The organism is Polyangiaceae bacterium (assembly GCA_020633235.1).
In the GTDB taxonomy this organism is placed as follows: Bacteria; Myxococcota_A; Polyangia; order Polyangiales; family Polyangiaceae; genus JACKEA01.
In genome coordinates this window covers 917,650-1,379,022 of record JACKEA010000002.1, presented here as the reverse complement: position 1 = coordinate 1,379,022, position 461,373 = coordinate 917,650, and the positions used below count along the sequence as shown (strand labels likewise).

Genomic DNA, 461,373 nt, shown 5'->3' with positions numbered 1-461,373 from the left:
ACGGAGTAGCCGCTGGTCTTCCAGTGCAGGTACGGGATCTTCACGATCTCGGAGTCCGTGAGCCCGGTGGCTGCCTTCAGCGTGTTGATCTGGTTTTGCACCTCGACCACCGCGCTGGCGCTCTCGCTCATCACGTTGGAGTCGGCCAGGACCTGATTGATGGTGGCCTGGGCCGATTGATTACCGGACCAGTACTTGCCCACGAACATCGACGTGTTGCCGTAGCCCTGGTTCTGGTACTGCACCAGCATGTCCTTGGCCATCTGAGCGTCGTTCACCAGCATGACCCACCCGCGCGGGGTGTTGGCCTTGATGAAGCTGATGGTCTCGTCCACGTGGCCCACCAGCAGCCAGGAGGTGTCGATGAACACCTGCGGCTGCACCGCCTGGGCGGTGAGCATGGCTTCGAAGGACTGGTCGGGATAGAAGCTCGAGGTGGAGCCGCGCATGATGCGCCCGAGCGGGTAGCTCTTCCCTGCGTAGGTGAACGGCGGGATCGTCTCCGTGTTGCCGAAGGAGTTCAGCGAGTCCGCGGAGTTCGGGTGGTTCGGGTCGTACTGTGTGACGCCCGCCTTGTCCTTGCCGCGGAAGTACGTGTACACGACCTTGCCGGCGCTCCGGAGCGTGTTGCTCGAGCCGTAGTTGGCCGAGCGAAAGTACACGCGAATCACGTGCATTTGGCCGCCGGTGGCGGGCATCGCCATCCAGCCGGTCTCGAAGTAGTCCTGGGTCCACTGGTCGCCCAGCCCGGTGGGCAGCTCGGTGTATTGGCTGCCGGAGCCGCTGCAGGCCGCGCTGAGATCCGAGCGGAACACCTGGGACGAAGTCGAGGAGAACGGCGTGACGTAGATGCTGGTCGCGTTCTGCACGTGGTGACTGAGCATCACCGGTGACATCCGCATCTTGACCTTGTCGCTGCCGCTGCCGCCGGCGGTCATGGTGACCTGCACGTCCAGGTAGCCGTTCCAGGAGGAGTCGCGCAGGATGTCCTTGCCCTCGATGGCGAACTCCACGCCGCTCTTGAGCTCCGCCGCCGTGAGGCTGGCGCCGTTGGCGATGGTCGAGAAAGAGGTGCCGGAGCCCTTGAACAGGCGCACCTTGCTCGCGGCGCTCGAGGGTAGCACCTCGATCTTGGCGGCCGCGTTGCTCGGGGCGGCGGGCCAGGGCACGAGCTTCAGACGGGCGAGATCCGCCAGATCGTCCGTGCCGTCGATCGTGGTGTTGGCGGCGTCGTTGCAGGCCGCCAGCGACGCATCACTGCCGGTCTTCGGGCACTTGTTCTGGTCGTCGTCGATGTTGGCCAGGAAGATCGCGCCGTACTGCGTGTTCCACAGGTCCTCGACGCTATCGTCGCTGCTGCCGGTCACGTCCACCGTGCCGTCACGATTGGAGTCTGCGCGCAGATCCAGCTGAGTGGTGCCGCCGCCGGTGCCACCCGTGCCGCCCGTGCCACCGGTACCGCCCGTGCCACCGGTACCGCCGGTTCCGCCCGTGCCGCCGGTTCCACCCGTGCCGCCGCATTGGCTGTTGAAGTCGCCGCAGCAGTCACCGAAGCCGGTGCACTGACCGTCGCAGTAACAAGGCGGGCTGCTACCCGGTACGGGTTGGGTGCTGCCACAGTAGCCGGCGCAGCTGGAGGTGCTGCCGCCCGTGCCGCCGGTGCCACCGATACCGCCGGTGCCACCGATACCGCCGGTGCCGCCGCCGGTCCCGCCGGTGCCGCCGCACTTGGAGTCGTAGTCGGGACAGCAGTTGCCCTGCTGCACGCACTGCGCGTTGCAGAAGCAAAAGAAGCCCGGAACGGGGTTGGGCAGATCGCAGAATCCTTCGCAGCTGGGGGAGCCGCCGGTTCCGCCGCCGGTTCCTCCAGTGGCGCCAACGCCTCCAGTGGCGCCAACACCGCCCGTGGCGCCAACGCCTCCGGCGTTGCCCGCGCCCCCGGCGTTGCCGAAGCCTCCGGCGTTGTCAACGTTGCCTGAGCCACCTTGAGCGCCGCTTCCGCCGTTTGGGCTACCGCTGCTCGAGCCGCAACCCATCGCCAGGAAGGCCGCCGTGATGACGCCTGTGGACCACGATAGTCTCATCGTCTTCTCCCAAGCCGTTCAGCTCCGCGGATCCGCCGCGGGCGAAGCTTCCGAAGCCTAACGGAAGGCGAAGTGGGGACACGCGATTTCTTGTGGGGAGAGGTACGAATTCCGGGGCTTCGTAACGGAATATTTCAATCAGGGAGCGATGAACGCTGCGGCCGTCCATCCGAGCTGCGCCAAGCTACCGGCTCCCGCCACCAGCACCACGAAACGCAGGCACGCGTTTCGCGCGCTCGCGTTGGCGTGCGGAACGAGGGGCACGGCGAGGCCGAGGGCGACGGCCGGAGCGAGGGCTGCCACTGCCGCGATCCAAGGCGCCTTGCCGGGAAGCGCCATGAAACCGAGCAGCAGCGCCGCGGCGGTGACGCCAATGGCCGTGATGCGCGCTGGGCGCTCTCCGAGGACGACGGCCAGCGTTCGCTTGCGCGCCTTGCGATCCGCCGGGGTGTCGGGCAGCGCCGTCGTGACGTTGCCGGCGTAGCCCAAGAGCGCGGTGGGCACGATGCTGGCCAGGTGCAGCGGAGCAAAGGTGCCCGCCTGGTAGTAGAAGGCCGTGAGTGGCAGCACGACGCCGACGCCCAGGGCTTGCAGCACTTCGCCGTTGCCGCGATAGGAAAGGCGGAACGGCGGGAAGCTGTAGGCCCACAAGATCCCAAGGGGCAGCGCCGCGAGAACCACGGCGAAGGGGAGCCGCTCGATGAAACCCGCCACGGCGCCGATGGCTCCGATCCCCAGCGCCATGAGCATCGCACCGTTGGCGAGCTGTCGCGGTGTGAGCTTGCCCTCCGGCACCACGCGAGAGCCCCCGCTGAAGACGTTGTAGGTCTTGTTGCCGAGATCCGCGCGCCAGTCCGCCGCGTCGTTGGCGAACACGATGAACAGATGCACGAAGAGGCCGTACACGTGCACCAGGGCGAACCGCTTCCAGGAGAAGGCGCCGGCCTGGGCGTAGGCGAGGGCTTGGCCGAAGAGCAGCGGAACCGCGATGTTCGCCTGCGCCGGCGGACGCGCGGCCTGGAGCCAGGCCTTCACCGGGGCGGGCATGCGTCAGCTGGGAGGCGGATCTGCGGGCTCTTGGGCGCAGTTGATGACGACGGGCCCTTGAGCAGCGTTGATCCGCGTGAGCGTCCAGGTGGAGCCCGTGAGGTCGAGGGGGATGGGCTTGGTCACATTTCCTCCCAGGTCCCCGCAGTAGAAGTTCCCCGCGCTGCACACGGAGCCCGTGAAGCTCTGGATCTCGACGGCGATGTCGGAGCCGCTGATGGGATTGGCAGCGCCCACGATGTCGATGGACGGCAAGTCGTCGTCGAACGTGCCGTCCGACGCCACGGCGATCGGAGGCAATGTGATGGGGCTACCAACGGGCGTGGTGCGGTCCTTGGCGTCCAGAGCCTGCAGCGTCCAGAGCATCTGCGCGGGAGCCGTCGTCGCGGTGACGTGGAACAGGAACGGCGACTTGGGCTGAATGCTGGCCGAAATCACCAGCAGGAAGTCCGCCGACAGGGTGGCTTGGACGTCGGCGCACGCGGCGCCGCCCGTCCCGCCGGCGGCCGAGCCTCCGGTTCCGCCGGCAGCTACGCCGCCGCTGCCAGCGGCCCCAAACCCGCCGAACCCGCCGCCGCTGCCTGCGAAGGAGGCTTCGCTGCCGCCGTCCAGCCCACCGCCACCGCTGGCGTTTCCCCCGCAGGCCGCGAGCACGAACACGACCCCGAGGGACGGCCGCAGGGTCATGTCGGCGGAGGGCCCGCGGGCTTCTTCGCGCAGTTGATGGTGGGCTCGGGATACACACCCGGGCTCGTGAGCTTGGTCAGCGTCCAGTTGGAGTTCTTCAGATCGAGAGGGATGGGCTTGGTGACGGCCGCGTCGAGCAGTCCGCAATAGAAGCCATCGAGATTGCAGACGGTGCCACGCAGGCTGGAGATGTCAGCGGTGATGTTGGAGCCGGAGATCGGGTTCGCCTGCCCCGTGACATCCAGCGGATCCGGGTTCACGTCGAAGCTTCCATCGGCTCCGATTTTCATCGTCGGTAGCTCGATGGAGGGGGGTATCTCCGTCGAGCGGTCCTTGGCGTCCAAGGGCGTGAGCGTCCAGTTCATCTCCAAGCCGTCCGCGCCGTCCGCCGTCGTCACCTTGGTGGCGAACAAGAGTGGTGCTTCCGGCTTCACGCTGGCCGATAGCGAGAAGACATAGTCGCCGTCGAGCTCTCCGGCGGCGGGCACCACGCAGGGACCAGCGTCCCCCGTGCCGCTGTCTTCCACCACCTGGACCTTGCAGTTGTCCGACTCCTCGCATCGCGTCACGAAGTCGTCGTAGGCGCCGCCTGGGTCGGCGCAGGAAGCGAAGACCACCGAGGACAGCAGGGCGAGCGCGAAGAACGAGCGGAAAGTCGGCATGTTTCGTATCCCGATTATGAAGGATTGACCCCTCGCGGCAATGGCCCCTCCGGGGGGCGCTCCCGCCGGCCGCGCACCCCACAGTCATATGCCCGTGGCTTTTTCACCGTCAAGTGACTAGAACGGAAGGGGTCATGAGGTCGAAAAGACTGGGCCTTGTCGGGGGAGCTCTGCTCTTGGCTGCCATGCTCGCGCCGCGGACGGCCTCCGCGTCGGGCTACTCGGTAGCGCGCTTTGGTGGCGAGCACGGGCACCCCACGACGACGAATGCCACCGCCATCTACTACAACCCCGCCGGTATCGGGATGAGCGAGGGCATCCACGCCTTCGTGGACGTGTCCGCTGCGTGGCGGCGCGTGACCTGGGAGCACTCTGCGGCGCCCACGGACGACACCAGCGTGGATGGCGCCAACACCGGCCGCGCGAAGATGTTCAACGTGCTCGCGTCGCCCATGCTCGGCGTCACCGGTAAGTTCGGTGACTTCGCCGTGGGCGCCGGGTTCTCCACGCCCTTCGGCGGTCAGAGCACCTGGGACACCAACGACAAGTTCGACGGGGACACGGCGCACCCCGGTCCGGTGGACGGCATCCAGCGCTGGTACGCGATCTCGGGCAAGATCCAGTCGAGCTTCATCACGTTGGCCGCCGCCTACGAGTTCCCCGACGCTCACCTGAGTGTCGGTCTCTCCGGCAACCTGATCCTCTCCAAGATCGAAACGCTGCGGGCAAAGACGATCCTCTCGGACAACAACCCCAGCGCGAGCAGCGAGGGTCGATCCTACCTCGACGTGAGTGGTGTCGACTTCAGCATGGGCGCGGGCGTGATGTGGGAGGCCATGCCGGATCAGCTGTGGATTGGTGCTTCCTACCAGTCTCGGCCAAATTTCAGCGGCATGAAGCCGCTGGAGGGCACGCTCACGACTCGACTCCCCTTGGTGCCCGAGAGCGTGGCGGACGTGGAGCTGGACTCGGATCTGCCCGACGTCTACCGCCTCGGCTTCCGCTTTCGGCCGGAGCAGGACATCGAGCTGCGCTTGTTCGGGGACTACACGCGCTGGAGCGTGCTCAAGCGCCACTGCGTCTACCTCAAGGGCACGGGCTGCAACTTCGAGAACGAGGCGACCGGCAGGACGACCAACGAGGTCCAGATCAACCAGCCGCGCGACTGGAAGGACACCTTCGGCGTGCGCGCCGGAGCCAGCGTGTGGATGACGAAGGCCACCGAGGTCTACGCCGGCGCCGGCTTCAGCTCCAACGCGGTTCCCGAAGACACGCTCGAGCCGGCGCTGCCGGACTGGGACGGCGTGTCGCTCAGTGCGGGTGGCCGCTTCGAGATCGTGGACGACGTCCATCTGGACACCAGCTACACCCAGCTCATCTACTTTCCGCGGGACAACACCGGAAAGAGTGAGCTGCCCCAGCTCGAGGCGCTGAGCAAGGGCCCCGACACCGGCGGCGTGTACAAGCAGATGGTCGGCGTGCTCAACGTGAACGTCGACGTCGCGTTCTAGAGGCAGCACTACGCCCGCGCTCCCCAAGCTCCAGCTGTTTTCGGGCAAGGGCGGCGTGGGCAAGTCCACGCTGGTTGCGGCCGCCGCGCTGCAAGCCGCGAGCGTCGGCCAGCGCCCGTTGATCGTGGAGCTCGGCCATCGGGCGACGATGGCGGGCATTTTCGGCCGCGGGGACATCGGCTACGCGCCGGTGAGCGTGGGCAACGGCGTTTCGGCCTGCAACATCGAGCCCGGGCCCGCGCTGGAAGCCTACGCCAGCCGTCAGCTGCGCATGAAGGGGCTGTCGCGAGTGCTGACGCGCAGCGATGCCTTGCAGAGACTCCTGGACGCGGCGCCGGGCGTCGTGGAAGTGCTGACGCTCAACACGTTCCGCGAGCTGGCCCTCGGCGATCGTTTCGATCCCGTGCTGGTGGACCTGGACGCGACGGGGCACGCCTTGATGCTCTTGTCCCTGCCGCAAGTGCTGGACGAGCTCGTGGGTCCGGGCCGCTTCCGGCGTGCGCTCTTTTCCAGCGTGGATCTGTTGGAAGATCCGGCGTGGACGCGGCTGCACCTGGTGACCGTGCCAGAGCCGATGGTCGTGAACGAGACGCTGGAGCTCATCGACCGGCTCCGTAGCGAGCACGGAGTGCCGCTCGGTGCGTTGATCGTGAATCGAGTGCCCGCGCCGCCCCTGTCGGCCGCGACCGGCCGAGCGATTCCCGCCCTGAGCCGCTTTGCGGGCGCGGAGCGCGACGAAGGGCTGAGCGACGACATCGCGCTGGCGGAGCGACAGCTCCAGCTCCACGAAGTGACGATGGCGGAGATCCGTCGCGCGCGGACCCACGCCGGTCTGGGCGTGATCGAGCTTCCGCGCAGCCCCGACATCAGTCTGGAGGGGCTCACGGAGCTGGGAGCGCGGCTGTTCGAGCAGATGAGGGCGCTTTCGTGACCGCGCTGTCGGAGTCCACGTCCGGTGCGCGCTTGGTCGCGTGCGTGGGACCCGGAGGCGTCGGCAAGACCACGGTGGCGGCGGCCCTCGGAGTGGCGGCGGCGCGGCGAGGAGAGCGTGTGTTCGTGCTCACCATCGACCCGGCCAAGCGCTTGGCGGACGCCTTGGGCATCGGCCTCTCCGACAAGGCGGTGCGGGTGCCGCTGGAGGCGCCAGGGGAGCTCTACGCGGCGATGGTCGACACCAAGTCGAGCTACGACGCCCTCATTCGCCGCGTGGCCGCCAGCGAAGCGGACATCGAGCGCATTTTGGGCAACCCCGTGTACGACGCTTTCTCGCGAACGTTGGCGCGTTCCCACGCCTACGCCGCGGCGGAGCGCGTGTACCACGCCCTCGAGCACGACCACTACGACACCATCGTGCTCGACACACCGCCGCTCCGGAGCGCCCTCGACATCTTGGACGCCCCCGGTCGGCTGACGTCGTTCCTCGAGTCCGGCGTCGTGCGCGCCATGCTGGAGCCCAGCGCGGGGCCGCTCTCGCGGCTCTTGCCTTCTGGTGGTGCGGCGGTGCGGCGTTTGCTCTCCTTGGCGGCGAGCCAGCGGCTGACGGATCAGCTGGTCGGATTCTTCGCGGCCCTTTCGGATCTCGGTCCCGGATTTCTGGAGCGCGCCGAGCGCGTGCGGCAGCTCCTGACCAGCTCCGGAGCGGCCTTCGTTCTGGTGTGCTCACCCGCGCCCACGAGCTTGGACGACGCCGCCTACATGCGCGACGGCCTGGCGGAGCGCGACATTCCGCTCCGCGCCTGCGTGGTGAATCGCGCCTTCGTGGGGGAGCCGCGGGATCCTTCGCGCCCGCTGCGGGCGAGTGAGGTCCGCCTCGGCGAGGTACCGGAAGAGCTGGCGGAGGCCCGAGCGGAGCTCGCCCTCTTGCGCGCGCAGGTGGCAGCGCGCAATCGACAGGCCGAAGCGCGGATCCGCGACTTTGCCCACCAGCTATCGCGCACCACGCGTCTCTTCGTGCTGCCGGAGATGCTGAACGAGGTCGGCGACGTAGCCCATCTCGAGCGGCTTTCCACGATGCTCGAGCACGCCGAGCATCGTCGCGACCTGATCCACAGCTGACGGTTTCTTGGGGTTGGTCCGGCGCGAATCCCGTCGCGTTGATGCCTGAGGCTTGACAGCGCGTCTCCGCCTTGTCACATGCACTGCTCCCGTTTCAGCTGCGCCGACGTCCGGCGCGCGGACGAAACGAGGGTCGGAGCGATGGGCGCCGTCAGAGACTTCGTTGTTCGTCATTACAGGCATTTCAATGCCGCAATTTTGGTGGATGCTGCTCGCGCCTGGGAAAAGCATCTCGATAAGGGCGGCAAGATGTTTCTGACCATGGGCGGCGCGATGAGCACCGCCGAAATTGGTCTCGTGCTCGCCGAGTTGATCCGCCGCGACAAGGTTCACGGCCTGTGCGTCACCGGCGCCAACATCGAGGAGGACGTGTTCAATCTCGTCGCCCACGAGAGCTACAAGCGCGTCCCCAACTTTCGTGAGCTCACGCCGCGGGAAGACAAGGCCCTGCTCGAGCAGGGGCTGAACCGCGTGACGGACACCTGCATTCCGGAAGACGAGGCCATGCGCAAGATCGAGCACCACATGCTCGACCTGTGGAAGGCCGCGGAAGCCAAGGGCGAACGCCGCGCACCGTACGAGTATTTCTACCAGCTGCTTCGCAGCAAGGTGCTGGAGCCGGACTACGACATCGATCCGCGAGGCTCCTGGCTGCTCGCCGCTTCGGACAAGAACCTGCCCATCTACGTGCCCGGCTGGGAAGATTCCACGCTCGGCAACATGTTCACGGCGGCGGCGATGCAGAAGAAGCTCGGCGGCTTCGGTTGCATGAAGTTCGGCGCCGAGCAGATGGCCATGCTCATCGATTGGTACCGCGAAACGGACAAGAACCACCGCCTCGGCTTCTTTCAGATCGGCGGAGGTATCTCGGGGGATTACCCCATTTGCGTGGTGCCGCTGATTCGTCAGGACATGAAGCAGGACGTGCGAACCTGGGGCTATTTCTGCCAGATCAGCGAGGCCAAGACGAGCTACGGGTCCTATAGCGGCGCGCCGCCCAGCGAGAAGATCACCTGGGGCAAGCTGGACGTGGACACCCCGCGCTTCATGATCGAGTCGGACGCCACCATCGTGTTCCCGTTGATTGCGGCATTTTTACTCGACATGTGAGCGGCCGAGGCTCTGCTATCTTCGGCCATCGCTCTTCGCCGCCTCAATCTTGTCGGCTTTGCCCTGGTGCTCTGGGCGCAAGGCGCTCGCGCTGACGAGGCGCTGACCACGGCGACGTGGTCGCCGTCCGAGAGCTCCGTTCCTCCCGCGTCGGAGGCGCCGCCCGACAAGCCGCGGGACGCGGAGCTGGATCCCGCCCAGCGGGCGCTGGCCATCGCGGCCGCGGCGGGGCCCGGGGTCGTGGTGCACGGCTTGGGGCACAGCGCCGCGGGCAAGCCGAAGACGGCCCAGCGACTGCTTGCCGCCGAGGGCGTCGGTCTCGGGCTCATCGCCGCCAGCGGCGTGGGGCTCGCGCTCACTGGCGCGAGTCGTTACGTGGTGGCGCCCCTGGCGCTGACGGGCATCGCCGGCTTTGCCGTGTTCGGCACGTCGTGGCTCGCGGACGTGCACGGCGTAGCGACGGATCGCGAAGGTGCCGGCACGCCTCTGGATGCCGTGCCCGTCGTGGTCTCCGAAGCCGGGTATCGCTACGTGTACGACCCGCAGTTCCGCTATCGAAGCTTCCTCGTGGAGGGCGCGGACCTGCGTTTCGGTCGGCTGCGCGTGTCGCCCAGCGGCTGGTTCGCGCTGGACGACGACAACGCGCGCCTCCGGCTCGAAACGGCGTGGCGCCTGTCGGGCCCGACCCCGCACCGCCCCACGCCGGGGAGCGCCAGCTTCGTCGATCTGGAGGCGGCGGTGACGCACCATCGCTACGACAGCGACGGCTTTCGCCGCGCGACGGCCGAGGTGTCCGCGTTGGGGCGCTGGGACCTCCGGAACTTCGATCCCGCCCTGGCGGGCTCCTTTGCCGAGGTCGGTGCGGGCTTCGCGCTGTCTCGAGTGAGCTATCGCATCGACGGCATGCAGCTCGATCCGGAGCTCGAAGACCTGCTCTTGGCGCGTTTCGGCTTCGGCTTCTGGCTCGGGGATCCGACTCGGCGCGGCAGCGAGGTGCGCCTCTACTACGATCACCGCCACGACGACTACGCCGCCGGCCTCATCGTCACCGGGCTCGCCAGCGGCGTTGCCGGCCACTTTGGCGTGGACGCACGCACCTTCTTCGACGAGCGCTGGGGAATGCGTCTCGACGCCCAGGTCGGCGCCGCGTGGATCGCGGGCCTGTCGCTTCTGTACCGAGTGGGGAGCTCGCCATGAAACGTTTGCTGCTCTTCGTCATCCTTCTGAGCTTCGTGTCCTGCATCCGCCCTAGCGAGGAGCGCGCGGAGCGGGATCTCGACATCGGCAAGGCCAGTGCGGGCGGCGTCTCCTTCGAGGTGGCCGGCGGACTGGCTGCCGTGCGCTCCGCCAAGGCTGGGGAAATCGTGCTGTGGAACAGCGCGCCGGCGCTGCGCCTGGTCGCCACGGTGAAGACCGGGGGCAGCTGGGTGCTGCGGGTGCAGAACGCGCTGCCCGACCTCGAGCTCTCCGCCACCGCAAACGGCGCCGCCCTCGACGCCACGGTCCTCGACAGCCCGCTCGTCACCCGCAAGGCCTGGCGCATCGAGCTTCCGGCGAGCTCCACCGTGATCATCGATCTCGCGCCCCCGGACGCGAAGGATCTCTCGCCCTGGCGCTTCGCCGTGATGAGCGACGTGCAAGAAGCCATCGATCGAGTGGGCGACATCTACGCCAAGGTCAACGAGCAGAAAGACGTGCGCTATCTGGTGGGCGCGGGGGATCTCACCCAGCAAGGCGGCGACGATGAGCTCGAGCGCTTCCAGAACGAGCTCCGGGCGCTCCGTGTTCCGTACTACACCACGCTGGGCAATCACGAGCTCGGCCACTCTCCGACGCCGTATCAAGACTGGTTCGGCCGCGCGAGCTTCTCCTACGTGTACCGCGGCGTGCGCTTCTCGATGATCGACTCCGCCAGCGCAACCATCGACCCCATGGTGTACGACTGGCTCGACGGCTGGCTCGCCGCTGCCAAGGGTGGCGTGCACGTGGTGGCCATGCACGTGCCGCCGGTGGATCCCATCGGCGTGCGCAACGGCTCCTTTGCATCGCGCAACGAAGCCGCGAAGCTGCTCACCCGTCTGGCCGAGGGCAAGGTGGACCTCACGCTCTACGGCCACATTCACTCGTACTACGACTTCGACAACGCCGGGATCCCGGCCTACATCTCCGGCGGCGGCGGCGCGATCCCCGAGCGCTTCGACAAGATTGGACGCCACTTCTTGGTGGTGGACGTCGACCCCGAGCAGGGCATCCAAGACGTGAGCGTGGTCCGCGTCGACTGATGTCGGGGCGGCGCGGAAGCTCAGTGCTCCGTGCTCGGCTCCGAAAGCGCGAAGGACGCGATCTCGGCTTCGAACAGCTCGCCGCCGTCGAGCAGCATCTGGTAGCTGCCGTGCATGGATCCGAACGGCGTCTTCAGCGGGCAGCCGGAGGTGTACTCGAAGCTTTCGCCCGGACGCAGCACGGGCTGCTGCCCCACGACGCCGGGTCCCCGCACCTCCTCGATGTGACCGGTGGCGTCGGTGATCACCCAATGCCGCTGAAGCAGCTGCACCGTGCGGTCCCCTTCGTTGCCGATGGTGACGGTGTACAGGAAGAACCACTCGCGGCGTGAAGGCTCGGAGTGAGCCGGCGAGTACTCGGAGCTGACGTGGACGCGGACCCCGCGGGTCGTGGCTTCGGATTGGGGCACGGTCTACTCCTTAGAACAGGGACGCGCGCGAGGGAACCGGCGTTGCCCGCCGCTCGGTCTTGGCGCAAACTCCCCGCGATGTTGCGTGCTCTCGCATGGGGAATGGTCGCGGCGGTCGTCGTGCTCGCCGGCTGTAGCAGGGACGACGAAGGCGCGGAGGGTCGGAAAGGCGCCGCGGCGCAGGCGACCGAAGCGCCTCCACCCCCACGGGCCGGAGGGGTGAAGCTCCCCTTCAAGATCGCAACGAACAAGCTCGCGGGTCGCGGCCGCAAGATGGACGCCGGCCTGCGCGACGCCGCGACGGATCACTGAATCAAGCGGGCGGCGGCTCCCGCGCGGCCACCTTCGCCATCGCTTCGGCAAGCAGCCGGTGGCGCCAGCCGCCGAGAGTGGCGTTCACGGCGGCGTCGAAGCTCTCGTGCTCGAGCAGCGCGCGGCGGAGCTTCTTCAGCACGCGGCCGGGAAGCGCCAGCTCCGGAGCGACGGTGAGCGCGGTACAAACTTCCGCCCGTAGGAACGCGAGCCAGGCGTCGATGCGGATCTCCTCGAAGGTGGCATAGGGCGGTGGGTCGATGGGCACGAAGCGCGAGCCGTCGGCTTCGGCCGTGGCGCGCATCAAGCGGCCCACCAGACGCTCGCCTTGCTCCTGCGCCCAACGCCGTGGAACGCCCTTGATGCGCGCGAGGTCGGCGCCGCTCTCGGGCAAGCGCGCCGCGATGCTGAGCAGCGTCTTTTGCTCCGGCGCGAAGCGCCGCTCTCGGGGCGAAAGCTCGTTGTGCCACGTGATCAAGAAACGGAGCGCGGCTTGGCTGTGCACGTCCAATTGCCAGGCGTTCCGGAAGTCTTCCAGGGCGATGGGCTCCGGCGGATCGCTGGAAGGCCAAGTGAGATCCGCGCTCGCTTCCCGCACGATGTCGAGGCGACCGAGGCTCTCGAGCTTCCTTCTCAGCTCGGCGTGCATCTCGGGCAGGTGCTCGATGTCGGAGGCGGCATAGGCGAGCTGGGAATCCGGCAGCGGCCGCCGCTTCCAGTCGTCCGCCTGGTGCGCCTTGCCGCTGCGCAGGCCGAGCATGCGAAACTGCAGATAGGCGAGGGACACGCTGGGCTCCGCGCTGGTGAGACCCCAGGCCACCTGGGTGTCGAACAGTCGCGGCGGCGTCTCGAGCTTCAGGCGATCCACGAGCAGGGGTACGTCTTGCTGCCCCGCGTGCAGCACCCACTCCGCGTCGGCTTTGCCCAGGGCGCGGGTGAGGGGAGCAAGGTCCGACAGACGCAGGGCGTCGATCAAGTGGATGCTGCCGCCGCTCGAGAGCTGCATCACGCACAACGTGGTCCCCTCCCGTGTGGCCTCGAACTCGGTGTCCAGATAGAACGTGGAGCCTTCCTCCAGCTCTCGCACCACGCGGTCCAGCTCCGCTCGGCTGTCGATCAAATGCATCCGCCCAGCGTAGACCAGAACCGGGGCGCTACCGTGTAGGAGACGCGAGCTTTCCGTTTCGCGCCAGCGAAACGCAGGCTGCCGAGCTGGCTTTTGTTGGTTCGCCGCGGATCCCACGCGGCGCGTCACTCACGCCTCTTGACAGCGGAGCCGCTCCGAGCGACCGGATCGCGCGTGTCGGCGAGCTATTTCGACGTCGATGGGACGCTGATCAGCACCAACCTGGTGCATCCCACGCTGTTCTATCTCAAGAACCAGGGCACTCCGGTGCAGACGGCCCTGAGCATTGGTCGCGCCCTTCTGCGCGCGCCGGCCATGGGGTTGGCGGAAATGGCCGACCGCCGCACCTTCAACGAGCTTCTGTATGCGTCCTACGCGGGCATGAGCGAGGACCGGCTGGTGCTGCTCTCGGACGAGGTGTTCGATGACGTGATCCGGCCTGCGGTCTTTCCGTCCGCCAAAGAGCTGGTGCGCACGAACCTGGACCGCGGGCACACCGTGGTGCTCATTTCGGGCGCGTTGGATTTTCTGGTGCGGCGCTTGGCGGACCACCTGGGAGCCCAGGAGATCATCGCCAATCGCTTGGAGCTGAAAGCGGGCATCGCCACCGGGAAGCTGCTCAAGCCCGTGGTGGCGGGGCCCGAGAAGGCGCGCTTGATTCGAGAGCACGCCCGCGAAAACGGCCACGATCTCGACGAGTGCTACGCCTTCAGCGACAGCTACTCGGATCTTCCGATGCTCAGCGTGGTGGGCCACCCGGCCGCGGTCAATCCCGACCCGCGCCTGCGCCTGCTCGCCAAGGCCTATAGCTGGCCGAGCTTCGATCTCAGAGCCTCAGCATGACCCATCCGTGTCTCGTCACGTTGGAGCGCGACAGCGCTCCGCGAACCGTGTTCTCCGGCGACCGCCTGGTCGAGATCGATCTGCCCGTCGGCACGCGCTGCATCTATCCCAAGCCGCCGGTGATGCCGCTTCGGGATCCGGACGCCGCGATCCGCTACGCCATCAACCACCCCGAGGGCTCGGAGCCGCTGTACGCGAAGCTGCGCCCGGGGATGAAGGTCACCATCGCGGTGGACGACCTCAGCCTGCCGCTGCCGCCCATGCGCCGCCCGGACAACCGCGAGCGCGTGCTCACGGTGGTGCTCGAGATGCTGGCGGACCACGGCGTGGAAGACGTCGAGATCATCATCGCCACGGGCATTCACCGTCGCATGAAGGCTGCGGAAGTCCGCCACATGGTGGGGGATCGTATCTTCGACGCCTACTGGCCGGATCGCCTGTACAACCACGACGCGGAGGACCGCGATAACCTCGCCGTGATCGGCACCACGGACCAAGGCGAGGTCGTGGAGATGAACCGCCGCGCGGCCGAGAGCGATCTGATCGTGTACGTGAACACGACCTTCGTTCCCATGAACGGCGGGCACAAGTCGCTGATGTGCGGCCTCACCAGCTATCGGAGCCTGTCGCACCACCACAACCCGGAGACGATTCGGGCCTGCGACAGCTACATGGATCCGGAACGGAGCGAGCTGTCGTGTCGCCTCACCCGCATGGGGCGCGTGGCCAATGCCGCCCTCAACGTGTTCACGGTGGAGACCACGCTCAATAACCGCATGTTCGATCGCCCGCTCGAGTTCTTGGCCAAGAACGAGGACGACCTCGACGGCCGCGAGCGCTTGCTGCTCAAGGGCCTGGTGGCGTCCACCGCGCGGCTGCCCCAAGCGGCGCGCCAGGCCCTGTTCGACAAGTTTCCCGCGCCCTACGGCATGACCGGTGTGTGGGCCGGCGAAACCGAAGCCGTGCACGCGAAGACTCTGGAAAAGTGCTTCGACCAGTACGTGGTGCCGGTAGATGCGCAGGCCGACGTGCTGGTGCTGCCGATTCCGTACATCAGCCCCTACAACGTGCATGCGTTCCTCAATCCGCTGCTCGTGAGCGTGCTGGCCCAGGGCTACTTGTTCAACATGTACCGGGGCAAGCCGCTGTTGAAAAAGGGCGGTACCATCGTGCTCCTGCACCCGTGCTCGGACAAGTTCGACCACGAGCAGCACGCGCCCTACATCGACTTCGTGCACCGCCTATTGCCGGAAACGCGGGACGCGGTGGAGCTCCACAAGCGCTACGAGCGCAAGATGGCGAGCGACCCGGCGTTCATTCACATGTTCCGCACCGGGCACGCCTACCACCCGGCCCACCCGTTCTACATGTGGTACTGGGGCGAGAATGGGCGCCAGCACGCGGGCCGCGTGATCGTCGTCGGCGCCGACAACGAGTACATGCCGAAGCTCCTCGGCTGGGAAACAGCGCCCAGCATGGACGACGCGCTCTACCGCGCCCGCGCCGGAGAGGCCCGCACGCTGGACGTCACGCTGCTGCACGTCCCGCCCATCGTCATGGGCGAGATCCGCTGAATGAAGAGTATGTTGGTTCGCCGCGGAACCAAGCGGCTCCGCGCCGACCGCCAGAAATGGGCTGCACTGAGAGATTTCGTCGCCGCCTTGTCGAGTGCGCTACGGTTACGGTGATGCGGTCTACTCTGCTGCTGCTCTCCTTGCTGCTGGCTCAAGCCTGCCAACCGGCGCCCAGCAGTGGCCGTACCGGTGCTCCGCCCCAGGACGCCGCCGCGAGCTCGGACGCGGGAACGGACGGGCAAAGCGCGGCAACCACGCTCCGGGTGGCGACCTTCAACGTGCATCTCTTTTTCGACCCGACGTGTGACTCCGGCAGCTGCGGCCCGGGAGATTTCGAGCAGGCTCCTTCGCAGACGGCGTTCGATTCCCGCGCGGAGGCCATCGCAAACGCCATCCGCTCGCTCGACGCGGACGTGATCTCACTGCAGGAGCTCGAGACGCAGGTGTCCATGGAAGCGCTGTCGTCGCGCTTGAAGGATCTGTATCCGACGACGGTGTTCGTGGAGACCGGAGCGCCCGGGTCGATGGACGTGGCGGTGTTCGGCAAAGGAAAGCTGCTCGAAGCGCGCAAGCATCGGGACATGCCGCTCAAGCGGCCCGACGGCTCGTCGACGACCTTCTCCCGGGAGTTCTTGGAGGTGCATCAACAGATCGGCGGACGTCGCGTGATCGCTTTCGCGGCCCACTTCCGCTCCAAGAACAACGACGACCCCGGCCGCCGCCTGGCGGAGGCGCAGGCGGCGCACGACATCGTGGTCGCGTCGACCCAGGAGTTCCCGGACGCCGTCGTGGTGTTGGCCGGGGATCTCAACGACACGCCCGGCTCGCCGCCGATCAGCGCGCTGGAGAGCGGCAACGTGCTGCTCCGCGCGGCGAGCGATCTGCCCCTGGCGGAGCAGTACACCTACCAGTGGAACGGTCACGGCGAAGCCATCGACCACGTGTACCTCGCCACCTCCGCCCAAGGGGCCTACGTCCCGAGCAGCGCGAAGGTCGTGCACGACCCGAGCGGCTGGGGCCTGGCCGCGTCGGACCACGCTGCCGTCACTGCCGACTTCGCGCTCTCGCCCTGAGCCGTTTTCTTGTCGGTCCGCCGCGGAAACGAAGTTACCGCGCTGCCCCGACAAACCCATGCAACGGGAGCTACTGGAACGTGACCTCGACCAGCTGGGTGCCCACGAAGTCGAACTTCACCGACGCGCTCAGCTCGTCTCCCGACGGCGTGCCCCCGTAGGGGAGCTCACACGAGCCCGTGGCGTCCGGGACGCAGGGACAGATGCCGACGTCGAGACACACGAGCTCGGTCATCGCCGTGACACTCACGGCGTAGGTGCCCGGCGCCGCCGTCACGCGTTGGGAGCAGGTGGGCGGTGCGTACTGGGGCTCGTAGTAGCAGGCGTTGGGCATGTTCCGCAGCGGATAGTCGAAGGCAGCCCAGCCGGTGTCGAAGTGGCCGCCGGGCATGATCATGACGGTGCTCGGGAGCATGCAGGCGTCGGGGCACCAATCGCCTTGCTTCTGCAGCAGCTGACAGGTGTTGCCGCAGCCGCTGGCGGACAGCGCCACGGGGCCGCTCGGGCCTTCGAGGGAGAACAACTGAGCGGGACCGCAGCTGTTGCCGCCGCCGAGGTAGATCGGGGTGGAGCGCTTGTTGATCAGGCGGAAGGTGACGGTGTCGCCGGAGTTTTGATCTTCGTAGCCGTCGCAGCTCAGGCCTCCGGTGCCGGCCATGCCTCCCGTCGCTCCGGTGCCGCCGACGGCGCCGCTGCCACCGACGGCGCCGCTGCCACCGACGGCGCCGCTGCCGCCGACGGCGCCGCTGCCGCCCGTGCCTGCCGAGGCGCCGTTGCCGCCGGTGTTGCCGTCACTGGTGGCGGAGCCGCCGCAGGCGGCGACCAGAGCAGCGGAAGCGATGATGAGACCGGGGGCGAAGGCGGAGCGAGTCATGGCCCTTTCATCAGCAACCCGCGTGCCGGCTCTCCCGCGGGGAATTCCCGGCGTTTTCGCCCAAAGTGTGCCAACCCGGCGTGCCACTTCCGGACGGGCGCGTCGGGGCCGAAAACTTGGTCTCGGGGCCGCCGAGCCGCTATCCGCAGCAGACCATGGTGACGTTGACCTGCGCCGAGCTGAGCGCCTACCCCGGAAGCACCGACACCGAGCGAGAGCTCGCCCACCACGCGGAGCAGCGCCAGCGGCCCAAGCGCCTGGGGACCACGGCGCGGCCGCAGCGCATCGACCTGCGCCCCTTTCCCGGGCGGGACCGCGGCGAGCGGATCGCGAACTATCTCATCGCCCACGTGCCGCGGGCGGCCACCTGGTCCCCCGAGGCGCTGCGCGAGCTCGCTGGCAAGCTCGCGCAAGACGCCGACATCATCGAGTAGTCAGCGCTTCCGCTTGCGCGGAGCCGGGGCGTTCACGCCGGCGAAGGTGAGGCTCTTCTCGAGCTTCTTTTGACGGCGCTTCACCGCGTCTTGCAGCATCTGGTTCGCTTCGCGGAGCTTCTTGCCGAGACGAAGCCCGCGTTTCTTCATCTTCGGATCCGAGAGCAGCGCATAGGTGAGCCAGGGCACCGCGAGGGTGACGTCGGCGCGGCAGTACACGCTGCCCTTCTCCACGCTCTCGGCGCTGGTCTTGCCCCAGGTGTGGCCTTCTGCGGCGGTGGCGCCGGACAGCGCGCCGTTGTCGCTGACGTCCACGCAGATCTGGACGTCGATGTCGAAACCCGGCGTGGGCACGTCGAAGATCTGCGACAGCAAGGGTTCGCCCTGCAGCGTGTAGTTCTTGGGTACGCCCCCGCCGAACATCCACACGGCGAGCTTCTTGCCGAGCTTCTTTTCGGCGTAGTGCTGCACGGCTGCCATCTCGAACACGTCGGCGATGGGATCGATCTCGCACGAAAAAGCGTCGCCCAAGAGCGCCTTGAGCTTCACCACGTTCAGGAAGATCGAGCCGTCTTGCACGGCGCCCACGAAGATGGGCACGTCGTGGCGATAGGCGGTGGAGAGCAGCGAGGGTTCCGTGACGCCCAGGGCGTCTTCCAGCGCGGCCATTTCCTCGCCCAACAGCCGATGGAACTCCGGCGTGGTCATGCGCTTCTGGAACTTGGGCTTGGAAATGATGGCCGAGAACAGGCGATCGGAGTCGAGCAGCGCCTCTTCCGGAAACGCCAGGTCGTAGATGCGGATGATGCGCGCCTTGCGCATCGCCAGGTCCCCGGAGTTGGGGTCGATTTCGTGGACGGCGTGACCGATCACGCGGTGTGCGTCGTGGTACAGGTTCGCGCCGGTGGTCGTGATCACGTCGATGAGACCGCGCTCGATCAACGGAATGATGCTCGAGGCGTGCAGGCCCGCCGGAGTCATGGCGCCGGAAAGCGTGAGGAACGTAGCGGCGCCTTGCTCTACCGTCGCGCGCATGAGCTCGTAGGCGACGCGCAGGTTGCGACCGGCGTAGGCGGGGAACTTGTCGGCGATGATCTCCGCGGGGCGCTCGTTGCCACGGATCGCGGACGGATGGACGGTTCTCGAGCGCGCCAGCTTCTGGCGGACGGGATGAGTCATGGGCCGCGAGTATGGCGGGGTTTTCCGCGCCAGCGCTACCTCTGGGTGGAGGGATGCGGCGCTCGCAGGCGGGGCGCCTCCACCCACTCGTCCCACTCCGAGCCCCAGCCCAGGTAGTGGATCTTGGTGAGCCCGGCTCGGCTGTGCAGCACTTCTCCAGGCCACCAGCTGCCGTGCCACTCGACCTCGACCCGCTGGCCGCGGCTCGGGTTGTGCAGCGGAGGGCGGACGGCGGCGGAGCGAACGCGGCTCGGGGGCGCCCACTCGTCCCACTCGGGGCCCCAGCCCACGTAGTGGACGCGGGTCATCGTGCCCCGGGTGCGCACCACCACGGCCGGCCACCAGCTGCCCTGCCACTCCACCTCCACTCGCTGAGCGCGGGCGGGGGTCGACGTGGCGATGGGCGCGGGGCTCGCCTGAGCCACCGGGACCGCGAGACAAGGGGCGAGAGCGACCAGCCAGATCCATCCCTTCATGGAAGGGACAACGCCGGCCGCCCTCGGGAGCTTTCAGTTGGGGTTGGGTTTGGGCGTCTTGGCCGTGGACTTGGGCAGCTCGGGCTTCTTGATGAGGTCGCTGGGCACGTCCCCGGTGAGGGCGTTCAGGAAGGCGACGATGTCCTTCACCTGGGCCTCCTCGAGGCGCTTGCCGAGCTGGTGGTCGGCCATGATGGTGACCGCCTGCTCCAGCGTGGTGGCCGAGGCGTCGTGGAAGTAGGGGCCGGTCTTCGCGATGTTACGCAGGACGGGCACCTTGAACATCATCTTGTCGCTGTCGTTCTTGGTGACCTCGAAGCGGCCCTGGTCCTTCTGATTGGGCCAGGGCTTTACCAAACCGGCCTTCTGATACATCTGGCCGCCCACGTAGGGACCTGCGTGGCATGTGGTGCAGCCGGTGTCCATGAACAGCTTCGCACCGCGCTTCTCTTCGTCCGTGAGCGCGCTCGCGTCTCCGCCGATGAACTTGTCCCAGCGGGAAGGTGTGACCAGCTTGCGCTCGAAGGCACCGATGGCCTTGCCGAAGTTGTCGAAGCTCACCGCGGTCTTGTCGTCCGGGAATGCCTTCTTGAACGCGTCCACGTACTCCGGAATGGAATTGATGACCGCCAGCACGTCCTTGTCCGCGGGCATGGCCATCTCGACGGGGTTGGTCACGGGACCCTTGGCTTGTTCTTCCACGTCCGCGGCGCGGCCATCCCAGAACTGAACGAACTGACCCGCAGCGTTGTAGACCGTAGGCCCGTTGCGTCCGCCCTTTTGTCCCTTGTGGCCTTCGCTCACGGGCTTGCCGTCCACGCCGAACTTCTCCAGGTCGTGGCAGCTGTTGCAGGAGATGTCCTGGTTCTTGGAGAAGCGCGCGTCGTAGTAGAGCATGCGCCCGAGCTCCACTTTGGGCTCGGTGATCGGGTTCTTCTCGGACGTCATCTCCTTGGGCAGCGCGCCGAAGGCACTGACGTCACTGGGTGAGAGCTGTGCCGGTGCGGGGGCCGCGCTGGGCGCGGCGGCGGCCGATGTCGTTGCTGCCGGCTCCGGCTTCTTTTCTTCCTTGCAGGCCGCGAGCAGCGCGGCGCCGCATACGCTGAGAATGAGGAGGTTTTGGCGCGTCATGGGCGCCTTCTTAGCCATTTCTGACGCGAGCGTCGCACCGCGCATGACGGATGCCGGGGCGCTCAGACGCCGTGTCCGCGCGTGCGGACGCATGGCAAATGCGCCCACCGGGGTCACTGCGCTTGAGCAATGCTTCGAGCAGTGCGAAGACTCCGCCATGGCGTTGCCGCGGCTATCGACCCTCGCGCTCGTCGTGGCGCTCGCTGTCGGCTGCGAGCGGAGCGAGCCGAAGCCGAAGAGCCCGCCGCCCGAGCCGCCGCCCGCGCCCCTGGCGAGCGCGAGGCCCGCTGTGGACGCGGGCCCCGCCGATGCCGCCGGGGACGCGCCGCCGCCGGAGCTCGCCTTCGATCCCGCGGCCCTCGATGTCCTCGCCGCCGACGCGCGCGCGACGGACTCCGCCGCACTGGTCGTGATCCACGACGGTAAGGTGGTCCGCGACGAGTGGTATTCGCGGCGTAAAGACCCCATTCAGACGATGAGCATCACCAAGAGCGTGCTGTCTTTGACGGTGGGCTGTTTGGTGGACGAAAAGAAGCTCGCCGTGGATGACCCTGTCGGCCGCTTCTACCCCGAGTGGCACAAGGGCGAGCACCAGGGCATCACCGTACGCCACCTGCTGACCCACAGCTCCGGCATCGACGAAGGCAAGGGCACCGGCGTCATCTATCGTAGCAAGAGCTTCGTGGGGCTCACGCTGTCGTCCCCGCAGGTGAACCCGCCGGGGACGCATTTCGAGTACTCGAACCGCGGCGCCAACCTACTCGCAGGGGTGATCGCCAAGGCCGCGGGCGAGCCCACCGAGAAGGTCGTGGCCCGCTGCCTGCTGCGGCCGCTGGGAATTGAGAGCTACTGGTGGAGCAAGGACAAGACCGGCCAGGTGCACGGCTTGGCGGGGCTCCACCTTCTGCCTCGGGACCTGGCCAAGATCGGCGAGCTGGTGCTGGGCGAAGGCGAGGTCGACGGCCAGCGCGTGGTGAGCGCCGACTGGATCCGACGGAGCACCGCAGAGCTCGCGGCGGTGCAGCCCAAGAACCGGCGCCTGGGCATGATGTGGTGGCTCTTGCCGGAGTGGTCCAAGCGCACCCTGGACGAAGAGCTGTTCGAAGAATGGCGCGCCGGCGGCGTGGGGGAAGCGTTCATCGAAAAGGTGCGCCCGCTCTCCGGCAAGAGCTACGACAGCACCGTCGCGCTGGTGGCGGCGCTCCGCGAGCGCTTCGGCGACCCCACGCTGAAGGAGTGGAACGACACTCTCTACGAGCAGAAGCTGCCGGACGTGCACTGGTCCTTCGGGCCCATCGTCGGGGTCTACTCCGAGGGCACCTTGGGGCAGTTCGTGGTCGTGGTACCGCGGTACCGGCTGGTGGCGGTGCGCATGCGCCGCATGCCCAAGGACGCCAAGGACAAAGCCGTGGTGGAGAAGAACTTCCCGGACTTTCCCGCACGGGTGCTGGACCTGATGCGCCCGGTGAGGTGACGCAACGTTTGCGTCTCGGTCTGTCGCTCGCAGAACCGCCACTCCGACAGGAGTATCGAATCGCGCGCCGGCGCACGGACGGCATCGACATACGCATGAACCCGCCCGGCGGCGGCGCACCCGTTGTCGTCGCCTCGCGCCTCGAGTGGCAAGAGCGATCGGTCATGTCGGTTGCCGCTGGCGCCACCTCGCCGTCCATGCAGCTCGATCGGGAAGCCAAGCGGCGGCCCAGCGACGATTCTTCCCACCGGGCAGCTTGTCGGTTCGGCGCGGAATCAGCCGGCGCGCGCAGGCCGCCTATCGCGGAACGAGCAGCCCCAGTGCACGACGAAGCAGCTCTTCCAGCGAGAGGATGCGGGCTTCTCCAGCGAGCTTCTCCGTCGCCTTCTTGGCTTCGGCCTTTTTGAACCCTTGGCTCGTGAGGGCCAACAGGAGCTTGTCTTGCTTCTCCCGCGCCTCGGTGTCCTCAGCGTCTGAATGCCTTCGCTGACGAAGGCGAATCGATTTCGTTTCGAACGCGCGCCCATTGGGCGTACGTGCGTAGCGCAGGCGTTGTGCGAACGAGATCGGCGAAATGGGAGCGCGGAGCGTCCGAAAGCTCGTCAACTGAAATCGCATTCTCGGTGTCGAATTCTGTCGTCCGCTTCGCACTCGTCTCGCATCGTCACAGCTTCAGATCTTCGGACCGCTTGGCCCGCCCTCGAACGGCGCGCGGTCACGGCGGCGCATCCGTCCGTGGCTCTCGCCGGAGTGGCATCGGAGGTGGTCAACCCAGGTGAACAATGGGTCTAGGTGCGCGAGCTTGAGCTATGCTCTCTATCCGTGTCTCCCAAGGCGGAGTCTTTCGACGTGCGGGCGCCGGATGGCGTTCGCATTCGCGCGCACAAGGTGGGCAGCGGACCGCACCGTTGGCTGTTGGTGCCCGGGATGGGTACGCCGCTCTTGTGCTGGAAGCACATTTTCGAAGCCTTCGCCGATCGCATGACGATCGTGACCTGGGACCAGCGGGGCTGCTTCGACTCCGATTCGCCGCCGCGAGAGCGGCTGGCCTTCGAGTATCACGTGGAAGACGCGCTGGCGGTGCTCGATGGTCTCGGCTGGGACGAGCCCTTCGTCACCGGCAGCTGGAGCATGGGCGTGCAGGTGGGGCTCGAGCTCTTCGCGCGGCGCAAGCAGCAGGTAAAGGCGCTCACGCTGATCAACGGCGCCTACGAGCACGTGCTGTCCACGGCCTACGGCTCGAATGCGACCACGCCGCTCTTGAAGGCCGTGCTGCGCACCGGCGTGCGGGCATCTCCGCTGCTCATGCCGCTCACGCGGCGACTCTTGGCCAGCGGCGCGGTGGGGCGCTTCATGGATGTGACTCGGACGAGCACCGCCAACGCGGAGTTCGTGACGGCGGTCACGCGCGAGCTGGCCCGGGTGGATCTCGGTAACTACCTGGCCATCTTGCTGGCGCTGGACGAGCACTCCGCGGCGCCGGTGCTCTCGCACGTGAAAGTGCCCACGCTGATCACCGCGGGGGCAAAGGACGTGGCCACACCGCCCGGCGTGATGCAGCGCTTGCGAGAGCGCATCCCGCACGCGGAGTACGTGACCTTCGAGCGCGGCACCCACTACACGCCGCTCGAATACCCCGCGGAGCTGAACGCCGCGCTGGAGCGCTTCTTTGCCCGCGTGTTCGGCGCGGACTGGGTCGCGAGTGGGTAGGCCCTGGTTCGCAGTGCTGCTGCTCTTGGCCGGGTGCACGCGGGAGCCACCGCCGCGGGCGGCGTCACCGGCGCCGCCCGTGGTGGATGCCGGTGTGCGTGAGGTGCTGGACGCGGCGACGGAAGACGCGCACGCCGCGGACGCCGAAGCCGATGCCCACGACGCCGCGCCGCCACCGCCGGCCGTGTTTGCCACGCTGCCGGAGCCTGCGGGCACCTGGCTGCATCCGCCGGCCACCCCGACGCCCGGAGCGCCGCTGGTCGTGTTCCTGCACGGCATGTGCGCGCTACCCGAGTGGGAGTGCCCGGTGTTTCGCCCCGCCGCAGATGCCGCCTGGCTCCTGTGCCCGCCCGGCCCCACGCCCTGCCAGGGCGGCGGCGCGATGTGGACCGGCAGCGACACGCGCATCGAAGGGCAGATCGGCACGGCCATCGGCGGGCTTCCCGAGGGCGTCGACCTCGAGCGCCGCGCGCTCATCGGCTACTCCCTGGGTGCGCCGGCCGCGCTGCGCATGACGCTGCGCGAGCCTGGTCGCTGGCAGCGCTTGATGATCGTGAACGCGTCCGTTGTGCCCAGCGCCGCGCAGCTGACGCGCGCCGGGATCACCCGCATCGCGCTCGTTTCCGGCGGCCGCGATCGCACCACGGCCAAGCTCCAGGCCGGCGCCCGCACCCTCGCGCGCCAGGGCGTGGACGCGCGCTACTTCAGCATGGGCCCCGTGGGTCACTACTTCGACGCCGAGAGCAGCGAGCGCCTGCGCGAGTCCATCGAGTGGCTCCTCTCCGGACTCTGAGGGCGGTTTCCGCGGCGGACCAACACCCTCCTGCCCCAAGAGCATCCGCATGTCGGTTCGCCGCGGAACCACAGGTCATTGCTCAGGATTCGTCGAAAGTACGCAGATGTAAGTTGGTGTAAGACAAGGCCGCCTTAGCCTCTGAGCAACGAGGAGGCGCTCATGTCATCACGAAGCATTCTGGCCGCTGCGGTTCTGCTGGTTGCGTGCTCGAACGGCGCGGAGCCCATCACCGGATCGCCGGGCAAGGGCGCGGAGTCCAACCCGCCCGTCGATGGAAAGACCGACAGTGCTGCCGGAGTCATCGAGCACTCCACGCCCATCCAGGACCTGCACGAGGTGGGGCTGAGCTTCACGCAAGAGGTGAGGGGACATGCGTACACGTTCGAGCTGGGCAAGAGCGAGCACGTCGTGATCCACACGGATCTGTTCAGCGGCACCACGGGACCCGAGGTGGACACCGTGCTCTATCTGTTCAAGCAAGGCGACAACGGTTGGGGACACTACCTGCGTCGCAACGACGACGATCCGTCGCGCAAGGGGTCGCTGTGGTCGCGCATCGAGCAAGATCTGGAACCCGGCAAGTACCGAATCCTGGTGAAGGCCTTCAGCAAGTCCGCCCGGGGTGACTTCGGGCTGAACATGGGCTGCCAAGACGGCGTGTGCGAGTGGCCCAACGGTACCGGCGGTCCGGACGCAGAGGGAGTGGGAACACCAGATCCAGTGGGCACCGGCACCGTGAGCGTGAGCGTGCCGCTGTTGGACGAGGCCGACGAGCAGCCCTTGAGCCGTTTCAACGCCCAGCTGTCTGCTGCGGGCCTCCCGACGTTTCCGGACAGCATCGTCATCTCCAGCAAGAGCGGCAGCGCGCTTTTGAGCGAGCTCCACGATCTGGCGAAACAGGCGGCGCGCGCCGACGTGCTCGCCATCACCCAGGCTCAGCTGCTGCAGGCTGCGCCGCTGGGGCTATTGCTGGACTTCGGGCTGTGTCATGGCGGAGACGGCGCGGCGCTGCCGACGCTGCTCGGAAGCCTCGCGGACTCCGTGCTGTCGGACATGTTCTACGTGTACGGCTGGAAGGCGGAGAACCAGTCCGCGTACGACGTGTGGCACGAGCCGACCAAGAGCTCGCCGGTCTTCGACGAATGGAACGCCTCTCAGAACGGTGTGTTCTTGGTCTGGTTCGAGACCGAGACCGACGACATGTTCACGGGCACGATTCCGAAGTGCCAGTGAGTCAACGGCGTCTGCGGAGTAGGGCGGCGAGGGCTCCGAGGGCGAGCCACGCGAAGAGCGACAGCGAGCGGCTGCTGGTGGTGCGGCAGCCGCAGCCGCCGTCGTCCTCGCCCGCGGAGGGACGCGCGCCGCCCCCGCTCGCCCCTCCGCTACTGCCGCTGGCGCCAGCGCCGCCGTCGGTTCCGGGGCTGCCCGCCGAGCCGCCGTCGACGTTCGGCGCTGCGTGGGGTTCCACGGTGAGCTGCAGCGGGATGTCGCCCGCGCTTTCGAACCATGCGACGCCCTCTTCCACCATGTCGAGCTGCACGGTCTTCTTCTGACCGAGGTCGAGGGCGGGTAGCGGCACGTCGAGGGCGACGCTCTCCCCCGGGCCGACGTCCTTCGGCAGCTCCACGCGGATGGGATAGCCGCCGGATTGGCTGGGCAGCGTTCGCACCCGCGGCGGCGTGTCCGCGAGGTGAGCGCCCAGGCGGAATTTGCCGACTTTCCAGGTGTCCCAGCCGTCGTTCCGCACGCTGAGGGCGAGCGTGCTCGGCGCGCCGGGCTCGGGGCTCGGCACTGCCACGTTCAGATAGCTGGCGCGCTTTTCGATGGCGCCGCCGAGCTGTCGCTTCAAGAGATAGAAGAACGCATACGGATCCACGAAGCGCGCAGCGAGGGCAGCGTGATTGAGCACCACCTGGCGTGAGCCCGTGGTGAGCGCGGCGGTCGGCTTCAGCACCGTGCGGTAAGCGGAGAACTGGGGCGACGACGGCGGCGAGAGCTGGCCGGCGACGGAGCTCTCCACCGCGTTCGCGTCGTCGCCGCCGGCGCTGCCGAGGGTGAGCACGGGGGCGTGGTCCACCAGCGCCGGTAGCGATAGGCTCGTGGGGCCGATGAGCACGATGCCGTCGCCGGCGAAGGGCGTGACGGCAGAGAGGCCGGTGGCGTCGATCGAATCCAGCGGATTGAGCACCCAGGTGCTGGAGGCGTCGAGCACGCGCTGGGCCCGCATGCCGGCGTTCGCCCAGATCTCCCGGCGCTCCGCGTTCATCAGGCTGGGGTTGCCGTAGCCCGGGCCGCTGTCCGCGCCGATGAAGAAGTCGCGCGCCGTGCGCGTCGCGATCACGTGGCGGAAGAGCGGCGGGAAGCGCGAGGCCAGATGCCCGGAAAAATCCCAGGCGAAAGGCACCACGCCGCGCCCCGGGGCGTCCCACACCACGGGCGTGAAGGACGCCAGCCAAGAAGCGCCGTCGTAATCCCCCACGAACCAGAGCACGTAGTTGGCCGGCTCCACCGCTGCCGTCTCGGGGGCGCCCGCGTAGAAAGCGACGTCGTCTACGTCGAGGTTCGCGCCCTCGGTGCGCAGGTAGAGCTGGCCCCGAGTCGAGGTGTGGCCTGGGTTCTTCACGTTCAGCGTGGCGCGCACCTCGCTCCACGCAGTACCAGCGGTGAATTTGGTGACGACCTGCTCCGTGCTGCCGCCGAGGCCCCAGATCACGAGCTCGCCGTCCACCGGAGCGGCCGGCGCCCGCACGAAGGCGCGCAGGGTCACCCGCTGGCCGGGCGAAGCCGCCGGGCCGTCGCGGTAGATGTTGTCCGCGCTGTCGTCGCCGATGGCGGAAGTGTTGCACTCGAGATAGCGCAGGCCGGAGTGCGCCTTGGGAGGTCCTGGCGCGTCGTCGGTGTACACGACGTGATTGGTCGCGTGCAGCGTCCAGCCGGCGCTGCCGTCTTCGAAGCCGCCGTTCTGGGCCAGGCCGTGGAGGAAGCCCGCGCCGATCAGATCTTCCGCCGTGGGGCGGGGCTGCGGTGGGACCACCTCCGGCAGCGGTACGTGCTGGTGGAACGAGGCGTTGGCCAGCGTCGCCACGCCGGGAGCGTCGGCGTCGAGCCCCACGGCCCAGGGAGAAACGACCTGCACGCTCTTCCACTCTCCGGCCACGGGCTCGTGGCCCGCCGGCAGGCCTTGCAGCGTGGTGTACTTGAACTGCCAACCGAAGAAGCCGCGTACGGTGATCACGTCCGGCGGCGCCTGGTCCCGTGCGGCGGAGACGATCTCCTTCAAGATGGCCGGGTCGGTCCCCGGGGGCTGCCCAGGGGCGTCCGTCGCTGCCACGTCGCTCCAAGGCGACAGATCGAAGGGCATGCCGCGGCGGGCGACCAGGAAGTCGCGGTTCGTGATCTGCAGCTGGCTCGTGGGCTGCGGGTTGCCCTTGTAGTCGGTGGGGTTTTCCACCCAGAAGCCGTCGAGCATGAAGCCGAGCTCCAGCGGTTGCAGCTTGCCCGGCTTCAGGTAGTTCTCGAGCGCCCAAACGTACGCGTCGGCCTTGGCGCTCTGGGACGTTTGGCGATTGGTGCCGAAGACGCTTTCGCTGCCCTGGTTGTCGAGGAACACCGAACCGCCCGCGGGCGTGACCAGCGAGATCTTGGTGTCGAACTGGGCCGAGAGCTTTTGGTACCAGCTCTCTGGATCGCTGCTGTACGACACGACCAGCAAGTCGTCGGCACCCGCCGCGGCGAAGGCCGCGTTCACCGTCGCCGGGACCTTCGGGTCCCACACGGCGAGGCCGGAGATCAACGGTGTGTAGGCGGTGATGGCCGCGTCGAGATCCGAGAGCGGTTCCACGCTGCGGCCGTCCAAGATCCCGCCGCCGATGGCGGGATCCGAGAGCCGATCGAACCACAGCTTGTCGGTCTCGAGGCCGGCCTTCACGGCGCTGGTCACGTAGAAGAGATAGAGGTTCGGCGCGCTGCGGTTGGCGAGCCCTTGCAGGCAGGTGGCGACGGTGAGCTCGTCGTACACGGCCTGGCGTTCGCTCACGCTGCTGGGGGAGGCACCGAAGTCCTGGGTCAGATCCAGGGTCCGGACGGGCTCGGCGCTGGCCTGGAGCGAGAGCGTGAGGACGGCGGCGGCAAGGCGACGAGGCATCTTGCCAGCGACGTTATCAGCCGAGAACGCGGCGCGCGCGTAGCAGCTTCGCTTCCACGTCCACGCCGTGAGGGCAGGCGCGACGGGCCGCGGTGAGGTCCGCGCCTTCGAGGCGCCGCGCCTCCGCGGGGAGCGCACGGTACAGGGCGCGGGCCTCGGCCTTCTGGCCGTAGCTGTCGTGGTACATCAGGTAACGAAGCGCATCGCCGACCCGAAGGGCGGCACCCGCCGCCGCACCGCAGTGGTGATCGCACCCGTCACAGGCGTGCGGCCGCGTCGCTTCGGCGTAGCGGCGAAGCGCCTTGTGCTCCCCCAGGGTGAGGCTCTTCTTGTCCAGCGCGGCGGCGATGTTCTCCTTCACCTGCCGGATGTTCTCCATGTGGGAGACCGCGGCGCTGATGCGTTGGTCCGCCCACACGGCCTTGAGGGCGGCTTGGTACTTGTTGTACTTGCCCGTCTTCTCGAACTTGGCGATTGCGTCTTCCAGGCCGATCTCCGAGGCCTGCGTCTTCATCGCGATGAGCCCGACGTTCGCCTTGTGGGCTGCGTCGATGGCACGGTGGAGCTCCTTGTCGCCGTACTTGCGGAAGTTGTAGCGGAACATCACCGCGTCCACGAAGCTCCGCTTGCTGGCCGCGTGCAGCAGCTCCACCACGTTGCCGGCGTGACACGAAAAGCCGAAGAAGCGGATCTTTCCCTCCTTCTTCAAACGCTCCACGGTCTTGATGAGCGCCTTGTCGTCGAGGGGTCCGAGCTCGTCCAGGCCGTGCAAGAAGTACAGATCCACCTTGGAGCGACCGATGTTCTTCAGCGTGGCGTCGACGTCCTTGGCCAGGCCGTCCGCCGTCCAGTGGCCGGTCTTGCTGGTGATCCAGGTCTTGTCGAGCGCACCGAGGCGTTTGAGAGTTTCCGCGGCGCGCGGTTCGGAGCGACCCCCGGCGTACTTGCGCGCGGTGTCGATGTAGTCCACCCCGTGGCGCAGGGCGACGGAGATGCGCGGATCGAGCTTGGCCTTGAAACCGGCGCCGCCGCCGACGAGCAGGATCGGGATCTTCTGTCCGGTCTTTCCCAGCACCCGGCGTGGGACCTGCGGGTGGCTCTTCTTGGCAGCGGCGGCGCGGCGTTCGCCGAGCAGTGCTACCGCGGAAGCGGCGCCGCCGAGGGCCAGGACGTTGCGACGGGACAGATCGTGCTCAGCCATGCCCGAAGTCTAGCGATCCGGTGCGCGCGCGCCCCGAGGTTCCGCGGCGGACCGACAAACCAACAAATATACAAGGCATTACGTGGAGGCTGGGGCGAGCAGTTACGATGGGGCATGCCTGCGGATCCCGAATCCAACCGCGCCCCGAGCGGTACCCTGCGGCTGCCCCAGGGCGACGCCGAGCTGGCCCAGACCCTGGTCGCAGCCAGCGACTCCGAACCACGCGTGGTGGATCCCACACCCGCGTCTCTGGACGGCAGCCGTCGCTACTCGATGGATCGCCTGTTGGGCCAAGGTGGCATGGGCGAGGTGCGCCTGTGCTCCGATTCCTTCATCGGTCGCGAAGTCGCCATGAAGGTGATCAAGAAGGGGCACGGTTCCTTCACCGCCACTCGCGCGCGCTTCCTGCGTGAGGCGCGGGTGCAAGGGCAGCTCGAGCATCCGAGCGTGGTGCCCGTGTACGACATCGGCTTGGCCGAAGACGGCCAGACCTACTTCACGATGAAGCGCGTGAAGGGGCATACCATCGAGCAGATCCTCTCGGGGCTTCGCGCCGGAGACGAAGAGATCCGAGAAGAGTACACGCGGCGAAAGCTGCTCTCCGCCCTCGGCCGCGTTTGCCTGACGATAGCGTTTGCTCACAGCCGCGGCGTGGTGCACCGGGACTTGAAGCCCGCCAACGTGATGCTCGGGGACTTCGGCGAGGTGTACGTCTTGGACTGGGGCGTGGCGAAGATCCAAGGCGCAGCAGAGCTCGAGCTGGACCCGGATCCGGCCATCAGCGGAGAGACCGAAGCGCTGCCGAACACGGAGGTGGGCGCGCTGATCGGCACGCCGGGTTACATGGCGCCGGAGCAGGTGCGCGGAGAGGTGGATCACATCGGGCCGGCGGCGGACGTGTACGCGCTGGGCGCGATCTTGTTCGAGATCTTGGCGCTGGAACCGCTGCATCGCGGCGACACGCTGCAAGACCTGTTGGTGGACACGCTGGCCAGCAACGCCCGGTCGCCCCGGGAGCGGGCGCCGGAGCAGGACGTGGAGCCGGAGCTGGAGGAGATCGTTCGTCGTGCGGTGGCGCCGTGGCCGACGGATCGCTACCAGAGCGCTCGTGAGATGCACGACGCGATAGAGGCGTTTCTGGATGGCGAGCGCGACGCCGAGCAACGCAAGAAGGCGGCCACGCTGCACATCGACGAAGCCGAGCGCGCTCTTGCGGAAGCGGCCCGGGGGGAGCCGGATGCCGACGCCAAGCGCGCCCGGGCGATGCGGGAGATCACGCGTGCGCTGGCGCTGGACCCGAGCCACGACGCAGCGATGGGCCTGTTGATGCAGTGGGTGAGTGAAGCACCAACGGACTTGCCGCCCGACGCCGAAGCCGCGCTCAAGGAAGTGGAGCGACAGGACCGCGCTCGGAACGCGAAGCGCGCCGCCTTGGCCTACATGTGCTGGTACCTGTTGACGCCCATCGTGCTGTGGATGGGCATTCGCGACTGGACCCCGGTGCTTTTGTCCAACGTGGCCATTACTGCGGTGGTGATCTACTCGCTGTGGATGGGGAAGACCGGCCGTGCCGACCCGAGGTACATGCGCATAGGGCTGATGCTGAACTTCGTCGTGGTGGGCTTCGTGAGCATGATCTTGGGGCCGTTCGTGCTGTTGCCGGGCATGGCTTCGGCGAGCGCGAGCGTTGCGGCGGTGGGTATTCGGGCAAACCGAATGACACGCCGTTTCTTGATCCTGCTCAGCGTGCTCAGCGTCTTCGTGCCGGCGGGGCTTCAGCTCGTTGGCTGGTTGCCGGCGAGCTACGCGTTCGCCGACGGCCAGATGCGCATTCTGCCGGCGGCTACCTACTTGCCGGCCGTCCCCACCCTCACGTTCCTGGTCTCTGCCATCTTGCTACAGGTGGTCGTGACGCAGCTCTTGGTCGGCATCGGGGTCGAACGCTTGGTGCTGGCAGAGCGGCGGAACTTCGCTCAGGCCTGGCGCCTGCGGCACCTTCTGCCCGCGGACAGTGGGGCCTGAACGTTGCGCTTTGCGCTGCTTCTGATCGCCCTGCTCGCGTGCGCCGGGTGCGGCACGCCGGCCAGCGCGATCGAGCTCACCCACGCGGAGTATCGCTGGAGGGGCACCGGCGAATTCCACGCGCTCACACGCCTGGATCTGGAGCCGCCCGATCGCGACGGCGCGCAGATGCTGGAGGTCTGCTACCAAGTTCCTGCGCTCGATGTTTCCGACCCGGTTTTGGCTCAGCCGGGCGCATCCAGCATCGCTGGCGCGAGCGTGGACGGGAAGCAAGCCAACATTGCCGGCGGCATTCTGCCGCTGGGCGCGCCTCGGCAGGCTCATCGCGCCTGTATCGTCCATCGCGCGTGGTATCCCCTCGGCAGTCACGGGGCTGTCGTGGGTTCCGAGCTTCAGCTCGTGCGGTGGACCGAGCAGCGCGAGTTACCGCAATTTGCGCTGGGTTTGGTGTTCGCCGTGCTGGGCATCGCCTTGCTTGGCTCGTCGCTACGCACCGGCGCGGTGCGGTCCTACCGGTTCGTCGGAGCCTTTGCGCTGAGCCTGAGTTTGGTTTCGGTCTCTCAAGCACTGCTATTGCGATCGCTGATCTTGGAGAGCGGTTGGCGCTGGCTCACGGCAGCGGGGCTTGGTGCGGCTCCGGCAACCGCCGCGCTGTTCGTGCGCGACACCGTGGGCGACACCCGCAAGGGTTGGCTTCGTGTCGCTGCCGTGTCGACGCTCGCTTTTGCCGTTCTCTTGATCGTGTTGGACGCGGTTCGCGTCGTACCGGTGCAGCAAAGCTATCGGTTCGTCTACTTGTTCGTCTTACTCACGACGGTCGTCATCATTCCACATTTGATTGCCAAGGCGCGCGGCGGTGATCGAGCAGCCAAGGCGCTGCTGTACGGTCTGGGCGCCCTGGTCTTGATTTCCCTCCCCGACGTCGCAGTGGGACTGGATTTGACGACGCAAGCGGCGACGGGATTCACGAGCCTCGGCCTGCTCGTCTTCTTCCTGTTCATCGGCTACGCGGTGGAGCAGAGCTACCGCACGCAGCGCGCGCGGCTCGAGCAGACGGCGGGCACGTTGCGCCAGCAGGTCACCGAGCTCGAGGAGCGCGGGCAGGAGATCGAGACGCTCAACGAGGAGCTCCGCCACCAGCTCGAACGGCGCTCGCGGGAGCTTCAATCCGCGCTTTCCGGTGCAAGAAACGTCGGTACCTCCAGCGCGGCGCTGACCCGAGGCGCGGTCGTGGACGGTCGCTACCGAGTGGAGCGCCGTTTGGGGGCCGGCGCCATGGGCGCGGTGTACGATTGCGTGCGCCTCACGGACGAGCGCCACGTGGCCGTCAAGCTCATGACCGGCTTGCTTCGCCTCGAGCAGGCGCTTCGCTTCGCCCGCGAGGCGGAGATCGCCGCCAAGCTGCGACACGAGTGCCTCGTTCCGTTGGTGGACGTGGGCGTGGCGCCGGAGGGCTACCTGTACCTGGTGATGGAGCTCGTCGTCGGCAACACGCTGGAGGACGAGCGCGCCCGTTTCGGCGACGCCCGTTGGGGACTACCGATCCTCACCGACGTGGCCCGCGGTCTCGCTGCGCTTCACGAGGCCAAGATCGTCCACCGCGACCTCAAACCTTCCAATGTCTTGTTGGACCGCCGCGGAACCGCCGCGGTCCGGGCGCGCATCGCGGACTTCGGCATCGCGCGCCCGGACGAGTCCCCCGCGTTCGCGGACACGGCGCTGCCCGACGATCCGGCCCTGGCCCGGACCGAGCTCGGCGCGCTCACGCAGACCGGCGCCTTGGTCGGCACGCCGCTGTACATGCCGCCGGAAGCGGCGCGCGGCGAGTCGTCGCTGGCGTCCGACGTCTTCGCCCTGGGCGTCGTGATGCACGAGGTGCTGACCGGCGCCTACCCCTTCGCGGCGCCGCCGGTGTTCGCCGCGCGCGCCGGTGCGGAGGCGGCGATCCTCGTTTCCCCGGATCTCGCTCCGGAGCTTTCGACCCTGGTCGCCCAGATGCTCGACCCCAATCCCGCGGCTCGGCCCGCGGCGGAGGCCGTGCGGGCAGCCCTCGAGCGGGCGCAGCCTGTGGAAAAACTGGGGATTTCCGGGCCCCAGCCTTGACGCCCCGGCGGCCCCGGGGGAGCGAAATCGACCCCGTTTCATCATGACGCCCAATACGGTCAGTCAGGCCCCGCATCCTCGCGGTCCGCTCGACGTGTCTGCCCAGCTCGGCGGACGGCGTCTCGTGGTCATCGGAGGCACGGGATTCCTGGGCAAGGTCTTCTGGACCTTCCTGCTCTCCAAATACCCCGACGTGGGCCACCTGTATCTCGTGGTCCGCGAGCGCGACAAGCAGAACGCCCGCGAGCGCTTCTGGAACGAGATCGCCAAGAACGATTGCCTGAACGCACTGCGGGAAGAGCATGGCGAGCGGTTCGAGACGTTCCTCCGCGACAAGGTCACGCCCATCGGCGGTGACGTCGTGCATCCTTTCTGCGGCCTCGACGCTCCGCTGCGAGAAGATCTGCGCGGCACCATCGATGCCGTGGTGAACGCCTCCGGGGTAGTGGACTTCGACCCGCCCCTCGACGAAGCGCTGGAGGTCAACGCCTTCGGCGTCCAGAACCTGGTGGCGCTGGCCAAGGATCTCGGCAACGTCCCTCTGCTCCACACCAGCACCTGCTTCGTCGCGGGCAGTCGCACGGGCATCATCGAGGAGCTGGACCCTCGCGAGTTTCCCTTTCCCCGGGCGCACGAGCTGGAACAGATGCACTGGGAGCCGGACCGCGAGATCGCCGAGTGCCTCGACGTGGTGGAGCAGGCGCGCCACCGCTCGTCCGACGCGTTCCGCCAGAGCCGCTTCTTGGACCAAGCCAAGAAGAACCTCCTGGATCGCGGCGAGCCATCCAGCGGACCCACCCTGGAAAAAGAGGTGGAGCGCGTGAAGCGCAAGTTCGTGGAAGCTCAGCTCGCCGAGATGGGGATGGAGCGAGCGCAGTTCTGGGGCTTCCCGAACACGTACACGTACACCAAGGCGATCGGCGAGCAGATCGTCGCGAGCAGCGGCCTGGCCTTCACCATCGTGCGCCCGGCGATCGTGGAGTCTACGTCGTTCTACCCATTTCCGGGCTGGAACGAAGGGATCAACACCAGCGCGCCGCTGATCTACTCCCTGCGCGAGGGGCAGACGCAGATCCCGGGGTCCGACAACTTCCTGGACTTCATCCCCTGCGACATGGTCGCGGCGGGCATGACGCTCTCGCTGGCGGAGCTGCTCGAGGGCACCGCTCCGCCGGTCTACCAGTACGGTTCCAGCGACTCGAATCCGTGCACCATGCGGCGCTTCTTCGAGCTCTCCGGACTCTACAAGCGCAAGTACTACAAGCGCACTGGTCGCGGCGGCCCGGTGCTCAGCGCACTGCAGTCGCGCTTCGAAGGTGCGATGCTCGACAAGGACCAGTTCCGGCGCTTCGGTCCCAAGGCCATCTCCAAGGCGACGCGCACGGCGGCTAGCTTCATCGAGCGCGCCGCTCTGGGGCCCGCGGCGCCGCTGCTCTCACCAACGGCTCGCGTGCTGAGCGGCTTCGCCGAGCAACAGGACAAGATCGGCGACGTGCTCGGGGCCTTCGTGCCCTTCACGGCGGAGTACCACTACGTGTTCCGCTGCGACAACACGCGGGCGGCGTACGCGAGAGTGAACGGCGCGGACCGCGACAAGATCTGCTGGCAGCCGGAGCAGATCGACTGGCGGCAGTGGTTCTTGGAGGTTCACGTTCCCGCCCTCGAGAAGTGGGTGTTTCCCAAGATCGACGAGCGCATCCGCCGGCCGCGGAAGGCCCCCGAGCGGCACGAGACGCTGACCTCCATGCTCGGCGAAATGACCGAGCGCTACGATCTCGCCGTCGCTCTCCAGCGTACGGAAACCGAGGGTCTCTCGCGCATCACCTATCGCGAATGGCAGCGGCGTTCCCTGGCGTGTGCGGGGCGGCTGGCGGCGCTCGGCGTGGAACGCGGAGACCGCGTGATGCTCGCCGGCGCCAACCACCCCGCGTGGCCCATCGCCTTCTTCGGCATCCACCTGGCGGGCGCCACGGTCGTTCCGCTCGACGCCGGCATCGACGCCAGCGCCGCCGCGAACTTGGCGCGAGCGTCCGGCGCCAAGGTGTTCATCGCGGACGACAAGGTCCGCAAGCGAGTACGCCACGACGTAGACGCCGCCCGCGGCGGCGGGATCTCCTGGCTCGACCTGTGGGCGTCCGCGGAGAGCGGCGAGCCCATTCCCAAGGCGGTGGAGTCGCGACCCGACGACGTGGCCGCGCTGATCTACACCAGTGGCACCACGGGCACGCCCAAGGGCGTGATGCTCTCGCACGAGAACATCACCGCGCTGGTCGCCTCCCTGGCCCCGCTGTTCCCGCTCTCCAAGGGGGACCGGGTGCTCTCGGTGCTGCCGCTGCACCATACCTTCGAGCTCACCTGCGGCATGCTGTTGCCGCTCTCGCGGGGCGCGCGGGTGGTGTACCTGGACGAGCTCACCGCGGAACGACTGGAGGCGGGGCTCAAGAGCGGACGCATCACCGCGATGATCGGCGTGCCGGCGCTGTGGGAGATGCTGGAACGACGTATCACCGCGAAGGTCGCGGAGCGCGGCTCGCTGGCCTCGCACGTGTTCGACTTCGCCGTGGAGCTGAATCGCACGCTGGGCAAGAGCCTGGGCGTGGACGCCGGCAAGGTCCTGTTCGGGCCGGTGCACACGGGGCTGGGCGGCCATCTTCGCTACTTGGTGAGCGGTGGAGCCGCCTTGCCGGAGAAGACGCACCACCTCTTCAGCGGCATGGGCCTGCACCTGGCGGAAGGCTACGGCCTCACCGAGGCTGCGCCGGTGCTCACGGTGGCGGAGAGCGGCCCCAAGTCCAAGCCCGGTCACGTGGGCAAGCCGGTCCCCGGCGTGGAGATCCGGATCGACAATCCCAACTCCGAAGGCGTGGGCGAAGTGCTGGCGCGCGGTCCGAACGTGATGCTCGGCTACTCCGACGACGAAGAGACCACGCGCCGGGTGATCGACTCCGAGGGCTGGTTGCACACGGGCGACCTGGGCAAGCTCGACAAGAAGGGCAACCTGGTCATCGTCGGCCGCGAGAAAGACACCATCGTCACGTCCAGCGGCGAGAACGTGTATCCGGACGACGTCGAGGCACGCATTGGCAGCGTGGAACACGTCGTGGAGCTCGCGATCGTGGGCGCGTCCGACGGCCGCGGCGGGGAGCGCGTCGCGTGCGTGGCCGTCGTGGCCAAGGACGAGGGCGGGTCGCGCGGCGAGCGCCACGCACGAGCCAAGCGCGCGCTGGACCGCGCCCTTTCGAAGCTACCCGTCGTCCAGCGTCCTTCCGTCGTGACGTTGGTGGACGGCGAGCTGCCGCGCACCGCCACCCGCAAGGTGAAGCGCCGGGAGGTACAGCGACTGGTGGAGCGCGTCGCGCCGCTGTCCGAGAGGCCGCCCAGCATGGAAGCCACGGGCGAGCTGGATCGCGCCGCGCGGCAGGTGCGCGCCGCGGTGGGCGCCATCACCCGCAAGGATCCGAGCAAGCTGTCCCCCGGCATGTCCCTGCGCGGGGATCTCGGCTTCGACTCCCTCATGCTCTTGGAGCTGCTCGTGGCCCTCGAAGCCCAGGTGGGGGCGTCCCTGGACGCAGAGCGGCTCAGCAGCGCGGAAACGATTGAAGACGCCGAGGCCTTCTTGCGGGAGCTGTCCTCCGGGCGGCGCCCCTCGGCTTCTGCCAGCATCGAGCGAGAAGACGAGACGCCCTTCGAGATCCCGGACGAGCTCCGCGAAGCGGCGATGCACTGGCTGGGGCGAGCCCAGATGGGTTTCTACGACCGCGTGCTCAGCACCAAGGTCACGGGCCGAGCGTTCATCCCGTTCAACCGCAACACCCTCGTGGCCGCCAATCACGCGAGCCACCTGGACATGGGCCTCGTGAAGTACGCCCTCGGCAGCTACGGACAGGATCTGGTGTCGCTCGCAGCCCAGGACTACTTCTTCGAGGGCAACCGCTGGCGGAAGGCATACTTCGAGAACCTGACGAACCTGGTGCCGATGTCCCGCACCGGCTCCCTTCGCCAGAGCTTGCGCCAAGCCGGGGAGCTCTTGGAGCAGGGCAAGACCGTGCTGATCTTCCCCGAAGGCACTCGAAGCTCGGACGGCGAGGTTCAGGAGTTCAAGCCCGCGGTGGGGCACTTGGCGTTGCACTACGGCATCGACATCTTGCCGGTCTACCTGGGCGGCACTCATCGGGCGCTGCCCAAGGGCGCCAGCGTTCCGCGCCGGCGCGACGTGGCGGCGCGCATCGGACCACCACTAACGGTCTCGGATCTTCGTCGGCTGACGGCGGAAATGTCGCCGTCCGAGGCCTCCCGGGCCGTGAGCAGCTTGGTGCGGCGCGCGGTGCTGGCGCTGTCCCGCGGCGAGGTCCTGGACATTGCCCAGATGGGGTCGCTCGACGCAGCGCTGCCGCAAGTGGAGGACGAGGGGCTCGCGCCGGTGTTCTCGGAGCTGTCGCGGCGTTTCGTCGCGGGGGCCGTAGACGAGACGGTGACGTTCTACTTCTCCCTCGGGGAAAAGGAGCGTTGGACCGTGATGGTGGACGCGACCGAGTGCCAGGTGACTCGCGGCAAGGCCACGGCTAGCGCCGACTGCGTGTTGAAGACCACGCCGACGCTGTTCACCCGCATCGTGCGCGAGGCCTATACGCCGGACCCGGCGGAGTTCGTCTCCGGTGCGGTGAAGAGCAACAACATCGGGCTGTTGATGACCTTCCAGAAGGTATTTCAGCTGGACCGACCAAGCGCCGTGTTCGCGCCGGCCCGACAAACCCTCGATCGGGAGCTGGGCGGATGAGCGCCAACGGCAAGGCGAACGGCAACGGCCATGGCTCCAGCCACGGAGTCCCGCTCTCGCCCCCTCGGCGTTTCTGGCTGGGCGGCGCCACGGGGTTTCTGGGATCCCACTTGCTGCGGCTGCTTGGGGATCTCGGCCATCATGTGGTGGCCACGAGCAAGCGGGGCGGCGACGGAGTCTCCGCCGTGGACGTCCTGGATGCGGACGCCGTGGCCGAGTCGGCGCGGGGAATGGAAGGCGCCTTCCTGACGACGGGACGTGTCAGCCGCGATCCGAAGGACGCCGAAGCGCTCCATCGCATCAACGTGACGGGCGTGCGCACCGCCTTGACCGGACTACGGCGCGCCGGCGTTCGCCGGGTGGTGGTGGCGTCCACCAGCGGCACCATCGCCCTGGGCGAGGATCCGGACGAGATCTTCGATGAGCACTCGGACGCGCCCCTCGATCTCATCGCGCGATTCCCTTACTACCGCAGCAAGTACTACGGCGAACGGGAGGCGTTGGACGCCAACGCTCCGCCAGACTTCGAGGTGGTGGTGGTCAATCCCAGTCTGCTGCTCGGCCCCGGGGACTTGCGGGAGTCGTCCACGGGGGACGTCCGGAAGTTCCTGGAGCGGGACATCCCAGCGGTGCCGTCGGGAGGCATGGCGTTCGTCGATGCACGGGACGCCGCGTTGGGCATGTTGCTCGCGTTCGAGCGCGGCGAGGCGGGAGAGCGTTATCTCTTGAACGGCAAGAACCTCACGGTCCAGGCGTTCTTCCAGCGACTCGAGCGCATGACTGGTGTGCGCGCGCCGCGCTTGAAGCTGCCCGCCAATCGCGCCCTCGCCCTGGGGCTGAACGACGTCTTCTCGCGCGCGGTGCGTCGCATCGGTGGAGAGCCGAGCGTCGATCCCGTGAGCGTGGAAATGGCGCAGTACTACTGGTATTGCAGCAGTGAGAAGGCCGAACGCGAGCTCGGCTGGACGGCGCGGGATCCGGGCGAGACATTACGGGACACGGTCGAGGATCTGCTGGCGCGGGGCGCGGCGCATCCCCGGGCGGGGTCGTTGGAGGACTCGGCGCGTCGAGCGCTCGAAAGCCTGCGGGCCGCCGTTCGTCGCTGAGCCGTCGTCGAACTGTCACGTGCCCTTAACGCCGAGTCGGCGTAGCCTCGGTGCCGTCATGCTTCGACGCTTCGTTCTCGGGTTTTGCGCCCTAGCCCTGCTTTCCGCCTGCTCCTCCTCCAGCGACGACGAGCCCGCAGGCACCGTGCCATTGACGAACTGCGCTCCGGAAGAGGACACCCACGCGAACTCCCGGGCTGCTTGTGAGTTTTCCGCCGGTGCTCTGCCCAAGGAGACGCTGAGCTGCAAGACCCAGGGCAAGCGCCTGCCCTTCGAGCACGTGGTGCTCATCATGCAGGAGAACCGCTCCTTCGATCACTACTTCCAGAAACTGCCCGAGTATGGGCAGCCGGACGTGGACGTGGCGCCAGAGGGGACCACTCAGCCGGCGCCGGACGATTCCAGCGTGCCCTTCGTGCACAAGACGGACTACTGCTTTACTGACACGAACCACGAGTGGGGCGGCAGCCACGAATCGTGGAACGAAGGCGCCATGGACGGCTTCGCCAAGGCGAACGCGAAGACCGCAGATCCCACCGGCGCCCGGGCCATCGGCTACTACGACGACAAGGACATTCCGTTCTACTACCAGCTGGCCAACACCTTCGCGACGAGCGATCGCTACTTTTGCTCCGTGATGGGCCCCACCTGGCCGAACCGCATGTACTGGCTCGCGGCTACTTCCTTCGGCAAGACGGAGAACCAACCCATACTGGGACAGGTTCCGTCGCTCATGGGCGCGTTGAACGACGCCGGCGTGACGTGGAAAGAGTACCGCACGAACCTGGCGGCGTCGTCGTTGTTGGTGAACGTCGCGCTCGACAACAGCGACAAGATCGTCGAGATCTCGGACTTCGCCAAGGACGTCGCCGCCGGCACCCTGCCTCAGGTCTCCTGGGTGGAGTCGCTGTTCAGCAAGGGCGGCGCGGCGGAAGAGAGCGAGCACCCGCCGGGGGACATGCAGGTCGGCCAGAAGTGGGTCTACGACCAGATCAAGGTGATCATGGACAGCCCCTACTGGGACAAGACCGTCATCTTCATCACCTATGACGAGCACGGCGGGCTCTACGACCACGTGGCTCCGCCCAAGACCTGTGCTCCGGACGACACCGCTCCCTTGACCGGCGGCGAGCTCGGCGGCTTCGACCAGCTCGGCTTCCGCGTCCCGGTGTTCGTGATCTCGCCCTACACCAAGGCGCACTACGTGTCCCACGTCACCCACGACCACACCAGCATCGTGCGCTTCGTGGAGACGCTGTTCGAGCTTCCTGCAATGACCCGTCGCGACGCCAACGCCGACGCGATGCTCGACTTCTTCGACTTCGAGAACCCGCCCTTCATGGCCCCACCGGCGCTCGACGAACCGCCGGTGGATCAGGCCAAGCTCGACGCTTGCCTTTCGCAGTTTCCGAAGTAGCTCAGGTCCAGCTGCAGTCGAAGATGGCGCGATCGGGGCTGGACTCCGCCACGAAGACTTCCACGTTCGAGCCCCCGGAGCTCTCCAGCACCGCGCGGAATCCGGTGGCGTTCGCGCGGTGGACCAGGTTGGGCCACACCCCGCGCGGATGTGTGACGGTCAGGCGTGCGCTGTCGTCTTCGAGGCGCACGGAGAGCCCGATGCCTTTGTGGATCATTCCCCACGCGAGCCGTGCGCCTCTGAGCGCGAGACGCGGCGTCGCCACGGCGGTCATGGCTCGGTACAATCGTGATTGTGCCAAGCGCTGGTTGACGCGATACGTCCACATCAAGACGTCGTCGTCATCGAAGCCGCGCGCATCGGCGATGGCGTAGTGGGCGGCCACGCTCACGACTTCGGGCATCCACTGCGTGACAGGGGGTGGGGAGCCGAAAAGGCTCGCGAGTCGCTCGGGCAAGGCGTCCAGCTTCACTCTCGCACCCGGGTCGTCGAGGGCGCCGCGCAAGAGCGACGCCTTGACCCGACACTCAGGGAAGGAGTCGAGGCCCTGCGGCAGGCTGTCCAGGTAGGCGTGGAGCCGCGCGTACATCTGGAGCCAAGGCTACACCCGATCTCGGGTGGAGCGGCATCTCCGTGTTCAGCGAACCGGAGGGGTCGACCCGCGCCGCGACCCTACCGCGCGCAGAATGGCGTCTGCGCTGTGCATGGTGGACGTCGTCTGACGCTCGTCGGCCAGCGACCGGATGACGTCCACGTAGCTCTGGACCTTCGCGCTGCTGATGCCGTCCACGTTCGCCACCACCGCCCGGAGGCTCGTCGTCAGCGTCGCGCTCAGCGGCAGCCTCAGCGCCGTGAGCATCTCGAACACGTAGTCCACCCAGCGCCCCTGCTGGGTGGCGCTCGCGATCTTGAGCGCGTAGTCCAGAGCGCTCGCTCGCGTTTCCGGCGAGAGGGTGCCGCGAGCCTTGGCTTCGTCGAGCACCTTGGCCAGATGGACGCGCATCATACTCTCAGCGTCCGCAGCTCGACCCTCCGCCAGGGCCCGGTCCACGATCTGGCCGATGAGCTCGAAGGCGTCCGCCCGCCGCGTTCCGCTGGGCGCCTCGCTGTCGTAGGCTTCCGCCTCCGGAGATCGCTGCTGTACGGCCGCGACGGTTCGCGTTGGGCGGTCGCCGCGCGTCACCGCGCCGGGTCGGTTGGCGCGGCTCCCGCTCGCGTCTCCAAACACCACCTCCAGCTCTTCTCCGCCGATCGCGACGCGGTCGCCATGGGACAGAGCCTTGGCCCCCGAGATAGGATGCCCGTTTACGAAGACTCCGTTGGCGCTCCCGAGGTCTTCCACGCGCACGGATGACGCCGTGATGTGAATGCACGCGTGCTTGCGACTGACCTTGCTGGAGTGGAGCACGACGTCGCAAGATGGGCTCCGGCCGATGAACGTGTCACCCAGCCCGAGACGGATCTGTGCGGCGCCGACGCGAAGCCGCACTTCAATGGATTTCGGGTCACTCGCCACCACGGTGCCGCGCCGAGCATAGCACCGCCTCGTCCTCGGGGTTTTGTCGGTTCGGCGCGAGCCCCGTCAGGGCACGGTCCAGCCGGCTTTGCCGAGCGCGGCGAGCACTACCGCCGTGAGGTAGAAGGTCAGCCCCACGCCGACCAAGATCCCAGCGCGCTCCAGAGCTTTCTGCTGCACGTTTCGACGCGCGATGACTCGGGCCACGACTTCCCCTGGATGGGCTCCCAGATCCTCGCTGACCCAGCGGATCCGCCGCAGGGCGCGCAACGTGAGCACGATGGCAGCCAGCACCAGGAGCAATCCGATGACCATGCTCGATGCGGAAAGGGCGCCGGCGTTCACCATGTTGTGTCCGGAAAACCCGGTCACGCTGATGCACACGCCAGCGATCCCTAGATAGGTGTGGCCCTGTCCCCGGAGCACGGCGAGCTGGCCGGAGAGAAACGACAAGAGCTCTGGCCCTCGACCCTCGAACAGGCGCGCCAGGTTTTCGGCTTCCGGATCGCTCACGGACAGATGGTTCCGTCCAGGAGCTGACACTTGCCGCTCACGCACACCGCCGGGTCCTGACAGTAGGGTCCGGTGTTCGCGTTGCAGCTCGCGCCGTCCACGGCAATCGCCATGCATACGCCCTGGGATTGCCCCGACGGGATCACGCACTTCGCGCCGGACTTGCACACGCTGGAGGACGTGCAGTTCTGGCCCGGGAGGCCCGACGAGCCCGCCGTGCACTTGCCGCCACTGCAGTAGAAGTTCTTGAACGTGTTGCAGCTCAAAGGCTCGCTGCCGTTGCAGCTGGCATTGGTCTCGCCCAGGCTCGGTTGCTTGCACTTGCCGCCGTAGCAGACCAGTTCCGCTTTGCAGTCGCGCTCGGACGAGCAGCTGGCGCCGGCTCCCTGCCGAAGCTGACAGGAACCGACCACGCAGTGAAGCTCCGGCGTGCAGTCGATGCTGTTGCTGCAGTTCTGTCCGATGCTGCCCTTGGGTTTGCACAGCTGCTGATCGCAGTACAGACCCGGTGCGCAACCCGTGGTGGAGCTGCATTGCTCATTCACGTCCGCCACCGTGGTGCAGGCGCCGCACAGGTTGCCTCCCTTCTGGCACACCAGGCTGTCGCACTGGTCGTCGACGTAGCAGCCGCTTCCGCCGATCTTGGAGCCGGCCACACCGCACAGGGAATCTATGGTGAGCGTCGCGGTGGCTTCTCCGGAATAGAACAGCGCGCAGGACGACTGCGCCAAAATGTTCGCTGCCGCCGCGTACAGCCGAGGTTCGACGTTGCTTCCGGGTGCAATGATGTGCTGTAGGCAGCTCAGGTAGACGCGATCACGACACGTGGCCTCGGAGTCGTAGCCGGCCTTGTCGAGCAACGCGGGCGCGCACACCGAGAGCGTGGCGCAGTAGGACTGGGCGTAGTACGTGCAAGCCTTGTCGCTGGTGATGGTGCCGAAGGCGCCACAGCTGGTGCTGCCGTTGGCGCCATAGCCACCAGTGCCATTGCCGCCAGAGCCGGAACCGTTGCCGGAGCCGCCGATGCCGCCCGAGCCGGAACCGTTGCCGGAGCCGCCGATGCCGCCCGAGCCGGAACCGTTGCCGGAACCGCCGATGCCGCCCGAGCCAGAGCCGTTTCCGGTGCCGCCGGAGCCGGAGCCGTTTCCGGAGCCGCCGAAGCCTGAGCCATTCCCGGACCCCGCGCTCGCGCCGGTGCCCGTGCCGTTGGCAGAGCCCCCGTTCGCGCCGGTGCCCGTGCCGTTGGCGGAGCCCCCGCTCCCAGGGCCGCCCGGACGCGGGGGCCCATCGCCGCCGCTCCCCACGCAGGCCACTGCCAGGAACGCGGCGGCCAAAGCCAGATTTGCCGAGCTCTTCCGTGTCACCCGCGGATCTTCCCACAAAACGGGCCAACTCGGCAGGGTAACCCCTTGGCGCCGCGGCTCGTAGGCCTAGGTACAATGATGATGCCGGCAAAAGTCGCAGCTACCCTCGCGATATTGCTGCTGGCCTTCGCGGCCTGCGGACGGCGGGGCAGCGAGGCCGTACACCCCCCGCCCGAACGGAAAACGGACAGAACGACGACCATGGACGCCCACAAGTACGACAAGCCCAATGACGCGGAGCTGCACGCCCGCCTGACCCGCATGCAGTACGAGGTGACCCAGCGGGATGCCACCGAGCCTCCGTTCCAGAACGAGTTCTGGAACGACCACCGGGAAGGCCTGTACGTGGACGTGGTGACCGGCGAGCCGCTCTTCAGCTCCCGTGACAAGTTCGACTCCGGTACCGGTTGGCCGTCCTTCACCCGACCAGTGGAAGACGCTCGCGTCGTGGAGAAAACCGACTCCAGCCATGGGATGGTTCGCCGCGAGGTTCGCTCCCGCGCCGGGGACTCGCACCTGGGCCATGTGTTCGACGACGGCCCTGGTCCGGACCGACAGCGCTACTGCATCAACTCAGCGTCCCTTCGCTTCGTTCCGGTGGAGAAGCTCGAAGCCGAAGGCTACGGACAATATCGGTCGCTGTTCGAGGGTTCTGCGAAACCCGCGGCCAGTTCCAGCGACAACAGCTGTGCTCGCCCCGAGCCAGGCCAGGCACCGGGGTGCGAGACCACCCTGGAAACCGCGGTGCTGGCCGGCGGCTGCTTCTGGGGCATGGAAGACATCTTGCGCAAGGTCGACGGCGTCATCGACACCGAGGTGGGATACGCCGGGGGGAGCACCGCCGCCCCAACCTACGAGCAGGTCAAGACAGGCCGTACCGGTCATGCTGAGAGCATCCGGATCGTGTTCGACCCGAAGAGGCTCTCCTACGCGGATCTGCTCGAAAAGTGGTTCTTCCGCATGCACGACCCCACGACCAAGAATCGCCAGGGGAACGACGTGGGAAGCCAGTACAGATCTGCCATCTTCGTGACCTCGCCGGAACAGAAGAAGGTGGCCGAAGAGGTGAAGGCGCGAGTTCAAGCCAGCGGCAAGTGGAAGGGGCCGATCGCGACGGAGATCGTGGAGGCCGGTCCTTTCACCCCCGCGGAGGGCTACCACCAGGACTACTTGGAGAAGCACCCGGGAGGGTACACCTGCCACTTCCTCAGGGACTGAGCGCTCTGCTCGGGCGTCAGCGCTTGCGCCGAACGATGCCCGGGCGCGGCTCCCCGGAGACGGCGGTCGGCTCTTCGGTCTTTTCCTGCGGCTCGCTCTCGGCCGAGCGCTCTGCGGGCAAGTTGAGCTTTTCCCGAAGCAGATCCCCGAGGCTGCCCATGGAGCCGCCGCCCGCCGGCGACTGGGCGAAGTCGCGATAGTTCTGACGCTCCTGCACCCGGGAGACCCCGGTCATGCTGAAGCGTTGGCGACCGTTCGGGTCGCGCTCCAGAAGCACGACGTCGGCTTCCTTGCCCACTGGGAAGGCTCGCCGGTGGTCGGCGCCTGGTGGTAGCCCGAGCTCCCTGAGGGGCACCAGGCCGTCGCCCTTGGACGTGGTCACCAACACGCCACCGTTGACATGACCCGACACGCGGCCGGCCAGTACCTCGTCCTTGGCGGCGCGAGCCCGCTCCTCGGCAGCGATGCGCGCCTTCATGCTGAGGCGCAGCCGGAGGCCCTTGTCGGTCTTTTCCAGCGACACCACGCGGACCTCCACCGTGTCTCCCACGCTGACGACGTCCTCCGGACTCTCCACCCGCCGGTGGGCGAGCTCCGACACGTGCACGAACCCGTCCACGCCACCCACGTCCACGATCACACCGTGCTTCTGAGTGGCTCGCACGGTGCCCGTGAGATCCGCGCCGGGCACGAGCTGTCCGCTCATCGCTTCCGCCAGACGCTGGCGTTCGTCTTCCAACAGCGCGCGGCGAGAAACGACGACCGAACGCCCCCCGTCTTTGATCTCGATGACCTTGACCTCGATCTCTTGGCCTTCCCACACTCCGAGATCCGCGGCGTAGCCGATCTCCACCTGCGATGCCGGACAGAACGCGCGCACGCCGCCGATCTCGAGCTCGAGCCCGCCCTTCACGGCCTTGGTGACCTTGCCGCTTACTGGCACGCCGCCTTCGCGTGCTGCTTGCAGCTGCGTCAGGTCCAGGCTCGTGCCGCGTCCCATCGCCAGTGTGAGCACCGGACCTTCGCTGTTCGCGCTGACCACGGTCGCTCGCAGTGGGTCTCCGACTTTCACCGTGACGTTGCCCGAGCGATCCTCGAGCTCCGAGCGGTCGATGCGTGCATCACCTGGTGTGCCGATGTCCACGAAGATGGCGTCCGCTGCGATCTGGATGATCGTGCCCTCGACCACATCGCCGTTGTGCAGGCGCCGCGTTGCTCTGCTCGAGCCGCTCTTGACCGATGCCTCCATCAACGAGGCGAAGTCGTCTTTGCTCATGGGGCGCGAAGCATGCCATTGGTCCCGGCGGGAGCAAGAGCCAAGAAAGCGTCGACGATACGGGCGAATTCGAGGGCATTTCCTGTCGCCCCTTGCGCTGTGACCCCGATCCTGGCGCACGGATTGCGCAAGCGCGGCGGTCCCCTGCGGCGCATTGTCGCTGCCCAAGCTCCGGGTCATCGGACGCTGCGTCCGGCGCCTGCAAGAACTGCGGAATTGCTGCTCTGTCCACCGTTCCGGGTACGGAAGTTGCTGATTCGCTTGCATGGACGTCTCGCGGTTGCGTCAGCTCGCGCTCAGTGATTCCGGCTTCGTCTTCGATCCCGTGACGGGCCACACCTTCACCGTCAACGCCGCCGGATTGATCGTGCTCTCCGCGTTGAAGGAGGGGCAGAGCACCGACGCCATCGTCAAGCGCCTGCGCGACGAGATGGAAATGGACGGCAGCGAGGACGTGGCACGCGACGTGGACGACTTTCTCGCTCGTCTCGCCGAACAAGGGCTGGCAGGCTGATGTCCGGCATCAGCTGTGCGGTCGCCATCACCGGCATGAACGCGACGGACAATCCCGCGCCAGGTGTTGCCGTGGCGCGCTCGTTGCGCGCTGCGCCCGAGTTCGCCGGGCGCGTCATCGGGCTGGGCTACGACGCGCTGGATCCGGGCTTCTACTCCGAGGGACTGCTCGACGCCGCGGCGATCCTCCCGTTCCCGTCATCCGGTCGCGAGGCGGTGCTGAGTCGGATTCTGGAGGTCAAGGAGCGCTTCGGTCTGGACGTGCTGCTGCCCACCCTGGACTCCGAGCTCAGGGCCGTGGCGATGCTCGAGGAAGCCCTTCAAAAGAGCCAGATCGCAAGCCTCGTTCCGCGCATCGAGTCGGTGGACCAGGTGTCCAAGTCGCGGCTGCCGGAGCTGGGAAAGCGCGCCGGGTTCTTGGTTCCGGAGTCGGAGGCGGTGAGCAGCGCTGCGGCTCTTCCGCGCCTCGTGTCGCGCTTCGGCCTGCCCATCGTGATCAAGGGAGTCTTCTACGGCGCGACCATCGCCTACAGCGAAGCGGACGCCGTGCAAGCGTTCCACCATTTCGTCGCTTCCTGGGGTCTGCCAGTCGTGGTCCAGCGCTTCGTGAAGGGCGAGGAGTACAACGTTGCCGGGCTGGGAGACGGGAACGGGAACACCGTCGGAGCCGTTGCGATGCGCAAGATGGCCCTGACGGAGAAGGGGAAAGGTTGGGCCGGCGTCACCATCGACGACGCTCGCCTGCTCGACGTCACGGAGAAGGTCGTTGGCGCGTTGTCTTGGCGCGGCGGCCTCGAGGTGGAGCTGATCAAGGAGTCGGAGGGGGGCACCTTGTACGTCGCCGAGGTGAATCCTCGCTTTCCTGCCTGGGTCTACCTGGCGACGGCCGCGGGGCAGAACTTGCCGCTCGCGTGCGTGAAGCTCGCCATGGGCGAGCCCGTCGCGAAGATGTCCGGCTATCGCGTCGGCACGATGTTCGTGCGCATCTCGATGGACCAGATCGCGGAGCTTTCCCGCTTCGGGCACATCGCTTCCACTGGCATGGCCGAGCTCGGCCCGGAGGTCCCATGAAGCCGCGTTACGAGAGGCCGGTCATCGTCCGCCACGCGATGGGTGGCCGTAGCAAGTTCGGCGCCGTCACCACGCCGCGGGCGGTCACGGAGTTCGAAGGTGCTCGGGTGGCGGACCTGATGTCGACCTACGGCTCGCCGCTGTTCGTGTTCTCCGAGCGCATCCTGCAAGATCGCGTGCGGGAGCTGCGGGACCAGCTGGCGCGGCGCTTCCCCCAGTTCACCATCGCCTGGTCCTACAAGACGAACTACCTGGAGAGCGTGTGCCGCGTCTTCCATCGCGAAGGCGCCTGGGCCGAGGTGGTGTCCGGCCAAGAGATGGAGAAGGCCTTCCGGACCGGAGTCCCAGGCTCGCAGATCGTGTTCAACGGCCCATCCAAGACGGCGCGCGATCTGGAGCGGGCCTTCCAGGAAGGTGTCCACGTGAACATCGACCACCTGGACGAGCTCGCCCTCGCGGAACAGGTGGCGGCGCGTCTCGGCATCCAGCCGACCGTGGGCATCCGCGTCAATCTCGCCGAGCTGCCGGTCCCCAGCTGGGATCGCTTTGGCTTCAACGTGGAGAACGGCAGCGCCATGCAGGCCGTGCGCCGCATCGAGAGAGGGGCGCGCCTGGTGCTGGACTCCCTGCACTGTCACATCGGCACGTTCATTCTCGACCCAGATGCCTATCGCCTGGAGGCGCGCGCCCTGGGTCGCTTCGCCCGCGCCCTGGCGCGGGAGCACGGGGTCCGCATCCAGACGTTGGACTTCGGTGGCGGCTTCGCGTCCCACAACACCCTGCACCAGCAGTACCTGCCCGGTGAGGAAATCACGCCTTCTCTGGGGCAATACGTGGAGAAGCTCGCCGCGGGCCTCGAGGAAGGGCTCGACGGCGAGCCGGCGCCCCGCGTCGTGCTCGAGACCGGTCGCGCGCTGGTGGACGACGCCGCCGTGCTGCTCTCCACCGTGATCGGCTCCAAACGTCTGGTGGACGGCCGGCGCGCGGTGATCCTCGACGCGGGAGTGAACATCTTGCCCACGGCTTGGTGGTACCGGCACGACGTCCACCCCGCCCAGGATTCCCACGGCGTGGCCGAGCCTTCGGTCTTCTTTGGGCCGCTGTGCATGAACATCGACGTCGTCCGAGACGGAATCCTGTTCCCGCCCATGGAGTCGGGAGATCGCGTCGTGATTGGACACGTTGGCGCCTACAACGTCACGCAGTGGATGCAGTTCATCACGGAGCGACCGAACGTCGTCATGGTTTCCTCGCGAGGTGAGCACGGCTTGATCCGCAAAGCCGAAACCGTCGACACGCTGCTCGCCCAAGAAGTGGTGCCAGCGTGGCTCAGGAGCTGAGCCAAGAGAGCCGGATCACGGTGGCGCTGGAGCTTCTGCTCCGGCCCTACGCTCAGATCGTGTTCGCTCGCGGCGTGGGGCCGGGACTCTTGGTGTTCCTCGCCATCGCCACGGTGCCCCGGCTCGCGCTCGCTACCCTGGGTGCACTGGTCGTGGGTCACCTCACGGCCTGGGTGTTCGGTCTCGGTGCTCGCGTCGTGCGCGAAGGAACCGGCGCGACCACCGCCATCCTCTCGACCTTGGCGCTGGCCATCTTCGCTCCCGGGGGCGGGCACCCGCTGGTGTTGGTGTTCTTCGCGGCCGTGCTCGCGGTGCTGCTCAGTGCCTCCTTCGAAGCGGTGTTCTCCAGCGTGGCGCTACCCACCCACTCCTTGCCCTTCATCGCCAGCGCTTGGATCGTCCATCTCGGCGCGCGCAGCTTGCCGGCCTCGGACGCCATGCTGGAGCTCGCCGCTCCGGCGTCCTTCTTGCCGGCGTCCATACTGGCGCCTTCGTGGCTGGACGTTCCGGCGTCGCTCTTGTTCTTGAGCGGGGGACTGGCTGGCGCCTTGGTGCTGGCGGCCATCGCCTGGCACAGCCGCATATCTCTGCTGCTGGCGCTGATTGGCGGGCTGGTGGCGGCGCTGATGCGCCTGCTCCTGCGAGCGGACATGGAGCCCTCGCTGGTGGACGTGCTGGCGTCCTTCAACGCGGTGCTCACCGCCATGGCGCTGGGCGGCGTCTGGTTCGTGCCGCAGCCGGCGTCGCTCCTGCTCGCCGCCGTGGGCGCCGCCATCTCCTCGTTGCTCGCCTATGCCCTCGCGCCGGCGGCGGGCATTGCGTTCTTGCCGGTGCTGTCGCTGCCCTTCGTGGTGACCACACATTTGGTGCTCACGGCGTCGCGCCGCCGCGAGGCGGATACGCGACCGCGGTCCACCATCCCCATGGATCGACCAGAGGAAGCGCTGGCCAGTCATCTCATGCGCGTGCGCCGATTCGGCGACGTCGCGTGGTTGCCCTTCCGGCTGCCCTTCCGCGGAGAGTGGACCGTCACCCAAGGGTACGATGGTCAGTACACCCACAAGGGCTTGTGGCGACACGGTCTCGACTTCGAGGTGAAGAACAACGAGGGCAAGACCTTCGGTCGCGACGGCGCCACGCTGCGGGACTACCACTGCTACGGCTTGCCGGTGCTGGCGGCAGGCCTGGGCACCGTGGTGAGCGTGCACGACGGCATCGACGACAATCCCCCCGGCGAGGTCAACACCCACGACAACTGGGGCAACGCCATCGTGGTTGCGCACGGCGTGGGCCTGTATTCCCTCTACGCCCACCTGCAGCCTTCGAGCATCCGGGTACGCCCCGGGGAGGTGGTCACGCCGGGCACGGAGATCGCCCGCTGCGGCAACTCCGGTCGTTCTCCAGAGCCGCACCTGCACTTCCAGCTACAGCGCCTGCCGGAGCTCGGCAGTCCCACGATGCCGTCCGACTTCGGTGACGTCGTGAGCCACGGCGACGATGGCTTTTGCCTGAGCACCCGCGTGATCCCGCAAGAGGGGCAGCTCGTGCGTCCCGTGATGCGGGACGAAGCCTTGGCCCGCGTGCTGGCGTTCGTGCCCGGCTCCGCCTGGGAGCTGGTCGACGAGGGCGGACAACGGGAAGTCGCCCGGGTGGAGCTGGATCTCCTCGGTCGTCGCTTGCTTCGTTCCCGACATGCCGCGCTCACCATCGATCCCTACGACGGCGGCTTCGTGGTCGTGAACTTCGCCGGCCGCGCCAGCTCCATGCTGCGCTTCTTGCTCATCGCGCTGGCGCGCGTGCCCTTCGATCAGGCCGACGCGCTGTCTTGGGAGGAAGAGCTGCCAGGTCGCTTGCTGCTCTCCGGCTACCGGCGCGCCATCGCGGACTTCATGGCGGTCTTCGCCCCCAACGTGGGCAGCACGCGCGTCGCCTACACCTTCCGTCGCGAACCGGGCTCGGTGGTGATCGAAGGAAAGAGCCCGCGCTTTTCGAGCCGCGTCGACCTTTCCCTCGGGGACTCCGTTCACCGCGTCGAGGTGCGCTACGGACGCCATGAGGCAAAGTTTTCGCTGCGCCCCGCGGACGCCCACGCCGAGGAGGAGCCCGCGTGAGTGCGCCGCTGCTCATCGCGCTGGCCATGACGCTGGGCTTCAGCCTGCCGAGCGATCGCGAGGTCGACGCGAGAGCGGGGGCCTGGGACGCCTCCGTCCAAGCCGAAAACGACGGCAACGTGCAGCGCGCCCGGGAGATATTGGCTGCGGCGTGGAGCCCGGAGGCGGCCGGCTACGAGGTCACCGTGCGCCTCGCCTGGCTGTCCTTCCGGCTGGGAGATCTCGATGCGGCAGAGCGCCTCTACCAGCGCGCTCGGAGCATGGACGGGGCCGGCCCCGAGGCGACGCAGGGGCTGGCCGCGACGCACGCGCGGCGTGGATTCATCGAGCTCCATGCGGGGGACGTGGAAGCGGCTCGCGCGAGCTTCCGCGCCGCGCTGACCATCAATCCAAGATACTCGGAGGCCCGAAGGGGGCTGTCCCTGTGTCGGACCCATCCCTTCGATCTCGAATTTTGGATTGGGGGTTATTCCGTCGCGGAACCGCAGCGGACGACGGGCGCACTCGGCTTCGCCCACTTGCGTCTGCGCCCGTCGCAGCACCTTCGGCTGCGCGCGGCCTACCGTTTTCAAGGCTACTGGGTCGAGCAAAGCACGGACACGGGTCCCGGCTTCCAGGGCGGACGCTCGCAGACCAAGAGCGTGGGCGAGAATCGCCACGAGCTGTGGGCCGGCGGAGGCGTGGAGGCGACGTGGCTCGGCGTCGAAGCCTTGGGGCTGTGGATGCCGAGCACGGATCAGCCCACGCTGTTCGGACAAGCCGCGCGGCTTCGACTGGGTGAGCGCGTCGGCGTCAGCATGGAGCAGGCCGTGCTCGGCTTCCGAGGCGAGGCGGGGTATCAGCTGGCCCCAGCGGGCTACGCCTGGATGTCTCGAAGCGTTGCTGCCAACGCCGGAGCGCGCTTCACGCACGATGCCGCGGGCGGCGCCTGGGCGGCCGAGGCCGGGCTGTCGCTGTTCGCGGATCCCGCGGAGCTTTACCTGAGCGGCCGTGTGGGGCGGGCGCGCTGGCCCGTCGCGGTCACGATTCCGAGCGTGCTCGGCGTGGACGGCGACGTGCGCTACGGCGGCACGCTGACGCTGATGTTCGGCGTGTCCGAAGCGACCGCCCTTGGGATCAACGCCGAGGTGCACCGTCTCGAAACCGCGGACGGCGACACGACCTACTTCGGTGCCGCTCTGGGCTTGCGCCTGAGCCCACCCGTCGAATGAGCAAAGGAGAAGACCGATGACCGCCCGCCGCACCTTCGCATCCCTCGCGCTCATGGCGCTGGTCGTGCTCCTGCCCGCCGTCGCGCGATCCGACGCTTCGCAGGAGGTCCAAGACCTGTATCGGACGTCTTACCGCGAGGAGGCCAAGGGCAAGGCGACCGCCGCGCTCGACGCTATGAAGAAGATACAGACCAAGAGCGGCGCAACGTACTTCGTGTCCGCGCGCCAGGGCTGGCTCGCCTACCTCGCGGGGCGCTTCGGCGAATCCGAAGCGGCGTATCGAGCAGCCATCAAGAGCAAGCCGGACTCGATCGAGGCGCGGCTCGGGCTCACCTTGCCGCTCTTGGCACAGAAGAAGTGGCGCCCGCTCGAGAAGGCCTGTCGCGACGTGCTGAAGCTGGACGCACAGAACGCCGTGGCCCGCGCGCGCTTGGCGCATGCCTACTATTCCATCGGCAACTATCCGGACAGCGCGACGGTGTACCGCAAGCTGGTGCGCGACTACCCCGCGGAGCTCGATCATCAGACGGGGCTCGGTTGGGCGTTGGCCCGGATGGGGCGCGCCGGCGAGGCGAAAAAGATCTTCGCTGAGGTGTTGGCGGTCTCGCCGGACAACCCGAACGCGCGCCAAGGCATGGCGCTGCCGTAGCGCGATTTTGGAGGCTTCGAGCACGGCCCCGCGGCTCTGACCTTGCGGCCCGAAGGGCGGGGCTGCAGAGTCTCCACATGGTCGTCGTTCTGAGACGCGGTCTGGTCGCCGCCGGCGTGGGGCTCGCCCTCGCCGCGACCTCCGGCGTTGCACCGGCGGAGCCGGCAGAGCCCGCGGCGCTGCCCGCCTGCATCAAGGTGCGCGCGCGGGCGCAATATGGAGCCTATGGCTACGATCACATCGTCAGTATCCACGACGGCTGCGACAAGACCGCCGCGTGCGTGGTGAAGACGGACGTCAATCCGGATCCCCTGTCGGTGCGCGTGGCGCCGGGCAAGACGGAAGAGGTCGTCACCTTTCGCGGATCACCGTCGTACACCTTTCACGCGACGGTGCGCTGCGAGCTCGTGGACGAATGAGATTCGCCGCGTGCTTGATGCTGACGGCGTGCTCTTCGGCCTCCGCCGAAGAAGTCACGTGTCGTCCCCTGGGCGGCGAGCGTCAGCTGTGTGGCTCGACTTCGGTCACCGTTCCCGTGGTTTCCACGGACCAGACTCCGGTGGTGGAGGCCCGCGTGGGGGGCAAGCTGGTGCGTCTCCTGCTGGACACCGGCGCCGAGAAGACCACGCTGTCCTCCACGCTCCTCGGCGTACCGGATCAGGTGCTGATGAAGGCGCCGGAGATATGCATCGGGAAGCTGTGCCTGCGGCGAGAGGAGATCTACGCCTGGGATACTCGCTTCAGCTCACCGGACGCCGGCGCCACCAACGGCTTCGTGGGCATGAGCACGCTTCGGGATTTCGACCTCACGCTGGAGCACGGGCAAGCGGTCACCCTGGCCCACGGCTCGGCCCCCTGCGCCGGAACGGTGGTGGATCTGGGGCAGACGGACTATGGCTCCCCCACCGCCAGCATCACCGTGGGTCCGCTCGAGCAGAAGGACGTGGTGATCGACACCGGCTCCACCTTCTCGCTGTTGTCCCAGAGCACCGTCGCCGCCCTCGACCCCGCCGCCCTCGCGCCCAAGACGTCGGCGTCTCTGTGCACCGTGAATGGTTGCCAAGACGGCGTTGCGTTCACAGCGCCGCTCGCCCATTACTGCGTGGGTGCGGGGTGCGAGAGCGACGTGACCGTGAAGTTTCCGGTGTTCGACGCAGTGGGTACGAGCTTTCTCGCCCGCCGCAAGGTGAGCTTCGACTTCGCCGGAAACCAGCTCTGGTTCTGCGCCGACTGACCCCGCCCATGCCCAAACCCAAGCCCGAGCCCACCTTCACCGCAGCTCTCGAACGCGCCACGCTGTTCGCGATTCGTCACACCTGGAACGACCTGAATGGGACCTTCTTTCGCTGGCGCCTCGAGCACCCCGTGTTTCGCCTGAGCGACACCTCGGAGCGCTTGGGCGCGTGGGACTCCGAGCACCGGACGCTGGAGCTGTCCAAGCGCCTGCTCGTCGAGCACGGCTGGGGCGCCCTGGTGGAGGTGCTCAAGCACGAGATGGCTCACCAATTCGTGGACGAGGTGCTGAACTTGCGCGGTGAGCCGGCGCATGGCCCGGCGTTCCAGGAGGTCTGCAAGCGGCATGGCTTCGATGCGCGGGCTTCCGGCGCACCCCACGGTGTGGACCCGAGCTCCAGCGACGGCCGCGTCCTCGAGCGCATCACCAAGCTCCTGGCCTTGGCTCAGAGCTCCAACGTGCACGAGGCCCAGGCGGCCATGAGCGCGGCGCAGCGCCTGATGCTCAAGCACAACATCGACTCCATCGCTCACGGTCGCCGCGGCTCCTACACCTTTCGTCACCTGGGCGAGCCCAGCGGTCGCGTTGGCGAGGCCGCGCGCATCCTGGCGTTGATCTTGTCGGATCACTTCTTCGTAGAAGCCATCTGGGTGCCGGCGTTCCGGCCGCTCGAGGGCAAGCGCGGCAGCGTGCTGGAGGTGTGTGGCACGCTCGAGAACGTGGAGCTCGCGGAGTACGTGCACACGTTCCTGACGCAGACCTCGGAGCGCTTGTGGAAGGAGTACAAGCGCGACAACGGCATCAAGCGCAACACCGCTCGGCGCACCTACGTGGCCGGCGTGATGGCGGGCTTCCGGGACAAGCTCAAGAAGGAGCGCACGCGCAACCAGCAGGAAGGACTGGTATGGGTGGGGGATCCGGAGCTTTACGGCTATCTCCGCGCTCGCCACCCGCGGATGCGCACCACCCAGTTCGGCGGCGGAGCGCGCACGGACGAGTTTTCCCACGGGCGAGAGGCCGGACGAAACATCGTTCTCCACCGCGGAGTCCGCAAAGGTGCTAGCAAATTCGTGCATTTGTTGCCGGGGCGGCGCGATTCCTGACGCGGCTCGACGTCAGCTCGCGAGCCGAAGACAATGAGGGCCGAAGCCGTCCAACGTTAGTTCCGTGAGCGATACCTCCCCCGACCGCGCCTCCGAGGCGCACTCCCCGACCGATCCCGCCGAGGCCGCTTCTCCGGCCCCCAGCGGAGTGGTGCGGGGTGGCGCCGCCGCGGAGGAGGACGCCTCCGACAAGGAGGCGCTGGTCGGCACCGTGCTCGCCGAGCGCTACCGCGTGGAACGCTTGTTGGGTACCGGCGGCATGGGGGCGGTGTACCGCGCCGAGCACGTGCACATGCGCAAGGCCGTCGCGGTCAAGGTGCTCCACCGGGAGATGACATACTTGCCGGAGGTGGTGGCGCGGTTCGAACGGGAGGCCGTCGCTGCCGCGCGCATCGAGCACCCTCACGTGGCGGCGGCCACGGACTTCGGTCAGCTGGAAGATGGCGCGTTCTACCTGGTCCTCGAATTCGTGGAAGGCAAGAGCCTGCGCGATGCGATCAAGGAGCAGGGGCGGCTGCCGGTCCCGCTCGCGCTGCACGTCACCCGCCAGATTGCGGATGCGCTGTCCGCGGCCCACGCCTCGGACGTGGTGCATCGGGATCTCAAGCCCGACAACATCATGTTGATCGAGCGCGAAGGGGACGAAAACTACGTCAAGGTGCTGGATTTCGGCATCGCCAAAGTCAGCACCGGGGACGCCTCTCAGCAGCTCACGCAGCTGGGCAGCGTGTTCGGTACGCCCGAGTACATGTCGCCGGAGCAAGCGACGGGAACGCCCGTGGATTCTCGCGCGGACATCTACACGCTCGGCATCCTCGCTTATGAAATGCTCGGCGGTCACACTCCCTTCGACGACGACGACTTGGTGGTGGTGCTGACGCGGCAGATGACCATGGACCCGCCGCCGCTGCCCCCGGACGTGCCGGCGCCCGTGAGCGAGCTCGTGTTTCGCATGCTGGCGAAGGATCCGGACGCGCGCCCGCAAACGGCCGGCGACGTCGTCGCCTGGATCGACGGACTGTTCGGCAACCCGGCGGCGCTTTCGCCAACGCCGTCTCCCGCGAGCGTGGGCACGCCGTCTCCCGCGAGCGTGGATCGCGGCGTGCAGTTCAACGACACCGTGCTCAGCATGCAGCGCCCGCCGATGGTGGCGGAGGCCACCAGCCTGCCGGGCTCGGCCCTGCGCACCGCAAAGAGCCCCCTCGCTCCGTTGTTCGAGAAGGTGCCGGCCCTCGCCCGCACCGTGGATCTGGGCGGACAGCGCGTACCGATCTGGGGCATCGCTCTCGCGGGGCTCATTGCCGCAGCGGGAGCGTTCGTGCTCATCGTCGTCCTCGCCGTCGCCTCCCGCGGCGGCTCGACCCCGTCCCAAACGGCCAGCGGCGTGAAGGAGCCGGCGCCGGATCTCGCCCCGGTGATCAAGGCGGCGGAAACCGGCGATCGCCAAGCGTTGGCCCAGCTCCAAGCGCGACCGGAAACGGAGCGCACGGCTCGGGAATGGCGCGCCATCGGTCGTGGCCTGTCCGTCATCGGACACGTGGGCCCGAGCTTGAGCGCCTACGACAAGGCGCTGGGCCTGGATCCCGCCTTGGCCAAGGATCGCGGCATCGTGCGTGACGTGCGCAAGGCGGCGGAGACCAGTGCGCAGGCCGAGCGCGCGCTGGATCTCGCGGTGCAGGCTTTGGGCGCCACAGGTGCGGATCTGGTCTACGACGTGTACCTCGACACGCGGGGCAGCAAGGGCAACCCCGAGATCAACAAGCTGGCCAAGACTCGCTTGGAAGGCGGCGTGCTCCGCTCCAAGGCGTCCCCGGCGCTGCTGGTGGCGCTGGACCTGGCCAAGGCCAAGGGCTGCGGGGCGTACAAACCGATCCTGGAGCGCGCCGCCACCGACGCCGACGCGCGCTCCCTCAGCAAGCTGAAGAGCCTGTCGGCTCGCCGCGGCTGCGGGTTCTTGGGGCTCTCGGACTGCTTTTCGTGTCTCCGGGGGTCGGCGGATCTGTCCACCGCGATCAAGCACGCCGAGAGCACTCCCGCGCCGTCCTTCCCATGACCGGACCGGCAGGGCGGCTCTACACCATTGCCGTCACCGGGACGAACGGCAAGACCACCACGACGAGCATGGTGGACGCCATCGTCGCCCAATCGGGGGAGCCCTCGGCGCGCGTCACGACGTTGGGGTCATGGGTCGACGGCCGGCAAATCGCGAGCACCACGGACCTGGACGCGTTCTTCGGCGCCGTTGCCGCGGCCCTGGACGCAGGGGTGCGTACCCTCGCGTTGGAGGTCACGAGCAAGGCGCTGCGTGACGGCTTCGCCCGCCATTGGCCAGCGAACGTCGCGGTGTTCACCAACCTGACGCGCGATCACTTCGACTATCACGAGTCCCCCGAGCACTACCTGGCGGCCAAGGCGCAGCTGTTCACCTCGCTGCCGGCGGATGGCGTCGCCGTGCTCAATGCGAAGGACGCGGCGAGCGTTCTGCTCCTGGACGTGCTTCCGCCGGGGGTTCGGGTCGCGGGCTTCCGCGTCGGACCGACAAACTCGGGCTTCCCCGAAGAGAGCGTCGCCTTGGCCGCCGAGGAAGTGCAGGCCACGCCGGAAGGAACGCGGGTGAAGCTCGGGCCGTCGCCCCTGGCGGAGGCGCTCGGGGGCGAGCTGTCGATCGCGGCGCTCGGGCGCTTCAACGTGGAGAACGCGTTGGCGGCCGCGGTGGCAGCGGACGCTGCGGGTTATCCGGCGAGGGCGATCCGGGCAGGGCTGGCCGCGTTTGGGGGCGTGCCCGGTCGGCTGGAAGTGGTGTGGCGATCTCCGATGGTGCTGGTCGACTACGCCCACACCCCGGACGCTCTCGGCCAGGTGCTGAAGGCGGCGCGGGCGCTCGGCGGGGGGCGAGTGTGGGCGGTGTTTGGCTGCGGGGGTGACCGGGATCGCGGCAAGCGTCCGGAGATGGGGCGAGTCGCAGCGCGTCACGCCGATGGCCTGGTCTTGACCAGCGACAATCCCCGCGGCGAGGAGCCCGCGGCCATCGTGGAGGAGATCCGCTCGGGAATGGAGGAAGGTCCGGAGCGGGCCGAGCGTACGGTTCGTGTCGTGGTCGAGCTGGATCGAGAGCGCGCCATTCGACTCGCCATCCACGAAGCGGAGCGGGATGATATCGTGGTGATCTGCGGCAAGGGACACGAGCGACTGCAAGTGATCGGCGGGCGCTCCGTTGAGCTTTCGGACACGGGCATTGCGCTCTCTGCGTGCCGTGCTCGCTTCGAGGAGAAATCGAAATGAAGATCGATCGCGAGAAGTTCTTGGCCCTCGCCATCGGCGCTGCGTGCGCCACCGGCTGCTACGTGGAAAGCGGTCCTCCTCGCAGTCAGCAGCCCCCACCGCCGCCGCCTGGCCAGCAGCCCATGGCGCAGCCGGCCCCGGCGCCTGCTCCCGTCGCCGCTCAGCCGGCGCCGCCGCCCGGTGTCCAGCCGGCGCCTGGGCAGCCAGCCCCCGCGCCCGGTCAGCCCACGGCGCAGCCCGGTCAGTGGCCGGGATTTCCGGCGGGCTGGCAGCCGCCGGCGGGGTGGCAGCCGCCCCCCGGATTCCAGCCTCCCGCGGGTTGGGTGCCGCCCACCGGGGAAGCCGGCACTCCGGTGCCGCCGCCGACCGGCGAGCAGTGACGACCGCGAGGGCGTGGCACTAAGCTGCGCCCAATGACCGAGAACTTCGCAGACGCCATCAACGAATCGGCAGGGGGCTTCAACCGCGCCATGGGCCTTCGAGTCGTGCGCGCGAACCGCGACGAGGTGGTGGGAGAGTGGGTCGTGGGACCCGAGCACCACCAGCCCTACGGTATCGTCCATGGGGGTGTGTTCTCGGGGTTGATCGAGACCCTCTGCTCCGTGGGGGCTGCGCTCGACGCCATGCCGCGGGGTCAGAGCGTGGTGGGCATCGAGAATCACACTTCATTCTTGCGGGCGGTGCGAGAGGGCAAGCTCACCTGCACCGCCCTGCCGCTGCAGCGGGGGCGGCGGGCGCAGCTGTGGGAAGGGGCGGTCCGCGACGAGCAAGGGCGGCTGGTGGCCAGCGGCCGGGTGCGGCTGATGTGCCTGGAGGGAGGGGCTGCTTTGGCGGGAGAAACGGTGGGCGTGAAGCCGACTTGACCCGGTTCGTGGCGCGTGGGATACATCCGTCCATCCTGATGGCCGGATGAAATGTCCAGCGTCGACACCACCGTGAGCCTTCTGCACCTGTTCGGGGATGCCACCCGTATGCGGCTCCTCGCCCTGCTCGCGGACGAGGAGCAGACGGTGGCGGAGCTCACCGCCATCACCGAGCTGCCCCAGTCCCGCGTCTCCACGCACCTCGGCCGCCTGCGGGAGGCGGGCCTGCTTCGGGATCGAAGAATGGGTGCCTCCACGTTCTATGCCTTGAACGAAGCGGCGATGCCGGACGAGGCGCGCCGCGTTTGGCATCTGGTGCGCGCCGATTTGGACGACGCCGTGATCGACGCCGACCGCGCCCGGGCCGAGGAGCTTCGGCGTGCTCGCGATCAGGGCAACGGTTGGCCCGACACCATCGCTGGCCAGATGGAGCGGCACTACTCCCCCGGGCGCACCTGGGAAGCGACGGCTCGCGGCTTGCTCGGATTCCTGACTCTGGGAGAGGTGTTGGATCTGGGCTCGGGAGACGGCGCCATCGCGCAGCTCCTGGCGAGCCGCGCCCGCAGCATCACCTGCGTCGACAAGAGCGAGCGTCTGATCGAAGCGGCGCGCCGCCGCTTCGCGGGGGACGCCTCGGCGCGTTGCGTCCAGGCGGACATGCACGCGCTGCCCTTCGATCCTTCGAGCTTCGATCAGGTGCTGTGCTCCAACGCCCTGACCTACAGCGACCAGCCGGAGCGCGTGATCTCCGAGGCAGCGCGGGTGTTGCGACCGGGGGGCACCTTGGTGCTGATCACCCTGGCGGAGCACGCCCACGAGGCGGTGACCCGCGCCTACGGCCACGTTCGCCCCGGGTTTGCCCCGAAAGCACTGGAGCGTTGGCTGAAAGCCGCGGGGTTCTCCGTGCTGAGCTGCGGCGTCACCAGCCGCGAGCGGAAGAAGCCCTACTTCGAGGTCGTCACGGCCTTTGCCGACAAGAGCGGAAACGGAAACAAGAAATGACCGAGCGAAATGTCGAACAGCTGATCCGAACCACTGCGGCGCGACGCATCCTCGTGATCGACGGCGCCATGGGCACCGCGATCCAGGCGGAGAAGCTCGAGGAAGCCGACTTCCGCGGCAAGCGCTTTGCCAAGCACCAGAGCGAGCTCCGCGGCAACAACGACATCATCTCCCTCACCCGGCCGGACGTGGTGGAGAAGATCCACGACGCCTACTTCACCGCGGGCGCGGACATCGTGGAGACCAACACCTTCAGCAGCACGCGCATCGCCCAGGCGGACTACCATCTGGAAGACGCCGTCTACGACATGAACGTGGAGTCGGCGCGGCTGGCCAAGCGCGTGGCCGCGCGCTGGAGCGACAAGACGCCGGACAAGCCGCGGCTCGTGGCCGGCGCCATCGGACCCACGAACCGCATGCTCAGCATGTCCCCTCGGGTGGAGGATCCAGGCTACCGCGCCGTGACCTTCGACCAGATGCGCGACGCCTACGCTGAGCAGGTGCGCGGCCTGGTGGACGGCGGCGTGGATCTGATCCTGGCAGAGACGGTGATCGACACCTTGAACTTGAAGGCGTGCATCTACGCCATCGAGGACGTGTTCGAGGAAAAGGGCGTTCGCTTGCCGCTGATGCTCAGCGTGACCGTGACGGATCGCAGCGGGCGTACCCTCTCCGGGCAGACCCTGGATGCTTTCTGGACCAGCGTGGCGCATGCACGGCCGCTGTCCGTGGGTATCAACTGTGCGCTCGGCGCTCGCGAGATGCGTCCGTACATGGAGGAGCTCTCGCGTATCGCGCCGGTGCTCTCTTCCTGCTACCCGAACGCCGGTCTGCCCAACGCCTTCGGTGAGTACGACGAAATGCCGTCGGACACCGGTTCCCTGCTCGGAGAGTTCGCGCGGGATCAGCTGGTGAACATCGTGGGCGGCTGCTGCGGCACCACGCCGCCGCACATCCAAGCCATCGCCGAAGCCGTGCAGGGCGTCGAGCCCCGGCGCATCCCCGAGCCGAAGCAGGTCTCGCAGTTCGCGGGGCTCGAGACCCTGACCATCGACGACGACTCCAACTTCATCATGGTGGGCGAGCGCACGAACGTCACCGGCAGCCGGCGCTTCGCCAATCTGATCAAGGCTGGGGACTACACCACCGCCCTCGAGGTGGCCGTGCAGCAGGTGCGCAACGGCGCCAACGTGATCGACGTGAACATGGACGAGGCCATGCTCGATTCCGAGCAGGCGATGACCACGTTCATGAACCTGGTCGCCAGCGAGCCGGAAATCGCCAAGGTGCCCATCATGATCGACAGCTCCAAGTGGAGCGTGATCGAGGCGGGCCTCAAGTGCGTGCAGGGCAAGGGCATCGTCAATTCCATCAGCCTGAAGGAGGGCGAGGCCGACTTCCTGGAGAAGGCCAAGAAGGTGCGCCGCTACGGCGCCGGCGTGGTGGTCATGGGCTTCGACGAAGAAGGCCAAGCAGAGACCGCGGAGCGAAAGCTCGCCATCGCAAAGCGCGCCTACGGCCTGTTGACCGAGACCGCAGGCTTTGCGCCCACGGACATCATCTTCGATCCCAACATCTTCGCCGTGGCCACCGGCATCGAAGGGCACAATCGCTTCGGCATTGCGTTCATCGAAGCCGCCAAGCGCATCAAGGCCGAGTTGCCCGGAGCCAAGATCAGCGGCGGTGTCAGCAATCTGTCCTTCTCGTTCCGCGGCAACGACAAGGTGCGCGAGGCCTTCCACTCGGTGTTCCTGTACCACGCCATCAAGGCCGGGATGGACATGGGCATCGTCAACGCCGGTCAGCTCGTGGTGTACGAAGACATCGAAAAGGAGCTGCTCGAGCGCGTGGAGGACGTGCTCTTCGACCGTCGAGCGGACGCCACCGAGCGCATGGTGGAGCTGGCGGAGCGGGTGAAGGACAGCGGCAAGAAGGCCGAGGTGGATCTCTCCTGGCGCGAGGCCAGCGTCACGGAGCGCATCAAGCACGCGTTGGTCCACGGCATCGTGGATTTCATCGAGAAGGATGCCGAAGAGGCGCGAGTGGAGCTCGGGGCGCCCCTGTTGGTGATCGAAGGGCCGATGATGGCCGGCATGGCCGTGGTGGGCGACCTGTTCGGCGCCGGCAAGATGTTCTTGCCCCAGGTGGTGAAGAGCGCTCGCGTGATGAAAAAGGGCGTGGCCTACCTCGAGCCCTTCATGGAGGCCGAGAAGGAGGCCAGCGGTCAGAAGGGCAAAGCCAACGGCAAGGTCGTGATGGCCACCGTGAAGGGCGACGTGCACGACATTGGCAAGAACATCGTGGGCGTGGTGCTCGGCTGCAACAACTACGAGGTCGTCGATCTCGGCGTGATGGTGCCGATGGACAAGATCTTGCGCACCGCCGTGGAGCAAGATGCCGACATCGTGGGCCTCAGCGGGCTCATCACCCCCAGCCTCGACGAAATGGTGTTCGTGGCCAAGGAGATGGAGCGCCAAGGGATGAAGCTCCCGCTGCTCATCGGTGGTGCCACCACCAGCCGCCAGCACACCGCCGTGAAGATCGCTCCGGCGTACTCCGGCATCGTGGCTCACGTGCTCGATGCATCGCGCGCGGTGAACGTCGTCTCCTCCCTGCTCGACACGGAAGGCCGCAAGACCTTCGCGGAGAGCAACCTGGCCGAGCAGAAGAAGCTCCGCACCATCCACGCCAACAAACAGCGCACGCCGCTGGTCTCCTTGGAGCAGGCGCGGGGACGCCACGCGCGCATCGAGTGGCGCGCGGAGGACATCCAGAAGCCGGAGTTCGTGGGCACGCGCCTGGTGGAAGATCAGCCCCTCGGGGATCTGGTGGAGTACATCGACTGGACCTTCTTCTTCGCCGCCTGGGAGCTGCGCGGGAAGTTCCCGCGCATTCTGGAGCACCCGGAGTACGGCGCCGCGGCGCGGGACCTGTACGACAACGCCAAGACATTGCTCCGCCAGATCATCGACGACAAGCTGCTGCGGGCCAACGCCGTGTACGGCTTCTGGCCCGCGGCGTCCGAGGGTGACGACATCGTGTTGTTCTCCGACGAGAGCCAGAAGCAGGAGATCGCGCGCTTCAACATGCTGCGCCAGCAGGCGAAGCACGACGACGGACCCTGCCGCTCTTTGGCGGACTTCGTGGCGCCCGTGGGCTCGGGCCTGGTGGACTACGTTGGAGCCTTCGCGGTGACCGCGGGCCTGGGCGAGGTGGAGCTGTCGAAGAAGTTCGAAGCGGACAACGACGACTACGACTCCATCATGGTCAAGGCGTTGGCCGATCGCCTGGCGGAGGCCTTCGCCGAAGAGCTCCACCAGCGCGTGCGCCGCGAGTGGGGCTACGGCGCGGAAGAGCGCCTGAGCATGCAGCAAATCCTGCACGAAGATTTCCGCGGCATCCGCCCGGCCTTCGGCTATCCCGCGTGTCCGGATCACACGGAAAAGGAGAAGCTCTTCCGCCTGCTCCAGCCCGAGCGCGCCGGCATCACCTACACCGAGGGCTTCGCCATGATTCCGCCGGCCAGCGTCAGCGGCCTGTACCTGTCACACCCCAAGGCGCGTTACTTCAACGTGGGCCGCATCGGGCGGGACCAGGTGACGGACTACGCCAAGCGCAAGGGCATGAAGATGGAAGAGGCGGAGCGCTGGCTCGCGCCGAACCTGGGCTACGATCCAGAGGACGAGGGTCGCGTCAGCCAGGCGATCTTGACCGCAGAGGTGGAGCGCCTCCGAAGCCGCATCGCCGCTCGCTGATCGCTTTCATGTTGGTCCGGCGCGATTCCCGTCGCGCCCCGGACTCAGTTCCCGCCGCCCGCGCCGCTCTGTCCGCTGCCGGCGTCTGCCGGCGCGCCGTAGGCGCCGCTGAAGTTGCCGCTGCCGCCCTGGCCGGCCTGCCCGGCGTCGGGCGGACCGCCGTACACGCCGCCGCTGTTGCCCACGCCGGCGCCGCCGGCCATGCCCGCCATGCCACCACTGCCGGCCACGCCGCCGCTGCCCGCCGAGCCGCCGCTACCGGCTTGCCCCGCCGAGTTGCCACTGCCGCCGCTGCCACTGCTGTCGCTGCTGCCGCAGGACGTCGCCGCGAGGCCTGCCGCCAGGGTGGCGCTGAAGGTCCACAGGGCGGCGCGGTTCAAGCGACGATCCGGCATGCGCGGGGCAGGAGCGCTCGAGAGATCGAGCTCGGCGCTGCAAAAGGGACACGTCGTCTCGTCGGCTCGCACGTGGCAAGCGCACTGGGGACAGGGGACGAGGTGCTTCATTCAGAGGTTCCTTTCGCGTCTTCCACGATCAGATCGAAACGGCCGTAGTCGAAAGGCTCCCCGGGAGCCTCGCTGCGCTTCACGAGGCGTTCTCGTTTGCCCGCCCGCTGCATCATCAACGCTCGGTGATGACAGTAGGGATTATTACCCGCCTTGCCGAAGGTCGTAAAGCTCGTCCAAGTACAGCCGGCGCGGCACTCGTCGGCGTAGTAGCAGGTGCGACAGTATCCCCACAGATCTTCGACCGTGCGGTCCCGGGTATAACGCAGGGCCGTGGCGCGCTCCCACACGTCCAGGAGCGACGCGTCCCGCACGTTTCCGCCGGTCCAGTCTCGGGTAGGTAGCGACGGGCAGCCCTTGATGGCGCCGTCCGCTTCCACGGCGATCAAGTTGCGCCCCGCTCCACAAGAGCCGCCGTGCCCCCCCGGCATGGTTCCCTTGAGCGTCGACTCGAAGGGACCAAAGTAGCCGATGTTGTTTCCCGGCCAGAGCATCACCCCGAGCTCGTCCCCCCGTTGCTTGAGGCGACCGAGCATGGGGAACAGCTCGAGCAGATCGTAGGGCTGGAGCAACACCTCCGGCTCGTCCGCGGCGCGGCCCATGGGCACCGTGATCTGGATCTGCCAGGAGCTGGCGCCCGCCCCGGCGATGGTCTCGAGCACCTCCGGAAGCTCCGGCATGCTCAAGCGGTTGATCTGCGTGTTCGCCGACAGCCGCAGGCCGGCGTCCTGCAGGTGAGCGAGCGCCTCGACCGCAGCGCGATGAGAGCCCGGCACTCCGCGCAGGCGGTCGTGGGTGGCCTCCGCGCCGTCGATGGACACGCTCACGCGCTGCAGCCCGGCGTCCGCGGCGGCGCGGGCGCGCTCCGCCGTGATGCCGCGGCCTCCGGTGGTCATGGTCGCGATCATCCCGTGCTTGCGGATGGCCGCCACGATCTCGACCCAGTCCTCGCGCAGGTACGCCTCACCGCCGATGAGCGTGATCTCCTGCACGCCGAGCTCGGCGAGCTGACGCACGACGTCGAGACACTCCTCCGTCGAGAGCTCGTCCTGTCGCGCATGGCCCGCGCGGGAACCGCAGTGCCGACACGCGAGGTCGCAGGCCAGGGTGATCTCCCACACGCAGTAGATGGGCCGCCAGGCGCGATCGACGTCGCGAGCGGCGTCGGCCAAGGGCAAGCGACGGAGGCTCGGCGGCGACTGCGGCGCGACGGGCAGGCGCCGGAGCTTCTGCTCCATGAGCGCGGCGCGCTCCGGCGCGCTCAACGGATCGGGCCCCCGCTCGGACATGGCGTTACCGTAGCTCAGACGTGGAGGGCCGGCCGGCGAAACGCGCCGGGGCTCGCGCCGGACCAACAAAACCCGGAAATGGCTGTCAGGGTTTGTGCCACCTCCGGGAGTGACACCACGGCCGGAGCCCGGTGATCTTTGCTTCGAGATGCGGCACGTGGATTGCTGATGGCACGCGCATGAGACGGATCTTCCTGGTGGCGGCGGTGGTGCTGATGGCGGGCTGTGGCGGCTCGACGAACGATGGCGGCACGACGGACGCAGGCGTCGGGGGTACCGGAGGCAGCGGCGCCGGAGGCAGCGGCGGAGGGCAGGGCGCGACCGGCGGCAGCGGAGGCGCGACCGGCGGCAGCGGTGGCCAGGGAGCGACCGGGGGCCAAGCCGGCACCGGACCCGTGGCGGGCGAGTGCACCACGGATGCGGACTGCGCGCTCGGAAGCTCGTGCTGCGACTGCGTTGCCGGACCCAAGGGCAAGGTTCAGCTGCCGAGCTGCCAGATCCAAGAGTGCTTGGTGGACGAGTGCACGTCTCGGCAGATCGACCAAGCGCGCTGCATCGCGGGACAGTGCATTCTCGGCTACGACTGCGACGGGTCCAAGGTGTTCTGCAACGCGATTCCGCCCACGTGTCCCGCTGGGCAGCTGCCCCGGGTGGTGGGTGGCTGTTGGGGAGAGTGTGTGCCGATGACTCAGTGCGCGTCGGTGCCGGATTGCTTCTCGTGTCCTTCGGGGACGGCGTGCGTGGTGTACGACGCGCAGCTGTCGACTCACCACTGCGTGACGCCGGCCCAAGGCTGCGCGGCGGACTGCAGCTGTCTGGGCCAGACGCTGTGCACCGGGGGCTTCGACATCTGCGGCGAATTCGACGACGGATCCGCCATTCACTGCAGCTGCCCCGCCTGCTGACTTCTAGCGGCAGCACATGAGCGCGCGCATGTGCGCTCGAACAGCGGCTGCGACCGCGAGCGCCCGAGGACTACGCTTGTCGAGATGGAAGAGGTTCGGACGCTCATCGAGGGGCTGCCGACGCGCAAGGCGACCGTCCGCGACGAGAAGGCGCGCGGTGGACGCATCGCGGCGGTGTACCCCATCTTCTACAGCCGAGAGCTCTTGCGCGCCTTCGACGTGCTGCCCATGGAGGTGTGGGGGCCGCCGGGCACGGACACCACCTTGGGGGACGCGCACTTGCAGGCGTACACCTGCAGCATCGCCCGGGGCGGGCTCGCGTTCCTGCTCTCCGGCGGTCTCGACGACACGGATCTGGTGCTGGTGCCGCACGCCTGCGATTCGCTGCAGGGCCTCGGCAGCGTGCTCTCGGATTTCGTGGACGCGGGGCGTCCGGTGCTCACGCAGTACCTGCCCCGCGGGCCTCTCGGGCCGAGCATCGACTTCTTGGCAGCGGAGCTCGCGCGCCTCTACGAGCGGCTGGCGGAGATCACCGGCAGGCGCCCCGACGACGCGACGCTTCGCATCGCCATCGAACGCGAGGAACGCGCCGACGCTGCGCTCGCGGAGCTGCTCGCGGCGCGGCGCCGCTTCGACGTCGACGACCGCACGTTCTACCGACTGGTGCGCGCGCGCGAATACTTGCCGGCGGAAGACTTCAGCGGGCGCGTGAAGGACGCTCTCGCGGTGGCCCACGGCGAGCGCAAGGGCGTGGGCGTGGTGCTCTCGGGCATCGTGCCGGAGCCTTCGGAGATCCTCGACGCCATCAGCGGCGCGGGCGCCGTGGTGGTGGGGGACGACCTGGCCTGCTCCGGCCGCCGCAGCTATCCCGCGGGCTCGAGCCCGGATCCCTTCCGCCGCATGGCCCAGCGACTGATGGGCGCGGCGCCCGACTCCACCCGCGGCAGTGACGTCGACGAGCGCGTGCGTCACCTCACGGAGCTCGCCACTCGGAGCGGCGCCCGCGCGGTGCTGTTCCACGTGGTGAAGTTCTGCGAGCCGGAGCTGTTCTACCTGCCGCAGCTCCGCGCCGCCCTGGACCAGGCGGGCCTGCGCTCCATCGTGGTGGAGGCAGACGTCACCGAGGCGCTGCCCGCCCAAGCCGTGACGCGGGTGGAAGCCTTGCTGGAGAGCGTGCCATGAGCTTCGCGAACACCATGCGCTATCACGCGGGAGCCACCGTTGCCGGGCAGGCGGTTTTGCGCTGGCAGCGCCTGAAGCTCGAACGCCAGATGAAGAAGCCCGGCTTCTGGAAGCACGAGCACCTGGAGGCGCCGCTCGCGGTTTCGCCGCGGCTCAAGGAGCTGATCAGTCGTCACTACCTCAAGGGCCGCTACGTGAGCGGGCACCACAAGGTGGCGTGGGTCACCTCCGGTGCTCCCGTGGAGCTGTTCACCGCCCTCGGTTTCTTTCCGCTGTATCCCGAGAACCACGGCGCCGTGTGTGGCATTCGTCGCAAGGCCGAGGAGATCTCGATCGAAGCCGAGAACGCCGGCTACTCCCGGGACATCTGCTCCTACGCGCGCACGGACATCGGCGCCGTGCTCAGCGGCAAGACGCCGGTAGGGCGCTTGCCCCCGCCGGACCTGCTCGTGGCGTGCACCAACATCTGTCAGACGGTGCTGCTCTGGTACCGCGTGCTGGCCAAGCACTTCAACGTGCCCCTCGTCATCATCGACACGCCGTTCTTGTACGGCGAGGCCAACGCCCACGACGTGGCCTTCGTGGAAAAGCAGCTCGAGGCCGCGGTGGAGGTCGCCGAGCGTGTTGCCGGGCATTCGCTCTCGGAGAAGAAGCTCAAGGAGGTCACGCGCAAGAGCAAGCAGGCCACGGAGCTCTGGCGCCGGATCATCGAGATCGGCCAGTCGCGCCCGTCGCCCATCACGGCCTTCGACGAATTCATCCACATGGCGCCGATCGTGGAGATGCGCGGCGAGGACTTCACCGTGGAGTACTACGCGGCCCTGCTGGAGGAGCTCAGCAATCGCGCGCTGCGCGGCGTGGGCGCCCTCAAGCACGAGAAGAAGCGCCTGGTGTGGGACAACCTGCCGATCTGGCCGCGGGTGCGCTGGCTGGGGGAAATCCTGGCGGAACGCGGCGTGGCGATGGTCACCAGCACCTACACCAACGCCTGGGGCGAGCTCAGCGATCTGGTCGATCCGGAGCGGCCCCTCTCGAGTGCTGCGCGCGTGTACCTGTATCCGATCTTGAACCGTAGCAGCGGTCACAAGCTCAGCGTGATGAAGCGAATGGTGAAGGACTTCCAGGCGGACGGCGTGGTGCTGCACTCGGACCGCAGCTGCAAGCCGTACTCCATCGGCCAGATCGATCAGCGCGATCGCCTGGCCAAGGAGGCCGGCGTGCCGGCGCTGCTCCTGGAAGCGGACCACAACGACCCCCGCGCCTTCGGTGAGGAGCAGGCCAAGAGTCGCATCGACGCCTTCCTCGAGATGCTGGAGGTGTGAGATGGCCGAGGTCGTGGCCCTCGGTCTGGATGCGGGCTCCACCACCGTGAAGCTGGTCGGTGTGGGCGCGGACGGCTCCCTGGCTTGGAGCCGTCTGGCGCCCACCTATCCTCACTTGCGGCGCCAGACTTCCGAGATGCTCGAAGCCGCGAAGGCCGAGCTCGAGATCGGCGAGGTGCCGCTGGTGGCCACGGGCTACGGCCGCAATCTGGTGGACTCGGCCACGCGCAAGGTCACCGAGATCACCTGTCACGCGCGCGGGGTGTTCAAGCGCACGGGCCACGGCGGCACGCTGGTGGACATCGGCGGCCAAGACTCCAAGGTGATCGTGATCGGCAAGAGCGGGCAGGTGGAAAACTTCGCCATGAACGACAAGTGCGCCGCCGGTACCGGGCGCTTCTTGGAGGTCAGTGCGTCGCGCCTCGCCTTCTCCCTCGAGGACTTCAGCAAGGCCGCCTTGGATGCCAAGGGCGAGGTGTCCATCTCCAGCACCTGCACGGTGTTCGCGGAGTCCGAGATCATCGGCCTCATCGCGCAGGGCGGCGAGGTCGACGAGATCGTCCGCGGCTTGTTCCGCTCCTTGCTCCGGCGTATCAGCGCGTTGGCGCGCGGCGCCGGCATCGTTCCTCCGCTGATGCTCTCCGGCGGCGTGGCCAAGAGCGCCGCGGTGCATCGCTTGCTCTCGGAAGAGCTGGGCCAGGAGGTGGAAGTCCCTCCCGACCCGCAGCTCATGGGCGCCTACGGTGCCGCTCTGATCGCGCTCTCTGCATCTTGATGTTGGTTCGCCGCGGAACCACGCGCTCCGCGAGCTTCCGCGGCGTACCGACAAGCAATCCTCCGCAAGGAGTGCGAGGCAGAATGATCCAGGTGAGGTGTGCTGACACGCCTCAGAACAAGATCACGTCGGAGAGGTGCTCGCGGATCTTCTCCGGGCTCACGTCCGGGAGATCCTTGCTCACGGATGCGCTGACGAGCTTTCCGGTCTCGTCGGACATGGCGGTTCGCATGCGGCCGAGGAAGCGCGGCGGCGCCACCAGGACCAGCTGATCGAAGCGGTGATCGAGGCGCCCGCGCTCGAGCTCCGAGGCGACGTCACGGGCGAAATTGGCTGCGACGCGCTCCGTGGCGCTTTGCTCTCGCGTCATCCCGCGCTGGGCAGGAGCCGCGCTCTCGAACACCCGGCCGCCGCGGTCCGCATCGATTTCAGAGTTCTGAAGGCGCCCTTCGGGATGGTCGATCTCACGCACCACATTCAGCGCGCCGCCATACACCGGGCTCTCGATGATGCGCGCACCACTCTTGTGCGCGACGAGAATCCAAGTCGTCGTCATGCCCTTTGACGAAGCAACGGCCGTGCCGCCCACATGGACTCGCGCTTGCACGAACTCGGGGCATGCGTACCATTTCCGCCGTCATTGGTGGCGCCGTCGCGGCGACTGCGTTGAGCACGACGGCGGTGCTGCTCGTGCCTGCGCCCCGAGAGGAGTCGATTGGGGGCGCGTCCGCGACGAGCCCGACCCGAATCGCTCCGCTAGTGGCGCCGGAGCCGGCGGTACCGAAGCGAACCGTGTCGCGACCGTCGCCGCCGTCACCACCGCCCGAGCCACGCACCACTGCGCCAGCACCGAGCGCGGCACCGTTGCCCCCTCTGAGCGCCACCCTCGTGCCCGTCGTGGAGGCCTCGGCGCCTGCCAAGACTCCATCTGTCGAGCCGGCACCGAAGCCGGCAGCTTCAATTGTGGACCAGCGGGAAGCGCGCTTGCCCTGCGGTCCGGTGACCTGCCCGGCCGACATGTACTGCTGCAACGCAAGCTGCGGGATTTGTAGACCGCCTGGCCGTGCGTGCTCCGAGCGTGCTTGCGGCATGCCCATGTCGCTGTCCAGCGTCACGTGCGGTCCGGTGACCTGCAACACGGGGGAGGTATGTTGCGACCCCTACTGTGGCCGCTGTATCCAGCCGGGTCAGGCATGCGAGCCGAAGGAGTGCTTGAGCCCGGTGGTGATCCCCGAAAGCGAGATCTGCGGCATGACGACCTGCAACGTAGGCTTCGTCTGCTGCAACCCGAGCTGCGGCATCTGCGCCAAACCGGGCGAGGCGTGCAGCCACCAGGCTTGCTGAGCGCGCTCCCCGAGCCGGAGCCCGGGGAGCGCCGGCGCTCACACGTTCGCCTTGGCAGAGCTGATGCCTCCGAGAACGGAGGTCGGATCCCTCTCCAGGGCTAGATCGCCGAGGGACACGACACCGAGCACGCTTTGGTCCTCCATGACGGGAATGCGTCGAATGGCCTTCTTGCGCATGAGCTCGATGGCGTTGTCGACCAGGTCGTCGGGGCTCAACGTCGCGAGCTCCTTGCTGCAGACGTCGCCAGCAGCGGTGGCCACCGGGTCCAGCCCTTCCGCCACGGCTCGGACGACGATGTCCCGGTCCGTCAGCAGGCCGACGACCTCTTCGCCGTCCATGACCAACACGCAGCCGATGTTGGCGCTCTTCATCTTCTTTGCGGCGACGCTCAAGGTTTCCGTCGGCTTGACGCGTGTGGGCGTTCCGCGTGGCATGATGTCTCGGATCTTTTGCTTCATGGGGTCCTCCTCAGGCGCGCTGAACAAGCAAGCCGCACACCAACGCCGGGTATGAGTCCTGCAGGTGGGCGGGCGTGCAAGGAGGACGAATGAATCCGCTGAAGAAGCTCCGTGAACATGGCCAGAGCTACTGGCTCGACAATTTGACGCGCTCGATGCTGCAAGACGGGAGCTTGGAGCGCAGAGTGAAGCAGGAGGGCCTCCGAGGAATCACCTCCAATCCCAAGATCTTTCACGAAGCAATCCAGGGCAGCAGCGAGTACGACGACGCCATTCGAGCAGCGGCCCGCCGTGGACTCAGCCCGGAGCAAACTTACGAGGAGCTCGCCATCGATGACGTGCAGCGGGCTTGCGACGTTTTGCGGCCCGTGTTCGAGTCGTCTCGAGGCCAAGACGGGTACGTGAGCCTGGAGCTCTCGCCACACTTGGCGCGGGATGGCGAAGGGTCGACGCGGGAAGCGGTGAGGCTGCACCGCGCGGTGGGGCGAGACAACTGCCTCATCAAGATCCCAGGTACGAAGGAGGGGCTCCGCGCCATCGAAGAGAGCCTGTACCAAGGGGTGAACGTCAACATCACCCTGCTGTTCTCCGTACAGCGATACCGTGCAGTGGCGGAGGCGCACCTTCGAGCGCTCGAGCGGCGTGCCGAGGAAGGCAAGCCCGTAGACGACGTGGCTTCCGTCGCGAGCTTCTTCTTGAGCCGGATCGACGTCTTGGTGAACCGCCTGCTGTCCCAGCGACCGGGCCTGGAAGCAATCGAGGGCAAAGCGGCGGTCGCGAGTGCAAAACTGGCCTACGCCGATCTCCGCGAGCGTCTGGCGAGCGAACGGTGGCTGAGATTGGCGAAGCAAGGCGCTCGGCCGCAGCGTTTGTTGTGGGCCAGCACCAGCACCAAGACGCCCGGCGAAAGCGACGTGAAGTACGTCGAGCCGCTGATCGGACCCAACACTGTCAGCACCATGCCAGAGCGTACGATAGCGGCCTTCGCGGAGCACGGGGTCGTGCGCGAGACCGTCGAACGAGGTGTCGACGACGCTTTCCAGGTGATGAGCGAGCTCGCGCGCAGCGGCATCGTCATGGAAGAGGTCACGGCGCGCTTGGTGGACGAGGGCATCCAGAAGTTCATCGAGCCCTACGACGCTCTACTCGACCACCTTTCGGATCAGCTTCACGAGCTCGAGACGCGTGAACAGACGCACGACCTCGAGCGGATGGCTCAGAAGCTGCGAGCCGATGTCATCCGCATGACGACGCAGGCCGGCTCCGGGCACCCCACGTCCTGCATGTCGGCTGCGGAGCTGGTCGCCGCGCTGTTTTTTCGGCACATGCGCTGGGATCCCCACGAGCCTACCGCGCGAAACGTCGACCAGATGGTGCTGTCGAAGGGCCACGCCGCTCCGGTGCTGTGGGCGGCGCTTTCCGAGGCGTCTGCGATCGAAGACGACCTGAGCACGCTTCGGCAACTGGACAGCACGCTGGAAGGGCATCCGACGCCGCGTAATCCCTGGGTGCGCGTGGCCACGGGCTCGCTGGGGCAGGGACTCTCCGCCGCGAATGGGATCGCGCTGGCCAACAGGCTCGATGGTCTCGGAGGAGAGGTCTTCTGTCTGCTGGGGGACGGTGAGTGTTCGGAGGGTTCAGTCTGGGAAGCAGCGCAGTTCGCCTCACTCCACTCCCTGAGCGCGATCACGGCGATCGTGGACGACAATGCTCTGGGGCAAAGCGCTCCGACGCCGTATGGGCATCATACCGATGTCTTTCGGCGCCGGTTCGAGGCCTTCGGCTGGAACGCCATGGTCGTGGATGGGCACGACATGTCGGCAATTCTGGACGCCCTACACCGCGCGCGGCGGAGTGACACACCGACGGCCATCGTGGCACGAACGGTCAAGGGCCGAGGTGTCTCGTTTCTGGAAGGCAAGGACGGCTGGCATGGCAAGGCTCTCGACGAAGACCAGATGGCGCGCGCTCTCCGAGAGCTCGGCGACGTGAGCGTGGAGCTCCCCGTTCGAGCGCGTAGGGTCGGACCGGAGCCTTCGCCCGCGGGCGGCGACGCACGCGCGAGGATCGAGGTCTCCTACCAGCCCGGCGAGGAGGCAGCGACGCGCGACGGGTACGGAAGTGCGTTGGAGAAGCTCGGCGCTCAGTATCCCGAGCTGGTCGTTCTGGACGGCGACGTCAAGGGTTCCTGCCGGACGAAGGGATTTGCGGAACATTTCCCCGAGCGCTTCTTCGAAGGCTACATCGCCGAGCAGAACCTGGCCGGCGTGGCGCTCGGCCTCTCCTGCTGCGGGAAGATCGCGAACTTCGCGACCTTCGCTGCGTTCATGAGCCGCGCCTACGACTTCATTCGCATGGCGGGTCACAGCCGCGCCCGGCACTTGGTGTTCACCGGTAGTCATGCGGGTGTGTCCATCGGACAAGACGGCCCATCTCAGATGGGGCTGGAGGACATCGCCATGTTCCGCGCCATCGCAGGAAGCACGGTGCTGTACCCCAGCGACGCAGTGAGCGCCGAGAGACTGACTCAGGCTGCCCTCGGGGTTCCGGGAATCGTGTATCTCCGCACGACACGACCGAAGACCAAGGTTCTGTACTCCGGCGACGAGGAGTTCTCCGTTGGAGGTAGCAAGGTGCTGAGACAAAGCGACCGCGACGAGGTGACAATCGTGGCCGCTGGAATAACGGTGCACGAAGCCCTTGCGGCGCACGAGACGCTCCAGGCCCAGGGCATGAACGCCCGCGTGGTGGACGCATACAGTGTGAAGCCCATCGACGCCGAAACACTGCGATCCTGTGGGCGGAGCAGCGGCAAACTGCTGGTGGTCGAAGATCACTGGTACGAGGGCGGCCTCGGGGACGCGGTTGCCGCGGCCATCGAGATCCCGGTCGCGGTGCACCGCTTGGCGATCACCCAGGAGCCGCGTTCCGGCGCGAAGAGCGAGCTCTTGGACCGCTATGGGATCTCGCGTCGGGCCATCGTGGACATGGCGCTGTCGCTGCGGCGTTGACTCCCGGCGGACGGCCGCGGCGCCTTGTTCAGGGAGCACCGGCATGACCCGGCGCAAGCGGCGGGCCTTGTGCTCAGCCGGGCTTCTGCGCCTGGACCACGGCCTCGCGACCATCCATGAACAGATGGACCTGGGCGCTCATGCCCTCGTGCTCGAAGGCGCGAACGATTTCTTCCGGCTGCAGGAAGTGATTGCCCTGGACGTGCTCCGACAGATTCTGGAACGCGACGGGCCGGCGCCCAGGCGCGCGCAAGGCGCTCCGCTCGGCGGGCCAGGCGGGCTCCCAGATCACGGCGAACCCGCCCGGACGCAGGTGCTCCGAGAGGATCCGGAAGACGTTCTCTTTCTCGTCCCAGACGTGGTGCAGGGCGCGGTTCATCGCGATCAGGTCCACGGGTTCCTCCACGGTGAAGTGGTGGAGATCGCCGCTGTGGAAGTCGAGGCGTTCCGCCAGGCCCTCGGCTTGGGCGGCGCGGCGGGCCTGACGTATGTTCTCGTCGAAGCCGTCCAGGCCGATGCCGTGCAAATGCTCGTAGCGGCGCGCCAGATGACGCAAGTACCAGCCGTTGCCGCAGCCGAGGTCCACGGCCACGCCGTTCTTCTTGTCCACGGCGGCGAAGGCCGGAACCTGGGGCAAGATCGCGTCCAGCTGGGGGCCGAACTGCGCCTCGAGCATGGGGCCGAACCACGGAAGGATGGTTTCGCGCTCGCCGAGCACGCTTTCTCCAGGCCGTTCGCCACTCTTCATCAGCCCCGCGGCGCGCTCGGACATGTGCGCCCCGAGCACCGCTTGCACGGCGAAGGGCATCAGGGTGCCCTCGGTGCTCGGCAAGAAGGCGCGCCCGAGATCCGACAGCGCGAACACGCCGGGCGTCACCTCGTCGAGCAGCTCGAAGGCGTAGGCGGCGTCACACCAGCGAACGACATAGCCCGGGTCTTGCTGCGCCACCTTGGCGATATCCTGGGCACTCGCGCGATCCAGGCGCTCCAGCCCATCGAGGAGGCCTCCGACGATGCCGACGTAGGCCACGTTCAACGTGAGGGCACCTTGGGCCTGGACCAGCACCCGTTTCCTGAGCTCCGGATCGATCATGGGCGGGAGATAGCTCGACCCGCGGGCGAGCGCCATGCCGGTGTAGGATCCCGCCGTGACCTTGGTCGACGAAGTACGCGCGATCTTGGGCGACGGCACGTTGCCCAGCTTCCGGCTGGCGGGGGAGGACTTGATCGTACTGTCCCCGGATCGTCTGCGGCCTGCGGCGGAGGCCTACGAGCGGGAGCTCGCGGAGAGCATTCCCGTGTCCCTGCGTGGGGCGGTCGTTCGAGAGCAAGGCACAATCCTGAAACAGGCGCACGAGTTGGTCCGCCGCTACAACAGCGGCATCCACGAGCGTATCCAAGGCTACGTGGAGCTCGCGCGGCGTGTGGAGCTCGAGTACCCATGGCCCGTCGTTGCCATCTTGGGCATCTTGGAGGTGAAGCGAACCCTGTCCCGCGTCCATCTGTTCGGCTGGCTCGGCTTGAGCGCGGAGCGCCTGGGATATCGCGAGCTGACTCGCGCCGCGGAGCGCATGGACGACGTGTTGCGTCGCACGAACCGCGGCATCTTCGCCGATAGCGTGCCGACGGTGCTGTACGCGCTCCGCTGCCACGCGCTGTTGCAGGAGGGACGCCGCGAGCTGTGCACGGCGCTGCTGGCCGGGCCCGTGCCGGTATGGATGGACTCGGAATCACGCGCGCTGGCGTCGCTGCTGGTGGAAGGCTTGGCCATCGAAAACGAGGAACGTCGCTTCGCGGCTCTCGCCGCGCTCACGGTGCGCCACTTCGCTCGGGAGCAGGCGATCTTCTCCCACCACATGGGCGTGCGCCCCGGCGTGGCTCCGCGGAAGCCGCGCCCGTCCTTACTCGGCCGGCTGTTCGAGACGCGCTCGGTGCTGGCTCCGAAGATCGAGGGCGGTGCGCTGAAGCTGGCGCCCTTTCCGCTGCCGCCAGGCTTCGACCTGCGCGACCACGACGCGCGGGTGCGTGTGCTCGGCGACGCCTTCGTGCGCTCCGTGACGGGGAACCGCGCCGACTATCGCGCTGCGGCGGCGGGCGTGCTCGCGCGCTTTGGCTGAGGATCCCGCCGGATTTCGCGGCGTTTCCGCGGCCTGACCGCCATCATTTGAAAATGAAAGTCATTATCAAATGATGGTGGCATGACCCTCGTGAAAGCCCTACCGAACCTCCTCGCCGTGCTGCTCGTGCACTCCGTCGTTTGGGCGGAGCCCGTCCCGTACGGGTCCACGCACTGGGTGGGTGGGGAAGAAGACGTCGACGCCGAGCTGCTGCTTTCGGACCGGGGCGTCGGCCTGGGCGAACCTGTGGCGGAAGAGCGCCGTGCGCCGGACGCTCCGGATCTGACGACGGTGGAGCACACACTGGCGTTCGTGGCTGGCGCGTTCGAACGGGTCGGCGCGTTCGATGTCGGCGCGGAGCTACGAGAGGACAGCGATTTTGTCGAGGGGCGGCTGGTGTCCTCGAGCTGTGCGGCGGGGCCCTTCGTCACCTGGCATATCGGACGTTGGAGACTAGGCGCTCTGCTCATGCTCCCGCTCCACGACCTCCATCCCCAAGACCCGCCCCGCGAGCTTCCGTTCTCGACGGACGAGCCGGTGCGGCCGCTGCGACTACTGCTCGCCGCCGAGTTCTGAGCATGGTCCATGCATTCTCTGTCGACCGGAGGTACCAAGATGATCGACGAGAAGGCAGTATTTGCCGTGCTGGCAGGCCTGACCCTGACAGGGTGCCCCGAGGCGAGGCGCGATGGCACCGACGGTGCGCCACACGCCTCACCGTCTGTCTCGGCGGTGCCGGTGACGGCAACCCGCGAAGGAAACGCCAAGAAGGACGGGGGCAAAGGCAGCTGCGGGCCGGGAGCCTGTGGCTAACGTGATTGCGACGTCCCCCCCTCCGCATTAGGCATCGTGCCGAGGAGGTGAACGATGCGCGCCATCTGGATCACGCGGCACGGCGGACCCAACGTACTCGAGGTGAAGGAAACACCGGACCCCGTTCCGGCGGCGGGTGAAGCGCTGGTGCGGGTGGAGGCCGTGGGCTTGAACTTCGCCGAGGTGATGGCGCGGCAGGGGCTGTATCCGGACGCGCCCAAGCCTCCCTGTGTGGTGGGCTATGAAGGCGCGGGGGTGATTGAGAAGCTCGGCGCGGGCGTCAGTGGCGTGACCGAGGGACAGCGCGTGCTGTACCTCACGCGCTTCAACGGCCACCAGAGCAAGGTGGCGGTGTCTGCCTCGCAGGTGTTTCCGATCCCGGACGAGATGAGCTTCGAAGAAGCTGCGGCCATCCCGGTGAACTACCTCACCGCGTACCACATGCTGTTTCGCATCGCGCGGGTGCGGAAGGGCGAGCACGTCCTGGTGCACATGGCGGCGGGCGGCGTGGGCACGGCCGCGCTGCAGCTGTGCCGCACGGTGGAGGGCCTCGTGACCTACGGCACGGCGTCGGCGGGCAAGCACGACTACGCCCGAGAGCAGGGCTGTGATCACCCCATCGACTATCGAAATCTCGACTACGTCACCGAGATCCGCCGTCTCACCGAGGGGCGCGGCGTGGATCTGGTGCTCGATGCATTGGGGGGCGCGGACTGGAAGAAGGGCTATTCCCTGCTCAAGCCCGCCGGCATGCTGATCGCTTTCGGCCTCGCCAACGCCAACAGCGGCAGCGGCAAGCGCAACCTGTTCCGTGTGGTCGGCCAGATGGCGCAGATCCCCTGGTACTCCCCGATGAAGCTCATGAACGACAACCGTGCGGTGGCCGGCGTGAACATGGGGCACCTGTTCAGCGAGCTCGATATGCTCACGGAAGAAATGAAGGACCTGGTGGAGCTCTACCGCCAGGGAAAGATCCGGCCCCACGTGGGCAAGGTGTTTCCGTTCTCGGAAGCGGCAGCGGCGCACCAGGAGCTGGAGCAGGGCAAGAACGTCGGCAAGGTGGTGCTCACCCCCTGACTACGCGGCGCCGTCGTCGCTCCTCCACGTCCCAGCTCGCGAGCTCGCAGCGGATCGCGCCGTTGAAGAGGGCGATCCGCTCGGCGTGCCGCGGCACCGGTAGCCGCGCCTCGGCCGGAAGCAGCAACGAGACGCGGTGCCCGGGCGTCAGTCCGAACATGGCGTCGAAGATCTCACGCCACAAGAGCGCGTCCGTCTCCACGCGCTCGCCGTAGGGCGGATTGCTCACGATGGAACCCGGCGGCGTGGTGCTTCGTACGTCCTCCACTCGAGCCTGCGTGACGCGCAGCCGGGCCCGTGCCCTTCGAGCGTTGTCTCGCGTCTGCTGCACGGCCTTGGCGTCCACGTCGGAGGCCACGATCTCCGGCCCTTCGGACAGCTCTTCCGCTCGCGCGTGCTCGCGACTCTCGGCACACAGCGCGCGCCGCTCGGCGTCGTGATCGGCCCAGCGCTCGAAACCGAAGCGGTCTCGGGAGAGCCCTGGCGCGAGGCTACGGGCCCAGCCGTCGGCCTCGATGGCGAGGGTCCCGGAGCCGCACATCGGATCCGTGAACGGCGCCTTTCGGTTCCAGCCGCTGAGGCGCACGATGGCCGCCGCCAGCGTCTCTTTCAGCGGCGCCGGGGCTCCGGGAGCGCGCCAGCCTCGGCGGTGCAGCGGCTCCGCGACCAGATCCAGATACACGGTGGCGCGGTCCTTCGCGACGCGCACGAAGACCGCGACGTCCGGGTCGCGCTTGTCGACCGAGGGCCGGCTTCCGAAGCGCTCCCGGAGTTGATCCACGATGGCGTCTTTGGTGCGCTGGGCGATGAACATCGTGTGGCCCAGGGCGCTGTCCTTCGTGATGCTGGAGACGGCGAGGGTGCGCTCTGGGGAGAGCACGCTGGAAAAATCGAAGCTCCGCGTGCCTTCGTACAGGGCGTCGCCATCGGCGCAGTCGAACTCCGCGACGGGCATCAAGATGCGCACGGCGATGCGGCTCCACAGGCAGGCGCGGATCGCCTGCTCCCAGCCGCCCTCGAAGCGCACGCCGCCGCGGTCCGCGCGGACGCGGAACATGCGAAGCTCGTAGAGCTCGGCCTTCAGGGCCAGCTCGGTGCCGGCAGCGCATGTGGCGAAGAAGCGCAAACCCGGATCAGCTGTCGAGATACTTCTCGGGATGAGCCTGGAGGCGCGCCGCGCAGCCCGGGCAGCACACGGGGTAGCTGTGGCCGCCCACGTCCACCCGCACGGTGTCCGGTCGCACAACGAACACGCCGCCGCTCACCGGGCAGCGCGTGCGGTCGCCCACCTTGGCCTGCTCCGCCGGCACGAGCTCGGCGTTGCCCTTGGCCGTGGTCGCGCTGCAGCCGCAGGAGCCGCAGCCACCCTTGCAGGCGGTCTCGCCCTCGCAGGTGTCGCCGCAGCTGGTGGCGGAGGCGGCGACGGGCTCGTCCGCACACACCCCGGCGGCGGTGGGCGCCGCCTTCGAAGCCGTGGCCGACGTGCCCTCGGCGGCCGGAGTCGTCTTGTCCCCCGGGGACTGACATCCCGCGAGGAGCACCAAGAGCGGAAGGACGAATCGAGCAAGACGCGCCATGGCCGGTCCCGGAAAGTTAGTCCTCGCCCAAGCCCCTGGCAAACCCCCGGAAAAACGCTGCGAGAATCGCGTTACTGAGGCGGGAGCTTGGGCTCCGGGTGGTTCAACCCCCAGCCGAACTGGAACGCGCCGTAGATCGCGGTGCCGCTGTTGCGGTCCATCTCCTGGGTCGTGCCGATGGTGCACGAGCCGGAGAACTCGCACACCGCCGTGGACGTGCCGCCGAAGGCGCGCCCCACGTCGAACTCGAAGCCGAAGCGAGCGCCCTCGTCCGTCACCCACTCGAAGGGCAGGGACAGCCCCAAGAACGAGCCGTAATCGCTCACGTCGGAGCGCCATCCCGCGATGCCTGGCGAGAACACGAAGTTTCGTCGCGCAATGCCCGCAAACCCGAGGGAGGCGCCGTACAGGAACGACGGTGAATCGGAGGGCTCGGTCACGAAGCCGTCGGTCAGCACCCGGTCCGTGTACTCGCCGTCGTCGTTGGGTTCCGAGGTGAGCAGCAAGCCGCGCACGGTGACGCGCACGCGGCCGCCGAGGTACAGGCCCGCCTGCATCCCCACGTTGAAGAACTGCGAGAAGCGCTTGTCCCAGCCGACGCCGCCGACCAAGAGCTCGAAGAACGGCGATGCCTGCGCGGCGGCGTCATCCGGATAGCGCGGCCGTGGCCGCTCCGGCGCGTAGTACACGGGAGGTGGGTAGGCGTAGCCCGGCGGGTAGCCGTAACCTTGTTGTGGCGGATAGGGGGCATAGTACGGAGGCTGCGCCGGGTAGGGCGTTGCCTCGGCGGGCGTGGGAGGAGCGGGCGTCGGCGCCACCGCGCTCGGAGTCGGGGCGGGGACTGGTGAAGCGCTCGCGGCCGGCGCACTGGCGTCGGGCGGGGCGGGCGGCAACGCCGCGGAGCTTCCGCCGGGAGCAGCTTGTGCCAGCGCGAGCCCCGAAAGGCTCAGCCCCGCGATCGCCCCGACCCCGACCAGCTGCTTGTGCATCGCGCAACACGCTAGCACGCGGGGGTTTCCGGGCCGAAGACGTGACGGTGCTCCGGTGCTGGCGTACGATGACATCGTGCTGAGTCGACGACGTGGTCTGGGCCTGCTCGGATTCTTCACCGTTCTCGCGCTGTCCGGTCCTGCCTGGGGTCAGGAATCCGCCGACGAGCTGGCCCGGCGTCACTTCGATTCCGGCGTCGCGTACCTGCAAGAGAGCGACTACGACAACGCCCTCAAGGCGTTTCAAAAGGCCTACGACCTCTCCAAGCGGCCAGAGATCTTGCTCAACATCGCGACCGTTCACGAGCGCACGGCGAACCTGGACGCCGCGCTCGCGGCGCTGAACAAGTACCTGGAGCTCGAGCCCGACGGCGAGCACGTCGACACGGTGAAGCTTCGCATCGCGAACCTCGAGAAGCGCAAGGCCGCCGAGCAGCCCGCCGGTCCGGACAAGCCGCCCCCGGGGCCGCCGTCCGAAACCGGGGCGCCCGAGACGCCGCCCCCCGTTACTCCGCCGCCAACGGCGGATCGTGAAAAGCCGAATCGTCTGCCGGCGTACATCGCCCTCGGGGTCGGAGCCGCCGCGGCCGGCGGCGCCGTGGTGACGGGCATCATCGCCAAGAAGGAGTACGACGACGCGAACGACAGCTGCGGACCGAGCTGCAGCGACAGCCAGCTGTCCACCGGTCGCAGCATGGCGGTCGTCAGCACGGTGCTCACGGGGGTCGCCGTGGTGGGCGCCGGCCTCGGGGTGACGTTGTGGCTGACCGCGGATCACAAAGAGCCGGCCCAGGCGTCGGCCGCGCCGCGCCTCCGCTTCGGTGGAGGGCCGGGCTCCGCCGCCGCCAGCGCCTTGTGGAAGTTCTGATTCTTCGGGTGCCGAGGGGCCGCGAGGTTCCGCGCCTCCGCGACATCCTCATGAAAATGGCCTGAGCGGGTCGTTCGATCTTGTCGCGGCGGCGCGGAAACCGTGCGCCCGCTCAGCGCGTGACGGTCACGGCGCGCTCGCCCGGACCGAGCTTCACCCACAGCGTCCCGCCCGTCTCATCGGTGTACGAATAGCCCTCGGCGGCTGCGTCGAGATCCGCAGCTTCCGACAGCGGCTGGCCGTCTACCGTCACGCTGGCGGGCTTTGTCCCGAGGCCGATCACCTCGAACACCGTCCCCAGGGAAAACTCGGCGCCGCCCTTGGTCCCGAGGGAAATCTCCGAGCTGTCCGCTGCCTGCGTCAGCTCGGTGCCGTCGTAGAGCGCAAAGCTCGACGCTGCCCCCGGCGCGATCCGCACCCACAAGAGCCCCGGCGTGGTCGCGAAGGAGTCCACGTTCGCCGTATCCGTGGTGGGCGCCAAGGTGTCGATGGTCGGCCTCAGCATGGGAACGATGCCGCCGGCGCGCAGGAACAGCGGCAACGTGTCGAGGGGGGCGTCCACGGTGAGGGTCCCGGGGCCCTCGTGGGCGACGCCGGTCCAGTAGTCGACCCAGGTTCCGGGCGGCAGGGGTACCTCCCGCGAGGTCACGCCGCGCTCCACCACCGGTGCGACCAAGAGGTCGTCGCCGAACAGGTACACGTCGTTCGGATGAATGCCGAGCTCGGGGTAGGCGAGGCCGAGGGCACGCTGGATGGGACGCCCGTCTTCGGCGATGCGCTTGGCCAGCGTCCATTCGTAGGGGAACAGGCGCAGGTGGAGCCGAACGTACTTTCGGTACCAACCGAGCATCTCGTCGTCGAAGCCGTTCTCGGCGGTCGCTTCCCAGGCGACGTCGTTCGAGCTGGTGCCGATCTGCATCACGCTGCTGAGCGCGGTCTGCTCGAACCAGCGCGTGAACAGCTCCTTGTCCGGCGGTGAATGGCGATAGCCGCCGGTGTCGGAGCCGTAGAATGGATAGCCGGACGGGCCCAGGGACAGACCTGCGACGACGGACGCGGGTAGCCCGCCCACGGCGTTGTACTTGTCGGTTCCGGTGTCCACCGTCTCGCCGTGCTTGGCGAAGCTGGCGTCGAGATCTCCGGGCCAGATCACGCTGACGTGGGTCTGGTCGCCGTAGGTGCCGCCGCGGCAGAGCAAGAAGTTCTGCTCGTCCCCCAGAAGCTCGGAATAGGTCGAGTGGTAGAGCTTCTGGAACTGGCTGTGCATGGTGCGTTCGTCGCTGCCGTCGGAGAACTTCCACACGTTGCGCGCGCCGAACACTCCGGGAACGATGTCCTCGCCGTAGTCCAGCTTGAAGCCCTCCACGCCCATGTCGATGTACTTCTTGACCAGGCTCTTCCACCACGCCACGGCGTCCGGATTCGTGAAGTCGATGGGCGGGCCCCACTTGTTCAAGAGCAGGCCGCGCTCCGGTGGGTAGTAGCCCTTCTGCGTGGCTTCGTCGCGCAGGGCTTGGGTGGCGGGGTCCTTCTCGTCGAGATAGGGCGTGTGCCACAGGGCGGTGCGGAAGCCGAGGGCGTGCATCTTGTCGATCATCGCCTGCGCGTCGGGGAACTGCGTGGGGTTGAAATCGAAGGTGTTCACCGCCGTCGCGTAGGGACGATCGATCCAGTACGCGCTGGTCGCGAGGTCGAGCGCACGAATTTGCGCGAGGTCGTTCTCCACCTGGGCTTGGTCGTCGTTCTCGTCGCGCCACACCCAGGGCCCGAGGGCCCAGCGAGCGGGCAGCCGCGGATAGCCCGTGGCGTCGTAGTAGCGACGGGTGACGTCCAGGGGGTGCTCGGCGGCCAGCAGGTGGAAGCTCAGCCCCTCGCCGGAAGCGGCCCCGGTGCCGAAGGTGATCTCGGCGTGCTCGGCGTCGCCCTGGGCCACGTCGAAGGCGGCGGGGTAGGGGTTTTCGACGAACAATCCCCAACCGCGGGTGCCGACCAAGAGCGGAATGGGCACGTGGGCTTCGTTGTTCGTGCTCTCCAGCTCTCCGGTGGCTTCCAGTTGCATCGCGCGAACCTTGCCGCGGTGATTCACGTCGTCGAACACCTCACCGAGCCCGTAGAAGCCTTCGCTGCCGTCCACGCGAGGGCGCAGTCGCAGATAGGCGATGGCGTCTCCCTCCGCGGACGGAACGAAGCGCGCGCCGAAGCGCCCGTCGCCGTCCACGCTGAGCGAGAGCGTGGACGTGCGCCCGCCGGAGTGGGTGAGGGTGACGGTGACGCTGGTCGCGTCGCGGGCCGTCGGTCGGATCTTCTCGGCGGGCTGCCAGCTGAGGCCCGGCGGTTCGGTGGCCGTGGGGGCGCCGGTCACCAGCGGGTAGGGATCGTAGTTGGTCGCGTCGTCGATCTCGTCCACCCGTCCGAGAACGAAGGCGTCGGCGGGAAACGACAGCAGCACGTCGTCCCGTCGCAGCAGGTCGACGGCGTCCGCGCTCACGCGCACCGCGTAGTCGCCGGACTCGATGCGCACCGGCACCGGGCCGCCGGGCTCGGTTTCGTCGTCCGAGCAGCCCACGAGCAGGAGTGAGAGCGGAAGGCCCCAAGCCAAGAGAGAAAGGCGCGCCACGCCGGGAGTATACGGTCCGCGGGCCGACCCTCGGCGACAACTTGGCAGTTCGTGGTGCAGGTCTGCGAAGATCCCATGGCACAGCCCCGTGACTTCTCCCCGAGCAGCGTCTCCGCGCCGACGTGCGCGCCGACGAGGCGGCGACCAGCGCCTGCTTCTGGGGATTCGTGCGCTGTTTTGTGCGGTTTTCGTGGCCGCCTTGGCGCTCGACTGCCGCGTGCGGCGGGACGAGCCGGAAGGGCCCAGCGCCGAGAGCGTGATCGCCCCGGCCGCGTCCTTCGCGCACGGACTGCCGCGGCGCGTCGTTCCGGAAGCGGGCGTGGACGCCAGCGCGCCGTTGCCGGATGCCGGTGAGCCGCCCAAGGGCACGGCGGTGGTTGCCTTCGGAGGTCTCGATTCCGCGCCGGACCAACCCAAACCCGAACAAGGTGCGGTGCGGGTGGCCATGAACTTCCTCGCTCGGGGTGGCGCAGCGCTGGATGCCGCGGTGGAAGGCGCGCGCGTGCTGGAAGATTCTCCGCGGCGCAACGCTGGCACCGGCTCTGCGCTGCGTTTGGATGGAACCAGCATCGAGATGGACGCCGCAGTCATGGCTTCTGACGGGCGCGCCGGGGCAGTGGCGGCGATTTCGCGCGTCAAGAACCCGGTGCGGGTGGCGCGGCGGGTGGCGGACACTTCGTACCGCGTGCTGAGTGGTGACGGCGCTTACCGCTTTGCGGAGCTATCGGGGGAAAAGCCGTTTGATCCGATCCTGCCCGATAGCCACCAACGCTATCGCGCGCTGCTGCTCGGCATGCTTTCGCCGGATGGTGGCGTCGACGCAGGATTGCCGGCGGACTGGGAGCGCTGGGTCAACCCCGTCACGCTGGAGCGGCTGAAGAAGCGCGCGGGACCTGCCCTGGAGCGGGCGCCGCCGGGGGACGGCGGCACGGACGCGGCAGCGGAACCGGCGGAAGGCGGCAGCGATACCGTGGCGGTGCTGGTGCGCGGCGTGGACGGCGAGTTCGCCGGCGCGGTCAGCTCCGGAGGGCCGTGGCTCGCCCTGCCGGGGCGGGTGGGCGACGTGCCCGTGGCCGGCGCGGCGCTGTGGGTGGGGGAGCGTGGTGCCGTGGCGGCGACCGGTGATGGCGAGGCGATCACGCGAGCCGTGCTGGCAAAGGCAGTGTACGACCGCTTGGTGGCTCTGCGTTCGGCGAAGCTCGCCGTGCAGTGGGGGCAGAAGCAAGTGCCCGGTGTGGGGCTGGCCGTGATCGACGCGCGCAACATCGTGGTGGAGCCGGCGCAAGGCATGGCCTGGGCGGACATCGACGACGGTGAGCGGACCAGCGCCGAGGGAGGCAAGCCGTGAACGCCACCCTGGTCCTCGTTCTGGTGGTGATCTTCAGCTTCGCCATCGGCCACCTGCTGACGCGCTATGCGTCACGCTTCGTCACCCTCTCGGGCGCCGAATACATCCTGGTGGGCGTGCTGATCGGGCCTCACTTCCCGTGGAAGCTGCTGAGCGCGGCGACGGTGGATCGGCTCGCGCCCTTGTTCTCCTTGCTGCTCGGCCTGGTCGGCTTCGTGCTGGGGCTCCGGGGCAAGCGCGAGGCGCGGCGCATCGATGAGGGCGTGGCCGGCTTCTCGTCGGCGCTGCTCACGCTGATCGCCGTCTCCGGGGCGGTGCTCACGGCGCTGACTCTGATGTTTCCCGCAGACGCGGCCCAAGCGGACTTCGTCTACAACGCCGTGCTCCTGCGCACCCACGGGTACCTGGTGGAGGTGCACGTCGCCAGCACGCACCTGTGGGTGGCGCTCGGCGTGGGAGCGGCAGCGGCGGTCGCGTCGCCGCTCCTGATCGAGTCCACGCGGCGGCTCTCGGCTGCCGGTGGTCGCGTCAGCGATCTGCTCGAGGCGTCGGCGCGCGCCAGCCAGATCACGGCGGTGCTGGTGTCCGGCGTGGTGCTGGCGTCGGCCCGGGCGACGGACGCGGCCAGCCGCTACTCCATGACGGTGACCGAGTGGGTGATCGCCTCGGTGGCGGTGGGCGTGGTCAGCGGGCTCTTGTTCGGCCTGTTCATCGGCCGCGAGAGCGAGCCGGCCAAGATCTTCCTCGCCACCATCGGCCTGGTGACCTTCGCTTCCGGAGTGGGGGCCGCGCTGGGAATTTCTCCGCTGTTCGTGTGTCTGATGGCCGCGGTGACCGTGAGCCTCACCTCGAGTCATTGCGCGAAGGTGCAAGGAGAGCTCGACCGCCTGCAGCATCCGCTGTTCGTGTTGGTGATGATCTTCGCCGGCACGCTCTGGGATCCCGTGCGGGGCTGGGCCTGGCTGTTCCCGGCCCTCTACGTGCTGGTGCGTTTCGTCGGGCGGCGCATGGCCACCTGGCTCGCGGTGAAGCTGTTCTTGGAGGACAAGCTCGTCACCCGACGAGTGGGCAACGGGCTCTTGTCTCAAGGCACCCTGGCGGTGGCCATCGGAGTGAACTTCGCCCAGCGCTTCCCGAGCTTTTCGTCGTTGATCCTCACCACGGTGCTGGTGGGCACGCTGCTGTCGGACCTGTTCAGCGCGCGTGCCCTCCGGGCGCTGCTCGCCGATGCGGGAGAGCTCGGCCAGGAAGCGCCCAAGGTGGAAGAATCGTCGGAGGCCCCGGCATGAGGCGCCTGGCGGTCATCATCGGTCTCTTGGCCATGATGCTGGGACTGGACGCCTTGAAGGCGTCCACGTTGCCCGGCAAAAACCCGATGACGCTGGCCGCCATCGGCTTCGTGCTGCTGGCCGCCTTCACCGTGGCGGAGATCGGCAGCCTGCTGCGGCTGCCCAAGGTCACCGGCTACATCGTCAGCGGCGTGGTTCTCGGACCCTCCGTGGCCGACATCTTGTCGACGCAGGTGGTCACGGAGATGAAGATGTTCAACACCCTGGCCCTGGGCTTGATCGCCACGGGCGCGGGGCTCGAGCTGGATCTTCGTCAGATCGGCCGACTGTACAAGACGCTGGCCACCACCATCGTGAGCAAGGTGCTGATCGGCGCCGCGGTGGTCGGTGGCACGTTCTATCTGATCCAGACCACAACGGGCGTGCTTCCGCTCGACGGGCGTAGCCAGGTGCTGGCGGTGACGCTGGTGCTGGCGGCGCTGTCCGTGGGGACCTCGCCGGCCATCGCCTTGGCGGTGATGAACGAGACCCGCGCTCGCGGGCGCCTGATGGATCTGGTCTTGGGGCACGCGGTGCTCAAGGACCTGGTGGTGGTGGTGCTGCTGGCGGTGGCGGTGGCGGCCAGTCGCTCCCTCATTGGCCAAGCCGGCGGCGACGAGAACGTGATCCTGTTGGTCGCCGAGGAGCTCGGCAGCTCCATCTTGGCGGGATTGGTGCTCGGGGCGCTGCTCATCGCCTACATTCGCTTCGTCCACGCCGAGATGCTGCTGTTCGTGGCGGCCATGATCCTGGTCGTGTCCGAGGTCGGGCGCGCGCTGCACCTCGAGCTCTTGCTGGTGTTCATCACCGCGGGCTTCGTGGTGCGGAATTTCTCCAAGTACGAGCACGAGCTCATGGGTCCCGTGCAGATGGTCGCGCTCCCGGTGTTCGTGGTGTTCTTCACCAACGCCGGCGCGGGCATCGACCTCTCGGCCACCTGGCGCATCCTGCCCCTGGCGGCGGCGCTGTGTGCCGCGCGCGCCGTGGTGTACGTGATGGCATCGCGCATTGGTGGCCGTGTGGGGGGCGAGTCGGAGTACGTGCGCAAGAACGCGTGGCTCGGCTACCTACCGCAGGCCGGCGTCACGCTCGGGTTGGTCGGGCTGGCGGCGCAACAGCTGCCTTCCCTCGCGTCACAGATCACGAGCACCGGCATGGCCGTGGTGGCGCTGAACCTGTTGGTCGGCCCCATCACGCTGCGCCGTGCCCTCAAGGGCGCAGGCGAGGTGGCGGAAGAGGGCGCGGAGGAGCACAGCGCGCCGGCCGCTGTCGCCACCGAGCTGGCCCTCGCGGAGCCACCGCCGGAGGAGGCGGAACGCTTGGCGGAGCTGGCGGACCGTCTCGGGCAGCCGGAGCTGGCGGCGATCGTCGCCGAGCTGTACCAGAAGCTCTGGGCCCGGTCCGAGAGCATCGTGCGCGAGCCTCTCGAGAGCTGGCAGCAAACCCTGACGCAGACCCAGCACGAGCTACTGGCGGACGACGACTGGACCTTGCGTCTCGAAGCGTGGGCCATCGACGCACGCTCGGAGGACATGGAGCGGCGCGTGGAGCTCTCTCGGGCGCTGTTCGAGGCCTTGGCCGACGAAGTGCGCGCCTGCCCCGCGGTGGTGACGGTGCCGATGACGGCCGACGACCGGCGGGTGTACTCCGGTGATTCGTGGCGGGTGCGCTTGCGCAAGCGCGGCGCCACCCTCGCGCGCGTCTTCACCTTCGGCAAGAGCGGGCGGTTGCGCCGGGTGCCGGTGGGGCTCGTCGCGCGCCACGAGCTCGAACCGCGGGTCGCGCGGCTGGCCCTGGAGCTCCTCGGCGTCTGGTGCAGAACCCAGGCGCACGTCGTGGAAGAGCTCCGGAGGCTCGCGGAGAAGAAGCACGACCTCGAGACCACGCGTCGTACGGTGAGCGAAGAGCTCGACGCCGTGCACGATCGCTTCGAAGCGCAGGCCAAGACCCTGCTGCTCGACGGGCTCTCCACCATGGTGGACCCGCTTCGGCTGGCGGGCGGGCCGGCGCTGCCGCCGCGCAAGCTCCGGCTCTCGGCGGTGGAGCCGCAGGTGGCGGGCGCCCTGGCGGAGCTCGATGCGCGGGCCGAGGCTTGGGCGCACGTGCTGGAAGCGGATCGCGGCGCGCTCCTGCTCCAAGTGGAGCTGGCGCACATGGAGGCGCGGCTGTCGGCGTCGCTGGAGCAGACGGTGCTGGAGCCGGCGGCGCATGCGCTGGAGAACATCGAAGCCGTGGTGGATACCGTGCGCTTCAAGCTCGAGACCATCCGCGACACGCTGCCGCCCGAGCGCCCGCTCTCGGACGGGGAGCGCGGCGGCTTCGTCGATCGCTGCGCCCTGGCCTGCGACGAGGACCTGACACGCCAGCTCGAGCGCGGCGCGGCGCGGCTCCGCGCTGCGGCGAGCGCCCATTCCGTGGCTGTCGAGGCCCGTGCCGTGATCGAGCGATTGCCGGAGACTCTGGTGCTGGCTCGAGCGGATACGCCCGCGTTTCGCGCCGCCGAGCCGGATCACGTGCAGACGCGCCGCGTTCCCCTGCGCAGCGAAGCCTCGGAGCTGGTGATCCGCAGGCTGCTGCCGGGCATCGACGAGCAGGTACGCACCATCACCGAGATCGTCGCGGCTACCGCTGGGCGCATTCGCGAAGCCATAGACATCGCGCAGCATGCGCTGGAAGCGCACGGGAGCGAGGACGGCAGCGAAGAGCGCGAGATGACGAAGGACGCCTTCGACCGCGCCCTGAGCCGCCTGGCCGAGCACCTGCAAGCACTGGACGACGGCATCCAGAAGTCCAGCGAGGGCATTCGCACCCAAGCACGAACCGCCCTCGACGATCTGGCGCGACTGGGTGAGAGCGAGGAGAGCGCTCGCGCAGCGGCGGGTGGCCTGCTCTCGCGTTGGATCCAGCGCGCTCGACGAGCGACGGCGCCCGGAGCGGAGTGGCTGCACGCCGGGCTCGAGCGACTCTCCCGCATCGTGGACCGCGTGAGCGGTAGTCAGATCTCCCGGGACGTGCGTCGACGAGTGACGGAAGAGGCGTTCGATGCCGCCGACATTCGCGACTACGCCGAGCGCTGGCAGCGCACCGGCGAGCTGCCCAAGGACTATCAGAAGCTGTTCCTGCTGGAGCCGGTGCGAGAGCATCGCCTGTTCTCCGCTTACGAGGCCGAGCTCCGCTCGATTCTGGCTGCGGAACGCGACTGGCTCGGGGGTGCGGCTTCCTCGGCGCTCTTGGTGGGAAGCCACGGTTCGGGGCGCACCAGCATGCTCAACCTGTGCGAGCTGGAGCTGTCGGCGCCTCGCCTGCTGCGTCCCGAGCCCCTGGAGTGGCGGCGGGACGTGGGCATCGTGGAGGCGCTGTCCATCGAGCTCGGCGTTCGACCCCGCCGCAGCGCGCTGATTGCCGCGTTGTCCGAGACCAAGACCACGATCCTGCTCGACGACCTGGAACAGTGGTTTCCGGCCGACGTGAAGGGACTTCGGGAGCTGGAAGGGTTCTTGGATTTGGTCGTGGCGACGCGGAAGGTCGCGTTCTGGCTGGTGGCGGCGGAAGCGAGCACGCTGTCCTTGTTCGAGGAGTGCGTGAGCGTTCGCGAGTCCTTTGCCAAGGTGGTCTCTCTCGAGCCACTGGGCACCGAGGCCCTCGCCAGCGCCATCGAGCAGCGCCATCGTCTGAGCGGCCGAAAGGTGGTCTACCCCCGCACCGTAGCGAGCCGTGTGCTCGCTCGGCTTCAGCGCGCGGATGATCGCAGTTTGTATTTCAGCGTCCTGGCGCGGGTGAGCGATGGCAACTTGAGCCGAGCGTTCGCCATCTGGCTCAAGTCCATCGGCGTGGACACGACGGGCAACGTCGCCCCGGAGGTGCATCGCACCCTGAGCCTGACGTTGCCGTTCCTGGATCGCCTTCCGCCGCCGGTGGCCGCCATGCTGCTCGAGATGATGCGCTTTGGGCCGATGGAAGAAGCGGACCTGGCGAAGTCGCTGCAGCTCGGGCCCGCGGAAGCCCGCCGGCACCTGCATTTTCTCACGACGTCCGGGTTGGTCGAGCCGATTGGTACCGGCCGAGGCGAGGTGCGCATCGTGCGCGCCGTCCGGCCCCTGGTATTGCAGGGTCTTCGGTCCATGGGAGTGCGCTCGTGAAACGGAAGCTCATGGCTGCCTTTGCCCTGCTCTCCACGGGATGCAGCTCCGCGTTGCCCACGTTCCACCTGGACCACGGCCAGGAAGCGAAGAGCCACACCCTGGTGGAGCGACTGGCCATCGAGGCCCAGGGGCTGTCGGACATGTTCCGGCTCCGCGCGCTGATCGAGCTGGCCATCGTGGTGACGGTGGCGCTCTTGCTGGTGCGCGCCGTGAGCGTCGTGTTGAAGGTCGCGTGGCGTCTCGGCTTCGACGCCCGACGGCGTCTCGGTGGCATCGAGAACGCGTCCCGGGTGGTGCTCGCCGCAGTGGTGCTCTACCTGATAGCCCGACGTGTCGCGGCCGCCGCCCCGATCGTCTCCGCCTTCGCCTTCGTCGTGCTGCTCGCCTCGGCGTCCTGGGTGTTTTCGGGGCACATCCAGAACGCACTGGTGGGAGTGGGGCTCGTGCTGCGCCGGCGCATCCGGGGCGGAGATCGCATCCAGGTGGGCGGCCACGGAGGCATCGTCCAGCGCGTCGGCATCGCGCAAGTCGAGCTGCGCCAGCCCGATGGCGCCACGTCCTTCGTGCCCAATCGCCTGTTGAACGACGCCGTGGTCACGGTGGCACGAGTGAAGAACACGGTTCCCGTGCGGGTGCGCCTGCGGCTGGCGGGAGCCGTGACCGGTGACGTCCTGGAAGACGCGCGCCGGGTAGCGGTGCTGTCCCCCTACCGTGCACCGGGGTCGATGGTGGAGGTGACCGGCGAAGAGGACGACCACGCGGTCGCCGTGCAGATCCAGGTCTGGTCCGAGGCTGCGGGGCGCGAGGCACGGGCCCAGCTCGAGTCGTCCCTGCGCGCTGCCCTTGCGGACAAGAGCGAGGCGCGGAAGGCTGTCGCCTGATGGCACGCCGGCCTGAGCCCACCGACTCGCGTCCGTTGTGGCGCGTGGCCCTCACGGAGGTCGCCGGGGCCGCCATCTTGCTCGACGAGCAACTGCGCATCGTCGACGCCACGGACGAAGCCGCGAAGCTCGTCGGGTCCGAGCTGCCCGCGGGCGTGCGGGCAGCTCAGCTCCTGTGCGGCACGGGTCCGGAACGCCCCGTCGCGGAAGCCTTGGCGGAGGGACGGCCGGTGAGCGCCCACGTGCGACGACCGAGTCGCTCCGGTGGGGACCACGTGGTGCAGGTGAGAACGATTCCGCTTTCTCACGGCAAGGAGACCATCGGCTGGCTGTTGCTGCTGGACGAAGAAGAATGGGAGAGCGAGGGTCCGGATGCGCCCGTGAGCTTGCACGGGATCCTGACGCGGGACCCCGCGATGAAGCGTCTGCTCCGGGACGTGAAGAAAGTGGCGCGCTCCGACGCCAGCGTGCTGGTGCGGGGGGAAACGGGGGCCGGCAAGGAGCTCGTGGCCCGCGCGATCCATTTGGAGTCTCGTCGCACCAAGGGGCCGTTCCGAGCCATCAACTGCGCCGCCGTTCCGGCACCGCTGCTCGAGAGCGAGCTCTTTGGTCACGTGCGTGGTGCCTTCACCGGCGCGGTGCGCGACGCAGAAGGCCACGTGCGGCTGGCGCACGGCGGTACGCTGTTCCTCGACGAGATCGCCGAGCTGCCGCTCGAGCTGCAAGCCAAGCTGCTGCGAGTGCTCCAAGAACGAGTGGTGTTGCCGGTGGGCGCCCGCGAGGCGATCCCCGTGGACGTGCGCTTCGTGGCGGCTACCCATCGCTCACTCCGGCGGGAGGTCGACGCCGGGCGTTTCCGTGCGGACCTGATGTACCGTCTGCGCGTGGTGCCCGTGTTCCTTCCGCCGCTGCGGGATCGCAAGGTGGACATCGCCCTCTTGGCTCGGTACTTCGTGGACGAGCGCAACAAGACTTCGGAACGCAGCATCTCTCGCATCGCCCCGGGAGCCTGTGACGTATTGGAACGCTATGATTTTCCGGGCAACGTGCGCGAGCTGCAGAACGCCGTGGAGTACGCCTTCGTGATGGGGGAAGGCCCCATCCTGACGGAGACGGATCTTCCGCCGGAGATCCGGGGCGAAGAGCCCGGTGCCCACGCCAGTGTCAACGAGCCCACGCCCCCCGAAGAAGAGCTTCCGCCGGAGGCGCGGCGCATCTTGCGGGCGCTCGATCGCGCTGGTGGCAACAAGGAGCGTGCCGCCCGCATGCTCGGAATCAGCCGGGTGACCTTGTGGCGCAAGCTCAAGGGCTTCGGCCTCCTGGAGCAGGAATCATGAAGCTGGTGAAGGTCGCTGCCGCGACGCTCAACCAGACCCCGCTCGACTGGGAGCGCAACAAGAAGAACATCCTCGATGCCATCAGCGAGGCCCGTTCCGACGGCGTCGGCATCTTGTGTCTGCCGGAGCTGTGCATCACGGGCTACGGCTGCGAGGACATGTTCCTCTCGCCCGCGGTGCTGGGCATGGCGCTGGAGGTGCTCGGAGAGATCTTGCCCAGCACGGAGGGCATGGTGGTCAGCGTGGGGCTGCCCATTCGCCACGCAAAGGCCGTGTACAACACGTGCTGCTTGGTGGTCGACCGCCACGCCATCGGCTTCGTGGCCAAGCGCGCCCTCGCTGGCGACGGAATCCACTACGAGCCACGTTGGTTCAAGCCCTGGCCGCGGGGGCGCCGCTCCACCACTCGCGTTGGCGGTGCAGACTTGCCCATCGGGGACATCCACTTCGACGTGGGCGGTATCAAGATCGGCTTCGAGATTTGCGAGGACGCGTGGATCGCCGAGCGCCCCGGGGCGGAGCTGTCCTTGGATGCCGTGGACGTGATCTTGAATCCGAGCGCGAGCCACTTCGCTTTCGACAAGCGCGACGTCCGTCGACGCCTGGTGCTGGAGGGGTCCCGCGCCTTCGGTGTGAGCTACGTGTACGCGAATCTGGTGGGCAACGAGGCGGGGCGGGCCATCTACGACGGCGACGCGATCATCGCCAGCGGGGGCAAGGTCCTGGCCTCGGCTCCGCGCTTCTCCTTCGCGAGGCACGGGCTCATCACGGCGGTGGTGGACGTGGACGTCACGCGCAGCCGGCACGGTTGGCTGTCGAGCTACGAGCCCAACGTGGCGCCGGATCCCGCGGAGCGGATCAGCGTGGAGCACACCTATCCCGACGTGGAACCGGAGCTGCCGCCCGCCCAGGTCGCGGGCTGGGAGACCGGTGCCCACCTGAAAGAAGAGGAGTTCACCCGCGCTCTCGCCCTCGCACTCTTCGACTACCTACAAAAGAGCCATTCCCGGGGATTCGTGGTGTCCCTCAGTGGAGGTGCGGACTCGGCGGCCGTCGCCGTGCTCTCGGCCTTGATGGTGCGCCTGGCGGCGCAGGAGATCGGCATCGAGGGCATCCACGAGCGGCTTTCCCACATCCCCGGCATCAATGAGCTCACTACGGAGAAGCAGCTGATCGGAAGGCTGTTGACCACGGCGTACCAGGCGACTCGCAACAGCTCCGAAGTCACGCGCGACGCGGCCCGAGACGTGGCCGAGGGGGTCGGTGCGCGGCATCTGGAGCTGGACGTGGATCAGTTGGTCGAAGGCTACGTGGAGCTGGTGTCGCGGGCGCTGGGGCGCACGTTGGATTGGAGCCACGACGACATCGCGCTGCAGAACATCCAGGCGCGGGTGCGTGCGCCGAGCGTGTGGATGCTGGCGAACGTGGAGGGCGCGCTGCTGCTCTCGACCAGCAATCGGAGCGAAGCGGCGGTGGGCTACGCCACCATGGACGGCGACACTGCCGGTGGTCTGTCGCCGATAGCCGGCATCGACAAGGCCTTCTTGCGTCGCTGGCTCCGTTGGATGGAAGCGTCGGGGCCGGCGGGCCTCGGTCCCATCCCGGCCCTTTCGGCCGTCAACGTGCAGCAGCCAACGGCGGAGCTCCGGCCCAAGGCGGCCAAGCAGACGGACGAAGACGACCTCATGCCCTACGCCCTCTTGGACGCCATCGAGCGCGCGGCGATACGGGACAAACAGAGCCCCCGCGAGGTGTTTCGGCGCATGCGGGTGGAGCTGCCCGAGTACGACGCGGCACGGCTGGTGGTCTGGATCGAGCGCTTCTTCCGCTTGTGGAGCCGCAATCAGTGGAAGCGCGAGCGTTACGCGCCGAGCTTCCATCTGGACGAGGAGAACCTCGATCCGAAGACCTGGTGTCGGTTTCCGATCCTGTCGGGGGCGTTCGAGCGGGAGCTCGCCGAGCTTCGCGCCCACGTCAAGAAATGACGGCGCTCACCGCGGACGCCGTGACCCTCGGTTTTGACGGTAAGGACCTCGTGGTCCTGCTCGTGGAACGCGCGAACGACCCGTGTCGAGGACAGCTGGCGCTTCCGGGAGGGTTCATGGAGCCAGGCGAACGCTTGGAGCGGACTGCGCTCCGCGAGCTCGAGGAAGAGACCGGCGTGGTGGGCGAGCATGCGGAGCAGCTCGGAGTGTGGGACGCGCCGGATCGGGATCCGCGTGGGCGCACCATCAGCGTCGCGTTCTTGGTGATGGTTCGCCTGCAAGACGCCCAGCCGCGGGCGGCCAGCGACGCCGCCGCTGTCCGATGGCTGCCGGTTCGACGCGCCAAGCGCCTGGCGTTCGACCACGACGAGATGCTGCGCGCCGGCCTCGATCGAGTGACTGCGGAAGCGACCACCTCCCTCTTGGGCGCAGAGCTCTTGCCGCAGAAGTTCACCCTCTCCCAGCTGCAGGCGGTTCAGGAAGCCGCTCTGGGTGAGGCGCTGGATCGGCGGAATTTCCGGCGCCGTGCCCAGGCGACGGGCCTCCTGGTGCCAACGGGCGAGCGCCAGTCCGGGGTGGCCCACCGCTCCGCCGAGCTCTTTCGCTTCGACCGCCGGCGGCTGCGCTATCGGCCAAGTTTTCAGAGCGTGGTCCAGTAGTTGGCCGTCGGCGCCCGAGTCCGCTTCAATTTCGTGCCGTGCACGTACGTGACGTCAAATGGCCTGCGGCGCCGCGCCGCCCGAGCGAGAGCCGCTGGTCCGGTCGCCTGACGGGACTGGGCATCGGCGTGGTGGGAGGCGTCGTGGGCGGCGTGGTGGCGCTGGCCGGCTGGCTTGGAGAGCCAGCGGCGCACGCCTCGGAAGCGCGCGCCGCCCGCGACCTCCCTGCCGTGGAGGCGGTCACCGAGGCGCCGGCGGCAGAAATCGAAGCAGCGTCCGACAGCGACGAGGACTCCCCCGCGACCTGGTGGAAGCGTCCGACGCCGATGGACCCGGCGGATGCTGCTCGCCATCTGGGCAACGCCTGGGCGGACGTGCTCTCGGAGCGCGCCAGCGCCAAGGTCGTCGGGGTGCTGTGGGCGCAGTGGGCACTGGAGACGGGGCGGGGGCGGTGGATGGTCGACTACAACTTCGCCGGGCTGAAAGGTCGCGCGCCGGACGGCGGCAGCGCCTTGTGGTGGACCTGGGAGGAAACGGAAGAGGGCTCGCGTCGGGTGCGCAGTCGCTTTCGGGCGTACGCCACACCGGAAGCCGGTGCGCGGGATTACATCGACATGCTCCGGAGGCGCTACCCCGAGGCCGTGGACGCCGCGCGGCGGGGCGACGCTGCAGGCTTCATCCAAGCGCTCGACCGCCGCGGCTATTTCACGGAGGCGCCCAAGGCCTACGGTCGTGCCGTGCTCAGTCTGTCGCGAGAGTTCATGCGCGGAGAGCTGTCGTCCCGCTTCCCGGACGCCTGAAACGTCAGTCGAAGCGCTGGCAGATCTCGTACAGCGCTTCCACCGCGCTGCGGTCGCGAGCAAAGCGACAGCTTTCCTCGCGGCAGCGGGCGAAGTACTTGCCGGTCACGCGGGGCGCCTCGAGAGCCAGCCACAGCGGCGTGGCCGCTCCCTGTTCCGGCGTCTCGTGACCGCCGAAGCCAAGGGACAGCGACAAGGTGCTCCTGACGTCTCCTGGGTGGCAAGCGTTGATGGCGATGTTCGGAAGCCGTTCCGCCCACGCCGCGGTGAGCATGCGGTTCGCCTGCTTCGATTGTCGATAAGCGGTGTCGTTGTCGTAAGGGCGGCGCTCGAACATGAGATCGTCCAGCCGGAGGTCCCCCGCCCAGTAGCTGGCCACGTTCACGACGCGCGCGCGGGGGGACTCGGCCAGCACGTCCGCAAAGCGCGCGAGCATGCGCGTGTAGCCGAGGACGTTCACGGCGAACTGCCGCTCGAGCCCCTCTTCGGTCAGCTCCTTCTTGCGTGGCGCGATGGCGGCGTCGTTCACCAAGACGTCCAACGGGCCGCGCCAACGCTGCCGGAGGGCGGAGATGGAGGCTGCGCTTCCGAGCTCGACGTCCTCCACGGAGACGTCGCCGCCGATGCGCTCGGCAACGGCCCGGGCCGACTTCGGGCTGCGGGCGGCGAGCACGACGCGAAGCCCTCGCTGGGCCAGGCCGCGGGCGATGGCCTCACCGATCGCTCCGGTAGCGCCGGTCACCAATGCGGTTTCCATCCGCGTCATCTTCGCGCGCCGGTTCCAGGCGGTCCAGGCTCAGCCCCAGCCGGCCGAGACGTCGGCCCGCCTCCGCCCGGAAACGCTCGGGATCGTCGCCCGCCTCGGCAGCGGCCCGGGCGAGGGCGATGCGCGCCATGGTGCGAGTGTCGTCCTCGCTGGCACCCAGCAATCGGCCGATGCTCGATGGGTCGCCCTTGCGACGGACCGTGGCGCGTTGCCCCGCCGCTTCGACGATCAGAGCGCCACGCGACAGGCGCAGCACGCGCTCCAGGAGCGGAGCTCGGAGCGTGGCGCCGTTGGCGAGGGAGAATCCGCGCCCGGAGGGGCCGCGGCGCCCTGCGACGATCAGCCAGCTTCCGCGTCGCGGCAGCACCACGAAGCCCGAGAGCAGCGCGGCCACCGCAAGGGCGATCACGACGCCGAGCTCCACGAACCCCACGCTCAGCCCTCCTCGAAGGACGCGAGCTCGATCAACTCGAGGCCGTGGCTTTCGAGCTCCGGTGCGGCGGCGAGCTCCAGGGAGAGCGCGTCCCTCGCCGCGAGGTGCTCGAGGATCGTGGCTGAACGTCGGCGGATCTGGTCGCGATCCGCGCAATCCCGCGCAGCGCGCTCGATGGCCGCCTCGTCGTCGCGAACCCGAACGACGGCGCCCCAGGGGTCGTCTCCGCGTTGGAACAGCACCGGGACCGCCCCCAGATCGACCCGCGTGACCCGGTCGCCGGGTAGGCGCAAGACTCGGCCGCCGCGCAGGATCTCGAGGCGATGGCGTCGATACACGACCAATGCCTCGTCGGGCTCCACCACCGAAAGCTGCCGCCCGAGGAACGCGACGACGAGAACGATGGCGCCCCCCAAGAGCGCCGCGGCCTCACCCAGGGAGCTGCCGAGCCGAACCAAGACGACGGAGACCGTGGTGCACAGCACCAGGGTCGTGAGCAGGGCGAGCCAGAGTCCCCGCGGCTCTCGCTGGGCGCTCTCCAGCTGCCGGATCTCCGTCTTGGCGCGCTCGAGCTCCGCTTGGAGCTGCTCGTTCTGCTCTCTGAGGGCCTGTCGATCGTCGCGGTAGCTCATGCGACGAGACAGAGCTTACGTCAGGGCTCGGAAACCACCATCAGGTAGCGCTGCACTTTCTCGATCTGATCCGGCTTCATGTGCACCAGTGGGGTCATCTTGGCCATGATCCCCGGCCACTCCTTGGCGCTGTGTTGGCTGGGGCGCGGCAAGGTGTGGCAGCCGGAACAGCGCTCCACGAACAGCTCCCGGCCGGCGCGCAGATCTCGGGCCGTGGTGTCGGGCCAGCGCGCCTGGGCCCGGGCCACGTGGGCGCTCGTGGGCTCCGGGACCTGTCCGGTGCAGCTGGCGAGCACGGCGGCGGTGACGATGCAGGCGAGGAGCAGCGCTTTCATCGGCTACAGGTGGGACGAGAGCAACAGGCGGACTTGCACGCGCTCGTGGGCTTCGTCGTCGATGCCGCCCTTCTTGAAGTCCGTGATCTGCGGCAAGAACGTCAGCGTGGTCCACCAGGTTTCGGTGCTGTAGGAGATCACCGGTCCGGCGGACAGGACCGAGTGCTCGAGCTCGCCTTCCTCGATGACGTTCTCGTTCTGGATTTCGACGCCGGCCGAGAAGCTCGGATTCACGATGTAGCTGACGCCGGCGACCGGAGTGACGGCCAGCTCCGTCTCGGTCTCGTCCTTTTGGACTTTCCATTCCGATTCGCCGACGAGGTTCATGGCGATCAGCACGTCGCCCACGCGCTTGTCGAACAGGAGCTTCGCTTCCGCTTCGTATTCGCTGGGCGCAGCGGTCACCTCGCCGTACAGGCCGAAGCCGACGGCGTCTGCCACTGGATCCGACAGCTTGAGCTTCCACTCGTTGGACACGCCCTCGTACTCGAACTCCGACGCCCGCTGTCCGGTGTCGTCCTCTTCCGTGAGCCCGGTGAAGTTGATGTACAGGGAGGTCATCAAGTTCTTGGCCACGCCGACCTCCAGCTCCAAGCGATGATCGAAGCGGGAGTAGTAGCGCTCGCGGCCGGCGCGCCACGTGGTCCACACCTCGAGCTCACGAGCGCCGGGCGGAAGCACCGCGGTCTCGTAGGTGTAGGTGAAATGACGGTCGTTGGCCGCCGCTACGGCGGGCAGCGTGAGCACCGCAATGCCAAGGACGGCACCAAGGAGGGCTCTCGAGAAAGTCATGCCCCGTTCTTAATGAAAGTGACATTCACTTTCAAATGAGAATCGTCATGGGGGTGCCATTTTCCTCGGCACCCCAGGGTTTCAATCGAGATTTCCGAGCTTTGGGTCCAGACCCTGGCGCAGTCCGTCCCCCACCAGATTGAGCGCGACCACCACCAAGAGCAGGGCCGTCCCGGGGACCAGGGCAACGTGGGGCGCCGTCGCCATCAGATACCGCGACTGGCCGAGCAGGCCGCCCAGGTCGGCCGTGGGCGGTTGGGCGCCCAAGCCCAAGAAGCTGAGCCCGGCGGTCTCGACGATCATCCACCCGATGCTGGTGCTGGCGGCCACGGTGACTACGGGCATGACGTTCGGGAGCACGTGTCGCGACATGACGCGCAGGCTGGTGGCTCCCGTGGCGCGCGCCGCTGCCACGTACTCTTCCTGCACGATGCTCAGCGTCGCACCGCGAACCGTGCGCGCAAAGAACGGGATGTTGACGATGGCAATGGCCAGCGTGGCGTTGGTCAACCCGGGGCCCAGGGCGGCGACGATGGCGAGTGCCAGCAGCAAGTAGGGGAAGGCCATGAGCACGTCCACGCTGCGCATGATGGCCATGTCGGCGAGATGCCCCCGGTAGGCGGCGACGATCCCCGCGAGCGTGCCGAACACGGCGGCGACGCTCACTCCGGAGAGCGCAACCAAGAGCGACAGCCGTGTGCCGAACACGAGCCGGGCGAGGAGATCTCGACCGAGCTGATCGGTGCCCAGCAGGTGACCGGAGCTCAGCGGAGCAAGGAGGCGCGCGTCCAGGTTCGTCGTGGCGGGATCGCGCAGGGGCAACACCGGGGCGAGCACGCAGGCGAGCACCACGGCGGCCAGGAGCCCCGCACTGACGAGAACTTCGGGGCGCCGAAGGGTGCGCGTCAGGGCGCCCTTCATGCTCTCACCCTCGGATCCAGCGCGCGCTGCAAGAGGTCCGTGGATAGGTTCACCAGCACGTACGCCGCGGCCATTACCAGCACCGCGCCTTGGGCCAAGAACAGGTCCCGCTTCTCGATGGCGTTCACCAGCAGCAGCCCCAGACCGGGCCATTGGAACACCGTCTCCACGTACACGGCGCCGCCCAGCACGTAGCCCGCTTGCAGACCGATGACCGGGATCACCCGGGACAGCGCCACCAAGAACGCATGACGGTAGATGGCATCGGATTGTGACAGGCCCTTGGCTCGCGCCACGCGCACGAAGTCGGCATCGGTGACCTCGAGCATGGCGGTGCGGGTCATGCGCGCGATGACGCCGGCACACACCGCTCCCAGCGTGATGGCGGGCAGGGCAAGATGATGCGCCACGCGCAAGGGCGTCTTCGGCGTGCCGATGCCGCTCACCGGGAACCAGTGCAGCCACACGGCGAAGGCGAGCATGAGCGACATGCCGAGCCAGAACGCAGGGGTGCTGATCCCGACGAGGGAGACGACGCGCAGGGTGGTATCCGTCGGGCGCGCGTGGTTCCGCGCCGAAACGGCACCCATGAAAAGACCGAGCACGGTGCCAAACAGCAGCGCTGCGCCGCCCAAGAGCAGAGTCGGGCCCAGGCGTTCGAAGACGACGTCGACGACGGGACGATTGAGGGCATAGGAGCGGCCGAGGTCGCCGCTGAGCACGCCCGAGAGCCAGCTCAGATACTGCAGTGGCACCGGTCGATCGAGCCCCATGCTGCGGGACAGCGCCGCCACGCGCTCCTCGGTGGCGTAGGGGCCGAGCAAGGCGTGGGCGCTGTTGCCGGGGACCACCGCCATCAGCAGGAACACCACCACGCTGATGCCGAACAGCACGAACAGCAGCCCGAGCACGCGTTCGAGGAGATAGCGAGCCATGGCTCAGCGCGTGCTCGCGCCCCGCAGGCGCAGCCAAAAGGTGGGATCGAGCGCCAGCCCGAGGACGCGCTCGCGAAACACGACGTTCTGCTTCCAACTGGCGACGAACAGCCACGGCGCGTCGTCGTGGACCACGCGGTCGAGCTTTCGGTACAGGGCGCTACGCCGCGCGGGATCGCCTTCTCGGCGTGCGGCCTCCACCAGCTCGTCCACGCGCGGATTCCGGTAGTAGCCGGAGTTGAAGCCCTTGGGCGGCAGCGCGCCGGACCTGAGCGCGAGATACGGCAGCGTGTCCGGATCATTGGTCATCCAGGCCATGGCGGCCATGTCCACGTCGCTCCCGAGGCCGGGGTTGACCTCCTTCAGGTAGGCATTCCACTCCCAAGTGCGGATGCGCAGCACCAGCCCCACCTTGGCCAGATCCGCTTGGATGGCGGTGGCCATCAGCTCGGGCTCCAGCATGCCACTGCCACCTTTGGGGATCAGGCAGGAGAGCTCCGTTCCCGGCGCTACCCCGGCCGCCGCGAGCAGCGCCTTGGCGCGCTCGGGATCGTGCGGGTAGGGCCGAACTCCCGGGTCGTGGGCATCGCCGAAGGCGGCGGGGATCGCGCCGGGAGCGACGGTCGCGGTGCCTTCCAGCACCCGATCCACGATGCGCTGCTTGTCCACGGCGAGGTTCACGGCGCGGCGTGCGCGAGCGTCGTCGAAGGGCGCCTTCTTGGTGTTCAGGATCAGAAACCAGACGTGGGGACCGCCCTCGGACAGCACGCCATAGCCCGCGCGGTGTCGAAAGAACCCGAGGGCGTCGGCGGGCACTTCGGGCAGCACGTCGATGCCTCCCGCGCGTAGCTCCGCGATGCGCGTCATGGGGTCGACGATGGTGCGGAACTCCGCGCGCTCGAGCTTTGCCGGCGCCGCCCAGTAGTGGTCGTTGCGCTCCAGGGTCACTGCGCGATCTTGCGCCCAGCGCTCGATGGCGAAGGGTCCCGTGCCACACCCGTGGCGGCCGAACTGCTTGCCCCAGCGCTTCACGGCGGCTGGAGAGACCATGAAGCCGATGGGATAGGCGAGATTCGCCAGCAGTGGCGCAAACGGCTCGTTCAGCGACAGGCGAACGCGGTGCGCATCGAGCACCGTGACCTCGCGGATGGAGTCCAAGAAGAAGGCGAGGGGGAATGGCCCGGTGTCGTGGAAGGGATGGTGCTCGTCCAGCAAGCGCTCGAGGTTGAACTTCACGGCTTCGGCGTCGAAGGACGTTCCATCATGAAACCTGACGCCCCGGCGCAGACGAAACACCAGGGAGGTGCCGTCCTGGGACACGGTCCAGCTTTCCGCCAGTGCCGGCTCCACCCCCAGCGTTCCCGGCGCAAAGCGCACCAGGCCCTCGTACACGTTGGAGAGGATGCGGAAGTCTTCCAGCGACGTCGTGACGTGGGGGTCGAGGCTCTTCGGCTCCGCCGCCGTCGCCACGCGCACGAAACCCGCCGGAGACGCGCTCCGTGCCGGTGCCGCGACGACCACCAGTGCCAGCAGGGTGAGCCCCACCACCACCGCGCCGCCCAGCCAAAAGACCGGGTTCTTGCGCATGGGGCTCGTCAGCAAAGCGGATTGTCAGGCCGCTGTCGAGTCTTCAGGTCGGTGGCGTTATCTGAGTGGCGCAGCCGAGCAGGATCTCGATCTTCGCGTTCTTGTCGCTCTGCACCGTGGTGCAGGTGCTGGGGCACAGCGTGATCTTCGTCGGATTGGTGGCGCTATCGTAGTACCAACCGCCGGCGGCTCCGCACTCTGCGGCGCTACCGACCTGGCTGAAGGTTTCGCTGGTTCCGCCGCTCGTGAAATTGACGTTCACCTTGGCCGGGTCGATCGGCGTGCCGGATTGACTGCTCTTCGGAAGCACGAACTCACAGGAAACCTGGCTGCCCTGGATCGCCTTGAGGGCGGCCAAGAGGTCCGCCTGGGCGTTGCCGTTGCCGATGAAGAAGCCCTTGGTGGTGCCACCCGCCTGGGCGATCGCGTCCATGTCCGACTCGTTGGAGCCCTCCAACCCGACGGCGTAGGTGTAGACCTCGTCGCTGGCCAGCGCGTCGGAAGCGAGGGAGGCGATGTGGTTGATGTTCTCGTCGCAGCCGTTCGGCGCGCCGTCCGTCACCAACACCACGACGACCTTCTCGGCGGGATGCGCTTGAGCGTAGCTGGTTGCCCAAGACTCCGCGCCGCCGAGGGCCGCGTACATGGGAGTTCCGCCGCCGTTGCCGGGGGATTGGTTCTGGACGGCGCTCACGAGCTTCTGCTCCTGAGCGTCCGTCGGGGCCGGGTCCGCCGTCAGCGCACCGATGGGGACCAGCGGCTGGGCGCACGCCGAGACGGAGCACTGCTGGTTGGTGCAACCGCTGGCGGGCTGATCGTGCGGGAAGAATCGCAACGCCACGCGCAGCCCGGCGGTGCCGGGATCCTTGAAGAACGCGACCAGGGCGCCGCTGGCGGCGGTCCATTTGCCGCTCTGGTTCATGGACCCGGAGCGGTCGAACATGACCAGCATGTTCACCGGCGTCAGCGTGGCTTCGTCCTTCTCGACGGCGCAGGCCGCATCCGGATCGATGGTGCCTCCGCTGCCGCCGTTCGCGGCGCTGCCATCCAAATTGATGGAACCGCCGTTTCCGCCGGTGCCCCCGTTGCCTTTCCCGCCGGTACCATCGACCGTACTGCCCGAGTCGCTACCGCCGCAGCTGACCGCTGCCAGCAGCGACACGGAGAAAGCTACGCCCACACCGACCAACCGCTTGCTCATGGCTCACCTCGGCAGCTGAAAGACGAACGCACCTAGATGTTAGTGTCCCCGACCTGCCTTCAGCAGGCAAAGATCGCACTGGCCGTTCGGCCGACCCGAGAGTGAAAGGCACGAAAACATGGCAGACATCGCAGAGGTCGAACGAGTGATCGCCCAGCACCGGGCGCTCGAGCAGCTGCGGCACGAGATGGCCCATCGACTGGGGGACGACCCCGCGCACGACCTGTCCCACGCCCTGCGCGTGGCCGCCTGGACGCTGCGTCTCGCGCCCGAGGTTGCGCCCGTTCGGGCGATCGCCGCGGCGCTGTTGCACGACGGCGTGCCGGTGGAGAAGAGCTCGCCGGAGCGAGCGAAGGCCAGCGCCCACGCCGCCGATCTCGCACGCGAGCTGTTGCCGGCCCTCGGCTTCGACGCCGCGGCCATCGATGACATCGCCGTTGCGATACGCGATCACTCCTACAGCCGCGGCGCAGTCCCCGAGACGCCCCTCGGCCGTGGGCTGCAGGACGCCGATCGTCTCGAGGCGCTAGGGGCCCTGGGATTGATGCGTTGTATCAGCACCGGCTCGCGCATGAAGGCGCGCTACTTCCACGCAAACGATCCCTGGGCAGAGCGCCGGGAGCTCGATGACCGGGCTTTCTCCGTGGATCATTTCTTCACCAAGCTGCTCCGCTTGCCGAGCACCTTGTGCACTGTCGAGGGTCGCCGGGAAGCCGAGCATCGTGCTGCATTCCTGCGCACGTTTCTGACGGCGCTCGAGAGTGAGCTCGGCGTTCCGATGGCTGCTGCTCGCAGGTTGGAGTAGGGTCCATCTCGATGGACCTGGACGAAGCCTTGTCGCAGGCGATGACGGAGAACCAGCTGGATCCCGTCTACCGTGGGACCATCCGCACGTTGCTCGGTCGCAAGGACGACTTCTGGCGGCGTTGCTGCGGCAGTAACTGCGAGCCCTGTGCGACGACGCTGGCGCGCGTCGTCGATCGCGTGCGTCAGCTCACTGCCGACTGACGCTTTGCCAAAAGGCGTCGTCGAGCTCGGTGTCCAGCCCGTGCAGCTGGCTTCGGACGCTGGCGAGCTTCTTCCTCACGATCGCATCTCTTGCCGTCAGTTTCGCCAGGCGAGCGGGCTCCGCCATGGCAAAGGCGAACACCTCGGCCTTGTCCTCTTCCAGGGCGGAGCGAGCGTAGCCGGTCACGAAGCCGGGCCCGCCGCTGCCGAACACGGCCGTCTTGCCGTCCCGGGCGAAGCGCCCCCCGGAGCCGTACACGAACCAGTGATCGTTGAGCTTTTCCCAGGCCGGATCGCGACTGACCTGATCGTCGTCCGCGTAGTCCGCGAAGTGGAAGACCTCGTGGTGCACGAGACGTCGCAGAAAGGGCGTGGGGGCGCTCACGTCCAGGAGCAGCGTGCGGTGGAAGTTCGGTAGCGATGGGATCACGGCGCCGCCTTCCGTGAGCCCAGTGCACAGCAGCACGCGGGAGAAGCGACTTTTGCCCAGGAACGTCCGGGGATAGCGCTCGAGCTCCGTGACGAGCAGCAGCGACGCGCGTTCCAGATCCGCGCGGGCCGCGGGTTTCCCGGCGACCGTGCCGTTCGCCAGCGGCAGCGCGAAGTCGCGCTGGGCCGAGAGCAGCTCCACGCCGCGCGTCGCCGAGAGTCGTTTCCGCGCCGGACCGACATCCAGCGGAAGCCAGCCTTGCTCGAGCATCTCGTCGCGGGCTCTCTCGTCCGCTTCGTGGGCGAGGGCGGCCTGGGCGGACTTCTCGTCGACCATGTTCTCCGCTACCCAACCCACTATCGGCGTGAGCATCAGACCGAGGGCGACGGTCCAGGTCATGAACCCGGGAGCTCCGGAGCGAAAGCGCTCTCGGCGTCGACCGAGGTGGATCACGCGAAGTCGCACCCGTGGATGGTAACAGCGGTCCATCCGAGCAGGGGTTTTGGGGGATTTCCCCCGGTTTTTTGGGTCGAAACGCCAGCGCGTGGGACAACGCCACCATGGCCCGAGCAGCGTGGATGGTGCTTTCGATCTTGGCTCTGGGCTGCGCCCGAGAAGCCGTGCCGCCGGGGGCCCCGCGAATGCTGGTGGCCGCTCCGGGGTATGCGTGGCCGCCGACCACGTCGACGGGCAGGCCGCCGAGCGACACGTGGACCGTTGCCCGAGGTCCCGACAAGCCCCCGGCGGAGCTGCCCGCACCACGGTCCCAGGCGCGCGTCACGTTGCCGCTGCCCAAGCTGGCTCCCGCCACGCTTCCACCGGCGGGAGCGCAGTGCCTCGCTCGACTCACGGAGCTCGGGGTCGCCTACGAGAGCGTGGACCACTTGCGAGGAGTGAGCACCCCCGTGGTGGTGAAGAGTGACATCGGCGGACTGCATTTCGTCGCCGGAGCCGGCTTGCCCCTCGAGCTCGACTGTCGCTTCGCGGTGGCATTGGCCGAGGTCGCGCCCATCCTGACGCACCTGGGGGTCACGGCGCTGCGCTTCTCCGGCGCCTACGTGTACCGCCAGAGCCGCGTGGGCAAGCTCAGCCTGCATGCCAATGGTCTCGCCATCGACGTGCACGCAATGAAGGTGGCGAGCGGCTGGGTCGAGGTGAAGAAGGACTTTTCCCGAGGGCTCTCGGACGGCTGCGCCGTGGACGCCCCCGTGCTCAATCGCGTGGCCTGCGAGCTGAAGCGCACCGGGCGCTTCAAGGAGCTCTTGACCCCCGACTACAACGCGGACCATCACGACCACATCCATCTGGCCATCGCGCGCACAGGGGAAGAGCCGGATCTCAATTCAATCTGATGTCGGCGACGTCTTCTCCGAAGTGGCCCATGCGCTGAACCTTCACGCGATCGTTCGCGATGGAGTACACCAGGTCGTCCAGGAACAGGCTGCGCTTGACCTGTGATGTGGCGTTGGACCACCAGGTGCTGCAGTCCGCCCCCTGGGTTCCGTGATCGATGCCGCCGAGCCGCTTGAAGCCCTTGGCAACGCTCACGTCGTAGACCAACAGGCCGCCGAAGGTGAGCTCGTTGCCGTTCATCCCGTCTCCGCCGCCCTCGCAGATGGTCATGGGCACCGCGAGCAGGCCCTTGTCGGCGAGGTAGTTGAACGCCAGGTGGTTGGTGATGGCTTCCGAGCTCGAGCCGCGGGTTCCGATCTTCTCCTTGTGTAGGAGCTTGGGCTCGGTCGGGTTCTTCACGTCGAACAGCTGCAGGATCACGCCGTCGAAGTAGGCGAAGCTGTCGTGGTCTTCGGCGTCGAAGCCGATGGACAACAGGTGCTCCGGATCGATGCGGTGTAGATAGGTGGAAAACCCCGGGATCTTCAGCTCTCCTAGGATCTTGGGGCGCGCGGGGTCGTACAGGTCCATCACGAACAGCGGGTCCGTCTTCTTGAAGGTGACGACGTAGGCGCGGTCGCCATCGAAACGCACGGCGCGGATGTCCTCACCGGGGGCGATCTTGGGGATCGCGCCGACGCGTGCCAGGTTGCCGCCCTCGGCTTCGGCCAGAACGGACACCACGCTCTCGGCCTTGGGATCCGGTACGTGGCCCTTGGTGGTGGCGATGCGCAGGTAGCCGTACCACTCGTCCATGGAGAACTGATTGAGCACGTGACCGGGAACCACGCCGGAGCCCACGTAGCGCGTGTCCTCCGGCGCGCCGCCGATGCGAAACTTGTGGATCTCGCTGACCTCGTTCTCGGCGTCGTAGAAGGAGTACCAGCGGTCCGTGCGGCGGTGGCCCACGGAAAAGTAGAGCGCGTCCGTGGAAGCGAACACCGCGCCCGGGCGGCTCTGAATCGTCGCCGTGGTCGGCGTATCGCTCTTGGTGACGTCGAAGGACACCAGCGTGGTGAACGCCTCGCCGTCGCTGAACGCCGTGCGCAGGAGCCCGCGGCAGAGCTTCTGCTCGTTGCCGGACTCCTTCAGGGTCGGCAACCCGAAGTGCCGGGCGCGAATGCGCTTCTCGTTTTCGCGTTTCAGCGCCGCGAACTTGGCGCGCACGTACTTCTCCTGCGTGCCGCAGGTAGCGAGCCCGGATGGCCAGGTGGAATAGCTGGCGCGCGGAGTGTCGCCGTCGGCGACGACGGTGTGGACCGTGTGGCCAATCTTGCGCGCGGCGATCAGGGAGCCGGATAGCTCGATGCTACGCAGGAGCTTCGGCTTGGCGCGACTGGATATGTCGAATACGGAAATCTCGGTGGCGCTGCCGTCGCCCGCGAACTGGCAATCGTAGCCATAGGTGCAGCGCCGGGCGGGGGCCGCACTGGACGAAAAGACCACCGCACGATCGCCGTCGACGAACAGCTCCCGGGTGTGTCCGCGAAGGCGTGTGACGGACACGACGCGCGGCTTCATCGCTTCCACGATGCGCAGCGCGCCGTTCATGGCGAAGTACACCCAGCGCCCGTCGGTCTTGACGATGTCGGCTTCGTCCACGCCGGAGACCTGGTTGTTCGTGCGTGACACGGACCGAGCGCTCACGACCTTGTGGGATCCGTGGAGGCGCCCGAACCCGCCGCCCCCGGAGCCCACACCACTGAGCCCGAGGCTGCCGTAGCCGATGGCGGAGCCCACCTGTCCCCACTGGGCCCGCATCTTTGCTTCGTAGCGGTACTGCTCCCAGCAACCCGGTTGCTGCTTGCTCCAGCGCTGGAAGGACGCGTCCACGTCCTGCTTCATCTTGGCCACCAGCGCGTCCGTTCGCTTCTTCTCGATGATCTTCACGTCCTCGCAGCTGGACTCCACCAGCCGCGCCTCGGACAGCGTGGCCACCGATGGCTCTCCGAGCATCGGCGCGCTGACCTTGGGCGGCGGTGGGCGCTCCGCCACCGGCTTGGGCGTCGGGGGATTCACCTGCTTTTCCTGAGGCTTTGCCGGGCCGGCCGGCTTTTCCGTGGAGCTGATGCGAGGGGGCGCGCCGGGAGCGCAGCTCACCAGCACGGAGAGGGCGATAAGACCGAGGGCTCGCGCATTCACCCCCCCTCTGACCACACCGAGCCGAAAAGGTTCCTCATCCGAGCAGGCGGCCGATGGCGAAGGTGGCGGCTCCCGCCGCGCTTCCGATGGCGAGCATCCGCGCGCCGCCGTACAGCGCGCTCCTTCCCGTGAACAGGCTCAGCGCTGCGCCCACGGAGAACAACGCCAGCGCCGCCAGCGCGACCGCGGCGCCCAGGGCCACCCATCCCGAGGCGAGCGCGAACGGCATCAGGGGCAAGGCGGCGCCGATGGCGAACGCCGCGAAGGACGACTGCGCCGCACCGAGCGGCGATCCGAGGGAGCTCGGATCCAGCCCGAGCTCTTCTCTAGCCAAGGTGTCGAGAGCGCGCGCGGGATCTGCCGTGATGCGCTGGGCGAGCTCCCGAGCGTCGTCCTTCGGTAAGCCGCGGGCGGCGTAGATGAGGGCCAGCTCCTCGGCTTCCTCTTCCGGGTACTCCGCGAGCTCTTCGCGCTCGAGACCGATCTGGTACTCGTACAGCTCGCGCTGCGAGCGCACCGACACGTACTCTCCGGCCGCCATGCTGAAGGCGCCGGCCAGAAGCCCCGCCACTCCGGACAGCAGGATGACGTGGTTGCCGGCATTGGCTCCCGCCACCCCCAGGATCAACGCGGTGTTCGAGACCAGGCCGTCGTTCACGCCGAACACGGCTGCTCGCAGGTTGCCCCCGCCCACCATGGCATGGCGCTTCTCGCTGCCCACTACCTCCGAGGGCTTCTCGTGGCCGTGGTCGTAGGCCGAAAGACCGCGCACCTTCATGGCCGCCAGCGCCGGGCGCAGCGCCGGCACGCCGAAGCGTCGAACCAGCCGCGCGACCAGGCGAGCGCGTAGGCTCGGCGAGACCTCTGGAATCCGTGACAGGTGCGTCGCCCACACCTCCGCTTGCTCTTCGGCCGCGTCGGCCAGCTTGCGGAACAGCTCTTCCCGTGGCGTGCCGCGTTCCACCTCGGCCAGCACGCCGTACAAGAAGCTGGATTCCTTCTCCGACGCGTAGCCTTCGAGCGCCCGGTCCATGCCCGGGCAGTCTACTCAGTATTCGTCCGACTGTTCGGCGTCGTCGACGCTCACGTGCTCCGCACCGGCCGGAGACAAAAGACGCCGGCCCATCAGCAGCGCCGCCACCCCCGAGACGAAGGACCCCGCCAGGATGGCGAGCTTTGCCACACCCAGATGCCCCGCGTCGCCGAAGGCCAAGCCGGAGATGAAGATCGCCATGGTGAAGCCGATTCCGGCCGCCAAGCCCACGACGAAAATGCCTTTCAAGTCCACGCCACGGGGCAGCGCTGCGACGCCGAGCTTGGTGCCGAGCCAACAGGCTCCCAGCACGCCGATGGGCTTGCCCAGGAGCAGTCCCAAGAACACGCCCAGGGCGACGACGTTGGCCGAGGGATAGCCGAAATCCACGCCGTGGAGGTTCACGCCGGCGTTCGCCAAGGCGAACAGCGGCATGATCCCGAAGGCCACCCAGGGATGCAAAAGTGTGGTGAGGCGCGTGACCGGCGCCAGCGCCTCGCGCTGCGCGGTCTCGATGCGCGAGAGGGGAATGACGAGATCCGTCGCTGGCGCGTGCTCGCGCTCTCGGCGCGTGAAGTCCTCGATCGCGCGTCGTGCTACCGAAGAGAAACCACGCGCGCCATACCAAGGCCGAACCGGCGTGAGCAGGCCGACCACCACCCCCGCTACCGTCGGGTGGACGCCACTCTTGTACACGCCGTACCAGACCACGATCGCCGGAGGCACGTAGGCCAAGGCACGCCGCACGCCGAGGCGTCGCATGGCCACGATCAGCCCGATGCCGCCCACCGCGACCGCCAGGCTCAGCGCTTGGAAGCCCGTCGGGAAGAACACGGCGATCACCACGATGGCGCCGATGTCGTCCACGATCGCCAGAGCCAAGAGCAGCACTCTGAGCCCGGGTGCCACGCGCTTGCCGAGCAACGCGAAGATGCCCACGGCGAAGGCGATGTCGGTGGCCATCGGCGTGCCCCAGCCGCGGCTCACCGGCGTGCCGTGGGCGAACCCGGCGTAGATGATCGCCGGAGCGATCATGCCGCCCAGCGCCGCGATCACGGGCAGGGCCGCGCGACGCACCTCGCTCAGCTCTCCCTCGTGGATTTCGCGCCGGATCTCCATGCCGGCGACGAAGAAGAAGAGCACCATGAGGACGTCGTTGATCCAGAAATGCAGCGGGTGGGCGAACGACAGCGAGCCGAGCTGAAAGCCGATGGGCGTGTGCCACACGTGCTCGTAGCTCTGGTGCCAGGGGCCGTTGGCCCACACCAGCGCGCCGGCGGCCGCCAAGAGCAGCACCACGCCGCTGGCCGCTTCCACGTGGAGGAAGTGGCTCAGGGGGCGGCCCACGCGGCGCGCCATGCGGTGCGCCGAGGCCCAGGTGTCCGGGGGAACGCTGGGCGGCCCGCTGGGCCGGAAGGAGATGAGCTCGCCGATCGCCATTTGGATGGAAAGACCGGTCGCTACCCGAAACCCTTGAACGGATCTCCGAGATGGCCTCGCTTTGACGGCGGATCAGGGCATAACCTGCCCCCATGGCGAGCGACGAGCACCCGTTCATCCCGTACCGAACCGAACGGCTCGAGCCCGAGGAGATGCTGACGCGGGGCCAAGCGTTCTTCGCAGAAATGAACCAGCGGCGGAGCTGCCGCTTCTTCTCCGAGGAGCCCGTGCCGCGGGCGGCCATCGAGCTGGCGATCCAGGCGGCCTCCACCGCGCCCAGCGGCGCGCACCGCCAGCCTTGGCGTTTCGTGGCAATCAGTGATGCCAACACCAAGCGCCGCATTCGCATCGCCGCCGAGGAAGAGGAGCGGATCTCCTACGAAGGCGGCCGCATGCCGCCGGAGTGGCGCGAGGCGTTGGCTCCTCTGGGCACCGATTGGCACAAGCCGTATCTCGAGACCGTGCCGTGGCTCGTGGTGGTGTTCGAGGAGACCTTCGGCCAGCTTCCGGACGGCGCCCGCCGCAAGAACTACTACGTGAAGGAGAGCGTCGGCATCGCCTGCGGACTGTTCATCGCGGCACTGCACCGCATGGGGCTCGCCACGCTGACCCACACCCCGAGCCCCATGGGCTTCTTGTCCGAAATCCTGGGCCGGCCGGCGAACGAGAAGCCCTTCATCTTGTTTCCCGTGGGTTACCCAGCCGCGGACGCGAAGGTGCCGGATCTCCGGCGCAAGCAGCTGAGCGAGGTCGCCCTCTTCGTGTGACGATCGTCGCTACGACCAAGGCCGCCCGCGTGGTAGGAGCGAGGCATGAGCGCGACTCGAGTGGGCTCGGCGATGACGGCGTTTCCTCATTCGATCGACGTCAACGAGGACGTGGTCACCGCCCAGGTAATGATGGACGAGCACGACTGTCACCATCTTCCGGTCACCTCCGAAGGTGCCGTGGTGGGCGTGATCACGGATCGCGACATCCAGGTGGCCGCGGCCCTTGCCAGCGGGGAACCCCCGGCGACGCGCGTGCGCGAGGTGTGTCACATGCCTGCCTTCGTGGTCGATGCCGACGCGCCCCTGGGCCGCACCGTGGCCGAGATGGGTGAGCGTCGCATTTCCAGCGCGGTGGTCACCCGCGGCGGCGAGCTGGTCGGCATCCTCACCGCCACGGACGTGTGCCGGTTGTTCGCGCAAAAGCTCGGCGCTTAGAGCGGGTCTCAAAACCGGACCGAGCCGGACTTCTTCCCCCGAGGCTGTTGGTTCGGCGCGGAAACAGCTCGCGCGGGCCGGCGTCGGCGGCGAATGCTATAGGATGAGCGAGGTCATGACGAGCAGCGCACCTCGCCGCCACTACACGTTTGCAGACTCGACGTTGACGAGCTCTATACGGTGGCGGGGGTGAACGCGACGTGAGTGACGCTTCACTTCCTGCCTGTCCGTAGCGTGAAGTCCGAGGATCGCGCTCCCGGCACGGGAGCGCGGTGCCAGCCGCGTGCTGCTGCCATCGAAAGGGCACGTCGCAGCCCTTGCGCCCGGGAGTAGGGTAGTGATTGCAAGCGGTTGTGGCGCGGGCTGACTTTCTCGTCGCGCACCGATGAGTTCGTCCGCCGCCGGCGGTCTGACGCTTGACTCCAACCAAAGGAAAGCGATGACCATCTCCAAAGCGACTCCCTATCTGATCGTGGGCGGCCAGTCCGAGCGGGCGATTGCCCTGTACCAGGCCGCCTTCCGCGCCGAGGTGAAGAGCCTTCAGCGCTTCGGCGACGTGAATGGAAGCTGCCCGGAGGCACAGAAACAGCGCGTGATGCACGCCGAGCTGACTCTGGGCGGCGCCACGCTCATGTTGAGCGACGGCGATGGCGAGACGCCTTCACCCGGCGGTGTCGTGAGCATCGCTCTGAACCTCGACGATCCGGCGCAGGCCCACGAGAGCTTCGAGGTGCTGGCCAAGAGCGGCAAGACGATCCAGCCCTTGTTCGACGCGCCCTGGGGCGCGCTGTTCGGCGTGGTGGTGGACGAGCTCGGCGTGAGCTGGATGTTCAACTGCGCGAAGTCGTAGCGAGCCAGGATCGCAGGAACGGATCCCACGGCGCGGTCGTGCGCGCTTTCAGCGCCTTTGCCACCACCGTTCGCGAGTGAGGCATCAGCGCGGAGAGCGCGCGCCCCGCGCGGGCGGTGTGCGTGGGATGACGGGGTGGGTCGTCGAAGTCGCGGATGGCCGACACGGCCTCGCTCGCGGCGGCCTTGGGATCCGCTGACAGCTCGAGGACCTCCCAGCGGCTCAGCAGATCCACGGGGTCGCAGCTCGACAGGTCGTCGAGATCCAGGCTCTCCACCACGCGCGCAGCGGCAGGCGCGGGGAGGGATGCCAAGACTTCTCGCACCAGTGCGTCGGCGCCGGGGTAGAGCAGCACGCAGACTCGGTCCTCGAGCTCCGTCAGCTCTTCTTCCGAGGGCTTCTTGGGGTTCACGGCTTGGCACCAGAGCCACAGGCCCGTGGCGCCTTCGGGTCGCTCGGCGTCGGCGCGTTTCCGCGCCGCGGCCGCGACGCTCTTGTCCTTGGCGGTGGCCTTGGTGAGGGCGTGGTGAAGGATACGTTGATCGAAGCCGGGGCCGACCAGATCCCGCGGAGGGAAGCTGAGCGCTTCCGCCAGGGACAAGAGCGCCTTGGTCGACAGCCCCGCCACGGCCGCGACGAAGGCGCTCTCGGGCACCTCGCTGCGCACCACGCCGTGCGCCCACACGTACAGCGGCCAACGCACCTGCTTGCCGCGCACCACGCCCGGGAGGGCCTTGCGATAGGCGTCGGCGGGAGACTTCCCGAGGTAGCTCTCGGCAGCTCTGGCGAAGGATGACGTCATGCCATCCAACGGACTGATGGGCACGCCGCGTGCGATGACCGCTTCGTGGGGCGTAGAGGTGAAAGGATCCGTGTTGGCCAGCAGAGCGACGAACGCGCGTTGGGACTCGCTCAACCGCTCGGGTCGCGCGCCTCGCAGGGTGACGTCCTCCCGCGAGAACAGCGCTTCGGCGAGCAGCACCAGCGTGTCTTCGTCCACCGCCTGGGGAGCACGCGCGAGGAGTCGGGCCAAGCGGGCGTGGTCCGCGGCGGCAGAGCGCGCCAGGATGGCGAAGCAGAACGCGACCAGGCCGCTGCCTCGGAGCGCCTGGGGGAGCATACGCGTGTCCTTCTCCGGCGCCGCGAGCTTCTTCAGCTTTTCGAGCTGACCCATCAAGGTCGACCACGCTGCTGCGCCGTCTTCGTGGAGTAGTCGCGCGCTCGCCAGCAGCAGCGCGGCGGCGCCTTTCGGCTTTCCGACAAGGGCGCGGTCGTCCAGCGCCACACCCCAGTACCGGGCCTGCTTCACCAGCGCCAACGCCGCGAGGGCGGCGAGGGCGGGAACCGTATCTTCGAGGGCGGGGAGCAGGAGGGCGGCGGACTTCGGGGGCGCGAGGCACAAGACGCCCAGCGCCGCGCCGCGCACCGCGGGATCGCGATCCGAGAGCGCCGCCGCGACTTCCTTCGAGTGGGCCTCCACCGCGAGGTAGGCGAGGGTGTTCGTTTCTCCGACGCGATGCCAGCCGTCACCGTCGTGCACCGGCACGAGATGCGCCGCGCAGGCGGCGCCGGGCTCCGACGCGGCGAGCCAGGACAGAAGCTCCAAGAGCGCCAGACGATCCTCGCTGTTCGACCGACCGAGGCGCGCCGCAAGCTCCGGGATCACGAAGACCGCGGCTTCGCTGCGATCGCCGTCTTCGACGAGCAAGAGCGAAAGCTCCGAGAGCGCGGCCCGCCGTTTCTGTTTCGACGAGGACGAGAGCGCCGCGAGCAGCTCCGGGACGTCTTCGGCCGTGCCCAAAGTCGTCTCGAGCTTCGACCAATTCGGTTTCTTCGCCGCCATGGCGGCGAGTCGTAGCCGCGCCGCCCCGACAAACAAAAACAAATGTCAGTCGTGGACGATGAACGTGGTGGCCGGCTCTTCGCTGGGGCGCCAGCGCACGCCGTGCCAGCCCGGGGGTAGCTCCGGCTCGGTGAACTCGAACAGCCACTTGCCGTCGATGGGAGAGACGTTCACGCAGCCGGCGCTCATGCGGTTGCCCCAGTTGTCGTGCCAGTAGGCGCCGTGCAGCGCGTGGGGGCCGCTGAAGTTCTGCGTCCAGGGTACGTCGGAGTGGATGTACTCGTGGGGGGCGACCATGGTCGCGGTGGCGAACTTGCCGGTGATCTTGAAGCTGCCGGTGGGCGTGGAGGCGGTTTCCAGGGGTGTCTTGCCGCGCACGGGGGTGCCGCCGCGACCGGGGGAGATCATGGTGGCGTACACGGGCTTCGTGCCTTCGAAGGCGACCAGCCAGCCCTTCCACACGCTCGCCTCGATCCAGGTGCGACGGCCGGCGGGGGCGTCCTTGGTGTCGGCTCCTCCCACGGGAGCGCCCCAGGGCGTGGTGCTCGACGGCTCCGGCACGACGGCTTCTTTCTTCTTCACCCAGCGGCCGCCGTCGCGGGTCTCCAGGTAGGTTTCGCCGTCTTTGTCTTCGCTCTTGCCGGTGAGCTGCACGTAGCTCAGGCGCAGGAACTTGTCGCCCGCGGGCACGAAGCTGCCGTCGGCCTTGCGCTCGAATTTGTCGCGGTCTTCCCCGCGGAAGAACGCCAAGGGCAGCTGCACGCCCTTTCCGAGCTCCACCCCGTGGAAGGTGACCTTGGGGTAGACCATCACGCGATCTTTCGGCGCCCACATCATGTCTGCCGAGAGCAGCCAGTCGCGACCTTCGGCGTGAGTCTGAGCGATCCACGCCACGGTGGAGGTGGGCAGCAGGCGATTGCGGGGCTCGCGGGCGGTGCCCGGAAGCTCGCCGAGCTCGATGGGCGTGCTCGGGGCCGGTGTGAGATCCACGCCCTCGAGGGACGCATCCCGAGGCTTGCCTTCGAGGGCCGCCTGCACCTCTTTCATGTGGTCGACGAGATCCCACTCGCGGCGGCGCTGCTCCTCCGGCGTGGGGATCGTCTTGTAGCGGATGAGACCGCGGGACTCGCCGTAGTCATGGGGCCACGCGGTGTCGAGGCGTGGAGCGTACTTGGCGAGCACCTGGTACGCGGGGTCCTTGGGATCCAAGGTGGCACGCTCACCGTCGGCGCACACGTAGCCGCGGGGCTCGATGGCCACCCACTTGCTGCAGCCCGGGCCCACCACCGGCTCGGCCTGCTTGAGCTTCACCGAGGCGCCGGACCACAGATAGCCGATCCAGCCCTCGGAGCCAGGCTGTGGGTGTACCCAGGCGAAGCGGCTCTTCACGTACAGCCGCGGGCCGTCGTCCTTGGGTTTGTCGGGAGCCGCGGGAGCCACGCTGGCCACCGGGGCGGCGCTGGTTTCGGTGACCGGCGCTTCGGCGCTGGGCGCCGGCTTCGGCGCGGTGTTCTCCTTGCTGGCGCACGCCGGAAGAGCGGCGACGGCGAGGACGATCACACCTGAAACTGCGACCCGCACGGTCCCTTCCTCCTAAACCAGGGGAGAAAGCCGTGCAATGTTCGTCCATATTCAGCCCATGGCGAGCCCGCCCCAGAGCGAAGCCGAGCTTTTGTCCCGAGCCCGGGCCCTGGCCGGCGTGACCCTGGGCGAGCTCTCGACCCGACTGGGGCTGAGCGCGCCGCCAGATCTCCGGCGGGCCAAGGGCTTCGTGGGGCAAGTGGTGGAGGCGGCGCTGGGCGCGACGGCCGGGTCTCGGGCACAGCCGGACTTCGCGGAGATCGGCGTGGAGCTCAAGACCCTGCCGGTGGACCGTCGGGGGCGTCCCGCGGAGTCGACCTTCGTGTGCACCATCGACCTGGGCGAGGTGGGCGACGTGGAGTGGGAGCACTCCTGGGTGCGACGAAAATTGTCGCGCGTGCTGTGGGTCCCGGTGGAAGGAGAGCGCAGCATCCCTCCCGCAGAGCGCCACTTGGGGGAACCGCTCTTGTGGAGCCCGGACGCGGACGAAGAAGCCGCCCTGCGCTTCGATTGGGACGAGCTGTCGGGGCTCATCGGCCGCGGGGACGTGGAGAGCATCACCGGGCAGATGGGGCAAGTGATGCAAGTGCGCCCCAAGGCGGCCAACAGCCGCTCCCGCCGCCGGGGTTTCGATGCGGACGGCGCGCCCTTCGCGGCGCTGCCGCGCGGGTTCTACCTACGCGCGACCTTCACCGCCCGCATCCTCGAGAAGCACTACCGGCTGCCTACTTCTTCTTGATGCCGCCCTTGGGGCGGTCCTTGGGCACCAGGTCTTCGTTCTTCCAGTAGGTGTCGGCCTTCTTGCTCTCCTTGCCGGTGAAGCCGACGATCTCGAGCTCGCCTTCGATGGCCGCGGCGTCCTCCGGCACCACGTCTTTCGGGATGCACGAGAAGTTCAAGAACGCCTTCTCCCCGGCCTTCATCGGCCCGGCGAAGATGTCCCCGCCGCAGGTGAGGCTCTTCTGCTTCTTGTCGTCCACCGTGACCTCGAGCTGCTTGCCCTTCTTGTCGTAGAAGTAGACGACGATGCGTCCGTACATGATCTCGAGCTCGGAATTGTTGATCACGCGGAAGGTCGGACCCTTCTCGGCGATCTTGCCGTTCCAGGTCACCTCCATCATGCGCGACGTGCCCTTCGCCACGCACGGGTCGTCGAAGGTGCCCTTGCCCTCCGAATCCTTGGGGCAATCCCAGGACGGCTTCTTGGCTTCCGGCGGCTTGGGCTTGGGCGTGGGCGTGGGCGCCGGCGGTGGCGGCTTTTGAGCCGTGGCGGGCTTGTCGGTTTCCTTCGGCGGCTCGTCACACGCGGTGAGGGCGAGGGCGAGGGCGAGCGTGGGAATGCTGATGCGAGTGCTGAACATGGAGCCTCCGTCCGCGGTTTGCCGCGTCACGATAGCAAAAGCGCAGGGGAGATTTCCAACGCTGCTCCGGATTCGGGGTAAGGTTCGAACGTTGGCGAACATCGGGTATATCCAGGTCGTCCGGCACTGCAATCACTTCTGCGGGTTCTGCTCCAACCCCAGCACGCCGTACGTCCACACCTTCGAATCCATGAAGGTGCTGGTGGATGACTTCGTTCGCCGCGAGTACTTCGGCGTCATCTTGACGGGGGGGGAGCCCTCGCTGCATCCGGAGCTGCCGCGCATCACGGAGTACGCGCGGGAGCAGGGGCTCCACGTGCGGATGATCACCAACGGTTCGCGCATGGCGGACGACGCCTTCGCCAAGACCATGGCGGACGCGGGTCTCGAGCTGGTGCACGTGAGCGTGTACTCCGTGCGCCCGGAGGTGGAGGCCCAGCTGCGCGGGATGGAGGGCACGCTCGAGAGCGCCTTTGGCGCCATGGACGCGGCCCATTGCCATGGCATCGACGTCAACGTGAACTGCGTGATCAATCGACTGAACGCGGATCACCTGGACGAGAACATCCAGCACTACCTCACCCATCACCCGTACATTCGTCACTTCGTGTGGAACAACCTGGACCCATCCATGGGTCGGGCGGAGGTGAACCAGGCGGAATTCATCATGCGCCTCACGGACTTCGAGGCGTCGCTCCACCGCGCCCTCACGTTGCTGTACCGCTCCGGGCGCAGCTTCCGCGTGGAGCGCGTGCCGCTCTGCTACATGACGGAGTTTTCCTGGGCCAGCACGGAGACGCGGAAGATCATCAAGGGCGAGGAGCGCATCGTGCACTTCCTCGACCAGAAGCAGACGGTGCGGCAGACGAACTGGGAGCACATCTACTCCGAGGCGTGCAATCAGTGCTCGCTGCGCACCATCTGCGGTGGGCTCTTCGATCGCGGAGACGCCTTCGATCCGGCGGAGCTCTCGCCGGTGTTCGTGTCGCGGGACGCCATCGTCGACAAGGTGCTGCGGGATCCGACGGACCCGAGCATGGAGTTCAAGTCTGTGTCCGAATGGAAGGCGGACTTCGACGCGCGCTGTCGCGAGACGCTGGCGGGGGAGCACGAGCCGCGTCCGGAGCATCCGCCTCAGGTGGAGGGTGCGCCGGCCGTGGGGCTGGTCACGGAGCAGAGCATCAAGCGCTACGCCGCGCGCCGCGAGGCCGAAGGGCGCCGCGCCGACCGCTTGGGCATTCAGCTGGAACGCGACGAAGCCGGAAAGGGCTGAGACCCGCTAACAGCCCAACTTCGCTTCGAGTGCGTCAGCGCGCTTGGCCAGCGCCTCAATCCGCTCATCGCGTCTCGAGCTGGTCGAACCGCTTCAAGATTTCCTTCAGCCCGAACCAATAGTGGCAGATCCAGCGGCGACGGCCGAGTCGCTCCGCGCGCCCCGGTCGTGTATCGTGGTGCGCCATGGCGGAGGACGCCGCGAAGGAAGCGACCGACGAGCCACCGGAAGCCGCAGAGGCAGAGCCGCCGAGGGTGGACGCGACCGACGAGCCAGCGGTGGCACAAGCGGCCACGGCCGAGCCGCCGGACGCCGACGCTCCGAGCGAGCAAGCGCCCGCGGTCGTCGAGGCCGAGGACATCCGCCCGCCGCCGAGCGCCGCGCGTTCGAGCGTACCGCCGCCTGCCGCGCAGGAGCCGGATCGCTCGGCGGAGGCGTCCGCGACGCGCAAGTTCCTGGAGACGAACGCTTCGCCCGTCTTGTGGTGGCGGCGCGTGTATTCTTGGCTCTACGTCTGCCACCTGAAGGAAGACGCCGCCCACGGTGACGCCTTCTCGCCGGCCATCCTCACCGCCGCCAAGGCCCTCGGCTTTCGCCCGGTGGCAATTCTACGGGAAGGCGTGTTTCCGGGAATCACCAGTGCGGAGCAGTGGATCGGTCCCGACGGCTACGTGTGTCTGGAAGGCAACCGCGCTCTCAGGAAGGTCTTTCTCAGCACGTACTTCGAGGACGCCACCGCAGTGAGCACCTGGCCGCCGGGGATGGTGTCGGGTCGCGCCCGCACTGGCGGCAACAAGGTGACCTTGCGCGGCAGCGGCAACCTGGAGAAGGACTACGCCGAGCATCTAGCGACGGTGAAGGAGCTCGCGGCGCGGGACGGCAAGCGCCCGCTGCGCCGCGGTGATCCGTGGCTCATGAAGCGCGTCGCCGAGTTCTACGTGAGGCACGGCGTGGGCCCCGCCATCGTCGCGCTGTCGCTCGTGAACCTGGCGCTCTTGGTGGCAATGGTGGCACTCGTCGCCTGGTTCCTGCTCGCCTGAGTCATTGCCGCGGCTTCTTCGGTCGCGCCTTGGCGCTCCGGCGCGGGATCGCGCGTGCCTTGGCGACCGCGGTTTCGAAGCCCTTTTCGATCTCGTCGTCGCCAGCGAGCTCGGCGAGCTGCTGCACGTGGGCACGCACTCGCGCGACGTCAATGTCTGGATGCAGCGCCAGCAGCGCATGAATGTCGTCCAGATCCTTCGGTCGTGCCGCGATGGCCTTGAACACGACCAGCGCCTCCGGTGTTGCCATGGGCGCCTGGGTACGTCCGAATTTCGCTTCTGTACGGGCGTCCAACGCTTCCTTCTCGAACCCGGACCACGCGAGCGAGATATCCAGGTCGACGCCGCTCGGCGTGTGACGCACGAGGTTCCGTTCGGCAAAGCGCAGCGGGTCCTCGATACGCGAGACGATTCCGTGGTGCGCCAAGAGCGCGAGTAGGGCGCGCATCTCGACAGCGTCACCGCGGACGACGGCGTCGATGTCCGTCGTCAACCGGCGAACACCGCGGGCGATGACCGCAATCCCGCCAATCACCATCCACGGAGCAGCCGACGCGTGCAGTGCGCCGACGAGCGCCGACAGGGCGTCCTCGATGCGCCCCCGCGCGTTAGCGCGCCGCGCGGGCATGCCTCTGGATGCGCGCCCAGCGGCGGCGCACCTCTTGGACCGCGCGTTCGCTGACCTCGTCGCGTGGACCTGGCCAAAGATCCATCTCCGCGAGCGCGTCGAGCGCGTCGAGCGCCTCGGCGACGGCCTGCTCCGGCCGTGGGCCTTCGGCACGCGCCAGCTCGAGCTTGCGCGCCGCGGCCGCCTGCTGGCCGCGCCTCAGCTTCCGGATGTTCGCGCGCTCGTCCATGCCTCGCAGCATAACTCCCGCTCGCGAGGGGCACTCGAACGCGAGGCTCCCTTCCTTCGAGGGTTCCCCCAGAGATAGAAATACCCAATGATTTCTTGGGTGTTGGTCCGCCGCTGCCACACCCCTTTGCGAACCAGCCTACCAAGTGGTAGGTAAACGCCGAACGTCCGGTAGGTACCCATGCAAGCCATCGAGCCCAAGAGCGACATGCGTCGCGAGATCGTAAGCGCGGCCACACGGCTGTTTGCGGCTCAGGGCTACGACGGCACCGCGCTGCAAGAGATCGCGGACGCCGTCGGCATCAAGAAGCCGAGCTTGCTTTATCACTTCGCGAGCAAGGAAGCGCTGCGTCAGGCGGTGCTCGACGACGTGCTCGCGCGCTGGAACGACACGCTGCCCAAGGTGCTGCTCGCGGCCACCGCGGGGGAGGGACAGTTCGACGCGGTGACGGCGGAGATCGTCTCCTTCTTTTCGGAGGATCCGGATCGCGGGCGGCTACTGATTCGCGAGGCCCTCGATCGACCGGACGACATGCGCGAGCGCCTGAAGAAGCACGTGAAGCCGGTGGTCGTGAACTTGTCGCGCTATCTCGAGAGCGGGCAGGGGCGCGGCGACCTGTGGCCGGAGCTGGATCCCGAGGCGTACCTGTTCCAGGCCATCGTGCTGTTCGTGTGCGGGGTGACGCTGTCGGAGAGCTTCAGCCCGCTGATGCCGGCGAGCTCCGAGCGCGGCGCTCCGCAGAAGCGTCTGGAGCGGGAGCTCTTGCGCATGGCCAAGGCGGCGATGTTCACAGGCCAGGCTCGAAGCAGCGTGGTCTCGGGGGATGAAGTGTCGAGGGGGCTGTTCGGGGAAGCGACGAAAGACTGAGGTGACGAAAATGGCGAACTTCGTGAAGGACAACGAGGACCTGGGCTACTACCTGGACCGCGGGATCGACTGGGATTCCCTGCTCGAGATCAACGAGACCCGCTTTGGCGAAGGCGCCGCGTTCTCGGATCCGGAGGAAGCCAAGCAGGTCTACCGCGACATGCTGGAGATGATGGGGGAGTTCGCCGCGGACGAGGTAGCGCCCCACTCCCTGGCCATCGACGAAGTGGGCGTGCACCTGAAGGACGGCGAGGTGGTGCAGCCGGACGCGATGAACCACGTCATGGAGCGCATCCGCGAGCTCGAAATCCACGGCATGTGTCTGCCGCGGGAGCTGGGCGGTATGAACGCGCCGTTCTTGATGTACCTGATCAACACCGAGGTGCTGGCCCGGGCGGACGTGAGCGTGATGGCACACCATGGGTTTCACGGTGGCATGGCGCTGGCGATGCTGCTCTTGAGCATTCGCGAAGGCACCACCGAGATCGATCCCGAGACGCACGAGATTTCCAAGACGCGCTTCGCCGAGTACATCGAGGAGATCCGTCAGGGCAACGCCTGGGGGTGCATGGACATCACCGAGCCCGACGCCGGCAGCGACATGGCGGCGCTGAAGGCCGTGGGCGAGCAGGACGAAGACGGCAACTGGTTCGTGACGGGGCAGAAGATCTTCATCACCTCCGGACACGGCAAGTACCACTTCGTGATCGCCCGCACGGAGAAGGCCGGCGATCCGAACGATCCGATGGCGGGGCTCTCGGGCCTGTCCATGTTCCTGGTGCCCACCTACGAAGAAGACGCGGACGGCAATCGCAAGCGCATCGTCACCGTGGATCGGGTGGAAGAGAAGATGGGGCACCACGGCTCCGCCACCGCGGCGCTCACCTTCGATCGCGCTCCGGCGCACTTGGTGGGCCAGCGCGGCGAGGGCTTCAAGTACATGCTGGTGCTGATGAACAACGCTCGCCTGTCCGTCGGCTTCGAGAGCATCGGCCTGTGCGAGGCGGCCCATCGCATTGCCACGGCCTACGCAGCGGAGCGGCGCAGCATGGGCAAGCCCATCGAGCGTCACGAGATGATCGCGGACTACCTGGAAGAGATGCAGACGGACATCCAGGCGCTGCGGGCGATGGCCATGCACGGCGGCTTCCACGAGGAGATGGCACAGAAGCTGACGCTGCGGGGGCTCGCCTCGAACACCGGTGATCTGTCTCGCGATCGCGCCATCAGGCGGCACCAGGCGGAAGCACGGCGAGTGACTCCGCTCTTGAAGTACCTGGCCAGCGAGCGCGCCGTGGAAATGGGGCGCCGCGCGGTGCAGATCCTGGGTGGCGCCGGATACATGCGCGAGTACGGCGCGGAGAAGCTGGTGCGCGACGCGATGGTGATGCCCATCTACGAGGGCACCAGTCAGATCCAGGCGCTGATGGCGATGAAGGACACCCTGGGCGGCATCATGAAGAACCCCCGCGGCTTCGTGAAGCGCATGGCGCAGACGCGCTGGCGCTGGCTCTCGTCGCGGGATCCGCTGGAGCGCCGTGTGGCGCGCATCCAGATGCTGTCCCTCGGCGCGCAGCAGCACCTGCTCCGCCGCACGGCGGGCGCCAAGGTGCGCGGCCTGTCCGGCAAGCCGCTTTCCGAGTGGCCCACGGCGTTCTTCAAGAACTGGGATCCCAAGCGCGACTTCGCGGTGGCCATGCTGCACGCGGAGCGCCTCACGCAGCTCCTGGCCGACGAGCTGGTGTGCGAGATCTTGCTGGGCCAGGCGAAGAGGCATCCGGAACGCGCGGACGTGCTCGAGCGCTATCTGGAGCGCGCCGAGCCCCGCAGCCGCTACCTGTACGATTCGATCACGAGCACGGGTGGCCGACTCCTGTCGCGCCTCTCCGCCGCGGAGGACGAAGCCGAGCGCGCCGCGGGATAGCGGCGTCCGCGGCGCGACGGGGTTCGCGCCGGACCAACAATAGTCGAGCAAGGATCTGGCGGGGCGTGGGCAGCGTCGCCCAGCCGGCGAGATGGGCGTACCCTCGGGAGATGCCGTCCCCCTACGATCTCGGTCTCGAAAAGACGCCCGCCAACTTCGTCCCCCTCACGCCCATCGATTTTCTGGAGCGGGCAGCGGACGTGCATCCGGATCGCGTGGCGGTAATCCACGGATCGCTGCGCCGAACCTGGAGCGAGATGCGCGAGCGCTGCGTGCGGCTCGCGAGCGCGTTGGCGCGCCGAGGTGTGGGGCGCGGAGACACCGTTTCCGTGCTGCTGCCGAACGTGCCGGCGATGTGCGAGGTGCACTTTGGCGTGCCCATGAACGGCGCGGTGCTGAACACGCTGAACACGCGGCTGGACGCCGAGACCCTCGCCTTCATGCTGGGACACGCCGAGTCCAAGGTGCTGCTCGTGGATCCGGAGCTGGCGGAGCTCGGGCGCGCCGCGGTGGCCCAGCTGGGGCGCGAGATCTTGGTGGTGGACGTGGACGACCCGGAGTACTCGGGGCCCGGGTCGCGGGTGGGCAGCATAGAGTACGAGGCGCTCTTGGCGGAGGGCGATCCGAGCTTCGCGTGGCAGCGCCCCGAGGACGAGTGGGACGCGATCTGCTTGAACTACACCTCGGGAACGACCGGCAACCCCAAGGGCGTCGTGTACCACCACCGCGGTGCGTACCTGAACGCCATCTCGAACGCGCTGGATTGCGACGTGCAGCGGCACGCCGTGTACCTGTGGACGCTGCCCATGTTCCACTGCAACGGCTGGTGCTTTCCCTGGACCATCGCCGCGCGGGCGGGGGTGAACGTGTGCCTGCGCAAGGTGGAGGCCAAGGCCGTGTTCGACGCCATCCGCGAGCACCGGGTGACCCACTACTGCGGCGCGCCCATCGTGCAGACCACGCTGTTGAACGCTCCGGCCGAGCTGAAGCAGGGGATCCAGCACCGGGTGCACGCCATGGTGGCGGGAGCAGCGCCGCCGGCGGCGATGATCGAGGGCATGGCGGAGCTCGGCTTCGAGCTCACCCACGTGTATGGCCTGACCGAGACCTACGGACCCGCGGCCGTGTGTGAGGTGCACGAAGACTGGGCCGATCTCTCGATCGCCGAGCGCGCCCAGAAGAACGCGCGGCAGGGCGTGCGCTACCAGCTGCAGAGCGCTTTCACCGTGCTCGACCCGCGCACGATGGAGCCCGTGCCGGCGGACGGCGAGACCATGGGGGAGCTGATGTTCCGGGGGAACATCACGATGAAGGGGTACTTGAAGAACCCTTCTGCCACGACCGCGGCGTTCGCCGGGGGCTGGTTCCACAGCGGGGACCTGGGCGTGATGAACCCCGACGGCTACGTCAAGATCAAGGACCGCAGCAAGGACATCATCATCTCCGGCGGCGAGAACATCTCCAGCATCGAGGTGGAGGACGTCCTGTATCGGCACCCGGCGGTGCTGTCCGCGGCGGTGGTGGCCAAGCCCGACGAGCGCTGGGGCGAGTCGCCCTGCGCGTTCGTGGAGCTCCGGGCCGGCGCCAGCGCCACGGAGCAGGAGATCATCCAGCACTGCAAGGAGCACCTGGCGTCGTTCAAGGCACCGAAGGCCGTGGTGTTCGGAGAGCTGCCGCGCACCTCCACCGGCAAGGTGCAGAAGTACGAGCTCAGAAACCGCGTGGGCTCCAAGAAAGCCATCGACGTCTAGATCGCTAACGCTATAGAGTCCGGCCATGCATCAGGGGCAATTCGGCGGGCCGATTGGTCCATTCGTAGATCCAGCGACCCAGCAGCACGTCAGCGGCAAGCTGTGGGGCACGGTCACCTTCACCACCCAGGGGGATCCGGGTCAGGCCACGCAGTGGCTGCAGTCCGCGGTGATGAACGCCGCCAAGCAGGTGATCGAGCAGAAGCTCTCGACCAACCAGGTCGCGTTGCAAACGCTGCCCGGCAGCCTGCCGTACTACTCGGCGGAGATCATCCAGGCGTGCAGCCAGCAGGCGGCGCAGGTGGGGGCGCAGATCACGCAGCTGGAGCTCCAGGCGCAGCTGGACATGCCCGCCATGCCTCAGCCCATGGGGCAGATGCCTCCGCCTCCGCCCACGGCGGCGCAGGCCATCGGCGGAGCCTTCGCGCAGGAAGCGAAGGAGCGGCTGGATCCGAGCAACTACGAGGTGAAGGCGCGCTTCAACATCGGCGGTCTCAAGATCGACGCCAGCAGCAGCGAAGGCATCAACACCGACAAGCTCGGCCAGCAGCTCAAGGACAAGGCCAAGAGCAACCTGATCTGGTACGGCGCGGGCTGCGTGATCGTGGGCATCGTGCTGATCGGCCTGGCGGGCCTCGGCTGGTACATCTACAGCCAGGCGTCGGACTCCACCAGCGGCACCAAGGCGGCCACGGGCCCGGCAGAAACGGTGAGCTGGGACGGCAAGAGCATGTACAACTGCGGCGGAAGCAAGCACGTCAAGATCGAGGGCGTGACCGCGGACATCTCGAGCGGCATGGCCATCAACGCCGGCGGCGGCTGCCACGTGGAGCTCGTGAACGTGAACATCACGGCGCCCATCGCGCTGTCCGCCGGAGCCAACGCCGTGATCACCGTCACTGGCGGCAGCATCACCGGCAAGCAGTTCGCGGCCAAGGCGCTCGGGAACGCGAAGATCACGTTCTCCGGTACCAAGGTGACGGGCAAGACTCAGGCGCTCGGAGCGGGCGCCAAGATCACCGGGCCGTAGTCGTTCAGGGCGACAGGTCGCGGACTAGATCCGCGGCCTCGTCGCGATCGATGTCCAGCGTCTCGGCCGTCTCCAGAATCAGCTCGCGCTCGCTGGTGCGGATGATGCCGTCCGCCGCCGTCACCTGAATGGCGAGGGACAGGGCGACCTTGCGCGCCGCAGCGTCCGGCAATCGCTCCTTTACGGCGGCGAGCCGTGCGCTGCGACCCTCCGAGTCCAGATCCTTCTTCATGCGCTCGAGCAACGCGGCCATGTCCGCGCCGGCGATGCGCCCGTTGGTGAGGGACTCCACGCTCTTGCCGAAGTGCTCCTTCTCGATGTCGGAGAACTCGCCGTCGGCGGAGGCCGCCAGGTACATCATCTCCACCAGTGCCTCGAGCTTCGGGGCGGGCAGGTCGTGGGCTGCAGACATGTCGATGCCGCTCATGGGGCGGAAGGGTAGCCGCCGCTCGCGGTCTCGCCAAGCCTCAGCCGCGGAGCGCTTCCGGCAACGGCGCGACGATGGCCGCTCGGACCGCGTCCATCAGCTCCGCGCGGCGCTCCGGGCCGTAGGCGGGGGCGTCGATGGGCTTGCCGATCACCACGCTAACGTGATGGCTCTTTTTGACGCGCCAGTCGTGGGCCTGTAGCACGCGGCGGGTGCCCTCTATGGTCACGGGTAGGATGCGGGCCTCCGCGTCCTCCGCCATGTGGAAACCCCCTTTCTTGAAGGGACCCACGCGACCGGTCTCGCTGCGGGTGCCTTCCGGAGCGATCCAGATGTCCGTGCCGGCGTCGATGGCGCCCTTCGCGCCCTTCAGGGCGGCCACCGCGCGGTCGCGATTCTTGCGATCGACTTCGACGAAGCCGGCCGCGCGCATGGCGCTCGCGAAGACGGGGATCTTGAACAGCTCCGTCTTGGCCACCATGCGAATGCGCCGCCCGAGAGCCTGGAACAACACCGGAATGTCGTAGTGCGACTGGTGATTGCTCATCACCACGAAGGCTTCGTTGGCGAGCAGGTTCTCTCGGCCGCTCACCGATAGCGAGATGTCCGCGGCCTCCAGCAGCTTTCGCGACCACCAATCGAGCCGGGCGTCGTACACCTCCGTGGGGCGAGGACGATTGATGGCGCCTTCCAGAGCGGTGGGGAGCGATATCGTCGCCGTCAGCGCGATGTTCTCGAGCAGGATCGGGACCGACACGCCCCGGGAGCATATCAGATCAGCGGTCTCGGTCGCGCCGCGGCTCGAGGAACGGTGCGCGGGTGAGCTGGCGCACGAGCTCCGTGGCGTAGCTGCCACTCGGAAGGAAGAACGAAAGCTCTACGACATTGGCATCCAGCACGCGCGCTTCCAGGCCTTCGGGAAACACCAACAGATCCCGCCGCGTGCCGGGCGCATGCCGCGCGAGCCCCGAGAGCAGGTCGTCCGACAGCTCGAGCTCCCCGAGCACTGCCGCTTCCAGCTCCGCCGGGACTCCGCTCGGCTTCTTCATCTTGGGTCCGGGCATGGGACCGGTGAGGTGAATGTCCTTGCTGGTCAGACGCGGAAGCTCCCGCTCCGGCTCCTCCACCACGAACACGCTGTTCGACCCATCCAGGCGCACCACTTCTCCCACCAGCAGCGTCGAGAGCCCCAGGGCGCGGCGGCGCGTGAGGTAGCGGTTGAAGATCTCCGACTGGATCACGCTGGGGTAGAGCTTCTTGTGAAAGCGCGAGCCGCGACCCCGAGCGGCGTCTCCGGACCGGAGCCAGTGAAGGGCGCGGTCCAGGTTCTGCCCGGCGATGCCGAAGCGCTGGGCGCCGAAGTAGTTGGGCAGGCCCTGCTCGACGATGCGGGCCACGATGGCGGCGCAGGCGGCGTTCGCGTTGGCGTTTGCCTCGTGCAGGCGAATGCGAAAGCGATTACCGGAGAGCTGCCCGGTGCGGAGTTTCTTCTCGTTGCGGGTGCTCTCGACCACGCTGAGGCCTTCCGGCAGCTGCCAGCTCCCGGGGTCGCTCGCGCCCGGCGGCAAGCTCAGCCACTGCCGGGTCACGGCGTGCTTGTCCTTCATGCCGGCGCTGCCGACGTCTGGTGCTCGCACGCCGGCGGCGCGGGCCACGGCGTGCACGGCGTCTTGGGTGTTCAAGACGCGCTTCTCGATGCGCACGAAGAGGTGCTCGCCGCTCCCGCTGGGCTCGCGATCGAGCACTTCGTCCACCACGAAGTCCTCCGGCTCGGGTCCAATGCGGCCGCCTACCGCGGGGAGATCCGCGCAGGCGAGCTCCGGCTCTTGCGGCGTCATTTGGAGTGCTTGCCGACGACGGTGTCCAGAGCGCGGATGAGGTCGTCCCCCACGCGATCCGGCGGGCCGCTCAAATCCAGCTCCTCGATGCCCATGATCAGGAGCTCCGGATCCGACGACCGCACCGAGGGATCGTCCACGATGGTGTTCGACGTGCGGTCCACGGGCAGCGCGTGGTCCGCGCCGCCAGGGCAGTCCACCACCACGCAGGCGATGTTGTCCGGGCCACCGGCGGCGTTCGCCCGGGCGATGAGCTCGCGCACGGCGTCGTCTGGCGTGGCGGCGCTCTTCAGTGCGTCGGCGATGCCCTGGGACGACACCGGTCCGCTGAGCCCGTCGGAGCACAGCAGATAGCGGTCGCCAGCGACGACCGCCTTGGTCTGCACGCTGGCGTGGAGCGACTGGCCCATGCCCAGGGCGCGGGTCACGACGCTCTTGGGCAAGCGCGCCAAGACGGCGTCGTCGAGCTCCGGTCGCTTCTCGAGCACGTCCGAGGCGATGGAGTGATCCACCGTGAGCAGCTCCAGGTGGCCGCCCCGCAGCCGGTAGCAGCGGCTATCGCCCACGTGGGCGATGTGCACCAGAGGCTCTCGCTCCGAGAAGAGGGCGGCGACCAGCGTGGAGCCCATGCCTTTGGCGGACTGCGACACTCGGGCGATGGCGACGACGTCGCGATGCGCGCGGTGAAACGCCGCCGAGAGCGCCCGCGCTTCGGGATCGATGCCCAGACGATTGAGGGCGGCGGTGCTGGCCGGAGGCAGCTCGTCGGCGCTGGCGATGCCCGCCACCAGCGAGCGCACGGCGGACTCCGCCGCAACGTCCCCGGCGTCGTGGCCGCCGGCGCCGTCCGCCACGGCGTACAGGCCGAGGTCATCGCGGACGAGCACCACGTCCTCGTTCTCGCGCCGTCGGAGACCGGTGTCCGTAGCTCCCGCGGAGATGCGGTCGGAGGCGAGGGCCGTCGTCGGAGTGTGCACGAAATGCGGATTACCGCGGGCGTCGAGCCGCGTCCAGGGCTCGGTTCCGCGGCGGACCAACAAGGAAAACGATCATTTCATCACCCCTCCGGCGACCTCGAGGGCGCCGCGGAGACGCCGCTCGTGGCTTTGCGAAAAGCCGATCTGGTAGTCGATCAAGTACCCGCTCTTGCCGACCACGGCGACGGCGGGCACGGACTGGAATGGATCGTAGGCCAGCGCGAAACGGGGGAAGCGCTCGCCGCGCACCGTAGGGAAGGCCAGCGAGTGGCGGGCGACGTAGCCGGGAACGGCTCGCCAGGTGTCGGCTTCGTCCAGGGCCACGCCGATGACCGGGATCTCGGGATGGCCTTCGAGCACGTGGCGGACGACGGGGAGCTTCATCTCGCACACGCTGCACCACGTGGCGTAGAAGACGACCACGAAGGGACGCTTGCCGACGAGGGCGTCGGAGTCGAACACCGTGCCGTCCGTCGCGCGCACGTGGAACTCGGGCACCCGCTCTTCAGGGGACACCACGCGAAAGGGCTCGCGCGCGGGCTCGGGTTCAACGCTGGGTGCGGCGGTGGCGGGGGCCGGGGGCGCGGCCTCGCCGCAACCGCTGAGGAGCAGCACGAGAAGTGCCGCTCGCCTCACTGATACAGCTTCCCGAGCTTCACGACCTCGAAGGAATCCCCCGGCACGCCCTTGAGCTGACCGAGTTGGTCGTCGTCGAAGCTGGGATCCGAAGCGCCTGAGATGAACCAGTTGGAGCCGTTGTCCGCCACGAACATGCCGTACTTCTTGAGGGCCGTGAGCACCACCAGCGCGGGTCCGGAGTAGGGCGAAAGGTCGAAGCTCGCCTTCAGGCGCACGCGCATGCCCATGGGTGGCGCATTCGGATCCGTGTTGCTGCTGGCCAGGTGCGTGGCGGGGTGCACGTACGCGGCGCGGGTCTTGGAGACCGTGAAGCGGAGCGCGTGACGGATCACGCCCTGGGTCACGGCTTCGTCGTAGCGCACGAGGCCGGGGAAGATCGGCAGGCCCGCGGCGTCGGCGCTGGTCCAGCCGTCTGGCCGGAGCGCGTTGGACTTCAGATCGAACACGGCGCCGGAGCCCGCGGTCCAGCCCGGATTCTGGAAGTGCGAATCGAAGGTTTCGTAGAGCTTGCAGGCGTCCTTGTCGATCACCAACACGTGGCGATCCCCGTCTGCGTTGGGGCCGCCCTCGATGGGTGCGTCTGGAGGGATCGGGTACGGCCCCGGATCGCTCTCGTCGGCGTAGTCGAAGCTGACGTTCACCTTGGGTTGCGTGCCGTTCACCACCACGTAAGGAATGCCGTACTCCGGATTGGATCCGAAGTCGGGGTGCACCTTGCTGGCGCCGTTGGCGTTGATGTACGCGATGATGGCGTCCGAGTTGGGATCCACCGGGTCCGCGGAGACGTCCCGGTTCCACTCGTTGTCCGCCGGGAACACGGGGCAGCCCGCGATGGTGGGACCCGAGCCCGGCGCGCCGCCGCCGCTGCCACCGGTGTTGCCGGTTCCGCCGCTGCCGCCGGTTCCCGCGCCTCCGGCGCCGCCCGTGTTCGCGCTCTTGTTGCTGGAGTTCGAGCCGCAGGCCGCGAGAGCGAGGCCCAAAGTGACGACCGCGATGCCAAGCCCCTTCATGAGCGAAGCCTACCAGCCGAGGTAGAGGGCGGCGACGAAAACGACTTGGCTCACTAACAGCAGCACCGCGGTGTAGCCGATGATGTCCCGAGCGGATACACGGGTGATGCCGAGCAGAGGCAGCGCCCAAAAGGGCTGTAGCATGTTGGTCCACTGGTCGCCGTAGGCCAGGGCCATCACCAAACGTGCCGGCGCGACGCCGCTGTCCACCGCGGCCTTCATCAAGATGGGACCCTGCACCGCCCACTGACCGCCGCCGCTCGGGACGAACAAATTCACGAGCCCCGCGGCGTAGAAGGAGACCGCCGGCAGGGCGCCGGCGCCGACCTTGACGAAGGCTCCTGCGATGGCGCCCAGCAGGCCGGTGCCCGTCAGCACACCCATGATACCGGCGTAGAACGGGAACTGCAGGATGATACCCGCGGTGCCATTCGCGGCTTCGCCGATGGCGCGACCATAGGCCGCCGCGGAGCCGTGCAGCGCGAGGCCCAGGAACAGGAACAGGAAGTTGATGAGGTTCGGATCCAGGTTTCCGATACCCTGGCGCCGCACCACGAAGAACCACGCCGCGAAGCCGGCGATGGCAGTGAGGCCGGCCAGGATGCGGGAGCGATCCAGACGTTGGGCAGGGGAGCTTTCACCAGAGCTTTCCGCCGCTCCGTGGCTTTCGAGCTCGGGAGCGGCGCGGCGTTCGCGTTCGTCCCGGGGAAGCATGCGGATCAGGACCAGCGGCACGATCACCAGCAACGCCGCGTTGGCCAGCAGGTTGGGCCAAGCGCCGATGGTCTCCGACAGCGGCATGGCGACGATCTGCTTTGCCAGCTCGGGCCCGAGGATCTCGCCGAGGTCCTTGCTCAGGGTGACCTTCAACGGCGCGGAGCCGCTGAGGCCGCCGTGCCACACCATCAGCCCGCTGTAGCCCGCCGCGGCGAGCAACGGATAGTGCACCTTCACGCCGCGCTCGCGAGCGCGCTGGCCGACCTCGCGCGCGAGCAGCGCGCCACCGATGAGCCCGAGCCCCCAGTTGACCAGCGCCAAGCTCATCGCGCCCACTGCCACGATGGCGATTGCGCTGGCCGGCGTGGTCGCGCGGGCGGCGAGGGCGTCGAGCAGGCGGCGAAGGGGCGGGCTGGAGGCCAGCGCGTGACCCGTCACCAGGATCAGGCACATCTGCATGCCGAAGGCGAGCAGGTTCCAGAAACCCTTGCCTCCGCCCTTTCCATCCACCCATGCGATCAAGACGGAGTGGAAGTTTCCGCCAGTGAACCAGAGCGCCGCAGCGAAGCTCACGAAGGTGAGCAACAGCGCGAGCACGAACGGATCCGGGACGAAGCGTCGTGCACCCCGCGACAGCCAACTGCCGATCCGTTCCAGCATCCGCGCTCCACGGTAGATCAACTCGACGTGTAGGAGGATGTGCGCGCGCGATTTGATCGAGCGCAAGTCGGGAGAGCCGCTAAATTACCCGCGCTCGCTCGGTCCCCGCTTAGGAGAGGTGTGTCGATGAATCGTTGGTCTTGTGCGTTGGTGTTGATTCCCTTCTTGGTCGGCTGTGGCGGAAGCAGCGACGACAACGGCGCGAACACCGGAGGCGGCTCGTCGGGCGGTGCAGCCGGCGCGGGCACCGGAGGTGGCAGCAGCGGGGGAAGCGGAGGCACCAGCGGCGCCGCGGGCAGCGGCACCGGAGGCACGGGCGGTGGCGTCGGAGGTGGCGAGTCCTTCTCCGTCGACATCGGCCCCATCGACGTACCGTCCGGCTACGAGAACACCCAGTGCGTGGTGAAGCGCTTGCACAACCCGGCGAACTTCCGCGTGGGGCTGATCGAAAACGAGATCAGCAGCTCCAGCCACCACATGATCGTGTACCGCACGAACGACACGGAAGAGAAGCTCACGCCCTTCGACTGCTCTCCCTTCGTGGAGACGCTGGATCCCACGAAGGGCGCTCCGGTGATGATCACGCAGAAGTCGAAGGACGAGCTGAAGCTCCCGGAAGGCGTGGCCTTCACCCTGAACGAAAACCAGATGATTCGTCTGGAGCTGCACTACATCAACACCACGCCGGGCCCGGTTCAGGTGACGGCGTCGTCCAAGTTCACCTCGATCCCCGAGTCCGCCTTCAAGGACGAGGCGGACTTCCTGTTCATCGGCAACCCCGACATCAAGATCCCGGCGAACAGCAGCTGGACCCTGGGGCCCACGTTCTTCCCGCTGCCGAGCGAGTACGATGGCGTGAACTTCTTCGCCATCACCGGGCACGAGCATCACTTCGGCACCAACGTGAAGGTCTCCGCGGTCGCTTCCGAGAGCGACCCGGGCAGCGCGGTGTACGACGTTCCGGGTTGGCAATGGGACGAGCCGGAGACGGTGAAGCACGACCCCCCCTTCCAGGTCCCGAAGGGCGGCGGGTTCTCCTTCACCTGCGACTGGAAGAACACCAGCAACAAGCAGGTGTCTTTCGGCGAGAGCGCCAACGCGGAGATGTGCTTCTTCTGGGCGTACTACTACCCGAGCAAGGGCGCGAAGGTGTGCTTCCACTCGGATCAGGCGTCGTTCCCCATCAACGATTGCTGTCCGGGCGGCGCGCTGTGTAGTTTCCTGGGCAACTGAGTGTCCCGAGTACTGGCCGAGCTCGTCGAGCTCTTGGCTCTCGAACGCATCGAGCAGAACCTGTTCCGCGGTCAGAGCCAGGATCTCGGCTGGGGTAACGTCTTTGGCGGACAGGTGCTGGGTCAGGCCTTGTCCGCCGCCGAGCAGACCGTGGGGGATGCGCGCACGGTGCACTCGTTCCACAGCTACTTCCTGCGCACGGGCGATGCGAGTCGTCCCATCGTGTACGACGTGGACTGCATCCGCGACGGATCGAGCTTCACCACGCGTCGAGTGGTGGCCATCCAGGGCGGGCGCCCCATCTTCAGCATGGCCGCCTCCTTCCAGAAGCCGGAAGACGGCTTCGAGCATCAGGCGGACAAGCCCGCGGCTCCAGGCCCGGACGGGCTCCGTTCGGAGACGGAGCTGGCCCGGGCGGTGGTGGATCGCATCCCCGAGCCGCTGCGCGAGCGCGCGCTGGCGGAGCGACCCATCGAGGTGCGTCCGGTGGATCCACAGGATCCGCTGAACCCGGATCGCCGTCCGCCCCACCGTCAAATCTGGTATCGCGCGGTGGCGCGGCTGCCGGACGAGCCGCGCATTCACCAGTACCTGCTGGCGTATGCTTCGGACTTCAATTTCCTCGGCACCTCGATGCAGCCGCATGGCGTGAGCTGGCTCAGCCCCGGCATGCAGGTGGCGAGCCTCGATCACGCGATGTGGTTTCATCGCCCGTTTCGCTTCGACGAGTGGCTCTTGTACGTGGTCGACAGCCCTTCGGCGTCGTCGGCCCGGGGTTTGGCGCGCGGACAGTTCTTCACCCAAGACGGCACCTTGGTGGCCAGCACCATGCAAGAGGGCTTGATCCGCAAGTGGCCGACCTGAGCTACCCTCCGGGGTGGCCGTGTTGGACGTCGTCGTCATAGGAGGAGGCCCCGCCGGTGCTGCCACCGCCGCGGAGCTCGCGCGCCGGGGCCGGCGCGTGCGCGTGCTGGAACGCGAGCAATTCCCGCGCTTCCACGTGGGGGAGTCGCTGCTGCCCTGCTCGCTGCCCTTTTTCGAGCGACTGGGCGTGGTGGAAGAGCTCGATGCGCGCTTCGTGAAGAAGTACGGCGCAGAGTTCGTCACCCACGACGGCCAAGTGGAGCGTCGCTACTCCTTCGCCGAGGGCATGGTGCCGCACCCCGCCTCCGCGTGGCACGCGGAGCGCTCGGAGCTCGACGACGTTCTGCTCCGAGCCGCCGAGCGCGCCGGGGCGGAGATCGACCAGGGTTCGGACGTGCGGGCCGTGGAGACGTCCGCCGCGGGCGCCCGCCTGCGAGTCCGCAAGAACGGCGCGGAGCGTGAGCTCGCCGCGCGCTTCGTGGTGGACGCCAGCGGGCAGGGTGCGCTCCTCGGACGCCTGCGCAACATCCGCAAGATGGATCCGGTGCTGAAGAACGCAGCGGTGTTCGCCCACTTCGAAGGGGCCTTTCGCCACGAAGGGGAACGCGGCGGAGACGTGACCATCGTGGTCGATCCGGCCGGTTGGTGGTGGATGATCCCGCTCGCGAAGGGGCGGAGCAGCGTGGGCTTCGTCGGCCCCAAGCGCGCGTTCGTGGAGCACAAGGCGGACGCGGCGGGCTTCGCCGCTCGCATCGCCAAGACGCCGCTGCTCCGGGAGCGCTTGGCCGATGCGCGGAGAGTCGCTCCGGTGCGAAGCATCAGCGATTTCTCGTACTCGTGCCGGCCCGTGAGCGGTGACGGCTACCTGCTGGTAGGGGACGCGGCGGCGTTTCTCGATCCGGTGTTCTCCACCGGGATTCATCTGGGCTTGATGCACGGCTTCTCCGGGGCGGAGGCCATCGATCGCGCGCTCTCGAAGGGAGACGTGCGGCGCGCTCGCTTTCGAGGCTACGAGCGCTTCGTGGAATCCACTCTCGCCTCCTACCGGGCGATGGTGCGCGGCTTCTACACGCCGGAGCTGGTGGAGCTCTTGTTCTCTCCCAGCGACAGCCTCGATCTGCGGCGGGCGATCACCACGCTGCTCGCCGGCGCCGGCACGGATCAGCTCGCCATCGCCTGGCGCGTTCGGGTATTTCGGGCGCTGGCCCGGGCGAACAAGCACGTCCCCCTGGTGCCGCGGCTGCCGGGCTATCGAGAGGAACGAGCATGAACAAGGGCTATGCCGAGCACGTCGAGCGGGAGCTCCGCCGGATCTTCGCGGGCAAGAAGATCATCGTGGTCGGTGGACCGGTGGCGGGGCTCACGGCGCTCGCCCGTCAGCTGCGGAGCTTGGGGGCCGCTCGTCCCTTCGTGATCGGATCGAGCATGGGCCTCGGCACTCCGCCCACGAAAGAGGAGGCGGAGTGGTGCTCGCTCGAGCTGTCCGCCAAGAGCGTGAACGACTCCCTGCGCGGCTATGAGCGCCGCCTCCTGCATCCGCCGGACGAAGTGCGTGCGCGAGTGGACGCCTGGGATCCGGAGCGTCAGGCCATCGCCCTGGGCGCCATCATCCTCGGGGAAGTGGCGACCGTGTGTGGGCGTCCGCGTTTCGGCGCGCGGCCGCGAGACTGGATCGCGTTGGAGGACAAGACTCGCATCGACGAGGTGTGGGACGCCCTGGGCGTTGCCCGGGCGCCTTCGGAAATCGTGCGGCTCGACAAGGCGGCGCTGCTCGCTGCGGCGCGACGCCTGGACTCGGGGGCGGGCACGGTGTGGGCGGCGGATGCTCGTGACGGCGTTCACGGCGGCGCCGAAAAGCTCTACCACGTGCGCTCCGAGGCCGAGGCGGACGACGCCCTCGCGCTGCTGTCCGGCGAGGTGGATCGCGTGCGGGTGATGCCCTTCTTGAAGGGCGTGCCGTGCAGCATTCACGGCATCGTGACGCCGGAGGGCGTGGCGGTGTTCCGCCCCGTGGAGCTCGTCACGTTGCGGCGGCCGGACAGCGGTCGCTTCGTGTACGCCGGCGTAGCGACGTTCTGGGATCCCGAGCCTCGCGACCGCGAGGCCATGCGCGAGGTGGGGCGCGTCGTGGGTGCGGGCATCGCGGAGCGCATCGGTTTCCGCGGTGCCTTCACCGTGGATGGCGTGATGACCCGCGACGGCTTCATGCCCACGGAGCTCAACCCGCGCATCGGTGCGGGCATCGGCGTGCTCGGTCAGTCCATCGAGGCGGTTCCTCTCACGCTGCTCGCCATCGCGGCGCAAGCCGGCCAGGCTCTCGATTTCCGCACCGCGCTGCTCGAGGCAGAGGTGGTGGCCGCCGCGGACGCGTCACGCCGAGGCGGCGCCTGGTGCGTCGTACCGACGCCCCTCGAGGCGCGGCCGGAGCTGTTGCTCGCCGCCGAAGGCGACGGCTACCGCGTGGCCGGTCCGGACGACGAGGTCGTCGGTCGCATCAGCGTGGGCCCTTCGGACGTGGGCGGTTTCGTGCGCTTCACGCCGTCACCCGCCCACACGCCGGTGGGAAAACCGATCGCGCCGCGCGCCGTGTCCGCTTTCGGCCTCGCGGATCGCGAGCTCGGAACGGGCCTCGGGGAGCTACTTGTCGCCGTCGGGGCTGGGCCGCGGCAAGCGCCGTAGCCCTTCCCAGGAAAACTCTTCGGTGTACGGCGTGATCAGGGGCGACCCGGGGCGCAGGCTGAACCACGCCGTCGCCCGGCCCAAGCGCACCACGTAGATGCTCTGCGCCGGGTTCAGCGCTTGGCCCAACAGGGCCAGCTTCTGCCCCGAGGGCTTCTCGGCGATGTCGAGGACGATCATGGCGTGCCCCGGGGAGCCGAGGTGCACGAAGAAGTCGCCGGGCGCCACGTCCTTGGCATCGACCGGCGTCGCTTGCTGCGCGAGGGACGTGCTGTTGGCCCAGGTGAAGACGGCGTCGAGATAGCGGCGGAGCTCCGCGTGATCGGCCTCGGAGGCCTTGGCCTTCACGATCCACGCGACACCGCGGCCCTCTGCGACCAAGCGTTCTCCGCGGGCCCACCGCGAGAGCGGCATGTCGAGGCCCGTGGCGCCGCGATAGGACATGTTCCGCACGCCCTGGGACCAGAGCCACTCCGCGTGCAGGCGGATCGCGACGTCCGGGCTCTGTTGCAGATCGATCTTGCCGACGTCGATGGCCACCACCGCGGCGAGGTAGTCGTCGTTGCCGGGGTGGACGACGTCCCCCTTGTGGCTCGTCACCGGGGTGCCGGGTGCCGCCAGCGGCAGGTGTCGGAGCCAAGCTCCGAAGGAGTCCTCCGCGAGCTTCACCCGTTCGTAGCCCGGCGGCGTGGCGAAGCGCGACGCCAGCGTGTCCACCGCCTTGGGCAGCTCCAGGGAGTCATCCCCGAGCCAGGCATATTTGGCGGGATCCGGCTTCTCAGGCTCCGCTTTCACCTCGGGCTCGGGCGTCGGCGCCGAGCTCGCGGCCGGGGGTGGGGGCGGCGTTGCCGAGGGGGTTTCGCCCACGGGTTTGTCCCGTTTGCAGCCACCGAGCGCAAGCGCGAGCGCGGCCGTGGCGGCGACGAGTAGACGAGACGCCATCGAGTGCTTCGCATCTTAGTAGGCTTTGGCTCCCGATCGCGACTTCGGGGCAGGCCCGCTCCAAAGTGTTCGAAATTGCACGATTGTCGATTCGGCCTTTCGGGCAGCAGCGTTGCCGAATAAGCCGGTGGCATGAAGCGGCCTGTCGTCATCGGGGTGGCTGGAGGAACCGGCTCCGGCAAGACCACCGTGGTTCGCGAGATCATCTCCGCCTTGGGGCAGGATGCAGTGAGCGTGATCGAGCACGACTCCTACTACAAGGATCGCTCGCACCTCTCGCCGGACGAGCGTTCGTCGATCAATTACGATCACCCCGACGCTCTCGACACCAACTTGCTGGTGGAGCACGTGCGGCAGCTCATCGAGGGGCGCACGGTCGACGTTCCCGTCTACGACTTCACCACCCATACGCGGCGCACCGAGTGCAAGAAAGTCGAGCCGCGGCGCGCGTTGATCGTGGACGGCATCCTGATCTTGGCGGATCCCGAGCTCCGCCAGCTGATGGACATCCGCGTGTTCGTCGACACCGATCCGGATCTGCGCCTGCTGCGGCGCATCGAGCGCGACACCCGAGAGCGTGGACGGACGCTGGAGTCCGTGGCTTGGCAGTACCTCGACAGCACCCGCCCGATGCACCTCGAGTTCGTCGAGCCCAGCAAGCGTTGGGCCCACGTGATCATCCCGGAGGGCGGAATGAATCAGGTCGGCGTGGACATGCTGGTGACCAAGATCCGCGCCATCGTCGACGGCAGCTAGCCCTTCTTGTCGGGGCGCCGCGGAAACGGCGCGCCCCATTGACGCGAGGACGCGAGGTGCCCCAACGTCCCTCTGCCATGCTGCTCGCCCGGCGCCTTGCCGCCCAACAGATCTCCCACCAGGAGCACGCAGCGCCCGCAAAGTTGGTGGCTTGGCTCACCGCGGTTCAAGCTCAGGACTACGCCGCTGCCACGTGGGGGCTCGCGCTGCGTCTCGAGGGTAGTCCCGCGCACTCCGTGGTCGAGCGAGCGCTCGAAAAGCGCCGCGTGGTGCGCACCCACGCGCTGCGGGGAACGTGGCAGTTCGTAACGCCCAAAGACGCGCGCTGGATCACGCGCCTCGGTGCCGGGCGCATCGTTCAGCAGAGCGCGGCTCGCTATCGGCAGCTGGGCCTCACTCAGCGCGACTTCGATCGCAGCATGCGCATTGTCGCCCGTGCCCTCGAGCAGCGTGACTCGATGACTCGGAAAGAGCTCGAGGTCGCACTGGAACGCGGCGGCGTGTCCACGGCGGGTCAGCGACTCTCCCACCTGCTCCTGCGGGCGGAGCTGGAAGAGGTGATCTGCGGCGGCGCTCGCGTCGGCTCGCAGATCAGCTACTCGCTGTTCGATCGCGTAGCCCCGGCCAAGGAGTCCATGCCGACGGGCAGCGACGCCTGCGCAGTGCTCGCCGCTCGCTATTTCCGGAGCCGAGGCCCGGCGACGGCAGCGGACTTCGCTTGGTGGTCGGGCCTCACGCTGGGGCAAGCTCGCGCGGCTTCCGAGGCCGCCGCACCCCGGCTCGAACGCGACGTCGTCGCGGGCACGGTTCATTACTTCGGCGGCAGTGTGCGGCAAGGCCGCTCGTCCGGCGTATGGCTCCTGCCGGCGTTCGACGAGTGGCTCATCGCCTACAAGAACCGCGACGCCACCCTCGCCCCCGAGCATGCCAAGCGCGTCAACGCCGGGGGAGGAATGCTCGACCCGTGCATCGTGATCGGTGGGCGTGTCATGGGCACCTGGCGCCGGACTCTGTCGCGCGAGCGCGTCGCGATCGAGCTCCATTGGTTCACGCGCCCGAGCTCGCGGGACGCAGGCCGTGCTCATGCAGCGGCCGAACGCTACGCGGCGTCTTTGGGGCGGGTCCCCGAAATCAGCGAAACGGAGCTGGGAAAGGGCGGCAAACTCCCACCGCTCCGCTCCCGCTCAGCGCGAAAGCCTCCGGCGTAACCGTCAGCGCGGGATCACCAGCGAGCAGCGCTCATTGATGCACTTCAGGCTCTTGTCGCAGCAGTCAGCGTCCGTCGTGCACTTGTCGTACTCCTGCGAGCACTGATTCTCCTTCTTGCCGCAGCTGAGCTTCTGCGTCTGTGGATCCGCCTGGCAGAAGCCGCTGCAGCACTCGTCGCCGGTCTCGCAGTCGGAGCCATCGTTCTTGCAGGGGTCGACCACCCAGAAGCCCCGGGCGTTGCCGGCGAGCAGCTCCTGGCCCGGCAGGTAGAACGCGGGGTGGCTCGGGTCGGTGCCGGGCTTCGCGTTCAGATCGATGGCGGCGACCCACAGCTTCTTGGTGGTGGGCGTCTGCGTCAGGTCGTGATCGCGCGGATCGCTCCACCAAGGATCGATGGTGGCTACGTTGCCGTAGAGTCGGCGGCTGGTGAACACCACCCAGGCGTAGCCGCCGGAGGCGATGGGGCTGACGGTGGGCTCGTAGCCGAGCACGGAGTCGTCGCCGTGGTTCGCAGAGCCCGTCGGCAGGTAGCCCTTGCCGTTGGCCTGATCCAGGGAGTGCGCGGTGCCGGTCGCGAGATCGCTCCACCACAGCTCGCCCTTGGCGCCGTAGCGGGTGGCAAAGTACTCGTTGCTGGAGCTCGGTAGCTCCACCTGGAACACGAGTCCGTCCACCGTGGGCAGGAACGTGGGCCAACCGGGGGGATTGCTCGCCTCGTACACCTTCATGGCGCCGGACACGTTGCCGGTGGCCTTGTCGAAGTCCATCACCACCAGCTTCTTGCCGTCGCCGGCGCCCACTGTCGCGTCGCCAGGGCCGGCGTAGAAGTTGAACGCGAGCTTCTTGCCGTTTGGCGAAAAGGCGGGGAAGCCCGCCCGCGTCACGAAGCTCGCGAGGTTGGTGGCGAGGGCGGCGCCGGTCTGCATGTCGTACAGGCCGCTGCTGGCGCCGTTGGCGTTGCCGGGGAGCGGCACCGCGTTGCCGACGCCGATGCTGCCGTCGGGGTACAGGCCCACCCAGCCGAGCTGGGTGTCGGTGCTCGCCGGGTAGGGCGCTTCCGCGTAGCCGCCGTTGAGATCGTAGGACGAGCTCCGCTGGTAGTTGTCGCCGTGCTGCACCACCATGCGCGAGCCGTCCGCCGACACGCTGTGGCACACGCGACAGTCCGCGTGGCCGCCGGTCTTGCCCGCCACCAGCACGGGATCGGTGGCGCCGGGCTTGATGGCCAGGGTAGCGCCGCCGAACATGCCGTCGCCGCCGATGGCGCCCGAGTAGTTCTTGGCCAGCTTGGTGCCGTAGGACTGGTAGTACACCGTCCCCTTCAGGCGGCCGGCGGCGATGGTCCAGCTCTCGTTGATGGGGCCGTAGGCGACGCCGCCGGCGGCGACCACCACCGTGGCCGTGAGGGTGTCTCCCGCAGCCGAGAGCGTGGCGGCGTCCCACACGTCTTGAGGAATGGGATGGCGCACGAAGGGCGCGCCGGCCGGCAGCGGCTTCGGGCGACCGAAGAACCCTTTGTAATCGTAGTACTTGCCCTTGAGGTGGATGTAGACGCCGTCCGCCACGGCGCTCGGGCCCGCCTTCCACTGGAGCAGCGGCGACAACAGACCGAGCGGCCACACGGTGCTGTCGTAGGGGTACAGGAACGCGAGCTCGGCGTCGGCGGTGAGCGGACCCTCGAGCAGCGCGCGGAGCGCGGCATCGATGGCGCCACCTTCGCCCTCACCGCCCACTCCGCCTACTCCGCCCCCGGTGGTGCCGCCGTCGCTCTCGATGCCGCCGTTCTGTTCGGTCTCGATGTTCACCGTCACCGTGGTGGAGAGCTTCTCGGTACCCACGGTCGCTTCCACCGTGGCCTGTCCGCCGGCCTTGCCCGCCGCCGTGAAGAGCCCATTCTGATCGATGCTGCCGATCTCCGCGCGGTCGATCAGCCACTGGGCGCTCACCTGTCCGTTCGGGCCATCGACCTGGAACTGGACGGTGGGCAGGGCTTGGCCGCTCTTCACGGTGACCGTCGGGTTTTCCGGCGTGAGCTTCAGTGAGGTGAGGCCGTCGTTGCTCACGTCCACGATGGCGCCGCCGGTGCCGCTGCTGCCCGCCGTTGCCCCGCTTCCGTTGCCCCCCACTCCCGGTGGATTCGCCACGTCGGTACCGCTGCCGCCGCAGGCGCCGGCCACGCCGACTGCTGCAAGCACCACCGCCAAGAGCAAGCTGTATCGATCGCCGCGCATGGTCGGATTCTACCTCTGCGGCGCCGGCGCCGCAGCCGTAGCGGGGACCTGCGGCGTGAGCGCCACAGCCCGCCAACGGGATCTCGGGAAATGCCGACGGCACGGCAGTTGCTGAGCGCGGCGGCGTGCAACGTTGGATCTTCTTGGTCCTGGGCTTGGCGGCGTGCAGCTCTGGAGGCGGCAGCGGTGGTGGGACTTCCGATGCCGGAGGTTTCTCATCTGGGGGTTTTTCCGGCGCGGTAACCGGGGGTTTCGGGGGCGCGCTGGGCGGCGCGGGCGGCGCGGGAGCGGCGCCCGGCGGCGGCTTCGCGGGGAGCGGCGCGGAAGCGGGGAGCGGTGGCGCCCCCGCCGGCGGCGCCGCGGGCGCCGGCGGCAGTGGCGCCGGCGGCAGTGGCGCGGGCGCTGGCTGCGGCGCGCTCACCACGTGCCCCAAAGGCTGCGCGGATCTGGCGACGGACACCGAGAACTGCGGCAGCTGCGGCTACCTGTGCACCAGCTCCGTGAGCGGCGCCAAGGTGACGTGTCAGGGCGGGCAGTGCGGCGAGACCTGCTCCGACCCGAAGGCCACGCTGTGCGCGAGCCAAGGCGCCTGCTTCGATCTCGCGAACGATGCCGATCACTGCGGCAGCTGCAACAAGAAGTGCACGGCGCCGGCCGGCGGCAGCGTCGCCTGCGTCAACGGACAGTGCCAGAACGGCTGCCCCAGCGGCTACGTCCAGTGCGGCAGCAAGTGCGTCGACGCCAACACGGACAACGCCAACTGCGGCCAGTGCGGCAGCGTTTGCTCGTCGTCCTCGAGCTCCGTCAGCTGTCAGGGCGGGAAGTGCAGCTGCACCGGCGCGGACAGCGGCAAGACGCTGTGCAACGGCGTGTGCGTCGATACCGACAGCGACTGGAAGAACTGCGGCACCTGCGCCAAGGACTGCACTACCGCGGGCGGCGCACTGCCCTACGGCGCGAGCGTGGCGTGTGAAGCCGGCACTTGCGTCGCCCACGGCGACGTGAACCCCACTTGCTATTACCAGTCGTCGTGCCAGGGGAAGACCTGCGCCGACTTCTGCCAGAGCGGTGGCTACACCACGGTGGAGCCCAACACCAAAGGCTGCAACGGCGGCTTCGGCACGACCGTCGGCTGCTGCGGCTACTACAAGTACAGCGCCCTCGCGAGCGACTGCAAGATGGCGGTCTCCTGTACTGCGGCGGTGCCCAGCAGCACGACCTGTTCCGGCTACAACGCGACGATCGACACCGTCACCTGTCCCTGCAAGAAGACGTTTTGAGGCCCGCCATGAAGATGAAAACACTGATGTTCTCGACCCTCCTCGCCGTGGGCGGCTGCAGCGGCGGGGGCGGAAGCGGCGGCGGAGGCGGGATGGGCGCCAGCGGCGGCGGGGGCGGCTTCGGCAACTTCGGTGGAGGCAGCGGGACCGGTGGCGGCGCCACCGGCGGCGCTGGTGGCACCGCCAGCGGAGGGCAGGGCGGGCAGAGCGGCGGCGTAAGCGGCACCGGCGGCGGCGCGCCCAGCTGCGCCCCGGCGTGCCCGCGGCGTTCTCCGCTGCGCCGTCGCCGCTGTCGCTCCCCGCAGCGCGCTGCGGCGTGAGCTTCGACGCGCTCGGCAAGGCCAGCGGCGCCCTCGAGTACATGCTCTCGGATCTGACCGGCGACGGCGCGCCGGATCTGATCGTCACCCAAGACGACTGCGACCCGGACGTCGGCAGCACCCGCTGGGACGCGTACCCCGGTTCCGCCGCGGGGCTCGCTGCGGCGCCCACGTCACTTTCGCTGCCGGCGGCGCGCTGCGGCGTGAAGTTCGACAAGCCCGCGCGGAGCTCCGGGGCGCTGGAGTACGGTCTGCTCGACGCGACGGGAGACGGCTTTCCGGATCTGGTCGTGGTGCAGGACGACTGCGACGCGACCGTCGGCGCCACGCACTGGGACGTGTACGCCGGCAGTGCCGCCGGCTTCGCCGCGGCGCCCAGCGCGTACGCGCTGCCCGCAGGGCGTTGCGGCGTGATCTGGGACGAGCTGGGCAAGTCGAGCGGCGCCCTCGAGTACGTGCTCATGGACCTGACCGGCGATTCGCGCGTGGACCTGCTCGTCCACCAGGACGACTGCGACGCGAGCGTCGGCACTACGCGCTGGGACGTGTACGGCGGGAGCGCGAGCGGCTTTGCCGCGGCGCCCAGCGCGTACGCGCTGCCCGCCGCGCGCTGCGGCGTGAAGTTCGACGAGCCCGCGCGGAGCTCCGGCGCCCTCGAGTACGCGCTGCTGGACGTGGGCGGCGACGGCGCGCCGGATCTGGTCGTCGTGCAGGACGACTGCGACGGGACCATCGGCGCGTCGCACTGGGACGTGTACGGCGGGAGCGCGAGCGGCTTTGCCGCGGCGCCCAGCGCGTACGCGCTGCCCGCCGCGCGCTGCTCGGTGCCCTGGACGGCCCTGGGAAAGAGCAGCGGCGCGGTGCACTATTCGCTGTTGGACGTGAGCTGTGACGGCGCGCCGGATCTGGTCGTCAGCCAAGACGACTGCGACACTGCCGTCGGCCAGAGTCACTGGGACGTGTATCCCGGCTCCGCCGCCGGGCTCGCCGCCTCGCCCGCCGCCGTCTCCTTGCCGGCCGCGCGCTGCGGCGTGAGCTTTGACGCTTTGGGCAAGGCGAGCGGCGCCGTGCACTACGGCATGCTCTCCTGGCAAGCGACGGACCATCCGTCCCTGCTCGTCACGCGGGACACCTGCGACGCCACCGTGGGCGCCGCGCACTGGGATTACTACGTCGCACAGTAGGCGCGCGCCGGGGATCGCGCCGCCGCGACAAACATCAGAGGAGCTTCAACACCTGCTCGGGCGGTCGTCCGAGGGCGGCCTTCTTGCCGACCACCACCACCGGCCGCTCGAGTAGCACGGGGTAACTCGCGATGGCCTTGGCGACGGCGCGCTTGTCGCTCTTTGCCGACAGCCCCGAGGCGGCGAAGTCCTTCTCTTTCTTGCGCACCAGAGCCAGGGGCTCGATGCCCAGCATGTCGATGAGCTCGAGCACGCGCTTCTGGCTCGGTGGATCCTTCAGGTACTCCACGATCTCCGGCTCCACGCCGTTGTCCCGCAAGAGCGACAGAGTCTGTCGGCTCTTTTGGCAGCGCGGGTTGTGATAGATGACGACGTTCTTCATTTGGGTGCACACTTCCCGCCAGCGCAGTTGTCGCTGACGCAGTCGGCCTTCGCCTTGCAGCCGCGGCCGTCGGGACACTTCGGGCAGCTGCCGCCGCAGTCGCGGTCGCTCTCGTTGCCGTTCTTCACGCCGTCGGTGCAGCTTGGAGCGGCGCACTTGCCGGCACTGCACACTGCGCTCGAGCACTCGCTCGCCGCTTTGCAGCTCTCGCCGGCGGCCTTCAGGTCGCTGATCTCGTAGTCGTCGCTCACCGCCAAGGGACAACCCCAGGAGAGCGCCGAAAGAAGCAGCAGCGGAGCCCAGCGCCTCAAAACGTTCCCCTCAGGCCCACCTGCCCCGGACCCAGCAGCGGGACGAGGCGCGCGTCCTCCTCGGAGGGCGCGGTGAGCAGCAGCAGGGCGCCGGCCCCGATGCCGGCCAAGCCCACGCCGTAGCCGATGAAGGACGTGGTGCGTGCGGTGCGAAAGCTGTCCAAGTCGTTCTGCGCGGTGGGCGGACAGCTGGCGTCGCAGGCGCTGTCCAGGCTCGACTTCTTGTCCAGCATCACCACGCCGGCGGCCACGCCGGTGATGAGCCCGGCGCCGCCCACGCCCAGCGCCACGTAGCCCCAGGTGCGTTGCGCACTGCCCGGGTCCTCGGGCGCGCCGTTGGCGGTGAGCACTATGGCGCGCTCCTCTCCTTGATCCAGGACGACGATGCGTTTGCTCAGGGTCGTCTGATCTCGAAGCAGCGTCACCTCGTGCTTTCCGGGATCCACGGGCTGATGCACGCCGATCAGCGGCGCGGGTACGGCGCGGCCGTCCAGACGCACTTCCATCGTGCTTGGGTCGTGCGCGGGCACCCGGATGGTCAGCAGCGGGATGCGCGGACGGAGCTTCGCGAGCTCGCGATTCGCGTCGCGTACGGCGTCGCGAAAGGCTTCCGGAGCGTCGGCATCGATGGCCGTGCGGCGTGCTAGCTCGTAGCGTTCGGCGGCTTCCACCAAGCGCCCCAGGCCGGCGAGGGCCCGGGCGTCCATCAGCGCGATGGTGGGGGCCGGGAACAGGGCGTAGGCGCGATGCAGCAAGGCGTGGGCGCGACCGAGCTGGCCAGCGTCGAAGGCGGCGGCGCCGTCTTGCGCCAGCTGCCGCGCGGCGGCGCGCGTGCGGTCGTCCACCGGCGTGGCGTGGGCTGCCGCGGAGCCCAAGAGCAGCAAGATCGCGATGGACCTCCGAGCTTTTCTCACGCCCACGCGAAATTGGAGCTCAGAACCCGAAATCATAGCCCTTGCGATCCGCTGGTGACTTCTTACCAGAGGCGCGGGGCAAGGGGCGACCCAGCTTGGGCTTGAGGGTTTTCTGCGCTGCGGGTGCCGCTGCTTTGGGGGCCTCCGCACCGGAGTCCTCCACTGCATCGGCGCTGGCAGCCGTTGTTGCGGGCTCGGCGGGCGCCGCGAGGGGGGCGGCCGCCAACGTCGGAGCTTGGGGCGGAGCCGAGGGGGGCGCAGTTTCCGCCGGCGCACGGGTGCTGATGGCGATGGCGCCGGCGACGAGCAAGAGCACCGCGATGGCACCGGCGCCGACCAAGGTGCGTCGGCGGCCGCTCTTCTCTTGCAGCGGCGTCGCCAGGCTTCCGAGCTGCCCGGTGGTGTCGGATGACGGCGGCGGCAGGGTGGGCAGATTCTCCGAGGCGCTGGGGAGCTCTGCGCCGCGCAGGCTCGGCGCGGGCGCCTCGCCGCCGTCGAACCACGAGCGCAGCGACTTGCCGCTCACGTCTTCCGTCATCCCATGGTGGGACAGCCAACTGGCGAGGGACTCGCCCAGGGCGCGGACGGAGACCCAACGGTCCTCGCGATCTTTGGTCAGACCTCGCGACAGGATTGCCCACAGCTCCGCGTCGCCGGCGGCGAGCTCCGTCGTGGGTCGCGGCTCCTCGTGGCTGATGGCCCAGAGCAGCGCGTTGTAGTTGTCTTCGTCGAAAGGCACGCTGCCGGTCAGGAGCTCGTAGAGTACGACGCACAAGCTCCATACGTCGCTACGCTCGTCGACCTCCATCTCGCCCCGGGCCTGCTCCGGCGACATGTAGTCCGGGGTTCCGAGCACCACGCCCTGCAGCGTGAGCTTGCGGGAGGTCGCTTCCATGCGGGCGATGCCGAAGTCGAGCAGCTTGGGCTGAAGCCGGTCCGACTCCTCCACCGCCAAGAACACGTTCTCCGGCTTGACGTCGCGGTGCACGATGCCCTGGGCATGTGCCGCGCCCAGGGCGTCGGCGATGGGGAGCAGGGTCTGCACCGCGCGCAGCGCGGGGACTCGGGATTCCCGCGCCAGGACCGAGCGCAGGGTCTCGCCGTGGAGCAGCTCCATCACCACGAAGGGGTCGTCGAGGTCCGTCTTGCCGAAGTCGAACACGCGGCAAATGGCCGGGTGCCGGAGCTTGGCCGCCGCCCGCGCCTCTTGCAGCAGGCGCTCGGCGTGGACGGGGCTGGTGCCTGGAGCGTCCCCGTGGATCAGCTTCAATCCGACGTGGACGTCGAGCACGGTGTTGTGCGCCACCCACACCCGGCCGACACCACCGGCCCCCAACGGGCGCACCAGCCGGTACTTGCCGGCGATGATCTCACCGGATTGGTAGCGCTCGGCTCCCTCCTCCTGCGCGGGGTGTGGGGCTTCGTTCATCGACTAAACACCCTAATTTTCGCGTCAAATCCCCGCCGCGGCAAGGCCCCTCAATTGCGGCGTTTTCGCCGTTCCATGAGCACCGGCGGGGTGGGTGTGGGTGGGGTCGTGTCGGCGCTTTCCCGAGCCCGACCGAGGCCGTCGCCCAGTCGGCCCCAGAAGGTGCTGACCCCCAGCCAGATGGACAAGCCCCGGAGGTCGCGGAACATCTCGGGCACGTACGTGGGGGCCACCACCACTCCTTCGTGGGCTCTGCCCGCCAGCACCGCCACGTCGTCCAGGTGCACCTTGCCCACGAACAACCAGCGCACCAGATCCGCGCGTCCGGCGGCGATCGCTCGCCGCAAGAACTCGTAATTTTCCACGATGCCGCGGGTGTACACGATGTCCTTCGTGAACGGTGCGCCGCCGTCGAGCACACCCCCGCGGAACACGCGCTGGGTGTTCCAGAAGCACACGTCTTCCGCGTAGCCCTCGGTGCGGAACCACTCGAACACCTCGAGGAAGCTGGCGCCGTCTTCCGCCTTGTCCACCGCCAGTACGCGGTCGTTCAAGCGACGCGCCCGGGTGGGGTGGCTCTTCAAGGTGAGCACCTCGAGCAGTGCCGCGAGGCCTTCTTGGGCGGCGGCCGTGCGCGGCGGCCCCTTGGAAAGCCAGCGTGCGACCGGTTGGCGCTGGCCGTTCAGGCTGGTGGCCAGATGCGCCCAGCCCTCGTGGACCTCGAGCACGGCGATGTCGCGCTCGCTGAACAGCGCGCCTTGCCGGAGCTTCACGTAGTCGCTGCCCGCGGCGGCGTCCGCCACGATGCCGTCGTCCAACATCACGCGCACCACGCCGTCGCCGAAGTACGCGCTCAAGCGATCGTTCAACAACGTCACGGCGCGCTCCGCCGGGATGTCTCGGCGGGGGATGGGGCCCAGATCGTCGTCGTCCAGGTTGGTGAGCAGCTGATACATCTCGACGGCGAACTCGCGCACGCTGCGCTTACCGCCGGCCAGCGGATCCCGGGCGGATCCATACAGCTCGCGGCTCAGCTCGTAGAAGCGACGCGTGCCGCGGGCGGCGAGCATCTCGGCAACCCGGGCGTACTGTCGCGCGGTGGTGGCGAGCACGCCGGCAATGGCGTCGTCCTTACCCAAGTCACGCTCCACCTCGCGCACGATGGCCGCGAACTCTTCCGTCTTGTCTTGGGGATCGAAGCCGAGGGCCACCGCTTGGTAGTGCGCTTCGGTGACCTCCGGAAGCTCACGACAGCGCTGCGCGAAGAAGCGCTCCGCCACCTCCGGGGGCCACACCAACGTGTTGAGTATTCGGATCGGCCGCTGCGCATCCACGACGCGTTGTGCAAGGCTCGCGACCCGTTCCTTGTAGGACCGCCAGACCATGCGCCAGTATTGTCGGAAATCATGGGGTGGGAATGCACTTTTTGGGCGAGGGGCGCGGGTCCGCCCTTTCGGCTAGACTCCCGGCGCCGACCGGGGGGCGGCAGGGCAATCGAATCGCTTGGGAGCAACGATGAGAAACGTAAGAGTGTGGTGGGTGAGCGCCATCGCGCTGGTCGCAGTCGCAGGGTGCGGAAGCGACAGTAGCGGTGGCGGTGGTGGATCCGGCGGTTCGGGCAATCTGCCCACGCCGGTGATCGATCTGCGCGTCGACAACAACCGCAACGGTGTGATCGACCTGGACGACGCCACGGAGGACGAAGGCGAAGACACCTGGACCGCGACCAACGGCGCCATCTTCCTGGCGAACGTGGACGACGACTCCTATCGCTGCCCCAAGGGCGCAGAGACGGCGAGCCTGTCGGACGCGGAGCTGGCCAGCTGTTACGACGGTGCAGACGACATCGTGAACGGCGAGAGCGACCTCTTGGACATGGCGCGCATGGTGGTGAAGCCCTGGCCCGAGGCTCCGGACGACGCCAGCGCTCAGATCACGTTGCAGGACCCCGCCGCCAACTACGTGCGGGTGTTCAAGAACAACGGCGGCAATTGGGACGCCGTCGGCTTCCCGCTGGTGCTCACGCCGGCGGAGATCCGCGCCGGCGTGGAGCTCGCCATCGAGGGCAAGGACATCCTGCGGGACAAGGACGCCTGGGATGGCATGGCCCACTTCCAGTTGGACATGGACGCCGGGCGCGCGCCGGGCGGTGGCGACTACCAAGACGGGTCGGACAGCGTGGTGCTGCGCATCGCGCCGCTGCTCCTCTCGCACCACCTGCAGAAGCCGGTGCAGACCTACGTCACGGACGCCGGCCAGTTCTCCCCCGGGTCCACGGTGTTTCGTCAGGATCTGAAGGCCGCCACGGAAGCCGCGGGAGTGCCCGACGGCATGAGCGAGCACGCGGTGGGCGACCAGTGGACCCAGGACTGGATGGAGATCGGTTGGACCAGCATGCCGGCGCCGAACGGCGAGCAGCACACGATCGACGTCTTCATGCGGTCGGTCAACGTGGAGAGCGGAAAGAAGCTGCGCCAAGCCGGCCGTGAGGTGTACGCGGCGTTCCACGGGCAGGACACGGCAGGCCTGACGCCGTCTTACGACCCGAACCACGACGGCAGCATGGACTCGCTGAACTCCTACGGGAACACCGAGACCATCCCGCCCTACGAGTACAACGGCGAGAGCTACCCGATGGGACGCGTGTTCCGCGGTTCCGTCGCCTCGTTCCACCCGGATCCGCTGATGCAGAAGATGCTCGACGCGCAAGCGGTGCAGCCGATCCTCAACGTGGACACCTCCTGGCTGCTCGTGGGCCACGTGGACGAGACCATCAGCTTCGTGAAGATGGACAACGCCCGCGGCTGGGGCATGGCGGTCAACGATGCCGCCATGGCCAAGAAGATGCTCGAAGATCTGGTGAGCCAAGGGCAGGGCGGCGTGCTCATGTTCGAGGGCCAGAAGTGGTACACGGACACCGGCACGGAGCCGGCCCAGGTCACCGTCCAAGACGTGCTCAACGACACCGACGTGATGGGCGAGAGCGCCAAGGCGGTGGTGGAAGTGGACGGCCAGATGGACGTCTTCAAGAAGGAAGTGGGCATCACGGACGCCGACGTCATCCCCGTGCCCTTCCTGCACTGGACCGCCTACGGCTACTCCGTGGCGTACCAGCCGGGCACCGTGAACGGCATCTCCTTGGGCGACGCCCACTTCGGGGCGCCCAAGACCCACGGCCCCATCGTGAACGGCAAGGACCCCTTCGCCGAGCAGCTGGAAACCGAGTTCGGCAAGCACGGCATCACGATCGACTGGATCGAGGACTGGGACCTCTACCACCGCTTGGACGGTGAGGTTCACTGCGGCAGCAATACCAAGCGTGCGTTGCCCGAGAACGCCAAGTGGTGGGAGAGCGGACGATGAGAGCGGCACGAGTCTTTTTCGCAATCATGGCCTTGGGCCTGGCCGTTTGTGCGGCCGAGCCGGCGAAGGCGGCCGGACCCTCCGGCGTGGTGCTCACCGTCAAGCAGCTGGATCAGAAGACCCAGAAGGATCTGACCGCTCGCATCAAGAAGGCGCGCGCCGATAACCCCGTGGTGTTCCAGCGCGTCGCAAAGGTGGCCAGTCAGGTGCCGGAGCTCGACAAGCGCCGTCGCGGTCCCTTCGCCACCATCACCCTCTCCCTCAAGCGTCTGGGGCCGGATGCCCTGATGCCCATGCTGGAGATGTTGGCGGTGAAGGGCCCCGCCCGCGGCGACATGACCTCCACGGCGTGGACCACGCTGCGGGTCGGGCTGATCGAGGCCGTCGGCATCCAACGCGATGGCGTGGCCGAACCGGTGCTCACCAAGATCCTGGAGACCGACTCGGACTACTGGGTCGTGCGCGCCGCCGCCGAGGCCCTCGGGCGCATCGGTACGGATTCCGCCGCGGCAAAGCTGGTGTCCCTCGCGGAGAAGCCGAACCAGCGACGGATGGCGGTGCTCTCCGCCATCGGCAACGCCCGTCGTCCGGTCGTTGCCCAGGCGCTCTCGAAGATCGTCGCGTCCGCAACGGATCGTCGAACCACGCGGCTCACCATCCAGGCGCTGGGGGACGTGGGCAACACCTGGGCCTGGAAGACCCCGGCGCTCTCGAAGACCGGTGAAGGCGGCTCGGTCCGCTCCACCGCCGCCAAGGCGCTGATCGACACCTTCGTGCGCCTGTACGGCGACAAGGAGCTGCGCGTCGAGCTCCAGAAGTCGATCCTGCTGGTGGACGACCCTGCCACCCCCGGCCTGATCGAGGCGGCCAAGAGCGGCGCCTCGCCCGAGCTGGCGCAGGCCCTCGATGCCCTGCGGCAGAAGTTCGAGAAGAGCCCGCTGCACAAGTACTGACCCGGGCGGAAACTGGCGGACGCTCCGGAGCATCGGAGGGTCCGCCTTTTCTTTTTTGTCGGACCGGCGCGATTCCCGTCGCGCCGCGCCGGAGCGCGCGGCGCCGCGCGGCGGACGCGGTGGCGTCGTGGCGTGCCGGGATTCGCGCCGGACCAACAAACATCGGCCCACGATTGTGTGCGGCGGGCCCGTTTTTGTTGCTCCGATGCAATGCCGTCTGAATTACAGTCCGGCGCATGAGTGGGCGGGACTGGAACGCCGTGAGGTTCGAGCGTGACACGAGCGCGGATCACGTCGAGAGCTACTTCCTCAAGCTGAACGACCCGAAGGCGCGCCGCGCGTTGTGGCTCAAGGCCACCATCTTGTCCGGGCGTTTTCGCGACCCGGTGGCGGAAGGTTGGGCCATCGCGTTCGATCGCGAGAGCGGCCACGTCGCCGCCAAGGAGGTGATCCCGTACTCCGAGGCACGCTTCTCGGCGGACGCCCTCGACGTGCGCGTACGCGACGTGGAGCTTCGGCCGGGGTTCACTCGCGGGCGCCTCTCGGCGCGGGGCCACAGCCTCGAGTGGGAGCTCACCTTCGACGCCGGCGGACCGCCCCTCACGCTGCTCCCCAACGAGCGCATGTACCGCGGCAAGTTCCCGAGCTCCAAGCTGGTCACGCCCTTTCCCGACACGCGCTTTTCGGGGTTCTACAAGGTGGACGGCCGCGAAGTGCGGGTGGACGGCTGGCGCGGCATGCAGGGTCACAACTGGGGCAAGAAGCACGCGGAGCTGTACGGCTGGGGACACGTGAACCAGTGGGACGGCGGCGAGAACGTGATGCTCGAGGGCGTGACGGCACGGGTGAAGATGGGGCCGGTGTTGGTGCCCCCGCTCACCATCGTGTGCGTGTGGCACGAGGGGGCGCGCTACGAGTTCAACGCCGTCAAGAACCTGATGCAGAACAAGGGCTCGGTGGCGCAGCGCTCCTGGAAGTTCGAGGCGCAGACCCGCCGCGCGAAGGTGCGCGGCGAGCTGTCCGCCACCACGGACGACATGGTGGGGCTCTATTACGAGAACCCCGACGGGGACATGACCTACTGCTTGAACTCCAAGATCGCGCGGGCCTGGTTGCGCCTGGAGCCGGCCAGCGGCCCGCCGCTGGAGGTGACGAGCCGCGCTGCCGCCCTCGAAATCGGTACCAAGGACCCGAAGCATGGCGTCCGAATGCTGGCCTGAGGAGGTTTCGTGAAGAGCGTCACGCTCGAGATTACGGATCGCATCGCGACCATCACCCTGAATCGTCCCGAGCGTCTGAACGCCATCGATCAGCACATGCCGCGGGACATCCGCGCGGCGGTTGCCCAGGCCAACGACGACGACGACGTGCACGTCATCGTGGTGACCGGTGCCGGGCGTGCGTTCTCCGCCGGCTACGACCTGGTGGACTACGCACAGACGCCGGGGGCCAACGCCGGCGTGCAAGAGATGCCCTGGGACCCGATGGTCGACTTCAAGATGATGTACGACAACACGCAGTGCTTCGCGTCCTTGTGGCGAAGCTACAAGCCGACCATCGCGAAGGTGCGCGGCTTCGCCGTCGCCGGCGGCAGCGACATTGCCCTGTCGTGTGATCTCGTGGTGATGGCCGCGGACGCGAAGATCGGATACCCGCCGGCGCGGGTGTGGGGCTGCCCCACCACCGCGATGTGGGTGTACCGCGTGGGAGCGGAGCGCGCGAAGCGCATGCTGCTCACCGGGGATCTGATCGACGGGCGGGAAGCCAAGGACATGGGCCTGGTGATCGACGCCGTGCCCGAGGCGGAGCTCGACCTGCGCGTGTCGGAGCTGGCGAAGCGCATGGCTGCGGTGCCGCGGAACCAGCTGATGATGCACAAATTGATGATCAATCAGGCCTTCGACAACATGGGCTTCGCGGGGACGCAGACGTTGGCGACGCTTTTCGACGGCGTCGCGCGGCACTCCCCGGAGGGCATGTGGTTCAAGGAGCGAGCAGAAGCCGTGGGCTTCAAGCAAGCCGTGGCAGAGCGCGACGGCGGTGAGCCCATCGCGCCCGGGGTGAGCCGACGTGGGTGATCGGGGTGCCACGCTGGCGCGCGCGGCGGCCGCGGCGCTGTTGCTCGCGGCGTGCAAGAAGGAGAGTCCCCCCTCGGCCGCCAGCGCCGAGCCGGTGAAGGGGGAAGCGAAGCTTGCGCTGTCCGCCGTGGCGCCGCCGGAGATGAGCGCGAAGGCCCAGCGCGACGACGATTGCTGCATGGGCAAGAACTCCTGCAAGGGCAAGGGTGGCTGCGCCGTGCCCGAGTCCCACGCGTGCGCCGGACAGAACGAGTGCCGGGGTAAGGGCGGCTGCCGCGCTCACTGTCCGCGCTGAGGGCGCGTCCGAAAACCTCTGCGACTACGATCGCCGATCCTCTCGCTGCGGCGGGCGGCCTCGTCGCTCCGCTCCTCAACCTACTCCAGTAGGTCTCCGGTGCTCGCTCCTCGGGCGCCCGCCTCACTTCGGTCTCGACGCCCTCGCCACGCAGTTGTTTCCGGACGCGCCCTGAGCCGCAATGGTTGCTTCGGGATCCAGCGCGGAAGCGCGGCCAGCCGCCATCCAGGCGTAGCGGGCGAGCAGGGCGCCGGTGACGAACGCGATGGCTGCGAGCTCGCGGACGTTGGCGAAGCGGAGGGCGAGGGCGATGGGCCCGGTGAGCGCCCCCGCGCTGCGGATCATGAGGCCCGTGCGGCCGCTTCGGAGCGGGCGGTCCACCACGGCGTGGCCGGACACCTCGGTGAGCGCGAACACGATGGTTTCGACCAATGCGACGACCATGCCCACGGTGTGCAGTGCCGGCAGGGAATGGCCGAGGAGCTCGAGCAGTGCCGCGGCGGAGCCCAGGCTGGCCGCGCCGAAGTGCACCGGCAAGAGCGAGCGGTGGCGGTACCAGACAGGGATGGCCGTCGCTCCCAAGAGCACTCCCGTGTAGGTGGCCAGCACCGTGCCGGTCACCGCGCTGGTGAGCAGCAGGGCAAAGAGCAGGGCGGCCACGCCTTCTTTGGGCAGCCCGACGTCCACCGCGGCGAAGCGGAACAGCTCGAACACCATCAGCGAGCTGACGCACAGCGTGGAGTGCACGACCAGCGTCCAAGCGCCGACGCTCATGGCCGAGCGCCACTTGAAGACGCGCAGCATGTTGAGGAATCGCGACGGGCGGCCCAGATCCAAGATCAAGAGCACCGGTGAAATCAGCGCGCCGGCCACGGAAAGCCACAAGGCGGCGCGGGTGAACGCCAGGGGCGCGTTGCCGGCGAGGCTGCCGAGGGCCAGCGTCGCGCTCATTCCGCTGACGCCCCCCACGAAGAAGTACAGCGGAATTTCCCAGGTCCACACCGGCGGCTTCACCATCGGGCGTCCGTAGTAGCCGGACGGCTGCTGCGGACGCGGCGCGGCTGTGGCGGTCCGGCGAAGCTCGGACAGGCGGGCCTCGAAGTCGCTCATGACGTAAGCATGAAGGCGAGGGCGGAGAGCAACAGTGCGCCCAGGGCGGTGAAGATGGCGGCGGTCCAGGCCTTGGCCAGGTGCACCGTGGGAACGTCTGGGTGCGGAGGCAATCCGAGCTGCTCCGGCGGGCCCAGGGTGAGGAACAACGCATGGGTGCCGCCAACGCTGGTGTTCGCGGCGTCGTAGACGCGCACGTCTTCGAAGCCGCGTTCCGAGAGCGTCTGCACGCGTTCCTTTGCTCGCGTCCTGAGCTCATCGAGAGGGCCGAAGGAGATCGACTCCGTCGGGCAGGTCTTGGCGCAGGCGGGTGTCAGGCCGCTCAGCTGGCGGTCGTAACAGAACGTGCACTTGTGGGCGCCACCGCTGCCCGCTACCGGCCCCGTGCGGCGCTCCACCACGCCGAACGGACAGCTGACCACGCAGTAGCCGCAGCCGTTGCACACGTCGTCTTGTACCAACACGCTGCCCACCTCCGTGCGCACGATGGCGCCGGTGGGGCAGGACTCCAGGCAGCCGGAGTTTTCGCAGTGCTTGCACACGTCGGACAAGAACAGCCAGCCGAAGGGATCTTCGCCGTTTCCGGTCATCGTGCCGGCCACCTGGCTTCCGAGGCGTGCGGACATTTCCAGGAATTTCACGTGGCGCCAGGTGGAGGCGCCGAGCTGCCCGGTGTTGTCGTAGGAGTGCCCGCTGAAGACGTAGCCATCGTCGGGCAGCTGGTTGTGCTCCTTGCAGGCGACCTCGCAGGCCTTGCAGCCGATGCACAGCGTGGGATCGGTGAAGAAGCCGACGGTCGTGTGCTGCTCGACGTGCAGGTGACGGCGCTGGTTGTCGCTGTTTTCGCCGTCACCGATCACGCTGGCGGCTCCTTCGGGCGAGCGCTTCGGGCGAGCTTTTCCAGCCACGGGCCCATCTCCGCATCTGGCGGGCGCCGCCCCGGAAACACGGCGCAGCACAGCGCCTTGGATTCGTGGATGCTCACGTTGGGCTCGCCGGAAAGTGGGATCAGGTCGTTGGTCACGTCGCCCTGAACGTGGCCCGCGGTGCCCCAGTGGAACGGCATTGCCACCTGATGTACCACGCGACCGTCGAGGCTCAGGGGCCGAAGCCGCCGCGTGACCAGCGCCTTGGCTTCCACGCCGGCGCGGGGGGTGGCCACCGTGACCCAATCGCCGTTCTCCACGCCCACCTGGGCGGCGAGCTCCGGAGACATCTCGACGAACAGCTCCGGCTGGAGCTCTGCCAGGTGGCTCAAGAATCGGCTCATACCGCCCGCGGTGTGGTGCTCGGTCAGGCGGTAGGTGGTGAGCACGATCGGATAGCGGGGGTCCATCGGTGCCGCGATGGGATTGTCGCTTCGCGGGTGGCGCCGCACTGCGGGGTTCTGCTGCTGAGCGTAGAGCGCGTTCTCCACGGGAGTCTCCAGCGGCTCGTAGTGGGTGGGCAGTGGGCCGTCCGCGAGACCTTCGGGTACGAACAGATGCGCGAGGCCGTCCGCGTGCATCAAGAAGGGAGCGTCTCCCGGGTGCGCCGCCATGCCTTGGGCGTCCTTCGCCGGGCGATAGCCCGGCGGCTTCTGGGCGTCGAAGTCCGGCACGTCGAGGCCCGTCCAGCGCGCCGCTTCCGCGTCCCACCAGACCAGCTTCTTTTCTTCGCTCCAGGGCGCGCCGTCCGGGCGAGCGCTGGCCCGGTTGTAGAGGATGCGGCGATCCGCCGGCCACGCGAAGCCCCAGCCGTGGCCGTAGGCGTCCCGCGCCGAGCGGGAGTGCGCGCGATTCTCGCCGTCGGGGCCCAGCACCCCGGAGTAGATCCAGCAGCCCGACGCGGTGGCGCCGTCGGCAGACAGCTCCGAGAAGCTCCGGAGCTGGCGACCGTGGTGGCCGTCGGCATGGACGCTGCCTTCGCTGTCGCCGCTGTCCGTGCGCCAGCCGTTGATCTCCGCGAGCACCGCTTCGGGCAGCGGCTCGCCGTGCTCGTCCACCGGGTACCACCAATCCAGGGCTCGGAGCGGCTCGTCCTCGGGATCCGGCGAGGCCTCCGCCTTGGCCTGGAGTCGCAGCGCGAGTTGGTGGACGAACCACAGCTCGCTGCGCGCGTCTCCCGGCGGCTCCACCGCCTTGTCCCGGAACTGCAGCAGCCGCTGCGTGTTGGTGAAGGTACCGGACTTCTCCGCGTGGCCTGCGGCCGGGAGCAGGAAGACTTCCGTGGCTATGTCTTCGGTGTGGAGCTCGCCACGGCGCACCTCGGGGGAGTCACGCCAGAAGCTCGCGGTTTCGATCTCGACCAGGTCGCGCACCACCAGGAAGCGCAGCTTGGACAGGGCGCGGCGCTCGAGACGCGAGTGCTGTGCGCCCACTGCCGGGTTCTGGCCCATCACGAACAGCCCCTCCACTTGCCCGTCCGCCATCTCCAGGAAGAACGAGAAGTGGGAATGGTCTCGGGTGATCTTGGGCAGAAAGCCGAAGCCAAAGTCGTTTTCCGGCTGCGCGCGGCGGCCGTACAGGGCCTTCAAAAGGCTCACGGTGAAGGCGTCGCCCTGGTGCCAGAGCCCACCCCGGCTCGTAACGGCGGCGAGGTAGTCCCCGAGGCTCTCGTGCTGGCCGGCGCGGGGCATCGGCAGGTAGCCGGGCAAGAGGTCGTACAGCGTGGGGATGTCCGTGGAGCCCTGGATGGAGGCGTGACCTCGGAGCGCCAGGATCCCGCCACCCGGTCGCCCGATGTTGCCCAGCAAGAGCTGGAGGATCGCGGCGGTACGGATGACCTGCACGCCCTTCGAGTGCTGCGTCCAGCCCACCGCGTAGCAGATGGCAGCCGTCTTGTCGGGCCCCGAGGCATGGGTGAGGGCGTCGGCCAACTGCGAGAACAGCTCCGGGGAGACCCCGCACACGCGTTCCACCATCTCTGGCGTGTAGCGGGAGAAGTGGCGGCGGAGCACGTTCAGGACGCAGCGTTCGTGCTGGAGCGACGGATCTCGTTCGGGTCGCGCAGGGTCGTTCCCCGCGTAGCGCCAGCTCGAGGTGTCGTACTTCTTCTGCTCTGGATCCCAGCCGGAGAACAGGCCGTCCAAATCTTCCGTGTCTCGGAACTCCTCGCGCAAGATCACGGATGCGTTGGTGTACGCCACCACGTAGTCACGGAAGAACAGGTCGTTCTCGAGCACGTGCCGCACCAGTGCGCCCAGCAGCACGATGTCCGTTCCGGCGCGCAGCGGCAGCCACAGGTCCGAAAGCGCGCTGGTGCGCGAGTAGCGCGGATCCACGTGGATCACGGTGGCGCCCCTTTCCTTGGCCGCGACGACCCAGCGGAAGGCGACGGGGTGCGCTTCGGCCATGCTCGAGCCCTGGATCAGGATGCAATTCGAGCGCACCAGATCCTGCGGCGCGGTGGTGGCGCCACCTCGCCCGAAAGAGGTGCCCAGACCGGGCACCGTGCTCGAGTGTCATATTCGAGCTTGGTTCGAGACGCTCACCATGCCGAGACCGGCGGTGAACAGCTTCTTGATCAGGTAGTTCTCTTCGTTGTCCAGGGTGGCGCCGCCCAGGTGCGCGATGGCCGAGGTGTGTCCCACGTCCTTCCGGAACGTGCGTTTCCGCGCCTCCCAAACCAAATCTGCAATCCGATCCAACGCTTGGTCGAGCGGGATGGTGGACCAGGCCTTCGCGTGGGGAGCACGGTGGAGCACGCGCGTCACGCGCTCCGAGTGCGTCAGCAGCTGGTGGCTGGCGGCGCCTTTGGGGCAAAGCGTGCCCTGGTTGATGGGACTCTCGGGATCACCTTCGATGGCGAGCAAGCGACCCGCGGAGTGATAGACGAGCTGACCGCAACCCACGGCGCAGTAGGGGCAAACGGAGCGAGCGACCTTCGCATCGCGTGTCTTCGGGCGAAGGGCGCGGGTCTTCGCGCTCATCGCCTCCACGCCGGTGCCGTCGCCGCGCCCAAGGAGCTGCCCCAAGAGTGGCCAGCGCTCGTGCCATTTCATGGTCATGAGCGCCAGGCTAACAGAGGGCTGGGCGGGCCCCCAAAGGCCCGAGATGCCCGCCGCTATTTTGCTCGGGACAGCGCTGTCACTTGCAGGACAGCGACGTGGCCCAGAGCTCGTAGCCCTGGCCGCCCTTCACCAGATAGAAGGCGGACGCATGGTCGCCGCTGAAACCAACGGCGCCCTGGCCGGCTTCTTGGCCGCTCGGCGATAGCGTCATCGGCTCGCCCAGCGGCTTGAGGTCGTTGCTGAAGGTCTGCGCCCGCACCGTGCGCTGGCCCGAGGGCCCTTCGGTCCACTGGATCAGCCAACGCTTGCCGGGAAGACCGACGGCAACCGGCGAGATTGCCTCGCCGCCGGGGCCGCCGGACGGCAGCGCCATCTTCTGCGAAGCCTTCGGCAGCTCGCCGAGCTTGGCAGTGGCGATGCGCACGCCCCAGGGCGCGTCGTCCGTGGCGCGTGCGGCGAAGGTCACCAGCAAGCTCTCTTCGTTGGCGGCGACGGTGGGAGTGCCGACGCGCGGGCCTTCGGCCTCCACGGTGCCGAGGTCGGTCTTCTTGCTGCCATCGGGAGCAAGCCAGCCCACGTACACCTCGCCATCGCGACCGCCGCGGCGGAATGCTACCGCGTGGCCCACGTCCTTGACGCTGACGACGCGCGCTTCCGTCATCTTCTGATCCATGCCACCAGGCCAAACCGTGGTGGCCGAGCCGCCCACCGGCATGCTGCTGTAGCCGTTCGGGCCCATGCCGATCACGAAGGGCTTGTCCGCGTCCACCGTGTGGCCGACCTTGAGGGAGTCACCGTCGCGATCCACCGCGAAGCCGAGCTCGCCACCCTTGTGACTGGGCACCACGCCGACGACGTTGTTGCTGCCGGCGCGGCTGAATACTTCCTGATGATCCAGCGTGGAGGGATCGAGGGTGATGCCCGTCGCCGAGGTGGCCGAGCTGGCGAAGCCGACGGCGAGGGAGGTGCCGCCGGCTGCGTCCACGTACAGCGGGACCGACACCATCACGGAGGGGGCGATGCGAGTCGCCGCCTTGGAGATGGTGCACGCCGCCGTGCTGGCCGGCTCCGCTGCGGGCGCTTCCGTGGTCGGTGCTGCGCTGGCGGGGGCCTTCGCCGTCTTGGCGTCCGTCGAGCCGGACTCCCAGGGCTTGAAGTAGAACAGGCCGGCCCCGATGACGCCGATGCCGAGCACGGCGACGACGCCGAGGCCACCCAACACCAGACCCATGCTGCTCTTCTTCGGCGGCGGGGCGTAGCTGGGCGCGACGGCCGGCGGCGGAGCGCTGGGCGCGTACACCTGGGGCACCGCGTCGGCGGCGATCTCCGCGTCCACCTCGGCGCTCCAGGAGGGGAGCGGCTCGGCGGGGGCGCGTTCTTCGTTCAGCGGAGACGCTTGTACCGTCGTGGGTGCGTCGTTGTCCGGCTCCGATACGGGAATGATGGCGTCCTGCATCTCCGGGACGAGGGGATTTTCCTTCTGCGTCGGCAGCTCCGCCTCCGGAGCTGCGTTCACCGCCAGCACGGGCGCTGGGCGCGGAATGGGCTGCGGCTTCTTCTTGGCGACGGCAGCCTCGAGATCCGCGAGGGACGTCGACTTCTTTTCTGGCTCGTCCACGAACTCGATCTCGGCGGCGTCGAGCTCGCCGGTCGGTGGATCGTTTCGCGGGGAAGAGTCCACCGGCACGATGGGCTCGAGCTTCTTCTCTTCGACCTTCTCCGTGATCTTGGGAGCGGTCGGAGAGACCTCGACCCAGTTGGCGGATGGTGGCGCGGAATCCTCGAGCTTGGGCGCGCTCTTGGCGGCGCCATTGCTCGGCGCGGAGCCGACCGGCACGACCGGCGCACCGGTGAGCGAGCTGCCTGCGGGCCGCGGGGCGGCCGTGAGCGAGCTGCCCGCGGGACGGGGCGGTGCAGGGCGCGACGAGGGCGGGCGGCGGGGCGGAGGCGGCGCCTTGGACGCCGGAGGTTCCACAGGCTCCAGATCCGTCACCGACAGCTCGTCTTCCACCAGGAGCTGCGTTTGCGGCTTGTCGTTCTCGGGCGTGGACTGAACGGGCACGATGGGCTCCAGGGCGATGTTGTCGGCACGCGGAACCGGAGGCGGATGTGTGGCGTCCGGACTCATCTTCGGCATGACGGGAGACTGCCGCGCAGCCGGCGAGAGCGCGCCGGACAGCTCCGAGACCTGCGCCGCGCGAATCCACTCGGCCCAGCCTTGACGCCACACGAACGCCTTCGCCGGGATGTCCCCGCGACTGAGGGAGGAGACCAGCTCCTTGCGGTCCACCGTCTTCAGGGCGCCGTCGTTCGTCGCCCAGAACCAAAACTCGTTGACGTCTTCTGCCACCGACATCTCCCCTGCGGGTTCTCGGGTCGGCCCTGTAGCATCGTTCCACGCGGTGCGCGACGACCGGGGCTGGCTCTTTTCGGGCTGGGCGGCGGGACTATGAGGCGTGAATTGCATGGTGGCTCTCGGGCCTCCTACGCCGCGCCCAGGTGGGAGCTTCCCCCACAGCGATCCGGCCGCTAGGCCGGTGCCTTTTTCAGCGCGATCGAGGCCCGGCCGCCAGCTTCTTCGTAGTGCAGGGGAGACAGCTCGGGGAAGGCCTGGCGCAGCTCCCCTCGGGCCAGACGAAATCGACGCGAGGGGTGGGGCTCGGGCCAATCCACGGTGAAGGTGCTGATCACCAGCAGGCCGTCCGGGGCCAGCAGGCCCGGCAGACGGGGCCAGCAGCGTCGCTCCAGGAAGTCCACCATCAGCACCAGATCGAACACCGCGAGCGGCAACGGCTCGCTCAGGTCCACGACCCGCGTGACGACCGACAGACCGCGTGCTCGCGCGCGAGCGGCACACAGACCGAGGCCCACGGGGCTGACGTCCCAAGCCTCCACTTCGAGGCCGCGGTCGGCCAGCGCCAACGCGTGGCGCCCGCTGCCGCTCGCGAGATCGAGCGCTCGCCCCTGACGCTGACCCGCGGCGAGATCCATCACGACGGCGTTCGGCGGTCGCTCGTCGAAGCCTGCGCGCGCGTGCCGTGCATCCCAACGCTCGCGATCATGACTCATCGAAAGCGACTCCATGCCAGGTGCATCACCACGACCAGCACCGCCAGGGGAAGCACGGCGCGGGCGCCGAGCCACGCGCCATTGGCGAGGGACCGGAGTAGAGCGCCCTTGCACGCGCGATTGGCCGCGCCGCCGACGGCCACGGCCAGGAAGACCAGTGCAAACGGCGCGCGCAGGCGGCGCACACGGGGGCGCCGTCTGCCAGCTGGGTCCAGCATGCGTCGCACAGCGGCGCGCTGCACTGCCGGCAACGCGCCGCTGCGGCGAGCTCCGGATGCCAGCGACACCGCGGTGACGGGTCCGTCAGCGGCACTCCTGGACTCGTCGAGGCTCGTTCGTCGGAGAGCACGACAGCGTGCTGGCCTCGCACGCCGCGAGCCACTTGCCCTGTCCTCCGCAGTCCGGCGCCTTGCCTTGCCAGCCAACGTCCGCCCAGCACTTCGTGGGGATCCCGAGGGTGGTCACCGCCCGGCAGCCCTCGCTCACGACGTCGTCCTGCTTGGTGGAACGTCCGTCGCAGTCGTAGTCGAAGCTCTGGTCGCCGCGGTGCTGGGCGAAGTAGTTGCGCTGGCCGGGGTAGACCTCCGGGTTCTGGTCGTAGCAGTCGAGCCCATTCGCGACGTAGCCCGGGGGCTGGGCCGCCGCCCGCACGGCGGCTCGCCGGTCGCCGTACCCGTCGCGATCCAGGTCGCGGTACCAGAGCGGCTCGGCGCAGGGCAGCGAGCTGTCGTTGGCCATGTCCGTCAGCCGTCGATGCAGCGGCTGCATCAGATCCGCGATCAGCGCGTGAACGCTGGAGCCGTCGCCGGAGCTGGACAGGACCGTCTCCACGGTGCCGCGTGTCGCGCACAGCTGCGCGTTCGGCTTGGGCTTCGAGAGCTGGCGCGCGGCACCCTCGATGGCGTCCAGGGTCTCGATCAACGCGGTGCGCTCGTTGTCGGAGAAGGCGCCGTTGGTCACGTCCTTGCGCAGCTCGCCGGCGCGACCGGGAACGTCCGCCAAGGCTCGCCCGGCGAGAGTCCCGAGGCCGATTTCCCGTAGCCCCGTGAGCACGCGCCGCCGGGCCCGGGCGCGCGTCACTTTCTCGCAGGTCTTGGCGCGCTCGAAGGCCGGGCGCGCCGCCTCGAGCAGCGCCGCGACGTTCAGTTTCTCTTTGGCACGCAGCACCAAAACGCCGTCCTTGGAGCTCTTGTCGTCCAGTGCAAAGCGCGTGACACCGGCGGCCAGCGCGAAGCTCTTGGCCTTCTTCTCGTGGCTCTCCACGCGAATGACCGGCGCCGCGGCGAGCACCTTCGCGGTGTACAAGAGCTGGCCGTCGCTGTCGCCTTCGGCGCAAATGCTGGCGATGCAGCTCTCGAGGGACTGCTGCACGGGGGAGCCTTCGTCCGTGTCGCCATACTGCTGGCCCAAGATCTCCGCGACCGACGACAACACGCGGATCTCGGCGTCGTCCAAGGCGACGTCAATGCTCACCTGGGTGCCGGACTCCACGCTGCCCGACAGCTCTGGTGCCCAGGGTCCGAGAAAGCCGAGGTCGAGCTTGCCGCCAATCCCCGTCTTTTGCTCGGCGTGTAGCTCGAAGTGCAAGCTCGCCGCGGGACGCACGCTCATCCGGAGTCGGGACGCGGCGTCGGCGTTGCCTCCGAAACAAGCGTTCTCGAAATCGGAGCGCTCCGGGTTGTGCTCCGGTCCGAAGAAGCCCGTGAGCAGAAAGTTCGGAACCGGCAGACAGCGAAAGCCGTCCCCCGTCATCTTTCCGGTGGCGCTCTCGATGGCTTCACACCAGCTCGGCAGCTCCAGCTTGGGTTTGACGGCTGGCGGCTTCGGAGTCTCCGGCGGTGGCGCCGAGGTGCAACCGAGAGCGCACGAGAGCGCTGCGGGGATGAGAAGACGGGCGTGCATCCAGGGCGTCAGACGATGGTCCGGGCGGCGCGACGAGTCAAAGTCGCCGTGGCTTGCGTTGGGCGCTCGGAGCCCATACCGTGCTCCCCCCTCATTCCGAAAGGAGCATGCGATGTCCGATTCCGTCCGCGCCTCCCACATCCTTCTGATGTATGCCGGGTCGGCGCGATCCACGGCCACCCGCAGCAAGGACCAGGCCCTCGCGGAAATCCAGAAGCTCAAGACCGATATCGACGGCGGAGCGGATTTTGCCGACCTCGCTCGCCAGCACTCGGACTGCCCGTCCGGCAAGAGCGGCGGAGATCTGGGCAGCTTCGGTCGCGGCCAGATGGTGAAGGCTTTCGAAGACAGCGCCTTCGGAATGTCCGTGGGACAGACCAGCGGCGTGGTCGAGACCGACTTCGGCTACCACCTGATTCGACGCACGGGCTGAGCCCCATGTCCGAGGGGAAGCCGCCACTTCGGGTAGCGATCTCTCGGTCTGCCGCCGCGGGCAGCGGCACTGGCAACGCCGCGGCGCTGTCCATGGCGCGCCTCGATACCTTCTGCCGGGCGCTCGGTCGCAGCCTCGAGCGCCCGGTGCTGCCGGTGGGCGTCGACGACTACGAAAAGCTCGCCGCGGATTTCATCGCGGGTCAGGTGGAGCTGGCCTGGCTGCCGCCCGCGGTGGCGCTGACGGTGTTGTCCCGGGGAGGGGCACGCGCGGTGGCGTTGCCGGTGCGCAACGGCACCGCGCTGTTTCACTGCGCGCTCTTTGTTCGCGATGATTCCGCGGCGAACCAACCCAAGGATCTGAATCGGGCGCGAGCTGCCTGGGTCGATCCCCTCAGCACTTCGGGTTATCTGATCCCGCGCGCGGCCTTGCTGCGCCAGGGCATCGATCTCTCCGTGGCGCTCTCGGAACAGCGCTTCCTCGGCTCCCACGCGGCCGTGGTTCGCGCGGTGGTGTCGGGGGAGGCGGACGTGGGCGCCAGCTACGTGCACCGGGACGCGGGCGGCGTGCTCCGGCGCGCTGGGTGGGGTGACGCTCCGGTGCGCATCATCCTGGAGCACGGGCCGGTGCCGTCGGACTTGCTGGTGGCCTCGCGGAACGTGTCTCGGCGCACGGTGGTTCGCATCGGTGACGGTCTGGTCTCCCAGACGGACGTGTTCCTGCTGGGAGCTGCCCGAGAGCTACTCGAGGCCGAAGGCTTTCAGCTGGCGGAGCCGCGGCATTTCGACGCTCTCGAGGCGTTGAGCCCATTTCTGCGTTCCTGAACTCCTTCACCCCCCGCGAGCGTTGCGCTATTCGGCCAGCGCGCATCGGACAAGGAGAGCGCCATGCCCATCTGCAAAGGCTGCGGTGAAGAAGTCGACGAGCTGGTGACCATGAAGATCGATGGTCGCACCAAGAAGCTGTGCGAGGATTGCGCCGACGAGGCCCGCGAAGCTGCCGAGATCGCCGAAGAGAGCGAGTCCGTGGTGCAGGACATGATGGGCTTCAAGGGGCGGCGCTGAGACGCAGATGGATCTCGAGGTCGGGCAGCGAGTCGACCGCTTCGAGCTGACGGCCCCGTTGGGCGCCGGCGGCCAGGGCGCGGTCTGGAAGGCGAAGGATCCGCTCCATCCGGAGCGACCGCGCGCGCTCAAGCTCATCCCGCTGGGCCTGGCGCGGTCGGGGGATCTGGAGCGGGCGCGGCGCGAGGCCCGAGCTCTCGCGCGCCTCGACCATCCGTCTTTGGTGCCCTGCGATGCGTTGTTCGAAGATCTGAGAGCCGGCCTGCTGGGTCTGGTGATGGACTTCGTGGACGGCGCGTCGCTGCGCAAGGCCAACCACGATCCGCGCTTCGATTCGCGGCATCGCGCGCTCGCGCTCTGCCATGTGGCCAGCGCGCTCTCTTACCTGCACCAGAGCGGCGTGGTGCATCGCGACCTCAAGCTCGACAACGTGTTGGTCGCGGATTCCTTCTGGACCACGCCCGAAGAGCCCGGTGGGGTGAAGGTCGTGGACCTCGGCATCGCCGTCGTGGCGGAGACCCGGGAACGGCTCACCGCCGTGGGCAGCGTGGTGGGAACCGTTCCGTACCTGGCGCCGGAGCTGCTGGATCCCGGGAGCTTTCCCGGAGAAGCGACGGACCCCGCGGTGGACGTCTTCGCCTTCGGGGTGCTCGGCTGGCAGGTGATCAGCGGGGAGCACCCGACGGGGCTCGCCAGTACCTCGGGGCCGTACGAATTCGCCGAAGCGTATCGGGGCGTGCTCCGCACCGGCGCCGAGTTTCCGGCGAAGGCGTTTCCCGGGGAGTGGGGGCGGCTCTTGTCCGACGCCCTGCGTCTCACGTCGACCGAGCGCATCACCGACGGCGCCGAGCTCGAGCTGCGTTGCCGGCGGGCGGAGGAAGTGACGCCGTCCTCCGTGGCCGTGCCGGTGTCCTTGCGAGGGCCCGAGACGCAGGTGGCGAGCCCCAAGGCGATGATGGATCAAACGGCTCCGGTGGCGGTGCCCTCCGAGGCCGCCCCCGCGGCCACCGCCGCGCCGGCGCCCGAGCCGAAGCCGAAGCCCAAAGCGACGAAGCCCGTCGAGCCCGCGGAGGCTCCGGAGCCCGAGAAGAAGTCCGCCGGCGCGGGCTTGGCGTTGCTCACTTTGCTCGGCGTCGGTGTTGCTGCCGGGGCCGTTTGGTTCGTGTCCCAGCCGGAGCGGCGCCCGACGAAGGAGCTGCCGCCGCCGCTGCCGAGCGCGTCCGCGACCGAAGTGAGGACCACCGAGCCCGTGGTCTCGGCGGATGCGGAAGCCGACGCCGGGGACGCCGGCGCAGACGCGGGGGAGTCTTTGCCGAGCGGCTGCACGGCGCTGTGCGATTGCTGCCTTTCGGGGCGCGGCTGCGGGCCCGGCGCATGCACGGAGCTGCTGAGCCCCGACGAGGGCTTCCGACTCCGTCCTGCCGAGATCACGGACCGTGAGGGAAAGCGCATCGACTACGAGCTGGTGGAGGTGTGCCTGCGGGTGGCGGGGAGCGCGGACTACACCTGCCTGCCGCTGACCAAAGCGCCAGACGGCGGCGCGCCCTACGTGTACGCCGCGGTGAGCGATCTGCGAGATCCCGGCATCGCCGTACGCGTGCGCACACGGTTCGACGGCGGCATCTATTCGGACGTCGCCTGGAACTACGGCTTCAAGCTCGGATCGAACGCGTCGCGCGAGCTCTTGTGCAAGGGCCTCGTGATCGACAAGCTCGAAGGAAGCCTCGGCTCGGTGCGGCTGTTCCTCGACCCGGATGGCGACGACGCGGGCGTGCCCGCGCGCTGCGGTGTGGACGCGGGGCGCTGAGCCCGCGGGTTGACTTCCGCCACCGTCGACGGCAAGAGCCAGGGCATGAAAGAGCTGGTATCGCGCCTGGTCGCGCAAGCGGATCTGTCCGAGGAACAGGCCAACAAGGTGGCCGAGGTGGTCCGCGGCTTCCTGCAGGAGAAGCTGCCGGAGAGCATCCAGGGTCCGGTGATGGGCGCGCTGACCGGCGACAACGTGGACAGCGCTGCGGACGCCGTCAAAGGCGCTCTCGGCAAGCTGTTCTGAGCCTGAGCTCGGGTTAGCTCTCGCGCATCAGCGCCCGCGCGGATTCGACCCATCCGTCGCGCTCGATGCGGGACGGATGGATCCTGAGCGCGCGGGCGACTTCCTCGATGCGCGCCGGCGTCCAGGTGGCGATCTGCGACAGCTTGTCCACGCCCACCGCTTGGAGCTTGTCGGCGAACTTGGGACCGATGCCGCGGACGCGAGTCAGATCGTCCTTGTGGGTCGGCGTGGTCCAAGCGAGGGCGTCCTCGAGCTCGCTCTCGAGCGCGCTGATGCGTTTGCCGCGTCGCGCGAGCTCGGCTTCGAGCTCGGCGACGCGGGGGCCCCCCGCTTGCAGCTCGGCTACCTCGCGCTCCCGCTCTCGCAGCGCCGTGCGCAAGGCGGCGACCTCGATCTGCGTCGTCTCGAGCTCGCGCACGCGCGCGTCGAGGTGACGCAGCTGCTTGTTCAGCGCATCGCGCTCGGCCACCATCGCCGGAAGCTCCTTGAGCTGCGCGTCGCGCTCGGCGATGCGCTGATCGCGCTCACTGATGCGGGCGAAGAGCTGAGCGCGCTCCGTCTTCAGCTGACTGAGCTCCGCCAGCTTGCTGGCCAGCACGCGTTGGGTCTGCGCCAGCTCCGCCGCCATGGCGCCGGGGGTGAGCGGCGGTCGTACGCTGGGCGGCGGCGGCCGCACGCTGGGCGCCGGCGGCGGCCGCATGCTGGGCGGGGGTGGTCGCACCGTACCCGGCCGGCTGGGGGGCGGCGGTGGCCGGAGGCTGCTCGGCCGCGGCGGAGGCACGCTGGGCTGAGGTCGAACCGGCGGCGGCGGTGGCCGGAGGCTGCTCGGCCGCGGCACCGCCGGACGCGCTTCGTTCTCCTTCACCCGCGTGATCTCGAAATCGGAGTTTCTGAGATCCGGCTCCGTTCGGTCGTCGTTCTTCATGCCCCGACCCTGGAAGCATAGCCGAACTCGCGGGCCTCAGCGTGCGACCGTGAAGCCGACCCGCGCGCCGCCCTCAGTGCGATTTTCCGCGAAGGCGCGACCGCCGTGGGCCTCGGCGATGCGCCGCACCAGCGCGAGGCCCAGCCCCAGCGACGAGCCGTGCCCCCGCGCCCCCCGCACGAAGGATTCGAAGGCCGTGCTCAAGAGCTCGTCCGAAAAGCCGCTGCCGGCGTCCTCCACCGCGAAGGAGATGGCGCCATCGCTGGCTTCCACGATCAGTGCGGTGGCGCCGCCACCATGGGCCTTGGCGTTGTCGAGCAGGTTGGCCAGGGCGCGGGAAAGGAGCGTGGCATCGCCTTCGAACCGGGTGGTTCCGCGGCGGACCGACAAGATCTGCTCGGGAAGGTCGGCGCGTGACAGCGCTCGCTCGGCCAGATCCCGGGCATCGAGCTCGCTGCGGGTGAGGGCCTGAAAATCGAGGCGCGAGCTGGCGAGCAGCTCCCCCACCAGCGAATCCACCTCGGCGAGCTCCCGCTCGAGCTCGTCCAGAGAGGCGTCGTCGCTGCCCCGCTGGCGAATCAACTCCGAGAGTACCCTGAGCCGCGCCAGGGGCGAGCGGATCTCGTGAGAGACGGCGGCCAAGAGCTCGCGTTGATCCGTCATCTGGCGCTCGATGCGATCTGCCATGTCGTTGATGGCGTCCGCCAGCACCGCGAGCTCCCCGGCGCGCGCCGGGTGCACGCGGGCACGGCGTCGGAGATCTCCACTGCCGATGGCATTGGCCACGCGCACGAGCTCGCCGAGGGGCCACAAGATGCGTCGCGCCATGATTCCGGCGGCGGCCCACAGCGTACCGGCGAACACCAGCAGCACCACGATGACGGCGCCGGGACGGTGGCGCCGCGAAGCGGAGGTGCAAAGCTCGACGGTGCCCAAACGAGTGCCGTCCTTTTCGATGCGCAGCTCGGCGCTGGGGGAGTCGCAGGGCGGGCCGAAGTGCTCCAGCTGGGTGCGCGAGGCATCGCGCAGAGTGATGGACAGATCGAGATCGCGGGCGGCGTCGCGCGCCAGGCGCTGGCGCGCGGGAGCATCGCTCCAGACCTCGGTGAAGCGGTTTTCAGCGTAGGTTTTCAGCCGTTCGACGCCGTTTCGGTAGCTGGATGGGCCGGAGAAGAACAACGTCATCGTGGCGAAGGTCGCGCCGCCGGTCACGAAGATGGTGACGCCGAACCACACGAACAGACGGCGGTGGAGCCGCGCGCGAACGTAGTGACCCAGGCCGTGGGGGCGATGCCAGCGGCGCCGGTGTCTCATGAGTCCATCGCGTCGCGTGCGAAGACGTATCCGACGCCGCGCACGGTGCGGATCTTCTGCGGATCCCCGAGCTTCTTGCGCAGATGCGAGATGTGCACGTCCACGGTGCGGTCGTTCACCGTCACGTCGCCCCGGCCGGCCTCCTCCAAGAGCGCGGCGCGGGGCACCACGCGCCCGGCCCGGCGCAAGAGCGCGTGCAGGATGTCGAACTCGAGTCCCGTGAGCTCTACTTCGCTACCTTCCACGCGCACCGTGCGTGCCGCCACGTCGAGCTCCACGCCCTGGACCGAGAGCCGAGAAGCGCCCGCCTCGGGCTCGGTTCGCCGCAGCACGGCGCGCAGCCGTGCCAGGAGCTCCCGGGGCGAAAAGGGCTTCGGCACGTAGTCGTCGGCACCGAGCTCGAGACCCACGACGCGATCCGATTCGTCGCCGCGGGCCGTGAGCATCAGCACCGGGATGCGCTGATCCTTGCGGATCTTGCGCAGCGTCTCCAGGCCGTCGAGGCCCGGCATCATCACGTCCAAGAGCACCGCGTCGAAGCTGCCCTGGGCCAGGAGGTCGAGTCCTTCCTGGCCGCTCTTGGCGTGGCCGAGGCTGACGTCGTGCGGCGCGAGATACTCGGCGAGTAGCTCGAACAGCCGCACGTCGTCGTCGATCAGGAGCACCCTCAGGGCCATGGGTCAGCCGAACATATCAGTCGCTGCCCTTCTTGGCGCGCAGCGCGGCATCCACGCACACGTCGGCAACGTGACGTTCGAAGGCGGCCTTGCGGTCGAACCGGGAGCCGTAGCGGTGCCACATGGCGAGCCGGAAAAAGCCCGCGCCGAACCCGACGACCACCCCTAGGGACAGGAGCGCGATCACGATTCTGTGTCTCATGGCGTCCTCCTCACGGGGCAGTGCGATAGGCGTCGCCCCGCCAGCGTCGGGGGCCGCGTTCCAGGGTGTCGGCCAGGATCTCCCGCTGCCGGGAGTCGAGCACCTCGTGGATCTCGGTGAGATTGGCGGCGATGCTTCGGCGCAGGTCCGCCAAGGCTTCGTCGTTGCGGATCAGCGCGCTGGCCAGGGCATCGGGCTCGAGCACCTCGCCCCGAAGCTGCGACGCCACCTCGCTCCGGGTGCGTTCGAGCTCGCGCCGGAGCTCACGCCCTTGGCCGAGGACGTCGTCCACGGCAGAACGGATCACCTTCTCCTGGCCCGGCGTGGTGTCGAGTCGACGAAACAAGAAGCGGAGCCCGTGGCGAAAGCCTCGGCGTCGAAAGTGCCCTCGGTGTCGACCGTGGGACAGGGTGAACGCCAACCCCACCAGACAAGCGGTTCCGAACATGAATCCAAACATGGCGATGCGCCTCCTTCTGGCGGACAGCTTGGAGAGCGCGCGTTAAGCGAGAACGCGACAAAGCGTTAAGAATTGTTGAGTCGGCCCCTGGCACGTGGGGCAAAAGCCCGCCATAGTCCGCCCCCCGACTCATGCCTCCCGATCCCATTTCGCGACGCCGGACGTTCGCCATCATTTCCCACCCGGACGCCGGCAAGACCACTCTCACCGAGAAGCTCTTGTTGTTCGGCGGAGCCATTCAGCTCGCCGGGGCCGTCAAGGCGCGGGGTGAGCAGCGGCGCGCGCACTCCGACTGGATGAAGGTGGAGCGGGAGCGGGGAATCAGCGTGACCGTAAGCGCCATGACCTTCGATTATGGCGACTGCACCTTCAACCTGCTCGACACGCCGGGCCACCAGGACTTCAGCGAGGATACCTATCGCACGCTCACCGCGGTGGACTCCGCGGTGATGGTCATCGACGCGGCCAAGGGCATCGAAGCGCAAACGCTGAAGCTGTTCGAGGTGTGCCGCCTGCGGGACGTCCCCATCATCACCTTCGTGAACAAGCTGGACCGCGAGGGTCGGGATCCGTTCGATCTGATGAGCGAGATCGAGGACACGTTGGCCCTGGACGTGACGCCCGCTAGCTGGCCCATCGGCATGGGGCGGCGGTTCTTGGGCGCCTATGACCTGTTCCACGACCACCTGCTGCTGGTACAGAAGGGCAATCGCGCGGTGCCCGCGGATGCCGTGACCTGCCGCGGCGTGGACGATGAAAAGCTGGCCGAGATGCTGCCGGAGGACGCCCTCGCCACGCTGCGCGAAGAAGTGGAGATGGCGCGGGGCTTGTGCCCAAAGTTCGATCGGCAATCTTACCGCGAAGGTCACATGACGCCGGTGTTCTTCGGGAGCGCGCTCTCGAACTTCGGCGTGCGAGAGCTGCTCGACGGCCTGGTGGAGCACGCGCCGTCGCCGCGCCCTCAGCCGTCCGTGAGCCGCGTGGTGGATCCCACGGAAAAGCCGGTTACCGGCTTCGTGTTCAAGATCCAGGCAAACATGGATCCCAAGCATCGGGACCGGGTGGCGTTCCTGCGCCTGTGCTCCGGACACTTCAAGCGCGGGATGAAGCTCTCCCACGTGCGCACGGGCAAGACCATGAACGTGCACAACCCGATGCTGTTCTTGGCTCAAGACCGCGAGCTGGCCGACGAAGCGTTCCCCGGTGACATCATCGGCATCCCGAACCACGGCGCGCTGCGCATCGGGGACACCTTGACCGAGGGCGAGAGCCTGCGTTTCACCGGCATCCCGAGCTTCGCGCCGGAGCTCCTGCAGCGGGTGCGTCCGGACGACCCGCTCAAGGCCAAGCATCTCGGTCGCGCGCTGCAGCAAATTGCGGAAGAGGGCGCGGCTCGGGTGCTCAAGCCGCTCATCGGTTCCAACTGGATCGTAGGCGTGGTGGGCTCGCTGCAGTTCGACGTGCTCGCGGATCGCATTCGGACGGAATACGACGTGCCCGTGCACTTCGAGTCGGTGCAGCTGCATGCGGCGCGCTGGGTGGAAGGCGAGACGGACGAGCTGAAGCGCTTCGTGGAGCAGAACCGCGGCAGCGTGGCGGACGACCACACGGGCGCCCCGGTGTTCCTGGCGAGGAACTCCTGGCACCTGGAGACGACGCAGAAGGAGTGGCCGAAGCTGGTCTTCCTCAAGACGAAAGAGCAGCTCGACTGATCACTCGCTGGTGACGATGATCCCGGTGCCGATCAGCACGAACAGCGTGGCGACCAGCACCGTCACGATCAGGCCGATGATGATGGCGACGTTGCGGCGCCGGGTCGCTCGAAGCAGGAGCTCTTCCGGGTCGCCACCCCGGTTCATGTCGGCGATGGCGGCCAGGTCCGGCTCGCTGATCTGAGGCTGGGAGCCCGAGACGGGCGCGACGATCCGCGGGTTGGAGCCGCTCTGGGGGCCGGGCTGGACGATGCCGCTTTCGAGGACTTGGCGCACGTAGGGCGGAAGCTCGATGCGCTGACTCTCGGTGTCGGCCAGCCAACCGCGCTTCAGCGAGGCTCCGGTCACGTCTTCCGTCACCCCTTGATCCTGCAACCAGAGCGCCAGCTCTTCGCCGAGCTCCCGCATGGTCATCCAGCGCTCCTTCGGGTCCTTGACGAGACCGCGTTGGATCACGAAGGAGAGGTCGGTGTCGCTGGCGCCGAGGTCGGCGAGAGTCGGCGGCTCGTCTTCGATGATGGATCGCATCAAAGCGTTGTAGTTGTCGCCGTCGAAGGGTCGCCGCCCGGCGATGGTCTCGTACAGCACCACGCACAAGCTCCACAGATCCGTCTGTCCGGTGGTGGTCTTGCCGCGCGCTTGCTCCGGCGACATGTAATCCGGCGTCCCCACGACGGCGCCGTCCATGGTGAGCTTGCGGGGGTTGTTCACGATGCGCACGACGCCGAAGTCGAGCAGCTTTGGCAGCGTGGTGGTGACTTCGTCGTGGGCGAGGAAGATGTTTTCCGGTTTCACGTCGCGGTGCACGATGCCCTTGGCGTGGGCCGAGGCCAGCGCATGGGCGATGGGCAGCAACGTCTGCACCGCCAGCGTCGGCGGCAGCTTTCCCTTGCGGTCCAGGACCTGAGCCAGGTCCTCGCCCTCCAGGAGCTCCATGGCGATGAACGGATCGCCGCGATCCGTCTCGCCGTAGTCGAGCACGCGGATGATCGACGCATGGCCCAGGCGCGCGGCGGCTCTCGCTTCGTCCAACACGCGCTTGGCTGCCGCGCGAGAGGGCGCGCTGCCGTCGAGCTCCATGATCTTGACGGCGCAGTGCACGTCGAGCACGGAGTTGTGGGCGACCCAGATGGTGCCCATGCCGCCTTCGCCGCGCTTCTTGACGAGGACGTACTTTTGCTCGAGCACGTCGCCGGCCCGATAGCGACCCTCACCGACCGGTGATACTCCGGAGTCTGCGCTCTCGCTCACGGGTCGACCTTTGGTGGCATCGGCCGAGCTCATCGTTGTCTGTTGATCAGAAACCTGGCAAGTGTCGGCCCTGTGGCCGCGGGCTCATTCTGACCCAACTCATGCCAGAAGCCGAGCTTTTCGGGTGCCGGACTCCCGCGGATCTGAAGGTCTTTCTCCGGAGACACAAAGTTCGTTCAGCGGCCGAAGGCTGATATAAATACTTTGCCACCGCTCGGAGAAGGGCGAGGATTTTCGGTCATGCAGCCACCCCAGGCGCCGCTTGCCGGGCGCTACAGGTTCAAGAAGAGCGTTCCTGCGGGGTCGAAGGGCGTGGTGTGGCTGGCGGCGGATGCGAGCGGCAAGGCCGTGGTCATCTCGGCTTTGGCCAGCGCACGTGTGGCAGCTTTGCGCCCCGTGGTGGGCGTCAAACACGACCACCTGGCCGCATTGATCGAGATCGTGGAGGCACCGGACCCGAGGTCCGTGCCCGGTGGCAAGAAGGTCGCGGCCGTGGCCGTTGCCGAGCACGTGACCGGGGAAACGCTGCACCAACGCCTGAAATCCGGGCCTCTGGAGCTTCGTGACGCGGTGGAGACGTTCCAGCGGCTGGCCCGAGCGGTGTTCACGGTGCAGGGCGCGGGCGGCGCGCATGGTGCCATTTCGCCCCGGAGCATCGTGGTGAACCCAAGCGCCGGGCGCATCGCGCCGGTGCTCACGCAGCTGGTGGCACCCACCAGCGGGGCGTATTGCGCGCCGGAACGTCTCCAGGGGCGCGGGCCGAGTGCGGCGGACGACGTGTGGGCGCTGCATGCCGCCCTGTTCACGGCCATCACCTGCAGCCCCCCCTTCAAGGGCGAGACCAAAGATCAGCTCCTGCTCAGCATTGCCGGCGGGCGCCACCAGAAGCTCGACGCCCTCGGCATCAAGGACGACGGGCTCAACGAGCTGTTCGAAGGCGGGCTGATCCCGGATCTCGCGCGTCGGCGGTCGGGGCTCGAAGAGCTGATGGCGAAGCTCGATGCTTGGCTGTCGGCGAACACCGAGAGCGACTGGGAAGACGACGAAGCCACGTTGGTCGCCTCGCAGCGCGACTACGCGGACATGCTCGCCAGCACCGAGGGAGAGAAGCCCGAGCCGGTGCCGAGCATGCCCCCCGTGTCGGTGGAGGAAGAGGCCGGCGAGGACGAGAGCAATCCCTTCGACGACGAAGACGACGCGACCACGGTGATGGGGGCGCCGCCCATCGAGGACATCCGCGCGGCGCTGGCCCGGCCAGATCCAGAGCCGGAGCCGGCGGTCGCTCCGCGTCCCGCATTTCCGTCGGCCCCTGCAATTCCCCCGCCGCCGCCCGAGGTCGAGCCGCCGCCCATTCCGTCGGCCGCGAACCTCGCGCCACCACCCGCCGCGCCCGCGTCCAGCTCCTTGCCCGCCGGTGTGGAGGCCTATCCGCCGCTGGTGTCTTACCCACCTCCGGCGATGGGTCAGCCCACGCCGCCTCCGAGCCTCGACCTCGGGGACGACGAGATCAAGATCCGCAATGCCAATCGCGGACCGCTGATCGTGATCGGCGTGATCGTGGCGCTGGCCGTCATCGCCCTCGCTGTCGCGATGTACATGAACCACCGCGCCGCAGCAGCGGGCACGCTCACCTCCGAGATCGAAGCACCTCCGCACAGCGCGGCGCCGTCGGCGTCGGCGCCACCGCCCGTCTCCACGCCTTCGGCAACCGTCGCGGCCATCGCGCCACCGGTGGATCGCGGCAAGTGCGTCGCCGCGCAGTTCGAAGAAGGCAGCCTGGAGGGCAACGAGGGCTTCGACTTCTTGTGTGAGGACGAAGACTTTCGCGGCATCAGCTCCCAGCTCCGGCGGCGCTTGGTCGTGGCGGGGGCCGGCAAGGTCACGTTGGGCATGCGCGAGTGGTCCACCTTCGGCTGGTTCGAGCTGGCGGCCACCGCGGTGATTCGAGCGCGCTGCTGCGGGGCGGACGTTGCGGCGCTGCGCCTGCCCAAGACCGTGGGCAATTGCCCCGAGCTCGCTGAAGTGCTGTCCAAGGTCGCGCGCCAGCCGGTCGTCGAGAGCGAGGTGAAGGAGCGCGCGAAGGCTTTCGATTCCGCCGTGGTGTGTCTGTTCGCCAACGGCGTGCCGCGCCCCTACAACTATGCGGCGCGCCCCACCGGGCACGCGCGCCTGATGTTCGAAGGCTTCTTGAGCCGCGCCGCACGCCACGGCTGACGCCCCACGCGCGTCGGCGTATGGACGCGGCATGGAGCTTCCGGCCCGCGCTCGTCGCATCTACTGCAACCGCACGTTGAACCTCCGGTCGATCCGCGCCGTCGGCTTCGACATGGACTACACCCTGGTTCACTACCGCGTGGAAGAGTGGGAGCGGCGTGCCTACGAGCACGCCCGCGGGCATTTGCTGGAGCGGGGCTGGCCGGTGCAGAAGCTCGAGTTCGATCCCGAGTTCGCCATCCTCGGCCTGTGCCTGGATCTCGAGCTCGGCAACATCGTGAAGGCCAGCCGTTTCGGCTACGTGACGAACGCGTTTCACGGAACCCAGCGTCTTCCGTTCGATCAGCAACGCGAGCTCTACTCCCGAGTGCCGGTGGATCTGCACGAGTCGCGGTGGGTGTTCTTGAACACCCTGTTCTCGCTCTCGGAAGCCACGCTCTTCGCCCAGTGCGTGGACTTGCTGGATGCGGGCGAGCTGGGGAGCGCCCTGGGGCCGCGGGAGCTCTACAAGATCGTTCGCAGTGCAGTGGACGCGACCCACATGGAGGGAGCCCTCAAGGCGGAGATCGCCCGGGATCCAAAGCCGTTCGTGGAGCTGGACCCGGACCTGCCGCTGGCGCTCCTGGATCTCAAGACCTCGGGCAAGAAGCTGCTCTTGATCACGAACTCGGAGTGGTCCTTCACCCGGGCCATGATGAGCTACGCCATCGAGCCGTACTTGCCGCGCGGGACTTCCTGGCGCGATCTGTTCGAGCTGGTGGTGGTGTCCGCGCGCAAGCCGGACTTCTTCAAGGGCTCGAGCCCGCTGTTCGAGATCGTGAACGACGAAGGGCTGCTGAGTCCGGTGAACGGCGCTACCAAGAGCGGCGGCGCCTACCTGGGAGGCAACGTCCGCATCGTGGAGCGCGAGCTCGGCTTGTCCGCGGAGGACATCTTGTACGTCGGCGACCACCTCTACGCGGACGTGCACGTCACCAAGGACATGCTCCGCTGGCGTACCGCGCTGGTGCTTAGGGATCTGGAAGCGGAGCTGGCCGCCCTCGAGGGCTTCGCCGACAAACAGGCGGCGCTTTCGGAGCTGATGAGCAGCAAAGAGCGGCTCGAGCACGAGTACTCCAAGCTCCGGGTGGAGCTCATGCGCCACGAGGCGGGCTACGGCCACGGCACGCCGTCGCCGGAAGAGCTGCGTGCGGCGATGCACCGCGTGCGCGGCGAGCTGAACGAGCTGGACGAGCGCATCGCGCCGCTGGCGCAAGAGGCGGGGTCTCTCCAGAACGAGCGCTGGGGCCTGTTGATGCGTGCCGGCATCGACAAGAGCTACTTCGCGCGGCAGGTGGAGCGTTACGCGGACGTGTACACGTCGCGCGTCAGCAATCTGCTGGAGCTCACGCCGTTCGTGTATCTGCGTGCCCCGCGGGTGAGCTTGCCCCACGACGCGGGGCTCGACGCGAGCACGTGATCACGCCCCGCGGCGGTTTCGCCAGCGTCGGAGCAGCGTGGTGCCCAGCGCCAACGTCACGCTCAGCACCGTGAGCACCAGCACGTTGGCGGCCACGAAGTCTCGCACCTGGGACAGGGGCGTGGCGAAGGCTTCGCCGAACAGACGCACCAAGGTGATCGCCGTCAGGGTGCCGGCCACGTCGATGATCACGAACCATGCGGGGCGGATCTTCGCCGCTCCGGCCAGCACGCAGATCAAACCCATGGGCGCCACGAACAGCACGACGTAACCCGCTCGGGCGAACGCCTTTTCCAGCAGACGCACCATCTTGCCGGCGCCCCCGGCGCGCCGTTCGATCCACGCCACCGCATCGGACCCGTACCAGCGGCCGATGAGATAGTAGAACGGATCCGGCAGAAACAGCCGGATCAGCGCGATGCCGTAGAACCACTCTGTGGGCACGCTGGGGGACACCAACACCAGGTGGCGCATCACGGGGTTCAGCGCGACGAGCGCGAGGGGCGCCTTGACCAGCAGGGTGGGGGACAGGGCCGTCCCCGTGACCGTCATGATGGACGTGAGCGCGATGGGGCCGAGCGCCAGGCCCAAACGGCGCCGGCGCCGCTTGCTTTCTGCCGGCGAGGGCAGGCGCTGCTCGTCCATCCTCGGAGCTTAGTGAGGTTCCGCGGCGTACCAACAAAAAAGCCAGGTTGCTCTCGGCGCGGTATGCTTCGGGTGTGGAGCGGCGATCTCCTCGATTCACGGTTTGGCTTCCGGTTCGCGTGGACGAGCTGCAGGAAGGGGTGGCAGTGAGTCATGACGCGAGCGATCGCGGCATGATGTTGGTCACCGCCAGCCGTCTGGAGATCGGGGCGGAGGTGACCATCGTGCTCACGGTGCCGCCGGAGGGGGGAGAAGAGCGCCGGGTGCACGGGCATGTGGTGCGCGTGGAGCCGAACCTCGAGGATCCGCAAGGCATGTGGCCCCACCGGATGGCGGTGGAGTTCGATCACAAGGTGCCGGAAGTGGAGCGTGTCCTCGCTGCTCTCGAAGCCAAGGGCTTCGCCGAGCGCAAGCGCTAGCGGATTTCTTTTGTTGGCTCGCCGCGGAAACAGCGCGGTCAGCGCACGCGGAGCAGCACGCCACGCCCCTGCCACGGCGTGGTCCGTCCCTCGAACCACAGCTCGTTGCCCCGGAACTCGCCGTAGGCGTCGTAGGTGACGCCGGTGTCGTCCCAGGTGCGGATGCCGAGGCGATCTCGGTCGGCTTCCATCACCTGATAGCGGCGCGTGGTATCCACGCCCGCTCCGGTGGCGTGCATCCACTGGCCGTCGAAGGTGACCGTCATGCGGCCGAACTGCACCTGCAACAGCGACGCGAGCATGGGCTCGAGGGCGACGGACGGCTGGAAGCTCTGCAGCAACCAGTCGCCGGTGAGGCGTCGATTGGCGGCCTGGCGCGCGACCTGACCGGCGTCTTCGACCTGGCCACCGCGATCCTTGCATCCGGTGACGAGCACGAGGGAGAGGGCGAGGGCGGCGAACAACCAACGGCGGCGCGGCATCACGCACAGGATCGTAGTTACTGCCGCTACGATTGTCGAAGCGGGGATCTCGGCCCGTTGGCCGTGGTGCGAAACGCCGCAGTGGATTCGGATTTCGCATTTGCGGCGGCCGCACTAGGTTCTGGTTTCGATGAGAAAACCCCCGCTGATGCCCACCAAGCGCCACCGCGTGATTCCGTGTGCGGTGTTGATCGGGGGCAATGCCGAGCTGCGCGATGCATGCCGTACCGTGGTAGCGCGGGCCGCAGCCGCCCGCCTCGAGGCCTGCGGGGTCGAGGACGCGGCCACCACCGTGGCCAGCTGCCGGCCCTTTGCCTTGATCGTTCCGGACGTGGTGTACGGCTTCGATCCAGCGGAATTCGACGCCCTGGCCCGCGCCGTAGGGGCGAGCCTGGTGCAGATCCCTGCCGCGGGCATGAGCGCCGAGGGGGCCGACGCCCTGCTGGTCCCGCGTCTCAGAGCGGCTTTCGAGAAGAAGAAGACCTGACGCCCGAAACCACGGCATTTCTCGACAGCATGGAAGAGTGACGGCGCAGGGTTGGGGACCCCGCGCGGGGTGTGGGGCCGGCTTGTTTGCCATCCAGCTGAGTCGCCAAGCGCCAGCGTGTCACGAGTCAATGAAAACGCTGTAAGCTGGCGCGGCGCGAGGATGACGGGTCGGGAGCTCAGCCAGGGAGACGTGCTGGCCGGCAAGTATCGGCTGGTCTCACCACTCGGTCGTGGCGGAATGGGAACGGTGTGGCGCGCGGAGCACCTCACACTTCGCTCCCCCCTCGCCATCAAGCTGGTGGCGGGCCGCGCTGCCGAAAGCCAGGAGGCGCTTGGGCGCTTCTTGCGCGAAGCGCAGGCCGCGGCGGCGCTCCGAAGCCCTCACGTGGTGCAGATCATCGACTACGGCGTGGAGGGCTCGACGCCCTTCATCGCCATGGAGCTGCTCGAGGGCGAGAGTCTCGCGGATCGCTTGCGGAGGGTGGGGCGGCTCTCTCCCGAGGAAACTTCCCGTGTGGTGACGCACGTGGCGCGGGCGATTGCGCGGGCACACGAGGCGGGCGTGGTGCATCGAGACCTGAAGCCCGACAACGTCTTCCTGGTGGCCAACGCCGACGACGAGATCGCCAAGGTGCTGGACTTCGGCATCGCCAAGGTGGACGACACCACGAGCCAAGCGACCACGCCGGCGACCCGCACCGGCGCGGTGATGGGCACGCCCCACTACATGAGCCCCGAGCAGGCGCGAGGGAATCGAGCGGTGGATCATCGCTCGGACCTGTGGTCCCTGGGGGTGATCGCCTACGAGTGTCTCACCGGCCGGCGTCCTTTCGAGAGTGACGTGCTCGGCGACTTGCTCATCAAGATCTGCGCCGAAGAGGCGCCGGTGCCCTCCTCCGTGGTGCCGGTGCCCGCTGGCTTCGATGCCTGGTTCGCCCGGGCCACGGCCCGCGATCCGAATCAACGGTTCCAGTCCGCCCAGGAGATGTCCGAAGCCCTGCGAGGCGTTCTCGGGCAACCCACGCTGCAGACCTGGTCGCAGGCGCCGGTGGCAAGCGTGTCGCCGGTGGCGAGCACGTCGCTCCCGCCGGTGGTGGCCCCGAAGCCGCGGCGCTCTGCCGTGCCCCTGCTCGTGGCGGTCGTCGGAGCTTTCGGCGTGCTGTTCGCGGTGGTCGCGGCGGTGGGGCTTTGGCTCTGGTCCCAGAGCGAGGCCGAGCCCGAAGCCCAGGTGCCGGTGGCGGCGTCGAGCGCGCCCGTCGAAGCGGAAGCGCCGAGCGCCCCCCCGTCTCAAGCGGCGCCTGCCGCGGCCCAGAACGCCCACGGCACCGCGCCCAAGGCCACGGCCACGACGACCGCCAGCGGCGCAGTGCCCGAGAGTGCCCAGAAACAAATCGAAGACGCTCAAAAGCAAGTGGAGGCGGCGCAGAAGTCGGCGGACAAGGCGCGGTCCCAAGCCGAAGCGGCCAAGAAGAGCGCCGAGGCGCTCAAGGCGCTGGGTAAGTGAGCGAGGACGAGACCCTTCGCCAGAGCGAGCTCGGCGAGCTTGCGGGCCGCCCCATCGCGTCCGAGGTACAGCCGAACACGCACTACCTGCTGGAGCGGGTCATCGGTCGCGGAGGCTTTGCCATCGCGTGCCTCGCGCGACGGCGGAGCCCCGAGGGCGACGCGCCAGTGGTGCTCAAGGTGATCCGCCCGAGCCTGATGGCAGAGGCGCGCCGTCTCGCTGCCCGCGCTTTCAAGAAGGAGTCCGTGGCTCTCGGTCGTCTGAACGAGCAGGTGCCCCCGACGCCGTTCGTGGTGCGTTCGATGGACACCGGAAGCGTGACGGTGCGCGAGCAGGGGCAAGACGTGGAAGTGCCGTGGATCGCCCTGGAGTACGTCCACGGCGGTGTCGAGGGAGAAACGCTGGCGCGGCGCGTGCGCTACTCCGTGGAGCACACCGGCTACGCCTTCGACGCCGAGCGCGCGGCCGTGGCGCTCAGCCACCTGGTGGCCGGGCTCTCGGAGATCCACGCGGTGAGCGTCATCCACCGCGACTTGAAGCCCTCCAACGTGCTGTCCTGCGGCTTCGGTCGCTCGGAGATCTTCAAGATCTCCGACTTCGGCATCGCACGACCGGCGGGGGTGGCCTCCACCTTCGGAGACGTGACGTTGGGCACCGCCGGCTACGTGGCGCCCGAGCAGGTGCACCTGCGGGACGAGATTGGACCCTGGACGGACGTCTTCAGCCTGGCGGCCGTCACCTACTTCATGCTCACCGGCAAGAAGTACTTTCGCGTCGCTTCCGCCGTGGAGGGCGTGATGGCGGCCACGGGCAGCGAGCGGCCGACGCTCGTCGGCGAGCCCCACTTGGCGCCGGAGCTCGCTGCCAACCAGGTCGCTTGCCGCGCCATCGATGAAGCCCTCGAGCGAGCGACGCGGGCCGATCCGCGCCAGCGCACGGAGAGTGCGCGCGCGTTCGGCGCCCTGGTGCTGCCTTGGCTCTCGGAGCACCCCGGCAGTGGCAAGCCGAGCGACCGTCTGGTGACCAGCGTGGTGTCGTCGCCGCGGCAGGCGAGCCACGGTCGCGAGAGCTACGGCTGGACGGTGCGCTCGTTGCCCTCGAACGACTGGGTCGTGGCCTCGATCGACTTCGACGGAGACGGTCGCTCGCTGGCGCTCACTACCGCAGGGCCGCGCTTCTGGACCGGGTCGGCGTGGTCGGCGTCGCCCCTCGGCATCGAAGACCCCGTGCTGGTGCGGCGATTCGGACCCGGGCGTTGGTTGGTGTTCGACTCGGCGGCGCGGGCCTACGAGTTCCGCGCCGGGGGCTCGCGCCCGGCCCTTGCCGCCCCCGAAGGGGTGCGCTCCATCACCGCCTTCGATGGTGATCTCTCCGACGTGGGCGTCGCCGCCGGCGTGGACTTCGACGGTGGGGCCGTGGTGTTGGGGCTGTCGGCGCGCCGATGGATGAAGCCATTGCCGCTCGAAGAGGTCGCCAACGTCACCGCGGTGGCGCGCATCGCCGACGACGCTTGGCTGGTGGTCGGGCGTCGCAAGTCGGGAGGCTCCGTGGCGCGGGTGTTTCGCCCGCTGCGCTTCGAGCTCGAGCCGCTCGAGGCACCGGCGGACACGGTGCTGGTGGCGGCTGCTGGAGAGCCGGCGCGAAAGATCGCCCTGGCCGTGGGCGGCGGCGGGGCAGTGCTCACGGTGGAGGAGCGCCCGAGCGTGAGCTACCTGGCGCAGGAACCGCACCTCTCTTCCGTCGCCGTGGACGTGCATGGCACCCGCTGGCTGGGCAGCGCCGGGAAGATCTGGCTGGCGGTGGAGCGGGGCGCGCCGGTGGCGGCGTTCGACGAGGCCGGCTGGGCGTCGCCCTTCGTGGCGCTGTTTGCGGAAGTGGGCCGCGTGGTCGGCATCACCGCGGATGGCGGCGTGGTGGAGGGGCGCCACTCCGCGGATGCCCACCCGACCATCGTGGACGGCCCGCTGCGCCGGTTTTGAGTGATACTCGGGCATGCCCGACGACCTCACGGTTCCGATCCACTCGAACACCACCAGCGTGCGGGCCATCGTGCTGGAGGTCGTGAGCGGTCCGGACGCGGGAAGCGTGAGCGAGCCGAGCACGGACTCCGTGAGCGTGGGGACCGCGGAGGGCAACGACGTCGTGCTGCACGACCCGACGGTGTCGCGCTTTCACCTGCAGCTCAGCCGCAACGCCGGACGTATCGAGGTCGCGGACGTGGGCTCCACCAACGGCACGCGCATCGGCCCGGTGACGCTCTCGTCCACCTCCGTGAGCGTGGACGCCGGCAGCGTGGTGGAGGTCGGTTCCACGCGCCTCGTGGTGCGCGACGGCGGCCTCGTCACCTTGGAGGCCGGGGACGCGCAGGGCGACATTCGCGGCCGGAGCCCGCTGCTCCGACGTCTGCTCGCGTCCGTTCTGCGGGTGGCGAAGTCCGAGGTGCCGGTGCTGCTCGTGGGAGAGTCCGGCACCGGCAAAGAGCTGTTCGCTCGCGCCATCCACGATCAGAGCGCCCGCGCCGGCGAGCCCTTCGTCACGGTGGATTGCGCGGCCATCACTCCGTCTCTGTTTCAGAGCGAGCTGTTCGGTCACGAGCGCGGCGCCTTCACCGGCGCGGATCGCCAGCACGTCGGCGCCTTCGAGCGGGCGAGCGGCGGCACCGTGTTCCTGGACGAGGTGGGCGAGCTGGCCCCGGAGCAGCAGTCGGCCCTGCTCGGCGTGCTGGAACGCGGGGTCGTGCGCCGCGTGGGCGGCAGTAAGGACATCCCGGTGAAGGTGCGATTGGTGAGCGCCACGCACCGCGATCTACGTGCCTTCGTCAACGCCGGCAGCTTTCGGCTGGATCTGTTCTACCGCCTGGCGGTGGTGCTGCTCGCCGTGCCCGCGCTGCGCCAGCGAGCGGACGACATCCCGCTCTTGGTGGAGCACTTTCTGCGACAGGAAGGCTTCAGCGGTGCGGTGGCGGAGCTGTTTCCCGAGCCCGAGATGGAGCGGCTGATGCGCCACGGCTTTCCCGGCAACGTGCGTGAGCTCCGCAACGTGGTGCTGGGCACGCTGGCGCTCGGCAACCCTCCGGACGTGAGCTTGAACCCCGCGGGGGAGAGCTCCGCTCCCGGCGCCCAAGGGCTGTTCGACAGCGTGAGCACGTTGGCGTACCGTGAAGCCAAGCAGAAGGTCGCTGAGGAGTTCGAGCGACACTATTTGTCGGCGTTGCTCGAGCGCACCGGCGGCAACATGCGCCAAGCCGCCCGCGAGGCGCGCATGGATCGCTCGTACTTGATGGAGCTCGTGAAGCGCCACCACCTCAAGTGACGTTTTCTTGTTGGTCCGGCGCGATGCCCGTCAGCGGGGCGACGTCCCGACCACGCGGCAATCCACCGGCGCGAGCGCTTGGCAGCCGGGAGCATCCGGTTGGGGACGCCAGCTCGTGGTGCGGCACTCCTGTTCCACGACGCCCTTGTTGCCCACGGGGTCGGCGCTCTTGTCCTCCACCACCACGAACAGGCACGCGCCCTTTTCCGGAGCCACGAAGTAGTCGACGCGAACCGGGTCGCCCTCGCTGGTGGAGTACAAGTGCGTGCCGTGCGCGGGGCGGCACGCCTCCAGGGCATCGTGCAGGCACTCGTGGATGGGCTGCAGCGAGCAGCTCTCGTCGCCGCGCGGCCGCACGGCCTGGCCGCACTCCGTCACGGTGCCCAGGCGCTTTTGCCAGCGCGCCACCGCGGAGCTCGCCGCCTTCTCGGGAGTCTTCGGGGGAGGACCACCACACGCGACGAAGCCGACGACCGCCAGACCACCCACCATTGCCTGCCAGCGCTTCATGACGGAAGCATCGCACATCGGACCCCGGTGACTCCAGACGTGCGCCGCTAGTCGCCCGATGTGTGTATGTGTGCGACGTCGATCGAGTTGATGGCGCTCAGTCTTGGGCGTGGCGAGCCGTTATAGGATGCGTGACGGTGCGGACTTCCCAACCCCCCGGCCAATCCGGCAAACGGCAGGCGCGCGTCGCTGCCTTGTCGGAGGTGGCGACGATCTGCGCCCGAGCGCACAGCGTTCGGGAGCTGTCGCGACCCCTCGCGTCCGCCGCGCGCCGCGCGTTGGGCGCGCGTACGTTCGCGCTGGCGCTGCAGTCGACGGACGGGGAGCCGTGGGTCACCGTCAGCGGAGCGGATCAATACGGCTTGGGGATCTGGGCGACGCAGGCGTTGGTGCGCTGGTCCGAGGAGCTGTCCGAAGACTCGACGGCGACCGAGCGGCTGAACCAGGACGCGCCGCCTTCCGTGCTGGCGGCGCCGGTGATCGTGCGAAATCGTCTGCGGGGCGTGATCGCGGGGCGCGGATTCCGCGCGCGGGAGCCGCAAGACAAGGCGGAGCTGGTGCTGGCGACGGTGGCGCGCAGCTTGTCCATCGCGATCCGGGCGCTGGAGGCGGAGAGCGCCACGGCGGTGGCCGAACAGGGCGGCGCCGTGATCGCCGCGGTATTGGCGGCCAACGCGGAGAGCGCCGCTGACGTTCTGGAATCGCTGACCCACGCCCTCGCGGCTCACGTGGTGTTCTCCCAGCTGCGGCTCTCGCTGCTCGACGACAGCGGCGCTCGGAGCGAGCTTCCGGCCTCCGTGCGCCCGGGGGAGTCCGGGCCGCCGCCCAGCGGAGAGTGGCCGCGGGCCCACGAGGTAGCGCTCGTGTCCGATGGCGAGGAGGTCGGCGTGCTGCAGGTGCTCTCCGCCGGCCAGCCCAGCGCCGCGGAGCGTGCGCTCCTCGACGCACTGGCGCCTCGCCTGGCGGAAGTGCTTTCGGGGCTTCCGGTTCGGGCGGAGCGGCGGGACTCGGAACGCATTCGGGATCAGTTGATGCAGTCCGAGCGATTGGCGTCGGTGGGACAGTTGGCGCAAGGAGTCGCGCACGAGGTGAACAACCCCCTCAGCGTGATCATGAGCAACCTCTCACTGCTCCTGGAGCGCACCCGAGAGGGCGACGCACCCACGGACGAGGAGGTGGAAGACGTCTTGGGGGAGAGCATCGAAGGCGTTCGTCGCATCGCGTCCACCGTGGAGCACCTGAGGGACTTCGCACGGGGCGCACGGAGCGGGTCCGTCGACCTGGATCTGAACGACGTGGTGCGCGCTGCCGTCAGCATAGTGGACGGCCAAATCCGCTATCGAGCCCACCTGGACTTGGAGCTCGGAGAGCTTCCGGCGGTCCGGGGCGATCACGGCAAGCTGGTCCAGCTGGTGACCAATCTGCTGTTGAACGCGGCTCAGGCCTTCGACGAATCGCACCAGGAGCAGAACCGCATCCGCCTCCGAACCCGTGTCGAAGACGGCACCGTGCGCCTCGTCATTCGCGACAATGGAGCCGGCATTCCCGCTGCGCAGCTCGAGCGCATCTTCGAGCCGTTCTTCACCACCAAGAGCTCGCACTCCGCCACCGGTCTCGGGCTCGCCGTGAGCGCCGACATCGTGCGCCGCCACGGCGGCAAGATCACCGTCAAGAGCCGTGAGGGGCTGGGGAGTCGCTTCGACGTCGTGCTGCCCACGGCGCCGGTGGCGATCTCGTCGCGTCCGCTCACGGCGCCCGCGCAGCGCCCGCAGTTTCGGGCGCGCATCCTGCTGGTGGACGACGACGCCGCGGTCCTGCGTTCGCTCGGACGCGTGCTGTCGCGTCGCCACGACGTCGTCGCCGTGGATGGCGGCGCGGCTGCCCTCGCGCTGTTGCGGCGCGATAGTCACTTCGACGTGATCGTGTGCGACGTCATGATGCCGGACGTCGACGGCGTCGCCGTGTTCGACGCCCTGTCGGAGATCGCGCCGGAGCTTCGCCGCCGGACCATCTTCTGCACCGGCGGGGAATTCACGGCCCGCACCAAGAGCTTCTTGGCCGCCACGGATCGCACCGTGCTCATCAAGCCCGTGACGACGGAGGCGCTGACTTCGGCGATTGTGGACGTGCTGTCGCGGACGCAATCGATGCTGCCCAACACCGGCAACGATCCGTGACGGCGTTTCCGCGCCGTGACGACAAAGAAAACCCGAACGAGGGGGCTCAGTCTTCGATGCGAGAGCCGCCCCGGAGCTCGTAGCGCTGCAGCAAGCGGTACAAGTACATGCGGTCCATCTTGGCTCTGCGCGCCGCCTTGCTGACGTTGCCGCCGGACCAGTCCAAAAGAGCCTTGAGGTAGCGCTGCTCGAAGTCGCCGATCACGGTGTCCTTGGCGACCTTGAAGGGCACTTCCAGGTCGACGGCGGGGGCAGCGGCCGGCGAGTGGCGGCCCGGCTGGGGAGGCAGCACGGACTCGAGGGAGCGCGGCGTGGACGCGGGGGCGGCCTGCTCGAGGACCACGGTGCGCTCCACGTAGTTCCGGAGCTCGCGGACGTTGCCCGGCCAGTCGTGGGATTCCATGTCCGCGACCACGTCGGGCGTGAACAGGTGGCTGGCTTCTTCCGCGTTCAGCGACCGCAGGATCACCTGGATCAAGATGCCGAGATCCTCCAGCCGCTTGCGCAGGGGCGGCATGCGCACGGTGACGACGCCGAGGCGGAAGTACAGGTCCTCGCGGAAGCGCCCGCGGTTCACCTCCCGTTCGAGGCGGCGGTTGGTGGCGGCGATCACGCGCACGTCGATCTTGCGCGGCTCATTTTCGCCGGTGCGGCGTATTTCTCGGGCCTCCAACGCTCGTAGCAGCTTGGGCTGCATGTCCAGCGGCATCTCCCCGACCTCGTCGAGGAAGATGGTTCCGCCGTTGGCTGCCTCGAAGGCGCCCACGCGGTTCTTGTCGGCGCCCGTGAACGCTCCTCGGGTGTGGCCGAACAGCTCGCTCTCGATCAGGTTCGGCGAGATGGCCGAGCAATCCACGATGATGAAGGGCGCGTCGGCGCGCGGTCCCCGCCGAGCGATCTCGGTGGCCGCCAGCTCCTTGCCGGTGCCGCTCTCTCCCTCGATGAGCAAGGTGGAGTCGCTTTTTGCCACGCGGTCGAGCACGCCGAACAGCTGGCGCATGGCGACGGACTCGCCGTACAGCTCACCGAAGCTCGACCAGGTGGGCACCTCTTCCACGGCCTCGGAGCCGAGCTCGCGGACCCGCACCATGGAATCGCCAAGCGCCAGGCGGCAGGTCGGCCGCGGCAGGTCGGCGTCCCGCACGCGGAGGCCGTCGAGCAGCGTGCCGTTGAGCGAGCCGTTGTCTGCGAGCGACCAACCGGAGCCACCGCGGCTCAGGCGACAGTGAAACCGGCTGACCTTGGGGTCGTTGATCACGAGGTCGTTGCTCGGGTGACTGCCGAGGCGCAGCTCGTCCCCCTCGAGCACCACGCTGCGATCGCTCGCCTTGCCCGACTCCCGCTCGACCGCCAGCTCGAGGCGGGGGATGGCCACCGCGCGGGCGAGCTGCCGGACGGTGTGGAACTGAACGCCGCTCAGGGTCGGTCGGTCGCCCGCGTCGGTCATGAAGCGACAAGATTACGCGAGATTGGGCCCCCGCGCGGGGTGACCCTCGAAAGTGCTGCCTGTGGGCATCAACCCGCTGCTGCTGGGGAGCAGCAGATCGGACCCAGGCGAAACCCCGAACTCAACGATCTCGGAGAGTTACGCGAATGGAACGCGACTTGTATTGATTCCGCGGCGTGAAGGCGATGATCGCAGGTGTGGTTCTGGCGTTGGTGGGATGGACGAGCACGCCGTCCGCTTCCGAGACTGGCCCCTTGGCTCAGGCGGTGGCGGACGTGGCGCGGGCGGCGCACGTGGTCGTGGAAGAGATGCCCGAACCCGCTGCCGCCGTCGACGTGGCCCCGCTGCCCGAGGCCGTGGACGTCCGTGCCGGTCGCAAGGTGGTTCACATCCCTGCGGACTGCCGCACCGCCGACGGCAGCTACGATCTCGTGGTTCACTTCCACGGCGATCCCCGCGCCGTCGAGACCGCTTTCGACAACGCCGGCGTGAAGGCCGTGCTGGTCGTGGTGAATCTCGGCATCGGCTCCGGCCCCTACGAAAAGGCGTTCAGCCAGAAAGGCGCGCTCGACGCGCTGCTCGCGTCCGTCGACGAGATCGTGAAGAAGCAGTGCCCGATGCCGGAGCGCAAGCTCCACCGTCTGGCGCTGTCCAGCTGGAGCGCCGGCTACGGCGCCACCTATCACATCCTCTCTCACGAGGCCGAGGCGGCGCGCGTGGACAGCGTGCTCTTGGCCGACGGCCTCCACGCGGGCTTCGAGAGCAAGTACCACTCCAAGGTGAACGCGCTGCAGATGGCGCCCTTCGACGACTTCGCCAAGCGTGCGGTGGACGGCGAAAAGCTCATGGCCATCACGCACTCGTCGATCGTGACGCCCTACGCCAGCACCACCCAGACTGCGGCTCAGATCCTGGAGTTCACCGGCGTCGAGCAGAAGCAAGCCGACGAGTTCGGGCCCCGCGGAATGCACCTGATTTCCAAGGCGGATGCCGGCGGCCTCACCATCCGCGGCTTCTCCGGCAACGACACCGACGCGCACTGCGACCATCTCTACGCGCTGGGTGAGAACTTGCTCCGCCGGCTGACCGAGCGCTGGCGCTGAGCCGCGATGGACGTGATGATGCGGCGGTCATGCCCCGCATCCGCGTCGCTTCGCTGCAGTACTTCATCCGTCCGGTCGACACCTTCGAAGAGTTCGAGGCGCAAGTCACCGGGCTGGTCGACACCGCCCAGGACTACAAGTGCCGGCTGTTGGTGTTCCCGGAGTACTTCACGCTGCAGCTCTTGACGCTGAACGACCTGCGCATGCCAATCGATCAGCAGGTGCGCCACCTCGCCCGCTACGAAGAGCGCATCGTCGAGATGTTCCGCAAGCTGGCGAAGAAGAGCGGGCTGTACATCGTGGGCGGCTCCCTGCCGGCGGTAGACCCGCCGGATCTCGAGACCGTATACAACGAGTGCTACCTGTACGCGCCGGACGGGGACTACGAGGTGCAGGGCAAGCTGCACATGACGCGTTTCGAGCGGGAGGAGTGGTTCGTCTCACCGCACAAGCGCCTGCGAGTGTTCGACACGGACATCGGAAAGATGGCCATCACCATCTGCTACGACGTCGAGTTCCCGGAGCTCGCTCGGGCAGCGGCCCGGGAGGGCGCCTACATCTTGGTGGTGCCCAGCTGTACCGACGACCGCCAGGGCTATTTGCGCGTGCGCTACTGCGCACAGGCCCGCGCCATCGAGAACCAGATGTACGTGATGCACGCCTGCACCGTGGGCAGCCTGCCGATGCTGCCTGCCGTGAGCTTGAACTACGGGCAGGCCTCCATCCTGACCCCGAGCGACTTCGCCTTCGCGCGGGACGGCATTTTGGCGGAGGGGGTACCGAATCAGGAGAGCATGGTCATCGCCGAGCTGGACATGGACCTGATCCACGAGGCGCGAAACGCGGGCACGGTGCTGCCGCTGCGGGATAGCGCTACCACGGCGGAAGTGAGCTCCACCTTGGAGGTCGTGAAGCTGTGATTTGGCGCCTTCCGGGTGGGAGGCGCGCTATGCTCGGTGAAGCGAAAGCGAGGGAGGCATGACCGACGCGCTCCAGTTCCCCAAACCCGAGCCCACCGACACGGAAGACGTGGTGTGGGCGCTGGAAGCAGCCAGCAGCATGTGGGAACGGGGTGATGGCCGCGAGGCCGTCCGCTGGATCCGCCGCGCCGCGGAATCCGCGGGGGACGCCGGCAACGATCTTCGCGCCTTGGCGCTCGCTCGCGTGGCCGCGGATCTCGCGCAAGCTGCGAACATCCCGCCCTCCATTCCGCCGCCGGCACCGATGGAGCCGAAGTCGAACCCTCAGGCACCCATCCCGCCGATGGACGACAGCGACGGCCCCTCGGCCACGGACTACACCATTCCCGACGGCATGCCTGCAGTGCAGCCGCCGGAGCCTGAGCCTCCACCTCCGCCGCCTTCGTCGCCCGTGGCCGCGGGCTCTTCGCCGAGCGCAAGCCCGCACGCGTGGCGGCCGCGCCAGGCCATCCGCGTCGCGGTGGAGCCGTCGCCGGACGATCGCAATCTGCTGCTGGTGCGTCCGCTGGCGGAGGGCGAGACAGCGCCCGAGCATGCCCACGAGGCCATGCTGACGGCAATGGAGGCCGGCGCTCATCTACTCTCGAGGAAGCGCTGAGCCGACGCGTCCTTTCGCATGAGCGTGCTTGCTTTCGAGAGCGTCAGAAAGACGTACGGCACCAAAGTCGCCCTGCACGGCCTCTCCTTCGAGGTGAACCCCGGTGAGGTGTTCGGCTTGCTGGGGCCGAACGGAGCGGGCAAGACCACCGCGCTCCGCGTCTTGATGGACATCGTTCGGGCGGACTCCGGCAAGGTCACCCTGTTCGGGCAACGGCTGACGCGCGACGCGCTCGACCGCGTGGGCTATCTACCGGAAGAGCGGGGCCTGTACGCCAAGCAGAAGGTCGTCGACGTGATGGCCTACTTCGGTGCGCTCAAGGGACTGCGCGACATCGAGCAGCGGGCGCGAGCCCGGCTCTGGCTCGACAAGGTCGGGCTGCGCGACCACGAAACCAGCAGCGTGGAGCAGCTGAGCAAGGGAATGAGCCAGAAGGTGCAGATTGCCGCCACGCTCCAGACGGAGCCGGAGCTCTGCATCCTGGACGAGCCCTTTTCCGGTCTCGATCCGGTCAACAGCGCGCTGATCCGGAGCTTGATAGCCGAGGTCAAGGCATCCGGGCGCACCACCATCCTCTCCACCCACCAGATGAGCATGGTGGAGACGCTCTGCGATCGCGTGGCCATGCTCTCCTCCGGGCGTCTGGTGGAATACGGCTCCGTCAGCGACGTGCGTCACAAGCACTCGCTGCCCGAGGTGCGCCTCGAGCTCGACCAGCCCTTGCCGGAGCTGCCGGGAGTGGAGCGGGCCGTGAGCGAGGGAGCCACGAGCTACCGGCTGCTGCTCTCGGAGCACACGGACGCCCAGCAAGTGCTGGCGGAGCTGGTCAAGCGCAACGTGGGGGTGCGCCACTTCGAACGGGTGCTGGCGCCCATGGAGGACATCTTCATTCGCGTGGTGACGGAGCAGACTTCGTGATCCGCTGGCCCAAGGCACGCGCCGTCGCTCGCTTCGAGCTGCTCAGCACCATTCGGCGTACCGGATACCTGGTCATCACCTTGGGGATGCCGATCTTCGCCGTGATGTACGCGGCGCTGGCGCTGATACCGGGCTACTTGGTCAGTCGTCAGGCGCAGCACGAAAAGCATTACGGGTTGGTGGACGAAGCCCACGTGCTGGGCGTGAAGGCGGGGGAAGACCTGACCGCGGAGAAGGTGCGCTTCTCCGTGTTCGAGACGGATCCTGCAGCGCGGGCCGCGCTCTCGCGCCGGGAAATCAAGGGCTACTACGTGCTGTCGGCGGACTACGTGAAGAGCGGAGTGATTCGCGGCAACGGTCCTGCCAGCGCTTCCGGAGACCCTTGGGAAGTGCGCAGTGAGCTTTCCACCGTGCTGCGTCGGCATTTGCTGGCCGGAGCCCTCACCAACGACCTGCGCGCTCGGGTGGTGGATCCCATCAAGAAGCGGGAGACGTTTCGCATCCACGAAGATGGACGCTCAGAGAAGGAGCGGCGGGACGCGTTCCTGGGTCGGCTGGTGCTTCCCATCGGCTTCGTGCTCCTCTTGTTCTCGTCCATCTTGATGAGCGGCAGCTACCTGATCCAGGCCACGGCCACGGAGAAGGAGAACAAGGTCATCGAGGTGCTGCTTTCCTCCGCCACTGCGGACGAGATCATGACCGGCAAGCTCCTGGGCCTCGGCGGCGCGGGTCTGATCCAGGTGTTCACCTGGCTCACGATGACCCTGGGCGTACGCGTGGCCGTCGTCTCCCTGCTCACCCCGTTCGACGTACGCGTGCCTTGGCAAGCGCTGGCGCTGAGCCCGGTGCTGTTCCTCGCGGCCTACGCGTTCCTGGGCAGCTTGATGCTCGGCACCGGTTCCTTCGGAGGCAACGTGCGCGAGAGCCAACAGCTCGGCATGCTCTGGGGCTTGCTCGCCACGGTGCCTCTGATGTTCCTGCCCGTGATCCTCAACGAACCGCACAGCATTGCCGCGCGGGTGCTCACGTGGATCCCGTTTTCCGCCCCGGCCACGCTGGTGTTTCGCATGTCCCTCGATCCGACGGGTGTGCCCATGTGGGAGATCGTCGGTTCCATCGTGCTGCTGCTGTTGTCCACGGTGGTCGCCCTGCGCATCGCATCGCGACTCTTTCGCGTCGGGCTGCTTTCGACCGGGCCGCGCCCCCCACTGAGGGAAATTATCCGTCAAGCGCGCTCCGCGCCGTGACTGCCGGGAGGGCTCGCGGCGGACCGACATGCAGATGAACCCCACCTTGCTGGGCCCTACATGGGTTTGTTGGTCCGGCGCGATCCCCGTCAAATCTCGGTTCGACGATTGGCGGCCGAGGTCCAATCCGCCTTTTTGACAGCATCGGCGGCGACCCGGGGTTGCGGGTCACGATCGGCCAAAAACGCTGTTACTGTGGTGCCTCGCGCTCGTCGGCGCGATTCGACGACTCTTCTATGCTTCGCATCCCGCCGGAAGACGATCTGCTGCACACGCTCGAGGGGCGCAAGGTGCGCGCGCGCGCCCAGCCCGACGTGAGCTTTCGTATCGATCGCGCCATTGGTGCGGGCAGCTATGCGGTCGCGTTCTTCGCGCTTCGACGAGCGCCGGACGGAGAGTCTCCCGCGGTGCTCAAGTTCGTGCGTCCGGCGCTCATGCGTCGCAACGGCGAGATGGCGCTGCTCGCGGTGGAGAAGGAAACCGTCGCCCTCAGCCGGCTGAACGAGCGCGTGCCGCCCACGCCGTTCGTGGTGCGGCTGCTCGCCAACGACGCCATCGACATCGAGCAGGGCGGTCTCACCTTTCGCTTGCCGTGGCTGGCGCTCGAGTACGTCCATGGCGGAGCGGAGGGCACCACGCTGGAGGAGCGCATCGACTTCAGCGTGGAGCAGACGGGCTACGCCTTCGACATGGATCGCGCGGCGCTGGCCCTCACGTGCCTCGCCACGGGGCTGGAGGCGATCCACGAAGTCGGCGTGGTGCACCGGGATCTTTCGCCCCACAACGTGCTCTGCTGCGGCTTCGGCAACGGGGAAATCTTCAAGATCGCCGATTTCGGCATCGCGCGGCCGCAAGGGCAGGTGGGCACCTTCATCGGCTTGCCCGGGGGGACGCCTGGCTACACGGCGCCGGAGCAAGTGCGGCGCAGCGGCGAGCCAGCGGGGCCCGAGAGCGACATCTTCAGTCTCGCGGCGGTCACCTTCAAGCTGCTGACCGGCGAGGAAATGTTCCGAGCCAAGAGCACGGTGGACACCGCGCTCCTGGCTCACGAGAAGCCGCGGCGCAGCATCACCGAGTGCAAGGCGCTGTGCCCGGAGCTCGTGGAGCGACCGGCGGAGTGCGCGATCATCGATCGCATCTTGGCGCGGGGAACCGCCGCCGACCCGCGGCACCGGCCGCCTTCGGCCTGGGAGTTCGCCGCCGGCGTGCTGCGTGCGCTGAGGTCCGGCGCACGCCGCTCGCGGCCGCCGCGGCGGCGCTTGGAGAGCATCACGGACTACTCTGCCCCTCGGCGTTTCGGCTGGGGCTGGCACGTGCGCCACCAACCCGGGGACCAGCGGGTGCTCCGCAGCATCGCTTGGGACGGTGACGGTCGCTGCCTCGCGGCGGCGAGCCGCGGCTTGGCATTCTGGAACGGAACCGGGTGGGGCGAGGCGCCGGTACGGGGTTTTCCGCATCCCTATGGCGTGCGTTTCGCCGAGCGCGTGGGCGCAGGCCTGTATCTGGTGGGAGGGGACGGCGCCACCATCGCGCACTACTCGCCGGAGGGGTTCTCCAGCATTTTGCGGGCGGAGGACTCCGCCGTGTCCTTCACCCACGCGAGCGGCGAGCTCGAGGATCTCGCCGTGCTCGTCGGCGAGCGCGGCAGCGAAGCCCCGCTCTTGTTCGGTCTCGCGGCCCGGCGTTGGATGAAGCCCGCCTCGCTGTCGAAGGCCTCCAGCGTCACCGGCATCGCGCGTCTGGAGGACGAACGCTGGCTGATCAGCGGACGTTCGCGCGCGGGGGCCGGCTTTGCCGCGATCTACAGCCCACTCATGTTCGAAGTCGAGCGCCTCGCCGCGGACGACACCGAGTGTTACATGAGCTGCGCAGCGCAGCAGGATCTCGGGCTCGGCGTGGTGGTGGGCTCGTCGGGGCGGGTGCTCATCGTGCGCAACAAGGAGCTCGAGCACCTGGTGGTGCCCGGTGAGCCGGATCTCACCGCCGTGGCGGTGGACGTGACGGGGCGTACCTGGGCCGCCAGCGCCGGTGCCCTGTGGCTGCACGACACCGCCCAGGCCGACCCCTTCACGCTGGTGTGGAAGCAGGAGGAGTGGAACGTCCCCTTCGTGAGCATTTTCGCCGACGTGGGCCGCGTGATCGCCACCACCATCGACGGGGCGGTGGTCGAGGGGCGCTGGGAGCCGACCACGGGATAGCCTTTTTGCCCGTCCGCTGAAGCTTCGTCTAGGGTGGGGCTCGAGACCCGCGCACGTCCCCAAACGCGCGCCTTTTCTCGATGAAATCATGGAGTTACGGAACAGCCTGAGCCTCGCCGCGGCGCTTTGCCTGCTCGCCGCCTGCACCACGCCCCCGTCGCCGCAGCCCACCGCCAGCGGGGGCTCGAGCCCGAGCTACGAGCCGCCGGTGGCGAAGGTGGTACCCAAACCGCCCGCCAGCGTCGCCGCCAAGCCCGAGCCGGACAAGGCGCGGGAGGTCCCTCCGGAGCTCAGCCAGCCCTGGGGCTACGTGCTGCCTACGGACTACGGCGTCCGACGCGATGAGGGTGGGCGGGGCGCGTTCTTGGCGCCGCGTTACCACGGCAAGCACAACGGCGTGGATCTGCTCGCGCCCATCGGCACGCCCACCTTTGCGCCGTGCGAGGGCAAGGCCCGATCCGGCGTCAGCAAGAGCTTTGGCAAATGGGTGAAGGTGGTCTGCCCGGTACCCGACGAGCTCAGCGACGGCCACCAGATCTTCGCGAGCTTGTTCTACTGTCATTTGTCGAAGACCGAGGTCGGCTCGGACCTCGTCCGCGTGCGCCGTGGGCAGAAGGTCGGTGAAGTCGGTAAGACGGGCAACGCGAGCGGCAAGAGCATCGCGCCGCACCTGCACTTCGAGGTCATCTTGCAGGACAGCGAGAAGAAGGCGGTGGCCGAGCGCCACTCCGGGCGCGATCAGTCGGACACCAAAGCGGCGGATCGATTCCTGGACTCTCTCGACGAGCACTGCCTGCGCCCGAACTCCTTCGAGCGTCGAGGGGCCGACACCCGTCGGGCGCGGCGGGCGGATCCGTTCGTGGTGCTCTCCTGCCTGGGCCGTGAAAAGCCCGACTACGAGCGGGCGCCGGCGCCGCTTTCGACCTCGGGCGAGCGCTGGAGCGAGCTGTACTCGGCCAAGGCGTTCGACGTGGATCGCGGGCGGGACGCCCCCCTGTGACTCACTTCTGGTGAGCCCGGGCCTCGGCGACCAGGGTTTCCACCCGTTGCACGCTGCGGGCGCTGACGGAATCGGCGTTGCGTAGCAGGTTCGCCCAGGCCTCCAGACGGCTGGCATCCACGTTGCCGATGCGCCGGAGCGTGGTCCGGAGCTGACCCGCGAGGTCCTCGCCGCAGGGGAGGCGCAGGGCGCGCAGCAGATCGATGCAGTACTCGAACCAGCGCGGGTGAGACGTCTCCTCGGAGAGCTTCAGGGCGTAGCTCAGGCAGAACTCGCGGGCGTCCGCTTCCACAACGTGTCCCGCGCTCGCTTCCTGCAAGATGTCGAGCAGCGTGGTCTTGAGCATGTCCTCGGCATCTTTCAGCTTGCCGGTTTCGATGGCGCGGTCTGCGATGCTGCCGAGGATCTCGAGGGAGCGGCTTCGCTGCGTCGGCTCGGCGTCCGAGGGGGGCTCGGAGATCTTGCGGTCGGTGTCTTGCGGGCTGGAGGGGGGAACGCTGGTCAGCTCGTCCACGGTATCCGACCGGTGGCGTGCGCGGTGCGTATCACCGATGCATACCTCGAGCTCTTCCCCGGCGATGGTGATCCAATCGCCATCGAACAACGCCCGCTTCTGCACCACGCGCACACCGTTGACCAACAGGCCGTTCATGCTGCCCAGGTCTTCGATGAACACCACCGCGCCGTCGACGGAAACCCGCGCGTGGCGGCGCGAGACCCGCGGCTCCTCCAGCAGGATGTGGCACGAGCTGTCCCGGCCCACGAGATAGGTCCCCGTCGTCAAGAGCAGCTCGTGTCGGCGCCACCGCAGGCGCACGGGCGTCGGCGGGCTGGCCTGGGTATCGCTGCGTTCGCTCATCGGGACCGCTGGCACACCTTATCCCGGGCAGCGCTGGGAGCAAGGGCGGGAAAATTGACGCGGCAAGGCGGGACATTGCCCGTCCGCCCCCGCTTGATTGCTCCGCCGCTGGCGCGTAGAGGACGGAGCGCCCTTGTTTCGCGTGCACCGCAGCAACCGGATGGAGGAGTTGGTCCTGGCCCTGGCGGGCGTCGTGGCCCGGCCTCTCGCGTCCGCCTTCGAGCAGGAAGTCGTGCTCGTCCAGAGCAAGGGCATGCAGCGCTGGGTGGCGCTCGAGCTCGCTCGGCGCCACGGCATCTTCGCCAACGCGCGGTTCCCATTTCCCAGAACCTTCATCGACGAAGTGCTGGATGCCGTGCTCGGGACCGACCCGGCCACGCTGTCGCGGGAGCGCGCTGCCTGGGCACTCTCGGCGTTGATGCCGGAGCTGGTGTCCAGGGAGGAGCTCGCGCCCATCCGTCGCTACCTGGCGGACGACCCCCGGGGGGAAAAGCGGCGCGAGCTGTGCGAGCGCATCGCCTACGTGTTCGACCAATACGCGGTGTATCGGCCGGACTGGGTGCTCGAGTGGGACGCGGGGGTGGGCTCGGATTGGCAGGCCATCACCTGGCGTGCGCTCATGACCCACGTCAGCGACACCCACGTTGCCGAACGCGTGAAGCGCTTCGAGCGCGCGTGGTCGTCCGAGCTTCCGGCGGGGCTTCCTTCGCGCGTCAGCATCATCGGCGTCTCGTCGCTTCCCCCCGTGTACCTGCGCATCCTCAGCCGTCTTGCCGAGCATGCCGAGGTGCACCTGTTCCACCTGGATCCGTCGCAGGAGTTCTGGGGCGAGGTCCGTTCCCCGCGCGAGCTGTCCCGTGCGCGGGCCCGCCAGAAAGGGCGAGATGCAGAGCTGCACCTGGGGACGGACAACGCTCTGCTCGGCTCCCTGGGCAAGACGGGGCGGGATTTCCAGCAGGTCTTGGAGTCCACGGTCCAGTACGTCGACGAGACGGACGCTCGCTTCGTGCCCCCGGGGACGGACACCGCGCTGCACGTGCTGCAGTCCGACATCTTGACGTTGCGGGAGCGCGGCACCGGGACCACGCGCGCCCTCCCTCTCGATCCGGGCGACGCGTCCGTCGCGCTGGTGTCCTGCCACAGCCCCATGCGCGAGGTGGAGGTGCTGCGGGACCGCCTGCTCGGGCTGTTGAACGACGACGAAACACTGCAGCCGAGCGACATCGTCGTGATGGCCGTCGACATCGACGAATACGCTCCGTACATCGAGGCCGTGTTCGGCTCGGACCCCAAAGTGCCGGGCTTCTTGCCTCACCGCATTGCCGACCGCTCGGAGCGCGTACAGAGTCCCGTCGCCGAAGCCGTGCTCTCTCTCCTGCGTCTCTCCGGTGGGCGTTTCACCGCCAGTGAGGTGCTGGACATCTTGGAGCTCGAGCCCGTGCGCGCACGCTTCGGGATCTCCCCGGAGGAGCAGTCCGAGCTCGCTGGTCGCGTTCACGAGGTCGGCGTGCGTTGGGGGATGGATGCCGCCCACCGTGAGAGCTTCGGTCAACCCGCGCGAGAGGAGAACACCTGGCGCTTCGGCCTGTCCCGGCTGCTCGTGGGCTATGCGCTGCCCCTGGGCGAGCGGGCCACCTTCGAGGGCGTGCTGCCCTTCGATGACGTGGAGGGCGATCGCGCCGCGAGCACCGGACGCCTCGCGCGATTCGTGGAAACGCTGTTCGCGCTGGCGCAGGCGCTGGCGCGCCCGCGGCCGCTGGCCGAGTGGAAGACCGCCCTGTACGACGCCCTGGCGGAGCTCTCTTCGGACGACGACGCGTACAGCTACCCCCTGAAAGTCGTACGGGAAAAGATCGCGGAGCTCGCCGAGGAAGCCGAGAGCGTCGGCTTCTTCGAGCCCATCACCCGAGAGGTCGTGCTCGCGGTGCTGTCCGAGCGGCTCGCGAGCGAGCGCAGCAGCCATGACTTCTTGGCCGGCGGCATCACGTTCTGCGCCCTGCTGCCGATGCGCAGCGTGCCCTTCCGAGTAGTGTGCCTGCTCGGTCTCGGGGACGAAGCGTTTCCGAGAGTCGGTCGGCCTCCGAGCTTCGACAAGATGGCGCGAGAGCCGCGTGTCGGGGATCGCTCCCTGCGCGAGGACGATCGTCACTTGTTCTTGGAAGCGCTGCTCTCGGCTCGCGACCACCTGTACGTGAGCTGGGTGGGTCGCGCCATCCAGGACGATTCCGAGCGACCGCCCTCCGTGGTGGTGGGGGAGTTGCTCGACGTGATGGACCGCTCTTTCTACGTGGCGTCGGCGCGCCCGCAGCTCGAGTTATTCGCCAGCGCCGCAGTGGAGAAAACGAGCGCGCAGCTCGTGCTCCAACAACCGTTGGCGCCCTTCAGCGAGCGCTACTTCGACGGGAGCGACCCACGGCTGTTCTCCTTCGCCGGCGCCGAGGCCGACGCGGCGAGCATTCGCAGTCGGGAGCGACGGCGGCGTGAGCCACTGTTCGAGGCCCCTCTGGCGGCAGCAGAACCGCAGCCGGTGAGCGTCGACGACCTCGCGCGCTTCTTCGAGCTTCCGGTACGTCATCTGCTGGAAAACCGACTCAAGCTGCGCTTGCGGCGCCCGGTGCTGGCGCTGCAGGACCGGGAGCCCATGGATGTCTCGGCTCTCGAGCAGTTCGGCATCGGCAGCTTCATGTTGGACCGCTTGCTCGAGGGCAGTGACCCCGCGGCTGTCCTCGAGCTGCTCTCGGCGCGCGGCATCCTGCCCCTCGGCGCCGTGGGGCAGCATTGGTTCGAAGCTCTGCTTGCGGAGACCCGTACGCTCGTGCGCGAGATCGTTCGAGAGCGGGGCGACGGTCCGAGCGCGCCATGGCATGTCGAGCTGCCCGGCGTAGTCGGCAGCGTGGGCGAGCTGTTCCAGGGTGGGCAGGTTCGCCACACCTACTCCAGGCTCAGCGCCAAGCGCGTGCTTGCGCTTTGGGTCCGGCATCTCGTCCTCGCCGCAAGCGGTTTCTCCGGCACCAGCTCGTTGGTGAGCCGGTGCGACAAGAGCGGCGTTGCCGTCACCCGGCTCGCTCCCCTTCCTCGGGCCGACGCTGAGCAGCATCTCAAACACCTGCTCGATCTCTACGACTTGGGCGACCGCGGCCCCCTGCCGTTGTTCCCGGCCGCATCGGAGACGTACGTGCAATCGCTGGAGAGCCACAGCCACGAGGTGGCCCTCGGCCGGGCTCGGAAGAAGTTCAAAGGCTCCGACTACATCGGCGGCTCGGAGGCCACGGACGCCTACGTGGCGCGGGTCTTCGGCGACACCGACCCGCTGGCGGACGGCTATCGCCCCTTGGCCGGCTTTCCGACCTTCGTCGAAGCCTCACAGCAGGTGTTTGCGCCGCTGCTTCGCCATCGAACGCACGAGGTGACGCGGTGAAACCGCTGAACGTCCTCGAGATCCCGCTCCAGGGTCGGCGTCTGATCGAAGCCAGTGCCGGAACCGGCAAGACGTACACCATTACCACGCTGTTCTTGAGGCTGCTGCTGGAGCGCCATCTGCGCATCGACCAGATCTTGGTGGTGACGTTCACCCGCGCAGCGACTGCGGAGCTTCGCGCCCGGGTGCGGGCGCGCATTCGCGACGCGATCTTCGCCTTCGATGGCGGGGTCGCGGACGCTGAGATCCGCGCCCTCGTCGCCCGCAGCGAAGACCGCGCGCATGATCGCGCGCTGTTGTCACAGGCGCTCCACGGATTCGACGAAGCGGCCATCTTCACCATCCACGGGTTTTGCCAACGCGCCCTCTTGGATCACGCCTTCGAGAGTCAGACGCGCTTCGAGACCGAGCTGGTTTCGGACCAGACGCCGCTCCTGCTTCAGGTGGTGGAGGATTACTGGACCCGGGAGCTGTATCGAGCGACGCCCGCGCAGGTGGACTTCCTGCGCAGCCAGAAGGTGGGGCTTCCTGCCCTCGTCAGCCTGGCGCACGTCGCCATCGGTTGGCACGACGTTCCTTTCGAAACCAGCCTCCCGGCAGGCTCGACCGACGAACGCATGGCGCGCTTCTTGGCCGCTCGAGAGCAGGCCAAGGCGACCTGGTCACGGGCGCGAGGGGAGATCCTCGAGCTGCTCCGCTCCGAGGACCTCAGCCGAAATATCGTGCCACTGACCTCCATTTCGAAGTGGGCGAGCCAGCTCGACGGACTCTTGGCGCGAGCAGAGCCTTCCCTCGATGGCTGGTCCGAGCACGCGCAGCGCTTCACTCGGAGTGCCCTCGAAAAGGCGGTCAAGCAAGGCTGTCGCGCTCCGCGTCATCCGTTCTTCGAGCAGATGGAAGAGCTGGTGGAGGCCGAGGCGCGCGCGCGGCATTCGTTGGAAGCATGGCTGCTCGAATTCCAGCAGGGGCTCGTTCACTACGTGCGGAGCGAGCTCGACCGTCGGAAGGTCGATGCCGGCGTGCAATCCTTCGACGACCTCCTGACGCGGCTCGTCGTGGCACTGGGTGCTCCCGGCGGAGAAGCGCTGGCAGAAGGGATCCGAAGCCGATACCCCGCCGCGCTCATCGACGAGTTTCAAGATACGGACGGGACTCAATACGGGATTTTCTCCAGGGTTTGGTCCGGCGCGGAAACGACGCTGCTGCTCATCGGCGACCCCAAGCAGGCGATCTACGCGTTTCGCGGTGCAGACGTGTTCTCGTATCTGGCGGCCGCGAGGGACGCGGGTTCGGAGCGCTACACGCTCACTACGAGCTACCGATCCGACCCGGGCCTGGTGCGGGCCGTCAACGCGGTGTTCTCGCGGCCCGAGCGTCCCTTCGAGCTCCCAGGCATCGACTACCACCCGGTGCAGGCGCGGCCGGGCGCGAAGGACGAGCTCGCCTCCGAGCGAGCGCCGTTGGAGGTCGCCTTCGTTCGCCGTAAGGACGAGAGCAAGCGCATCCCCAAGGGGGATGCCGAAATGAGCGAGCGCGTCGCGAGCGACGTGTGCCAACTGCTGGAAGAAGCTCCGCCCATCGCGGGGCGAGCGTTGACTCCCGACAACATCGCCATCCTGACGCGCAGCAACAAGGAGGCCCAGGCCCTGCAGCGCGCGCTCGCCGAGCGTCAAGTTCCGAGCGTGCTCTTGGGCGACAAGAGCGTGCTGTCCACTCCGGAGGCCGAGGAGCTCACGTTCATCCTGCAGGCGCTGGCGCGGCCGACGAGCCAAGCGGCGCTCTCCGCGGCCCTCGTGACGGCGCCCTTCGGTGTGCGGGCGCTGGAGCTGCTCGCGATGGAGGAGGACGAAGCGGCGTGGGAGCTCCACGTGGAGCGTTTCTTGGCTTGGCACGCACGCTGGGAAAGCTCGGGCTTCTTGCTGGCATTTCGCAGCTTGCTCGCGGAGTCCGGGGCCACCCGGCGGCTCCTTGCCCTGGTGGATGGCGAACGCCGACTCACGAACTATCTGCACTTGAGCGAGCTCGTTCACCGAGCGGCGATAGAGCAGCACTTGGGTATCGCGGGAGTGCTGCGTTTCTGGGACGACGTCCGCTTCGACAGCGGTCGCTTCGACATGGCCCCCGACGCGCAGCAGATACGCCTGGAGCGGGACGACGCGGCGGTGAAGCTGACCACCATGCACAAGAGCAAGGGGCTCGAGTACGAGGTGGTGTACTGCCCGTACCTGTGGGACGGGGCGGCGCTAAAAGGTCGAGACCGCGACATCCTCCACTACCACGACCCGGACCGAGGCATGGTCTTGCGGCTCACGCACGAGCGGGGAAAGAGGCTGGAGGCCGACGAGCACTACCAGCTTGCCCATCGCGAGGCCTTCGCCGAAAGCCTTCGGCTCGCCTACGTGGCGCTCACGCGCGCCAAGCGCCACTGCGTTGCGGTGTTCGGTGCATTCAACGGAGCCGGGGATTCGCCGCTCGGTCACCTGCTGCTCGCCGGGGACGCGAGCGCCAGCCCGGCTCAGCTCGTGGAGCACGGGTCGGATGGGTCGCTCCTCGGCCGCATTCGCGAGCTCGGGGCGGCTTCCGACGGCGCCGTCGGCTGCCGAGAGCTTTCGCCCATCACGGACCGGCAGTATCGCAACCGAAGGTCGACGCCACGTGCGTTCGCGGCACGCGTACCCCAGCGGCTCTTCGATCTCGGCCACCGCAGCTCGAGCTTTTCGGCTCTCGTCGCGCGCAGTCACGACGAGCTCAGCGTGCTGGCGGAGGTGGGTCGCGACGTGGACGAGGGGACCGCGCAAGATCGCGCGGGGCAACTGGCCGAAGCGGCGACCCCAGTGCCGCTGGCGGCGTTTCCGCGGGGCGCGCGCCCCGGCGAGCTGTTGCACGCGATCTTCGAGCACTCGAACTTCGGAGATCCAGACTCGATTGCGGCCGTCAGTCGCGACAAGCTCGAGGCCTACGGCTATCCGCCAATGCCCGACCTGGCCGCGGCGCTGGAGGCGGTGATGCGCACGCCGCTCTCGGACGCGGGACCGCGCCTCGAGCAGATCCGGGTCGACCGTCGCCTCGACGAGCTGGAGTTTTCCTTACCGGTGCGGGAGCGGGGTCGGGAGCTGTCGGCCGCCCGGCTCGGGCGCGTGCTCACGGAGCACGGGCGTCCGCCCCTGCCAAAGGACACCGGCGCGCGCATCTCGCAGCTCGGGTTCGCGCCGCTTTCGGGGTTCCTGCGCGGATTCATCGACATGGTCTTCGAGTACGACGGGCGCTTCTGGCTGGTGGACTACAAGTCGAACCACCTCGGCGACCACCTCGACGACTACACGCCGGACCGGCTCTCGACGGCGATGGCGCATCACCACTATTTCTTGCAGTACCACCTGTACGTCGTGGCCCTTCATCGCTATCTGGCCACGCGTATCGCGGACTACGAGTACGACCGGCACTTCGGCGGCGTGTACTACCTGTTCCTGCGCGGCATGACCCCCGCATCCGGGCATCGCCGCGGCGTCTACTTCGATCGGCCGAGCGAAGCTCTGGTGCAGGCGCTGTCAAAGGAGCTGTCATGAGCACGCTCGATGGCCTTCGCGCCCGGGGCCTGTTCGCGCCGGTGGACGTGGAGCTTGCCCGCGTGCTCTCGCGCACCGTTGGCGAGGCGGATCCCAAGGTGCTGCTGGCCGCCGCCCTCGCCAGCCGTCAGGTGCGCGAGGGTCACGTCTGCGCCGACGTGCACGCCTTCGCCGGTGCCGCCATCGTGGATGCCGACGGCGTGCCTTTGGGTGGCGCGGAGTACCCGGACTTCGAAGAATGGACGTCGCTGCTGCGGGGCTCGAAGTTGGTCACGACGGCCACGGGGGAGCCGCGCCCGCTGCTGCTCACGGACGACGGCCGTTTGTATCTGTGGCGCTACTGGGATCACGAGCAGCGCGTCGCCGAGGCACTGCTCGAACGCGCGAAGCCCGCCCCGGTGGACGCCAAGCTGGGCTCGGCGCTCCGGCGTCTGTTCGGGCCGCCCGAGGGTCCGGACGCGCAGCGCGCCCTGTGCATGGTGGCTACCCTCGGGCACCTGGCGATCGTGTCCGGAGGCCCCGGAACCGGGAAGACGACTACCGTCGTCAAGCTGCTCGCGTTGCTCTCGGAGCTGGGGCTCAGCTCGGGGCGAACACGGCTCTTGGCGCCCACCGGCAAGGCGGCGCAGCGCCTGGGGGAGGCGATTCAGACCGGGCTCGCCCGCCTCGACGTCGAGGCCTCCATTCAGACCGAGGCGTCCACCATTCACCGAGCATTGGGGCCGACCCGGCTGGCCACGCGCTTTCGCCACGATCGCGACAATCCGCTCTCCGCCGACCTCGTCATCGTGGATGAATCGAGCATGGTCGACGTCGCGCTGATGCGCCGCCTGCTCGACGCCGTGCCGCCGAACGCACGCCTGATCCTGCTGGGAGACGAGCACCAATTGGCGAGCGTGGAAGCCGGAGCGGTGCTCGGGGACGTGTGCCGTGGCGCGGACCAGCGCGCCTACTCACCACGGCTCCGGGAGCGGGCCCGGGCCGTGTTCGAGGAGGACCTGCCCGTGGCGGACTCCGGGGACCAGCAGAGCCCAATGGGCGATTCAGTGGTGCGGCTGACCCGGAGCTACCGTTTCGACCCGGCGCGGGGGATCGGCGGCCTCGCCAGCGCGATCCGTGCGGGCGACGCGGAGCAAGCGCTCGCGCTCCTGGCGGAAGGGCGCGACGTACGCCTGTGCGCAGCTGGAAGCGCGGAGCTTTCCGAGCTGTGCGTTCGAGGCTATCGGCCGGCGCTGACGGCGGCCACCGCGGCAGACGCCCTCGGAGCATTCAACCGCTTCCGTGTGCTGTGCGCCCATCGCCGCGGGAAGGCCGGCGTCCAGCTGCAGAACCCTCGGATCGAACGAGCCCTGGCAGAAGCGGGGCTCCTCGCCCGGAGTGGCGCTCGGTTCTTTCCCCGCCGCCCGCTGCTCATCACCGAGAACGATCCCCGCTTGGGTCTGTACAACGGCGACATCGGAATCGTGGTGGAGCACGACGGAACTCTGCGCGCGGCCTTTCCCGGCGCGGAGGGAGTGCGTCTGCTGTCCCCCTCACGCCTTCCACCGCACGAAACCGTGTTCGCGATGAGCATCCACAAGAGCCAGGGCTCCGAATTCGACGAGGTCGCGGTGGTACTGCCGGGGCCGGCGTCGCCCCTGCTCACGCGGGAGCTGCTTTACACCGCCGTCACCCGCGCGCGCGAGCGGGTCGTCATCTTCGGGGATCCGGCCAGCGTGCGTGCCGCCATCGCGCGGCGGCTGCACCGTACCTCCGGGCTTGGCGCGCTGCTGTGGCCGTGAGCCCTCGATTCGGCTGGCCCGTGCTGTGCTCTCGTGAAAGGATGCGCCGCGGTGGAACCGGCTCGCGACGTCATTGCCATTCATGGCCTCGAGACCGAGTGCGTGGTGGGCGTGTATCCCCACGAGCGCGGCACGCCTCAGCCGTTGTGCATCGACGTGGAGCTGTCGGTGGACACCGAAGCCGCTGCCCGCAGTGAAAAGCTCTCCTACTCCATAGACTACGATGGCCTCGCCAGTCAGTTGGTGTTCCTGCTGCAGAGCTGCAGGTTTCGGCTCCTGGAAACGGCCGCCCACGCGCTGTGCGCGTATCTGCTGAGCCCCCCGGCGCCGGGTGAGCGCCGCGCGCAGGTCCGCGCCGTGCGCCTCAAGCTCACCAAGCCCGACGCCCTGGGGGGCCGGGCGGTGCCGTCGCTGACGGTGGAGCGCAAGGCCGGCTTCGTGGAGGTGGCCCAGAAGCAGGCGCCCTTCGGGACCGTAGACGTGATCAACGAAACGCGGGAGGCCGGGATCTATCGCCTCAATCTCGCCGCGGGGCGCCAAGCGCCGCTGTCCGTGAGGCCTCGGGCCGTGGGTGCCGCCATGGCTCTATCGGACGGGCTCAGCTGCGACGGCGAGCAGCTCACCGTGGGCAGCGTGTGCCGCACCACGGATGGCGAGCGTCACACCTATGAGAACCCGACGCCGCGCCAGCGGACGATCTTACTCGTGCACTGCCCCGAGCCTGCGCGTTTCGACTGGGAGTCCAAGCCTCGGCCGCGCGCACACGGACTGTAGGTCCATGTGCGTCCATGTCTTTCCATTCTGACCTCGAGTGCACGGAGGGTATTTCCATTCCCTCCATGTTCAGGCATTCAGTGGTCGTACGGAGGGGCCCGTGGCAAACGATCAGTTGGCAGTTTCCAGCATTCCATCCAGAGAGGGGCTTTCCCGCGAGCAGCGGCGGTCTCGGCGCAAGCGCGCGGTGCGAGCCCGCACCATCAGCGTCCAGCGCACCACCCGCCGGGAGCTCGAGGCCCTACGCCGCAAGAACCGTGACCAGGTTCCGGACTTGCCGAGGTCTCGCGAGGAGTGCGTGGACGGTCCCAGGCCCTGCCCCCACGTGGCTTGTCGTCACCACCTCTATCTCGACGTGTCGCCGAAGACGGGCGCTATCAAGCTCAACTTCCCCGATCTGGAAGTGTGGGAGCTGGAAGTCTCCTGCGCCCTGGACGTGGCGGACATGGGCGGCATCACGCTGGAGGACGTTGGCGTGATCATGAACCTCACTCGGGAGCGCATTCGCCAGCTCGAGCTGAAGGCGCTGGCGCGGCTAGAGGCATTGCGCGACATGTTGAGCCTGCGCGAGTTCGCGGAGTAGCTCGCCCTCGCACGACCCGCTATGCTGGCGCAATGAGCGTGCGCCTCGGGTCGTGGGTCGTGGTCTGCCTTCTGCTCCTCGTCGGCTGTGGGGAGAGCTCTCCAGAGGAGCCCAGCAAGAACCAGAACGCTGCCGCCTGTGCGGACCTCGTAGCGAGCTGCGTGGAAAACCAGCAGCAGTGCGTGGCGGACGCCTCCGGGGCTCACTGCGAGCCCTGCGCCGAGGGCCAGTACGCCAAGAACGACGGACAGTGCTCGCCCATCGTCGGCACCGCCATCAGTCACGACTTTCCGGACCACTCCACGCAGGCAGGGGAGGAGATCCTCGGTGAGTGTCGCAGCTGGACGCTGAACAACGACACGGAGCTGTGGGTCAACGCCGTGGAGCTGCTGCAAGACGAGGCCTCCCACCACTCCAACTGGACCTTCGTTCCGGACGATCAGTTCGATGGCCCCGACGGTCTGTGGAAGTGCAAGGACCGGAGCTACGACCAGCTCAAGGGGGCGCTCGCCGGTGGCGTCATCTATGCCCAATCCACGCAGGCCCAGCGCGAAGTGCAGAAGTTCCCGGATGGGGTCGTGGTGCGCATCCCGCCGCACTCCCGCATCATCAGTGACGTTCACGTGCTGAACACCACCAATGCCCCCATCACCGGCCACATCAAGATGACGCTGTACGCCATCGACCCAGCCGACGTGACGGTGAAGCTCGCTCCGTTCCACGTCTCCTACGACGGCCTGGACATCCCGCCGCACGCCACCAGCCGCTTCTCCGGCGAGTGCGAGCTGGCCTCGCAGTACCAGAGCATCACCAAGGCACCGATAAACGCCAAGGTGTACTACGTGTTGCCGCACACCCATGCGATGGGGAGCCGCTTCTTCCTCGACATCGTGGGTGGGCCGAGCGACGGCCAGACCATCATCGACGTACACGGCTTCAACGGTGAGGCGCGAGGACGTCGCTACGATCCGCCCATCGACCTGAGTGGCTCCACGGGGCTGGCCTTCGGCTGCGAGTTCGAGAATCAGCGGGACGTGAGCGTGGGCTGGGGCTTCGGCGACCAGGAGATGTGCGAGGCCCTCGGCTTCGCCGAGTCCGACATCGCCTTCGAGTCCCGGGTGTCGGAGGCGCTCCCCGATGGCGCAGATGGTACGACACAGACCTTCACCGGTGCCTGTGACACCATTGCCTTTCCTTGGAGCCAAGAAAAGGCCGGCGGAACGCAGTAGCAGCGCCGCTCTTGGCGGGGCCCCTCGGCCCGGTGATAGTATTCGGGTTTGTCGTGAACCGCCCTGGTCCGCCCCCCAAACCGCCGCGAAAACCGCGGGCGGTGCCGTCTTCGAGGCGGCCACGGCCTGTCGAGCCGCCCCAGCCTGCGCCCGGCCGCCAGAGCAACGCTGCTCTGGAGCCCGAGACCCTGCTGGAGGACTCCATCGTGACCAGCTCCACCCACGAGCGCATGAAAGCCGCTCGGCGTGACGATCGGGAGCCCACCAGCGACATCATTCCGCTGCTTTCCGTGCCCTTGCCCGGCAAGGAAGCCGACAAGTACATCGGCTGCACGATAGACGGCCGCTACGTCGTGCAGAGCGTGCTCGGCGAGGGCGGCATGGGGGTCGTCTACAAGTGCCGCCGCCGCGTGTTCGAGAAGACCGTGGCCGTGAAGATCTTGCGCTCGGATCTGGCGAAGAACCACGAGGTCACCGAGCGGTTCGCCACGGAGGCCAAGGCAGCCAGCAACATCGGCAACGCTCACATCGTGGACGTCTTCGATTTCGGCGAGCTGCCGGATGGCTCCACCTACTTCGCGATGGAGTACCTGGACGGTCCGACGCTTGCGGATCTGCTGGAGCACGACGGCACCGTGCCCGCCAGCCGCGTGGTGGAGATCGGCCGGCAGATGGCCGAGGGCCTCGCCGCCGCCCACGAGTCCAAGATCGTCCATCGCGATTTGAAGCCGGACAACGTCTTCGTCGTCGACAAAGACGGCCAGGACTTCGTCAAGATCGTGGACTTTGGCATCGCCAAGGTGGCGGGGCTGCAGAACAAGATCACGCGCGCCGGTGCCATCTTCGGCACGCCCCACTACATGGCTCCGGAGCAGTGCCGCGGCGCCGCCGTGGACGCGCGCACCGACATCTACTCCCTCGGCGTCATCCTGTACGAGCTGGTCACCGGGAGTGTTCCCTTCGACGCCGAGAACCCACTGACCATCCTTTCGCAGCACCTGCACGATGCGCCTGCTCCCCCGAGCAGCATCGATCGCCCCCCGGTCATGCCCGCCGGCCTCGAGAGCGTGATCCTCCGCTGTCTCGAGAAAGACCCCGACTTCCGCTACCAGAGCATGAGTGACGTCGCCACGGCCCTCGAGGCGATCGGTAGAGGCGAAGGCAGCGACGAAATCGACGTGCCCATCAGCGTCGCGCCGCCCTCCCACGAAGGTGCGGAGCTCGCCGCACCGGCGCCGATCTCCGAGATCCCGATCCCCCTGGTGGAGAGTCCGCCATCGTCGCGCCTGGCGCTGGACATCGACGCCGCCGTGCGGGACGCAGAGATCGAGAAGGAGTGGCGCCGCGCTCACGGGCGACGCCGCTGGCTGTGGGTGCTCTTGCTGTTGGTCCTCGCTGGCGGTGCGGTGGCCGGCTATACGCTGTTGCAGTCCCGTGTGTCCACGTTGCCGCTGGCGGTTCGGGTGGGCCGGCCGCTGGTGTTCACGGACTTCTTCGGCTCCAAAGACGAGGGCCAGGAGCAGAAGACGCGTGCTGTCGCTCTGGTCCTGTCGCCGATAGATGCTCACGTGTTCCAGGGCAAGAAGGACCTGGGCACCATGCCCATCACGCTGGATGTCCCCGAGAACGAGCCACTGAAAATCTCCGTTCGCCGCGCGGGGTACTGGCCGCGGAAGATCAAGGTCGATGGCAACAAGGAGAAGCTCCTGATTCGCTTGGCGCCGATCCCGGGCTCGGGCTTGGCCGCACCGGGCAAGGAGCGCACCGCCAAGGAGCTCGGTTTCGAAGAAGGATCCGAGCCGGCTGCGGAAACGGACGACACTTCTGCAGAAGACACGGCAGAGCCGGAACAGAGCAGCGAAGCTCCGCCGGCCAAGCCCGCGCCCACGGTCAAAGGCAAGGCGCTCCCCACCGCCACCGAAGACAAGCCTGCGGCCCCCGCGCCCAAGGCGCCGCCCTCCGACATCCCTTCCGGGATCTGACTCAGCGCCGCACGAAGGTACGCCGCTCGCGGCTCTTGGCCACGCCGGGGAAAGCCAGCGCGTGTCCGTGCATCACCACGTACACCCCTGGCGGCAGGAGTCGCGCCGCCAACAGAGCTTCCGTCACGTTCTGGGTCGCGTCCGTGTCGCGGAACTCGTAGGGGCGCATCGCCCCGGTGAGCACCACCGGCATGGTGAGCCTCTCAAGGGCGGTCACCAACAGCTCCCCAGTCTCGCTCAGGGTGTCCGTGCCGTGGATCACCACCACCGCGTCGTGGTCCTGCGCTGCGCTTTCGACCACTGCGGCGATCCTCTCCCGGTCCTCGGCCGTCATCTCCAGCGAGTCTTTGCTCATGGGGGCAATGTGGGTGACGGTCACCTCGGGTAGGCGTAGCCGCGAAAGGATCGCGTCCAGCACGGAGCGGGTGTTGCGCAATGAGCCGTCCGTCTCGTCGTAGGTCTTGTCGATGGTGCCGCCAGTCGTGACAATGGCGACGCGAAACGGGCCTTCGCGACGATTCATGGTGGAACGCTAGCAGAGTGGCCCGCGGAGCGGAGGTCGACGTGCATTGGGATGAGCTCTTGGGCAAGGTGGCGGCAACGATCGTGATCCTCGCCGTGACCGGCTGCGGAGACGACGAGACGGGCAAGCCGGCGTCCACGCCGCCCGCGCTCTCCTACCCCACGCTGGAGTGCGATCCATTGGATCCGAACTACTGCGGCTTCCCGTTTCCCAACAACGTCTTTACCCGCGCCGACGAAACCAGCAAGACGGGGAGGCGAGTGGAGCTGTCGAGCAACACCTTGCCCATTGCACAAAACGGAAACCACTCGGCGCCGGATCCGTTCAACACGCGGGATGGCTTCTCCCCGGGCAGCGCGATGCTCGTTCACTTCCCGGACCTCGTGGACACCGGCCTCCCCGGGCCGCTCGAGCCGGACGCCTCCCTCGCGGACGACTGCCCCACGGTGATCCTGGACGCGGAAACGGGAGAGCGCGTCGCGCACTTCGCCGAGATCGATCGCAGTCGAGACGACGACACCCAACGCAGCCTGATCCTTCGCCCTCACGTGCGCCTGAAGGACGCCCACCGCTACATCGTCGCGCTCCGGCGTCTCCAGACTGAAAACGGCCCCCTCGCGCCCAGCCCGGCGTTCCTCGCCCTGCGCGACGACCAGAGCTCCGACGAGCCGAGCGTGGCGGAGCGCCGCGGGCTGTACGCCGACATCTTCTCGCACCTCGAGAAGGCGGGGATCCAGCGCGCGGACCTTCAGTTGGCCTGGGATTTCACCACGGCGAGCCGCGAGAACACCACGGGTTGGCTGCTCGCCATGCGTGACGACTCGCTGGCTGCCGCCGGGGACACCGGTCCAGCCTACGTGATCGACAAAGTGGAGGACGACTGGAACACGGATCACATCCTCTACCGGGTCACCGGCCACTTCACGGTGCCGCTCTACCTCACGGATCCGAAGCCCGGCGGGCATCTCGTCTTCGACGCCAACGGTCGCCCCACGCCAAACGAGAGCCAGCCCACCCTGGAGGTGCCCTTCGAGCTCCTGATCCCCCAGAGCGCGAAGAACAAGCCCGCCAAGCTCCTGCAGTACGCCCACGGTCTGCTCGGCAGTCACACCCAGATCGAAGCCGGGAACTTCCGCAACTTCTGCGACCAGTACGGCTACGCCATCTTCGGTGTGGATCTCATCGGCATGAGCGAGGACGACTCCAGCTTCATCATCGAAGGACTGTCTTCCGGCAAGCTCGAGAACCTCGCCCCCATGTTCGAGCGCATGCACCAGGGCACGCTGAACAACCTCATGGCCATGCGCATGGTCATGAACGGACTTTCGAAGGACGCAACCCTCGGCAAGTACCTCGATCCGAGCGAGCGCTACTATCACGGCATCAGCCAAGGCGGGATCTTCGGCGGCGTGTACATGGCGCTCACCACGGACGTTCAGCGTGGCGTCCTCGGAGTGATGGGCCAGCCCTACGGCTTGCTCCTGAACCGCAGCGTGGACTTCGCGCCCTTCTTCGTGTTCATGGGCTTCAGCTTTCCGGACGCGCGCGATCAGCAAATGCTCCTGGATCTGGTGCAGATGGTCTGGGATCGCACCGAGCCCGACGGCTACTCGAAGTACATCGAGAACGACCCGCTGCCCGGCACGCCCAGCCACACCGTGCTCATGCGCGCCGCCGTGGGCGATCACCAAGTCACGAACCTGGGCGCCCACGTGATGGCGCGCGCCGTCGGCGCCAAGCACCTCACCAGCGGCCTGAACGACGTCTGGGGCCTCGACGCCGCCGCGGGTCCCTTCGAAGGTTCGGCCTTCGTGGAGTACGACTTTGGCTTGCCCCCCATGTGGCTGTGCGACAAGCCCTTCGACGCCTGCGGCGACCCCCACGGCAAGCTCCGCGATCTCCCCGAAGCCGACCAACAAATGGACCAGTTCCTGCGCACCGGCACCGCGCAGAACTTCTGTGCAGGCGGCAAGTGCAGCCACCCCGAGCTCTCCGGCTGCGATCCCCAGAAGCCCCCAGCCAACCCTTGCGAACAGTAACGCTTCCGCCCGCACCCCTTCGAACAGCGACGCCCCGCCCGCACCCCTTGCGAACAGCGACGCCCCGCCCGCACCCTCATCGCATGGGTGTTGGTCCGGCGCGAATCCCGTCCCGGACGCCACCAAGTCCGTCCCAAACGTTGCGGCCGCACCCACGTCCGCGTCCTCTGCGACGACGCTCTGCGTCGGAGCCAGCGACGGCGGCCGCAACGGATCCGGTGACGGCACCCGCAAGGGAGCTCTGCGTCCGAGTCAGTGACGGCGCCCGCGCCGGATCCGGTGACGGCCCCCGCGCCGGAGTCCGTCGCCCAATGTAGGGCAACTATTCGCTCAGATTCGTGATCATTCGCAGGGCATGGTCGACCATGTCTCCGGAATGATCACTCTGGTGAGCATTTTCCCGAGGCACTCCGAAGGGCGGTGCGGCGGGCAGCCGGCGTAGGCGATCCATGAGAGCCAGCTGACATGGTGACGAACGCGCTCGTCATTCTCGGTCTCGTCGGCATTCTGGCGGGTGGCGTTGCTGCGCGTGCCGTTCGGCTCCACATCCACCGAGCCAGCCTGCGCTGGTGGCGAGTCCAACGCGTCCCGATCCTGGTAGGCGCAATCTGCGCTGCGATTCTCTCGGGAGCGACCTACTCGATGAACGCCTCGACTCGCATAGTCGGCATCCCATTTCCCGCGGCGGCGTTCGAGAAGCACGGCGACGTTTGGATGGACTTCGTCGGTGCAATGACCCTCCCATTGCTCCTGGCCAACGCCGCATTCTTCCTGCTCATGCCGCAGATACCGGTTCTATTGTGGCTTCGTACCCGAGCGCGACGAGAAGCTCGCCAGAAGAACCTTCACACCTGAAGACAGATCTCCCGATTTCTGCGTGAGAATCATCACTCCTGGCGGCGTGCTATTTTCTCGCGGTGCGCGGTCCGTATCGCCAGCCTCCGCCCCGACGCTCGATGCTGACCGAGTTTTCTCACGCGGCACAGTGCACGCGTCGCGCCCACCACGTCGTGCTCGCGCTCGCTGCAACCCTCGGAGCGGCGTGTTTCGGCGCGCTCCCAGCGGTGGTCGTGGGCACGCTGGTGCTCGCGGCCTTCCTGGCTCCCCGTATCCAGTGGTCGGGCCAGCTCGAGCCGAAGCCGATCGACCGCGCTTTGCCTCAGAAAGATTCCAAGCTGCCCCGCGCTCGCGCCCGTACTCGTGACCTTCTCTTGCGTCTCCAGCAACAGCGCGTTCGGAGTCGTTCCGGCGTGTCTCGGACGGTCGAGTCCCCGACGCGCGTGACTCGCACGCAAACAACCTGCCGAAGGGCTTCGAGCACATCGTGGACGACGAGCCCGACTACGGCAGGGTTCCTGCATGGGCGGGTCGCGCCGTGCGACGCTGGGCAGCTCATCGTCTACTGTCGCAGTCCGGCCTTGGCCGCGTCCGGCCCCCAGCTCGACCAGTTTTTCACCGGCGTCCAGCAACTGCCCGTCCCCATCGAAGAAGTCGCGCTGGTCATCAGCGACAACGCCGACATCTACGGCACGCCCCGCGACCTGCTCGACCGTGCCGACTCCCTCGGCCAGTAGTGGAACAGCGCGCCAACCCAGACGCCACGAAGGAACCGGTCGCCCGCCATGTCCACTCCGCCGTTCGACCCTCGCGCTCGACTCCGATTCGGCGATGACCTCGTCCGCGAACATCGCTACGCCGAGGCGATCAGCGTCTACCAGACGGTTGCGTCGTACTACCTGGATCAGGTTTCGCCCTCCGAGCCGTCGCCGTGGCGAGGCAAGCCGTCGACATCGCCGACATCGATCCGAACGCGCTCCTCTCCGCTGCCCGGCCTGCCTTGCTCTTGCTCGTGGACGGCCATTGCGCGCTCGGTCTCGAAGGCGAGGCGCACCGCGTCGCAGCGCGGTTGCGTGAGCTCCAGTAGCTGTGGGGCAGCCGCTCGAGCGCAAACAGCCTTCGATGGACTGGTACGCCGCGACGCTCTCGCCGTTGGGCGAACAGTACTGGCCCGGCAGATCGAAGCCCTTCTGGTTTCTGTCGGTCCGCCGCGGAACCGCGATGCCGGCCGTCGCGGGTCAGCGCTCGGCCCTAACGCCAGTTCCGACTACGCTACCAGCGAGCACCACCCCGAGTGATGGCCATGGCGACCAAGTCGAAGAAGAAGACGGCGTCCAAGAAGACCGCGTCCAAGAAGACGGCGGCGAAGCGCGGGGCGAGGCCGAAGCTGCTGGCCGGTGGCAATCCGCAGATTGCGAAGGGTGACGGCGCGGCCCCCGTGCGCGCGTACATCGCCGCCATCCCCGGCTGGAAGCGCGGCGTGGGCGAGCGCATCGATCGCCTCGTCACGCGAGCGGTTCCCAAGGCGAAGAAGGCGGTGAAGTGGAACTCACCGTTCTATGGCGTCGAAGGGCAGGGGTGGTTCCTGAGCTTCCACTGCTTCACGAAGTACGTGAAGGTCACTTTCTTCAACGGAGCGTCTCTCAGCCCGCTGCCTCCGGGAAAGTCCAGCCAGGCGAAGGTGCGCTACCTGGACGTCCACGAAGACGACGCGCTCGACGAAAAGCTCGTGACGAGCTGGATCCGTCAGGCCGCCGCGCTGCCGGGATGGACGCCGTAGAGCGGTCGCCGCCATGGATTCGGCGCTTCAGCTCCGGCGCGAGCCCCGTCCTGGGAAGCTCCGCATCGGACTTGAACGCGGCACATGTCCGCGTGGGCCTGATGTGCGGCGATGGTGACGCGCAGGGCGAGCGCGAGGTACCGCGCTGCAGCGACACCAATGAAATGCGGGGGAAGGGGCGGGGTCAGTCGTTCTTGTGCAGGATGCGGTTCTTCGGATCCGGCTCTTTGGCGTCGGGGCCCAGGGTGGTGCCGCACATGGTCTTGCAGCGGATGTCCTTCGCGCCGCAGCTGCACTTGCCTTCCTTCTTGAGCTCGAGCTTCTGCTTCATCTCTTCTCGAGTGAAGCCAGCCAACCGCTCGACGCGATCGAAGTCCCACTTTTTCTCGCGCTCGTGAGGCGTGCGCGGATCGGTGACCTTGCCGTCGGGCTCGGCGCAGCAGCGGAAGCCCAGGAAGTAGTAATAGAAGCCCTCGTCGTGGGTGTAGATCTTGGGGCGGCACTGGTTGCGGACGCCCTCGTACCAGGGGCCGCCCGTGTGCACGCTGCTGTACTTGCCCTTCCAGTTGCTGGTGGGCTGCTCGTTGGCCACGACCTCGTCGTTGTTACCGGGCAAGTCATGGACGCCGAAATCGCTGACGCAGTCCTTTTGGCTGCCGCTGCGCTCGCCCTGCCACAGGCGCGCCAGCTCCTTGGGGTCGCGCTGGGCCACCTTCTTCATGTCCGGATGGTCCCAGGGGCGGTCGCCGTTGCACTTGTTGGGGTCCCGCTCGTAGCCGTAGGGGAACGGCTTCATCTCGGGGCCCTCACAGGCGAAGGTCCACTCCGACTCCGTGCACATGCGCTTGCCGACCGTCGCGCACTTGACCTGCGCTTGGTAGAAGTTGTTCATCACCTCCGGCCGCTCGCCCTTCTTGTTGGGCCAGGAGTAGGTGTCGATGCAGAAGCGCTTCTTCACACGCTTGCCGATGCAGGTGCTGTGCGGCTCGAACTTCTCGCACACCGTCTTCTTGTTCCACTTCGCGTACCAGCTCGCGTCGCACTTCTGCTCGACGCGGGTGCAGTAGTCGCCTTCCACCAGGATCATGCCTTCGGGGCAGGAGCTGGGCCCCTCGGCGGCGTCGCTTCCGGCGTCGGCGCTCGACACCGCGGGCGGAGCGGCGTCCGCTTCCGGCGTGGCGCCCGCGTCCGGCGCGAAGACCTGGGGCGGGGGCGCCGTGGGCGGCGGGGGAGTGGGCGCTTCGGGCTCGGCCGGCGGCGCAGCGCCGCAGGCGACGGCCAGGGCCAGCGGTACGGACAACAGGGCACGCATGGGCAGCGCTCTTACCACGACCCAATTGTGCCGGGCCACCCGGGTCCAAGCTGGCGGAGCGGGCGCCTGTTACGGCCGCGCATGCCGACATCTTCCCAGCGCGCGTGAAGCGACACGCGGCGTGGGCGGCGGCCCACGCGTGGGCCGGAAAAACACGCATAAACCGCTCACTTTGCCTTGGTCCAAAGCTTGCTGAAACGAAAAGAGAGACGGCGGTGTCACGAACTTCCGGGGCTTCGCGTTGTCGGAGACAGGTCGAGGAGGACAGGGAACATGAACAAGTCGAACATGGGTCGTGGGTTGGTCGCTGGTGTTGCTCTCCTGGGTGCGCTCGCCGCGCTGCCGGGAGAGGCGAGTGCATGTGGTGGCGAGTGGTACCCGGTGATGGAGGTCGATCATCGGCCGATGGGCATCGCCATGGCGGAGAAGCAACTGGAACAAGGCAAGACGCTCGACGCCGCGGCGACCGTCATTCGCGTGATGCCGCACATCAAGGGTCTGAAGGCAGAGCGCTCCACGCTGGTGGCCCGGGCGCAGCGGGTGCTCGCCGTGGCCACGGCGCGTCAGAACGGTGCGCTGCACGTCGGCGCGCAGGTTCCGGATTACGCTCAGGGCAGCTGGCTCGGTCGCACCGCCGACGCTCGCGCCAAGAACCTCGAGTGGTCCATCACGGCCCTCCGCAGCGTGGCCCAGACCAAGAAGGACGACCCGGCGGCCAGCACGGACCTGGCGGAAGCGCTGGCCAAGGTGGACTCGCACAAGGCCGAGGCCCGGGGCATCTTGGAAAAGCTCGCCAAGAAGGACTTGATCGCGTCCCCGGAGGGCTACGCCGTGCTCGCGGATCTGCGGCAAAAGGCCGGTGACGCGAAGGGCCAGAAGCTGGCGCTCCAGCGCTGCGCAGCGATGGCCACCTCTCAGAACGTGTGCCGAACCAGCGCCGATAGCTGAGTCATGAAACGCGCGCTCCCTGTCCTCGCGCTCCTCCTTTCGCTCTTCACCGTGGCGTGCTCCCAAAAGGAGCCGTCCGGTGGAGAGCGAACGGCGGCTCCGAGCGCGGCGCCCGAAAACGCCGAGCCCGCGCCGGAGGAGAAGCCTTACGTCTCCGGCAACGCGGAGCGGGGCAAGGAGCTGGTCAAGACCTACGAATGCAATCGCTGCCATGAGGGCACGGGCCTCGCCGCCGTGCCCATCGAGCTCGCGTGCTTCGGCTGCCATGTGGACATCGACGCCGGCAAGTTCAAGGGACCGCCGGACAAGATGGCCAAGTGGAAGAAGCACGTGCAGCACGTGATGGACGTGCCGTCGCTGGATGCCGCGGGGAAGCGCTTTCAAGAGCGTTGGCTCGCGGCGTTCTTGCAGAACCCCACGGATTTGCGGCCGCACCTCGCGCCCAGCATGCCGCGCATGAAGATGAGCGACACGGACGCGCGGGACATTGCGGCGTATCTGGCGCGCGACGCCGCGCCGGCACCGGCCGTGGACCTCGCCAAGGCGAACGCCGAAAATGGCCGCAAGCTGCTGGAAACCAAGGGCTGCGGCATGTGCCACGCGCTGAGCGGCGCGCCGGCGCTGCCCATGCAGCCCAACGCCGTCGGCCCTCGGGTGCAGCCCGCCGTGGCGCTGGCGCCGGATCTCGCTCACGTGCGCGAGCGCATCGCCGCGCCGGAGCTCGTGCGCTGGCTCATGAATCCGAAGAGCGTGAAGCCGAACACCTTGATGCCGAGCTTCGACCTCACTCTGGCGGAAGCCGCGGACATCGCCGCCTACCTGCTCACGGCCAAGCTCACGCCCGAAAAGCGCGCCGTGCCCGCGCGCCTGCCGCTGCTCACCCGGCCCGTGACCTTCGACGAGGTGAACGAGCGCGTGCTCAGCAAGACCTGCCGCCACTGTCACGGCAACCCGGACATCGCCGGGGGCGACGGCGGTCCCGGCAGCACCGGCGGCTTCGGCTTCCCCGCGCGCCACCTGGATCTCAGCACCTACACCGGCGTCGCTTCCGGCTGGGTCGGGGAAGACGGCGAGCGCCACAGCATCTTCTCCAACACCAAAGACGGCACGCCGCGCCTACTCGCCGCCCTCTACGCCCGCCAGGCGGAAGAAGCCGGCGTCATCGATCCCGACGTGCGCGGCATGCCCCTCGGAATGCCGGCATTGCCCAGCGAGGACATCCAGCTGCTCGCCACCTGGATCGCCCAGGGCCGCCACCGCTAGCGAGATCTTGTCGGTCCGCCGCGGAACCACGCGACAAACCCGATCCGGTAAATGTCTGATAATATTGCTGAAATTCAAGCGTGTTCCATTAAGCAAAGTCCAGTTGGTCTAATGCGAGGGTGCTGGAAATCGACCGTGACGCCATTGCCCAACGGCTGGCCCTCGACAACCCCTGGTGGCAGAGCGCGGAGGCCCCAGAGTCCCTGGCTGAGTGGCCGCGGAGGGCGTACTTCGCGCCGCTCAGCGAGCTGGTCCGACAGTCCGTTCAGCGCGCGATAGTTCTGCTGGGTGCCCGGCGGGTTGGCAAGACCACGCTGCTTCGCCAGCTCATCTACGACGGAATGCGAAAGGGCGACTTGGGCCCGGTGCTGTACGCGTCCGTGGACGCCCCCACCTACTCGGGTTTGCGGCTGGAGGATCTGCTCGGCCTCTTCGAAGAGCTCACGCCTCACGATCCGCGTGCACGCCGGCTCGTCGTGTTCGACGAGATACAGTATCTGCCGGACTGGGAGCGGCACCTCAAGGACCTCGTCGATACCCATCCGAACACGCGGTTCATCGCGAGCGGCTCCGCAGGCGCCGCCCTGAAGCGCAAGAGCGCGGAGTCGGGTGCGGGCCGGTTCACGGATTTCGAGCTTCCACCACTCACCTTCGCGGAGTTCTTGGACTTTGCGGGGGCGACGGGCGAAGTGCTGGACTCGGCGACGGTACCGACGCAGGTGCGAAACATCGCGCAGCTCAACGAGCACTTCGTGAGCTACGTCAACTTCGGCGGTTACCCGGAAGTCGTTCGAAACGCTGCGATTCGTTCCGACATGGAACGCTTCGTCCGCAACGACATCGTGCAGAAGGTCCTGTTGCAGGACCTGCCGACCCTCTACGGAATCACGAACATCCCGGAGCTGAATCGCCTCTTCACGACCCTTGCCTACAACTCCGGGCAGCTCATCAGTCTCGAGGCACTGGCCGGGAACGCTGGGATCGCCAAGGCAACGATCGCGCGCTACCTGGAGTACCTGGAGGCGGCGTTCTTGATCGTGCGAGTGCGACGCGTCGACGACTCGGCGCGCCGGCTGAAGCGTGAGCGCAACTTCAAGGTGTACTTGTGCAACCCCTCCATGCGCGCTGCCTTGTTCGGCCCGGTCACCAAAGATGAAGACGCGCTGGGCGCCCTCGCGGAGACGGCCCTGGTGACTCAGTATCTCCACGCCCCGCTGTTCAGTGATCTATGCTTCGCGCGTTGGAAGGACGGAGAAGTCGACATCGTTCGTGTAGACCCGACGCGGCAAGAGCCCCTGTGGGCGCTAGAGGTGAAGTGGTCGGACCGCGCGTGCAATTCGGAGAGTGATTGGGCACCGAGCCTCGAGTTTGCGAAGCGCAACGGACTCGATACCGTTTTCATGACCTCACTCACGATCTCGAGAACGAGCGAGCACGGTGGAATCAAACGGGTCGTGATTCCGCTGGCCAAGCTCGCGTACCAGATCGCGCAGCTCTCAGCGAACCAAGAGCTGCTCCGCAGCACGTTCGGCCTGCCCGAAGCTTGAGCCATCGCGCGAAGGGAAAAGCGTTCAGCACTTGCCGGATTCGACGCACTGGATGACGCAGTCGGCTTGCGGCTGGATGCAGGTCGCGGGGCAGGTCATTTGCGGCGAGGTGCAGGCGTCGCCGCACTCCCAGTGATCCGGCTCGCAGCCCTTGGCGCACTCGGTGCAGGTCGTCTTGCAGCGCTGAGCGCAGCCTTCGCACGTCTTCGCGCACTGCTTGATGCAGTCGCAGTCGTCGGCATCTGGGGGGACGCAGACACCGGTATCCACGTCGTTGCAGCGCTCCTGTGCCGTCGGTGAGTCGGGGTCCGTCGGGGCCGACGCGGACGCGCCAGGGCAGCAGCGCTTTCGGGCGCGGCGGCGGGCGCGGGTGCGGGCGCCAGGGGCCGCGCGCGGGCGCCGAGGCCGGCGCGGGCGGCGCGGCTTCCGGCGCCGGACCGGGCGCGCTCTTCGCGCAACCCACGACGGCGACGGCAGCGAGCAGCAGGGCGCGACGAGCGAGCACAGCGAGCATGCCGGCGATGGTGTCTCAGGTGCGCGAGGGTGTCGAGGGCGGCGCGCGACGTGCGTCCGCGACGGGCATCGCGCCGCACCAACAAAGGAATACGTCAGCCTCCGTCGGCGGCGTCCTTGCAGCAGCGGAAGCCCGCTTCGTAGCCGTAGTCGAACTCCTTGTGGAAGGTGACGGTAGGCCGACAGCGATTGCGCACCGGTCCCCACCAGCCACCCTTGAGGCCGCTGCGGTTCGGGTGCTTCTTGCCGGGCAGCTCCACCCACTCGTTCACGTTGCCGTTCATGTCCACCACGCCGGCCCAGGAGACGCAGGTGTTCACGGCACCGATGCGATGGCGCTGGTCGAGGCGATCCATCTCCGCCTTGCACCAATCCGTTTCCATGCACTTGTCGTAGGTGAGCATCTGCCGAGAGTGATCCGGCTGGTGATAGGGCTTGTCGATGTTGCACACCTTCGGGTCGCGATCGTACCCGTTCACCTGGGGCAACATCTCCGGGCCTTCGCACGCGAAGTTGAACTCGTCCTCCGTGCACAGGCGCTTGCCGATCTTGTCGCACATGTCTCGCGCCTGGAGCCAAGAGGTGAGCACGCGGGGCAGCTCGCCCACCTCGTTGGGGTACTCGAAGCGGTCGATGCAGAAGGAGAGGTGCTTGCGTTCCTTCACGAAGCAGCGCGAGGGCTTTTCGTAGTGCAGGCAGCGCTCGCTCACGTTCTTGTCCCCCTTGTGGGCGACGTATTCCGGATGGTGCTCGTCGCACTTCTCGATCACCACGGGGCAATACTCGCCTTCGACTCGGATCATGCCGTCCGGGCAGCCCTCGGTCTTGGCGGGGGGGAACGCGCTCTCCTTGCTGGCGTCCGGAGCGCCCGCGTCCGCTGGGGCACTCGCCACCGGCGCCGCAGCGCTTTCGGTGGGCGGGGGCACGGCGACGCTCGCGCTCTCGGCCGGGGTCGAAGCACTCTTCTTGTCGCAGCCCGCGGCAGCCATGACCAGCAGCGGCAGCACGACTCCGAGGTGACGAGGTCCGAGGGCCATGGGCTTGGGATATATCATCGCGAGAGTGATTGCGTCGTCCGCGAGCGGCTGTTAGCTCAGGTCTGGAAAGAAGCTCGGTCGCGTGGCCGAACCGTCGGCCGGCGCTGCCTCGCCATCCATCGGAGGTCCCATGGTCGACACCAGCATCAGCTTCATGCGCTCCCTGTGCATGGGCGTGATCGAAGAGCAGGTCATCTTCCCGTTCCCGCGGGTGCCGGAAGAGCACAAGGAGACGCTGCACGGGGTGATCGACTCCCTGAAGCAGCTGCTCGCTCCCCGTGAAGAAGATTTTCGCAAGTGGGATCGCGCCGGCGAGATGCCCAAGGACTTCGTGGAGGAGCTCAAGCAGTTCGGGCTCTTCGGCCTGGTGATCCCCGAGGAGTACGGGGGGCTCGGCTTCAAGAGCACGGCCTACGCGCGCACGCTGCAGGAGGTCGCCAAGTACGACGCTTCCGTGGCGGTGACCATCGGCGCCCACAGCTCCATCGGCATGCGCGGTCTGCTCTTGTTCGGGACCGACGAGCAAAAGCAGAAGTACCTGCCCAAGCTCGCCACGGGAGAGATGCTGGCGGCCTTCTGCCTCACGGAGCCCGGTGCCGGCTCGGACGCGGCAGCGCTCAAGACCCGTGCGGTGAAAGAGGGTGACGAGTGGGTGATCACCGGCAACAAGCTGTGGATCACCAACGGCGGCATGGCGGATTTCTTCACGGTGTTCGCCCGCACCGGAGAGGAAGAGGGCAAGACTCACCTCACGGCCTTCATCGTCACCAAGGACATGCCCGGCGTGAGCGTGGGTCCCCACGAGGACAAGATGGGCATTCGCGCCAGCTCCACCACCACGGTGCACTTGGACGGCGTCCGGGTTCCGAACGCCAACATGCTCGGTCCCGTGAACAAGGGCTTCAAGGTCGCCATGCAGATCTTGAACAACGGCCGCACGGGCCTCGGCGGCGGCAGCATCGGCGGCATGAAGAAGCTCATAGAGCTCTCCACCAAGTACGCCAACGAGCGGGAGACCTTCGGCAAGCCCATCCGCGACTACGGCATGATCAAGCTGAAGGTCGGGCAGATGGTGGTGGACTGCTACGCCACGGAGGCCGTGGTGGACATGGTCGCCATGCTCATCGACCAGGGCTACGAGGACTACGCCGTGGAGGCTGCCATCAGCAAGGTGTTCGCCTCCGAGGCGCTGTGGCACGCGACGGACGAGGCGCTACAGATCGCCGGCGGCAACGGCTACATGTGCGAGTACCCCTACGAGCGCATGATGCGCGACGCACGCATCAACCGCATCTTCGAGGGCACCAACGAGATCTTGCGACTGTTCATCGCGCTCACCGCCATGAACGACGTGGGCGGCCAGCTGAAGGAGCTTTCGTCCACCGTGCGTGGCATCTTCGACGACCCGATCAAGGGCTTTGGCGTGCTCAGCCAGTACGCCCTCAAGCACGCCACCCTGGCCACGGGTTTCCCCCGGGCCAAGAGCCGCTTTTCCTTGGTGGACCCGGCGCTCCGGGAGTCCGCCGCGGTGTTCGAAGACGCCACGCGACACCTGGCCGCCGCCGTGGACCGCATCTTGCGCAAACACGGCAAGAACATCATCGGCAAGCAGCTGGCGTCGCGCCGTCTCGCCAACATCATGATCGACCTGTTCGTGCTGGCCTGCGTCCTGAGCCGCGTGAACTCCGCGCTGGCGGAGAAGGGCATGGAAGGCGCCGCCCGGGAGGTGGACATCTTGAAGGTGTTCGCCAACCAGGCTCAGCGCCGCGTGAAGCACGCCTTCGCCCTGATTGACATCAACGACGACGAGCTGATCAAGGGCGTGGCGGACCACGCGTTCGAGAACGAACGCTTCGTGTGGGACAACATCTGACCCGAACCCGGGGCCACGCCGGCGCCGTGAACGGCTGGCGACGCATCGCGATCTCCGCCAGGAATTCAGCGGAGATCGCGTTGGCCCGATTCGTGTATTCACGGCCCCCGCCATGAACAAGCCCTCCCTGCTCCTGCCCGCCGTCTTTCTCGCCTTGCCTCTCGCCTGCGGAGGCAACTCCGACAGCGGCCTCACGGGATCCGGAGGCAGCGGCGGAGCCGCCGGGAGCTCGAGCGGTGGCGCGGCCGGCAGCGCCAGCGGCGGGGCCGCGGGCAGCGGTGGCGCGGCGGGCAGTGCCAGCGGCGGCATGGCCGGGAGCTCCAGCGGCGGTATGGCGGGCAGCTCGACCGGAGGCGCCGCCGGAGCCGGGGGCACCAGCTACACGCTGGACAACGTGTGTCAGACCGTCGCGCCCAAGATCTGCGCTTCGGAGCAGAGCTGCTGTCAATCGAGCGGCTTCGGCTTCAATCAAGCCCAGTGCGAGGCGTACGTGATTGGCGGCTGCCAGCTGGACGTGGCCGAGGTGAAGAACGACACGATGACGTTCGACCCGAGCAACATCGATGCGTGCCTCGCGGCTTACAAGACGGCTTTCGGCAAGTGCAGCCTTGGTGTGAACGACTACATCGAGCTGGTGAAGGCGCTCCACGTCTGCAAGACCTTCTCGGGGAAGGTGCCGCTCGGGGGCAGCTGCACGCGGGACTCGCAGTGCGCGCCGAGCTCGGAGCCGAACACCTTCATCAGCTGCGGCGAGACCAGCCAGAAATGCGAGAAGGCGTCGGTGCTGAGCCCGGGTGCCAACTGCGCGATAGGCGATGGCGTGAGCGCTTTCTGCGACAACGGCCTGTACTGTGACGTCTCCTTCGTCGGGCCGCCGCCGTACGCTGGTCAGTGCAAGACGGCCACCGCCGAGGGCCAGGGGTGCAACGCCCAAAAGGCGATCAACCTGGAGTGCGGGTTGGGCTTCTACTGCAACAAGAGCACCAAGCAGTGCACCAAGGCCAAGGTGGGCGGCGCCGCCTGCGTGGAGGACTCGGAGTGCTTGAGCTTCTCCTGTGCGGCCGGCCATTGTGTGGCCGTGGAGCCCATCGTGGACCAGGCGAGCTGCACCGGAACGCCCTGATCGCGCTGAATTTGCCCCAACCGGGAATGGACGGGCACTTGCCCAGCAGATGACGTAGGCTTACGCCCCGAGGGCTCGAAATGAGCCCGACGGTGAAGGCATGGCGAACGATCCGAGGAAGAACGCACCCGCACAGGATCCCGATGGGATCCCGATGAACAAGACCAAGCCCACGACGATCCTCGTCATCGTCGGGGCCGTGGCCCTCGTGGTGGGTGTCACCGCGTTCTCCATGAGTGGCGGCAAGAAGAAGAAGGCGGACGCGGAAGCAGCGGCGGCCGCGGCGGCCGCTGCCCCCACGGACACGATGACTCCGGAAGAGCGCAAGCTGCACCTGGAGATCACCCGCAAGAGCCTCGAGAAGTTCGAGCAGGTAAAGGCCGCCGAGGAACAGAAGAAGAAGCAGGAAGAGGAAGCCGCCAAGGCCAAGGCCGCAGAAGAAGAAGAGAAGGCCAAGATGGCGGCGGCCCCCGCGGGCGGCGGAGCACCGGTCAAGAAGAAGACCAGCGGCGCTGCCGCCAAGAAGACCGCGTCGGAGCTCGACAACCTGGGGTCCGACATCGCCGGCAAGCTCGGCGGCAAGTAGTTCGCTTCCTTTGTTGGTCCGGCGCGGTACCGTCCCCCTCTGCTGCCTGTCGCCCTCAGGTGTAGTCCGTTGCCCTCGACGCGTGGGCCCGGGGCTACGCCCAGACTCGGAAAATCGCGAGCAAATCCGCGCACTGTGAGGTGGCACGGCGCCTGCAATCACAGGGCAGCGATGCGTCCTCTCCTTGTCAGCCTGACTTTGGCGGTCTTCTTGCTGGTGGGCTTGTCGTCGAGCACGGCCCGGGCGGACCAACAGGCACGGAGCTTGAGCGGCACCACCGCGCTGCTGCTCTTGGACGGCTTCCGAAATCAGCAGGCGAGCACGGTTGCCACGACGGGACGCCCTGCCACGCCGCGTACCCACACGGACGGTGCAGAGCCCGGCAATGAGACACTGAGGCAGGCCGTGGAGCGGATGTGGTCTCAGGTGCGTGCGTACCGCCGGCCGGGTGGTGCGGAAGTCATTGTGCGCGGACGCTTTTGATCTCACCCGATTGCGACCTGCGGGACGCAGCACTAGCTTCGTAGTCGTGTCGAATACTCCGGTCACCGTAGACGACGCAGCAGAGGCCGCAGCACGCGCGTTTTCACCGGAGCCCGAGCCCAAGCGCGTGACACGTCAGTTTCGGGTGCGGCGCTTCGCCGGGCACGCCACGCACGTCGGTGAGCTCGAACACGTGCGCATCGCTCACCTGACGGACTTGCACGTCGGTCGCGTTACGCCGTTCGCCGTGCAGCAAGCGGCCGTACGCCTGACGAACCTGGAGCGACCGGATCTCGTCGTGCTCACCGGGGACTTCGTCTGCCACAGCCAGCTCTATCTCGACCAGCTGGTGGAGGTGGTGCAGGGCTTCGATGCGCCGGTGCTGTGCGTGCTTGGCAATCACGACTATTGGTCCGGCGCCGCCGAGGTACGGCGCGCCCTGCACCGCGCTGGCGCGGAGGTGCTCGACAACCGCCACACGATGATGGAGCTCCGCCATCAGCGGCTTCAGGTCGTCGGCCTGGACGACGCCTACACCGGGCATGCGTCCTATGAGGACGCCATCAAGGGACTCCGGCGGGATGTACCCGCCATCGCCCTGTCCCACATCGCCGAAGAGGCGGACGCGCTGTGGTACCACGGCATCCCGCTGGTGCTCTCCGGCCATACTCACGCTGGGCAGGTGACGCTCGCGCGCATGCACGAGCTGAGCATCGGTCGCATCGCGGGGCACCGCTATGTTCATGGCCTGTACGGCGCCCGCCAGAACGGCGCGACGCACCCCGGGGCCGTGTACGTGGGGGCGGGCATCGGCGCCAGCGTGATGCCCCTGCGCATCGGAGAGCGCGGGCGGCGCGAGATAGCGATTTTCGAGCTCGGCCACGAGCCCGGGTCTTTTGATGAGCCGCTGCCCGAGCAGCCGCCCCTGGCCGGCCGCAAGCCGAGCGCGAAAAAGCAGTATCAGCGCGCGGCCAAGGTGGTGCTGCGGGAACAGCGCCGCTCCCGGCGCACGCGCTGACGCGACGTCCGTCCGGGACGGGCATCGCGCCGCACCAACAAAAGCAGCGGTCTAGCGGCGGATCATGCCGGGGGGCAGCTGCCAGCTCTGCAAGATGTGAATGTAGTTCGCGCGCTCGTAGGTGCGCGGATCGGGGCAGCGCTCGAGGCTCATGTTCCCGCGCATCTCGTCGAGGGACGCGTACTCGTGCTCCTCGAAGAACTGCGAGAGCTCCTCGTGCATGCGGCGGAAGTGATCCGGACCGTTGTGGAGCACGGCGCTCACCACCTGCACCACGTGGGCGCCGGCCATCAATGCCTTGACCACGTCCAAGCCGCCGTGGGCGCCGCCGCTCAGGGCCAACGAGCCCTTGACCTTCCCCGAGAGGATGGCGAGCCAGCGCAGCCGGAGCAACAGCTCGGACGGCGTGGACAGCGCGAGACGATTGGCGATCTCGAGCTCTTCGACGTCGATGTCCGGCTGATAAAAGCGGTTGAAGAGCACGAAGCCGTCCACGCCCGCGGCGTCCAGGCGCTTGGCGAAGTGCGCGAGAGAGGTGTGGAAGGGCGACAGCTTGATGGCTACCGGCACCTTGGTGCTCTTCTTCACCTCGGTGACCATCTCCAAGATGCGCTGTTCGATCGCTTCCGCGCTTTCTTCGGGATCCGCGCCCAGCTGATAGACGTTGAGCTCGAGAGCATCCACTCCGGCCTGCTCGATCAGCTTCGCGTAGCGTAGCCACCCGCGGGGGCTCACGCCGTTCAGGGAGCCGATTACCGGGACGTCCACGCTGGATTTGATCTTCCGAATCTGATCCAGATACTCCTCGGGCCCGAGGGAGAACTCGTCCGGATCCGGCAGATAGCTCTGTGCTTCGGCGAAACCGCCGCCGCGCGTCTCGGTTGCGTGCGCGGCGAGCTGCTCGACGGTCAGCTGCTCCTCGAACAGCGATTTCATCACCACCGCGCTGGCGCCCGCTTCCACGGCGCGCTGGACCGCGTCCACGTGGTCCACCAGGGGAGATGCGCCAAGGATGAGGGGGCCCCGCAGGCGAAGCCCCAAATACGTCGTCGACAGGTCCACTCAGCCCTCCTTGGGTACGCTCAGGTGCGCCAGCTGTTCGTAGAGCGCCACGCGGCGGCTCGCATCGTGCTGCGCTTGTTCCATCAGATGAGCGAAGCGCTCACGGTCCATGCGTTCCACCATTCGGAAACGCGTTTCACCTCGCATGTACTCGGCCACCCGCGCCTTGGGGGCGCCGCTGTCGAGCTCGAGCGGTGCTTGTCCGCCATCGATGCGGCGAGGATCGAAGCGGTACAGCGGCCATACGCCGGAATCCACCGCTAGCTTTTGCTGCCGCGCGCCGTGCACCAGGTCGTAGCCGTGTGCGATGCAGTGGCTGTAGGCGATGATCAGCGACGGCCCACGGTAGGCTTCGGCGTCGGCGAAGGCGCGCAGCGTTTGAGCATCCTTGGCGCCGAACGCCACCCGCGCCACGTACACGTGGCCGTAGCTCATGGCCACCAGACCGAGGTCCTTCTTGGGAATGGACTTTCCGGCGCTGGCGAACTTGGCGGCGGCGCCCAGGGGCGTGGCCTTGGACTGCTGGCCGCCGGTGTTGGAGTACACCTCGGTGTCGAGCACCAGGATGTTCACGTCCAGAGTGGACGCCAGCACGTGATCCAGTCCGCCGAAGCCGATGTCGTAGGCCCAGCCGTCTCCGCCCACGATCCACACGCTCTTCTTCACCAGATAGTTGGCGATGCCGGTCAGATCCCGAGCGCGGGGATCGTCGACGCCCGCGAGGGCCTTGACCAGATCCGCCACGCGGCGGCGCTGCGCTTCGATGCCCGTGGAGCTGCTCTGATCTGCGCCGAGGATCTCTTCGATCAAACGAGCGTCGAGCGAGCCAGCGAGGGCGGACAACAGGTTTTGCGCCTTGGCCGCTTGAGCGTCGACCGCCAGGCGCATCCCGAAGCCGAACTCGGCGTTGTCCTCGAACAACGAGTTCGACCAGGCGGGGCCGCGGCCGTCGGCGTTGGTGCTGTACGGCGTGGTGGGCAGGTTGCCGCCGTAGATGCTGGAGCAGCCGGTGGCGTTGGCGATCAGCAAGCGATCACCGAACAGTTGCGTCATCAGCTTGATGTAGGGCGTTTCGCCGCAGCCGGCGCAGGCCCCGGAGTACTCGAACAGCGGTTCGAGCAGCTGTGCATGCTTGACGTCCAGGTGGACCTTCCCGCGATCGGCTTCCGGTAGCTTCAAGAAGAAGTCGTAGCGCTCCGCCTCTTGCTCACGGCGGGGTCGCTGCTCGACCATGTCGATGGCCTTGTGGCGCGGGTTCTTCTTGTCCTTTGCCGGGCACACGGCGACGCAAAGACCACAGCCGGTGCAGTCTTCCGGCGCCACCTGGATGGTGTAGCGTTCGCCCTTGAGCTCACCGGTCTTCCAGGTCGTCGACTGGAAGCCTTCCGGTGCGCCGGACAGGGCAGCCTCGGGGTACACCTTGGCCCGGATGGTGGCGTGGGGGCAGACCATCGCGCACTTGTTGCATTGAATGCAGAGATCCGGATCCCAGGCGGGGATCTCCGCCGCCAGGTTTCGCTTCTCCCACTTGCTGGTGCCGAGGGGCCAGGTTCCGTCCACCGGGAACGCGCTGACCGGAAGGAGATCGCCCTTGCCCTCCAAGATGACGCCGGTGACGCGTTGGACGAACTCCGGCGCACGAGGCGGAACCGCCGGCGGACGTGGGCTGCCGGTGACCTCCCGGGGCGGCTCGAAGCTCGAGAGCGCCGCCAGGGTGGCGTCCACGGCGGCCACGTTGCGCTCCACGATCTCGTCGCCCTTCTGGCCGTAGCTCTTGGCGATCGACTTCTTGACCAACTCGATCGAGGTGTCCTTGGGGAGCACTCCGGACAGGGCGAAGAAGCACACCTGCATCACGGTGTTGATGCGGCGGCCGAGGCCGGCGTCCCGCGCCAGGGCGCTCGCGTCGATCACCGAGCACTGGAGCTTCTTGTCGATGATCGTCTGTTGTACCTCCCGCGGCAGGTGAGCCCAGAGCTCGTCCTTGGGGTACGGGCTGTTCAGCAGGAACGTCGCGCCTTCGCGTGCGGTGGCGAGGACGTCGTAGCGCTCGAGCAGCTCGAACTGGTGACAGGCGACGAAATCCGAGTGCTGGATCAGATACGGCGAGTGTATCGGCTCCGGGCCGAAGCGGAGGTGTGACACGGTGACCGCGCCGGACTTCTTGGAGTCGTAGACGAAGTAGCCCTGAGCGTAGCGGTCCGTGTTCTCACCGATGATCTTGATGGAGCTCTTGTTGGCGCCGACGGTGCCGTCGGAGCCGAGGCCCCAGAACACGCCTTGGAACACGCCCTGGTGGTCCAGGTCGTCTTCCTCCCGCACGGACAAGGAGAGCCCGGTGACGTCGTCGACGATGCCCACGGTGAAGCGCCGCTTGGGCGAATCCTGCGTGAGCTCCGTGAGCACCGCGCGGACCATGGCCGGCGAGAACTCCTTGCTCGACAGGCCGTAGCGGCCGCCGATGACGCGTGGCATGGCGCGCCCGCTCTCCGCCAAGGTCGTCAGCACATCCAGGAACAGCGGCTCCCCGTGGGCGCCCGGCTCCTTGGTGCGATCGAGCACGGCGATGGAACGCGCGCTTTCGGGCAGCACTGCCAGGAGGTGCTTGGCAGAGAACGGACGGTACAGCCGCACGGCCACCATACCCACGCGTTCGCCCGCGTCCGCCGCGCGCTGAACGACCTCCCGGACCGTCTCGGCGCCCGAGCCCATGAGCACGATGACGCGCTCTGCCTCCGGATGCCCCGTGTAGTCGAAGGGCCGATAGCGTCGTCCCGTGAGGTCGGCGAAGCGGTCCATTGCGTCCGCCACGGCGTCCGGACACCGGTCGTAGAAGGGGTTGCAGGCTTCCCGTGCCTGGAAGAAGACGTCGGGGTTCTGTGCCGTTCCTCGCACCACTGGGCGATCCGGCGTGAGGGCGCGCTCGCGATGGGCGGCGATCGCGTCTTCGCTGAGCATCTTGTGCAGCGTCTCGTCGTCCAGCTCGAAGATGGTCGCCACCTCGTGGGAGGTGCGGAAGCCGTCGAAGAAGTGCAGGAACGGCACGCGGGTCATCAGCGTGGCGGCCTGGCCGATGGCCGCGAGGTCGTGAGCCTCCTGTACCGAACCGGAGCACAAGAGAGCCATGCCCGTGCCTCGGCAGGCCATCACGTCGGAGTGATCCCCGAAGATGGAGAGGGCGTGCGTGGCGATGGTGCGCGCCGCGACGTGCATGCACAGCGGCGTGAGCTCTCCCGCGATCTTGTACAGATTCGGGATCATCAGCAGCAGGCCCTGAGACGCCGTGAACGTCGTGGTGAGGGCGCCGGCCTGCAGCGATCCATGGACGGCGCCCGCGGCGCCGCCTTCGCTCTGCATCTCCATCACGCTCGGGATCTGGTTCCAGAGGTTGGGCTTGCCGCTCGCCGCCCAGGCGTCGGCCAGCTCTCCCATGGAGGACGCCGGGGTGATCGGGTAGATGGCCACGACCTCGTTGGTGCGGTACGCGACCGAGGCGACGGCCTCGTTGCCGTCGAGGGTTACACGGCGAAAATTCACTGCTCTATCCTTCGTCAGGTGCTGGCGCTGGAGCGCGCGGGAATCGTGAGTACGGGACAGGGGGCATGGCGCACCACGCGCTCTGCGACACTACCGAGCATGGCTCGCAACAGTCCACGGCGACCGTGTGTTCCCATCACGATCAGGTCGTAGCCGCCCTGTTCTGCGAGCATGGTGATGAGCTCGTCGGGACGTCCCACCTCGACGCGCGAGCCCAAGCTTCCGGAAGGGTGGCTCACCGTCGAGAGGAACTGCGCCATGCGACGCATTGCTTCTCGCCGCGCGATGTCTCCGATGGATCGCGGCCGGCCCACTCCCACCTCCTGCATCATCGTCTCGAGCGGGATCGTGGTCGACGGCTCCCAGACGTAGACGACATCCACGTGGCTACCGAGCTTGTCGGCGATGAGCAAGGCCGTTTCGAGCGCCGCCCGAGCGGTTTCGGAAAAGTCCGTGGGGACCAGAATGCGAGCGACAGCCATTGTCATTCGGCAGCCTGGGGAAGCAGACGGCCGAGCTCGGAGAGCAGCTGGTCGAAGGAAAATGGCTTCTCCAGCACCCGGGCGCTCTTCTGCCTCGTTTCCGCGCGAACGTGAGCCAGAGGCAGGGCCGTCAGGATCACGATGGGAAGCGCCGGGTGGGTCAGGGCCAGGCTCTTCACCAGATCGTCACCCGTGAGCCCCGCCATCTTGAGGTCGGTGAGGACGATGTCGGGGACCTCTCGGCCAATCAGGTCCAAGGCGTCGCTGGCGTTCGCACAGGCGACCACTGCAAACCCCGACTCCGTGAGGAGCTCGGCCAGCGCCTCGCGAGCGTTCGCCTCGTCCTCGATGAGCAGGACAAATCTGCCTCGGCTCCCGGATTCCATCTTCCCGTCGCGGCAGCTTGCACGGTCCGTGCCGCGACGCGGATCTTGGCTTTTCTCAGGATGGGTGACGCAGGGTGACGCTTGCCCTGCGCGTGTTCCCGGTGGGGACGAAGAATCTGCGCAGCTACCGCAGGGTCATCGGCCCGTGAACCAACGGAAGGTGCACCGTGAAGCAGGTTCGTCCGGGCCGGGACTCGAAACCGATGCTGCCACCGTGTTCCTCCACGATGCGGTGGACGATGGCCAGCCCGAGACCCGTGCCGGCTTCCTTGGTCGTGTAAAACGCGTCAAAAATGGGGGCGTCTTCCGGGATCCCGGGGCCTGTGTCCACGATTTCGATGGCGGCGCTGTCGTCGGTTTCCAGCCGGGTTCGTACGGTGAGGGTGCCGCTCCCACCCATCGCCTCCAGGGCGTTCCGCACCAGGTTCAGGAGCACCTGCCGCAGCCGCTCGGGATCGACCTCGACTGCTGCCGTCCGGGCATCCAGCTTGGCGACCAGCTCGACGCTGGCTTCCGTCACCTCTGGCCGCACCTGCTCGACCACCGACCCCATCAGATCGTCGAGCGAGGCGGGTTGGACGTCGAGGGGGCTCGGCCGGGCGAAGGCCAGGAAGTCCTTCACTAGTCGTTCCAAACGCTGGATCTCGTCCACCACGATGGCGACCACCCGGAGCAGGCTCTCTCCCGTAGCTTGGCCCTTCTCGATCCGGCGACGCAGCACCTGGAGCTGAAGCGTTGCGGAATTCAGGGGATTGCGGACCTCGTGAGCCAGGCCAGCGGCCAGCGTTCCCACGGCTGCCAGCCGCTCCGCACGCAACGTCCGGCGCAGCATGGCCCGTTCGTCCGTCACGTCGATGCCGATGGCGTAGATCATCTCCGACTGCCGGGCGCCCACGTGCGCCAGCTGCCAGCGGATCAAGTGTTGAGTTCCGTCTGCAGCCGCCAGACGCCGATCCCCACCGCTTCCCACGATGTCGAGTCCGGGACGGCCGACCATGGCTTCTCGCGATTGCCCGGTGATCTCCTCCAAGCGACGGTTCCAGAGCACGATGCGCCCGCCGGCATCCAGGGCCAGCACCAGAGCGGGGACCGCTTCCACCACCTCCCGATGGTGCAGCTCGGATTGCTCGAGCTCGTGGCGTAGGGTCTCGCGCTCTCGGATCAGCGCGACCTTGGCCAGGGCCCGCTCCACCGTGTGCATCAAGTCTTGGGGGCGGAAGGGCTTCACCACGTAGGCGAAGGCGCCGTGGCTCACCGCGGCGATCGCGCTCTCTACCGTGGCGTCCCCCGTGATGATGACGATTTCCATCCGCGGGCAGTGCTGTCGCATCTCCCGAACCAGGCTCAGACCGTCCGTGTCCGGAAGGCGCAGATCCAAGAGCGCCAGATCGAGGGACTGACCGAGCTCCTGGCAGCGGCTCCGCGCCAGCTCGCCGCTGTGGGCCAACAGGCAGTCCAGCTCGAACGCTTCGATCTCCTTCAAGATCGCGACGACATTCTCAGCTAGGTCGACGTTGTCGTCGACGACGAGGACTTTCGCCTCTTTCATCCGCTGGTTGCCGCCTGTCGGATCTGTTCGACCAGCTGCTGAACGTCGAAGGGCTTCTCGATGCACGGCAACCGGCCGCCGGTCTCCGCCCTTCGCGCCTCTTCGTCGAATGCCGTCATGAACAGGATCTTGATCCTGGGATCCCGCGCAGCGAGCCGCTCCGCCACGTCCACGCCGGAGGCGTCCGGAAGGCGAAGATCCACCAGCGCCAGCTGGGTCAAGGAGCGCTGATCCAGTGCTTCTCTCTCGGAGCCCGCGACGATCGCTTCGAAGCCGTGCGCAGCGAGGACCTCGGCGATGTTCTCCGCCAGCTCACGGTTGTCGTCGACAATCAAGATACGTGCGCCGGCGCGGCTGAACTCTGCCACCAGTCGAGAGAGCCGTTCTAGATCCACGGGCTTCGGCAGCACGTCCAACGCGCCATCTTTGAGGGCCTGGTTCACCGTGGCGTGGTCCATGTAGCCGCTCATCATCACGACCGGCCCCGCGAAACCTGTGGCGCGGAGCTCGTTCAGAAGCTCCACCCCGCCACGCCCTGGCAGGCGGTAGTCCGTGATGATGCCGTCGACGCGCTCGGCCGCGACGAGCTTCAACGCGTCTTCGGCCGAAGTGGCGATGGACGGCGCGTAGCCGAGCCCGTCCAAGATCTCTGCCAGGTTCTCGGCCAGATCTTCGTCATCCTCCACGAGCAAGACTCGGAGCGGCTCATCCACGGCTCCTAACCGTAGAGCCAGGCCGTGAGGACGGCAAGCGCTCTGGTTGGGGAGGCTCAGGCGTCAGCGGCAGGGTCGTTCCGCTCGGGAAACCAGAGCCGAAAGCTGGCGCCCCGGGGTGTGTCTTCGAGATCCATCTCTCCCCCGTGGGCGTCCACGATGCGCCGGCACAACGCCAGACCCAGACCGGTGCCCCGAGCCTTGGTGGTGAACAGCGCGTCGAAGATCCGGCGGCGGATGTCCGAAGGAATGCCAGGCCCGTCATCCCTGACGCGGAGCTCCGTTCCACCGCGATCTGCACGGGCGCTGATCCACACGCGAGCGCCGCCGGGTTGGGCCTGCACCGCGTTCGAGAGCAGGTTGGTCACCACGTGCACGAGATCGAACGGGTCCACGTGGGCCTCGAGAGCGTCAGGGACGTCGATCTCCACCTCGAGCTTGTTGGACGCCTCTGCCTCCTCCGACAGCTTCTCGAGGAAAGGTCGGAGGCGCAGGTGTTCCAGCGTGGGTGGCTTGTTGCGTGCGAGATCCAATAGGTTCGAGATCGTACGGGTGCAGTTCTTCACCTGCACGTCGATCTTGCCCAAGTGCTTGTCGAGGTGTTCGTCGCTGATTTCCGCACGCTTCATGCGTTGCCGCATCAAGAACAGCGAAGACTCGATGATGCCCAACGGGTTCCGCAGCTCGTGACCTATGCTTGCCGCCAACTGGCCAATGGTGGCCAACCGCTCTGCCGCTCGAGCCTTCTCTGTCAGATCCTCTCGATAGGTGTCGAGCATGATCACCAACTCCAGATCGAGGATGCGGTTGACGGCCTGCGCGGTGCGCACCCTCGCGTTCGGCTCCGCGAGCTGCTCGTGCACCACTTCGATGAGCCGCGACCGAATGCGGTTCATTGCGGTGAACATGAACTCTTGAGGTAGTCCGATCCGGACGTGGACCCGGCCGATCCGCGCGTGGCGCGCCAGGTAGTCCGCGTCGTAGTTGCCGGACAGCACGGACTCGAGCCAGCCGACGAGGGTCCCCTTCAGGCGCTCTATCTGCGGCCTACCGCCGGTGATGACCTGACGCGCCTCGGGGTGGGCCTCGATGGTGGCGTAGAAGTCGTCGATGATGGCGGTGAAGTGCGGCTTCGCCACGGGCTGAAATGCCCGGATCAGATTGGCCGTTTCTTCGTCGAAGGCAACGTACTGCTGCAAGCTGGCGAGCTTGGACGCCCCAATCTCCATGGGTGCAGCATGCCTCAGCGGTCGCCGCGACTGAAGTAGCTCAGCTGGATTCGGCGCGTTCCCGAACGGTGAGCACCGGACGACTGGAACGGCGCACGACCTTTTCCGCGACGCTCCCCAGGAGCAGGTGAGCCAGTCCGGTGCGGCCGTGGGTGCCCAGCGCGATCAAGTCGTAGCCTTCTCGGTCCGCCAGCTCCACGATGGTCTTGGCGGCGTCCCCTTGCTCCACGAAGGAGGTCCCGATGTTCACGCCCTCTTCCTTGGCGGCGCTGACGAAATCACGCATGGCATTTTCCGCGTGCTCTCTGGCCAGCTGAGACAGGGTCTGGCTGCTCCCTGCCACGCCCACCATTGCCTCCGGGGCGACGAACGCGGGCGCTTCCCACACGTGCAATAGATCGACGGACGCCCCGAAGCTCTTGGCGAGCTCCGCCGCACGATCGAGCGCCACGCGAGAGCACGTCGAGAAGTCGATGGGGACGAGGATCTTTCGCAGCTGATGCATGATGCTCTCCTACGTTCTGAGCACGGGTGCGTCGGCCCTCACGACGGCGGGCTCGAAGGTTGCGGCTTCCGGCACCGTGAGCACGGGGCAGATTGCTCGGCGCACGACGCCCTCGGCGACACTGCCGAGCAGCACCCGTTTGGCGCCGGTTCGTCCGTGAGTGCCCATCACGATCAGATCGTGACCGTCGCGCTCGGCCACCGTCAAGATGGTTGCGGTGGGATCTCCGTGCACGATCTCGGTGGGTATTCCCGCCGCGCGGTCTTTTGCCACGCGAGCCAAAAATGCGTCCAGCTCCGCGACGGCCTGCTCCTCGGCGATCTCCCACACCGGCCGCGGGCCCGCCGCGACCCAAACCAGCAGGCTGGGCTGAATGTAGTGTGGAACGTGGTAGGCGTGCAGTACGTCCACGGTGCCCCCCATCGTGTCCGCCAATTTCAGCGCCGTATTTAGCGCATGCGCTGAGCAGGAAGAGAGGTCGACGGGGCAGAGGATCTTCTTGGGTAGGGTCACGGAGGTTCTCCTGGGGTTCGGAGCAGCAACAAGCGTGCCGCTACTCCTTGGCCGGCTCCTTGAGACCCCTCTCACTGGCCAGCGGGACCAAGTAGCCTTCGCTGCGAGCCAACCAGCGAAGCACGTCCAGCGCCGACACGATGCCCACGACGCTGCCGTCGTTTCCGGATACCACGGGCACGCGGTGCACGCCTTCCTGCGCCATCAACGCGGCCGCCAGGCTCAACGGCGCGCTCTCGGGGAGTGCGTAGGCAAGGGGCATCATGATGTCCCGAACCCGCGCCTGCGCGACCTCCGCCAGGTGGAAGCCCCGGCCCAGGTCGATGTCCCATCCATGAACGCGGAACGTCCTCGACTCCACCTCTTCCGTTTGGCCGCGAACCGTCATCTCGCGCAGCAGGTCCGTCTTGCTCACCACGCCGATGGGCCGGCCTTGGTCGTCGACGACGGGCGCGCCGCTGATGCCGTGCTCGAGGAAAAGGCTGGTCAGGGCTTCCAACGTGGTGTCCGCGCTGACGCACAGAACGGCGGAAGTCATGACCTCCGTTACCGGCGTTGCGTCAGGAGGCGTCGTGGCTGGTGCAGGGGGGCGTGGTTCTTCTGCCGCGGGTATGGCTGCGAGGCTACAGACCAAGAACGTGTCGGTCTCCGTAGGATCCACGTGCAAGCCCTCGCAGCGGTCGCAGGTCATGCATTCCTCGACGGAGACCGACGCACCTTGCGCGGGACAGAACACCGACAGGGTGACGTCCGTCGCGTCATCGCTGGCGACCCTTCGAAGCTTGACGGCGAGGTGTTGTCTCTCGGAGCTCACGACTCACCTCCAGCGTTTCTCGCGCACGCCCTGCGTCGACACCCCCTGCCAACGCAGCCTTTGCGCAACGAGTTTTTTCATCGCGTGGCGGTGCTGCGGCAGAGAGTAGGGTGGTGGCGGCACGGCACTTGTTCCTGCAAGGCGCACACCAGCGGCATGCGGGTTGCACCGTCTTCGCTGCACAAGAGGAGCTCGTCCCATGGTCGTCAAGGAAGTCATGACATCCGAACCCGTCACCGCCGACGCAGGAGCAAAGATCAGCGACGTGATTTCCGCCCTGTTCGAGCTCGACGTTCGGCATCTGCCGGTCGTCGATGGAAGCGAGCTGATAGGGATCGTGAGCGATCGTGATCTGCGCGCGTTCATGGCGCCCGCGCTGATCGAGCTCGAGAATCCAGGAGCCATCGCCGCCAAGCTCAATCAGCCGGTATCCACCATCATGAACGGCGACGTGATCAGCGTGCATCCGGAAACGGACCTGTCAGAGCTGGTGGACTTGATGCTCGACCACAAAGTGGGTGCCGTCCCGGTTCTCGATCCCGACAGCGACGAGCTGGTGGGCATCGTCAGCTACATGGACGTGTTGCGCGCTGCCCAAGACGCTCTCTGAGCCGCCCAGTCGATTCCGCTTCGCGGTTCGTATCCCAGCACGTCCTTCGCGCGCCGGCCGTCGAGCACGGTGCCGAAGTGGAAGCGGCGGTAGTTCATGTCATAGCGAAATTCCATTCCCAGGGCCGAGGCGCGCACGCGATACAGGGGCGCGAGCAGCGCGCCGGGCAACGCCAGCGCCCAGCGCCCGGACAGCTCGATGGCGCGAGACAGGGGCAGCGTGTCGAGGCCGGCGATGTTGACCACGCCGATGGCGTCGGAGTCGATGGCGGCGATCTGCGCCGACACCGCGTCTTGGAGGCTCAGCAGGTTGAGCATCGGGTCGAAGCCCAGTGGGCGCAGACACACGCGAGACGACAGATAGTCGAACAGCTGGCTGCCGGAGTCCGGGGCCAACACTTCCGAGCAACGCAGAACCGCGATCTGAAGGCGACCGAGCCCCATGCGAGCGCACACCGTGAGGTCCGCCTCCACGCGATCTCGGACGCGTTGCGGACTGTCGGGGCTGAGGTCGAGCGGGTCGCGCTCCGAAACCAACACGGCTCGCGCGGGGTCGATACGGTACACGTCGGCGTGACTCACGAACACGAAGCGACGCACGCTGGGGTGACGCTCCAGCAGGTCCAGCAATGTGCGGGTGGACTCCACGTTGAGGGCGTGAACGTGCGGTCCGGTGTCGTGGGCGCTGCGATGATGCGCGCCGTGTAGCACCGAGCTGACCGCGAGGTTCCGCGCCGGACCAAAAACCAAATCTCGAATCTCGCGTTCCTTGGTGAGGTCTGCGCTCACGTAGCTGAGCCGCTGTCCGAGAGAGCGAAGCCGCAATGGCTCGCGCTCGAGCCCCACGGCGAGCACCCGCGCGTCGGCGTTACGTTCGAGGAGCGCTTCCGCGAGGGCCGAACCGAGAGGCGTGGTGGCGCCGGTGATGAGCGTGGTGGTCATGAAAACCACCCCCGCCGCTCGCGTAGCCCACGCTCCAGCAGCCGCGCTACCGCCGATTTCACTCGCTCTGCCCCGGCGCGAACGGTCTCGGGGTCGTCGGCGCCGCCCCGGCCCAAGCGCAGGGGCTCGCCGTAGTAGACGTGGACCTTGACCGGCAACGGAAGCGGCGTGGCCGGGATCGGCAGGAACGGCGCGCCGAAGCCATGGAACGAATCGATGCGCGCGATCTGAGGCCAGCACTCCTCCGCCCCCACGATGCCGACGGGAACGATTGGCGCGCCGTGCGCGAGGGCAAGCTCCACGTGTCCGACGCGCCAGTCCGAGAGCTGGTATCTGCGCGAGAAGCCCTTGCCGATCCCCGGAGTGCCTTCGGGGAACACCACCACCAGCTCACCCTGCTCCAGCAGGTATCGCACGTTGGCTCGAGCGCCACTGACCATCCCCGCGCGGGTCATCGCCGTTCCGAACCAGGGCATGAACGGAATGAACAGGTCGCCGATGACGCGCGGGATCCGCGGCGGTCGCGTGCGGTGAAACAGATCCACCGACAAGAGCGCGGCGTCGATCGGCAGCATGCCGCTGTGGTTGGCCGCCACGATGACGGCGCCCGTGGAGGGGACGTTTACGGCGTCGTGGCTCTGGACTCGAAAGTAGTACCTGTACAGGGGCCAGGCCGCTGCCATCGCCAGCTCGAAGGACGCCGGTTCGAGCCCCAAGGCGTCGTAGCCATGACCCGCATCCGGATACGCCGCGCGCTCGACCCGCGCGCGCTGCTCGGCGGGGGCCAGCAGGCGGCTGAGCGTGCGCTTGGCTCGGCGTGACAGCGGCACGGCTACCTCCGGGGCGGCAACATGAGCACCGAGCAGGTCGAGCGGTGCAGGATTCGCTCGCCCACGCCGCCCATGTATGCGCGGCGCAGTCCCCGGAGCTCCGCCCGCTCCAGGACCAGGAGATCTGCGCCGATCTCGACCGCCCGCCGCAACAGAAGCTCGCCCGAGGTCACGGTCATGAGCTCGAGGTCCGCGTCCCAGCGCCGGCACAAGTCGCGCGCGCTTTCGGAGTCTGCCTCGCTGGCGAGCACGCGGGTGATGCGGCCATCCGCGCGAGGACGACTCACCCACACGGCCTGCCGCGCGAAGCGGCTGATGGTGTCGACGGTGCCGCCCACGCGATGACCACTGACTCCCACGACGATCCATCCGCAGCCGATGGCGTCGGCGTGGTGCATCAGCGCCTCCGCGGCGCTGCCGAACAGAACCTGGCGGTCGACCACCGGCACCGAGAGCTCTGCGGCGATTTCATCCAAGCCGCGCTCCGCCTTGCCCCTGTCCGCGTCGTGGCCGTGGGCGGGGAGCACGTGCGCCAGATGCACGGGGAGGTCCAGGCTCGTGGCGAGCAGCTGGACGTGGGCGCGAGCCGCGCGGGCCGCGGGCGCGAAATCCGTGGCGAACAGCAGCGCGCCGGGCGCTTCCATGTGACGATCGAGTGCAAGGCCCGATCCATGGCTCCGAAGCGCCAAAACCGCGCAGCAGCCAGCGCAAACCTTGCGTCGAAGGCGAGGGATGCTGCAGGCTCCGGCTTGGCGCGAAACGTGAATCCGTGATCGCGAGAAAAGAGGGACCCATCATGTGGAGCAGGTACTCGATGGCGGTGGTGGCCGTTGCGCTTTCGACGGCGATGCTGGGCTGCGACAAGAAATCCAACGTGTGCCCCAACGGAGCCTCGGCGGAGTTCTCGGGCAATCACGGGCACGCGCTCACGATCCCCGCGGACGCCGTACAGCGCGGCATGGGGGGAACCTTTGCGGCGAAGGGCGACGCGACCCATGAGCACGTCGTGGTCCTGAAGGACGCCGACATGAAGAAGCTGGGCGAAGGGCAGACCGTCAAGACCCGGACCAGCAGCGCCAACGCTCACGTCCACGAGGTCGAGATCAAGTGTAACTGAGCAGCCGAAGTACGGCGCGGCCCGCCGTCTCGATGGCGGCCGCGACGTCTTCGTCGAGCTCGACGGATGGCGTCTTCGGGGGCGCTCCGATGCCGATGCCCACGACGCTGGCGTTGGGAAACGCCGCGCCTTGGAGGCGACGTCCCAACGCGAGCGCGTCGCTCAGGGAGATGCCATGGCTGCCCTGCGCCGGCGCGCGCATCGATTCGAGAGCTTCCGCGGCGAGAACGACAACCTGGCCCGGAGCAGGGGCCCCCACCACCGCGTCCACCACGATCAAGCGCTGGGCAGCTTCGAAAGCGAGGAGCTCGCTCGGCTCCCGCACGACATGCAGCGCGGTGCCCTGCGGCAGCGTTCGCTTGCGAAGCCAGTCGATGACTCGTGGGCCGACGCCGTCGTTTCCTGCGCTCCGTCGGCCGACGCCGATCACGAACGTGCTCACGGCTCCTCTTCCGTGAAGCGCAGGTCCAGGAAGTGCGTCGAGCAAGAGATGCAAGGGTCGTAGTTTCGCACCGTGCGCTCGGCGAGCTCGGTTGCCTCGCGCTTGGGCAGATCCACCAAGCGCTCGGCGATCGAAAGCAGATCCGCTTCGATGGTGGCCTGGTTCTGTGACGTGGGCGGAACGATCTTCGCGCTGGCGATGCTGCCGTCCTCGGCGAGACGATAGTGGTGGTAGAGGATGCCCCGGGGCGCCTCGGTGCAGGCGAAGCCTTCGCCGGCTCGCGGTCGGATCGACGGCGGGGCGTCCTGCACGCCTTGAAACGTGTCGATGATCTCGAGGGCTTCGTCCGCCGCCTGGATCACTTCGATGCCGCGCGCGAGGATGCTCTTGAAAGGGTTCTTGCAGGGGAGCGCGAGCCCCACGCGATCGACGGCGCCGCGCGCCGCCGGCCGCAGGTGGTCGGCGTTGAGGTTCAAGCGGGCGAGGGGGCCGCACAGGTAGCCCGCACGCTCCCGGAGCATGCAGTGCAGCGCGGTGGAGTGCGGGACCTGGCGCTCTTCGAAGTGGGCCTCGAAGTCCCGCGGCGTAATGTCGAGCCCGCGGCTGGAAACGACGCGGCCCTCGCTCATCGGGTAGTCGCGGTCGTGGCGCAGCGCCACCAGCTCGACGTCGTGCTCGAAGTCGGGGAAGTCGAAGTCGGCAATCCAATCGAGAGCGCTCAGCATCTGCTCGCGCGTGGCCTCGAGCTCCGGCGCCAAGGCTCTCAGCTCTTCACGCGTGGGGATGCGCCAGAAGCCGCCCACCCGCACGTTGATGGGATGGATCTCGCGACCTCCGAGCAGATTCACGATGGCATTTCCCGCCTTCTTCATGCGCAAGGCCGCGGCCACCTGCTCCGGAAACGCCTCCGACAGCTCCACCACGTCCGCGCGACCGAGAAAATCCGGCGCGTGGAGCATGAACATGTGGAGCACGTGACTTTCGATCCACTCGCCGGCGTAGAGCAAGCGCCGGAGGGCGCGGATCTCCGGCGAGATGTCCAGGCCGAGAGCGTCCTCCATCGCGTGGCACGCGCTCATCTGGTACGCCACGGGGCAAATCCCGCAGATGCGCGCCGTGATGTCGGGCGCCTCTTGATAGCCGCGCCCCACCAACAGCGCCTCGAAGAACCGCGGCGGCTCGAAGATGCGTAGCTCCGCACTCTGGGGTCGGCCACCGGAGAAGCGGATGGTGAGCGCGCCTTCGCCCTCCACTCGGGCCAGCGCATTGACCGTGATCGTCTTCTTCACGTCAGTCATCTCCACGGCGTGCAGCGCGGTGCGCGCCGGCGAAGGGTTCGGCGGCGACGTTGAAGGTTCCGAACCAGCGCGCCACGTCGCGCGGGCTCTGGCCCAAGCGAGTGAGCACCGGCACGAGCGCTCCCGGAGCGGCCTGCTCCTTGGGACCGAAGCAGCCGAAACAGCCGCGATCGTAGCGGGGGCACAGGGCGCCACATCCCGCGCGGGTGACCGGCCCCAGGCACGGCTCGCCCCGCGCGACCAGCACACAGCTGACGCCCCGCTGCTTGCACTCGAGGCACACGGCGTGATCGGGCACCACGGGGGAGAGCCCGCTGAGCAGCCGCGACAGCAGATCCAAGAGCTGCCGCTTGTCCACGGGGCAGCCGAAGAGCTGATGGTCCACCTTCACGTGCTCGGCCACGGGGCTGGACTCCGCGAGCGTCTCGATCCAATCCGGGCGTGCGTACACGATCCGCTGGTAGTCCTCGATCTGCGCGAAGTTCCGCAGGGCTTGAATGCCGCCCGCGGTGGCACACGCGCCGATGGTCACCAGCGTCTTGCTGCGCTTGCGGATCTGCTCCAACCGGCGTTTGTCGTGCGCCGTGGTGATGGAGCCTTCGATCAGGGTCACGTCCCAGCGACCCGGCAGCACCTTGCTGGACGCTTCCGGGAAGTAGGCGATGCGCACTGCGCCCGCCAGGGCCAAGAGCTCGTCCTCGAGATCCAGCAGGCTCAGCTGGCAACCATCGCAGGAAGCGAGCTTCACGACGGCGAGCTTGGGCTTGCTCTTGGCCATGTCACAGCTCCCGTCGAGTGAGCAGGGGCGCGATGCGCGAATGGCGGAACACGGGTCCGTCCTTGCACACGAACACCGGCCCGAGCTGGCAGTGCCCGCAGGTGCCGAGGCCGCACTTCATGTTGCGCTCCGCGGACACCCAGATGTCGGAGTCCCGCATGCCACGCTGCTCCAGCTCCCGCGCGGCGAAGCGCATCATCACCTCCGGGCCGCACAAAAAGGCGATGGCGTTTTCTGGATCGAAGCTCACGCGAGACAGGAGCTTGGTCACCACGCCGCTGCGGCCGCGGTAGTCCGCTTCCGCTCGGTCGACCGTCACGTCGAGCTCGACGTCCAAGCGCCCCCGCCAGCGGGCGAGCTCCTTTTCGTACAACAGATCCGCGGGCGTGCGCGCGCCATACAGGATCACCAAGTGGTCGAAGCGCTTGCGGTGCTTGAGCACGTGATAGACGACGGGACGGAGCGGCGCGAGCCCGATGCCGCCGGCTACCACCAGCACGTCCCGGCCGCGCGCTCGCTCCACCGGCCAAGACGTCCCGAACGGCCCGCGTACACCGATTTCGTCGCCCTTCTCCAGGGCTTGCATCGGCCGGGTGACGCTGCCCACCGCGCGGATGGTGTGCACCAGGTACATGGGACGCGCCGGATCCCCGCTGATGGACACCGGAACCTCCCCCGCGCCGTGCAGGTAGAGCATGTTGAACTGGCCGGGCAGGAAGAAGAATCCGCCGCGCTCGGCGGCATTCAGAGTGAGGGTGAAGGTGTCCGCCGTCTCCCGCACCACGCGCGAGATCCGAAGGGCTTCGGGCAGCATCGGGTCACGCGTCACTTGCCCTCCGCCGAATACACGTCCAGCTGCGCCAGCCTCGCGCGCATCAACCGCTCGTGCGCGGCTCCGAGCAACAGCCGCGTCATGGCCAGGCCGAAGGAGTGGTCCGCCTCGAGCTTGTTGCGCAGGCACACGCCGTCCACCGAGAACACCAGCGTGGAGGTGAGGGCCCGCGCATCCAGGTGCCACTTGTAGGGCGTGAGGGCCACGCTCCAGCCGAGCACGTCTCCCGGCTCCAGCGTTTCTATCTGGATGGGGCCACGGGTGGGGACGTTGATCTCCAGAGCCACGGAGCCGGAGCGCATCAAGATCAGCTGATTGGCCGGCTCGCCCTCACGAACCAGATAATCCCCCGGTGCGAAGCGCACGTTCTTGGTGCAGCCCGAGAGAAAGTGCACGTAGGCCGGGCTCAAATTCCTTACGAAGGGGTGCTCCGCCAAGCTCTTTTCGATGCTCTCGACGTTCATGGCAGTCGTCCTTGGCGCAAGGCGCTCGCCTCGCGGGTGATCTCGATGCCTGCGGGGCACCAGGTGATGCAGCGGCCACAGCCCACGCAGCCGGAGCGCCCGAACTGGTCCACCCAAGTCGCGAGCTTGTGAGTGAGCCACTGCCGATATCGGGACCGTGTGGAGCTCCGCACGCTACCGCCGTGGAGATGCGTGAACTCGTGGGTGAAGCACGAGTCGATCACGCGCCACCGCTCGGCGACGCTGCCGGTCACGTCAATGCTGTCTTTCACGTTGGTGCAGAAGCACGTGGGGCACACCGAGGTGCAGTTGGCGCACGCCAGGCAGCGCTCGGCCACTTCGTCCCAGTGGGCGTGGTCCAGGTTCGAGAGCAGCACGTCGTGCAGATCCTCCGTGCTCATGCGTCGCGACTGGGCGCGCGCGTTTTCCGTAACGGCTTCTTCGGCAACGGCGAGCTCCTCCGCGGAAGCGAGCGGCAATCCCAGGCGCTCGCACAGCTCGAGGCCGCGCTCGCTCTTCACCTCGACGACGTAACATCGATCGAGCTCGACCAGCGCCAGGTCGAAACCGCGGCTGGCTCGGGGCCCGGTGCCCATGGACGCGCAGAAGCAGGAGCCGGAGCTCACGGTGCAGCTGACGGCCACGACGAAGGCGCCTTCGCGCCGCGCGCGGTAGCGGGGGTCGGCCCCGAGGAGCACCTGATCCTGGATCTCGATTGCCGCCAGGTCGCAGGCGCGCACTCCGAACAGCGCCAGCTTCTCTGGGACGGGCTCCGCGTTGGTGAAATGGAGCTTGGAGTCACGCCGCTCGGCGCGCCACAGGAGCTCGCTCGGGGCCAGGAAGAAGCGCTTGAAGGAGTCTTGCCCCACGGTGTGTCCGAACGCCCCTCGAGCGCGTGACGTCAGCCGGTAGCGTCCGGGTTCCTGCTCGTCCCCCACTCCCCAGGGAAGCTCCTGGGTCGACTCGAGGTCGCCGAGCCGAACGGCGCCCTCTCGCGGGGTGGGGCCGATCACGCGAAAGCCGTCTCGGCGAAGCGCCATCAGTAGGCGTTCGAGATCCGCCTGGTCCATGCGACGCCGTGACGTGTTGGTCGGAGCCACCCGGCGGATCGAGGCAATCGGCGTACCACTGGGTGAGGGGTCCGCAGCGCGTGCCGTGGGCCGTGGGCTCCGCACCGCTTGCCGGTTGGCGCCGGGAATCCGCACTTCTTGCGAGCGCTGCGCGCTGAACGGCGCGCCTCCGTTGGAACGGGGATTGCTCCTTCCGGCAGCTGACACAAGGAGACAAATCATGGCTAGCGCAGAGGAAAAGCGAGACTTGAAAGCGCGCTTCGACGCCCAGCTGGACGACCTGCAGCAGATGCGCGACGAAATCCGCGTCAAGCTGCATTTGGCCGGGATGGACGCCAAGGACGTGTGGCGGGAAATGGAGCCCAAGCTGGAGAAGCTGGAGCGTGATGCCAGCGAGGAAGGCGAGAACATCGCGGACGCGACGCTGGCGCTCGCGAAGAACCTGAGCGAGGCTGTGCGGAAGTTCCGCGACCGCCTGTGAGGCGGAGGAGGAGTCGTCATGGCGAAGAGCGTTCACGAGATCATGAACCGCGAGCTGTTCAGCCTGCGGATGGATGACGACGCGGCCGATGCCCTGGGTTACATCTTGGCCCTGGGCATCACTGCCGCTCCCATCCTGGACGACCAGCAGCATCCGGTCGGCGTGGTTTCGTTTCGTGATCTCCTGCCGCACCGTGCAGGCGCCAAAGTCTCGGAACGCATGACGTCACCGGCGATCACCGTCACGGAGCACACCAGCATCGAGCAAGCGGCGACGTTGGTCGCGGAGCGCGGCGTGCACCGCGTGGTGGTGGTCGACGAACACGGCGCCGCCGTGGGAGTCGCCTCCACCATCGATCTCATCGCCGGGTTGCTCGGGCTGCCCGCGAAGCACCCGGACACCTTCCCGCACTACGACCGGAGTCGCGGTATCACCTGGACCGACGACACGTTGCTGGACATGGATCGGGTGAGCGCGGCGCCGGATGGCCCCGGGGTGTTGGTGCTGGTGGCCGGAGGCAAGCACAAGCCGGAGCGTCCGGTGTGGTGCGAGGCCTCCACCAACGTGCGCACGCGGCTCTTCGATCTGCTCTCGCGCCCGCAGGACGAGAACGCGGAGCTCGCTCGCGTCATGGAGCTGTACCACGGCGGCATTCGCTTCCGTGCCAGCGCCATTGCCTCGGCGGACGCGCGCAGCCGAGTGGCCGAGAGCGTGATGTCGGAGGTCCGGGCACTGCCGGCCCCGGCGGGCGCGGACTGAGAGCGGGCAATCGACGGGGATCGCGCCGCACCAACATCAACACGTTCAGGAAGCTGATTTTGTTGGTGCGGCGCGGACCACGTCCAGGAGCGACTCCACGGACGGCCGATCCGCCGGCCCTTTGCCGACGTGATGGATGCGCACGATCCCGTCGGGGTCGATCAGCACGTCACCACCCCGCTGGTTCACGTCTTCGTCGCTCTCTTTGAGCTTCTGGCCACGCCACATTTCCCGCGCGTACGCCAGCCAAGTGCTCGGCCCCCACACGTCCCAGAAGCTCGCCTTCAGCATGTCGTAGGCCTGGTACAGCGCGCGCTCCGGATCTTCGAGCAGGGGCCACACGAGGCCCGTCTCCTCCACGTAGGCGCGAGCCATGAAGTCGTTGGAGAAGGTGACGACGCACACGTCGACCCCGAGGGTCTCGAGCTCCGATTCCTGCTGTCGCAACTGCGACAGATGCCCTCGGCAGGGCAGTCAACCGAGGTGGCGGTGGAACACCAGGAGCAACCAACGACCCTGGAATTCTGCGAGGGTGTGGACGTTGCCGTTCGCGTCTTTGAGCTCGAAGGGGACGGCGGGCTCGTTGGTCTTCTTCATGGTGGATCTCAGGGGGCGAGGTCGCCGGGGCGGCGTTGGTTTTCGTTCGCGAGCAGCCACCCCCTGGGAACCAAGTCTTGAACGCTCTTTCCTGCGGCGTCGATCACGGCGTAGGCAGCGTCGTAGTCGGCATCCGTCGTCTTGGAGAACCCCGTGATGTCGGCGATGCTCGAGAGGGCGGCCTGGCCTGGCGGCGTGTTTGCCACGCGCTCGAGGGCGCGGGTCACGCGATCCCTGAGCGCGCTGGGCAGGCTCTTGCGGAAGAACACCGGCTCGTTGGGGATGCGCTCGGTGTGAGCGACGACTAGAAGCTTCGGGTCGTCGTGGGTGGCGCCTTCGTAGACGGCGGCAGCAGAAACCTTGCCGGAACGGAGCGCCGCCAAAGCTGCGGCGTGGCTGCCCGTGAACACCGGCGTGACCTTCACGCCGGCGTCGGCCAGGGCCTTGGCAGCGAGCACGTAGCCCGTGGTGGAGTAGTGATCCACGTAGGCGATCTTCTTGCCGGAGAGCCCTTCGAGCTCTCGAACGTCCGACGCGCGGGGCACCACGATCTCGCCGCGATGGCTGAGGACCTCGTGGCCGCGGGCGACGCGTAGGGCGGCTTGAACGCCGTATTGGCGCCGAGCAAAGAGGTATTCGAACAGCGTGAGCAGACCGGCGTCCGTGTTCGGGCTCCCGGCCATGCGCACCGCGTCTTCGCTGCTCGGGGCTACCCTCAGTTCCAGCGACAGGCCGGCTTGTCGAGCCAGAAGCCGTTCGAGCTTCTCGACGCTGGCGGGGTTCTGTCCGTGGCTGGGCGACAGCACCAGCACGAAGGGGTCGCTCTTTTCACCCACCTGCTTCCGGCGGCAGCTGGTGGTGGCGAAGGCGGTCGTTGCCGCGGCTGCCAGGAATCGACGACGGGTCCAGGTCACGGTTCGATCTCCCGCTCCACGGCGAGCATGGCGGCCAGCACCACGTGCTCGGCGTACGGTCTGCCCACCACCTGAACGCCGAGAGGCAGCCCGGCGCTACCGCGCTCGATGCGGGCGGCGACCCTGTCGAAGCGATCGGCGAGGATGGCGCGCTCGGTTTCGTCCGGCCGGACGCTGTCGACCGGAACCACCCCCGCAGGGAGGTTGAGCACGTTGTAGCGAGCGGTGTAGGCGGTGCCGATGGAGAAATCAGCGGCGGTGCCGTGGGGTACGGCCGGAGTCGGGAACGCCGGACACACCACGGCGTCCAGGCGCGCCGCGCGCCAGGCTTGCGCTTCCGCCTGGCGTAGGGCTTCTACCTTTGCCGCCAGCGAAAACAACTCGTCCACTGTCTTCTCTCCCAGGGCGGAGAGCAGATCCGAGAGGCGGTACTCGCCGGCGAGGCGCAGCGTCTGCACCAGGAGCTTGCGAACCGGCTCGGGCAACCTGGCCGTTCGCCGCAGGTTCGCCAGAGGCGGGATGGTGGGCTCGTCACCGAGCTTACGGGCCAGGGCCTTGCCACCGTCGCTGCTCAGCACCGAGAAAAAGGTCAGGATGACGTCGCGCGCGGCCGGGGGCGTGTACTCCACGACGTCGGCACCGGCGCGAGACAAAGCCTCTGCCGCCCTGCGGACTGCGCGGCGAACGCTGGCCGACGGCGTGAAGAAGCCGTCGTCCTCGTAGAATCCGATGCGAAGCTTGCCCACGTCCACGTTGCTCGGGTCCGGGGACGCGAGGGGCGGGACCCGGGGGTCGAGGGCGGCGTGATCGAGCGGCGAGATGGCGTTCCAATAGAAGACGAGATCCGACACGCTGCGCGCCAAGGGGCCGAGCTGCGAGCGCACCACCTCCTGGCCGGGCAGCGCGCCGTGGCTGCCAACGTTGGACCAGCGAAAGATCGTGGGCTTGAGACCGGTCACACCGCAGAACGCCGCGGGAACACGGATGGAGCCGCCGATGTCCGTGCCCAGGCCCAGCACGCTCATGTGGCTCGCGAGGGCCGCAGCTTCTCCGCCGCTGGAGCCACCGGGCGCGCGGCTCACGTCGTGCGGGTTGTTGGTGGTCCCCCACACGTTGTTCACGGTCTCGAAGGCCAATAGCGTCTGAGGCACGTTGGTCTTGCCCACGACGATGGCGCCAGCGCGCCGGAGCAAGTCCACTGCGACGGCGTCGTCCTCGCACGGGGGCACGACGGCACGCCGCAGGCCGAGCGTGACGTCCGTACCGCGGGTGGCGATGTTCTCCTTCACCGTGACGGGCAAGCCGAACAGCGGCCCGGGCGGCTCACCCTTCCGACGCGCGTGATCCAGAGCTTCCGCTTGGCGGAGCGCCTCTCCGTCGAAGCGATGCACGAAGGCGTGGAGCTCGCGATCTCGACGATCGATGTGGTCGAAGTACGCCGTGACGACCTCCACCGCCGACACCTCTCCGCGGGTCAGGCGGCGTGCGAGCTCGACGGCGGAAAGGTCGACCAACGTCACGGTCGGCACATAGCAAAGGCGGGGCCGGGGGTCAGCCGTTTGTGGCGGTTGACACGACGAACGTCATCTGCCCACCGCGTGCAGGAGCTTCACGCGCGCCACGTGAAAATCCACCCGCGCGTTGACCAAATCCAGGCGCGCCCGGATCAACGCGCTCTCGGCATCCGTCAGCTCGACGCTGGTGGCGCGCCCGTAGCGATACTGCTCGGCGCGAACGCGGTACGCCTCTTCCGCCGCGGCCAGGCCCCGCTCCGCCGTGCGGATCCCGATCTCGGCTTCCCGCAGCCCGCGGTAGGCGCCGAAGACCTCGCTGCGGAGAGCGTCGCGCAGACCCGCCTGTTGGGCGTGAACTTCGGCGCGCTTGGCCTCGAGGGCCGCGGCAGCGGCGCTGGTGGTGGCGGTGTCGTTCGGGGTCCAGCTGAGCTGCAGCCCGAGATCCCAAGATGCCTTCCACTCCTCGCTCTGCGGCACGTAGCGTGAGTTCGGATTCTGGTAGTAGGCGTTGCCAAAGGCGTCCAGGCGCGGGTAGCCGGCGCCGCGCGTCGCCTTCTTCTGCTCCGCGAGAGCGCGGGAGGTGATGGACAGCGCACGCAGCTCGGGCCGATTGGCATTCGCCTCGGAGAGCAGCGTGGCGAGATCGCCGGAAGGGCGCGCGGGCAGCGGTCCCAGGAGGTCTTCGCCGATGGCGTAGCGTTTGGCGCTGCCGTCGTGCATCGCGGTGCGCAGTCGATCTTCCGACACCAACGTGAAGGTCTTCGACTTCTCCAAAAGCAGCTCCGCCCGAGCGCGCTGTGCCTGTGCGTTCATGACGTCCGCCAAGGACGCGCGGTCCGCGTCGCGCAGCGCCTGGGCGGCCTTCACGTGCTCCTCAGTCTGCTCCAGCCCCTGCAGCGTCACCACCTGCTGGAGCTTGGCGCGCACCCAGTCGTAGTACAGGAGCTGACCATTGGTGCGCGCGTTGTCCCGGGCCGCCTGGGCGTTGAGCTCGGCGGCCTTTCGGGAGTGGCTCGCGGAAGCGTGGTTCTGCGCCGTGCGCAGCAGGTAGTCGCTCACCGGGACGGTGAGATTCGCCTGCAGCGAGTATTGGTTCAAAATCACCGGGAAAGAGAGCGCCGACCCCGGCACGCCGACCAACGGCGCACCGGGTGGCAGCGGTCCTTCGCCAGCGGGAGTGACGACCAGATTGGCGTTGTCCGGTCCCAGGCTGGGGGCGTCGATGGGCGACAGTCGCACGTAGCGTGCGGAGAGCGTGAGGCGCGGAGCGAACGCGATGAGGGCCTTGTCCACGTCCGCTGCGGCCGCGATCACCGCTGCGTTCTTGGCGCGAACGTCGGCGCTGCTCTTTTCCGCGCGGCGGCCCGCATCCTCCGCCGTCAGGCCCCCGCTCTGGGCCAGCTCCGCGCGCAGGCGCTTCTCGAAGGTCGAGACCTTGGGCTCTTGCGCCGCGGCCTGTTGCGCGATTGTGGCGGCGACCAGCAGCGCGGACAGGAAAAACGAACGGGACATGGGTTTCTCCTTCAAGAGGACTCGGGTTTGCGTTGCGTGCCGACGCCGTGCAGCAGGACGTGAGCGAGCTCGTGGGGGAGCTCTTGGCCGTCGGGGACTCCAGGAACGGGGAAGCTGCCCCCGGCGATGCGCCGAACGAGCTGAGGCGCGAGTCCAACCGCCATCACGCTCATGATCACGACGCCGGGATAGCGGGTCGGAGCGATGCTCCCCTCCGCCATGCCGTCCGCCACGGTCTGTGCCAGCAGCGCGAGATGGCCGCGCTTGAAGCGTTCGATGAGCGCTCCCAGACGATCCGTCGAGAGCAGGGCCTCGCGGATGACCAGCTTGAACGTATCGAGCTCCGCCTGGGACAGATTTCCTGCGCGTTGGTAGAGGCGCTCGATGCGCTTCTCGAAGGGCGCGTCCGGTTTCAGCACCGTGGCCAGATCCTCGAGTAGCTTCCCGTAGTGTTCCTCCACCACGGCCAGGAACAGCTCGTCCTTGGTCGGGAAGTAGTAGTAGATCATGCCGATACTGGTGTGCGCCGCCCGCGCGATCTTCCGCAGCGATGCACCTTCCACGCCGTCAGCCAGAAACTGGGTGCGGGCGGCCTCGAGGACTCGGGGGCGAATGTCGCTTCTGGGACGAGGCATCAGGTGAGCTTCTTGGTGAAGCGAATGGAGGCGAGCGTGATCAGCGCCACGAGGATCGCGGTCATCCACACGAGCTCCATCCGGAGGTCCGAGAACTGCGCTCCCCGCAGCGTCACGCCACGAACGATGCGCAAGAAATGGGTGAGGGGCAGGGCCTGAGACAGCCACTGAGCGGGCTTGGGCATTGCCTCGAAGGGGAACATGAAGCCGCTCAGCAGGATGTTCGGCAGCATGAAGAAGAACGACATCTGCATGGCCTGCTGCTGGGTCTTGGCAAGCGTGGAGAAGAACAGGCCCAGCGCCAGGTTCGCGGAGATGAACACGAACGCCAGTAGGTACAGGAGGCCAAGGGAGCCGATCAGCGGAACGTCGAACACCAGCTTGCCGGCCAGCAGGATGAGCGTCATCTGCAGGTAGCCGATGGCGATGTAGGGAAGAATTTTCCCTACGACCAGCTCCACACGCTTTACCGGGGAGACGATCAGCTGCTCCAAGGTCCCGCGTTCGCGTTCTCGGGCGATGGCCATGGCGGTGAGCATCACCATGGTCATGGTCAGGATCACGCCTACGAGGCCGGGCACGATGAACACCGCGGTCCGGAGGTCGGGGTTGTACCAAGTGTTGGGTTCGATGCGCAGCGGCTCGGCGACGGCACCGGCGCCGTTGCTCCGCAGCCGAGCGACCATCAGCTGAGCCGAGCGTGCCGCGACCAAGGACGAGGCAGTGTTCGTGGCGCTCGCAACGACCTGTGGGTCCGAACCGTCGACCACGAGCTGAACCGTGGTGGTGCGCCCGCTCACGATGTCGGAGTTGAACTTCGCCGGGATCACCAAGGCAACGCGGGCGCGGCCGGAGCGGAGAGCCGCTTCGATTTCGTCGTAGCTGTCGACCTGACCGGCGACGTCGTAGAAGCCCGTAGCGGTCAGGCTCTGGACCAAGTCCCGCGAGCGGGCGCTCTGGTCTTGGTCGTACACCGCGAGCTGCATGTGGCGCACGTCGGTATTGATCGCGTATCCGAACAGCAAGAGCTGCATCACCGGGAGCATCACCATCATGGCGAGGGTGAGCCGATCCCTTCGCAGCTGTAGCAGCTCCTTGCGAGCGATGACCCATGGGCGGAGGTTCATGCCGCGCTCCGAACGCCATCCTGCTCGTGGCGCACCATGCTCACGAAGGCGTCTTCCACCGTCACGCGGGCCGGGCGGATTTCCTCCAGGGATATCTCGGAGTCTGCCAACGCCCTTCGCACCAGCGCTTCCGGATCCGTCGTGCCCTTGACGGCGACGCGGAGCAGGTGACCATAGTGAGCGACCTCGTCCACCGCCGAGAGAGCCCGGAGCACGTCCGCCGCGTCCGTGGCGCGCTCCACGGACAGCTCCACCACTCGGAGATGGCGGCGCTCCACCACCTGCTCCGGCGTGCCCACGTCCAGCACCGAGCCGCGAAAGATGAACGCCAAGCGGTGGCAGCGTTCGGCTTCGTCCATGTAGTGCGTGGTCAGGAGCACCGTCGTGCCCGAGGCCGCGATGCGATGGATCTGCTCCCAGAACTCCCGGCGGCTCACCGGATCGACGCCCGCCGTGGGCTCGTCCAGGAACAGCAGCGGCGGCTCGTGGATGGTGGCGCTCGCCAGCGCCACTCGTTGCTTCCAGCCGCCCGAGAGCGTGCCGGCGAGCTGTCGACGCCGCTCGGCCAGGCCCGTGCTCTCGAGCACTTCTTCGATGCGTCCCCGCCGCCGGCGCAGGCTCACGCCGTAGATGCCGGCATAGAAGGCGAGGTTCTCCTGGACCGTCAGGTCCTCGTACAGCGAGAAGCGCTGGGTCATGTAGCCGATGCGCTCCTTGATGCGCTCGGCCTCCTTGGCGACGTCGAAGCCCACCACGGTGCCGCGACCGCCGCTGGGATCCAAGATGCCGCACAGCATCCGGATGGTGGTGCTCTTGCCGGCGCCGTTTGGGCCCAGTACGCCGAAGATCTCCCCGCGTCGGACCTCCAGGTTCAGATCGTGAACGGCCACGAGATTGCCGAAGCGCTTCTCGAGGTGTTCCGTGACGATGATCGACTCGGTCATGGCGAGCGCTCGATGCTCGCGAAGGCCGGAAGACCGGCGTGGAGCACGCGATGCGAGTCGTCGATGCGGATGCGCACGCGGACCACGAGGTTGTGACGCTCGCGCTCGCTGAACAGGTAGCGCGGCGTGAACTCCGTCTTCTCGCTGACGTGCTCGACCGTGCCGCGCAACGGCGCTTGCAGGCTGTCCACGCGGATGGTCGCCGGGGCGTTGACCTTCACGCCGCCGATGTCGTCGATGGGCACGAACACGTCCGCGTAGGGATGCGTGACGTCGCCGACGGTCAGAACGGGAGCTCCGGCCCCGACCACCTCGCCGGGATCCGCGTGCACGTCGAGGACGACGCCGCCCACGGGAGACTGCAAGCTGCTACGCGTGAGGCGTTCGTCCTCGAGCTTCACGGCGTGCTGCGCCGCGTTCGCCCGCGCCTCGGCGCTCTGGATCTCCTGCTTGCGGGCTCCTCGCGAGAGCGCCTTCACCCGCTGCTCGAGGGCTTCGCGCTCGGCGACTGCGGCATCGAGCTGGCTCTTCAGTGTGTCCACCGCGGAAGCGGTGCTCACGCCGCGGGACTCGAGCGAGCGCTCACGCGAGAGGTTCTTTCGCAGCAACTTCTCACGCGCTTCGGCACCCCGCACCTGAGCTCGGGCCGCGCGAATGTCTTCGGAGCGGGAGCCGGCCTTGAGCAACGAAACCTGGGACTTGCTGGCATCGGCGTCCGCCGCGCGAACCTCTCGTGCCACTTTCTCCAAGCTGTCGTCGAGCTCGGCGACCACCTGGCCCTGCTTCACCTCGTCACCCCGGGCGACCCGCATCGCATCCAGCCGACCGCCCATTTCGAACGCCAGGATCCGCTCGTCGAGCTCCACCACCCCCTGGAAGGACTCGCGCTCTGCTGCTTGGCCCTGCCCACAGCCGGCGACCAGCAGGAGGGCGGCGGCTGCCCTACATGCATTCTTTATCATGCGACTGATAATAATCTGCTTCGAGTGGGGCGCAAGCCCCCACTTGACCCTCGGCCCGGGCCTCGCATGCTGGCCGTCAGCCCGGGCTGGAAATGCGTACGAAGACCCCTCGACCCCGTCCTACCGCCGTCCAGCTCGCGGCCCGCCAGCGAGAGATCTCGGTTTCCGAGTTCTTCTTGAAAAACCGGCACCTACTGGGTTTCGACTCACCGGCCAAGGCCCTGCTCACCGCGGTGAAGGAGGGGGTCGACAACGCCTTGGACGCCTGCGAGGAAGCGGGCGTCCTGCCCGAGATCCGGGTCGAAATCGGTGTCGTTCGCTCCGGCGTGTACCGGGTTTCGGTGGAGGACAATGGTCCGGGCATCGTTCCGGACCAGATCGGCAGGATCTTCGGCAAGCTCCTGTACGGCTCGAAGTTCCACAAGCTGTCGCAATCCCGTGGCCAGCAGGGGATGGGCATCGCCGCGGCGGGCATGTACGCGCAGCTCACGACCGGGAAGCCGGCACGGATCGTCACTCGCACCGGTTCGCGCCGCCGCGCTTCGCAGGTGTTGGTGAGCATCGACACGAATCGCAATCGACCGGAGCTGCATGGCAAAAAGACGGTGGACTGGCGTGTGCCGCACGGAACGCGCGTGGAGCTCACGATGGAGGCGCAGCACCGGAGCGGCGCGCACTCGGTGGAGATGTATCTGAAGCTCACCGCCATCGCTAACCCCCACGTCACCTTGCACTACGTGGATCCCGACGAGAACGTGGTCACCTTCGAGCGCTCGTCCTCTCGGCTTCCTGCGCTGCCCGTCGAGATCAAGCCGCACCCCCACGGCGTGGAGCTCGGTCGCCTGATCGCGATGTTGCGGAACACCGAGCACAAGAGCTTGGGCAAGTTCCTCAAGGAGGAGTTCTCGCGGGTGGGTACCAAAACCGCTTCGGAGATCATCGAGCGCGCGGACCGGGGGCTCACGACGCGATCCTATTCGCGTCGCGTCGCCAAGAAGCAGGCGGGAGCGCTGTATCGAGCCATCCAGAAGACGAAGATCAGCGCGCCGACGTCGGACTGCGTGGTGCCCATCGGTGAGGAGCTGATGCTTCAGGGGCTCCGCAAGGAGGTGGAGGCGGAGCTCTACCTTGCGGTGTGTCGCCCCCCGGCCGTGTACCGCGGAAATCCTTTCGTGGTGGAGGTGGGGCTGGCTTACGGACGCCCGGGCGGTGGGCACGAGCTCGACGACTCCGGGCGCATCGTCAAGCTCCAGTCCCCCCGCGCCGGAGTCGAGGATCTGCTGTCTCACGCCGGTGAACCCGTCACGCTGCTCCGCTTCGCCAACCGCGTGCCGCTCTTGTTCCAACAAGGTGCCTGCGTGATGACCAAGGCGGTGGTGGACACCAACTGGCGGAGCTACGGCCTGAACCAGCCCAAGGGCTCCCTGCCTCAAGCCGCCATGGTGCTGATGCTGCACGTGGCGTCCGTATGGGTTCCCTTCACCTCCGAGTCCAAGGAGGCGGTGGCGGCGTATCCGGAGATCGAGCGCGAGATGTCTCTGGCGCTCCGGGAGTGCGGGCGCCGTCTCAGAACCCACGTCAAGAAGCAGCAGCGATTGGCTCGGGAGCTCGAGCGCCGGACTCATATCGAACGCTACCTGCCCCACGTGGGAATGGCGTTGCAGGAGATCCTCGACATCGACGACGTCCGGCGTGACGCCCTGGTCGAACGCCTGGATGAAACCCTCCACCACCAACGCAAGGTGTGATCCGTGGCACGAGAGAAGAAGGACCCGGGAGTCGAGCTCATCGAGCGCACCGCCAAGCGGGTATTGGAGCGAGCGGAGCACGGAGGTCTACCGGTCTTGGAGGTGCCGTCGCGCTCGCTCTCCAACGTGCGCTACGACCCGGACGTCGGCTTCTTCCAGATCGGTGACAAGCGCAAGAAGCGCACGCTGCGCGTCAACACCGCGCGAACCTTCGCTCAGACGCTGCGGCTCATGGCGCTGTCCAAGCGCATGATCGAAACCGACGACTTCGCGACCAAGCGCGAGGCGTACTACGTCAGCAAGAACTGGGGGGATTGCCGCTTCGGCGAGCAGACCGAGTCCGACGCCGTGATGGACGACGTGGAGGCGCTGGCGTCCCGGGAGGGCGTCTTCCGCGAGCAGCTCCGCTTCTACCCGGAGGAGCACGGCGGGTCCGTCGCGGGAAATCTGCTGATCCGCGAGCGCGATCCGGAGACCGGCGGCACCCTGACGGTGGACTGCTCGAGCCTCGGGAGCGGCGGGTACTCCGTGCCGCGTTCGGTGGAGCATCTGGAGCTCCGAACGAGCGCGAAGTTCGTGTTGGCCATCGAGACCGGCGGCATGTTCCAGCGCCTTGCGGGCCACCGCTTCTGGCGCAAGCACGACTGCATCCTGATCGAGCTGGCCGGCGTGCCGAGCCGCGCTACTCGCCGCTTCGTCCGCCGCCTGAGCGAAGAGAATGGCGTGCCGGTGTACTGCTTCGTGGACTGCGACCCCTACGGGATGGCGAACATCTACCGGACCCTGAAGGTGGGATCGGGCAACTCGGCCCACGTGAATCGATTCTTCGCGGTGCCCAAGGCTCGCTTTCTGGGGGTCACGCCGCAGGACATCCTCGACTTCGGCCTGGAAGACGCCACGCACCCGTTGCAGGCGGTGGACGTGAAGCGCGCGCAAGACGCCCTGTCGAACGATCCGTTCTTTCGAGCTCACCCCGAGTGGGTCGCGGCCTTCGAGCAAATGCTGGCGATGGGTGTGCGTGCGGAGCAGCAGGCGCTGGCAAAGTGGGGGCTGAACTACGTCATCGACGAGTACTTGCCCAAGAAGCTCGAGCGCGCGGCGGAGTTCTTGCCGTAGCTATTGCAGCGCGGGGTGCAGGGCGATGAGCCCCGCGATCTTCGTCAGATCGGGATCCGTGGCGGTCTGGGCGGCATCTTCGGCGCTGCTCCGGGCGGCCGCCAAGCGCACCGGATCCAGCGTCTTCAACGCTTCGGCGTACTGATACACGACCATCACCTTCTGGAGCGCGGTGTGGTCGGCGCTCTCGAGCTCCGCGAGGGACTTCTGGAGCGCTACGGTCTTGCGCTCGCCATCGGCCATGGAGGTGGCGCTCAGCGACACGTCCACCACGCTCGCGGCGTCCACCACGGTGGCGTCGCACGCGGCGATCTTGAAGGGGAACACCATGGTCTCCCCCGCCGCCAGGCTCTGGGGCTGGGCCTGATCGGTGCTCACGGTCTGTTCCGACTCCGGCGACACGATGCTGAAGTACCAGGGCAGCGTGAGGTTCAGCCGCACGTCGGTGTAGGCCGCGCGAAACAGCCCATCGACGCGGTCGCCGATCACGCGGGAGGCGTCTTCCGCATCGCCCACCCAGCTGTAGCTGCCATGGCCGTAGCGGGCGGCGGAGCGAAGCTCGCGCGTCGCGTCGGGGCTGCCGATACCGACCGTGTGGAGCAGCACCGCGGCGCTGGCTCGTTCACTGATGAAGGCGGTGTCCAAGCTCGTCGGGTCGCCGCTTCCGGGGCCGAGGAGAAAGACACGCCGAGTGGCATCTTCCGGTCCGGACGTGAAGGCCATGTCATAGGCTCGGGTCAGGCCCTCGTTCAGATCGCCGCCGGTGCTCAGCGAGAGGGCTCCAATATCGGTTGCGGGCTCGACGGAGGGGTCCGTCGTCAGCACGGCGAGGCTCTGGACCTTGGGTGACAGCGCGTCGAGCACCAGCTTCGCTCGCGCCGTCATGGTGTCGTCCCACTCCTTGGACGTGTCGAGCAGCGCGACGGCCACCAGCGGGGGCAGCGGTTCCGTCGAAGGAGCTGCGTGGACCATCGCCGCCAGCTCGAAAAAGCCCGGTACCAAGGAAGGGCGCAAGTCCACGCTCACGCTGAGCGGTTCGACCGTTGCGGGCAACGCGGGCGGGTAGAGATTCAGAAAGTCCTGAGTACGGACGGACAGCGGGCTCGGCGAGCGTCCGTCCGTGAGGCTCGCGCGCGCGCCAGTGGCGGACGCGGAGTCGTCGGAGTCGCTCACCACGGCGTCCACTACGCGCGCCACGGTGTCCAGGCCATCGCACGCGCCAGTGCTCAGCGGCTGACCGCGGTCCGGCTCTCCGTCGCTCTGGTCCATCGGCTGTCGGTCCGACTCCTCCGTAGCGTTGAACGCGCCGCCCCCGCCTCCGCCCGCCCCTCCGCCGACGGGCACACCGCCGCCGCCCGCGCCGGAGGCATCGTAGCTACCGCTGCTTTGGCTACAGCCCAGGAGCACGAGGCCGAAGATGACAAGAGTGGACTTCATCGCATCACCTCACTGGCACGCGCACTCACTCAGGTTCAGGGCGGACGCCACGCACAGCTCGTCCCACCCGAGGCAACAGCAGAATTCGTCGGATGCGCACACGGCGGCTGCGCACGGGTCGTTGTTCACGTCCAAGGGGCCACCCACGGAGCAGGCATCGTGACCCGTGTCCACCGGCTTGCAGCTCGGCGCGCAGGCGAAGCCGATGCACTTTCCACTGCAGCATTCGTCGTCCGTCGTGCAGGCGCCGTCGTGGCAATCGCAAGTGCCGTCGGGTTTGCACGTCTTGCTGCAGCACTGGCCGTCTTTGTCGCACTGGCTACCCGCATTGCCGCACTGAATGCCGCACGTGTGGCGAGTCGGGTCGCACACGAGCCCATCACAACACGCGATTTGAGAGCCCGGAGCGCAAGGTACATCCAGGGTCAGGCAGCTCGTGGGGGTGCAGTAGCTCTTCGTGCCGGAGGGCAGACACTGTACGTCCAAGGAGCCATCGCTGCAGCACGGTTGGATGTTGTCACAGGCCGCCCCCAATGGCGTGCATCCCTGGCCCATACAGATGCCGTTGTCGCAGTATTTGTTGCAGCAATCACCGTCCGCGCCGCAAGGGAAGCCGTCGTCTGCGCAGATCTCGGCGCATATGAACTGGTCGTTGCACACGCCCGAGCAGCACTCGGAGTTGTTTGTACAAGGTGCTTCCAGCTCCAAGCACGCCACGCCGCCGCAGTAGCCCTTCGCGCAGTCCTGATCGCAGCAGTCGTCATTCGTGTCGCATTTGACACCCTTGCTGCCGCAGCACTTGCCATCCTTGCAGTCGGCTTTCCCCTTCACGAATCCGCAGCAGTCCTCTTTCTGAATGCAATCCTCGGCATTGCCTTGACACAACGGACTCAGGTCCAAGCAGCGCCGCGCGTTCGAGCACTGGTTCAAGCACGCTAGATCCGAAAACTGCGCGAGCCACAAGGCCCGCGCGCCGGCATCTGCTTGGTCCAGGCTCACGTCCACGTGGGAGCGACAGCCCTCCAGCGGATCGCTGTAACAGCGGTCCAAGAGCCCGCACAGCGCGTCCGACGATTTCTCGTAGTCGTCGACGCCCAAGAGACCCGAGCAACCCAAGAATGCCGGGAGCGAAAGCAAGAAGAGAGTGAGGAGCCGCCCTAGGGTGTTCCGCCGCACTCTGAGAGCGTAGCTCAACCGCCGCTGCTCGCACACACTCCGGGGCCGAGGTCGCAGACGAGGCCAGCGCAGCACTCGGAGTCCTTGCCGCAGCTCTGCCCGTCCGAGCGACAGGTGGGCGGCGTGTGGTAGCACTCCTGCGCTCGCGCGCAGTTATCGCCGCATTTCTTGGCTACGAAGTTGTCGAGCCACTTGGAGCGCGTGCTGGCGCTGGCGCCGTCCAGGCGGCTCGATAGCTCCGCCTCGCAGGCGGCGGCGCCGCCGAAGTCGGAGGCGACGTCATCGCACACACAAATGAGCGAGATCACGTCTTGGCGCTCTTCGTCGGCGCCCACGAGGCCGGCACAGCCACACGCGAGCAGCGCGACGGCGAAGACGGAGCGCATCACAGCGAACCGGACACCGCGAAGCCGCCGCCCGCCGGCCCGAGCCACGGGCTGGCGACCACGCGGCGAGTGCTCGCGCGCTGATCCGACGACGGCGCCGTGAGTAGCAGCGTGGCTCCCACCGCCGTGAGCACCACGCCGCCGATGCCCACCCACTGACCGATGTTGGCGTAGCTCTTTGCGGTGTCCGCGTCGTCCACGCCTTGGGGGCTGCAGTAGTTGTTCACGCACGAGTCAGGCTCGTTCGCCGCGTTCTTCTTCACGATCGCCGCGATGCCGAAACCGGCGCCCGTCGCCAGCGCCGCGACGCCCACGCCGCCCACCACCCAGCCGATGGTCTTCTGCGAGCTCGAGGGGGGCGGCCGATCACGCGTGGGGCTCTCCACCGCGACGGTGCCGGGCTTCGGCGCCTGGGGCGCCGGATGCTTCGCGGCGATGGCGGAAAGGTCGAAGTCCACGGTGGAAGCCGCGCCTTCAGTCGCTTCCGCCTTCTTCTGCTCCAGTACGTCCTTGCCGCGGCGCACGCTCACGGTGTGCTCGCCGGGATCCACCGGCAGCGGCAGGTTGTAGGCGCCGGGCTCCACCTTGGTGTCGTCTCGATACACGTCCAACCCATCCACCGGGTCGTCGATCTTCACCGTCAACTTCGGCAGCCGGGACGTGAGCGCATCGCGCCGCTTGGTCGCGAACTCCACGCGATCGTCCCCCATACGCCGAGCCATCTCGATGGCCTCGCCCCACTCCGCCCAGGAGGTGGCGATGCGCCCCACGTGCTCGTGGCAATCTGCCAGGTTGAGGAGCGTGCCCAGCGTGCGATCCAGCTTGTAGCTCGCCAGGAACTTGGGACATGCCTCGTCGTAGTTGCCGTCCGCGGTGAGCTGCTTGGCTTCCACGAACAGCGCCTCTGCGGCGGCGGCGTTGTCTCCCGCCCGCGCGACGTTCGGGGCAGCGAGCACGAACAAGAAGAGAAGGGGAGCAAACTTTCGGAGCAGCATCAGTGTCTTCCACTCAACGGATCAGGCGCAGTAGTGGCGGATGGCTTTGGGGGAGCAGGGGGTTTTGACGGCGCGGAAACGACGGGCTTCGGCGCCACCTTCACGACGTGGACCGGCGCGGGCTTCGGTGCGGGCGCGCTTTCGGCGGGCGGCGCGCTGCTGCTGGCCGCCGGCGCGATCTCCGGCGCCGCGTCTGCGGCACTTTCCGCCGTTTTCGGCGGCGCGCTGCCGGCGGCAATGGGCGTCTCGTGCGAGGCGCTGGCCGCCGCGTTCGCGGCTCCGCCGCTGTCGGAGCTGCGAGCCAGGAGCACGACGGCACCCGCCGCCAGGGCGATGGCACCGACCGTCGCGGCCAGCACCACGGGGGATCGCGGCTTGCCGGGAGCGACCTGAGCCGTGAGGGTATCGGAGCCGATCGCGCTCGAGGCGGAAGGATCGGAGCTCGCCTGGGCGGTCGCGGCAAGCGCCGCGTCGCGGCGTGCGGCAGCCGCCATGTTGCGTTGAGATGAGACGGAGATGTCCGTCACCCCGACGGCGTTGGCGAGCTCGCTGACGGCCTCTCCTGCGGACGCGAAGCGCTCCTTCGGCTCCCGGGCGCAGCAGTGGGCAAACCATGCGTCGAAGGTGGGGCCCAAGTGGCTGCCGTGCTCGCTGGGGGTGGGCAGCGGTTCGTAGGCAATCTGCGCAATGAGGTGCGGCAGCGTCTGAGCGGTCCAGGGCTCGTTCCCGAGCAGCAGCTTGTGGGCGATGACACCCAACGCCCACACGTCGGTTTGCGGGGCGATCTGATCCGTCTGCCCCAGCGTCTGCTCCGGCGACATGTACAGGGGTGTACCGAACACCTCGCCCGTCGCCGTGCGGGACTCGATGCTGCCCGCGCCCTCGGTGAGCTTGGCGATGCCAAAGTCCAGGAGCTTCACCAGCGGGGTGCCGTCGTCCCGCTCCGTCAAGAACAGGTTTTCCGGCTTGATGTCGCGGTGAATGATGCCGATGGCGTGGGCTCGGTCGAGGGCGCGAGCGATCTGGCTCAGGTACACCAGCGCTTCCTTCGGTGGCAGCGAGCCGCGCCGGTCCAGCAACTGGTCGAAGCTCTCGCCGCGCAAGAGCTCCATCACCAGGAAGGGGGCGCCTCCGAGCTCCGGAGCGACGTCCGCGTCCGTGACCTTGACCACGTGATCGCTGTCGATGCGGGCCGGAGCGCGGGACTCGCGGCGAAAGCGCTCGAGCATCACGGTGTCCTTGGCCAGCTTGGCATCGAGGACCTTGAGGGCCAGGCGCTGACCCGTGACTTGGTGCTCCACCTCGTACACGGCGCCCATCCCACCTTGCCCCAGGCGCCGCTCGATTCGATAGCGGCTGGCGACGACGCGCCCGGTCTCGATGGTGTCCTTCTGCTCGGTCATGGGCGTAAGAAAGCTGCCGACACGTCCCAAAAAAGGCTATCACGCGCCCTCGGGGTGGGGCCAGCCAGCGCGCCGCAGCACGGCGAGCGCACGCGTGCGTTTCGCGGCGAAAATCATGCGCATCGTCCAAAGCCCCGCGGTGATTCTCGGGCGGTCTTCGTGAGGCGCCCACGTGTCCCTGTAAATATTCGAAATTGTTAGTATAATTGCGCGAGTTGGAAGCTGACATGGCTACGCTGGACGTGGCTCGTTGGAGCGCTCGCCTGGAGCGCTCGCCGACGACCTCGCGATTGCCGCGCGCGGCATCCGTTGCGGTGATCGTCGACGTGAACGCGACACCGAAGGTGTTGCTCGTCGAGCGCATGCGAAGACGCGGTGATCCATGGTCCGGTGATCTCGCGTGCCCCGGAGGCTTCGCCGACACGACGGATCGCGATGCCGTGTTCACCGCCATGCGCGAAGCGCGAGAGGAGGTCGGCGTCGAGCTCGAGCGCGACGCACGGTGGTTGGGGCGACTCCCATCGCGACGCGCGCTCCACTTGCGCTGGCCGCCGGCGTTCGTGATCGAGCCGCACGTGTTCGTCGTGCGAGCGCACGTGCCCGACGTTCACCCGCGGAGCGAAGTCACACGCGCGTTCTGGTGTGCGCTTTCCGACGTGACGAACCTCCCGCGCACTCACGTGGAGCGACGTGCGTTGGGCATCACGCTTCGCTTCGAAGCCGTTCCCCTCGACCCCGTTCCGCTGTGGGGCATCACGCTGCGCATCGTCGACGATCTCGTACGCGTGATGTGCATGTGACCGCTCCGAGCGTTGGGGGCTGATCTCGAGACGTGACCACCTTTCGGCGTGGACATGTGAGCGGAATCAAACTCGAAATCCGTTCGTGCTTTTCTCGCTGGCTCCGTCGACTATGCTGCCGACAATGGCTGCGCTTCCCCTTGCGCACCTCGTCTTTGCACTCGCTTTGGACAATGGACACCCGGGAAGGTCTCCCTACTCCCTGGAACCCGTCATCGAGTGTGGAACCGAGGCAAAAGCAGCAACCTGTGAGCTTCTGCCCGCGTGCTCCGAGCGCGCTCCGCAGTGCCGCCCACCCCGCTACTCCAAGCCTCGCCACGCCTGGGTGCGCATGGAGTCACGGGCCACGGCGGAGAAGCGTTTCGCCGGCATCGCTCGCTCCATCGCCCGCACCGCGGAGCGGCTCACCCGCTGTGATGGTGAAGGCGAAAACGCCTGCGAGCCCATCGAATGGAAGGGCACTCCGCGATCCCTGGCGCTGGCGGCGCTGACGGTCGCGCTCCACGAATCCGGCCTGCGCGAAGACGTGCAGTTCGGTCATCCGCCCCTCGGGCGCGGGCCTCAAGGCGAGGCGTGTCTGGTGCAGGTCGCGCTGGATCAGGCGCCCCTCAATGCCGCTTGGCTTTCGCCGGAAGAAAGGCAGCGGATTGCGGGCAGCGTGAAGCGTCGCGAGAAGTTCGCGAAGACGCTCTTGGGCGACGATCCCGCGGCGCTCGATCGCTGTTTCGAGGTCGGCATGCGCATGCTGGCGCGAGCGCGCGTGTCGTGCGGGGCTGCCGGCGTTCCCTGGGACTTCGGGATGTTCAGCATGTACGGTGGGGGCAAGAGCTGCAACGTGCCGCCCATCGGGCGAACGCGCTCACGCACGTTCCAGAAGCTGAACGCGACGGAGCCGAAGCTCGCCGAAGAGCTCGCCGAGCTCGTGGAATGAGCGGCGCGAGGTTCCGCGCCGCACCAACATCATCACGAACCTGATTTCGGAGTGTCGTCGTCTTCGTCTTCGACGGACGCTTCGTCTTCGACGGACGCTTCGTCTTCGACGGATGCTTCGTCTTCGACGGACGCTTCGTCTTCGACGGACGCTTCGTCTTCGACGGACGCTTCGCCTTCGCTTTCGGCAGGGGCTTCGCTTTCGGCGGACGCTTCGCCTTCGCTTTCGGCGGGCGCATCCCCGGCGGGAGCTGGGTCGACTTCGACCGCTGCCGTCGCCGCGGCGGGAAGCGCGGGGGCGAAGCCCAGCGCGCCGGCGAGCTCCCCCCGCTCGAACGCCATGCGTAGCGCGTCTTCGGCCAACAGCGCGAACAGCGCCGCGGTGATGCCCATGAACAGGATCATGGCGGCGAAGTGGAAGTGCAGGCCCAAGTCGCTCTCCCGCACGGTCCAATATTGCAGGGCGCAGATTATCAAAAATGACGCCCAAAGCCCGGTATCCCCGATGCTCAGGGGGCGGCGCTCCTCGCCATTGCGCGCGAGCTCCGTCCCGACCAGCGGCATCAAGAAGATGAAGTGGATGTAGTAGTTGGCGGGGTGGAACACCACCGGGATCAAGAGCAGCCCCAGCGCCGAGACCTGGAAGAACTTGCGGCGCCGCGCGGCGATGGCGATGAGCAAGATGTAGAAGGCGATACCGGCGATGTACAGCGGCGTGCGGCCGCGGAGGATCCGATTGTGTACGCCGTCCGGCCCGGCGATGAGCCCGCGCAGGCTGACGTGGTTCACGTGCGGATCGCGGTTGAGCAAGCTCACCTTGTGCAGCCACTCCGGCCACGCTTCGAAGCCGAGCACCAGCGAGCTTGCGGCGAACAACACCGCCACGGCGATGGTTGCGCCCACAGCCACGCGGATGAACGCCCGCTGCTCCCGCACGAAGTCTGCCCAACGCGGGAGCTTCTTCTCACGTTGATAGAAGCCGAAGCCCCACCACGCCACCGGGATCGCCAAGATGGCGAGGGACAGGGCGGGGAAGGCGCGAATCATGGCAGACAGCGCGAGCAGGGCGCCGGCCAGGGCCCAACGCTCCTTGCGCAGAGCGCACAAACCGAGGCCGAGATAGGCCATCCAGTCGTGGCGCAGCGTGGCGCCGGCCCAGTTGGTGCCGAACATGTAGAAGTCGTTGGCGCCGAACAGGACCATGCTCACCAGCATGGTGCGTATGCCGAAGGTTCGGCCTATGGCCAGGAACGCGATGAGCAGGAGTAAGGGGTCCAGCATCGCCGTGATGAACAGCGTGTGGTTGCTGGCGTGGGCGTGCATGAAGATGAAATGCGCGATGGTGATCCACACCGGCGTGGCGTTGCCTCCGTGGTCCGACATGCTGCCGAGGTAGTCCCCGACGCCCATGTTCTCCCGGAAGTAGCGCATGTCCGTCTTGAACTCCTCCCACCGTTCGGGGGAGAAGCGCTCCTTCACCTGCTCGATCTCGCCTTTGACGTCCGCCACCCGCGTCATGTGGTGGTTCTTCAGGTCGCGCAGCTGGACGTGGTCGAGAGAGTCGAGGGAAACGGAGGGATCGTCGTCCACGTAGGCGGCCACGCTGGCCTGATACAGCCCGTCGAAGCGCAGCTCCTTGAAGTACTTCGCTACCGGGAAGTACACGCGCATGTCGAAGTTGTGGACGAAGCTCGGCGTTCCGAGCTTGTGATCCACGTACTGCGGCCGCCCCAAGTTGAAGAACGAAGCCACTGCCAACGACGCGCACACGCTGAGCGTGGCGACGACGGCCGTGGTGCTCGCCAAGAACTTCCGCGGAGAGAAGCCTTCTCTCAACACGGCGATGGCGGCGACCAGCCCTACGGTGCCGCGCAGCATGGAGATCTCCCGCTGCCCCACCGGCCAGGCGTCTTGCAGGTGATGCGACAGCGACCAACCCGACCACAACGGGAGCAACGCCAGCGCTGCGGTCCACCACCAGGGGCTCTTGCGGTACGCGAAGCACACGAACAGCACCAGGGACAGGCCGAAGTTCAACATCACGTTGCGCAGGCCTTCGTCCGGCGGGATGCCCGGGCGCTCTCGGAGCGCGGGTGGGAACGCGGCGGGGCGCTCGGCGTACACGCCGATTTCGCTGATGGCGTAGGAGACGTCGCCCCCGCGCGCCGTCACTCGCAGGTAGCGGCCCGTTCCGTCGAGACGATCGTTCAAGCGCGGTTGCAGGCCGCGGCCGCCCACCGGTGAGGACTCCCACAACGTGTCGTAGTGCACGTCGTCCTTGGAGACGGACAGCGTGTAGGTGTCGTTGTTGTCGCCCATCAGGTAGGCGGCGTGGATGGTGCGGTCCTGCCCCAGGTCGTACACGACGAAGGCATCCGGGCTGCGGAACACGCTGGTGCGATCCGTCTTCCAGAAGTCGCCGCGAGTCGCCACTTCGCCATCGGTGAGCCGCTCCGGCCGGTGCACGCCGCTGGATCGGACGGGCTGGGCCCCGGCAATCAGGCTGTCGTCGCCGCCTGCTGCGAGGGCGAGCTGCGCCATCGCCACGAGCGCCGCGACCAGCACCAGGATCTGAAAGCCCCCTCGCCAACTAATGAGCTTCACGGTGCGGAAGGATGTTCGAGGCGCCCCGATCTGTCCACGGATCATTGGTAGTGGGCTCGGCATTCCTCCTCGCGCCCACGGACCACCCGTTTTCCGGCTAGCGGGCCGCGATGCTCGGTGACGACGGTGCTCTGATCCTCGTGGCCGTCCCGTTCGAAATACAGGATCACCCAGTCGTGGGTGGTTCCGAGCTCGTGGGCTCGCGCGGTGTTGGAGAAAAGCGCGGTGAAGCTCCAGCCGTCACGCTCCGCATGGAGGATCGGCAGCCAAGCTTCGTGGTCCGGGTTCAGGCGACGTGGCGCAATCTGGCGCAACTCGCCCGCGCGCGCGCGCCGCCGGTACTCGTCGTCCACCGACAGCAGCGCAGTGATGGACGGGCGCTCGACGTCCGTGGGCTGCACACGTCGGGCGAGCTTCCGCGCCGAGCGGCTGAGGCGTGCGGCGAGCAGCTCGCGCACCGCGCGGGTGCGCCGCGCACCGAACCCCGGCAGTCCTTCGAGACGCCCGTCGTGCGCCGCCACCTCGAGATCTTCCAGTGTTTCCAGGCCCAGTGCCGCGTGCAGGCGCCGGGCCAGCTCTTCGCCGATGCCCGGCACCGTGGTGAATAGATCTTCCGGCGATACTTCACCCCGCAGGCGATCCAACATCCCCAGGCGACCGCTGGACACGATCTCGGCGATGGCGGAGGAAAGACTCCTGCCAATCCTCGGCCAGCCCTCCAGGGCTTCGCGCCCATGCACCTCGACGACCTCGGCCGCGCTTTCTTTTCGGTCGCGCAGGGTAGCGGCAGCCTCGCGGTAGGCCCGCACACGATAGGGGTCGGCGTGCTGCACCGACAGCAGGTCCGCGACCTCTTCGAGCATCTCTGCCACCTTCGAGTTGCTCGGTGGCTGCATGAGCGGGCTCTACTTGCCGCGACTGGCGCGTGACTTGGGCGCGCTGGTCCGCCGCGTGGCGCGTCGCTTCAGTTGGCTGTCCGGCTTTTGCCGGTTGGCGCTGCTGCGCGTCGACTTGCGCGACGGATCTTTCTTCGAGTCTTCCAGGGCGAAGGCCGCCTTCTTCGCTGCCGCCTTGGAGCGGTTTCGCGCGGCGGAAGAGCCAGCACCCGCCTTCTTGTCGGAGGCGCTCACGCCGGGCTTCGAGGTGTCGGGCCCGGCCGCCTTCTTCTTCTTCTTGCTGGGAGCCTTGGGGTGGGGCCGGGTGGTGTCGCGCTTGTATTTCAGGGCTTTTCTCAGCATGGCGTGCGCACAGCTTAGCCTGGTTCCATGGTCGTGCGAACTGCACGATTCCAACAATTTTCTCGCCTTCGGGCGTGGCCCTTGGCGCGCGCTGTGCCTAGACTCCCGCCACCCATGAAACCCCGGACGCTGCTGTTCATCACGGTCTTCAACAGCATCCTGGGGCTGAGCGTGCTGTTTCCGGTGTTGCCTCCGCTGGGGCGGCACCTCGGCCTGACGGAGCTGCAGATCGGATCGCTGTCCACCAGCTACGCGCTGATGCAGTTTCTGGTCAGCCCGTTCTGGGGACGCCGCAGCGAGCGAGTCGGTCGCAAACCCATCCTGGTTACGGGGATCCTGGGATTTTCCCTGAGCTTTCTCGGGTTCGCGGTGGTGGCCCAGCTGGGCCTGTCGGGCGTGCTCGGGGTGTGGGGCGTGTACGGCTTGCTGCTGGCCGCCCGGATCTTCGGTGGCACGTTCTCGTCCGCAACCCTCCCCACGGCCCAAGCGTACATCGCCGACACCACCGGTCGCGAAGACCGCACCGCCGGCATGGCCCTCATCGGCGCAGCCTTCGGTCTCGGGATCGTGTTCGGTCCGGCCATCGGCGCGGGGCTCGCCACCATCAGCCTGCTGGCGCCGGTGTACTTCTCCGCTGCCTTTGCGCTGTTGAACGGCATCTTCGTGATGGCGCTGGTGCCCGAGCCCAAGCGCCACGTGGCCCAGGCCCCGCCAAAGCGCGCTTCTTCCGTCGCCACGCGCGTTTGGCCGCTGCTGTTCGTCGGTCTCGCCGTCAGCCTGGCGTCCGTCGCGATGGAGCAGACCATCGCCTTCTACTATCAAGATCGTTTGCAGCTCCTGCCGGAGCAGACGGCACGCACCGTCGGCATCGCGCTGGTGTGTTACGGCGTCGTCGCCGTATTCGTGCAGGGTTTTTTGGTGCGGCGCGCTGGCCTCGCGCCGCTCTCGCTGTTGCGATTCGGCGTGCCCATCGCCCTCGTCGGATTCGTATTCTTGGTGTTCGCGCACCAGTTCGCGACACTCACCGTCGCCTTGGCGATCCAGGGCTTCGGGCAAGGGCTCGCGTTACCGGGGGTGAGCGCGGCCCTGTCCTTGGCGGTGGCCGACAACGAGCAGGGCGCCGTCGCCGGCTTGAACAGCTCCGCTACCGCCCTCGGACGCATGCTCGGTCCCGTCGTCGGCACCAGCCTCTATCAGCTGCATCCGGAGTATCCCTACGGCTTCAGCGCGATCTTGCTGGTGCTCGTGATCGTGTTCCTGATCGCCTACCGCCAAGCGCCGGCGCTGCGGAATCAAACCACCGAAACGCAGTCCTGAGCCGAGATCTCAGCCGCCGCGCAAGAAGCGGATGGCGTCGGCGAGCTTGGAGTCCGGCATGCTGTGTCCGCCGTGCTTGCTGACGCCTACGCGGTGGCGCCAGCCGAGGCGCTTCAGGGCCTTGGCCAATCCCTCGGGATCGTGGTGCGCCTTGTCGCGCAGACCGTAACCCACGTAGATGGGCGGGCGGTGGGGGACGCCTTGGGCGGGGCCCACCAAGTACTTCGCTCCTGCGCCGCCGGCGAACACCGCGAAGCCATCGACGTCCTTCGTCTTGCCCAACAGCGCCAAGCTCGTCGCGTAGTAGGCGCCGTTGGAGAAGCCGATCACGAAGATCTTGGAGAACCCGTGGCCGGCATCCTTCTCGATCTGTTCCCGATCCGCCTTCCATTCGGCGCGCAGCTCCGTGCCCAGGGCGTTCTCCGCCTTCACGGACGTGGGCCAGGTCCACCAATCCCGCATGCCCTTGGGGCCGATGCCCTGGCGACCGCGCGGCATCAGCACGCTGAAACCGTTCTTCTTCGCGGCTCGCGCTATGGAGCGCTGCTGGGCCCACTGCCAGGTCGTGCCGTCCTTGATCACGCCGTGCAGGAAGATGACCAGTGTTTCCTTCGCGCGGTCGTCGCCCTCCGGAGAGAAGTAGCAGGCGCTGGAATCGAGCATCGTGAGCTCTTCGGCGCACCAGCGGACGGGCGCGGCGCCGGCGTCCTCTTGGGCGCGGGCCCCGGACGCGGCGCCGAGCACGGACACGGCGAGGAGAGCCCGAAAGCGCATGGCTTTCTGGGGTAGCCGGCTCGGGCGGCCTTCGCAACCTTTCGCTCGGCACGGCCCTTGCGAAAGCAGCCGACAACCCCTGCCAAAAGGTGAGCCATGCGCCCCATTTTCGAGCTCGAGTCTGTCAGCCACGCCCGCATCCACGAAGCCGTTGGCACACCTGGGCACACCTCCGAGGAGCCGGCTCCCGAGTCCGTAGGGCGGCAGGAGGCGGAGTTCTTCCGCGTTGGTGACGAAGGCGTCTACCAGGGCGGGCCCGCCGATCCGAGCTTCGAGCCGGAGCTCGAGGAGCCGGAGCCCCCGCGGCCCGTGGTGGTGCGCACGGCGGAGCAAGACGCTCGGCGCGCGCGCTTCGCGCGGCTCGTCGCCGCGTGCGTGGGCGCGATGGCGGCGCTGCTTGCGGTGGGCGTGGCGCGAAGCAGCGTCGCGACGGCATCGTCGCGCAGCGACGCGCCGGCAAAGGTCGTCGCGCACGCGGCCGCGCCGGCAGAGGACGTCGCGCCGGCGAAGGACGTCGCGCCGGCGAAGGTCGTCGCGCCGGCAGAGGACGTCGCGCCGGCAGAGGACGTCGCGCCGGCAGAGGACGTCGCGCCGGCAGAGGTCGTCGCGCCGGCAAAGGTCGTCGCGCCGGCAAAGGTCGCCGCGCCGGCAGAGGTCGTCGCAGTTCGGCGCCCGCGGGTCGTCGCGCCGCCCGCCGAGGCCGTCGAACCGCCGACCGCGCCGCCGCCCGTCTCCACGGGCAGCGTCCCTACGGCGTCGTTCGCGATCGTTCGCTGACGTGCGCCGCCAAGAATCCGGCCACCGCCGCCACGTCGAACGGCCATGCGTAGCGGAGCTCCACCGAGAGCTCCTCGCGCAGCTCCGCCAGCGCTTCGGGGATCTCGATCTCCGAGTGCGAGCCGCCCGGGGTGATCATGGTGGGCACCACCGTGACGTGACGCACGCCCTCGCTGACCAAGGCGCGCACGGCGTCATGGATACTGGGACTGCAAAATTCGTTGTAGGCGATCGCGAGACGACGTCCGTTTAGCAGGGGCTCGAGCTTCTGCGCGATGGCCAGGATCCCGGCGCGGTAGGGATCCGTGGCGTCGGTTCGCGGGAAATTCCGGATCTTTCGGTCGAGCTCCAGCTCTCGGGTGCCCGCCTCGGACGACCCCCGCGCGCGCCGCTCCGACTCCAGTCGCCGCAGCTCCGACAGCCAGCTCTTGGGAAGATCCTTCGGCACACCCCCATGCCCGACCAACAATACCGCGCGGTCCATACCCGAGGTGTTGGGGCAGCGGTCCGCCATGTCAACGATCGCCTTTGTCGATAGGGGATCGACAAAGGCGATCGAATTTGATCTAACGGGAGCCTCGTGCTGACGAGCTCCGAGGTGTCCCTAGAGAATTCCGTGCCGGTCGAGCCTCGACCGTGCCTTCGGCTGTTTGCCGAACGTCTCTCCTTCGAGGACGAAAACGGTCGATGGGGCGAGCGTCTGTCGGCCGTCATCTCCCTCAGGTTCCAGTACGGCAGACACCGCGTGCGGGTGGCGCACCTGGACGACGACCTCGAACCGTCGCCCTCGGTGACGCGCCACCTTGCCGCGGAGGCTCGCGCTCAGCAGCTCCTCGAGCGCTTCGGCGCGGTGGAGATCGAATGCGTGGACGGCTGCGTTGCCGCCCACGACTCCGAGGCCGACTACCTGGTGAACATCGACGACAACGTCCACGCCGTGTGCTCGTTCTCGGCGCACGCCGTCCGCGAGCTCACGGAGCTGGGATTCTCCGTCGAAATCGACGAAGCGTACCCCTACCGCGTGGTGGAAGCCGGTGCGGACTGGTACGCGAAGGTGGCGGAGGTCGAGGAAGAGACGGACTGGTTCTCCTTGGAGCTCGGCGTCGAGGTCAACGGTCGTCGAGTGGATCTGCTCCCGGCACTGGTGGAGCTGGTGGACGAGAGCCCGGACGGAAGCTCGCTGGCGTCCCTCGCGCGACACGCGGCGCGCTATCGCGCGCTGCCGGTGGGCGACGGCTACTTCGTCGCCATCCCCTGGCAGCGCTTGCGGCGAGTCCTATCGGTCCTCTCGGATCTGTACACGGAAGCTCGGCGAGACGATCTGCGATTTCACGCGGCTCGCGCCGGCGCCCTCGGCGAGCTGGACGAAGCCATGAAGGAGCAGGGCTTCGTGCTCAGCTGGGATGGCGGGCAGGACCTCGTGGAACGCGGCGCGGCGCTGTGCAGCGCCCCTTGCTGGACTCCGCCCCCGGCCGCCCTGCGTGCGGAGCTGCGACCGTATCAGCACGAGGGGCTGTCCTGGATGGCGCACCTGCGCGATCACGACGCCGCGGGCGTGCTGGCGGACGACATGGGCCTCGGCAAGACGCTGCAGACCATCGCGCTCTTCGCCAGCGAGAAAGAGGCGCGCCGGATGGACCTGCCGAGCCTCATCGTGATGCCCACGAGCCTGACCGGCAACTGGCGGCGAGAGCTCAAGAAGTTCGCGCCGCACCTGCGGGTGGTGGAGCTCCACGGCAAGAAACGCCACGCCGCCTACGCCGACCTGCCGCGAGCGGAGATCGCCATCACCAGCTATCCGGTGCTGGTTCGAGATCGACAAGCCTTTCTGGAGCAGCCGTTCCACTACCTGGTGCTCGACGAGGCGCAGGCCATCAAGAACCCGCGCAGCCAGGCCGCGCGCGCTATCCGTGAGCTATCCGCGCGCCACCGCCTGTGCCTCACCGGAACTCCGGTGGAGAACAACCTCGAAGAGCTGTGGTCGCTGTTCGACTTCTTGATGCCAGGGCTGCTCGGGAGCGCGAATCAGTTCCGCTCCAGCTTTCGTCTGCCCATCGAGCGGGACGGCAACGACGAACGGCTCGCGGCGCTCCAGCAGCGCGTGGCTCCGTACATCCTTCGGCGCCTGAAGGAGTCCGTCGCCAAGGAGCTGCCGCCCAAGACGGAGCTCGTGCGCTCCGTGGAGCTCAGCGGTGAGCAGCGCGATCTGTACGAGAGCATTCGCGTGGCCGCCCACGGCGAGGTCCGGCAGGCGATCCGCAAGAAGGGGTTTGCCGCTTCGAGCATCACGATCTTGGACGCGCTCACCAAGCTGCGGCAGGTTTGCTGCGATCCGCGGTTGGTGAAGGTAGATGCCGCGAGAGAGGTCACCGGCTCTGCCAAGCGGGAGCTGTTCTTCGAGCTCCTCGAGCGCCAGCTGGCGGAGGGTCGGAAGGTCCTGGTCTTTTCCCAGTTCGCCCGCATGCTCGCGATCCTGAGCGAAGGGCTCGCGGAGCGTGGCGTCGCCCACGTGACGCTCACCGGCGCTTCCCAAGATCGTCAATCGCTCGTGGACCGCTTCCAGGGCGGGGAAGTGGACGTGTTCCTGATCAGCCTGAAGGCCGGGGGGACGGGGCTGAACCTGACCCGTGCCGACACCGTCATCCACTACGATCCGTGGTGGAACGCCGCAGCCCAGATGCAGGCCACGGACCGCGCCTATCGCATCGGGCAAACGGCGCCGGTGTTCGTGCACAACCTGGTGGTCGCGGGCAGCGTGGAGGAGCGCATGCTCGGACTGCAGCGCAAGAAGCGACATCTGGCGGAGTCGCTGCTCAGCGGCGGCCCCAGCGTGGCACTTTCGCAGGGGGATCTGGACGACCTGTTCGCGCCGCTCTCCGACGACGACGGTTGATGACACTGTGGGAGTCGGCGGCGGCGCGCACGGCGGCGGCAACCGCGGCGGGCGCCCTTTCCCCCATCCAGACCCGAGTGGAGGAGCTCTGGGACGGTGGCATGCGCTTCTGCATCCGCGAGGTGAAGGCTTTGGCGCACAAGCCCCCGGCGCCGTCGGCTGCGGATCCCTTCTTGCCCTACGATCCGGCGTTGTTCGTGGCGGATGTGGGGCCGCGTCACGTGGTGCTGCTCAACAAGTACCCGGTGCTGCCGGACCACCTGCTCATCGTCACCCGCCAGTTCGAAGAACAGACCGCGCCGCTCACCGAAGACGACTTCGAGGTCGTCGCCGACGCGCTGGCCCCGGCCCCGGCGCTGGCGTTCTACAACTCCGGACGCCTCGCCGGAGCCAGCCAGCGCCACAAGCACCTGCAACTGGTCCGCTTGCCACTGCTGCCGGGGGCGGCGGAGGCGTCCTTCGAGGCGCTGCTCTCGTCGGCGTCCGAAGTCCCATTTCGACAGGCGCATCGCAATGTGGCCGGGAGGCATCTCGCGCCGCTGTACCGTGAGATGCTCGAGGAGCTGGACAGTCCGGAGGCGTACAACCTGCTCCTCACCGAGCGCACCATGATGCTCGTGCCACGCGTGGCGGAGCGCTTCGAAGGGATTTCCGTCAACGCTCTGGGGTTTGCGGGCGCCCTGTTGGTGAAAGACGAAGTGCAGCGAGACCGGCTCCTTCAGCACGGACCCATGGCCGCTCTGATCGCTACCGCGGGACCGGCTTGATTCCGCGCTCCAAGGCCAATTGCAGGGTGCGGGCGTGCTCCTCGACCCGAGTGAGGAAGCTCGCTCTCAGCTCGGCGTCGGCGATCTTCTCGGCGCGCGCCAGCAGCCGGTCGCGAGCCACGGCGAGCTCCCGTAGGGCCACCATCTCGTTGCCCGCGGCCAGGTTGATCTCCACGAAGGCGAGGCGCGCGTGGGCTTCGCCATCCTCCACGCTGCCGAGATTCAGGAGCAGCGCGTGGGATTCGCCGACGGTGGCGAGAGCTTCGTCCAAGCGCTCGAGATCGAGCTGGGCGCGTGCCAGGTGGGCGAGGGCGAGCACGCGATTGGGGCGGTCCGAAAGCTCCGCTGCGCGCCGCGCTGCGCGCTCCGCCTCCGCGGGCCGCTTCGCGCGCAAGAGCAGGTCCGCGAGATAGGTCTCGCTCACGCACTCGATCCAGCGGTCCTTCTGGGCGATGGCTCCGGCGATGCATTCGGTCTCCAGCAAGATGCCTCGGTCCAGTCGCCCCTGCAGCGCCACCGCGTAGCCGAGGTTGTGCTTGGCGACGAGCTCCACCGTGGCAAGACCGAGCCGCTCGGCGCCCGCGAGCGCGCGGACCAAGACATCCTCGGCCTCGGCGTAGCGACCCAAGGCGACGTTGGCGAAGCCGACGCTGGTGGCAAGGGTGAGCGCCGTGCGGTGGTCGCGCGCCTTCTCGAGCTCCTCCGCGGCCGCCTGGGACAGGCGCAAGTAGCTCGAGGTGTCGCCGCTCACCAGAGCCTGGTAGCCCCGAAGACGATGGATCCAGGCGCGGGTCGCGCCGCTCTCGCCCACGAAGGGCTCTGCCTTCTCGAGCTCTCTATGGATCGTTTCCCATAGCTCCGTGAGGCCGGCCCGAATGGCCGGAACGCCGAGGCGAGCGAGGAGCTCCGCGCGGGCGCCCGCGGTTTCCTCGCGTTGGTCGCCGGCGACGACGGCCACCAGCTCCGCCACGCGTTCATGGCGACCGAGACGTGACGCCACGCGCGCGACTTCCCCGGCCGCCGCGTACCAGCGCGGGGAAAGCTCGCTGAGCTCGGCCAACGCGGACTGCGCTTCGGCTTCCTGCTCCGTGAGCTCACCGCGCCATTGGTGCGCCGCCGCGGCGAGCAGGTGAGCCCGGCCCAGGCGTTCCCCCTTCAAGCCGAGCTCCCGCGCACGGGCGGCGTTGTCGAGGGTGGCGGAGAAATCGTTTCCCTCCAAGGCTTGCTCGGCGGCGCGCAGATAGAGCGGCGCCGCGCCTTCTGGATCGCCCCCCAGGCGCAGGTGCTCGGCGAGCACGAAGGCGTTTCGCTCACCGGCCTGCTCGAGCCAGCGAGCCGCCAGGCGGTGCCCGAGCATGCGATCGGCATCGGTGAGCATGGCGTAGGCGGCGTCGCGAATCAGCGCGTGGCGAAACACGAACTCCGTCTGTCCCCGGAAGCGGGATTCGCGACGAGAACTGACGAGCTCGTGCTCGCCCAGGAGCCTGAGCCACTCCGAGGCTTCTTGTGCCGTGCCGGCGACCAGCTCCGTTACCGCGCCGAGCCAAAATACCTGCCCAAAAATACTGGCGGCGCGCAGCAAGTGGCGAGCCTCCGGCGCCAGCGCGTCCACACGGGCCTGGGCCATGGCCAGCACCGTGGGCGGCAGCTCCTCGCGAGCCGGCGCTTCGGCAACGGTGCGGATGAGCTCCTCGAGAAAGAAGGCGTTGCCCATGGCGCGTTCCGTGAGCGCGCGCACCTCGGCCTCGCTGACACGTTCGCCGAGCAACGCCCGGACGAGCTCCGCGCTCGCGCGCTTGCCGAGCTCCCCCAAGGGCAGCTGGTGCAAGCCGCGCTCCGACCACAGGCTCGGGAACAGGTCCAATACGTCGGGGCGGGCCAGCGCGACCACGAACAGCGGCGCGTCGCGATGCAGGCGCAACGCCGCGTCCACGAAACGGATGGTCGCCCAATCGCCCCAGTGAAGGTCTTCGAGCACCACGATGAGCGGCCCACGCTCGCACACCGCGGCGAGCAAGTCCTCGAAGGCGGCGCGCATCTCGTCGCCGACCAACAATGGATCGTCGCGCCCCTGCAGCGTGTCGAGGTCGTCGCGCTCGAGCCCGAGCATCTGGGCCACGTTGAAGGTGATGCGCGCCACGTCCTCTTCCGGAACGAGGTCTGCGACGCGGCGCTCCACCTGGGCACGTTGATCCTTGGAGCTGATGGTCGTCTGCACGTCCAGGCCGTCCGCCAAGGCACTGGCCAAGAGCCCGAACGGCGCGCCAGCACGAGTGGGATCCCCGCGGCCCAGCCAGATGCTCGGAGGCGCTCTCCCCACTCGCTCGCTGATGCGGCGCAAGAGCTCGTAGCGCAAACGGGACTTGCCCACGCCGGCCACGCCGGTCACCAGCACCACCCGCGCTATGGGTTCCTCCACGCACTCGTCGTACAGATCCAGGAGCGTGCGGAGCTCGCGCTCGCGGCCCACGCAGGGCGAGGCGCGCCCCAAGAGCCGACGCATCGGCGTCACTTTCTGTCGTATGCCAACGAGCTGCATGGCGCCGGAGGTGGCGCGCGCAAGCTCGAAGTGCGCTTCCAGGAGCGCTGCGCTCGTCGCGTCCACCCACACGCCACCCCCCTCGTCCGCGAGCAGGCTCCGCGCGCGCTCGATCACATCGGGCTCGGGGCGTGATGACGCGGTGCCTTCGGCGATGCCGGTGACCATCGCCACCTTCGCGCTGGCGAACGCGGCATGCACGGCGAGGGCGGCACGAGCGCTCTGTTGCAGGAGATCCGTCGCGGTTCCGCGTGCCGTGAACGTCACGACCGAGGACCCGCCGTCGGTCTCGAACACCGACCCCGAGTACGGCGACACGATTGGACCGACCGCCGCCGCGCCGGCGCTTTCCACTACCAATGTGCAGGTGAAGCGCTGCTCGGCCAGCGTCAGGACTTGGCGCTCGGGGGCGCGGCTCTCGGGTGCCGCGGCGGTCGAAGCGGACAGCTCTCCCAGCGCGCGCGCCACCGTCTCTCCGTCCGCGGGCCGATCCGCCGGATCCCGACTGAGCATGCTGGCGATCAGCTCGTCGAGCTCTTCGGGAACGTCGCTGCGGAGCGAGCGCGCGCGGGGCGCCGTGCTGGTCAGCACCTCGGCGAGCAGCAGCTCCGTGGGTGCGTCTCCAAAGGGGTGCGCGCCCGTGGCGCAGCGGAACAGCACCACGCCCAGGGCCCAGACGTCGGCGCGGGCGTCGACGTCCTTTCCGGCGGTCACCTGCTCCGGCGCCATGTAACGAGGGCTTCCGACCATCATCCCGGTGCGGGTGAGATCGCTGGACAGCGCGCCGTGCCGCGCCACACCGAAGTCCAGCACCTTCAGCGCGGAGAGCTCGCCGTGCACCAGGAACAGGTTCGAGGGCTTGAGATCACGATGCACGATCCAACGCCGGTGTGCCGCACCGATCGCCGAGGCCGCGCGGCCGACCACCGCGATGGCGTCGGCGAGGGGAAGCTCCGAGCGCCGCAGGCGATCCGCCAGGCTCAGGCCCTCCAACCACTCCATGGCGAGATAGGGGCCCTCCTCGGACTCACCGTGGGCCACGTAGCGCACGATGCCGGGATGGTGCAGCTCCGCGAGCAAGCGGATCTCCCGCGCGAAGCGATGCGTCTCCGAGCCGGGGCGCAACACCTTGAGGGCCACACTGGCGTTGGTGCCGCGATCGCGCGCGCGATACACCACGCCCATGGCGCCGGCGCCCGCCAGCTCCTCCACCTCGAAGCGCCCGCCCACCACGTCCCCTCGCTTCACGGTCGACTCCTGCTGGCGGACACTGCCGAGAGTTTGCCACAGGCCCTGGCGCTTTACGACGTCGTCCCGCTCCGCAATGATGGGACGTGCTCGAACGCGTCACGGACTTGGATTGGTCGACTTGGCAGCCCGACGATCGCGCGACGCTACTGTTCGTCGTACACGCAGATCGAATTCTCTTGATCGAGAAGAAGCGCGGTCTCGGCGCCGGCAAGATCAACGGACCCGGCGGGCGCATCGAGCCCGGGGAGAGCCCCAGACAAGCAGCGGTCCGCGAGGTGCAGGAGGAGGTCGGCGTCACGCCGGAAGGGATCTCGGAATCCGGCGAGCTGAGCTTTCAGTTCCTGGATGGCTACGGGCTCCACGTGGTCGTGTTTCGTGCCGAAGGAGCCAGCGGTCAGGTGATCGAGACCGACGAGGCAGTGCCGCTGTGGACTCCCCTGGACGGCATTCCCTACCACCGCATGTGGGCTGACGATGTCTTGTGGCTGCCCATGATGCTCGAGCGACGCCGCTTCTCCGGCCGCTTCCTGTTCGACGGAGACCGACTGGTGGACCATCAGCTCTCCTCTGCCTGAATGGGGTTGTCGGTTCGCCGCGGGCACGCCATTGCACGTCCGTCGCGTCGACCGTACGCTCCGGCAAATGCCCACTCTCGACGTCCCCCTCTCCACGGTCATGACCCGCGACGTGGTCACGGTGCTGTCCACCGCCACGGTGGAACAAGCCGTGCGCGCCATGCTCGAGCAGAACGTGCTGGGGCTCGCGGTAGAAGACGCCGCCGGGTCCGTCGTGGGGGTGTTCTCCATGACGGACGCGCTGTGGGCCACCAGCACCTCGGAGCGGTCGGAGTCCGACGACAGCTTCTACGACGCGGCGGCGCTGCTCCGGATCGTGCGGGAGCCCAAGACGCTGGAGGCGAAGGAGCTGCCCGTGAGCCGCTTCATGAACCAGCGAGTCGTCTCGCTGGGCCCCGACGCGACGGTGGCGGAGGCGGCTCGCACCATGGCCGAACGTCGGATCCACCGGGTATTGGTGCTCGACGAGAAGAAGAAGCTCCTCGGTGTGGTCGCCGCGTTGGACGTGTGCCGCCACGTGACGTCCTGAAATTGGCGAGGGCGGGCGGGGTTTGCCACGATCTCGGCGCGTGAACGGAAAGCTCCACCTGCTGCTCATGGTCGTTCTCGTGGTCGGCTGTCGCGAACGGCGCGCCCCCGACCCCGCTCTGGTGGCCTCGTCGCCGAGCTCCGTCCCCGCGGCGCCGGCGGCGTCCGGGCCGACGCTCAGCGCCGTGACCACCGCGACCCCGAAGCCCGCGGCGTGTCCGGCAGACATGGCGCTGATCGATGGACGCTTCTGCATCGATCGCTGGGAGGCACGGGTGCGCGAAGCCGACGGCAGTGAGCACTCGCCGTTTCGCTCCGTAGGTCCCAAGAAGGTCGTGGCAGAAACCCGCGCCGGCGTGATCCCCCAAGCCTACATCTCGGAGAAGGAGGCCGACGCAGCCTGCCGCCGGGCGGGCCGTCGCTTGTGCACCACCAAGCAGTGGGTGACGGCGTGCATGGGGCAGGGGAAGGGTCGCCGGCAGTTTCCCTATGGGGCGGCGGAACGCCACGACGCCTGTAACACCCACCGGCCCATCCATCCGAGCTCCATCATCCACGGTGAGCGGCGCACGGACTCCGTCGCCCTCAACGACCCACGACTGAACCAGGTTCCGAACACCATCGCGAAGACCGGCGAGTTCGACCAGTGCGTCACGCCCGAGGGCGTGTACGACCTGCACGGCAACCTGCTGGAGTGGACGCGGGGAGAAAAGCCGCTGCTGATGGGCGGGCACTATCTCGACGGCGTGCAGCACGGCCCCGGGTGCACCTACGTGACCGACGCCCACGGCGCGGACTATCACGACTTCACCACCGGCTTCCGCTGCTGCATGCCCGCCGCAGCGGGCGCCCACGAGCCGGAGCCCGAGTCGGTGCCCGCAGTTCAGAGTGAGGGTGACCCGACCGGAATGCGCGGCTTCGAGCTGGCCACGGGGCGGTTGCCGGAGCTCACACCGCCGCCCTACGAGCCCGCTGATGCGGCCTGCCCCGCGGACATGGTGCTGGCGGAGGGCCTTCGCTGCTCGGTTCCCATCCAGCGCTGCAAACGCTGGCTGCCGCGCACGTCCGTCGGGGAGAAGATCGCCTGCGCTGAGTTCGCAGAACCCAGCGAATGCACGGGCTCGCGTCGATCGATGCGCTACTGCATCGATCGCTACGAGCTCACGCCGCCCGGCTACGGCCTGCCGCTGACCCACGTGAACTGGACCGAAGCCCAGAACCTGTGTCGTGCCATGGACAAGCGCCTGTGCATGGAAGACGAGTGGGAGTTCGCCTGTGAGGGACCGGATGCGCTGCCGTATCCCTACGGCTACGTGCGGGACGCCAAGCGCTGCAACCACGACTTCCCCGAAGAAGAGCTGGTCACCGGTCCGGACCAGTTCATCGACCACCGGGTGGCCAAGGACGCTCGGCCCGAGTGCACGAGCCCCTTTGGTGTGGTCAACATGGTGGGCAACGTGGACGAATGGACCACGCGCCCGAGCGGGGAGCCGGGGCACCGCGCGATCCTGCGGGGTGGATGGTGGCTCATCGGCCGGAACCGTTGCCGTGCCGCAACGTCCAACCACGGCGAGCGCTATGCCGGGATGCAGACGGGCGTCCGCTGCTGCAAGGCAGCTCGCGGCCAATGACATCCTGGCATCGAGCGCCACGTCTCCGTGTCGTGCTGTCTGACGCGATGAACACGCCGTCCTGACAACCCCTCGATTTTCCGCAGTTCCGCGTTGGCCCGGTGCTTGCTCTCCCTTCGCCCGCCCTCGATGGGCGCGAGTCGAAAGGAACGAAACCGTGGATCATCATTTTCCCGCGACGGCAGAGCTGATCGCGGTGCTCACGGCGCAAGGTTGGTTTCGCCAAGGGGAACGCTGGGTGGCTCCCAACGGCACCCTGTGGTTGACGCACTACACGCTCGAGGTGACCGACCCCGAGACGCTCCTCGCCGAGGTGGGTCGGCGCCTCACGCGGCGTCGTCGGCAGCACCGGAGCTTTCAAAGCAGCTACGACGCAGATTGCTCGCTGGAAGACGCCCAGGGGTTGGCCGAGGCGCTCTCTGCGGTCGTCGCGCGGCGCTGGAACGCGATTCCCATTGCCAGCTGAGGCGGGAGTGTACCCATCACTGACACTCATCATGCAGAGGGGTCTCGGCGCGCGCTAACTTTCTCGGCGTGACAGACCATTCTCCCCTCGAAACCCTGTCTCCGGCTCTTGCTCGCCGCGAGGCGCTGCTTTCCACCTGGCGCAGCCGGTACTTCTCCGCAGTTCCGGCAGGGACGCGCATCAACGCCGGGGAGTTCGACGAGATCTTCGGCAAGGAGCTGGACCGTCTCGCCAAGCCCGCTGCAGATCCCGACGCGCCGCCCACGACTCTACGGGAGACGGCGCAGACTCTCGCGGATCTCGGCGTGCCCTTGGCTCATCTGGTGATCGCCGGCTCCGCGTGGCGAGACGCCATCTGCGAGATCCTCGGCCCGTCGCTGGCGCCGGCCGTGGAAGCAGCGGTGGCGGAGCTCGACGCTCTGCGCGCCAAGACCTACGCCGAGGTGTACGCCGCGCGGGAGAGCTATGCCGCGTGTGCGCGACCGGTGGTCAACCTGCGCAAGAAGGAAGACGACGACGCCTTCGAGCTGATTGGCCAGAGCCCAGCGATGGAGCGACTGCGAGAACAGATCTCCGATGCGGGTCAAGCACGCGGCTCCCTCTTGATCCTGGGAGAGCCAGGCACCGGTAAGGAGCTGGTGGCTCGGGCCGTCCACGCCGGGTCGGGCCTCGAACGCTCTGCGTTTCTGCGCCTCACTCCGTCCGTGCTGTCCCCCCACGTCGTGGATTCCGAGCTATTCGGCCACGTAGGTCGCGATGGCGACAAGCGCTTTGCGGGGCTTCTCCGCTCCGCAGAGGGTGGCACCCTGTTCATCGACGAGGTCACCGCGCTGAGCCCCGAGGTTCAGGCCAAGCTCGTGCACGTGCTCCTGGAGGGCAAGATGCGTCCGGTAGGGGGAGCCGAAGACGAGCCGGTTCACGTGCGCGTCATCGCGTCGACCTCGCGGGATCTGGACGAGGCCGTGGCCGCCGGAGTGCTGCGCGGCGACCTTGCCTCCGCGCTCAAGATGCTGACCATCGAGGTACCGCCGCTTCGCGAGCGACGCAGTGACATTCCGCTCCTGTGCGAGCACTTCCTCACCACGTTCTGCCACCGGCGCTGCGGGTGCATCTTCGCCATCAGCGATCGCGCGATGCAGCTCTTGTTGTCAGCGGACTGGCCGGGCAACGACCGCGAGCTCCGCAGCGCCATCGAGCACGCGGTGTCCAACGGTGAGGGTGGCGTGGTGCGGGTCGAGGATCTTCCTGCCTACCTGTGGCATGGCCGCGGAGTGGAAGGCGAGGGCGTGCTCGACCGCTTGCCTACCCTCGCCGAGGCCGAGGAGCAGCTGATTCGAGCGACCCTCAAGCACTTCGAGGGCAACAAGCTGCGTGCCGCGAAGTCCCTGGGGATTTCGCGGCACAAGCTGTACGACCGCCTGCGGAAGCTCGGGCTCTGAGCTACTGGAAGGACTGGCCCGGGTTCTTGCCCCCCGGCGACGCCGGTCCGACGACCCAGGTGAACTCGCCGTAGCTCTTGCCAGTGCCCGTCAGGCTCAAGGACTGACCCGTCGGCGAGGTGCTGAGCTCCGAGACGCCGATGTCCGTCGAGGCCATGCCCATCGCCGGGCCGTTGGTTGGCGTGAAGCTGCCCTCGTAGCTGAGGAACGACTTCACCGCGCCGTGGGCGTCCACCAGGGCAACGGCGTCCGGTTCCCCGGCGCCGTCGTCCCCACCGTTTTGCATGTAGGGAACGGGAACCCAAAGCACGGCCGTGCCGGCGGAGCCCGGCAGCGGCTGCTCGAGCGTCACCGTCTTGTAGGCCCGGAGCTGTCCCGGCTTGCCGTTGTAGAGCACCAGCGAGTACCCCGTGAGATCCATCCCCGCCTTGCCGGCGAGCTCCACGCCCTCGTCGGTGTCGAGGCCGGTGTTGTCGTAGTGGATCTCGTTGATCCAGACCTCGTTGTCGGGCCCTCCCGAGCCCCCGCACACGAGATCCGTCGGCGCGCAGCTCTTGCCCACCAACGTGTTGCCCTCACGAACGTCGAAGCAGCTGTAGCCGGAGGGGCAGTCGTTGTTGGTTTCGCACTTGGTGGTGCACTTCGTGTTGCCACCGCCGAAATCGACGCACTTGTTGCCGTAGCCGCCGCACTCCGAGTGGCCAGAGCAGCTCTGGCACAGCTTGGACACGTCCGCGAACGGATTCACGCGCGGATTGTCGTCGATGCCGTGCACGCCGAAGATGGGCGTCATCCAATACTCCTGGTTCAGATTCCGCAGGAGCTCGCCGTACATCTGGGGTTGGAGTTGTCCGCCCTGGCTCTGGTTCACCACCGCGTTCACCAGCACCTTGGCAGTCCGGCCCTTGCCCGCGGCGTTCGAGAAGCTCGAAGTGGTGATCACGTCCAGATCGATGCGGCCCTGCTTGACGGGATTCTCGTACAGCGAGTCTGCCACCATGTACGTGTCGCAGCCGCTGGCGAGCACCACCTGATAGAAGTTCTCGGGGATGGAGAGGGACGGCAGCTCGGAGTCGTCCAGCTCGCCGGCCTCCGTCACGTTCCAGTTCGCCAGGGCAAAGCCGTACAGCGGCCCGGCGTGCCCTTCGTAGATGATGATCTGCCGATCGGCGAAGGCCTGGATCATGGCGGACTTCATCTGGCTCGCGAAAGCGACGCTGGACGGGTCCCCTTGACCTGGATGGACCAAGCGCACCGAGACCGGCACCTGTTGCCCGTTGACCTGGATCGTCTTGGTGAACTCGCCGGAGTCGATGCCGAGCGCGTCGTAGCTCTCCACCGGGCTCGCAAACCCGAGATCCTGAGTCAGCCAGCGATAAAGCTCCTTGGCCGTCTGCAGGTCGTAGCGGTCCGCGTAGTAGTCCCAGCCGACGAAGATGCCGATCCTGAGCTGTCCGCCGGCCTTCGCGAGCTGCTCCGGGGAAAACAGCTTGTTGTATTCCAGATAGGCGTCGTTGGACCGGGGGTAGGGCTTGATGTGGAGCTGGATGGTCTCCTTTGCTCCGGTGTAGGTCGCGGGGTCGTACTCGCTGTAAGGCGAGTGGCGATACCACTCGTTGCCCGTGTCGGTCTTCTTCAGCGTGGCGTTGTCGAGCACGGGGATCTCGAGGTCGAAGCAGCGCTCGTCGCCGCAAGGCGTGGTCGGGATCTTGTCCAGGAGATTGAGTGGACCCGACAGCTCACTGGTGAACTGGTAGTCGAACTTGCCGTCCTGATCCGGATCGGTGACTTCCAGCGCCTCGTAGCTGGCCGGCCGCGTCATGGCAGTGAAGCCACCCCACTCCTCGTTGGCCGCTTCATGCTTGTCGATCACGTACTGGTTCAAGAACCAGCCGATGGCGAAGTTCTTGAGACCGATGCTTTCGAGAGCGCAGTGCTTTTGGGGATCCGGAGAGCTGGCGTTCGCGCTCAGACAAGATGCTTCCACCTGGCCGAAGGTGGCCCCCGTCACGGTGTACTCTTGGCCTTTGGTGCTGAAGTAGTTGTCGGCCTTGCCAGGCGGAACGATCGTGCTGGTCTTCGGCGGAGCGTTCGAGCCCGAGTCGTCAGTGCTCGAGGAGCAGGCCATGGCGGTGAGCAGCGCGAGCGCGCTGGCGCGGAAAAGCAGCTTCTTCATCGGTCCTCCAAGGCGCGAACCGTAGCAAAAAGCAGGGCGCGCGCGTCCCTGCTACGTGCACGCTGGACCGAAAATTCCCCAGATTCAGGGTGCGCCCTTCGGGGACAACAGCTGATCGAGGATTCCAGCGCCGGAGTCGTCGCCCTTTTGCGGGGATAGGAAACGGAGCATCAGCTTCATGGCGGCTTCCATCTCCGGGCCCATTCGCTCGGCTGCTTCAGGACCCAAGATCCCCGCCAAGAGCTTCTTCACGTCCGGCCCCCCCAAGTCCTCGTCACCGTGACTCTCGTCCAGCCAGCGTCGAGCGAGGGCGGCCACGGGCTGGGCGTCTTTGCCCGTCGCCATCTCGTCCACCAACGCACGGGTGGGGGCTTCTTGAAAGCGGTGCTTCTTCACGTACGCCGACAGCACTCGAAAGAACTTCTCGTCTCCGACGGTCTTGCGAAGCTCGCTGAAGAAGAACGGTCCCTTGCCGTAGACCAGCCCCGCGTACGCGAGCTCAGACTCGAAGTCGTGGACGGGGCGATCGACGGCGGCGTCCTTCCCGCCCAGGAGGCGCATCATCTGATAGTTGGCGGCGACCTGCCGATCGGCTTCCAGCTTTGCGCGCTCCTTGCCGTAGCGATCCTCGAAGTAGAGCACGGCGCTGTACTGCGCCATGGACTCGTCCACGTACGGGTGCCGACGTGTGTCGCTGCCCACCAGCCCTGGCCAGTACTGGTGCGCCACCTCATGGGCAGTGACGAACTCGAGCATGTCGTCGGTGATGTCGCCCATTTGCGGCATGCCGCCGCCCAGAAGCTTGGTGAGCATGCCCAAGGGACCTTCCGACAGCGCCGGGCGGTACAGCATGTTCGCCACGGTGACGAGACCGCTGAACTCCACGCCGCCCGCGCCACCCACGAGCGGCGCTTCGACCACGTCCAGATCCGCGTAGGGATAGCGCCCGAAGCGCTTCTCGTAGACCGCCAGCGAGGCGGCCGCGGCGTCCAGCACCTTCTTGCCGCCGTGCTCGTCGCCGGCCAAATAGTGGGAGCGAACCGAAACGCCGCCGACCTTGCGGGTCGCGCTCTCGAAGCGACGGCTCGCGAGCAGCGCGAAGTCGCGCACGCGAGCGGCGACCACGTGCACCTCCCGCTCGGGGCCGGCGTCCCCCGTGGCGCTCACCGGCTTGGTCTCGGTGGTGATCCCGCTGCTCACGATGGTGACGTCCGGAGCGGCCGTCACCTTCAGCCGCACGTGGCTGATCCCTGCGGCGCCGAGATCGCCCATCGTGGACTTTTCGCCGCGCTCCCAGGAGCTCCCGGAGCGGCGGGCCAGCACGGCGTAGAAGTTCGCGAACGACGCCACGCCGCCGCTCTCCGCCAACAGGCCGTAGTCCCCGGCGCCCTTGCCACTGCCCATGCGCTCCATGGACTCGAGCCCTTGGGCCAAGAGCGTGGTTCGCGACGGTTCGATGGAAGACAGCGTGCCCGTCAGCGCAAGCCGGATCTTGATGCGTTTGCCGCGTTCCAAGGGCTTCTTCAGGGCCACCTGGATCACGCTCGGAGCGGGGGCCGAAACCGTGCATTCGTCGCCGTCGAGGCACTTGCCCGAGGCCAGCGCCACGAGCTGCTTGCCCGTGGCGTTGGCATACACGCGGAGCACGATCTCGCTCAGGGACGGCGCGACCGTGTTGGTGAAGTAGACGTCCTCGGTCAACGAGAACTTCTTCAGGTCGTGATCGAGCCCCAGATCGAGATCGTACAGAGTGAGGTCCGTGCTCTTCGTGGCGTCCGCGCGTTCCTCGGGGCGCAGGGATTCGACCAGGGGCGCCGCGTCGTACCAGGTCTTGGCCGGCGCAGACTCCGTGCGCTTGCACGAAGTAAGAGCCAGGATCAGCAGCACCAGCACGGCCGGAAATCGACGCATGGCGTTCAATGTACGGGCTCTCGCCGGCGGGTCAATCGTGGTGAGGGGCGCCGTGGCCTGCGCACGCGGGGCGCGCTTTGGGGCACGGCTGATCGACGATCTCGTTTCCGTAGGCAGGAGGCGGCGCCACGCTTCCGCCATCTTGGGCGACGAGCGTCGTGGGGCGTTCCCTTGCCGGCGGTGGTCGCGGCGGTGGCCGCGGATCCCCACAGCCAACGAGGCCGAGGCCGATCGCGCACAGCAGCCGTTTGCTCATCCGACCTCCGCCACCAGGAAATCACGCAGCAACGCCACGCGTTGGGGCAGATAGCGCGACGACGGATAGACCAGCGTCGCCGAGCCGCTCTTCACCGCATGGCGGGGGAACAAGCGCACCAGCTCGGTTTCGCCGTCGCGACACAAGAACGTGGGCATCAACCCGACGCCAGCGCCCGAGAGCAACATCTGCTGCAGGAATCCGAAGTCGTCCACGGACAATCGGCCTCGAACCGTGATCGCTTCGGTGCCTTTGGGTCCGAGCAGGTTCCAGCGGGTCTCGAACGCGTCGGGACGGAACAGAACGCAGTCGTGGTCGGCCAGTTGGGCGATGGTGCGGGGCGTGCCGTGCTCCTTCAGATACCGAGGCGACGCGAAGACGCCGAGCTCCATCGTCGCGAGGCGGCGCCCCATCAAGGACGAGTCCCGCTGCGGTCCGGCTCGAACCGCGAGGTCGAACCCTTCCTCCACCAGGTTGACGATGCGCGAGGTGAGCACCAGCTCGATGCGAACGTCCGGATGCGCTGCCTGAAACCGGGCGATGGGCTCTGCAAGCACCCAAGTGCCGTAGTCGACGGGCGCCGTCAGGCGCACGTCCCCCCGCACGCTCGCCTGCATGTCGCTCACGGCGGCGCCCGCTTCCAAGAGCCCGGTCAGTGCTCCGCGCACCTTCTCGTAGTAGGTAGCGCCGGCTTCCGTGAGCTGCACGCTGCGGGTGGTGCGTTGCAGCAGCCGAACGCCGAGGGCATCCTCGAGCTGGGACACGGAGCGACTGATGGACGATTTCGGTAGTCCGAGCGACCGCGCTGCCGCCGTGAAGGTGCCGGTCTCGACGACGCGAGCGAAGACCGCCACCTTGTTGAGGTCTACAGTTGTCACGGCGAGAACAATCCGTTTCCTATCCTGGGACTGGTACCGTTGCAACAACGACCAATAGTGTGGGCATCATGACGATCACGGTTCGACACGGGAGCGATCGCGGCCGCTCGGAGCTGCCCTGGCTCGACAGTCGCCACAGCTTCTCCTTCGCCGACTACTACGATCCGGCGCACATGGGTTTTCGGGCTCTGCGCGTCATCAACGACGATCGCGTGGCGCCTGCCAAGGGTTTCGGCACCCACCCGCATCGGGACATGGAGATCCTCTCCTACGTGCTCGAAGGCGAGCTGGCCCATCGCGACAGCATGGGCAACGGCTCCACCATCCGGCCGGGTGAGATCCAGCGCATGAGCGCCGGGTCTGGCGTTCTACACAGCGAGATGAACCCCTCGCCCGACACCACGGTGCGCTTCCTCCAGATCTGGATCGTTCCGGACAAGCGTGGTGGCGCGCCCGGCTACGAGCAGCGCCCGATGCCGCCGCGCGATGGCCGGCTCGCACTCGTCGCGTCGTCGGATGGTCGCGAAGGTTCGGTCAAGGTGCAGCAGGACGTGAGCCTCTACTCCACGGTGCTCGAGGCGGAGCAGAACCTCACGTGGCAACTGCCCCCTGGCCGCTTCGGCTGGATCCAGGTCGCCCGCGGCACGGTGCGCATCGGCGATCAGCTGCTCGAAGAAGGAGACGGCGCCCAGCTCGAAGGGGTCACGGGCGTCGATGTAAAAGCGACGGAGCGCGCCGAGCTCCTGCTCTTCGACCTGGCGTGAAAATGGACGAACGCCCCCGAGCCACCCGGGCTCGAGGGCGTCGCCGCGTCGCAAGTCGCGATCAGTTACAGGGCGATTGGCCCGTGGCGTGCGGACAGTGAAGGGACGGGTCGCCCTTCTCCGCGTTGCCCAGATGAGTCTCGACGCAGGCCTGCCGAGCCGCGTCGTAGCTGTTGTACTTGGCGATGCAGTCGGCCTTGTCGGCGTAGCGATCCGTGCCACCGAAGGTGCACACCGTCTCGTACTTGGTGCAGAACGCTTCCGCGGCGTTGCCCGAGCTGCCCGCCGCGCCAGCAGCACCCGCTGCGCCGCTGCTGCCCGCCATGCCACCGCCGCCGGCCGCGCCGGCCGTGCCGCCGCTACCCGCGGTGCCGCCGCCGCTACCCGCGGTGCCGCCGCCGCTGCCCGCGGTGCCGCCGCCGGTCCCGCCGGTCCCGCCACCGGTCCCGCCGGTGTTGCCGCCGCCGCTGCCCGAGGAGCCCCCGCTCCCGCTATCGTCATCGCTGCCGCAGGCCGTGGTCGCCGCCAGCCCCGCAGTCATCACACCCACTACAAGGAAACGAATAAGGTTACGCATGAACCCTCCTGTGAGGCGCAGCCTAGCATGATGCAGTGAGTCGTTCCGTATCGCATGGGAACATTCCTGGTTTGTCCAGGACAAACCAGGAACAAGCAGGGATCATGCGGGATTGGGGCGAGTAGCCTTAGGCTCCCTTCGATGAGTTGGTACCTGACGTGGCGCCTACTGCACCTCTTGGGCGCATTCGGCTTCATCGCCGCTCACGGCGCGACGGCCACGGTGACCTTCAAGCTCCGGTCCGAGCGGGACCCGATCCGCATCCGCACCATGCTCGACCTATCGCGGGCCACCCGAGGCTTCATGTACGCCTCCTTCCTGGTCATGGTGGGGGCCGGCACCGTGCTCGGGTTCCTGATGAACTGGTGGCATTCCTTGTGGCTGTGGACGTCCATCGCCCTGCTCACCGTCCTGTTCGTGGCCGCGTTCCCCCTCGCCCTTCCCTACTTCCGTGCGATCCGCAAGGCGGTGGACCAGGAGCCTCCGGATCCCGAACGTGTCGCAGCCTTGGTCCGCTCTCCGCGCGGGCTCGTGCTCGCCTGGGTGGAGACCTTGGGCATCGTCGCCATCATCTATCTGATGGTGAACAAGCCCTTCTGATTGTACGTCGCGCCCGGGCAGCGCACTCTCTCGTCATGAAGGGTTACGATGGTCGCGACGCGACGTTCGATGCGTTCGGTCGCCACGTGTCCGGGGGCAAGGTCGCGCTCTATCGCGAGCTCGGCGTGGACGTGGTCATGGGGAGTCGCTCGGGCGTGACGTTCCACGACGCCTTCTCGGAGCGGGTGTTCGTGAACTGTCATGTCAACGGTGGCGTCTTCAATCTGGGACATCGAAATCCACGGGTCGTCGCTGCCGTCCGCGCCGCCCTCGACGAGCTGGACATCGGCAACCACCACCTGGTGAGCGGCCTTCGCGCGCGCCTCGCCGAGCGCCTCGCCCACACCACTAACGGACACCTCTCCGGCGTCGTCTTCGCCGTGGGCGGCGGCGAAGCCACGGATCTCGCCATCAAGGTGGTGCGCGGCGTGACCGGGCGCGAGAAGATCGTGTCCGCCAGCGGCGGCTATCACGGCCACACCGGTCTCGCCCTGGCCGCGGGAGACGCGCAGTACCGCGACGCTTTCGGGCCCAACCTGCCCGGCTTCTTCCAGGTTCCCTTCGACGACCTCGAGGCCATCGATCGCGCCGTGGCGGACGACACCGCCGCCGTGCTGCTCGAACCCATCCCGGCCACGCTGGGCATGCCCATCCCCACGGAAGGCTACCTCTCCGGCGTGCGGCGCATCTGCAGCGAGCGGGGCGCCAAGCTCGTGCTCGACGAGGTGCAGACCGGCCTCGGTCGCACCGGCCGCTTCTGGGCCTACCAGCACGAAGGCGTGACTCCCGACGCGCTGCTCACCGGCAAGGGCCTCTCTGGAGGCGTCTATCCCATCGCCGCCACCTTGCTCACGCGCGAGCTCCACGCCTTCTTCGACGAGCGTCCCTTCATTCACGTGTCCACCTTCGGCGGTGCAGAGCTCGGCTGCGTCGCTGCCCTCACCGTGCTCGACATCGTGGAGGAGCGCGGCTTCCTCGAGCGCGTTCGCGACCTGGGCGACCGCTTTCGTCGCGGTCTTTCGGGCCTACCCTTCGAGCTGCGCCAGCGGGGCTTGATGATGGCCTTCAAGTTCCCGGTGGAGGGCGCCGGCATGATGGCGTCCAAGCTGCTCTACGACGCCGGCGTGTTCGCCACCTACGCCAACAACGACCGCTCCGTGCTCCAGTTCCTGCCTCCGCTCATCGTCTCCGACGCGGAGGCGGACGACCTGATCTCCCGGGTGCGGCGGGTTTTCGCCTCATGATGCTCCCCTCCGACCTGCTCGCGACGCTCGAGCACGACGTGGAGCACGCCCTCAGCACTGGGGACGAGAGTGCGCTGGAGATCTTGGGCTACGGCGAGATCTCCCCCGTGCTGGCGGTCACCACCAAGGAAGGCCGCTTTGCTGCCAAGCGCTTGCCGCTGTTCGGGGGCCGCGCTTCCTTCGAGCGCTACCGAGCCTGCTTTTTCGAGTATCTGGCCGCTCTCGACACGGCCCACACCCGCGTCGTCCCCACCGCCCTCCAAGACGTGACCGGCGCCGATGGCCGCATCGCGGCGTATTGCGTGCAACCGGGGCTCGACGCCGACGCCATCGGTCCCGCGGTCCTCGCTCGCGGCCAAGACGACCGCGCCCAGCGCATGATCGACGGGATCATCGACGCCATCGGTGCCACCGTCACGGCGCGCCTTGGGCTCGATGCACAGCTCTCCAACTGGGTGCTCGACGGCGACGCGCTCTCGTACCTGGACGTGACCACGCCGCTCTTGCGCGATGACGCCGGCAGCGAACGTCTCGATACCGAGCTGTTCCTCGCGTCACTGCCCTGGGCGCTCCGCGGAGCGGTGCGCCGCTTCCTGCTGCAGGGCATCCTCGACAAGTACTACGACGTTCGCGGCGTCACGCTGGACTTCGCCGCCAACCTGCTCAAGGAAAAGCTGGAAGGCTTTCTACCGCGGGTGCTCGCGCAAGCCGAGGCGCGCCTCGGCGTGAAGCTCAGTCTGGAAGAGGTGCGCCGCTACTACGCAGACGACGCCCGCACCTGGGCGCTCTTGCAACGGCTACGGCGTTGGGACCGGGCCTGGCAGCGCGGGGTGCGCCGCCGGCCCTATCCGTTCCTGCTTCCGGGCGACATCGATCGCTGACCGGATCTTCATTTTGCCGGTCCGCCGCGGAACCTCACTTTCGCGAGGTCCCGCGCCGTGTCGAACACAACGCTATCAGTTGGTGCCACCGTCGGCGCCGGCTGCTCCACCTGCGCCCGCCGTACCCGCTGCACCGGCTGCGCCTGCCGCTCCGGCTGCGCCTGCTGCTCCGCCAGCTCCACCGGCTCCACCAGTGCCGCCGCCGAGGCACACACCCAAGGTGCCGATCTGCGAGTCGAACGGGACGCACGTCTCGCCCGCAGCGCAATCAGTACCGGCGCAGCAGAAGCTCCGGCATGTCGTGGTTGTGCCGCTGCCCCCGGCTGCTCCGCCCGCGCCGCCTGCGCCCCCGGTCCCACTGCTGGAACAGTGGAGCTTCGGCTGGCACCACGGGCCGTTGGCGTTGTCGCAGTCGCCGCCCTTCGGCGTAGTATTGCCGTCCGGGAAGCACTGCAGCGCCGACTGACCCAGGTCGCAGGCCGCGCCACCCGCGGTATCGCAGCCCTCGTTCGTGACCGGGTTGCAGTTCACGGTGATGCCTCCTGTGACGCAACCCGCAGGCAGCGTAACGGTGCCGCCTCCACCGCCGCCGGTGCCGCCGCACACGGACGCGAAGTCGTCGCAGCAGTCGCCGAAGTTCTGGCACTGCGAGTCGCAGTAGCAGCCGGGATCGCCCACGGGATCTGCGCTGCCGCAATTGCCCTGGCAGCTCGCCGTGGCCGTCCCACCGCTGCCGCCGGCGCCTGTGCCGCCAGCGCCCGCGGCGCCGGTACCGGCCGCTGCGGCGAAGCCGCCGATACCGCCGTCGGTACCGCCGGTGCCACTCTTGCCGCCGTCATCGCTGCTGCACGCCGCGATGGCGCCCGCCACTCCGAGAATCAAGCCGATGCTCAAGGTCCACTTCATTGGGGTCTCCAGATTTTCACAAAGCACGGGCCGTAGCGCGATGGACCGCCGCCATCGCGCCGTCCCGAGTCCGATTCCAGATGGTCCCCTGAGGTCCGGGCGTCGTCAATCCGAAAGACTCGCCGCGGGTTCGAGCGTGGCGGGCGAGGTGACGTCCGGCAGGGCACGAACGCGCTGTCCGGAACGCCGATGGACTTCGTCCAGAAACCGTTCCACCGCTTCCACGACTCTCACGGTGCGCGGGGAGTAGAAGATGTCGAAGGCGTGCTGCGCCCCCGGAAGCTCTGCGTAGAGCACCGGCGCACGCGACACCTTCCGAAGCTCGGCGACGAAAGCGCGGGCATATTGTACGGGCGCGAGCGTGTCTCTATCCCCGTGGATCACGAAAAAAGGTGGGGCGTCGGGTCCCACCTGATCGATGGGGGACGCCGCCACGAAGGCTTCCCGGGCATCGGCGAGCTTCTTCTTCATCACCCAGGGCTCGAGCAGCAGCGTGAAGAACTCCTTCGGAAACAGCCCCAGGCGATCCACGAAGCAGTACACGCCGTAGAAGGGAATCGCAGCCTGAACCGAGGTGTCCGCGTCCTCGAAGCCCGGCTGGTACTGCGGGGCGTTCTGCGTCAGCGCCATCAACGCCGTCAGGTGGCCGCCCGCGGAGCCGCCGGTGACGACGACGAAGCTCGGATCCACGTCGTACTCGTCGGCATGCTCGCGGATCCACGCCAGTGCACGTTTGATGTCCACCAGCTGATCGGGAAATGTGGCGCGCGGGCTCAAGCGGTAGTCCACGTTGAAACCGACCCAGCCGTGGCTCGCCAAGTGATAGAGCAGCGGCAGCCCTTGCTCGCGCTTGGTGCCGAGCACCCAGGCGCCGCCGTGGATCTGCAGCACCGCGGGGCGCCGCCCTTTGCTTTCGCCCGGCAGGTACACGTCGAGCTTCAAGCGTTTGTTGCCGACGCGCCCGTACTCCACGTCGCGAACCCGCCGGACGCCGCGGCGTCCCATGGACAGCGGCAGCCACAGCTTGGTCCACGGCACCGGAGGCCAAGCTCCGGCGGCCACGAAACCGGAGAGGCTCTGCTCCACCACGTGCCGTGCGGAGCGGCCCCGCCGGAACAGCACCACCAGCGTTCCCCAGGACACCAGCGTGAGGGCGAGCCCCAGCCAGCCGGGCCAGTAGCGCAGCGCTCCGGCCCACGCGAACACCAACGTGGCGATCAGCTGCCAGGCGAAGTGATGCGCCACGGCCTCGCCCACGATCCACGACGACAAGAAGGCGGGGACGCGCAGCAGCCGGCCGCCTTTCAGAGGGCTCAGGGCGTTGAGCGTGAAGCCCGCCCCCGCCGCGCACACGGCGAGAAACAGCCACGAAATCCAGGCGTCCGACCAGCTTGGCACGACGCGTCAATGATGCGACCCGGCGTGCCATTGTAAAGGGGCAGCATGACGAGCCTCTCCCAGGGCAAGCTCCGGCGGGCCATCGAGGACGCCGGATACCTGCTGAGCCGCGGCTATCCTTCCCGTGCGGTGAGCGAGCTGGTGGCGGACCACCTCGAGCTGTCTGCGGACGAACGACAAGCGCTGGTGGCGCTCGCCGCAGTGCGCGCCAAAACCACCCATCACATCGCCCGCGAGCTCGAGTGGGAGGACATCGCCAAGCGCCCGCTGCGGGTGGATGCAGAGAGCGCCCTCGGTACCGTGAGCGCGGCCCTCACCGGCGCACCGCTGCTGTCGAGCCCTGCCGGCGTGGTGATCGATCCCAATTGGCGCCGCGGCAGCGCGCTGGACGAGCGCGCGTTTCAGCTGGTGGCCGACGCCGTGGAAGCCGCGCGCCCGTCCGTGGCCCGCTTCATGATCGACGCGAGCCATCCGCAAGCGGACACGCTCGGGGGCTGGGTTGCGAGTCGCTCCAGCAAGAAGCGTCCGATGGAGCTCAAGAAGCTCGGCAGCGTGGTCGAGCGGCTCCACGGTGCGGCGCAGCTGGTGAGCTCCGATCCCGTGCTGCTCGACGCGTGCGTCAGTTGGGTGAACGTGATCGCCCGCGCCGTTCGGGCCGCCGGAGGGGAGCCCGTCGCGCTGGAGTGAGCCTCAGCGCTCCACCCAGGCGACGGTGCCGGACAGCGGAACGTTCAGCGGCGCGGTTTCGCCCGTCGAAAGCAGCAGATTGGCGTCCTTGGAGCGCGCGCCCTCGCTGCGGCTCACGGTCACGTGCAGCACGCCGCCGTCGAAGGGGCGCCGGGTGCTGCCGCCGATCTCCACCACCCACGCCTGGAGCTTGTCGCTCAGCGCTTCGGCCACCGCGACGAAGCTCACCCGCTGCCCCACGGATAGCCCCGCCGGCAGCGCCGCCGCCGACAGCTCGGTTCGCGAGCCGTAGCGCGCCAAGGTGACGTGATCGCCGCGCCGAACGCCGAGTCGCGCCGCGGCATGCACCCGCGCCACGCTCTCGGCGTCCAGCTGGAGCTCGACAGAGTGGACGGTCAGAGCAGGATCCCGACGCCCAGCGAGATGTAGGGCCAGCCGATGCGCACCACGCCCCCAACGGTGCTGCCCTTGCCGAACAGGAAGCGCCCGCCGCCCCACAGCACGGGGTCCACGCCGGTGTCGGAGCTGTCGCAGTCGATGCACTGCGCGTTGTCGATGCTCCAGCGGTCGTGCTCGATCTGAAGACCCGCCTCGCCGAACACGCTCACGATGGGTGTCAGCCAGAAGTTCCACTGCACCACGATGGGGAAGTGGAATCGATCGATGGTGCAGTCCCAGGGGTAGTAGCGACCGGCGTAGAAGTAACGATTACAAGCGTTGCCGTCGTGGGCCCAGTCCAAGCCGAAGCCGATGCCCATGTTGTTGTTGATCTTGCTGACCGGGCCGTTGTCCAAGAACGGAATCGTCGCGCGCAGGCCGAGGCCCAGGGCGTCGTCGTCGTCCGGACCGGGGTGACCGCCCCAGTCCAGCACCAGGTGCGGCTCGAGCTCCACGTCGTAGCTGGGGTGCGCCCCCGGCTGCTTGATCTGCGCCTCCGCGTTGGCCGAGAGCACCATCACCGCTAGAGATAGAGCGAGGGAGGAGAGGACGAGGAACGAGGAGCGAGGGGATAGCATGAAAACCTCCTGATGATCCCATCGTAACCGGCCCCGTCCTGGAAAAGGCAACCAGCACTCCCGCCACAGCCGCCCTAACCGGCCATAATCAATGGATTTTCATGGGGATGTCGGCCCGCCGCGGAAGCCCTCGGCGCGTCCCTGCCGCGCTCGTGGAGACATTGCAGCGCCTCGGGCCCCGAAGTATCCGTACCGCGGGCCGATTCCCGCGCGACGGGAACCCGGCGCCTCCGCCCGTCACCCGAACGCCTTCACTCAAGGACGCTGAACACCATGCCGGACCTGCCCAAGACCGTATCCGACGTGATGACCAAGAAGGTCGTGACCATCGGTGAGAACGACACCCTCGAGAAGCTCGAAGAGGGGATGCAACGCTTTCACTTCCGACACCTACCAGTCGTCGAAGGCGGCAAGCTGGTCGGCCTGGTGTCGCATCGGGACCTGCTCCACGCCTTCAGCAGCTTCTTGTCCGCGTCGGCCAACGAGCGCGATGCAGTGATCCGCAAGCAGCCTGCGAAGAAGATCATGCGCGCCGACGTGGTCACCATCGGCCCCGACGACACGCTCCTGGATGCGGCCAAGCTCATGTGGGAGGCGAAGCTCGGCTGCCTGCCGGTGGTGGACAAGGACGAGAAGCTCGTCGGCATCCTGACCGAGGGAGACTTCGTGAAGATCATGATCAAGCTCCTGGGGGGCGCCGCGACGCCGCCTCCGGCGCCCAGTACCGTCGGGCACTGACGGGTATCGCGCCGCACCAACAATCACTGTCAGTTATCGATCCCGAAGCGCTTAGTTTCGGGAGCTTTGGCGGCCCGAGGGCGTACAGCGAGGGGCGAGGCGACGACGTGGGCGCCTCCGCTGGAGGTCGACGACGATGACGCGTGGCAATCCCTGGGTGCTCTCGGGCGCGGTGCTGGTGGTGGTGGGGTTCTGCATGGGCTGGGTGGGGCTGCGCGGCCTGGGCGGCGGGCTGTTCGTGGACGGCTGGGGCGTGCTCGGCTTCCTGCGCGAGCGAAGCTCCGCGTACTGGCTGTTGTACGCGCTGCCGGTGGGGGCCATCGCGGCCGGTGTGGCGGCGCTGTTCGACCGGCGCGCTGCGGCCACCCTGGCCCTGGTCGTGGGGCTCGGGCTGCTCGCGTGGAGCGCCTTCGAGGTCGCGCGCATCGGTGGAACACGACCTTCGCGGGACTGTGGCTCACCTGGGCGGGAGCACTGGTGCTCACCCTCGCCGGCCTCGGCACGCGGCGGCGCGCCTGAGCTACAAACAACCGTCGAGCGGATCGCCGCTGTTGGGGCACGCGCGCGGCGCCTTCTCCGCTGGCGGTGGCTTCGCGGGAACGACGCGTTGCCTCGGCGCGGGAGCGCGGATCGGCGCGGGAGCGGCTTCGTCCCGACGGCGCGTCCCTTCGGCGGGCTCGCCCTCGAGCTCCACGGTGCGCAGGGCGCGTCGCTCCTTCGCGGGCTCGGTCTTCGTTAGGCTCGGCTGCTCGCCCTGTCCCCGATCCGCGTGCACCCACGACACCATGGTCACGGCGCCGAGCACCACGATGATGCCCGTCGCGATCCACGCCCAACGGCTCCGCCCTCCACCAACTCGCGTCATGCGCTCGCGGTGCGCGAGCTCGAGCGCGATGATCTCCGCTTGGCGGCGCGCTTCCGCGTCCTGCCGCGCGTGCTCCACCTCCGCGGCGTGAACGGCGCGCGCTCGCGCTTCGCGTTCCAGTCGCTCCTTCGCCATCCGCACTCGCTCTTCCGCGTCCTGCACGTGATCCTCCCGATGAACCGAGCGCTGACCCGCTCGCGCCGGAAGCGGCAGCAGAGCGGCAGCGGCCGTCATCGGGATGGACCGCGGAGGGCGCGAGATCTTGGGCGCTCGGGACAGATCTTTTTCGTCTCACTGAAGGATTTTCCTCAGCTCTGCCCAGATGCGGCGTGTGTTCGAGTGTGAGCCGATGTAGTCTAGGTAACGCGGCCGATGCTCGGCCCAGGAGCTCCACCATGTCCCAGCCCTCAGCGCGCGGATGGCACCACGAAGAGGACACCGTCACCGTCCCCCTGGTGCGTCCACAGCGCTTCATGCTGCGGCAAGCCGCGCGCGCCCGCACGCTGCCCAGCATCGACGTGGAAGAAGCGACGGAGGACTGGGATCAGCGCACGAACGAGCTGCCGCGCAGGGGCGACACCGAGAGCATCACGCATCCCAAGCCGCCCCAGCGCTCGCTGCCGCCGGTGCCGCGTCCGCCCTCGGCGCCACCAGCGCGCTCCTTGCGCGGGCCTTCGGCTCCGCCCCCGCGTCCGGGTCGGCTGCCGCCGCTGAGCGCGCCGCCGCGTCCCGCCAGCGCACCGCCGCGTCCCGTGTCGAGCTTGCCGCCTCCGCCGGTGCTGCCGCCGCGGGCAAAGCTCTCGAGCTTGCCGCCGGTGCCCCGCGTGCCGGAGCCGTCGCGCGGTGCGCTGCCGCCGATCCCGGCCTTCGTGCGTTCGTCGGCGCCCGAGCCGGAGCTGCCGGAAGTGGAAGTGAACGAGCTCTTGCTCGTGGAGCAGACGGAATCGGTGGAGCCGATCCCGGCGCCCAGCGTCGTCGTCCACGACGAGCTCGTGAGCGATCCGCGGGCCCTCGAGCGCGCGCTGCCCACGGAGCCGGCGTCTCATCGGCACGAGGCCTTCGCGCCGGGCTGGGGGCCGCCGCCGGAAATCCCACCGGCGCGGCTGGAAATGCCGCTGGAGCCGGCCGAGTCGACGATGACGTCCACTCGGGATTGGCTGCTCGATGCCGTGCGCAACAGTCGGCGCGTGGCGCGGCGTCGCCCGTGGTTGGCGGTGCTCGCTGCGGTTCTCGCGGTCGGCATGGTGGCGTTGATCTTCTCCGCCCTCGTGAGCCGCGTGGCGGACGCCCGCTTGGCGGCGCGCACGCGCATGGTCACCGCGTCGGATCTGGCCGGCGCTCCGCTCGCCCAAGCCACGGTCTTCGTAGACGGCGTGGCGAAGTGCTCGGCGCTGCCCTGTGAGCTGGATCTGGAAGACGGCGCGCACTGGATCTCGCTGCGCGCGGACGGTTACCAATCGCCGCCGGTGCATCCCATCACCGCGGGGGACGGCTCGCCCCGCCACATCCACTTCCAGCTGCGCCACGAAGCCGCGCCCCTGCCGCCGCCTCCAGCCGTCACGCCCGCGCCGGCGCCCACGCCGGTGGCCGAGGTCGCAGCGCTGCCGTCGGCAGAGCCCGCGCCGCTGCCACCCGTCGCAGAAGAGCCCGCGCCGAAGCCCGTGGCAAAGCCCACGCCGCGGCCGGCCTACGTGTCCGTCGCGCGCGCGCGCCTGAACATCAACTCGATCCCCGTCTCCAACGTGGTGCTCGATGGCCGCCCCCTGGGCACCACGCCCAAGCTCGGCGTGGCCGTTGCTCCCGGCGCGCACACCATCGTGTTCATCAGCGGCAAGAAGCGCTTGGTGCGCGGCGCCATGGCCCGCGCCGGCAAGACCAGCGTCGTCTCCGCGCGCTTCTGATCAGCGTCGCTTCAGCGCCCGCATCAGCGGCAGCGAGACCAAAGACGCCAGCGCGAGCACGGCGAAGGCCGCGGGGTAGCCGGCGGCGTGGGTGATGCGCCCGCCGACCCAGCCGGACCAGGCCTCACAGCCGTTGGTGGCGCCCATGAAGGCGCTGAACTGCGTCGCCGCCAAGCGCTCGTCCGTCAGGCGCATCAAGAGGGCGTAGGAGCTGGCGGTGAGCAGGCCGATGCCGAGATACACCGCCGCCAACAGCACCAGCAGCGTGGTGCTGCCGGCGCCCGCCCGCGCCGCCAGGGCGAGGGCGCCCGCGGCGACGGCAACGGCCAACACCGCCGCGGCCGTGGTGCGCACGACGCCAAAGCGATCGGCGAGGCGCCCGCCGCCCAGGGAGCCCGCCGTCATGGCCACCACCGCTGGAAGGAACAACAGGGTGCCCACGCGCTCGGGGGTCTGACCGTGGTCGATGAGAAACGGCCCCGCCAGGGCGCCCACTCCTTCGAAGCCGGCCCCCACGGTGAGCGCGATGCCGAGGCCGAGCCAGGTCTCCCGCTGGCGGAGGGCGGCGAGCAGCTTCGGCAACACCGGCGCGAGCTCACGATGCCGGGCCGGCGCCCGCACCGTGAGCACCAGCGCGCCGAAGGCCAGGAGCCAGATCACGACGCCGGTCACCACCGTGGAAAAGGAGACGAAGCGCTGGGCGGCCAGCGCGCCGCCGCCGAACAGCGAGCGACCGAGCAACATGCCGGCTTGCATCCAGCCGTTGATCGACCCGCGCTCGGCCTCGGGAACGGTGGTGATGGCCAGGGCATCGATGGCCACGTCTTGCGTGGCGGCGCACAGGGCGTGGGCCACCAAGAGCGCCGTGAGCGGCCCCATGCTCGCCGCCAGATCCAGCTTCAGCAGGGGCAGGAGCGTCAGCGCCATGCACAGCTCCGCCCCGAAGATCCAACGCGAGAGCTGCCGCGGGCTCCGCGCGAAGCGATCGATCAAGGGTGCCCACAGGAACTTGAAGGTCCAGGGCAGCACCACCATGGCCGTGAGTGCGGTGATGGCCTCCACTGGCGCTCCGGCGGCGCGGAGCTTTGCCGGCAGCGCCCACCAGATGAAGCCGATGGGCGCGCCTTCGCACGCGTACAGCCCGAAGAACAGCGCGCGTCGGCGCCCAGGCGTGCTCAGTGCGGCACTCGGCCGCACCCCACCCCCTCGTACACCGCCGCGTTGTTGTTCTCGTGGCACTCCTTGGACAAACCCTGGGGGTCGACCTTCACGAACACGTCCACCACGGAGCCACCCAGATCCGCGTCGCAGCTCACGACGCTGCACTCACCGACGCCCAATGCAGTCGGAATCGGGGCGGTGCACAGCAGGGCACCGGTCTCCGAGTCCTTGAAGAAGCTCACCTCGGTTCCGCTGACCATGGGCAGCGTGCCGCGGTTGCACACGCGCGCCTCGATGGTGGCCACGGTACCGTTGCACTTCACCTGACCCACGTCGCCGCCGGCCGTGAGATCCGGCTCGCCCAGCGCTTCCAGTCCGCCTTGCACGTTTTGCCGGAAGTTGTTCAGGCTCGGGTCCTTCCAGTTGATGGCCACCTGCGAGGTCTTGGGCAGCTGTCCCAGATCCCCGACGTGGGTCACCGCGTAGGCGTGCTGGTTCCACACCGGTCGCGACGCGGCCCAGCGGTCTTGCTCGTCGCGCAAGATCACGATGCCGTGGTTCTGAGCGAACTGCGCGCTGGGGAACAGCGGGTCGGTGGCGGGGCAACCGAGGGTACCGGCGTAGTCGTTGACGGCCGACACGATCTCCGTGCGGTAGTCGCCGTCCACGTCCACGATCACGGGGTTTTCGTAGGTGGTTCCGCTGGAGCGGGCTGCGCTGTACAGGACCTTGCCGGTCTTGCCCTCGTAGATGCGCAAGAAGCACTCGTCGGCGTACACGGCCTCGGCGGAGCCGTTGGCGTCGAAGTCGAACACGCTGGAGCCGGTCACGTTGGAGCTGCCGTCCTGCGAAGGCTGCGTCCACAGCACGCCGTCGGTCTTCGTCTGGCCGTTGCAGTCCGCGGCCACGCCGCCGGCGAGACAGTCGAAGTCGAACACCGCGTATTGGGTACCGCCGGCGCTGGCGAACTCCCGCTTTCCGTCGCCGTCGAAGTCCGCGATGGTGGGTGGTCCGCCACTGCCACCTCCGGGGATGCTCACCGGGCCGAACACCACGGTGCCTTCCAGCGTCTGCACGCGGATCGTTCCGGCGCTCACCACGACGATCTCCGCGCGATCCTGACCGCCGAGGGTGGAGAGCGGGTAGTTGCCGAGATCCGCCACCGCCACCTGCCCGGCGGGGGTGCCTGCGCTCAGCTTGAAGTAGCTCTCCGCCACCCAGTCTCCCGCCGACCATTCGTAGATGCCGTTGCCGAGCACGAGCTCCATCTTTCCGTCTTCGTCCACGTCGGCGATCACCGGCACCACGCCCTTGTGGTAGGCCGGAAAGCCGAGGGAGCTGCTCAGCATGCAGCCGGTCTGGCCGTCGTACACGGTGGCGCCGTAGATGACCTCGGCTTTGCCGTCGTCGTTCAGGTCGTGAAGGCTCGGGCCGCTCCACTTGTCGCTGCCGCCGGTGGTGTCCGCGGACGTGGGGGGGCCGGCGGGCGTGGCGCAGGGCCCGGAGCGCCACATGCGCTCGAAGGCCTTGTTGGCGGCATTCCAGTGGAACGCGAGCACGCCGCCGCCGTGGGCCGCGGCCACGATTTCCGGCCGGCCATCCGCGTCGATGTCGCCCACCGCAACCGACGCCGGGCTCATGGTGGCGTCCGCGGCCGCAGGCATGGTGAACTGGTTCGAGCAATCGCTGCCGTCGATCACGCGCAGCACGCCGGGGTTGCCATAGCTGCCGGCGGTGGGGAAGGTGGTGAAAACGACGGACGGGTGCAGCGTCTTCGGGTCGTCGTCCAGATCGAAGTCGACCACCACCGGCGTGGACATCACGTGCACGTGATTGGGGTAGGGGTCCCCCGCCGGCGGCCCCGTCCAACGGCATTGCACCGCGGGCAGGATCTTGTCGATCTGAATGTCGACCTTGCAGGTGGCGTCGTTGGTCTTGCTCGGCGGCGTTTCGTACGGGATGCACACGCCGCCTTCGCAGTAGCTGTCGAACCAGCAGTCGTCGTTGGTGGTGCAGGGCGGCTGCTCCGGCGCGCAGACGGTGGACAGCGCACAGAACTCCTTCGAGCCGCAGCAGCTCCCCGCGCACTCCTTGCCGGGAGGACAGATGCCGCTGTCCGTGATGCCGCCCTCGATGCCGCCGGTGCCGCCGCCGCCGCCGGTGCCGCCGGTGCCCGCGTCCGTTCCCACGCACTTGCCGCCCTTGCACACTTCGCCCGCCGCGCACTTGCCGCAGTCGCCGGCGGTGTCCCCGCCGGAGCTGCCGCCACAGGCGACCGCCAAGAACAATCCCGAAATGAACAGCAACGCAGGAGCAAAGAAGCGACGCATCCTCGCAGATTACGGGAGCCGCCCTCGAAGCGCGAGGTCGAACTACCACCGAGCGCGATTGCCCTGCCGCGCGTCATCGGCTCCGTTCGAAGAGCGTACGGAGATTTCCACGCAACCGCATGCTCGAGGTGGTCGTGTAGGGAGAGTGAACCGCCAAGACGCCAAGCTCGCCAAGGATGCTGGGATGGCAGAACCCAGCGCGGAGATCGACCACTTGGCACGCCGCGTAATCGGCGCCGCGATCGAAGTACACCGCTGCCTTGGCCCTGGCTTCTTGGAGGCCGTTTACGAGGAGGCGCTGTGTGTGGAACTTGCACTGCACGGGATTCGGTTCGCGCGACAAGTGCCAGTTGGAGTGAAATACAAGGGCGAATTGGTGGGCGAAGCACGGCTCGATCTTCTCGTGGAAGACGAGCTCGTGGTCGAGCTCAAGGCGGTGGAGAGCATTGCGCCGATCCACTGGGCACAAGTGCTGTCCTACCTGAAGGCCACGCGACATCGTTTGGGTCTGCTCATCAACTTCAACGTCGACGTGCTTCAGCGTGGCATCAAACGCGTGGTTCGAAGTCGATGAGACTGGTTTCGAGCGGAGCAGGGTAGAGACAGAAGCCGTGTCTGTGAGTGGGGGCGATGCTTTCGCGACTGGCATCGGGGTTTGCAACCCCAATGTTCTGGTCTTGGCGAGCTTGGCGTCTTGGCGGTTGGATTCCTCTGGTCGTGGTTGGAAGTCGATGAGACTGGTTTCGAGCGGAGCAGGGTAGAGACAGAAGCCGTGTCTGTGAGTGGGGGCGATGCTTTTGCGACTGGCATCGGGTTTGCAACCCCAATGTTCTGGTCTTGGCGAGCTTGGCGTCTTGGCGGTTGGATTCCTCTGGTCGTGGTTGGAAGTCGATGAGACTGGTTTCGAGCGGAGCAGGGTAGAGACAGAAGCCGTGTCTGTGAGTGGGGGCGATGCTTTTGCGACTGGCATCGGGTTTGCAACCCCAATGTTCTGGTCTTGGCGAGCTTGGCGTCTTGGCGGTTGGATTCCTCTGGTCGTGGTTGGAAGTCGATGAGACTGGTTTCGAGCGGAGCAGGGTAGAGACAGAAGCCGTGTCTGTGAGTGGGGGCGATGCTTTTGCGACTGGCATCGGGTTTGCAACCCCAATGTTCTGGTCTTGGCGAGCTTGGCGTCTTGGCGGTTGGATTCCTCTGGTCCTGTCGCGACGTCCGCGCTCGTGGCGTTTTCTTGTCGGTGCAACGCGGAACCGCGCGGGCGCGACGGGATTCGCGCCGCAGCGACATCAATGAAAATCAGCCCAGGGCGCTGACGGTGGCGTCGCTCTGGCGGCTGGGCGCCTGGGCGCTGACCGCGGCGTGGATCTCTTCCAGGCCGGTGAGCACCTTCTTTCCGACGGGGGTCGGCTCGCCGAGCTTTCGCAAGGTGGAAAGGCCGTGCTCATTGGCCGAGAGCACCTCGGCGCGGCGGCGCGCGAAGGGCTCGCCGCGGGACAGCGGGTGATCCTGTTCCGCGAGCACCAGGTGCAGCGCGGCGACGGGAACGAAGGCGTGGACCGCGAGCAGCACGCCCCACAGCGGACGGAGATCCGGGCGTACCGGCGACGCGCTCCAGGCGCTGTCGCCATTTTGCAGCACGGGATCGAACCAGCGCAGCACGTTGAGCTTGCCGTGCTGGCTCTCGTGGACGATCGCTTCTGCCATCGTGAGCAGGGACGGATGCAGCGTGAGGTACACGATGCCCGGCGCCTCGCGGTAGGACGCCGACAGGTGGCGCTCGGCGTGGTAACCGACCGGCACGAAGCGCTGCACGCTCTCGCATAGCTCGCTCGAGAGGGCGGGGAGGGCCGTGGCGATGACGCCGAGGGCGTCGTCCAGGGTCTCGGTCCACTCTTGTCGCGGGCGACCGCCCAGGTCGATGGCGTTGCCGGACTTTTCCGGATGCTCCTCCATCATGCTCAGGGGATTGTCGTCGGCGAGGGCGAACAGGGGTCCGGACGCGAGGGGAAAGAGCTCGGGCTCAGCGTCGAGCTGGCTCACGTCGAGCAGGCGACCGTCGGCGGAACGGAGCTCCGCGCCGGACGCGTTCAGTAGCAATCCCTGGGCGGGGGGATCGAAGCGCGTCACGCGGTGGCGGCGCGCATCGAACAGGCGGCTGACGGGCGCGTCCCACAGAAACGAGTCTTCTGCTTTGCCCAGCGCCGCGAGCAGCGCGGGAACGGCATCTGCGAGGGCGACCTCGGGACGAACCAGACCGCTCCGGAGCGCGAGCAGCGGCGTGCGCACGTCCGCGTTGGCGAGGGCCGCGAGCAGCGCGTTCTTGTGCGTGCTCCGGGCGATCTGCGTGAGGAACGCCGCGAGGCGCGCGAGGGGTAGTCCGGGCGCGCGCACCGTGAGCAATGTTTCGAGCACCAGCAGCGACAGCTTCCGTTCGAGCTGGGCGACGCTGCGATCCCCATCCGCGGGAAGAGTCAGAAAGCCAGGCGGCAGCTCGGTGGTCACGGCGATGACAGAACTCTCGCACGAATCGCCGACGGCGCCCACGTGCGATACGATGATCGCGTGACCGGGCTCAACGTGCTGCGGGGGGAAGAGCACCACCGAACGAAGGGGCTCTTGCGGGTCACCATGGCGTGCAACGAGCGCTGCCCGTTCTGCAACGTGCCGGTGGAAGACTACGAGCGGCCGACGCCGCCGGAGGCGGAGCTGCTCCGGGAGCTGGACGCCTTCGTGGCGTCCGGCGAGCAGACCCTGACGCTCTCCGGGGGCGAGCCCACGCTGTACCGGAAGCGCCTGGCGAACGTGATTGCACGCGCGCGGAAGGGCGGCGTCCGCTTCGTGGAGCTGCAGACGAACGCGGTGCTGTTGGACGCGGGCTATGCCCGGGAGCTGGTGGACGCCGGGCTCACCTCGGCTTTCGTGTCGCTGCTCTCGGACGACCCGGCGCTGCATGATCGGCTCGCCGGTCTCGAGGGCGCCTTCCAGCGTTGCTTGTCGGGTATCGATGCTCTGCTGGACGTCGGCGTGAGCGTGACCCTCAACCCCGTGATCGCGCGCGTCACCGAGCGGCGCGTCGCGGGCTACGTGGATTTCGTGGCGGAGCGCTTGCCGCGAGTGAAGGTGATCTCGCTGTCCGCGGTGCAGCCGCACGGCCGTGCGCGGAAGGATCCCGAGCTGATGCCGGACTACGCGGCCCTCACCGAAGAGGTGCCCGAAGCGCTCCGACGCGCCGCCGCCCACGGTATCTTGGTGCTGAACCCGTACTGCGGGCTCCCGGCCTGCGTGGGGTGGGCGGCGGATCCGGAGCGCAGCGTGGAGGCCATCGAAGCCGCCGCGGCGCGTTCTTCGGGCGCGCGCCATCGCGCCCGCGGTCTCGACAACACCGGCAACAAGCGTCACGGTCCGCCCTGCCGCGAGTGCGCCCTCCGCCCCCGCTGTGGTGGAGCGTGGCACGAGTACTGGGACCACCGCGGCGGCAGCGGCCTGCGCGCGCCGCTCGTGCGAATCCCGCCCTTTGGCCAGGTCGCGAGCGCCGGGCAGCACGTGGTGGCGGCAAGAGATGGCCTCCGGCCGCAGCACTTTGCCGAGCTCGCGCGTGCTTCGCGCCCAACGGTGTGGGCGCTCACGTCGCGCCTGGCGCCGGGGGACGCCGAGCGTCTGGGCCGCTCGGGGTGCACGGATCTCGCGCTGTGGGCCGACGCCTTCGACGCCGACACGCTGCGCGAGCTTCATGCCATCGCGCGCGACAACGCCGAGTGCCCGTCGGAGCTCCGGCTGCGGGTGGCCGTGGGGCTGCCGCGCCTCGGGAGCTTCACCCGGGCCCACGCGCTCATCTCGGAGCTCGCGCGCGCCGGTGTGGATGAAGTGCACCTTCTGGTGAAACCGGACGAACGCCACCGCCGGTTCGCAGAGGCCGTGGAGCGAGAGCTGGGCATCCAGGTGCTGCTACCCAAAGTCTGAAGGAACGTCGGTTCGCCGCGAGCCGATTCGGAACCCTCGAAGGAGGGGAACCACCGGCAGCGTGAAGCGCGTTCGAAGCAGGGACGCGCCGCGCGGGCGGACGACCTTCGCCAGCCGTGTTACCTTGTTCTCGGCTTCATGACTCAAAGCCCCGACGCCGATTACATGCTGTGGCGCGAGCGCGTCGCGAACATCCCGAAGCACTGGGTGCGCGCGGTGACCGCGTGCAACAGCCGCTGCATCTTCTGCTTGGACTCGGACACGCCGCGCAACGTGTATCTGGACAAGGCGGACATCCAGCGGGAGATCGATCGCGGTCGGGACGAGCTCGGCGCCGTGAAGCTGATCCTCTCCGGCGGTGAGGCAACGCTGCATCCGGCCTTCGCGGAGCTGGTGAGCTACGCCAAGGGCCGGGGCTACGAGCGGGTGCAGACCGTCACCAACGGTTACCGGCTCGCGGACAAGGACTTCTTCGACAAGTGCATGGACGCGGGGCTCGGGGAGATCACCTTCAGCCTCCACGGGCACACGGCGGAGCTTCACGATCGCCTGACGCAGACGGAGGGCGCGTTCAAACGGCTGATCAAGGGCCTGGTCCGCTCCCTGCGGGATGGCCGGCCCATCGTGAACGTGGATGTCGTCATCAACAAGCAGAACGTCGCCGTGCTCGACAAGATCGTCGAACTTTGCATCAGCCTCGGCGTCACGGAGTTCGATCTACTGCACGTGATCCCGCAGGCGGCGGCCTTCGACCACCGGGACGAGCTGTTCTACGACGTGCGCGATCACCTGCCGGTGCTGCAGAAGGTGTTCCGGCTCAATCGGCATCCGCGCTTCGTGGTGTGGACCAACCGCTTCCCCGTCTCCTACCTGGAGGGCCTGGAAGATCTGATCCAGGACCCGCACAAGATGCTGGACGAGGTGAACGGCCGCCGCTTCCAGGTGCGCCGCTACCTGGACGAAGGCAAGGCGCTGGATTGCCGGCACGCCGAGCGTTGCCCGCACTGCTTCATCGAGCCGTTCTGCACCACCATGGACAGAACCATGGCCGCGCAGCACGCGGCGTCCTTCGAGGTGTACTGGGTGGGCGCGCCGCCGGCGGAGCCCCTGGCGGAGCTGCCCTTCGGCGCTACCCGCCTGGGCGTGGAAGTGGAGCGCTTCGCCGCCCTCGCGGCGGTGGAGCGTGGCGCCGCCACGGGCGTGTACGCGGTGGTCGCCTCCGCGGAGCCCATCCCCGAAGACCTGGGCGACGCGATCCTGGTCGCGCGGCGCGCGGAGCAGCTCGACGCTTGGCTCGGCCGCCCGCTGCCGCGCGGGGTAGACGTGGACATCGAGCTCAATCTGGCGACCGGGGATTGGCTCTTGGAGCATCGGGAGCTTGCGGCAAAGCTCCTCGATCGCATCCGCGTGCACCAACCCAGCCACGAGCACATGCAAGAGGCGCGGGATCAGGACGTGCGGGAGCCCCGCGCCTTCTTCAAGGTGCTCGATCTGCCGATCCGCGTGAGCGGGCTGCCGGCGTGCCTGACGCCCAAGGCGGAGTGGATCGAAGAGCGGGCCATCCTCGAAAAGGACCTGTTCGACGCCGAGAGCGGTCGTCTCGATATTCGCTCCCTGGCGCGCTACCACGTGCGCTCCCACTACCGCGCGAAGAGCGTGCGCTGCGCGGACTGCCGCGTGAACGATCGCTGCGAGGGCGCGCACATCAACATGGTGCGGGACCAGGGCCTCGCTCAGCTGACGCCCCTGGAGAGCGGCGAAGAAGCGGAGCGCGTGGCCGCGCGCCTCGAGCGAATCTTTCCGACCCCTCCGGCGCGGCTGGCCACGGCGCGGCCGCCAGAAGCCGCGTCGCCGAGCTTGCCGGGCTTCGCGCCTCCCGGAGAAGCGCCGCCGGATCCCCTCGCCGTGATCCAACGCGAGCGCGAAGCAAAGCGCCTCGCGCGGCGCCGCCCCCTGCCGCTGGTCAAAGACTGACGTTCACGCCGGGGCTCGCGCCGGACCAACAATATCAGCGGACGGAGGCGTGGATGATGAGGGCCTCCGGGTCTCCGTCGACGCTCACGTTGAAGGCGACGAGATCCGGAAACAGCATCACGCCGGGCTGCGGAAAACGTCCGCGCAGCGTGTCGAGGGCGCCGACAATCGCGGGATCCGGCGCCGAAAGCGCGGCAATGCGGCGATCCACCTCGTGCCAGGCGACGTCGGCGTCGCCCGGGAGCTCGGGCTCGGTCATCCACAGCAGCTTATGGCCGGCGAGCCTGCCGTCCGGGAGCAGACGTGTGGCGAGCATCGTGCTCAACGTGCCGCGTCGATGGCGGGGAAGGCTACTCCAGAGCGCGTCGAGCCCTGCGGGCAGCGCGGGTGGCGCGTCGCCGACGGCGTGGCGCAGGACGTCGTAGCACTTGGCAGAGTGCAGCTTGCCCGCGGCGAAATCCAACGCCACGGCGTTGGGCGCACCCAGCAGGGGCGGTGGAGTGGCGCCACCGAGACCGAGCACGTCAGCACGGATCTGCTCGCCGCGCGCGCACGCGCCCAGCTCCTCCAAGTACACGCTCACGCGTTCCGGCGACGCGTCCCCCGGACGCCACTTCACGCCCAGCGTGGTCTGCACTTCCCCGGCGGGGGAGATCGCGAACAGGCGCTCGAGCAACGCGGCGTGGATGCCGAGCTCTGAGCTTCGCGCGCGGAGCCGTGCGCGGAGCTCCACCGGCTCGCCCTTGTCGTTGATCGAGAAGCGAGCGCGTCGCGCAGCGCCGAGGGCGAAGGACACGTCCACCTTGAAGCGTCGCGCCCAACGCCGTGCCACGTCGAAATTCACCAGCTCCGCGATGGGCGCCGAGCCGCCGAAGCACGCGTCCGAGGCCTGGAAAAGAGCGTCGAGGGCGCGCCGCGGCACCGGTTTGGGCGGCAGCCAGCGCGCGCTGCCGCGTTGCTCCGGCGTGGCCGTCCGAAGCCAGGCCTGGACGCTCTGCGTGAGGATGTCCACGTCGAGCTCGCCGTCTGCTTCGATGCGCGCCGTGCACGCGCGGCGGCCGCTCTGCTCGCTGGGATCCGCAGCGGACAGCAGCGCTGCGCCGGACAGGACGCGCACGCGGCATTCGCCGCAGGACCCGTCGCCGCATTCGCCGCCAACGGGCGCGCCGACGGCGCGGGCCGCGTCGAGCAGAGTGGCACCTTGTGCTGCTCGCGACGTCAGATTCAAGCCGGCAAAGCGAACGATGGCCATGGCACGGGACAGATGACGATACACTCCTGGAATGGGTCGAGCCAGGGTCGCCGCCGTCGCCCTCGTGGCGTACGTGGTGATCGCGCTGATCGTCGGCGAGTGGTTCCCGTTCTCACGCTTCAGCATGTATTCGACGCTGGGGCGACGAACAGAGGGCGCGGTACCCGTGCTGCTGGCGGACGGCGTCGTTGCTCGCGCCAGCGATTTCGATCGCTACGTGGGCTTGGAAGCACAGGCGCTGGGTCCAGGCACGCGACCGTGCTCCATGAACTATCGGGTGGACGAGGACCGTCGCTGGATTGCCAGCCACTCGGGAACGACGCCCGGACCCGTGCGCATCGAGTACGGCTACGTCCCCGTGCGCATCTCCCAAGGGCGAGTGCTGCGTGGCCCGGTGGACGTCGTCGCACGGGGGCGCGCGTGGCCGCGATGAAGCGCGCCCGGGTAGCGCTCGCGATCGCCCTCGGCAGCGGCACGTTCGCGCTGGGGCACGATCTCTTGATGCAACCCGGACGTTCTTGGTCGCCCGCGATTGCGGTGGCGCTCCTGTGCGCGATGACGCTGGGAATCGTGGCGTTTGCGCTTGGTCGGGCTACCACCGCTGCGGCAGCGTTGGTGCTCGCGTTGGCGACGGCAGGGTCCGTCATCGATGCCCTTCGAATTGGAGGGAGCGGTGAGCACCACGCGAAGTACCTACCGTTCATCGCGCTCTCGGGTTGGCTGATCGCGACCCTCACGCGCCAGGGACCGCGGGCCTGGGACGCCGCGGCGGGGGCGGTAGGGGGTGCCTACGTCGTGAGCGGGATCTCGAAGCTCTCGGGCAGCGGCCTGGCCTTCGTGCAAAGTGGCGCGGTAGCGCTCCTGATCGCGGAGCGAGCGGACCCCGTCACCTGGCTGGGGCGCCTCCGGATGAGCTTGGCGGAGAGCCCCCCTGGGTGGCGGGAGTCGCGGTCGCGGCCCTCGTCATCGAGCTGTCCGGAGTCGTGATGATCTGGCCGCGGATGCGGCTGCCCTTTGCGGTCGCTGCGACGCTGCTCCACGGGGGCATCGCAATGGCTTTGGGCTACGTCTACTTCCCTTGGGTGCTCACGGTGTGGGCTGTGGTTGGGCGACGCTCAGAGGACATGTAGTCAAAGGTCCGTGTCTGCCCACATTGGTAGCAAAAACGCGGCTTTGCAGCGGTGGGGAGGGCGCGATATGCTGCATGCAGGAGGCGGTATGGAGCGACGCGACTTCATCCAAGGGCTGCTCGCGGGCAGCGTCACGGTACTGGCAGCGGGCAGTGCACAGGCTTCGCCCCTGTCACGACTGATGGAGAGCGGGAGCGTTGCACCTTTGCTCGAACCGCTGCAGGTGGGCGACCACGTAGGGCTCGCTTGGTCCGTTCGCGAATTGACGGACGTCAAATCCGGAGCCGCCGTGTTGGTGCTCGAGCACCAGTCCGGCCGCACAGCGCGGGTCCATTTGTGTCAGCGGCGGGGGGCGCCCGTTGGTGTGGCGCACAGCGGGACGCTCGACTTCATGGTGATGAACGACGCGAGCGGAGCCGATCCCACGGACGAGAGCTTGGCTCGGGTGCTGAGGGCGCTCGCGGAGCTCGCACGTCGCAACGAAGCTCAGGGTGCGATGGCGCCGGGCACGCTGCTTCCTCACGAAGCACGCCTCGCTCGATATCGCGATAGCGCCGCCCTGGCTTGAGCACGGCCCACCCGGGCCGAACCAAGAGAAACATGACCGAAACGACGAAGACCGACCCGGAAGCCGTGGATTTCACCTTCGAGCTTTCGGATCGGGAGATTTCCTTCGACCTGGACGAAGAGCTCTACGCGCTGGATGCCGTCTACGGCGCGGCCTATTTGTTCATCGACCGAGCGTACGTGTACCTGGCGCGGCCCGCTGACAAGAAGGTGCGGATCCGGCTTCGCACGAAGTCGAAGACGGCGACACCGGACGAGCTCGAGGAGCTTGCCGGGGAGTTCGCCAACGAGCTCTTGAACAGCCAGCTGCGCCTGCGCATCGGCCGGGCCACGGCCACCCTGCGGGAGCAGTACATGGCCAAGGCCTTCTTTGGCGAGCAACAGAGCTCGACCATCTCCGAGCTCTTGGCGGAGCTCGACGCGGAGGAGCTGGCGGAAGACCCGCTCGAGGTGGCGGTGCCCTGGGACAAGAAGGACGACGCTGCCGTGGAAGAAGGCAAGCAGGATGGCTGAAGCCCTGGTCTTCGCCCGTTCCTTGTACTCGCCGGATGCAGTGCGAGCCGCCGCCGAGGCGTTTTCGGATCTTGCAAAGTTGGACGTGACGGTCGGAGACGACGACATTCGCGTCGCCATCAGTGAGGTGGATCCGGACGTGACCGATGTGCTCGGGGACGAGCTCTCGAACTTCGCGCTGGCGGAAACGGTAGTGAGGTCGAGGCGCTGATGGGAGCGCGGACCCTGCACCTTCGCCGCCTGCCGCTGGTCGAAGACAAGGTGGCCTTCTTCCGCTACGGCGACGTGGCCGGCAAGAAGCTGGTGACGAACGACGCTGGCGCGTGGCACTTCTTGGAGCAGGATGCGTTCGCGGATCTGCTGGCGGGGCGCATCGCCGAGGGGCACCCGGAGTTCGAGGCACTGAAGTCCAAGGGCTTTCTGCGGGACGGCTTCGACGTTCAGCAGATCGCTGACGGCATTGCCCGCAAGAAGGGCTTTGTGGGGGTCGGCCCGCACCTGCACATCGTGATCACCACGCTTCGGTGCAACCAGTCGTGCAAGTACTGCCACGCCTCTCGCACCAGCATGGATCGGGTGGACACCGACATGTCGCTGGAGACGGCCAAGAAGGTCGTGGACCACGCGATGCAGACCACCTCGAACTACGTCAACTTCGAGTTTCAGGGCGGCGAGCCGACGGTCAACATGCCGGTGATCCGCTTCATCGTGGAGTACAGCCGGGAGAAGAACCGCTACGAGAACAAGCTCTTGGAGCATTCCTTGGTCACCAACATGACCTACATGACCGAGGAAAACGCCGAGTGGCTCATCGACAACGAAGTGCTCGTGTGCACCAGCCTGGATGGGCCGGAAGAGCTGCACAACTACAACCGCACCTGGCGCGCCGATCAGAACGCCTACCAGAACGTGCGGAAGTGGATCGACTACTTCAATCGCCGTTACGTGGAGAAGGGGCGCGACCCGCAGCTCTGGCACGTGGACGCGCTGATGACGACCTCGCGCAAGACCTTCGATCACTGGAAGGAAGTGGTGGATCTCTATCTCGAGCTCGGGATGCACACCATCTTCCTGCGCCCGCTGAACCCCTACGGCTTCGCCCTCGATACCTGGAAGCGTATTGGCTACACGGTCGACGAGTACCTGGAGTTCTACAAGAAGGCCCTCGACTACATCCTCGAGCTGAATCTCCAGGGCAAGGAGATCGTGGAAGGTACCGCGGCCACGTTCTTGACGAAGATGCTCACGGCAGACGACCCCAACTTCGTCGACATCCGCTCGCCCTGTGGTGCCGGCACCGGCCAGGTGGCGTACAACTTCGACGGGAAGATCTACACCTGCGACGAAGCGCGGATGACGGCCGCGATGGGCAACGAGATGTTCCAGATCGGCGAGGCGGGGGTCACCAGCTACCGGGAGGCCTACACGCACCCCACGGTGCGGGCCATGGCCGTCGCGTCGCTGCAGGACACCTTGCCGCACTGCGAAACGTGCTGGAACAAGCCCTTTTGCGGCGTTTGTCCCATGCACAACTATCAGATGAACGGCGATATCTTCGGCCAGCGTCCGAACTCGCCGAAGTGCAAGGAACATTATACAATTGCTTCGGTGCTCTTCGAGCGGCTCGCGGCCGACTCGGATGGCACCATCGAGAAGATCTTTCGTCGTTGGACCTTGACCCGACCGCGTGAGCAAGGGTCGAGCTGTGCCGTTTGAAGGGTGAGCTATGAAGGGGATCAAGAAGAAGCACGAGAGCAAGCTGCCCAAGATCGAACGGCGGCCCGCAGACTTCATGCAGGCTGACGAGCAGCGACAGGCAAGCGAGCCGCAGGGCGTCGGCGATCTTCTGGCGCGGGCGGATAGCCGCGTGAGCGGACTCGAGCGCGGGTTCAACGCCCATGCGTCCCATGCGTCCCATGGCTCCCACGGCTCGCATGGCTCCCACGGTTCGCATGGCTCCCACGGTTCGCATGGCTCCCACGGTTCCCACGGTTCCCACGGCTCGCATGGGCAGTGGTAAACCAGCTCATCGTAACCGTCACTCGGCGCTGCAACCTTCGCTGTAGCTACTGTCCAACCGCGAAGGATGGCTGGCCGTCGCTCACTCCGCCCGATGCAGCTCGGGCGGTTTCGCTGTTTTGTGAGCGTTTCGAGGGGGGTGATCTAAAGCTGTTCGGGGGGGAACCGCTGTTGGTTCCAGACGTGGTGCGCGCCGTATTTTCGGCCGCTCGAGACGAGCCGAAGATCCGCCGGGTGTACCTTTCCACCAATGGCCTGGGGCTGAACCAGGAGTGGCTCGACTTCCTGCGTCAGGAGCCGAAGGCGATCTTGACCCTGTCGATGGACGGCCGGCCTTCGGACCATCGTCGCCTGCGTCAGGCGCTGCCCGGGGTTCCCGACGCCTACGACCACTTGATGAGTCTCCGCGACGAGCTGGTGAGCATGCCGCGCACCGTGGTGACGCAGACCATCGCGCCCAGCACCGCTCGCTTTGCCGCGGAGAACTTCGAGCACCTGCTCTCTTTGGGGTTCTCTCGCTTCAACTTCTTGCCGGGCTACTACGTGCCTTGGCGAGAGGAACAGCTCGCGGCGCTTCGCACCGGCTTTTCCGACATCGCCAGTACCATCGTCGAGCGCTGGCGTGACGGTCGATTCCTGTACGTCCGCAATCTGTTCACCTGGGCGCCCACGCCGTTCTTCAACACCGGCATGATCGTGGACGCCGACGGCAGTATCCACCCGAGCAACCTCGGTCTCTCCGCCGGGCTTGCGGACACGCTGGAAGAAACGCGGGTGGGGAGCCTGGTCGCGCCGCCCACTCGCGCGGCGTTGGAAGCGAAAGCGCGCGAGGTGAACGCCTTGCTGGAGCGGCGCCTGGCGCCGGAGGTGTGGCGTTCCACGCTGTCCGCCGATCACGAGCTATCCCGCTTCTGCCGCGGCCTGTACGGCGACTTTCTCGACTACCGGCGTCGGAGGAACGCGGCATGACGCACCTGCCGGTCATCGCGGGGGAGCCCGAGGCCACGCCCTGGATCGGGCCTGCGGGGCGGCGCATGGAGCGCCTCGAGCTGCACCTCACGTACACCTGCCCCGAGCGCTGCGCGTTCTGCTCCGAAGAGCACCGCATGCAGAGCTACCGGAAGTACCCCGTCACCTGGGGTCGCGTGGCCACCGTGCTGCGCACCCACGCGAGCCGGGGCGTGAAGAACGTGCACCTCACCGGGGGCGAGCCCACCATCCACCCGAAGTTCGTGGAAACCTTGGCGCTGGCCAAGAAGCTCGGGATGCGAACGAGCGTGGGCACCATCGGTACCATGCTCTCGGACGAGGCCTTCGCCCGCCGCGCACTGCCCTACCTGGACGAAGCCCTGTTCTCGCTCCACGGCCCCAGCGCAAAGCTGCACGACGCCCTCGCCGGACGTGCTGGCAGCTTCGAGCAGGTGACGCGCGCCATCGAGCTGTCTCAGGCCATTCGCCCGGAGTTCGCGGCCTACGTGAACACCGTGGTCACCCAGGCCAACATCGACGCGTTGCCGGACACCGTCGCGCTGGCGGATCGGTTGGGCGCACGGTTGGTGGTGGTGAGCAACACCACGCCGGAGGGCAAGGGGCTCGACGCCTACGCCGCGCTGGCGGTGCCCCTCGAGAAGCTCGCCCAGGTGTTGCCCACGGTGCCCGCGCGGGCCGGGCGCGCCATCGTTCGCTTTTTCGGCGTGCCCATGTGCCTCTTGGGTGAGCACGCGATGCTCTCCAACGATCTTCACTGGGACCCCAGAGTCACCGTGGAGTGGCAGAGCGCCCCCGGCAAGGTCGTGTTCGACGGCATCTACTCCTGGGCGCCGGATCGCAAGCGCGTGCACACTGCGGAGTGCACCCGCTGCGAGCGCAAGGGCGTGTGCATGGGCGTGTTCGACCGCTACGCGGAGCTGTACTCGACTGAGGCCCTGTCACCCGTGGGGGTGGCCTCGTGAGCCAGGTCGAGAGCTCCGTTCGCGACGTGCGCAAGAACGTCGAGATCAACGTCGGCAAGACCTGCAACAACAAGTGCGTCTTCTGCCTGGACGGCATGCCCAGCAAGGAAGACAAACGCTTCATCGACTTCGACATCATGAAGGGGGAGCTCCGTCGCTGGCGCGAGGAGGGCCACCTGTCCGTCGGCTTCTTGGGCGGCGAGCCCACGGCGTACCCCAAGATCGTGGAGAGCATCGCCTTCGCGAAAGAGCTCGGCTACACGCGCATCGCCATCGCGACCAACGCGATGATGTTCCGCCGCGAAAAGTTCGTGGACCAGGTCGTGGAGGCCGGGCTCACCCGCGTGACGATCTCCATGCACGGCCACACCGGCCCCTTGGAAGACAAGCAGACCGGCGTCCCAGGCGGCTTCGAAAAGAAGTGCCAGGCCATCGAGAACCTCAAGAAGCGGAAGGCCGCCGGCGCCTTGAAAGACGGCCTCAGCATCAACGTGGTGCTGAACGGCTGGAACTACCGGGCGCTGCCCAAGATGATGCGCTTCTTCTACGAGGACATGGGCCTCGACGATCTACGAGTGAACTTCGTGCGGCCTGAGGGCTACGCCGAGGGCAGCTCGGACCTCACACCCACGCTCACTGCCGTGATCCCCGTGCTCATGAAAGCCGTGGTCCTGAACGAGTACCACTTCAAGAAGCATTTCAGCTTCGGCGGCGTGCCGCTGTGCATGCTCCCGCCGGAGCTGCTCGGCAGCCGCGCCCTGATGGAGCGCTACGTGGGCGACGTGTACCGTGACCTGTCCACGGATTGCTCCATCCGCAACGACGGCGGCGACGTGGGCGTGGCCCGGGTTGAAGCGGGTCGCTCCCGCTTCAACTGGCAGGATCGCAAACGCTTCGACCTGAAGGATCACCCGGCAGAGTGCGGCCGTTGCGCGCTGTTCGACGCCTGCGAGGGTGTGTGGCGCGGCTACCTGGACATCTACGGCCCCGGTGAGCTCTCCGCCCTGGGTATGGAGGCGGGCAAGCTCCGCCGCCGGACGCCCTTCACCCCGGCGCCCGCGCCGCTCACGACGACACCAAAGTCGGCGTTTCCCGTGCGCCTCACGGTGCTGTCCGAGCCGGCCGAGTAGCTCTCCGCATTTCTTTGTTGGTCCGGCGCGAGCCCCGTCGCGCCGCGCCGTCGCGCCGACAAAAAGAAAAGAGCGCCGCGCCCGGTGGGGGCACGGCGCTCCTTCGCGCGGGCTCAGTACTTGCCGTTCGAGAGCTGCAGCGAGTAGGCCGAGCAGGTGGGCGCGCCCACGTTGTAGATGCGTACGTAGAACGTGGACGTGTTGTTGTTGCAGAAGTTCCAGCTGGAAGAGGGATTGCTGGCCGGGTGGCAGTTGCCTTCGCCGCAGGGGGTAATCCCGCTGCAGCCCGTGCTGGTGCGGTTGAAGTCGGTCTTCCAGTCCGTGATGCTGCTCTCCGCGCTGGCAATCTGGATGCCGCCGCTGCCGGAGCAGCCACCGCGGTACACGTCCATGCGGTAGGTGTTGCCGGGGTTCGTCAAGAACCGCACGTCCATGTGGTACTCGTCGCCGTTCGTGTCGGTGTCGTCCGTGGCGTTGAAGGTGTACCAGATGTCACGTCCGGAGACCGGAGCGTTGCCGTTCACGGTGACGGTGGTCTGAGCGACGTCCGACAAGGTGCCGATGTTGATGGCGGAGCTGCACACCGAGCCGGTGTTGACTGGTGAAGGCTGCGCCTGGCACTCGCAGCCGTTGGAGAAGGTGCCGTCCAGGTCGTACCAGTTGGCGGCGCAGTTGTTGCCAACGCCGCAGCCCAGTCCGCCGTTGCACACCGCGCTGGTGGCGTGCGGAGGCGTGGGGCACAGGATGTTCACCGGTACTTCGGCCTGGTCGATGATGACGTTGCAGTTGTTGTCCTTGCCGTCGCACTTCTCGCTGTTGCCCGGATAGTTCTGCGGATCGTTGTCGTTGCAGTCCGCGCAGGAGAGGCTGCCGTCGCCATCGTTGTCGTTTTCCCCGCCGCTGGCCCAGGTGGCCGGGTTGCAGTCGTTGTCCTTGCCGTCGCATTTCTCGGTGTTGCCGGGGTACACCTGCGGGTCGTTGTCGTTGCAGTCGACGCAGGAGTACTTGCCGTCACCGTCGTTGTCGACCTCGCCACCGGGGTAGTCCGCTAGGCCGTTGCAGTTGTTGTCCTTGCCGTCGCACTTCTCGGTGTTGCCGGGGAAGTTCTGGCCGTCGTTGTCGTTGCAGTCGGCGCAAGACAGGCTGCCGTCGTTGTCAGCGTCGATCTCGTGCTTGGGATCCGCGTCGGCCACGCCGTTGCAGTTGTTGTCCTTGCCGTCGCACTTCTCGGTGTTGCCGGGGAAGTTCTGGCCGTCGTTGTCGTTGCAATCCACGCAGGAGAGGCTGCCGTCGTTGTCCTTGTCGGTCTCGCCTCCCGGGGCGTCCGCCAGGCCGTTGCAGTCGTTGTCCTTGCCGTCGCACTTCTCGGGATTACCCGGGTAGCGGTCCTTGTCGTTGTCGTCGCAATCTACGCAAGACAGGCTGCCGTCCGCGTCCCCGTCGATCTCGTGCTTGGGGTCGGCATCCGGAATACCGTTGCAGTTGTTGTCGACGCCGTCGCACTTCTCGGTGTTGCCCGGGTAGTTGTTCGGGTTGTTGTCGTCACAGTCGGCGCAGGAGTAGCTGCCGTCCCCGTCGGCGTCCGCTTCGCCGCCGGGGGCGTCGGCCACGCCGTTGCAGTCGTTGTCCTTGCCGTCGCACTTCTCGGTATTGCCGGGGAAGTTGTTCTTGTCGTTGTCGTCGCAGTCGGCACACGAGTAGCTGCCGTCCCCGTCCTTGTCGAACTCACCGCCGGCGGCATCCGCCTGGCCGTTGCAGTCGTTGTCCTGGCCGTCGCACTTCTCGGTGTTGCCGGGGAAGTTCTGTCCGTCGTTGTCGTCGCAGTCCTCGCAAGAGAAGCTGCCGTCCTTGTCGACGTCGTCCTCACCACCAGGGGCGTCGGCGGAGCCGTTGCAGTCGTTGTCCTTGCCGTCGCATATCTCCGTGGCGCCGGGGTAGGAGTCCTTGTCCTTGTCGTCGCAGTCCTGACACGCCGGGGAGCCGTCCTGATCCGCGTCCGTGAACCCGACGCTTCCGTCGCAGTTGTAGTCGTTGGGATCCGAGCAATCCGTCTCGGGGGCACCCGGGTGGAACTTGGGGTCGTCGTCGTTGCAGTCGAAGCCGTTCACCTGCTCCTCTGCGTAGCCCGTGGGCTGCGTGCAGCTCACCTTGGTGACGCCGGAGATGCCCCAGCCGTCCCCGTCTTTGTCCTCGTACCAGGTGATGGCGTCGGTGGCGTTGTCGTCGATGACGCCGTTGCAGTCGTTGTCCTTGCCGTCGCACACCTCTTCTTCGGGTGTGCAGGTGGAGCCGTCTCCGGCCGAGCCGTCGGTGTTGCCCCCGTCCGCGCCGCCGGTTCCGCCGATGCCTCCTCCTCCGCCAGTGGCGCCACCGCCGTCTTTCTTGGGGTTTGTCGTCGCGGCGTCACCACCGCTGGCAGAGCACGCAGGCCCCAGGACGAACAAGCCCAACACCAACAAGAGAAGTACACGGCCGCGAGAAATCATTGCGTGCCCCACGTCATCACCTCCGAGCCCGTGCCCAACGCGCTCCTTGTCCTATCTTAACATCGGTCATCTCCTTCGCGCGAGCAGCCCAGGCCAGATTCCGAAGGTAGTCAGCGCACTTACACCGCGGCTCTCGTGTGAGCTGGCCATCGAGGTGGTACGCTGAGACGGGAATGTCTTGGGGACGACCGCGCCTTGTTTGGCTTCTTCCATCTTTGATCCTGTCTTGCAGCAGCGCGGACCCACCTCCGGGCAGCGTCGCGACCGGAGGCACCGGAAATGGCGGTACGTCAGGTTCATCGGGAACCGGCGGGAGCTCCGGCACGGGTGGCGGCATCGATTTGGACGGAGGGCTGCCCAAGAAGTGTCCCGTTTGCAGTGACGACCTTCACTCCATCCTGAACTGCGATGGCAGCGTGAAGGAGATCTGTCTGGGGGCCAACGGCTGCAATCCCTCGACGACCAAGTGCGAGAACGCCTGCGCCGCGGCCGATGCCGCCAAGCGGTCCATCGGCTGCGAGTACTACGCGGTGTTCATGGACACTTTGAAGGACAACTCGTGCTTCGCCGCCTTCGTGGCCAACAACTGGAATACCGCTGCCAAGGTGAAGGTGGAGTGGGACGGACAAGAGATTCCCATCGACGGCTTCGCCTATCAGCCCATCGGCTTCGGTCCCTCGTTGACCTACGCACCGCTGGGCGCCGCGGGCATTCCGCCGGGCAAGGTGGCCATCCTTTTCTTGGCGGGGCCCGATGGCACACCGGCCAAGGACAACCCCATATGCCCCAAGCCTTCGGCGGTGCCGAACGGCGCGCTCCTGTTCAACAAGAGCGGGAAGGGGAAGGCGTTCCGCATCACCACCGACGTTCCCGTCGTCGCCTATCAGATCAACCCCTACGGCGGCGGCAACGCCGCGTTCACGGGGGCCTCACTGCTGATCCCCGCCAGCGCGTGGGACAAGGAGTACCTCGCGCTGAACGCGTACTCCACGGGACCGCAGGCGGCGAGTCTCAACATCGTGGCCAAGGAGCAGACCAACCTCACGATCCTTCCGAAGAAGAACATCGTTGGGGGCAACGGGCTTCCGCCTGGTAGCGCCAACAGTGACTACAACGTCACGCTGGAAGCCGGCGAGCACCTCCAGCTCACCCAACTCGATGTCTTGACCGGATCGCAGGTGAAGGCCGACAAGCCCGTGGGCTTCTTCGCGGGAGCGCGCTGCTCCTGGGTGCCCAACCAGATCGACTTCTGCGATCACCTCGAGCAGATGATCCCTCCCGTCAAGGCCCTGGGCCACGAGTACGCCGGCGTGAGCCACGAGCCCCGCAACGCCGAGCCCGCGCTTTGGCGCCTGATGGGCGTGGTGGACGACACGCATCTGACCTGGTCGAGCGACGTCGGCGGGCCGCCAGTCCTGCAAGCCGGGCAGGTGGTGGAGTTCACCACCCTGTATCCGTTCGTCGTCCACAGCCAGGACAAGAACCACCCGTTCTTGCTCATCGACTACATGACGGGCGGAAGCACGAACAACTTGAACGGCGTCGGAGATCCGGAAGCCGTGCTCAGCGTTCCCCCCGAGCAGTTCCTGAAGAGCTACCTGTTCTTCACCGACCCGACCTACCCCAGGACGAATCTCGTCGTCGTGCGGGCCAAGGAGGAGGGCACGTTTCGTGATGTGTTTCTCGACTGCGCGGGGAACTTGGGCGGCTGGAAGCCGCTCGCGGGCTACGAGTACACGCGGGTGGACCTGACCAAGGGCGATTTCCAGAGCGTGGGGGGCTGCTCCACCGGCGCCCACGAAATGCACAGCGAAGGCAAATTCGGCCTGTGGATTTGGGGGTGGGGAGGGCCTTTTACGTCGAGCTTCACGGACTACGTTTCCTACGGCTATCCCGGTGGTATGAACGTGCAGCCGATCAACGAAGTGGAGCTTCCGAAATGACGTGGAAACTCGCAGCCCCGCTCTTGGGGTTGCTCGTGCTCGCCGCGTGCGACAAGACCGAACCCCAGACCGACACCGCTCCGAGCGCGGAGCCCAAGCCGGAGCCCGTCGCGTCCGCGCCGGAGCCGGCGGCGTCCACGCCGGAACCGACCGCATCCGCCGAGCCGACGCCGAAGGACAGCGCCGCGCCGGAGGCGAAGAGCGCCGAGCCCGCCACCACGGCGAAGCCGGCCGCCACCGCCAAGGCCGCGGCAGCGACCACGACCGCGGCGCCCACCGCCAAGGCCGCACCCACGGCCAGCGCCGAGCCCGAGCGCAAGGTGAAGACGGTGGGGGGAACGTCTGCGTCGTCTGACAGCTTCGCAGTGTCCATCTCCGCGCCGAGCCCGGTGCGCGCAGGGCAGAGCGCCAACGCGTCCATCGTGCTGTCGGCCAAGGCGCCGTATCACTGCAACCCAAAGTATCCGTACAAGTTCGCGGTCGACGGCGGCTCCACCGTGCGCGGCATGTCCGTTTCGGAGAAATCCGCCAGCATGGCCGTGCCCTTCACGCCGGCGCAAAAGGGGAAGACGACCGTCAGCGGCACGCTGTCGTTCTCCGTGTGCACCGCCGACAAGTGCCTCATCGAAAAGCGCAAGCTCTCCGTCAGCGTGGACGCCGACTGACCACGCCGGCAAGCGCCCCGCGCCGGGTATCGCGCCGAACCAACAGGATCCCGAAAAATGTCGGGCTTCTTTTGTTGGACCGGCGCGGATCCCGTCGCGGACGCCGTCGCGTCCGAGGGCCGTCACTTCACGGATAGCTCGTTCTTCACGATGGTGGCGCCGCCCTCGTAGGCGCTGGTCGTCGCCGCATTGCGCTCACGCCACGTATCCACGGTACCGCTGAGCGTCGCTACACCCTGGTCCACTCGGACGTTGATGTCGCCGGAGTCGAGGAACGGGCTCCAGAACAGCTCGTTCGCGATGTTCGACTGGATGCTCGCGTCGGAGGTGCCGCTCTTGTCGGGGCGGAACGTCTTCCAGTCCACGAGCGGCGACAGCGGGTAGCTGTACTCCTGGAACACGAAGGCGACCTCGGACTTCACGTCGATCTGGTTCTTCACGTCCTTGATGCCCGCGATGGCCGACGCGGCGTCTTCGGCTTCCGCCTTCTCCGTGTAGGTGTTCACGGTGCCGTTCAGCGTGGCAACGCCATCTTTCACCGTGACGGGCAGCTCGAAGCCGCTGGTCAGCGGGTCGAACAGCAGCGCCGAGCGCACACGGTCCGCGAGGACCGCGTCCGTCGGCGGCTTGGTCATGCTCACCTGCAGGAGGTTCTTCACGCCGCGGACGCCGGTGGTGTCGTTGGCGAGCTGGGCGGCTGCGCGCTTGGCCTTCAGGCTGGTCACGTTGCCTTTCAGCGTCACCACGCCTCCGTCGACGGAGACGTCGATGTCGAAGGAGCTCACTCGAGGATCGATGAGGAGCGCGTCTTCGATGGCATTGTCGATCTCGCCGTCGGGCTCGTAGGTCGGACGGTTGGCACGCAGGTCGCTGCGCTTGGCCCACCACTCCACATCGACGTCGTCGTCCTTCACGTTCTTCACGCCGACGACCTTCCAGGCGTCGTTGCGAGCGTGGAGCTTCTCGGCCAGGCTGCCCACCACGCCGCTCAGGGTCACGACGCCGTCTTCGACGCTCTCCTGCAGCATGCCCTGATCGACCAGGGCGTCCCAGCGCAGGCGGGCCTGGACGTCGGCCAGCACTTCGCTGTCCGGACGCTGCTTGTCGTAGTTGACTTGGATCTGGTCATCCACGCGCTTCACACCGCGCACGCCTTCGGCGATGCGCTCGGCGAGCTTCTGCTCTGTCCACGAGTCGACCTTGCCCGTGAGCTTCACGACCTGGTCCTTCACGGTGACGTCGATTTCGTACGCTTCGGCGGCGGCGTCGAACATGAGCGCGTGCTCCACCTCGTTCTGGATGTCGGAGTCGGCGCGCTTCGGCGTCTTCACCTCGATGCGGTTCGAGATGCTGCGTACGCCCTTGACGGTGGACGCCAGCAGCTCCGCGCGCTTCTTGGTGATCAGATTGTCGGTGTGCCCGATGAGCTGCACCACGCCGTCCGTCGTCTTGATCACGACGTCGCCGTCGTGGATGGTTCCGTCGGCGAACAGCCGGCGTTCGACGGCCTGGGTGATGTCCGAGTCGGACAGCTTCTCGTGAGTCGTCGTGGTGTTGGTGGCGTTCTGGTCCGTGGCGGGAGTCGACGTGCCTGTGGTGTCGTTGGTGGACGTCGACTTCGTCTGGTCGCAGGCCGCGACGCTGGCGGAGACGAGCCCGACACCGAGGACACACGTGATCCACTTGGAGCGAAACATTGAGGCCTCCTTTCGAGTTCGTTCGGTTGTCTCGCTGGGACGCTTTCGCAACGCGCGTGCCAGGCAAAATTGCCGGTGTTTTGCGGCATTCGCGCTCGGCGCGCGGGGGGCGGCGCGGCGGTGGGCGCTGGCGTCCGTGTCAGTCCTGCCAATCGTAGCGTCGCGACACAGTGCTATTGTCTCGACGTGGCAGAGCGAAGTGCCGTGGTGATTGCCGTGCTCCTCGCGGGGCTCGCCGTTGGATGTTCGGACGGTGAGTCCGGGGACGGTGGTTTTGCGCCGGTCCAACAAAAACAGGATCTGTTTCAGGCGGTGGACCCGCGGATCGGGACCGGTGGCATCGGTTTCGGCGTCGGCTCTACCTACCCCGGCCCGGCGCTACCGTTCGCGATGATCCATCCGAGCCCGGACACGCGCACGGAGAAGGGCGTCACCAGCTTCTACCATTGCTCCGGGTACTACGCGGACGACACGATACTGCGCGCGTTCTCGCTGTTGCACTTCGAGGGCACCGGCGTGCCGGACTACGGCACCGTGGGGATCATGCCGACGCTGGGGATGAGCGCCGACAAGCGGGACGAGCCCGGACACATGCAAGCCTTCGACAAGGCGAGTGAGGAGACCAAGCTCGGCTACTACGGCGTGACGCTGGCGGACGGCATTCGCACGGAGATCACGTCTGCGGCGCGGGCGGCGCTGTTTCGCTTCACCTTCCCGGAGGGCAGCGACCCGGTGCTGCTCCTGGATCTGAACCACCGGCTCGAAGGCGACATTCCCGCGGCGGACGTGACCGTGGCGGGACAGGCCTTCGATGCCCACGTGGAGCACCACGGCTCGATGACCGGGCGCATCGGGGGCTATCACGTGTACGCGCGGGGTGAGCTCGACGTGGCGCCAACGGCCTTCGGCACCTTCGACGACGGCGGACTGCACGAGGGACAAGCTACGGTGAGTGGAACGCCCGTGGGCGCGTGGCTCGAATTCCCGAAGGGCACCGCGGAGGTGCGCCTCCGGGTGGCGGTCAGCTTCGTGGACGCCCAGGGCGCGAAGAAGAACCTGGACGCGGAAGCCCCGGATTTCGATTTCGATGCGATGCGGGCGGCCGCGGAGGACACCTGGAAGACGGCCCTCGGCAGGGTGGAGCTCTACGGAGCGAACGAGTACGACACGAAGGTGATGGCGACGGCGCTGTACCACGCGCTGCTGATGCCGACGTTGATGAGCGACGTTGATGGCCGCTACGTGGACGCCATGGGGCAAGTCGCCAGCGGCTCGGGGCGTCGCTACAACGACTTTTCGCTGTGGGACACCTACCGCACGCTGCACCCGTGGCTGCTGCTCACGGAGGACGATCACAACGCGGACTTCGCCGAGTCACTGGTGAGCATGGCGGCGGAAGGCGGCGCGGTTCCCGTGTGGGGCATCGCCCATGGGGACTCGCACACCATGATCGGCTCCCCCGGCGAGATCGTGCTCTCGGAGTCGGCGCAGAAGGGCGTGGTGTTCTCCGACGAAGGCGCCGCCTATCAACTCTCGCGGGTGGCGGCCTACGGCCCCTCCCCGGGGCCCGTGGGTGGGCGAGACGGAGATCTGCCGGACTACATTTCCCATGGCTTCGTGCCGAGCGACGTTTCGAACGGGAGCGTGTCCAAGACCCAGGAATACGCCGTGGCGGATGCGGCGCTGGCCAACTGGGCCCAGCGCCTGGGCATCGGCGCAGATGCCGACGAGCTCGGTCAGCGGGGCAAGAGCTATGCGGCGCTGTACGACTCGGGCATGGGCTTCTTCCGGCCCAAGAAGGCGGACGGCAGCTGGGACGCGATGAGCGACCCGACGGCGATGGACGACGCCTTCGTGGAGGGCAACGCCTGGCACTACTTGTGGATGGTGCCCCACGATCCCGAGGGCTTGGCGCAAACGCTGGGGGGAAAAGACGCTGCCCTGGATCGTCTGCGGGAGTTCTACCAAGCGTCCCTGGAAGACGTGCCCCTGGTGGGCGTGCGCAAGCACTACTGGCCCAGCAACGAGCCGGACATCAACGCACCGTGGCTGTTCGCTGCTTGGGGTGAGCCCGGTGAGGGCTACCGCATGATCGACTGGGTGGTGACGGAGCTGTACGGCGACGGCCCGGATGGCATTCCCGGCAACGACGACGGCGGCACCATGAGCGCGTGGCTCCTGTTTGCGGGAGCCGGCCTGTACCCGGTGAGCGGCACCGACCAGTACATCCTCGGTATGCCGCGCTACCAGAAAATGGTGCTGCGCCGGCCCGGCGGGGACCTCGAGATCCAGGCATCCCCGGCTCCCAAGCTGGGCCTGCACCCCAAGCGCGTGCTGCTCGACGGTGAGCCGGTGGAGGGGACCACGCTCCGCCACGCGGACCTCGCCGGCGCCCACGTGCTTCGCTTCGAGCTGGAAGCAGATTGAGCGTCGTTGCGCCCGTGTAGGTCCCCGTGGGACCATCGTTCCATGGGGCATCGGATCTGGATCGTCGCGCTCGGACTCTCGCTCTTCTCCTTCGGCTGCAGCTCGGATGACAGCGGCGGCTCCCCCGCCAGCGGTGGCATGGCGGGGGCTTCCGGCAGCAGCAGTGGCGGAAGCGGCGGCGCCGCCGGGTCCGGCGGTGGCAGCGGCGGCGCCACGGGGGGCGCTGGCGGAAGCGGCGGAGCGACGGGCGGCGCTGCGGGCGCCGCGGGCAGCGGAGGAAACCCCGGCGTGCCCGAGGTGCGCTTCGTGGGTCGCACGGACGACAGCGAGACCGGCGTCGTGAAGATGGCATGGTCGGGTAGCGGGATCCTGTTCCGCTTCGACGGCACCGAGGCGTCCGTCACCCTCGACGATCCCGCCGGCTTCTGGACCGTGCTCGTGGACGGCGCGGAGCAGCCGCGGTTGGAGACTCAGAAGGGCGAGCAGAAGTACGTCGTGGCCACCGGGCTCGCCGCGGGCGAGCACGAGGTGCGCATGTATCGACGGACGGAGGCTTCGTTCGGCGCCACGCGCTACCTCGGCGTCGATCTGGGCGGCGGCATGCTCTTGCCTCCGCCGCCGCCCGCGGCGCATCGCATCGAGGTGATCGGCGACTCCATCACCTGTGGTTACGGCAACGAGGGTGCGGACCAATACTGCAACTTCAGCGCCGACACTGAGAACCACTACATCACCTACGGCGCCATCGCCGCGCGCAACCTGAACGCGGAGGTGGTGACGGTGGCGTGGTCCGGCAAGGGCGTGATCTTCAACTACGGCACGGATACCAACGAGCCCATGCCGGAGCTGTACGAGCGCATCTTGCCTTACAGCAGCACGCCGGCCTGGGATTTCTCCAAGTGGCAGCCCGAGGTGGTCGTGATCAACCTGGGGACCAACGACTACAGCACCGGCGGGGATCCGACGGACAAGCAGTTCACCGACGCCTACGTGGCGTTCCTCGAGAACATCCGGCAGAAGAACCCGAACGCGCTCATTCTGGCGATGGTTCCCACGCTGCTGTCCGGAACGGACTTGAGCACCGCCCAGAAGAACGTGGAAGCGGCAGTCGCGGCGCGCAAGAGCGCCGGCGACTCGAACGTGTACAGCTACTTCATGTCCGTCACGATGGACGGCTGGGGTTGCGACTGGCATCCGAGTGCCAAGACCCACGCGGCCATGGGCGCGTCGCTCACTCAAGAGCTGAAGACGCGCCTCGGCTGGTAAGCACGCCTTCGCACGTCGAAGCTCATGAGTCTGGCGCGCACAGCGGGGGCGGGCGTGGCGTGGACCGGGGCCGGCCGCTTCGTGGCCAAGGCCGGCGGCTTCGTGGTCACGTTGGTTCTGGCGCGGCTGCTCACCCCGGCGGATTTCGGTCTGGTCGGCATGATCGCCGTAGTCACCGGGTTTCTTTCGGTGCTGGCGGATCTCGGATTTTCCGACGCCTTGGTCCAGCGCAAGGAAGTGGACGAGGGGCACTGGACCAGCGTGTTCTGGCTCAACGTCGCCACGGGCTTCGTGCTCGCCGGGGGCTTGGCCGCCCTGGCGCCGGCCATCGCCGCGTTCTTCCGTGAGCCGGCGCTCACGGCGCTGGTGCGGGTCATCGGGTTGGACTTCGCCATCTCGCCCTTCGCCGCAGTGCCCACGGCGCGACTCACGCGCGAGATGCGCTTTCGCACGCTGGCGGGCGTCGAAGCGATCTCGGTCATCGTGGCCAGTGGCGTGGCGCTCGGCATGGCCCTGGCGGGCTTCGGCGTTTGGGCGCTGGTCGCTCACGTCCTTGCGTCGAGCCTGACCAGCGTGCTGGTGCTGTGGAGCGTGTCGGGGTTTCGACCGCAAGGCGGCGTTCGTCAGAGCGCGCTCGGCGATCTGTGGCGCTTCAGCTCCAATCTCCTGGGCTACTCCACGCTCCACTATTGGACGCGGAAGTCCGACGATCTGCTGATCGGACGCGTGCTGGGGGCGACTCCCTTGGGCCTGTACGGCCGCGCCTACTCCACCATGACCATGCCGGTGTCCGACGTCGGCGCGGTGTTGGCCAGGGTGATGTTCCCCACGTTCTCCAAGATGCAGGGCGACGCGGAGGCCACCAAGAAGCTGTACCTACAGGTGCTGTCGCTGATCGCGATGGGTACGTTCCCGGTGATGCTCGCCCTCAGCGTGCTCGCGCCTCGTTTCATCGTGGTCTTGTATGGCGATCAGTGGGCGGGCGCCGCCACGGTGCTGAGCATTTTCTGTGTCACCGGGGCGTTCCAGGCGATCAGCACCACGGTGAGCTGGATCTACAAGTCGCAGGGACGCACCGACGTCATGATGCGTTGGGGGCTGGTGAGCGGTACGCTCACCGTCGGGGCGATCGGCGTGGGCATCTATCTCGGCAGCATCGAGAGCGTGGCGCTGTGTTACGCGATCATGAACGTGGTGGTGCTGGGCTACCCGGAGCTCGCGATCCCCGGCAAGCTCATCGGCCTCGCGCCCGTGGAGATCTTTCGCTCCGTACGCGGCGCCCTGGGCTGCTCCTTGGCTTCGACCGGCGTGATCTTCGGGCTGGGCTTCGTGCTGTCGCCCTACCTGAGCGGCGGCGCGGACGTGTTCGTGCGGCTGACCATCGGGGTGCTCGTGTACGTCACGCTGCTGCGCGTGTTCGGCGTCGAGAGCTACCAGCAGTTTCGGCGCATGGCGGAAGAGCGCTTGAACGCGTATCTGGCCGACGAACCGGAGGCGGAAGCCCCGGAAAAGTAGGCGTCCCGAGCCCGGGCTTTCGCGGGCGAGGCATTTTCGGCAGAGTGAGGCCCTATCCGAACTGGAGGGCTCATGGCCGACGACGACCGGGATGATCGCGAGCGCGAGGACCTGGACGAGGAAGAGGAAAAGGGGAAGGGGAAGGCTTCGAAACAGAAGGCCGACCCGCCAAAGGCCGCCTCGAAGAAGGACGACGACGAGGACGAATCCGACGACGAGGACGAATCCGACGACGAGGACGAATCCGACGACGAGGACGAATCCGACGACGAGGACGAATCCGACGACGACGAGGAAGAGTCCGACGACGAGGAAGAGTCCGACGACGAGGACGAATCCGACGACGAGGAAGAGTCCGACGACGAGGAAGAGTCCGACGACGACGAGGACGAATCCGACGACGAGGAAGAGTCCGACGACGAGGACGAATCCGACGACGAGGAAGAGTCCGACGACGAGGACGAATCCGACGACGACGAGGAAGAGTCCGACGAGCCCCCCAAGGCGAAGTCCAAGGCTTCGAAGGGGGATGACGAGCCCCCTGCCAAGCGCCGCCGCGCCGAGCCGGTGGAGGAAGAGAAGCCCGGCGGGTCCAACGGCCTGTGGATCGCGTTGCTGATCATCGCAGTGGGCGCCGCCTGGTGGTTCCTGCGAGACAAGGGCGGCGACGGCGAGACCGCGAAGGAGACGCCCCGGGCGGAGTCACCCGCGGCCGGGCCGCCGGCGGAGCACACGGCCACGCCGGAGACGCCCGAGCCCCAACCCACGGTCACGGCGGAGCAGCCGGCGGAGCCGGAGCCGAGCGCGCAGGCGGAGCCCGAGCCTTCAGCGAGTGCGGCGGCCGAGCCGGAAGCGCCGTCCGAGCCGGAGCCCAGCGCCGCGGCCGAGCCCGAGCCCGCACCCGCGGGCGGCAGCGGCGAGTTCGATCGCGCGTTGGCGCTCAAGGCGCTCGCCAAGCAAGCCGCTGCGGCGTCGCGCTGCCGCATGCGTGGTGAGAATCCGGGAACCGCCGAAGTGGCCGTGACCTTTGCGACCAGCGGCTCCGTCGAGAACGCCGTGGTCACGTCTGGACCCTACTTGGGCTCACCGACGGGCAAGTGCATCGTGAAGCGCCTGTCGGAAGCGACGATGCCCGCCTTCGGTGGACAGTCGCAGACGGTGATCACCAGTGTGACGGTTCACTGAGTTCGTCCGAGCCGTGCTCGCGCCGGCCCGACAAAACCAATGGAGATGGATAGCTCCGATTGACCCGGGGTGGCGCTGACTTCGAGGAAGTCCGCGCCCCCGGCGGGGAGCTGGCCGTCGGCCTGATCCACGGGCGTCACCTTGGGGCCCGTCATCGCCTGGCCGTGGAAGCTGGCGTAGAGGTTGGCACCGCGCTGGCGGGTGGTGACGGGATCGTCCTGCGTCGGCAGATAGGCGAAGCAGGGGTTTTGGGGCGCCACGCCGCCGGCGGCGTCGCGATTGCTCATCGCCAGAGTGGTCCAGAAGTCCGTTGCGAGCTCTTCCATCGAGGAGCCGCTCTTCTCCGGTAGCACGGTGGAAATACCTTCGGGCGCGTCGAGCACGGCGCGCAGGAAGGCGGGCCCGCCCTTGGAAGTGATGCTGCCGTCGGTCTCGGCGAAGTCCCCTCCGGCGCGATCGTAGAACCAGCGAACGAACAGGTACGAGCCGCCGCGCAGCACGCCGTCGTTGTTGAGGTCGTACTGCACGCCGTCCACCAGCGTCTGCCCCAGGGAGTACTGGTCGATGGCGTCGAGGCCCGCCTTGGTGACGTAGAAGTTGCCGGCTTGGTAGCCGATGACGTCCTGCGCGAAGGCGCCCACGCCCTCGATCATGTACGCGCTTTCGGCCCAGCCGCCGGTGCCCGCCTTCAACACCTTCCGGTTGAAGTGGATCATGTGGGAAAGCTCGTGGGCGAGGATTTCCTTGATCGCGCTTGGCGTGTTGTACGGCGGATCGATGGCGTTGGGGGGCGTGAGGTACAGGTACTCGCCCTGGTTGCTGCTGGCACAGCCGATGGCGCTCTTGAGATCGCAGTTGCTGAAGAACGCGACGGCGGTCTTGTTGGTCACCGGTGTGAACACCAACTGTACGTGGCCGTCGCCGTCTTCGTCGGACTCGATGCCGAAGACCTCGCGCTCCCGCGGCAAGATCGTGTTCTCGAAGTCGGTGAGGAACTCCTGCACCACTGCGGCATCGAGCACGGCGGGGTGCGCGGTGGTCACGTCGGCCCACACCACGGTGTGCTCGGCCACGGCAACGGCCTCCGCGGTGATGGTCTCCTTGCCCGACGGCGTCGGGATGTCGATGTCCCGTTGGGTACCGACGCTCGGCCCCGCGCCGGTGGGCGGTGTTTCCGTGGGGACCGGCGCGTTCATCCAGGCGTCGGGCGTGAGCGAGCAGCCGCTGGCGATGTGGGCGTTGGACTCGGCGCCGGCGTCGAACGACACCGTGTAGCTGCCGCCGGGGCCGTCCTTCGAGAGATCCGTGGAGGCGAGGATCAACACGAAGTGCTCGTCCCCGTTGGGCGTGGCCACGGTGATGGACGCCTGATCGCTCGCGACGGTGAGCTCGGCGACGTCGCCCGGAGCCAGGCTCAGGGGCCCGCTCGCGCCCGCACTGCCGCCGCTGCCGGAAGCGCCGCCACTGCCGGAAGCGCCGCCACTGGCGGGCGTGCCGCCGTCGTCGCCGCCGCCGCATCCGAAAAGCACAGTGCAGACAGTCAGTGCACAGAGTCCCCGAAGCTTCATGCGGGAGGCGTTACCAGAGCCCGGACAGCCGGGCAATGCGTGGTATCTTTCGAAGCTCCGTGCACCAACTATCTCGGCGGAATCTGTTGCTCGCGTCCGGCGCCCTCGCGCTCGGCTGCAAGAGCGAGGAGCGCAGCGTCCCGACGGAGCGCGCGGTCGACTTGATCGTTCCGGCGATGCAGACGCGTGACGGTGCCGGCGTTCGGCTCCGGCGCTCCCTCGGCTCTGGTGCCCTGGGCATGCTCGACCCGTTCTTGCTGCTCGACGAGATCCACTCGAGCGACCCTCGTGACTACCTCGCCGGATTCCCCACGCATCCGCACCGCGGTTTCGAGACCGTCACCTACATGCTGAACGGCGCGATGGTCCATCGTGACAGCATGGGGAACCACGGTCGCCTCGGTCCCGGCAGTGCGCAGTGGATGACGGCGGGCCATGGCATCGTCCATTCGGAGATGCCGAAAGAAGAGGGCGGGGAGCTGTGGGGCTTTCAGCTCTGGGTCAACCTGCCGGCGCGCCAGAAGATGCGCACGCCGCGTTACCAGGACATCGCGCCCGAGCGCATCCCCGAAGCGCAGCTCGGCAAGGCGCGGGTGCGCGTCGTGGCGGGGCGCTTCGGCAGCTCCGTGGGCCCGGTGCAGGGCATCGTGACGGAGCCTCAGATGCTGGACGTGAGCCTGGCGCCGGGGGGCAGCTTCCGTCACACGGTGGTCACCGACGACAATGCCTTCGTCTATGCGCTGTCCGGAAGCACGCGCTTGGGCGGGCGCGAGGTGAGCGCGGGGGAGCTAGCGGTGCTGGGCCGCGGCGACGTGATCGCTGCCCGGAGCGAGGCGGGCGGGCGCTTTCTGCTGCTCTCGGCGCGACCGATCCGCGAGCCGGTCGCGCGGCGCGGTCCGTTCGTGATGAACACCGAGGCGGAAATCGAGCGCGCCATTTCCGACTATCGCGCGGGTCGCTTGGTGTCCGGCTGAGGTGCCGGCCATCATCGATGGCGCGATGGGCGATTGCGCGGAGGCCGCGGCAGCGCTAGCACGGCGAATCTTCTTCGTGTGGAGTCCGTCATGAAGTCCGCCCTCCTTGCTCTCGTCGCCCTCGGTCTCGTATCGGCTTGCAGCTCGACCACCGGTTCCAACGGAGGTGGCGGAGGCATGGCGGGGTTCGGTGGCGACGCGGCGACGGGCGGCGGTGGCGGCGGGGGCATCACGATCGACGCCGGGGACGCCTCCGCCCCGGGCGCCCAGGTCGTATACGCCCACACGGACACCACGCTCTTCAGCCTGGATCCCAAGGCCACCACCCTGAGCCTCAAGCAGCTCGGGGATTTCGACTGCATCGGCGGCACCGGCATCGATACGTCGATGACGGACGTGGCCGTGGACAAGGACGGCAACCTGTGGGGCATCAGCGCGTCGGCGGTCATGCCCCTGGCGGTGGTGAACAAGTCCGTGCACTGCGGCACGCCCATCGTGCTGAGCAAGTCCGATTCGGTGCGCTTCTACGCGCTGACCTTCGCTCCCGTGGGTGTGCTCGATGCCAGCAAGGAAGTGCTGGTGGCAGGCAACACCGCCGGAGAGCTGTGGGCCATCGATTCCCAGGGTGGGCTCACGTTGCTCGGGAACTTCGGCACCGTGCCTTCGAACGACGGCAACGGTCACACCTTTCAGTATCCTGGAACGAAGTGGGAGCTCTCGGGGGACGTGGTGTTCCTGGCCAACGGCGGCAACCCCGTGGGCTTCGCTACGGTGCGGGACTGTCAGAATCCGCCGTCGGATCAGAACTGCAGCGACGACGATACGCTGATCGAGATCGACGTGCCCAAGCTGTCGACCAAGATCGGCGGAGCGGTGACCAAGGCCGTGCGCGGCAAGATCGTGAAGCGCGCGGGCTGCACGGACGACGTTGCCGGTAGCTACGACAACATGTACGGAATCGGCGCTTGGGGCGAGAAGGTGTACGGCTTCTCCCGAGCCGGCTACCTGGTGGACGTGGACTTGGTGGACGGCAGCGGCTGTCTGGTGAAGCAATACAACGGTGCGAAATTCAGTGGCGCCGGCGTCACCACCATCGCGCCGATCGTGCCCCCGCCTCCCAAGTGATCGACGTGATGCATCGCGTCAAGCTGGCTCGGCGGGCCAAGACGTGATCAGATGAATGGCCTGCCCGGGCCCCTGAAGTCGATGCGCGATCGAACAGCCACGGAGACCGCCTTCGAGCTCCCCGGCGCCTCCACGTCGAAGCCCGTCCCCGGTGTGGTGTGCGTGTACCGACGGGGCGAGCTCGTGCTCGACTCCTACCGTGCCGACGGCGCGTGCGTGGTGGGGCGTGACGATAGCGCCGACTTGGTCATCCCCGATGCGGGCATCTCGCGTCGCCACGCGTCCCTCGAGCCCGCCGGCGTCGCGCTTGCCGTGGTGGACCTCGATAGCCGTAACGGCACCTACGTCAACGGCCAGCGCCTGAGCTCCGGACGCACGCTCGCGCACTTCGGCTCCGTCGTGCGCTTGGGCAAGTCGCTCTTGGTAGTGGTGAGTGACGTCACACCGTTCGAGCGTCATCGCGAGGAGCGTGCGCAGGGCGAGCTCCTGGGCGGGCCTTCCCTGGACGACGTCCGCCTGCGCATCGACACCATCGCCGCCACCACGGCGCCCGTGCTCGCCATCGGCGAGACCGGCACCGGCAAGGAGCTCGTTGCCCGCGCGCTTCACGACAAGAGTGGTCGCCGCGGCGCGTTCGTTGCCCTCAACTGCGCCGCGGTCCCGCGGGAGCTCGTGGACTCGGAGCTGTTTGGACACGCACGCGGCTCATTTTCCGGCGCGTCGGGCGCCCGTCAGGGTCTGTTCCGCAGCGCGGACGGAGGCACGCTGTTCTTGGACGAGCTGGGCGAGCTGCCGGCCGCGGTGCAAGCGAAGCTCCTGCGTGTGCTCGAGACACAGGAGGTCCGCTCCGTGGGCGAGGATCGCCCGGTGCGCGTGGACGTGCGCATCGTGGCGGCCACCAATCGCGATCTCGACGACATGGTGGAGTCCGGCGAGTTCCGCGGAGATCTGCTGCATCGTATCGCAGCGCTCCGTATCACCTTGCCGGCGCTCCGAGAGCGCCTGGAAGACATCCCTCGCTTGTGTCGTCAGCTGTGCGGCTATCCGGTGGGGCTCGGCGCGCTGGAGCGTTTGTTGCTGCACACCTGGCCCGGCAACATCCGCGAGCTCAAGAACGTGCTCACCGCCGCGGCCGCGATGGCGCAGACGGCGGGCAGTGAAGAGATCGATCTGAACCACGTGCACTACGTGCTCGGGGGCGCCGCGCCGGAGGCCAGCTCCGAGGACGACGTGTTGAAGAACCGCGTGGCGCACGCACTGTCGGACGCCGGGGGCAACGTGCGGCAGGCCGCCAGCGCCCTGGGGATGAGCCGCTCGGTGCTGTACGAGACGTTGCGCCGACTGCGCATGGACCCCAAGAGCTTCCGCAGCCGGGGCTGACGACGTCCGGACGGCGTCCGCGGGGTGTCCGGAACCCGTCCGGGCGGTCACCGGGATTTGCGTACTTTTCCGTTGGATTTTGTTGGCACGGCGCGTGCTCCGTCCCGGGGCATGGGAGCTTCTGTCCGCGTCCTGCCCCCGCCCCCGGCCGAAGTCACCGAGTCCGTCGAGCTCTCCAGCTCGGCCTTGATCCCCATCGGACCACCGCCGCTGGAGGAGATGACGGCGTCCCTCGAGCTCGTCGCCCTGGGTGGAGACGAAGTGACGGCGTCGATCCAGACGCCCCTCGACGTCGCGCCGTTGGCGGAGGTGACGGAGTCCGTGGAGCTGATGCCCCTCGACGTGGCGCCGCGGTTGGCGGAGGTGACGGAGTCCGTGGAGCTTTTGCCCCTCGACGTACTACGCCGCGCCGAGGAAGTGACGGCGCAGATCAATCCGGGGCCGGCGCCCGCGCTGCCGTCCTTCGCGGCGCTGCCGCCCGTGCCGCGGCTGCCCTTCGCGTCCGCGCCGCGCGCGACGAGCTTGCCGTCGTTCCCGACGAGCTTGCCGTCGTTCCCGACGCCGCCCCGCGCGGTCGCGAGTTTGCCGCCAATCCCGACGCCGCCCCGCGCGGTCGCGAGTTTGCCGTCGTTCCCGACGCCGCCCCGCGCGGCTGCGAGCCTGCCGCCGATCCGGCGCCGCCCCACGCGGCTGCGAGCCTGCCGCCGATCCCGGCGCCGCCCCGCGCGCCGACCCTGGCGAGCCTGCCGCCGATCCCGGCGCCGCCGATGGCGCCGCCGGCCTCCGCGCGGCGAGCTCCCGTTGCGATCTCGACGCTGCCGCCTGCGCCGCGCCCCAGCATGCCCACCCTGCCGGGGCGACACAGCGCGCCGCCGGTCGAGGTGACGCGAGTGCTCCCGCTGGCCGAGGTCGGGGAACACGCGGGGCGTGGCATGCTGCGCGACTACCTGGGCGCGGTCGCCGCCATCGTCGTGGGCGCCGTGTTCGTCGTTGGCCTGGTGCGCTTCGCGTCCGACGGCGCGCCGCCCTCGACGCTCGTGATCGGCGCGCCGGAAATGGCCGCGGCGCCGGTTGCGCGCGCCATGGCGCTGGCGCAACCGGCCGACGCGCCCATCGCCGCTGTCGGAGCTGCCGGTGCTTCCGGCCCCGGAAGCACCGGCGGCGCCAGAAGCCCGCGCCGTTGCCGGTGCGCCCGCCGCACCGGCAACGGCGTGGGCCACCCTGAGCCTGAACTCGATCCCGATCTCGAAGGTCGTGCTCGACGGCCGGCCGCTGGGCTCCACGCCGAAGCTCTCGGTGCGCGTGAAGGCCGGCAATCACAGCGTCGTGTTCATCGGTCCCGGCGGTCGCGTGGCGCGCTCCGTGAGCGTGGCGAGCGGCGGTTCGAAGACCGTCGCGGTCCGCCTGCCTCGAGACTGACGTTCACACCGCGCGCACTTCGAAGACCATGTCTGCGGCGCGCAGGCGTTCCAGTAGGCGCTGGCCCATGGTGGCGGCCGGAGTGAGGAGACCGCCGGCTGCGTCGAGGGACGCGCCGTCCACGGCGAGACACAACGCGGACTCGCCAAGCATCTTCGCCGTCTCGCCGTAGCCCGGATCCCGCTTGCCTTCAACGCGACCGCGGAGCTCGAACGGCTTGCCTTGGGCGTCGTGTCCCTTGCCCACGAGGTGCACGATGAAGAAGCCGCGCTCGCGGGCCTCGCGGTCCGGACCTTCCCCGGGGGACGGGAGGCGACGCGCGAGGAGGTTCCGCGCCGGACCAACAGCAGCTGCAGCCAAGAACGCGGAAAGGCCGGCAGCCATGCCGCTGGCCCGCAGCGCGCCGCGGGGCCCGGCTCCGAAGGCTGCGACCTCGGAGTAGCGGAAGTCCTTGCCGTAGCGGTAGTCGAGGAGCGCGTTGCTCCGCCGGACCACCCGCGTGTTGATGGCAGCCATCACGAAGGGTCCCGTCCACTCGCCCAGATCCGGGTCGAAACGAACGCCCTTCTGGTCCGAGCGGTCCGGCCCGCGGCGTTCGCCCTCGGGATTGAGGGCGTAGGGGTTGCCGATGGCGGAGAGCACGCTGCGGTCACGCTTGGCTTCGTCCACCAGGTTGAAGATGCTCTGGATGGTGCCGCCGCTGGCGCTCCCGCGGCTTCTGCCGGCGAAGAACTTGATCTCGCTACACGGCGCGCCGTGCTCCGCGAGAGCGTGCTCTTGCAGCATGAAGGTGCCCACGTCCGACGGGATGGAGTCGAAGCCGCAGCAGGGGACGATGCGCGCGCCCGTGCGCTGCGCTTCTTCGTGGTGCGCGTCGATCATGCGGCGGATCCACTGCGTCTCTCCGGCCAGGTCGCAGTAGTCGGTGCCGTGCTCCACGCAGGCGGCGACCAGCGGTCCGCCGTAGCGCGCGTAGGGGCCGACGGTGGAGCAGATCACGCTGGCCTCGGCGGCCAGCTTCGACAGCGCCGTCGCGTCGTGGCTGTCCCCCAGACGGATCGGAAGCTCCGCCGCCCGAGGATCGATCTTGGCGAGATCGTCTCTGACCCGTCGCAGCTTGTCTTCGCTGCGGCCGGCGAGGGCCCAGCGCAGGTCCCCGCCCCGGGTGGCCTCCAGCAGGTACTCCGCGACGAGCTGGCCGGTGAAACCCGTTGCGCCCCAGAGGATCACGTCCAGCGGACGAGAGCGATCGCGCACGCGGAGACGGGAGCTGCCGTTTTCGGACATGGCCGCGAGCTTAGAGCATTTACCGCGATTGTCAGCGCATTGCGACCGAGGCGATGCAGCACTAGGTTTCCGCGCGATGCAGAAGCTGGTCAAAGGCATCCACTCCTTCCAACACGGTTTCTTCGCTTCCCATCGCCAGTTGTTCGAGCAGCTCGCCACCGCTGGCCAGAAGCCGGAAACGCTGTTCATCACCTGTTCGGATTCGCGCGTCGTGCCCAACCTGATCACGAACGCAGCTCCTGGTGAGCTGTTCATGGTGCGCAACGTGGGCAACGTGGTTCCCAAGGCGGAGCTGCCGGGCGGTACGGCGGCGGCCATCGAGTACGCGGTGGAGGTGCTCGGGGTGGAGAACGTGATCGTGTGCGGTCACACGCAGTGCGGGGCCATGCAAGCGTTGCTGAATCCGGAGCAGATGGAGAACCTGCCCTTCGTCAAGCGCTGGCTCTCGCAGACGGGCTCGGTGCGGACCATCATTCAAGAGAAGTACGGCCACCTGAGCCCGGAGGCGCGGCTGACGGCGGCCACCCAGGAGAACGTCCTCGCGTCCCTCGAGAATCTCCGGGCGCTCCCGTTCGTGAACGACAAGCTGACTCAGGGCAAGCTGCTGCTCTCCGGCTGGGTGTTCCACATCGCCCGCGGAGAGGTGTACGACTACGACGCAGAGGCCGGCGAGTTCACGCTGCTCGGTAGCTGAGCGCTCAGTACGGCGGCAACAGCCGGCGCAGGATGAGCCCGTACACCAGGGCGAGGAACACCGCGTTTCGTCCCAGGATTGCCAGCGTCGGCAGCGTCGGGGGCGCCTCGCCCCGGGCCAGCGCGCGCGCCAACCGGTCCATCCAGGCCACGCTCCGCGGCCATTCGCGCAGTCCGTCGAGCCACTCGCCCTCCACTGCGCTTCGACCCCCATGGGCACCCACGAGGCCGCCCACGATCGCGGCGGTGGTGTCGGTGTCGCCGCCCAGAGAGACGACCTCGGTGAGCGCCGCGCGGAGATCTCGTGGGTTTCTGGCCCAGCAGCCGAGGGCGACGGGCACCGTGTGATCGACGAATCCGGACACGCCGCGCTGGCATTCGAACGCCGCAGCGAGGCCCTGCGGGGAGTCGATGTGTGCCGCGGCGCGCCGGAGGAGGTCGCCCATGCGATCCTCCGATGACGCCGCCACTTCGAGGAGTCGGGCTCCAGGGTCCAACGTGAGCGGAGCGCGATGGGCGGCGAGGGCGATGGCCAGGGCACCGCTCTCGGCGCGGGGATCGGTGTGAGTGACGCGGGTCGACGCGCGAACCAGGGCGCGGAGCTGGACGTCGTCACGCGCATACACGCCGAGCAGGGGCGCACGCAGCCGCTGCACCCGGCGTCGCGACATGCCTTCGTAGGGAAGCCCGAGGGCGTCACCTACGGCGGTTCCGAGCAGCACACCCGCCAGCCTCGATTCACGGGAGGGTTCCATCCCCGCCCGCTCAGCAATGGTCGTGCCTCGGGCCTCGCGCGAGGAATTGGGCCCTGCGGCGTCGCGACAGCGTCAGGCTGGCGGAGGACGCCGCGGGCCGTGTCAGTGTGACAGCGAGCTCACTCGGAGTCGGCTTCGAGCTGGTTCAACAGCTCCTCGGCGCGATCCCCGTCGATGTCCAAGGCCCCGGCGAGCTCGTTGATGAGGTCGTTCTCCTCGTCCTTGATCTCGCTGTCGGCGAAGGCGATGGCGGAGGCGAGCGAGAACGCCGCTTCGCTCAGCGCCGGATCTTCCTTCAGGGTCGGGGCAATGGCAGCAATGCGCTTGTCGATGCCCTGCTTGACGAGCTCGTCGCACTTCTCGAACAGCTTCTGAATGTGGTGTGTTCGGACGGAACCATCCGTGAGCCCACGCACGGCGCCACGCAACACCTCGCGCTCGCTGTCCGCGACCTCGCCATCCACCACGACCATCAGATACATGGCCTCGAACAACGCCTCGAAGCGCGCCTTGCCATCGGGATCTCCCGCAAACGGATCGTCATCTGCGGCCACGCGCATGAAATGCACACTGGGCGGCTGACCGACATCCAGGAGGTGATCACGAATGCGCTGAAGGGTCTTCGGCTGGAGCTGAATCATGGTTCTTCTATCGTATGGCCTGGCCCAAGAAGCAATTGTTCCCCGCGAAAACCGTGTGGATTCACTGCTTCACGAGGGCGCCACCGGCGAAGCTCACGCCGGCGGCGCGCTCGCCATCGGAGCCGACGACTCCGCTTCGATAGCTCACGAAGCTGATGGGCGTCTCCGCCGCCTGAGTGAGCTTCAGAGTGACGGTGGCGACCACGGCGTCGTCTGCGACCAGGCCTTTGGCGCTGCCCCGCTCGCTGACCACGGCGACCAGAAGACCGGGGGTCTTCTCCGAGGCCATGGCGATGGGAGCGGGGCTGCCCCACAGCGCGCCGGGCTCCAAGCTCGCCAGCTGCGCGACGGCAGGGTCGTAGCTCAGGCGAAAGGCGACGCCGTAGACGTCGCTCACACCCTTCGCCACGACCTCCAACACCAGCTCGCCGTCCGTCAGGGATTTTTCGCGCAGCGTGACGCTCGCGCCGCTCGGGGCGGCGTCTGCGACGAAGACGATGCTCGACGGCTTGGGCGTGCTGCCGCCTCCCCCGTCCGAGGAAGAGCAGCCCAGCAGCAGGAGCAAGGAGACCAGAGTCACCGCGAAGCGTGTCATCAGCCGGCTCCTTTCACGGTGCCGAACAGATCCGTCACGGCGGACAGATCCGATTCGTCGATGGTGCCGTCGTCGTTGGCGTCGGATCGAGGATCGAAATCGAGGTCCAGGGCCCAGACGCCTTCGCCGCCCGGCTGGCTCGGCTGAGCGACCTTGCCCAGCTGGCGTGCGCAGTGGATCACGTCGAAACCGTCCACCTCGCCATCGAAGTCCTGGTCGCCCGGCTGAGCGGAGCGGCTCCACACGAAGCCGTCGTGGAGGGGATTGGGGCGAACGCGGAGCACCGGCTCGGTGACGTCGAGCTCGACCGGCGTGCTGCCCTCGAAGGTGACCAGCATCTCTTTCACCTCGCCGGTGCGAAGCGTGACCTGGAGCCGCAGGCTGAGCGTTTGGCCGTCGATGCCCTCCGTCGTCACCACCGGCTTCTCTCCTTCAGCCTGGGTGAAGGAGAAGCGGGGTTCCACTGCCGTGCCGTCCCACACGTACTGCGAGAAGACCTTCGACAGATCCTGACCGCTGGTGGTCTGGATCACGTTCAAGAAGTCGGCGGTGTCACAGAACTGCTGGCTGCAGGTCTTTGCCCAGCTCCGAAGCGTCGTCTTGAACACGTCGTCGCCCACGAGCACCCGCAAGTGCTCGAGCATCGCGGACGAGCGGATGTACGCCCACAGCGTGTTCTGGATGCTGTCCTGCGGGATGCTGGAGGGGTTCTGGACCACCAGCGGCAGGCTTGGGTCGCCCAGGTAGTGGACCGTGAGCCAGTGTTCTCGATATCGCCGAGCGAGATACTCTTCGCGGCTGCCCACGGTGTTGAGGTGCTCCGCCGAGTAGTCGATCTGGCTCAGCGTCGCGAGGCCCTCCACCAGCCAGCGGGTGTTGCGAATGTCGGAAGGGGAAACCAGCACGCCCCACCACTGGTGGGCGTTCTCGTGGGCCAGGGTTTCCTCGAAGTAGGCATCGCTCGGGCCCGCGTAGTCCTCACTCAGCAGGGTGAGACCGTAGCCGGCGGTTCCGCGGAAGATGTCGAGCCAGCCGAGGGGGAGCTTGAACACCTTCAGCTCTTGATAGGGCAACGCTTGGCCCGCTTGATCGTCGAGGAAGGGCAGGATGTCGGTCATCCAGCCGGCCATGTCGGTTGCGTATTTCGGGCTGCTGGAGACGGCGTACACGTCGGACTTCGGGCTCGCCCCGCTCACCGTAACGGTAGAGAGCTGTCCGAACATCACCACGTTGCCGCCGTAGCTCGGGTAACCCGGGATCTTCCACACCGTCGTGGATTCGCCATTCGCTTGCGACGTGCCCGAGAGGTCCCCGCTGGCCACGACGTCCGTTCCCGTGGGTACGCTGATGGTCAGGGTGCGGCTGGCGCCCCAGGCGTTGTAGCCTCCGATGCCGTCCTGATCGATGACGCTGGGGATGGCGGCGTTCTCGAGCAAGAAGCCAAGGGGCGCCCCCATCTTGCAGCCCTGGTTCTTGCACGCGAGCGTTCCAGAGTAGTCCGCACTGATGACCAGCGACTCGCCGCTGCCGACGGTCGGAGTGATGCCGAGGGTCGCGTAGTCGTAGCCTTGCGTCGGGGTGTTCTGGACCGTCACGCTCTTGCCAGAGGCCGTGGCCGTGCTCACGGAGAGCCCGGAGTCGAGCAGCAACGCAATCTGGGAGGTGGTCCCCAAGGACGAAAGCTCCACCTCTACGTGGCCGTCGACCACGCCGGTGTCCGGAGCCAGGTGAAGCGTCGTGTCGATGCGTGTGATCTTGGTGCTGGCAAAGGGCGGCGCCGAAACGGGCTTCGGCAACAGCGGGGACTTCGGCAAGGAGCGATGCGCGACCAGAGTCTCGAAGCGTGGGATGGGGGTGGCCCAACCGTTCACGGCGCCGAGCAGGAGCGCGAGGGCGAGCCCGAGGCTCGTTCGATTCCGCATGGCGCGGAGCGTAGCGCGTCAGGCGGCGCGTTTGGAGGGCGGGACTTCGTCCCGGGGCAGTGCGACCGGCAAGGCGCGAATCGTGGGGGCGAGCAGGCGCCGGGCCACGATCAGGGCGTGGACCGCGCCGAACAAGCTGGCCACGGCGACCAACCCCACGCCTGCCAATAGTGCGGGAAGCCCCCAGCCGGCGAGGCCGAGCCAACCGGAGAGCGCGATGCTGACGGCCACGACTACGACGCGTTCCGCGCGCCGCGCGTACAGCGGTGGCAGCACCGCGCCCAGGGCCTCCGCGCGGGCGCGGATGTAGCTGACGGTGAACCCGCCGACCATCGCCAAGGCCGGTACCAACGCCAGGGTGGGCCGCTCGGTATGGGTGACCAACACGACGATTCCGGTGAGCGGCGCGGCGTCGGCAACTCGGTCCACGACGGAGTCGAGCAGCGCGCCACCCCGACTGCTACTGCGGGTCGCCCGAGCCACGATGCCGTCGAGGGCGTCGAACAGACCGCTGACGACGATGGCCGACAGCGCCATCCAAGGAGCGCCCAGCGCGATGGCCACTCCCGATGCCACCGCCAGAAGCAGCGACAGCACCGTGAGCTGGTTGGCCGTGACGCCCAGCTCACCGAGCCAGCGGCCGAACACGAGCAGCGTTCGGTACAGGACGCTCGCCAGCTCGAAGCGAGCCCAGACGGTCCCGCGCAGCCGTTCGGTGGTCACGCGATCGTCTTCCAAAGCTCTCATTTTCCGCCCCCCCGTACGCCGTGAAGAAAGTAGCCGACGACGCGCTTCGCTTGCGTCGCCGCGTCTACCTGTTGCTCCCGCGCCCAGCGCTTGAACAGGGAATGCGAGATGCCCACCAAGATCATCGCCGCTTCTTCGTGCGACACGCCGCCGAGCTCCCCGGGCTCCGCGTTTTGCTCGAGCCATCCCTCGAACGCTCGCGACAGCGCGGCTTCGTTGGCCATGTGACTCGCAGCCGCGCGCCGCGGTGGCGTCTCCTGACCCGTGGCGAAGCGCACGAAGAAGTCCAGCGTGGTTCGGTGGTTCTGGCCGACCTGGTACTGGCTGCGGAGCAGCGCTTCGAGCCGCTGTTGGAGGTTCTTGCCCTCTGGAGCTCGGTGAAACGTGGCGTGCATCTCGTCGAGCACGCGGGCGAGGAGCGCCTCGAAGATGGCGTCCTTGCTGTTGAAGTAGGTGTACAGCGACGCTGCCGTGTAGCCCGCTTCCTCGGCGATCTGCTGCATTGTCGCCTGGTGGTAGCCGAGGCGGGCAAAGGCCCGCGCCGCGGACTCCAGGATGTCGTTCTTGCTCGCTTCGTGGCGCCGGGCCTTACGCTTGGCGGCGGCCTCAGCCCGGATGGCGCGGCTGGGCGCCGCGCGGCCGCGCGCTCTTCGCTGGGCTTGCGCGGGGGGGCGCTGCGAAGGTTGTGCGTTTTTCTCCGACCGAGCGACCATGGCTTCGAATCCTGATTCGGAGGATTTGTACCCCCATTTCAGGATTCGAACCAATAGTCGATGAAATTACGGTGGCAGCGGACGTGTCAGAGCTCCAGGCCGACGAGGAGCATGGGGCGGAAGCCCGCGAATCTCACAGAGGATTCGGTGCCACCGACCTGCATCTCCAGGGTCCGAAAGGCGTAGCCTTGGGCCACCGCGTCGACCCGAAGCCCCACGTTTCCGAGATCGAAGATCAGCCCGGGGCCAAACCCGATCTGCGCGCCAAGGTAGGGGCCTTCGTCCGTCTGGCAGCTCTCGCCGGTGGCTGATTGGTAGTTGGCGCAAGCGTCCGACTGGGCCGAGGCGGTGTCTTCCAGGTCCTTGCCGGGGAACAGCAGGCTCACGCCAACGTTGCCGCGCAGCGTCAACGTGGTCGTGGGAGAGAGATCGATGAGGCCTTCCAGCACGAAATCCGTCCCGAAGCTGGTCCCGAGCTCGAAGCGATTGCCCTCGATGTTCACCGTTTGGCTCGGAAGCAGCGTGAGGCCGCCACCAAAGCGGAAGCTGCGACTGCTGTTTCGGAGCCAGTCCACCCCCAAGACCAGGGAGCGCTCGCTGTCGTAGTCCGCACTGTCTGCCGGGCCGCAGTCGCCCTTGTCGCAGACCGAGGAGACCGTGCCGCTGCCTGCGGTGGTGCCAGCGCGCAGCACGAATACCGAGCCCTCGCGCCGATCCCGACGGGTCGGCTGGGACGCCGCGGGGGGCGGCTGATCGGCCTGAGCGCCCGTGGGTTGGACCAAGCTGCCCGTCGGGTCGAGGCCGGCGGACTGGGCGAGGGCAGGGATGGCAGCAAGCAGCGTTGCCGCTGCGGCGAGGGGGAGCGTCAGGGTGTGTCGCATGCCCGGCTTTTCGCGACGCGCCGGGCCGAGTTGCGAAAATTCGTCCGGCGTGGTTCCGCGCCGGACCAACATCAAAACGTCAGAAGGGAGCGCCGCTGCCGTTGCTGCAGTTCACGCACTCCGGGTCGTTCTTGTTCGCCGGGTCGTTGCACTTGAACGGGCAGTAGTCGAAGGTCATGAAGATCTTCTGGACCTTGTCGCACTCGTCGCTGGTGCCATCCACCGAGAACTCTCCGTAGCCGCCGTTGGCGTAGAACTGGGCGGCGCAGGCCGTTTCGGCGGACGTCTTGGTGATCCAGCCGGGCAGGTCGGGCATGTCTTGCACGCCGTCCGTTCCGTTCGGACCCTTGCCTGCCATGCCGTAGTAGGCCTCGGTGCACACCTGCGTCACGGCGCAGTCCGTCGCCGAGCTCTTCTGCGCGCCCTGGGCGCTGAGCGCCTTGAGCGTGTAGCAGAGCTTGAAGTAACCGTTGCAGTCCACCTTCAGGGTGTTGGGCGAGAACGGCTGGGCGGGCGGAGTGCCCGTGGAGAAGTTCATTTCCTGGGTGGTGGGGCAGCGCGCGCCGCTCGCGTCCAGGATGGTGGACACGCCGCCGGTGACGGTGCTGCCGCTGGTGTAGAAGCAGGGGCTGGTGTTCTTCACGTCCCAGTAGCCGCCGCTGAAGCAGGTGCACGCTGCCTTGCCCGTGGCGCCGGGCGGCGGCTCGAAGGTGGGCGGCGAGATGCCCTGGTAGCCGACGCACTCGCCCCAGGCCAGGCTGAGCTCGCCCGTCGACTCACAGGTGGTGACGCCGTCCTTGCACAAACCCTTGTTGCGGTTCTTGCGCTTGCCGGGCCAACACGGTGCCGTCGCTCCCAAGGTGGGGCAGGGGCAGCCCTTGTAGTTCTTGTCGTCGGGGCATTCGGGCGTGCCCCCTGGCTTCATCGGCTGGGCGCCGGAATCGCTGCAGTCCGCGGGCGGCGGGTCTTCCGCGAAGAACGCGTCTGCGGAGTAGTTCGCGTCGGTCGGAGTGACGCCGCTGTCGATGATGCTGCCACCACTGCCGTTGCCGCTGCCGCCGTTGCCGCTGCCGTTGCCGCTGCCACCATTGCCGCTGCCGTTGGCGAAGCCTCCGGAGCCGGCAGAGTCGCTCGTGGAAGAGCACTGCACGGTGGCCATCGAGAAAACGAATACCAACCCTGTTGCCAGCGCGGTGCGCGCCCATCGTCCCCGGTGCATGGCGCGAGGGTACCACCATGTAGGACAGCTGGCTCGTGCGTCGGGCCGTGCATTTCGCGAAGGCGCGCGCAGTGGCTTGCCAAAAATCCAGCCGTGCGCGACGCCGCTGGCTTGCGCCCGCCGGCGTTGATAACCGCTTTCAATGGTTCACGTTCAGCGATTGGAAGGCTTCTACTGGGTGGCCCGCGAGCGGGGCTACGCCCGCGCGGCGCGTGCGTTCCCGTATCCCATCACCCAACCCGGCGTGCACCAGCAGGTGAGCAAGCTCGAAGCGGAGCTCGGGGCGCGCTTGTTCGAGCGCGTGGCGAAGGACGAGGTGCGGCTGACGGCGGCGGGCGAGCGCTTGTACGAAGTGTGCGCGCCGTTCTTCGAAGCGCTTCCGAACGTGGCGGAAGAGCTGCGCGGAGGCCACCACGGCGGCACGCTGCGCATCGACGCTTCCGGGTTGGTGCTCCGGGAGCTGCTGCCGGAGTGGATCCAAGGGCTCCGAGCCGAGCGCGACGACATTCGCGTGGATGTCGAGGAGATCCAGAACCCGGACTTGGGCCGACTCAGGAGCGGTCAGGCGCACCTGTTGGTGGACTTCTTCGAGAAAGTGCCTTCCGGCTTCGGAGCGCGCACGGTGGCCAAGGCGTACACCTTCGTGGTGCTGCCCAGCGCGAGCCCTCTCGGGCGGCGGCGGCGCGTCGACCCGAAGGCGCTCGCGGACACGCCCTTCGTGGCCTACCACCCGAGCCTCCGGCAGCACCGGGTGCAGCTCGATGCCGTGAAAGAGCGCGTGGGGCTACCCAGCAAGATGGTCAGCGCCAGCTCCGTGGATTCGATCCTGGCCTTCGTTCGAGCGGGGCTTGGCTACTCCGTGGTGCCGTGGCTCGACCCTAGGGGGCCGAAGCTTCACGGCGTGGTGGCCCTGCGCCAGCGGTCGACATTTCCGATTCGAGCCTTATGGGCCTCGAAGCGCACGCCGCACGCCCTGGTGAGCGCGGCGCTGGCCGTCGCGCCGCCCGAGAAATGACCAAATCGTGGCGGGATCCTGCGGCTGACGTGACGGGACCCCGGTGGCGGTCCATCCTAAGATCAGGAATCCCTTTTTCAATGAGCCGCGACAACCTCATCGTCCTCTCCGACGTGCATCTGGGCAGCGACCTCGTCCAGTTCCTTCGGCCGGACGCTCCGCGGCGTGGAAAGGCGAGCTTGGCGCGGGATCGCGAGCTCACCGCGCTGCTCGACTGGTACCGAGAGCGGAGAGAGGGCGGCCGCCCGTGGCGCCTGGTGATCGCCGGGGACTTCGTCGACTTCGTCGGGATGAGCGTGGACGCGGAGAGCGACGAGATCCAGACGGAGCTCAGCGACGAGGAGCGGGAGCACGGCCTCGGCAGCGCCGTGGACCACACGTTGATCAAGCTCCGCCGGGTGGCTCGGGAGCACGCCGAGGTGTTTCAGGCGCTGGCCCGCTTCATCGCGGCGGGCAACACGCTGGTGGTAGTGCGGGGAAATCACGACGTGGACCTGCATTGGGAGCCGGTTCAGGCGGCGTTCCGACGCGTCCTCGAGGGCCACGCGGACATTCGTCCCGCGCAGGTGCAGTTCGCGGACTGGTTCTATTACGAAGAAGGCCGCGTCTTCATCGAGCACGGACATCAGTACGACGACTTCTGCTCTTACGACAACGTGCTGTTTCCGGTGCTGCCGAGCGATCCGAAGCGCTCCACGCGCTCGCTCTCCGACATCTTGCTCCGCTACGTCGTGCGTCCCACCCGCGGCATGTTGGAGAGCGGGCACGATCAGGCCAGCGCCGTGGACTACTTGCGCTTCGGCGCGCAGCTCGGCGTCCGCGGCATGCTGGCGCTGGGACAGCGCTTCGTGTACGCGGTGGTCGCACTGCTCGCCCTGTGGCGCGAGCACGTGAGCGATGCGGCCGCGTGGGTGCGCCAAGAGCACGAACGGAAGATGCTGCTGCTCGCGGAAGCGCGGCAGCTGAGCGTGGTGAAGCTGCGCGCTTTGGCTTCGCTTCAACGTCCGCCGATCACGCGCAGCGTGCTTCGCCTGCTCGCAGGCGTGATGATCGACCGCGTGGTGATGGCGCTGCTGCTGCTCGCGGCAGTCGTGTGGCTGCTGGTCGCCCGCTGGACGCCGGCGCTGGGGATGCAGCTGGCGGCGGCGCTGGCGCTGATCTTTCCCCTTGGCTGGCTGTGGCGCCGCGCGCGGGGCGCCATCGACGCCAGCGATGCCCTGCGAGAGCGCGCCGAGCGCGTGGCCACGCTGTTTCCTGCGGCCTTCATCGTGATGGGACACACCCACTTGCCCGAGGTGCGGAGCGCCGCCGCGGGCAGCACCTACGTCAACCTCGGCGCCTGGGCGGAAGAAGAAATGCCCGAGGGAGCGCATTCGGCACTGCCTGCTACTCGCACCCACCTGGTGGTCGTCGAAGTGGACGGAAAACCGACAGCGTCGCTCTTGTCCTGGGACTCGGCGCGCGGCCCCGAGCGTTTCGTGTCCACGGCGTAGCGGATCGTGCGACACTGTTGGCGTGAAAAGGTCTTACTTCGCGCTGTTGGGCTGTCTGGCGATCGCGTGCACCAACGACTACGGTGCTTTCTCCTTCACGGGGGATGACGCGGGAGTATCCGGTGCTTCGGGCTCGAGCGCGGGCGGCAGCGGCGGGACGAGCGGCAGCGGTGGCGCAACGGGCGGAAGCGGCGGCGCGACCGGCGGCACAGCGGGAACCGGCGGCACAGCGGGAACCGGCGGCACAGCGGGAACCGGCGGCACAGCGGGAACCGGCGGCACAGCAGGAACCGGCAGCACAGCAGGAACCGGCGGCACAGCAGGAACCGGCGGCACAGCAGGAGCCGGCGGCACGGCAGGAACCGGCGGCGCTGCGGGAACCGGCGGCGCAGCGGGAACCGGCGGCGCAGCGGGTAGCGGCGGCGCAGCGGGTAGCGGCGGCGCAGCGGGCGCCGGCGGCGCAGCGGGCAGCGGCGGCGCAGCGGGCAGCGGCGGCGGTGCCGGTGCGGGTGGCAGCACGGGGCTGCCCGGCTGCAACGCGACGTACGGATCCATCAACGGTGTGAACGCGCTGTGTCTGCAGACCGACAGCTCCTGCGAGCTGCGCTACGGCTCGAAGGTGCAGTCGTGCACGGACATCTGTGCCGAGGGCGGCGGCGAGTGCACCGCCGTGTTCGACAACGTCGGCCCCTGCGGTCACGGCCAATCCTATCCTTGCAACACCACGCAGCTGAACGAGGCTGTCTGCATCTGCTCTCGGGGTTGTGGCACGGGGAAGCCGTGCAGCTCTCCGCAGACCTGCAACAGCGGCCAGTGCCAGTAGCCTGTTGTCGGTTCGGCGCGGAACCGGTCGCTGCGCCGTAGCAGCGCTCTTGCATCCCTGAGCGTCAGAGACCATACCGCGAGCGGTCGCGATGGCAGGTCGATACGTGGTCTTGGACGAGATCGCCTCGGGCGGAATGGCCCGAGTGCATCTCGCGCGGCTGTTCGGGGGTGCCGGCTTCGACAAGGTCGTCGCGGTCAAACGCCTGCCGCCGGAGCTGTCGCACGACGCCAGCCGAGCCGAGGCGCTGGTCGCCGAAGCGCGCCACGTGTCGCGCATCCGCCACCCCAACGTGGTGAGCGTGATCGACGTGCTCGAAGACGAGCGTGGGGTCGGTATCGTGATGGAGCTGGTGCACGGCGTCGCGCTCACCCGGCTGATGCACGCCGCGCGGCTCGCCGGGCGGCGCATCTCGCCGGCCGTCGCGGTGGCCGTGGTGGTCGGAGTCCTGCGCGGTCTCCACGCCGCGCATCTCGCCAAGGACGAGCGCGGCGAGGCGATGGGTCTCGTGCATCGCGACGTATCGCCGCAGAACGTGCTCTTGGGCGCCGACGGCGTGGCGCGGGTGGTGGACTTCGGGATCGCCAAAGCCGTGCTCGCCGGCGACCCGACCCGCGGCGCGGAGCTCAAGGGCAAACCGGCGTACATGGCACCGGAGCAGCTACGGGGGGATCCCGTGGACGCGCGCACGGACGTGTACGCCGCCTGCGTGATCGCCTGGGAGCTCGTCACGGGACAGCGACTATTCGCTGCCGAGGGGGACTACGCCATCGCGCAGAAGGTACTGCACCGCCCGGTCGACTCCCCGAGCCGTATCGTCCGAGAGGTTCCGCCGGAGCTTTCGCAGGTGATCCTGCGGGGTGTCTCGCGGGATCCGGCGGAGCGCTTTCCCTCGGCGCTGACTGCTGCGGAAGCGTTCGAAGCCGCCGTGGCTCCGGCATCGCCGTCGGAGGTGGCGCGGCTTTTGTCCGAGCTGTGCCAGAAGGATCTGGACGAGCTCCACGACCGCGTGGTGCGGGCGGAGTCGCACCAGGCGCAGGCCTCCGAGCGACGTCCGCGGCGCGCGCCCCTCTTGCTGCTCGCCGCCGCCGGTGCGGTGGCGGCGGCGTCCTGGTGGGCCCTCGCACGCGGAGAGGCGAGCGCGCCGCTCGCGTCGTTTCCGGCCCTCCCCGCGATGACGATACAAGCGAAGCTGCCGGAGAAGCCCGCTGCGATCCCGGCGGCGACCACGAGCGCGTCCGCGCCACGCGTCCACAAGCCGCCGCTCCCGCCGCGGACGAGCGCAGCACCGACGGCCTCCGCGCCGGCGCCCGCCGCCCCGGATTGCGAGCCGCCCTACGTCGTCGACGAAAGCGGCTTTCATCGCATGAAGCCGGAGTGCTTGGGGCGCTGATCAGCCCCCGTGCTTGGCCTTGAGCAAGTTCAGATAGCGCTTGGCGATCCCCGACGCTTCTGCCGCTCGCCGCACGTTGCCTCCGTGGCGGTCGAGGACGCGCTCCACGTAGCGCCGTTCGAACTCCTCCATCATGCGTTGCTTGGCGCGGGGCAGCGGAAGGTCCAGCGCCAGGATCTTCTCGACCAAGTCCGCACGCTCCGCAGCCGCGCTGTCCGTGGGCCCGAACTCCACCAGATCGCCCAGGGCGACGTGACGCGCGACGGCGTTGAGCAGCTCGCGCACGTTGCCCGGCCAGGAGTATTCCTCGAAGCGTTCGAACAGCTCGTAGGGTAGGGGGAGCTCCTTGCCGCCGAGGGTGTCCCAGAAGTGGCGGGCGAGCAGCGCGATGTCGCCGTGGCGGTGGCGTAGGGGCGGAAGCTCGATGCGGGCCACGGCCAGGCGATAGAAGAGATCGTCGCGAAAGCGGCCGGCCAAGACCTCGCGATCCAGATCTCGGCGCGTGGCCGCGACGATGCGGACGTTCACCTTGATCCAGCGCTCGCTCCCCACGCGGGTCACCTCGCCGCGCTCGATGGCGCGCAAGAGCCGCGCCTGTAACGGCAGCTCCAGGTCGCCGATCTCGTCGATGAACAGCGTGCCGCCGTCGGCCAGCTCGAACACACCCCGGCGCGCGGCCGTGGCGCCGGTGAAGGCGCCCTTCTCGTGGCCGAACAGGTGTGACTCCACCAGCGAAGGCGTGACCACCGAACAATCGAACACGACGAAGGGCCCCGTGCGGCGTGCGCCCTGATCGTGCAGCGACTCCGCCAGCACTTCCTTACCCGTGCCGGTCTCTCCCTCGATGAGCACTGGAACGTCGCTCTTGGCCAGGCGTTCGCACAGGGGATACAGCCGCCGCATCGCCGTGCTGCTTCCGAGCAGCTGTCCGAAACCTGCCGCGTCCGACAGCCGCTCCGCGGGCTCGGCGGGAGCGAGCTCCACCGTGAGCGTGGTCTCACCGATGCGCACCTGCTCTCCACCGGAGAGGATGGCGTCTCCCACGCGCACGTTGGCGACGCGCGTTCCGTTGGTGGAGCCCAGATCCGTGACGTGCAGGTGCGGGCCCACGAGCTCGAACGCAACGTGTCGCCGCGATGCCGTGCGGTCCGTGAGCCGGAGCTCGCAAGAAGGGCTGGTGCCCACCAACACGCGGTTCGGCTGGCTGGCATCCAACAAGAGCTCGCTGCCGCTGTCGGGACCTTGCGTCACGCGAATCACGAAGCTCGGGATGCGGTCGAAGCTCGGTCGCTCGTTCTTGATCGTGAAGGTTTCATCGCCGGGTAGTCGGGTCATGGTCGAATCTCAGAAACGTCCCCCCGCGGCCACCGAGAGCCGCGCGGCAGAGCTGGTGTCGGGATCGTAGGAAAGCCACAGCCAGGTTCCGCCCGCCAGGGCAGCGACGCCCACGGCCAGGGAAATGTCCGCAGCCAGGGCTTTATGTCGGAGCGGCGCGGTCTCGTCAGTGGTGCAGTTGGGCGCGCAGGAGCTCTCCAGATCGTCCTTGGTGGCCTTGGCATCCAGCGCGAAGTAGCCGAACGACGCGAGCCCCACGACGCCCAGCGCGCCCAGGGCCCAGCTCGCCGCGGGCGGCGGCGGAAGCCCGCGATGCGCGGGCTTCTTCGCCGGCCGACGCGCACCGGTGGGGGCGGGTGGATGCCGAGCCGTGAGGGCGCGATTCTTCTCGGCCTCGCGCACCAGCACCTGGAGGATGACCTGCTTGCCGTCGGCGAACACGAAGCGGAAGCGATGCGCGCCGGGGTCGACGGGCACGGCGCGGCCATCGAGTCGGTCTTGGATCTCGGTGTCGCCATCGAGCACCACCACGTCCAACACGTCTCGGCCGTCGGCATCTTGGGCGCCGAACACCACCGTGGGCACGCTGTCGCTCACCTCCCGGAGCCAGCGCGTGCACTCCTTGGCCACCGGAGCGGGGCAGCTCTCCTGGGCGCAGGTGAGCAGCGCCTGCTTGGCGTCCAGCAGCTTGCCCTCGCGACGAAGGCGCTGGCTCGAGTCGTAGCTCGACAGGCACGTATCGTCGGCCAAGCCGGCGGTCGTCCACAGCGTGGCAACGAGCAAGGCGAGAGTGGAGAAGCGGAGGGACACGGCGGTGGGCTCAGTAAGATAGCGTTCGGCTGTGGCCGGAAGCAGGGTCGACCGTCACGATGGCGCCGTCCAGCTCCAGGAGCAGGCGTTTTCCGTCGGGGTGCGGCCACAGGTGGGGCCGGCGCTCGGGCGCGACCCGCGCCGGTCCGACGCCGAGCTCCGTGGTCGTGCGCTCGTTGGTGTCGAGCATGACGCGCGTGAGGGACGGCGGCTTCGTGGGGCGGTAGAGCCACGCCACCGCGCCGCTCACCGTGAAGGCGCGGACCGCGACGCCGTCCTGTCCAATCCAACTCGGCGCGTCGTTGGTCAAAGTGCCGAGCGCGCCGGTCTTGGTGTCCGCGATCACGACGTCCGCGGTGCGCCGGGCAAAGAGGAACGGGCCGTCGCGATCGATGGGGATCGACGTGCAGCCGTCCGCGTTGACTCGCGCCGCACCGGCAAAACCAAATCCGGAAGTCGACAGCAACGCGGCGCTGGCATCGAGCACCAGGGAATCGATGTCATCCGGCCAGTAGGGTCCCGCCACCGCGTCCGGGCAGCCGCTCTTGCCGATGTCTCCCAGATAGCTGCGCTCGCCCGTATCCGGGTTCACTCGATAGAGGCGGCCGCTGAAGTCGAAGCCTTGCCAGGAGTGAAGCAGGTAGCCATTTCCGTCTTCGCTGATGGCGCGCAGATCCCCGACGTAGCTTCCGGAGCCCGCCTCCGTGGGCGTTCCTTGCGCATCGGTGACCCAGCCGGAGAGCAGGCGCCGCGCCCCCGATTGGACGTCGACCCCAAGCAACGCGCCCTTCGGGTCGTTGCTGCGCACGCGCACGGCCACCACGAGCTCGCCCGCGTGCACCACGCCGCCGACCACCTCGTAGCGCGGCAGACCGACCCAGGGCAGGGCGATGCCGCTGCCCACGCTGCCGGGGGTGAGGTCGTCGATGGGATGGCACGGATCACTGGCAGGGCGATCGGCGCAGCTGCCGTCGCCTTGCGAAAGCTCGTCCACGCCCAAGGTCAGTGAGCAGCCCGTGAGCAGCCCGACGGCGAGCCAGCAGCAGAACGATCGCGGCATCAGTAGCTGAGGACGTTGCTTTCGTCCGTCGCCGGGTCGTAGAGCACGACGGCGCCATCCATCACCACGATGACGGCGGCCAAGGTGGGGTGCACGAACACGTGCTTGGGGAAGTACGCGTTCGTGCGCGCAGGGCCCACGTCTTCAGCGTGGAGCTTGCGCTCGCCCGTCGCCACGTTCACCTCCACCAAGTGGAAACCGCCTTCGAAGGCGCTGCCCACCGTCCAGGCCGTGTTCCCATCCACCGCAACGGACTGGTTGCCCAGGGTGATGGGTTCGAGGCCGGGAACGGCGGGCGTGGTCTGGGACACCGCGGTCGTCTTGCCCGTGCTGAGGTCCATCGACTGCAGCGTGCTGCCGGCGTTGTCGACCAACCACAGCTGACCGTTCTGCCAGCGCATCGACTGCAGCGAGCCGGGGAGCGTGAGGGTTGCGAACAGGTCGCACTCGTCGCCCAGCACGCGCACGATGTGCTCGCCTTGGAGGTTCACCGCGGCGAGGTACACGGTGGTGTCGGGAGCGACGGCGGGAAAGATCCAGCCTTCCTTCGACAGCGGCTGAGGCAGGGCGCTCTCGCACTTGTCGCCGATGGTGCGGGTGGTGTGATCGCCGCTGTGGGCGTCGATGTCGTAGATGAACCCGGTGAAGCCGCCCCACTCGGGCCAGATGTGCGCGAAGAGCCCGCCGCCGAAGCCGACGCCGGCGAGCTCCGCGAAGTTATCGCCGGTACCCTGGGTGAGGCTGCCTTCGGTCGTGAGCAGCGTCCCGGAGACGAGCCGCCGCGCGCCGGTGGCGAGATCCACTCCCAGCACGCCGCCCTGCCCGAGGTTCTCCGAGCTCCGCACCGCGAGAAACAGCTCTCCAGCGTGGATGGCGCCGCCAACGACCTGCAGCTTGCGGATCGAGTTTTGTACCCAGATGGGGGCCGGGCCTTGTCCCACGGACCCGGGCTCCAGCGTCTCGATGGTGCGGCAGGCGAAGTCGCCGGAGTGATTGGGATCGCGACAATCCACCAGCGACGGAGGTGGGCGGGAGAAACCTCCTTCGAGGCCCCCGTCCAGAGGGCCACCGCCTCCGGAAAGCCCGCCATCGCCGAGAACGAGGGAGCAGCCCTGAGCGACGAGGAGCGCGCCCGGGAGAAGCAGGAAGCCGCGAGCCATAAGCAGGGGCAATCCTGCCGCGGGGTGCGAGCAGCGTCCAGTCGTGGCGACCGGGAAGCCGGAGATCACCCTCGTGGCCCAGGGTGATCTCGCAGATCCCGGCGGCGGACGAATTCGCGGCGAAATCAAGGAGGCCCCTCGCGGCACGTCGATTGCCTAGGCGCGACGTCGAATCACACGAGGAGTTTCCTTCATGATCCAGCTCAGAGCTTCTTTGGTCTCATTGCTCGCCCTTTTCGTGGTGGGCGCGTGCAGCAGCAGCAGCAGCGATGGCGGCTCGTCTCCGGGACAGACCCCCGGCCAGAAGATGTGCGCTTCCCTCGAGGATCAGGTCTTGGCCTGCGGTACGGGGACTCCGTGTGACGACGCGCTGGTCAAGGACTGCGCCGGCATCGTGGGCCTCGTGAGCGATCCCTTCATCGAAGCGACACGCACTTGCCTCGACGGTGGTGGATCCCCGGGCAGCTGCCTGGCGTCCTCCTTCCAGGGCCTCACGCCAACGGCGGCGCACAAGAGCTTCGCGACCACGTTCTGCGGCGAGTGCCTGGGCGGTGTGGTTCCCGGGTGTGAGAGCCTGTTCTTCTCCGACTCCGGATCCATTCCGGACGAGCTCAAGGTCGCCGGTGCGGTCATCATGCCGCTGTCCGATAGCCTGGTGGGCCAGATCGAAAGCGAGTGCGCCAAGCAGAACCCGCTCACCTGCGCCGCGCAGTTCTCGAGCTGCGCCCAGGGCGTGCTCGCGAAGCAGGCGGTGCCGACCGAGACGGTGAAGTGCTTCTTCGACAGCCTGATCAACGGCGGCAGCGCGCCCAAGACCTGCGGCGACGCCGGCACGGGTGGCAGCGGTGGCAGCGGTGGCTCGGGGGCTACGGGCGGCAGCGGCGCGACGGGCGGCAGCGGCGCGACCGGCGGCAGCGGCGCGACCGGCGGCTTCGGCGCGACCGGTGGCTTCGGCGCGACCGGCGGCAGCGGCGGCTCCGGCGGGACCAGCGGTAGTGGAGCGAGCGGCGGTACGGGCGGCAGCGGGGGCAGCGGCGGTACGCCGATCAACGATTGCTGCACCACCTCCGCCGTCCCGGGCTGCACGAACACCACGGTGCAGAGCTGCGTCTGCGCCCAGGACGCCTTCTGCTGCAGCGACAAGTGGGACCAACAGTGCGTGGACGAGGTGACCAGCAAGGGTTGCGGCACCTGTCAGACCTGCACGGATCCCGGTCCCGAGCCCAACGACACGCCCGCGCAAGCCACGCTCGCCTGTGCGCCCAAGACCAGCTGCTCCGTGAGCGACTGCAACGCCCTCGGAGGTGGCAGCATCAACGGCGTGATCCAACCAGGCGAGAAGGACTACTTCTACTACGACGGTCTCGACGACGTCTGCGTGGTGGATCCGACGGTGACGACCCAGAGCGCGGGCGTGCGTGTCTGCGTGTTCGCTCAGTGCAACAACAACCAGACCACGACCTTCAAGAGCTGCAAGTCCGGCACCAAGACGAGCGACGGCAACCTGACGGGGTGCTGCTCCACCACCGGCAACGCGAGCTTGGACTTTGGGTGCCCGGGCCTGAACGACTCCGCCAAGGTCACGATGCGGGTCAACGCGACGCAGTCCAACGCCTGCACCGCCTACACCCTCGACTACCACTACTGATCCGAACCGATAGCCAAGGGCGGCCGAGCGTCGCCCTTGGTCAGCTTCTTGTTGGTTCGGCGCGGAACCTCACTCGCAGAAGCAGACGTCACCCTTCTGCGGCTTGCACTTCTCTTTCTTCTCGTCGTCGTCCGAGCCCTCGATGGTGGGCTGGGACTTGCACTCCGTGGAGCCGCTGAGCGTGCCGCAGGCGTCGGACTTGGGGTACTTCCACTCGTAGCACTCTTCCTCGTCCGGGGACTCCAGCGGAACGGGCGCGGCGCTGGCCATGGATCGCGCGCTGGTCGCGACCATCAGCGCAAACACCACGAAACCGGCACCCGAGAGCTTCCACACGTTCATCCTGGCCTCCAGCGCGGAACGCTAGCGCACGGCCGGGGGGAAGTCACCGGCCTTTGACGCTGCGCGGGAAAGACGCAACCGTGTCGAGGCGCGGTCGACTGGCGTCCGCAATGTCCGACCCCATCGCGCGCAATCACTCCTCACGACTCGACAACCAATCTCATGTTGAAGACTACGCCGGGCGTTCAGAGGCAAGCCCACCGCGCCCTGCCGCTTCCCGGAAACCCCTGAGTCAAGGTGCGGCCCAACTGGTCGCGCAACACCAGCAGAAACGCTCCGTGGAGCCTGCCGGACGGCGGGAAGCGGGACTCGTCTCCGACGCCGTGAAGACAGTGGCGCCCAAGCTCCTTGGCCCCTTGGAGACGCCCGTCGAGGCTGCAGCGCTGTGTGCGAAACATCCCGTGCAGTGCGCCGCCGTCGCGAAGGGTGCCCTCATTGCAGGTGCGGGCTATGTGCTCTACGAAGCGGTTTTCGGAGCGGAGGCCGGGCCGCTTCCGCCAGAACCTGGGGGCCGCTGTGAAGTGGAGTCGAAGCACCGCCCCCCAACGGACCCCTGCGAGACCGAAAGCTCGGTCGCGTGCTTGCCATTGGCCTATCGAGATGGCAGCGAGGAGTGAACCGCGTGTGATGTTGCGGCGCTCCCGCTCGGGCGTCCCATGGTTGCTCTGGGGTATTAGCTTGGGCGCGATGCTCGGGTGGCCGGGCTGGGTCGGCTGCGCTTTCGGCGCGATCGCGTGTCGCTTCACCGTCGACGACACATGGGCGCTTCTTGGCGATGGCGAGATGTTCAGAGTATTGCGTCGTCGCGGTCGTTCTGCATGGACTCTTGCCGCGATGGTCGGCCCGGGCGTCGGCTTGTCCCGGAAGGGCAACACGGTCGTGCTTCGTGGGGGCGAAGGCAGCGCGCGCCTACACTTGGAGTCCGCAAGCGAGGCTCGCGGGATGGAACGGAGACTCAGGAGCACGGTGGAAGGGGGGGGTGCAGCCCGTGGATCGGCTCGGACCGTCGACCTCGAGACGCGCGCGCCCTGGGCGGAGTGGGCATGGCTCGGAGGAGCGCTGGCGGCGACGCTGATACTGGCACACGTCCGTGGACTGCCCGCCGGGCTCGTCGTCGTGCTGCCGGTGTACCTCTTGTGGGCACGGGTTTCGAAGGGACGGGGCAGAGGATAGACTTGCGGCGTGGTGCGCGACGTTTCGCTCGGTTTCATGGTCGCGATGGCGGCGCTGGGGTGCAGCCGTGCGCGCGCGGAGGAAGAGCGAACGACGGACAGGGTGGCGCCGCCGGTCGCGACGTCCGCGGTGCAGACGCAGGCTGCGCCAGTGGCGCCCAGCGCGAGCGCACCCCGAGTGGTCGAGCCCGCGCTGCCCCCGGCGGAGCACGATAGACGGCTTCTGCCGTGCCCCGGGGGCCACGCGTTGTGCGAGCCGGAGCTTCCGCTCCTGGCGCGCGGCGTCCTGGCTCGCGCCGAAGCGTATTTGGCCGAGTGCCGCGAGTGCCGTCACCGCGAGCTCGTGAAAGCGACGGCCGCGCGGGCGCGCCGCGCCGTGGCCCGCGCCGAGCGCGAGCGCGCGCGTCACGAGTCCGCCGAGTGCCGTTCGTCGACGCGCGTCGGGCTGCTCGTTTCCCCGGACTCCATCGCGACGGGCATGCGCGCACGCGTCGTGCTCGCGGCGGACCAACATGAAAATGCCAAGATCCAGGTGCTCGCCGACAAGGGAGAGAAGGCGCTGCCCGTATCGGAGCTGCACCACGCGGCGGCATTCTCCGTGGTGGAGACCGAACCGCTCGCTCTCGGGCGCTATCGCGCGGTCGTGAAGGAGGGCGACACGACGCTCGCGTGCGAGCGCTTCACGGTGCGCGAGCAGCAACGGCCGCGGCTGCATCGCGACGACCGCTGGCGCACCCGGGGCGAGTGGACGCGAGCGACGGAGAACCTCTACTCCGCGTGGATCGCCAGCACCTTTGACGCGCCGGAAGGGAAGCGCTGGCAAGGGCTCGCCCCCGTGCTCACGGATGCGAAGCGAAACTTCCTCTTCGATCACCTGGGCCTGGGGGAGGACGACGACGCCGACAAGCTCGCGCTCCGCCCCGATTGCGCGGATGCGCCCTTCGTGCTGCGTGCCTATTTCGCCTGGAAGCTCGGGCTGCCGTTCGGTCACCACACTTGTGGCTTTGGCGAGGTGGACGGGCCGCCCAAGTGTGGCGACTGGAAGAGCAACGAGACCGTGGACGCGGCGCCGGACGCAGGTGCGCCCAAGCTGCGGGCGGCGTCGCGTTGGGACTTTCGCGATCTGAGCGAACGGCTGTTGAACGACGTGACGGCGCGTACCCTGCGAACGGAGCTTCGGGACGACGAGACGGATCTCTATCCCGTGGCTCTGGATCGCGAGCACCTGAGGCCCGGTGTCGTGTTCTCGGATCCGTTTGGCCACACCCTCACGCTGGTGAAGTGGATCCCGCAGACCGCCGACAAGCCCGGCAAGCTCCTGGCGGTGGACGCGCAGCCCGACGGCACGGTGGGTATTCGCCGCTTTTGGCGGGGGAACTTCCTGTTCGTCGATCACCACCCTTTCGGTGGGTTCGGCTTCAAGGCGTTCCGCCCCATCGTGGAAGAGGAAGGAAAGCTCCGGCTCTTGTCCAACGACGAGATCGCCGTGGCCGACGGCTACGGCGGCTTCTCCCTTTCACAAAAGGGCATGGCGTCGGCGGACTTCTACGCGACGCTTTCGCGGCTCATCAGCCCGCGGCAGCCGCCACCGGAGCAGGAGCTGGATGATCTGATCGCCGCGCTGATGGCGCAGCTCGAGCGGCGGGTGACCGAGGTCCACAACGCCGAGGCCGTGGTTTCCGATCGCAAGACGCCCGTGGAGATGCCGGAAGGTCGCGAGATCTTCCACACCACCGGCGCTTGGGAGGCCGTCAGCACGCCGTGTCGGGACATGCGCTTGCTGGTCGGCATCGACACGCTGCTCGCCTACCCGAAGGAAGCCGCTGAGCTCGTGGGAAGCGACGCCATCACGCCCAAGCTCCGCGAGCGTCTGGAGCGCGCCGCTCAAGAGCGCTTCATCGAGTACCCGCGCTCGGACGGTGAGAAGCAGAAGCTCTCCCTCGCGCAGATCATCGAGCGGCGCGCTCGCTTCGAGATGGCCTATAACCCCAACGATTGTCCGGAGCTCCGCTGGGGCGCGCAGGAGGGCAGCGCCGAAGCCAAGGGTTGCACCCGCCGCGCGCCCGCGGCCCAGAGAAAGGCCATGGAGCGCCTACGCCACTGGTTCGAGAAGCGCTACTCCTGCGGCTGAGCCAACACCCCGACCGCAGGGATGTTGGCTCGCCGCGGAACCTCGCGGTTCGCCGTCACTGGGGCGCTTGCTGCGTCCCGTTGCAGCCTTCGAGGCTCGAAACGGCGCCGCTCTGCTGCGCCACGAAGCACTGGTCCGCACAGCAGGCGGGGTCGGCGAACTGGCCGCTGTCGGTCTTGCGGCAGATGCCATTGCGATCGAGCTCGGCGTTCTCGCAGCGGACGTCGCAGCAGTTCATCGGGATGAACTGGCCGTTTTCGGTGTCGCGGCACAGGGCCTGGCCGTTGGAGGCGATCTCCAGGTTGGCGTTCGCGCAGCGGTTGGGCGCGCAGCAGGCGGACAGCGCATACTGGCCCGTCGCGGTCTTGCGACACACGCCGCTGTCGTCGAGGGCCGTGCCCTCGCAGTCGTCCTTCTCGCAGGCCACGATGGCGTCGGAGCCCTCGCCGCCGCAGCTGGCTACCTTGTCGCCGCAGCAGTCCCCGAGGGTGGCGCAGGCTTCGTCGCACCAGCAGTTGCCGCTGGGGGCGGCGTTGCCGCAGGCGCCCGCGCAGCTGTTCTGCGCAGTGGGCTCGGGCTTGGTGAGTTCCGGGCAGCTGTCGCTGAAGTCGGCGCAGCAGTCGCCGAAGGTCACGCACTGGGCGTCGCACCAGCAGCTGCCGCCGGTGCCCTGGTCGCCGCAGGACGACGCGCAGCTACCCGCGGGGGCCTCTTCCGGCGCCGGGGGCTGCAGGTCGAAGCACTGGTCCGCGCAGCACGCCGCCAGCGCGAAGCGGCCGGTGTCCTCGTAGCGGCAGTAGTTGTTGATGATCTTCGCGCCCTCGCACAACGCGTCGCAGCACGCCGCCGGGACGAACTGTCCGTTTTCGGTGTCGCGGCACTGACCTTGGGCGTCGATCGTCGCGTTCGCGCACTCCGACGACTTCGCGCAGCACACCGAGGGAGCGAACTGTCCGTTGTCTCGGCGACACACGCCATTGGCGTCCACCGCGGTGCCCGCGCAGTCCGCCGCCGTCGGGCTGTCCGCCTTGCCGCCAATCTTCACGCGGGGGCCGTTCTGCTGCTGATTCGAGCCGGAGCCCCCAGAGCTGTCGCTGGAGCAGCCAATGGCCAGCGGCGCGATCAGAGAAGCAGCGAAAATCATTGCGGAAAATGAACGAATCATGAGCAGACCCCAATTGGCGTGAGTAGGTGAGCCGCCGACAGCGACCTACAGACACCTACATATATATCTGGAGCGACTCAAGACAATTTTCGCTCAGGCGTACAGGTTGAGCCGAGAGCCCACGTCCGCGCCCGGCTCCGGCGCGTTCACCCCCAGGTTCTGCCGCGGGTCGTCGTCCTTCGGAGGAACGTAGACCTCGCTGCCCGCGACCTCGCGGGTCGGGTGCGCGGGATCGATCCCCTTCTTGGCCAGCTCCACGTCCGCGCAGTTGCGGCAGAAATACCCGTTGACGAGCTCCAAGTCTCGGAGAGCGGCACACGCTGGCACGCCTTGAACGAAAAGTCGTGGCTCTCGGTTGGTTCGACCGTTTCGGAGGGCGCACAGGACTGCCGAGCTCCGCGATGTCGCGCAGCGCTTCCATCACGGGGTTCTCGAGAGCTTCAGCTGTACGACCTTCGCCAGCGAATGGAACGCGAGCAGCGTCGGCGCGAGCAACCGAGAAAAGAACGATTCGATGTCGAATTTGCTCGACAAGACTTCGAGCGCACGGCTCCGAGGGATCGCGTCTCGCGTCACGATGCCAGCGTGCGGGAGCACAACTGCGCGCTGTGTGCGTTTCGGTTCGGTTTCGATTTCCAAAGCATCCCGCGCTCTGAACGCGCACCAGCGAGGCACTGTAGGAGCCAAAAATTCGCGTGGTATGTCGATGGGAACCCAAGGGGGACTCATGTCGAGCCAGAACCACGAACGTCACGAATCCGATGGGCAGCAAGAGCTCGGTGCGCTCTCGAACGACGCGCTTTGGCAAAGTACGCTCACGGCGAACGCCGCTCGTCGCCGTGCGATCGCACGACTTCTAATGCATCTCGCGCTCATCGAAGAGCGGCGGCTGCACCTAGACCCACTGTTCACCTGGGTTGACCACCATCGGTGCCACTCCGGCGAGAGCGACGGACAGGTGCCGCCGCTGCCGCGCGTCGTTCGATGGCGGACCAAGCGGCCGGAATGTCTGCAACGATGGCGATCCGAGACGAGTGCGAAGCGGACGACAGAATTCGACACCGCGAAGACGATTTCAGTTGACGAGATTTCGGACGCTCCGCGCTCTCATTTCGTCGCTCTCGTTCGCACAGTGCCTGCGCAGCACACGTGCGCCCACTGGGCGCGCGTTCGAAAGCAAATCGCTCTTCGAGCTGTCCGCTCTGCGAAAGCGTCTCGAGAGGGCGCTGAAGAAGGCGAAATTTCCCATGGTATGTCCGGGGAAACCACGGGGGTTTGTCATGTCATCGTCCAAAGCCATTTCCGTAGAACCGTCTGCCACCGAGCGCACTGCGCTCTCCGCACTTCAAGACCTCTCCAATCGCGATCTCTGGTCCAGCGCGGTCGTGGCCAACGCCGGTCGGCGCAAAGCCACCGCGCACTTGGTCGCCCACCTCGCCGAAATCGACCGGCGCGAGCTCGTGTTCGACGAGGGATACTCGTCCATGTTCGACTTCTGCGTGCGTGGCCTCGGGATGAGCGAGGGCACGGCGTATCGGAGCATCGCCGGGGCGCGGGCAGCGCGCTCGTTTCCGGTCGTGCTCACGCTGCTCGCGAGCGGAGATCTGCACCTTTCCGGGCTTTCGCTCTTGGCTCCGCGGCTCACGCAGGAAAATCACAGTGCGCTCCTGGAAGAAGCCGCCGGCAAGACCAGCGCGGGGATTCGCGTCGTGCTCGCGCGCTGGTTCCCCAAGCCGGACGTTCCGGACCAGGTGAAGCCGCTGCGCACTGGCGGAAAAGGTCCGGCGCCGGGCGTGGAGCCGCTCTCGGAAGGGCGCTTCGAGGTACATTTTAGCGCCGGAGAGTGCCTGAAAGCGAAGCTCGAGCACGCCCAGAACCTGATGAGCCACGTGAGCCGCGAGCTGGAGGTCGTGGTCGAGCGGGCGCTCGACGCGCTGATCCGCGAGCTGGAGAAGAAGCGCTGGGGCGTTACGGACAAGCCGCGCCGCTCCCGCGGAACGAAGCCGGGCGAGCCCGGCCGTGCGGCCCGGCGCGAGGTGTACGAACGCGACGGGGCCCAGTGCTGCTTCGTGTCGGAGTCCGGTGTGCGCTGCACGGCGACGGCGTATCTCCAGTACGACCACATCGAAGCCACCGGCGTTGGTGGTGGCGATGGCGCTTCCAATGGTCGGGTGTTCTGCGCCAGCCACAATTTGAATGCGGCCAAGAAGACCTTCGGCCGCGAGTACGTCGAAGAGAAGATTCGCCTTCGTCAGCGAAGGCGTTCAGACACCGAGGACGCTGCGGATGCCGACGCGCGGGAGAAGCAAGACAAGCTCCTCTTGGCGCTGACGAGCCAAGGCTTCAAGAAGGCCGAAGCCACGAAGGCGACGGAGAAGCTCGCTGCCGAAGCCCGCAGCCTCTCGCTGGAAGAGCTGCTCCGTCGTGCACTGGCATTGCTCGTTCCCCGGTAAGCGCGATGCGCGCGGGCTGATTCCGCGCCGAACGACGCCGGGCCGCAGCTTGTGAGAGAGGACCGACTCAGGTGAGCACTGGGGTTAGTGCGCGGCTACTCGTCGCTCTACGATCTGTGCGTGCGCTGCCTCGGGATGAGTGAGGGCCAGGCGCACCGCAGCGTCTCCGGCGCGCACGCGGCGAAGAGCTATCCCCTCGCGCTGGAGATGATCGCGGATGGCCGCTTGCACCTCACCGGGCTTTCGCTCATCGCCAAGCGCCTCACGCCCGAGAATCACGCTCAGCTGCTCGAAGACGTGGCCGGCAAGACCAAAGCGGACATCTTGATCGTACTCGCGCGCTGGTTTCCGAAGCCGGACGTTCCGGATCGCGTGGAGCCGCTGTCGGCCGGGTCGCGCCCTTCCGAACAAGGTAGTTTGGGCCTGGACGGCGCGCCGCGTTCCCGCGTGGAGCCGCTGTCGGAGGAGCGCTTTCTCGTGCATTTCAGCGGCAGCGCGGAGCTGAGAGCGAAGCTCGAGCACGCCCAGAACCTGATGAGCCACGTGAGCCGAAAGCTCGAGGTCGTCTTGGAACGTGCCCTCGACGCGCTGATTCGCGAGCTCGAGAACAAGCAGTGGGGCAAGACCGAGCGGCCGCGGCGCTCCGGGGGTCGCAAGGACCGAAGGCCGAGCCGTGCGGACAAGCGTGAAGTCTACGAACGCGATGGAGCGCAGTGCGCCTACGTCTCTTCGTCGGGTGTCCGCTGCACGGCGCGCGCGTTCCTTCAGTACGACCACGTCGACCCGCGCGGCAAGGGTGGCGGTGGCGAAGCGCGCAACGGTCGTCTTCTGTGCGCGGCGCATAACGATCTCCACGCACGACAAGCCTATGGCAGCGAAGTCATCGACGAGAAGATCCGCCGCGCCCGATCAAGGGCGGAGCAGGGTGGCGCGGCTCAGAATGCGAAGGACAAGTGCGACAAGCTCCGCGTGGCGCTCGTCACCATGGGCTTCAAGAAGACCGAGTGCTGCAAGGTGGTCGCGGCGCTCGGCACAGAGGCCGAACGCTTGCCCTTGGACCAGCTGATTCGGGAGGCGCTGCGCAGGCTCACGCCGCGCTGAGCCTCGCTAGCGAAGCGTCGTCTCCTGTTCCGAGCAGGAGGAGGAGAACCGAGATCGTCAGTCTTCGGCGAGCGACGCCCGAAACGCTTTGATGGCCTGCGTCAGCGTTGGGTGCTCGAGGTGGGCCTCGAGGGAGCGGACGGCGAGACCCGCCAAGCAGACGCTGGCATCTCGAACCTCGTAGCGGACCTCGTTCAGCACGTGGAACTGCAGCCGTGGTTCTTTGCGGCGGCGACCAGAGTGGTGCGAGCGTAGCATGTGTTCGCTACCATCGAGGGCATGGCGAAACGGCGCCGCCCGGGTCACTACTGCTGGAGCTGTCGGCGCCACAAGCCGAACGAGAAGTTTTCAGGTCGCGGGCACGGGCGACACTTGTGCCGCGAGTGCGCGCACCTCGGCAAGGACGAGCTCGAGTTTCGCTCGATACAAAACGACGTATCCCGAGCGATGCGGGACCACAGTCTCGTGCCACGGAAGCATCGCGGGTTCATCGAGGGGCTGCTCGCACATTCGAACGCGCGCGTGCGCGACCTCGCGCAAAACATCCTCGAGCATCACGCCAACGTGAAGGCGCAGCTCATCGCCGCGCGCCAAGCGAGGGAGGCCGAGGAGGAGCGGCTCTTGCTGGAACTGCCCGACGCCGAGCTCGACTACGACGACATTCCGTTCTGAGACGGCGCGGAGGGTCTCGTTGGAGAAGGACGACGGGAGTCGGCGCCCGGCGCGACCTTCGCCAGCGAATGGAACGCGAGCAGCGTCGGCGCGCATTCGAATGCTGCGGAGGCCGAGGCGCGGGAGAGGCAAGACGAGCTCCTGCCGTGACGTTCGTGAGGTTCCGCGGCGGACCAACATCCAATTGTAGAGGCTCCGGCACTTTCGATCGACAGGGCGCGGTGCCAAGCTGACGCCGTGCCGAATGACGAACATCGCCCGCTGGCCGACGACGTGCGGCGGCTGGGCGCCACGCTAGGACAGGTGATCGCGCGGCTCTCCGGACAGCAGACGTACGAGGCCGTGGAGTCGCTACGAGTGGCGAGCCGCGACCGGCGTCGCAACGGCGGTGCTGCGCTGGGCGAGCTGTTGGCCCGGGTGGACGCACTGCCGCTTTCGGTGGCGGCGGACGTGGCTCGGGCGTTCACGCTGTTCTTCTTGCTGATCAACACCGCGGAGCAGGTGCACCGCGTGCGGCGCCGGCGACAATTTTCGTCGGACCAACCGAAGCACGCCTCGCCGCGTTGGCTGTTCGCGCGCTTGAAGGAGAGCGGGGCGGACGCCGAGGCGGCGCGCCGCGCGATCGCGGCGCAGTGGGTGCGGCCGGTGCTCACGGCCCATCCCACCGAGGCCACGCGGCGCACGGTGCTCCTGCTCCAGAGTCGGGTGGCGGACGCGCTCTTGCGGCGGGACCGCGCGGAATCCGACGCCGAGCGCGCGCGGGCGGACGTGGACCTCGCGGCAGAGGTGGAGCTCTTGTGGCTCACCAGCGAAGTGCGCCACGACCGGCCCAGCGTGCTGGACGAAGTGAGCAACGTGGTGTGGTACCTGTCGGATCGGTTGATGGATGCGACGGATCACGTCGCGCATGCCTTCGATGCGGCGTTTCGCGAGGCGTACGGCGAGCCCCTGGGCGTGCGGGTGCCGGTGGAGCTCGGCTCCTGGGTGGGGGGCGACCGCGATGGCAACCCGTTCGTGACGCCGGAGACCACGGTCTCGGCGGCGCGCCGGGCGGGGCGCGCGGTGCTGCTCTCCTACGAAGCGGATCTCCAACGCTTGATCGAGCAGCTGAGTCTTTCTGCCGGCATCGCGGAGCCCCCGGAGGCGCTACGCGAGCGCGTGGCGGAGTACAAGGCGCTCTTGTCGGAGACCTGGGAGCGGAACGCGCGGCGAGACGCCGACGAGCCGCTGCGCCTTTTGTGTAGCTTTGCCGAGGAACGCTGTCGGCGTCGCCGGCGCATGATCGAGGCTCGGGATTCGGGAGAAGCAGCGGAGGATCCCGCGGCCTATGGCGAGCCCGAGGCGCTGCTCGCGGATTTGGAGCTGTGCGCCACCGTGCTCGAGTCCGCGGGCGCCACTCACACCCTGGACGCCCACGTGATGCCGATGATCCGTCGGGTGGAGCGCTTCGGCTTTCACGGCATGGAGCTCGACATGCGCGAGGACAGCTCCGTTCACGCGCACGCGCTCGAGCAGATTACCGCCGCCGTGGGCGTGAGCACGCCGGACGAAGCGAGCCTCACGCGGGAGCTCCTCGCGCGCCGGCCGCTGATCTCGCCCTACACCGAGCTGCCGGAGGACACGCGCAAGGTGCTCGGCGTGTTCGACGCCGTGCGCCAGATCCAGAGCGAGCTGGGCGTGCGTGCCGCGGACACCTTCGTGCTCAGCATGGCGGAAACCCCCGCCCACGTGCTGGGCGCGCTGATGCTCGCGCGGGAGTGCGGCCTGGTGGATCTCGCGGGCAGCGCGCCGAAGAGCACTCTGGACATCGTGCCGCTGTTCGAGACGGGCTCGGATCTCGAAGGGGCCGAGGGGACGATGCGCGCGCTGTTCCAAAACCCCGCCTACCAGCGGCAGCTCGCCGCGCGCGGCAAGCGCCAAGAGATCATGCTCGGCTATTCCGACTCCGCCAAGGACGTGGGCGTGTTGGCCGCCGCGTGGATCTTGTACCGCGCGCAGGAGCGCTTGGTGCGGGTCGCGAGCGATGCCGGCGTCGCGCTCTCCTTGTTCCACGGTCGCGGCGGCACCGTCGGCCGCGGCGGCGGATCCCCGGTGTATCGGGCCTTTTCCGCGCTGCCGCCCGGGAGCATTGGCCCCGGCGTGAAGGTCACCGAGCAGGGCGAGGTCATCAGCCAGAAGTTCGGCATCACCAGCATTGCCGAGCGCAGCCTCGAGATCATGCTGAGCGCCGCGGTGATGGCGAGCCGCACGGACTTCCGCAAGGACCTGAAGAGCGGAGAGCTATCCGGCTTCGAAGCCACGATGGAAGATCTGTCCCAGCGCGCCTTGGCGGTGTTTCGCCGCACCGTGCACGAGAGCCCGGAGCTGTTTCAGCTGCTGCAGACGGCGACGCCGCTCTCGGAGCTCGCCAACGTGCACTTTGGCTCGCGCCCGGCGTACCGCAAGAGCGGCACCGGAAGCATGAAGGGCATCCGCGCCATCCCGTGGGTGTTCGGGTGGACTCAGTCTCGTTTGTTGCTTCCTGGTTGGCTCGGCGCGGGCACGGCCCTCACGGACGTCATGGCCGCACCCGGTGGACTCGAGCGCTTGCGCGCCATGGCCGCGCGCTGGCCGTTCTTCGACGATCTGCTCTCCAAGATGGAGATGGTGTGCGCCAAGGCGGATCTGACGGTCGCGGAGCTGTACGTCACGGAGCTGGGCGGCAATCGCGCGCTGCTCGACGAGCTGTCCCAGGAGCTCGAGCGGACGGTGAGCGCCATCCTCGCGATCCGCGATCGCAGCGAGCTCTTGGAGGAGCATCGCTTCTTGCGCAGCGCCATCCGGCTGCGCAATCCGTACATCGACCCGCTCCACCTGCTGCAGGTCTCGCTGATCAAGAAGAAGCGCGGGGGAGGGCTGTCGGAGGCCGACGCCGAGCTCGTGGCCCGGGGCATCGGCTCCACCGTGAACGGCATCGCTCAAGGCATGCGCAACACGGGCTGAGCTCAGGGCGCGCCGAGAATGATGGCGCAGTGCTTGGCTCGCTCTTCGGTCGCGTCGCGGAGGCGCCGGAGCAGGGGGTGGCGGCCGTTGTCTCCGAGCTGCTCGAGCACTTTGTTGGCGGCGTCCGGAACCCGCACGGCGAGATCGCGCGCCATGCTCGAGACGAGCGCCGCATCGAGCCCCAGCTCTCCGGCGAGCTTTTCCCATTGGTGGCGACCGATGTCCCGCACTCGATACTTCCCTCCGATTTCCATCGCGAGCTTCAGCTTCTGAATGGGAAGAGCCGTGTAGGGCAGTGCGCTCGCCAGGTCATACAGCGGTGCCAGCCGGCACTGGCCCCCGGCACCGATGAGCAGGGAGTAGTTCTTTGCATGTGCATCCGGTCCGGCGACGACCCAGTTGAAGATCAACGCCGAGAGGAAGGTGCGGACGTCCTCTTTCTGTGCCGACGAGACGTCCCGCAGCAGGTCGACGATCGCTCGCGCACTGGGACCTCCCTCGTTCTCGTATTTGTTGGCCGGGTGCACGGAGAGCGCTTGGCAGATGTCCTCTTGGTGCACACGGACGATGCCTGCGTCGGTCGACTGGCGATCATACCGCTCTACTACGATCGCGATCTGGTCCTCGAAGCGCAGAACTTCGGAGAGCGCAGCGGGGATCCCCAGCTCGCGAGCCAGCGCCAGGCAGAAGTGCTCGTTCTCCGCGGATGCATCCAGATCGAGGATGCCCGGCTTCAGGATGTGCGTTGTCGGCGTGGCGCCGCTGGGAACTCCCCACCGCTTTCCGTCGAACAGCAAGGCTGTCTTGGGTTGCGCTCCCGCCAGGCTGAACTGGCCGTTGTCCGCAGCGGCTCTCCACGCGGAAATGTCCGCGCGCAGCGCCCGCAGTCGCTCAGCGACGCCGGCTTCGTCGAGCCAATCGACGGAGCCGCTCTGCGTGGGGTCGACGCTCGGTTCGAGGATGCGGAGGGCTCCAGCGCAGTCGGAGCCGACGTGTGCCAAGAGCGCGAACGCGTTCCGTGCAGATACTTGGAACCGCTGTGCCCAGCGCTCGAGGATCCGCTCGTTGTCCGGCAGGAGTCCCCACAAGAACGGTTCGACGACCGCCGCGCGGTGATGTCGTGCCGTCAGCGGCATCGATAGCGAGAGCGGGTAGGCGTCGGAACGCGACTGCCACTCTGCGTCGTACTCGAGGTCGACGCGCCCATCCCGCAGCGCGGAGAGGCGGCCGACTCGATTGCTGCCGACGTAGACGTGAAGCTCTTTGGTCATTTCGAGGGTCTCCGGGAACGATTGACTATCGAGCCCAAGTCGGAGGCGTTTGCGGGTTCGTTCTCGCTGGCGACCAGGGCCACGCCCAGACGCGCAAGGGCTTTCAGAACCAAGCCGAGCTCTGCCCGTGGCTTGCCTTGCTCGACCTCGTTGACCCACCAGCGGCTGGAGCCAATCGCATTCGCCAATGCCTGTTGGCTGAGCCCCTGCGCACGCCGCCTATCTCGGATTAGCGCCCCAATATCTCTGGAGTTGCGGAGGGTTAAAGACATGTAGGCGTTCGCCTTCCTCTTCGAACTGTAGGCGTTCGCCGACATTCTGCAACTGTAGGCGTACGCCTACAGCTCGGGCGCGACGGGGTTCGCGCCGGGCCGACATCCAGAAGACGATCAGGCGACGGATTGGGCCGAAGCCAATGCCGGGAAGCTCAAGGTGACGGTGGTGCCTTCTCCCGGCGAGCTGCGAAGGTCTGCACGTCCGTCGCAGCGGGCGGCGAAGGCGAACACCATGGCCAAGCCCATGCCGGTGCCTTGCTCGCCCTTGGTGGTGAAGAAGGGCTCGAAGGCGCGGAGCTTCACTTCCGGAGTCATGCCCACACCGGTGTCTTCCACGGCTACCCAGCCGCCGGCTTCGGTGAGACCCGTGCGCAGGGTCACCGTGCCGCCCTCCGGCATCGCGTCGAGCGCGTTGAACACCAGGTTCACGATGGCCGCGAGCAGCTCCGAGCCGTTCGCGCGCACCATCACCGCGCCATCCAACTGCGAGCTGATGCGCACGCGTTTGTCGTGCTTGAGCGTCTTGGCGTAGCAGAGGTCCACGGCCTCGCGAGTGACGGCGTTCAAGTCCACGGGCACCACGCCGCTCTCCGGCGCTTGCCGCGCGAACTCCCGCAGGCGATCGATGGTCTGCGTGCCGCGCTTCAGCACACCTGACATCTGATCCAGGATCTCCCCCGCGCGGGCATCGGACTTCGTCTTGCGGCGGAGCAGCTCCACCTGCAGCCCCAACGGATTGAGCAGGTTCTTGAGATCGTGGGCCACGCCCACGGCCATCTCACCGAGGGCGCGGAGCTTGTGCGACTGGCGCAGCGCCGTCTCGAGCCGCTTGCGATCCGTTACGTCCAGCGAGAGCACCACGATGCCCTCCTGGCACGGACGGATGCGAAGCTCGAACCACGCCTCCGTTCCGTCTTCGTACTTGAACAGATTCTCCACGGTGTCGGCGGCGCGCTGCTCCATGCAGCGCTGCATGACCTCGAACACCTTGGACTGCTCGATGCCCGGGTAGCACTCGAGCAACGTGCGCCCGAGCAGCTCCTCCGGCGTGCGCCGCCCGTGGCTGGCGGCTGCCTCGTTCACGTACAGATAGCGCCAGTCGGGAGCGAGCACCTGCATCCCTTCGTGGAGCGAATCCAGAACGACGTTGACGAAGACGGACTCGGGACCCGCGGTCCCCCCCTGTGATTCGGCCATCGCACCAACACTATAACAGCGCTTCTCGGTTATTGGACTTGATCAGTTGCGCAACTGAACGACTGTGCCGTGCGTCTCACATCGAGACGTAGGTTTCGGCGCGCGCATGCGACGGGGTGGTATAGTCGTGGTTCTCTGATCGGTAGGAGGGCAGAAGCTTGAGAGTGGGGGCAGTGCACGAGGCAGCAGGTGGGGGCACGCTAGCCGTGCTTGCAGTCGACGACCGTGCGTCCAACCTGGACGCGGTGACGGCAGTGCTGGAGGAAGTGGAGTGCACCGTCGTGTGTGCACGTTCCGGCCACGAAGCGCTCGAGTTGTTCTCTCGACAAACGTTCGCCGTCGTCCTGCTCGATGTTCAGATGCCCGGGATGGACGGCTACCAGGTAGCCCATAGCCTTCGCAGCAACGACGGGCGTCGGGACGTTCCCATCATCTTCATGACCGGAACCGAACACGCGCGGGACGACGTTCTGAAGGGCTATGGCTCCGGCGCGGTGGACTACCTGCACAAGCCGATAGACGCCGACGTGCTGTGCAGCAAGGTTCGCGTATTTCTAGAATTGGCGGCGGCGCGAAGGGCCGCGGAGGAGGCCAACGTAGCGCTGGAGCGCAACTACGCGGAGCTTCGCGAAACGTCCTTGGCGCTGAGGGAAGCGCACGGGCGTCTCCGCGCTGCGTACGACCAGCTACGAGAAACCCAGGCGCAGCTCGTGCACAGCGCCAAGATGGCGTCCCTTGGCGAGCTCGTGGCCGGCATCGCCCACGAGATCAACAACCCACTCGCGTTCACGAGCAGTCACTTGGCCACCACGCAGGAGAGCCTCGGCGCTGTCTCGAACGAGGTGAAGCCATGCTTGTCGGAGGCCGGGGCCAAGCACTGGGCCCGAGCCTCGGAGCGGCTTTCGGGAATGAGACTCGGGCTAGAGCGCATCTCCGACTTGGTCGTGAAGCTGCGCACGTTCTCACGGAAAGACGAGGAGCAGCTCAAGGTCATTAGTGTGAAGGAGAGCGTCGACGCCGTGCTGACCATACTTGGACACCGCCTCTCCAGCTCGATCCGTGTCGAGTTGGAGCTGGGCGAACCCGACCGTATCGAGTGCTATGCCATGCTCTTCAATCAAGCAGTGCTGAACTTGATCGCCAATGCGCTCGATGCCATCGAGGGGACAGGGGCCATCACGATCCGAGCAGGTCGGTCCTGCGCCCACTATGAGATCTCGGTGATCGACGATGGTAGGGGGATACCGGATGACATTCGTGAAAGAGTTCTAGAGCCCTTCTTCACGACCAAGGATGTCGGCGAAGGAACTGGCCTGGGGCTTCCCATCACCTACGGAATCGCTCGGCAGCACGGCGGGGAGCTGGAGCTTGGGCCGGCGCCCGGGGGCGGGACGATGGCGACAATTCGAATTCCGTTGACGGAGTCCGTGTGTCCAAGCTGATACCGCAGGGAAAGCCGAGCGTGCTCATCGTGGACGATGAGCCGCAGGTGCTCATCGCATTGGAAGACGTCCTCTCCGACGAGTACACCGTGCTGGTAGCCGACTCCGGCGCGCGTGCACTGGAGCTCCTGTGTGCCCAGCGCGACGTCGCGGTCGTCGTGACCGATCAGCGCATGCCCGCCATGTCGGGTGACGAGCTCCTGGCGCGAATAGGCGAAACCTCGCGTGCAGTAAGCATACTTCTGACGGGATTTGCGGACTTGTCCGCCGTCGTCCGCGCGGTGAACGAAGGACGTTTGTTCGCATATGCGACCAAGCCATGGGATCGGGAGGACCTGCGGCTCAAGGTGTCAAAGGCCGTCGAGCATTACCAATTGACCTGTGCCCTGTTGCGAGAACGACAGCTGCTTCACGATTTGATGAACAGCACGCCGGACGCCGTCTACTTCAAGGATCGAGATCTTCGCTTTGTTCGGGCGAACTCCGCATGCGCTCGCTACTTCCGCGCCCCGATGGACGAGCTGCGTGGGAAGCGGCTGACGCAGTGTGGCGTGCTACCAGAGGAAGCGGAGCGCATGGAGCTCGATGAGCGCCGCGTCGTCGAAAGCGGAATGGCCGTGCGAGACTCGCTCAGTCAGCTCGCAACGGAGCGCGGGTCCCGGTGGCTGTCCACCACGCGAGCCCCAGTACAGGGAAGCGATGGATCCGTGACGGGCATCGTCGCGATTTCTCGCGACGTGACGGAGCGCATCGAGGCGGTCAATCGACTCGAGGCGCAGACGGCGCTGCTCAACTCCGTGCTCGACTGCATGGGGGACGGCGTCGTCGCCGTGGGCACTGACGGGGAAGTCCTGCTTTCGAATCAGCGCGCGGAGCGCCTGATCGGGGCGCACGTACTCCGGGAGCATCCGAGCCTCTGGCCGGACGCGCTCGGGATGTACCTTCCAGATCGAGCAACGCCACTGCCTGACAGCGACAACGTGCTCGTGCTCGCGATGAGCGGCGCACCTCGGCGCGAGGTCGAGGTGTATCTGAAGGCCGGCCCCAACCCAGGTGTGAGTCTGGCGATTACCGCCACCGCATTGCAAAGCACGGATGGAACGCTGATCGGAGGAATCGCCCTCCTTCGCGACGTGACGCAACATCGGCGTCTGGAGCAACAGCTCTCGCAGTCTCAGAAGATGGAGGCTATCGGCGTTCTGGCAGGCGGCATAGCGCACGACTTCAACAACCTGCTGTCGGTGATCGCGAGCTACTGCACCTTCGCGCTGGAAGAGCTCGGGCCGCAGCACCCGATTCGTGAGGAGATTACCGCAATTGTGGAGGCGGGACGCCGCGCGTCGGCACTCACACGGCAGTTGCTCGCCTTTAGCCGAAAAGGGATCGCCCAACCCAAAGTGCTCGACCTGAACGGCGTGGTGTTGGACAGCGAGAAGTTGCTCGGACGAATCCTGGGCGAGGACATCTCGCTGAAGTCCGAGCTCGGCGCGCCGCTCGGAGGCGTCCGCGCCGACGCGAACCAAGTCGAGCAGGTCATCCTCAACCTGGCGGTGAATGCGCGTGATGCCATGCCTTCCGGCGGTCGCTTGGCGATCGCCACGTGCGATGTCGAGGTGGGACCGGAGTCCTCGTTACCGCCCGGTTCCTACGTGATGCTCTCGGTCTCCGACTCCGGCGTGGGGATGGCGCCCGAAGTGCAGCAGCGGATCTTCGAGCCGTTCTTCACCACTAAACAGCCTGGGTTGGGCACCGGCCTCGGCCTCTCCACGGTCTACGGAATCGTTCGGCAGGCCGGTGGCCACGTGCAGGTGCACAGCGAGCCGGGGTGCGGCACTCGATTCGAGATCCTGTTTCCACGGGTGGAGGGCGAAGGTCACCTACGCAGGAGTCCGAGCATGGGGGCTGCGGTGATGGCCGACGAGCAGGCGACCATCTTGCTGGTGGAGGACGACCACGAGGTGCGTCGCGCGGCAGCGAGAATTCTCAACCGCTGCGGCTATTGCGTGATCGACACCGGCTCCCCGGCGGAGGCGCGCGCCGTCTGCGCGGAACGTGGTGAAGCCATCGACCTGCTCCTCACGGACGTGGTGATGCCTGAATTGAGCGGACCCAGTCTTGCGAAGGAGCTGTCGGCGTCATGCCCGAAGCTCAAGACGCTGTTCATGTCCGGCTATCCGGGGGGGACGACCCTGCGAGGCGAATCCTTCGACGAAGAAGCGCCCTATTTGCCAAAGCCGTTCACGCCGGCGTCGCTCAGCGCCAAGGTGAGAGAGGTGCTGCGCGGACGCGCCTGAAACTCATTGGAGGCCGACGAACGTGGCGATGACTGCGGACGCTCCGCGCGTGGGGACATCGTGGGTCCAGGTGTGGCTCACGACGCCCGCCGCCGAGGTGACGCGGGACACGAAGGAATGCGGCAGCCCGATGCTCTCGCCGTTGGTGAGCACGTGGTGCTGCGTCCAGCCGGACTCGTGGCTCAGGTTCACGTCTGGGTCGCTGCTGCGCAGGGTGATCAACGCGACCGCGAGTGAATTGGCCTGGGAAATGGCTGCATCCGTGGCCGCTTGCGTGGACGCCTGCGCCTGCATGGGGGAAGTGCCCGTCTGATCCACGCTTCCCGTAGGTAGCAGGCCGGCCACTTCGATCATGCCCCAGGTGACGCTCTGGTAGTTGCCGGGAGGGCCGCCCACGAGGTCCGCACTCACCGTGAATGGATCGCTCACACCGGAGGTGACGTTTTCGGCGACGAAGATGTAGCCCCGAGCGCCATGGGTTCCCGCGGAAGGAATGGTCTCGCCTTCGACCACGCGCTGATAGCTGTTGCCTTGGTTGTCGCTGACGCCATTGGGTTGGATCTTGCAGTTCTCGACCTCCGAGAAGCAGCTGATGCCGACGATCACCGCGTTGCCCGGGGTGGGCTGCTGTAGAAACGAGACCTGCGCCTCCACGTTGTCGTCGATGTCGATGTCCGTGACCTGCACGATGGAGATCGGCGCGGCACTGCCGCCGGCGCCTGCGCTGCCTGCGGCGCCAGCGCTGCCCGCAGCTCCCGCGTTGCCAGCGCTGCCTCCAACCCCGGCGCTTCCGCCCGAGGCGGCGTCCGCGCCTCCGCCAGTGCCGCCTCCCGCGTCGGGCCCTCCGGCCTCGAACTCCGAGCCCCCGCAACCCAAGCTCAGACACCCACAAAGCACCCAATAAGCTCGCATTCCAATAGCTTACGTTAGCGGAGAAGCACAGGCTACAGTGCGCGTCCGTCGTGCACCGCTCACTGCTCGTTTTCGCACTTCCATTGCTCGCGCTCTGGCCACGGGTCGCGCGCGCAGACCCTTCCACCGTGAGCTTCGCCGTGGCGGGCTGGGCCGGAGAACAGCAAGCGCCCCTCGACGCCGTGAACGCCACCATTCGCAGGGACGGCTTCAGCCCGCTGCCGTCCGTGCGGCGCATGGCGGGGCTGGATGTGCAGGCGGTGTACTCCCGCACGCGGGCCGGTGTGTCCTTGGGCGCGGGCCGCGCCACCACCAAGGATCCGAGGGAGGGACGCGAGCTCGTCAGCTGGCTGAGCACCGTGGGCATCCAGGCCGGCGTGGACGTGCTGCGCTACCGAACGCTGTCCGTGTTCGTGTCCGCGGGCATTGTCGCCGGGCGACTCAGCCTGGAGTCCAGCGATGCCCGCCTGTTGCTGCTCGACGGCCGGACTCACGACAAGGCCGCGTTCGGGTTCTCCGCGCTGCCCCTCGAGATCGGCACCGAGCAGCTGATCCCCGTCGGCAAGGCTTCGCACGACGAAGCGTGGGTGCTCATCTTTGGCGTGCGCGGCGGCTGGGTGCAGCAGCTCAGCGGCGGGTGGGACGAGCTCGACGCGACCGCTGGGGATCTGGATCTATCCGGCCTCCGCGGTCGGCTCGTGCTCGGCTTCGGCGCCGCGAGTCTCTAAGGCGCCGAGCGACGCTGTCCGTGGTCCCGACGGGGACACGGATGCAAATGAACATGAAATTCATTTGCATGGAAAGCGCAACAATTACCAACATTTGCGGGCCAAACACCCGAGTTTGCGCGCATTCGGAGCGAACCCAACCCCGCGCCTCCTGGCTCGAACGATCCAAGGAGGCCAATGATGGAAACCAAGCTCAACATGCCCCTCTTGGGCGACGACTTTCCGAACCTCGAGGTGCAGACCACGCACGGTCCGATGAGCATCCCGAAGGATCTCGCGGGCAAGTGGTTCGTGCTCTTCAGCCACCCGGCGGACTTCACGCCGGTGTGCACTACCGAGTTCGTCGCGTTTCAGCGACGCGCTGCGGACTTCGAAGCGCTGAACACCACGCTGATCGGCATGAGCGTGGACCAGGTGTTCTCGCACATCAAGTGGATCGACTGGATCAAGGAGAAGCTCAACGTGGAGATCACCTTCCCGGTGGTCGCCGCCAACGATGCCATTGCCAGCCAGCTCGGCATGCTCCATCCGGGCAAGGGCTCGAACACCGTGCGCGCGGTGTTCATCGGCGATCCGCAAGGAAAGGTACGGCTGGTGCTCTACTACCCGCAGGAGATCGGTCGGAACATCGACGAGGTCGTGCGCGCCGTGAAGGCGTTGCAGCTCTCCGACGCGCAAGGCGCAGTTCCTGCGAACTGGCCCAACAACGAGCTCATCGGTGATCGGGTGATCGTGCCCCCCGCCAAGGACGTGAAGACGGCCCGGGAGCGCCTCGCGCAGTACGAGGGCTTCGACTGGTGGTTCGTGCACAAACCCCTGGAAAAGTGAGCGTTTCGCCGGGCGGGCCCCGCAGCTCGGGGCTCGCCGCGGCGGGCGGGGCGGGCTTTTTCCGCGGCGGACCAACACCATGATCGTGAAAATGTCGGTCCGCCGCGGAACCCCACGGTCCGACCCAAGCACACCGGCCCTCCGCGAGTTGAATACGACATGCGACGCGTCGCGTGGCTGCTCTCGGTGTCCGCTGCGGTAGTGCTCAGCTATCTGGCGGCGGTGCCGGTAACGCTCTTCGCGCTCGCGCTCACGGGGGAGACGGGGCGGAGGGTGATGTGGCGGCAGCCGTGGGTGGTGGAGGCATACTTTGCGCCCGCCGTGGTGGCCGCGAAGTCTACGCGGCCGCTGTCCAACCGCTACTGGGCGACGGTGGAAGAAGCGGAGCACATGGGCTGGGAAGCGCGCTGCCGGGTGGTGAACTTCCGCATCCGTCGTACGGCGCGGGGCGCGGAGCTGGTCAGCGCGGGCGCGATGATGGGCGGTGGCTGCCTGGTGAGCTGGCGCTGTCAGCCGCCACCGGCTCCGTGACGGCGGCTACTTACGGGGCGCCTTCTTCGCTTGCGGCTTTTCCGCGATGCGCAGCACACGCTTGGAGACGACGGCGAGGCCGGCGGGTTGCATGCGACCGGCGGGCAGCAAGCGCCGCAAGCGCTCCAGGTTGCTGTCGGACCATTGCTCGGGATCCACGCGGGGCGTGAACCTGCGGGCGTAGCGTTCGGAACACGAGCCACACGGGGCGCTGCTTTTGGTGATGGCTGCGGAGCCAGCGCCGCCAGGCCGAGAGGTTCTTGGCGAAGAACAGCGGGGACGGCGGTGCGGCGGGCATCCGGGAACGGTGCCATGGGGGCGCGGTTTCAGTCCATCAGCTCCGCCGGCGGGCGATCCGTGAAGGCGCCGGCGTCGAGCCAACGCTCGACGGCGCCGGTCGGCACTTCCAGCTTCTTCAAGCCCGGTACGATGAGCGTTCGCAGCGCATCGACCAGGGCTGCGTGGATGATCTCGCCCGGCGGTGCGCCGTGGGCGCCGAGCTCCGGCAGGTGCTCGGGATCGATCGGGCTCTCTTCTTTCCACACGCGCAGGTTCAAGTACGCCATGGGCAAGATCCAGCGACCGACGCTCTGTCGCGTGTCGGCGTTGGTGGTGGCGAGGTGCGCCCAACCGATGCGACCGTGATCGATCTCGTCGCTCAAGAGCTCCTTGAGGGCGCGGCGCGCGAGCGTGCCGGTGGCGTGGGCGAGGCAGGTTTCCAGGAACGCCGTGGCGGTGGTTTCGTTGAGCACGCACTGGCCGACGATGTGCAGAGTGTCGCGCAGCTGTGGAGACGCGCCCTTGTGCGCGGGCACCTCGAGGGGGAGGCGCGGTGGGCTCGACAGCTCGCGGCCGGCGAAGCGTGAGGCGACGACGCGGCTGAGCTCCGTGTGGCGGTATTCGTCGTCGATGGCGCGCTCGGCGAGCTCGACGAGATCGGAGGGAGCGCCGCGCCGGCGGAGCGCCCCCGCGATCACGGTGAAGGAGTCGGCCACGCGGCGCTCCATGGCAGCGCGGCTGAGCCAAATCCCCGTGAGCTTGCGGCGCGCCGCCGGCGACAGCGCGTCGATGGCGGGATCTTGCTCCGGCAGCGGCTTGTGCGTGACGCGACCGCCCCAACGGCCCCGCGGCGAGTGCTCCGCTACTGACATGAGGTGGGCCAATCTCCGTTGTCCACGGCCTTCGAGTTGCCCATGCAGTGCCACTCGGCGCCCACGCACTCGAGGGGATACATTTGGCAGGTGCCTTCCGGACCCGGGCCGAAGCACCACGGTGCGGCGATCTGCTCGCAGGCGTCGAACGCGCCGCACACCTCTCGGCCGGACTTGGTGATGGGCCAAGCCGCGTCGCAGAAGGCTGCGTCGACGATGTCCGGCGGGCTGTCGAGCGCTGCGTCGGGCGGCGTGGCGGCGTCGGGCGGCGTGGCGGCGTCCGGCGCGACGAACACGTCCGGCGCGCCCGCGTCCGCTTGGACACCGGCCTCGGGCTTTGGTGGCAAAGGCGTGGCGGCGTCGGGGCTCGCGAAGGCGTCCCCATCTTTCGCGATGCTGCCGCCGCACGCAGCAACGCTCCCAAGCGAAATGCCGACTCCGACGACGGCGTGAAAAAGCTTCGATGTCACGATGAACCCTCCACGGCTCAGTATGGCGACGGCTGTCATGCAGTCCATTGGAACCTTTGGAACGCATCGTGAAGCCACGTGGAATGATGGCCAGCGTCGACAAGGAGGGGAGCGGCGCTGTAGCGTGGCGCGTGGTGAAGCGGATCGCGTGGTTTTTGGTGGGCGGTCTCGTCGCTTGCGCTTGCGGCGAAAAGCAGCCGCCGCGGGCGGCGAACGACGGCGTCGTCGTGGTGCCGACGGCCTCGGCCGAGGCCGAAGACGACGAAGCCGACGACGAACCCACGGCGGCGCCGCCGCAGTCGGTGAGGGGACTCGCCGCGTGCAACGACAACGCCACGGCCGCCGACCGGGCGGCGGCTCGTGATCTGTTCCAGGACGCCTTGCAGGACTTCGAGCGCGGCGACTACGCCGGCGCCACCAAGAAGTTCGAGCATGCGTACGAGATCAGCTGCGCGGCGCCGGTCCTCTACAATATCGGGTCCTGCTACGAGCTCATGGGCGACACGGACAAAGCCATCGCCGTCTTCGAGCGCTACCTCGCCTCGGACCCCACACCGCGCAACGCGGACGAGGTCCGGCGCCGCATCGAGAAGCTGCGAGATCGCTGAAACCCGCGGGAAAACGGGGTGGAGCAGTCACGCCTGTTGCATTGTGCGGGCGCTGACCTACATTGTGCCCACTCACGCCAATCACCCCACTACGGGGGCGATCGGTTTCGACGTGGGGACTGAAGATCAATCTGCGTGCACTGGCTCCCGGCCCAGTCAAAACCCGGGACGTATTAGTTGCGAACGACAACGCAATCGAAGCTCTCGCGGCCTAATAACCCGTGATAGCCGTCCAACCGCAAGATCGTCCTGGTAGCGGAAGGGCGCCAACCACTAGGGCTGGGTTGCCTGAGGGTGCTTTCGATAGGGCGACCGAGAAAAAGGCGAAGGCTAGGGCGTGGCCGAATCCACGAAGCCCCGTCACAGGGTCAATTGTGACTACGCACGTGAACGAAGGTTGATTGGACGCCTTGCGGACCCGGGTTCGATTCCCGGCGCCTCCACTTTGCAAAAGCCCGAAAGGGCTTTTGCCATTTTGTGGCCGGGAACAGGCCTCCTTTGAGTTGCGATAACTCGGATGGCGACTCTCGTGCTGCGCTAGCGCGAGCCTCTTTCATCGCCGGCTCGATTCCCGGCGCCTCCACCATTGCAATGAAATCGAACCACCATCCGCGACCTCCAACAAGTTCAAGCTATCGAACTTGCAGCGGACGCGGAAGTAGGGCCGGCCGACCTCTGGCTTCTCTGGAGTCACGGTCACCGGCCCGGTGAGCCGGCGGAGCGCCAGCGCCGAGCGCTCCGTGCGCTCGGCCAGGAGCTCGTTCAGCTTGCGGAGCCGGCTCAGCGGCGGTCCATCCGGTCGCGGATTTGAGGGCCAGGATCTCGAGCCGTTCCGCCGGAGCGAAGTGCGGGCGATTGGCCGCCGGAACCCGCTCGAATCGGGCACGCAGGAGTCGACGCTCGCGCTCGGCGACGGCGAGCTGTGCGCGGGCCAATGTGAGCTCGCCAGCGAGGCAGACGCGATGCAGCGGACTGTTCTCGGCCCAGGCGCGGACGAACGTCACGCCGCGATGGGCAGGCAAGTGCGATGGCACAAAGCCATCCGCGCTGGACATTGTCGGACCAGTCGCGGGGCAGCGAGATCGCGGGCGTCTTCACCGACGGATTGTCGAACGACACCGGTGGAGCGACAACGCATCCGCGGATTCAACGCGCGATTCGCTAGCCAGGCGCCGGAACGCGGATCAGATTCAAGCGGTGGATATGCTCGAAATGCGCATCCGCCGTAAGCAGACTTGCATCGTTGACCAGCACAGATGCGGCAATCCAGATGTCGTTTTCGGGAATAGGGCGCCCCTGTTTCTTCAGCTCCGTTTTCACGCGCCCGTACTCGGCCACGATGGGCTCGTCTACGGGTACAAAACGGCACTGTCGTGCGAGGTCCGACAGCTTCGCCAGGTTCGCGTCCACGGCGCGTGAGTTCAGGGCGCCGTAGGTCAGCTCTCCCAAGACCACGGCGGACAGCAGCACCTCCGGCGCGGCATCGAGGAGTTCAGCAACTCCCTCATCTCCCCGCAGCAGCGCGATAATGGCGTTTGTGTCAGCCAGTATTCTACCAGGACGCTGCATCGACGTGTTCGCAGTCCTGTTCAGCTTCGGACATCAGGTCCGCGTCCTCCTGGGAGAGCACCCCAGAAAACGCGCCAAAACTCGGACGGGTCTCAGCAACCCGGCTGGGCAGCTGATCGAGGATGTCCCGCACCTTCGCAATCTCTGCCGGACCGAGGCGGTGCAGCAGCTTCACGAGCTCGTCAATGTCTTTCGCTGCCACGGCGTCTAGCGTACGCGTGAGTCGAACGAGCGGCAACTCGATACCGGTACCTGACGGCGCCGCCTCCAGCCGATGCCGAGGCCCTGGGCCCGCGTGTCGACGTCCAGACGGGCCAGACGCAGCACCGGCAGCGGATAGGCGGGCAGGCGCTTTCGCAGGCGGGCGCTCGGCACGCTCGCCCGCTCGATCGAGGACGCCGCGACTGTGGCAAAGCCGACGATGCGAGACTTTGCGACCGCGACGTAGGTGACCGCCAGGTGCAGCTTGAACTGGTTCTGGCTCGCGTAGTGTTCGAAGAAACGGTCGAGGTCGGCCCGCCCACACGAGAAGCCGCTGCGGTTGTCTTCCTTGGCGAGGGGACGGATCTCAATCGTCTTCGCCACGCATCAGCTCCCGCAGGGCCGTCGTCGGCGCGGGTGGGCTTTGGACCAGGTCGGCGATGCGCTCGAAGGCCTTGTCCTCGACCACCAGGCGAGCGGGAACGAGGGCCTCATCGGGTAGCTCGCGGCGGGCCTCCATGAAGTAGAGCAGCGCCTGCTCCACCACGAAGTTCTTCTTCAGCCCATGGCTCTCGGTGAACCGGTCGAGCCGTTCCTTGGTGGCCTCCGAGATCGTGGCTGAGATCTGGCACTGGCTGCTCATGGTTGCCTCCGACGGACATGCCTAGCATAAGCATGTCCGACCATGGACAACCTAGGAACGTGACGGTGATCGGCAAGAGCGCTGACGCCGCTCGATCCGAACTTGGTTCCGACTTGGCGAGGCACGGCTCCGAAGGTGCCGTTGGCGCTTGTTGCGCACCCTTCAATCTTTCGGGGAGCTTGTCCGAGCACGGCGGCTCCTGTGCTTGCGGGGACCCGAGAGGCCGCGCGCGAGGTTCCGCGGCGGACCAACATGAACCTGAAGAGGGAGGGATTCTCCAGCCCAGTGCGCAGCGCGGGCATGGCGTGTCGGCTGGCGAGAGCGGATGCTTCGCGCTGGCGCTGGCTTCCGATGAGCTCGGTGGCGTTCTGCAGGCGATCCGTCAGCAGCCGCTTGCCCTGCCGACCGGCTCCGCATTGACGACCGTGCACTTGGGCACCCAGCTGCATGCGGAAGAACTGCGCAGACAGCGCGGCGCGGGAATGCGCGTGCTACTCACCTCAGGGTGGTGAGCAGTTGGACGAGGTGACTGGCTTGGCGTGCATGGGCCGCGCGTAGCGGCGTGAGCGAGACGAGGGATGTGGGGATGACGCAACGTTTGGGGCATACGCGGCGAGGGTTCCTGACGCTCGGGAAGCGCTACGAGCTGTTGGAGAAGATTGGGCTCGGGGGCATGGGGGCGGTGTGGCGAGCCCACGACACGCGGCTGAACCGCGAGGTCGCCGTGAAGGCGGCGTGTATCCAGATCCCGGAGGGCTCCACCTTGGCCAGACAGATGGAGCGGTGCCGGCGCGGTCTCGAGAAGGAGGTCGCGGTGCTGAGCGAGCTGACTCACCCGGCACTGCCCGAGCTCTACGATTCGACTGGGCTTTCGTTTGGCACGCCCTTCATCGCGATGGAGCTGATCGCGGGCCAGGGCCTGGATACGCTACGGCGGTTGCCGCCACGCAACGCGGTTTCCACGCTGCTTCCCGTCGCCAATGCGCTCGCGTTGATGCACGACCATGGGTTCATCCACCGCGACGTGAAGCCGGCCAACATCCTGGTGAAACGGGCATGGCAGACCGTGCTGATCGACTTCGGTCTTGTTTCGATTGGCGAACCCGTCTCGGACGAAGTCTTCGGAACGCCGAGCTACATCGCGCCGGAGTATCTGACTGGCCAGGGTTTGGACGCACGCTGTGACGTGTGGGCGCTGGGGGTCACGCTGTACGAAATACTGACGGGCGGGGTGGTGTTCTACGAAGACGAACGGCAGTGGGTGGCCCCGCCTCTGGCAGTCGTTGGCGATTTCGACTGGCCGCTCTCCAGAGTGGTGGGTCGTGCCATCGAGCGCGATCCCGAGGAACGTTGGCCGACGATGCGCGCGTTTGAAGACGCGCTGAGGGCGTGGTTGAGGGCGCAGCCGTGAGGGCAGGTCACTGGATGCAGTGACCATACGCTGCGACGAGATCGATCGCAGGGGGGAGAGGTGGCGATGTTGGTCAGCGCTTGCGCGTTGAGGACAGGGACAACTGCCCGCCGCGTATGCCTCCCACATGACGGATGACGTTCTTTTGCGTTGCTAGCGATTCCGCGGAGATCCGCGGGGCGAGCGACGACTGCTGTCGCACGCGAACACGGTTGGCGATTTGAAGCGAAACTACCAGGTGACCCCGGCCGAGAGAGCCGGGTATCATGAGGTCCAGAAGAGTGGGCGCGGGAAGCGGGGACGACGAGGTTATCGGCGTGCTCGTCGTAGATGACGACGAGGCGACGGTGCGCACGACCCTCCGGCTTCTGAAGCAGCAGGGCTACTTCGCCATGGGTTTCACCACGGCCGCGGAAATCTTGGAGCGAAATGCGGCGGATCCCTACCAAATCCTGATCTTGGACATCGCCTTGGACCAAGGCCAGAGCGGGATCGAGGTGGGCGAGCTGCTACGCGATCGCGGCTTCGACGGTCAGATCATCGCGCTGAGTGGCACCACGGATCGCGAGGTGAAGGCGGCGGCGCTCCGCAGAGCTGCGGACCAGTTCGTGATGAAAGGTGACGGTCCGGAAGTGCTGATCGCCAGCGTGGCTTCCGCGGCGAGGCACTGCGGCGCCCAGCTAGCTCTTCCGCTGTTGGAGGTGCTTGCGGAGGAGAAGGCGGTGCGTGTGAGAGGCCGTGGGATCTGGCTCGCTGACCAGGAATACGCCTTCCTTCGAGCGCTGGACGCGAAACGCAACCAAGTCATTCCGCACGAAGAGCTGGATCCGATTCTCGGAAAGGAGAGGGGAGCGCGCTACGCGCTCAAGTCGCGCGTGCAGCGGAGGCTGGGGCCGGCTGGAACGCTCATCATCAACGTGGAGGGCAAGGGCTACTCCTTGCTCGGCTAATCCGGAAACACAGGAACGCACATCGGCACACAGAATGTAAGGATCGTGTCTCTGGTATCCGCGACCTAGGCGGCGGAGGAATCAGGGCGCGGGAACACGAAGCAGCGGGAGGCTTCGGAAATGCGAAAAGCACAACGTGGAAGTGTTGCTGCGGTTTGGGCTCGCGGTGCGGTGGTCGCATCCGTGTTGGTATTTGCTGTCGGCGCTTGCGGCTCGGACGACAGCCCTGCGGACACCGGCGGGAAGTGTTCGCCAGTTGGAGCGACGCAAGCATGTACCGGACCTGGTGCGTGCGCTGGCGGGCAGGTGTGCGGCGCGGACGGGACTTGGGGAGCGTGCGATTGCGGTGGTGGTGGCAGCGCAGGCGCGGATGGCGGTAGTGGCACCGGCGGTGTAGCGGGATCCTCGGCAGGTGCCGGCGGCGCCGCATGAGCGGCGGCCAGTCGGGAAGTGGTGGCAGCTCTGGTGCGAGCGGTAGCGCGGGCGCAGCGGGCAGCGGCGCGGGATGCCCCGGCACTGCCGGTCCCACGATGGTGAACATCGGCGCGTTCTGCATCGACTCCACGGAGGTCACGCGCGCGCAGTACGCGGAGTTCTTGATCGCGAAGGGGAGCGACCCCACGGGCCAACCCGCGGACTGCTTCAACAACCTGAACTTCGTGCCGGGGCTTGCAGTATCGGAGACTGCTTGCGCAACGGGCGCGTTTGATCCCACCACGAACCCCAATCACCCGGTTACCTGCGTCGATTGGTGCGACGCGGCGACCTACTGCTCCTGGGCCGGCAAGCGCCTGTGCGGGGACCTTGCCGGCGGTGTGCCATCCGGTCCGCCAGGTGCGGGGGAGTGGTACTACGTGTGCAGCCAAGGCGGCACGACGGACTACCCGTACGGCGGGACGTCGGATCCGAGCGCGTGCGTTACGGCTCCTCAGAGCACGGCGCTCGCGCCGGTCAAGTCGAAGCCCGGGTGTACTGGGCAGTCGCAGCCGTTCAACGATGTCTACGACATCAGTGGCAACGCGGCGGAATGGACGCGGAAACCACCGCTCGCCGACCCGGAAGCTTGGGGCGCTTCGTATCGCGCCCTGTCCACCGCCAAGTGCGGGATCTGGGGAACCGCCAAGGTGCTCCAGATGTATCCGGAGCTTGGGTTTCGGTGCTGTGCCGATTCGAAGTGAGGAGACTGGAACATGATCACGCAAGTTCGCAATCACGCACACACCGTTCTGTTTCTCATCTTCCTCGCGCTTGCTGTTTCGTGCTCAAGCGACACGGACGGTTCCCACAAGGCGCCTTCGAACAAGGTCGACCCCTTGAGCCAGTGGAATATCCACTTGTACGTGGGCAAGCCCGGACAACAGACCCGGGTGGATCTGAGTCCTGTCCCGGAGATCAGTTTCCCCAACGTACAGGTTGTCAACGCGTCAGGCGGACTGCCGAGTTCACCTGCCAAGCTGCTAGAGCAGCCGCCGCCAAGCCCTACGCAGCACAGCCACGACGCTGCCGCGGCGCAAGCGAAGAGCAAACCGCAGGCGCTCGTTGAGGGACCGGACGGGGGCGTTGATATCCAGCAGGATCTCAGCTCACGCTCGGGTTGGGCCCTCGTGTATGGCGCCGCCGCCGAATGCGGCGTCGTGAGAGGAAGTAACAATCGCCACCTTGAAGGCACAGCGGTGGTTCCGCCGTGGAGTTCGACGCCGGTGCCGGGATGGAGCGTCTTCCCCGCCTCCGATGGCCCGCCAGACAGCTGCGACAAACTGCTGGCCTATGACGAAGCGTTGCTCTGCATGGCTGGCCAGTTGGCCGACATCAGTAGCTCGATTCGAACCATCACATGGACCGAGGTGACCAAGGCGCCGACACTCCCTGACTTTCCGCCCGGGCCCTGGACCATACCACCGCAGGCCAACAAGGACCGCTTCGTGGCACGGGACCTGGCCATCTACATGCTCGCAACGCTCGCCGCGAACGATTCTTGGTTCGTCAACTACCCGGCAAATACCAACTCGTGTGCTTCGGCGTATACAAACGCGGCTTCAGACCCTGCGGGCTATGGGGCCAGCAACGAATCGTGGCTGTTTGGCGCTTTCCCATACTACTTCCCGCCAAATGGACCTGCGGGGATTCCGGAGAGAGCCGAGTCGCGCCTGCGGATCCAGACGCAGATCCTCCGTTCCGCAAGTCGGCTCCTGGACGAGCTCATCGACAAGTCCGTGGAGGCGGACTTGGCGTCGGCGGCGCAGCGGCGGGCGAGGGCGACGGATCCGTCGCGAGGCTCGGAGATCGCTTGGGGTGTGCGTGGCGACGAGAACGGGAAGTTCGGGTCCCTCGCTCACGCGATTCGCGTCGTGGGAGGCCGCTGGGAGCTGTCGCCCATTGGCGTTTCGAGCTTTGCGGGTGTTCTGCCGTTCTACACGGCGGATCCGGCGTGTGGCGGAACCTCGCCGCAAAGCATCCTCGAAAGCGGATACGGGGCGGACTTCGGAGCGCGCGTCGCGGATCGGGATGTGCGAACGACTGGCCAGCAGGCGGCGGTCCAGATCGTCGAAACCGCGGGTGTTGTCGTGCCCGGCAACGAGATCACGCCTGCCAAGCTCGGCAGCGTACGTGCGGCCCTTCGCCAGCAGATCGTCGGGACCGCTGCCATGGCAAATGGCTTGCCGCCGACGGACACGAACTTCAACAAGTACCTGCAGGGCAAGAGCGTGGGCTACGTGCTGGACGACATCACGGATGGTGACCTCAATTCTCGGAAAGGAGAGGGGAGCGCGCTACGCGCTCAAGTCGCGCGTGCAGCGGAAGCTGGGGCCGGCTGGAACGCTCATCATCAACGTGGAGGGCAAGGGCTACTCCTTGCTCGGCTAATCTGGAACACAGGAACGCACATCGGCACACAGAATGTAAGGATCGTGTCTCTGGTATCCGCGACCTAGGCGGCGGAGGAATCAGGGCGCGGGAACACGAAGCAGCGGGAGGCTTCGGAAATGCGAAAAGCACAACGTGGAAGTGTTGCTGCGGTTTGGGCTCGCGGTGCGGTGGTCGCATCCGTGTTGGTATTTGCTGTCGGCGCTTGCGGCTCGGACGACAGCCCTGCGGACACCGGCGGGAAGTGTTCGCCAGTTGGAGCGACGCAAGCATGTACCGGACCTGGTGCGTGCGCTGGCGGGCAGGTGTGCGGCGCGGACGGGACTTGGGGAGCGTGCGATTGCGGTGGTGGTGGCAGCGCAGGCGCGGATGGCGGTAGTGGCACCGGCGGTGTAGCGGGATCCTCGGCAGGTGCCGGCGGCGCCGCAGCGAGCGGCGGCCAGTCGGGAAGTGGTGGCAGCTCTGGTGCGAGCGGTAGCGCGGGCGCAGCGGGCAGCGGCGCGGGATGTCCCGGCACTGCCGGCCCCACGATGGTGAACATCGGCGCGTTCTGCATCGACTCCACGGAGGTCACGCGCGCGCAGTACGCGGAGTTCTTGATCGCGAAGGGGAGCGACCTCACGGGCCAACCCGCGGACTGCTTCAACAACCTGAACTTCGTGCCGGGGCTTGCAGTATCGGAGACTGCTTGCGCAACGGGCGCGTTTGATCCCACCACGAACCCCAATCACCCGGTTACCTGCGTCGATTGGTGCGACGCGGCGACCTACTGCTCCTGGGCCGGCAAGCGCCTGTGCGGGGACCTTGCCGGCGGTGTGCCATCCGGTCCGCCAGGTGCGGGGGAGTGGTACTACGTGTGCAGCCAAGGCGGCACGACGGACTACCCGTACGGCGCGACGTCGGATCCGAACGCGTGCGTTACGGCTCCCCAGAGCACGGCGCTCGCTCAAGTGAAGTCGAAGCCCGGGTGCAGCGGCCTGAAGTCACCCTTCGACGACGTCTTTGACCTGAGCGGGAATGCGGCGGAGTGGGCGGAGAAACCGCCACTGAACGACCCGGAAGCTTGGGGAGGGTCGTATCTAAGTCTGTCTGCGCCTGCGTGTGCCACTCACGGAAAAGGCAAGGTGCTGGATAAGTATCCGGAGCTTGGTTTCCGATGCTGTGCTGGTTCGAACTGAGGGTAGAAACATGAGCAATCCCTACTGGTACTCTCGCGCCATCTTCCTGCTTTGTTGCCTTACGCTTGCGGTTTCGTGCTCGGGCGACGGCGATGGTCCGGGTAAGGCGCCGGCGAAGAAGACCGATCCTCTCAGTCAGTGGAACATCCACATCCTTGTGGGCAAGCCCGGACAGCAGAGCCGTGTGGACCTTCCTCCAGTCAGGAGATCAGCTTCCCGAACGTCGATGTTGTTGACGCCACGGGCACGTTTCCCGATTCCCCTTCCAGTCTGTTTGAGCAGTCTCCTCCCGTCCCCAATCACGAGAAGCACGGGGTTCCGGGCGCGAAAGCAAACACTAAGACCCAGGCGCTAATTGAGGGTCCTGACGGTGGCGCCGATATCCCACAGGATCTCACCGCGCGTTCGGGGTGGGCGCTCGTCTACGGGGCTGCCGCGGAGTGTGGGGTTGTTCGGGGCAGCAGCAATCGCCACCTGGAAGTTGGCAATCCGTTGGCCGCGTCACCAGGCGAACATCGTTGGCATGACGGAGGGCTACCAGCTACTCGTTCTCGCCCGCGGCGCGGAGGCGGTGTCAATGGTGCCGATCGCGCGGGCGCTTGGGGACTACTGCGTCAACAACGGCCTGCTGGTACGCGCGGGAGGTGCGCGCTGCGGTGCCGCTCGGTCAGCAACTGCCCACGGATTCGGTGCCCGAACCCAGGACTGAACGACAGTTTCGCCTACATCTCCCTGCAACCCACGCTGACGTTGCGGCCGCGTGGTTCCGCGGCGGACCAACAACATCAGCCACAACATTTGGGGGATGCGCCATTTTGCATTCGCCAGCTGACGCATCCTCGAAGTCGGTCGTTCATGCGAGCTCGGTATCGAGCTGCTGGTAGCAGGCCTCCATGCCCTCATCCATGCCGGACGCGAGGGCGCCGTCGCGGGCTTCCTTGGAGTCGTAGGTTTGCGTGATGCGCATGGTGGTGAAAGCGCCTTCGTCGAAGAACTCGTGCTTCTCCACGAGCGAGCCGATCAGCTGGCCCGATCCGAGCGCCATGATCTCGGTGTGAACGGCCCGCTCGTGCGGGCTCACCTCGGTGAACACGCCTCGCAGCGTCATGGCCGGATCCGCCTCGTCGCTCTTCCAGGCCACCTCGAGGGCGCCTCCCACACGCATGACGCAGCTACAAGTGGTCATGGTCCAACCGGGAGGGGGAAGCATCCAACGACGCATCCGGTCCGGCGTGAACATTGCCTCCCACACGAGGTGACGTGGGGCGTTGAACGCGCGGGCCAGGACGATGGTCGTGTCGGAGGGAGTGGAGATCTGCAGCTGCTTGTTCATGTGGTCCTCGGTGTTCAACGGCGACGACCCCGCGATGGGTCCTCGGCCTTCATTTCGTCGAGAAGTGAGTCCAGCGCTCCGAACCGCGCTTCCCAGCTCTGACGGAACGACTCCGTCCAGAGCATCGCTTCCTTCAGCGGCCCGGCATTCAGGCGGCAAAGATGCTCGCGGCCGACGACGCGGCGACGGACGAGCTTGGCCCCCTCCAGCACGCGCACGTGCTTGGTGGCTGCGGGAAACGTCATCTTCAACGGAGCCGCGAGCTCACTGAGGTTCCGCTCCCCATCCGAGAGCTGGCGAATCATCGCGCGCCGCGCTGGGTGCGCCAGCGCATGGAAAACCCGGTCCAGCCGCGGGGACGTATCCAAAACCATATGGTTTCATAAACCAATAGGTTTAGGAGTGCAACTCGCCGAGACGGGAGCGGCCAACAAATGCGTAGCGCGGCGCCCTATGCGTCGAGACGGGCGCTCAGCCGTGTGTAGAGTTCGACCGACGCATCGATCTCCGCCTTTCGGATCGAGACGCTCTCCACATTGATGCCGATGGGCAGCTGTTTCTCACGCGCGTACTGGTGCACGTCCGCGAACACGCTGTCGCACAGGTCGATCGATCGCTCCAGCGTGTCGGGCGAGTTGCGGAGCTCGTTCTCGAGCCAACGAGGAAACGAGATCCCGAGCCACTTCATGAACTCCAGGGTGCGGACCGAGCCGCACGGCGAGAACGTGAGCACCACTGGAGCGGGCGAGCGGCCGTGTGCCTGCAGTGATAGAGCGTAGTCGGACAGAAGCGACTTCGTCGACGCGGCGTCGTACACCGATTGCGTGATGAAGAAGCGGCAACCGCGGCTCTGCTTCGTGAGCATTCGGGCGTGCTCGTCTTCCTTCTCGGCGTGGCGCTCCGCGATGGCGATGCCACCGAACAGCAAGTTGGGGACAGCGCCCGCTTCCGCGTACGCCTCCAACAGGGAAAGCCCCGGGCCGCGCGACCGACGGCTGGGCGCGCCGACGAAGACGCTGAGTTGCCGTTCGGGGGCCGTTGCTACTGCTCGGAGCCAGCTCGAAAACGCCTCGCGCGGCTGTGCGCCCACGGATCGGTACACGATCTTCGGAAGCGCCAGCTCGGCAAGGTCGCCGTGCGCGTACTTCTCGGGATCCACCGTGGGCAGGAACGGGAAAGGTCTGGCTTGGCCAGTGCGGCCCGGTTCGTCTTGGATGTCGTAGACGACGAGCCCGTCCGGCGCGAGCGCGCGCACTCGGGCCATCTGTTGGGCGGCGATTGCGCGTAGCCGCTCCGGCTCCGTTGCGAGCTTGGGAGGCGCGATGCCGTAGAGACGAATTCCAGCGTGCGCTCCCTCGAGCTTCTCGAACAGCGTGTTCAACGGCACGACGGAGCCTATCACGTGCGGGGACGTCGCCCCCGTCGGCGACGAGGCGTCGGCCAACCCGATCACACGATTGGCGGAGGGATGCGCTGAGGCGGTCAACTCGGAACCCGTCGATTCGCGGCCTTCAAGGGTGCTCCTTGCAGTCGCGTGCTGAGCAACGTGAGCAAGACCACGGCCGCCGACGCGAGCGCGCCGCAAGCAGGTTTCCACGGAAGGTCGACGCGCCAAAGAACGAGAAGGAAAAGCAAAGCAGCCCAGGCGCTCGCCTTGGCGAGCAGCCCCATCCGTTGGCTGGCCGGCGGAGAGACCTTCCTGTTTTGTGGTAGGCGCACGTGCAGCAGACCAAAGTTCCCACGCAGGACATCGACCAGTTCTGCGTACTCTGTGTCGTCGAAGTCATCGTCGACGGCAACCTCGATTGGAGGAGGGAATAGTGCTGCGCGCCATCCGCTTCCCGTCGCACGGAGAACGACGTACCTGAACAGAGCGTCTGCCATCGGCGGGGACCACGTATCCTTGCGCAGCGGCCAGATGACCAGGACCTGCGAGCTCGCGGCTGGTGGCGGGCCTCCAACCGGAGCAGAAGGGGGCCAACGCCAGTTCGCATCCCACCAGGGGTCAGCTCCCGGGTGAAGGAGGGTAGGGCGCACGGGCGCCTTCAGGGGGTTGATGTTGCGGTCAAGGTCGTCACTCGTCTCTCCCACCGCTATCACCACGGTCCGGCGCTCGTCGGTCGACAGGGCCACGACAGCCTTGGTGGAGGTCGAGCCGCTCTTGTAGGTGGTCTCGACCGTTTCGCGTGAGACATGAAGTTTCAACACGCCTCCCACATGGTACCAAGGCGCCGCTCCAACCGTTCCGAACTTCTCCGGGGGGGGCGCTCATCCTCGGGCGTTGCGAAGGACGCGACAAATGCCGTCTCGCGGAGACTGACTGGGATTGCGGAGCTATGCTTGGGAGGTTGAGCGCGGCGCGTCGGCCCGAGAGGCTGTCGAGGATGATTCAGATTCTGAGGTTCGTGTGGAACACGGTGGCGTTCGCCGCCTGTGTTGTCGCTGCGACGACGCTCGCCACGGGACCGGACGGCAAGGGCCCTTGGGTCATCGCACTGTGCGTCGTGCTGGTCGCCGCGGCCCTGCAGCACGGTGGCGACGGAACGCCAGCGCTGAGGGATCTGAAGAGCGCGCGGTAGTGCGTATGGATGGGTGTGCACGACGCCCGCCTGGGGCTAGTCTTCGCGCTGGGCGGTGGATGGCGATGGACGCGGAACAGTTCCTGGAAGAATCTCGCCGGGTGCTGCTCGCGTGCTCGAGCGAGAGTTTCGAACACGTGGCTGCGCACCTCGAGCGAATGGAGACCCAGATCGCCACGGCGGAGCGTGACAAGCTAGAGGCCCAGGCTTGGCTGCTCCGGTTGCGGCTGACCGCGCTGCAGCTGTGCAAGCGACCGCTCGAAGAGGTCGAGCCGTTCGCGCGTGCGCTGCTGGAAGAGGAGCGCCTGTCGGCATTCGGGCGGTTGCAGAGCATTGGCGCCTTCGCCGCGTACTGCCGGGACCGCGGGCGCCCGGACGTCGGGGTCGTGTTTCTGGAAGATGCGTTGTCGAGGGTAGACTGGGCTACGGTGACCGCCGTTCTGAAGGCCGAGGCGCGCGCGGCGTACGGGAAACTCCTCACCGAGCTACGAGGGTACGCGGGGGCACCTTGATAGACGCACTTCGTCGAGAGTGGCGGATGTTGTGGAACGCGCCCCACGCGGAGGGGCTGTCCCTCGTTCACTTGATCATGTGGGTCGGGTGCTTCCCTCTGCTCGCGAGCTGGACGGGTCCACAAGCGTGCCTGCCGTCGCTGATCATGACCACGCTGGCCGTCCCCCTCGTCTTGCTTCCGGGTCTGATGGGCCGAGGCTTCTCGGTAGGCGTGGTGCTTCAGTTCGGATTGCCGCTACCGCTGGCCTGGATCCTGAACCGCGTTCTCGTGGCCGAGCCGATACTCTTCCGGCGCATCATGGAGGTCGTCCACGCCGCCGCGAGCGGACTCAGCGGAATCCTGCAGCTCTCCGTCGCACAGTTGGTCTGGAAAGCTGTTCGGCGATGAAACAGGCGCGGAGCTTGCCATGACCCGCGAATCGCATGCCCGCGCTCGCGCGTGGCGCAGCGCCCGAGCTCGGCTGCGGCTCGTGGTCGTCGTTGGTGTGTCCGGCATTGTCGTCGTCTTCGGTGCCGGGATGCTGGAGGGCATATGGAACGTGAACGTTGGCAATGGCGCGCTGCTGGGCTGGGGCGTCGCGTTCTTCGTCGCCAACATGCCTCTGGCGCTCCTGCGCTGCCCACGCTGTGGGGAGCGGTTCTTCTACGGTCCGAGGTTTTCGGGCATCACGGACCGCTGTCTCCACTGCGGACTGCGTTGGGGCGAGTGAAGTGGGCGCCCGTCAGATCGAGTCCCAGAAGTCGCACTTGTCCTTCTTCAAGGCGCTGCCCACCGCTATGGTGTGGTCCAGCGTGAGGTGCTCGTCGGCCGTTTCCGTGTACTTGGGCCACGCCACGGTGCCGCCGGGATCCGCGGATGCCGCGAACGCCGTCCAATAGCCTTGCATGGCCTTGGACAGGGCGGCGTCTTCCGGGCTGTCCGGCGTGAACGTGGAGAGCGGCTTGCCGAACACGAAGGGGAGCTCCGCACCGTGGAAGGACTTGGTGATGCCCAAGAGCGTGATGGCTCGCGTGAAGTGATAGAGGTACGCCGTGCCGCCATGGGCGGTAATGCCGCGCACCGCGCGCCGCATCGGACACACGAAGCCCGCATCGCCGATGGCGTCGCTCAAGGCGTCCGCCGGCGTGGGGTACGCGGCCGTGGGGTACTGGTCGAGCAGATCCTGCGCCGGGATGCCCAGGTCGGACGCAAAGGTGGCGGCAATGGTGTTGTACGCGGGCTCACCGATGGTGCCGAGCCCCGCGAGGTACACGAAGAGATCTCCTTCGTTCGCGTTGGAGCCGAAGATGACCGGTACGTTCGCGCCCTGCTTCAGGATCACGTCCTCGGGGTTTTCGGACAGCACGTCGCCGTCGTTCAGCGGGCCCCAGCTCGCACCGTTGCCGAAGAACACGCCCGACTTGAGCGGTAGCGCCTTAAGCAATTCCTCGGCGGTCTTGCCGCGCAGGCACTCCGCCGCGGTCGCTTCGTCCGTGCAGCCGACGGCTTGCGCCAGATCCGCGCCCTGCTGCTCGGACTGGGCCAGCGTCGGCAGGAGCGCGCTGCACGGTCCGCTCTCGGAGATCGCGCGCTGGAACAGCCCTTGGCTTCCGGAGGAGGTGAGGTGCGCGCACACGCTCACGCCCCCGGCGGACTCGCCGAAGATGGTGACGTTCTTCGGATCGCCGCCGAAGGCCGCGACGTTGTCCCGCACCCACTCGAGCGCCAAGCGCTGGTCGCGCAGGCCCAAGTTCTTGGCTTCGCCGCTGAGGGCGGGGTGCACCAAGAAACCGAGGGGCCCCAGGCGGTAGTTCATGCTGACGACGACGACGTTGCCGGTGCGCACCAGCTCGTCGCCCTCGTAGGTCGGTTCCTCCGCGGAGCCGCCGGTGAACGCACCGCCGTGGATCCACACCATGGTGGGTAGCGGCGCGCTGGGCGCCGGATCGGGCGCCCACACGTTGAGCGTCAGGCAATCTTCGTCCCCTTCGAAGGCGTTGCTACCCGTCGCCAGCTGCGGACACGTGTTCGGAGTGCCGGTCGCGTCGAACGGCATGCTCCACGGCTCGATCTTCTCCGGCGCCTGAAAGCGCCGCGGCCCCACGGGCGGCTCCGCATACGGAATGCCCCTGAAAGCGCGAACGCCATCTGCGCTCTCGCCGTCCACCTCGCCGCTCTCGATCTGGATCTGCGTGCCGCTCTGGACCGCGCCGCCGCTTCCACCACCGCCGGCGGCGCCGCCGCTGCCCCCCGTGCTCGGGCCGCCGTCGTCAGAGCTCGATCCGCACGCGGCGAGCGCTGCGCTCACTGCGATCACAAGGCCTACCGTCCACTTCGTCGTATGCATCTCGCTCGCGAGCGTACCGCCACCGCACGCCGGCGGCCAGGCGAGCGCCTCAGATGGACTGTCGCCGGAGTCAGGCATCCGTCAGCCGAAGTGACGTTGGCCGGAACGGATGGCCGGGTGCTCAGCTCGCGGAAGCTCTGCGATTGTTTTTGAGCTATCCTGTTTGCGAATGGCCGCCCCCACTATCGACGATCTCCTCGCAACGATTCGGCGTCTCCCGTTGGATGAGCGTCGACGTCTGATAGAGCGCGCCTCGCGCGAGGCCGACCAAGACACGCCCAAGCCTCCGGCAACTGGGCCGTCTGCTGCACCCTCGTTGCTAGGTTTGATGGCGGACGAACCAGAAGCGGTCGACGCCATGTGTGCACTGGCCTATCAGGCCCGAAACGACGCCCGGATGCGCTCCTTCGATGACTAGGTGTTTGCTCGACACCGACATTCTATCGGAGACCATCAAAGGAAAGCACTCCGCTGTCCTCTCCAGGGCATCTGCCTACGTCGCACAGCATGGGCGTCTGACGACGTCTTCGGTATCCGTGGCCGAGATCATCTACGGCTTCGAGCGGATGGGATGACTCGATCGCATCGTCCAGTTCGAAGCTGGAAAACTGAGTGAGTCCCGCCGTCGGGGCGCGCGGTTTCCGCGGCGGACCGACAGGAATACGATTAGGATGTTGGTCCGGCGCGGAAGCTCGTGACAAGCGCGCGCGCAGTTGACTTGTAACGGCGCTTGACGCACACTCCGGGCGGACTCGCGCTTCGCGCAGAAAGGAGGAACGACAATGCAGCCCATTGCCCTCGGTGCTCACCGGTCGAGCCTCCAGTCTGTGATCCGTTGAGCGCGCGTTTTCTCTGAACCGCGAAAAGTCCGCGCGTGGCGTGCTCTGAGCCACGGCGAACGAATGCGCAAACCTGCGGAATTTTCGCGGGTTTGGCGCAGTGCGGCCGGTGCGCGCCGACGCCACTTCGAGCCACGGCTGGGGCTCTGGGCGCTGCCAACGACGGCAGCGCAGGGGATAGGTGTGCCCGTACGCCGGGCACGGAGAACACCGTGAGAACACGAATCAGAAACGCATCGAGAAACGACCGCAAGCTCGCGCAACTGTGCGCGCAGATTCAAGAGGTCCTGAGCTTTGCCCTGGGCGACAGCTCCGACGACCGCCTGCACGACCTGGTCGTGCATTCCGTGACCCCCGCGCCGGATGGCGCGCGACTGCTCGTCACCGTGATGGCGACGAACGAAAGTGACATGAGCTCCCTGGAAGAAACACACGGCGCGCTCGAAAGCGCGCGCCCTTGGCTCAGGCGGCAAGTGGCCGCCGAGATTTCTCGCAAGCGCACGCCGGACCTCGCGTTCTGCGTGCTCCCGCACTGGGACGGTGAACCATGAGCACACTGCCGGAAAAGACCCAAGCGTGGCTGCCCGAGCCGCTGTCCGCGGAGGTGCGAAGCTCCGTGGAGCGGCTCGCGCGCGTGGACGACGTGCAGCGCATTGCGTTGATGCCGGACGTGCATCTGGCGGAGAACGTGTGCGTCGGCGCGGTGGTCGCGTCCCGGGCTGGGCTGTACCCAGACGCCGTGGGCGGAGACATCGGCTGCGGCATGGCCAGCGTGCGTTTGGGGGCGCACGCGGGCATCGTGAATCGGCACTCCGCCGGGCGGATCTTGCAGGCGTTTGCCGACGGAGTGCCCACCAATCGCCACCGCACGAAGCGCCCGCTGCCGGAGGCGCTCGCCGCCCTGCGGCTCTCCACGCCCGCGCTCCAGAAGGCCTTGGACAAGAGCGGCGCCGTGCAGCTCGGCACGCTGGGGAGCGGCAACCATTTCCTCGAGCTGCAGGCGGACGAAGGCGGCACGCTCTGGCTCACGGTGCACACCGGCTCCCGCGGGCTCGGTCCCGCGGTGCGCCAGCATCATCTGAAGCAGGCGGAGGCCGTGGGCGGGGGGCTCCGGGCGCTGCGGGCGGACAGTGACGCCGGGCGTGCCTATCTCTCGGATCACGATGCGGCGGTGCTGTTCGCGGAGCTCAGTCGCAGGGCGATCCTCACGGCCGCGGTGGACGCGCTCGGTCAGCTGCTTCAGGTCGAAGCCGACTGGGAGAGCCGGGTGACGTGCAGCCACAACTTCGTTCGGCGGGAGACACACGACGGCGAAGCGCTGTGGGTCCACCGCAAGGGCGCCATGTCCGCTCGCGAGGGGGAGCCGGGCATCATCCCGGGATCCATGGGCGCAGAGAGCTTCATCGTGAGCGGCCGCGGACTTCCGGGCGCGCTGTGCTCGAGCTCTCACGGGGCGGGCCGCGCCTTGAGCCGCGGCGCTGCGCGCCAGCGCATCACCGTGCAGAAGCTCGAACGCGAGATGGACGGCGTGTGGTTCGATGAAGGCATGGCCAAGCGTCTCTTGGACGAAGCGCCGTCGGCGTACAAGCCCATCACCGCGGTGATGCGCGCCCAAAAGGAGCTGACCCGCATCGAGACGCGGCTCCGGCCCGTGCTCTCGTACAAGGGCGTGTAGACCGAGCGGTTGCACGGGCCTGAGCTCGAGCTCCCCGCCTGCAGCTTGTCGGGTCGGCGCGGAAACAGCCCTCCTATCTTTTTGGCTCGGCCGCGCGGGCAGGCTCGCCCCGCTTCGTCCCGCGGGCGCGGGTGCAGCGTTCGCTTACGGCGCAGGCTTCACTTGCCCGTCGTTGATCGTCCCGTCTCCGTAGACGTACAGCTGGAAGCCGACGTCGCCCTGGGATCTCCGTGCGTGGACGTAGCAGGTGAGGACCATGGCGCGGGGCGCAGCGCCGGGCGCAGCAAGCTGATAGTGCGGTCCCTTGCAGGAAGCGGGACCCAGCGCGAACCCGGCGGGGTCCGACGCCTTCGCCTCGAGCTTGATCGGCGCCGTGTGCGTCACGTCCTTCCCATCTTCCTTGAAAGCGACGGTCGCCGTTTCCACGTCGAGGGCGAGCGCCACCGAGGTATCGCTCGTGGGGTGTGCGACGTAGCTCACGTGCTTCGTGCTGGCGTTGCTCGTCACCGCGCTGCGAATCGCCACCCGGTCGGAGTCCGCAAGCTTCCAGCTCAACACCGAGCTCCCCTTGGTAGTGGGCGTCGGTCCGGACTTCGAGCAGGCCGGCGTAAGAATGGCGACGAGAATGACGATGGTCGGTCTCAGCATGGTGACAGTATATCCATAATGCGTCGCGGTTGTCGTCGAGCGCGTGCGCCCGTGGTGTCTAAGGTCGCGTCAGCGTGTGGCCGTACTTGGCCACGATCTTTCGCACGCGTTCGAGCTCTCCCGGCACGTCGTCGTAGGGACGCCACTCGAAGCGCGTGCCGCGCGGGAACTGCGCGAGCTTCTGCTCCACCTCCGCCCGCGACTCGAGCTCGTACTGCGCCAGCTTCACGCGCAGCTCGTCGGCGTCCGTGCGCGTCCAGCGCAGGGTGAGCGCGCCGCGCTTCCACTCCTGCATCGGGGTGTCGAGCTGCTGCTTCTCGCTGTCGCGCAGCAGCAGCGTGCGAAGCTTCTCGAAGCCGGCGCGATCCGTGAGCCAGCCTCGGCCCTGGACGATGGCGCGCCACAGCTCACCTTCCAGCGAAGCTTCGTCGCCGCCCTCGGTGTGGCCGATCAGCGGCCGTTCGAGCTCCTGCTCGCGCCCTCGCCACTTCTTGCTCCACACAGACAGGCGCTGATAGAGCGCGCGCTCCGCGGCCTTCGAGCCGTAGCGGGAGAGCTCTCGCGCAGCCACCGTCACGTCGAAGACCCGCTTCGCACCGAGCGTTGCGATCAGCTCCGGCTCGGCCTGCTTGGGGAAACCGAGGCGAGCGATCTCGCTCAGCAGCGTGACCGCGGAGCCAGGGGGTTTGTCCCGCAGCCGTCGGGCGAGGGCCTGCTTGCCGAAGGTGGGATCCACCCGCAGGAAGTAGGCGATGAAGGCGGCGTCGCTGCGGTCGTCGTAGAAGGTGAGCGTGGGGTACACGCGGCGGAGTCGGGCGGCGCTCCGCGCGCTCGCGAACCGTTGGATGAGCGCTGCGCTCAGCGGCTGGGCCTGGGGATCGCAGCGCGGCGCGCAACGCTCGAGGCGGCCGACCACGGCGCCGTCCACTTCCTTCAGCGTCTTGTCCGGGAGCAGCGTCAGGGTGTCCATCGCCTGGCGCCCGAGATCCGGCGTTCCGCGCTCGATGACGTCGAGCATCATGGTGCGGGCGCCGGCGGGTGAGAACACGAGCCAGCGCTCGAGGGCGATCTGCCGGAGCTCCGGCGAAATGTCGCTTCGTGCGAGCACTTGCTTCAGCGGCTCCGCCAGCGGCAGCTTCTTCAGCGGCAAGAAGCGATAGCGCAAGAGCTCGTCCAGGCGTTCCGTGGGCAGGGCGGGGAGCACTTCGGGCACCTCTCGGAGCACGCTTGCCTGCTGTTCTGGCGAGAGCTGGCCGCCGACGCCGAGCAGCGCGTCCACGCACAATGCGCGCGCCGCCAGCTGCTTTTTGGGCAACGCTTGCACCAGCTGCTTCACGACGTCGTCCCGGATGCGGGACCAATGCTGTTGTGAGTGGCGCGTGCCGGGAGGGTCTTCGTGCCACAGCCTGAGCATCACCAGGGTGGTGAGCATCACGCTCGTGAAGGGCGTGTCGGGCCTGGCGAGGCGCGCTTCGAGCTCCTGAATCGCGGCGCCCCGGTGGCGCATGGCATACAGAGCGAACGAGAGGGAATACCCGAGCTGCTCGCGGTGAAGCCGCGACACCATCGCCCGCGCCGCTGCTTTCGTGTCCAGGAAGCGCAGCGTGCGAACGGCCTCGCGCTGGTCGTCTTCGCTGCTCTTGTCGGCGTCCAGCACGGACAGCGCGGCCTTCCGCGTGCGCTCCTGCCAAGCGTGCTCCGCCGGCACCACGTCGAAGGAGACGATGTTCTGGGACGTGACGGCGTGGCTCTGGATGCCGGCGTCCGCGGCGTCGCGGTGCTCCCAGCGCAAGCGCTGGCTCACGACATAGAGCTGGTAGTGACCGGGCTCGTCGAAGCGCTGCCACTCGTTCAGATCGAAGCGCAGGCGCTTCGGCTCCCGGCCGAGCACGGGCATCGTGCGGAGCCCGCCGCCGGCAAAGCCCGTCTCCGTGCCAAAGTAGTCCGCCAAAGGGTCCGACGTGCCCGCGGGGAACACGCGATACTCGTCGACCTTCAGCCGCCCGCTGCGATCGTACAGCGCACCGTTCAGCTTGAAGGTGTCGGGCAACGAGCTGGAGAACGCGAGCTCCACGGATATGCGCTCGCCTTGGCGAAAGCGCGTGCCGTCGGGCAGCGAGATCGTGAACGTGAGCCCGTCGGGATTCTGCCCCACCAAGCGCCGGTGCTCCGCGACCTCGGGGATCTCCTCCGCTGCGGCCGAAGCCGGGGCGCGCGGCGCCACCGCCGTGGGCCGTGACGCCGCCGGCGGGCTCGCCGGACAACCGACGAGCACGAGCGACAGCAGCGGCCAAGCGCGCATCCCGCTACGATAACCCAAGCCGCGGGGTTCCGCGCCGGACCAGACCCACTGTCCACCTGGGTTGACCACCTCCAATGCCACTCCGGCGAGAGCGGCGGACGGGGGCGCCGCCGTTGCCGCGCGTCGCTCGAGGGCGGACCAAGCGGCCGGAATTTCTGCAGCGATGGCGATCCGAGACGAGTGCGAAGCGGACGACAGAATTCGACATCGCGAATGCGATTTCAGTTGACGAGCTTGCGGACGCTCGGCGCTCTCATTTTGCCGCTCTGGTTCGCACAGCGCCTGTGCAGCGCACCTGCGCCCGGTGGCGGCGCGTTCGAAACGATGCGCGCGCGGGCGCGCGTCAATGCGGAATCGCCCGGCGCGGGCGTGTGTGTGGGACCCCGCGACGAAAGCCCTCTATCGTGGCGCTGACCTCGAACATCGTGTCCGTGTGCTCGAGCAGGTGCAGGTAGTGCGACTGCTTTGCCAGACCGGGGAGATCGAACGTGAAGTACAGGGCCATCAACGGATTGATGAAGAGCTCGCTGTTCGCCGTGCGGGTCGTGAACTGCACGTCGCCGAACTCGCCTTCGACCGCGGCGGCGATGGAACCGTTTACGATGCTCGGACGTCCCGGGTGGCGTCTTGGCCTTTGGCTACGGCGTCCAGGAACGCGGCGCCTTCGGGCGACGAGCGCGAGACGGAAAAGGCGCCGAGGTAGGCGCCCGCGCGATCCAGAGCGGCGATGTTCTCGAGCACATGGGCATGGCATACGCCGTGATAGGCATCGATGCCGAAGCCGATGGAAGCCACCAGGCGGATGGGGACGTCCAAGCCCGCGACTGCCGCGAGGCTCGTCATGTCTTCTTGCGGCGTACCCAATCCGGCTTCGTCCCCGAACATCAAGATGTCCGTGCCGCCGTCCACCAGCACGATGGCGTCGATGCCGAGCCGCTCCACCAGCAGGGAGTAGGCGGCGCGCAACGGTCGAACGCCGACCTTCTCGAAGGCGTACACCACTTCTGGTAGTCCGCGCCCGCGCAGCCAGGTGGAGAGGTTCCGCTCCGGAAAGTACACGTCCTCGCCTTCGACCTCGGGTACCACGCCGCCCAGATGTGGCGCGAGCATGGGCGTGTTGGTGGCATCCAGACAAGTGAAGGTGAGGTTCGCGAGGGTCACTTGTTTGCCCGAGCCGATGAGCGCCAGCGCAATGGGCAGCCCGGCGTACACGTCGAAGCCGCCGCCGGCACCCGCGACCAGGATGCGCTGGGCGGGCGCGAGCCGCTCGAAGAAAGCGTTGTCTCGGATGGACACGACGCTCATGCTACCCGCTCTACTCCGCTGGTGGCGCCAGGAGTGCGGCGAAGGCACCTTGCTGCGCGGGGGTGCCGACCACGCCGACGTCGTCCCCCACGGAGAGCTCGAAGCTGGCTTCCGGATTCAGCATCACGTCTCCGCTGCGCCGCACGGCCACCACGGACGCTCCGGTGCGAGCGCGGATGTCCGCGCTGGCCAGCGTGGTGCCCACGAGAGGACTCTCCGGCGGGACTTCCATCCAGCGGAGCGCGACGCTCGTCGTGCTCGTCGTGCTCGCGAGCTCGCCCAGGTACGCCACGTAGCTCGCGGACTCGCCGCGTTGCGCACGGCGTACGCGGTCGGCGTACTCGTGGATCTGCTCTGGCGCCACTCCGGTGCGTACCAGCCCTTGTCGCATCATCTCCAGGGCCGCCTCGAGCTCCGGCTGCACCACCTCCGCCAGCTCGAGCCCGGCGAGCTCCTGCACGTCCTTGGCGTCGTCCGCCCGCGCCACGATCTCCAGCCGGGAGCTCAGGCCCCGCGCTTGCCGGACGATGGCGGACGTGACCTGGGTGTCCGGCGTGGTGACCAGCAACAGCTTCGCGTCGTGGGCGTGAGCGGCCTCGAGCACGCTCTCTTGGGTCGCGTCTCCGAAAACGGCGGCGAGCCCTTGGTCCTTCAGCCCTTGGAAGCGGCGCTGGTCGTGCTCCACCACGACGTAGGGGCGGCCCAGGTGGTGCAGCACCTCGCCGATCCTGCGACCGTGGCGGCCGCCCCCGGCGATGACGACGTGATCCTTCAGCGTGTCGCTGGCCACGTTGATGTTCTGCAGCGGTTGGAAGCCCGGGCTCTTGCGCCGCCGCGCGTAGATCCGCTCCGTCATGCCGCTCATCACGGGCGTGAGCGCCATGGTGACGATGGCGACGGTGAGCACGAAAGAGTAGAGGTCGTGGCTCAACGAACCGTCGTCCACGCCCACCCGCGCCAAGACGAACGCGAACTCACCGACCTGAAATAGCCCCAGGGCCGTGGCCAGCGGCACCACGTTGCCGTAGCCGAACAGCCGGGTGACGCCCGCGAAGATGCCCGCCTTGCCCAGCGAGAGCACCACGACGCCCGTGGCCACCAGCCGCGCGTGCTCCAGCAGGTAGCGTGGGTCGAGCAGCATGCCAACGGACGCGAAGAACAACAGGCCGAACAGATCGCGCACCGGGACGATGTCGCTCAGCGCCTGATGTCCGTAGTCCGACTCGCTGAGCACCATGCCGGCGATGAAGGCGCCGAAGGCGAAGGAGAGCCCCACGGCGTGCGTGGCGTAGCCGACGCCGAGGCCCACGGTGGTGACCGCGAGCACGAACAGCTCCTTGGAGCCGGCCCGCGCGACCCACTTCAGAATGGCCGGGAGCAACCGAGTGCCGAGCAGGAACATGGCGCCCAGAAACGCCGCAGCCTTGAGGGCGGCGATGCCCAGGGACGAGAGCCCGAAACCGGGCTCGTCCAGCTTGGGCAGGGTGATCATCAGCGGCACGACGGCCAGGTCCTGCACGATGAGCATGCCGAGCATCACCCGGCTCGACAGCGTGCCGAGCCAGCCCTGGCTCATCAGCGCCTTGAGCAGGACCATCGTGCTGGAAAGCGAGACCAGCGCTCCGAGCCACAAGGACGACAGCGAGTCGAAACCCAAGAGCCGTCCGAAGCCGAAGCCAAAGCCAATGGTGAGCAGCATCTGCAGTGGCGCTCCGAGGAGCGCGACCTTGCGCACGGGGGCCAGCTTCTTGAGGGAGAACTCGAGGCCGAGACCAAAGAGCAAGAGCGCCACGCCGATTTCGGCGAGGTGCTCGATGTCCGTGGTGGACGACACCGTGACGCCGCCGGTGTGCGGTCCGACGGCGATGCCCGCCAGGATGTAACCGAGGATCACCGGCTGTCGCAGCCGATGGGCGACGAGGCCGCCGACGAGGGCGGCGACCACCACGATGATCAGATCGGTCGCGATTCCCATGAGAGCGGGCGAATATGCCACGCCGGGAGGTCCCGAAGTAGCGCTACGCGTGGGTTCCGCGGCGGACCGACATGCTGACGATCCTCTGGTTGGTCCGGCGCGATGCCCGGCGCGTCAAATCGATGGGCAGCCCGGAGCGGGCGGGGGCAGCCCACCGCCGTCGGGTGGCTCCGGCGGCGCACACGTGCAGTTGGTGAGCGAGTCTCCCTTGTCGTTCTGGGAGGAGGGCATGAAGTTGAACTTGGACTGGCTCACTGCAAAGCCCGGGAAGGGGATCGCTTCCACGCCGCCCGGGTACTGCTTGGTCGGACACGTGAACAGCATCGCGAAGGGTACGCCGCTGGCCGCAAAGGTGCTGCCGTTCGGGCACTGAATGGAGATCCCCGCCGAGTCGTAGCTGTAGGTGACGGTTCCGGACTTGGTGGTGAGCGTCCAGACTCCGGAGCTGCCGCCGAGAGAGGGCGTGGGCGCTTCGAACGTGAAGCACGGAGTGCCGCCCCGGGTTGCCTCCACGTAGAAGTCGTCATGCCCGTTTCCGGCGGCATCCAGCGGGTGGCTGTTGCTCCCGTAGACGTCGGTGTCTCCGTTCGGATAGGCGCAGGAGAGGTACTGGTCGCCGAAGTAGCCCTCTGTGGAGCTCGGAACGGCGCAGCTCGCGTAGGCTTCATCGACGGCGGCCTGCCAGCAGTTTTGTGGTCCCTCGAGCCAGGCGCAGTCGATGACGCCGTCGACACGGCCGCCTCTGCCTCCCGTTGCCGAACCGCCACCGGCGCCGGCGCTGCCGCCGACTCCGGCGTTGCCGTCATCGCCGCCGCTGCCGCAGCCAACGAAGCCCGCTGCGACGAGCACGAACGCGAAGGGGAGGATCTTGTTCATGGCAACGGATACGTAGCGGGTGGGACGCGTCTTCCCTCGCCGGCGTCCGCCTGCGACATACGCTGTCGCAGCGTTACCACGTGGGCTCCGGGAAGGGACGGGCAGGATGGCCGAAGCGGTAGCCTTGCATCAAATCGCAGCCGAGCTCGATCAAGGTGCCGAGCTCGGCGTCCGTTTCCACGCCCTCGGCGATCACCTGCAGGCCCATGTCGCGGCAGACGGCGACCATGGAAGCCACGAGGCGACGCTTGATGGAGCTGGCGTCGATGTGGCGGACGAGGGACATGTCGAGCTTCACGAAGTCGGGATCGAGGCGCACGAAGCTCGACAGGCCCGCGTAGCCCTCGCCCAGGTCGTCGATGGCGATGCGGAAGCCGAGGGCGCGCAGGGCGACGAGGTGCTCGTCCAGGCCCGGCACGCGATCGAGTGAGGCGCGTTCGGTGATTTCGAGGACGACGCGATCCGCGATTTCGGACAGGGCGACGGATTCGTCCAACAGGTGCGGATCCGCGAGATCTTCCGGGTGCAGGTTGATGAAGAGCAGGGCCTCGGGGTGAGCCTCGCGCATCATGCTGGCGGCGCGGTGGCGGGTGGTGCGGCCGAGGGTGGTGAGCTCTCCCAGGCGCTCCGCGGCGTCCAACACGGCGCCGGGGTGGGGCAGGGACGGCTCGCTGCAGCGGAGCAGCGCCTCGTAACCCAAAAGCGTTTGGTCCGAGGTGTACACGATGGGTTGGAACGCCATCCACAGGGTGGACAGCGCTTGGCGGAAGCTCGACTCCAGGCCGGCGATGCCGGAGGCTTCTCCCGAGGTTTGCCCCAGCACGGACAGGGCGAGGCGCTTGGCGCGACCCAGGCGACGGAGCTGCGTGGCGCGCACCACGGTGCTCACGAGCTCCGCCGGCTCGAAGGGCTTGAGCAGATAGCGAAACGCGCCGAGCTCCACCGCCTTTGCCGCGGAGCTGACGGCAGGAACGCCAGTGACCAACACCACGGGGAGGTCGCGATCTTCCTGACGGACCGCGCGCAGCAGCTGAATGCCGTCGTAGCGGGGCATGGAGATGTCCGTCACCACCACGTCCACTTCCGTCTGGCGCAACTTCTCGATGGCGATGTCCCCGCTCTCTGCCGTCACGACGTCGAAGCTCTCGCGCCGGAGCACGCGAGCGTTCGCCGCGAGCAGCAGCTCGTCGTCGTCCACCAGAAGGACGCGACCTCTCGGCGGCCGACGCGTCGAGAGGGGCTCTTGACTGATTGCGGTGTCGCTACTCAAGCTGCCCTCCCTTCGAGGAGTATACGCGCCAGGCCTGGAAGCGGGACCCCCGGCATTCCGCGAAACGCGCCACCATGGTAGCTAACGCGGATGTTTGGCCGAATGGCGCTGGGCTGCGCGGCTTTGTCCCTGCTTCTCGCGGTCAGCTGTTCGAGCGACGACGGAAGCGCCGGACCGCCACATACGCTGGTGGATGCTTCCAGCGACGGAAACGCGGAGGCTTCCCTCGACGCGGGATTGTCCGACGGATGGGCCGATGGTCCGGATCCGGACGCCGCGGCGGAGGACGCCGGCGTCGACGCCGGACCGTGTGGCAGTGAGGTGCCCACGGTGGGGGCCACGAAAAACCCCCGTGGCAGCAACTCCCCGGCATTCGCGCGGCCGTCCTACGACTACGCGCCGAGCGTGATGCACGATGGCGTGTATCGCATGTGGTGGTGTGGCGGCATCGCCGGGGACCACATCTTGTATGCCGAAGCCGCCAGCTTGGACGGACCGTGGCACGCGCATGGGTCGACGGCGCCCAACAGTTACGACGACGTGTTCTCGCCGACCGGCGTAGTGGGGGATTTCGACGGGGCGCACACCTGCGATCCGAGCGTGGTCCGGGTGAACGGCACCTACGTGATGTTCTACGGCGGGCTGGGAAAGGACGGCACACCGAACAACACCACGCGTATCGGCGTCGCACAGAGCGACGACGGCTTCAGCTGGACGCGCTTGAACGGCGGCAAACCGATCATCGGCCCGGCGCAGTCTCTCGCCGGCAAGCCGAACACCTACGGCGCAGGGCAGCCGAGCGCGTTCTACAAGGACGGCAAGTACTACCTGGCGTTCACGGATACCAGCGCGGCGGGGGCCAACCCCGGCAACGGTGCCGGGCAGTTCGTGTTGCGATCGAGCGACCCGACGTTCCAGAGCGGCGTGGAGGAGCTGGGCGCGACGGGCTTCGCGCCGCAACAACCCAATTCCAAACGGGACGCAAAGCTCACCGAGGCATTCTCTCCGGACTGGACCTACGCTCCGGGCATCGACCGCGTGGTGATGGTGCTGCACGGCGGCGCGGGCAAGGAAGAGGTGCGCGTCTTCGGCCCGGACTTGAAGCAGGTGGGCGCCACCAGCTTCGACTTCGAGTGGCACGAAGGGCCCGGCATCGTGAAGCGTCCGGACGGGCAGCTGGATCCGACGAGCGCGTGTGATGGCATTTCGATCGACGTGATGCGCGCCGTCGGCAGCAGCGACGTGAACAGCTGGGATCTCGCCCACTCCGGCATCGACATCGCGATGGGTACCAGCTGCGAGTGCATTCCGTGGCCCAAGGTGCTGGAGGGGACGCTGTTGGTGTCTCCCGGCAAACCGCTCACTCTGGTGCGGGGCGGGGAACGTTTGCAGTTCGCGAGCGCTGCCCCGGCGGCGCGGCTGGCGCGTACCAGCTTGGACGTGCCGGAGAGCATATTCTACGCGGTGCCGTTCGGAGCTTCGATGCAGAGCGGGGCGCCCGTCGTTGGTGCGACTGGACGCCCCGCGGCCTTCAAGCTGGATCAGGACCGGCTGTGGCCTGCGAGCTGCTTGGAGCTGATCACGGACAACGGCTCCAGCATCGCGAGCATTTCCGTGGCCGAGTTCGACGCCTACCCCATGGCCTCGTCGCTGCATTGCCTGAAGTAGCGCTCAGCCGCTCATCTGGGTGCGGGCGGCAGTGACGTTCGCCAGCGTGGCGACCATGGATCCGGTCACCACGTGAAGGGCGCCGGTCTCGAGCGTCTCCGAGTACTGACCGTTGTACCGACTGCGCTCCACCTGTGCGGTTCCGAGGGCTCGGCAGCCGGCGCAGTGCTCGATGTTGATCTTGGCAATCTCGCCGGAGGCCAGGGGAGCGGTCTGCATTTGCAGGAGGCCGTGCTCGTCGCCATTGCTCAGGGCCTGCTCGATGGCGCCGTAGTAGTTGCCGGGGAAGCTGACGCCGGTGCTGTCGAAGGCGCGCTTGCAGCGGCGGCAGCCCTTGGGAAAGGCGGTCGCGAACAGCGCGAGGCCTACCAAGACCAACAGACCCGACACCGCGAAGCCGCCCAGCGAGATGCGCCCCTGGTCGAGCACGCGGAACACGCAGTAGGCGCCGAAGGCAGCGCCGCCCAGCAGGGTGGCGAGGGCGATGCCCGCGTTCTTGATGGAGAAGAAACGACCGATTGGGTTGTTCGACATGACTGGCTCCCTCTGCAGAGAGCGTACCATCGGCGCTGGCGCGGCTTTTCGCCTGCGGCGTCACCCGCAGGTGGCGTGGTCTCGAGGTGGCGGCGTCACCCGCCGGTGTCGATCCAGAGCACCTCGTGAGCCTCGGTCTCGTCCGGCACCTCCCAGCGGTCCAGGAGCTTGTCGAGCACGGCGCGGGGTACCGCGCGGTCTTGGCTCCGGCGCAGGAGCTCGCTCCACGGTGTGTCGACGTACACGATGCGAAGGCGCGCCTTGTAGTCGAAGAACAGCTCGCGGAGCGGCTTGCGCAGCTTGCGGCTCACGTTGGTGGCGTTCCACACGAAGGGACGCTCCTCGCGGAGCAGCTCTCGCGCGCGCTCCTTGGCCGCCGACACGACCGTGCCTTGGTTCTCTTCGGGCGCCACGCCCAGCTCTTCGCGGAGCGCGTCCAGCGAGACGACCGGGAGGCCCGGAGCGCTCTGCTGCACCCAGGTGTCCTTGCCGGCGCCGGGCAAGCCGGACATGAGCGTCACCTCGAACTGGGTGTCGTCGTGGGCGGCGTAGGCGGGATCTCGCGCGTCCCTCCGGAAGTACTCCACGCGGCTGTGAGCCGAGGCGAAGGCGTAGGGCTTTTCGTAGCAGCCGGCGTCACGGCACACTTCGCGGAAGAGCTCCACGTTGTCGAGCAAGCGTTGCTTGTCCGCGCACTCGCGACCGCGGATGTCGGCCTCCGCCACGGTGCACAAGATGTCGGCGCGGGCGATGTGGCTGATGCCGATGGCCACGTCCGTCGGACGCTCGTGCTCGAGGGCGAAGTACGGCACTTGGTGCAGCTGCACCAAGCGAGCGACTTGCTCCCGCGCTCCGAGCGGAGCGCCCAGCTGATACAGGATGCGGCGCGCCATGCGCTCCCCGCGTCCGGAGTGGCCCCGGGCCGTGAGCTTGCCGTCTTCTTCCCGCGTGCAGGCGGGCTTGGCGACGTCGTGAAGCAGCGCCGCCCAGTAGGTGACCTGGCGGTCCGCGTCCGACATCTGGCGGAACGTGGGTAAGCACAAGAGCTCCTCCAGCACCATGCGGGTGTGGATGAAGACGTCTCCTTCCGCGTGATAGGTGGGGTTTTGCTGCGTGCCCTCGAGGGCGCGCACCCACTCGTAGCGCTCTACCAGCTCGTCCCAGTTCAGGGAGAAGCTCGGCGCGGTGGGGCAGGGGGGCAGCATCACGAGTACAGATCCACTTCGGGAGCCAGCAAGTTTGGCACGATGGGCCGCGCGAGCCAGTGGCTGCCGGACTCCAGCACCTGGGTGAGGAACGTGGCGCGCACGAACTTGTAGCGACCGCACACAACGCCGTCTTCTTCGTGTTTGACGTAGAGGCCTTCCGCGAGCGCCGAGGGATCCGTCTCCGCCAAGGTTTGCTCCACCGGGAGGCCGAGATCCGCCGCATGCGTGGCGAGGCGCGTGCGGCTGTCGGGTGACTTGTACAGCGAGGGGGCGACGTGAGCGGTGAGCCGCTTCAGGCTCGAGAGCGCGCCGGTGTGCAGCACCGGGACGCTCTGGATGGGAAGGCCGTCGAGCAGCGCCCTTCGCCGGTCGGTGGACAGGAACGCGTCCGTCTCGCGATCCAGCACGTCGAACTCCATGAAGTAGTGCGGGAGCCGGTCGTAGAAGATGGTGTGCTTGGCGTACAACCACTCGCCGTACATCACGTAGCGGCTGCCCAGCCGCTCCGCGAAGGCGCGCTGGTGCGCGTTGGCCCAGGTCTTCAGCACGGCGAAGTGCTTCTCTCGTGGGCCGCCGCTCAGGTAGTGCCCGCGGCTCTGCAGCAAGAGCGCGCCGTCGTCGTCGAACGAGAGCGCGGCGTTGGCGCCGTCGAGCTTCTCTTCCACCACCAGGTGCTTGCCCGCGAGCTCGCGAAAGGGCACCGCGGAGAGATCTTCATCCCCGGCAGAGAGACGCGAGCCCTCGATGTGCCGCGTGCGCGGGTACTTGCGGATGGGGATCACTTGCTGACCACCGCGACGGCGTGGCCGCGCACGTGCTCGACGTCCACGCGAAGGGCCCCGGCGTCGAGGAACAGATCGCGGAGCGTGTCGGTCGAAAACAAGTGGATGTGCTCGGGATTGTCGTCCTCTTTGGAGGGCACCGACGCGATGACGCCCCGGACGGCCACGCGGAGGACTTCCCGCGCCGCGCGTGCAGGGTCGTCCAGGTGCTCCAATACCTCGAGGGCCGTGACCAAGTCGAAGCGCGCGTCGTCGAAGGGCAGCGCATGGACGTCCGCTTCCACTGCGGACAGGCGCTCCACGCCGCCGGTGGCGACAGCGCGGAGATCTGCCACTCGGTCTTCTCGGACGTCCAGGGCGGTGACGAAGAGCTCCGGCAGGGCGTCGAGCAGGGGCCAGAGGAACACGCCGCGGCCGCTGCCGATATCGAGCAGGGACGCGGGCGCGAAGCTCTTGAGCGCGCCGAGCACCCGCCGTACACGCGGTAGCTCCGCGCTGCGCTTGAACTTGTGCAGCCGGAGGCCCGCCGTGTGCCCTGCCGTCACGGCGTCCGCGTCGCTCACGGAGCGCGCCAGGCCGAGCCGACCGCGGCAAAACGCGGCGGCAAGGTCGGCGAAGTGCCGCTCGGAAAAGGCGTCGACGTCCAAGGCCATGGCGGCCGGAGCTTGGCACACTTTTGCGGGCGCCCAGGCCCGGGGGCATGTCCGATTGGGTTCATTGCCTGGGTCGCCAGGCGTGAAATGATTGGAGGTCATGCTTTTCGCGCGAATCTCGGGTCTCGCCGTAGTGGTCAGCATTGCCCTCGCCTTCAGCTGCAGCGACTCCAACACTCCGGCGGCCAGCGGCAGCGGTGGGAGCAGCGGTGGTGGCAGTGGCGGCGTGGGGGGCGCCGACGGTGGCGGCGCTGACGCCGGGTCGGATACGACCGCGCCGTCGGATCTCGTCGCGACGCCGCTTTCGTTCAGCAGCATCGAGCTCGACTGGACGGACAACAGCACGGACGAGACGGGCTTCGTCCTCGAGCGCCGCGCCGAGGGGGCCTCGAGCTGGGTGCAGGTTCAAGCTCCGGATGCGGACGCGACCCAGGTCGTGGACGACGGCTTGAGCCCGTACACGACGTACTACTATCGGATCGCGGCCGCGAAGGGTTCTGCCCAGTCGGGGTACTCCGACGAAGCCAGTGCGCGCACCTACTCCAAGGGCTTGCCCAAGGTGCGAGCGGATCACCCGCGCATCTGGATCAACGCCGAAACCCTGCCCGCGCTGAAGAGTCGCGTCGGCTCCAAGGATTGGCTCCAGATCGAGAGCGGCTACCGCGACGGCATGGTCAACGCCTTCGCCGGGCTCGTGAGCGGGCAGAAGTCCTACTGCGACGCTGCCATTTCCGACGGACACTCCCGCGCGCAGAGCATTCGGACGACCAGCGACGACACGGCCGTGCGCTCGGACATCCTGTTCATGAGCACCATCTACGACTGGTGCTACGCGGAGCTCACGGCTAACGACCGACAGACGATCGGCAACGGCATCTTGTATGGCCTCAAATGGCAGGTGGATCACGCCTTCATCGGGCCGGACAATCAGCTCGTTGGTGGTCTCGGGCACCAAGAGGGGCATCAATCCTACGCGCTGGTGGCGGCGCTCGCCCTCGCGGGTGAGACGTTCCCGCTGGACGAAGACTACGGCTACTCGCTCGCGGAGTATCTCGACTTGAGCTTCAAGCACGTGGAAGACGACCTGCTGCCCACCTTCCGAAAGCTCGGGCACTCCGGCGGCGGATACTTCATGAGCTGGGGCTACGCTGGGGTGAAGTACAACTTCCTGATCGCGCCCATCATCGCCCTCAGCACCGCGACGGACGTCGACTTCCTTCACCAAGAAACGTGGCTGGACGGCATCCCGCGCTACTTCATGTACGGGCTGAGGAACACCACGGACCTGAATCTGGTCAACTCCGACGACCAGGGTTGGCCCTATTTCCAGTTCTACGACTACGAGACCACGCTGGCGGTGATCCACGGCTACGATAACCCCTTCGCGCACTGGTTCGCCCATCGCTTCGAGGACAGGTACGCCGAGATTCGAGACGAGACGAAGTACAGCATGTATCGCATGCTGTGGGACGACGGCACCGCCGCCGACGGCGACCCCGCTGCGCTGCCGTACGCCTGGGCGGGACACGACGCCGGCCGCTACGTGCTGCGTGAAGGCTGGAAGGACGACGACTTGCTGGTGTACTTCAAGAACCAGCCGTTCTTCAGCGACAACCACAACCACCGCGACAACGGCAGCTTCGTCCTGTTCTACAAACAGGCGCCCCTGGCGATCGACAGCGGGTACTACGACGCCTACGGCTCCGGCCACCACACGGGCTACTACACGCGCGCCATCGCCCACAACACCGTGCTCGTGGACGGTAACCAGATCGAATACGACTGGAACACGGTTCCGTTCGACAAGACCATCGCCAAGACGCCGGTGTACGACACTCAGCCGGACTACACCTGCATCGCGGCGGACTTCACGGATTCCTGCGCGGTGGCCGATGGCGCGAGCCAGAGCATCGGTCAGCGAAAGGCCGACGAGATGGTTCGGTATCTCGTGTATCTGCGCAACGTGAAGGATTGGGAAGCCCCAGTGCTCGTGATCTTCGATCGCGTGCGGGCGACCCAGCCGGAGTACGAAAAGCGCTGGCTGCTGCACACCATGGACAAGCCGGAGCTGGGCTCGTACACCACGGTGAAGTACGGCAACGCCAAGCTCTTCATCCAAACGCTGGACAACACCGAGAGCAGCTTCAGCGTCTCCCTGCACGGTTCGGACGACAGCGACCCCTGCGCCGCTGCGCACTTTCCCAACTGGAGCTACACCGGCGTCGCACCCATCTGCAACTCGGAATACCTGAAGCAGACGTACTACACGCCCGGCAAGTGGCGCGTGGAGGTGGCGCCCCAAGGCAAGCACGCGTTGGACTTGTTCGTGAACGTGCTCTCACCGGCGTCCGTGGACGTGTCCGCGCCGCCGGCCACCGAGCTCCTCGAGAGCGCCGACTCCATTGGTGTGACCGTGAACGATTGGGCGGCCGTGTTCTCGAAGACGCCTGGCACGAACGGCACGGTGGAGTACTCGGTGGCCAAGCCCGGGCATCGGCGGCATTTGGTCACCGGGCTGCCCGCGAGCGCGAAGGTGCACGTGACGCGTGACGGCGTGGCGCTGCTGGACACCACCACCAACGCCTCCGGCAACGCGTTCTTCGAAGCCGATCAGACGTCCGCCGACGCCAAGTTCGTGCTCACCGCGGAGTGAGACCGGGGGTGGTACAGTCGCGCGATGCGAGAGGTGCTCGCCGTGCTCGTCGTCGCCGTGGTCGCGTGCACGCCGGCCGCGCCGGAGCTCGTGCGCGCGCCGCCACCGCCGCCGCCCCGGGCCGAAGCTCCGCTCGAGGCCGCGCCGGAGCCCGTGCCGGACCACGCCGTGGTGGACGCGACGCTTCGTCCGGAAGAACGCGTGCTCGACGTGGCGCTCACGGTGCCGCTCGCTTGGCTTCCGCGAGACGCGGACCGCGTCGTCGTGCGATTTCGAAACGAGAGGTTCCGCGCCGGACCCACCAGCTATTCGGAATTCGTGCGGGGCATCGATGCGGCGAGGAACGAAGTCCCGTGGCAGGAGGAGCACACGCTGCCGCCGGATCGCGTGCTGTCGCTCCGCTACCGCGTGCACCTGGAGCACGCTGCAGCGGATCCGGTGGTGGGCGTGGACGAGGTGCCCCACGCGACCGCTGGCGGTTGGTTCTTGAACGGGCGTGCCTTCGTTCCGCGGCTGTACTTGCCCACGCCGGCGCGCGACAAGAACCTGGATCTGGAAGCGGAGATCGCGCTGCACCTGCCCGAGGGCTACGCCCTCGAGAGCTCCGCCGGCGCGGAGAGCGAGGGGCGCATCCGCACGCAGTCCCTCGCCGAGCTGCACGACGCGATCTACTACACCGGCAAGTTTCAGTCGAAGCGACTGACCGAAGGTAGCGTCGACGTCACGCTGGTGACGAGCGACTTCACGGCCGAGGATCTCGCGCCGCTCGGGTCCCTCGTGACGCGTACGCTGCGCCTCGGCGCCAAGGAGCTCGGCACCATCGCGCCGGTGCACTTGCTTCTCGCCTACGACAAGGCAGCGGAACGTGCGGGCGGCGTGGTGGGGCGCGGTATCTCGCTGTTGTACGAAGCGCCGCCGGATGGGCGCGCGTCTTCGCCCATGGGCGTGGTGGTGGTGCACGAGCTGATGCACCTGTGGAACCGCGCCGACCAAGAGTGGATGAGCGAGGGCTTCACCCGCTACCTGGAGGTGATGATGTCGCTTCGGTTGGATGCCGCCGAAAAGGAAGAGATCGCCGAGCGTCTGCTGTCCGTTCACGACAACTACGCCCGTGCCATCGGCAACGGCACCATCGCCCAGGCGCGAGATTCCCTGGCTTACTCCGGCGGTGCGGTGATCGCGTTCTGCACGGACGCGGATCTGAAGGCCGACGGCAGCTCGCTCGCCTTGGTGCACCAGGCGGTGCGCAAGAAGACCGGCGTGCCGCTGGTGGTGGACGAGCTCTTGAACGCCGTGGACGCGGCTTCGAAGCAGAGCGGCGTCGCGCTCCGTGAGCGCCTGACGCGACGGGGCGCCATCGATTTCGGGAAGTGCCTGCGCCAAGCCGGGTATCGCGTGAAGGTGACGGAGTACGCCGGCATCACCGCCAAGGCACTGGCGCTGGACGTGCTTCACATCCGAGGCCACGACACCAGCACGGCGAAGGTCCTCCGGGTGGAAGAGGGCTCGCCCTTTCAGCAGGGGGACGTGATCGAATCCGTGGAGGGCACGCCCATCCACAGCATGGAAGGCGTTCCGTACTTGCTGCGAAGGCACCGTCCGGGTCAGATCATCCATATGTTGGTCCGCCGCGGAAACGCCACGGTCCGCATCACTTTGGCGATGCCCAAGCTCGCGCAAACGGCGCGCCCCAAGCAGCGGCGTTTCGTGGTGGTGTCCTACCCATGAGGCACGGACGTCTTTGCTTTGCCCTGCTCGTCGCCACCCTGGGCTGCGAGCGCACCAAGCCCGACGTCGCGGCGGCGCCGCCCACGGAAAGGACGGCGGCGCCGGCGCGAAGCGCCGCTGTTCCCAGCGCGTCCGCTCCCAGCGCGTCCGATGCCGGCGCGTCGCCCGTGAAGGAGGTGACCGCGGAGCCCGACGCTCGGGCGCCCGCGCGGGACCCACGGTTGCCGGGCAGAATCGACGAAGGCTCGGGCTCCACCGCCGTGCACACGCGGGACGGAAAGCTGTTCATCGCGGGCCAGGACCGCCCTGCGCGGCACACCCACGGCGGGGCGCCCGCGCGCATCGGCCAGGTCACGTTCGCGGTCACGAACGACGGCGCGGCGCCGCGCACGATAGAGGCCAAGAGCGTCGAGCTCTTGCACGACTCGTCCTGCGAGAAGCCGGCGTCCACGGTGCGGTCGAAGCCGAAGCTCGCGAGCGTGATGTTCGACGACGACGAGGACTACCGGGGAGCCACGACCCGGCTCGCGATCCCGCCGGGGACGAGCAAGGACGTCGTGGTGCAGTTCGAGCCCGTGGAGGCCTACATGGCGTGGTGCGACCGCTTTGCGATTCGCGTGGGCTTTTCCGTGGACGGCAAAGAGACGCTCAGCGCGGTGGCCGACCTGAGGGTGATCCGAGTGCAGCCCCTGCGGGAGTGAGGTTCCGCGCCGCCCCGACAAGATCTCGTCAGCGAAACTTCGGGATTTCCTGGGGCTTTGCGGGCCCCGTGCGGGGCAGCGGCGTGAGCGGAAGCACCAAGCGTTGGCTCATGTTCGGCACGACCTGCTCCTTGCGCGGCGAGTAGCCCGGGCGCGTGAGCTCGATGGTGATGGCTTCGCCGCTCTTGGGGACCGCGAGCTCGGCGGGCGTGGTGGTGGGCGGACTGCCGGGGATCGACACCCGGGCGCCGGAAGGCGTGGTTTCGATGCGCAGCACGACGGTTGCCGCCTCGGCCGGGGCGGCGCTGGAGGCTGCTGGTGGAGGCGGAGCACTGGCGACGGGCGCCGGGAGCGACACGGCGGGCTCGGGAGCCGGCGCGTTCGACACCTGGCGACCGACGACGAACACGGCGACGCCAGCAGCCAGGGCAGCGGCGACCAGCGGCGCCAGGAAGCGCCGGGGCGCGGGCTTCGGAGTCGAGGCCGCGACGTCCGTAGATGTGTGGATGGTGGACAAGTCCTCCACCACGCTGGGCAGGTCGACGTCTTCGTCGGCTTCGGCGACGGGGATCTTCGTGGGCGCCGAGCCGACGTGGAAGCGCCGCAGCATGTCCTCTTTCTCTTCGATGCGCTCGGCGAACACGCGGTGCATCACCGCGGACAGCTGCTCTTCCGGGAGCTCCGTGGTGCCGAGCTGCCGCGCAGCCGAGAGTAGCTCGCGCCGCATCTCCTGGGCCGTCTGGTAGCGATCGTCCCGCCGGCGCGACAGCGCCTTCATCACGACGTTCTCGAGGACGGGGGGATAGTCGGGCACGACCTCGCTGGGCTTCAGGATGCGCTCGTCGCAAATGGCCTTGAACGTGAGGTGCTCGCTGCCGCGCTTGAACAGGCGCCGCCCCGTGGACAGCTCCCACAGCACGATGCCCAGAGCGAAAATGTCACTGCGGCGATCGAGGGGTTTGCCCAGGCACTGCTCCGGCGACATGTACGCGAACTTGCCCTTGACCTGGCCGGCCTCGGTGCGGGTGCTGCGGTTCGCCGCCTTGGCGATGCCGAAGTCGAGCAGCTTCACCTGCCCGCCGTAGGTCACGAAGACGTTCTGGGGGGACACGTCGCGGTGGACGAGATCCCGGGGCATGCCGTCTTCGTCCTTCAGCTCGTGAGCGGCGTGGAGCCCGGCACAGGCTTCGGCGATCACGAACGCCGAGAGCGCGCGATCCAGGGTCTCCTTGTGGGTGACGAGACGCCGAGCGACACCGCCCAGGCTCTCGCCTTCGAGATACTCCATGACCAGGAACAGCTCGTCCCCCTCGTGGGCCAGCTCCTGCACGGCGACCACGTTGGGGTGGCGTATGCCCGCTACGATGCGCGCTTCGTCCACGAACATGTCCACGAAGGTGGAGACCCGGGCCAGGTGCGGCAGGATGCGCTTGACGACCACCGGACGCTCGAAGCCGCTGGGGCCCACGAGGCGCCCGAGCAAGATCTCCGCCATGCCGCCGGTCGCCAACAGGCCGACGATCTCGTAGCGACCGATGCGTGAAACGGTGGGGGCGCTCATGGTGCCGTAAGGACACCCCAGGGTAGCACCCCCCGGCCGTGATATGGTCTGCGCTCAGCAGTGTATTTCCGGGCTTTTCTCCTAGCTATCGCGCTTTCCCTGGCGGTCCCGTCGGCCCTGGCGGCGCCCAGCAAGAAGGAGCGCGCGCGGGTGGTGCAGCTGGTGAAGGAGAGCGCGGCGCACTACGAAGCCGGGCGCTTCTCGGAAGCCATCCCGCTCTTGCGGGAGGCGTACTCCATCGAGCCGAACCCGACGATCCTGTACAACCTGGCGCGCGCCTACGAAGGGCAGGGGGACTCGAAGAGCGCCGTCGAGGCCTACCAGAAGTACCTGGACGAGGCGCCCAAGGCCGAGGACCGCGGATCGGTGGAGCGACGTATCGCGACGTTGTCGCGGCAGCTGGACGAGAAGGCCGCGCTCGAACGCGAGCGCGATCTGGCGGCCAAGCGCGCAGCCGACGCACGGCGCGAGGCGGAGCGCGCCGAACGGGAAAAGAAGTCCGCTCCTCCGCCAAAGCACGAGCCTAGCGTGGTGCCGTGGATCGTCGCAGGCGTGGGCGCGGCGGTGATCGGCGGCGGCGCGTTCTTCGGCCTCCGCGCGCGTTCGAAGCACGACGATGCCCAGAGCGCGGAGCTGGCGCGCGACGCCGCCAACGCCAACGACGAAGCCAAGACCTTCGCGCTGTTGGCGAACATCTCCTTCGCGGCGGGGGGCGCGCTGCTCGTCGGCGGCGTGAGCTGGGGCGTGATCGACCGTTCTGCCGGCTCGGATGCCCGCGGCGTCGTCGTCACGGGGCGGTTCTAACCCCAGTGCTCACCTGGGTCGGTCCTCTCTCGCAAAGCGGCGGCTCAACGACGATCTTTTTATCGGGTGGCTTGTCGATTCGGCGCGGAATCAGCCCGTCTATCGCGGAACGAGCAGCGCCAGGGCGCGCCGAAGCAGCTCTTCTCGCGAGAGGGTGCGCGCTTCTCGAGCGAGCGTTTCCGTCGCCTTCTTGGCTTCGCCCTTCTTGAAGCCCTGAGTCGTCAGCGCCAAGAGGAGCTTGTCTTGCTTCTCCCGCGCCTCGGCATCCGCAGCGTCCTCGGTGTCTGAACGCCTTCGCTGACGAAGGCGAATCTTGTCTTCCACGTACTCGCGGCCGAAGGTCTTCTTGGCCGTGCAGCGCACGCCGGACTCCGACACGAAGCAGCATTGGGCGCCGTCGCGCTCGTACACCTCGCGCCGGGCTGCACGGCCGGGCTCGCCCGGCTTCGTCCCGCGGGAGCGGCGCGGGCGTGCTCGAGCTTCGCTTTCAGGCTCTCTCTCCTTCCAGCTCGAGCTCGCCGATCAGGGGGGATCGGTCGCCCCCAAATCGGTTGCTATGTAAACTGATTTCCTACGCCAAAGACCCCCGCGCGTCCCCCTTCTGCCCTGCTCGAGCCTGCCGAACCCTGTCGAATGCAACGATCAGGGGCTTCGGACTCGCCTAGATCAGTTGCTATGTAAACCGATTTCCGTGCGCCCCAGACCCCATCAATTCCTTGGGTCCACCCCGGCAAAGCCCACGCCCTTGGTCCAGCGCGCAGACGTCACGACAAGCCGGGCGCCACCCTCTTGGTTCAGCGCGCAGACTCCGCGCCGCGCGCCATCCGGCACTGAACGAATTCTGTCGTCCGTTCGCGCTCGTCTCGTGTTGCGCTCTTCCGGTCGCTTGGCTCAGAAGGCAGCGCGCGCCCGCCCGCGAATGACGCGCGGCAACGGCAGCGCGACCGTCAGTCGTTCTCTTCAGAGTGGCGTCTGTTGTGGTCAACCCAGGTGAACTGTCGTTCTAAAGCGGCACGCGGACCACGTCGAGGTTGGGCGCCATCACCAGGTGCGTCTTGCCCACGTACAGGAAGCGACTGCTGTTCTGATAGCCGTTGATCCAATCCAGGAGCAGCTGGTGGTTACCGCTTGACCCGAGCCGAACGAGGCGGAGGTGTTTGTCGGTCTGATCCACGAGCTGAAGCGCGTAGGGACCGCCCGTGCCGACGCTGAGATGCACCAGGGGAGGGTTCGCTATGTCCAGCATCGGTTCTTCCGGGCCGCCTTGCTTGGGAACGCGGAGCACTTCTCCCGTGGCAAAGGCGCCGGAGGCGCCATCGATGCGCTGGTACCAATAGTGAGTGGCGTCGATCCAGAGACCGCTCTCGGCGTGGGCCGGGATCTCGCGATCGTAGACGAAGTCCGTAGTTGGACCCTTGTTCGCCCCGCGCACGCGAATCGTGTTGTCGTACCGGCAGTAGAAGACGACCTCGCTCAGCGCAGGGTCCACGGCAAGCTTGCTGACGCAGGCGTTCTTCACCCACAGCTCTTCCCCCGTGCCGTCGTCGTTGGCTCGGTAGATACCGTTGGAGCCGGCGAAGAAGATCTTGCTGCCGAAGACGGCGATGTTCTTGTCCAGGCTGGATGGCGGCGCCGTGGCCACCAAGATCTCCACCGCCGAGCCGCCGCTCGGCGGGATCTTGTAGACGTGGCCTTTCGTGCAGGCGAAGTAGACGGCGCCATCGGGGCCCTCCGCAGCCCGGTTTGAGCATCGCAGAAGTACTTGGCCGTTCCGTCCAGGACTCCAAACGGGACGATGTCGCCGGCATCTGCCGCCAGCTTTCCCACTTGGTCCGTGCCGTTGTCGTCCCAGATCAAGATGACGTTGTCGTCCTTGCCGGGGAAGGCAAGGTCCGGCCAGCTGCCGACGACGGTTTCAGCGCACACACCGACGCAGGTCTCGCCGGCGGCGCAGGTCACTCCGCAGGCGCCGCAGTTCGCTTCGCTGTTCAGGAAGGTCTTGCAGCCCGTGCCGCCCTTGCAGTCCGCCGTCCACGGCTTGCAGCCGGGGGTATAGGGGCCGCCCGGATTGCCGCCACCCACGCCACCGGTGCCCGCGAGACCCCCGGTGCCCGCGAGACCGCCGCTGCCTCCTGGGCTCGTGCCGCCTACGCCGCCCGTCCCCGCAAATCCGGCCGTCGCGCCCGTGCCGCTGCCGCCGTTGGCGCCCGCTCCGCCGCTGCCGGCGGGGCCGCCGTCAGTGCCGGTCCAATTGCCGGTGCCTCCAGTGCCGAAACCCGCGCCGCCCGTGCCCGGTGTGCCGCCACCGTCCGACGAGCACGCGACGAGCGATGACGAAATTGCGATTGCAGCGAGCGTGGAGCGAAGCACCGTGGACCTCCTCGAGCAGGCGCGCGGACTTCTCGGCACGAGGTTCCGCGCCGGACCAACATAATCTCTGGGAGGATTACATCCTCTTACTTCAGCGTTTGCGCTTGCCGGTCTTGAGGATGTGGAAGTAAGCGGCGACCGATGCCGAGGGCGGCGGCGGCGCGCTCCACGGAGCCGTCGTGCTCCGCGAGGGCGCGTTCCACGTAGGCCTTTTGCAGCGCTTCCAGCACGCGCAGCCGCGCTACGGGAAACGGCAAGCGCGCGTGGAGCACGTCGCGCATCGCGGTCTCGGCGCGGGTCAGGGCGTCCAGCGGCGAATCCGTTTCGGGCTCGGCGTCCTGCGAGATCTCGTCGGTTTCGAGATCACCGGTGGCCAGCTGTCGGGCGATGGCGTTCTTGAGCTCGCGGACGTTACCCGGGAAGTCGTCGCTCTCCCAGCGCTGCAGCAGGTGCGCGGGCAGCGGCGTGCCCGGCGAGAGCTCGGACCAGAAGTAGCGCGCGAGCACGGCGATGTCGCCGCGTCGCTTTCGAAGCGGCGGCAGCGCGATGCGCCCGACGGCGAGGCGATGAAACAGGTCGTCGCGAAACGTGCCCTCTTGCACGGCGCGATCCAGATCCCGACGAGTGGCCGCAATCACGCGGACGTCGACGCGGATCACGTCCGCACCGCCCACGCGGCGGATCTCCCCGCGCTCGATGGCGCGCAGGAGCTTGGCCTGCAGGGTCACGTCCAGATCGCCGATTTCGTCCACGAACAGCGTGCCGCCGTGCGCCTGCTCGAACACGCCGCGGCGCTGTCCGGTCGCACCCGTGAACGCTCCCCGCTCGTGACCGAAGAGCTCGCTCTCGGCGAGGTTCGGCGGGATCGTGGTGCAGTCGAGCACTACGTAGGCTTCTTCCTTGCGCGCGCTGTGCTCGTGGATGGCTTCGGCCAGGACTTCCTTGCCCGTACCGGTCTCGCCCTCGATCACCAGGGTGACGTTGCTGGCGGCCAGTCGCTCGACGAGGGGATAGAGTCTCGTGACCTCCGGGCTCTGTCCGATGAAGCGGCCGAAGCTGCCGCGACGCTCCCGCGTCTTGCCGGCGCCATCGGGTTCCAGGCGATCCACCCGGAGCGCACTGGTGCCGAGGCGCACCAGCTCGCCGCCCGACAAGTAGGCGTCCATCACCGCGACCCCATCCACGAAGGTGCCGTTGGTGGACTTCAAGTCGGTGATCCGCAGTCGCCGACCTTCCACGTCCAGCTCGACGTGGCGGCGGCTGACCTCGCGGTCCGCCAAACGAAAGGTGCACGCCTCGCTCTGCCCCAAGAGAGCCGGGCCGGGCTCCGCGCCATCTACGGTGAAGGTCGTTCCGGCGTCGGGACCCTCGACCACGACCAGCTGAAAACGGGCGTTTGCGGGGGCTTCGGGCTCGTAACGCTGGCTAGCCGCGGTGAGGAATTCGTCCACCACGCCGCGCAGCATACCATCGGCGGGCGAAAGCGAAGGCTCCCAGCAGGATCAGGCCCGCGAGCCCGGATGAGCTCCGCGGAGCTGCCGCGCGGCAGCCGCAGCCGCTGTTCTCGTCGGGGCTCGGTGCGGCGCCACTGGCTCCTGCGGCGCCGCCGCCGCTTCCTGCAGCGCCGCCACCGGCGCCGGACGTCCCGCCCCCCGCGCCGCCCGCGCCAGCAGCGCCGCCGCTGCCGCTGGCGCCGAGGGGATACATGCCCATGTCCACGCTGGCGACGGAGTAGAGGCTGCCGTCACCAGCCGCCTTCGCGGGTGAGCCTTCGCTCAAGTGGAAGTCGCCGCCCGGCGCGTCGGCGAACATCGGATCTGTCGCGAGGGAGGCGTCTTCGATGGCGTGCGCCTGCTGCACCTCGCTCAGCGCAAACCCGGTTCCGGAGCCGCCCGGGCCCGTCCAGTCCGGCCGCAGCAGGTAGTCGCTCTCGTTGTCGAAGAACGCGTTGTGGTGGGCGGTGAACACCGGCAAGAAGTCCTGGAAGGTTGCACTGTCCCCACTGCCACCGTGGTCGAGGAACACGCCGCGGACGCTCTTGGCGAAGATGTTGTTGGCGATCAAGGTGCCGGGGTGGGCCAGCACCACGTCCACGCCCGAGTCGCAGTCGTAGAACACGTTGTTGAAGATGCGGTTGTCCTCGTTTTGCTCACCGGAAGAGAACCCGACCCCTACGCCACAGCGCACCATCGCGTTCTCTTGGATGGTCCAACCTCCGCCGGGGTAGTTCTCCGGGTCCGTTGGGGTGCAGTTGGACTTCTGCCAGTGGCAGCGACGGCTGGCGGGTTGGATACACACGCCCACGTCGTGCACGTAGTTGCCTCGCACCACGATGTTCCCGACACCGTCCTTGCTGGTGATGCCCTGCCCCACGATGTCGTACACCTCGTTGCCTTCGATCAGGGAGGGATTGTCGGGGTCCATGTCCATGAGCGTGATGCCCTTGGAGTTGGAGAATCCGCCCCAGTACTTCGAGTCGTACACCAGGTTATTTCGCACCGTGGCGCCGCCGCCGTAGGAAACGAAGATGGAGTAGGAGTTGTCGTTGCCGTTGGAGTTGTGGGCCAGCACGTTGTCTTCCACCAGTTGCCCCTCGCCCCCTTCCAGAGTGATGGCGGCGTCTTGCGTGTAGAAGATGGTAAGGCCGCGGATCTCGAGGAAGGGCGTGCCCAACGCGAAGATCAGCTTGCGCTGGGACAGCTCGAACACCTCCGCGTTCGGGTCCATGCCGGTCGGCGGCCGCAGGTACACGTAGCAGCCGGCGTTCTCTTGCGGACAACCCGCGCCGCTCGCGTCTGCCTTGGTCCACTCTCCGGGATTCACCACGTCCGCCACGTCCGCGTGGGAGCGCGTGCCGCTCACCGTCTTCATCACGTGCTCGATGCGAGTCTCCCCGGTGAAGAGGCCGGTGGGGTCGTTGGGCAAGTAGCTCGCATCCAGGCGGTACAGACCGCCGCCCTGGTCTTCCCAGCTCTTGCCTTCCGTGCTGAGGGAGCCCAAGAACACGGGCTGCTCTCCCGGATAGGCGCGAATCGTGACGTGGCTCTCGGCGGTGCCACCGGGGCGATTGAACTGTGCGCCGCTGGCGCCGTCCATCAGCCGGTAGCTGCCGCCGCGGATCGTGAGCGTGTCCCCGTTCTGGAGCGGTTCGAGGCCCTTCTGGAACGTGAGGAAGGGCTCGCTCTCCGTCCCGGGATTGTCGTCGCTGCCGTTCGGAGCCACGAAGTACTCCGCGGCCAGCGCCGGAGTGGAGAGCGTGACGACGGCAAAGAACGCTGTCAGCGCGCGCATCACATGCACCCGATGGGCTGGGTGCTGACCACCACGTCGTCGAACCACACCTGGTTCGAGTGGCTCTTGGCGTCGGAAGTCTCCAGGTAGTGCTGGAGGCGCACCATGTTCAGGCCCAAGTCCTGGGTCGTTCGCCACTGCATGTTCGTCTCTTGGTGCACGAGCGTACCGTCGATCCAGTAGGCCATCTCGCCGTCGTGCTGGCCGACGCCGTTGGCCTTCATCATCATCTCGAAGCAGACCCACTTGCCGGTGGGCAGCGCCACCGCCGGGGTTGGCTTGAACAGGTTTCCCCAGCAGCACTCTGGGCCGTTCTGACAGGCCATGTCCTTTTGTGCGCACTCGTTGCAGATGGCTTGCGAGTCCGCGTAGTTGTCACACGTGGCCCCCGGGTCGCACTTCATCTCCGGGAAGTAGGTGTAGAAAAACGTTTCGTGGCTATCGGCCGCGAAGTCCACCGTGGTGCCCATGGCGCGCTGGCCGTTGGGGCGGCATCCCGCGTTGCCGTAGGCCTCCCAGAACTGCTGGCTTCCGCTGATGTTCAGGAAGTGGTGCACGCGCTCGTGATCCGGCGCGAGCTTCAGGTAGGTGCGGAAGTAGAGCTCTCCGTAGCTGTCCAGGTTGCAGCCGGGCTTGTTTTCGCCGTTGCAGGTTCGGTAGATGAGATCCGCGCCTTGGTAGCCGGAGCTCGCTGCGGCGGGGTAGTGCACGGAATAGCTGCCGCCGTGGGCGTCCGTGGACGACGTCATGCGTCCCGGGTCGCCCGCACCGATCTGGTCCGTCCAGCCCCAGCTCGCCTTCCAGGCGTCGAAGCCCGCCGCCATGCCCTCGAAGTCCTCGCAAAAGAGCCAGCCGGGGCCCGGATTCTTGCAGTCGTAGCTGCTGGCCGAGCCACCGCCACCGTCGTTGCCACCGCCGCCCAGGTTGGGGGATCCACCGGATCCGGCGGTGCCGCTGGATCCGGCGTTGCCGCCAGAGCTGGTGCCTCCCGTGCTCGTCGTGCCTCCCGCGCTCGTGGTCCCGCCGGAGCTGGGGGTGGGCGAGCTGTCGTCGGACGAGCAGGCCGCGAAGGCCAGCGCGAGAAGGGAGATCAGAGCCGTCAGCCGCAACATGGCTCACGAGCGTGCAAAGGACGTTCCGGGATCCAGCGGATCACCAGCGCAGGCGCACGCCATCGATGCGCACGGACTCTCCGATCGCCCAGTTTCGCCCGATGCTGAACTCGCAGATGCTCTGGTTCTTCAACATGTCGGCGTCCAGCTTGCCGGTACTGAGCCCGAACTGGGACAGCGGTAGCTCCACGACCACGTAGCCGGCTCCGGGACGAAACACGTACGGATAAATGGAGCTGACGGTGATGGGGTCGCAGTTGCCGGGAGAGGGACCGACGATCAAGCGGGCCTCACCCCACGCCGCGAGAGGAGCGCCGTCGATGGCCACGGCCAGCTCCAGGTACGCCGCGCTGAAGTCGAACAGTGGGTAGTCCTGCTGCGGATCGGTGGCGATGGCGTACATCCCGATGTTTTCCCAATTGCCGTTCACGACGCTGCCATCGTCCGGCCAGCCCGGCCACTCGATGTAGCTGTCGCCTTCGAACGCCTTGGTAGGGTCGGTCTGGACGGACGCCATGGGCGGGCGCGCAGTTCCGTTCGGGTGGCCCTGGTCATCGAAGAGAGAGTAGGAGAACGTCGGCTCTTGCCCGGTCAACGCGACGGCGGGCTCGGTCTCGAAAACGCAGCCCGCCGCGTCGTAGACCAATAGGCGTGCGCGGTATTCCTTGCCGGCGCTGAGCCCGTCCGTCGTGGTGGCGGCGATCACGTCGGTGCTGCCCGACAGCTGCAGCTCGTACTTGCCGAGCTCGGGGTTGTCGTCCTGGGTCCAGACGTTGCCGCCGAGCCCGTCGTTCTCACCGGCCCGCGCTTTTTGGCGTGCGCTTTCCAGCGCCGCGTCGCTCTCCGCCACCACGAGCTTGTACTGCACGAAGTCGTCCGCTTGCCCCTGGGGGGACCAGCTCCAGCGCACCGTGTGGGGCGTTTCCCACACCCGCTTGAAGTCGGTCACCGTGAAGGAGGGCGTGCAAGACTGCGTCGTGGTGGATTTCCGGCACTTGCCCGCAATGCAGGCGAGCCCATCCGGGCACGGCGCTTCCACCGAGCAGCCCTTGCCCGCGTAGTCGACGTCGTCCACCGTGCAGCCGAGCGCAAGACCCGCCGCTGCCATCGCCAAGTAGCGAAGCATCGATGGCAGCATAGCGTGGAGGCATGGTCGTTGCACCGCACGTCGGCATGAGACTGATTTCCGCCCTGTGCATGTGCTCATTGTTCGCCCTTTCCGCCTGCGGCTCCGACGACGGCGGTGGAGCGCCGAGCGGGTCGGGGGGATCCGCTGGATCCGCCGGCGCCTCCGGAGGCACGGGCGGAAGCGGAACCGGTGGATCCGCGGGCGCGAGCTCCGGTGGATCCTCGGGCTCGTCCAGCGGCGGAGCTGCGGGTAGCGCGAGCGGCGGAGCTGCAGGCGCGAGCGGCGGAGCTGCGGGCGCGAGCACCGGTGGCGGCTCGAGCTTCGCGCCCTACTTCCACGACGATTTCGAGGGCTACGCCGATGGCGCGTCCCTCTCCGGAAACAAGCCCTTCGACGCGGCCGGGCACACCACGGCCTCCAGCGAGCAGGCCCACGGCGGCAGCCAGTCCGCCAAGATGGAGATCCACGCGGGAGACAAGGGCGGCTTCGGAAAGTGGGGCGGCATCATTCCCATCAAGCCCACGCTCAAGAAGGGTGAAGAAGTCTGGGTGCGCCTGTACGTGATGTGGCCCCAGAGCTTCGAGTTCAGCGCCTCGCCCTGGATGAAGTTCTTGCGGCTTCACAACCAGACTTTCGACGGCAAAAACGGCGGCTACAACGATCTGTACGTGGACAACGCCGACGGCACCAGCAGCGTGCTTCGTACCATCAAGGAGGTCCACGACAAGTGGGCGGTCTACGACGGGCCGAGCCTGCCGCGCGACACCTGGGAGCGCTACGAAATGTACCTGTACATCGACGACGTGCCGGTGGACTCCGGCGGCAAGGGGCGGGTGCGCATTTGGCGGGACGACGCGCTGATCTTCGACCGTACCGACGTGCCGACCATCACCGAAGCCGCAGGCAGCATCGACTACTTCTACCTGTTCACCTACTGGAACAACGAGCAGCCGCCGAACAATTACTGCTACGTGGACGACTTGACGATCGCGACCAGCGCGAGCCCACCACCGAACACCGACGCGAAGGGCAACGCCTATATCGGTAGCTGGTAGGGTTTGTCGGGCCGGCGCGGGCACGACGTTTCCGCGCCGAACCAACATCAGGCTGCGGAGATCCTTCCGCATTTCGCTCGCGCCGGTTCGCGAGGTTCGGATGTGTTAGCGGTCGAGGTCCGAGCGCCACGGGGGCGCTCCACCGAATTGGGGACGAACGATGACCGACAAGCAATGGACACCGGGACGCGTGGTCTGGCGAGAGCTGATGACCAAGGACGTCGACAAGGCGAAGGGGTACTACGGCGAGCTGTTCGGCTGGACCTTCCAGGACATGCCGATGCCGGAGGGCACCTATACGATCGCGAAGCTGGGCGAGACCATGGTGGGCGGCATGATGCAGCTGCCGGCGGACGACGTTCCGCCCAATTGGATGAGCTACGTGTCCGTGGAGGACGTGGACGCCGCCGCGAAGACGGTGAAGGCCGAGGGCGGCACCATGATCGTGGAGCCGAAAGACGTGCCTGGCATGATGCGCTTCGCGGTGCTGTCGGACCCCAGCGGAGCCGTGATCGGGATGCTGCGATCCAACGACGGCGACGGCGCGCCGCCGGACAATCTCGGCCCAGGGATGTTCTGCTGGGAAACCGCGATGACCAAGGACGTGAAGAAGGCCAAGGACTTCTACGGCAAGGTGCTGGGCTGGACCACGGAGCAGGGGCCGGGGGACGTGGCCGTGTTCGCTCGGGCGGCGGGAAGCGAGACGCGGCAGGTGGCGGACATCCAGCAGGCGAAGGCGCCGATGCCGGCGTTCTGGCTCACCTACGTGGTCGTCGAGAAGCTCGAAGCTGCTCGCGAGAGAGCCGAGAAGCTCGGCGGCAAGATCCTGGAGAAGAACATCGAGGTGCCCGGCGTGGGTAACATCGCGCTGCTACGAGATCCCGCAGGCGCGATGCTCGGCTTGTTCCAACCGGCCATGGGGTGATTGCGGAGGGCATCGCCGGTTTTGTATCCGAAGCCGGTCATTTGCAGGCATTGGCGTGCCTGCCGATGACCGGCTCGCGGTACGCTATGCTTTGTACGGATGAAGTTTGTCGGCCCGCTCGTGGTTCTCGCAGTGCTGGCTGCAGCGTGCAGCGACGGCAAGCTCGACCTGCGCGAGCCCACGCCGGATGGCGGTAGCACTGGTGGCGCCGCCGGAGCCGCTGGCAGCGTGGATGCGGGTCAAGACGCGGGTGACGCCGGGGGCTGCACCTCCAGCGCGCAGTGCGCCGGGGAGCATCCGTTCTGCGATTTGAACAGCGGCATTTGCGTGGATTGCCTGAACTCGTCCCACTGCTCCCCCGGGCAGGCCTGCAATCCACTCACCTATCGCTGTGCCAAGGCTTGCTCCGGAGATCCGGACTGCGCCTCCATAGACAAGGTGTGTGACACGACCTTGGGCGTGTGCGTGCAGTGCCGGAACGACAACGACTGCGCGGGCGGCGAGCCCTACTGCGTTCCCGGCGGGATCTGCGAGGAATGTCGCAACGACGCCGACTGCACCGAGCCCGGCACGCCGTACTGTCCCAAGGGCTGCTACGAGTGCAGCCAGTGCCTGGTGACCGCGCACTGCAAGAGCGGCCAGGTCTGCTCAACCAAAGACTACGAGTGCCACGACGGTTGAATCAGCCGCCGTCCGGCATGGCTACGGTGCGCGCTTCGTCGCGAGCGGCGCCATCGCCGTGCTCGAGCAGGTAGCGCCGAGCTTCCTTCGCGGCTTCTTGCTTCTTGCCCATTCGCGCGAGACAGCGGAAGCGCTCCACCCGAGCTTCCGGCGCCAAGAGCCCGTTCGGGTAGCGCGACAGGAGCTGGTCGAGGATGGCGACCGCGCGGGCGTCGTCCCCACTCTTGCGCGCGGCGACGGCAGACGAGAAGAGCCGGTTCTGCTCGGGCAGGTCCGTTTGGTCTTTGGGTTGGTCCGCCGCGGAATCAGCGCTGACGGCCGCGCTCTTGGGCATCGCTGCCGGCTTCGACGGGGGCGTCTTGGGCTTCGCGCTCAGCGCCACTTCGCTTTCGGCCTTCGGCGCGGGCTCGTCCTTCTTCGTCGCGACGGCGCTGCTGGGCGCGGCCTTTTTGACGGCTGCATCCTTGCCCGTCGAGGTCCAGCTGTCCCCGGGGTGCAGCACCGCGCTGTCGCTGTCGCTCCGCACTCCGACCTCGCCCTCGGTGACGGTCACGCGCGTGGCGCCATTGGACACCTCCACGGTGAACGCCGTGCCGTGCACGGTCACGGAAGCGTCCGGCGTGCTCACCACGAAGCGGCCCGAAGGCCCGAGGTGCGGCACCCGCACGAAGACACGACCCAAAGCCAGGTGGATGCTCTCCGGCCGCGTTCCGACGTGGCTCAACCGAAGCCGAGTGCCGGAGCTCAGCTGCACCACGGCGCCGCTGTCCAGCACCAGCTTGGCCTCGGTAGTAGCGAGCGTGCTGAGCTCGTCCCCGGAGACGAGGCGCTGATCCGTGCCATCGGCGACGACGGAAGAGGCGCCGTCGTGCGACAGGACCACTCCGGCGCCTTCTCCGCGAACCGAAGCTGCCGAGGCGGAAGCCGAGCTCGCGGGGGAAAACCGTAGCGCACCGAGCACGACCAGAGCCACGGCGGCCGCCACGGCCAGAGCGCCAAAGACGCGGGCGCGGCGGCGAGAGCGCGCTCGCTCTTCGCTGGTGGTGCGGATCGCTCGGGCGATGTGCGACACCATGCGCGCCCGCCGCTCTTCCACGACCTCGTGTTCTTCCACCGGGATTACGCTACGGCGCAGATCCTCGAGCAGATCATTGGAGCTGATTCTATCGGTCATGTGCGCCCCCGCTTCTTCTTTACGCCCAGCTTTTCGTGAAGCTCGTGGCGTCCGCGCACCAAGCGAGACTGGGCCGCTGCGATGCTCACACCGGTGAGCGCCGCAATCTCTGCCAGCTCGTAGCCAAGGACATCGTGTAGGAAGAGCGCTTCCGCTCGCGCGGGGCTCATGTCCGCCAGCAGGCGCCGCACGTTGTCCACGTCGCGGCGGGCCAGCGCGTCACGCTCGGGATCGGAGCCGAGAGCAGGACCGTCCGGGTGCTCTTCTCGCCGATCGAACACACCCCGCTCGCGACGCCGCGAGCGCATGGCGTTCAGCGCCACGTGAGTGGCGACGCTGCACGCCCAGGTCTTGAGACTGCAGGCGCGAGCGAAGCGGCGCGTTGCCAGCGTCTTCACGATCTGCTCGAAGGTGGTCTGCACCAGATCCTCGTGATCCCCTTCCCGGCGGCCGAGGACCCGATAGATGGTGCGATCCACGCTGTGATGGAGCCGATCGTAGAGCTCGCTGGCAACGCTCGCGTCGCCGGCGACGACGGCCTCGATGAGGTCGTCGTCACTGATGTTTCCCAGCTCCGGCCCCGCCGCCGGGGCGGGGGTCGGGCACCGGCCGGAGGAAGGACCGGTTGCCGGATGCGCTTCGAGCGGGACTCATCAACCCCTAGGGTAACCGGATACCGGGCCGGCCAGGCTATCCAGCAGAAAAAACCTCAAAACATACCTAGTCGTACTCCGGCCCACAGCCCCCAATTGAGTGGGGGCACGCGGCCCACGTTCTGATCTTCCACGGTGATTTCCGTGCCGCTGGTCAGGGCCGTGGCTTCAGCACCTGCCACCACTGCAGCTTGCGGGGTGAGCCACAGAGCGCCGGCGCCCCGGACACGGCCGCCAAAGGCCCACCGCGACGCGGAGTCCGTCGGGGGCTCGGAGATGCTGGCCTCCACGCGTTCCGCCACCGCGTGGGCCGTGAGCTCGAGGGAGAACCAGGGAGTGATCCGATTCAGGACACCCGCCCCAAGCTGCCGGAGGCCCAGTGGAGAGTGACCTCGTCGGAGCGTTCCGGTCGCGCTTGGTAGCGGCCGTGCAGCAGGATCAACACCGGGCCGCTTCGCCCGCCGAGGCCCACCTCGCCCCCCAGGCGCCAGCGGCCCGAGCTCATCCCCGGTCCGACGACGGCGCCAGCGTCGAAGAAGATCGTCGCAAGCTCTGGCGGGGAAGGGGTGGTGGCGCGGGCTTGGCGCTGGGCACGGGTGGGGGCACGGGCTTCGGGGCCAGGGACTCGGGCTCCGGTTTGGGGGCTTGGGCTTGCTTTCTTGTTCCGCTTCTCCCACCAGCGCGCCGATCACCAGCCCAACGCTCTTCCAGCGTTCCGCAACGGGATCCGCAGGTTTGAATTCCAGACGGCGCTCTCGCCACCGCGCCGCGCCCGCCTTGATGCCGAGCTCGATGCGGGCCCGGGAGTACTCGCCGCTCCAGGACACGATGGCCACGGCTCGAGGGGCGCCGGTGTACGAGTCGGCGAGCCGACACTCGCCGTCGACGACTGCGGCGGAGCACGCCCGGAGCAGGACCTGGGCCTGCTCACTGGCAACGTCCCGGGGGGGCAGCTCGATGACGACGGGCGGAAGGGGCACGGCGTTCGGGACTTTAGCAGGACTTGAGGTCGACTCGTCGATGTCGGAGGCTGCCGGACATGCCCCTCATCAAGGTCCATTCCTCCGCCGAGCCACCCCCGAAGGAACGCGTCGCCCAGGTGCTCGAAGCGTTGTCCGCGCGCCTGGCAGGCCACCTCTCCAAGCCCGAGCGCTACGTGATGACGTGCTGGATGCCGCGCGCGGAGATGACCTTCGGCGGCAGCCACGACCCGGCGCTCTACGTGGAGGTGAAGAGCATCGGCAGCATGACGTCGGAGCAGACGCGCGCCATGAGCGCGGACTTTTGTGCCCTTCTCACCGAAGCCACGGGTGTTCCGTCGAGCCGAACGTACATCGAGTTCGCCGACGCCAAGCCTCACTTGTGGGGTTTCGACGGCGATACCTTCGCCTGAGACGGTTTCTTCGCCAGATAGAAGAAGTCTCGGTACGACGCCTTGTGCACGTAGCCGCGCTTCGAGTGCTCGAGCTTGGGGATCAGCGTTGCCGTGACTTGTAACGGGGCGTTCGGTTCCGGATGGCCGAAGAACAGGAAGCGCGTGTACGACCAGTTGATGTCGAGCTCCGCCACGTTCTTGGCGCCCGCGAGCTGCATCGCCAAGGCGAGCTCCTTCGGACGAATCCACTCGCCGATGCCGAACAGCAGTACCTGGCCGCTCTCGTCCACGCCGAGCGCGGTCCTGCGGATGTCGTCCTTGCCTTCGATGCTCATGCCCCACTTCCGGGCGGACCATCCCGAGAGCATCTCGTTGAGCTCGCCATCGACCACCATGCAGGGTGGCGTTTGGCGGTACGCGCGAATGTCGGCCTGAGCGAGCTGATCGAAGGTCCGGATGCGCACGCTACCGTCTTGGTAGAGCGCAATCGTGCAGGCGTCGTCCTTGGCCGGCACGTAGACTTGCTGGTCGACCATCATGCCGTAGCCACCGTGACGGGCCTTGAAGCCTCCGTTGAAGACCGCCAAGAGGTCGGCTTGGCGGTCTTCGGGAACCAAGCCGGCACGCTCTTCCCTGGGCACGGCCTTGCTTTCGGGCTCGTGCGTTCCAGCGACCAGCGCCAGCTCGACGCGGCGCAGATCGACCGCGACCACGACGGCATACACGTCCTTCTTGAAAGGGTGGGGGTGTACCGTCGTCTCGAGCATCAGCGGCGGATCCGTCGGGACCTCGCTCACGGGTTGCCATTGGCCATCGCCCGCTTTGGCGCTCCGCTCGAAGGGTGGCGCGAACGCCTTCATGGTCAACGCCGGCGGAGCGGGTGGCGGAGGCTCGGGAGCCGCGGCGGTCGGTGCGGCGTCCACCTTTTCGGACGCGACCGGGGGCTTCGGCGCCGGCGGCGGGAGCGCCTCGCGCTGGGGCGGAGGCGACGCAGCGCAGCCGCCAGCGACCAGAGCGAGGAGCGGTAGCAGACGCATGCGGACGATCTACCCAGGCCCCCGGAGCATGGGCAAGTACGTCTCAATTGCCGACGGGCTGCAGCACGACCTGGGAATCGGTGTGGCGCCAGACGAACGTCATCCAGGCGAACACGTCGGCCTGGGATCGGATGAATCGTCGGTGGCTCGGCAGGTCGCGTCGTTCGAACACCATCACGCTCGCGCCGTCGAGATGCGGGAAGTACGCGTTGTCGTCGTCCCACACACCCACGAGCAACTTGGGACGTTTCACGCTGACCTCGCAATCCCGCCCCAAAAGGGCGGTCTCCTAGGTCTGACGGCAGGAAGAAGAGCCCTATTCAGGGCTTGTGAAGGGCGAGATCCCAGCCCAGACTCGCCCCGGTGAAAGACCTGTACTTGATGTCCCCGCCGGCGAAGAGCTGGAGTCTTCGGGGGCGCGCGAACTTTCGAAGCGCCGAGGCGGGTGCGGTGGACGCGCTGTCGGCGCGACGGGAATGGCTCCAGTTGGCGGAAGCCATCGAGCGCCACGGTGGCGTCGTTGCGGTGTTGCCTCCCGACGACGCGCTGACCGGACTGCCGTACGCCGCCGAAGCCGGACACGTGCTGCCCGGCGCTCCTCCGCGCTTCGTCTTGCCGCGCATGTGGGCCGAGCATCGGCGGGGTGAACGCGACCGTTGGGCGCCGTTCGTCCGAGCTCTGGGCTTCGAGGTGGTCGAGCTCGACGGCGGGATCTGGGAAGCCCAAGGGGACGTGGCGCTGTTCGACTCCGCCACGTTGCTGTTCTTCGGCGGGCGAACCGATCGCGCGGGGCTTGCCGCGGCCATGAGTCACTTCGACGGTGAGGTGATCGTACTGGAGCTCCGGCAGCCGGCGTTCCACGGCAACATGGCCGTGCTTCCGCTGCCTGCGGTCGACAAGCTCCTGGTTTGTCCCGACGTGATTCTGGGTGATGGCGTGGATCGGTTGCTCGATCGCTTCGGGAGAGATCGCGTAGTGCCGGTCGCGGAAGACGAAATCCGGAGCTACGCCACGAACGGCCTGCCGGTGGGCAAGGCGTGGCTTTCCCCCTCGGTGGTACCCCCGCGCGTCGTGGATTTGGTGCGGGGCTTCGGCATGGAGGTGGAGCTCTTGGACATGCGCGAGCTGTGCGAGAAGGCCGGCGGTGCCTCGCGCTGTCTCGTGTGCGTGGCGCCGGGCGTTGCCGACCTGGTTCGCTTGGACGCTGCGGTGCGCCTGCCCGCCACCCGGGAGGCGATCCTTGGCGACTCTGCCTGAGATGCAGCAAATGGCGGGCGACTTCTTCGCCCGCCATCCCGACGTTCGCTTGGCGGCGCTGGGGGCGCGGGAGAATGCGGCGTCGATGGATCTGGAGCCGTTTGGCGTTCCGCTCCACTACTACCCGGCGGAGGAGTTCCCGAACCTGGTGGAGCGCTATCGGGATGCCAATGCGCTGGCGTTTCCCGGGGACCTCGCGCTGCCCGGCTGGGTGCTGTCGGATCTGTATCTGTTGCCGAACGCGATCGGCCTGCTCACCTGTCCTGGGCACTTCATCGACGTCCCCACCCGCAAGCGCCTGAACCTGCATCCGGACGACCTCGGCATCGCCGCCGCGTACTTCTGCTCGCCGTCCATTCGTCCCGGCGCGTTCATCGGTGTTTCCCTGCTATCCTTGGTTCCGCGCATCGTGGCCGGCGCCTGGGTGAAGGCGCTCACGCTGCGCATGGTGCGGGCGACGGAGCTCAGGGGCGTGGCGCAATGGAGGAGCCCCGCCGTCCGCGTTCACACGCGCATGGGGCCGCTCCGGGTGGTGTCCGGAGTACCGGGAACTCACGAGTTTCGGGCTCGGAGCTTCGTATACGAGAGCGACCTGTCGGATCCCGAGACCTGGACCCGCGCGATGGCGCGCAAGGCGGCCACGGCGCCTTCGGAGAAGATCCCCGCGACGGACAGCGACGCCCTTCAGGCCTTGTGCGAGCGTGCCGAGCACGGCGAGCGCATCTATGTCGTTCCTCCCGGCCTCGACGCTGGGGGCAACGTGCTGGTGCGTTTTGGATCAGCGACGTAGGACGCGGAGCAGCGCTTCCGCCCGCTCGATGGCGCGGGAGCGCTCCACGCTGTTGGGCAGCGTGCGGAGCAGCTCGAGGTAGGAGCTGACCCGCCGCTGATCCACTCCGTGGATTCGCGACACTGCCCCCGAGAGCTCGCGACCCAGGGCCTCCGAAAGGAGCATTTGCTGCGCCGAGAGCAGGTCGAGGGCGTAGTCGATCCAGCGCGGGCTCTCGAGGTTCAGGGCCAGCTCCAACGCGTAAGACAGCGCTGCCTGTCGAGCGCGCTCGGACACCGCGGCGTGACGCCGCGACTGCTCGAGCACCTTGCTCAGGTGGGCGCGGAGGACGTTCTCCGCCTCTTCTGGCTTGCCATCGGCGAAGCAGCGATCCGCGAGGCGCCCGACCAGCTCGAAGGCGTCGGCCTTCTGGGTTCCAACGCCGCCCGTCACCCCGTCCCAATCCATCGCCGCGGGCGCCGGCGGAATGCTGGTGCTGCCCTCGCGTTGTGTGGACGTGGCGAGCTCCGGTCCGGCGAGAGCAGGATCCTTGTAGATCTCCAGAGGCTCGTCGCCCACCAGCAGACGATCCCCACTGGCGAGCTCCCGCGGAGCCGTGATGCGCTCGCCATTGACGTAGACGCCGTTTGCGCTCTTGAGATCCTCAATCGACATTCGCTCTTGGCGGATGCTGAGGCGCGCGTGGCGACGGGAAACCCGCGGGCGGTCCAGGACGATCTGACACGAAGCGCTGCGCCCCACGAGGTAGTCGCCCTCCGACAGGTAGACGTCCACCTGTCGGTACTTCAACCGAACGGAGGTGGGATCACCCGTGCTCATGCGGCGTCAGTCGCGATACGCGGTCGGGGCGTCGCGAATGTTCCATTTTTGTCGCAGCCAGTCGAGTAACCCCGCCTCGCGAGGCTGGATCACGTCGCTCTCGGCGACCCGCAGCAGGGCCACGTAGATCATCTCTCTCGCGTCTGCGTCGGTGACGCGCAGCGCGCACTGGCGAATGGATTCGTCGTCGGGCAGACGTTGCGCCGCGTCGTCCATCACGCCCCAGAACCGGCGCTCTCCCATGGAGAGCGCCAGGTCTTGCAGTGCTTCCTGCTCCGCATCCGTGAAGCGGCCATCGAGACGCACCAGCATTCGCAAGAGCGCCGCCAGCGCGAGTTGGTCTTCCGGGGCGAGCTCCTTGAGCGGGAGCGGATCCGTTTCGGTCACGGCCGGAGCATAGCAGGGTTTGTCAGGTGCCCGGAGGCCAGAGCTTCTGGACGACCTCGGAAAGCTTCTGCACCGTCTTCGGCTTCATTCCGGTGGCGGGATGCGGCCAGGCGAAGGTCGCCGCGTTCACCTGGTTGCAGGAGAACGAGATCAACACGTCGTTCGCGGGGCCACCCGAGCTGAAGGACAAACCCATCTCGGCGTACATGCAGTTCGCGTGGTTGTTGTCGAAGTTGCCGTCGTCGCCCAAGATCTTCGCCAGCTCGTCCTTCAGGTCCTCGTCGATGACCTGCGTCTGGCTCAGGATGCGGAAGTTGTGGAACCGCGGCACCTGGTCCGTAGGCGTCGTCGGCGTGGCGCCCGGCGTCGCCTGACCTTGCTGCGGGATCAGCCCCGGCGGCAGAAGCCCCGGCGGAATGAGCTGTTGCAGCCCGGCGGCGCCCTGTTGAATCCACGCTTGGATCTCGTTGGGCATGCCGGGAATGGCGCCCGCCGCCGTGGGTGTCGCGCTGGGCGGCGGCTCGTAGTTCTGAAGACGGAAGGCCGTGAGGTTCGCAGTCTTGAGCGTGTCGAAGGGAGCCGCCGGCGAGCTCGCGCAGCCGGTGCTGACGAACAGCGAAATGGCGAGGGTGCCAAGGAGGAGGGGCTTTTCCATCCGAGTTTCGTAGACAGTTTTCGCCGCGTCGTCCAGCGGCGGCGGTGAGACAGAAGGCCCCGTCGGCATTTTCGGGGCGGGCAAAACCAAGTAAGGACGGAAAACCCAGATCCGCTCCCCCTGGATGAAGGGGGTGGAGTGCCCCATGCGATCCGTCATGCAACGCATCCTCATCACCGGCGCGACGGGTTTCATTGGTGGCCAGCTGGCGGCGGAGCTGGCTCGGCGGGGAGACGAGGTGGTGGCCCTCACGCGGCGGCCGTCGGTGGCAAGGCTTCCCAAAGGTGTCCGGCCGGTGGGCTGGACCGCGACCGAAGCCGGCGACTGGTTTGCCGAGGTCAGCGGAACGGATGCCGTCATCCATCTCGCCGGGGAGCAGGCCGTCGGGGTGCGCTGGACGGAGGAAACCAAGCGCCGCATGACCGAGAGCCGAGTCACCAGCACACGGCAGCTGGTGGCGGCGATGAAGCAGGCTCAGGCGCGCCCCAAGGTCTTCGTGTGTGCGTCGGCGGTTGGCTACTACGGTGACCGCGGCAAGAACGAAGCGCTCACGGAGGACGCGCAGCCCGGAAGCGACTTCTTGGCGACCCTCACCCAGCAGTGGGAAGAGGCGGCCACGGCGGCCGAAGACCTGGGGGTCCGCGTGGTTCGCGTCCGATTCGGCATCGTGCTCGGGGCGGGGGGCGGCGCCTTGGAGGAGATGGCCAAGCCGTTTCGCCTCTTCGCTGGTGGACCGATTGGCAGCGGCAAGCAGATGATCTCCTGGATCAGCGTCGAGGACACCGTCCGAGCCGTGTGCTTCGTGCTGGACCACGACTCCATTTCCGGTCCCGTGAACGTCGTCGCGCCCAACCCCGTGGACAACGAGCGCCTTTCCAAGGAGATCGGCAAGGCGCTGTCTCGGCCATCGTGGCTGCGAGTGCCGGAGGCGGCGCTCCGACTGAGGTTCGGCGAGGGAGCCGACCCCTTGCTCACCGGACAGCGGGTGCGCCCCGCCGTGCTCGAACGAGCGGGCTTCTCCTGGCATCATCCGGAGCTGTCGGCTGCGCTCAGCGCGGCCTTCGCCGGGCCATGAACCTGTCATTCCGCCGCGTGCTCCGGGCACTTCTGGTGCTCTTTCTGGTGATTCACCTGGGCGCGTTCGGCATTTGGCTCTTCGGCGGCGGCGAGTACGGGCTCCTGGAGTCGATCTACTTCGCCATCTACACGGTGGCGACGGTCGGCTACGCGGAGCTGCCGCATTTGGATCAACACGGCTTCGCCCGCATGTTCAACGGTGCGCTGATCATCGCGGGGATCGGGGCCATCGCTTACTTCCAGTCCACCTTGACCGCCATGCTCGTGGAAGGGGTGATCGGCCGCGTCTGGCGTAGAGGTCGCATGAAGAACAAGATCGAAGGCCTTAGAGAGCACTACGTGGTCGCCGGGTGTGGCCGCACCGGCAAGTACGTCGTGGAAGAGCTCACCGCCGTGGGGCGTGGCTTCGTGGTCGTGGACAAGGACGAGGCGCTGCTCGAGCGGATGAGCGCTGAGCTCGGGGGCAAGCTGCTCTTCATAGTGGGCGACGCGACCGAAGACCACACCCTGCAGGAAGCGGGCATCTCCCGCGCGAGCGGCGTCATCGCAGCGCTGTCGGACGATCGAGACAATCTGTTCGTGACGCTGACGGCTCGCACGCTCAACCCCGACCTTCGGATCGTGTCCAAGGCGGTGGAGATCGAGAACGAAGGCAAGCTGCTGAGGGCCGGAGCGGACACCACGGTCAGTCCCAATCGCATCGGTGGCCACCGCCTGGTGAGCGAGCTGGTGCGCCCGCGAGTGACGGCGTTTCTCGATCAAATGCTGCGCGTCACGGAGAATCTTCGCTTCGAGGAGGTGACGGTGCCGGAGGGGTCACCCTGGGTAGGGCGATCGTTGCGCAGCGTTCCCATTCGCGACCGCACGAACCTGTTGGTAGTGGCCTTGCACGAGCCGGACGGCAGCTACGTATACAATCCCTCTCCGGACCGACCCCTTGCCGCCGGCACTCAGCTGATCGTGATGGGAGAGCTCGACAGCGTGCAGAAGCTCCGGGCCATGGTCGACGCCCCGCGGGGGTGAGGCTCAGACCGACAGCCCACGGCTGCTCAAGATGTCCTTGAGTGACGCCTTCAGGCGGTCGGATGCCTGCGGGTAGCTGGCGCGGGCGAGCTCGAAGAACCGGCTGCTGCGCGAGGTCCTCAGGGCGTTCAGCACTGCGTCGCGTTCGTCGGGCCCGCCGTGCTCGAGCACGCCCAGCAACAGCTCCGCGGCGTCGAGCACGTCGATACGCGCAATACCGCGCAGTGCGGCGAGCCGCGCCTCGGGTCGGGTGGCAGTACGATAGATGCGCGCGAGGGGCTCGAAGGCGTGATCGAAGCGTAACCGGTCGAGGGCGTTCGTCGCTTCCTGCGCCACGCCGTCGTCGGCGTCGCGCAGCGCTCGCTCCAAGGTCACGAAGGTGCGCTTGTAGAAGTAGCGAGAGAGCGCTCGGACCGCGGCCAATCGCACGGAGGCCTCGGGGCGTTCGAACAGGGCTTCCAGCGGGGCCAGCAGGCCGTAGAGGCCGATGGAGGTGAGGTGATTGGCGACCATCACCGCAGCGGCGTCAGCCTTGGCGGGGGTCGCCTGGAGCTGGGCCAGGCCGGCGAGACGTCCGACCAGAGCCGAACGCCGCGTGATGCGATCGGACGCGTCTTCCGGGTCCAACAGCACGTCCGCACAGGCTTCCGCGGCGCTGCCCCGCTCCTCCCACTCGATGAGATCCACGTGCCACACGTCCGGCGGCCCCACGTGCTCGCCCAGTTGCTCCTCCAGCTTGCCGTCGCTGCGTGATTCGTCTCGAGCCGCCTCGTAGCGCTTCGCCGCGCGTGCGTAGTGCGCCTGGCGCGCGGGTTCCGTGGCGACCGTCTCGAGCTGCCGGTACAGCGCGCCCACGGCGGCGTAGCGGCCGGCCTCCGCGTTGGCCAGCAAGCTCGCGAGCAGGGCGTTCTCCGCCAGCTCCGGCGGGCCCCCGCGCTCGAGCGTGCTTTCGGCTACCTGCCGCCACAACGCGGCTTGCTTGAGAATGCCGCCCGCAGCAATGCGCGCCAGCCCTTGCTTGCGTGCGTAGTCCGTCATCTCCCGCGCGATGGTCGCCGCGGCGGACAGCTCCCCGGAGGTCTCCGCCATGCGCATGGCGTGCCCCTGCAGCCGGAGGGCATGGTAGCGGAGGTTGTCCTCGCTCAAGATGCGGATCGCGTTCACGGCACCCTCGAGCACGTGCTCGAAGGCGCTGCTCAGCTCGCCCACGGCGATCAGCACGTGGTAGCAGTCGAAGGCGCGCTCCCGTTGGCCGACGGATTCGAAACGATCCGCGGCTTCCTCAAGCCGATGTACGGCGCCAACGGTGGCCTCGTGGGTGCCGCGCGCGTCCTTGGCTTTTTGGTTCATGCGGGCGAGATTGAAGCGTGCGAGGCCCGACGCGTACGGGTCGCGACGTCCATCGATCATCTGCGCCAGGCGAGACCACAGCGTGCGGGCGGACTTGAAGTCCCCGGCGGCCTCGAAGTGAATCGCGGCGCGCACCAAAAGGCCGCCGCGGTCGAGCTCTTCTGCCGCGCGGCGGTGCAAGTCCGCAGCGCGGACCGGGTCGCTCTGCGCCCACAGGCCGTAGGTTCGTGCGCGGTCCACGGGCGGAACGTGCTCCAGAAGCGCCCGCTGCCGCGCGACGTCTCCGGTGTACCAAGCGAGCGACAACGCCGAGCGCGGGTCCTTCATGCGCTCCATCACCTCCGAGAGGAGCGCCGCCACCGGGCGATACACTTCTTCGCGGCTGTGGGTCGCAAGCAGCGCGGACGCCAGATAGTGCGCCGCAGAGTCGAGCTTGTTGGACCGCGCGTCACGCCGGCCGCGCTCGTACAGCTCGTCGATGTTGCCATCGGTGATCAGTCGCGCGAAGAGGTCGGTCATCGGCGACCCCCGGAAGCGGGAGCGCTGTGCCAGCGAGTGCTGTCCGGCGCCGAGCCGTGGGCGCCGCGCGGAGCCTCGGTCGTGACCTCTTCGCGCTTCTTGCCGACGTCGACGAGGATCCGGCGCGCCTCCGCGGCGCGTTTGGTGTGGCTGCCGAGGGCGTCGTGGCTCACCACCCAGTGGGCGTCGAGCAGGTCGATGTAATCCAGCGTGAGGCCGCCGCCGGAAGGCATCATGAACACCGCCGACACCCGAGCGCGCCGAGTGACCACCGCCATCACGTCCCGCGGGATGTACAGCGCGGCGTGGGTGAACAGGTGCACCACGGGCTCCCGCGGATCCCTCGCCACGGAGAGATCCAGCGTGCGAGCGAAGTCCGAGAACACGCGGGTCGGGTTGCGGCCGTGCTCGCCGCGGAAGGACAGCAAGTACGCGATGGGCAGCTGCCCGCCCCGCGCCGCGTGGGGCTCGTAGAGCCGAGAATCGAAGAAGCGCACGACCACGTCCTCGCCCGACAGCAAGAGCTTCTTGGCGACGGCGATGGCCATGCCTCGCGCAAAGGTGGTGCGCTCTCCACGCATGGAAGCGCTGGCATCGATCAAGACGTGGTGGATGCGGCGGGCCTCGTCCCGCGCCTGTTCGCGAGCGTAGTAGAGCACCTCGTCGTCGGACATCCGGCGCATCAGCTCCACCTCGTCCCAGGCGAGCTCCGTGAGCACCAGGCTGTCCACGCTGCCCTTGCGCGCGAGACCGGCGTAGCCGAAGGCGGAGTAGCTGGAGGCACCCGGACGCGTTTTGGTCTCCAGCACGCTGGGCAAGATCTCCAGAGAGAAGTCCACGATGTCGTTGGCTTCCGGCGCGCCCAGCGCCCCCAAGAGGTCCACCTGCGCCAGGGCGCCTTGCGCCGCGTTGCCGCCGACCATTCCGAACAGCTGCAGCGTGTCGAGATCCAGGGCGTCCACCAACGTGAGCACGTACAAGCGGGCGGATACGAGCTCGCTCAGTGCGGCGAGATCGTAGTTGCGGCGCGCCCCCGCGAACAACGCGGGAAGCTGCGGCTCGATGCCTTCGAGCAGGCTCGCGTCCAGCGGAACGCCGTTCACGTAGGCGCTCGTCGCGGCACAACGCTCGGCGACACTGCCCAGGAGCCGCGCGAGGAGCACCACCACCATGTCGTCGCTGAGGCGCAGGGACCTCGAGCGTTGGGCAGCTTCGCTCTCGGCGACCTCCGCCACGATCTGCTGGTAAGCATCGAACAGGTCCGGGTCTCCTCCCGCGCGACCGAGCAGGTTCTTGCCGTCTGCCCGTGGCCCGACCTCCAGTTGCTCGTTGGGGCTGGCGAGCAGGAGACCGAGATCATGGACGATGCCGAGCGGCATCACGACGCCGAGTCGCTCCAGGTCCCGATGCCAGCGCAATGCTCTCAGGCCCAGGGTGGAGGAGTGCGGCCGCACCACGGAAAGGGCCAGCGTTCCCAGGGGCCCCGCGACGGAGGGATCCTGGGCGAGCTCTTTGGGAACGGCCATGGGGCCCGAGACTCTAACGGGGCGCGCGCCCCGCTGCCACTCGGGGTAAAACCCCCGGATAATGTCCCGCGGCTGGTGTCGAGCGCTGTGGGCTCTGCCGCTGGCGGAGCTCGTGGTGCTGTGTGGCCTGCTGTTCGCCGTGTGGCGGGGGCCGAGCGCGTTGGATCTGCCGTCCCCACTGGTACCCGACGTCGCCACACCTTCTGCGCCTGCGGTCACGCCGCCATCGCGGGTACTGCTGGTGGTGATCGACGGCCTGTCCACCGCCACGGTTCCAAGGCTCGCCATGCTGGAGCAGCTGGCGCGCATCGGCGCGCGAGCCGAGCTTGACGCCGAGCCGCCCACGTTCTCTGCGCCGGAGTACGTGGCGATGCTCACGGGCGTTCCGCCGCGGGACTCGGGCATCCGCAGCAATGCCACGCTGCGCGCCGCCGCCTTGGACGACGTGGCCGCCTCCGTGCGGCGCGCTGGTGGCGAGACGGTAGTGGTCAGCGACGTCGTGGACTGGTGGCCGCGATTGTTCCCCGAGTCCTTCAGTCACGCCGACCGGGTCGCGCTGGGCAGCGCTCCGCGGACCGCCGCCGGAGAGCTGCCCCGGGCGCGCTTCGCGGTCGTGCACCTGGGCCGGGTGGACAAGGCCGGTCACGCCGCTGGCGCCTTGTCTCAGGAGTACCAGGAGGCTGCGCGCCGCGCCGACGAAGAGCTGGCGGAGCTCTTGGCGCACTGGGACCGCGACCAGGGCGCCGTGGTGGTGGTCACGGACCACGGGCACCGCGCTTCCGGAGGGCACGGGGGCGACGAGCCGGACGTCCGGGGTTCTTGGTTGGTCGCGGCGGGGCGGGGAGTGAAGCCAGCGGCGGAGCTTTCCGGACGCTTGCGGGACGTGGCGCCCACGCTGGCCGCACTGGCCGGCGTTCCCGCGCCGCGGGATGCCCTGGGCCGCACGCTGGTCGAGCTCTTGGACGTGAAGCCCGATGTTCGAAAGAAGCTCGCGGCTGACGACGACCTTCGCATCGCTCGGGTCAGCGGCCGCCGGGATCGCGTGCTTTCGCTGTTCGAAAGCGAAGCCCGCGCGTTGACGTACCTTCGCGGCGTCGTGCTGTTGGCGTGGCTGCTGTTGGCGGCGTTGGTGTTCCGTCGCGGGGGTGCCGCCACGCGCCGAGGCGTGGGGCTGGGCGTGGCCCTGGGCGTGGTGTCGGTGCTCGGCTTCCTGCTGTTCTTCGGAGCGCCGTCCTTCAGCGCGGCGCGCCGCATGGCGATCTGGGTGCTGGGAGCGGCGCTCATGGGCACCGTGGGCATGTGCGCGCTCCTGGTTCCGGTGTTGGGGGAGCTCCGTGAAAAGACGCTGACGCCCTGCGGGGCGACGCGAGCGCTGGGGGCCGGGTGGCTGGGCTCGCTCTGGCCCGCCGCGCTCGCCTTCGTCTTCGCGGGCGTGGTCGGTCCTCGGCTGTTCGCGGAGCCCGGCTGGCTCGCGGCCGGGCCCATGGTCGCGTACGCCATCGCCGCAGGCTCGACCGCCGCTGCAATGGTTGGGGCCCTCGCCTGCGCGTGGGCTCACTCTCGCGGTCGCTGATCTCGCAAGAGCTCCCAGGGGCGACGTCCGGTGATCAGGCGGGATCCGCGGCGGTAGGTGACGTACGCCCAGAACCAGTTCAACAGCACGCTGACGCGGTTCCTGAAGTCGATCAAGAACCAGATGTGCACGAACAGCCAGGTGAGCCACGCGATGAAGCCCGTCACGCGAACTCGCCCGCCCAGGGTCTCCGCCACGGCGCGGGAGCGCCCAATGGTCGCCATCACGCCCTTGTCCACGTAGGAAAACTCCAGTGTGCGCTCGCCGCGGAGCACGCGTGGGACGTTCTTCGCCACGTGGCGGCCCTGCTGCAAGGCCACCGGGGCAAGCCCCGGCAGGGGCTTGTCTTTCCCCGGTGGCGTGAAGCTGGCCAGGTCTCCGATCACGAAGCAGCGCGGGTGGCCGGGGATGGAGCAGTCCGGCTCGACGACTACGCGACCGTTTTTGTCGAGCTCAACGCCGAGCGTCTCCGCCACACCGCGACCGCGCACGCCCGCCGTCCACAGCACCGTGGCGGCATCGATGCGTTCGTCCCCCAGGCGGATGCCCCGCTCGTCGATCTCTTTCACGGGCGTGCCGAGGCGCACCTCCACGCCCAGCTCCTCCAGCTGCTCCTGGGCACGCCGACAGAGCTTCTCGTCGAAAACACCGGCCAGGACCCGGTCCGCCATCTCCACCAACAGCACCCGCGCACCACTCGGGTCGATCGCGCGAAAGTCCTCGTCCAGAACCGTGCGCGCCAGATCGCTGAGCGCTCCGGCGACCTCCACCCCCGTGGGGCCTCCGCCGATGACCACGAACGTCATCAGCCGCTTGCGCCGGGCCTCGTCCTTCTCGCGCTCCGCCGCTTCGAAGCTGAGCAGCACGCGCTTTCGGATCTCCAGCGCGTCGTCCACCGTCTTCAGGCCCAGGGTGTGCTCTCTCCAGGCCTCGTTGCCGAAGTAGTCGTTGCGTGCGCCGGCTGCCAGCACCAGCACGTCGAAGGGCAGCCTGGTGCCGTCGTCGAGCTCCACGGTGCGCTCGTCGAGCTGAATGGCAGTGACCTCCGAGAGCAGCACGCGCACGTTGTCCTGCTTGGTCAGCACCCGGCGGATGGGCACCGCGATGTCCGTGGGCGACAGGCCTGCCGTTGCCACCTGGTACAAGAGCGGCTGAAACAGGTGATGATTGGCGCGGTCGACGAGCGTGATGCCGACATACTCGTCCGCCAGCTCCCGTGCCGCCGTCAGCCCCCCGAAGCCGCCGCCAATGACGATAACCTGCGGACGTTCGCTCATTCGCTCTCCGCGCGCGCCGCCTTCTCCTTGAACCCGGAGCAGCTCCGCACCGGGATCGGGGGGTACTTCTTGAAGCGGGGATCGCGCGCCGCCAGGCCGCAGAGCAGGAACTCGCTGCCCTTGCTGGATTGGATGTTGCGCGCGTGGGTGCAGCGAACGCACAGGCCCACGCGGTCCTCGGTGGTAGTCATTGGGGAAGGGATGCCTCGATGCTGGCGATGTCGGCGGCAGACAGCCGAACGTCGGCTGCGGCAGCGGACTCGGTGATGCTCTCGGGGCGACGCGCCCCGATGATGGGAATCACCACGGGGCTCTTGGACAGCATCCAGGCTACCACCAACTGGTAGACGGACAGTCGCCGCCGACGCGCTTCGTCGGACAGATGTCCGAGGGTTGCGAGCAACGGTGCACCGCGGGTACCACCGAAGGGTGAGTAGGGGATGAACGCGATGCGGTGCCTTTCGCAGTAACTCAGCACGCCGTCGCGCTCTGGCCCGCGATCTTCCGGGTTCCAGCGGTTCTGGACGCTGGCGATGGGCACGATGGACCGCGCTTCCTCGATCTGCTTCACGTTCACGTTGCTGAGACCGACCAGCTTCACCTTGCCGGCCTCGCGTAGCTTGGCGAGGGCGCCGACGCTGTCGGCAAAGGGTACGTGGGAATCGGGAGCGTGCAGCTGAAGCAAGTCCAGCGCTTCCACTCCGAGAGCGGCCAGGCTGGCGTGGGCCGCTTCTTCCAGGTACTCGGGGCGGGCGTCGACGGTCCACGCACCACCGGGCCGCCGGCAGGCACACTTGGTGGCTACCACCACGGTCTCCGAGCGCCCGGCCAGGGCCGAGGCGATCAGACGCTCGTTGTGGTTCATGTCGCGCTCGTCCATGCAGTAAGCGTCGGCGGTGTCGATGAACGTGACGCCGGCATCCAGAGCCGCGTGGATCGTCGCCACCGCTTGGTCCTCCGGTGGACGCCCGCTGATCGACAGCAGCATGCCACCGAGGCCCACTGCGCTCACGGCGGGGCCGTCGGGTCCGAGCTGTCGCTTCTGCATGGTGTAACGTCTCTCGCTTTCGTGAGGCGCCAGCAGCATATCGCACCGTGAGGGGGCGTGCAGAACGATGGTCTTGTTGGTCCGGCGCGAGCCCCGTCGCGCCCCGTCAGCCCTCGCGCATCCAGAAGAAACCGCGGGCCCGTCGATCCGCGCGAAACGCCTCGAGAGCGGCGAAGTCCAGCTCGAAGGCGCGAGCGCCGCCATTTGCCACGGGGCGGAAAAGAAGCTCGGGGTCGACCATCGTCGGGTCCGCGAAGCCCGCGACGCCGCTCGACGCGAGCAGCGGGAGCATCGACGGGTGGCCCCAGTCGCTGACGCCCACGTAGGCGCCGAGCTCGTAGGCGCGAGTCACGGAGAGATGGCGCCACATCGCGCGTGAGTAGTCCGGCGTCGCCTTGCGGCTCACGCTCAGCGCCGGCACCAACACCAGATCCGGCTGCCGGGTGGCGCGGCCGAGGAGATCCGAAAACCAAAAGTCCGCGCAGATCATCACCAGCACGCGGTGACCCGCGAGGGACAGCTCGCCGAGCACCTCGCCGGGCTCCACGACGCTGCGTTCCGCGGCGTAGGGGCGGAGTTTTTCGTAGCTGCCGACGATGGCGCCGCCGGCCTCCGCGGCCACGCCGCGATGGACCTTCACGGCGCCGCGCTGCTCGTGCTGCGAGCCGCCGATCAGGGCGCAGCCCAGACGCCGGGCAAGGGCCGACACTTGCGCTTCGTAGCGGCTGCGATCGCTGCCCAGGTGGAAGTGCTCCGGCAGCACCAAGACGTCGTCGCCCTGCGGTTCGATGTGCGAGCCCGCGAGGCACGCCTCCAGGGCGGCGGTGTTGTCGTGATCTGGAGCGACGGACAGCTGAGGCTGAACCAAGATCAGGCGCACGCCGCAGCCTATCATCGCGCAGCGGCGCGCGACGGGGTTCGCGCCGGACCAACAAACGGAGGCCGAAGCAGCAGTCCTGGGGGCGGGTCAGGACGTGGAGCGCGGGGGCGCTATGCTGACGGGATGCGGCATTGGGTGTTCGCCTACGGCTCCAACATGGATCTGAAGGATCTCGAGCGCTGGTGTCGCGAACGCGAGCGTCCTCTCGGTCACGTGGATCACGCCGAGGCGGCGGTGCTCCCGAACCACGCGCTCGTGTGGGACTACTACTCGGACGCGCGCAAGGGCGGCGCAGCGAACGTGGAGCAGCGCGCGGGTGCGGAGCTCTGGGGGCTGGCGCTCTTGGTGTGTCCTACAGCGCTACGCGTCATCGACGACAAGGAAGGACATCCGCGGCGCTATCGTCGCGGGCCGCGTCCAGTGCCTGCGCGACTTCGCTCTGGTGGAGAAGTCGCAGCATGGGTGTACGTGGTGCGCGAAGAATTCCGTCGCCAAGAGCAAGTTCCTCCGACGCGGCACTATCGCGACATCATGCTCCGCGCCGCGCGCGCTCACGGGTTTCCGGAGCACTACCTTCGTGAGCTCGAGCGCTTGCCGACTCGCGATTGAATCGCGTCACGCGTCGAACATCGCTTCGTCATTCTGCTATCTTCGTCGCGCGAAGCGGGAGCGTGGAAGATGCATATCAAGCTGGGTCGAAGCGTGGGTGTGGTGGCGATGGCTCTTGGGCTCGGCGTGCCGGCGTGTGGCGGCTCGAGCGATGACGCCGCGCCGGCAGGTGGCGGAAGCGGCGGCGTGGCCACCGGGGGCGGCGGTGGTGCTTCGGGGGCGGCCACTGGCGGCGCTGCGGGAGCGGGCAGCGGCGGCGCTGCGGGAACGGGCACCGGCGGCGCTGCGGGAACGGGCACCGGTGGCGTGGCGGGCTCGGGCACCGGCGGTGGCACGGGGCTCACGGCCAACGGTTGCCTGAAGGACGAGTACGACGGCGTGGTGTACGTGAACTACGACCAGTTCAACGTGCCGGTGGGCTCCCACTGCGAAGGGACCAACCAGCAAGACATCCAAGGCGTGGAACGGCTGGTGTTTCTGGGAGATTCGATCACTGCCGGTACGCCGCCCACGCCCGCGGGGCAGTTCTATCGCACGCAGCTCACCAACATGGTGAAGCAGAAGTGGCCCAACGTGCAGGTGGACGACTGCTCCGCCTGGGGCGCTCAGGTGGAGGACTTTCTCGGCGGCGGCAAACAGATCGCCAAATGCTTTCCCAGCACCGAGCAGAAGAAGACGTTGGTGATCATCACCATGGGCGGCAACGACCTCGCGAGCATGGCCAAGGCCAAGAAGACCGCCAGCGAGGCCAGCGGCCAGATTGCTCAGGTGCTGGCCGACATGAAGGCCGCGGTGGAATGGCTGAAGAGCCCCACCAACTTCCCCAATGGATCCTACGTGATCTTCGCGAACATCTACGAGTACACGGATCTGTTCGCGGATCTCTCGAGCTGCCCCACTGGGCTGGTGGCCGGGTTCTCGGGCGAGTGGCTGGCGGGAACGTCGGTGTTGGTGCAGCTCCGCGAGGGCTACATGAGCATCGCCAAGGACACGGGTGCGGACATGATGTTCCTGGGCGAGACTTTCTGCGGCCACGGTTTCAAGGCCGGGGACGCGAGCGGCCAGTGCTACCGGGGTCCCAACACGCCGACCTGGTTCGACATCAGCTGCATTCATCCCACTCCGGATGGGCACTCTCAGATCGCGAAGATGTTCATGGACATCGTCAACGAGTGAGCGGCTTCTCGAAGTAGAATTCCACCGTGGCGCTCTTGTCGTGGAGCTCGCGGGTGGCGCCCGTCTTGTTCCAACCCCGGCGCGCGTAGAACGCGTGGGCCGTCTCGAAGCGCGTGTCGCTCCACAGGTCGATGAAGCGAGCCGCACGGCGGTCGGCGGCGTCCTCCACACGGGCCAAGAGCTGCGCGCCCAGTCCGTGCTCACGCGCGGAGCGTGCCACGTACAATTTCTTCAGCTCGATGCCGCTCGGGTCCTGTGCGGGGGCGTAGCCGATGCAGCCGACGACCTGGCCGCCGTGCTCGGCGACCCAGAATTCCCCGTCGTGCGCCGCGAACCAGCTGGCGATGGCGAGCAGCTCCGGCATTTCGCCGTCCACGTCCATCACGCAGCCGGGGTACTCGTCGAACACCGCGGTGATGAGGGCGATCAGACCCTCGGCGTCGGTGTCGCGCGCCGGGCGGATCGTCGGCATAAGGCGATTAAGAAAGCGCCGTCGTAGGCGGCAAGGAAGCGTTCAAGCAGCGCCCCACGGGGCGCAGGAAATTTGCGAAGCGGTCAGGCCAGGGCCGTGACCGGAAGGCGAAGTCGCTCGAGAAGCTTTCGAAGGCGTTTCATGGCGTTTGGCTCCTTGAACGGGGTTGCCCCTGTTCATGTGTGCCGATGTGCGCGCTCGAACTACACGAATCTCGAAATCGTTGCAACTATTTCGCATCGCGTCGCCGGGTGGCTGGTTCAACCACTGGGAACCATTGCCAAAAGCGCGGGTTGGCGACAATGGCCGTTCGCGATAGGGGAGCGGGGATGACGGGCCCGCGGATATTGGTGGTGGGGTGCGGTGCCATTGGCGGTGTCGTCGCCGCGCACCTGCTCGAGATTGGGCAGGACGTCAGCGTGCTGACGACCAACGCGGACATCGCACGAGCGCTGTCCGAGAGCGGGGTGCGGGTGAGGGGTGAGGGCGCCCCGGCAGCGACCATGAAGCCCGTCACCATTCATCGCGAGCTTCCCACCGACGTCGCTCCATTCGATTACGTGCTGCTCGCGACGCAACCGCCGCAGGTGGAGGCAGCCGCGAACAGCGCGCTGCCCGCGCTGGCCCCGACGGGACGCATGGTGTGCTTTCAGAACGGGCTCTGTGAAGAGCGTGTGGCGAAGCTCGCCGGAGCCGAGCGCGTAGTCGGCGCCGTGGTGGCCTGGGGCGCGTCCATGGTGGAGCCCGGTGTGTACGATCGCACCAGCGCCGGCGGCTTCAGCATCGGCCGCTTGGATGGCCAGATCGACGAGCCGCTGGAAGATCTCGGTCGCGTCCTGGAAGCCGTGGGCCCCGTCAGCATGACGCAGAACCTGTTGGGAGCACGCTGGAGCAAGCTCGCCATCAACTGCGCCATCTCCACCCTGGGCACCATCGGTGGGGACCGGCTCGGCACGTTGATGCGCCAGCGTCACGTGCGGCGCTTGGCGCTGGAGGTGATGACCGAGGTCGTGGCGGTCGCCCGGGCGGAAGAGGTCCACCTGGAGAAGGTCAGCGGTACGCTGGACCTGGACTGGATCGCGCTGACCGAGGCGGAAAGGACCGCCGCGGGCTCGCCCGGGCTCTTGGCCAAGCACACCCTGTTACTCGCGGTGGGGGCTCGCTACCGTAGGCTCCGCTCCAGCATGCTGAGCGCCATCGAGCGAGGGCGCGCTCCGGCGGTGGACTTCTTGAACGGCGAAATCACGAGTCGCGGCAAAGAGCATCACGTGGCGACGCCGGTGAACGCTGCGGCCCGCGATAGCGTGTGGGCCATCGCCCGGGGCGAGCAGACGGCGTCGCACGCGACGCTGCGGAAGCTGTACGACGCCACGCGCTCCTGACTCACATCCACGCCGGGGCGGGCGCGGGCCGGGCACGCGGGGCTGGCGGCGGCGGAACGGAGTGGACCGGCTCGTCCTCGAGCTCGTCGTCTTCCACGTCGAGGGCGTCGCCGAGCGTGAACTTCGACACCAGACTTTCCAGCGACGCCGCCTGCGCGGCCAGGCGTCCGGCCGTCTCGCTCAGCTCTTCCGTCTGGGCGGCCGTCTGCTGCGTGGCCTGGTCCGTTTGAGAGATGGCGATGCTCACCTGCTGCACGCCGGTCGACTGCTCGCTCGAGGCGCGGGCGATGTCGGAGACCAGCCTGGCCAAGCTCGTGATGTCTCGGACCACGTCTCCGAGACGCTCCCCGGACGCCGTTACCAGGCTGGAACCCGACTCCACCGAGCGTACGGACTGAGCGATCAGCTCGCGGACCTCGCGGCTCGCCGAGGCGCTGCGTTGCGCCAGCGCGCGGACCTCGGCGGCGACGACGGCGAAGCCGCGCCCGGCCTCTCCGGCGCGGGCAGCCTCCACGGCGGCGTTCAGGGCCAGCAGGTTGGTCTGGAACGCGAACTCGTCGATGGTCGAGGCCACGTCCTCGATGCGATGGCTCGAAGTCGTGACGCCGTGCATGGCTTCCATCGCCTGCTCGACGATGCGTCCGCCTTCGGCCGCCTGGCGGTGGGCGGCGCCCGACAGCTCGTCGGCGCCGCGGGCATTCTTTGCGTTCTGGTCCACGGCCCCGCTGATCTGTTCGATGGACGCCGCGGTTTCCTCGAGGGACGCCGCTTGCTCTTGGGTTGCGGCGCTGACTTCGTCGGCGACGGCCGCGAGGCGCTGCGCGTAGAGCCGCGTACTCTCGGCGCTGCGCTGCACGTGGGCCATGCTGCGCTCGAACTCTGCCAGCATGCGATCGATGCGGTCGCTCATGACCCCGAGCTCATCCGTGGAGCCCAGCGCCACGCGGGCCGTGAGGTCTCCCTGGGAGGCGCGATCGATGGCCGTTTCGACCTGCTTCAACGGGGTGCTGATGCTGCGCGACATCACGAAGCCCAGCAGCGCCACCAGCAAGAAGATCGGAACGATCACGGAGGACGCATGCCCGATCTCGTGCACGAACTCTTCCTCCACGTCGTCCACGTAGATCCCGGTGCCCAGGGCCCAGCCCCAGGGCTCGAAGGCGCGCACGTAGGAGATCTTGGGCACGGCGCCAGCGTGGCCGGGCTTGGGCCAGGAGTAGTGGACGAAGCCGGAGCCCTTCTCGCGTGCGACGTTGGCGGCCTCCAGAATGGGCCGTACGCCGTTCGGATCCTTGAAGTCCGACATGTCCTTCCCGTTCAGCTCGGGCTTCACGGGGTGCATGATCATCTTGGCTTGCAGGTCGTTGACCCAAAAGTAGTCGTTGTCGCCGTAGCGGAGCTTGGCCAAGGCGGCGAGGGCTCGCGCCTTGCCTTCCTTCTCGCTGATCTTGTTGGCACTCACCAGCTGGTACTGGAGCTCGATCACACCGTAGGCGGCATCGATGAGGCTCCGGGTCTTGTCCTGCTTGGCCTGCATCAGGCCGTCCCGGTAGGTGTTCAGGAGCCAGGCGGCCACCAGGATCAAAGCGATGATGGGGCCCCCGCCCAGCAGCACGAGCCGCGTCTTGATCTTCAGGTTGGTGCAGAGCGCCATGGTTTCCTCCCGAGTTGGGTCACTCGGGTTGAACGGTTGGGCGTGGCATTTCTGTAACCCTTGGGCACAAACGCAACGCGGCCGGCAGCGCCCAGGGGGACGCGCCGGCCGCAACGGAGCGGAAGCGCTCAGTAATATCCGACGATGCTGCTGGTGAGGCCGAAACCGGTGAGCTTGGCGTCGGTGTCGGTGCTCGGGCCGCCCTGTGGTTCGGAGGTCGCCGTCCCGCTGAGGCCGAGATCCAAGTACGGCCCGACCAAGATCGCGAAGTGGGAGAAGGGCGAGATGCCGAACATGCCTTCTACGGTCAGATCGAGTCCATGCCAGCTTTCTGTGTCGGCATCGCTGTCCGCTTTGG

418 protein-coding genes, 1 other RNA gene and 2 pseudogenes (2 of these 421 cut by a window edge) are annotated in these 461,373 nt (G+C 67.7%); 217 read left to right on the top strand and 204 right to left on the bottom strand.

Translation table 11 applies throughout. The annotated features are described in order from the left end of the window. The 4 genes from H6717_16635 to H6717_16620 all read right to left on the bottom strand — a co-directional run. Positions 1–2,084: the 5' portion of a protein-arginine deiminase gene (locus H6717_16635; protein MCB9578656.1), read on the bottom strand. Its footprint begins 253 nt before the window's first position; 2,084 of the gene's 2,337 nt are visible here — the first part of the coding sequence; its start codon is at positions 2,082–2,084; the stop codon falls past the left edge of the window. A 138-nt stretch (positions 2,085–2,222) separates the two neighbouring features. After that, the gene (locus tag H6717_16630) at positions 2,223–3,119 is read right to left on the bottom strand and encodes a prenyltransferase (GenBank protein MCB9578655.1); all 897 of its coding nucleotides are present in this window, start codon (positions 3,117–3,119) and stop codon (positions 2,223–2,225) included. A 15-nt stretch (positions 3,120–3,134) separates the two neighbouring features. After that, complete coding sequence (locus H6717_16625) at positions 3,135–3,818, bottom strand: hypothetical protein (GenBank protein MCB9578654.1); 684 nt, start codon at positions 3,816–3,818, stop codon at positions 3,135–3,137. Further along, positions 3,815–4,480, bottom strand: coding sequence for a hypothetical protein (locus H6717_16620; protein MCB9578653.1), 666 nt, complete (start codon positions 4,478–4,480; stop codon positions 3,815–3,817). The genes H6717_16625 and H6717_16620 overlap by 4 nt, the downstream gene beginning before the upstream one ends. A gap of 134 nt (positions 4,481–4,614) precedes the next feature. On the opposite strand from H6717_16620, the gene H6717_16615 reads away from it, so the two are divergent. From H6717_16615 to H6717_16590, 6 genes are all read left to right on the top strand, one after another. Next, the gene (locus H6717_16615; protein ID MCB9578652.1) at positions 4,615–5,991 is read left to right on the top strand and encodes an outer membrane protein transport protein; all 1,377 of its coding nucleotides are present in this window, start codon (positions 4,615–4,617) and stop codon (positions 5,989–5,991) included. 55 nt (positions 5,992–6,046) lie between these two features. Beyond that, entirely contained in the window at positions 6,047–6,922 is an 876-nt protein-coding gene (locus H6717_16610; protein ID MCB9578651.1) for a hypothetical protein, read from the top strand. Continuing rightward, on the top strand, positions 6,919–8,046 hold the full coding sequence (locus H6717_16605) for an ArsA family ATPase (GenBank protein MCB9578650.1): 1,128 nt from the start codon (positions 6,919–6,921) through the stop codon (positions 8,044–8,046). Before H6717_16610 ends, H6717_16605 begins: the two co-directional genes overlap by 4 nt. 141 nt (positions 8,047–8,187) lie before the next feature. Then, positions 8,188–9,156, top strand: a complete 969-nt coding sequence (locus tag H6717_16600) for a deoxyhypusine synthase family protein (GenBank protein MCB9578649.1) — start codon at positions 8,188–8,190, stop codon at positions 9,154–9,156. A 66-nt stretch (positions 9,157–9,222) separates the two neighbouring features. Further along, complete coding sequence (locus tag H6717_16595; GenBank protein ID MCB9578648.1) at positions 9,223–10,353, top strand: hypothetical protein; 1,131 nt, start codon at positions 9,223–9,225, stop codon at positions 10,351–10,353. Beyond that, entirely contained in the window at positions 10,350–11,438 is a 1,089-nt protein-coding gene (locus H6717_16590; GenBank protein ID MCB9578647.1) for a metallophosphoesterase, read from the top strand. The genes H6717_16595 and H6717_16590 overlap by 4 nt, the downstream gene beginning before the upstream one ends. Positions 11,439–11,458: 20 nt before the next feature. Here H6717_16590 and apaG read toward each other — a convergent pair whose 3' ends face one another. Then, positions 11,459–11,848 carry a Co2+/Mg2+ efflux protein ApaG gene (apaG, locus tag H6717_16585; GenBank protein MCB9578646.1) on the bottom strand — a complete coding sequence of 130 codons (390 nt, stop codon included), beginning with the start codon at positions 11,846–11,848 and terminating at the stop codon, positions 11,459–11,461. A 102-nt stretch (positions 11,849–11,950) separates the two neighbouring features. On the opposite strand from apaG, the gene H6717_16580 reads away from it, so the two are divergent. Continuing rightward, entirely contained in the window at positions 11,951–12,160 is a 210-nt protein-coding gene (locus tag H6717_16580) for a hypothetical protein (GenBank protein ID MCB9578645.1), read from the top strand. Position 12,161: 1 nt separating this feature from the next. On the opposite strand, the gene H6717_16575 is transcribed toward H6717_16580, so the two are convergent. After that, positions 12,162–13,286, bottom strand: a complete 1,125-nt coding sequence (locus H6717_16575; GenBank protein MCB9578644.1) for an HRDC domain-containing protein — start codon at positions 13,284–13,286, stop codon at positions 12,162–12,164. 174 nt (positions 13,287–13,460) lie between these two features. Here H6717_16575 and H6717_16570 point away from each other — a divergent pair, with 174 nt between their 5' ends. The 3 genes from H6717_16570 to H6717_16560 all read left to right on the top strand — a co-directional run bounded on the left by H6717_16570 (position 13,461) and on the right by H6717_16560 (position 16,776). Continuing rightward, positions 13,461–14,129 carry an HAD family hydrolase gene (locus H6717_16570; protein ID MCB9578643.1) on the top strand — a complete coding sequence of 223 codons (669 nt, stop codon included), beginning with the start codon at positions 13,461–13,463 and terminating at the stop codon, positions 14,127–14,129. Further along, positions 14,126–15,703 (top strand): DUF2088 domain-containing protein, encoded by a 1,578-nt coding sequence (locus H6717_16565; protein ID MCB9578642.1) that lies wholly within the window; start codon positions 14,126–14,128, stop codon positions 15,701–15,703. Before H6717_16570 ends, H6717_16565 begins: the two co-directional genes overlap by 4 nt. A gap of 113 nt (positions 15,704–15,816) precedes the next feature. Further along, positions 15,817–16,776: an endonuclease/exonuclease/phosphatase family protein gene (locus H6717_16560; GenBank protein ID MCB9578641.1), complete on the top strand. Its 960-nt coding sequence runs from the start codon at positions 15,817–15,819 to the stop codon at positions 16,774–16,776. Between the two features lie 70 nt (positions 16,777–16,846). Here H6717_16560 and H6717_16555 read toward each other — a convergent pair whose 3' ends face one another. Then, positions 16,847–17,650 carry a hypothetical protein gene (locus H6717_16555; GenBank protein ID MCB9578640.1) on the bottom strand — a complete coding sequence of 268 codons (804 nt, stop codon included), beginning with the start codon at positions 17,648–17,650 and terminating at the stop codon, positions 16,847–16,849. A gap of 155 nt (positions 17,651–17,805) precedes the next feature. On the opposite strand from H6717_16555, the gene H6717_16550 reads away from it, so the two are divergent. Beyond that, entirely contained in the window at positions 17,806–18,084 is a 279-nt protein-coding gene (locus tag H6717_16550; protein MCB9578639.1) for a hypothetical protein, read from the top strand. Here the strand turns inward: H6717_16550 and H6717_16545 are convergent, their stop codons facing one another. The 3 genes from H6717_16545 to H6717_16535 are packed head-to-tail and all read right to left on the bottom strand — an operon-like array spanning position 18,085 to position 20,870. Beyond that, a complete protein-coding gene (locus H6717_16545; protein ID MCB9578638.1) occupies positions 18,085–19,263 on the bottom strand; it encodes a deoxyhypusine synthase family protein in 1,179 nt (392 codons plus the stop codon). Between the two features lie 35 nt (positions 19,264–19,298). Continuing rightward, positions 19,299–19,739 (bottom strand): hypothetical protein, encoded by a 441-nt coding sequence (locus tag H6717_16540; GenBank protein MCB9578637.1) that lies wholly within the window; start codon positions 19,737–19,739, stop codon positions 19,299–19,301. A 33-nt stretch (positions 19,740–19,772) separates the two neighbouring features. After that, positions 19,773–20,870, bottom strand: a complete 1,098-nt coding sequence (locus H6717_16535; GenBank protein ID MCB9578636.1) for a cytochrome-c peroxidase — start codon at positions 20,868–20,870, stop codon at positions 19,773–19,775. Positions 20,871–20,961: 91 nt separating this feature from the next. Here H6717_16535 and H6717_16530 point away from each other — a divergent pair, with 91 nt between their 5' ends. After that, positions 20,962–22,344, top strand: a complete 1,383-nt coding sequence (locus H6717_16530; GenBank protein MCB9578635.1) for a serine hydrolase — start codon at positions 20,962–20,964, stop codon at positions 22,342–22,344. A gap of 297 nt (positions 22,345–22,641) precedes the next feature. Here the strand turns inward: H6717_16530 and H6717_16525 are convergent, their stop codons facing one another. Further along, positions 22,642–22,950 (bottom strand): hypothetical protein, encoded by a 309-nt coding sequence (locus H6717_16525; protein ID MCB9578634.1) that lies wholly within the window; start codon positions 22,948–22,950, stop codon positions 22,642–22,644. Between the two features lie 216 nt (positions 22,951–23,166). Between H6717_16525 and H6717_16520 the strand changes: the two genes are divergently transcribed. The 3 genes from H6717_16520 (at position 23,167) to H6717_16510 (ending at position 26,083) form a co-directional block, all read left to right on the top strand. Continuing rightward, a complete protein-coding gene (locus H6717_16520) occupies positions 23,167–24,054 on the top strand; it encodes an alpha/beta hydrolase (GenBank protein MCB9578633.1) in 888 nt (295 codons plus the stop codon). A gap of 13 nt (positions 24,055–24,067) precedes the next feature. After that, the gene (locus H6717_16515) at positions 24,068–24,847 is read left to right on the top strand and encodes a hypothetical protein (protein MCB9578632.1); all 780 of its coding nucleotides are present in this window, start codon (positions 24,068–24,070) and stop codon (positions 24,845–24,847) included. Between the two features lie 162 nt (positions 24,848–25,009). Next, positions 25,010–26,083, top strand: coding sequence for a DVUA0089 family protein (locus H6717_16510; GenBank protein MCB9578631.1), 1,074 nt, complete (start codon positions 25,010–25,012; stop codon positions 26,081–26,083). A 1-nt stretch (position 26,084) separates the two neighbouring features. Here the strand turns inward: H6717_16510 and H6717_16505 are convergent, their stop codons facing one another. Both H6717_16505 and H6717_16500 read right to left on the bottom strand, forming a co-directional pair. Then, positions 26,085–28,994 carry a hypothetical protein gene (locus H6717_16505; GenBank protein MCB9578630.1) on the bottom strand — a complete coding sequence of 970 codons (2,910 nt, stop codon included), beginning with the start codon at positions 28,992–28,994 and terminating at the stop codon, positions 26,085–26,087. 16 nt (positions 28,995–29,010) lie between these two features. After that, entirely contained in the window at positions 29,011–30,195 is a 1,185-nt protein-coding gene (locus H6717_16500; protein MCB9578629.1) for an aldo/keto reductase, read from the bottom strand. Between the two features lie 114 nt (positions 30,196–30,309). Here H6717_16500 and H6717_16495 point away from each other — a divergent pair, with 114 nt between their 5' ends. From H6717_16495 to H6717_16475, 5 genes are all read left to right on the top strand, one after another. Beyond that, positions 30,310–32,217 carry a serine/threonine protein kinase gene (locus H6717_16495; protein MCB9578628.1) on the top strand — a complete coding sequence of 636 codons (1,908 nt, stop codon included), beginning with the start codon at positions 30,310–30,312 and terminating at the stop codon, positions 32,215–32,217. A 3-nt stretch (positions 32,218–32,220) separates the two neighbouring features. Further along, the gene (locus H6717_16490) at positions 32,221–34,320 is read left to right on the top strand and encodes a protein kinase (protein ID MCB9578627.1); all 2,100 of its coding nucleotides are present in this window, start codon (positions 32,221–32,223) and stop codon (positions 34,318–34,320) included. 94 nt (positions 34,321–34,414) lie between these two features. Then, complete coding sequence (locus H6717_16485) at positions 34,415–39,097, top strand: AMP-binding protein (GenBank protein ID MCB9578626.1); 4,683 nt, start codon at positions 34,415–34,417, stop codon at positions 39,095–39,097. Continuing rightward, the gene (locus tag H6717_16480; GenBank protein ID MCB9578625.1) at positions 39,094–40,203 is read left to right on the top strand and encodes an NAD-dependent epimerase/dehydratase family protein; all 1,110 of its coding nucleotides are present in this window, start codon (positions 39,094–39,096) and stop codon (positions 40,201–40,203) included. Before H6717_16485 ends, H6717_16480 begins: the two co-directional genes overlap by 4 nt. A 58-nt stretch (positions 40,204–40,261) precedes the next feature. After that, positions 40,262–41,620 carry an alkaline phosphatase family protein gene (locus H6717_16475; GenBank protein ID MCB9578624.1) on the top strand — a complete coding sequence of 453 codons (1,359 nt, stop codon included), beginning with the start codon at positions 40,262–40,264 and terminating at the stop codon, positions 41,618–41,620. Between the two features lies 1 nt (position 41,621). Here H6717_16475 and H6717_16470 read toward each other — a convergent pair whose 3' ends face one another. From H6717_16470 to H6717_16455, 4 genes are all read right to left on the bottom strand, one after another. Next, on the bottom strand, positions 41,622–42,209 hold the full coding sequence (locus H6717_16470) for a hypothetical protein (GenBank protein ID MCB9578623.1): 588 nt from the start codon (positions 42,207–42,209) through the stop codon (positions 41,622–41,624). A gap of 48 nt (positions 42,210–42,257) precedes the next feature. Beyond that, on the bottom strand, positions 42,258–43,109 hold the full coding sequence (locus H6717_16465) for an FHA domain-containing protein (protein MCB9578622.1): 852 nt from the start codon (positions 43,107–43,109) through the stop codon (positions 42,258–42,260). Between the two features lie 93 nt (positions 43,110–43,202). Then, the gene (locus H6717_16460) at positions 43,203–43,649 is read right to left on the bottom strand and encodes a hypothetical protein (protein MCB9578621.1); all 447 of its coding nucleotides are present in this window, start codon (positions 43,647–43,649) and stop codon (positions 43,203–43,205) included. Continuing rightward, positions 43,646–45,013: a hypothetical protein gene (locus H6717_16455; protein ID MCB9578620.1), complete on the bottom strand. Its 1,368-nt coding sequence runs from the start codon at positions 45,011–45,013 to the stop codon at positions 43,646–43,648. The genes H6717_16460 and H6717_16455 overlap by 4 nt, the downstream gene beginning before the upstream one ends. Before the next feature lie 78 nt (positions 45,014–45,091). Between H6717_16455 and H6717_16450 the strand changes: the two genes are divergently transcribed. After that, positions 45,092–46,231: a bifunctional methionine sulfoxide reductase B/A protein gene (locus H6717_16450; GenBank protein ID MCB9578619.1), complete on the top strand. Its 1,140-nt coding sequence runs from the start codon at positions 45,092–45,094 to the stop codon at positions 46,229–46,231. A gap of 16 nt (positions 46,232–46,247) precedes the next feature. Here the strand turns inward: H6717_16450 and H6717_16445 are convergent, their stop codons facing one another. Beyond that, on the bottom strand, positions 46,248–47,507 hold the full coding sequence (locus tag H6717_16445) for a S1 RNA-binding domain-containing protein (protein ID MCB9578618.1): 1,260 nt from the start codon (positions 47,505–47,507) through the stop codon (positions 46,248–46,250). A 265-nt stretch (positions 47,508–47,772) separates the two neighbouring features. Here H6717_16445 and H6717_16440 point away from each other — a divergent pair, with 265 nt between their 5' ends. From H6717_16440 to metH, 15 genes are all read left to right on the top strand, one after another. Further along, the gene (locus tag H6717_16440; protein ID MCB9578617.1) at positions 47,773–48,021 is read left to right on the top strand and encodes an HPr-rel-A system PqqD family peptide chaperone; all 249 of its coding nucleotides are present in this window, start codon (positions 47,773–47,775) and stop codon (positions 48,019–48,021) included. Next, on the top strand, positions 48,021–49,091 hold the full coding sequence (locus H6717_16435) for an ATP-grasp domain-containing protein (GenBank protein ID MCB9578616.1): 1,071 nt from the start codon (positions 48,021–48,023) through the stop codon (positions 49,089–49,091). The genes H6717_16440 and H6717_16435 overlap by 1 nt, the downstream gene beginning before the upstream one ends. Further along, the gene (locus H6717_16430) at positions 49,088–50,431 is read left to right on the top strand and encodes a diaminopimelate decarboxylase (protein MCB9578615.1); all 1,344 of its coding nucleotides are present in this window, start codon (positions 49,088–49,090) and stop codon (positions 50,429–50,431) included. The genes H6717_16435 and H6717_16430 overlap by 4 nt, the downstream gene beginning before the upstream one ends. Further along, positions 50,416–52,542, top strand: coding sequence for an urea transporter (locus H6717_16425; protein MCB9578614.1), 2,127 nt, complete (start codon positions 50,416–50,418; stop codon positions 52,540–52,542). The genes H6717_16430 and H6717_16425 overlap by 16 nt, the downstream gene beginning before the upstream one ends. Next, positions 52,539–53,753 (top strand): hypothetical protein, encoded by a 1,215-nt coding sequence (locus H6717_16420; protein ID MCB9578613.1) that lies wholly within the window; start codon positions 52,539–52,541, stop codon positions 53,751–53,753. The genes H6717_16425 and H6717_16420 overlap by 4 nt, the downstream gene beginning before the upstream one ends. Positions 53,754–53,769: 16 nt before the next feature. Continuing rightward, the gene (locus H6717_16415; GenBank protein MCB9578612.1) at positions 53,770–54,402 is read left to right on the top strand and encodes a tetratricopeptide repeat protein; all 633 of its coding nucleotides are present in this window, start codon (positions 53,770–53,772) and stop codon (positions 54,400–54,402) included. Between the two features lie 77 nt (positions 54,403–54,479). Further along, positions 54,480–54,821 (top strand): hypothetical protein, encoded by a 342-nt coding sequence (locus H6717_16410; protein ID MCB9578611.1) that lies wholly within the window; start codon positions 54,480–54,482, stop codon positions 54,819–54,821. Next, positions 54,818–55,636 (top strand): hypothetical protein, encoded by an 819-nt coding sequence (locus tag H6717_16405; GenBank protein ID MCB9578610.1) that lies wholly within the window; start codon positions 54,818–54,820, stop codon positions 55,634–55,636. Before H6717_16410 ends, H6717_16405 begins: the two co-directional genes overlap by 4 nt. Positions 55,637–55,644: 8 nt before the next feature. After that, positions 55,645–56,739, top strand: a complete 1,095-nt coding sequence (locus H6717_16400) for a DUF2786 domain-containing protein (GenBank protein MCB9578609.1) — start codon at positions 55,645–55,647, stop codon at positions 56,737–56,739. 64 nt (positions 56,740–56,803) lie between these two features. Then, the gene (locus H6717_16395) at positions 56,804–58,792 is read left to right on the top strand and encodes a serine/threonine protein kinase (protein ID MCB9578608.1); all 1,989 of its coding nucleotides are present in this window, start codon (positions 56,804–56,806) and stop codon (positions 58,790–58,792) included. Further along, entirely contained in the window at positions 58,789–60,021 is a 1,233-nt protein-coding gene (murE, locus tag H6717_16390) for a UDP-N-acetylmuramyl-tripeptide synthetase (GenBank protein MCB9578607.1), read from the top strand. Before H6717_16395 ends, murE begins: the two co-directional genes overlap by 4 nt. Continuing rightward, positions 60,018–60,401 carry a hypothetical protein gene (locus H6717_16385; GenBank protein MCB9578606.1) on the top strand — a complete coding sequence of 128 codons (384 nt, stop codon included), beginning with the start codon at positions 60,018–60,020 and terminating at the stop codon, positions 60,399–60,401. The genes murE and H6717_16385 overlap by 4 nt, the downstream gene beginning before the upstream one ends. 33 nt (positions 60,402–60,434) lie before the next feature. Continuing rightward, on the top strand, positions 60,435–60,884 hold the full coding sequence (locus tag H6717_16380) for a PaaI family thioesterase (protein ID MCB9578605.1): 450 nt from the start codon (positions 60,435–60,437) through the stop codon (positions 60,882–60,884). A gap of 51 nt (positions 60,885–60,935) precedes the next feature. After that, a complete protein-coding gene (locus H6717_16375; GenBank protein ID MCB9578604.1) occupies positions 60,936–61,886 on the top strand; it encodes a metalloregulator ArsR/SmtB family transcription factor in 951 nt (316 codons plus the stop codon). Then, entirely contained in the window at positions 61,883–65,641 is a 3,759-nt protein-coding gene (gene metH, locus H6717_16370) for a methionine synthase (GenBank protein MCB9578603.1), read from the top strand. The genes H6717_16375 and metH overlap by 4 nt, the downstream gene beginning before the upstream one ends. A 44-nt stretch (positions 65,642–65,685) precedes the next feature. Here the strand turns inward: metH and H6717_16365 are convergent, their stop codons facing one another. Both H6717_16365 and H6717_16360 read right to left on the bottom strand, forming a co-directional pair. After that, on the bottom strand, positions 65,686–66,147 hold the full coding sequence (locus H6717_16365) for a hypothetical protein (GenBank protein ID MCB9578602.1): 462 nt from the start codon (positions 66,145–66,147) through the stop codon (positions 65,686–65,688). Continuing rightward, entirely contained in the window at positions 66,144–67,436 is a 1,293-nt protein-coding gene (locus H6717_16360) for a radical SAM protein (protein ID MCB9578601.1), read from the bottom strand. Before H6717_16360 ends, H6717_16365 begins: the two co-directional genes overlap by 4 nt. A 179-nt stretch (positions 67,437–67,615) precedes the next feature. On the opposite strand from H6717_16360, the gene H6717_16355 reads away from it, so the two are divergent. The 4 genes from H6717_16355 (at position 67,616) to H6717_16340 (ending at position 71,620) form a co-directional block, all read left to right on the top strand. Continuing rightward, a complete protein-coding gene (locus H6717_16355) occupies positions 67,616–68,341 on the top strand; it encodes a hypothetical protein (protein ID MCB9578600.1) in 726 nt (241 codons plus the stop codon). Positions 68,342–68,425: 84 nt separating this feature from the next. Continuing rightward, positions 68,426–69,523, top strand: a complete 1,098-nt coding sequence (locus tag H6717_16350; GenBank protein ID MCB9578599.1) for a 2-hydroxyacyl-CoA dehydratase — start codon at positions 68,426–68,428, stop codon at positions 69,521–69,523. Continuing rightward, positions 69,520–70,845, top strand: a complete 1,326-nt coding sequence (locus H6717_16345; GenBank protein MCB9578598.1) for a 2-hydroxyacyl-CoA dehydratase — start codon at positions 69,520–69,522, stop codon at positions 70,843–70,845. The genes H6717_16350 and H6717_16345 overlap by 4 nt, the downstream gene beginning before the upstream one ends. A gap of 1 nt (position 70,846) precedes the next feature. Beyond that, positions 70,847–71,620, top strand: coding sequence for a 2-hydroxyglutaryl-CoA dehydratase (locus H6717_16340; protein ID MCB9578597.1), 774 nt, complete (start codon positions 70,847–70,849; stop codon positions 71,618–71,620). Between the two features lie 112 nt (positions 71,621–71,732). Here H6717_16340 and H6717_16335 read toward each other — a convergent pair whose 3' ends face one another. Further along, a complete protein-coding gene (locus H6717_16335; protein MCB9578596.1) occupies positions 71,733–72,176 on the bottom strand; it encodes a host attachment protein in 444 nt (147 codons plus the stop codon). A 539-nt stretch (positions 72,177–72,715) separates the two neighbouring features. Between H6717_16335 and H6717_16330 the strand changes: the two genes are divergently transcribed. After that, positions 72,716–72,964, top strand: coding sequence for a hypothetical protein (locus H6717_16330; GenBank protein ID MCB9578595.1), 249 nt, complete (start codon positions 72,716–72,718; stop codon positions 72,962–72,964). Positions 72,965–73,002: 38 nt separating this feature from the next. On the opposite strand, the gene H6717_16325 is transcribed toward H6717_16330, so the two are convergent. After that, positions 73,003–73,425, bottom strand: coding sequence for a CBS domain-containing protein (locus H6717_16325; protein MCB9578594.1), 423 nt, complete (start codon positions 73,423–73,425; stop codon positions 73,003–73,005). 89 nt (positions 73,426–73,514) lie between these two features. Here H6717_16325 and H6717_16320 point away from each other — a divergent pair, with 89 nt between their 5' ends. Beyond that, positions 73,515–76,436 carry a transketolase gene (locus tag H6717_16320; protein MCB9578593.1) on the top strand — a complete coding sequence of 974 codons (2,922 nt, stop codon included), beginning with the start codon at positions 73,515–73,517 and terminating at the stop codon, positions 76,434–76,436. Positions 76,437–76,509: 73 nt separating this feature from the next. Here H6717_16320 and H6717_16315 read toward each other — a convergent pair whose 3' ends face one another. Further along, on the bottom strand, positions 76,510–77,529 hold the full coding sequence (locus H6717_16315; protein MCB9578592.1) for a class I SAM-dependent methyltransferase: 1,020 nt from the start codon (positions 77,527–77,529) through the stop codon (positions 76,510–76,512). A 55-nt stretch (positions 77,530–77,584) separates the two neighbouring features. Between H6717_16315 and H6717_16310 the strand changes: the two genes are divergently transcribed. From H6717_16310 to H6717_16300, 3 genes are all read left to right on the top strand, one after another. Beyond that, positions 77,585–78,553 (top strand): hypothetical protein, encoded by a 969-nt coding sequence (locus tag H6717_16310; protein ID MCB9578591.1) that lies wholly within the window; start codon positions 77,585–77,587, stop codon positions 78,551–78,553. 81 nt (positions 78,554–78,634) lie between these two features. After that, positions 78,635–79,129, top strand: coding sequence for a hypothetical protein (locus H6717_16305; GenBank protein ID MCB9578590.1), 495 nt, complete (start codon positions 78,635–78,637; stop codon positions 79,127–79,129). A 291-nt stretch (positions 79,130–79,420) separates the two neighbouring features. Then, positions 79,421–80,443 carry a zinc-binding dehydrogenase gene (locus tag H6717_16300; GenBank protein ID MCB9578589.1) on the top strand — a complete coding sequence of 341 codons (1,023 nt, stop codon included), beginning with the start codon at positions 79,421–79,423 and terminating at the stop codon, positions 80,441–80,443. Here H6717_16300 and H6717_16295 read toward each other — a convergent pair. The 3 genes from H6717_16295 to H6717_16285 all read right to left on the bottom strand — a co-directional run bounded on the left by H6717_16295 (position 80,433) and on the right by H6717_16285 (position 83,009). Beyond that, the gene (locus tag H6717_16295) at positions 80,433–81,569 is read right to left on the bottom strand and encodes a methyltransferase (protein ID MCB9578588.1); all 1,137 of its coding nucleotides are present in this window, start codon (positions 81,567–81,569) and stop codon (positions 80,433–80,435) included. The two genes, H6717_16300 and H6717_16295, sit on opposite strands and share 11 nt — an antisense overlap. Before the next feature lie 7 nt (positions 81,570–81,576). Next, the gene (locus tag H6717_16290; protein MCB9578587.1) at positions 81,577–82,020 is read right to left on the bottom strand and encodes a hypothetical protein; all 444 of its coding nucleotides are present in this window, start codon (positions 82,018–82,020) and stop codon (positions 81,577–81,579) included. A gap of 71 nt (positions 82,021–82,091) precedes the next feature. Beyond that, on the bottom strand, positions 82,092–83,009 hold the full coding sequence (locus H6717_16285; protein MCB9578586.1) for a hypothetical protein: 918 nt from the start codon (positions 83,007–83,009) through the stop codon (positions 82,092–82,094). A 76-nt stretch (positions 83,010–83,085) separates the two neighbouring features. Between H6717_16285 and H6717_16280 the strand changes: the two genes are divergently transcribed. Then, complete coding sequence (locus H6717_16280; protein MCB9578585.1) at positions 83,086–83,877, top strand: tetratricopeptide repeat protein; 792 nt, start codon at positions 83,086–83,088, stop codon at positions 83,875–83,877. 112 nt (positions 83,878–83,989) lie between these two features. Here the strand turns inward: H6717_16280 and H6717_16275 are convergent, their stop codons facing one another. Further along, positions 83,990–86,494, bottom strand: a complete 2,505-nt coding sequence (locus H6717_16275; GenBank protein MCB9578584.1) for a glycoside hydrolase family 31 protein — start codon at positions 86,492–86,494, stop codon at positions 83,990–83,992. A gap of 190 nt (positions 86,495–86,684) precedes the next feature. Here H6717_16275 and H6717_16270 point away from each other — a divergent pair, with 190 nt between their 5' ends. The 8 genes from H6717_16270 to H6717_16235 are packed head-to-tail and all read left to right on the top strand — an operon-like array spanning position 86,685 to position 98,974. Next, the gene (locus tag H6717_16270) at positions 86,685–87,842 is read left to right on the top strand and encodes an isoaspartyl peptidase/L-asparaginase (protein MCB9578583.1); all 1,158 of its coding nucleotides are present in this window, start codon (positions 86,685–86,687) and stop codon (positions 87,840–87,842) included. Next, the gene (locus H6717_16265; protein MCB9578582.1) at positions 87,839–89,131 is read left to right on the top strand and encodes a hypothetical protein; all 1,293 of its coding nucleotides are present in this window, start codon (positions 87,839–87,841) and stop codon (positions 89,129–89,131) included. The genes H6717_16270 and H6717_16265 overlap by 4 nt, the downstream gene beginning before the upstream one ends. Then, the gene (locus H6717_16260) at positions 89,128–93,309 is read left to right on the top strand and encodes a cation:proton antiporter (GenBank protein MCB9578581.1); all 4,182 of its coding nucleotides are present in this window, start codon (positions 89,128–89,130) and stop codon (positions 93,307–93,309) included. The genes H6717_16265 and H6717_16260 overlap by 4 nt, the downstream gene beginning before the upstream one ends. Then, a complete protein-coding gene (locus H6717_16255) occupies positions 93,306–94,193 on the top strand; it encodes a mechanosensitive ion channel (protein MCB9578580.1) in 888 nt (295 codons plus the stop codon). Before H6717_16260 ends, H6717_16255 begins: the two co-directional genes overlap by 4 nt. After that, positions 94,193–95,530 carry a sigma 54-interacting transcriptional regulator gene (locus tag H6717_16250; protein ID MCB9578579.1) on the top strand — a complete coding sequence of 446 codons (1,338 nt, stop codon included), beginning with the start codon at positions 94,193–94,195 and terminating at the stop codon, positions 95,528–95,530. Before H6717_16255 ends, H6717_16250 begins: the two co-directional genes overlap by 1 nt. Continuing rightward, positions 95,527–97,515 carry an NAD(+) synthase gene (nadE, locus tag H6717_16245; protein MCB9578578.1) on the top strand — a complete coding sequence of 663 codons (1,989 nt, stop codon included), beginning with the start codon at positions 95,527–95,529 and terminating at the stop codon, positions 97,513–97,515. The genes H6717_16250 and nadE overlap by 4 nt, the downstream gene beginning before the upstream one ends. Further along, a complete protein-coding gene (locus H6717_16240) occupies positions 97,512–98,174 on the top strand; it encodes an NUDIX hydrolase (protein ID MCB9578577.1) in 663 nt (220 codons plus the stop codon). Before nadE ends, H6717_16240 begins: the two co-directional genes overlap by 4 nt. A gap of 38 nt (positions 98,175–98,212) precedes the next feature. Then, on the top strand, positions 98,213–98,974 hold the full coding sequence (locus tag H6717_16235) for a glucosaminidase domain-containing protein (GenBank protein MCB9578576.1): 762 nt from the start codon (positions 98,213–98,215) through the stop codon (positions 98,972–98,974). Between the two features lie 4 nt (positions 98,975–98,978). Here H6717_16235 and H6717_16230 read toward each other — a convergent pair whose 3' ends face one another. The 9 genes from H6717_16230 to H6717_16190 form a co-directional block, all read right to left on the bottom strand. After that, entirely contained in the window at positions 98,979–99,740 is a 762-nt protein-coding gene (locus H6717_16230; GenBank protein ID MCB9578575.1) for an SDR family NAD(P)-dependent oxidoreductase, read from the bottom strand. After that, entirely contained in the window at positions 99,688–100,173 is a 486-nt protein-coding gene (locus H6717_16225) for a hypothetical protein (protein MCB9578574.1), read from the bottom strand. Before H6717_16225 ends, H6717_16230 begins: the two co-directional genes overlap by 53 nt. A gap of 2 nt (positions 100,174–100,175) precedes the next feature. After that, a complete protein-coding gene (locus tag H6717_16220) occupies positions 100,176–100,805 on the bottom strand; it encodes a hypothetical protein (GenBank protein MCB9578573.1) in 630 nt (209 codons plus the stop codon). Positions 100,806–100,825: 20 nt separating this feature from the next. After that, positions 100,826–101,140, bottom strand: coding sequence for a hypothetical protein (locus tag H6717_16215; GenBank protein ID MCB9578572.1), 315 nt, complete (start codon positions 101,138–101,140; stop codon positions 100,826–100,828). A gap of 3 nt (positions 101,141–101,143) precedes the next feature. Beyond that, positions 101,144–101,932, bottom strand: coding sequence for a hypothetical protein (locus H6717_16210; protein MCB9578571.1), 789 nt, complete (start codon positions 101,930–101,932; stop codon positions 101,144–101,146). Positions 101,933–102,013: 81 nt separating this feature from the next. Next, complete coding sequence (locus tag H6717_16205; protein ID MCB9578570.1) at positions 102,014–102,853, bottom strand: ABC transporter permease; 840 nt, start codon at positions 102,851–102,853, stop codon at positions 102,014–102,016. Further along, entirely contained in the window at positions 102,850–103,788 is a 939-nt protein-coding gene (locus H6717_16200; protein ID MCB9578569.1) for an ABC transporter permease, read from the bottom strand. Before H6717_16200 ends, H6717_16205 begins: the two co-directional genes overlap by 4 nt. A 3-nt stretch (positions 103,789–103,791) precedes the next feature. Next, positions 103,792–105,375, bottom strand: coding sequence for an ABC transporter substrate-binding protein (locus H6717_16195; protein MCB9578568.1), 1,584 nt, complete (start codon positions 105,373–105,375; stop codon positions 103,792–103,794). A gap of 43 nt (positions 105,376–105,418) precedes the next feature. Beyond that, positions 105,419–106,576, bottom strand: a complete 1,158-nt coding sequence (locus H6717_16190; protein MCB9578567.1) for a VWA domain-containing protein — start codon at positions 106,574–106,576, stop codon at positions 105,419–105,421. A 118-nt stretch (positions 106,577–106,694) separates the two neighbouring features. On the opposite strand from H6717_16190, the gene H6717_16185 reads away from it, so the two are divergent. Then, positions 106,695–107,381, top strand: a complete 687-nt coding sequence (locus H6717_16185) for an HD domain-containing protein (protein MCB9578566.1) — start codon at positions 106,695–106,697, stop codon at positions 107,379–107,381. Positions 107,382–107,392: 11 nt separating this feature from the next. Next, entirely contained in the window at positions 107,393–107,584 is a 192-nt protein-coding gene (locus H6717_16180; protein MCB9578565.1) for a hypothetical protein, read from the top strand. On the opposite strand, the gene H6717_16175 is transcribed toward H6717_16180, so the two are convergent. Next, positions 107,571–108,479 (bottom strand): hypothetical protein, encoded by a 909-nt coding sequence (locus tag H6717_16175; GenBank protein MCB9578564.1) that lies wholly within the window; start codon positions 108,477–108,479, stop codon positions 107,571–107,573. The genes H6717_16180 and H6717_16175 overlap by 14 nt on opposite strands. Before the next feature lie 95 nt (positions 108,480–108,574). Here H6717_16175 and H6717_16170 point away from each other — a divergent pair, with 95 nt between their 5' ends. Next, on the top strand, positions 108,575–109,366 hold the full coding sequence (locus tag H6717_16170; GenBank protein ID MCB9578563.1) for an extensin family protein: 792 nt from the start codon (positions 108,575–108,577) through the stop codon (positions 109,364–109,366). On the opposite strand, the gene H6717_16165 is transcribed toward H6717_16170, so the two are convergent. Genes H6717_16165 through nhaA form a run of 3 tightly spaced genes read right to left on the bottom strand, consistent with a single transcriptional unit; the run spans position 109,353 to position 114,021 of the window. After that, positions 109,353–111,548 carry a beta-propeller domain-containing protein gene (locus tag H6717_16165; GenBank protein MCB9578562.1) on the bottom strand — a complete coding sequence of 732 codons (2,196 nt, stop codon included), beginning with the start codon at positions 111,546–111,548 and terminating at the stop codon, positions 109,353–109,355. The genes H6717_16170 and H6717_16165 overlap by 14 nt on opposite strands. A gap of 34 nt (positions 111,549–111,582) precedes the next feature. Further along, positions 111,583–112,581 carry a VIT1/CCC1 transporter family protein gene (locus H6717_16160; protein MCB9578561.1) on the bottom strand — a complete coding sequence of 333 codons (999 nt, stop codon included), beginning with the start codon at positions 112,579–112,581 and terminating at the stop codon, positions 111,583–111,585. 15 nt (positions 112,582–112,596) lie between these two features. Further along, the gene (gene nhaA, locus H6717_16155; GenBank protein MCB9578560.1) at positions 112,597–114,021 is read right to left on the bottom strand and encodes a Na+/H+ antiporter NhaA; all 1,425 of its coding nucleotides are present in this window, start codon (positions 114,019–114,021) and stop codon (positions 112,597–112,599) included. A 92-nt stretch (positions 114,022–114,113) separates the two neighbouring features. Here nhaA and H6717_16150 point away from each other — a divergent pair, with 92 nt between their 5' ends. The 3 genes from H6717_16150 (at position 114,114) to H6717_16140 (ending at position 116,076) form a co-directional block, all read left to right on the top strand. Then, entirely contained in the window at positions 114,114–114,788 is a 675-nt protein-coding gene (locus H6717_16150) for a nitroreductase family protein (protein ID MCB9578559.1), read from the top strand. A 45-nt stretch (positions 114,789–114,833) separates the two neighbouring features. After that, entirely contained in the window at positions 114,834–115,226 is a 393-nt protein-coding gene (locus tag H6717_16145) for a CBS domain-containing protein (protein ID MCB9578558.1), read from the top strand. Positions 115,227–115,665: 439 nt separating this feature from the next. Beyond that, complete coding sequence (locus H6717_16140) at positions 115,666–116,076, top strand: VOC family protein (GenBank protein MCB9578557.1); 411 nt, start codon at positions 115,666–115,668, stop codon at positions 116,074–116,076. On the opposite strand, the gene H6717_16135 is transcribed toward H6717_16140, so the two are convergent. Both H6717_16135 and H6717_16130 read right to left on the bottom strand, forming a co-directional pair. After that, positions 116,057–117,919: a hypothetical protein gene (locus H6717_16135; protein ID MCB9578556.1), complete on the bottom strand. Its 1,863-nt coding sequence runs from the start codon at positions 117,917–117,919 to the stop codon at positions 116,057–116,059. The two genes, H6717_16140 and H6717_16135, sit on opposite strands and share 20 nt — an antisense overlap. Before the next feature lie 45 nt (positions 117,920–117,964). After that, positions 117,965–119,500, bottom strand: coding sequence for a L,D-transpeptidase (locus tag H6717_16130; protein ID MCB9578555.1), 1,536 nt, complete (start codon positions 119,498–119,500; stop codon positions 117,965–117,967). A gap of 58 nt (positions 119,501–119,558) precedes the next feature. On the opposite strand from H6717_16130, the gene mutH reads away from it, so the two are divergent. After that, entirely contained in the window at positions 119,559–120,239 is a 681-nt protein-coding gene (mutH, locus tag H6717_16125; GenBank protein MCB9578554.1) for a DNA mismatch repair endonuclease MutH, read from the top strand. On the opposite strand, the gene H6717_16120 is transcribed toward mutH, so the two are convergent. Continuing rightward, complete coding sequence (locus H6717_16120) at positions 120,226–120,861, bottom strand: hypothetical protein (GenBank protein ID MCB9578553.1); 636 nt, start codon at positions 120,859–120,861, stop codon at positions 120,226–120,228. The genes mutH and H6717_16120 overlap by 14 nt on opposite strands. A gap of 91 nt (positions 120,862–120,952) precedes the next feature. Between H6717_16120 and H6717_16115 the strand changes: the two genes are divergently transcribed. Then, positions 120,953–122,134 carry a radical SAM protein gene (locus tag H6717_16115; protein MCB9578552.1) on the top strand — a complete coding sequence of 394 codons (1,182 nt, stop codon included), beginning with the start codon at positions 120,953–120,955 and terminating at the stop codon, positions 122,132–122,134. Between the two features lie 185 nt (positions 122,135–122,319). After that, on the top strand, positions 122,320–123,174 hold the full coding sequence (locus tag H6717_16110; GenBank protein ID MCB9578551.1) for a hypothetical protein: 855 nt from the start codon (positions 122,320–122,322) through the stop codon (positions 123,172–123,174). Position 123,175: 1 nt separating this feature from the next. Here H6717_16110 and H6717_16105 read toward each other — a convergent pair whose 3' ends face one another. Together H6717_16105 and H6717_16100 are read right to left on the bottom strand one after the other, a co-directional pair. After that, positions 123,176–123,802 (bottom strand): hypothetical protein, encoded by a 627-nt coding sequence (locus H6717_16105; protein MCB9578550.1) that lies wholly within the window; start codon positions 123,800–123,802, stop codon positions 123,176–123,178. Next, positions 123,783–124,031, bottom strand: coding sequence for a hypothetical protein (locus tag H6717_16100; protein ID MCB9578549.1), 249 nt, complete (start codon positions 124,029–124,031; stop codon positions 123,783–123,785). Before H6717_16100 ends, H6717_16105 begins: the two co-directional genes overlap by 20 nt. A gap of 180 nt (positions 124,032–124,211) precedes the next feature. Here H6717_16100 and H6717_16095 point away from each other — a divergent pair, with 180 nt between their 5' ends. From H6717_16095 to H6717_16080, 4 genes are all read left to right on the top strand, one after another. Then, positions 124,212–124,898, top strand: a complete 687-nt coding sequence (locus tag H6717_16095; GenBank protein ID MCB9578548.1) for a TetR/AcrR family transcriptional regulator — start codon at positions 124,212–124,214, stop codon at positions 124,896–124,898. A 1-nt stretch (position 124,899) separates the two neighbouring features. Next, positions 124,900–126,822, top strand: a complete 1,923-nt coding sequence (locus tag H6717_16090; GenBank protein ID MCB9578547.1) for an acyl-CoA dehydrogenase family protein — start codon at positions 124,900–124,902, stop codon at positions 126,820–126,822. A gap of 110 nt (positions 126,823–126,932) precedes the next feature. Then, positions 126,933–128,573: an acyl-CoA synthetase gene (locus H6717_16085; GenBank protein ID MCB9578546.1), complete on the top strand. Its 1,641-nt coding sequence runs from the start codon at positions 126,933–126,935 to the stop codon at positions 128,571–128,573. 25 nt (positions 128,574–128,598) lie between these two features. Continuing rightward, entirely contained in the window at positions 128,599–129,603 is a 1,005-nt protein-coding gene (locus tag H6717_16080) for a hypothetical protein (protein ID MCB9578545.1), read from the top strand. A 4-nt stretch (positions 129,604–129,607) separates the two neighbouring features. On the opposite strand, the gene H6717_16075 is transcribed toward H6717_16080, so the two are convergent. Genes H6717_16075 through H6717_16045 form a run of 7 tightly spaced genes read right to left on the bottom strand, consistent with a single transcriptional unit; the run spans position 129,608 to position 135,871 of the window. Next, positions 129,608–130,030, bottom strand: a complete 423-nt coding sequence (locus tag H6717_16075; protein ID MCB9578544.1) for a TerB family tellurite resistance protein — start codon at positions 130,028–130,030, stop codon at positions 129,608–129,610. A gap of 40 nt (positions 130,031–130,070) precedes the next feature. Beyond that, positions 130,071–130,787 carry a 1-acyl-sn-glycerol-3-phosphate acyltransferase gene (locus H6717_16070; protein ID MCB9578543.1) on the bottom strand — a complete coding sequence of 239 codons (717 nt, stop codon included), beginning with the start codon at positions 130,785–130,787 and terminating at the stop codon, positions 130,071–130,073. Between the two features lie 19 nt (positions 130,788–130,806). Continuing rightward, on the bottom strand, positions 130,807–131,868 hold the full coding sequence (locus tag H6717_16065) for a tRNA pseudouridine(13) synthase TruD (protein MCB9578542.1): 1,062 nt from the start codon (positions 131,866–131,868) through the stop codon (positions 130,807–130,809). Further along, the gene (locus H6717_16060) at positions 131,865–132,908 is read right to left on the bottom strand and encodes a serine/threonine-protein phosphatase (GenBank protein MCB9578541.1); all 1,044 of its coding nucleotides are present in this window, start codon (positions 132,906–132,908) and stop codon (positions 131,865–131,867) included. The genes H6717_16065 and H6717_16060 overlap by 4 nt, the downstream gene beginning before the upstream one ends. Before the next feature lie 9 nt (positions 132,909–132,917). Next, positions 132,918–133,481 (bottom strand): TlpA family protein disulfide reductase, encoded by a 564-nt coding sequence (locus H6717_16055; protein MCB9578540.1) that lies wholly within the window; start codon positions 133,479–133,481, stop codon positions 132,918–132,920. Next, the gene (locus H6717_16050) at positions 133,478–134,494 is read right to left on the bottom strand and encodes a hypothetical protein (GenBank protein MCB9578539.1); all 1,017 of its coding nucleotides are present in this window, start codon (positions 134,492–134,494) and stop codon (positions 133,478–133,480) included. The genes H6717_16055 and H6717_16050 overlap by 4 nt, the downstream gene beginning before the upstream one ends. 9 nt (positions 134,495–134,503) lie before the next feature. Next, positions 134,504–135,871 (bottom strand): short-chain fatty acid transporter, encoded by a 1,368-nt coding sequence (locus tag H6717_16045; GenBank protein ID MCB9578538.1) that lies wholly within the window; start codon positions 135,869–135,871, stop codon positions 134,504–134,506. 126 nt (positions 135,872–135,997) lie between these two features. On the opposite strand from H6717_16045, the gene H6717_16040 reads away from it, so the two are divergent. The 4 genes from H6717_16040 to H6717_16025 are packed head-to-tail and all read left to right on the top strand — an operon-like array spanning position 135,998 to position 140,647. Continuing rightward, complete coding sequence (locus H6717_16040) at positions 135,998–137,104, top strand: hypothetical protein (GenBank protein MCB9578537.1); 1,107 nt, start codon at positions 135,998–136,000, stop codon at positions 137,102–137,104. Beyond that, positions 137,105–137,968 carry an acyl-CoA thioesterase II gene (gene tesB, locus H6717_16035; GenBank protein MCB9578536.1) on the top strand — a complete coding sequence of 288 codons (864 nt, stop codon included), beginning with the start codon at positions 137,105–137,107 and terminating at the stop codon, positions 137,966–137,968. Between the two features lie 19 nt (positions 137,969–137,987). After that, positions 137,988–139,238: an FAD-dependent oxidoreductase gene (locus H6717_16030; protein ID MCB9578535.1), complete on the top strand. Its 1,251-nt coding sequence runs from the start codon at positions 137,988–137,990 to the stop codon at positions 139,236–139,238. After that, positions 139,235–140,647 (top strand): hypothetical protein, encoded by a 1,413-nt coding sequence (locus tag H6717_16025; GenBank protein MCB9578534.1) that lies wholly within the window; start codon positions 139,235–139,237, stop codon positions 140,645–140,647. Before H6717_16030 ends, H6717_16025 begins: the two co-directional genes overlap by 4 nt. Here H6717_16025 and H6717_16020 read toward each other — a convergent pair. Further along, the gene (locus H6717_16020; protein MCB9578533.1) at positions 140,606–141,589 is read right to left on the bottom strand and encodes a hypothetical protein; all 984 of its coding nucleotides are present in this window, start codon (positions 141,587–141,589) and stop codon (positions 140,606–140,608) included. The genes H6717_16025 and H6717_16020 overlap by 42 nt on opposite strands. Positions 141,590–141,721: 132 nt before the next feature. Here H6717_16020 and udk point away from each other — a divergent pair, with 132 nt between their 5' ends. Together udk and H6717_16010 are read left to right on the top strand one after the other, a co-directional pair. Next, entirely contained in the window at positions 141,722–142,345 is a 624-nt protein-coding gene (gene udk, locus H6717_16015; GenBank protein MCB9578532.1) for a uridine kinase, read from the top strand. A gap of 56 nt (positions 142,346–142,401) precedes the next feature. Then, positions 142,402–143,553 carry an AlkZ family DNA glycosylase gene (locus H6717_16010; GenBank protein MCB9578531.1) on the top strand — a complete coding sequence of 384 codons (1,152 nt, stop codon included), beginning with the start codon at positions 142,402–142,404 and terminating at the stop codon, positions 143,551–143,553. Between the two features lie 3 nt (positions 143,554–143,556). Here the strand turns inward: H6717_16010 and H6717_16005 are convergent, their stop codons facing one another. Continuing rightward, on the bottom strand, positions 143,557–145,785 hold the full coding sequence (locus tag H6717_16005; protein ID MCB9578530.1) for a hypothetical protein: 2,229 nt from the start codon (positions 145,783–145,785) through the stop codon (positions 143,557–143,559). Between the two features lie 125 nt (positions 145,786–145,910). On the opposite strand from H6717_16005, the gene H6717_16000 reads away from it, so the two are divergent. From H6717_16000 to H6717_15990, 3 genes are read left to right on the top strand one after another with little or no spacing between them, the layout of a single operon-like run. Further along, positions 145,911–147,065: a hypothetical protein gene (locus H6717_16000; GenBank protein ID MCB9578529.1), complete on the top strand. Its 1,155-nt coding sequence runs from the start codon at positions 145,911–145,913 to the stop codon at positions 147,063–147,065. 8 nt (positions 147,066–147,073) lie between these two features. Further along, a complete protein-coding gene (locus H6717_15995; protein ID MCB9578528.1) occupies positions 147,074–147,385 on the top strand; it encodes a hypothetical protein in 312 nt (103 codons plus the stop codon). After that, a complete protein-coding gene (locus H6717_15990; GenBank protein MCB9578527.1) occupies positions 147,322–148,569 on the top strand; it encodes a hypothetical protein in 1,248 nt (415 codons plus the stop codon). The genes H6717_15995 and H6717_15990 overlap by 64 nt, the downstream gene beginning before the upstream one ends. 34 nt (positions 148,570–148,603) lie before the next feature. On the opposite strand, the gene arsC is transcribed toward H6717_15990, so the two are convergent. Genes arsC through H6717_15965 form a run of 5 tightly spaced genes read right to left on the bottom strand, consistent with a single transcriptional unit; the run spans position 148,604 to position 152,990 of the window. Then, positions 148,604–148,951, bottom strand: coding sequence for an arsenate reductase (glutaredoxin) (gene arsC / locus H6717_15985; protein ID MCB9578526.1), 348 nt, complete (start codon positions 148,949–148,951; stop codon positions 148,604–148,606). Then, positions 148,948–149,262, bottom strand: coding sequence for a hypothetical protein (locus H6717_15980; protein ID MCB9578525.1), 315 nt, complete (start codon positions 149,260–149,262; stop codon positions 148,948–148,950). Before H6717_15980 ends, arsC begins: the two co-directional genes overlap by 4 nt. Further along, positions 149,259–150,176, bottom strand: coding sequence for a hypothetical protein (locus H6717_15975; protein MCB9578524.1), 918 nt, complete (start codon positions 150,174–150,176; stop codon positions 149,259–149,261). The genes H6717_15980 and H6717_15975 overlap by 4 nt, the downstream gene beginning before the upstream one ends. Before the next feature lie 19 nt (positions 150,177–150,195). Beyond that, the gene (locus H6717_15970; protein ID MCB9578523.1) at positions 150,196–151,605 is read right to left on the bottom strand and encodes a serine/threonine protein kinase; all 1,410 of its coding nucleotides are present in this window, start codon (positions 151,603–151,605) and stop codon (positions 150,196–150,198) included. 50 nt (positions 151,606–151,655) lie between these two features. Further along, positions 151,656–152,990: a DUF1704 domain-containing protein gene (locus H6717_15965; GenBank protein MCB9578522.1), complete on the bottom strand. Its 1,335-nt coding sequence runs from the start codon at positions 152,988–152,990 to the stop codon at positions 151,656–151,658. A 130-nt stretch (positions 152,991–153,120) separates the two neighbouring features. Between H6717_15965 and H6717_15960 the strand changes: the two genes are divergently transcribed. The 5 genes from H6717_15960 (at position 153,121) to H6717_15940 (ending at position 158,294) form a co-directional block, all read left to right on the top strand. Next, positions 153,121–154,968, top strand: a complete 1,848-nt coding sequence (locus tag H6717_15960) for a protein-arginine deiminase (protein MCB9578521.1) — start codon at positions 153,121–153,123, stop codon at positions 154,966–154,968. Next, positions 154,965–155,921, top strand: a complete 957-nt coding sequence (locus H6717_15955; GenBank protein ID MCB9578520.1) for a HEAT repeat domain-containing protein — start codon at positions 154,965–154,967, stop codon at positions 155,919–155,921. Before H6717_15960 ends, H6717_15955 begins: the two co-directional genes overlap by 4 nt. A 260-nt stretch (positions 155,922–156,181) precedes the next feature. After that, positions 156,182–157,141, top strand: a complete 960-nt coding sequence (locus tag H6717_15950) for a hypothetical protein (GenBank protein MCB9578519.1) — start codon at positions 156,182–156,184, stop codon at positions 157,139–157,141. A gap of 9 nt (positions 157,142–157,150) precedes the next feature. Then, entirely contained in the window at positions 157,151–157,999 is an 849-nt protein-coding gene (locus tag H6717_15945; GenBank protein MCB9578518.1) for a crotonase/enoyl-CoA hydratase family protein, read from the top strand. After that, a complete protein-coding gene (locus tag H6717_15940; GenBank protein ID MCB9578517.1) occupies positions 157,992–158,294 on the top strand; it encodes a hypothetical protein in 303 nt (100 codons plus the stop codon). The genes H6717_15945 and H6717_15940 overlap by 8 nt, the downstream gene beginning before the upstream one ends. Before the next feature lie 123 nt (positions 158,295–158,417). Here H6717_15940 and nrfD read toward each other — a convergent pair whose 3' ends face one another. The 7 genes from nrfD to H6717_15905 all read right to left on the bottom strand — a co-directional run bounded on the left by nrfD (position 158,418) and on the right by H6717_15905 (position 168,366). Beyond that, positions 158,418–159,404, bottom strand: coding sequence for a polysulfide reductase NrfD (nrfD, locus tag H6717_15935; protein MCB9578516.1), 987 nt, complete (start codon positions 159,402–159,404; stop codon positions 158,418–158,420). Continuing rightward, a complete protein-coding gene (locus H6717_15930; protein MCB9578515.1) occupies positions 159,401–160,264 on the bottom strand; it encodes a 4Fe-4S dicluster domain-containing protein in 864 nt (287 codons plus the stop codon). Before H6717_15930 ends, nrfD begins: the two co-directional genes overlap by 4 nt. Then, positions 160,261–163,392 carry a formate dehydrogenase-N subunit alpha gene (fdnG, locus tag H6717_15925; protein ID MCB9578514.1) on the bottom strand — a complete coding sequence of 1,044 codons (3,132 nt, stop codon included), beginning with the start codon at positions 163,390–163,392 and terminating at the stop codon, positions 160,261–160,263. Before fdnG ends, H6717_15930 begins: the two co-directional genes overlap by 4 nt. Before the next feature lie 79 nt (positions 163,393–163,471). After that, a complete protein-coding gene (locus tag H6717_15920) occupies positions 163,472–165,745 on the bottom strand; it encodes a DUF4339 domain-containing protein (protein MCB9578513.1) in 2,274 nt (757 codons plus the stop codon). Between the two features lie 179 nt (positions 165,746–165,924). After that, positions 165,925–166,464, bottom strand: a complete 540-nt coding sequence (locus H6717_15915; protein ID MCB9578512.1) for a methyltransferase domain-containing protein — start codon at positions 166,462–166,464, stop codon at positions 165,925–165,927. Continuing rightward, the gene (locus tag H6717_15910) at positions 166,461–166,649 is read right to left on the bottom strand and encodes a hypothetical protein (GenBank protein ID MCB9578511.1); all 189 of its coding nucleotides are present in this window, start codon (positions 166,647–166,649) and stop codon (positions 166,461–166,463) included. Before H6717_15910 ends, H6717_15915 begins: the two co-directional genes overlap by 4 nt. A gap of 118 nt (positions 166,650–166,767) precedes the next feature. Continuing rightward, on the bottom strand, positions 166,768–168,366 hold the full coding sequence (locus H6717_15905) for a hypothetical protein (GenBank protein MCB9578510.1): 1,599 nt from the start codon (positions 168,364–168,366) through the stop codon (positions 166,768–166,770). Between the two features lie 112 nt (positions 168,367–168,478). Here H6717_15905 and H6717_15900 point away from each other — a divergent pair, with 112 nt between their 5' ends. The 5 genes from H6717_15900 (at position 168,479) to H6717_15880 (ending at position 171,916) form a co-directional block, all read left to right on the top strand. Beyond that, complete coding sequence (locus H6717_15900) at positions 168,479–168,799, top strand: peptidylprolyl isomerase (protein MCB9578509.1); 321 nt, start codon at positions 168,479–168,481, stop codon at positions 168,797–168,799. A 5-nt stretch (positions 168,800–168,804) separates the two neighbouring features. Beyond that, positions 168,805–169,623: a PhnD/SsuA/transferrin family substrate-binding protein gene (locus tag H6717_15895; GenBank protein MCB9578508.1), complete on the top strand. Its 819-nt coding sequence runs from the start codon at positions 168,805–168,807 to the stop codon at positions 169,621–169,623. A gap of 63 nt (positions 169,624–169,686) precedes the next feature. Continuing rightward, a complete protein-coding gene (locus H6717_15890) occupies positions 169,687–169,863 on the top strand; it encodes a hypothetical protein (GenBank protein ID MCB9578507.1) in 177 nt (58 codons plus the stop codon). A gap of 7 nt (positions 169,864–169,870) precedes the next feature. Continuing rightward, entirely contained in the window at positions 169,871–171,670 is a 1,800-nt protein-coding gene (locus H6717_15885; GenBank protein ID MCB9578506.1) for a serine/threonine protein kinase, read from the top strand. Between the two features lie 9 nt (positions 171,671–171,679). Then, positions 171,680–171,916: a hypothetical protein gene (locus H6717_15880; protein MCB9578505.1), complete on the top strand. Its 237-nt coding sequence runs from the start codon at positions 171,680–171,682 to the stop codon at positions 171,914–171,916. Positions 171,917–171,929: 13 nt separating this feature from the next. On the opposite strand, the gene H6717_15875 is transcribed toward H6717_15880, so the two are convergent. The 5 genes from H6717_15875 to H6717_15855 are packed head-to-tail and all read right to left on the bottom strand — an operon-like array spanning position 171,930 to position 175,494. Further along, complete coding sequence (locus H6717_15875) at positions 171,930–172,841, bottom strand: hypothetical protein (GenBank protein MCB9578504.1); 912 nt, start codon at positions 172,839–172,841, stop codon at positions 171,930–171,932. A gap of 36 nt (positions 172,842–172,877) precedes the next feature. Further along, positions 172,878–174,155 carry a HAMP domain-containing histidine kinase gene (locus H6717_15870; GenBank protein MCB9578503.1) on the bottom strand — a complete coding sequence of 426 codons (1,278 nt, stop codon included), beginning with the start codon at positions 174,153–174,155 and terminating at the stop codon, positions 172,878–172,880. Continuing rightward, positions 174,152–174,832, bottom strand: coding sequence for a response regulator transcription factor (locus H6717_15865; GenBank protein ID MCB9578502.1), 681 nt, complete (start codon positions 174,830–174,832; stop codon positions 174,152–174,154). The genes H6717_15870 and H6717_15865 overlap by 4 nt, the downstream gene beginning before the upstream one ends. Before the next feature lie 16 nt (positions 174,833–174,848). Next, a complete protein-coding gene (locus tag H6717_15860; GenBank protein ID MCB9578501.1) occupies positions 174,849–175,034 on the bottom strand; it encodes a hypothetical protein in 186 nt (61 codons plus the stop codon). A 10-nt stretch (positions 175,035–175,044) separates the two neighbouring features. Beyond that, entirely contained in the window at positions 175,045–175,494 is a 450-nt protein-coding gene (locus H6717_15855; GenBank protein ID MCB9578500.1) for a periplasmic heavy metal sensor, read from the bottom strand. 131 nt (positions 175,495–175,625) lie between these two features. Between H6717_15855 and H6717_15850 the strand changes: the two genes are divergently transcribed. After that, on the top strand, positions 175,626–177,206 hold the full coding sequence (locus tag H6717_15850) for a peptide chain release factor 3 (GenBank protein ID MCB9578499.1): 1,581 nt from the start codon (positions 175,626–175,628) through the stop codon (positions 177,204–177,206). On the opposite strand, the gene H6717_15845 is transcribed toward H6717_15850, so the two are convergent. Then, positions 177,207–178,457, bottom strand: coding sequence for a serine/threonine protein kinase (locus tag H6717_15845; GenBank protein ID MCB9578498.1), 1,251 nt, complete (start codon positions 178,455–178,457; stop codon positions 177,207–177,209). It abuts the gene before it with no gap. A gap of 240 nt (positions 178,458–178,697) precedes the next feature. On the opposite strand from H6717_15845, the gene H6717_15840 reads away from it, so the two are divergent. Then, the gene (locus H6717_15840; protein MCB9578497.1) at positions 178,698–180,671 is read left to right on the top strand and encodes a hypothetical protein; all 1,974 of its coding nucleotides are present in this window, start codon (positions 178,698–178,700) and stop codon (positions 180,669–180,671) included. A 31-nt stretch (positions 180,672–180,702) separates the two neighbouring features. After that, entirely contained in the window at positions 180,703–182,130 is a 1,428-nt protein-coding gene (locus tag H6717_15835) for an HAD-IG family 5'-nucleotidase (GenBank protein MCB9578496.1), read from the top strand. Here H6717_15835 and H6717_15830 read toward each other — a convergent pair whose 3' ends face one another. After that, the gene (locus H6717_15830; protein MCB9578495.1) at positions 182,131–182,775 is read right to left on the bottom strand and encodes a hypothetical protein; all 645 of its coding nucleotides are present in this window, start codon (positions 182,773–182,775) and stop codon (positions 182,131–182,133) included. A gap of 119 nt (positions 182,776–182,894) precedes the next feature. Here H6717_15830 and H6717_15825 point away from each other — a divergent pair, with 119 nt between their 5' ends. Further along, a complete protein-coding gene (locus H6717_15825) occupies positions 182,895–183,194 on the top strand; it encodes a PilZ domain-containing protein (protein ID MCB9578494.1) in 300 nt (99 codons plus the stop codon). 38 nt (positions 183,195–183,232) lie between these two features. Here H6717_15825 and H6717_15820 read toward each other — a convergent pair whose 3' ends face one another. Further along, positions 183,233–183,679, bottom strand: coding sequence for a hypothetical protein (locus tag H6717_15820; GenBank protein MCB9578493.1), 447 nt, complete (start codon positions 183,677–183,679; stop codon positions 183,233–183,235). Between the two features lie 127 nt (positions 183,680–183,806). Between H6717_15820 and H6717_15815 the strand changes: the two genes are divergently transcribed. The 4 genes from H6717_15815 (at position 183,807) to H6717_15800 (ending at position 188,981) form a co-directional block, all read left to right on the top strand. Next, positions 183,807–184,163, top strand: coding sequence for a hypothetical protein (locus H6717_15815; protein MCB9578492.1), 357 nt, complete (start codon positions 183,807–183,809; stop codon positions 184,161–184,163). Between the two features lie 162 nt (positions 184,164–184,325). Continuing rightward, positions 184,326–185,669 (top strand): serine/threonine protein kinase, encoded by a 1,344-nt coding sequence (locus H6717_15810; protein ID MCB9578491.1) that lies wholly within the window; start codon positions 184,326–184,328, stop codon positions 185,667–185,669. After that, complete coding sequence (locus H6717_15805; protein ID MCB9578490.1) at positions 185,666–187,648, top strand: serine/threonine protein kinase; 1,983 nt, start codon at positions 185,666–185,668, stop codon at positions 187,646–187,648. Before H6717_15810 ends, H6717_15805 begins: the two co-directional genes overlap by 4 nt. Before the next feature lie 13 nt (positions 187,649–187,661). Next, the gene (locus H6717_15800; GenBank protein MCB9578489.1) at positions 187,662–188,981 is read left to right on the top strand and encodes a sigma 54-dependent Fis family transcriptional regulator; all 1,320 of its coding nucleotides are present in this window, start codon (positions 187,662–187,664) and stop codon (positions 188,979–188,981) included. A gap of 30 nt (positions 188,982–189,011) precedes the next feature. Here the strand turns inward: H6717_15800 and H6717_15795 are convergent, their stop codons facing one another. Further along, positions 189,012–189,491 carry a hypothetical protein gene (locus H6717_15795; protein MCB9578488.1) on the bottom strand — a complete coding sequence of 160 codons (480 nt, stop codon included), beginning with the start codon at positions 189,489–189,491 and terminating at the stop codon, positions 189,012–189,014. 137 nt (positions 189,492–189,628) lie between these two features. Here H6717_15795 and H6717_15790 point away from each other — a divergent pair, with 137 nt between their 5' ends. Beyond that, positions 189,629–191,668, top strand: a complete 2,040-nt coding sequence (locus tag H6717_15790) for a response regulator (GenBank protein MCB9578487.1) — start codon at positions 189,629–189,631, stop codon at positions 191,666–191,668. 46 nt (positions 191,669–191,714) lie between these two features. On the opposite strand, the gene H6717_15785 is transcribed toward H6717_15790, so the two are convergent. Beyond that, on the bottom strand, positions 191,715–193,115 hold the full coding sequence (locus H6717_15785; GenBank protein MCB9578486.1) for a sigma 54-dependent Fis family transcriptional regulator: 1,401 nt from the start codon (positions 193,113–193,115) through the stop codon (positions 191,715–191,717). 176 nt (positions 193,116–193,291) lie between these two features. Here H6717_15785 and H6717_15780 point away from each other — a divergent pair, with 176 nt between their 5' ends. From H6717_15780 to H6717_15750, 7 genes are all read left to right on the top strand, one after another. Beyond that, positions 193,292–194,218, top strand: a complete 927-nt coding sequence (locus H6717_15780) for a hypothetical protein (GenBank protein MCB9578485.1) — start codon at positions 193,292–193,294, stop codon at positions 194,216–194,218. Between the two features lie 29 nt (positions 194,219–194,247). Further along, positions 194,248–195,138, top strand: coding sequence for a carbon-nitrogen hydrolase family protein (locus H6717_15775; GenBank protein MCB9578484.1), 891 nt, complete (start codon positions 194,248–194,250; stop codon positions 195,136–195,138). A 58-nt stretch (positions 195,139–195,196) separates the two neighbouring features. Then, entirely contained in the window at positions 195,197–195,796 is a 600-nt protein-coding gene (locus tag H6717_15770; protein ID MCB9578483.1) for a hypothetical protein, read from the top strand. An 18-nt stretch (positions 195,797–195,814) separates the two neighbouring features. Continuing rightward, positions 195,815–196,714 carry an ATP-binding cassette domain-containing protein gene (locus tag H6717_15765; GenBank protein ID MCB9578482.1) on the top strand — a complete coding sequence of 300 codons (900 nt, stop codon included), beginning with the start codon at positions 195,815–195,817 and terminating at the stop codon, positions 196,712–196,714. Further along, a complete protein-coding gene (locus H6717_15760; GenBank protein ID MCB9578481.1) occupies positions 196,711–197,961 on the top strand; it encodes an ABC transporter permease in 1,251 nt (416 codons plus the stop codon). The genes H6717_15765 and H6717_15760 overlap by 4 nt, the downstream gene beginning before the upstream one ends. A gap of 236 nt (positions 197,962–198,197) precedes the next feature. Next, a complete protein-coding gene (locus H6717_15755; GenBank protein MCB9578480.1) occupies positions 198,198–200,159 on the top strand; it encodes a serine/threonine protein kinase in 1,962 nt (653 codons plus the stop codon). Positions 200,160–200,247: 88 nt separating this feature from the next. Further along, positions 200,248–201,159: a M23 family metallopeptidase gene (locus tag H6717_15750; GenBank protein MCB9578479.1), complete on the top strand. Its 912-nt coding sequence runs from the start codon at positions 200,248–200,250 to the stop codon at positions 201,157–201,159. A 1-nt stretch (position 201,160) separates the two neighbouring features. On the opposite strand, the gene H6717_15745 is transcribed toward H6717_15750, so the two are convergent. Beyond that, positions 201,161–202,018: an FHA domain-containing protein gene (locus tag H6717_15745; protein MCB9578478.1), complete on the bottom strand. Its 858-nt coding sequence runs from the start codon at positions 202,016–202,018 to the stop codon at positions 201,161–201,163. Between the two features lie 160 nt (positions 202,019–202,178). Between H6717_15745 and recC the strand changes: the two genes are divergently transcribed. From recC to H6717_15710, 7 genes are all read left to right on the top strand, one after another. After that, a complete protein-coding gene (gene recC / locus H6717_15740; protein ID MCB9578477.1) occupies positions 202,179–205,436 on the top strand; it encodes an exodeoxyribonuclease V subunit gamma in 3,258 nt (1,085 codons plus the stop codon). Further along, positions 205,433–209,002, top strand: coding sequence for an exodeoxyribonuclease V subunit beta (recB, locus tag H6717_15735; GenBank protein MCB9578476.1), 3,570 nt, complete (start codon positions 205,433–205,435; stop codon positions 209,000–209,002). Before recC ends, recB begins: the two co-directional genes overlap by 4 nt. Next, positions 208,999–210,783, top strand: a complete 1,785-nt coding sequence (recD, locus tag H6717_15730) for an exodeoxyribonuclease V subunit alpha (protein MCB9578475.1) — start codon at positions 208,999–209,001, stop codon at positions 210,781–210,783. Before recB ends, recD begins: the two co-directional genes overlap by 4 nt. 51 nt (positions 210,784–210,834) lie before the next feature. Then, positions 210,835–211,557, top strand: coding sequence for a dihydroneopterin aldolase (locus H6717_15725; protein MCB9578474.1), 723 nt, complete (start codon positions 210,835–210,837; stop codon positions 211,555–211,557). Between the two features lie 100 nt (positions 211,558–211,657). Continuing rightward, positions 211,658–212,140: a DNA-binding protein gene (locus H6717_15720; GenBank protein MCB9578473.1), complete on the top strand. Its 483-nt coding sequence runs from the start codon at positions 211,658–211,660 to the stop codon at positions 212,138–212,140. 32 nt (positions 212,141–212,172) lie between these two features. After that, entirely contained in the window at positions 212,173–213,369 is a 1,197-nt protein-coding gene (locus tag H6717_15715; protein MCB9578472.1) for a hypothetical protein, read from the top strand. Positions 213,370–213,575: 206 nt separating this feature from the next. Further along, positions 213,576–215,351, top strand: a complete 1,776-nt coding sequence (locus tag H6717_15710; GenBank protein ID MCB9578471.1) for a serine/threonine protein kinase — start codon at positions 213,576–213,578, stop codon at positions 215,349–215,351. 1 nt (position 215,352) lies between these two features. Here H6717_15710 and H6717_15705 read toward each other — a convergent pair whose 3' ends face one another. Next, a complete protein-coding gene (locus H6717_15705) occupies positions 215,353–215,874 on the bottom strand; it encodes an asparaginase (protein ID MCB9578470.1) in 522 nt (173 codons plus the stop codon). 17 nt (positions 215,875–215,891) lie between these two features. Between H6717_15705 and H6717_15700 the strand changes: the two genes are divergently transcribed. Further along, positions 215,892–217,913 carry a hypothetical protein gene (locus tag H6717_15700; protein MCB9578469.1) on the top strand — a complete coding sequence of 674 codons (2,022 nt, stop codon included), beginning with the start codon at positions 215,892–215,894 and terminating at the stop codon, positions 217,911–217,913. A gap of 342 nt (positions 217,914–218,255) precedes the next feature. Here H6717_15700 and H6717_15695 read toward each other — a convergent pair whose 3' ends face one another. Further along, positions 218,256–218,465: a hypothetical protein gene (locus H6717_15695; protein MCB9578468.1), complete on the bottom strand. Its 210-nt coding sequence runs from the start codon at positions 218,463–218,465 to the stop codon at positions 218,256–218,258. Positions 218,466–219,331: 866 nt separating this feature from the next. Here H6717_15695 and H6717_15690 point away from each other — a divergent pair. The 3 genes from H6717_15690 (at position 219,332) to H6717_15680 (ending at position 220,530) form a co-directional block, all read left to right on the top strand. Next, the gene (locus tag H6717_15690; GenBank protein ID MCB9578467.1) at positions 219,332–219,487 is read left to right on the top strand and encodes a hypothetical protein; all 156 of its coding nucleotides are present in this window, start codon (positions 219,332–219,334) and stop codon (positions 219,485–219,487) included. A gap of 194 nt (positions 219,488–219,681) precedes the next feature. Continuing rightward, entirely contained in the window at positions 219,682–219,837 is a 156-nt protein-coding gene (locus tag H6717_15685) for a hypothetical protein (protein MCB9578466.1), read from the top strand. A 216-nt stretch (positions 219,838–220,053) separates the two neighbouring features. Further along, entirely contained in the window at positions 220,054–220,530 is a 477-nt protein-coding gene (locus tag H6717_15680; protein ID MCB9578465.1) for a DUF1801 domain-containing protein, read from the top strand. Between the two features lie 184 nt (positions 220,531–220,714). Here H6717_15680 and H6717_15675 read toward each other — a convergent pair whose 3' ends face one another. Then, on the bottom strand, positions 220,715–221,842 hold the full coding sequence (locus H6717_15675) for an SUMF1/EgtB/PvdO family nonheme iron enzyme (GenBank protein MCB9578464.1): 1,128 nt from the start codon (positions 221,840–221,842) through the stop codon (positions 220,715–220,717). A 273-nt stretch (positions 221,843–222,115) separates the two neighbouring features. Between H6717_15675 and H6717_15670 the strand changes: the two genes are divergently transcribed. The 3 genes from H6717_15670 to H6717_15660 all read left to right on the top strand — a co-directional run bounded on the left by H6717_15670 (position 222,116) and on the right by H6717_15660 (position 225,600). After that, positions 222,116–222,790 (top strand): hypothetical protein, encoded by a 675-nt coding sequence (locus H6717_15670; protein MCB9578463.1) that lies wholly within the window; start codon positions 222,116–222,118, stop codon positions 222,788–222,790. Between the two features lie 3 nt (positions 222,791–222,793). Further along, complete coding sequence (locus H6717_15665; protein MCB9578462.1) at positions 222,794–224,053, top strand: c-type cytochrome; 1,260 nt, start codon at positions 222,794–222,796, stop codon at positions 224,051–224,053. A 119-nt stretch (positions 224,054–224,172) separates the two neighbouring features. Next, positions 224,173–225,600, top strand: a complete 1,428-nt coding sequence (locus H6717_15660) for an ATP-binding protein (GenBank protein MCB9578461.1) — start codon at positions 224,173–224,175, stop codon at positions 225,598–225,600. A gap of 24 nt (positions 225,601–225,624) precedes the next feature. Here the strand turns inward: H6717_15660 and H6717_15655 are convergent, their stop codons facing one another. Then, positions 225,625–225,870: a hypothetical protein gene (locus H6717_15655; GenBank protein ID MCB9578460.1), complete on the bottom strand. Its 246-nt coding sequence runs from the start codon at positions 225,868–225,870 to the stop codon at positions 225,625–225,627. 338 nt (positions 225,871–226,208) lie between these two features. Continuing rightward, complete coding sequence (locus H6717_15650; protein MCB9578459.1) at positions 226,209–227,150, bottom strand: SUMF1/EgtB/PvdO family nonheme iron enzyme; 942 nt, start codon at positions 227,148–227,150, stop codon at positions 226,209–226,211. Positions 227,151–227,280: 130 nt separating this feature from the next. Between H6717_15650 and H6717_15645 the strand changes: the two genes are divergently transcribed. The 5 genes from H6717_15645 to H6717_15625 all read left to right on the top strand — a co-directional run bounded on the left by H6717_15645 (position 227,281) and on the right by H6717_15625 (position 232,233). Further along, positions 227,281–229,023, top strand: a complete 1,743-nt coding sequence (locus H6717_15645) for an acyl-CoA dehydrogenase family protein (protein MCB9578458.1) — start codon at positions 227,281–227,283, stop codon at positions 229,021–229,023. 112 nt (positions 229,024–229,135) lie between these two features. Then, the gene (locus tag H6717_15640; GenBank protein ID MCB9578457.1) at positions 229,136–230,146 is read left to right on the top strand and encodes a hypothetical protein; all 1,011 of its coding nucleotides are present in this window, start codon (positions 229,136–229,138) and stop codon (positions 230,144–230,146) included. A gap of 100 nt (positions 230,147–230,246) precedes the next feature. After that, positions 230,247–230,732 (top strand): hypothetical protein, encoded by a 486-nt coding sequence (locus tag H6717_15635; protein ID MCB9578456.1) that lies wholly within the window; start codon positions 230,247–230,249, stop codon positions 230,730–230,732. A gap of 171 nt (positions 230,733–230,903) precedes the next feature. Then, a complete protein-coding gene (locus H6717_15630) occupies positions 230,904–231,215 on the top strand; it encodes a hypothetical protein (protein MCB9578455.1) in 312 nt (103 codons plus the stop codon). A gap of 127 nt (positions 231,216–231,342) precedes the next feature. Beyond that, on the top strand, positions 231,343–232,233 hold the full coding sequence (locus tag H6717_15625; GenBank protein ID MCB9578454.1) for a metallophosphoesterase: 891 nt from the start codon (positions 231,343–231,345) through the stop codon (positions 232,231–232,233). Positions 232,234–232,284: 51 nt separating this feature from the next. Here H6717_15625 and H6717_15620 read toward each other — a convergent pair whose 3' ends face one another. From H6717_15620 to H6717_15575, 10 genes are all read right to left on the bottom strand, one after another. Then, the gene (locus tag H6717_15620; GenBank protein ID MCB9578453.1) at positions 232,285–233,295 is read right to left on the bottom strand and encodes a dihydroorotate dehydrogenase-like protein; all 1,011 of its coding nucleotides are present in this window, start codon (positions 233,293–233,295) and stop codon (positions 232,285–232,287) included. Continuing rightward, entirely contained in the window at positions 233,296–236,832 is a 3,537-nt protein-coding gene (gene nifJ, locus H6717_15615; GenBank protein ID MCB9578452.1) for a pyruvate:ferredoxin (flavodoxin) oxidoreductase, read from the bottom strand. Between the two features lie 14 nt (positions 236,833–236,846). Then, a complete protein-coding gene (locus H6717_15610; protein MCB9578451.1) occupies positions 236,847–237,320 on the bottom strand; it encodes a universal stress protein in 474 nt (157 codons plus the stop codon). After that, positions 237,317–237,700, bottom strand: a complete 384-nt coding sequence (locus H6717_15605; protein ID MCB9578450.1) for a response regulator — start codon at positions 237,698–237,700, stop codon at positions 237,317–237,319. The genes H6717_15610 and H6717_15605 overlap by 4 nt, the downstream gene beginning before the upstream one ends. A gap of 124 nt (positions 237,701–237,824) precedes the next feature. Further along, positions 237,825–239,249: a response regulator gene (locus H6717_15600; protein ID MCB9578449.1), complete on the bottom strand. Its 1,425-nt coding sequence runs from the start codon at positions 239,247–239,249 to the stop codon at positions 237,825–237,827. Next, the gene (locus tag H6717_15595) at positions 239,246–239,962 is read right to left on the bottom strand and encodes a response regulator (protein MCB9578448.1); all 717 of its coding nucleotides are present in this window, start codon (positions 239,960–239,962) and stop codon (positions 239,246–239,248) included. The genes H6717_15600 and H6717_15595 overlap by 4 nt, the downstream gene beginning before the upstream one ends. 56 nt (positions 239,963–240,018) lie before the next feature. Beyond that, complete coding sequence (locus H6717_15590) at positions 240,019–241,191, bottom strand: histidine kinase (GenBank protein ID MCB9578447.1); 1,173 nt, start codon at positions 241,189–241,191, stop codon at positions 240,019–240,021. Positions 241,192–241,231: 40 nt separating this feature from the next. Next, entirely contained in the window at positions 241,232–241,696 is a 465-nt protein-coding gene (locus H6717_15585; GenBank protein ID MCB9578446.1) for a universal stress protein, read from the bottom strand. 9 nt (positions 241,697–241,705) lie between these two features. Continuing rightward, positions 241,706–242,209, bottom strand: coding sequence for a universal stress protein (locus H6717_15580; GenBank protein ID MCB9578445.1), 504 nt, complete (start codon positions 242,207–242,209; stop codon positions 241,706–241,708). A 40-nt stretch (positions 242,210–242,249) separates the two neighbouring features. Further along, complete coding sequence (locus tag H6717_15575) at positions 242,250–243,023, bottom strand: CBS domain-containing protein (protein ID MCB9578444.1); 774 nt, start codon at positions 243,021–243,023, stop codon at positions 242,250–242,252. A 199-nt stretch (positions 243,024–243,222) separates the two neighbouring features. Between H6717_15575 and H6717_15570 the strand changes: the two genes are divergently transcribed. Then, entirely contained in the window at positions 243,223–243,633 is a 411-nt protein-coding gene (locus H6717_15570) for a CBS domain-containing protein (GenBank protein MCB9578443.1), read from the top strand. Here H6717_15570 and H6717_15565 read toward each other — a convergent pair. From H6717_15565 to H6717_15555, 3 genes are read right to left on the bottom strand one after another with little or no spacing between them, the layout of a single operon-like run. Next, the gene (locus tag H6717_15565; GenBank protein ID MCB9578442.1) at positions 243,594–244,574 is read right to left on the bottom strand and encodes an NAD-dependent epimerase/dehydratase family protein; all 981 of its coding nucleotides are present in this window, start codon (positions 244,572–244,574) and stop codon (positions 243,594–243,596) included. The two genes, H6717_15570 and H6717_15565, sit on opposite strands and share 40 nt — an antisense overlap. Then, complete coding sequence (locus H6717_15560; protein ID MCB9578441.1) at positions 244,571–245,404, bottom strand: acyltransferase family protein; 834 nt, start codon at positions 245,402–245,404, stop codon at positions 244,571–244,573. The genes H6717_15565 and H6717_15560 overlap by 4 nt, the downstream gene beginning before the upstream one ends. Before the next feature lie 2 nt (positions 245,405–245,406). After that, positions 245,407–246,048 (bottom strand): universal stress protein, encoded by a 642-nt coding sequence (locus H6717_15555; GenBank protein MCB9578440.1) that lies wholly within the window; start codon positions 246,046–246,048, stop codon positions 245,407–245,409. A 152-nt stretch (positions 246,049–246,200) separates the two neighbouring features. On the opposite strand from H6717_15555, the gene H6717_15550 reads away from it, so the two are divergent. Next, on the top strand, positions 246,201–246,521 hold the full coding sequence (locus tag H6717_15550; protein MCB9578439.1) for a hypothetical protein: 321 nt from the start codon (positions 246,201–246,203) through the stop codon (positions 246,519–246,521). Here H6717_15550 and H6717_15545 read toward each other — a convergent pair. Genes H6717_15545 through H6717_15520 form a run of 6 tightly spaced genes read right to left on the bottom strand, consistent with a single transcriptional unit; the run spans position 246,508 to position 251,405 of the window. Then, positions 246,508–246,963 (bottom strand): hydrogenase maturation protease, encoded by a 456-nt coding sequence (locus H6717_15545; GenBank protein ID MCB9578438.1) that lies wholly within the window; start codon positions 246,961–246,963, stop codon positions 246,508–246,510. The genes H6717_15550 and H6717_15545 overlap by 14 nt on opposite strands. Then, positions 246,960–248,261 carry a Ni/Fe hydrogenase subunit alpha gene (locus tag H6717_15540; GenBank protein MCB9578437.1) on the bottom strand — a complete coding sequence of 434 codons (1,302 nt, stop codon included), beginning with the start codon at positions 248,259–248,261 and terminating at the stop codon, positions 246,960–246,962. Before H6717_15540 ends, H6717_15545 begins: the two co-directional genes overlap by 4 nt. Then, positions 248,254–249,039: an oxidoreductase gene (locus H6717_15535; GenBank protein MCB9578436.1), complete on the bottom strand. Its 786-nt coding sequence runs from the start codon at positions 249,037–249,039 to the stop codon at positions 248,254–248,256. The genes H6717_15540 and H6717_15535 overlap by 8 nt, the downstream gene beginning before the upstream one ends. Before the next feature lies 1 nt (position 249,040). Then, on the bottom strand, positions 249,041–249,853 hold the full coding sequence (locus H6717_15530) for an FAD/NAD(P)-binding protein (GenBank protein MCB9578435.1): 813 nt from the start codon (positions 249,851–249,853) through the stop codon (positions 249,041–249,043). Between the two features lie 11 nt (positions 249,854–249,864). Then, entirely contained in the window at positions 249,865–250,335 is a 471-nt protein-coding gene (locus H6717_15525; protein ID MCB9578434.1) for a cyclic nucleotide-binding domain-containing protein, read from the bottom strand. Continuing rightward, positions 250,332–251,405, bottom strand: a complete 1,074-nt coding sequence (locus H6717_15520) for a 4Fe-4S dicluster domain-containing protein (protein ID MCB9578433.1) — start codon at positions 251,403–251,405, stop codon at positions 250,332–250,334. The genes H6717_15525 and H6717_15520 overlap by 4 nt, the downstream gene beginning before the upstream one ends. Positions 251,406–251,625: 220 nt before the next feature. On the opposite strand from H6717_15520, the gene H6717_15515 reads away from it, so the two are divergent. Beyond that, positions 251,626–251,886 (top strand): hypothetical protein, encoded by a 261-nt coding sequence (locus H6717_15515; protein ID MCB9578432.1) that lies wholly within the window; start codon positions 251,626–251,628, stop codon positions 251,884–251,886. Between the two features lie 18 nt (positions 251,887–251,904). Further along, complete coding sequence (locus H6717_15510; GenBank protein ID MCB9578431.1) at positions 251,905–252,645, top strand: CBS domain-containing protein; 741 nt, start codon at positions 251,905–251,907, stop codon at positions 252,643–252,645. Between the two features lie 45 nt (positions 252,646–252,690). On the opposite strand, the gene H6717_15505 is transcribed toward H6717_15510, so the two are convergent. From H6717_15505 to H6717_15470, 8 genes are all read right to left on the bottom strand, one after another. Beyond that, positions 252,691–253,092, bottom strand: a complete 402-nt coding sequence (locus H6717_15505; GenBank protein ID MCB9578430.1) for a redoxin domain-containing protein — start codon at positions 253,090–253,092, stop codon at positions 252,691–252,693. Between the two features lie 158 nt (positions 253,093–253,250). Then, positions 253,251–254,156, bottom strand: a complete 906-nt coding sequence (locus tag H6717_15500) for a PhnD/SsuA/transferrin family substrate-binding protein (GenBank protein MCB9578429.1) — start codon at positions 254,154–254,156, stop codon at positions 253,251–253,253. Next, positions 254,153–255,676, bottom strand: coding sequence for an amidase (locus H6717_15495; GenBank protein MCB9578428.1), 1,524 nt, complete (start codon positions 255,674–255,676; stop codon positions 254,153–254,155). Before H6717_15495 ends, H6717_15500 begins: the two co-directional genes overlap by 4 nt. A gap of 63 nt (positions 255,677–255,739) precedes the next feature. Then, positions 255,740–257,182, bottom strand: coding sequence for a TolC family protein (locus tag H6717_15490; GenBank protein ID MCB9578427.1), 1,443 nt, complete (start codon positions 257,180–257,182; stop codon positions 255,740–255,742). A gap of 11 nt (positions 257,183–257,193) precedes the next feature. Continuing rightward, positions 257,194–257,817, bottom strand: a complete 624-nt coding sequence (locus tag H6717_15485; GenBank protein MCB9578426.1) for a TetR/AcrR family transcriptional regulator — start codon at positions 257,815–257,817, stop codon at positions 257,194–257,196. Continuing rightward, complete coding sequence (locus H6717_15480) at positions 257,817–258,944, bottom strand: ABC transporter permease (GenBank protein ID MCB9578425.1); 1,128 nt, start codon at positions 258,942–258,944, stop codon at positions 257,817–257,819. Before H6717_15480 ends, H6717_15485 begins: the two co-directional genes overlap by 1 nt. Continuing rightward, positions 258,941–259,888, bottom strand: a complete 948-nt coding sequence (locus H6717_15475) for an ABC transporter ATP-binding protein (GenBank protein ID MCB9578424.1) — start codon at positions 259,886–259,888, stop codon at positions 258,941–258,943. Before H6717_15475 ends, H6717_15480 begins: the two co-directional genes overlap by 4 nt. After that, positions 259,885–260,850 (bottom strand): HlyD family efflux transporter periplasmic adaptor subunit, encoded by a 966-nt coding sequence (locus H6717_15470; protein ID MCB9578423.1) that lies wholly within the window; start codon positions 260,848–260,850, stop codon positions 259,885–259,887. The genes H6717_15475 and H6717_15470 overlap by 4 nt, the downstream gene beginning before the upstream one ends. A 1,652-nt stretch (positions 260,851–262,502) precedes the next feature. Between H6717_15470 and H6717_15465 the strand changes: the two are divergent. Beyond that, positions 262,503–263,714, top strand: a pseudogene (locus H6717_15465) (DNA topoisomerase IV subunit A). Here H6717_15465 and H6717_15460 read toward each other — a convergent pair. From H6717_15460 to H6717_15440, 5 genes are read right to left on the bottom strand one after another with little or no spacing between them, the layout of a single operon-like run. Then, positions 263,715–265,151: a hypothetical protein gene (locus H6717_15460; protein MCB9578422.1), complete on the bottom strand. Its 1,437-nt coding sequence runs from the start codon at positions 265,149–265,151 to the stop codon at positions 263,715–263,717. 9 nt (positions 265,152–265,160) lie between these two features. Further along, the gene (locus H6717_15455) at positions 265,161–266,327 is read right to left on the bottom strand and encodes a hypothetical protein (protein ID MCB9578421.1); all 1,167 of its coding nucleotides are present in this window, start codon (positions 266,325–266,327) and stop codon (positions 265,161–265,163) included. A gap of 14 nt (positions 266,328–266,341) precedes the next feature. Next, complete coding sequence (locus tag H6717_15450) at positions 266,342–266,713, bottom strand: hypothetical protein (protein MCB9578420.1); 372 nt, start codon at positions 266,711–266,713, stop codon at positions 266,342–266,344. After that, positions 266,713–267,708 carry a hypothetical protein gene (locus H6717_15445; protein MCB9578419.1) on the bottom strand — a complete coding sequence of 332 codons (996 nt, stop codon included), beginning with the start codon at positions 267,706–267,708 and terminating at the stop codon, positions 266,713–266,715. Before H6717_15445 ends, H6717_15450 begins: the two co-directional genes overlap by 1 nt. After that, positions 267,708–269,111: a serine/threonine protein kinase gene (locus tag H6717_15440; GenBank protein MCB9578418.1), complete on the bottom strand. Its 1,404-nt coding sequence runs from the start codon at positions 269,109–269,111 to the stop codon at positions 267,708–267,710. Before H6717_15440 ends, H6717_15445 begins: the two co-directional genes overlap by 1 nt. 227 nt (positions 269,112–269,338) lie before the next feature. Between H6717_15440 and H6717_15435 the strand changes: the two genes are divergently transcribed. Both H6717_15435 and H6717_15430 read left to right on the top strand, forming a co-directional pair. After that, a complete protein-coding gene (locus H6717_15435) occupies positions 269,339–269,911 on the top strand; it encodes a CoA pyrophosphatase (protein ID MCB9578417.1) in 573 nt (190 codons plus the stop codon). Between the two features lie 124 nt (positions 269,912–270,035). After that, entirely contained in the window at positions 270,036–270,842 is an 807-nt protein-coding gene (locus tag H6717_15430; protein MCB9578416.1) for a hypothetical protein, read from the top strand. Positions 270,843–270,874: 32 nt separating this feature from the next. On the opposite strand, the gene H6717_15425 is transcribed toward H6717_15430, so the two are convergent. From H6717_15425 to H6717_15415, 3 genes are read right to left on the bottom strand one after another with little or no spacing between them, the layout of a single operon-like run. Continuing rightward, positions 270,875–273,445, bottom strand: coding sequence for a DUF2029 domain-containing protein (locus H6717_15425; GenBank protein ID MCB9578415.1), 2,571 nt, complete (start codon positions 273,443–273,445; stop codon positions 270,875–270,877). Between the two features lie 41 nt (positions 273,446–273,486). Further along, positions 273,487–274,341: a DNA-binding protein gene (locus H6717_15420; GenBank protein ID MCB9578414.1), complete on the bottom strand. Its 855-nt coding sequence runs from the start codon at positions 274,339–274,341 to the stop codon at positions 273,487–273,489. A 9-nt stretch (positions 274,342–274,350) separates the two neighbouring features. Then, complete coding sequence (locus H6717_15415) at positions 274,351–274,683, bottom strand: hypothetical protein (protein ID MCB9578413.1); 333 nt, start codon at positions 274,681–274,683, stop codon at positions 274,351–274,353. Positions 274,684–274,797: 114 nt separating this feature from the next. Between H6717_15415 and H6717_15410 the strand changes: the two genes are divergently transcribed. Continuing rightward, positions 274,798–276,000: an MFS transporter gene (locus H6717_15410; protein ID MCB9578412.1), complete on the top strand. Its 1,203-nt coding sequence runs from the start codon at positions 274,798–274,800 to the stop codon at positions 275,998–276,000. 9 nt (positions 276,001–276,009) lie between these two features. On the opposite strand, the gene H6717_15405 is transcribed toward H6717_15410, so the two are convergent. Beyond that, positions 276,010–276,774 (bottom strand): hypothetical protein, encoded by a 765-nt coding sequence (locus H6717_15405; GenBank protein MCB9578411.1) that lies wholly within the window; start codon positions 276,772–276,774, stop codon positions 276,010–276,012. 96 nt (positions 276,775–276,870) lie between these two features. Here H6717_15405 and H6717_15400 point away from each other — a divergent pair, with 96 nt between their 5' ends. Further along, entirely contained in the window at positions 276,871–277,551 is a 681-nt protein-coding gene (locus tag H6717_15400; protein ID MCB9578410.1) for a hypothetical protein, read from the top strand. Here H6717_15400 and H6717_15395 read toward each other — a convergent pair. Further along, positions 277,523–278,065 (bottom strand): hypothetical protein, encoded by a 543-nt coding sequence (locus H6717_15395; GenBank protein ID MCB9578409.1) that lies wholly within the window; start codon positions 278,063–278,065, stop codon positions 277,523–277,525. The genes H6717_15400 and H6717_15395 overlap by 29 nt on opposite strands. A 66-nt stretch (positions 278,066–278,131) precedes the next feature. Here H6717_15395 and H6717_15390 point away from each other — a divergent pair, with 66 nt between their 5' ends. Together H6717_15390 and H6717_15385 are read left to right on the top strand one after the other, a co-directional pair. Continuing rightward, positions 278,132–280,444 (top strand): DEAD/DEAH box helicase, encoded by a 2,313-nt coding sequence (locus H6717_15390; protein MCB9578408.1) that lies wholly within the window; start codon positions 278,132–278,134, stop codon positions 280,442–280,444. Next, positions 280,444–281,211 (top strand): phosphorylase, encoded by a 768-nt coding sequence (locus H6717_15385; protein MCB9578407.1) that lies wholly within the window; start codon positions 280,444–280,446, stop codon positions 281,209–281,211. The genes H6717_15390 and H6717_15385 overlap by 1 nt, the downstream gene beginning before the upstream one ends. On the opposite strand, the gene H6717_15380 is transcribed toward H6717_15385, so the two are convergent. Then, positions 281,192–284,998, bottom strand: a complete 3,807-nt coding sequence (locus tag H6717_15380) for a protein kinase (GenBank protein MCB9578406.1) — start codon at positions 284,996–284,998, stop codon at positions 281,192–281,194. The two genes, H6717_15385 and H6717_15380, sit on opposite strands and share 20 nt — an antisense overlap. Positions 284,999–285,084: 86 nt before the next feature. Here H6717_15380 and H6717_15375 point away from each other — a divergent pair, with 86 nt between their 5' ends. The 5 genes from H6717_15375 to H6717_15355 all read left to right on the top strand — a co-directional run bounded on the left by H6717_15375 (position 285,085) and on the right by H6717_15355 (position 289,640). Further along, the gene (locus tag H6717_15375) at positions 285,085–285,576 is read left to right on the top strand and encodes an 8-oxo-dGTP diphosphatase (protein ID MCB9578405.1); all 492 of its coding nucleotides are present in this window, start codon (positions 285,085–285,087) and stop codon (positions 285,574–285,576) included. A gap of 67 nt (positions 285,577–285,643) precedes the next feature. Beyond that, positions 285,644–286,105, top strand: coding sequence for a CBS domain-containing protein (locus tag H6717_15370; protein MCB9578404.1), 462 nt, complete (start codon positions 285,644–285,646; stop codon positions 286,103–286,105). Between the two features lie 40 nt (positions 286,106–286,145). After that, positions 286,146–287,735, top strand: a complete 1,590-nt coding sequence (locus H6717_15365) for an SUMF1/EgtB/PvdO family nonheme iron enzyme (protein ID MCB9578403.1) — start codon at positions 286,146–286,148, stop codon at positions 287,733–287,735. A gap of 157 nt (positions 287,736–287,892) precedes the next feature. Next, complete coding sequence (locus H6717_15360; protein MCB9578402.1) at positions 287,893–288,201, top strand: hypothetical protein; 309 nt, start codon at positions 287,893–287,895, stop codon at positions 288,199–288,201. A 68-nt stretch (positions 288,202–288,269) separates the two neighbouring features. Further along, entirely contained in the window at positions 288,270–289,640 is a 1,371-nt protein-coding gene (locus tag H6717_15355) for a sigma-54-dependent Fis family transcriptional regulator (GenBank protein ID MCB9578401.1), read from the top strand. 1 nt (position 289,641) lies between these two features. On the opposite strand, the gene H6717_15350 is transcribed toward H6717_15355, so the two are convergent. The 3 genes from H6717_15350 to H6717_15340 form a co-directional block, all read right to left on the bottom strand. Beyond that, a complete protein-coding gene (locus H6717_15350) occupies positions 289,642–291,816 on the bottom strand; it encodes a lamin tail domain-containing protein (GenBank protein ID MCB9578400.1) in 2,175 nt (724 codons plus the stop codon). Positions 291,817–291,900: 84 nt separating this feature from the next. Then, on the bottom strand, positions 291,901–293,727 hold the full coding sequence (locus H6717_15345) for a hypothetical protein (protein MCB9578399.1): 1,827 nt from the start codon (positions 293,725–293,727) through the stop codon (positions 291,901–291,903). 252 nt (positions 293,728–293,979) lie between these two features. Continuing rightward, positions 293,980–294,861 (bottom strand): LysR family transcriptional regulator, encoded by an 882-nt coding sequence (locus tag H6717_15340; GenBank protein MCB9578398.1) that lies wholly within the window; start codon positions 294,859–294,861, stop codon positions 293,980–293,982. A 68-nt stretch (positions 294,862–294,929) separates the two neighbouring features. On the opposite strand from H6717_15340, the gene H6717_15335 reads away from it, so the two are divergent. Next, positions 294,930–295,625, top strand: a complete 696-nt coding sequence (locus tag H6717_15335; protein ID MCB9578397.1) for a pirin family protein — start codon at positions 294,930–294,932, stop codon at positions 295,623–295,625. Positions 295,626–295,686: 61 nt separating this feature from the next. Here the strand turns inward: H6717_15335 and H6717_15330 are convergent, their stop codons facing one another. Beyond that, complete coding sequence (locus H6717_15330) at positions 295,687–296,202, bottom strand: hypothetical protein (protein MCB9578396.1); 516 nt, start codon at positions 296,200–296,202, stop codon at positions 295,687–295,689. A gap of 141 nt (positions 296,203–296,343) precedes the next feature. Between H6717_15330 and H6717_15325 the strand changes: the two genes are divergently transcribed. The 3 genes from H6717_15325 to H6717_15315 are packed head-to-tail and all read left to right on the top strand — an operon-like array spanning position 296,344 to position 298,927. Then, entirely contained in the window at positions 296,344–296,802 is a 459-nt protein-coding gene (locus H6717_15325; protein MCB9578395.1) for a DUF2269 family protein, read from the top strand. A 35-nt stretch (positions 296,803–296,837) separates the two neighbouring features. Continuing rightward, on the top strand, positions 296,838–298,046 hold the full coding sequence (locus tag H6717_15320; protein MCB9578394.1) for an aspartate aminotransferase family protein: 1,209 nt from the start codon (positions 296,838–296,840) through the stop codon (positions 298,044–298,046). Next, positions 298,043–298,927 carry a hypothetical protein gene (locus H6717_15315; protein ID MCB9578393.1) on the top strand — a complete coding sequence of 295 codons (885 nt, stop codon included), beginning with the start codon at positions 298,043–298,045 and terminating at the stop codon, positions 298,925–298,927. The genes H6717_15320 and H6717_15315 overlap by 4 nt, the downstream gene beginning before the upstream one ends. 75 nt (positions 298,928–299,002) lie before the next feature. Here H6717_15315 and H6717_15310 read toward each other — a convergent pair whose 3' ends face one another. Further along, entirely contained in the window at positions 299,003–299,833 is an 831-nt protein-coding gene (locus H6717_15310; GenBank protein ID MCB9578392.1) for a hypothetical protein, read from the bottom strand. A 105-nt stretch (positions 299,834–299,938) separates the two neighbouring features. Then, positions 299,939–301,198 (bottom strand): alpha/beta hydrolase, encoded by a 1,260-nt coding sequence (locus H6717_15305; protein ID MCB9578391.1) that lies wholly within the window; start codon positions 301,196–301,198, stop codon positions 299,939–299,941. Between the two features lie 78 nt (positions 301,199–301,276). On the opposite strand from H6717_15305, the gene H6717_15300 reads away from it, so the two are divergent. Continuing rightward, positions 301,277–301,918, top strand: a complete 642-nt coding sequence (locus H6717_15300) for a DUF434 domain-containing protein (protein ID MCB9578390.1) — start codon at positions 301,277–301,279, stop codon at positions 301,916–301,918. Between the two features lie 3 nt (positions 301,919–301,921). Here H6717_15300 and H6717_15295 read toward each other — a convergent pair whose 3' ends face one another. Next, positions 301,922–302,275 (bottom strand): hypothetical protein, encoded by a 354-nt coding sequence (locus tag H6717_15295; GenBank protein ID MCB9578389.1) that lies wholly within the window; start codon positions 302,273–302,275, stop codon positions 301,922–301,924. 38 nt (positions 302,276–302,313) lie between these two features. Further along, entirely contained in the window at positions 302,314–302,934 is a 621-nt protein-coding gene (locus H6717_15290; protein MCB9578388.1) for a hypothetical protein, read from the bottom strand. A gap of 273 nt (positions 302,935–303,207) precedes the next feature. On the opposite strand from H6717_15290, the gene H6717_15285 reads away from it, so the two are divergent. Both H6717_15285 and H6717_15280 read left to right on the top strand, forming a co-directional pair. Beyond that, complete coding sequence (locus H6717_15285) at positions 303,208–303,672, top strand: CBS domain-containing protein (GenBank protein ID MCB9578387.1); 465 nt, start codon at positions 303,208–303,210, stop codon at positions 303,670–303,672. A gap of 399 nt (positions 303,673–304,071) precedes the next feature. Beyond that, the gene (locus H6717_15280; GenBank protein ID MCB9578386.1) at positions 304,072–304,191 is read left to right on the top strand and encodes an LPXTG cell wall anchor domain-containing protein; all 120 of its coding nucleotides are present in this window, start codon (positions 304,072–304,074) and stop codon (positions 304,189–304,191) included. 1 nt (position 304,192) lies between these two features. On the opposite strand, the gene H6717_15275 is transcribed toward H6717_15280, so the two are convergent. Further along, positions 304,193–304,771 (bottom strand): hypothetical protein, encoded by a 579-nt coding sequence (locus tag H6717_15275; protein ID MCB9578385.1) that lies wholly within the window; start codon positions 304,769–304,771, stop codon positions 304,193–304,195. A gap of 161 nt (positions 304,772–304,932) precedes the next feature. Here H6717_15275 and H6717_15270 point away from each other — a divergent pair, with 161 nt between their 5' ends. Beyond that, positions 304,933–306,438: a hypothetical protein gene (locus H6717_15270; GenBank protein ID MCB9578384.1), complete on the top strand. Its 1,506-nt coding sequence runs from the start codon at positions 304,933–304,935 to the stop codon at positions 306,436–306,438. Here H6717_15270 and H6717_15265 read toward each other — a convergent pair whose 3' ends face one another. Together H6717_15265 and H6717_15260 are read right to left on the bottom strand one after the other, a co-directional pair. Continuing rightward, positions 306,439–307,635, bottom strand: a complete 1,197-nt coding sequence (locus H6717_15265; GenBank protein ID MCB9578383.1) for an MFS transporter — start codon at positions 307,633–307,635, stop codon at positions 306,439–306,441. Next, positions 307,614–309,929: a VCBS repeat-containing protein gene (locus H6717_15260; protein ID MCB9578382.1), complete on the bottom strand. Its 2,316-nt coding sequence runs from the start codon at positions 309,927–309,929 to the stop codon at positions 307,614–307,616. Before H6717_15260 ends, H6717_15265 begins: the two co-directional genes overlap by 22 nt. A 184-nt stretch (positions 309,930–310,113) precedes the next feature. On the opposite strand from H6717_15260, the gene H6717_15255 reads away from it, so the two are divergent. Continuing rightward, on the top strand, positions 310,114–310,503 hold the full coding sequence (locus H6717_15255) for a GxxExxY protein (GenBank protein MCB9578381.1): 390 nt from the start codon (positions 310,114–310,116) through the stop codon (positions 310,501–310,503). A gap of 719 nt (positions 310,504–311,222) precedes the next feature. On the opposite strand, the gene H6717_15250 is transcribed toward H6717_15255, so the two are convergent. After that, a complete protein-coding gene (locus H6717_15250; protein ID MCB9578380.1) occupies positions 311,223–312,428 on the bottom strand; it encodes a hypothetical protein in 1,206 nt (401 codons plus the stop codon). A 60-nt stretch (positions 312,429–312,488) separates the two neighbouring features. Between H6717_15250 and H6717_15245 the strand changes: the two genes are divergently transcribed. Together H6717_15245 and H6717_15240 are read left to right on the top strand one after the other, a co-directional pair. Then, positions 312,489–313,886, top strand: coding sequence for a radical SAM protein (locus H6717_15245; protein ID MCB9578379.1), 1,398 nt, complete (start codon positions 312,489–312,491; stop codon positions 313,884–313,886). Between the two features lie 138 nt (positions 313,887–314,024). Continuing rightward, positions 314,025–315,860, top strand: a complete 1,836-nt coding sequence (locus H6717_15240; GenBank protein ID MCB9578378.1) for a radical SAM protein — start codon at positions 314,025–314,027, stop codon at positions 315,858–315,860. A gap of 34 nt (positions 315,861–315,894) precedes the next feature. On the opposite strand, the gene H6717_15235 is transcribed toward H6717_15240, so the two are convergent. Beyond that, entirely contained in the window at positions 315,895–317,112 is a 1,218-nt protein-coding gene (locus H6717_15235) for a (2Fe-2S)-binding protein (protein ID MCB9578377.1), read from the bottom strand. 31 nt (positions 317,113–317,143) lie between these two features. On the opposite strand from H6717_15235, the gene H6717_15230 reads away from it, so the two are divergent. The 11 genes from H6717_15230 (at position 317,144) to H6717_15180 (ending at position 324,423) form a co-directional block, all read left to right on the top strand. Further along, entirely contained in the window at positions 317,144–317,545 is a 402-nt protein-coding gene (locus H6717_15230) for a hypothetical protein (protein MCB9578376.1), read from the top strand. Beyond that, positions 317,542–318,099, top strand: coding sequence for a hypothetical protein (locus H6717_15225; protein ID MCB9578375.1), 558 nt, complete (start codon positions 317,542–317,544; stop codon positions 318,097–318,099). The genes H6717_15230 and H6717_15225 overlap by 4 nt, the downstream gene beginning before the upstream one ends. Beyond that, positions 318,048–318,242 carry a hypothetical protein gene (locus H6717_15220; GenBank protein ID MCB9578374.1) on the top strand — a complete coding sequence of 65 codons (195 nt, stop codon included), beginning with the start codon at positions 318,048–318,050 and terminating at the stop codon, positions 318,240–318,242. Before H6717_15225 ends, H6717_15220 begins: the two co-directional genes overlap by 52 nt. Before the next feature lie 88 nt (positions 318,243–318,330). Continuing rightward, on the top strand, positions 318,331–318,810 hold the full coding sequence (locus tag H6717_15215) for a hypothetical protein (GenBank protein ID MCB9578373.1): 480 nt from the start codon (positions 318,331–318,333) through the stop codon (positions 318,808–318,810). Positions 318,811–318,842: 32 nt separating this feature from the next. Beyond that, positions 318,843–319,322 carry a His-Xaa-Ser system protein HxsD gene (gene hxsD, locus H6717_15210; GenBank protein ID MCB9578372.1) on the top strand — a complete coding sequence of 160 codons (480 nt, stop codon included), beginning with the start codon at positions 318,843–318,845 and terminating at the stop codon, positions 319,320–319,322. Then, positions 319,315–319,533 carry a hypothetical protein gene (locus H6717_15205; GenBank protein MCB9578371.1) on the top strand — a complete coding sequence of 73 codons (219 nt, stop codon included), beginning with the start codon at positions 319,315–319,317 and terminating at the stop codon, positions 319,531–319,533. The genes hxsD and H6717_15205 overlap by 8 nt, the downstream gene beginning before the upstream one ends. Then, positions 319,533–321,038, top strand: coding sequence for a His-Xaa-Ser system radical SAM maturase HxsB (gene hxsB, locus H6717_15200; protein MCB9578370.1), 1,506 nt, complete (start codon positions 319,533–319,535; stop codon positions 321,036–321,038). Before H6717_15205 ends, hxsB begins: the two co-directional genes overlap by 1 nt. 10 nt (positions 321,039–321,048) lie before the next feature. Further along, entirely contained in the window at positions 321,049–321,342 is a 294-nt protein-coding gene (locus H6717_15195) for a hypothetical protein (protein ID MCB9578369.1), read from the top strand. Further along, positions 321,336–322,310: a radical SAM protein gene (locus H6717_15190; GenBank protein MCB9578368.1), complete on the top strand. Its 975-nt coding sequence runs from the start codon at positions 321,336–321,338 to the stop codon at positions 322,308–322,310. Before H6717_15195 ends, H6717_15190 begins: the two co-directional genes overlap by 7 nt. Next, the gene (locus tag H6717_15185; GenBank protein ID MCB9578367.1) at positions 322,307–323,293 is read left to right on the top strand and encodes a radical SAM protein; all 987 of its coding nucleotides are present in this window, start codon (positions 322,307–322,309) and stop codon (positions 323,291–323,293) included. The genes H6717_15190 and H6717_15185 overlap by 4 nt, the downstream gene beginning before the upstream one ends. Beyond that, the gene (locus tag H6717_15180) at positions 323,290–324,423 is read left to right on the top strand and encodes a radical SAM protein (GenBank protein ID MCB9578366.1); all 1,134 of its coding nucleotides are present in this window, start codon (positions 323,290–323,292) and stop codon (positions 324,421–324,423) included. Before H6717_15185 ends, H6717_15180 begins: the two co-directional genes overlap by 4 nt. A gap of 113 nt (positions 324,424–324,536) precedes the next feature. On the opposite strand, the gene H6717_15175 is transcribed toward H6717_15180, so the two are convergent. After that, positions 324,537–326,921 (bottom strand): putative metal-binding motif-containing protein, encoded by a 2,385-nt coding sequence (locus H6717_15175; GenBank protein MCB9578365.1) that lies wholly within the window; start codon positions 326,919–326,921, stop codon positions 324,537–324,539. A 203-nt stretch (positions 326,922–327,124) separates the two neighbouring features. Between H6717_15175 and H6717_15170 the strand changes: the two genes are divergently transcribed. Beyond that, on the top strand, positions 327,125–328,852 hold the full coding sequence (locus H6717_15170) for an IgGFc-binding protein (GenBank protein ID MCB9578364.1): 1,728 nt from the start codon (positions 327,125–327,127) through the stop codon (positions 328,850–328,852). Then, positions 328,849–329,517: a hypothetical protein gene (locus H6717_15165; GenBank protein MCB9578363.1), complete on the top strand. Its 669-nt coding sequence runs from the start codon at positions 328,849–328,851 to the stop codon at positions 329,515–329,517. Before H6717_15170 ends, H6717_15165 begins: the two co-directional genes overlap by 4 nt. Positions 329,518–329,639: 122 nt before the next feature. Here H6717_15165 and H6717_15160 read toward each other — a convergent pair whose 3' ends face one another. Next, a complete protein-coding gene (locus tag H6717_15160; protein ID MCB9578362.1) occupies positions 329,640–331,214 on the bottom strand; it encodes a BON domain-containing protein in 1,575 nt (524 codons plus the stop codon). Positions 331,215–331,400: 186 nt separating this feature from the next. On the opposite strand from H6717_15160, the gene H6717_15155 reads away from it, so the two are divergent. The 4 genes from H6717_15155 (at position 331,401) to H6717_15140 (ending at position 337,607) form a co-directional block, all read left to right on the top strand. Next, positions 331,401–333,641, top strand: coding sequence for a glycoside hydrolase family 92 protein (locus tag H6717_15155; protein ID MCB9578361.1), 2,241 nt, complete (start codon positions 331,401–331,403; stop codon positions 333,639–333,641). 42 nt (positions 333,642–333,683) lie between these two features. Next, positions 333,684–334,907 carry an SGNH/GDSL hydrolase family protein gene (locus H6717_15150; GenBank protein ID MCB9578360.1) on the top strand — a complete coding sequence of 408 codons (1,224 nt, stop codon included), beginning with the start codon at positions 333,684–333,686 and terminating at the stop codon, positions 334,905–334,907. 24 nt (positions 334,908–334,931) lie between these two features. Beyond that, positions 334,932–336,422, top strand: coding sequence for a lipopolysaccharide biosynthesis protein (locus H6717_15145; GenBank protein MCB9578359.1), 1,491 nt, complete (start codon positions 334,932–334,934; stop codon positions 336,420–336,422). A gap of 72 nt (positions 336,423–336,494) precedes the next feature. Then, positions 336,495–337,607: a hypothetical protein gene (locus tag H6717_15140; GenBank protein ID MCB9578358.1), complete on the top strand. Its 1,113-nt coding sequence runs from the start codon at positions 336,495–336,497 to the stop codon at positions 337,605–337,607. Here H6717_15140 and H6717_15135 read toward each other — a convergent pair. Further along, complete coding sequence (locus H6717_15135; GenBank protein ID MCB9578357.1) at positions 337,601–339,175, bottom strand: hypothetical protein; 1,575 nt, start codon at positions 339,173–339,175, stop codon at positions 337,601–337,603. The two genes, H6717_15140 and H6717_15135, sit on opposite strands and share 7 nt — an antisense overlap. A gap of 176 nt (positions 339,176–339,351) precedes the next feature. Here H6717_15135 and H6717_15130 point away from each other — a divergent pair, with 176 nt between their 5' ends. The 5 genes from H6717_15130 to H6717_15110 all read left to right on the top strand — a co-directional run bounded on the left by H6717_15130 (position 339,352) and on the right by H6717_15110 (position 344,073). Then, positions 339,352–340,149 (top strand): pirin family protein, encoded by a 798-nt coding sequence (locus H6717_15130; GenBank protein ID MCB9578356.1) that lies wholly within the window; start codon positions 339,352–339,354, stop codon positions 340,147–340,149. A gap of 90 nt (positions 340,150–340,239) precedes the next feature. Then, positions 340,240–341,274 carry a hypothetical protein gene (locus H6717_15125; protein MCB9578355.1) on the top strand — a complete coding sequence of 345 codons (1,035 nt, stop codon included), beginning with the start codon at positions 340,240–340,242 and terminating at the stop codon, positions 341,272–341,274. A gap of 81 nt (positions 341,275–341,355) precedes the next feature. After that, positions 341,356–342,654 (top strand): sigma 54-interacting transcriptional regulator, encoded by a 1,299-nt coding sequence (locus H6717_15120; GenBank protein ID MCB9578354.1) that lies wholly within the window; start codon positions 341,356–341,358, stop codon positions 342,652–342,654. 111 nt (positions 342,655–342,765) lie between these two features. Further along, complete coding sequence (locus tag H6717_15115) at positions 342,766–343,539, top strand: hypothetical protein (GenBank protein MCB9578353.1); 774 nt, start codon at positions 342,766–342,768, stop codon at positions 343,537–343,539. A gap of 249 nt (positions 343,540–343,788) precedes the next feature. Further along, the gene (locus H6717_15110) at positions 343,789–344,073 is read left to right on the top strand and encodes a PEGA domain-containing protein (protein MCB9578352.1); all 285 of its coding nucleotides are present in this window, start codon (positions 343,789–343,791) and stop codon (positions 344,071–344,073) included. Between the two features lie 3 nt (positions 344,074–344,076). Here H6717_15110 and H6717_15105 read toward each other — a convergent pair whose 3' ends face one another. Then, positions 344,077–345,360, bottom strand: a complete 1,284-nt coding sequence (locus H6717_15105; GenBank protein ID MCB9578351.1) for a saccharopine dehydrogenase NADP-binding domain-containing protein — start codon at positions 345,358–345,360, stop codon at positions 344,077–344,079. Positions 345,361–345,436: 76 nt separating this feature from the next. On the opposite strand from H6717_15105, the gene H6717_15100 reads away from it, so the two are divergent. Beyond that, a complete protein-coding gene (locus H6717_15100; protein MCB9578350.1) occupies positions 345,437–346,054 on the top strand; it encodes a carbonic anhydrase in 618 nt (205 codons plus the stop codon). 4 nt (positions 346,055–346,058) lie between these two features. Here the strand turns inward: H6717_15100 and H6717_15095 are convergent, their stop codons facing one another. The 8 genes from H6717_15095 to H6717_15060 form a co-directional block, all read right to left on the bottom strand. Further along, positions 346,059–346,808 carry an ADP-ribosylglycohydrolase family protein gene (locus H6717_15095; protein MCB9578349.1) on the bottom strand — a complete coding sequence of 250 codons (750 nt, stop codon included), beginning with the start codon at positions 346,806–346,808 and terminating at the stop codon, positions 346,059–346,061. A gap of 119 nt (positions 346,809–346,927) precedes the next feature. Next, a complete protein-coding gene (locus H6717_15090; GenBank protein ID MCB9578348.1) occupies positions 346,928–347,449 on the bottom strand; it encodes a tellurite resistance TerB family protein in 522 nt (173 codons plus the stop codon). 61 nt (positions 347,450–347,510) lie between these two features. After that, entirely contained in the window at positions 347,511–348,044 is a 534-nt protein-coding gene (locus H6717_15085) for a hypothetical protein (GenBank protein MCB9578347.1), read from the bottom strand. Next, positions 348,044–349,966 carry a hypothetical protein gene (locus H6717_15080; protein ID MCB9578346.1) on the bottom strand — a complete coding sequence of 641 codons (1,923 nt, stop codon included), beginning with the start codon at positions 349,964–349,966 and terminating at the stop codon, positions 348,044–348,046. The genes H6717_15085 and H6717_15080 overlap by 1 nt, the downstream gene beginning before the upstream one ends. Before the next feature lie 18 nt (positions 349,967–349,984). Next, a complete protein-coding gene (locus H6717_15075; GenBank protein MCB9578345.1) occupies positions 349,985–350,713 on the bottom strand; it encodes a CDP-alcohol phosphatidyltransferase family protein in 729 nt (242 codons plus the stop codon). Continuing rightward, positions 350,710–351,426 (bottom strand): TetR/AcrR family transcriptional regulator, encoded by a 717-nt coding sequence (locus H6717_15070; GenBank protein ID MCB9578344.1) that lies wholly within the window; start codon positions 351,424–351,426, stop codon positions 350,710–350,712. The genes H6717_15075 and H6717_15070 overlap by 4 nt, the downstream gene beginning before the upstream one ends. Positions 351,427–351,512: 86 nt before the next feature. Beyond that, entirely contained in the window at positions 351,513–352,307 is a 795-nt protein-coding gene (locus H6717_15065) for a hypothetical protein (protein MCB9578343.1), read from the bottom strand. A 79-nt stretch (positions 352,308–352,386) separates the two neighbouring features. Continuing rightward, positions 352,387–353,526 carry a hypothetical protein gene (locus H6717_15060; protein MCB9578342.1) on the bottom strand — a complete coding sequence of 380 codons (1,140 nt, stop codon included), beginning with the start codon at positions 353,524–353,526 and terminating at the stop codon, positions 352,387–352,389. 142 nt (positions 353,527–353,668) lie between these two features. Here H6717_15060 and H6717_15055 point away from each other — a divergent pair, with 142 nt between their 5' ends. From H6717_15055 to H6717_15040, 4 genes are all read left to right on the top strand, one after another. After that, positions 353,669–354,541 carry a LysR family transcriptional regulator gene (locus H6717_15055; GenBank protein MCB9578341.1) on the top strand — a complete coding sequence of 291 codons (873 nt, stop codon included), beginning with the start codon at positions 353,669–353,671 and terminating at the stop codon, positions 354,539–354,541. An 80-nt stretch (positions 354,542–354,621) separates the two neighbouring features. Then, complete coding sequence (locus tag H6717_15050; protein ID MCB9578340.1) at positions 354,622–356,034, top strand: metallophosphoesterase; 1,413 nt, start codon at positions 354,622–354,624, stop codon at positions 356,032–356,034. 22 nt (positions 356,035–356,056) lie between these two features. After that, positions 356,057–356,857 carry a hypothetical protein gene (locus H6717_15045; protein MCB9578339.1) on the top strand — a complete coding sequence of 267 codons (801 nt, stop codon included), beginning with the start codon at positions 356,057–356,059 and terminating at the stop codon, positions 356,855–356,857. Between the two features lie 91 nt (positions 356,858–356,948). Continuing rightward, a complete protein-coding gene (locus tag H6717_15040; GenBank protein ID MCB9578338.1) occupies positions 356,949–358,250 on the top strand; it encodes a serine/threonine protein kinase in 1,302 nt (433 codons plus the stop codon). On the opposite strand, the gene H6717_15035 is transcribed toward H6717_15040, so the two are convergent. From H6717_15035 to H6717_15020, 4 genes are read right to left on the bottom strand one after another with little or no spacing between them, the layout of a single operon-like run. After that, positions 358,251–359,585: a sigma 54-dependent Fis family transcriptional regulator gene (locus tag H6717_15035; GenBank protein ID MCB9578337.1), complete on the bottom strand. Its 1,335-nt coding sequence runs from the start codon at positions 359,583–359,585 to the stop codon at positions 358,251–358,253. 9 nt (positions 359,586–359,594) lie between these two features. Continuing rightward, on the bottom strand, positions 359,595–360,395 hold the full coding sequence (locus tag H6717_15030; protein MCB9578336.1) for a hypothetical protein: 801 nt from the start codon (positions 360,393–360,395) through the stop codon (positions 359,595–359,597). 10 nt (positions 360,396–360,405) lie between these two features. Further along, complete coding sequence (locus H6717_15025) at positions 360,406–361,455, bottom strand: hypothetical protein (GenBank protein ID MCB9578335.1); 1,050 nt, start codon at positions 361,453–361,455, stop codon at positions 360,406–360,408. Next, positions 361,455–362,615, bottom strand: coding sequence for a hypothetical protein (locus H6717_15020; protein ID MCB9578334.1), 1,161 nt, complete (start codon positions 362,613–362,615; stop codon positions 361,455–361,457). The genes H6717_15025 and H6717_15020 overlap by 1 nt, the downstream gene beginning before the upstream one ends. Before the next feature lie 193 nt (positions 362,616–362,808). Here H6717_15020 and H6717_15015 point away from each other — a divergent pair, with 193 nt between their 5' ends. Then, the gene (locus tag H6717_15015) at positions 362,809–364,263 is read left to right on the top strand and encodes a hypothetical protein (protein ID MCB9578333.1); all 1,455 of its coding nucleotides are present in this window, start codon (positions 362,809–362,811) and stop codon (positions 364,261–364,263) included. A gap of 69 nt (positions 364,264–364,332) precedes the next feature. Here the strand turns inward: H6717_15015 and H6717_15010 are convergent, their stop codons facing one another. Next, positions 364,333–364,605, bottom strand: a complete 273-nt coding sequence (locus H6717_15010) for a hypothetical protein (protein MCB9578332.1) — start codon at positions 364,603–364,605, stop codon at positions 364,333–364,335. 1,182 nt (positions 364,606–365,787) lie between these two features. On the opposite strand from H6717_15010, the gene H6717_15005 reads away from it, so the two are divergent. Further along, a complete protein-coding gene (locus H6717_15005; GenBank protein MCB9578331.1) occupies positions 365,788–367,908 on the top strand; it encodes a hypothetical protein in 2,121 nt (706 codons plus the stop codon). Positions 367,909–367,963: 55 nt separating this feature from the next. Here H6717_15005 and H6717_15000 read toward each other — a convergent pair whose 3' ends face one another. Next, positions 367,964–369,052 (bottom strand): hypothetical protein, encoded by a 1,089-nt coding sequence (locus tag H6717_15000; protein MCB9578330.1) that lies wholly within the window; start codon positions 369,050–369,052, stop codon positions 367,964–367,966. A 114-nt stretch (positions 369,053–369,166) separates the two neighbouring features. Further along, complete coding sequence (locus tag H6717_14995) at positions 369,167–369,373, bottom strand: hypothetical protein (GenBank protein MCB9578329.1); 207 nt, start codon at positions 369,371–369,373, stop codon at positions 369,167–369,169. Positions 369,374–370,353: 980 nt separating this feature from the next. Here H6717_14995 and H6717_14990 point away from each other — a divergent pair. Together H6717_14990 and H6717_14985 are read left to right on the top strand one after the other, a co-directional pair. Further along, entirely contained in the window at positions 370,354–371,526 is a 1,173-nt protein-coding gene (locus tag H6717_14990; protein MCB9578328.1) for a hypothetical protein, read from the top strand. An 87-nt stretch (positions 371,527–371,613) separates the two neighbouring features. Next, positions 371,614–372,627, top strand: a complete 1,014-nt coding sequence (locus H6717_14985; protein ID MCB9578327.1) for a hypothetical protein — start codon at positions 371,614–371,616, stop codon at positions 372,625–372,627. A 57-nt stretch (positions 372,628–372,684) separates the two neighbouring features. Here H6717_14985 and H6717_14980 read toward each other — a convergent pair whose 3' ends face one another. Beyond that, complete coding sequence (locus tag H6717_14980; protein ID MCB9578326.1) at positions 372,685–372,885, bottom strand: hypothetical protein; 201 nt, start codon at positions 372,883–372,885, stop codon at positions 372,685–372,687. Between the two features lie 21 nt (positions 372,886–372,906). Here H6717_14980 and H6717_14975 point away from each other — a divergent pair, with 21 nt between their 5' ends. Both H6717_14975 and ppc read left to right on the top strand, forming a co-directional pair. Next, positions 372,907–373,299: a hypothetical protein gene (locus H6717_14975; protein ID MCB9578325.1), complete on the top strand. Its 393-nt coding sequence runs from the start codon at positions 372,907–372,909 to the stop codon at positions 373,297–373,299. A 237-nt stretch (positions 373,300–373,536) separates the two neighbouring features. After that, the gene (gene ppc, locus H6717_14970; protein MCB9578324.1) at positions 373,537–376,281 is read left to right on the top strand and encodes a phosphoenolpyruvate carboxylase; all 2,745 of its coding nucleotides are present in this window, start codon (positions 373,537–373,539) and stop codon (positions 376,279–376,281) included. 2 nt (positions 376,282–376,283) lie between these two features. Here ppc and H6717_14965 read toward each other — a convergent pair whose 3' ends face one another. The 3 genes from H6717_14965 to H6717_14955 all read right to left on the bottom strand — a co-directional run bounded on the left by H6717_14965 (position 376,284) and on the right by H6717_14955 (position 379,024). Then, complete coding sequence (locus H6717_14965; protein ID MCB9578323.1) at positions 376,284–377,552, bottom strand: type II toxin-antitoxin system HipA family toxin; 1,269 nt, start codon at positions 377,550–377,552, stop codon at positions 376,284–376,286. Next, complete coding sequence (locus H6717_14960; protein MCB9578322.1) at positions 377,549–377,824, bottom strand: helix-turn-helix transcriptional regulator; 276 nt, start codon at positions 377,822–377,824, stop codon at positions 377,549–377,551. The genes H6717_14965 and H6717_14960 overlap by 4 nt, the downstream gene beginning before the upstream one ends. 117 nt (positions 377,825–377,941) lie before the next feature. Then, positions 377,942–379,024, bottom strand: coding sequence for a PAS domain-containing protein (locus tag H6717_14955; GenBank protein MCB9578321.1), 1,083 nt, complete (start codon positions 379,022–379,024; stop codon positions 377,942–377,944). 206 nt (positions 379,025–379,230) lie between these two features. On the opposite strand from H6717_14955, the gene H6717_14950 reads away from it, so the two are divergent. Next, positions 379,231–380,466 carry a response regulator gene (locus H6717_14950; protein MCB9578320.1) on the top strand — a complete coding sequence of 412 codons (1,236 nt, stop codon included), beginning with the start codon at positions 379,231–379,233 and terminating at the stop codon, positions 380,464–380,466. After that, a complete protein-coding gene (locus H6717_14945) occupies positions 380,454–382,760 on the top strand; it encodes a response regulator (protein ID MCB9578319.1) in 2,307 nt (768 codons plus the stop codon). Before H6717_14950 ends, H6717_14945 begins: the two co-directional genes overlap by 13 nt. A 3-nt stretch (positions 382,761–382,763) precedes the next feature. Here H6717_14945 and H6717_14940 read toward each other — a convergent pair whose 3' ends face one another. Then, on the bottom strand, positions 382,764–383,672 hold the full coding sequence (locus H6717_14940; GenBank protein MCB9578318.1) for a hypothetical protein: 909 nt from the start codon (positions 383,670–383,672) through the stop codon (positions 382,764–382,766). A 128-nt stretch (positions 383,673–383,800) separates the two neighbouring features. Here H6717_14940 and H6717_14935 point away from each other — a divergent pair, with 128 nt between their 5' ends. From H6717_14935 to H6717_14925, 3 genes are all read left to right on the top strand, one after another. Then, a complete protein-coding gene (locus H6717_14935; protein ID MCB9578317.1) occupies positions 383,801–384,400 on the top strand; it encodes a hypothetical protein in 600 nt (199 codons plus the stop codon). 177 nt (positions 384,401–384,577) lie between these two features. Next, positions 384,578–385,228 (top strand): peroxiredoxin, encoded by a 651-nt coding sequence (locus H6717_14930; protein ID MCB9578316.1) that lies wholly within the window; start codon positions 384,578–384,580, stop codon positions 385,226–385,228. Positions 385,229–385,387: 159 nt separating this feature from the next. Beyond that, positions 385,388–385,759, top strand: a complete 372-nt coding sequence (locus tag H6717_14925) for a hypothetical protein (GenBank protein ID MCB9578315.1) — start codon at positions 385,388–385,390, stop codon at positions 385,757–385,759. 6 nt (positions 385,760–385,765) lie between these two features. On the opposite strand, the gene H6717_14920 is transcribed toward H6717_14925, so the two are convergent. From H6717_14920 to H6717_14910, 3 genes are all read right to left on the bottom strand, one after another. Further along, positions 385,766–385,918, bottom strand: a complete 153-nt coding sequence (locus tag H6717_14920; protein MCB9578314.1) for a hypothetical protein — start codon at positions 385,916–385,918, stop codon at positions 385,766–385,768. Between the two features lie 167 nt (positions 385,919–386,085). Continuing rightward, on the bottom strand, positions 386,086–386,910 hold the full coding sequence (locus H6717_14915) for a hypothetical protein (GenBank protein ID MCB9578313.1): 825 nt from the start codon (positions 386,908–386,910) through the stop codon (positions 386,086–386,088). After that, positions 386,901–387,380 (bottom strand): hypothetical protein, encoded by a 480-nt coding sequence (locus tag H6717_14910; protein MCB9578312.1) that lies wholly within the window; start codon positions 387,378–387,380, stop codon positions 386,901–386,903. Before H6717_14910 ends, H6717_14915 begins: the two co-directional genes overlap by 10 nt. A gap of 68 nt (positions 387,381–387,448) precedes the next feature. Between H6717_14910 and H6717_14905 the strand changes: the two genes are divergently transcribed. Both H6717_14905 and ssrA read left to right on the top strand, forming a co-directional pair. Next, positions 387,449–387,988 (top strand): tetratricopeptide repeat protein, encoded by a 540-nt coding sequence (locus H6717_14905; GenBank protein MCB9578311.1) that lies wholly within the window; start codon positions 387,449–387,451, stop codon positions 387,986–387,988. A gap of 93 nt (positions 387,989–388,081) precedes the next feature. Continuing rightward, positions 388,082–388,434: a transfer-messenger RNA gene (gene ssrA, locus H6717_14900) on the top strand. A gap of 715 nt (positions 388,435–389,149) precedes the next feature. On the opposite strand, the gene H6717_14895 is transcribed toward ssrA, so the two are convergent. Genes H6717_14895 through H6717_14880 form a run of 4 tightly spaced genes read right to left on the bottom strand, consistent with a single transcriptional unit; the run spans position 389,150 to position 390,401 of the window. After that, positions 389,150–389,557 (bottom strand): type II toxin-antitoxin system VapC family toxin, encoded by a 408-nt coding sequence (locus H6717_14895; GenBank protein MCB9578310.1) that lies wholly within the window; start codon positions 389,555–389,557, stop codon positions 389,150–389,152. Then, positions 389,541–389,759: a hypothetical protein gene (locus H6717_14890; GenBank protein MCB9578309.1), complete on the bottom strand. Its 219-nt coding sequence runs from the start codon at positions 389,757–389,759 to the stop codon at positions 389,541–389,543. Before H6717_14890 ends, H6717_14895 begins: the two co-directional genes overlap by 17 nt. 5 nt (positions 389,760–389,764) lie before the next feature. Beyond that, on the bottom strand, positions 389,765–390,142 hold the full coding sequence (locus H6717_14885; protein MCB9578308.1) for a hypothetical protein: 378 nt from the start codon (positions 390,140–390,142) through the stop codon (positions 389,765–389,767). Then, positions 390,126–390,401 (bottom strand): hypothetical protein, encoded by a 276-nt coding sequence (locus tag H6717_14880; GenBank protein MCB9578307.1) that lies wholly within the window; start codon positions 390,399–390,401, stop codon positions 390,126–390,128. The genes H6717_14885 and H6717_14880 overlap by 17 nt, the downstream gene beginning before the upstream one ends. A 586-nt stretch (positions 390,402–390,987) precedes the next feature. Here H6717_14880 and H6717_14875 point away from each other — a divergent pair. The 5 genes from H6717_14875 (at position 390,988) to H6717_14855 (ending at position 396,805) form a co-directional block, all read left to right on the top strand. After that, entirely contained in the window at positions 390,988–391,812 is an 825-nt protein-coding gene (locus tag H6717_14875) for a serine/threonine protein kinase (GenBank protein MCB9578306.1), read from the top strand. Positions 391,813–392,078: 266 nt separating this feature from the next. After that, the gene (locus H6717_14870) at positions 392,079–392,762 is read left to right on the top strand and encodes a response regulator transcription factor (GenBank protein MCB9578305.1); all 684 of its coding nucleotides are present in this window, start codon (positions 392,079–392,081) and stop codon (positions 392,760–392,762) included. A 428-nt stretch (positions 392,763–393,190) separates the two neighbouring features. After that, on the top strand, positions 393,191–393,940 hold the full coding sequence (locus H6717_14865; protein ID MCB9578304.1) for an SUMF1/EgtB/PvdO family nonheme iron enzyme: 750 nt from the start codon (positions 393,191–393,193) through the stop codon (positions 393,938–393,940). 12 nt (positions 393,941–393,952) lie between these two features. Next, positions 393,953–395,695: a hypothetical protein gene (locus tag H6717_14860; GenBank protein ID MCB9578303.1), complete on the top strand. Its 1,743-nt coding sequence runs from the start codon at positions 393,953–393,955 to the stop codon at positions 395,693–395,695. Positions 395,696–395,932: 237 nt separating this feature from the next. Continuing rightward, positions 395,933–396,805 carry an SUMF1/EgtB/PvdO family nonheme iron enzyme gene (locus H6717_14855; protein MCB9578302.1) on the top strand — a complete coding sequence of 291 codons (873 nt, stop codon included), beginning with the start codon at positions 395,933–395,935 and terminating at the stop codon, positions 396,803–396,805. An 853-nt stretch (positions 396,806–397,658) separates the two neighbouring features. Here the strand turns inward: H6717_14855 and H6717_14850 are convergent. The 4 genes from H6717_14850 to H6717_14835 form a co-directional block, all read right to left on the bottom strand. Next, positions 397,659–398,138, bottom strand: a complete 480-nt coding sequence (locus H6717_14850; protein ID MCB9578301.1) for an SRPBCC domain-containing protein — start codon at positions 398,136–398,138, stop codon at positions 397,659–397,661. Positions 398,139–398,152: 14 nt separating this feature from the next. Further along, positions 398,153–398,512: a winged helix-turn-helix transcriptional regulator gene (locus H6717_14845; GenBank protein MCB9578300.1), complete on the bottom strand. Its 360-nt coding sequence runs from the start codon at positions 398,510–398,512 to the stop codon at positions 398,153–398,155. A 77-nt stretch (positions 398,513–398,589) separates the two neighbouring features. After that, the gene (locus H6717_14840) at positions 398,590–399,402 is read right to left on the bottom strand and encodes a 5,10-methylenetetrahydrofolate reductase (GenBank protein MCB9578299.1); all 813 of its coding nucleotides are present in this window, start codon (positions 399,400–399,402) and stop codon (positions 398,590–398,592) included. 218 nt (positions 399,403–399,620) lie between these two features. Next, positions 399,621–400,346, bottom strand: a complete 726-nt coding sequence (locus H6717_14835; GenBank protein MCB9578298.1) for a hypothetical protein — start codon at positions 400,344–400,346, stop codon at positions 399,621–399,623. A 176-nt stretch (positions 400,347–400,522) separates the two neighbouring features. Between H6717_14835 and H6717_14830 the strand changes: the two genes are divergently transcribed. The 4 genes from H6717_14830 to H6717_14815 are packed head-to-tail and all read left to right on the top strand — an operon-like array spanning position 400,523 to position 401,940. Beyond that, a complete protein-coding gene (locus H6717_14830) occupies positions 400,523–400,717 on the top strand; it encodes a hypothetical protein (GenBank protein MCB9578297.1) in 195 nt (64 codons plus the stop codon). 59 nt (positions 400,718–400,776) lie between these two features. Continuing rightward, the gene (locus H6717_14825) at positions 400,777–401,229 is read left to right on the top strand and encodes a hypothetical protein (GenBank protein ID MCB9578296.1); all 453 of its coding nucleotides are present in this window, start codon (positions 400,777–400,779) and stop codon (positions 401,227–401,229) included. Between the two features lie 26 nt (positions 401,230–401,255). Further along, positions 401,256–401,618: a hypothetical protein gene (locus H6717_14820; protein MCB9578295.1), complete on the top strand. Its 363-nt coding sequence runs from the start codon at positions 401,256–401,258 to the stop codon at positions 401,616–401,618. Positions 401,619–401,637: 19 nt separating this feature from the next. Further along, entirely contained in the window at positions 401,638–401,940 is a 303-nt protein-coding gene (locus H6717_14815; protein MCB9578294.1) for a hypothetical protein, read from the top strand. A gap of 12 nt (positions 401,941–401,952) precedes the next feature. Here H6717_14815 and H6717_14810 read toward each other — a convergent pair whose 3' ends face one another. Further along, positions 401,953–403,557: a carboxylesterase family protein gene (locus H6717_14810; GenBank protein ID MCB9578293.1), complete on the bottom strand. Its 1,605-nt coding sequence runs from the start codon at positions 403,555–403,557 to the stop codon at positions 401,953–401,955. A gap of 410 nt (positions 403,558–403,967) precedes the next feature. On the opposite strand from H6717_14810, the gene H6717_14805 reads away from it, so the two are divergent. From H6717_14805 to H6717_14795, 3 genes are all read left to right on the top strand, one after another. Further along, positions 403,968–404,132, top strand: coding sequence for a hypothetical protein (locus H6717_14805; GenBank protein ID MCB9578292.1), 165 nt, complete (start codon positions 403,968–403,970; stop codon positions 404,130–404,132). 476 nt (positions 404,133–404,608) lie between these two features. Continuing rightward, a complete protein-coding gene (locus H6717_14800) occupies positions 404,609–404,947 on the top strand; it encodes a ribosome-binding factor A (GenBank protein MCB9578291.1) in 339 nt (112 codons plus the stop codon). Continuing rightward, entirely contained in the window at positions 404,944–406,071 is a 1,128-nt protein-coding gene (locus tag H6717_14795) for an RtcB family protein (protein ID MCB9578290.1), read from the top strand. Before H6717_14800 ends, H6717_14795 begins: the two co-directional genes overlap by 4 nt. Positions 406,072–406,215: 144 nt before the next feature. On the opposite strand, the gene H6717_14790 is transcribed toward H6717_14795, so the two are convergent. From H6717_14790 to H6717_14765, 6 genes and pseudogenes are all read right to left on the bottom strand, one after another. Then, a complete protein-coding gene (locus H6717_14790; protein MCB9578289.1) occupies positions 406,216–406,719 on the bottom strand; it encodes a hypothetical protein in 504 nt (167 codons plus the stop codon). A gap of 58 nt (positions 406,720–406,777) precedes the next feature. Beyond that, positions 406,778–409,021, bottom strand: a complete 2,244-nt coding sequence (locus H6717_14785; GenBank protein ID MCB9578288.1) for a hypothetical protein — start codon at positions 409,019–409,021, stop codon at positions 406,778–406,780. A 343-nt stretch (positions 409,022–409,364) separates the two neighbouring features. Then, a pseudogene (locus H6717_14780) lies at positions 409,365–410,326 on the bottom strand (DUF1152 domain-containing protein). Between the two features lie 10 nt (positions 410,327–410,336). Next, positions 410,337–412,301: a cation:proton antiporter gene (locus H6717_14775; protein ID MCB9578287.1), complete on the bottom strand. Its 1,965-nt coding sequence runs from the start codon at positions 412,299–412,301 to the stop codon at positions 410,337–410,339. 114 nt (positions 412,302–412,415) lie between these two features. Next, positions 412,416–413,177, bottom strand: a complete 762-nt coding sequence (locus H6717_14770; protein ID MCB9578286.1) for a hypothetical protein — start codon at positions 413,175–413,177, stop codon at positions 412,416–412,418. 73 nt (positions 413,178–413,250) lie between these two features. Further along, positions 413,251–414,447, bottom strand: a complete 1,197-nt coding sequence (locus tag H6717_14765; GenBank protein ID MCB9578285.1) for an EAL domain-containing response regulator — start codon at positions 414,445–414,447, stop codon at positions 413,251–413,253. Between the two features lie 102 nt (positions 414,448–414,549). On the opposite strand from H6717_14765, the gene H6717_14760 reads away from it, so the two are divergent. Then, positions 414,550–416,115, top strand: coding sequence for a hypothetical protein (locus H6717_14760; protein MCB9578284.1), 1,566 nt, complete (start codon positions 414,550–414,552; stop codon positions 416,113–416,115). Between the two features lie 3 nt (positions 416,116–416,118). Here H6717_14760 and H6717_14755 read toward each other — a convergent pair whose 3' ends face one another. The 4 genes from H6717_14755 to H6717_14740 form a co-directional block, all read right to left on the bottom strand. Next, entirely contained in the window at positions 416,119–416,649 is a 531-nt protein-coding gene (locus tag H6717_14755; GenBank protein MCB9578283.1) for a hypothetical protein, read from the bottom strand. 95 nt (positions 416,650–416,744) lie between these two features. Then, positions 416,745–417,854, bottom strand: coding sequence for an AAA family ATPase (locus H6717_14750; GenBank protein ID MCB9578282.1), 1,110 nt, complete (start codon positions 417,852–417,854; stop codon positions 416,745–416,747). Then, positions 417,854–418,636 carry an RNA ligase family protein gene (locus H6717_14745; GenBank protein MCB9578281.1) on the bottom strand — a complete coding sequence of 261 codons (783 nt, stop codon included), beginning with the start codon at positions 418,634–418,636 and terminating at the stop codon, positions 417,854–417,856. The genes H6717_14750 and H6717_14745 overlap by 1 nt, the downstream gene beginning before the upstream one ends. Continuing rightward, complete coding sequence (locus tag H6717_14740) at positions 418,636–419,292, bottom strand: class I SAM-dependent methyltransferase (GenBank protein MCB9578280.1); 657 nt, start codon at positions 419,290–419,292, stop codon at positions 418,636–418,638. Before H6717_14740 ends, H6717_14745 begins: the two co-directional genes overlap by 1 nt. Positions 419,293–419,392: 100 nt before the next feature. Between H6717_14740 and H6717_14735 the strand changes: the two genes are divergently transcribed. From H6717_14735 to H6717_14725, 3 genes are read left to right on the top strand one after another with little or no spacing between them, the layout of a single operon-like run. Then, entirely contained in the window at positions 419,393–421,945 is a 2,553-nt protein-coding gene (locus H6717_14735) for a heparinase II/III family protein (GenBank protein MCB9578279.1), read from the top strand. A 24-nt stretch (positions 421,946–421,969) separates the two neighbouring features. Continuing rightward, complete coding sequence (locus H6717_14730; protein MCB9578278.1) at positions 421,970–423,673, top strand: PDZ domain-containing protein; 1,704 nt, start codon at positions 421,970–421,972, stop codon at positions 423,671–423,673. Continuing rightward, entirely contained in the window at positions 423,670–424,374 is a 705-nt protein-coding gene (locus tag H6717_14725) for a hypothetical protein (GenBank protein MCB9578277.1), read from the top strand. The genes H6717_14730 and H6717_14725 overlap by 4 nt, the downstream gene beginning before the upstream one ends. 28 nt (positions 424,375–424,402) lie before the next feature. Here the strand turns inward: H6717_14725 and H6717_14720 are convergent, their stop codons facing one another. Further along, positions 424,403–425,935: a serine/threonine protein kinase gene (locus H6717_14720; GenBank protein MCB9578276.1), complete on the bottom strand. Its 1,533-nt coding sequence runs from the start codon at positions 425,933–425,935 to the stop codon at positions 424,403–424,405. Between the two features lie 60 nt (positions 425,936–425,995). Here H6717_14720 and H6717_14715 point away from each other — a divergent pair, with 60 nt between their 5' ends. Then, on the top strand, positions 425,996–426,739 hold the full coding sequence (locus tag H6717_14715) for a tetratricopeptide repeat protein (GenBank protein MCB9578275.1): 744 nt from the start codon (positions 425,996–425,998) through the stop codon (positions 426,737–426,739). Positions 426,740–426,838: 99 nt separating this feature from the next. Here the strand turns inward: H6717_14715 and H6717_14710 are convergent, their stop codons facing one another. The 6 genes from H6717_14710 to H6717_14685 all read right to left on the bottom strand — a co-directional run bounded on the left by H6717_14710 (position 426,839) and on the right by H6717_14685 (position 434,638). After that, positions 426,839–427,150, bottom strand: a complete 312-nt coding sequence (locus H6717_14710) for a hypothetical protein (GenBank protein MCB9578274.1) — start codon at positions 427,148–427,150, stop codon at positions 426,839–426,841. 592 nt (positions 427,151–427,742) lie between these two features. Beyond that, positions 427,743–428,393: a hypothetical protein gene (locus H6717_14705; GenBank protein ID MCB9578273.1), complete on the bottom strand. Its 651-nt coding sequence runs from the start codon at positions 428,391–428,393 to the stop codon at positions 427,743–427,745. A gap of 802 nt (positions 428,394–429,195) precedes the next feature. Further along, the gene (locus H6717_14700) at positions 429,196–430,563 is read right to left on the bottom strand and encodes a sigma 54-interacting transcriptional regulator (GenBank protein ID MCB9578272.1); all 1,368 of its coding nucleotides are present in this window, start codon (positions 430,561–430,563) and stop codon (positions 429,196–429,198) included. Further along, positions 430,535–432,400 (bottom strand): right-handed parallel beta-helix repeat-containing protein, encoded by a 1,866-nt coding sequence (locus H6717_14695; GenBank protein ID MCB9578271.1) that lies wholly within the window; start codon positions 432,398–432,400, stop codon positions 430,535–430,537. Before H6717_14695 ends, H6717_14700 begins: the two co-directional genes overlap by 29 nt. Continuing rightward, a complete protein-coding gene (locus H6717_14690; GenBank protein ID MCB9578270.1) occupies positions 432,400–433,512 on the bottom strand; it encodes a hypothetical protein in 1,113 nt (370 codons plus the stop codon). The genes H6717_14695 and H6717_14690 overlap by 1 nt, the downstream gene beginning before the upstream one ends. Positions 433,513–433,552: 40 nt before the next feature. Then, the gene (locus H6717_14685; protein ID MCB9578269.1) at positions 433,553–434,638 is read right to left on the bottom strand and encodes a hypothetical protein; all 1,086 of its coding nucleotides are present in this window, start codon (positions 434,636–434,638) and stop codon (positions 433,553–433,555) included. Between the two features lie 47 nt (positions 434,639–434,685). On the opposite strand from H6717_14685, the gene H6717_14680 reads away from it, so the two are divergent. The 3 genes from H6717_14680 (at position 434,686) to H6717_14670 (ending at position 437,302) form a co-directional block, all read left to right on the top strand. Next, positions 434,686–435,696 (top strand): hypothetical protein, encoded by a 1,011-nt coding sequence (locus H6717_14680; GenBank protein MCB9578268.1) that lies wholly within the window; start codon positions 434,686–434,688, stop codon positions 435,694–435,696. Positions 435,697–435,856: 160 nt separating this feature from the next. Then, on the top strand, positions 435,857–436,621 hold the full coding sequence (locus H6717_14675) for a VOC family protein (GenBank protein MCB9578267.1): 765 nt from the start codon (positions 435,857–435,859) through the stop codon (positions 436,619–436,621). A 99-nt stretch (positions 436,622–436,720) separates the two neighbouring features. Beyond that, positions 436,721–437,302 carry a hypothetical protein gene (locus H6717_14670; GenBank protein ID MCB9578266.1) on the top strand — a complete coding sequence of 194 codons (582 nt, stop codon included), beginning with the start codon at positions 436,721–436,723 and terminating at the stop codon, positions 437,300–437,302. 1 nt (position 437,303) lies between these two features. On the opposite strand, the gene H6717_14665 is transcribed toward H6717_14670, so the two are convergent. The 4 genes from H6717_14665 to H6717_14650 all read right to left on the bottom strand — a co-directional run bounded on the left by H6717_14665 (position 437,304) and on the right by H6717_14650 (position 439,634). Continuing rightward, the gene (locus tag H6717_14665; protein MCB9578265.1) at positions 437,304–438,476 is read right to left on the bottom strand and encodes a FecR domain-containing protein; all 1,173 of its coding nucleotides are present in this window, start codon (positions 438,474–438,476) and stop codon (positions 437,304–437,306) included. Then, positions 438,473–439,048: an RNA polymerase sigma factor gene (locus H6717_14660; GenBank protein ID MCB9578264.1), complete on the bottom strand. Its 576-nt coding sequence runs from the start codon at positions 439,046–439,048 to the stop codon at positions 438,473–438,475. The genes H6717_14665 and H6717_14660 overlap by 4 nt, the downstream gene beginning before the upstream one ends. A 137-nt stretch (positions 439,049–439,185) precedes the next feature. Next, positions 439,186–439,431 carry a hypothetical protein gene (locus H6717_14655; protein MCB9578263.1) on the bottom strand — a complete coding sequence of 82 codons (246 nt, stop codon included), beginning with the start codon at positions 439,429–439,431 and terminating at the stop codon, positions 439,186–439,188. Positions 439,432–439,475: 44 nt separating this feature from the next. Next, positions 439,476–439,634 carry a hypothetical protein gene (locus H6717_14650; GenBank protein ID MCB9578262.1) on the bottom strand — a complete coding sequence of 53 codons (159 nt, stop codon included), beginning with the start codon at positions 439,632–439,634 and terminating at the stop codon, positions 439,476–439,478. 534 nt (positions 439,635–440,168) lie between these two features. Between H6717_14650 and H6717_14645 the strand changes: the two genes are divergently transcribed. Then, positions 440,169–440,522: a hypothetical protein gene (locus H6717_14645; GenBank protein ID MCB9578261.1), complete on the top strand. Its 354-nt coding sequence runs from the start codon at positions 440,169–440,171 to the stop codon at positions 440,520–440,522. Here H6717_14645 and H6717_14640 read toward each other — a convergent pair. Continuing rightward, entirely contained in the window at positions 440,486–441,541 is a 1,056-nt protein-coding gene (locus H6717_14640) for a phosphodiester glycosidase family protein (protein MCB9578260.1), read from the bottom strand. The two genes, H6717_14645 and H6717_14640, sit on opposite strands and share 37 nt — an antisense overlap. 43 nt (positions 441,542–441,584) lie before the next feature. Next, positions 441,585–441,794, bottom strand: coding sequence for a hypothetical protein (locus H6717_14635; protein MCB9578259.1), 210 nt, complete (start codon positions 441,792–441,794; stop codon positions 441,585–441,587). 128 nt (positions 441,795–441,922) lie between these two features. On the opposite strand from H6717_14635, the gene H6717_14630 reads away from it, so the two are divergent. Further along, positions 441,923–442,798 carry an amidinotransferase gene (locus H6717_14630; GenBank protein ID MCB9578258.1) on the top strand — a complete coding sequence of 292 codons (876 nt, stop codon included), beginning with the start codon at positions 441,923–441,925 and terminating at the stop codon, positions 442,796–442,798. Between the two features lies 1 nt (position 442,799). Next, positions 442,800–443,588: a hypothetical protein gene (locus tag H6717_14625; GenBank protein ID MCB9578257.1), complete on the top strand. Its 789-nt coding sequence runs from the start codon at positions 442,800–442,802 to the stop codon at positions 443,586–443,588. On the opposite strand, the gene H6717_14620 is transcribed toward H6717_14625, so the two are convergent. Genes H6717_14620 through H6717_14610 form a run of 3 tightly spaced genes read right to left on the bottom strand, consistent with a single transcriptional unit; the run spans position 443,577 to position 445,449 of the window. Further along, positions 443,577–444,407, bottom strand: coding sequence for an FHA domain-containing protein (locus H6717_14620; GenBank protein ID MCB9578256.1), 831 nt, complete (start codon positions 444,405–444,407; stop codon positions 443,577–443,579). The two genes, H6717_14625 and H6717_14620, sit on opposite strands and share 12 nt — an antisense overlap. Before the next feature lie 6 nt (positions 444,408–444,413). Further along, positions 444,414–444,794 (bottom strand): hypothetical protein, encoded by a 381-nt coding sequence (locus tag H6717_14615; GenBank protein MCB9578255.1) that lies wholly within the window; start codon positions 444,792–444,794, stop codon positions 444,414–444,416. Between the two features lie 22 nt (positions 444,795–444,816). Further along, positions 444,817–445,449 carry a hypothetical protein gene (locus H6717_14610; protein ID MCB9578254.1) on the bottom strand — a complete coding sequence of 211 codons (633 nt, stop codon included), beginning with the start codon at positions 445,447–445,449 and terminating at the stop codon, positions 444,817–444,819. 124 nt (positions 445,450–445,573) lie between these two features. On the opposite strand from H6717_14610, the gene H6717_14605 reads away from it, so the two are divergent. Together H6717_14605 and H6717_14600 are read left to right on the top strand one after the other, a co-directional pair. Further along, positions 445,574–446,524: a TIGR01777 family protein gene (locus H6717_14605; protein ID MCB9578253.1), complete on the top strand. Its 951-nt coding sequence runs from the start codon at positions 445,574–445,576 to the stop codon at positions 446,522–446,524. Beyond that, positions 446,521–447,549, top strand: coding sequence for a potassium channel protein (locus H6717_14600; GenBank protein MCB9578252.1), 1,029 nt, complete (start codon positions 446,521–446,523; stop codon positions 447,547–447,549). Before H6717_14605 ends, H6717_14600 begins: the two co-directional genes overlap by 4 nt. A gap of 3 nt (positions 447,550–447,552) precedes the next feature. Here the strand turns inward: H6717_14600 and H6717_14595 are convergent, their stop codons facing one another. Next, positions 447,553–449,418 carry a HEAT repeat domain-containing protein gene (locus tag H6717_14595; protein MCB9578251.1) on the bottom strand — a complete coding sequence of 622 codons (1,866 nt, stop codon included), beginning with the start codon at positions 449,416–449,418 and terminating at the stop codon, positions 447,553–447,555. Continuing rightward, positions 449,415–450,944, bottom strand: coding sequence for a hypothetical protein (locus tag H6717_14590; GenBank protein MCB9578250.1), 1,530 nt, complete (start codon positions 450,942–450,944; stop codon positions 449,415–449,417). Before H6717_14590 ends, H6717_14595 begins: the two co-directional genes overlap by 4 nt. Positions 450,945–451,005: 61 nt before the next feature. On the opposite strand from H6717_14590, the gene H6717_14585 reads away from it, so the two are divergent. Beyond that, positions 451,006–452,517 carry an alkaline phosphatase family protein gene (locus tag H6717_14585; protein MCB9578249.1) on the top strand — a complete coding sequence of 504 codons (1,512 nt, stop codon included), beginning with the start codon at positions 451,006–451,008 and terminating at the stop codon, positions 452,515–452,517. On the opposite strand, the gene H6717_14580 is transcribed toward H6717_14585, so the two are convergent. The 4 genes from H6717_14580 to H6717_14565 form a co-directional block, all read right to left on the bottom strand. After that, on the bottom strand, positions 452,499–453,794 hold the full coding sequence (locus H6717_14580) for an NAD(P)/FAD-dependent oxidoreductase (GenBank protein MCB9578248.1): 1,296 nt from the start codon (positions 453,792–453,794) through the stop codon (positions 452,499–452,501). The two genes, H6717_14585 and H6717_14580, sit on opposite strands and share 19 nt — an antisense overlap. Beyond that, positions 453,791–453,985, bottom strand: a complete 195-nt coding sequence (locus tag H6717_14575) for a hypothetical protein (GenBank protein MCB9578247.1) — start codon at positions 453,983–453,985, stop codon at positions 453,791–453,793. Before H6717_14575 ends, H6717_14580 begins: the two co-directional genes overlap by 4 nt. Continuing rightward, positions 453,982–454,842, bottom strand: coding sequence for an aldo/keto reductase (locus H6717_14570; protein MCB9578246.1), 861 nt, complete (start codon positions 454,840–454,842; stop codon positions 453,982–453,984). Before H6717_14570 ends, H6717_14575 begins: the two co-directional genes overlap by 4 nt. 106 nt (positions 454,843–454,948) lie before the next feature. Then, positions 454,949–455,722 carry a carbon-nitrogen hydrolase family protein gene (locus H6717_14565; protein MCB9578245.1) on the bottom strand — a complete coding sequence of 258 codons (774 nt, stop codon included), beginning with the start codon at positions 455,720–455,722 and terminating at the stop codon, positions 454,949–454,951. A 123-nt stretch (positions 455,723–455,845) separates the two neighbouring features. On the opposite strand from H6717_14565, the gene H6717_14560 reads away from it, so the two are divergent. Together H6717_14560 and H6717_14555 are read left to right on the top strand one after the other, a co-directional pair. Then, the gene (locus H6717_14560) at positions 455,846–456,331 is read left to right on the top strand and encodes a gamma-glutamylcyclotransferase (protein ID MCB9578244.1); all 486 of its coding nucleotides are present in this window, start codon (positions 455,846–455,848) and stop codon (positions 456,329–456,331) included. 69 nt (positions 456,332–456,400) lie between these two features. Continuing rightward, positions 456,401–457,507: an SGNH/GDSL hydrolase family protein gene (locus tag H6717_14555; GenBank protein ID MCB9578243.1), complete on the top strand. Its 1,107-nt coding sequence runs from the start codon at positions 456,401–456,403 to the stop codon at positions 457,505–457,507. Here H6717_14555 and H6717_14550 read toward each other — a convergent pair. Further along, a complete protein-coding gene (locus H6717_14550) occupies positions 457,497–457,979 on the bottom strand; it encodes a GNAT family N-acetyltransferase (protein ID MCB9578242.1) in 483 nt (160 codons plus the stop codon). The two genes, H6717_14555 and H6717_14550, sit on opposite strands and share 11 nt — an antisense overlap. Before the next feature lie 302 nt (positions 457,980–458,281). Here H6717_14550 and H6717_14545 point away from each other — a divergent pair, with 302 nt between their 5' ends. After that, the gene (locus H6717_14545) at positions 458,282–459,361 is read left to right on the top strand and encodes a 2-dehydropantoate 2-reductase (protein ID MCB9578241.1); all 1,080 of its coding nucleotides are present in this window, start codon (positions 458,282–458,284) and stop codon (positions 459,359–459,361) included. A gap of 1 nt (position 459,362) precedes the next feature. On the opposite strand, the gene H6717_14540 is transcribed toward H6717_14545, so the two are convergent. Together H6717_14540 and H6717_14535 are read right to left on the bottom strand one after the other, a co-directional pair. Then, positions 459,363–461,015, bottom strand: coding sequence for a cache domain-containing protein (locus tag H6717_14540; GenBank protein ID MCB9578240.1), 1,653 nt, complete (start codon positions 461,013–461,015; stop codon positions 459,363–459,365). A gap of 128 nt (positions 461,016–461,143) precedes the next feature. Next, positions 461,144–461,373 carry the 3' end of a hypothetical protein gene (locus H6717_14535; protein ID MCB9578239.1) on the bottom strand. 517 nt of this gene lie beyond the right edge of the window, so the window shows 230 of its 747 coding nt (coding positions 518–747); its start codon lies beyond the right edge, outside the window; its stop codon occupies positions 461,144–461,146.

Coding starts and splice junctions, on each gene's coding strand:
- H6717_16625 (MCB9578654.1), bottom strand. CDS start 3,818: ATGACCCTGCGGCCGTCCCTCGGGGTCGTGTTCGTGCTCGCGGCCTGC.
- H6717_16620 (MCB9578653.1), bottom strand. CDS start 4,480: ATGCCGACTTTCCGCTCGTTCTTCGCGCTCGCCCTGCTGTCCTCGGTG.
- H6717_16615 (MCB9578652.1), top strand. CDS start 4,615: ATGAGGTCGAAAAGACTGGGCCTTGTCGGGGGAGCTCTGCTCTTGGCT.
- H6717_16600 (MCB9578649.1), top strand. CDS start 8,188: ATGGGCGCCGTCAGAGACTTCGTTGTTCGTCATTACAGGCATTTCAAT.
- H6717_16590 (MCB9578647.1), top strand. CDS start 10,350: ATGAAACGTTTGCTGCTCTTCGTCATCCTTCTGAGCTTCGTGTCCTGC.
- H6717_16580 (MCB9578645.1), top strand. CDS start 11,951: ATGGTCGCGGCGGTCGTCGTGCTCGCCGGCTGTAGCAGGGACGACGAA.
- H6717_16575 (MCB9578644.1), bottom strand. CDS start 13,286: ATGCATTTGATCGACAGCCGAGCGGAGCTGGACCGCGTGGTGCGAGAG.
- H6717_16565 (MCB9578642.1), top strand. CDS start 14,126: ATGACCCATCCGTGTCTCGTCACGTTGGAGCGCGACAGCGCTCCGCGA.
- H6717_16560 (MCB9578641.1), top strand. CDS start 15,817: ATGCGGTCTACTCTGCTGCTGCTCTCCTTGCTGCTGGCTCAAGCCTGC.
- H6717_16555 (MCB9578640.1), bottom strand. CDS start 17,650: ATGACTCGCTCCGCCTTCGCCCCCGGTCTCATCATCGCTTCCGCTGCT.
- H6717_16550 (MCB9578639.1), top strand. CDS start 17,806: ATGGTGACGTTGACCTGCGCCGAGCTGAGCGCCTACCCCGGAAGCACC.
- H6717_16545 (MCB9578638.1), bottom strand. CDS start 19,263: ATGACTCATCCCGTCCGCCAGAAGCTGGCGCGCTCGAGAACCGTCCAT.
- H6717_16540 (MCB9578637.1), bottom strand. CDS start 19,739: ATGAAGGGATGGATCTGGCTGGTCGCTCTCGCCCCTTGTCTCGCGGTC.
- H6717_16535 (MCB9578636.1), bottom strand. CDS start 20,870: ATGACGCGCCAAAACCTCCTCATTCTCAGCGTATGCGGCGCCGCGCTG.
- H6717_16530 (MCB9578635.1), top strand. CDS start 20,962: ATGGCAAATGCGCCCACCGGGGTCACTGCGCTTGAGCAATGCTTCGAG.
- H6717_16510 (MCB9578631.1), top strand. CDS start 25,010: ATGTCATCACGAAGCATTCTGGCCGCTGCGGTTCTGCTGGTTGCGTGC.
- H6717_16505 (MCB9578630.1), bottom strand. CDS start 28,994: ATGCCTCGTCGCCTTGCCGCCGCCGTCCTCACGCTCTCGCTCCAGGCC.
- H6717_16500 (MCB9578629.1), bottom strand. CDS start 30,195: ATGGCTGAGCACGATCTGTCCCGTCGCAACGTCCTGGCCCTCGGCGGC.
- H6717_16495 (MCB9578628.1), top strand. CDS start 30,310: ATGCCTGCGGATCCCGAATCCAACCGCGCCCCGAGCGGTACCCTGCGG.
- H6717_16480 (MCB9578625.1), top strand. CDS start 39,094: ATGAGCGCCAACGGCAAGGCGAACGGCAACGGCCATGGCTCCAGCCAC.
- H6717_16475 (MCB9578624.1), top strand. CDS start 40,262: ATGCTTCGACGCTTCGTTCTCGGGTTTTGCGCCCTAGCCCTGCTTTCC.
- H6717_16470 (MCB9578623.1), bottom strand. CDS start 42,209: ATGTACGCGCGGCTCCACGCCTACCTGGACAGCCTGCCGCAGGGCCTC.
- H6717_16450 (MCB9578619.1), top strand. CDS start 45,092: ATGATGCCGGCAAAAGTCGCAGCTACCCTCGCGATATTGCTGCTGGCC.
- H6717_16445 (MCB9578618.1), bottom strand. CDS start 47,507: ATGAGCAAAGACGACTTCGCCTCGTTGATGGAGGCATCGGTCAAGAGC.
- H6717_16440 (MCB9578617.1), top strand. CDS start 47,773: ATGGACGTCTCGCGGTTGCGTCAGCTCGCGCTCAGTGATTCCGGCTTC.
- H6717_16435 (MCB9578616.1), top strand. CDS start 48,021: ATGTCCGGCATCAGCTGTGCGGTCGCCATCACCGGCATGAACGCGACG.
- H6717_16430 (MCB9578615.1), top strand. CDS start 49,088: ATGAAGCCGCGTTACGAGAGGCCGGTCATCGTCCGCCACGCGATGGGT.
- H6717_16415 (MCB9578612.1), top strand. CDS start 53,770: ATGACCGCCCGCCGCACCTTCGCATCCCTCGCGCTCATGGCGCTGGTC.
- H6717_16410 (MCB9578611.1), top strand. CDS start 54,480: ATGGTCGTCGTTCTGAGACGCGGTCTGGTCGCCGCCGGCGTGGGGCTC.
- H6717_16405 (MCB9578610.1), top strand. CDS start 54,818: ATGAGATTCGCCGCGTGCTTGATGCTGACGGCGTGCTCTTCGGCCTCC.
- H6717_16400 (MCB9578609.1), top strand. CDS start 55,645: ATGCCCAAACCCAAGCCCGAGCCCACCTTCACCGCAGCTCTCGAACGC.
- murE (MCB9578607.1), top strand. CDS start 58,789: ATGACCGGACCGGCAGGGCGGCTCTACACCATTGCCGTCACCGGGACG.
- H6717_16385 (MCB9578606.1), top strand. CDS start 60,018: ATGAAGATCGATCGCGAGAAGTTCTTGGCCCTCGCCATCGGCGCTGCG.
- H6717_16380 (MCB9578605.1), top strand. CDS start 60,435: ATGACCGAGAACTTCGCAGACGCCATCAACGAATCGGCAGGGGGCTTC.
- H6717_16375 (MCB9578604.1), top strand. CDS start 60,936: ATGTCCAGCGTCGACACCACCGTGAGCCTTCTGCACCTGTTCGGGGAT.
- metH (MCB9578603.1), top strand. CDS start 61,883: ATGACCGAGCGAAATGTCGAACAGCTGATCCGAACCACTGCGGCGCGA.
- H6717_16365 (MCB9578602.1), bottom strand. CDS start 66,147: ATGAAGCACCTCGTCCCCTGTCCCCAGTGCGCTTGCCACGTGCGAGCC.
- H6717_16360 (MCB9578601.1), bottom strand. CDS start 67,436: ATGTCCGAGCGGGGGCCCGATCCGTTGAGCGCGCCGGAGCGCGCCGCG.
- H6717_16355 (MCB9578600.1), top strand. CDS start 67,616: ATGAGACGGATCTTCCTGGTGGCGGCGGTGGTGCTGATGGCGGGCTGT.
- H6717_16350 (MCB9578599.1), top strand. CDS start 68,426: ATGGAAGAGGTTCGGACGCTCATCGAGGGGCTGCCGACGCGCAAGGCG.
- H6717_16345 (MCB9578598.1), top strand. CDS start 69,520: ATGAGCTTCGCGAACACCATGCGCTATCACGCGGGAGCCACCGTTGCC.
- H6717_16340 (MCB9578597.1), top strand. CDS start 70,847: ATGGCCGAGGTCGTGGCCCTCGGTCTGGATGCGGGCTCCACCACCGTG.
- H6717_16335 (MCB9578596.1), bottom strand. CDS start 72,176: ATGACGACGACTTGGATTCTCGTCGCGCACAAGAGTGGTGCGCGCATC.
- H6717_16330 (MCB9578595.1), top strand. CDS start 72,716: ATGTCGCTGTCCAGCGTCACGTGCGGTCCGGTGACCTGCAACACGGGG.
- H6717_16325 (MCB9578594.1), bottom strand. CDS start 73,425: ATGAAGCAAAAGATCCGAGACATCATGCCACGCGGAACGCCCACACGC.
- H6717_16320 (MCB9578593.1), top strand. CDS start 73,515: ATGAATCCGCTGAAGAAGCTCCGTGAACATGGCCAGAGCTACTGGCTC.
- H6717_16315 (MCB9578592.1), bottom strand. CDS start 77,529: ATGATCGATCCGGAGCTCAGGAAACGGGTGCTGGTCCAGGCCCAAGGT.
- H6717_16305 (MCB9578590.1), top strand. CDS start 78,635: ATGACCCTCGTGAAAGCCCTACCGAACCTCCTCGCCGTGCTGCTCGTG.
- H6717_16300 (MCB9578589.1), top strand. CDS start 79,421: ATGCGCGCCATCTGGATCACGCGGCACGGCGGACCCAACGTACTCGAG.
- H6717_16290 (MCB9578587.1), bottom strand. CDS start 82,020: ATGGCGCGTCTTGCTCGATTCGTCCTTCCGCTCTTGGTGCTCCTCGCG.
- H6717_16285 (MCB9578586.1), bottom strand. CDS start 83,009: ATGCACAAGCAGCTGGTCGGGGTCGGGGCGATCGCGGGGCTGAGCCTT.
- H6717_16260 (MCB9578581.1), top strand. CDS start 89,128: ATGAGGCGCCTGGCGGTCATCATCGGTCTCTTGGCCATGATGCTGGGA.
- H6717_16250 (MCB9578579.1), top strand. CDS start 94,193: ATGGCACGCCGGCCTGAGCCCACCGACTCGCGTCCGTTGTGGCGCGTG.
- nadE (MCB9578578.1), top strand. CDS start 95,527: ATGAAGCTGGTGAAGGTCGCTGCCGCGACGCTCAACCAGACCCCGCTC.
- H6717_16240 (MCB9578577.1), top strand. CDS start 97,512: ATGACGGCGCTCACCGCGGACGCCGTGACCCTCGGTTTTGACGGTAAG.
- H6717_16230 (MCB9578575.1), bottom strand. CDS start 99,740: ATGACGCGGATGGAAACCGCATTGGTGACCGGCGCTACCGGAGCGATC.
- H6717_16220 (MCB9578573.1), bottom strand. CDS start 100,805: ATGAGCTACCGCGACGATCGACAGGCCCTCAGAGAGCAGAACGAGCAG.
- H6717_16215 (MCB9578572.1), bottom strand. CDS start 101,140: ATGAAAGCGCTGCTCCTCGCCTGCATCGTCACCGCCGCCGTGCTCGCC.
- H6717_16210 (MCB9578571.1), bottom strand. CDS start 101,932: ATGACTTTCTCGAGAGCCCTCCTTGGTGCCGTCCTTGGCATTGCGGTG.
- H6717_16205 (MCB9578570.1), bottom strand. CDS start 102,853: ATGAAGGGCGCCCTGACGCGCACCCTTCGGCGCCCCGAAGTTCTCGTC.
- H6717_16200 (MCB9578569.1), bottom strand. CDS start 103,788: ATGGCTCGCTATCTCCTCGAACGCGTGCTCGGGCTGCTGTTCGTGCTG.
- H6717_16195 (MCB9578568.1), bottom strand. CDS start 105,375: ATGCGCAAGAACCCGGTCTTTTGGCTGGGCGGCGCGGTGGTGGTGGGG.
- H6717_16190 (MCB9578567.1), bottom strand. CDS start 106,576: ATGAGCAAGCGGTTGGTCGGTGTGGGCGTAGCTTTCTCCGTGTCGCTG.
- H6717_16185 (MCB9578566.1), top strand. CDS start 106,695: ATGGCAGACATCGCAGAGGTCGAACGAGTGATCGCCCAGCACCGGGCG.
- H6717_16180 (MCB9578565.1), top strand. CDS start 107,393: ATGGACCTGGACGAAGCCTTGTCGCAGGCGATGACGGAGAACCAGCTG.
- H6717_16170 (MCB9578563.1), top strand. CDS start 108,575: ATGGCCCGAGCAGCGTGGATGGTGCTTTCGATCTTGGCTCTGGGCTGC.
- H6717_16160 (MCB9578561.1), bottom strand. CDS start 112,581: ATGGACCGGGCGCTCGAAGGCTACGCGTCGGAGAAGGAATCCAGCTTC.
- nhaA (MCB9578560.1), bottom strand. CDS start 114,021: ATGGCGATCGGCGAGCTCATCTCCTTCCGGCCCAGCGGGCCGCCCAGC.
- H6717_16150 (MCB9578559.1), top strand. CDS start 114,114: ATGGCGAGCGACGAGCACCCGTTCATCCCGTACCGAACCGAACGGCTC.
- H6717_16145 (MCB9578558.1), top strand. CDS start 114,834: ATGAGCGCGACTCGAGTGGGCTCGGCGATGACGGCGTTTCCTCATTCG.
- H6717_16140 (MCB9578557.1), top strand. CDS start 115,666: ATGACCATCTCCAAAGCGACTCCCTATCTGATCGTGGGCGGCCAGTCC.
- H6717_16135 (MCB9578556.1), bottom strand. CDS start 117,919: ATGGCGGCGAAGAAACCGAATTGGTCGAAGCTCGAGACGACTTTGGGC.
- mutH (MCB9578554.1), top strand. CDS start 119,559: ATGGCGAGCCCGCCCCAGAGCGAAGCCGAGCTTTTGTCCCGAGCCCGG.
- H6717_16120 (MCB9578553.1), bottom strand. CDS start 120,861: ATGTTCAGCACTCGCATCAGCATTCCCACGCTCGCCCTCGCCCTCGCC.
- H6717_16110 (MCB9578551.1), top strand. CDS start 122,320: ATGGCGGAGGACGCCGCGAAGGAAGCGACCGACGAGCCACCGGAAGCC.
- H6717_16105 (MCB9578550.1), bottom strand. CDS start 123,802: ATGCCCGCGCGGCGCGCTAACGCGCGGGGGCGCATCGAGGACGCCCTG.
- H6717_16100 (MCB9578549.1), bottom strand. CDS start 124,031: ATGGACGAGCGCGCGAACATCCGGAAGCTGAGGCGCGGCCAGCAGGCG.
- H6717_16095 (MCB9578548.1), top strand. CDS start 124,212: ATGCAAGCCATCGAGCCCAAGAGCGACATGCGTCGCGAGATCGTAAGC.
- H6717_16085 (MCB9578546.1), top strand. CDS start 126,933: ATGCCGTCCCCCTACGATCTCGGTCTCGAAAAGACGCCCGCCAACTTC.
- H6717_16080 (MCB9578545.1), top strand. CDS start 128,599: ATGCATCAGGGGCAATTCGGCGGGCCGATTGGTCCATTCGTAGATCCA.
- H6717_16075 (MCB9578544.1), bottom strand. CDS start 130,030: ATGAGCGGCATCGACATGTCTGCAGCCCACGACCTGCCCGCCCCGAAG.
- H6717_16065 (MCB9578542.1), bottom strand. CDS start 131,868: ATGACGCCGCAAGAGCCGGAGCTCGCCTGCGCGGATCTCCCCGCGGTA.
- H6717_16050 (MCB9578539.1), bottom strand. CDS start 134,494: ATGAAGGGGCTTGGCATCGCGGTCGTCACTTTGGGCCTCGCTCTCGCG.
- H6717_16045 (MCB9578538.1), bottom strand. CDS start 135,871: ATGCTGGAACGGATCGGCAGTTGGCTGTCGCGGGGTGCACGACGCTTC.
- H6717_16040 (MCB9578537.1), top strand. CDS start 135,998: ATGAATCGTTGGTCTTGTGCGTTGGTGTTGATTCCCTTCTTGGTCGGC.
- H6717_16025 (MCB9578534.1), top strand. CDS start 139,235: ATGAACAAGGGCTATGCCGAGCACGTCGAGCGGGAGCTCCGCCGGATC.
- H6717_16020 (MCB9578533.1), bottom strand. CDS start 141,589: ATGGCGTCTCGTCTACTCGTCGCCGCCACGGCCGCGCTCGCGCTTGCG.
- udk (MCB9578532.1), top strand. CDS start 141,722: ATGAAGCGGCCTGTCGTCATCGGGGTGGCTGGAGGAACCGGCTCCGGC.
- H6717_16005 (MCB9578530.1), bottom strand. CDS start 145,785: ATGCGCGGCGATCGATACAGCTTGCTCTTGGCGGTGGTGCTTGCAGCA.
- H6717_15995 (MCB9578528.1), top strand. CDS start 147,074: ATGAAGATGAAAACACTGATGTTCTCGACCCTCCTCGCCGTGGGCGGC.
- arsC (MCB9578526.1), bottom strand. CDS start 148,951: ATGAAGAACGTCGTCATCTATCACAACCCGCGCTGCCAAAAGAGCCGA.
- H6717_15970 (MCB9578523.1), bottom strand. CDS start 151,605: ATGAACGAAGCCCCACACCCCGCGCAGGAGGAGGGAGCCGAGCGCTAC.
- H6717_15965 (MCB9578522.1), bottom strand. CDS start 152,990: ATGGTCTGGCGGTCCTACAAGGAACGGGTCGCGAGCCTTGCACAACGC.
- H6717_15960 (MCB9578521.1), top strand. CDS start 153,121: ATGAGAAACGTAAGAGTGTGGTGGGTGAGCGCCATCGCGCTGGTCGCA.
- H6717_15955 (MCB9578520.1), top strand. CDS start 154,965: ATGAGAGCGGCACGAGTCTTTTTCGCAATCATGGCCTTGGGCCTGGCC.
- nrfD (MCB9578516.1), bottom strand. CDS start 159,404: ATGAGCGACTTCGAGGCCCGCCTGTCCGAGCTTCGCCGGACCGCCACA.
- H6717_15915 (MCB9578512.1), bottom strand. CDS start 166,464: ATGAGTCATGATCGCGAGCGTTGGGATGCACGGCACGCGCGCGCAGGC.
- H6717_15905 (MCB9578510.1), bottom strand. CDS start 168,366: ATGCACGCCCGTCTTCTCATCCCCGCAGCGCTCTCGTGCGCTCTCGGT.
- H6717_15900 (MCB9578509.1), top strand. CDS start 168,479: ATGTCCGATTCCGTCCGCGCCTCCCACATCCTTCTGATGTATGCCGGG.
- H6717_15895 (MCB9578508.1), top strand. CDS start 168,805: ATGTCCGAGGGGAAGCCGCCACTTCGGGTAGCGATCTCTCGGTCTGCC.
- H6717_15890 (MCB9578507.1), top strand. CDS start 169,687: ATGCCCATCTGCAAAGGCTGCGGTGAAGAAGTCGACGAGCTGGTGACC.
- H6717_15885 (MCB9578506.1), top strand. CDS start 169,871: ATGGATCTCGAGGTCGGGCAGCGAGTCGACCGCTTCGAGCTGACGGCC.
- H6717_15875 (MCB9578504.1), bottom strand. CDS start 172,841: ATGAAGAACGACGACCGAACGGAGCCGGATCTCAGAAACTCCGATTTC.
- H6717_15870 (MCB9578503.1), bottom strand. CDS start 174,155: ATGAGACACCGGCGCCGCTGGCATCGCCCCCACGGCCTGGGTCACTAC.
- H6717_15865 (MCB9578502.1), bottom strand. CDS start 174,832: ATGGCCCTGAGGGTGCTCCTGATCGACGACGACGTGCGGCTGTTCGAG.
- H6717_15860 (MCB9578501.1), bottom strand. CDS start 175,034: ATGAGACACAGAATCGTGATCGCGCTCCTGTCCCTAGGGGTGGTCGTC.
- H6717_15855 (MCB9578500.1), bottom strand. CDS start 175,494: ATGTTTGGATTCATGTTCGGAACCGCTTGTCTGGTGGGGTTGGCGTTC.
- H6717_15850 (MCB9578499.1), top strand. CDS start 175,626: ATGCCTCCCGATCCCATTTCGCGACGCCGGACGTTCGCCATCATTTCC.
- H6717_15840 (MCB9578497.1), top strand. CDS start 178,698: ATGCAGCCACCCCAGGCGCCGCTTGCCGGGCGCTACAGGTTCAAGAAG.
- H6717_15835 (MCB9578496.1), top strand. CDS start 180,703: ATGGAGCTTCCGGCCCGCGCTCGTCGCATCTACTGCAACCGCACGTTG.
- H6717_15830 (MCB9578495.1), bottom strand. CDS start 182,775: ATGGACGAGCAGCGCCTGCCCTCGCCGGCAGAAAGCAAGCGGCGCCGG.
- H6717_15815 (MCB9578492.1), top strand. CDS start 183,807: ATGAGAAAACCCCCGCTGATGCCCACCAAGCGCCACCGCGTGATTCCG.
- H6717_15810 (MCB9578491.1), top strand. CDS start 184,326: ATGACGGGTCGGGAGCTCAGCCAGGGAGACGTGCTGGCCGGCAAGTAT.
- H6717_15800 (MCB9578489.1), top strand. CDS start 187,662: ATGCCCGACGACCTCACGGTTCCGATCCACTCGAACACCACCAGCGTG.
- H6717_15795 (MCB9578488.1), bottom strand. CDS start 189,491: ATGAAGCGCTGGCAGGCAATGGTGGGTGGTCTGGCGGTCGTCGGCTTC.
- H6717_15785 (MCB9578486.1), bottom strand. CDS start 193,115: ATGACCGACGCGGGCGACCGACCGACCCTGAGCGGCGTTCAGTTCCAC.
- H6717_15775 (MCB9578484.1), top strand. CDS start 194,248: ATGCCCCGCATCCGCGTCGCTTCGCTGCAGTACTTCATCCGTCCGGTC.
- H6717_15770 (MCB9578483.1), top strand. CDS start 195,197: ATGACCGACGCGCTCCAGTTCCCCAAACCCGAGCCCACCGACACGGAA.
- H6717_15765 (MCB9578482.1), top strand. CDS start 195,815: ATGAGCGTGCTTGCTTTCGAGAGCGTCAGAAAGACGTACGGCACCAAA.
- H6717_15755 (MCB9578480.1), top strand. CDS start 198,198: ATGCTTCGCATCCCGCCGGAAGACGATCTGCTGCACACGCTCGAGGGG.
- H6717_15750 (MCB9578479.1), top strand. CDS start 200,248: ATGGAGTTACGGAACAGCCTGAGCCTCGCCGCGGCGCTTTGCCTGCTC.
- H6717_15745 (MCB9578478.1), bottom strand. CDS start 202,018: ATGAGCGAACGCAGCGATACCCAGGCCAGCCCGCCGACGCCCGTGCGC.
- recC (MCB9578477.1), top strand. CDS start 202,179: ATGGAGGAGTTGGTCCTGGCCCTGGCGGGCGTCGTGGCCCGGCCTCTC.
- recD (MCB9578475.1), top strand. CDS start 208,999: ATGAGCACGCTCGATGGCCTTCGCGCCCGGGGCCTGTTCGCGCCGGTG.
- H6717_15715 (MCB9578472.1), top strand. CDS start 212,173: ATGAGCGTGCGCCTCGGGTCGTGGGTCGTGGTCTGCCTTCTGCTCCTC.
- H6717_15705 (MCB9578470.1), bottom strand. CDS start 215,874: ATGAATCGTCGCGAAGGCCCGTTTCGCGTCGCCATTGTCACGACTGGC.
- H6717_15680 (MCB9578465.1), top strand. CDS start 220,054: ATGGCGACCAAGTCGAAGAAGAAGACGGCGTCCAAGAAGACCGCGTCC.
- H6717_15675 (MCB9578464.1), bottom strand. CDS start 221,842: ATGCGTGCCCTGTTGTCCGTACCGCTGGCCCTGGCCGTCGCCTGCGGC.
- H6717_15670 (MCB9578463.1), top strand. CDS start 222,116: ATGAACAAGTCGAACATGGGTCGTGGGTTGGTCGCTGGTGTTGCTCTC.
- H6717_15665 (MCB9578462.1), top strand. CDS start 222,794: ATGAAACGCGCGCTCCCTGTCCTCGCGCTCCTCCTTTCGCTCTTCACC.
- H6717_15650 (MCB9578459.1), bottom strand. CDS start 227,150: ATGGCCCTCGGACCTCGTCACCTCGGAGTCGTGCTGCCGCTGCTGGTC.
- H6717_15645 (MCB9578458.1), top strand. CDS start 227,281: ATGGTCGACACCAGCATCAGCTTCATGCGCTCCCTGTGCATGGGCGTG.
- H6717_15640 (MCB9578457.1), top strand. CDS start 229,136: ATGAACAAGCCCTCCCTGCTCCTGCCCGCCGTCTTTCTCGCCTTGCCT.
- H6717_15635 (MCB9578456.1), top strand. CDS start 230,247: ATGGCGAACGATCCGAGGAAGAACGCACCCGCACAGGATCCCGATGGG.
- H6717_15630 (MCB9578455.1), top strand. CDS start 230,904: ATGCGTCCTCTCCTTGTCAGCCTGACTTTGGCGGTCTTCTTGCTGGTG.
- H6717_15610 (MCB9578451.1), bottom strand. CDS start 237,320: ATGACAATGGCTGTCGCTCGCATTCTGGTCCCCACGGACTTTTCCGAA.
- H6717_15605 (MCB9578450.1), bottom strand. CDS start 237,700: ATGGAATCCGGGAGCCGAGGCAGATTTGTCCTGCTCATCGAGGACGAG.
- H6717_15600 (MCB9578449.1), bottom strand. CDS start 239,249: ATGAAAGAGGCGAAAGTCCTCGTCGTCGACGACAACGTCGACCTAGCT.
- H6717_15590 (MCB9578447.1), bottom strand. CDS start 241,191: ATGGAGATTGGGGCGTCCAAGCTCGCCAGCTTGCAGCAGTACGTTGCC.
- H6717_15585 (MCB9578446.1), bottom strand. CDS start 241,696: ATGCATCAGCTGCGAAAGATCCTCGTCCCCATCGACTTCTCGACGTGC.
- H6717_15570 (MCB9578443.1), top strand. CDS start 243,223: ATGGTCGTCAAGGAAGTCATGACATCCGAACCCGTCACCGCCGACGCA.
- H6717_15565 (MCB9578442.1), bottom strand. CDS start 244,574: ATGACCACCACGCTCATCACCGGCGCCACCACGCCTCTCGGTTCGGCC.
- H6717_15555 (MCB9578440.1), bottom strand. CDS start 246,048: ATGGAAGCGCCCGGCGCGCTGCTGTTCGCCACGGATTTCGCGCCCGCG.
- H6717_15550 (MCB9578439.1), top strand. CDS start 246,201: ATGTGGAGCAGGTACTCGATGGCGGTGGTGGCCGTTGCGCTTTCGACG.
- H6717_15540 (MCB9578437.1), bottom strand. CDS start 248,261: ATGACTGACGTGAAGAAGACGATCACGGTCAATGCGCTGGCCCGAGTG.
- H6717_15535 (MCB9578436.1), bottom strand. CDS start 249,039: ATGGCCAAGAGCAAGCCCAAGCTCGCCGTCGTGAAGCTCGCTTCCTGC.
- H6717_15530 (MCB9578435.1), bottom strand. CDS start 249,853: ATGCTGCCCGAAGCCCTTCGGATCTCGCGCGTGGTGCGGGAGACGGCG.
- H6717_15525 (MCB9578434.1), bottom strand. CDS start 250,335: ATGAACGTCGAGAGCATCGAAAAGAGCTTGGCGGAGCACCCCTTCGTA.
- H6717_15520 (MCB9578433.1), bottom strand. CDS start 251,405: ATGGACCAGGCGGATCTCGAACGCCTACTGATGGCGCTTCGCCGAGAC.
- H6717_15515 (MCB9578432.1), top strand. CDS start 251,626: ATGGCTAGCGCAGAGGAAAAGCGAGACTTGAAAGCGCGCTTCGACGCC.
- H6717_15510 (MCB9578431.1), top strand. CDS start 251,905: ATGGCGAAGAGCGTTCACGAGATCATGAACCGCGAGCTGTTCAGCCTG.
- H6717_15490 (MCB9578427.1), bottom strand. CDS start 257,182: ATGTCCCGTTCGTTTTTCCTGTCCGCGCTGCTGGTCGCCGCCACAATC.
- H6717_15485 (MCB9578426.1), bottom strand. CDS start 257,817: ATGCCTCGTCCCAGAAGCGACATTCGCCCCCGAGTCCTCGAGGCCGCC.
- H6717_15480 (MCB9578425.1), bottom strand. CDS start 258,944: ATGAACCTCCGCCCATGGGTCATCGCTCGCAAGGAGCTGCTACAGCTG.
- H6717_15475 (MCB9578424.1), bottom strand. CDS start 259,888: ATGACCGAGTCGATCATCGTCACGGAACACCTCGAGAAGCGCTTCGGC.
- H6717_15470 (MCB9578423.1), bottom strand. CDS start 260,850: ATGATAAAGAATGCATGTAGGGCAGCCGCCGCCCTCCTGCTGGTCGCC.
- H6717_15460 (MCB9578422.1), bottom strand. CDS start 265,151: ATGAAGTCCACTCTTGTCATCTTCGGCCTCGTGCTCCTGGGCTGTAGC.
- H6717_15450 (MCB9578420.1), bottom strand. CDS start 266,713: ATGCGCTCCGTCTTCGCCGTCGCGCTGCTCGCGTGTGGCTGTGCCGGC.
- H6717_15445 (MCB9578419.1), bottom strand. CDS start 267,708: ATGCTGCTCCGAAAGTTTGCTCCCCTTCTCTTCTTGTTCGTGCTCGCT.
- H6717_15440 (MCB9578418.1), bottom strand. CDS start 269,111: ATGACCGAGCAGAAGGACACCATCGAGACCGGGCGCGTCGTCGCCAGC.
- H6717_15435 (MCB9578417.1), top strand. CDS start 269,339: ATGGCTACGCTGGACGTGGCTCGTTGGAGCGCTCGCCTGGAGCGCTCG.
- H6717_15430 (MCB9578416.1), top strand. CDS start 270,036: ATGGCTGCGCTTCCCCTTGCGCACCTCGTCTTTGCACTCGCTTTGGAC.
- H6717_15420 (MCB9578414.1), bottom strand. CDS start 274,341: ATGCAGCCACCGAGCAACTCGAAGGTGGCAGAGATGCTCGAAGAGGTC.
- H6717_15415 (MCB9578413.1), bottom strand. CDS start 274,683: ATGCTGAGAAAAGCCCTGAAATACAAGCGCGACACCACCCGGCCCCAC.
- H6717_15410 (MCB9578412.1), top strand. CDS start 274,798: ATGAAACCCCGGACGCTGCTGTTCATCACGGTCTTCAACAGCATCCTG.
- H6717_15405 (MCB9578411.1), bottom strand. CDS start 276,774: ATGCGCTTTCGGGCTCTCCTCGCCGTGTCCGTGCTCGGCGCCGCGTCC.
- H6717_15400 (MCB9578410.1), top strand. CDS start 276,871: ATGCGCCCCATTTTCGAGCTCGAGTCTGTCAGCCACGCCCGCATCCAC.
- H6717_15395 (MCB9578409.1), bottom strand. CDS start 278,065: ATGGCGGACCGCTGCCCCAACACCTCGGGTATGGACCGCGCGGTATTG.
- H6717_15385 (MCB9578407.1), top strand. CDS start 280,444: ATGACACTGTGGGAGTCGGCGGCGGCGCGCACGGCGGCGGCAACCGCG.
- H6717_15370 (MCB9578404.1), top strand. CDS start 285,644: ATGCCCACTCTCGACGTCCCCCTCTCCACGGTCATGACCCGCGACGTG.
- H6717_15350 (MCB9578400.1), bottom strand. CDS start 291,816: ATGAAGAAGCTGCTTTTCCGCGCCAGCGCGCTCGCGCTGCTCACCGCC.
- H6717_15345 (MCB9578399.1), bottom strand. CDS start 293,727: ATGCGTCGATTTCCGGCCGTGCTGGTGCTGCTGATCCTGGCTCTTACT.
- H6717_15335 (MCB9578397.1), top strand. CDS start 294,930: ATGACGATCACGGTTCGACACGGGAGCGATCGCGGCCGCTCGGAGCTG.
- H6717_15330 (MCB9578396.1), bottom strand. CDS start 296,202: ATGCGTAACCTTATTCGTTTCCTTGTAGTGGGTGTGATGACTGCGGGG.
- H6717_15325 (MCB9578395.1), top strand. CDS start 296,344: ATGAGTTGGTACCTGACGTGGCGCCTACTGCACCTCTTGGGCGCATTC.
- H6717_15320 (MCB9578394.1), top strand. CDS start 296,838: ATGAAGGGTTACGATGGTCGCGACGCGACGTTCGATGCGTTCGGTCGC.
- H6717_15315 (MCB9578393.1), top strand. CDS start 298,043: ATGATGCTCCCCTCCGACCTGCTCGCGACGCTCGAGCACGACGTGGAG.
- H6717_15310 (MCB9578392.1), bottom strand. CDS start 299,833: ATGAAGTGGACCTTGAGCATCGGCTTGATTCTCGGAGTGGCGGGCGCC.
- H6717_15300 (MCB9578390.1), top strand. CDS start 301,277: ATGACGAGCCTCTCCCAGGGCAAGCTCCGGCGGGCCATCGAGGACGCC.
- H6717_15290 (MCB9578388.1), bottom strand. CDS start 302,934: ATGCTATCCCCTCGCTCCTCGTTCCTCGTCCTCTCCTCCCTCGCTCTA.
- H6717_15285 (MCB9578387.1), top strand. CDS start 303,208: ATGCCGGACCTGCCCAAGACCGTATCCGACGTGATGACCAAGAAGGTC.
- H6717_15275 (MCB9578385.1), bottom strand. CDS start 304,771: ATGACGGCCGCTGCCGCTCTGCTGCCGCTTCCGGCGCGAGCGGGTCAG.
- H6717_15270 (MCB9578384.1), top strand. CDS start 304,933: ATGTCCCAGCCCTCAGCGCGCGGATGGCACCACGAAGAGGACACCGTC.
- H6717_15260 (MCB9578382.1), bottom strand. CDS start 309,929: ATGCGTCGCTTCTTTGCTCCTGCGTTGCTGTTCATTTCGGGATTGTTC.
- H6717_15255 (MCB9578381.1), top strand. CDS start 310,114: ATGGCAGAACCCAGCGCGGAGATCGACCACTTGGCACGCCGCGTAATC.
- H6717_15240 (MCB9578378.1), top strand. CDS start 314,025: ATGACTCAAAGCCCCGACGCCGATTACATGCTGTGGCGCGAGCGCGTC.
- H6717_15235 (MCB9578377.1), bottom strand. CDS start 317,112: ATGGCCATCGTTCGCTTTGCCGGCTTGAATCTGACGTCGCGAGCAGCA.
- H6717_15230 (MCB9578376.1), top strand. CDS start 317,144: ATGGGTCGAGCCAGGGTCGCCGCCGTCGCCCTCGTGGCGTACGTGGTG.
- H6717_15225 (MCB9578375.1), top strand. CDS start 317,542: ATGAAGCGCGCCCGGGTAGCGCTCGCGATCGCCCTCGGCAGCGGCACG.
- H6717_15215 (MCB9578373.1), top strand. CDS start 318,331: ATGGAGCGACGCGACTTCATCCAAGGGCTGCTCGCGGGCAGCGTCACG.
- hxsD (MCB9578372.1), top strand. CDS start 318,843: ATGACCGAAACGACGAAGACCGACCCGGAAGCCGTGGATTTCACCTTC.
- H6717_15205 (MCB9578371.1), top strand. CDS start 319,315: ATGGCTGAAGCCCTGGTCTTCGCCCGTTCCTTGTACTCGCCGGATGCA.
- hxsB (MCB9578370.1), top strand. CDS start 319,533: ATGGGAGCGCGGACCCTGCACCTTCGCCGCCTGCCGCTGGTCGAAGAC.
- H6717_15195 (MCB9578369.1), top strand. CDS start 321,049: ATGAAGGGGATCAAGAAGAAGCACGAGAGCAAGCTGCCCAAGATCGAA.
- H6717_15185 (MCB9578367.1), top strand. CDS start 322,307: ATGACGCACCTGCCGGTCATCGCGGGGGAGCCCGAGGCCACGCCCTGG.
- H6717_15165 (MCB9578363.1), top strand. CDS start 328,849: ATGACGTGGAAACTCGCAGCCCCGCTCTTGGGGTTGCTCGTGCTCGCC.
- H6717_15160 (MCB9578362.1), bottom strand. CDS start 331,214: ATGTTTCGCTCCAAGTGGATCACGTGTGTCCTCGGTGTCGGGCTCGTC.
- H6717_15150 (MCB9578360.1), top strand. CDS start 333,684: ATGGGGCATCGGATCTGGATCGTCGCGCTCGGACTCTCGCTCTTCTCC.
- H6717_15145 (MCB9578359.1), top strand. CDS start 334,932: ATGAGTCTGGCGCGCACAGCGGGGGCGGGCGTGGCGTGGACCGGGGCC.
- H6717_15140 (MCB9578358.1), top strand. CDS start 336,495: ATGGCCGACGACGACCGGGATGATCGCGAGCGCGAGGACCTGGACGAG.
- H6717_15135 (MCB9578357.1), bottom strand. CDS start 339,175: ATGAAGCTTCGGGGACTCTGTGCACTGACTGTCTGCACTGTGCTTTTC.
- H6717_15130 (MCB9578356.1), top strand. CDS start 339,352: ATGCAGACGCGTGACGGTGCCGGCGTTCGGCTCCGGCGCTCCCTCGGC.
- H6717_15125 (MCB9578355.1), top strand. CDS start 340,240: ATGAAGTCCGCCCTCCTTGCTCTCGTCGCCCTCGGTCTCGTATCGGCT.
- H6717_15120 (MCB9578354.1), top strand. CDS start 341,356: ATGCGCGATCGAACAGCCACGGAGACCGCCTTCGAGCTCCCCGGCGCC.
- H6717_15115 (MCB9578353.1), top strand. CDS start 342,766: ATGGGAGCTTCTGTCCGCGTCCTGCCCCCGCCCCCGGCCGAAGTCACC.
- H6717_15105 (MCB9578351.1), bottom strand. CDS start 345,360: ATGTCCGAAAACGGCAGCTCCCGTCTCCGCGTGCGCGATCGCTCTCGT.
- H6717_15100 (MCB9578350.1), top strand. CDS start 345,437: ATGCAGAAGCTGGTCAAAGGCATCCACTCCTTCCAACACGGTTTCTTC.
- H6717_15095 (MCB9578349.1), bottom strand. CDS start 346,808: ATGGAACCCTCCCGTGAATCGAGGCTGGCGGGTGTGCTGCTCGGAACC.
- H6717_15090 (MCB9578348.1), bottom strand. CDS start 347,449: ATGATTCAGCTCCAGCCGAAGACCCTTCAGCGCATTCGTGATCACCTC.
- H6717_15085 (MCB9578347.1), bottom strand. CDS start 348,044: ATGACACGCTTCGCGGTGACTCTGGTCTCCTTGCTCCTGCTGCTGGGC.
- H6717_15080 (MCB9578346.1), bottom strand. CDS start 349,966: ATGCGGAATCGAACGAGCCTCGGGCTCGCCCTCGCGCTCCTGCTCGGC.
- H6717_15075 (MCB9578345.1), bottom strand. CDS start 350,713: ATGAGAGCTTTGGAAGACGATCGCGTGACCACCGAACGGCTGCGCGGG.
- H6717_15070 (MCB9578344.1), bottom strand. CDS start 351,426: ATGGTCGCTCGGTCGGAGAAAAACGCACAACCTTCGCAGCGCCCCCCC.
- H6717_15065 (MCB9578343.1), bottom strand. CDS start 352,307: ATGCGACACACCCTGACGCTCCCCCTCGCCGCAGCGGCAACGCTGCTT.
- H6717_15060 (MCB9578342.1), bottom strand. CDS start 353,526: ATGCACCGGGGACGATGGGCGCGCACCGCGCTGGCAACAGGGTTGGTA.
- H6717_15055 (MCB9578341.1), top strand. CDS start 353,669: ATGGTTCACGTTCAGCGATTGGAAGGCTTCTACTGGGTGGCCCGCGAG.
- H6717_15050 (MCB9578340.1), top strand. CDS start 354,622: ATGAGCCGCGACAACCTCATCGTCCTCTCCGACGTGCATCTGGGCAGC.
- H6717_15040 (MCB9578338.1), top strand. CDS start 356,949: ATGGCAGGTCGATACGTGGTCTTGGACGAGATCGCCTCGGGCGGAATG.
- H6717_15035 (MCB9578337.1), bottom strand. CDS start 359,585: ATGACCCGACTACCCGGCGATGAAACCTTCACGATCAAGAACGAGCGA.
- H6717_15025 (MCB9578335.1), bottom strand. CDS start 361,455: ATGCCGCGATCGTTCTGCTGCTGGCTCGCCGTCGGGCTGCTCACGGGC.
- H6717_15020 (MCB9578334.1), bottom strand. CDS start 362,615: ATGGCTCGCGGCTTCCTGCTTCTCCCGGGCGCGCTCCTCGTCGCTCAG.
- H6717_15015 (MCB9578333.1), top strand. CDS start 362,809: ATGATCCAGCTCAGAGCTTCTTTGGTCTCATTGCTCGCCCTTTTCGTG.
- H6717_15010 (MCB9578332.1), bottom strand. CDS start 364,605: ATGAACGTGTGGAAGCTCTCGGGTGCCGGTTTCGTGGTGTTTGCGCTG.
- H6717_15000 (MCB9578330.1), bottom strand. CDS start 369,052: ATGATTTTCGCTGCTTCTCTGATCGCGCCGCTGGCCATTGGCTGCTCC.
- H6717_14990 (MCB9578328.1), top strand. CDS start 370,354: ATGTCATCGTCCAAAGCCATTTCCGTAGAACCGTCTGCCACCGAGCGC.
- H6717_14980 (MCB9578326.1), bottom strand. CDS start 372,885: ATGCTACGCTCGCACCACTCTGGTCGCCGCCGCAAAGAACCACGGCTG.
- H6717_14975 (MCB9578325.1), top strand. CDS start 372,907: ATGGCGAAACGGCGCCGCCCGGGTCACTACTGCTGGAGCTGTCGGCGC.
- H6717_14965 (MCB9578323.1), bottom strand. CDS start 377,552: ATGACCAAAGAGCTTCACGTCTACGTCGGCAGCAATCGAGTCGGCCGC.
- H6717_14960 (MCB9578322.1), bottom strand. CDS start 377,824: ATGTCTTTAACCCTCCGCAACTCCAGAGATATTGGGGCGCTAATCCGA.
- H6717_14955 (MCB9578321.1), bottom strand. CDS start 379,024: ATGGCCGAATCACAGGGGGGGACCGCGGGTCCCGAGTCCGTCTTCGTC.
- H6717_14940 (MCB9578318.1), bottom strand. CDS start 383,672: ATGCGAGCTTATTGGGTGCTTTGTGGGTGTCTGAGCTTGGGTTGCGGG.
- H6717_14930 (MCB9578316.1), top strand. CDS start 384,578: ATGATGGAAACCAAGCTCAACATGCCCCTCTTGGGCGACGACTTTCCG.
- H6717_14925 (MCB9578315.1), top strand. CDS start 385,388: ATGCGACGCGTCGCGTGGCTGCTCTCGGTGTCCGCTGCGGTAGTGCTC.
- H6717_14915 (MCB9578313.1), bottom strand. CDS start 386,910: ATGTCAGTAGCGGAGCACTCGCCGCGGGGCCGTTGGGGCGGTCGCGTC.
- H6717_14895 (MCB9578310.1), bottom strand. CDS start 389,557: ATGCAGCGTCCTGGTAGAATACTGGCTGACACAAACGCCATTATCGCG.
- H6717_14880 (MCB9578307.1), bottom strand. CDS start 390,401: ATGAGCAGCCAGTGCCAGATCTCAGCCACGATCTCGGAGGCCACCAAG.
- H6717_14875 (MCB9578306.1), top strand. CDS start 390,988: ATGACGCAACGTTTGGGGCATACGCGGCGAGGGTTCCTGACGCTCGGG.
- H6717_14870 (MCB9578305.1), top strand. CDS start 392,079: ATGAGGTCCAGAAGAGTGGGCGCGGGAAGCGGGGACGACGAGGTTATC.
- H6717_14865 (MCB9578304.1), top strand. CDS start 393,191: ATGAGCGGCGGCCAGTCGGGAAGTGGTGGCAGCTCTGGTGCGAGCGGT.
- H6717_14860 (MCB9578303.1), top strand. CDS start 393,953: ATGATCACGCAAGTTCGCAATCACGCACACACCGTTCTGTTTCTCATC.
- H6717_14850 (MCB9578301.1), bottom strand. CDS start 398,138: ATGAACAAGCAGCTGCAGATCTCCACTCCCTCCGACACGACCATCGTC.
- H6717_14845 (MCB9578300.1), bottom strand. CDS start 398,512: ATGGTTTTGGATACGTCCCCGCGGCTGGACCGGGTTTTCCATGCGCTG.
- H6717_14840 (MCB9578299.1), bottom strand. CDS start 399,402: ATGGCCCGAGTGCGCGCGCTCGCGCCGGACGGGCTCGTCGTCTACGAC.
- H6717_14830 (MCB9578297.1), top strand. CDS start 400,523: ATGATTCAGATTCTGAGGTTCGTGTGGAACACGGTGGCGTTCGCCGCC.
- H6717_14825 (MCB9578296.1), top strand. CDS start 400,777: ATGGCGATGGACGCGGAACAGTTCCTGGAAGAATCTCGCCGGGTGCTG.
- H6717_14820 (MCB9578295.1), top strand. CDS start 401,256: ATGTTGTGGAACGCGCCCCACGCGGAGGGGCTGTCCCTCGTTCACTTG.
- H6717_14815 (MCB9578294.1), top strand. CDS start 401,638: ATGACCCGCGAATCGCATGCCCGCGCTCGCGCGTGGCGCAGCGCCCGA.
- H6717_14810 (MCB9578293.1), bottom strand. CDS start 403,557: ATGCATACGACGAAGTGGACGGTAGGCCTTGTGATCGCAGTGAGCGCA.
- H6717_14805 (MCB9578292.1), top strand. CDS start 403,968: ATGACTAGGTGTTTGCTCGACACCGACATTCTATCGGAGACCATCAAA.
- H6717_14795 (MCB9578290.1), top strand. CDS start 404,944: ATGAGCACACTGCCGGAAAAGACCCAAGCGTGGCTGCCCGAGCCGCTG.
- H6717_14790 (MCB9578289.1), bottom strand. CDS start 406,719: ATGCTGAGACCGACCATCGTCATTCTCGTCGCCATTCTTACGCCGGCC.
- H6717_14785 (MCB9578288.1), bottom strand. CDS start 409,021: ATGCGCGCTTGGCCGCTGCTGTCGCTCGTGCTCGTCGGTTGTCCGGCG.
- H6717_14775 (MCB9578287.1), bottom strand. CDS start 412,301: ATGGGAATCGCGACCGATCTGATCATCGTGGTGGTCGCCGCCCTCGTC.
- H6717_14770 (MCB9578286.1), bottom strand. CDS start 413,177: ATGAACAAGATCCTCCCCTTCGCGTTCGTGCTCGTCGCAGCGGGCTTC.
- H6717_14760 (MCB9578284.1), top strand. CDS start 414,550: ATGGCGCTGGGCTGCGCGGCTTTGTCCCTGCTTCTCGCGGTCAGCTGT.
- H6717_14755 (MCB9578283.1), bottom strand. CDS start 416,649: ATGTCGAACAACCCAATCGGTCGTTTCTTCTCCATCAAGAACGCGGGC.
- H6717_14750 (MCB9578282.1), bottom strand. CDS start 417,854: ATGCTGCCCCCCTGCCCCACCGCGCCGAGCTTCTCCCTGAACTGGGAC.
- H6717_14740 (MCB9578280.1), bottom strand. CDS start 419,292: ATGGCCTTGGACGTCGACGCCTTTTCCGAGCGGCACTTCGCCGACCTT.
- H6717_14735 (MCB9578279.1), top strand. CDS start 419,393: ATGCTTTTCGCGCGAATCTCGGGTCTCGCCGTAGTGGTCAGCATTGCC.
- H6717_14730 (MCB9578278.1), top strand. CDS start 421,970: ATGCGAGAGGTGCTCGCCGTGCTCGTCGTCGCCGTGGTCGCGTGCACG.
- H6717_14725 (MCB9578277.1), top strand. CDS start 423,670: ATGAGGCACGGACGTCTTTGCTTTGCCCTGCTCGTCGCCACCCTGGGC.
- H6717_14720 (MCB9578276.1), bottom strand. CDS start 425,935: ATGAGCGCCCCCACCGTTTCACGCATCGGTCGCTACGAGATCGTCGGC.
- H6717_14695 (MCB9578271.1), bottom strand. CDS start 432,400: ATGCGCGCGCTGACAGCGTTCTTTGCCGTCGTCACGCTCTCCACTCCG.
- H6717_14690 (MCB9578270.1), bottom strand. CDS start 433,512: ATGTTGCGGCTGACGGCTCTGATCTCCCTTCTCGCGCTGGCCTTCGCG.
- H6717_14685 (MCB9578269.1), bottom strand. CDS start 434,638: ATGCTTCGCTACTTGGCGATGGCAGCGGCGGGTCTTGCGCTCGGCTGC.
- H6717_14680 (MCB9578268.1), top strand. CDS start 434,686: ATGAGACTGATTTCCGCCCTGTGCATGTGCTCATTGTTCGCCCTTTCC.
- H6717_14675 (MCB9578267.1), top strand. CDS start 435,857: ATGACCGACAAGCAATGGACACCGGGACGCGTGGTCTGGCGAGAGCTG.
- H6717_14670 (MCB9578266.1), top strand. CDS start 436,721: ATGAAGTTTGTCGGCCCGCTCGTGGTTCTCGCAGTGCTGGCTGCAGCG.
- H6717_14665 (MCB9578265.1), bottom strand. CDS start 438,476: ATGACCGATAGAATCAGCTCCAATGATCTGCTCGAGGATCTGCGCCGT.
- H6717_14650 (MCB9578262.1), bottom strand. CDS start 439,634: ATGAGCTCGGGCCGCTGGCGCCTGGGGGGCGAGGTGGGCCTCGGCGGG.
- H6717_14645 (MCB9578261.1), top strand. CDS start 440,169: ATGCCCCTCATCAAGGTCCATTCCTCCGCCGAGCCACCCCCGAAGGAA.
- H6717_14640 (MCB9578260.1), bottom strand. CDS start 441,541: ATGCGTCTGCTACCGCTCCTCGCTCTGGTCGCTGGCGGCTGCGCTGCG.
- H6717_14630 (MCB9578258.1), top strand. CDS start 441,923: ATGTCCCCGCCGGCGAAGAGCTGGAGTCTTCGGGGGCGCGCGAACTTT.
- H6717_14625 (MCB9578257.1), top strand. CDS start 442,800: ATGCAGCAAATGGCGGGCGACTTCTTCGCCCGCCATCCCGACGTTCGC.
- H6717_14620 (MCB9578256.1), bottom strand. CDS start 444,407: ATGAGCACGGGTGATCCCACCTCCGTTCGGTTGAAGTACCGACAGGTG.
- H6717_14610 (MCB9578254.1), bottom strand. CDS start 445,449: ATGGAAAAGCCCCTCCTCCTTGGCACCCTCGCCATTTCGCTGTTCGTC.
- H6717_14605 (MCB9578253.1), top strand. CDS start 445,574: ATGAAGGGGGTGGAGTGCCCCATGCGATCCGTCATGCAACGCATCCTC.
- H6717_14600 (MCB9578252.1), top strand. CDS start 446,521: ATGAACCTGTCATTCCGCCGCGTGCTCCGGGCACTTCTGGTGCTCTTT.
- H6717_14595 (MCB9578251.1), bottom strand. CDS start 449,418: ATGACCGACCTCTTCGCGCGACTGATCACCGATGGCAACATCGACGAG.
- H6717_14590 (MCB9578250.1), bottom strand. CDS start 450,944: ATGGCCGTTCCCAAAGAGCTCGCCCAGGATCCCTCCGTCGCGGGGCCC.
- H6717_14585 (MCB9578249.1), top strand. CDS start 451,006: ATGTCCCGCGGCTGGTGTCGAGCGCTGTGGGCTCTGCCGCTGGCGGAG.
- H6717_14580 (MCB9578248.1), bottom strand. CDS start 453,794: ATGAGCGAACGTCCGCAGGTTATCGTCATTGGCGGCGGCTTCGGGGGG.
- H6717_14575 (MCB9578247.1), bottom strand. CDS start 453,985: ATGACTACCACCGAGGACCGCGTGGGCCTGTGCGTTCGCTGCACCCAC.
- H6717_14570 (MCB9578246.1), bottom strand. CDS start 454,842: ATGCAGAAGCGACAGCTCGGACCCGACGGCCCCGCCGTGAGCGCAGTG.
- H6717_14560 (MCB9578244.1), top strand. CDS start 455,846: ATGCGGCATTGGGTGTTCGCCTACGGCTCCAACATGGATCTGAAGGAT.
- H6717_14555 (MCB9578243.1), top strand. CDS start 456,401: ATGCATATCAAGCTGGGTCGAAGCGTGGGTGTGGTGGCGATGGCTCTT.
- H6717_14550 (MCB9578242.1), bottom strand. CDS start 457,979: ATGCCGACGATCCGCCCGGCGCGCGACACCGACGCCGAGGGTCTGATC.
- H6717_14545 (MCB9578241.1), top strand. CDS start 458,282: ATGGCCGTTCGCGATAGGGGAGCGGGGATGACGGGCCCGCGGATATTG.
- H6717_14540 (MCB9578240.1), bottom strand. CDS start 461,015: ATGGCGCTCTGCACCAACCTGAAGATCAAGACGCGGCTCGTGCTGCTG.